Source organism: Ancylothrix sp. D3o (genome assembly GCF_025370775.1).
GTDB lineage: Bacteria > Cyanobacteriota > Cyanobacteriia > Cyanobacteriales > Oscillatoriaceae > Ancylothrix.
Genome location: NZ_JAMXEX010000001.1, coordinates 576,715 through 1,001,154, shown reverse-complemented (window position 1 = coordinate 1,001,154; position 424,440 = coordinate 576,715). Strand labels below are relative to the sequence as shown.

Annotated in this window: 333 protein-coding genes, 5 tRNA genes, 1 other RNA gene and 1 pseudogene (1 of these 340 only partly in view); 172 read left to right on the top strand and 168 right to left on the bottom strand. The window is 43.8% G+C overall.

Going from position 1 to position 424,440, the window contains the following annotated elements; translation table 11 throughout:
- Nucleotides 1-383: 383 nt before the first annotated feature.
- The 9 genes from NG798_RS04180 to NG798_RS04140 all read right to left on the bottom strand — a co-directional run bounded on the left by NG798_RS04180 (nucleotide 384) and on the right by NG798_RS04140 (nucleotide 6,756).
- On the bottom strand, nucleotides 384-887 hold the full coding sequence (locus tag NG798_RS04180) for an SH3 domain-containing protein (protein WP_261220518.1): 504 nt from the start codon (nucleotides 885-887) through the stop codon (nucleotides 384-386).
- A 169-nt stretch (nucleotides 888-1,056) separates the two neighbouring features.
- Nucleotides 1,057-2,577 (bottom strand): AAA family ATPase, encoded by a 1,521-nt coding sequence (locus NG798_RS04175; RefSeq protein WP_261220558.1) that lies wholly within the window; start codon nucleotides 2,575-2,577, stop codon nucleotides 1,057-1,059.
- 113 nt (nucleotides 2,578-2,690) lie between these two features.
- Nucleotides 2,691-3,206: a DUF177 domain-containing protein gene (locus NG798_RS04170; protein WP_261220517.1), complete on the bottom strand. Its 516-nt coding sequence runs from the start codon at nucleotides 3,204-3,206 to the stop codon at nucleotides 2,691-2,693.
- A gap of 119 nt (nucleotides 3,207-3,325) precedes the next feature.
- Nucleotides 3,326-3,820 (bottom strand): R3H domain-containing nucleic acid-binding protein, encoded by a 495-nt coding sequence (locus NG798_RS04165; protein ID WP_261220516.1) that lies wholly within the window; start codon nucleotides 3,818-3,820, stop codon nucleotides 3,326-3,328.
- A 10-nt stretch (nucleotides 3,821-3,830) separates the two neighbouring features.
- Nucleotides 3,831-4,982, bottom strand: a complete 1,152-nt coding sequence (gene yidC, locus NG798_RS04160) for a membrane protein insertase YidC (RefSeq protein ID WP_261220515.1) — start codon at nucleotides 4,980-4,982, stop codon at nucleotides 3,831-3,833.
- 193 nt (nucleotides 4,983-5,175) lie between these two features.
- Complete coding sequence (locus tag NG798_RS04155) at nucleotides 5,176-5,574, bottom strand: PH domain-containing protein (RefSeq protein ID WP_261220514.1); 399 nt, start codon at nucleotides 5,572-5,574, stop codon at nucleotides 5,176-5,178.
- Nucleotides 5,546-5,956 (bottom strand): ribonuclease P protein component, encoded by a 411-nt coding sequence (gene rnpA, locus NG798_RS04150; RefSeq protein WP_261220513.1) that lies wholly within the window; start codon nucleotides 5,954-5,956, stop codon nucleotides 5,546-5,548. Before rnpA ends, NG798_RS04155 begins: the two co-directional genes overlap by 29 nt.
- Before the next feature lie 33 nt (nucleotides 5,957-5,989).
- Complete coding sequence (gene rpmH / locus NG798_RS04145) at nucleotides 5,990-6,127, bottom strand: 50S ribosomal protein L34 (protein ID WP_261220512.1); 138 nt, start codon at nucleotides 6,125-6,127, stop codon at nucleotides 5,990-5,992.
- Nucleotides 6,128-6,225: 98 nt separating this feature from the next.
- Nucleotides 6,226-6,756 carry a DUF2808 domain-containing protein gene (locus NG798_RS04140; protein WP_261220511.1) on the bottom strand — a complete coding sequence of 177 codons (531 nt, stop codon included), beginning with the start codon at nucleotides 6,754-6,756 and terminating at the stop codon, nucleotides 6,226-6,228.
- Nucleotides 6,757-7,378: 622 nt separating this feature from the next.
- Here NG798_RS04140 and NG798_RS04135 point away from each other — a divergent pair.
- The 10 genes from NG798_RS04135 to NG798_RS04090 all read left to right on the top strand — a co-directional run bounded on the left by NG798_RS04135 (nucleotide 7,379) and on the right by NG798_RS04090 (nucleotide 19,024).
- On the top strand, nucleotides 7,379-8,533 hold the full coding sequence (locus tag NG798_RS04135) for a Re/Si-specific NAD(P)(+) transhydrogenase subunit alpha (RefSeq protein ID WP_261220510.1): 1,155 nt from the start codon (nucleotides 7,379-7,381) through the stop codon (nucleotides 8,531-8,533).
- A gap of 91 nt (nucleotides 8,534-8,624) precedes the next feature.
- The gene (locus NG798_RS04130; protein ID WP_261220509.1) at nucleotides 8,625-8,918 is read left to right on the top strand and encodes an NAD(P) transhydrogenase subunit alpha; all 294 of its coding nucleotides are present in this window, start codon (nucleotides 8,625-8,627) and stop codon (nucleotides 8,916-8,918) included.
- Between the two features lie 111 nt (nucleotides 8,919-9,029).
- Entirely contained in the window at nucleotides 9,030-10,436 is a 1,407-nt protein-coding gene (locus NG798_RS04125) for an NAD(P)(+) transhydrogenase (Re/Si-specific) subunit beta (protein WP_261220508.1), read from the top strand.
- Between the two features lie 131 nt (nucleotides 10,437-10,567).
- On the top strand, nucleotides 10,568-11,752 hold the full coding sequence (locus NG798_RS04120) for a hypothetical protein (RefSeq protein ID WP_261220507.1): 1,185 nt from the start codon (nucleotides 10,568-10,570) through the stop codon (nucleotides 11,750-11,752).
- A gap of 399 nt (nucleotides 11,753-12,151) precedes the next feature.
- A complete protein-coding gene (locus NG798_RS04115; RefSeq protein WP_261220506.1) occupies nucleotides 12,152-12,694 on the top strand; it encodes an SH3 domain-containing protein in 543 nt (180 codons plus the stop codon).
- A gap of 278 nt (nucleotides 12,695-12,972) precedes the next feature.
- Nucleotides 12,973-13,299: a DUF433 domain-containing protein gene (locus NG798_RS04110; RefSeq protein ID WP_261220505.1), complete on the top strand. Its 327-nt coding sequence runs from the start codon at nucleotides 12,973-12,975 to the stop codon at nucleotides 13,297-13,299.
- Nucleotides 13,300-13,302: 3 nt separating this feature from the next.
- Complete coding sequence (locus tag NG798_RS04105; RefSeq protein ID WP_261220504.1) at nucleotides 13,303-13,644, top strand: DUF5615 family PIN-like protein; 342 nt, start codon at nucleotides 13,303-13,305, stop codon at nucleotides 13,642-13,644.
- Between the two features lie 182 nt (nucleotides 13,645-13,826).
- Nucleotides 13,827-16,799 (top strand): L-glutamate gamma-semialdehyde dehydrogenase, encoded by a 2,973-nt coding sequence (pruA, locus tag NG798_RS04100; protein WP_261220503.1) that lies wholly within the window; start codon nucleotides 13,827-13,829, stop codon nucleotides 16,797-16,799.
- A gap of 88 nt (nucleotides 16,800-16,887) precedes the next feature.
- A complete protein-coding gene (locus NG798_RS04095; RefSeq protein ID WP_261220502.1) occupies nucleotides 16,888-17,379 on the top strand; it encodes a hypothetical protein in 492 nt (163 codons plus the stop codon).
- Between the two features lie 10 nt (nucleotides 17,380-17,389).
- On the top strand, nucleotides 17,390-19,024 hold the full coding sequence (locus NG798_RS04090; protein WP_261220501.1) for a glycosyltransferase family 39 protein: 1,635 nt from the start codon (nucleotides 17,390-17,392) through the stop codon (nucleotides 19,022-19,024).
- A gap of 34 nt (nucleotides 19,025-19,058) precedes the next feature.
- Here NG798_RS04090 and NG798_RS04085 read toward each other — a convergent pair whose 3' ends face one another.
- Entirely contained in the window at nucleotides 19,059-22,091 is a 3,033-nt protein-coding gene (locus NG798_RS04085; RefSeq protein WP_261220500.1) for a VIT domain-containing protein, read from the bottom strand.
- A 315-nt stretch (nucleotides 22,092-22,406) separates the two neighbouring features.
- On the opposite strand from NG798_RS04085, the gene NG798_RS04080 reads away from it, so the two are divergent.
- Complete coding sequence (locus tag NG798_RS04080; protein ID WP_261220499.1) at nucleotides 22,407-23,198, top strand: pentapeptide repeat-containing protein; 792 nt, start codon at nucleotides 22,407-22,409, stop codon at nucleotides 23,196-23,198.
- A 47-nt stretch (nucleotides 23,199-23,245) separates the two neighbouring features.
- On the opposite strand, the gene NG798_RS04075 is transcribed toward NG798_RS04080, so the two are convergent.
- Together NG798_RS04075 and dapB are read right to left on the bottom strand one after the other, a co-directional pair.
- Nucleotides 23,246-23,935 (bottom strand): phosphate ABC transporter permease, encoded by a 690-nt coding sequence (locus NG798_RS04075; RefSeq protein WP_261220498.1) that lies wholly within the window; start codon nucleotides 23,933-23,935, stop codon nucleotides 23,246-23,248.
- A gap of 124 nt (nucleotides 23,936-24,059) precedes the next feature.
- Nucleotides 24,060-24,884 (bottom strand): 4-hydroxy-tetrahydrodipicolinate reductase, encoded by an 825-nt coding sequence (dapB, locus tag NG798_RS04070; RefSeq protein WP_261220497.1) that lies wholly within the window; start codon nucleotides 24,882-24,884, stop codon nucleotides 24,060-24,062.
- Between the two features lie 168 nt (nucleotides 24,885-25,052).
- Here dapB and bchI point away from each other — a divergent pair, with 168 nt between their 5' ends.
- Both bchI and ruvC read left to right on the top strand, forming a co-directional pair.
- Entirely contained in the window at nucleotides 25,053-26,168 is a 1,116-nt protein-coding gene (gene bchI / locus NG798_RS04065; protein WP_261220496.1) for a magnesium chelatase ATPase subunit I, read from the top strand.
- A 100-nt stretch (nucleotides 26,169-26,268) separates the two neighbouring features.
- A complete protein-coding gene (ruvC, locus tag NG798_RS04060; protein ID WP_261220495.1) occupies nucleotides 26,269-26,736 on the top strand; it encodes a crossover junction endodeoxyribonuclease RuvC in 468 nt (155 codons plus the stop codon).
- Nucleotides 26,737-27,103: 367 nt separating this feature from the next.
- Here the strand turns inward: ruvC and NG798_RS04055 are convergent, their stop codons facing one another.
- Complete coding sequence (locus tag NG798_RS04055) at nucleotides 27,104-27,589, bottom strand: glutathione peroxidase (RefSeq protein ID WP_261220494.1); 486 nt, start codon at nucleotides 27,587-27,589, stop codon at nucleotides 27,104-27,106.
- Nucleotides 27,590-27,995: 406 nt separating this feature from the next.
- Here NG798_RS04055 and NG798_RS04050 point away from each other — a divergent pair, with 406 nt between their 5' ends.
- Nucleotides 27,996-31,259: an EAL domain-containing protein gene (locus NG798_RS04050; RefSeq protein ID WP_261220493.1), complete on the top strand. Its 3,264-nt coding sequence runs from the start codon at nucleotides 27,996-27,998 to the stop codon at nucleotides 31,257-31,259.
- A gap of 144 nt (nucleotides 31,260-31,403) precedes the next feature.
- Here the strand turns inward: NG798_RS04050 and NG798_RS04045 are convergent, their stop codons facing one another.
- Both NG798_RS04045 and NG798_RS04040 read right to left on the bottom strand, forming a co-directional pair.
- A complete protein-coding gene (locus NG798_RS04045) occupies nucleotides 31,404-32,360 on the bottom strand; it encodes a PleD family two-component system response regulator (protein WP_261220492.1) in 957 nt (318 codons plus the stop codon).
- Between the two features lie 78 nt (nucleotides 32,361-32,438).
- Entirely contained in the window at nucleotides 32,439-39,563 is a 7,125-nt protein-coding gene (locus NG798_RS04040; protein ID WP_261220491.1) for a PAS domain S-box protein, read from the bottom strand.
- A gap of 328 nt (nucleotides 39,564-39,891) precedes the next feature.
- Between NG798_RS04040 and NG798_RS04035 the strand changes: the two genes are divergently transcribed.
- Complete coding sequence (locus tag NG798_RS04035) at nucleotides 39,892-40,149, top strand: chlororespiratory reduction protein 7 (RefSeq protein ID WP_261220490.1); 258 nt, start codon at nucleotides 39,892-39,894, stop codon at nucleotides 40,147-40,149.
- 17 nt (nucleotides 40,150-40,166) lie between these two features.
- Here the strand turns inward: NG798_RS04035 and NG798_RS04030 are convergent, their stop codons facing one another.
- Nucleotides 40,167-40,715, bottom strand: coding sequence for a DUF2854 domain-containing protein (locus NG798_RS04030; RefSeq protein WP_261220489.1), 549 nt, complete (start codon nucleotides 40,713-40,715; stop codon nucleotides 40,167-40,169).
- A gap of 380 nt (nucleotides 40,716-41,095) precedes the next feature.
- Between NG798_RS04030 and NG798_RS04025 the strand changes: the two genes are divergently transcribed.
- A complete protein-coding gene (locus tag NG798_RS04025; RefSeq protein WP_261220488.1) occupies nucleotides 41,096-41,353 on the top strand; it encodes a hypothetical protein in 258 nt (85 codons plus the stop codon).
- Between the two features lie 166 nt (nucleotides 41,354-41,519).
- The gene (locus tag NG798_RS04020; protein WP_261220487.1) at nucleotides 41,520-41,705 is read left to right on the top strand and encodes a hypothetical protein; all 186 of its coding nucleotides are present in this window, start codon (nucleotides 41,520-41,522) and stop codon (nucleotides 41,703-41,705) included.
- Nucleotides 41,706-41,751: 46 nt separating this feature from the next.
- On the opposite strand, the gene priA is transcribed toward NG798_RS04020, so the two are convergent.
- Nucleotides 41,752-44,442 carry a primosomal protein N' gene (priA, locus tag NG798_RS04015; protein ID WP_261220486.1) on the bottom strand — a complete coding sequence of 897 codons (2,691 nt, stop codon included), beginning with the start codon at nucleotides 44,440-44,442 and terminating at the stop codon, nucleotides 41,752-41,754.
- Nucleotides 44,443-45,087: 645 nt separating this feature from the next.
- Here priA and NG798_RS04010 point away from each other — a divergent pair.
- From NG798_RS04010 to NG798_RS03995, 4 genes are all read left to right on the top strand, one after another.
- Nucleotides 45,088-46,086 (top strand): sigma-70 family RNA polymerase sigma factor, encoded by a 999-nt coding sequence (locus tag NG798_RS04010; protein WP_261220485.1) that lies wholly within the window; start codon nucleotides 45,088-45,090, stop codon nucleotides 46,084-46,086.
- A gap of 37 nt (nucleotides 46,087-46,123) precedes the next feature.
- Entirely contained in the window at nucleotides 46,124-46,618 is a 495-nt protein-coding gene (locus tag NG798_RS04005; protein WP_261220484.1) for a GNAT family N-acetyltransferase, read from the top strand.
- Between the two features lie 86 nt (nucleotides 46,619-46,704).
- Nucleotides 46,705-46,998 (top strand): hypothetical protein, encoded by a 294-nt coding sequence (locus NG798_RS04000; RefSeq protein WP_261220483.1) that lies wholly within the window; start codon nucleotides 46,705-46,707, stop codon nucleotides 46,996-46,998.
- A gap of 56 nt (nucleotides 46,999-47,054) precedes the next feature.
- A complete protein-coding gene (locus NG798_RS03995; protein WP_261220482.1) occupies nucleotides 47,055-47,261 on the top strand; it encodes a glycogen debranching protein in 207 nt (68 codons plus the stop codon).
- Nucleotides 47,262-47,323: 62 nt separating this feature from the next.
- Here the strand turns inward: NG798_RS03995 and NG798_RS03990 are convergent, their stop codons facing one another.
- Nucleotides 47,324-48,391 (bottom strand): TrkA family potassium uptake protein, encoded by a 1,068-nt coding sequence (locus tag NG798_RS03990; RefSeq protein WP_261220557.1) that lies wholly within the window; start codon nucleotides 48,389-48,391, stop codon nucleotides 47,324-47,326.
- Between the two features lie 294 nt (nucleotides 48,392-48,685).
- Between NG798_RS03990 and NG798_RS03985 the strand changes: the two genes are divergently transcribed.
- On the top strand, nucleotides 48,686-49,954 hold the full coding sequence (locus tag NG798_RS03985; protein ID WP_375338940.1) for an aspartate aminotransferase family protein: 1,269 nt from the start codon (nucleotides 48,686-48,688) through the stop codon (nucleotides 49,952-49,954).
- Nucleotides 49,955-50,129: 175 nt separating this feature from the next.
- On the opposite strand, the gene NG798_RS03980 is transcribed toward NG798_RS03985, so the two are convergent.
- The 3 genes from NG798_RS03980 to NG798_RS03970 form a co-directional block, all read right to left on the bottom strand.
- Nucleotides 50,130-50,933, bottom strand: a complete 804-nt coding sequence (locus NG798_RS03980; protein WP_261220555.1) for a pentapeptide repeat-containing protein — start codon at nucleotides 50,931-50,933, stop codon at nucleotides 50,130-50,132.
- Between the two features lie 410 nt (nucleotides 50,934-51,343).
- On the bottom strand, nucleotides 51,344-51,973 hold the full coding sequence (locus tag NG798_RS03975) for a precorrin-8X methylmutase (RefSeq protein WP_261220481.1): 630 nt from the start codon (nucleotides 51,971-51,973) through the stop codon (nucleotides 51,344-51,346).
- A gap of 128 nt (nucleotides 51,974-52,101) precedes the next feature.
- Entirely contained in the window at nucleotides 52,102-52,902 is an 801-nt protein-coding gene (locus tag NG798_RS03970) for a TPM domain-containing protein (protein ID WP_261220480.1), read from the bottom strand.
- Between the two features lie 219 nt (nucleotides 52,903-53,121).
- On the opposite strand from NG798_RS03970, the gene NG798_RS03965 reads away from it, so the two are divergent.
- Nucleotides 53,122-53,553 carry a DUF2809 domain-containing protein gene (locus tag NG798_RS03965; protein WP_261220479.1) on the top strand — a complete coding sequence of 144 codons (432 nt, stop codon included), beginning with the start codon at nucleotides 53,122-53,124 and terminating at the stop codon, nucleotides 53,551-53,553.
- Nucleotides 53,554-53,825: 272 nt separating this feature from the next.
- On the opposite strand, the gene NG798_RS03960 is transcribed toward NG798_RS03965, so the two are convergent.
- Complete coding sequence (locus NG798_RS03960) at nucleotides 53,826-56,090, bottom strand: bifunctional (p)ppGpp synthetase/guanosine-3',5'-bis(diphosphate) 3'-pyrophosphohydrolase (protein WP_261220478.1); 2,265 nt, start codon at nucleotides 56,088-56,090, stop codon at nucleotides 53,826-53,828.
- Between the two features lie 359 nt (nucleotides 56,091-56,449).
- Between NG798_RS03960 and patD the strand changes: the two genes are divergently transcribed.
- The 3 genes from patD to NG798_RS03945 all read left to right on the top strand — a co-directional run bounded on the left by patD (nucleotide 56,450) and on the right by NG798_RS03945 (nucleotide 59,453).
- On the top strand, nucleotides 56,450-56,809 hold the full coding sequence (gene patD / locus NG798_RS03955; RefSeq protein ID WP_261220477.1) for a heterocyst frequency control protein PatD: 360 nt from the start codon (nucleotides 56,450-56,452) through the stop codon (nucleotides 56,807-56,809).
- A gap of 138 nt (nucleotides 56,810-56,947) precedes the next feature.
- Nucleotides 56,948-57,700 (top strand): bifunctional 2-polyprenyl-6-hydroxyphenol methylase/3-demethylubiquinol 3-O-methyltransferase UbiG, encoded by a 753-nt coding sequence (locus tag NG798_RS03950; RefSeq protein WP_261220476.1) that lies wholly within the window; start codon nucleotides 56,948-56,950, stop codon nucleotides 57,698-57,700.
- A gap of 37 nt (nucleotides 57,701-57,737) precedes the next feature.
- Nucleotides 57,738-59,453 carry an ABC transporter ATP-binding protein gene (locus NG798_RS03945; protein ID WP_261220475.1) on the top strand — a complete coding sequence of 572 codons (1,716 nt, stop codon included), beginning with the start codon at nucleotides 57,738-57,740 and terminating at the stop codon, nucleotides 59,451-59,453.
- Here NG798_RS03945 and NG798_RS03940 read toward each other — a convergent pair.
- Both NG798_RS03940 and NG798_RS03935 read right to left on the bottom strand, forming a co-directional pair.
- Nucleotides 59,420-60,304 (bottom strand): Npun_R2479 family HD domain-containing metalloprotein, encoded by an 885-nt coding sequence (locus tag NG798_RS03940; protein WP_261220474.1) that lies wholly within the window; start codon nucleotides 60,302-60,304, stop codon nucleotides 59,420-59,422. The genes NG798_RS03945 and NG798_RS03940 overlap by 34 nt on opposite strands.
- 442 nt (nucleotides 60,305-60,746) lie before the next feature.
- On the bottom strand, nucleotides 60,747-61,565 hold the full coding sequence (locus NG798_RS03935) for an SDR family oxidoreductase (protein WP_261220473.1): 819 nt from the start codon (nucleotides 61,563-61,565) through the stop codon (nucleotides 60,747-60,749).
- A 111-nt stretch (nucleotides 61,566-61,676) separates the two neighbouring features.
- Here NG798_RS03935 and NG798_RS03930 point away from each other — a divergent pair, with 111 nt between their 5' ends.
- On the top strand, nucleotides 61,677-62,207 hold the full coding sequence (locus NG798_RS03930; RefSeq protein WP_317619552.1) for an N-acetyltransferase family protein: 531 nt from the start codon (nucleotides 61,677-61,679) through the stop codon (nucleotides 62,205-62,207).
- Nucleotides 62,208-62,571: 364 nt separating this feature from the next.
- Here NG798_RS03930 and treZ read toward each other — a convergent pair whose 3' ends face one another.
- Both treZ and NG798_RS03920 read right to left on the bottom strand, forming a co-directional pair.
- Nucleotides 62,572-64,404 carry a malto-oligosyltrehalose trehalohydrolase gene (treZ, locus tag NG798_RS03925; protein ID WP_261220472.1) on the bottom strand — a complete coding sequence of 611 codons (1,833 nt, stop codon included), beginning with the start codon at nucleotides 64,402-64,404 and terminating at the stop codon, nucleotides 62,572-62,574.
- A 654-nt stretch (nucleotides 64,405-65,058) separates the two neighbouring features.
- Nucleotides 65,059-67,359 (bottom strand): ATP-dependent helicase, encoded by a 2,301-nt coding sequence (locus NG798_RS03920; RefSeq protein WP_261220471.1) that lies wholly within the window; start codon nucleotides 67,357-67,359, stop codon nucleotides 65,059-65,061.
- A gap of 318 nt (nucleotides 67,360-67,677) precedes the next feature.
- Here NG798_RS03920 and NG798_RS03915 point away from each other — a divergent pair, with 318 nt between their 5' ends.
- The 3 genes from NG798_RS03915 (at nucleotide 67,678) to NG798_RS03905 (ending at nucleotide 71,524) form a co-directional block, all read left to right on the top strand.
- Nucleotides 67,678-68,637, top strand: a complete 960-nt coding sequence (locus tag NG798_RS03915; RefSeq protein ID WP_261220470.1) for a DUF4349 domain-containing protein — start codon at nucleotides 67,678-67,680, stop codon at nucleotides 68,635-68,637.
- Between the two features lie 393 nt (nucleotides 68,638-69,030).
- Nucleotides 69,031-69,699, top strand: a complete 669-nt coding sequence (locus NG798_RS03910; protein ID WP_261220469.1) for a PEP-CTERM sorting domain-containing protein — start codon at nucleotides 69,031-69,033, stop codon at nucleotides 69,697-69,699.
- Nucleotides 69,700-69,775: 76 nt separating this feature from the next.
- Nucleotides 69,776-71,524 (top strand): glycosyltransferase family 39 protein, encoded by a 1,749-nt coding sequence (locus NG798_RS03905; protein ID WP_261220468.1) that lies wholly within the window; start codon nucleotides 69,776-69,778, stop codon nucleotides 71,522-71,524.
- Here the strand turns inward: NG798_RS03905 and NG798_RS03900 are convergent, their stop codons facing one another.
- On the bottom strand, nucleotides 71,525-72,598 hold the full coding sequence (locus tag NG798_RS03900; protein WP_261220467.1) for a RuBisCO accumulation factor 1: 1,074 nt from the start codon (nucleotides 72,596-72,598) through the stop codon (nucleotides 71,525-71,527).
- A 161-nt stretch (nucleotides 72,599-72,759) separates the two neighbouring features.
- Here NG798_RS03900 and NG798_RS03895 point away from each other — a divergent pair, with 161 nt between their 5' ends.
- The 5 genes from NG798_RS03895 to NG798_RS03875 all read left to right on the top strand — a co-directional run bounded on the left by NG798_RS03895 (nucleotide 72,760) and on the right by NG798_RS03875 (nucleotide 79,477).
- Nucleotides 72,760-74,004, top strand: a complete 1,245-nt coding sequence (locus NG798_RS03895) for a lipid-A-disaccharide synthase (RefSeq protein WP_261220466.1) — start codon at nucleotides 72,760-72,762, stop codon at nucleotides 74,002-74,004.
- A 134-nt stretch (nucleotides 74,005-74,138) separates the two neighbouring features.
- Nucleotides 74,139-74,975: a bifunctional 2-polyprenyl-6-hydroxyphenol methylase/3-demethylubiquinol 3-O-methyltransferase UbiG gene (locus NG798_RS03890; RefSeq protein ID WP_261220465.1), complete on the top strand. Its 837-nt coding sequence runs from the start codon at nucleotides 74,139-74,141 to the stop codon at nucleotides 74,973-74,975.
- Nucleotides 74,976-75,185: 210 nt separating this feature from the next.
- Complete coding sequence (locus NG798_RS03885; protein ID WP_261220464.1) at nucleotides 75,186-77,321, top strand: hypothetical protein; 2,136 nt, start codon at nucleotides 75,186-75,188, stop codon at nucleotides 77,319-77,321.
- Between the two features lie 6 nt (nucleotides 77,322-77,327).
- On the top strand, nucleotides 77,328-78,071 hold the full coding sequence (locus tag NG798_RS03880) for an OmpA family protein (RefSeq protein WP_261220463.1): 744 nt from the start codon (nucleotides 77,328-77,330) through the stop codon (nucleotides 78,069-78,071).
- A complete protein-coding gene (locus NG798_RS03875; RefSeq protein ID WP_261220462.1) occupies nucleotides 78,068-79,477 on the top strand; it encodes an EH signature domain-containing protein in 1,410 nt (469 codons plus the stop codon). The genes NG798_RS03880 and NG798_RS03875 overlap by 4 nt, the downstream gene beginning before the upstream one ends.
- Before the next feature lie 183 nt (nucleotides 79,478-79,660).
- Here the strand turns inward: NG798_RS03875 and NG798_RS03870 are convergent, their stop codons facing one another.
- Nucleotides 79,661-80,041 (bottom strand): hypothetical protein, encoded by a 381-nt coding sequence (locus tag NG798_RS03870; RefSeq protein WP_261220461.1) that lies wholly within the window; start codon nucleotides 80,039-80,041, stop codon nucleotides 79,661-79,663.
- 325 nt (nucleotides 80,042-80,366) lie between these two features.
- Here NG798_RS03870 and NG798_RS03865 point away from each other — a divergent pair, with 325 nt between their 5' ends.
- On the top strand, nucleotides 80,367-81,077 hold the full coding sequence (locus NG798_RS03865) for a M23 family metallopeptidase (protein WP_317619551.1): 711 nt from the start codon (nucleotides 80,367-80,369) through the stop codon (nucleotides 81,075-81,077).
- A gap of 115 nt (nucleotides 81,078-81,192) precedes the next feature.
- Here NG798_RS03865 and ftsH read toward each other — a convergent pair whose 3' ends face one another.
- The gene (gene ftsH, locus NG798_RS03860) at nucleotides 81,193-83,136 is read right to left on the bottom strand and encodes an ATP-dependent zinc metalloprotease FtsH (RefSeq protein WP_261220460.1); all 1,944 of its coding nucleotides are present in this window, start codon (nucleotides 83,134-83,136) and stop codon (nucleotides 81,193-81,195) included.
- Between the two features lie 595 nt (nucleotides 83,137-83,731).
- On the opposite strand from ftsH, the gene NG798_RS03855 reads away from it, so the two are divergent.
- The 6 genes from NG798_RS03855 (at nucleotide 83,732) to NG798_RS03830 (ending at nucleotide 90,143) form a co-directional block, all read left to right on the top strand.
- Nucleotides 83,732-84,874, top strand: coding sequence for a glycosyltransferase (locus NG798_RS03855; protein WP_261220459.1), 1,143 nt, complete (start codon nucleotides 83,732-83,734; stop codon nucleotides 84,872-84,874).
- Between the two features lie 110 nt (nucleotides 84,875-84,984).
- Nucleotides 84,985-85,713 (top strand): sugar transferase, encoded by a 729-nt coding sequence (locus NG798_RS03850; RefSeq protein WP_261220458.1) that lies wholly within the window; start codon nucleotides 84,985-84,987, stop codon nucleotides 85,711-85,713.
- Between the two features lie 298 nt (nucleotides 85,714-86,011).
- On the top strand, nucleotides 86,012-87,088 hold the full coding sequence (gene gmd, locus NG798_RS03845) for a GDP-mannose 4,6-dehydratase (protein ID WP_261220457.1): 1,077 nt from the start codon (nucleotides 86,012-86,014) through the stop codon (nucleotides 87,086-87,088).
- A 123-nt stretch (nucleotides 87,089-87,211) separates the two neighbouring features.
- Nucleotides 87,212-88,156 carry a GDP-L-fucose synthase gene (locus NG798_RS03840; protein WP_261220456.1) on the top strand — a complete coding sequence of 315 codons (945 nt, stop codon included), beginning with the start codon at nucleotides 87,212-87,214 and terminating at the stop codon, nucleotides 88,154-88,156.
- 66 nt (nucleotides 88,157-88,222) lie between these two features.
- Complete coding sequence (locus NG798_RS03835) at nucleotides 88,223-88,780, top strand: 5-formyltetrahydrofolate cyclo-ligase (RefSeq protein WP_261220455.1); 558 nt, start codon at nucleotides 88,223-88,225, stop codon at nucleotides 88,778-88,780.
- 598 nt (nucleotides 88,781-89,378) lie between these two features.
- Complete coding sequence (locus NG798_RS03830; RefSeq protein ID WP_317619556.1) at nucleotides 89,379-90,143, top strand: carbohydrate ABC transporter permease; 765 nt, start codon at nucleotides 89,379-89,381, stop codon at nucleotides 90,141-90,143.
- A 21-nt stretch (nucleotides 90,144-90,164) separates the two neighbouring features.
- Here the strand turns inward: NG798_RS03830 and NG798_RS03825 are convergent, their stop codons facing one another.
- From NG798_RS03825 to glyA, 7 genes are all read right to left on the bottom strand, one after another.
- Nucleotides 90,165-92,792, bottom strand: coding sequence for an HD family phosphohydrolase (locus tag NG798_RS03825; RefSeq protein ID WP_261220453.1), 2,628 nt, complete (start codon nucleotides 92,790-92,792; stop codon nucleotides 90,165-90,167).
- Nucleotides 92,793-93,052: 260 nt separating this feature from the next.
- Nucleotides 93,053-94,018 (bottom strand): ADP-ribosylglycohydrolase family protein, encoded by a 966-nt coding sequence (locus NG798_RS03820; RefSeq protein WP_261220452.1) that lies wholly within the window; start codon nucleotides 94,016-94,018, stop codon nucleotides 93,053-93,055.
- Nucleotides 94,019-94,138: 120 nt separating this feature from the next.
- Entirely contained in the window at nucleotides 94,139-94,582 is a 444-nt protein-coding gene (aroQ, locus tag NG798_RS03815; RefSeq protein WP_261220451.1) for a type II 3-dehydroquinate dehydratase, read from the bottom strand.
- Nucleotides 94,583-94,615: 33 nt separating this feature from the next.
- Complete coding sequence (locus tag NG798_RS03810; protein ID WP_261220450.1) at nucleotides 94,616-94,753, bottom strand: hypothetical protein; 138 nt, start codon at nucleotides 94,751-94,753, stop codon at nucleotides 94,616-94,618.
- A 137-nt stretch (nucleotides 94,754-94,890) separates the two neighbouring features.
- Nucleotides 94,891-96,141, bottom strand: coding sequence for a competence/damage-inducible protein A (locus tag NG798_RS03805; protein ID WP_261220449.1), 1,251 nt, complete (start codon nucleotides 96,139-96,141; stop codon nucleotides 94,891-94,893).
- A gap of 190 nt (nucleotides 96,142-96,331) precedes the next feature.
- Entirely contained in the window at nucleotides 96,332-97,393 is a 1,062-nt protein-coding gene (locus NG798_RS03800; RefSeq protein WP_261220448.1) for a glycosyltransferase family 4 protein, read from the bottom strand.
- Between the two features lie 483 nt (nucleotides 97,394-97,876).
- Entirely contained in the window at nucleotides 97,877-99,160 is a 1,284-nt protein-coding gene (gene glyA / locus NG798_RS03795; protein ID WP_261220447.1) for a serine hydroxymethyltransferase, read from the bottom strand.
- Nucleotides 99,161-99,663: 503 nt separating this feature from the next.
- Here glyA and NG798_RS03790 point away from each other — a divergent pair.
- From NG798_RS03790 to NG798_RS03780, 3 genes are all read left to right on the top strand, one after another.
- Entirely contained in the window at nucleotides 99,664-99,861 is a 198-nt protein-coding gene (locus NG798_RS03790) for a hypothetical protein (RefSeq protein ID WP_261220552.1), read from the top strand.
- Between the two features lie 229 nt (nucleotides 99,862-100,090).
- Entirely contained in the window at nucleotides 100,091-100,567 is a 477-nt protein-coding gene (locus NG798_RS03785; protein WP_261220446.1) for a Tic20 family protein, read from the top strand.
- 615 nt (nucleotides 100,568-101,182) lie between these two features.
- Entirely contained in the window at nucleotides 101,183-102,814 is a 1,632-nt protein-coding gene (locus tag NG798_RS03780; protein WP_261220445.1) for a sodium:proton antiporter, read from the top strand.
- Here the strand turns inward: NG798_RS03780 and NG798_RS03775 are convergent.
- Both NG798_RS03775 and NG798_RS03770 read right to left on the bottom strand, forming a co-directional pair.
- Entirely contained in the window at nucleotides 102,771-103,487 is a 717-nt protein-coding gene (locus tag NG798_RS03775; RefSeq protein ID WP_261220444.1) for a TrkA family potassium uptake protein, read from the bottom strand. The two genes, NG798_RS03780 and NG798_RS03775, sit on opposite strands and share 44 nt — an antisense overlap.
- A gap of 663 nt (nucleotides 103,488-104,150) precedes the next feature.
- Nucleotides 104,151-104,927, bottom strand: a complete 777-nt coding sequence (locus NG798_RS03770; protein ID WP_261220443.1) for a fumarylacetoacetate hydrolase family protein — start codon at nucleotides 104,925-104,927, stop codon at nucleotides 104,151-104,153.
- 510 nt (nucleotides 104,928-105,437) lie between these two features.
- Here NG798_RS03770 and rpsF point away from each other — a divergent pair.
- Nucleotides 105,438-105,761 (top strand): 30S ribosomal protein S6, encoded by a 324-nt coding sequence (gene rpsF / locus NG798_RS03765; protein ID WP_261220442.1) that lies wholly within the window; start codon nucleotides 105,438-105,440, stop codon nucleotides 105,759-105,761.
- A 143-nt stretch (nucleotides 105,762-105,904) separates the two neighbouring features.
- On the opposite strand, the gene ssrS is transcribed toward rpsF, so the two are convergent.
- Both ssrS and NG798_RS03755 read right to left on the bottom strand, forming a co-directional pair.
- Nucleotides 105,905-106,094: non-coding RNA, 6S RNA (gene ssrS, locus NG798_RS03760), on the bottom strand.
- Nucleotides 106,095-106,173: 79 nt separating this feature from the next.
- Nucleotides 106,174-107,328: a 5-(carboxyamino)imidazole ribonucleotide synthase gene (locus tag NG798_RS03755; RefSeq protein ID WP_261220441.1), complete on the bottom strand. Its 1,155-nt coding sequence runs from the start codon at nucleotides 107,326-107,328 to the stop codon at nucleotides 106,174-106,176.
- 109 nt (nucleotides 107,329-107,437) lie between these two features.
- Between NG798_RS03755 and NG798_RS03750 the strand changes: the two genes are divergently transcribed.
- Together NG798_RS03750 and NG798_RS03745 are read left to right on the top strand one after the other, a co-directional pair.
- Nucleotides 107,438-107,791, top strand: a complete 354-nt coding sequence (locus NG798_RS03750; protein WP_261220440.1) for a phage holin family protein — start codon at nucleotides 107,438-107,440, stop codon at nucleotides 107,789-107,791.
- Nucleotides 107,792-107,944: 153 nt separating this feature from the next.
- Nucleotides 107,945-108,352: a phage holin family protein gene (locus NG798_RS03745; protein ID WP_261220439.1), complete on the top strand. Its 408-nt coding sequence runs from the start codon at nucleotides 107,945-107,947 to the stop codon at nucleotides 108,350-108,352.
- 42 nt (nucleotides 108,353-108,394) lie between these two features.
- Here NG798_RS03745 and NG798_RS03740 read toward each other — a convergent pair whose 3' ends face one another.
- Complete coding sequence (locus tag NG798_RS03740) at nucleotides 108,395-108,808, bottom strand: cobalamin biosynthesis protein (RefSeq protein ID WP_261220438.1); 414 nt, start codon at nucleotides 108,806-108,808, stop codon at nucleotides 108,395-108,397.
- Between the two features lie 105 nt (nucleotides 108,809-108,913).
- Nucleotides 108,914-109,951, bottom strand: a complete 1,038-nt coding sequence (locus tag NG798_RS03735; RefSeq protein ID WP_261220437.1) for a C1 family peptidase — start codon at nucleotides 109,949-109,951, stop codon at nucleotides 108,914-108,916.
- 406 nt (nucleotides 109,952-110,357) lie between these two features.
- Here NG798_RS03735 and NG798_RS03730 point away from each other — a divergent pair, with 406 nt between their 5' ends.
- From NG798_RS03730 to NG798_RS03720, 3 genes are read left to right on the top strand one after another with little or no spacing between them, the layout of a single operon-like run.
- On the top strand, nucleotides 110,358-111,167 hold the full coding sequence (locus NG798_RS03730) for a hypothetical protein (RefSeq protein WP_261220436.1): 810 nt from the start codon (nucleotides 110,358-110,360) through the stop codon (nucleotides 111,165-111,167).
- A gap of 49 nt (nucleotides 111,168-111,216) precedes the next feature.
- A complete protein-coding gene (locus NG798_RS03725; RefSeq protein ID WP_261220435.1) occupies nucleotides 111,217-113,373 on the top strand; it encodes an ATP-binding protein in 2,157 nt (718 codons plus the stop codon).
- Between the two features lie 59 nt (nucleotides 113,374-113,432).
- The gene (locus NG798_RS03720; RefSeq protein WP_261220434.1) at nucleotides 113,433-116,021 is read left to right on the top strand and encodes a DNA translocase FtsK; all 2,589 of its coding nucleotides are present in this window, start codon (nucleotides 113,433-113,435) and stop codon (nucleotides 116,019-116,021) included.
- Between the two features lie 336 nt (nucleotides 116,022-116,357).
- Here the strand turns inward: NG798_RS03720 and NG798_RS03715 are convergent, their stop codons facing one another.
- On the bottom strand, nucleotides 116,358-116,960 hold the full coding sequence (locus NG798_RS03715) for a cytochrome b/b6 domain-containing protein (protein WP_261220433.1): 603 nt from the start codon (nucleotides 116,958-116,960) through the stop codon (nucleotides 116,358-116,360).
- 390 nt (nucleotides 116,961-117,350) lie between these two features.
- Here NG798_RS03715 and NG798_RS03710 point away from each other — a divergent pair, with 390 nt between their 5' ends.
- Nucleotides 117,351-117,680, top strand: a complete 330-nt coding sequence (locus tag NG798_RS03710) for a hypothetical protein (protein ID WP_261220432.1) — start codon at nucleotides 117,351-117,353, stop codon at nucleotides 117,678-117,680.
- Nucleotides 117,681-117,717: 37 nt separating this feature from the next.
- On the opposite strand, the gene NG798_RS03705 is transcribed toward NG798_RS03710, so the two are convergent.
- Nucleotides 117,718-121,695: a PAS domain S-box protein gene (locus NG798_RS03705; protein ID WP_261220431.1), complete on the bottom strand. Its 3,978-nt coding sequence runs from the start codon at nucleotides 121,693-121,695 to the stop codon at nucleotides 117,718-117,720.
- 275 nt (nucleotides 121,696-121,970) lie between these two features.
- On the opposite strand from NG798_RS03705, the gene NG798_RS03700 reads away from it, so the two are divergent.
- Together NG798_RS03700 and NG798_RS03695 are read left to right on the top strand one after the other, a co-directional pair.
- Nucleotides 121,971-122,765, top strand: a complete 795-nt coding sequence (locus tag NG798_RS03700; protein WP_261220430.1) for a YdcF family protein — start codon at nucleotides 121,971-121,973, stop codon at nucleotides 122,763-122,765.
- 292 nt (nucleotides 122,766-123,057) lie between these two features.
- The gene (locus tag NG798_RS03695; RefSeq protein ID WP_261220428.1) at nucleotides 123,058-123,285 is read left to right on the top strand and encodes a hypothetical protein; all 228 of its coding nucleotides are present in this window, start codon (nucleotides 123,058-123,060) and stop codon (nucleotides 123,283-123,285) included.
- Nucleotides 123,286-123,376: 91 nt separating this feature from the next.
- Here the strand turns inward: NG798_RS03695 and NG798_RS03690 are convergent, their stop codons facing one another.
- Nucleotides 123,377-123,598 (bottom strand): ferredoxin-thioredoxin reductase variable chain, encoded by a 222-nt coding sequence (locus NG798_RS03690; protein ID WP_261220427.1) that lies wholly within the window; start codon nucleotides 123,596-123,598, stop codon nucleotides 123,377-123,379.
- A gap of 185 nt (nucleotides 123,599-123,783) precedes the next feature.
- Nucleotides 123,784-125,715, bottom strand: coding sequence for a protein phosphatase 2C domain-containing protein (locus tag NG798_RS03685; RefSeq protein WP_261220426.1), 1,932 nt, complete (start codon nucleotides 125,713-125,715; stop codon nucleotides 123,784-123,786).
- Between the two features lie 498 nt (nucleotides 125,716-126,213).
- Between NG798_RS03685 and NG798_RS03680 the strand changes: the two genes are divergently transcribed.
- Nucleotides 126,214-126,726, top strand: a complete 513-nt coding sequence (locus tag NG798_RS03680; protein WP_317619550.1) for an NfeD family protein — start codon at nucleotides 126,214-126,216, stop codon at nucleotides 126,724-126,726.
- An 81-nt stretch (nucleotides 126,727-126,807) separates the two neighbouring features.
- The gene (locus NG798_RS03675) at nucleotides 126,808-127,764 is read left to right on the top strand and encodes an SPFH domain-containing protein (RefSeq protein WP_261220425.1); all 957 of its coding nucleotides are present in this window, start codon (nucleotides 126,808-126,810) and stop codon (nucleotides 127,762-127,764) included.
- A gap of 39 nt (nucleotides 127,765-127,803) precedes the next feature.
- On the opposite strand, the gene NG798_RS03670 is transcribed toward NG798_RS03675, so the two are convergent.
- Nucleotides 127,804-128,208 (bottom strand): Fur family transcriptional regulator, encoded by a 405-nt coding sequence (locus tag NG798_RS03670; RefSeq protein ID WP_261220424.1) that lies wholly within the window; start codon nucleotides 128,206-128,208, stop codon nucleotides 127,804-127,806.
- 182 nt (nucleotides 128,209-128,390) lie between these two features.
- Between NG798_RS03670 and purS the strand changes: the two genes are divergently transcribed.
- Nucleotides 128,391-128,663, top strand: coding sequence for a phosphoribosylformylglycinamidine synthase subunit PurS (gene purS / locus NG798_RS03665; protein WP_261220423.1), 273 nt, complete (start codon nucleotides 128,391-128,393; stop codon nucleotides 128,661-128,663).
- A gap of 93 nt (nucleotides 128,664-128,756) precedes the next feature.
- Complete coding sequence (purQ, locus tag NG798_RS03660) at nucleotides 128,757-129,467, top strand: phosphoribosylformylglycinamidine synthase subunit PurQ (RefSeq protein ID WP_261220422.1); 711 nt, start codon at nucleotides 128,757-128,759, stop codon at nucleotides 129,465-129,467.
- Between the two features lie 343 nt (nucleotides 129,468-129,810).
- Here the strand turns inward: purQ and NG798_RS03655 are convergent, their stop codons facing one another.
- Entirely contained in the window at nucleotides 129,811-130,668 is an 858-nt protein-coding gene (locus NG798_RS03655; RefSeq protein WP_261220421.1) for a fatty acid desaturase, read from the bottom strand.
- An 80-nt stretch (nucleotides 130,669-130,748) separates the two neighbouring features.
- Here NG798_RS03655 and NG798_RS03650 point away from each other — a divergent pair, with 80 nt between their 5' ends.
- From NG798_RS03650 to psb35, 6 genes are all read left to right on the top strand, one after another.
- Entirely contained in the window at nucleotides 130,749-131,978 is a 1,230-nt protein-coding gene (locus NG798_RS03650) for a methionine gamma-lyase family protein (RefSeq protein ID WP_261220420.1), read from the top strand.
- Between the two features lie 104 nt (nucleotides 131,979-132,082).
- Complete coding sequence (locus tag NG798_RS03645; RefSeq protein WP_261220419.1) at nucleotides 132,083-132,283, top strand: DUF2862 domain-containing protein; 201 nt, start codon at nucleotides 132,083-132,085, stop codon at nucleotides 132,281-132,283.
- A gap of 194 nt (nucleotides 132,284-132,477) precedes the next feature.
- Entirely contained in the window at nucleotides 132,478-133,650 is a 1,173-nt protein-coding gene (locus NG798_RS03640) for an ArsA family ATPase (RefSeq protein WP_261220418.1), read from the top strand.
- A gap of 77 nt (nucleotides 133,651-133,727) precedes the next feature.
- A complete protein-coding gene (gene chlG / locus NG798_RS03635) occupies nucleotides 133,728-134,732 on the top strand; it encodes a chlorophyll synthase ChlG (protein WP_261220417.1) in 1,005 nt (334 codons plus the stop codon).
- A 433-nt stretch (nucleotides 134,733-135,165) separates the two neighbouring features.
- Nucleotides 135,166-137,565, top strand: coding sequence for a transglycosylase domain-containing protein (locus NG798_RS03630; RefSeq protein WP_375338939.1), 2,400 nt, complete (start codon nucleotides 135,166-135,168; stop codon nucleotides 137,563-137,565).
- Between the two features lie 257 nt (nucleotides 137,566-137,822).
- Nucleotides 137,823-138,038: a photosystem II assembly protein Psb35 gene (gene psb35, locus NG798_RS03625; protein WP_261220416.1), complete on the top strand. Its 216-nt coding sequence runs from the start codon at nucleotides 137,823-137,825 to the stop codon at nucleotides 138,036-138,038.
- Nucleotides 138,039-138,235: 197 nt separating this feature from the next.
- Here the strand turns inward: psb35 and NG798_RS03620 are convergent, their stop codons facing one another.
- Complete coding sequence (locus NG798_RS03620; protein ID WP_261220415.1) at nucleotides 138,236-138,619, bottom strand: DUF6516 family protein; 384 nt, start codon at nucleotides 138,617-138,619, stop codon at nucleotides 138,236-138,238.
- The gene (locus NG798_RS03615) at nucleotides 138,616-138,900 is read right to left on the bottom strand and encodes a hypothetical protein (RefSeq protein ID WP_261220414.1); all 285 of its coding nucleotides are present in this window, start codon (nucleotides 138,898-138,900) and stop codon (nucleotides 138,616-138,618) included. The genes NG798_RS03620 and NG798_RS03615 overlap by 4 nt, the downstream gene beginning before the upstream one ends.
- 383 nt (nucleotides 138,901-139,283) lie before the next feature.
- Here NG798_RS03615 and NG798_RS03610 point away from each other — a divergent pair, with 383 nt between their 5' ends.
- The 3 genes from NG798_RS03610 (at nucleotide 139,284) to NG798_RS03600 (ending at nucleotide 141,263) form a co-directional block, all read left to right on the top strand.
- Entirely contained in the window at nucleotides 139,284-140,597 is a 1,314-nt protein-coding gene (locus NG798_RS03610; RefSeq protein ID WP_261220413.1) for a serine/threonine-protein kinase, read from the top strand.
- Nucleotides 140,598-140,825: 228 nt separating this feature from the next.
- Nucleotides 140,826-140,981 carry a hypothetical protein gene (locus NG798_RS03605; protein WP_261220412.1) on the top strand — a complete coding sequence of 52 codons (156 nt, stop codon included), beginning with the start codon at nucleotides 140,826-140,828 and terminating at the stop codon, nucleotides 140,979-140,981.
- Nucleotides 140,982-140,984: 3 nt separating this feature from the next.
- Nucleotides 140,985-141,263 carry a type II toxin-antitoxin system Phd/YefM family antitoxin gene (locus NG798_RS03600; protein ID WP_261220411.1) on the top strand — a complete coding sequence of 93 codons (279 nt, stop codon included), beginning with the start codon at nucleotides 140,985-140,987 and terminating at the stop codon, nucleotides 141,261-141,263.
- A gap of 82 nt (nucleotides 141,264-141,345) precedes the next feature.
- Here the strand turns inward: NG798_RS03600 and NG798_RS03595 are convergent, their stop codons facing one another.
- Nucleotides 141,346-141,531, bottom strand: coding sequence for a hypothetical protein (locus tag NG798_RS03595; RefSeq protein WP_261220410.1), 186 nt, complete (start codon nucleotides 141,529-141,531; stop codon nucleotides 141,346-141,348).
- Between the two features lie 315 nt (nucleotides 141,532-141,846).
- Here NG798_RS03595 and NG798_RS03590 point away from each other — a divergent pair, with 315 nt between their 5' ends.
- Together NG798_RS03590 and NG798_RS03585 are read left to right on the top strand one after the other, a co-directional pair.
- Complete coding sequence (locus NG798_RS03590; protein WP_261220409.1) at nucleotides 141,847-142,842, top strand: DUF1460 domain-containing protein; 996 nt, start codon at nucleotides 141,847-141,849, stop codon at nucleotides 142,840-142,842.
- A gap of 104 nt (nucleotides 142,843-142,946) precedes the next feature.
- On the top strand, nucleotides 142,947-143,345 hold the full coding sequence (locus tag NG798_RS03585) for a hypothetical protein (RefSeq protein ID WP_261220408.1): 399 nt from the start codon (nucleotides 142,947-142,949) through the stop codon (nucleotides 143,343-143,345).
- A 54-nt stretch (nucleotides 143,346-143,399) separates the two neighbouring features.
- Here NG798_RS03585 and NG798_RS03580 read toward each other — a convergent pair whose 3' ends face one another.
- Complete coding sequence (locus tag NG798_RS03580; protein ID WP_261220407.1) at nucleotides 143,400-144,761, bottom strand: D-alanyl-D-alanine carboxypeptidase; 1,362 nt, start codon at nucleotides 144,759-144,761, stop codon at nucleotides 143,400-143,402.
- A gap of 210 nt (nucleotides 144,762-144,971) precedes the next feature.
- Here NG798_RS03580 and NG798_RS03575 point away from each other — a divergent pair, with 210 nt between their 5' ends.
- Entirely contained in the window at nucleotides 144,972-147,335 is a 2,364-nt protein-coding gene (locus NG798_RS03575) for an ATP-binding cassette domain-containing protein (protein WP_261220406.1), read from the top strand.
- A gap of 51 nt (nucleotides 147,336-147,386) precedes the next feature.
- Here the strand turns inward: NG798_RS03575 and NG798_RS03570 are convergent, their stop codons facing one another.
- Nucleotides 147,387-148,091: an exonuclease gene (locus tag NG798_RS03570; protein ID WP_261220405.1), complete on the bottom strand. Its 705-nt coding sequence runs from the start codon at nucleotides 148,089-148,091 to the stop codon at nucleotides 147,387-147,389.
- A 189-nt stretch (nucleotides 148,092-148,280) separates the two neighbouring features.
- Between NG798_RS03570 and NG798_RS03565 the strand changes: the two genes are divergently transcribed.
- Nucleotides 148,281-149,375 carry an AAA family ATPase gene (locus NG798_RS03565; protein WP_261220404.1) on the top strand — a complete coding sequence of 365 codons (1,095 nt, stop codon included), beginning with the start codon at nucleotides 148,281-148,283 and terminating at the stop codon, nucleotides 149,373-149,375.
- A gap of 5 nt (nucleotides 149,376-149,380) precedes the next feature.
- Complete coding sequence (locus NG798_RS03560) at nucleotides 149,381-152,023, top strand: AAA family ATPase (protein WP_317619549.1); 2,643 nt, start codon at nucleotides 149,381-149,383, stop codon at nucleotides 152,021-152,023.
- A 15-nt stretch (nucleotides 152,024-152,038) separates the two neighbouring features.
- Here NG798_RS03560 and NG798_RS03555 read toward each other — a convergent pair whose 3' ends face one another.
- From NG798_RS03555 to psbZ, 5 genes are all read right to left on the bottom strand, one after another.
- Nucleotides 152,039-153,304 (bottom strand): glutamate-5-semialdehyde dehydrogenase, encoded by a 1,266-nt coding sequence (locus NG798_RS03555; RefSeq protein WP_261220403.1) that lies wholly within the window; start codon nucleotides 153,302-153,304, stop codon nucleotides 152,039-152,041.
- A 4-nt stretch (nucleotides 153,305-153,308) separates the two neighbouring features.
- Nucleotides 153,309-153,713, bottom strand: coding sequence for a hypothetical protein (locus NG798_RS03550; protein WP_261220402.1), 405 nt, complete (start codon nucleotides 153,711-153,713; stop codon nucleotides 153,309-153,311).
- A gap of 279 nt (nucleotides 153,714-153,992) precedes the next feature.
- Nucleotides 153,993-154,064, bottom strand: a tRNA-Gly gene (locus tag NG798_RS03545).
- A 153-nt stretch (nucleotides 154,065-154,217) separates the two neighbouring features.
- Nucleotides 154,218-154,799, bottom strand: coding sequence for a 6,7-dimethyl-8-ribityllumazine synthase (ribH, locus tag NG798_RS03540; protein WP_261220401.1), 582 nt, complete (start codon nucleotides 154,797-154,799; stop codon nucleotides 154,218-154,220).
- Nucleotides 154,800-154,895: 96 nt separating this feature from the next.
- A complete protein-coding gene (gene psbZ / locus NG798_RS03535; RefSeq protein ID WP_261220400.1) occupies nucleotides 154,896-155,084 on the bottom strand; it encodes a photosystem II reaction center protein PsbZ in 189 nt (62 codons plus the stop codon).
- Between the two features lie 350 nt (nucleotides 155,085-155,434).
- Here psbZ and NG798_RS03530 point away from each other — a divergent pair, with 350 nt between their 5' ends.
- Together NG798_RS03530 and NG798_RS03525 are read left to right on the top strand one after the other, a co-directional pair.
- Complete coding sequence (locus NG798_RS03530) at nucleotides 155,435-158,176, top strand: CBS domain-containing protein (protein WP_261220399.1); 2,742 nt, start codon at nucleotides 155,435-155,437, stop codon at nucleotides 158,174-158,176.
- A gap of 64 nt (nucleotides 158,177-158,240) precedes the next feature.
- Nucleotides 158,241-159,824, top strand: a complete 1,584-nt coding sequence (locus NG798_RS03525) for a methyl-accepting chemotaxis protein (protein ID WP_261220398.1) — start codon at nucleotides 158,241-158,243, stop codon at nucleotides 159,822-159,824.
- A gap of 51 nt (nucleotides 159,825-159,875) precedes the next feature.
- Here NG798_RS03525 and NG798_RS03520 read toward each other — a convergent pair.
- Nucleotides 159,876-159,948, bottom strand: a tRNA-His gene (locus NG798_RS03520).
- A 146-nt stretch (nucleotides 159,949-160,094) separates the two neighbouring features.
- Here NG798_RS03520 and NG798_RS03515 point away from each other — a divergent pair.
- The 9 genes and pseudogenes from NG798_RS03515 to NG798_RS03475 all read left to right on the top strand — a co-directional run bounded on the left by NG798_RS03515 (nucleotide 160,095) and on the right by NG798_RS03475 (nucleotide 170,077).
- Complete coding sequence (locus NG798_RS03515) at nucleotides 160,095-160,613, top strand: DUF4359 domain-containing protein (RefSeq protein ID WP_261220397.1); 519 nt, start codon at nucleotides 160,095-160,097, stop codon at nucleotides 160,611-160,613.
- Between the two features lie 21 nt (nucleotides 160,614-160,634).
- On the top strand, nucleotides 160,635-162,185 hold the full coding sequence (locus NG798_RS03510; RefSeq protein WP_261220396.1) for a serine/threonine-protein kinase: 1,551 nt from the start codon (nucleotides 160,635-160,637) through the stop codon (nucleotides 162,183-162,185).
- A gap of 97 nt (nucleotides 162,186-162,282) precedes the next feature.
- Nucleotides 162,283-163,023, top strand: a complete 741-nt coding sequence (locus NG798_RS03505) for a sirohydrochlorin chelatase (protein WP_261220395.1) — start codon at nucleotides 162,283-162,285, stop codon at nucleotides 163,021-163,023.
- Nucleotides 163,024-163,054: 31 nt separating this feature from the next.
- Nucleotides 163,055-163,537: a DUF2721 domain-containing protein gene (locus NG798_RS03500; RefSeq protein ID WP_261220394.1), complete on the top strand. Its 483-nt coding sequence runs from the start codon at nucleotides 163,055-163,057 to the stop codon at nucleotides 163,535-163,537.
- Nucleotides 163,538-163,885: 348 nt separating this feature from the next.
- Nucleotides 163,886-164,471 (top strand): annotated as a pseudogene (locus NG798_RS03495) (MotA/TolQ/ExbB proton channel family protein); the annotation flags it as partial.
- Nucleotides 164,472-164,920: 449 nt separating this feature from the next.
- Complete coding sequence (locus NG798_RS03490; protein WP_261220393.1) at nucleotides 164,921-165,523, top strand: biopolymer transporter ExbD; 603 nt, start codon at nucleotides 164,921-164,923, stop codon at nucleotides 165,521-165,523.
- Nucleotides 165,524-165,660: 137 nt separating this feature from the next.
- Nucleotides 165,661-166,983: a class I SAM-dependent methyltransferase gene (locus tag NG798_RS03485; RefSeq protein WP_261220392.1), complete on the top strand. Its 1,323-nt coding sequence runs from the start codon at nucleotides 165,661-165,663 to the stop codon at nucleotides 166,981-166,983.
- A gap of 204 nt (nucleotides 166,984-167,187) precedes the next feature.
- On the top strand, nucleotides 167,188-167,721 hold the full coding sequence (locus tag NG798_RS03480) for a type IV pilin-like G/H family protein (RefSeq protein ID WP_261220391.1): 534 nt from the start codon (nucleotides 167,188-167,190) through the stop codon (nucleotides 167,719-167,721).
- Nucleotides 167,722-167,845: 124 nt separating this feature from the next.
- Complete coding sequence (locus tag NG798_RS03475) at nucleotides 167,846-170,077, top strand: O-linked N-acetylglucosamine transferase, SPINDLY family protein (RefSeq protein WP_261220390.1); 2,232 nt, start codon at nucleotides 167,846-167,848, stop codon at nucleotides 170,075-170,077.
- Nucleotides 170,078-170,158: 81 nt separating this feature from the next.
- Here the strand turns inward: NG798_RS03475 and NG798_RS03470 are convergent, their stop codons facing one another.
- The 9 genes from NG798_RS03470 to NG798_RS03430 form a co-directional block, all read right to left on the bottom strand.
- Nucleotides 170,159-173,209, bottom strand: coding sequence for a tetratricopeptide repeat protein (locus NG798_RS03470; protein ID WP_261220389.1), 3,051 nt, complete (start codon nucleotides 173,207-173,209; stop codon nucleotides 170,159-170,161).
- 32 nt (nucleotides 173,210-173,241) lie between these two features.
- Nucleotides 173,242-176,292, bottom strand: a complete 3,051-nt coding sequence (locus tag NG798_RS03465) for a tetratricopeptide repeat protein (RefSeq protein ID WP_261220388.1) — start codon at nucleotides 176,290-176,292, stop codon at nucleotides 173,242-173,244.
- Between the two features lie 70 nt (nucleotides 176,293-176,362).
- Nucleotides 176,363-180,094: a hypothetical protein gene (locus NG798_RS03460; protein WP_261220387.1), complete on the bottom strand. Its 3,732-nt coding sequence runs from the start codon at nucleotides 180,092-180,094 to the stop codon at nucleotides 176,363-176,365.
- A 31-nt stretch (nucleotides 180,095-180,125) separates the two neighbouring features.
- On the bottom strand, nucleotides 180,126-180,989 hold the full coding sequence (locus NG798_RS03455; protein ID WP_261220386.1) for a GDP-mannose 4,6-dehydratase: 864 nt from the start codon (nucleotides 180,987-180,989) through the stop codon (nucleotides 180,126-180,128).
- The gene (locus tag NG798_RS03450) at nucleotides 180,986-183,313 is read right to left on the bottom strand and encodes an FkbM family methyltransferase (RefSeq protein ID WP_261220385.1); all 2,328 of its coding nucleotides are present in this window, start codon (nucleotides 183,311-183,313) and stop codon (nucleotides 180,986-180,988) included. The genes NG798_RS03455 and NG798_RS03450 overlap by 4 nt, the downstream gene beginning before the upstream one ends.
- Nucleotides 183,314-183,340: 27 nt before the next feature.
- Complete coding sequence (locus NG798_RS03445; RefSeq protein ID WP_261220384.1) at nucleotides 183,341-184,600, bottom strand: class I SAM-dependent methyltransferase; 1,260 nt, start codon at nucleotides 184,598-184,600, stop codon at nucleotides 183,341-183,343.
- A gap of 12 nt (nucleotides 184,601-184,612) precedes the next feature.
- Nucleotides 184,613-185,065, bottom strand: a complete 453-nt coding sequence (locus NG798_RS03440; RefSeq protein WP_261220383.1) for a hypothetical protein — start codon at nucleotides 185,063-185,065, stop codon at nucleotides 184,613-184,615.
- 69 nt (nucleotides 185,066-185,134) lie between these two features.
- Entirely contained in the window at nucleotides 185,135-185,548 is a 414-nt protein-coding gene (locus tag NG798_RS03435; protein ID WP_261220382.1) for a M48 family metallopeptidase, read from the bottom strand.
- Between the two features lie 157 nt (nucleotides 185,549-185,705).
- Nucleotides 185,706-186,119 (bottom strand): hypothetical protein, encoded by a 414-nt coding sequence (locus NG798_RS03430; protein WP_261220381.1) that lies wholly within the window; start codon nucleotides 186,117-186,119, stop codon nucleotides 185,706-185,708.
- Nucleotides 186,120-186,249: 130 nt separating this feature from the next.
- Between NG798_RS03430 and NG798_RS03425 the strand changes: the two genes are divergently transcribed.
- Nucleotides 186,250-187,056, top strand: a complete 807-nt coding sequence (locus tag NG798_RS03425) for a Uma2 family endonuclease (RefSeq protein ID WP_261220380.1) — start codon at nucleotides 186,250-186,252, stop codon at nucleotides 187,054-187,056.
- Nucleotides 187,057-187,156: 100 nt separating this feature from the next.
- Here the strand turns inward: NG798_RS03425 and NG798_RS03420 are convergent, their stop codons facing one another.
- Nucleotides 187,157-187,969, bottom strand: coding sequence for an FAD-binding domain-containing protein (locus tag NG798_RS03420; RefSeq protein WP_261220379.1), 813 nt, complete (start codon nucleotides 187,967-187,969; stop codon nucleotides 187,157-187,159).
- A 111-nt stretch (nucleotides 187,970-188,080) separates the two neighbouring features.
- On the opposite strand from NG798_RS03420, the gene NG798_RS03415 reads away from it, so the two are divergent.
- Nucleotides 188,081-188,869 (top strand): aminotransferase class IV, encoded by a 789-nt coding sequence (locus NG798_RS03415; RefSeq protein WP_261220378.1) that lies wholly within the window; start codon nucleotides 188,081-188,083, stop codon nucleotides 188,867-188,869.
- A 425-nt stretch (nucleotides 188,870-189,294) separates the two neighbouring features.
- Complete coding sequence (locus tag NG798_RS03410; RefSeq protein ID WP_261220377.1) at nucleotides 189,295-189,552, top strand: hypothetical protein; 258 nt, start codon at nucleotides 189,295-189,297, stop codon at nucleotides 189,550-189,552.
- 295 nt (nucleotides 189,553-189,847) lie between these two features.
- Here the strand turns inward: NG798_RS03410 and NG798_RS03405 are convergent, their stop codons facing one another.
- Nucleotides 189,848-191,605 carry an NFACT family protein gene (locus NG798_RS03405; RefSeq protein WP_261220548.1) on the bottom strand — a complete coding sequence of 586 codons (1,758 nt, stop codon included), beginning with the start codon at nucleotides 191,603-191,605 and terminating at the stop codon, nucleotides 189,848-189,850.
- A gap of 423 nt (nucleotides 191,606-192,028) precedes the next feature.
- On the opposite strand from NG798_RS03405, the gene remA reads away from it, so the two are divergent.
- Both remA and gmk read left to right on the top strand, forming a co-directional pair.
- Nucleotides 192,029-192,298, top strand: a complete 270-nt coding sequence (gene remA / locus NG798_RS03400) for an extracellular matrix/biofilm regulator RemA (protein WP_261220376.1) — start codon at nucleotides 192,029-192,031, stop codon at nucleotides 192,296-192,298.
- 263 nt (nucleotides 192,299-192,561) lie between these two features.
- The gene (gene gmk / locus NG798_RS03395; protein ID WP_261220375.1) at nucleotides 192,562-193,125 is read left to right on the top strand and encodes a guanylate kinase; all 564 of its coding nucleotides are present in this window, start codon (nucleotides 192,562-192,564) and stop codon (nucleotides 193,123-193,125) included.
- A gap of 87 nt (nucleotides 193,126-193,212) precedes the next feature.
- Here the strand turns inward: gmk and NG798_RS03390 are convergent, their stop codons facing one another.
- The 6 genes from NG798_RS03390 to NG798_RS03365 all read right to left on the bottom strand — a co-directional run bounded on the left by NG798_RS03390 (nucleotide 193,213) and on the right by NG798_RS03365 (nucleotide 197,908).
- Nucleotides 193,213-194,034, bottom strand: coding sequence for a Uma2 family endonuclease (locus NG798_RS03390; RefSeq protein ID WP_261220374.1), 822 nt, complete (start codon nucleotides 194,032-194,034; stop codon nucleotides 193,213-193,215).
- 194 nt (nucleotides 194,035-194,228) lie between these two features.
- The gene (locus NG798_RS27970) at nucleotides 194,229-194,315 is read right to left on the bottom strand and encodes a DUF2281 domain-containing protein (RefSeq protein ID WP_261220547.1); all 87 of its coding nucleotides are present in this window, start codon (nucleotides 194,313-194,315) and stop codon (nucleotides 194,229-194,231) included.
- Between the two features lie 110 nt (nucleotides 194,316-194,425).
- Entirely contained in the window at nucleotides 194,426-196,408 is a 1,983-nt protein-coding gene (locus tag NG798_RS03380; RefSeq protein WP_261220373.1) for a DUF262 domain-containing protein, read from the bottom strand.
- 131 nt (nucleotides 196,409-196,539) lie between these two features.
- Complete coding sequence (locus tag NG798_RS03375; protein WP_261220372.1) at nucleotides 196,540-197,025, bottom strand: photosystem I reaction center subunit XI; 486 nt, start codon at nucleotides 197,023-197,025, stop codon at nucleotides 196,540-196,542.
- A gap of 208 nt (nucleotides 197,026-197,233) precedes the next feature.
- On the bottom strand, nucleotides 197,234-197,365 hold the full coding sequence (gene psaJ, locus NG798_RS03370) for a photosystem I reaction center subunit IX (RefSeq protein ID WP_261220371.1): 132 nt from the start codon (nucleotides 197,363-197,365) through the stop codon (nucleotides 197,234-197,236).
- A gap of 39 nt (nucleotides 197,366-197,404) precedes the next feature.
- A complete protein-coding gene (locus tag NG798_RS03365) occupies nucleotides 197,405-197,908 on the bottom strand; it encodes a Photosystem I reaction center subunit III (protein WP_261220370.1) in 504 nt (167 codons plus the stop codon).
- Between the two features lie 229 nt (nucleotides 197,909-198,137).
- Between NG798_RS03365 and tsaD the strand changes: the two genes are divergently transcribed.
- Nucleotides 198,138-199,187: a tRNA (adenosine(37)-N6)-threonylcarbamoyltransferase complex transferase subunit TsaD gene (gene tsaD, locus NG798_RS03360; RefSeq protein WP_261220369.1), complete on the top strand. Its 1,050-nt coding sequence runs from the start codon at nucleotides 198,138-198,140 to the stop codon at nucleotides 199,185-199,187.
- A 192-nt stretch (nucleotides 199,188-199,379) separates the two neighbouring features.
- Here the strand turns inward: tsaD and NG798_RS03355 are convergent, their stop codons facing one another.
- Nucleotides 199,380-200,105, bottom strand: a complete 726-nt coding sequence (locus tag NG798_RS03355) for a hypothetical protein (protein ID WP_261220368.1) — start codon at nucleotides 200,103-200,105, stop codon at nucleotides 199,380-199,382.
- Nucleotides 200,106-200,797: 692 nt separating this feature from the next.
- On the opposite strand from NG798_RS03355, the gene NG798_RS03350 reads away from it, so the two are divergent.
- On the top strand, nucleotides 200,798-201,394 hold the full coding sequence (locus NG798_RS03350) for a GNAT family N-acetyltransferase (RefSeq protein ID WP_261220367.1): 597 nt from the start codon (nucleotides 200,798-200,800) through the stop codon (nucleotides 201,392-201,394).
- Nucleotides 201,395-201,510: 116 nt separating this feature from the next.
- Here the strand turns inward: NG798_RS03350 and NG798_RS03345 are convergent, their stop codons facing one another.
- The 5 genes from NG798_RS03345 to NG798_RS03325 all read right to left on the bottom strand — a co-directional run bounded on the left by NG798_RS03345 (nucleotide 201,511) and on the right by NG798_RS03325 (nucleotide 206,774).
- Nucleotides 201,511-202,224 (bottom strand): ATP synthase F0 subunit B, encoded by a 714-nt coding sequence (locus NG798_RS03345; protein WP_261220366.1) that lies wholly within the window; start codon nucleotides 202,222-202,224, stop codon nucleotides 201,511-201,513.
- Nucleotides 202,137-202,685, bottom strand: coding sequence for a pantetheine-phosphate adenylyltransferase (gene coaD / locus NG798_RS03340; RefSeq protein ID WP_261220365.1), 549 nt, complete (start codon nucleotides 202,683-202,685; stop codon nucleotides 202,137-202,139). The genes NG798_RS03345 and coaD overlap by 88 nt, the downstream gene beginning before the upstream one ends.
- Before the next feature lie 698 nt (nucleotides 202,686-203,383).
- The gene (gene xseA / locus NG798_RS03335) at nucleotides 203,384-204,538 is read right to left on the bottom strand and encodes an exodeoxyribonuclease VII large subunit (RefSeq protein ID WP_261220364.1); all 1,155 of its coding nucleotides are present in this window, start codon (nucleotides 204,536-204,538) and stop codon (nucleotides 203,384-203,386) included.
- 205 nt (nucleotides 204,539-204,743) lie between these two features.
- Nucleotides 204,744-205,661, bottom strand: a complete 918-nt coding sequence (locus tag NG798_RS03330) for an NAD(+) kinase (RefSeq protein WP_261220363.1) — start codon at nucleotides 205,659-205,661, stop codon at nucleotides 204,744-204,746.
- Nucleotides 205,662-205,802: 141 nt separating this feature from the next.
- A complete protein-coding gene (locus NG798_RS03325) occupies nucleotides 205,803-206,774 on the bottom strand; it encodes an SDR family oxidoreductase (RefSeq protein WP_261220362.1) in 972 nt (323 codons plus the stop codon).
- Between the two features lie 390 nt (nucleotides 206,775-207,164).
- Between NG798_RS03325 and NG798_RS03320 the strand changes: the two genes are divergently transcribed.
- The 3 genes from NG798_RS03320 (at nucleotide 207,165) to NG798_RS03310 (ending at nucleotide 211,951) form a co-directional block, all read left to right on the top strand.
- Nucleotides 207,165-209,054 (top strand): CheR family methyltransferase, encoded by a 1,890-nt coding sequence (locus NG798_RS03320; RefSeq protein WP_261220361.1) that lies wholly within the window; start codon nucleotides 207,165-207,167, stop codon nucleotides 209,052-209,054.
- Between the two features lie 298 nt (nucleotides 209,055-209,352).
- Nucleotides 209,353-210,687: an ATP-binding protein gene (locus tag NG798_RS03315; RefSeq protein ID WP_261220360.1), complete on the top strand. Its 1,335-nt coding sequence runs from the start codon at nucleotides 209,353-209,355 to the stop codon at nucleotides 210,685-210,687.
- 241 nt (nucleotides 210,688-210,928) lie between these two features.
- Nucleotides 210,929-211,951 (top strand): chemotaxis protein CheB, encoded by a 1,023-nt coding sequence (locus tag NG798_RS03310; protein WP_261220359.1) that lies wholly within the window; start codon nucleotides 210,929-210,931, stop codon nucleotides 211,949-211,951.
- 104 nt (nucleotides 211,952-212,055) lie between these two features.
- Here NG798_RS03310 and petM read toward each other — a convergent pair whose 3' ends face one another.
- Nucleotides 212,056-212,160 carry a cytochrome b6-f complex subunit PetM gene (gene petM, locus NG798_RS03305; RefSeq protein WP_261220358.1) on the bottom strand — a complete coding sequence of 35 codons (105 nt, stop codon included), beginning with the start codon at nucleotides 212,158-212,160 and terminating at the stop codon, nucleotides 212,056-212,058.
- 157 nt (nucleotides 212,161-212,317) lie between these two features.
- Between petM and pdxA the strand changes: the two genes are divergently transcribed.
- Nucleotides 212,318-213,331 carry a 4-hydroxythreonine-4-phosphate dehydrogenase PdxA gene (gene pdxA, locus NG798_RS03300; protein WP_261220356.1) on the top strand — a complete coding sequence of 338 codons (1,014 nt, stop codon included), beginning with the start codon at nucleotides 212,318-212,320 and terminating at the stop codon, nucleotides 213,329-213,331.
- A 698-nt stretch (nucleotides 213,332-214,029) separates the two neighbouring features.
- Entirely contained in the window at nucleotides 214,030-215,604 is a 1,575-nt protein-coding gene (locus tag NG798_RS03295; RefSeq protein ID WP_261220355.1) for an NAD(P)H-quinone oxidoreductase subunit N, read from the top strand.
- 197 nt (nucleotides 215,605-215,801) lie between these two features.
- Here the strand turns inward: NG798_RS03295 and NG798_RS03290 are convergent, their stop codons facing one another.
- The 3 genes from NG798_RS03290 to NG798_RS03280 form a co-directional block, all read right to left on the bottom strand.
- The gene (locus tag NG798_RS03290) at nucleotides 215,802-217,337 is read right to left on the bottom strand and encodes an AAA family ATPase (protein WP_261220354.1); all 1,536 of its coding nucleotides are present in this window, start codon (nucleotides 217,335-217,337) and stop codon (nucleotides 215,802-215,804) included.
- Between the two features lie 111 nt (nucleotides 217,338-217,448).
- Complete coding sequence (locus tag NG798_RS03285; protein WP_261220353.1) at nucleotides 217,449-218,033, bottom strand: 50S ribosomal protein L25/general stress protein Ctc; 585 nt, start codon at nucleotides 218,031-218,033, stop codon at nucleotides 217,449-217,451.
- Between the two features lie 252 nt (nucleotides 218,034-218,285).
- Nucleotides 218,286-219,626, bottom strand: coding sequence for an adenylosuccinate synthase (locus tag NG798_RS03280; protein WP_261220352.1), 1,341 nt, complete (start codon nucleotides 219,624-219,626; stop codon nucleotides 218,286-218,288).
- Nucleotides 219,627-219,907: 281 nt separating this feature from the next.
- Between NG798_RS03280 and NG798_RS03275 the strand changes: the two genes are divergently transcribed.
- The 3 genes from NG798_RS03275 to NG798_RS03265 all read left to right on the top strand — a co-directional run bounded on the left by NG798_RS03275 (nucleotide 219,908) and on the right by NG798_RS03265 (nucleotide 225,554).
- Complete coding sequence (locus NG798_RS03275) at nucleotides 219,908-220,936, top strand: adenosine deaminase (RefSeq protein WP_261220351.1); 1,029 nt, start codon at nucleotides 219,908-219,910, stop codon at nucleotides 220,934-220,936.
- 206 nt (nucleotides 220,937-221,142) lie between these two features.
- A complete protein-coding gene (locus NG798_RS03270; protein ID WP_261220350.1) occupies nucleotides 221,143-224,292 on the top strand; it encodes a PAS domain S-box protein in 3,150 nt (1,049 codons plus the stop codon).
- A 122-nt stretch (nucleotides 224,293-224,414) separates the two neighbouring features.
- A complete protein-coding gene (locus NG798_RS03265) occupies nucleotides 224,415-225,554 on the top strand; it encodes an ATP-binding protein (protein WP_261220349.1) in 1,140 nt (379 codons plus the stop codon).
- Between the two features lie 14 nt (nucleotides 225,555-225,568).
- Here the strand turns inward: NG798_RS03265 and NG798_RS03260 are convergent, their stop codons facing one another.
- On the bottom strand, nucleotides 225,569-225,790 hold the full coding sequence (locus NG798_RS03260) for a DUF4327 family protein (protein WP_261220348.1): 222 nt from the start codon (nucleotides 225,788-225,790) through the stop codon (nucleotides 225,569-225,571).
- Between the two features lie 1,259 nt (nucleotides 225,791-227,049).
- Here NG798_RS03260 and topA point away from each other — a divergent pair.
- Nucleotides 227,050-229,671 carry a type I DNA topoisomerase gene (gene topA, locus NG798_RS03255; RefSeq protein WP_261220347.1) on the top strand — a complete coding sequence of 874 codons (2,622 nt, stop codon included), beginning with the start codon at nucleotides 227,050-227,052 and terminating at the stop codon, nucleotides 229,669-229,671.
- Nucleotides 229,672-229,828: 157 nt separating this feature from the next.
- On the opposite strand, the gene NG798_RS03250 is transcribed toward topA, so the two are convergent.
- Nucleotides 229,829-231,181 carry a tyrosinase family protein gene (locus tag NG798_RS03250; protein WP_261220346.1) on the bottom strand — a complete coding sequence of 451 codons (1,353 nt, stop codon included), beginning with the start codon at nucleotides 231,179-231,181 and terminating at the stop codon, nucleotides 229,829-229,831.
- Between the two features lie 451 nt (nucleotides 231,182-231,632).
- On the opposite strand from NG798_RS03250, the gene NG798_RS03245 reads away from it, so the two are divergent.
- On the top strand, nucleotides 231,633-231,773 hold the full coding sequence (locus NG798_RS03245) for a hypothetical protein (protein WP_261220345.1): 141 nt from the start codon (nucleotides 231,633-231,635) through the stop codon (nucleotides 231,771-231,773).
- 441 nt (nucleotides 231,774-232,214) lie between these two features.
- Here the strand turns inward: NG798_RS03245 and NG798_RS03240 are convergent, their stop codons facing one another.
- Both NG798_RS03240 and ald read right to left on the bottom strand, forming a co-directional pair.
- Nucleotides 232,215-233,606 (bottom strand): tyrosinase family protein, encoded by a 1,392-nt coding sequence (locus NG798_RS03240; protein ID WP_261220344.1) that lies wholly within the window; start codon nucleotides 233,604-233,606, stop codon nucleotides 232,215-232,217.
- An 803-nt stretch (nucleotides 233,607-234,409) separates the two neighbouring features.
- Nucleotides 234,410-235,495, bottom strand: coding sequence for an alanine dehydrogenase (ald, locus tag NG798_RS03235; protein WP_261220343.1), 1,086 nt, complete (start codon nucleotides 235,493-235,495; stop codon nucleotides 234,410-234,412).
- Between the two features lie 183 nt (nucleotides 235,496-235,678).
- Here ald and NG798_RS03230 point away from each other — a divergent pair, with 183 nt between their 5' ends.
- The 4 genes from NG798_RS03230 (at nucleotide 235,679) to NG798_RS03215 (ending at nucleotide 237,943) form a co-directional block, all read left to right on the top strand.
- Nucleotides 235,679-235,849, top strand: a complete 171-nt coding sequence (locus NG798_RS03230) for a chlorophyll a/b-binding protein (protein ID WP_261220342.1) — start codon at nucleotides 235,679-235,681, stop codon at nucleotides 235,847-235,849.
- A 179-nt stretch (nucleotides 235,850-236,028) separates the two neighbouring features.
- The gene (locus NG798_RS03225; RefSeq protein WP_261220341.1) at nucleotides 236,029-236,322 is read left to right on the top strand and encodes a hypothetical protein; all 294 of its coding nucleotides are present in this window, start codon (nucleotides 236,029-236,031) and stop codon (nucleotides 236,320-236,322) included.
- An 8-nt stretch (nucleotides 236,323-236,330) separates the two neighbouring features.
- A complete protein-coding gene (locus tag NG798_RS03220) occupies nucleotides 236,331-236,777 on the top strand; it encodes a heavy metal-responsive transcriptional regulator (RefSeq protein ID WP_261220340.1) in 447 nt (148 codons plus the stop codon).
- Between the two features lie 86 nt (nucleotides 236,778-236,863).
- Entirely contained in the window at nucleotides 236,864-237,943 is a 1,080-nt protein-coding gene (locus tag NG798_RS03215) for a WD40 repeat domain-containing protein (RefSeq protein WP_261220339.1), read from the top strand.
- 57 nt (nucleotides 237,944-238,000) lie between these two features.
- On the opposite strand, the gene NG798_RS03210 is transcribed toward NG798_RS03215, so the two are convergent.
- The 5 genes from NG798_RS03210 to murA all read right to left on the bottom strand — a co-directional run bounded on the left by NG798_RS03210 (nucleotide 238,001) and on the right by murA (nucleotide 243,039).
- Entirely contained in the window at nucleotides 238,001-240,178 is a 2,178-nt protein-coding gene (locus NG798_RS03210) for a DEAD/DEAH box helicase (protein WP_261220338.1), read from the bottom strand.
- 60 nt (nucleotides 240,179-240,238) lie between these two features.
- A complete protein-coding gene (locus tag NG798_RS03205; RefSeq protein WP_261220337.1) occupies nucleotides 240,239-240,523 on the bottom strand; it encodes a hypothetical protein in 285 nt (94 codons plus the stop codon).
- A 142-nt stretch (nucleotides 240,524-240,665) separates the two neighbouring features.
- Nucleotides 240,666-240,747 (bottom strand) — tRNA-Leu (locus NG798_RS03200).
- On the bottom strand, nucleotides 240,726-241,601 hold the full coding sequence (locus NG798_RS03195; protein ID WP_261220336.1) for a M48 family metallopeptidase: 876 nt from the start codon (nucleotides 241,599-241,601) through the stop codon (nucleotides 240,726-240,728). Before NG798_RS03195 ends, NG798_RS03200 begins: the two co-directional genes overlap by 22 nt.
- A 34-nt stretch (nucleotides 241,602-241,635) precedes the next feature.
- Nucleotides 241,636-243,039, bottom strand: coding sequence for a UDP-N-acetylglucosamine 1-carboxyvinyltransferase (gene murA, locus NG798_RS03190; RefSeq protein ID WP_261220335.1), 1,404 nt, complete (start codon nucleotides 243,037-243,039; stop codon nucleotides 241,636-241,638).
- Between the two features lie 188 nt (nucleotides 243,040-243,227).
- On the opposite strand from murA, the gene NG798_RS03185 reads away from it, so the two are divergent.
- Nucleotides 243,228-243,309: transfer RNA gene (locus NG798_RS03185), tRNA-Leu, on the top strand.
- Between the two features lie 71 nt (nucleotides 243,310-243,380).
- Nucleotides 243,381-244,187, top strand: coding sequence for an RNA methyltransferase (locus tag NG798_RS03180; protein WP_261220546.1), 807 nt, complete (start codon nucleotides 243,381-243,383; stop codon nucleotides 244,185-244,187).
- On the opposite strand, the gene NG798_RS03175 is transcribed toward NG798_RS03180, so the two are convergent.
- Complete coding sequence (locus tag NG798_RS03175; protein WP_261220334.1) at nucleotides 244,171-244,419, bottom strand: hypothetical protein; 249 nt, start codon at nucleotides 244,417-244,419, stop codon at nucleotides 244,171-244,173. The genes NG798_RS03180 and NG798_RS03175 overlap by 17 nt on opposite strands.
- Nucleotides 244,420-244,724: 305 nt before the next feature.
- Between NG798_RS03175 and lpdA the strand changes: the two genes are divergently transcribed.
- Together lpdA and trpC are read left to right on the top strand one after the other, a co-directional pair.
- Nucleotides 244,725-246,158: a dihydrolipoyl dehydrogenase gene (gene lpdA, locus NG798_RS03170; protein ID WP_261220333.1), complete on the top strand. Its 1,434-nt coding sequence runs from the start codon at nucleotides 244,725-244,727 to the stop codon at nucleotides 246,156-246,158.
- Nucleotides 246,159-246,286: 128 nt separating this feature from the next.
- The gene (gene trpC, locus NG798_RS03165) at nucleotides 246,287-247,180 is read left to right on the top strand and encodes an indole-3-glycerol phosphate synthase TrpC (RefSeq protein WP_261220332.1); all 894 of its coding nucleotides are present in this window, start codon (nucleotides 246,287-246,289) and stop codon (nucleotides 247,178-247,180) included.
- Nucleotides 247,181-248,198: 1,018 nt separating this feature from the next.
- Here the strand turns inward: trpC and NG798_RS03160 are convergent.
- On the bottom strand, nucleotides 248,199-249,395 hold the full coding sequence (locus tag NG798_RS03160) for a hypothetical protein (RefSeq protein WP_261220331.1): 1,197 nt from the start codon (nucleotides 249,393-249,395) through the stop codon (nucleotides 248,199-248,201).
- Between the two features lie 196 nt (nucleotides 249,396-249,591).
- Here NG798_RS03160 and NG798_RS03155 point away from each other — a divergent pair, with 196 nt between their 5' ends.
- Entirely contained in the window at nucleotides 249,592-250,161 is a 570-nt protein-coding gene (locus NG798_RS03155; protein WP_261220330.1) for a DUF721 domain-containing protein, read from the top strand.
- A gap of 545 nt (nucleotides 250,162-250,706) precedes the next feature.
- Nucleotides 250,707-251,018: a hypothetical protein gene (locus NG798_RS03150; RefSeq protein ID WP_261220329.1), complete on the top strand. Its 312-nt coding sequence runs from the start codon at nucleotides 250,707-250,709 to the stop codon at nucleotides 251,016-251,018.
- A 358-nt stretch (nucleotides 251,019-251,376) separates the two neighbouring features.
- On the opposite strand, the gene menB is transcribed toward NG798_RS03150, so the two are convergent.
- Nucleotides 251,377-252,210 (bottom strand): 1,4-dihydroxy-2-naphthoyl-CoA synthase, encoded by an 834-nt coding sequence (menB, locus tag NG798_RS03145; RefSeq protein ID WP_261220328.1) that lies wholly within the window; start codon nucleotides 252,208-252,210, stop codon nucleotides 251,377-251,379.
- A gap of 250 nt (nucleotides 252,211-252,460) precedes the next feature.
- Here menB and NG798_RS03140 point away from each other — a divergent pair, with 250 nt between their 5' ends.
- Nucleotides 252,461-252,676 carry a hypothetical protein gene (locus tag NG798_RS03140; RefSeq protein WP_261220327.1) on the top strand — a complete coding sequence of 72 codons (216 nt, stop codon included), beginning with the start codon at nucleotides 252,461-252,463 and terminating at the stop codon, nucleotides 252,674-252,676.
- A 51-nt stretch (nucleotides 252,677-252,727) separates the two neighbouring features.
- Here NG798_RS03140 and menD read toward each other — a convergent pair whose 3' ends face one another.
- The gene (gene menD, locus NG798_RS03135) at nucleotides 252,728-254,488 is read right to left on the bottom strand and encodes a 2-succinyl-5-enolpyruvyl-6-hydroxy-3-cyclohexene-1-carboxylic-acid synthase (protein ID WP_261220326.1); all 1,761 of its coding nucleotides are present in this window, start codon (nucleotides 254,486-254,488) and stop codon (nucleotides 252,728-252,730) included.
- A gap of 9 nt (nucleotides 254,489-254,497) precedes the next feature.
- Nucleotides 254,498-255,964 (bottom strand): isochorismate synthase MenF, encoded by a 1,467-nt coding sequence (locus NG798_RS03130; protein ID WP_261220325.1) that lies wholly within the window; start codon nucleotides 255,962-255,964, stop codon nucleotides 254,498-254,500.
- Between the two features lie 370 nt (nucleotides 255,965-256,334).
- Between NG798_RS03130 and menA the strand changes: the two genes are divergently transcribed.
- The 4 genes from menA (at nucleotide 256,335) to NG798_RS03110 (ending at nucleotide 260,412) form a co-directional block, all read left to right on the top strand.
- The gene (menA, locus tag NG798_RS03125; protein ID WP_261220545.1) at nucleotides 256,335-257,231 is read left to right on the top strand and encodes a 2-carboxy-1,4-naphthoquinone phytyltransferase; all 897 of its coding nucleotides are present in this window, start codon (nucleotides 256,335-256,337) and stop codon (nucleotides 257,229-257,231) included.
- Nucleotides 257,232-257,301: 70 nt separating this feature from the next.
- Nucleotides 257,302-258,120: a 2-succinyl-6-hydroxy-2,4-cyclohexadiene-1-carboxylate synthase gene (gene menH / locus NG798_RS03120; RefSeq protein ID WP_261220324.1), complete on the top strand. Its 819-nt coding sequence runs from the start codon at nucleotides 257,302-257,304 to the stop codon at nucleotides 258,118-258,120.
- A complete protein-coding gene (locus NG798_RS03115) occupies nucleotides 258,104-259,039 on the top strand; it encodes an o-succinylbenzoate synthase (RefSeq protein ID WP_261220323.1) in 936 nt (311 codons plus the stop codon). The genes menH and NG798_RS03115 overlap by 17 nt, the downstream gene beginning before the upstream one ends.
- On the top strand, nucleotides 259,036-260,412 hold the full coding sequence (locus NG798_RS03110) for a 2-succinylbenzoate--CoA ligase (RefSeq protein WP_261220322.1): 1,377 nt from the start codon (nucleotides 259,036-259,038) through the stop codon (nucleotides 260,410-260,412). Before NG798_RS03115 ends, NG798_RS03110 begins: the two co-directional genes overlap by 4 nt.
- Here the strand turns inward: NG798_RS03110 and NG798_RS03105 are convergent.
- The 4 genes from NG798_RS03105 to NG798_RS03090 all read right to left on the bottom strand — a co-directional run bounded on the left by NG798_RS03105 (nucleotide 260,409) and on the right by NG798_RS03090 (nucleotide 263,857).
- Nucleotides 260,409-260,903, bottom strand: a complete 495-nt coding sequence (locus NG798_RS03105; protein ID WP_261220321.1) for an ATP-binding protein — start codon at nucleotides 260,901-260,903, stop codon at nucleotides 260,409-260,411. The two genes, NG798_RS03110 and NG798_RS03105, sit on opposite strands and share 4 nt — an antisense overlap.
- 233 nt (nucleotides 260,904-261,136) lie before the next feature.
- Nucleotides 261,137-261,484: a hypothetical protein gene (locus NG798_RS03100; protein ID WP_261220320.1), complete on the bottom strand. Its 348-nt coding sequence runs from the start codon at nucleotides 261,482-261,484 to the stop codon at nucleotides 261,137-261,139.
- A 193-nt stretch (nucleotides 261,485-261,677) separates the two neighbouring features.
- A complete protein-coding gene (locus tag NG798_RS03095; protein ID WP_261220319.1) occupies nucleotides 261,678-262,097 on the bottom strand; it encodes a thioesterase family protein in 420 nt (139 codons plus the stop codon).
- Nucleotides 262,098-262,426: 329 nt separating this feature from the next.
- Nucleotides 262,427-263,857, bottom strand: a complete 1,431-nt coding sequence (locus tag NG798_RS03090) for an LCP family protein (protein ID WP_261220318.1) — start codon at nucleotides 263,855-263,857, stop codon at nucleotides 262,427-262,429.
- 159 nt (nucleotides 263,858-264,016) lie between these two features.
- Between NG798_RS03090 and NG798_RS03085 the strand changes: the two genes are divergently transcribed.
- Nucleotides 264,017-265,078 (top strand): mannose-1-phosphate guanylyltransferase, encoded by a 1,062-nt coding sequence (locus NG798_RS03085; RefSeq protein ID WP_261220317.1) that lies wholly within the window; start codon nucleotides 264,017-264,019, stop codon nucleotides 265,076-265,078.
- A 61-nt stretch (nucleotides 265,079-265,139) separates the two neighbouring features.
- The gene (locus NG798_RS03080) at nucleotides 265,140-266,786 is read left to right on the top strand and encodes an AarF/ABC1/UbiB kinase family protein (RefSeq protein WP_261220316.1); all 1,647 of its coding nucleotides are present in this window, start codon (nucleotides 265,140-265,142) and stop codon (nucleotides 266,784-266,786) included.
- A 151-nt stretch (nucleotides 266,787-266,937) separates the two neighbouring features.
- Here NG798_RS03080 and NG798_RS03075 read toward each other — a convergent pair whose 3' ends face one another.
- Nucleotides 266,938-267,459: a hypothetical protein gene (locus tag NG798_RS03075; RefSeq protein WP_261220315.1), complete on the bottom strand. Its 522-nt coding sequence runs from the start codon at nucleotides 267,457-267,459 to the stop codon at nucleotides 266,938-266,940.
- A gap of 543 nt (nucleotides 267,460-268,002) precedes the next feature.
- Between NG798_RS03075 and NG798_RS03070 the strand changes: the two genes are divergently transcribed.
- Entirely contained in the window at nucleotides 268,003-268,500 is a 498-nt protein-coding gene (locus NG798_RS03070; RefSeq protein ID WP_261220314.1) for a hypothetical protein, read from the top strand.
- 118 nt (nucleotides 268,501-268,618) lie between these two features.
- Here the strand turns inward: NG798_RS03070 and NG798_RS03065 are convergent, their stop codons facing one another.
- Nucleotides 268,619-269,188 (bottom strand): Uma2 family endonuclease, encoded by a 570-nt coding sequence (locus tag NG798_RS03065; protein WP_261220313.1) that lies wholly within the window; start codon nucleotides 269,186-269,188, stop codon nucleotides 268,619-268,621.
- A gap of 164 nt (nucleotides 269,189-269,352) precedes the next feature.
- Here NG798_RS03065 and NG798_RS03060 point away from each other — a divergent pair, with 164 nt between their 5' ends.
- Complete coding sequence (locus NG798_RS03060) at nucleotides 269,353-270,207, top strand: lysophospholipid acyltransferase family protein (RefSeq protein WP_317619548.1); 855 nt, start codon at nucleotides 269,353-269,355, stop codon at nucleotides 270,205-270,207.
- A gap of 104 nt (nucleotides 270,208-270,311) precedes the next feature.
- On the opposite strand, the gene NG798_RS03055 is transcribed toward NG798_RS03060, so the two are convergent.
- The 11 genes from NG798_RS03055 to pdhA all read right to left on the bottom strand — a co-directional run bounded on the left by NG798_RS03055 (nucleotide 270,312) and on the right by pdhA (nucleotide 279,566).
- A complete protein-coding gene (locus tag NG798_RS03055; RefSeq protein ID WP_261220312.1) occupies nucleotides 270,312-271,634 on the bottom strand; it encodes an ATP-binding protein in 1,323 nt (440 codons plus the stop codon).
- Between the two features lie 23 nt (nucleotides 271,635-271,657).
- A complete protein-coding gene (locus tag NG798_RS03050) occupies nucleotides 271,658-271,960 on the bottom strand; it encodes a Dabb family protein (RefSeq protein ID WP_261220311.1) in 303 nt (100 codons plus the stop codon).
- A 20-nt stretch (nucleotides 271,961-271,980) separates the two neighbouring features.
- A complete protein-coding gene (locus NG798_RS03045) occupies nucleotides 271,981-272,619 on the bottom strand; it encodes a HEAT repeat domain-containing protein (RefSeq protein ID WP_261220310.1) in 639 nt (212 codons plus the stop codon).
- Nucleotides 272,620-272,786: 167 nt separating this feature from the next.
- Nucleotides 272,787-273,620 (bottom strand): HEAT repeat domain-containing protein, encoded by an 834-nt coding sequence (locus tag NG798_RS03040; protein WP_261220309.1) that lies wholly within the window; start codon nucleotides 273,618-273,620, stop codon nucleotides 272,787-272,789.
- A 73-nt stretch (nucleotides 273,621-273,693) separates the two neighbouring features.
- Nucleotides 273,694-273,957: a phycobilisome linker polypeptide gene (locus tag NG798_RS03035; protein WP_261220308.1), complete on the bottom strand. Its 264-nt coding sequence runs from the start codon at nucleotides 273,955-273,957 to the stop codon at nucleotides 273,694-273,696.
- Nucleotides 273,958-274,074: 117 nt separating this feature from the next.
- Complete coding sequence (locus tag NG798_RS03030; protein WP_261220307.1) at nucleotides 274,075-274,935, bottom strand: phycobilisome linker polypeptide; 861 nt, start codon at nucleotides 274,933-274,935, stop codon at nucleotides 274,075-274,077.
- 212 nt (nucleotides 274,936-275,147) lie between these two features.
- Entirely contained in the window at nucleotides 275,148-275,636 is a 489-nt protein-coding gene (gene cpcA / locus NG798_RS03025; RefSeq protein ID WP_261220306.1) for a phycocyanin subunit alpha, read from the bottom strand.
- A 77-nt stretch (nucleotides 275,637-275,713) separates the two neighbouring features.
- Nucleotides 275,714-276,232 carry a phycocyanin subunit beta gene (locus NG798_RS03020; protein ID WP_261220305.1) on the bottom strand — a complete coding sequence of 173 codons (519 nt, stop codon included), beginning with the start codon at nucleotides 276,230-276,232 and terminating at the stop codon, nucleotides 275,714-275,716.
- Between the two features lie 1,132 nt (nucleotides 276,233-277,364).
- A complete protein-coding gene (locus NG798_RS03015; RefSeq protein WP_261220304.1) occupies nucleotides 277,365-277,697 on the bottom strand; it encodes an FkbM family methyltransferase in 333 nt (110 codons plus the stop codon).
- 12 nt (nucleotides 277,698-277,709) lie between these two features.
- Entirely contained in the window at nucleotides 277,710-278,033 is a 324-nt protein-coding gene (locus NG798_RS03010) for an FkbM family methyltransferase (protein WP_261220303.1), read from the bottom strand.
- A gap of 498 nt (nucleotides 278,034-278,531) precedes the next feature.
- Nucleotides 278,532-279,566 carry a pyruvate dehydrogenase (acetyl-transferring) E1 component subunit alpha gene (gene pdhA, locus NG798_RS03005; RefSeq protein WP_261220302.1) on the bottom strand — a complete coding sequence of 345 codons (1,035 nt, stop codon included), beginning with the start codon at nucleotides 279,564-279,566 and terminating at the stop codon, nucleotides 278,532-278,534.
- Between the two features lie 350 nt (nucleotides 279,567-279,916).
- Here pdhA and NG798_RS03000 point away from each other — a divergent pair, with 350 nt between their 5' ends.
- The 5 genes from NG798_RS03000 (at nucleotide 279,917) to NG798_RS02975 (ending at nucleotide 287,150) form a co-directional block, all read left to right on the top strand.
- Nucleotides 279,917-282,274 (top strand): IMS domain-containing protein, encoded by a 2,358-nt coding sequence (locus NG798_RS03000; RefSeq protein WP_261220301.1) that lies wholly within the window; start codon nucleotides 279,917-279,919, stop codon nucleotides 282,272-282,274.
- A gap of 554 nt (nucleotides 282,275-282,828) precedes the next feature.
- A complete protein-coding gene (locus tag NG798_RS27965) occupies nucleotides 282,829-284,586 on the top strand; it encodes a DUF4912 domain-containing protein (protein WP_317619547.1) in 1,758 nt (585 codons plus the stop codon).
- Nucleotides 284,587-284,878: 292 nt separating this feature from the next.
- A complete protein-coding gene (locus tag NG798_RS02985; protein ID WP_261220300.1) occupies nucleotides 284,879-285,442 on the top strand; it encodes a YbjN domain-containing protein in 564 nt (187 codons plus the stop codon).
- An 83-nt stretch (nucleotides 285,443-285,525) separates the two neighbouring features.
- Complete coding sequence (locus tag NG798_RS02980; RefSeq protein WP_261220299.1) at nucleotides 285,526-285,918, top strand: DUF2358 domain-containing protein; 393 nt, start codon at nucleotides 285,526-285,528, stop codon at nucleotides 285,916-285,918.
- A gap of 44 nt (nucleotides 285,919-285,962) precedes the next feature.
- Nucleotides 285,963-287,150 (top strand): TRC40/GET3/ArsA family transport-energizing ATPase, encoded by a 1,188-nt coding sequence (locus NG798_RS02975; RefSeq protein ID WP_261220298.1) that lies wholly within the window; start codon nucleotides 285,963-285,965, stop codon nucleotides 287,148-287,150.
- Between the two features lie 24 nt (nucleotides 287,151-287,174).
- On the opposite strand, the gene NG798_RS02970 is transcribed toward NG798_RS02975, so the two are convergent.
- The 7 genes from NG798_RS02970 to dnaA form a co-directional block, all read right to left on the bottom strand.
- Nucleotides 287,175-289,061 (bottom strand): TolC family protein, encoded by a 1,887-nt coding sequence (locus NG798_RS02970; RefSeq protein ID WP_261220297.1) that lies wholly within the window; start codon nucleotides 289,059-289,061, stop codon nucleotides 287,175-287,177.
- A gap of 28 nt (nucleotides 289,062-289,089) precedes the next feature.
- Entirely contained in the window at nucleotides 289,090-290,271 is a 1,182-nt protein-coding gene (locus NG798_RS02965) for an ABC transporter permease (protein WP_261220296.1), read from the bottom strand.
- A 4-nt stretch (nucleotides 290,272-290,275) separates the two neighbouring features.
- Entirely contained in the window at nucleotides 290,276-291,847 is a 1,572-nt protein-coding gene (locus NG798_RS02960) for an efflux RND transporter periplasmic adaptor subunit (RefSeq protein WP_261220295.1), read from the bottom strand.
- A 20-nt stretch (nucleotides 291,848-291,867) separates the two neighbouring features.
- Nucleotides 291,868-295,515, bottom strand: coding sequence for a helicase-related protein (locus NG798_RS02955; RefSeq protein WP_261220294.1), 3,648 nt, complete (start codon nucleotides 295,513-295,515; stop codon nucleotides 291,868-291,870).
- Nucleotides 295,516-295,530: 15 nt separating this feature from the next.
- Complete coding sequence (locus tag NG798_RS02950; RefSeq protein ID WP_261220293.1) at nucleotides 295,531-298,554, bottom strand: hypothetical protein; 3,024 nt, start codon at nucleotides 298,552-298,554, stop codon at nucleotides 295,531-295,533.
- An 82-nt stretch (nucleotides 298,555-298,636) separates the two neighbouring features.
- Nucleotides 298,637-299,824, bottom strand: a complete 1,188-nt coding sequence (gene dnaN, locus NG798_RS02945; protein WP_261220292.1) for a DNA polymerase III subunit beta — start codon at nucleotides 299,822-299,824, stop codon at nucleotides 298,637-298,639.
- Nucleotides 299,825-300,131: 307 nt separating this feature from the next.
- Nucleotides 300,132-301,643: a chromosomal replication initiator protein DnaA gene (dnaA, locus tag NG798_RS02940; protein ID WP_261220291.1), complete on the bottom strand. Its 1,512-nt coding sequence runs from the start codon at nucleotides 301,641-301,643 to the stop codon at nucleotides 300,132-300,134.
- A 78-nt stretch (nucleotides 301,644-301,721) separates the two neighbouring features.
- Here dnaA and NG798_RS02935 point away from each other — a divergent pair, with 78 nt between their 5' ends.
- Nucleotides 301,722-302,972 (top strand): HhoA/HhoB/HtrA family serine endopeptidase, encoded by a 1,251-nt coding sequence (locus NG798_RS02935; RefSeq protein WP_261220290.1) that lies wholly within the window; start codon nucleotides 301,722-301,724, stop codon nucleotides 302,970-302,972.
- Nucleotides 302,973-303,048: 76 nt separating this feature from the next.
- On the opposite strand, the gene NG798_RS02930 is transcribed toward NG798_RS02935, so the two are convergent.
- Nucleotides 303,049-303,483 (bottom strand): hypothetical protein, encoded by a 435-nt coding sequence (locus NG798_RS02930; protein WP_261220289.1) that lies wholly within the window; start codon nucleotides 303,481-303,483, stop codon nucleotides 303,049-303,051.
- Nucleotides 303,484-303,665: 182 nt separating this feature from the next.
- On the opposite strand from NG798_RS02930, the gene def reads away from it, so the two are divergent.
- Nucleotides 303,666-304,199 (top strand): peptide deformylase, encoded by a 534-nt coding sequence (def, locus tag NG798_RS02925; RefSeq protein ID WP_261220288.1) that lies wholly within the window; start codon nucleotides 303,666-303,668, stop codon nucleotides 304,197-304,199.
- A gap of 117 nt (nucleotides 304,200-304,316) precedes the next feature.
- Nucleotides 304,317-305,702 (top strand): tetratricopeptide repeat protein, encoded by a 1,386-nt coding sequence (locus NG798_RS02920; protein ID WP_261220287.1) that lies wholly within the window; start codon nucleotides 304,317-304,319, stop codon nucleotides 305,700-305,702.
- 51 nt (nucleotides 305,703-305,753) lie between these two features.
- Here the strand turns inward: NG798_RS02920 and NG798_RS02915 are convergent, their stop codons facing one another.
- From NG798_RS02915 to NG798_RS02900, 4 genes are all read right to left on the bottom strand, one after another.
- Nucleotides 305,754-306,137, bottom strand: coding sequence for a sulfite exporter TauE/SafE family protein (locus NG798_RS02915; RefSeq protein WP_261220286.1), 384 nt, complete (start codon nucleotides 306,135-306,137; stop codon nucleotides 305,754-305,756).
- Between the two features lie 137 nt (nucleotides 306,138-306,274).
- Entirely contained in the window at nucleotides 306,275-307,069 is a 795-nt protein-coding gene (locus NG798_RS02910) for a sulfite exporter TauE/SafE family protein (RefSeq protein WP_261220285.1), read from the bottom strand.
- 3 nt (nucleotides 307,070-307,072) lie between these two features.
- Nucleotides 307,073-308,848: an arginine--tRNA ligase gene (gene argS / locus NG798_RS02905; protein ID WP_261220543.1), complete on the bottom strand. Its 1,776-nt coding sequence runs from the start codon at nucleotides 308,846-308,848 to the stop codon at nucleotides 307,073-307,075.
- A gap of 289 nt (nucleotides 308,849-309,137) precedes the next feature.
- A complete protein-coding gene (locus NG798_RS02900; RefSeq protein ID WP_261220284.1) occupies nucleotides 309,138-309,365 on the bottom strand; it encodes a hypothetical protein in 228 nt (75 codons plus the stop codon).
- A gap of 749 nt (nucleotides 309,366-310,114) precedes the next feature.
- Between NG798_RS02900 and NG798_RS02895 the strand changes: the two genes are divergently transcribed.
- Entirely contained in the window at nucleotides 310,115-310,315 is a 201-nt protein-coding gene (locus tag NG798_RS02895; protein WP_261220283.1) for a hypothetical protein, read from the top strand.
- 501 nt (nucleotides 310,316-310,816) lie between these two features.
- On the opposite strand, the gene NG798_RS02890 is transcribed toward NG798_RS02895, so the two are convergent.
- From NG798_RS02890 to pyk, 3 genes are all read right to left on the bottom strand, one after another.
- The gene (locus tag NG798_RS02890; RefSeq protein ID WP_261220282.1) at nucleotides 310,817-311,968 is read right to left on the bottom strand and encodes a site-specific integrase; all 1,152 of its coding nucleotides are present in this window, start codon (nucleotides 311,966-311,968) and stop codon (nucleotides 310,817-310,819) included.
- 186 nt (nucleotides 311,969-312,154) lie between these two features.
- Nucleotides 312,155-312,226, bottom strand: a tRNA-Thr gene (locus NG798_RS02885).
- A 61-nt stretch (nucleotides 312,227-312,287) separates the two neighbouring features.
- On the bottom strand, nucleotides 312,288-314,072 hold the full coding sequence (gene pyk, locus NG798_RS02880; RefSeq protein WP_261220281.1) for a pyruvate kinase: 1,785 nt from the start codon (nucleotides 314,070-314,072) through the stop codon (nucleotides 312,288-312,290).
- 580 nt (nucleotides 314,073-314,652) lie between these two features.
- Here pyk and NG798_RS02875 point away from each other — a divergent pair.
- On the top strand, nucleotides 314,653-315,606 hold the full coding sequence (locus tag NG798_RS02875) for a ribonuclease Z (protein ID WP_261220280.1): 954 nt from the start codon (nucleotides 314,653-314,655) through the stop codon (nucleotides 315,604-315,606).
- Nucleotides 315,607-315,612: 6 nt separating this feature from the next.
- Here NG798_RS02875 and NG798_RS02870 read toward each other — a convergent pair whose 3' ends face one another.
- A complete protein-coding gene (locus NG798_RS02870) occupies nucleotides 315,613-316,167 on the bottom strand; it encodes a hypothetical protein (protein ID WP_317619546.1) in 555 nt (184 codons plus the stop codon).
- 595 nt (nucleotides 316,168-316,762) lie between these two features.
- Entirely contained in the window at nucleotides 316,763-317,314 is a 552-nt protein-coding gene (gene cobU / locus NG798_RS02865; RefSeq protein WP_261220279.1) for a bifunctional adenosylcobinamide kinase/adenosylcobinamide-phosphate guanylyltransferase, read from the bottom strand.
- Nucleotides 317,315-317,499: 185 nt separating this feature from the next.
- On the opposite strand from cobU, the gene NG798_RS02860 reads away from it, so the two are divergent.
- The 3 genes from NG798_RS02860 (at nucleotide 317,500) to hpsU (ending at nucleotide 320,048) form a co-directional block, all read left to right on the top strand.
- The gene (locus NG798_RS02860; protein WP_261220542.1) at nucleotides 317,500-318,447 is read left to right on the top strand and encodes a glycosyltransferase family 2 protein; all 948 of its coding nucleotides are present in this window, start codon (nucleotides 317,500-317,502) and stop codon (nucleotides 318,445-318,447) included.
- 69 nt (nucleotides 318,448-318,516) lie between these two features.
- On the top strand, nucleotides 318,517-319,443 hold the full coding sequence (locus NG798_RS02855) for a glycosyltransferase family 2 protein (protein ID WP_261220541.1): 927 nt from the start codon (nucleotides 318,517-318,519) through the stop codon (nucleotides 319,441-319,443).
- Nucleotides 319,443-320,048: a hormogonium polysaccharide biosynthesis acetyltransferase HpsU gene (gene hpsU / locus NG798_RS02850; RefSeq protein ID WP_261220278.1), complete on the top strand. Its 606-nt coding sequence runs from the start codon at nucleotides 319,443-319,445 to the stop codon at nucleotides 320,046-320,048. Before NG798_RS02855 ends, hpsU begins: the two co-directional genes overlap by 1 nt.
- On the opposite strand, the gene NG798_RS02845 is transcribed toward hpsU, so the two are convergent.
- The 6 genes from NG798_RS02845 to NG798_RS02820 all read right to left on the bottom strand — a co-directional run bounded on the left by NG798_RS02845 (nucleotide 320,045) and on the right by NG798_RS02820 (nucleotide 325,120).
- On the bottom strand, nucleotides 320,045-320,665 hold the full coding sequence (locus tag NG798_RS02845; RefSeq protein WP_261220277.1) for a GNAT family N-acetyltransferase: 621 nt from the start codon (nucleotides 320,663-320,665) through the stop codon (nucleotides 320,045-320,047). The two genes, hpsU and NG798_RS02845, sit on opposite strands and share 4 nt — an antisense overlap.
- Before the next feature lie 104 nt (nucleotides 320,666-320,769).
- Nucleotides 320,770-321,810 (bottom strand): patatin-like phospholipase family protein, encoded by a 1,041-nt coding sequence (locus NG798_RS02840; RefSeq protein WP_261220276.1) that lies wholly within the window; start codon nucleotides 321,808-321,810, stop codon nucleotides 320,770-320,772.
- A gap of 157 nt (nucleotides 321,811-321,967) precedes the next feature.
- The gene (gene mtnB, locus NG798_RS02835; protein ID WP_261220275.1) at nucleotides 321,968-322,588 is read right to left on the bottom strand and encodes a methylthioribulose 1-phosphate dehydratase; all 621 of its coding nucleotides are present in this window, start codon (nucleotides 322,586-322,588) and stop codon (nucleotides 321,968-321,970) included.
- Nucleotides 322,589-322,669: 81 nt separating this feature from the next.
- Nucleotides 322,670-323,305: an HAD-IB family phosphatase gene (locus NG798_RS02830; RefSeq protein WP_261220274.1), complete on the bottom strand. Its 636-nt coding sequence runs from the start codon at nucleotides 323,303-323,305 to the stop codon at nucleotides 322,670-322,672.
- 26 nt (nucleotides 323,306-323,331) lie between these two features.
- A complete protein-coding gene (locus tag NG798_RS02825; RefSeq protein ID WP_261220273.1) occupies nucleotides 323,332-324,492 on the bottom strand; it encodes a RuBisCO large subunit C-terminal-like domain-containing protein in 1,161 nt (386 codons plus the stop codon).
- A gap of 73 nt (nucleotides 324,493-324,565) precedes the next feature.
- Nucleotides 324,566-325,120, bottom strand: coding sequence for an acireductone dioxygenase (locus tag NG798_RS02820; RefSeq protein WP_261220272.1), 555 nt, complete (start codon nucleotides 325,118-325,120; stop codon nucleotides 324,566-324,568).
- A 331-nt stretch (nucleotides 325,121-325,451) separates the two neighbouring features.
- Between NG798_RS02820 and NG798_RS02815 the strand changes: the two genes are divergently transcribed.
- Complete coding sequence (locus tag NG798_RS02815; RefSeq protein ID WP_261220271.1) at nucleotides 325,452-325,805, top strand: hypothetical protein; 354 nt, start codon at nucleotides 325,452-325,454, stop codon at nucleotides 325,803-325,805.
- A gap of 43 nt (nucleotides 325,806-325,848) precedes the next feature.
- Here NG798_RS02815 and NG798_RS02810 read toward each other — a convergent pair whose 3' ends face one another.
- The gene (locus NG798_RS02810; protein ID WP_261220270.1) at nucleotides 325,849-326,064 is read right to left on the bottom strand and encodes a hypothetical protein; all 216 of its coding nucleotides are present in this window, start codon (nucleotides 326,062-326,064) and stop codon (nucleotides 325,849-325,851) included.
- Between the two features lie 419 nt (nucleotides 326,065-326,483).
- Between NG798_RS02810 and NG798_RS02805 the strand changes: the two genes are divergently transcribed.
- The 3 genes from NG798_RS02805 (at nucleotide 326,484) to NG798_RS02795 (ending at nucleotide 327,723) form a co-directional block, all read left to right on the top strand.
- Nucleotides 326,484-326,912 carry a hypothetical protein gene (locus NG798_RS02805; RefSeq protein WP_261220269.1) on the top strand — a complete coding sequence of 143 codons (429 nt, stop codon included), beginning with the start codon at nucleotides 326,484-326,486 and terminating at the stop codon, nucleotides 326,910-326,912.
- Nucleotides 326,913-327,016: 104 nt separating this feature from the next.
- Nucleotides 327,017-327,337, top strand: a complete 321-nt coding sequence (locus NG798_RS02800; protein ID WP_261220268.1) for a nucleotidyltransferase domain-containing protein — start codon at nucleotides 327,017-327,019, stop codon at nucleotides 327,335-327,337.
- The gene (locus NG798_RS02795; RefSeq protein ID WP_261220267.1) at nucleotides 327,334-327,723 is read left to right on the top strand and encodes a HEPN domain-containing protein; all 390 of its coding nucleotides are present in this window, start codon (nucleotides 327,334-327,336) and stop codon (nucleotides 327,721-327,723) included. Before NG798_RS02800 ends, NG798_RS02795 begins: the two co-directional genes overlap by 4 nt.
- 41 nt (nucleotides 327,724-327,764) lie before the next feature.
- Here the strand turns inward: NG798_RS02795 and NG798_RS02790 are convergent, their stop codons facing one another.
- Nucleotides 327,765-329,144: a proton extrusion protein PcxA gene (locus NG798_RS02790; RefSeq protein WP_261220266.1), complete on the bottom strand. Its 1,380-nt coding sequence runs from the start codon at nucleotides 329,142-329,144 to the stop codon at nucleotides 327,765-327,767.
- Between the two features lie 306 nt (nucleotides 329,145-329,450).
- On the opposite strand from NG798_RS02790, the gene NG798_RS02785 reads away from it, so the two are divergent.
- Nucleotides 329,451-331,643 (top strand): recombinase family protein, encoded by a 2,193-nt coding sequence (locus tag NG798_RS02785; protein WP_261220265.1) that lies wholly within the window; start codon nucleotides 329,451-329,453, stop codon nucleotides 331,641-331,643.
- Between the two features lie 81 nt (nucleotides 331,644-331,724).
- Here the strand turns inward: NG798_RS02785 and NG798_RS02780 are convergent, their stop codons facing one another.
- Complete coding sequence (locus NG798_RS02780) at nucleotides 331,725-333,758, bottom strand: FAD-dependent oxidoreductase (protein WP_261220264.1); 2,034 nt, start codon at nucleotides 333,756-333,758, stop codon at nucleotides 331,725-331,727.
- 362 nt (nucleotides 333,759-334,120) lie between these two features.
- Between NG798_RS02780 and NG798_RS02775 the strand changes: the two genes are divergently transcribed.
- Nucleotides 334,121-334,882, top strand: coding sequence for an HpcH/HpaI aldolase/citrate lyase family protein (locus NG798_RS02775; RefSeq protein WP_261220263.1), 762 nt, complete (start codon nucleotides 334,121-334,123; stop codon nucleotides 334,880-334,882).
- A 247-nt stretch (nucleotides 334,883-335,129) separates the two neighbouring features.
- The gene (locus NG798_RS02770) at nucleotides 335,130-335,801 is read left to right on the top strand and encodes a 2OG-Fe dioxygenase family protein (RefSeq protein WP_261220262.1); all 672 of its coding nucleotides are present in this window, start codon (nucleotides 335,130-335,132) and stop codon (nucleotides 335,799-335,801) included.
- 30 nt (nucleotides 335,802-335,831) lie between these two features.
- Here NG798_RS02770 and NG798_RS02765 read toward each other — a convergent pair whose 3' ends face one another.
- From NG798_RS02765 to murF, 4 genes are all read right to left on the bottom strand, one after another.
- Nucleotides 335,832-336,992: a DUF711 family protein gene (locus NG798_RS02765; protein WP_261220261.1), complete on the bottom strand. Its 1,161-nt coding sequence runs from the start codon at nucleotides 336,990-336,992 to the stop codon at nucleotides 335,832-335,834.
- Between the two features lie 84 nt (nucleotides 336,993-337,076).
- On the bottom strand, nucleotides 337,077-338,693 hold the full coding sequence (locus NG798_RS02760) for a peptide ligase PGM1-related protein (protein ID WP_261220260.1): 1,617 nt from the start codon (nucleotides 338,691-338,693) through the stop codon (nucleotides 337,077-337,079).
- Nucleotides 338,694-338,965: 272 nt separating this feature from the next.
- Entirely contained in the window at nucleotides 338,966-340,591 is a 1,626-nt protein-coding gene (locus NG798_RS02755; protein WP_261220259.1) for a hypothetical protein, read from the bottom strand.
- Between the two features lie 158 nt (nucleotides 340,592-340,749).
- The gene (gene murF, locus NG798_RS02750; RefSeq protein ID WP_261220258.1) at nucleotides 340,750-342,114 is read right to left on the bottom strand and encodes a UDP-N-acetylmuramoyl-tripeptide--D-alanyl-D-alanine ligase; all 1,365 of its coding nucleotides are present in this window, start codon (nucleotides 342,112-342,114) and stop codon (nucleotides 340,750-340,752) included.
- 948 nt (nucleotides 342,115-343,062) lie between these two features.
- Here murF and NG798_RS02745 point away from each other — a divergent pair.
- The 3 genes from NG798_RS02745 (at nucleotide 343,063) to NG798_RS02735 (ending at nucleotide 346,480) form a co-directional block, all read left to right on the top strand.
- Nucleotides 343,063-344,346: a hypothetical protein gene (locus NG798_RS02745; RefSeq protein ID WP_261220257.1), complete on the top strand. Its 1,284-nt coding sequence runs from the start codon at nucleotides 343,063-343,065 to the stop codon at nucleotides 344,344-344,346.
- 258 nt (nucleotides 344,347-344,604) lie between these two features.
- Nucleotides 344,605-344,784, top strand: a complete 180-nt coding sequence (gene rpsU, locus NG798_RS02740; RefSeq protein ID WP_261220256.1) for a 30S ribosomal protein S21 — start codon at nucleotides 344,605-344,607, stop codon at nucleotides 344,782-344,784.
- Between the two features lie 313 nt (nucleotides 344,785-345,097).
- Nucleotides 345,098-346,480, top strand: a complete 1,383-nt coding sequence (locus NG798_RS02735; protein ID WP_261220540.1) for a GTP-binding protein — start codon at nucleotides 345,098-345,100, stop codon at nucleotides 346,478-346,480.
- A gap of 150 nt (nucleotides 346,481-346,630) precedes the next feature.
- Here the strand turns inward: NG798_RS02735 and NG798_RS02730 are convergent, their stop codons facing one another.
- Entirely contained in the window at nucleotides 346,631-348,340 is a 1,710-nt protein-coding gene (locus NG798_RS02730; protein WP_261220255.1) for a mechanosensitive ion channel, read from the bottom strand.
- Nucleotides 348,341-348,549: 209 nt separating this feature from the next.
- Here NG798_RS02730 and NG798_RS02725 point away from each other — a divergent pair, with 209 nt between their 5' ends.
- Nucleotides 348,550-349,005, top strand: a complete 456-nt coding sequence (locus tag NG798_RS02725; RefSeq protein WP_261220254.1) for an SRPBCC family protein — start codon at nucleotides 348,550-348,552, stop codon at nucleotides 349,003-349,005.
- 146 nt (nucleotides 349,006-349,151) lie between these two features.
- Here NG798_RS02725 and NG798_RS02720 read toward each other — a convergent pair whose 3' ends face one another.
- Both NG798_RS02720 and NG798_RS02715 read right to left on the bottom strand, forming a co-directional pair.
- Nucleotides 349,152-349,976, bottom strand: a complete 825-nt coding sequence (locus tag NG798_RS02720; RefSeq protein ID WP_261220253.1) for a SirB1 family protein — start codon at nucleotides 349,974-349,976, stop codon at nucleotides 349,152-349,154.
- A 245-nt stretch (nucleotides 349,977-350,221) separates the two neighbouring features.
- On the bottom strand, nucleotides 350,222-351,478 hold the full coding sequence (locus NG798_RS02715) for a hypothetical protein (RefSeq protein ID WP_261220252.1): 1,257 nt from the start codon (nucleotides 351,476-351,478) through the stop codon (nucleotides 350,222-350,224).
- A gap of 96 nt (nucleotides 351,479-351,574) precedes the next feature.
- Here NG798_RS02715 and NG798_RS02710 point away from each other — a divergent pair, with 96 nt between their 5' ends.
- The 4 genes from NG798_RS02710 (at nucleotide 351,575) to mrdA (ending at nucleotide 359,667) form a co-directional block, all read left to right on the top strand.
- Nucleotides 351,575-352,858 carry an esterase-like activity of phytase family protein gene (locus NG798_RS02710; RefSeq protein WP_261220251.1) on the top strand — a complete coding sequence of 428 codons (1,284 nt, stop codon included), beginning with the start codon at nucleotides 351,575-351,577 and terminating at the stop codon, nucleotides 352,856-352,858.
- A 1,266-nt stretch (nucleotides 352,859-354,124) separates the two neighbouring features.
- The gene (ppsA, locus tag NG798_RS02705) at nucleotides 354,125-356,623 is read left to right on the top strand and encodes a phosphoenolpyruvate synthase (RefSeq protein WP_261220250.1); all 2,499 of its coding nucleotides are present in this window, start codon (nucleotides 354,125-354,127) and stop codon (nucleotides 356,621-356,623) included.
- Between the two features lie 301 nt (nucleotides 356,624-356,924).
- On the top strand, nucleotides 356,925-357,731 hold the full coding sequence (gene thiD, locus NG798_RS02700) for a bifunctional hydroxymethylpyrimidine kinase/phosphomethylpyrimidine kinase (protein ID WP_261220249.1): 807 nt from the start codon (nucleotides 356,925-356,927) through the stop codon (nucleotides 357,729-357,731).
- Between the two features lie 121 nt (nucleotides 357,732-357,852).
- Nucleotides 357,853-359,667, top strand: a complete 1,815-nt coding sequence (gene mrdA / locus NG798_RS02695; protein WP_261220248.1) for a penicillin-binding protein 2 — start codon at nucleotides 357,853-357,855, stop codon at nucleotides 359,665-359,667.
- Nucleotides 359,668-359,772: 105 nt separating this feature from the next.
- Here mrdA and NG798_RS02690 read toward each other — a convergent pair whose 3' ends face one another.
- On the bottom strand, nucleotides 359,773-361,512 hold the full coding sequence (locus NG798_RS02690; RefSeq protein ID WP_261220247.1) for a DUF3352 domain-containing protein: 1,740 nt from the start codon (nucleotides 361,510-361,512) through the stop codon (nucleotides 359,773-359,775).
- Between the two features lie 814 nt (nucleotides 361,513-362,326).
- Here NG798_RS02690 and NG798_RS02685 point away from each other — a divergent pair.
- The 8 genes from NG798_RS02685 to NG798_RS02650 all read left to right on the top strand — a co-directional run bounded on the left by NG798_RS02685 (nucleotide 362,327) and on the right by NG798_RS02650 (nucleotide 372,425).
- On the top strand, nucleotides 362,327-364,870 hold the full coding sequence (locus NG798_RS02685) for a response regulator (RefSeq protein ID WP_261220246.1): 2,544 nt from the start codon (nucleotides 362,327-362,329) through the stop codon (nucleotides 364,868-364,870).
- A gap of 104 nt (nucleotides 364,871-364,974) precedes the next feature.
- Nucleotides 364,975-365,913, top strand: coding sequence for a glycosyltransferase family 2 protein (locus NG798_RS02680; protein ID WP_317619555.1), 939 nt, complete (start codon nucleotides 364,975-364,977; stop codon nucleotides 365,911-365,913).
- 297 nt (nucleotides 365,914-366,210) lie between these two features.
- Entirely contained in the window at nucleotides 366,211-367,014 is an 804-nt protein-coding gene (gene rpsB / locus NG798_RS02675) for a 30S ribosomal protein S2 (RefSeq protein WP_261220244.1), read from the top strand.
- Nucleotides 367,015-367,120: 106 nt separating this feature from the next.
- Nucleotides 367,121-367,780 (top strand): translation elongation factor Ts, encoded by a 660-nt coding sequence (gene tsf, locus NG798_RS02670; RefSeq protein ID WP_261220243.1) that lies wholly within the window; start codon nucleotides 367,121-367,123, stop codon nucleotides 367,778-367,780.
- 195 nt (nucleotides 367,781-367,975) lie between these two features.
- Nucleotides 367,976-368,956, top strand: a complete 981-nt coding sequence (locus NG798_RS02665) for a hypothetical protein (protein ID WP_261220242.1) — start codon at nucleotides 367,976-367,978, stop codon at nucleotides 368,954-368,956.
- Nucleotides 368,957-369,040: 84 nt separating this feature from the next.
- A complete protein-coding gene (gene recG / locus NG798_RS02660; RefSeq protein WP_261220241.1) occupies nucleotides 369,041-371,587 on the top strand; it encodes an ATP-dependent DNA helicase RecG in 2,547 nt (848 codons plus the stop codon).
- 201 nt (nucleotides 371,588-371,788) lie between these two features.
- Nucleotides 371,789-372,133 carry a type II toxin-antitoxin system RelE/ParE family toxin gene (locus NG798_RS02655; RefSeq protein ID WP_261220539.1) on the top strand — a complete coding sequence of 115 codons (345 nt, stop codon included), beginning with the start codon at nucleotides 371,789-371,791 and terminating at the stop codon, nucleotides 372,131-372,133.
- Nucleotides 372,105-372,425, top strand: coding sequence for a transcriptional regulator (locus tag NG798_RS02650; RefSeq protein WP_261220240.1), 321 nt, complete (start codon nucleotides 372,105-372,107; stop codon nucleotides 372,423-372,425). The genes NG798_RS02655 and NG798_RS02650 overlap by 29 nt, the downstream gene beginning before the upstream one ends.
- 151 nt (nucleotides 372,426-372,576) lie before the next feature.
- Here NG798_RS02650 and NG798_RS02645 read toward each other — a convergent pair whose 3' ends face one another.
- The 4 genes from NG798_RS02645 to NG798_RS02630 all read right to left on the bottom strand — a co-directional run bounded on the left by NG798_RS02645 (nucleotide 372,577) and on the right by NG798_RS02630 (nucleotide 375,737).
- Nucleotides 372,577-372,927: a type II toxin-antitoxin system PemK/MazF family toxin gene (locus NG798_RS02645; RefSeq protein WP_261220239.1), complete on the bottom strand. Its 351-nt coding sequence runs from the start codon at nucleotides 372,925-372,927 to the stop codon at nucleotides 372,577-372,579.
- The gene (locus tag NG798_RS02640; protein ID WP_261220238.1) at nucleotides 372,914-373,141 is read right to left on the bottom strand and encodes a hypothetical protein; all 228 of its coding nucleotides are present in this window, start codon (nucleotides 373,139-373,141) and stop codon (nucleotides 372,914-372,916) included. The genes NG798_RS02645 and NG798_RS02640 overlap by 14 nt, the downstream gene beginning before the upstream one ends.
- Nucleotides 373,142-373,860: 719 nt before the next feature.
- Nucleotides 373,861-374,715, bottom strand: coding sequence for a 2-phosphosulfolactate phosphatase (locus NG798_RS02635; RefSeq protein WP_261220237.1), 855 nt, complete (start codon nucleotides 374,713-374,715; stop codon nucleotides 373,861-373,863).
- Between the two features lie 23 nt (nucleotides 374,716-374,738).
- A complete protein-coding gene (locus NG798_RS02630) occupies nucleotides 374,739-375,737 on the bottom strand; it encodes a 3'(2'),5'-bisphosphate nucleotidase (RefSeq protein WP_261220236.1) in 999 nt (332 codons plus the stop codon).
- A 407-nt stretch (nucleotides 375,738-376,144) separates the two neighbouring features.
- On the opposite strand from NG798_RS02630, the gene NG798_RS02625 reads away from it, so the two are divergent.
- The 5 genes from NG798_RS02625 (at nucleotide 376,145) to NG798_RS02605 (ending at nucleotide 386,225) form a co-directional block, all read left to right on the top strand.
- Nucleotides 376,145-377,524, top strand: coding sequence for an NB-ARC domain-containing protein (locus tag NG798_RS02625; RefSeq protein ID WP_261220235.1), 1,380 nt, complete (start codon nucleotides 376,145-376,147; stop codon nucleotides 377,522-377,524).
- A gap of 99 nt (nucleotides 377,525-377,623) precedes the next feature.
- Nucleotides 377,624-379,225, top strand: coding sequence for a phospholipase D-like domain-containing protein (locus NG798_RS02620; RefSeq protein ID WP_261220234.1), 1,602 nt, complete (start codon nucleotides 377,624-377,626; stop codon nucleotides 379,223-379,225).
- A 198-nt stretch (nucleotides 379,226-379,423) separates the two neighbouring features.
- Nucleotides 379,424-381,334: an abortive infection protein gene (locus NG798_RS02615; RefSeq protein WP_261220233.1), complete on the top strand. Its 1,911-nt coding sequence runs from the start codon at nucleotides 379,424-379,426 to the stop codon at nucleotides 381,332-381,334.
- A 184-nt stretch (nucleotides 381,335-381,518) separates the two neighbouring features.
- Nucleotides 381,519-385,103, top strand: coding sequence for a tetratricopeptide repeat protein (locus tag NG798_RS02610; RefSeq protein WP_261220232.1), 3,585 nt, complete (start codon nucleotides 381,519-381,521; stop codon nucleotides 385,101-385,103).
- A 225-nt stretch (nucleotides 385,104-385,328) separates the two neighbouring features.
- Nucleotides 385,329-386,225: a class II fructose-bisphosphate aldolase gene (locus NG798_RS02605; RefSeq protein WP_261220231.1), complete on the top strand. Its 897-nt coding sequence runs from the start codon at nucleotides 385,329-385,331 to the stop codon at nucleotides 386,223-386,225.
- 103 nt (nucleotides 386,226-386,328) lie between these two features.
- On the opposite strand, the gene NG798_RS02600 is transcribed toward NG798_RS02605, so the two are convergent.
- Nucleotides 386,329-386,538 carry a hypothetical protein gene (locus tag NG798_RS02600; protein ID WP_261220538.1) on the bottom strand — a complete coding sequence of 70 codons (210 nt, stop codon included), beginning with the start codon at nucleotides 386,536-386,538 and terminating at the stop codon, nucleotides 386,329-386,331.
- 1,252 nt (nucleotides 386,539-387,790) lie between these two features.
- On the opposite strand from NG798_RS02600, the gene NG798_RS02595 reads away from it, so the two are divergent.
- The 5 genes from NG798_RS02595 (at nucleotide 387,791) to NG798_RS02575 (ending at nucleotide 392,463) form a co-directional block, all read left to right on the top strand.
- Nucleotides 387,791-388,021: a hypothetical protein gene (locus NG798_RS02595; RefSeq protein WP_261220230.1), complete on the top strand. Its 231-nt coding sequence runs from the start codon at nucleotides 387,791-387,793 to the stop codon at nucleotides 388,019-388,021.
- A gap of 141 nt (nucleotides 388,022-388,162) precedes the next feature.
- Nucleotides 388,163-388,519, top strand: coding sequence for a rhodanese-like domain-containing protein (locus NG798_RS02590; protein WP_261220229.1), 357 nt, complete (start codon nucleotides 388,163-388,165; stop codon nucleotides 388,517-388,519).
- A 230-nt stretch (nucleotides 388,520-388,749) separates the two neighbouring features.
- Entirely contained in the window at nucleotides 388,750-389,889 is a 1,140-nt protein-coding gene (locus NG798_RS02585; RefSeq protein ID WP_261220537.1) for a cell wall metabolism sensor histidine kinase WalK, read from the top strand.
- A gap of 401 nt (nucleotides 389,890-390,290) precedes the next feature.
- The gene (locus NG798_RS02580) at nucleotides 390,291-391,118 is read left to right on the top strand and encodes a photosystem II manganese-stabilizing polypeptide (RefSeq protein WP_261220228.1); all 828 of its coding nucleotides are present in this window, start codon (nucleotides 390,291-390,293) and stop codon (nucleotides 391,116-391,118) included.
- 565 nt (nucleotides 391,119-391,683) lie between these two features.
- Nucleotides 391,684-392,463 (top strand): RNA polymerase sigma factor SigF, encoded by a 780-nt coding sequence (locus NG798_RS02575; protein ID WP_261220227.1) that lies wholly within the window; start codon nucleotides 391,684-391,686, stop codon nucleotides 392,461-392,463.
- Between the two features lie 24 nt (nucleotides 392,464-392,487).
- Here the strand turns inward: NG798_RS02575 and nth are convergent, their stop codons facing one another.
- Nucleotides 392,488-393,183 carry an endonuclease III gene (gene nth / locus NG798_RS02570; RefSeq protein WP_261220226.1) on the bottom strand — a complete coding sequence of 232 codons (696 nt, stop codon included), beginning with the start codon at nucleotides 393,181-393,183 and terminating at the stop codon, nucleotides 392,488-392,490.
- Nucleotides 393,184-393,576: 393 nt separating this feature from the next.
- Between nth and NG798_RS02565 the strand changes: the two genes are divergently transcribed.
- Nucleotides 393,577-395,298, top strand: a complete 1,722-nt coding sequence (locus tag NG798_RS02565; RefSeq protein ID WP_261220225.1) for a SpoIID/LytB domain-containing protein — start codon at nucleotides 393,577-393,579, stop codon at nucleotides 395,296-395,298.
- Nucleotides 395,299-395,411: 113 nt separating this feature from the next.
- Here the strand turns inward: NG798_RS02565 and NG798_RS02560 are convergent, their stop codons facing one another.
- Nucleotides 395,412-395,711, bottom strand: coding sequence for a ferredoxin (locus tag NG798_RS02560; protein WP_261220224.1), 300 nt, complete (start codon nucleotides 395,709-395,711; stop codon nucleotides 395,412-395,414).
- Between the two features lie 295 nt (nucleotides 395,712-396,006).
- Here NG798_RS02560 and NG798_RS02555 point away from each other — a divergent pair, with 295 nt between their 5' ends.
- Together NG798_RS02555 and NG798_RS02550 are read left to right on the top strand one after the other, a co-directional pair.
- Complete coding sequence (locus tag NG798_RS02555; RefSeq protein WP_261220223.1) at nucleotides 396,007-397,020, top strand: Gfo/Idh/MocA family protein; 1,014 nt, start codon at nucleotides 396,007-396,009, stop codon at nucleotides 397,018-397,020.
- 353 nt (nucleotides 397,021-397,373) lie between these two features.
- Nucleotides 397,374-397,934, top strand: coding sequence for a hypothetical protein (locus tag NG798_RS02550; RefSeq protein WP_261220222.1), 561 nt, complete (start codon nucleotides 397,374-397,376; stop codon nucleotides 397,932-397,934).
- Between the two features lie 117 nt (nucleotides 397,935-398,051).
- Here the strand turns inward: NG798_RS02550 and NG798_RS02545 are convergent, their stop codons facing one another.
- The 3 genes from NG798_RS02545 to NG798_RS02535 form a co-directional block, all read right to left on the bottom strand.
- Complete coding sequence (locus NG798_RS02545; RefSeq protein WP_261220221.1) at nucleotides 398,052-399,329, bottom strand: pentapeptide repeat-containing protein; 1,278 nt, start codon at nucleotides 399,327-399,329, stop codon at nucleotides 398,052-398,054.
- Nucleotides 399,330-399,377: 48 nt separating this feature from the next.
- Complete coding sequence (locus NG798_RS02540) at nucleotides 399,378-400,703, bottom strand: serine/threonine-protein kinase (protein ID WP_261220220.1); 1,326 nt, start codon at nucleotides 400,701-400,703, stop codon at nucleotides 399,378-399,380.
- Between the two features lie 115 nt (nucleotides 400,704-400,818).
- Complete coding sequence (locus NG798_RS02535; protein WP_261220219.1) at nucleotides 400,819-406,176, bottom strand: hypothetical protein; 5,358 nt, start codon at nucleotides 406,174-406,176, stop codon at nucleotides 400,819-400,821.
- 810 nt (nucleotides 406,177-406,986) lie between these two features.
- On the opposite strand from NG798_RS02535, the gene NG798_RS02530 reads away from it, so the two are divergent.
- A complete protein-coding gene (locus NG798_RS02530) occupies nucleotides 406,987-408,537 on the top strand; it encodes an anthranilate synthase component I (protein ID WP_317619545.1) in 1,551 nt (516 codons plus the stop codon).
- 199 nt (nucleotides 408,538-408,736) lie between these two features.
- On the opposite strand, the gene gcvP is transcribed toward NG798_RS02530, so the two are convergent.
- Together gcvP and gcvH are read right to left on the bottom strand one after the other, a co-directional pair.
- Nucleotides 408,737-411,652 carry an aminomethyl-transferring glycine dehydrogenase gene (gene gcvP, locus NG798_RS02525; RefSeq protein WP_261220218.1) on the bottom strand — a complete coding sequence of 972 codons (2,916 nt, stop codon included), beginning with the start codon at nucleotides 411,650-411,652 and terminating at the stop codon, nucleotides 408,737-408,739.
- Between the two features lie 131 nt (nucleotides 411,653-411,783).
- Nucleotides 411,784-412,173: a glycine cleavage system protein GcvH gene (gene gcvH, locus NG798_RS02520; protein ID WP_261220217.1), complete on the bottom strand. Its 390-nt coding sequence runs from the start codon at nucleotides 412,171-412,173 to the stop codon at nucleotides 411,784-411,786.
- Nucleotides 412,174-412,280: 107 nt separating this feature from the next.
- Between gcvH and NG798_RS02515 the strand changes: the two genes are divergently transcribed.
- The 3 genes from NG798_RS02515 to NG798_RS02505 all read left to right on the top strand — a co-directional run bounded on the left by NG798_RS02515 (nucleotide 412,281) and on the right by NG798_RS02505 (nucleotide 414,156).
- Nucleotides 412,281-413,105, top strand: a complete 825-nt coding sequence (locus tag NG798_RS02515) for an alpha/beta hydrolase (protein WP_261220216.1) — start codon at nucleotides 412,281-412,283, stop codon at nucleotides 413,103-413,105.
- On the top strand, nucleotides 413,102-413,641 hold the full coding sequence (locus NG798_RS02510) for a GAF domain-containing protein (RefSeq protein WP_261220215.1): 540 nt from the start codon (nucleotides 413,102-413,104) through the stop codon (nucleotides 413,639-413,641). Before NG798_RS02515 ends, NG798_RS02510 begins: the two co-directional genes overlap by 4 nt.
- 155 nt (nucleotides 413,642-413,796) lie before the next feature.
- Nucleotides 413,797-414,156, top strand: coding sequence for a hypothetical protein (locus tag NG798_RS02505; protein ID WP_261220214.1), 360 nt, complete (start codon nucleotides 413,797-413,799; stop codon nucleotides 414,154-414,156).
- Between the two features lie 142 nt (nucleotides 414,157-414,298).
- Here the strand turns inward: NG798_RS02505 and NG798_RS02500 are convergent, their stop codons facing one another.
- From NG798_RS02500 to NG798_RS02480, 5 genes are all read right to left on the bottom strand, one after another.
- A complete protein-coding gene (locus NG798_RS02500; protein WP_261220213.1) occupies nucleotides 414,299-419,368 on the bottom strand; it encodes a PAS domain S-box protein in 5,070 nt (1,689 codons plus the stop codon).
- Between the two features lie 244 nt (nucleotides 419,369-419,612).
- Complete coding sequence (locus NG798_RS02495) at nucleotides 419,613-420,416, bottom strand: glucosamine-6-phosphate deaminase (RefSeq protein WP_261220212.1); 804 nt, start codon at nucleotides 420,414-420,416, stop codon at nucleotides 419,613-419,615.
- Nucleotides 420,417-420,436: 20 nt separating this feature from the next.
- Nucleotides 420,437-420,607: a hypothetical protein gene (locus NG798_RS02490; protein WP_261220211.1), complete on the bottom strand. Its 171-nt coding sequence runs from the start codon at nucleotides 420,605-420,607 to the stop codon at nucleotides 420,437-420,439.
- Between the two features lie 122 nt (nucleotides 420,608-420,729).
- Nucleotides 420,730-421,110 (bottom strand): response regulator, encoded by a 381-nt coding sequence (locus tag NG798_RS02485; RefSeq protein ID WP_261220210.1) that lies wholly within the window; start codon nucleotides 421,108-421,110, stop codon nucleotides 420,730-420,732.
- A 292-nt stretch (nucleotides 421,111-421,402) separates the two neighbouring features.
- Nucleotides 421,403-424,440 carry the 3' portion of a PAS domain S-box protein gene (locus NG798_RS02480; protein WP_261220209.1) on the bottom strand. It continues 853 nt past the right edge of the window, so the window shows 3,038 of its 3,891 coding nt (coding positions 854-3,891); its start codon lies off the right edge, out of view; it ends in the stop codon at nucleotides 421,403-421,405.

Here is a 424,440-nt window from a genome sequence, read left to right as displayed (position 1 = left end):
TACCTAATTATCAACAAGGAATAAGAGCTATGAGGCTTATTCTATCAGCGTTATAAGCGACTTGTCACCCCGACAGGTTCGTTCAGTACGATTGCCTTTCCTGGTAGCTTAGATTAACCCAAGTAAACCCAACCTCTTTTTCTACTCGCAATCTTATTCATTTTTACTATGACAATGCGACCCAGTAGGCGAAGTAAAGGCTATTTTAAGCAAAAAGATTAAACAAGGTGAATAGGGACACCAAAATCAATAGCGACAACCGGTATTTAATTTAACTTTGGTAAAGCGCGATCTTTATTAAAAAACCGGCCTTCTTAGATAAAGAAACCCGATTCCTCACCCGAAGTGATGGCTACATTTTCATAAATTTTAACTTCAATATTTTAAGGATTCGTATTTGATGTACCCGACTCTGATGCAGAAGCCAAGCGCTCAATATTCCCACTTTTTATCCAGCCTTCGCGTTCCGTATTTTCTATGCGAACTCGCTGCCATTCTTTATCAGGAGTTTCTTCGAGGACAATTAACCGGCCATTATATTCAACCCCACCAATACTTTTAGACTCAAACCCCGGACGTTCTCTTAAACTTAATCCTTCCGGCCAAGTAACGCGGGCTGTATAAAGTCCGGGCTCTTGAGGTTTAGCGGTGGGGGTGGGTTTGGGGGTTGCTGCTGAGGATGCTGGTTTGGCAGAGGGTTTACCCGTTTTGCTAGTGCTGTTGGTGGTAGTAGTGGCGATTTTTTCTTCTTCAAAAACCGGCCTTTCGGGTTGAGCAGAGTGTTTTGCGGCCAAGTAGAGGGCGGCGGCGACTCCACCGGCACCGATGAGGGCAAAAGCAAGGGCAATGCCAAGGAGAAATTGTAAAAGTCCAGATACGGTTTTCACGGCAGCAATAGTGTTTGATTGAGTTGTGGTGGCCGGTGGGTTTTTGGTGAATTGTCAAATGTCAATAGTCCTTTGTCATTTGTCTTTTGTTGAATTAGCAATGACATTTCACCAATGACATCTGACAATTTTACAGAAATTTCTGTCGTTGTTTGGGGAATTGGCCGTTTTAGTCGGGGCCGGTGAGCGGCGTTTGGAGACGTCCGAGAAGGCTGTTATGGCGGGAAGCCAGACGAGCTTTACCGGCGGCGGCCCAGTTTTGCAAAAATTGAATTTGCTCACTGGCTGTGCGCGCGAGGGGAATGATTTGGCTGGCCGCTTCTAAAATGTCATCATTATTAAAATCGCGGTTTTGGCTAAAACCAATGTGCATAGCTTCAATTAAAGCTTGTTCAATTTCTGCCCCCGAAAAATCCGGGGTTTCGTAGGCAAGCCGGTCGAGGTCGTAGTTTTTGAGGTTGTGGGGGCGGAGTCGGGATAGATGAACGCCAAAAATAGCCCGTCGTTCTTCACTGTTGGGTAATCCTACAAAGAATATTTCATCAAACCGGCCTTTTCGTAAAATTTCTGCCGGTAGCGATTGGATGTTATTTGCCGTAGCGACGACGAAAACGGGGGAAGTTTTTTCGGCAAGCCAGGTGATGAAGGTGCCGAAAACGCGGCTGGTGGTGCCGCCGTCGCCTTTAGTGTCAAAACCGGCAAAAGCTTTATCAATTTCGTCTACCCAGAGAACACAAGGAGCGAGGGCTTCGGCTGTTTGGATAAAGGCGCGAGTCCGAGATTCTGATTCACCCACTAATCCGCCAAATAACCGGCCCACATCCAGACGGAGGAGGGGCAGATGCCAATGGTGGGCGATAGCTTTGGCTGTGAGAGATTTGCCGGTGCCTTGGATGCCAACCAGCAGTAAGCCTCTGGGGTGGGGTATGCCATATTGTCGGGCTTTTTCAGAGAAGGCACTACCGCGTCGCAATAGCCAGTCTTTGAGGTTGTCGAGTCCGCCGATATCGGTGATTTTTTCGGTGGCTGGGTAAAATTCGAGGATTTGGGTTTGGCGGATGGTTTGGCGTTTTTCTTCGAGGATCAGTTCGATGTCGTCGGCTTCGATTTTGCCGTGTGTGGCGATGGCTTTGGCTAAAACTCTGCGAATTCTTTCCAGGGAAAGTCCTTGACAAGAGGACACGATCTCGTCCAAAAGTCGGGGTTCTAAAGTGGCGCTGGTGGCGGTGAGGAGGCGTTCGACTTCGGTTTTAATGTCGGTTGGGGTGGGGAGGGGAAATTCGATGATGGTGAGGACGTCGGTGAGGTCTTCGGGAATGTTGAGTTGGGGGGAAAGGATAACGAGGTTTTTGGGTTGAGATTTGAGGAGGCGGGAGAGGTTGCGGAGTTTGCGGGAGATGGAGATGTCTTCTAGGAAGCGGTGGAAGTCTCGCAATATGAAGATTGCGGGGGCTGCGGCGGGGAGTTTTTCGATGAATTCTAGGGCTTGGAGGGGGTTACGCCGGCCTGCGTTGGCATCGTTGGGGTTGCCAGAATAGCCGTCTACGAAGTCCCATATATAGATGGCGCGGTTGGTGCGGTTGCCGATGTCTTTGATGGTGGTTTCAAGGCGCTCTTCTTCGCGGGTGGGGATGTAGAGGATGGGGTAGCGGGCGCGGAGTAGGAGTTCAAATTCTTCGCGGAAAGCCATATATAGTCCTTTGTCCTTAGTCATTTGTCCTTAGCCATTTGTCCTTAGTCCTTTGACCAATGGCAAATTAGCAGGGACAAATGACAAATGACAACAATATCAAATCGATTGAGTTAGGTTGGGAGTTGGTTTTTCAGGGTTTCTAGGGCTGACCACCGGCTGTCTACTTTTGTTGGTTCGGAGGGGGTGACTTGACTGCTGGTAAGTTGAATGCCTTGGCAGTTGTTTTGACAAAGTTGCTGGTAGGGGATGGCTAAACACAACTGCTGGTAAATCCATTCTCTGGGGTCCAAGTGCCCTTGGGGAGAAAGGGTTTCGACTAAATCTTCTGGGGCGATTTCGCGTTCGCTGGGGCCGGTGTCTGGTTCTTCGACGGCAGAATCTAGCCAGATGATTTCTTTGGGTTGGATTTTGACGCGGTGGTTGTATTGTTGCAGGCAGCGGTGGCAGGTTAAGGTGATGATTGCTTCACAATTGCCTGTAAGTTGGAGATAATTGCCGCAATGGGTAATTGTCAGTTTGCCCTTGACGGGCATGAGGGTTTCTAAATCTTGGATAAATTCTTCAAAATCAATCACCCGCGTCCGTGCGGGTGCTGTTGTCAGGTGGGGAATGTAAATTGATTCCATGAGCTAGTTCGCTCCCTTGGTTAATATATGGGGAGGTAAGCCTTTTAGCGGTAAGTTCGCTACAAGATGAGTAGCAAGAACGTGCGCCTGCACGATTGGCTATAGAAAAGCCATACATTTTAGCGTAGGCGCACGACGAGACGGCGATCAGGCTCTTGTCCCCGACTGTAGGTTTCTAGGTCTGTGTATTCTTTGAGCAAGCTGTGGACTTGGCGGCGTTCGGCGGAGGAGAGGTCTTTCATTTCGTATTCTCTGCCGGTACGCCGCACTTCCATGATGGCCTCTTCTGCTATGGAGCGGAGTTCGGCTTCCCTCCGTAGGCGGTAACCGTCTAGCTCTATGGTATAGGAGGCGTGCTCTTCTGGTTCGAGGTTGATATTGAGGGTGCTGTTTGCCAAAAACTGGATGGCATCGATTACTTCTCCATCTCTGCCTATTAAGAGGTCAATTTGATCGGCAGATAGGTTGGTTTGATCAATGTTTAGCCAGTAGTTGTCTGTTTCTTCGTGGTAGTTGTCGCTTTTGTGTGCGCTGACGCTGGCAGGGTTGGACATTAAACTTAATAATTTTTCCAACCACTGCTGACCACGCTGTATTTTTTTCTCGTCGCTCATAGCACTCCCGTTAGGCTTTTTTCTTGGTTCGCCCTGGTTCAAAGGGGAGTGATTCACGTCCTTTGCCCTGTTCAGTTTTTGCTTCTGCATCTACGATTTTTTGTAGATTTTCTGGTAGGGGTTCCCGTGACAAGATGAATGCTTGTACGGTTTGGAAGATGTTAGCGATGACCATGTACATGAGTACGCCGGCCGGTAAGGGGAAGAATAAAAACATCCCTGAGAATAGAACGGGAGTAATTTTGTTGATCGTATCTTGTTGGGGGTTAGCTGCGGCTGAGGAAGATGAGCCTCCTTGACCGGATAGTAGTTGGTTGACGTATAAGCTGATACCAAATACTAGAACCATGCCCACGATATCCCAGTGTATTTTTCCGTCAGGATCAACTGCGCCGACTCTTCCGAGGGCTTCGATAAAGAGGAAGCCTTTATCTGCTGCTAATCCGGGGATGGTTCCTTGGATAGTAACATCACCTGGGTTGATGGCTTCTATTGTGCCGTCTTCGGTGATTTTGACTCGCTCTTCACCTTTGGTGACTTTCCAGTGGGGGTTAATTTTGATTTCTGGATGTTCTGCGAGTAAGGCATTTAGGTCTTTGCCTTCTACGGTTTGAAATTCAATTTTTGCGCTTTCACCTACGCTGAGTTTGTTGCCAGCAGGTAATAAGGCGGTTACAGGGGCATGAACTCCATCTGCAACAAATATGTTTTGCGGTGGGGTTGTAAATGCCGCTGGTTGTATGTTCTCGATTTGTTCTTGCGGAAATATTTGCAAGTTTACGGTGTAGTTTACGTCAGAAAATGGCGAGCCTCTTAGTGTTGCAAATAGTGCAAATAGCACTGGCATTTGCAATAGTAAGGGTAGGCATCCTCCGAGGGGGTTGCCAAATTCTTTGTACACTTTTTGCATTTCTTCCTGCTGTTTTGCAGGATTGTCTTTGTATTTTTCTTGTATTTCTTTTACCCGCTTTTGCATTACCGGCTGGGCTACTTTCATTCGCCGCATATTGCGAATTGAGCCGGCGTTGAGGGGGAATAAAGCCAATCGTATCACTAACGTCAGAGCCACGATGGCTAGTCCGTAGCTTGGCACGATCCCGTAGAAAAAGTCGAGGATCGGCAGCATTACGTTGTTTGAAAGAAACCCTACACCAAAGTCCATTCTTTATGTCAACCTGTGCGCTCTGAAGTGTTGGTAATTTATTTTTTTTGTTTTTAGCCTGTACAGTGAGCCGGTGGGCCATTTTTTAACTTTTTTATCAGTTAAATTTTTTGGGCGGCTTCTGTTGTTTTGGACTGGAGAGTTGAAATTTAAAATCTACAATCCAAAATTTTTGGGCTGGTTTGAGAGCGGTTTACCGGCCACTACCAATGGCTCCGCTTTCTTTTCTGGCTTTCGCCGGCATTTTGTCGTTGATGTAATTATATACATCTCGGAATTTGGGGACTGCTCGCAGTTCGAGCCGGCTACCGTCGGTGAGGGTAATCACCATGTCTCCCCAGATGCCTAAGCCGCGAGGTACGGTGACGACTTTGGCGATTTCGTTATAGATGATGTCTGAGCGTTCGCGTCCCATCCAGCCGCCTGTAACGGAGATTCGCCGGTTGGTGATGCGGTAGCGCAACCATATTGCGCGAACGATGGCGGCGACGGTGAGTGGTAAACAGATGACTGTGAATCCTAGCAGGATGTTGAAGATTAGATCGCCTATGTGAGGGCCACCCTCATAGTAAACTTCCTCTTTTATGCCCATTGATTACCTCTGCTTGTGCCAACAACTGCTCTAATTCTTGCAGAATTTGTCTGTAATTGCACTCAATTGCTGGGGGATAGACGACGATTACGATATCCCAACCGGGGGAGAGAAGGGGGAAGAGTTGCCGGAGGGCTGCTCGTATTTGCCTTTTGATTCGGTTGCGGATTACTGCTCGTTTACTGACTTTTTGGCTGATGCTGATGCCGGCTCTGGTTGGGGCTGGGCTAACCGGCAGTGCTGCATTGTCTGTTTGGGTGGTGTTTTTGGCTTGAGGCCGTAGGGCTCTTAAGCCGAAATGCCTGCTGTTGCGGCGTTTTCCACTTTTGTACACTGCATTAAAGTCTTGCCGGTGCCGGAGCCGGTTTTGTTTTGGCAACACGCGCTTTTCTAGGGCTGTCGCTGTTAAGGCTGCCTAGACGCTTAGCCGGTAACGTCCTTTGGCGCGGCGAGCTTGGATTACTCGCTGGCCGTTTTTGGTTCTCATCCGTACTCGAAAGCCGGATACTCTTTTTCTTTTGCGGCTTGTGCCGCCGAGGGTGCGCTGTGTCATATTTTTTTTCCTTGCTCTGGCTGTGTAGGTTCAACAAAAAAGTCACAATCCCTTATCTTATCACCCATTTTGGTTAAATGGTTGTTTAGTTGGGAGTCTTAGCTGATGGTGAGTACCCATGTGCCAAGGTAGCGCAGTAGGGGAACGTCTCCGGGGGAGATGATGCGGCAGTTAAAGTAGTACATTCCGCGTCGGCTGGGGTTGAGGACGTTGGAGAAGACGAGTTCGATTTTGTTGCCGGCGGGGATTGGAGCTTCGGGGTAGATTTCTATGAGGCGGTTTTCTTGGTCCCAGATGACTTCTGAGAGGGGGACTGACTTACCATCTACTTTGACTTCGATTTCGTCTTTGTCAAATTTGCCTTCGTAGTGTTCTGGGTAGTCGATGGCAAATTGGGCGATGGCTGTTTGGACTTTTTTGGCGGGGATTCTTAGTCTGTAGCGATCCCAGGTGCCGGCGTCTCCGTAGTCTAGGCGATAGTTTAGTTGGTTGTCTCGCTGGGGGCCACCAAATAGTGTTAGTCCGGGTAATCCTTGGGCTGTGGTTAGGGTGGGGAGGCCGGTGATTAGGGTGGCTGTGATGGCGATGGCACTTAGGTATTTTCGTGCTGTGGCTTTTTTAAATAACATGAGTTCGATTCCGCCAGAGGCAGGAAGTTTTCAACTGTTTGTAATAGTTTACTAAAGTTTACGCTTTTCTGCTTGAGTTTGATGGCTGCGGGTTTTTAATGGGTGTTCTGTTCTGTGCAAACAATCTGGCGGTTTTGTTTGGGGGCTTTTGTCAATTTATTTAAAACTGTTTTAAGTAATTTTAACTTTCTGAGAATTGATGAGTTGGGGTTTTGGGAAATAAATGGTGGTTTTTACCTAGTAGGTAGGGGAAAATGCAATGTTTTATTAACGAAGGTTGAAGTAAGCAAGTTTATGTGTTAATAAAAGGAAAGAACACCAAGTTAAGCCCTAGGCATTCCATTAAGAAAAGTTAAAATTTTTGGTGATTGATTGGGGATCAAAATAGGATGCACAAAGTGTGTTTTTTGAGTGAGGTTTCTGGGCTATCCCTACACAAGCTATCAAGCAATGCTGTGGTAATAAAAATGGGGCGAGGTAACAGGTTTTGAGTGCTGGTGCGCCGGCTCTTTTTTTAAAAATGGCAAACTCATCTAAAAACTTAGTAAGGCAAATATAAGAGTTTGCTGACAAAAAGTTGTGGTGAAGATTTTTGTAGAAACTGTAAAAAATAGGAGAAATTATGAAAATTGCGATTGCAAAAGAAGTTGAAGTGGGAGAGCATCGGGTTGCTTTGATACCGGATACTGTAAGCCGGCTGGTTAAAGGCGGCGCGGAAGTTTGGGTGGAGTGCGGTGCTGGGGAGGGTTCGTTTTTCCCTGATGAGGCTTATGAAAAGGCGGGGGCAAAGTTGTGTTCTGATAAGGCTAGTTTGTGGAGAGAGGCGGATATTTTGGTGAAGGTGGCTCCGCCGAAGGATTGGGAAGTGGATTTGCTTAAGGAAGAATCGATTTTGATTGGGTTTTTGAATCCTTTGGGTGATCCTTTGATGGTGCGGCGTTTGGCTGATCGCAAGGTTACGGCGATGAGTATGGAGTTGATTCCTCGCACGTCGCGGGCTCAAAGTATGGATGCTCTTTCTTCTCAGGCTGGGGTTGCTGGTTATAAGGCTGTTTTGATTGCTGCTGCTGCTTTACCGAAGTTTTTCCCGATGTTGACGACGGCGGCGGGGACGATTCGACCGGCTAAGGTGTTTGTGATTGGGGCTGGCGTTGCTGGTTTACAGGCTATTGCTACGGCTCGCCGGTTGGGTGCTGTGGTTGAGGCTTTTGATATTCGACCGGCTGTTAAGGAGGAGGTGCAAAGTTTGGGTGCGAAGTTTGTTGAGGTGTCTTTGCAGGAGGATACTGTGGGGGCAAATGGTTATGCTAAGGAGATTTCTGAGGAGTCGAAACAACGGACTCATGCGGTGATTTCTGATCATGTGGCGACGGCGGATGTGGTGATTACTACGGCTCAGGTTCCTGGCAGAAAGGCGCCGGTTTTGGTAACGGAAGATATGGTGGCGAGAATGGCGCCGGGTTCGGTGGTTGTTGATTTGGCTGCTGAGAGTGGTGGGAATTGTGTTTATACGCAGGCTGGCAAGGATGTGGTACGGGATGGGGTGACGATTATTGGGCCGGTTAATTTGCCTTCTTCGATGCCGGTTCATGCTTCTCAGATGTATGCGAAAAATGTTTTGACTTTGGTTCAGTATTTGCTGACTAAGGATGGGTCTGTGAATTTGAATTTTGAGGATGATATTATTCGGGATACTTGTGTGTCTCATGGGGGTGAGGTGCGGAATGAGCGGGTGAAGAATGCTTTGGTAAGTTTGCTTTCTGTGGTAAGTCAGTAAGTTTTTAACCGCAGATAAACGCAGATGAACGCAGATGAATAGGATGGTTTTTTTATTGGTTTGAAGGTTCTTTTATTTGGAGGAGTTTTTTATGGCTGAAGGTTTGATTGCTGGTTTGGTTGTTTTTGTTTTGGCTTCTTTTGTGGGTTTTGAGGTGATTAATAAGGTTCCTCCGACGCTTCATACTCCTTTGATGTCTGGGTCTAATGCTATTTCTGGAATTGCGGTTTTAGGGGCGCTTTTGATTGCTGGGGATCGGGAATGGAATGTTACGGTGGTTTTGGGTTTGATTGCGATTGTTTTGGCGACGATTAATGTTGTCGGTGGTTTTTTGGTGACTGATCGTATGTTGCAAATGTTCAAGAAAAAAGAGGCAAAAGTATAAGGTTGAAAAACTAATTACCCAACCATTAACTTATCTGCGTCCATCTGCGTTTATCTGCGGTTAAAAAATAACCTACGAGAAAACACAAAAACATCAAAAAACACGGGAAATATGCAAGAGTTTTTACTTTCGGGAATTCAAATTTCGTACTTGATTGCAGCAAGTTTGTTTATTGTTGGCTTGAAGCAATTAGGCTCTCCGGCTTCGGCTCGTCAAGGTAATTTTTTGGCCGCTGTGGGGATGTTTATTGCGATTATCGCTACGGTTTTGGATCGCTCGGTTTTGAATTACGAGATGATTTTGGTGGCGATTATTATTGGCTCGATTTTGGGGACGATCATGGCTAAAACTGTGGCTATGACTGATATGCCTCAAATGGTTGGTTTGTTGAATGGTTTGGGGGGTGCTGCTTCGGCTTTAGTCGCGGTGGGTGAGTATTGGAGGCTGAGTAGGGTTTCTGATACGATTCCTGTGGATTCTAATATTACGATTATTTTGGGTGTTTTGATTGGGGCGGTGACGCTGACGGGGAGTTTAGTAGCTTTTGCTAAGTTGCAAGGTTTGCTTCCTGGTGCTCCGATTACTTTTCCTTTGCAACAGCCGGTTAATGCTCTTTTGTTTGCGGGGTTGTTGGGGGGAAGTATTTATCTTTGTGTGACTCCTGCTAATAATTCGGTGCTGTTAATTTTGACGGCTATTTCTCTGGTTTTGGGTGTTTTGTTTGTGCTGCCGATTGGTGGCGGGGATATGCCGGTTGTTGTTTCGCTGTTGAATTCTTATTCGGGTTTGGCGGCGGCGGTTGCCGGTTTTATCGTGATGAATAATATGTTGATTATTGCGGGGGCTTTGGTTGGTGCGTCGGGTATTATTTTGACGCAAATTATGTGTAAGGCAATGAATCGTTCGCTGACGAGTGTGCTTTTTGGTGCGTTTGGTGGTGGCGGTGGTGCTGTTGCTTCTGGTGCCGGTGCGGATTTGGGTGATAAGACTGTTCGCACGGTTGACCCGGAAGAGGCGGCGATGATGTTGGGTTATGCTCGCTCGGTTGTGATTGTGCCTGGTTATGGTATGGCTGTGGCGCAGGCGCAGCATACGGTTCGGGAGTTGGCGGATCAGCTAGACCGGCTGGGTGTTGAGGTTAAGTATGCGATTCACCCGGTGGCGGGACGGATGCCGGGACACATGAATGTTTTGTTGGCTGAGGCGAATGTGCCTTATCCGCAGTTGTACGATATGGATGATATTAATCCTCAGTTTGATGAGACTGATGTGGCGCTGGTAATTGGTGCTAATGATGTGGTTAATCCGGCGGCGCGACATGATAGCGCGAGTCCGATTTATGGGATGCCTATTTTGGAGGTTGATAAGGCTAAACATACGATTGTGATTAAGCGGGGGATGAGTGCGGGGTTTGCTGGAATTGAGAATGAGTTGTTTTATAAGGATAAGACGATGATGTTGTTTGGTAGTGCTAAGGATGCTGTTGCTAAGTTGGTTTCTGAGGTGAAGCAGTTGTAGGTTTTGAACAGCAAAGACGCAAATTGCGCTAAGTATTAAGGGGGGTGAGTTTGGCTCACCCTTTATTTTTTTTTAATGGTAGGTTGCAGGATGCTATAATGATTTGCTGATTTTTGGCTGGTGGAATGAGGATGCTCAAAAGTAAACGGGTTATTAAATTTTTTGTGTGTTGGTGGCTGGCTGTTTGTGTGTGTTTTGTGGTGAGTTTTGCTTTTGAGGGTAAAGCGCAGGAAGGTGGAAAAACTGAGGTTATTTCTCAGGTTCCAAAGGTGGAAAATGTTGGGGGTAAAAATAGGCAAAATGAGAAGGCATCGAGGAGTGAGGAGAGGGTAAATAAGGGGGGAGAAAAAGATGAGGATTTAACGACCCTTCCACCGAACGGAGGTAAGCCGGTGGAGGTGTCTGTGGGGGTGCATATTACAAATTTTGCTGCGATTGATGAGGCTAAAGAAAATTACGAGGTTGTGGGTTATTTGAAGGCTGCGTGGAAGGATGCTCACTTGGCGTTTGATGCAAAAAATGAGCGGCAGAAGTACCGCTTTCATGATTTGGAAAAAGTGTGGCATCCTTTCCTAGAGTTTGTTAATAAAGCGGGGGAAAACAATGTGGACAATGCTCTGATTGTGGCTGATCCTGATGGAATGGTTAGTTTTAGCGAGGGCTTTAATATTAAGTTGTCTTCGGATTTTGATTTTAAGAGGTTTCCTTTTGATCGTCAAAAGCTAAAAATAGCGATTGAATCTTTTAGGTATGATGAAACTGAGGTGGTTTTTATTGCTAAACCGAAGAATAGCGGCCTAAGTAAAGATAATTTTGTTAGTTTGTCTGAGTGGAAGATAGAGAATTTCACTCAGAAAGTGGTAAATAATAAGTTGGTTACTGAGGAGAACCCTGTAAGCCGGTTTGTTGGGGAGTTGGATATTGTCAGGAATTATCAGTTTTATGTGGGTAAGGTTTTTATTCCGATGTTTTTAATTGTTGTGATTTCGGGGGCTTGTTTTTGGATTGATATAGAATATTTTGAGGCTCTTACGGCGATTGGGCTTACTAATCTCCTGACGGCTATTGCTTTTAGTCTATCGATTGCTGGATCTTTACCGAAAGTGAGTTATCTGACGTTTATTGATGGTTTTATTACGATTAGTTATGTTTTCATTTTTCTGACTATTATTGAGATAGTTTGGGCTCATTATTTTAGTCAAAAAGGAGATAAGGAAGTGGCAGAGAGTAGTCATAGAAAGGGCCGGTGGGCTTTTCCGGCTGGGTTTATTTTGGGTAATCTTTTCTTGGGTTTGTTTTTGTTTATGCCTTCTTGAGTTTTCGGGCGGGTTGCTTAATAAATGTTTCCTAAAATGGGGGTGCTATTAAATATGTTGTAGGTTTTTTTTGCAAAGTAGGTAGGTTTGAGTTTATTAAGGCTTTAACCAGCCTGGAAATTCTTATCTACCTATTTTGGCGGAAATTTGGCGCTTTTAAAAACTCTTAATTATGGGTGGTTGTTTAAAGCTGCATTGATTTTTTCCGAACTTTCACACCTCCGCAGTGCATAGATGAGTTGGTGGTAAGTTTGCCGGCGTTGTTCGTTCATGGTAGCGCATCCCCCCCCGGATAGATTTGTTTTTGATTGTAGCAAGAAAGCAGGGGGTTAGTTTGCGGCTATTGCCCACCGGCCTCTAAAATAAGAATGAAGTTGTTTTTGGTGTGAGTTAAGGTTTATGAAACTTAATCTTTGGCAACAATCTGTTACTGCCGGCTTGTTGGTGTTTTTGGGAATGAGTTCACCGGCATACTCTGGCACCGTTTCCCAAAAATCTGAAACGCAAAATTTAGTGGCGCAAGCAACTTGCCGGCGGGTAAAGGTTGGCAGTAATTTGAATATTCGCGCTACTCCTAACGGCACAATTCTTGATAATATTCCAGAGGGAACTGTGGTTACAATTGATGGCACGGTTGCTAATGGTTGGGTGAAAATTACTTCTCCTATTAATGGGGTGGTCTTTAGCCAATATTTGACGACTTGTGAGCAACCTATTTCTGGAAATACTCCGAAGCCGGTTGATACTAATTGCCGGGCTGTGTCGGCTTCGGATGCGGTTTTGGTGCGGCAAGCTCCGAATGATAATAGTGCTTTGATGGGGCGTTTAGTAAATAATCAAAGGGTGTCGCTTGGGAATACGAGTACAAGTGATGGTTGGGTGGCAATTTCTGCACCTATTAATGGCTTTGTGCCGGCTGCAAGGTTGAAGGTTTGTAGTTAATAGGGGTTTTGGGGGCCGGTGTTTTTTGGTGTTGGGTGCAGGTTAAAACCTGCATTCGCCACCGGTTAAAACCGGTGTCTACACGAAAGAAGTCCTAACGGACTAAATGAGATGATTTATTTTAACCCCAAATTTTAACCCCGAAGGGGTTTTTTTCATGTAGACGCCGGTTTTAACCGGCGACAAATGGCGGCGACAAATGGCGGCGGCAAATATCGGCCCCTAAAAAAGCAGCTATAATCTAACTATCGTCCAATATTTAAAAACACCTAAAAATTATGTCCCTCAAAGAATTAAAACACAAACTTCTGGCCTTATCCCCGGCAGAAAAAGAGCAAGCCATCCAAATATTAAGCAAAAGCTTAAATAACCCCTGGCAAGGTATCGAAAAAACTCCTAATGTGTGCGGGGGAGATGCCTGTATTGCTGGCACTCGGATTCCTGTTTGGGGATTAGTAAATGCTCGGCGTATAGGGTATAGTGATAATGATTTACTCGAAAGCTATCCAACAATTTCGGCTGCTGATTTAGTTAATGCTTGGGCTTATGCCGAGGCATTTTCTGAAGAAATAGAAACGGCAATCAGAGAAAATGAGGAAGCTTAAAAAGTGGCTTTTTTCTATGCTGATGAACAATTTCCCTTTCCCGTTGTGCGATTTCTCCGCGCTTTTGGTCACGATGTTTTAACAGTTCAAGAAGCAGGAAATGCCAACCAGGGAATTACTGATGCGGAAGTTTTGCAATTTGCTACTAATAGCAATAGGGCAGTTTTAACGCTCAATAAACGGGATTTTGTACTTTTACACCGGCAACAACCCGATCACGGCGGCATTATTGTTTGCACAGATGATAAAAATTGGGAAAGATTGGCCACTCGAATTAATGAAGCAATTGCTGGGGAAGAAAACCTCCAAGGAAAATTAATAAGAGTCACAAAACCACCGGCCTAAACCTTTCCCAAAAGTTTACCGCGATCTGATAATGTTTTAAGTTGGGGAAGACACCTTAAGCCGCAAAAAATTATCAACGCTTAAGCCCCCAGTTTGTCAAAAAATCGTGACAATAAGAAATAGAAGACCACCGGCATTGTGCTTGAGTGGATCTCACCTTCCCAGATTAGGAGTGTAAAGTTGTGGTCGCCCAATTGTCTAATAATACCTACGAAAGCAAAACCCAAGAGATCGCTAAACAACTTTTAGCCGCCAGTAAAGAAAAACGCTCTTTTTTCACCCAACTGCAAGACCAAATGCGCTGGGATGATAAACTGCTGGGGTGGACGATGAGTAACCCCGGTTTGCGAGTTCAATTGTTCCGCTTTATTGATTGCCTACCGGCCCTCCGCAGTAAAGCAGAAATTGCAAATCACTTGCAAGAATATTTAACTACTGAACAAGTCGAACTTCCCTCAGCTTTAAAAAGTTTAATTGGTTTTAGTGGCGGCGATTCGATCCCCGGACAAGTTGCAGCAACAACAGTTTCAACTGCTGTAGAAACATTGGCGCATAAATATATTGCCGGTGAAAATATTAAAGAAGTCATCAAAACTGTTGAACGTCTCCGCAAAGAAAAAATGGCGTTCACCATTGACTTATTAGGTGAAGCAGTTATCACAGAAGAGGAAGCAAAATCTTACCTCGACCGCTATTTAGAATTAATGACGCAACTAACAGAAGCCTCTAAAAAATGGGGAAATGTTTCTCAAATTGATGAGGCGGATGGCGAACAAATTAAGCGCGTACAAGTTTCTGTTAAACTAACAGCATTTTACTCGCAATTTGACCCCCTGGATGCAACCGGCAGCGAAAAACGAGTCAGCGAACGAGTCCGCACTTTGTTACGCCACGCTAAAGAAGTTGGCGCAGCGGTGCATTTTGATATGGAACAATATGTCTATAAAGACATCACTTTTGCTATCTTAAAAAACATCCTTATGGAAGAGGAATTCCGCAACCGTAGCGATATTGGCGTCACTGTGCAAGCTTATTTGCGAGATAGCGAAAAGGATTTGTTGGGGTTAATTGAGTGGGCGAAAAAACGCGGAACTCCGGTTACAGTTCGCTTGGTAAAAGGGGCATATTGGGATCAGGAAACGATTAAATCTGCTCAAAAAGATTGGCCGCAGCCGGTGTTTAATGAAAAGGCTGCAACGGATGAAAATTTCGAGAAATTAACGCAACTTTTGCTAGAAAATCATCAATATCTCTACGCAGGAATTGCCGGCCATAACGTGCGTTCTCAAGCCAAAGCTATCGCCATTGCCGAAACTTTGAAAATCCCCCGGCGCCGGTTTGAAATGCAGGTGCTTTATGGTATGGGTGATAAATTGGCAAAAGCTTTAGTTGATCGCGGTTATCGCGTAAGGGTGTATTGTCCTTATGGTGATTTGTTACCGGGGATGGCTTATTTGATTCGCCGGCTATTAGAAAATACCGCCAATAGTTCGTTTTTGCGGCAAAGTTTGGAAGACCGGCCTATCGAGGAATTAATATCAGCCCCGTCCCCGGAAAATGCAGCAGAAACTTATCACACTTCTCGACATTTTCCTAATAGCGCCGATAGCGATTATGCCAAAGAGTCGCTGCGAAAAGAAGCGGAAGTTTCCTTAAAAATTGTCCGTCAACAATTGGGGAAAACTTATTTGCCTTTTATCAATGGAAGCTATCAGGAAACAGCACAAAAAGTTAATTCTGTCAATCCTTCTAATCCCAGTGAAGTTATTGGCACCATTGGCTTAATGTCTGTGGAACAAGCACAAACAGCAATTCAAGCTGCAAAAGATGCTTTTCCGCAGTGGCGGCGGACTCCTGTGCGTCAGCGGGCCGGTGTTTTGCGAAAAGCTGCGGAATTGATGACAGAACGCCGGCAAGAGTTTTGCGCTTGGATGGTTTTGGAAGTTGGTAAACCTGTCCGCGAATGTGATGCAGAAGTATCGGAGGCGATTGATTTTTGCCGATATTATGCAGATGAAATGGAACGGTTAGATCAAGGTCATAATTATGATGTGGCTGGGGAAAATAACCGTTATACTTATCAACCTCGCGGCATTTCTTTGATTATTTCGCCTTGGAATTTTCCTTTGGCAATTCCTGTAGGGATGACGGTTGCTTCGCTGGTTACTGGTAATTGTACGATGCTCAAACCGGCTGAAGTTTCTTCAGTTATTGCGGCAAAATTTGCGGAAATTTTAATAGAAGCCGGCATTCCAAAAGGCGTTTTTCAATTTGTACCAGGTAAGGGTTCTTCGGTGGGTTCTTATATGGTGAAACATCCTGATGTTCACATGATTACTTTCACCGGATCGCAAGAAGTAGGCTGTCAAATTTATGCAGATGCAGCTATTTTACAACCTGGTCAAAAACATTTGAAACGGGTTATTGCCGAAATGGGTGGCAAAAATGCGATTATTGTTGATGAGTCGGCGGATTTAGATCAGGCTGTTGCTGGGGTGGTTTATTCGGCTTTTGGTTACAGTGGTCAAAAATGCTCGGCTTGTTCACGAGTAATTGTGTTGGAGCCGGTTTATAATGCGTTTGTGCATCGTTTGGTTGAGGCGACAAATTCTTTAAATGTGGGTGCTGCGGAGTCGCCTAGTACGCAAGTTGGGCCGGTGATTGATGCTAATGCTCAAAAGCGGATTCAAGAGTATATTGAGAAGGGGAAACAAGAGGCGGAATTAGCTTTAGAAATGCCTACTCCTGCAAATGGTTATTTTGTGGGGCCGGTGATTTTTAAGGATGTTTCTGGGACTTCTACGATTGCTCAGGAAGAGATTTTTGGGCCGGTTTTATCGGTGATGAAAGCCCACAATTTTGATGAGGCTATCGCGCTGGCTAATGGTACGAATTTTGCTTTGACGGGTGGTATCTATTCTCGCACTCCTTCTCATATTGAGAAGGCGAAATCTGAGTTTGAGGTGGGGAATTTGTATGTTAATCGGGGGATTACTGGTGCGATTGTTTCGCGTCAACCTTTTGGGGGGTTTAAGCTTTCTGGGGTTGGTTCTAAGGCCGGTGGTCCTGATTATTTGTTACAATTTTTGGAGCCTCGTCATGTTAGTGAGAATATTCAGCGTCAGGGTTTTGCTCCTATTGATGGGGTTGATTAGTTTTTAACCGCAGATAAACGCTGATAAACGCAGATGAATGCAGATGTTTTCTGCTCATCTGCGGTTGTTGATAAGGAGGATTTGGGGGATGATGAGTTACAAGGGTACGAGAGTTTTGGGTTTGGTTTTTTTGGCTGTTTTTTTGGCTTTTGGGGATGCGGTTTTGGGGGGTTCTGTGAATTTTAGGCCGGTGATGGCGCAATCTACAAAACAAAGTCAGCAAACAGACCGGCAGGCGATTCAAGCATTAATTAATCGCCAGCTTAAAGCAACTAATGAGGAAAATTTGCAAGGGATAAGGGATACATATCATCCCAATTCTTCTGAGATGGATAAGATGGAGCCTTTATTGCAGCAAATTTTTAAGGCGGCTGATATCAAAACTGAAGTGAATAAAACGGAGTTTTTGAAAATTTCGGCAAATGAAGCTATAGTAAGACTGACGCTTACAGGCAGAAAAATTAGGGGGCCACAAGAATTTAGAAATAACAGAAGTGTTGTCAGATGTAACCTCCAAAAATATAACGGCCAGTGGAAATTTTACTCGTCTCAATTGGAAAAAATTGAATATTTGGATTAACCAAAATAGCATGAGGAAATTGTTTACCGACTGGCAAAAATTATCTGCTAACTACCGATATTTTTTCGTTCTTATTTTGGTTTTAGGGATATTTTTTCGCTTTGTTCATTTGGAGGGTAAGGTTTACTGGATTGATGAAAGTTTTACCTCTTTACGCATTTCAGGATACACGGAAACGCAGTTAGTAGAAGAAGTTTCCCAAAAAGGCATTATCGGCATTAAAACTTTACAAAAATACCAAAAAATTAACCCTGATAAAACAGTTTTAGATACTATTCGGGGGGTGGCAACGGAAGAACCGCAGCTTACTCCTCTTTATTTTATCATTGCTCGCTTTTGGGCCCAGGTTTTTGGCAGTTCTATTGTCACAATTCGCAGTTTATCAGCGGTGATTAGTCTGTTAATTTTTCCCGCCCTCTATTGGTTGTGTCAAGAGTTATTTCTAGCACCATTTGTGAGTTGGATAGCTATTGCTTTGATGGCGGTTTCTCCGTTTCATGTGCTTTACTCTCAAGAAGCACGCCCCTATAGTTTATGGACGGTGACAATTATCTTTTCTTGTGCGGCATTTCTCCATGCCATAAAACGGCAAACTGTCTTGATCTTTTTCTATTATTTTATGTCGCTATTGGTTGGTTTTTATACCCATTTATTTTTTATTTTTGTTGTGGTTATTCATGCAATTTATGCCGCCATTCAAGAACATTTTAAGTGGACAAAAACTTTTTCCCGTTTTACTGTGGTTTGGTGTGCAGGTTTTTTGGCTTTAGTGCCTTGGTTTTTGCCGATAATTTTACACTGGGAACAAGTTCAAAATAAAACCAACTGGCAAACTCAAATAATGCCTGGTTATTACAATGCTTTATTCAAACTTTGGTTAGTAAATTTCAATCTACCTTTTTTAGATTTTAACTTTGCAAGTTCCAGAGATTTTCGCTTTAATTTTATGGGTATCGCTATTTTATTAGGTGGCTTTTATTTTATCTGTTACTCAATTTATTTTACATACCGGCATTCTTCCCCCCGCATCTGGCAGTTTATTTTGCTGTTGAGTATTCTCACATTTATCCTCCTAGCCATCCCAGATTTATTGCTTGGCGGTATGCGTTCAACTGTTAGCCGTTATCTAATTCCTTGCTATGTGGGTTTACAGTTAGCAATGGCTTATTTTTTAGCAAATAAAATAGTTTTTTCTTACAAAAAAGCTTTGTGGAATTTTGCTTTAGGATCAATGCTATCTGTGGGGATTATTTCTTGTGCAATTAGTTCTCAATCTCCCGTGTGGTGGTTTAAATATAATAGTAATCATAATTATAATATTGCTAAAATTATCAATCAAACTAAAGCACCCCTCCTCATAAGTGAAAAAGACTTAAACTTAATTAACTTTCAAAACTTGGGAAACTTATTATCTTTAAGCTATCTTTTAGATGAAAAAGTTAAGCTTAGTCTTATCATTGAACCAAAAATGCCGCTAATTTACCATAATTTTAGTGATGTTTTCCTCTACAATCCTTCGGAAGAATTACTGGCATCACTGCCAAATCAAAACCGAAAAATACAGTTAGTTTTTATAAGCAAAATTGATGAAATAAGTTTATTTAAAATAAAGGAGGGTGCATCGCCAAACGCACCCCGAAACTAATTCTCACAGATTTTACAACAACCTAAAAACTATCCTATTCATCTGCCGACATATTTGTGCCTTTGGGGTTTATACTTTTCACCCCCAACCGGCGTTTATAAACCCAATAAACACCCAACATCAAAACCACTAAAATATTTGTCAAAATTGAACTGCCTTCAGGAACAGCACCGACACTCCCACCATACATAGGCATCGGTTGGGCTGGCATTCCTTGCGGTAAATTCACCGGCACTTGTTGCTTAAGTTTAGCATTTTTTGGATCAACACGAACCTCCTCAGAAACCGCCACAAACGCCGTATAATTTGACATCAAACGATACTGCAATGCTGTATCCGTCACCATCTTAACCAACGTCGGAGTTTCACGGCTATAAATTTGATTCATCAACTCCTTAATTCTCGCACGTCCCCACAATTGAGCAATCCCAGAATTACCTGTAACCTGGTCAAAATTCACATTCAAAACTTTTTCATACCGCTGTCCCCCCGCCATTGTACCAGTGATTTTTAATTCCCCATTTTTGCGGTCTTCTTTTTTGCCAAATAAAACCAGCGGTTGATTAGCAAATAAATCTGCCGATTGTAAAGGATAAACAATCGGTTCTTTACCCTCGCCAACCCAACTAACCTCAATATTTGTCAATACCGGATTATTCAAATCTCGGAAAAACTTAGCTGCCACTTTTTGGGCCGGTTCTTCTGGTGGCAAAATTTCCACCTTACCGCGTCCAATCTCTGCCAAACGATTAAGAATAAACCGATTAGATGCAGGGCCAACGCCAAAAACATAAAGCCGGTTTCCTGGTTTTAACCGATTTTGAACTTGCCCAATGACCTGCATATCATCGCCTATTAAACCATCGGTTAATAACACAATACTCCGCAATCTTCCATCCGGCGCCGGCGGGAAATTTAACACTTCATTAATGCCATTCATTAACTCACTTCCGCCATTGGCATCCAGCTTGTTAACATAGGCTAAAGCTTTGGCACGATTGGCCGGTGTATTCTTCAAAGGTTCCGCAGAAAGCTTTGTTGATGTACTCGCAAAATCGATAATCGTAAACGTATCATTCGCATTCAAACCACTAATAAAACGGCGCATTAACTCCTTCGATTGTTGAATTGGCGCCCCCATCTGTGACCCCGAAGTATCCATCAAAAATACCACATCTTTCGGTACAATTTGTTTCGGCGCATACTCGACAGCCGGAATCAAATAAACCCCAAAATGTCCGCCTTTTTCATCTTTTTGAGTTAAAATTGTTGCCTGCGTTTCCGCACCGGCCACCTTATAACGCAAAATAAAATCCTTATTCGGAATTGTCTTTTCCTGCGCCAATTTTATCTCCGCCTCCGATGACCCAGGTTTTTGAATTAAAAGCTTATGAGAAGGCGATTTTACCTCCACAATAGGCACACCGGCATCAATTTCAATCGCCATGCTAACATCCTGACCAGACCTTGTTGCTGGAAGCGTTGGCGGCGTAATTTTAGAACTATCTGGAACCTGATTTGTATCCCCTTGAACGTTAATTTTTGACCCCGGAATATAACGCGGCCCAACTACCATCGGAAACGCAAATTCATAATTTCCCCCCTCAAACTTCAAACTATCCGTATAACGAATCACAACCTCGATTTTTTCACCCGGTTTAATATTCGCTAAAGACTGCGTAAAAATATTATCTCTTTCTTGTTCAAGCAAACCCGCAGTCTTTCCTTCTTGTTTGGCTTTTTCATAAATCTGTTTTGCTTCCTCGCGTTTTTTAATCACCCCCTTAATCACCCGATCTCCAATCCGAATTTCCATATCATCCACCGCCGCTTCATCTGGCAATGGAAATGTATAAACCGCCTCCAAAGGTTCCTTATAAGGATTAGCAAAACTTTGTTTAACCTCCACCCGCGAAATATTACCAGAAATCTTTGTTTTTACATCAGTTCGCAACAATGGGAAAGATTTTTGTTGTCCTTTATCATTGGCAAATAATCCACCCACTCCCAACGGTTTTGAGAAGTTTTCCAGATTATTTGTGCTTTCCGCCAAACTTGTAACCGGCGCTTGGGTTTGCTGCATAAACGAACCTACCACGCTAAACCCCATCCAACCAAACAATAATAATGCCGCACTTCCAGCGATGATTTTTGTTTTTGGTTTCGCCAGAAGTGATTGATTATCATTCAACTCTTTGAGCGCTTCTGAGGCTGTTTGGTAACGTTTTTTGAGGGCGCTTTCCAGCATTTTATCCAACACATTACCTAATTGAGAACTCACCGGCCTCGCTAAATATTGTCGCCAAATCCAACGATCCTCAGTAGAATCAAATAAATCGAAAGTCGGGATATTTGTCATTAAGTGAATGCAAGTTACACCCAAACTGTAAAGATCACTGGCAAACGTCGCTTTACCCCGCGTTTGTTCGGGTGCAATATAGGCAGCAGAACCGATCATCGTGCCGGTTTTAGCAAGGGAAGTTTCGGTGGCAAATTTTGCGGCCCCAAAATCAACTAAAACGAGATGTCCATTGGAAGACCGGCGGATAATATTTTCTGGTTTAATATCGCGGTGAATCATTTTTTGGTTGTGAATATTCCACAACACCGGCAGCAATTGTTCCAGAACTTCCCGAATCTTTCTTTCATCAAACGGCCCTTCTTTTTCTAACTCTTGAGCAAGATTATCACCGGCAATATATTCTTGCAGCAAATATTGTTCTTTTCCTTCTTCAAAATAATCGAATAAAGCCGGAACTTGCCGAAATTTTCCTACATTTTTAAGCTTTTCAGCTTCCTGACGAAATAACTCAGAGGCTTTTTGCCGGTTGGCATTACTTTTAGGAAAAAATTGTTTAATTACACAGCGGTTTTGGCTAGATTTCGAGGTATCAATGGCTAAAAAAGTTCGTCCAAAACCCCCAGCACCAAGCAATTTAATCGCCCGATAACGGTTTTGTAATAATAACGGCGTACCACAAGCATTGCAATTTTCAGCCGTAAGAGTATTTTGAGAATGCTGACAATTGGGATTTAAGCAATAGGAGTGTGCAGCGGATTGAGTCATAAAATCATTCTCCAAACAGTCATTCTGTGCCTTGTGCAGACGGACACACAGGTGAATCTGCCTTCACTACCCGTTGCCTTTGGCGGATTCCCGAAGCCTAGCGAAATTTTTTGAGTCTGTGGGTGACGACTAGGCTTTTTAGCGGGGATCTGCTATTTTTTCTGATAGATTGCTGTAAATTTTCATTTTTTACAGCACAATTTCAATAAGGCAGTTGTCGAGGGCTAAACCGCCTTCGACAGTTGCCAGCGAATCTACATTCTCGATGCCAGAGTTTCACAAAAAAAACCAGGGGCATATATAAAGGCAAAAAATATGGCTGGAAATCCCGCGCACGTCAAACGGTTATTAGAAACGAAACAATGCCAAGGAGGCGATCTTAGAGATGCCAACTTGAGCCGGTTTAATTTGAGTGGAGCCGATTTAAGTGGTGCAAAATTAATGTTTGCTAATCTCAACAGTGTTAAGTTGAGTAAGGCAAATTTAAGTGGTGCTGATTTAAGTTTTGCAAATGTGGTGGCTGCGGATTTGGTGAGTTCCGATTTAAGTGGTTTGGATGCTAAAGGCATCAATTTATTTGAATCTCATCTCAATCATGCTAATCTCAGCGGCGCCGATTTGCGCGTCTCCAATCTTGTTAATGCTGATATCAGCGATGGTAATCTTTCCGGTGCAGATTTATCAGGTGCTAATTTAATTGGCACACAGTTAGCAAGAGCAAATTTAAGTGGGGTAAATTTGGCCGGCAGTAATATGGGGAAAGCAAATTTGGTGGCTGCCAATTTGCTCAATGCAAATCTCAGTGATGCGCGTTTAGTTGAAGTAGATTTAAGTGATGCAAACCTCAGCGGTGCTAATTTGAGTAGTGCCAATTTATTAAATGCAAATTTAAGTGGTGCTAATCTTTCTGGCGCTAATCTCAATGGGGCAAATTTGGCAAATGCAAAACTCGATGGGGCGATAGGAATTGAATTAGAGAGTCAAAATTTAAGACGACCGGCATCAGACCCTTATTCAAATTCTCAACAGGCCGGTGTGCCTTATTTAAGTTTGCCACAATCAGGGCCCTATTATTCGGATACTCAACCGCGTCGAGGGTTTCCTTAATAATTGGTTTGCTGAAACCCGATCTTTTTAAAAATCGGGTTTCTAATTCAGTCTTCCCGATTTCTTCGTCTGGGGGTTTCTTTGGGTTGTTTTTTGGATTGTTTTAACTCTTTGCTGATGTCTACAAATTCGTCTCGTCGTAAATAGGGATAGTCACTCACCCAAACATCTTGGCTGGGAATGTAGATATCAGAAACTTTTTCAATGCGGCTTAAATTGGGTTGATTTGACATTACCAACATCAGGGCTACTTGTCCGCGTTTGATTTTTTTATGTTCTTTTTTGAGGGGAACTCGCAATAAGTTAGTAAAGCCGGTTTTGTCGCCAACTTCTAGGTTAATTCGTCTTTCTCGGTTTTCGACAATGACAAGTTCGCCTTCGTTGTTGACGGTTTCTTCTTGTCCTATTAAATCTTCGGTGAGATAAACATCTACAACTTTGCCTTGCCAAAATCCACAATATTGATATTTTCGGCATTGCCAATTTCTATAACTGGCTAAGGCAACCGGCCCCCACAGCCAATATAAAGCGCCGAAAATTCCGATAATTAGCTGCAAATTTGCGCCGCCTTGTCCGAAAATTGGACTCATTAACCAGATGACTACAACGGCAATAACGGAGATTAATAGGCGTTTTAGGAAGCTTTGGGCGTTTCCCCAATAGTAGGCGTATTGGGCGCCGGTGGCTACTGGGGGTATTAAATTTTCAAAGATTTTTCGGGTTAGGGGAATTAGCATAAGGGATTTTTTAACCGCAGATAAACGCAGATAAACGCAGATGTACGCGGAGCGGCGCGATAGCGCTATGCAGATGGTTCATACCTTTGGGGAAGGGGTTATGAACCATTGAGGGTGGTGGGGGTTAGAGGATTTTTTCTAGTCCATAAACCATTGATTTTAGTTGTAGAACTTTGCGAATTGAAAGGAGGACTCCGGGCATATAACAGGAGCGATCACTTGTGTCGTGGCGGAGTGTGTATATTTGGCCGGCTGCTCCAAATATTACTTCTTGGTGGGCTATTAAGCCGGGTAAACGGATGCTGTGGATGCGGATGTTTTCTTCGGCGAGGCTGCCTCTAGCACCGGCTATTTTTTCGGTTTCTTTGACTTCGGGGGGGTTGAATGTTTTTCCCATTTCTGCTAATAATTGGGCCGTTTGTATGGCGGTTCCGCTGGGGGCGTCGGCTTTTTGGTTGTGGTGTAGTTCGATGATTTCAACGTGATCGAAGTATTTGGAGGCTTGGATTGCTGCTTGTTGTAATAATACCATTCCTATAGAAAAATTGGGGATTATTAAGCAGCCGGTGCTTGCTTTTTCGGCAAATTCTTCTATGTCTTTTAGTTGTTTAGCACTCATGCCGGTGGTGCCTACAACCGGCCTAATTCCATAAGCAATGGCAGAGCGAATATTGTGATAAACTCCGTCTGGATGAGTGAAATCTACCATCACCGGCAGTTCTTTTTGTTGTGCTGCAAAAGCACACATTGATTCCATTTCGTTTGTAATCGGAATTTCCATTTCACCAATACCGGCTACTTCCCCGATATCTTTTCCGATCAGATCGGGATTGCGATCAATAGCGGCGATGAGTGTCATATCAGACGCACCGGCCACTGCTTTAACGACTTCCCGGCCCATTTTACCGCCGGCGCCGTTGACAATTACGGGGATAGGGGAATTGCTCATAATTTTTGGCTGAATATGTTTGTTACCATTCAACGAATTTTAGCAGGATGCTGGCGGAGCTACCAAAAAAGGCCGGTGGAAAGTTTAAAGTTAGTTGAGTTAAGTATGACCCAAGAGTTATAGAATGAGATACACACAACAATAATAATTTTTTAGTAGGAATTTCTCGTGACTTTGACTGCACCGGCCAACCCTGCTTTAAATGTAACAGCCCGTCGCGCTGTGTATCCTTTTACCGCCATTGTGGGGCAAGAGGAAATGAAATTAGCGCTAATGCTAAATGTAATTGACCCCAAAATTGGCGGTGTAATGATCATGGGAGATCGCGGCACCGGCAAGTCTACCACAATTCGTGCCCTGGCTGATTTGTTGCCAGAAATTGATGTGGTAGCAGATGATCCATTTAACTGTCATCCCACCGATCCTGACTTGATGAGTGATGAATTGCGCCAGCGTATTACAAAAGGCGAAAATGTGCCGGTTGTCAAGCGGAAAGTGCAAATGATTGATTTACCTTTGGGTGCAACTGAGGATCGTGTTTGCGGCACAATTGATATTGAAAAAGCATTGTCTGAAGGTGTGAAAGCTTTTGAACCGGGTTTGCTGGCAAAAGCAAATCGTGGCATCCTTTATGTGGATGAAGTCAACTTGCTTGATGATCACTTGGTAGACGTGCTTTTAGACTCAGCAGCATCCGGTTGGAATACGGTTGAACGCGAAGGGATTTCAATTCGACATCCCGCCCGGTTTGTGTTAGTTGGATCTGGCAACCCAGAAGAAGGCGAATTGCGTCCGCAGTTGTTGGATCGCTTCGGAATGCACGCAGAAATACGGACAGTCAAAGACCCAACTTTGCGGGTAAAAATTGTTGAGGAACGGTCGGCTTTTGATTCTGACCCCCAGGGATATTTAGAAAAGTGTCAAGTTGAGCAAGATGCGGTGCAAAAAAGCTTGATTGATGCCCAAAATTTGCTTAAATCTGTTCAAATTGATTATGATTTACGGGTGCAAATTTCCCAAGTTTGTGCAGAGTTAGATGTGGATGGTTTGCGCGGAGATTTGGTAACAAATCGTGCGGCAAAAGCAATTGCAGCATTTGAAGGACGGACTAATGTAACGGTGGATGATATTCGGCGGGTGGTTACGCTTTGTTTGCGTCACCGTTTGCGGAAAGATCCGCTTGAGTCGATTGATTCAGGTTCAAAGGTTGAAAAGGTTTTCTGTCGAGTTTTTGGTTTACCTGAACCCGAACAAAAAATGCCAGCGGTGGCCGGTAAGCGGTGATCAAAGAATTATTTAACCGCAGATAAACGCAGATAAACGCGGATAGGTTTTGCTTTTTATCTGCGTTTATTTGTGTCCATCTGTGGTTTTTTTTTTAATTATGCGTATTTTAGGGATTGATCCAGGTTTTGCTAAATTAGGATTTGGGGCGATTTATTGTGAAGAACCGGCCTCTATTTCAGTGGGGGATTTTGGGGTAATTCAAACTCCAAAAGGGGAAGAAATAGGAATGCGTTTGCGGACGATTTATGAAGATTTGCATACGGTTGTAGGGGAGATTAAGCCGGATTTAGTAGTGATAGAAAAGTTCTTTTTTTATCGGATGGCGAATACAATTTTGGTGGCGCAGGCGCGGGGGGTGATTATGTTAGTTTTGGCGCAGTTTGAGGTGCCGATTAGGGAGTTTACGCCTGGGCAGGTTAAGCTGGCGTTGACGGGTTATGGGAATGCGGAAAAATACGAGGTTCAAGAAGCGGTGGCGCAGGAGTTGGGTTTGGAAGTCATTCCGAAACCCGATGATGCGGCGGATGCTTTGGCTTTGGCTTTGACGGCTTGGTTTCAGAGGTAGGGGGCCGGTCTCTACAAAAACCAAACCCCGCAGGAGTTTTTTATTTTGTAGTTGCGGGTTTATAACCGTCGCTTTATCCTTTATTTCGGCTTTTTATAAATGGCTTATTCCGTTTTTACCGGCGGGATAGATCAGGCTTATGAATTGAAACGCCCTCTCTGGTTTTAAACCTAGTTAATGGGGCCGGTTTTCCCCCGCATCTCCAAAAATAAAACCCCGGTAGAAGTTGTTGGAGTGCCGATTTTTTTTGGGCAAAATTTCGTTAACTTCCTAACCCTTTCCGGGGGGGGTTTTCGCCCACCATCTGCCGGTTTTAATCGGCGACTAAAACCCGCGACTAAAACCGGCAACTACTACCAGCAATTACCTACTTACTCAACTCCTGCTCAATAGCGGAAATTAACTCAGGGGAATTCGGAGCAACACCGCTTTTAAAACGAGCCACAACCTCCCCATTTTTCCCCACCAAAAACTTCTCAAAATTCCAACCAACATCGCCCCCCAAACCCGCAGAATTAGTCAAACGAGCATAAAGCGGATGCTGCTGAGAACCCAGCGCATTAACCTTATCAAACAACTCAAACGAAACACCGTAATTAGTCTCGCAGAACTGTACAATTTGCTCATTAGTTCCCGGTTCCTGAGCCCCAAAATCATTACAAGGAAAGGCCAAAACCCGTAAACCTTGAGCCTTATACTTTTGATACAACTCCTCCAAACCGGCATACTGGCGCGTGTAACCACAATAAGAAGCCACATTTACAATCAGTAAAACTTGGCCGGCATAACTTCCTAGCAGTCTTTCCTCACCTTGGATCGTCTTTACAGAAATATCAGATACTTGTTGGCTCATCTTCAGTAGATAAAAATTTAACAATCCCTCTTAGTATAGATGCAGTGCCAGCCCGTTTCAGCCAAGAATCGAAAAAGCCCAGCCAAAGCAAGACCTGCAATACCCCAACCCGCCAATCCCAAACCCCTACAGCCCTCAAATGTGAGATAATTAAACAGAATAATTTTATGTTTTGTTAAATTTGGGAAAAATATTCGCCTTTATCCAGAATTTCAAGTTATCTTCCAAGAACATAGCAATAGCCATGAGGAGCCATTCCCCAACAGAAAGCCTCCCATTGATAAGAAATTTTAAATACCTTGGTAACAAAACCAAAAGCTTTGTCTATCATTTGACAAACTTATCTGAGCAAACAAAACCCCTAGAAATCAAAAATCAAAAATCAAAAATCAAAAATATTAAAACCATGCAGCTAAAAAAACCCCCCATACATCTGCCACATTTAGAAGATGTTATTGATCCACACCCCCTCACCGTCAGCCCAGAAACCCCTCTCATCGAAGTCATTGCAATGATGGGCCAGCTTCGCAACAGTTGCCCGCTCAGCAAAATCAACCCCCTCAAAGAAATTTCAAAAGACAACACATCTGCCCTCCTGGGAGAAGCCAGAGCAAGCTGCGTTTTGATCATAGAAAAACAAAGCCCAGAAAATAGCAGCCCCAACCTCCTAGGCATCTTCACCGAACGCGATCTCGTCCATTTAATCGCCTCCGGCAAAGTTGGTTTAAACCACTGCACGATAGCAGAAGTAATGACATCCCCCGTGCTTGTTGTCTGCGACAAAGAAGTACAAGACGTCTTCACCGTATTGCTAATGCTGCGACAACACCGCATTCGCCACCTGCCGATCACCAACAGCCAAGGCACCCTTCTGGGAGTCATCACCCCCGAAACCATCCGTCAAGCCATTTTGCAACCGGCAAACCTCCTCAAAATGCGATCCGTTGAGGAAGTAATGAACAGCGAAGTCATCCAAGCACCCCTAGAAACCTCCGTGCTCAACCTGGCAAAACAGATGACAGAGCACAACGTTAGCTGTATCATCATCTCCACCGGCACCTCCGCCAACAGCACCCCCATAGGAATGGTTACAGAACGCGATATCGTGCAATTTCAATCGCTTGAACTCGATCTCGGCAAGATAAGCGCTGAAACCGTAATGAGTACCCCCCTATTTTGCCTGAGCCCCGAAGACTCGCTCTGGCAAGCCCATCAAGAAATGCAGCAGCGATTCGTCCGCCGGCTCGCCGTCGCCAATAAACAAGGACAACTCCAAGGCATCATCACCCAAACAAGCCTGCTGCGAGTCCTCGATCCAATGGAAATGTCCGGCATCATCGATGGCTTACAAATTGCCATCGAACAGCGCACCGGCGAACTGCAAAAAGCCCTCAGCGAACTCAACGAAGTTGTCACCCAACTCGAAAGCGAAATCGCCACCCGTAAACAAACCGAAGAACGCCTCCGCCTGCTGGAGTCTGTCGTCCTCAATGCCAACGATGCCATCGTCATAATGCACCCTGACGGCACACAACAAACCGATCCCACCATATTGTTTGTCAACCAAGCCTTTACCAAACTCACCGGCTACAGCCTCACAGAAATCGCCGGCAAAAGCCCCAGCATTTTGCGGGGCCCAAACAGCGACCCCAACCAAATAGCCAAAATCCAACAAGCCTTTTTAGCCCAAAAACCCGTCCGCGTCGAAATCATCAACTACCGCAAAGACGGCACAGAATATTGGGTAGAACTCAACAGCGTCCCCGTCACCAACAGGGCCGGCAAACTCACCCACTGGATCTCCGTCCAACGTGATATCACCGAACGCAAACGCATGGAACAAGCGCTTTTTGCCGAAAAAGAACTAGCCCAAGTCACCCTCCAATCCATCGGCGATGGAGTCATCACCACCGACGCCACCGGACGTATTTCTTCCCTCAACCCCGTTGCCGAAAAACTCACCGGCTGGACAACAAAAGAAGCCAAAGGCTTACCCCTTAACCGCGTCTTTCACATCGTTAACGATCAAGACGGCATCCCCGTTGAAAACATCCTCTCAAGCGCCCTTTGCAACGACCAAATCATCGATTTAGTCAACCACAACCTCTTAATTGCCCGCAACGGCCACCAATTCGCCATCGACCACTCCGCCGCACCCATCCACTCCTCTTGCGGTACCTTAGTCGGTGCCGTGTTAGTATTTCGTGACGTCACCCAAATCCGCACCCAAGCTCGTCAACTATCTTGGCAAGCCAGTCACGACGCCCTCACCGGCCTTGTCAACCGCCGCGAATTTGAATATCAACTCGAACAAGCTATCTTTAATGCCCAAAGAAATAACTTAAATCATATATTACTTTTTTTAGACTTAGACCGATTTAAAATTGTTAACGATACCTGCGGACATATTGCCGGTGACGAACTACTCCGACAAGTCACACAACAATTTAAAACAAAAATTCGCAAAACCGATCTCTTAGCCCGTCTCGGCGGCGATGAATTTGCCGTCATCCTTTACCAATGTTGCCATGAGCAAGGCTTAGAAATTGCCGAAAAACTTTTACAAAGTATTCACTCGTTTCGCTTTGTTTGGCAAGATAAAAGCTTTAGCCTGGGAGTCAGTATTGGCTTAGTAAGCATTAACGCCACCAGCCAAAACGCCCAGCAAACCTTAAACGAAGCCGATGCCGCCTGTTATGCAGCCAAAGATCAAGGCCGCAACCGAGTTCATATTTATGAGGCAAATGATCGAGAATTAGCCAAACAACGCGGTGAAACTCAATGGCTTGTCAGAATTACCCGCGCCTTAGAAGAAAACTTATTTTGTCTTTTTTCCCAGCCCATCGTCCCCATTACTCAACCAGCACTTCAAATTGATAACAAAACAACCCCAGTCAGCGATTTACATTGTGAAATTTTACTGCGTCTACAAGACCCCGAAACCGGCCAAATTATCTCACCAATGGCCTTTATCCCCGCCGCTGAACGCTATCACCTCATGCACGCTATCGACCGCTGGGTTATCCGTAGTTTGTTCAGTCAACTTTCTCTCTTTAAACCCCATCAATACCTAAAACTTCAACAGAAAAGTGCCCAAAAATTCCCCCAAAGCTGCGGCATTTTATTTGCTGTTAACCTCTCAGCAGATAGCCTGAATGATGAAAAATTCATAGACTTTTTGAGTGAAGAATTTTCCCTATTCCAAATTCCCCCTAATATGATTTGTTTTGAAATTACAGAAACTTTGGCAGTAGCCAATTTAAGCAAAACCGCAAAGCTCATCGAATCCTTGCGAGAAATGGGATGCCGGTTTGCATTGGATGATTTTGGCAGCGGAATGTCATCCTTTGCCTATTTGAGAAATTTACCCGTAGATTATTTAAAAATAGATGGCAGTTTTGTCAAAAATATTGCCGAAAATGCCATTGATTTTGCAATGGTAGAAGCCATTAACCGTATCGGGCACGTTATGGGCATTGAAACCATAGCAGAATTTGTAGAAAATGAAGCTACTCTCCAAAGCCTCAAAGAATTAGGAGTCGATTACGCCCAAGGATATGCAATTTCCAAACCCCACCCTTTGGAACTCAAAAATTTTTTTAATTTAGAAGCAACAAGGCGAGAGTTTCCACCCAACCCCCTATCTAGCCAGCTAAAATTGCTTTGCTGATTTGTCAAAATTTAATGGTCAGCCGTTTTCATAGGACTGGACACAGGAAAAATCCGGTTTATAATAAAAACCTATTCTTTAGAACTGCCAAACTTTACCTCATCGCAGTAAAAAGCCCTATCTCTAACTTATAAAAACACTTCATTACTCCTCATTGCCAATCAAAATCAACTGATTACGGCCAGATGCTTTGGCTTGGTAAAGGGCTTTATCAGCCAAAGAAAGTATCATCGCTGGCTCATTTTCTGATTCAGGAATAAGACTCGTCACACCTAAACTCAGCGTCACTCGATCCCTCACCGTAGAAGTCGCATGAGGAATCGCTAAAGCTTCAATTTGAATCCGAATATTTTCCGCCACATAAACTGCACCCACCGCATCTGTATTTGGCAAAATCACCGCAAATTCTTCCCCCCCATAACGGGCTACCAAATCCGCCGAGCGCTTGACTTCTTGAGCAATTGCACGAGCAACTAAACGCAAACATTCATCCCCAGCTTGATGCCCATAAGTATCGTTATAAGCTTTAAAAAAATCCACATCGCACAAAATTAACGACAAACAAGAACGCTCCCTCGCTTGTCTGAACCACTCCCGCTCTAAATATTCATCAAACCGGCGTCGATTTGCTACCTGCGTTAAACCATCAATCAAAGCTAAACGCTGCAATTGTTGATTAGCAAATTCCAACTTTTGATAAAGATGATTTTGCTCAATTAAACGCCGCACGCGCTGCCGTAAAACCGGCCAGTGAATCGGCTTCGTAATATAATCAGTAGCCCCCACCTCAAACGCCCGATCCACCGAATCAGGATCATCCAAACTCGTAATCATCAACACCGGCGTCGTATTGCCCCCACTCATTTGTTGAAAATGCTGGCAGCAAGTAAACCCATCCATCACCGGCATCATTGCATCAAGCAAAACAATATCAGGTTTTTGGCGCACAAAATCCGCAATTCCTTCCTCCCCATCCGCCGCTTCAATCACCCGATAACCTTCTTTTTCCATTGCGCGCCGCAACAACATCCGCGTTGTGCGGTCATCCTCCACAATTAAAATAAGGGGCGGTTCTTGCTCGTAAATAACATTTGTATCCATAGTGGGGAAGAGAGACTTGAAACCCGAAGAAAAAGGTGAGACAGAAGAATTAGGCATCTGACAAACAACCTAGAAGCATTACAAATTTTCCAACGCTACTTTGACCAATTCATACTCTGCTGATAAACGCGAAAAAATTTCCGCAGCCTCAGCAGTGACACCAGTTCGGCCCATTGCTTCTAGGCGCTTGCACAGTGCCGCCAAATCCGAAGCACCAACAGTGGCACTTGTTGATTTTAAAGTGTGGGCTGCAAAATTCAACGCCGGCCCATCCGCCTCCTGAATTGCGAGGTCTAGCGCTTCCAGCAATTTCGGCGCATCAGTTAAGTAGCTTTCTATCACCATAGCTAAAACTTCCCCGTCATCTTCACCCACCATTTCCCGTAATGCCGCAAAAGCAGCCGCATCAATAGGCGATGAGCGCTGGCTGTCCACCGGCTTATTCAACTCCTCCAGATCCGCCGCTGGCGTTATCTCATCCACAGAAACAGACACCGGCCCGCATTTTTCCAGCGCCTCAATCAACGCCCCCGAACGAATTGGCTTACTAATATAATCATCCATCCCCGCCGCCAGACAAATTTCTCGGTCGCCTTGCATTGCATTCGCGGTCATTGCCACAATTCGGGGACGCCCATCTTTATAAGAAGATGAAAGAATGTGTCGGGTGGCTTCTAAACCGTCCATTTCTGGCATTTGCACATCCATTAAAACCACATCATAGGTTTGCCGGTCGAGCGCCTCAATTACCTCCCATCCATTCGCCGCGACATCAGCGCGGTAGCCCAACCGAGACAACAGACCCAGCGCCACTTTTTGATTGACAGCATTATCTTCCGCCAGCAGAATTCGCAAAGGTTTTTCGCTGGCAAGTTTTGTCTGAGGTTGCTTTTTGAATTTTGCCGGCTTAACTACTACCGACTGCTCATTCAAAATGTTGTTTAAAACGTTATAGAGTTGCGATTGTTTAATTGGTTTATTCAAAAATGCCGCAAACTGCACATCAATTGCATGGCGATTTTCTTGAGGACTGCCAATCGAGGTAAACAACACTAAAGGAAACCTGGTTAGGCCAGACAACTTGCGTATTTCACCGGCCAAAGTTAAACCATCCATCTGCGGCATTTGCATATCCAAAATTGCCAAATCAAAAGTCTCGCCTCCCTGCAAACAGCTTAAGGCTTCCGCACCCGAAGCCACCGCCAAAGGAACCATCCCCCAAGACTGAGCCTGTAAAATTAGTATTTGACGGTTGGTAGCATTGTCATCAACAATCAGTAGCCGTTTGCCATTCAAGCTGTCGTGAATTTCGATGGGTTGCTCTGTAATTTTTGCGAGCACGGCAATACTAAAGTAAAACGTTGAACCAGTTCCGGCTTGACTTTCTACCCACATTGTCCCGCCCATCAATTCACACAAACGCGAACTAATTGCCAACCCCAAGCCGGTGCCACCATATTGACGGGTAGTAGAAGCATCTACCTGGCTGAAGGGTTTAAACAGTCGTTCCATGCGGTCTTCGGGAATGCCTATGCCGGTGTCTTTGACGGCAAATTGAATTTGATAACAGCTATATTCTTGCTCATCATCCCCTGTATCAAGCGGTGGCAAAGAGGCGTTTTGAGAAGTTGCGGTGACAGAGACAACCACTTCTCCAGTAGCCGTAAATTTCACTGCATTACTAAGTAAATTCACCAAAACTTGCCGCAGGCGAGTCACATCTCCCAAAATGTTCAAAGGAACAGAGCGCTCAATTAAATAAATCAGTTCTAAGCCTTTTTGTGACGCTTTTGCAGCCACTAAATCCAGAGAATCTTCGATGCAAGAGCGCAAATTAAACGGATGAGACTCTAAATCAAGCCGGCCTGATTCAATTTTTGAAAAATCAAGAATATCGTTAATAATCGTCAGCAACGACTCGCCAGAAGTACGAATCGTTTCTACAAAATCATTTTGCTCTGGGGTGAGGCGCGTGTCTAATAATAAGCCGGTCATACCAATAACGGCATTCATCGGCGTGCGAATTTCATGGCTCATAGTTGCCAAGAATTCACTTTTAGCGCGGTTGGCTGTATCGGCTGCCTGTTTTGCTTTTTCCAGGTCGGCATTTTTAGAAGACAACTGCTCTTTATTGGCCCGTTCTTGTTGCAAAAGTTGTGCTTGTGCTAAAGCAATTCCCACATTAGCAGCGACGGCTTCGAGCAATTCAATTTCCGCAGCTTTCCACCGGCGGTAACGATCACATTGGTGCAAGCCGATAATGCCATTTGGCTCACCTTGATAAGAAGTGCGAACACTCATCATTGATTTGATGCCCAGAGTCTTACATAACTCTGAACCCTTTCGCAATAAAGGGTCTGTATAAACATCTGGAGAAGCCACCGCCGAATCTAGGGCTATCACTTGTTCGGCGTGGGGGTTGCTGCTCACAGGAACTTCTAAATCTGGCATCCATTCATACCCTGGTTCTACATAACTTGCCATTAAAGGAATTTTTGGCACTGGGTCTTTAATATAGGTATGAATCAAACAACGATTGACACCAAACGCTTGACCAATGAGAATTACAGCGGTTTGGAAAATTTGCTGAATATCTAAACTTTGGCGGATTTCTTGGGTAATTTGCCCCAACAATTGCGCTCTTTGCAGTTGCGCTTCCAAGGCATTTTGGGCAGAATTCCTGACAATTTCTCCGGCGATCCACTGTGCCATTAATTTCAGCAGTTCTTTTTCGACGCTGCTAATGGCATTTTGTCGGGGTTTAGTGCTCGAAAAACTCAAAATCCCAAAAACTTCCCCGCTGACGAGCAGAGGTGCTCCCATATAAGCTTCAAGTTGGCGAAGTTTATAGGCTGGATGATTGCGCCATTCGGTACGAGAAGCGGATTCAAAACACACCGGCTCATCACTAGAGGCAGTTTCTCGGAAATATGTTTGCTCAATGCTAAAAGCGTCTCCTTTAACAATTTTGAAGGGAAAATTATTCGGAAATTCGGCGGTGATCACCTCGGTGCGTTCATCTTCAATACGTCCGACAATGCCAATTTCTAAACCAAAGCGGTTACATCCCATTTGCAGCATTTTTTGCAGGCGTCCATCAAAGTCAAGATCCGCCGCTGCGGTGACTCCATATAATTCTCGAATGGCGGCTTCGCTTTGGCGTAAATCTTGTTCTGCTTGTTTGCGTTCGGTGATGTCGCGTCCTACGGCTTGAAATGCGAAGACGCTGCCGGTTTCGTCAAACATGGCGCGATAAGTCCACTGTAAAAATCGCATTTCCCCAACGCTTCCTACCTTCATGCGGTGTTCGCAGGTAGTCACTCTGTGATCGGGGTTAACTTCGGCTAATTGGCGTTGCAAGTTTAGCCAGTCTTCGTCAGGGATAAACGGAATAAAAATATGACCGAGCAGTTCTTCTCTGGTTTTGTCAAAATACCGGCAGTAAGCATCATTAACAAATATTAGCTCTCCTGAAGGTAAAAACCGACTAATCAGTTCTGTTTGATCTTCTATAATGGCGCGATAACGCTCTTCACTTTCTTTGAGGGCTCTTTCTGAGCGTTTATTTTCGGTGATATTCCTAACAATTCCGATGATTTGGTCTTCTAAAAAGGGGACAAATCTGGCTTCATAATACTGCTGACCTTTTGGCACTTCTAATCCATACTCTACCCTGCTCAATGCTTTTGCTTCCAAAGTATATTGGATAGATTCGCTAATTTTGAGGCTGGTTGGTTCGGGCAGAATTTCTACCATATTTTTGCCAATAAATCTTTCACTTTCTACATATAAATCATCCAAATTGTTGGCTGTATAGTCTAAAATCACTCCCTCGGAATTTAAGCGGAAATATAAGTCGGGGAAGGCTTGAAAAATTGCTTGTAATTCTGAGGTTTTTTGCCGCAGTTCTGATTCGGCAACTTTGCGCTCCACGAGTTCGTTTTGAACGCGCTCAAATAAGGTGGACTGCTGAATGGCGATGGCGAGTTGAACACTTAGTTGTTTAAGCAGTTCTACTTCCGTAGTTGTCCAGCGGCGGGGTTCTTCACAATGGTGGGCAATTAATAAACCCCACAAAGAATCTTGACGTTTGGAGGAGGAACTAAAAGCCTCATCTTCTGGGCGTTCTCCTCCTTGAAGGTTTGGGGCATTGCTGCTTTCATCGGGCAATAAAATCGGAACAACTATATTTGCCCGGACTTGAAATTGTTTGAGTAATTCGACATGGCATTCTTTAATTGTGCCGTTGAAAATGTCTTCGGTGGCGCCGATTCTTCCTTCTCTGTATAAAGAAATATATTTTTCTCCAAAGCAGGGATCTTTGATGTTACTTCCGTAAGTTTTTACCCAGCCTTCGCCAACGGATTCAACGACGACTGTGCCGCTGGCATCGGGTAAAAATTGGTAAATAATTGTGCGGTCTGTTTGCAAAAATTGCCGTACTTCTCGAACTGCTGTGGAGAGGACTTCTTCGATGTCTAAAGATTGCCGGATGCGTTGAGCAATGGTGCCAACTAATTTTTCTTTGAGCAGTTGTTGTCGCAGGGATTCTTCGGCTTGTTTACGGTGGCTGATGTCGTTGAGGGTGCCGGTGATGCCGATGATGGTGCCGGTGGCGTTTGCAGTGGGTCTGGCATAGACTTCTATCCAGCAAAATCCTCCGGTTTTTTTCAAATAGCGAACTTCATATTGGGAATATTCTTGTTGGCTGTTTAATAATCTTTGAATCTTTTCTGTGACTGCGGGCCGGTCTTCGGGGTGAATGTAATCTATAAAGTTGGTTCCGAGGGTTTCTTCTACTGAGAAGCCGGTGATTTCACTCCAAGCAGGATTTAAAAATGTCCAGGTTCCTGCGGCATCTCTTGTAAAGATGATTTCTTTGACTTGCTCAACGACTGAACGGTATTTATTTTCACTTTCGACAAGTCGCACTTCTGAGAGTTTTCGGTCGGTAATGTCGCTGCCAATCCCCATGTAGCCGGTGATATTTCCTTCGTTATCTTTGAGGGCAGTTACTGAGAGCAATACTGGAAATTCTGTGCCATTTTTGCGGATGTATGTCCACTCTCTTTCGTCAATTTCTCCCTGTTTGGCTTTAACGACAAATACTTCAAATCCCGGTTCAATTTGAATGCCGATTTCTCTTGACAGTTCTTGCGCCCTTTGAATAACTTCTTCGGGTTTGTGAAAAATACCAGGGGTGATTTTGCCAATCACTTCATCGGCACTGTAGCCAAGCAAACGTTCAGCCGCACTGTTAAAGGTGCGAATGATGCCTTCGCTGGTGGTAGAAATTATCGTGTAGTTGGCGCTGTCTAAGATGGCTTTTTGCAAACTAGCAATTTCTTGAAGTTCGGCTTCAATTTGTTGCCGGTCTTGAATTTCTCGCAACAGTTGATCGTTGGCGTTTTGTAGTTGGTGAGTTCGCTGTCCAACCAGTTCGGCGAGTTTTTCTTGATATTTCTTTAATTCTTGTTCGGCTTGAACTCGATCTGTAATGTCGGTGATGGTACAAACGTAGCCGGTAATGGTTTGCTCGTCGGTTTCTATAACGGCTTGACCTACAACCCAAGTGAGTTTGCCGTTTTTATTTAAAAATCGATATTCTGATTGAAATTGTAGATAAGTGTTACTGGAATTAAACCATTCGTTAAAAATCCTTTGCCGATCTTCGGGATGTACGGCACTTTTCCAGCCTTGTCCCATTGCTTCTTGTGGCGATAAACCGGCAATTTCACACCAGCGCTCATTGACATAAAGACAATCTCCCTGCCCATTGGTGTGAAAAATTCCCACCGGCGAAATTTGGGTAAGTTTTTGATAGCGTTTTTCACTTTCTTTGAGGGCAGTTTCTGCTTGTTTGCGTTCGCTAATTTCGGCCTCTAAAAGTTGAATAGCTTGTGTTAATTCAATCGTTCTTTCTTCTACCCTTTTCTCTAAATCAACCTTGGCTTGTTCGAGCAGTTTTTGCGAGTTCTTAAGTTGCTCGTCTCGCTCGTGTAAATCGGTGATATCGTGAGCAACAGCATAAACTAATTCTTCCGCCGGATAGGGTGCGGTATTCCACGATATCCACCGATAGGAACCATCTTTGCAGCGATAGCGATTTTCAAAGCCGATAACGGTTTCTCCTGTCCCTAAATTCTGTATCGCTTCTAGGGTGCCTTGTTGGTCATCGGGATGAACAAATTCTATATAAGCTTGACTTTTTAGTTCTTCGGGCGTGTATCCCAGAGTCTTAGTCCAGGCCGGGTTAATTTGGCGGAAATAGCCATCCAAGCTGGCGATGCAAAGCATATCTACCGACAAACTAAAAAATCTGTCGCGTTCTTTTTCGGCTTTTCTGCGTTCTGTGATATCGGTGGCTACCCAAATTAACCCGCGTCCAATACCGGGGACTGGTGTGGCGCGGTTTTCATAGTGAATCACTCCCTGGGCGGTTTGCACTTCGCTTAGCCAGTAGGTTTCTTCTCCTTGCAAGACGGTTCGCAGGTGGTTCAAAATGTCCGGTTGTTCTTTGTACAGTTGAAACACAGACTCGCCTTCCAATTCCTCTGGCTTAATGCCGAGGCTGTCAACTCCTTTGCCTTCACAAAGGGCAATCACGCCGTTGCTGTCGAGGGCAAACACAATTACGGGCAAGTTTGTTAAAACAGTACGCACCCGCGCTTCGCCTTGTTGCAATGCACGTTCGGCTCGTTTACGTTCTTGAATTTGATTGAGTAATTCTTGGTTGGTGGTTTCTAATTCTTGGGTGCGTTCTTGAACTCGTTCTTCTAATTGGGCATTGAGATTTCTGATGATTTCTTCTGCCTGCCGGCGTTCGTTGATTTCTGTTTGCAAGTTTTGGTTGATGCGCTCAATTTCGGCAGGGCTAGGTATGGCGAGGGCTTTGGGAATTAGGGCATATAACGAAGCGGCAGTCACGGCAGATACAACACCGGTAATGGCTTTGAGGCTGCCAGATATCCAATAATCAGGATGCCACAGCGTCCACACTTCCAGCAGGTGAGTGGTGCCACAGGAAATGATAAAACTGCTGAATAAGAAAAATATCCAACCAAAGGGTAAATCTTGCCGCCGCCTTATGAAATATACCAACATGATCGGAATGGCATAATAAGACAGGGCAATGAGGGTATCTGATAATACATGAAGCCACACTAAACCCGGTTTCCAGAGGTAACACATTCCGTGAGGCATGAAAGCGGCTCCCAGATGCGAGTCAAGTGTACCCATCAAATTTGCTGTTAAAAAGTTTTTTATTGGTTCTAACATTGCAGCGGAGGAGTGATGAACTTGTTTAATGGCTTGTCCGAAGGATAAATCTAAAAGGTTAGTTATCTCAAAATAACAAATTAATTTTAAGATTTAATTGCCTGAATTTTTGCCTCGGTGATGTGCTATATAGACTTGAGAATTTCGCTTTGCTGGTTGGGTCTGCGATTAAGGGTGAAACTGGGCTGGGTTAGATTTTTTCAAATTCCAGCTAAATTAGGTAAATATCGCTCAAAAACAACCCCAAACAAAAATGCCAGATTCTTTTATGTATCGGGAAGACCACTTTGTGGTTTTAGAAACCAACCAACCGGAGCAATTTCTCACAGCCGATGAACTGCGAGAAAAGCTGAAGTCAATTTTGGCAAAATGTCAAGATACTTTACCGCATTCTTTACAAAAATTTACCTCGCTTGATGCCCAGGTGCAGTATTTGTTAGATACGAATTGCGATCTCGATGTGGGGCCGGGTCAGTTTTTGCAATGGTATGCGGTTCGGTTGGAAAAATAGCCCTCCTGCCAAGTTTTTTAAGCGCTAATGGCGGTAATTAATGCTAATTCGATTTGATTTTGGGCCGGCTGCTCAATTGTAGCCCGCACACCGGGCCCGAAAAATTTCTCGATTTTTTCTTGTTTTTGCTGCCAGGTTTCCAGGGAAATCAACGGTGAGTGAAATTCCAAAATCAAGGTATATGCTGCATCTATCTCGGTTTCTCGTAAGGCTCGCAATACCGGTCTTTCTTCATCGGTGGGGCTGAGTCCCAAGCGAGCGAGGGCTTCGTCAAGATGGGCTTCTTGCCCGTAGCGGTATCTGGTGACGTCTTTGCGAATTTGTAGTTGGGTGGGGGTGGCTTGTTTTTCTCGCAGGGCGATAATTTCTGGGGTTGTGGGTTGGCTTAAAGGAACGGGTTTGAGTTCGGCTGCTTTTAAGGCTAAACCCCCCAGTAAAACGGGGATTCCGTAAAAAAATCCTGCTAGGTTTAAGGTGGGGTTGTTTGTGAAATAGGCATAAAAGCCAACGACGGTTAAAACACTGCCTACGCTTAATCCCAAGGTTCCCAAGGAGGGTAGTAACATATTGGCGCGTTCCTTTTTTATTTTCCTGTAGTTTTTATTATCCTTACGCCTTACGCAAAAAAATCAGTTTCTCTTAAAAATCGTCGGTTGAGTCGAGAAATATAAAGGCAGAAACCGGGTTTTTGGCCCTGGGTGCGTTAGTCTTGATTTTCTATGGGGGTGGTATGTTGAATGGTGGGGGCTGGCAATGGCGCGGGGATGTCGGGCGGAGGGTCACGGCCTTGGTAATCTTTACAAAAATCAGCTTTTTGTGCAAGTTTTTCTAAGAATCTTTAACGACAATTCCCAAAACTACCCTTATTATCAAAGTAAAGTGATCCAGGCTGGTTCTGGCTGCTCCTGATTTCTATAATTGTTTATTAATTAAGCGAGTAACTGACATGATTAAAGATCGCAACGGGCAAAGTCTCCCTAAAGATACTTTGATGGAGGAAATTAAGTCTCTCAAGCGCGAAGATGAGATGTTGTATAATATTCTGGCTGTGGATGTGTGGGCGCTTGCTAAAACAATGGATGAATTTCACCCTGGGTTTTGGGCGGCTTTTATGAAAAATCGGGAAAAGGCTCTTAAACGGTTTTTGGCGGAAATGATTAAAAATAAGCCTTCGGAACCCAAGCGTCCGCCTTTTTTGCGTTAAATTTTCCAGGTTTCAGTGCCGGCTTATAGCATTTTAGATGCCTTGATTTTAGACTGTACATTGAAAAAGCGCTCTGTTAATTATTCTACTCAGAGCTATATTAAGAGCTTTTTTGCTAGATGCTATGCTTGTGAAAGCACCATAAACGCTTTTAAGGTATTAACAGATGGACGAGCAAACTCTCAAACAGCGCATTCTCAAAATTGCTACCCAGCGGGAGGTTTTGATGCGGCTTCTCGAACAACCAAACCTGGGGACTTTGCGTATTGATGTTAATCAAGCCCTTGAAGAAATGGATGATTTGCTGGAGGATTTTAAGCGCACTTTTCCTGATGTGGAAATCGTTTATTAAAGGGTTATTGGTTGTTGGTTTTTTGATGTTCTCACCGGCTTTCTTTTTAACCTAAGTTTAACGGGTCAATATCAATTGTGAGGCTCACGGATGCGGCGCGGCAAAGTGAGCGCAATTGAGAGAAATTGGAAAAGTAATTTCCTGCCTGGGGCGGATATTTCAGCAAAATATGCCAGCGATAACGGTTGGCAACGCGCATGACTGGGGCCGGTGCGGGCCCCAATATCTCACAATTAATCGCACTATCAAGGGTCGTTTGTAATAATTCTGCTAACCTTCCTGCTGTTTGTTCGGTGTCTGTTTCGGAAACTCCACTTAATCGCAATAACACCAAACGTCCGTAGGGTGGATATCCCAGGGCTGCTCTTTCTTTTAATTCCGTTTGAATAAAGCCGGTATAATCGTGACGCTGTACGGCTTCAATGACGGGATGCTCTGGTGTATAAGTTTGAATGATCACTTTACCAGGATCGTTACCTCTACCGGCACGTCCTGCAACTTGGGTTAAGGTTTGAAAGGCGCGTTCAGAGGCGCGATAATCGGGTAAATTCAGTAATCCATCGGCGGCGATGACTCCGACTAAGGTAACTTGGGGTAAGTCTAAGCCTTTGGTTAACATTTGGGTGCCAATTAAAAGATCGGCTTCGCCATTGCTAAAACGGGTGAGAATTTGCCGGTGGGCGTCTTTTGTGCGGGTGGTGTCGCTGTCAAAACGGATGACTCGTAGTTGGGGAAATTGTTTTGCTAATTCTTGTTCTATGCGCTGAGTGCCGGTGCCAAAATGTTTAAAATAGGGAGATTCGCATTCGGGACAACGTTGGGGTTGTAGGCTGTTATAACCGCAGAAATGACAGCGAAGAAAGCCGTTAAAGGTTGAGAGAGATGATGTTTCTGTTTCTGCTCCAAAATGATAGGAAAGAGATACATCACAGTTGGGACATTCGATGACGTATCCGCAACTACGACAAGAGACAAAGGTACTGTGCCCGCGCCGGTGTATGAATAAAATTCCTTGTTGTTTCGTGGTTTGAAGTTGGCGGAAAGCGTCTTGTAGGGGGCGGCTAAATATTGAGCGGTTTCCATCTCTTAATTGTTCCCGCATATCAATAATTGAAATCGGCGGTAAAGGGCGGGCGTGGACTCGTTGTGGTAAGGAAAGATAATAGGTATTTGGGGATGGGGTGGGGGAAGGTTGAGAATTTTGGGGAGCTATTTCTAGCCAGGTTTCGATTGATGGGGTGGCGGAACCTAGTATTAGGGGACAGTTGGTAAGTTCGGCGCGCCATTTGGCGACGGTGCGCGCGTGATAGGTGGGGGCCGGTTGGTCTTGCTTGAAGCTACTATCGTATTCTTCATCTAAGATAATTACACCAAGATTAGGTAAAGGGGAAAATATGGCGGAACGGGTGCCGATGATGATTTTTGCTTCTTCTTGTAGCATTTGTCGCCATGTATCGTAGCGTTCACCGGCGCCAAGGGCACTATGATAAACAAAAACTTTGTCTCCAAAACGTGCCCGAAATCGGTCTGTGAGTTGGGGCGTGAGGCCAATTTCTGGGACTAATACAATGGCTGATTTTCCGCTTTCTAAAATGGGGGCGATGGTTTGAAGATAGATTTCAGTTTTGCCGGAGCCGGTGACTCCGTGTAGTAAAATTTTGGCGTAGCCGGTGAGGTTTTTGATAACATCTAGGGCTTGTTTTTGGTGGGGGGTTAAGGTTTTGGGTTGGTCTGGGGTTTGGGTTGGTAAGGCCGGTGCTCTTAATTTCTCTTGTTCGTTAATATCTACGCAACCTTTTTCAACCAAGTTGTTAACTACTAATTTGGTGACATTGCTTTCTGTTAGCAATTCTGTTAGCCACATTTCGCCACCGGCACGACGCAAAAAATTTAATACTTCTCTTTGTTTAGCGGTGAGGTCTGTTGTAAAGGCATCGTTAATTAAAGTAACGGCGAGTTGTCGTTTTGCTTTAATTGGTTTTGCAGATTCTTGATAGGTTTCTACTAAGCCGCGTTTTAAGAGGTCTTGTAAACCGTATTCTGCGCCTTTGATTAGGGATTTTATTCTTTTCTTGCTGAGATTTTTGCTGGGGGATGCTTGCAATAATTTTAGGATATCTTGAGCGCTTTTACTACGCAGAAATAAACTCACATCGGCGGGGATGTTTTTGGCAAGACGAATGCGTTCCTGGGATTTTGGTAATAATCCTGGTGGCATGGTGGCGCGAATGACTTTGATCAGTGGGGTACAATAGTAATTTGCGACTTGTTGTAAAAGTTGTAAATAAGCTGGGGAGAGGAATTTTTCGGCTATTACTTCTTTGATTTCTCGGATTTTATCTGGGGTTAAGTTGGCGGGTATTTGAGATGTAAAATTTATAACAATTCCGCTTAGTTGTTGGCTGCCAAACGGGACGATTACAATGTTACCCGGTTGCACTTCTAAACCGGCCGGTATGCTATAGGTGTAAAGTTGTAATTCTTCGTCTGATTGTTGTTCAGCTTCGTTGATTTCTTCGCTGTCTTCATCAGCGATTTCTGCGGAGTTTTGAGGAGATTTATTATAGGGATTTTTTGGACAGTTTACTAATACTTCAACCCATTTTTGTTGACTTTCCCCCGCACGAATTCCATAAAAGCTGGCCGGTTCTGCGACAACTTTTGTTTCTGAACTGTACGGTGCGCCTGCTTCTTTGGGGGTGCCGGTGGTCAAATCAGTTTTTTTGAGGTTATACATAACGCTCTTTTTGGTTTAGGGAGGGTTGAGGGGCCACTAGGTTTTGTTGGGGCCGGTTTACGACATTTAATTTTAGGGGTAGCATTGGCTCTTTGAGTATTATCCTGTTTTATGGGAATTTTGAACACCGGCCCCGATTGCTAGACTGGTTATTCCGTAGTGTTAGCAATGTTTTCGCCGTTTTGCTAATAAAAAGGATTTGTTCTATTCCCTAAACTTCACAAAATTTTTTATATTTTCATATTTGAGCTTTTAAAATTAAAATTTAGCTAAAAAACTCAATAAAAATAAACATTATTGCCGAGAATTTCTATCCTAAGAAATAGAAACTAAAATTGTCCGTACTGCTAGTCTGCTTGGTGAAATTCCTTGCCGGCAGAAGTACCCACAGAATTTGAGAAAACTGTGATATGATGGCAAACAAGAGAAATAGACAAGATTGCCAAACTCTTAAATTTATCCTATTTATCTGTGTTCATCTGTGGTTTTTTAAAATCCACCACTGAATGCCCAAATTTTCATCTCTAAGAATTGTCATTTTTTGCGGCGCAAAAAATTGGTAATCCAAACTTTCTCAACTGGCTGGCTAAGTAACAAAGCGAACGGCTTTTCCAGCTTTAGCGCTGACAAAAGGAGGCCCATCAAATGAAAAATACAGCCACTCGTCAAAATTCCTATGCTATTGATAACCGCGCCAAAGATGACTCGGTAAAAGCATTGTTTCGGGAAATGTCACGATATCCACTTTTAACTCCCGAAGAAGAAACCACATTAGGAAAGTGCGTCCAAGAATTAGTTGCTTTGGAAGCACTGCAAGAAAAATTAACCCTAGAGTTAAACAGAGTTCCCACTCGACTCGAACTAGCCCAAATATTAAATTTAACCGAAAGTCAACTGTTGCAACGGTGGCAAAAATGCCGGTGCGCCAAACAAAAAATGATCGGCTCAAATATGCGTCTGGTGGTGTCAATTGCCAAACGATATTTAAACCGGGGAGTCCCGTTTCAAGATTTAATTCAAGAGGGAGCATTGGGATTAAACAGAGCTACAGAAAAGTTTGATCCAGATAAAGGCTATAAATTTTCTACCTATGCTTATTGGTGGATTCGTCAGGGAATTACTCGCACCATTGCTAATTATTCCCGCGCCATCCGCTTACCGATTCACATTATTGAGCAAATCAATAAATATAAAGAAATTCATCGCCAATTATCAGACACTTTGCAACGAGTACCCTCAGAAAAAGAACTTGCCGAAGCCTTAAATATTTCAGCTAAACAAGTGCGCCAACTCCAAGAAGCAAAAATGCAATCTTTGTCGCTGAATCAAAGAGTAGGAGAGGACGAATCTGCTGAATTAATGGAGTTGTTGGAAGATAATCACAACGTCTCTCCCGAAGTGCATCTCCATGAAATGATGTGCCGCGAAGAATTACTAGAAGTCCTTGGCGAATTGCTTTCAAAACGCGAACAAGATATTCTAACTATGCGTTATGGCTTGACAAATGGCCAGCCTTGTACATTAAATGAAGTCAGCGAGTTGTTTAATGTCTCCTGCGAACGGGTGCGCCAAATTCAAGCCAGAGCTATGCGAAAATTAAGATTACCAAAAGTTGCTAAGCGTTTGAAATCCTGGTTGCGGTAAAATATTTAGCTATCAGTTATTATTGGATAAATTCAAAGTGTCCCACGCACCCTGGATTTTACGCAAGGCTACACCGGCAGATGTGCCGGCCATTTTTAGCCTGATTCTCGCTTTGGCGGAATATGAAAAGTTATCTCATACCGTCACCGGCACTCCAGAATCTTTAGAGCAACATTTGTTTGGCTCTCGTCCTTATGCTGACGCAATTGTTGCAGAAGTTGAGGACAACGTTGTGGGGTTCGCTTTGTTTTTTTATAACTATTCTACATTTTTAACTCTTCCGGGGATTTATTTGGAAGATTTGTTTGTTTTGCCAGAGTATCGCGGAAAGGGAATAGGAAAGGAACTTTTACGTTTTTTGGCTCGGTTGGCTGTGGATGGCGGGTTTGGCCGGTTGGAATGGAGTGTGCTTGATTGGAATGAACCGGCAATTGGTTTTTATCGAAAAATTGGTGCAGATATTTTGCCTGATTGGCGTATTTGTCGAGTAACTGGCGCGGGGTTGTCTTCCTTAGCTGAGGCGAATTTTTGAAGTTTGTTTAGACAGACTAGCGCAGAATTACGGTTGCTATTAGTATAATATTTAGGCTAATTTAGGCTACATTTTTGGGACAAAGTATGGTTTTTTTGGTTCGGTTTTGGCTTTTCATTTCTCAGGCAATTGCTACAATTTTTTTGGCGGCGATGGTTTTGATTATTGGCTATGGGGCAAATGTAGCAAATTCTCAAGGGGGTGAGTTGCCAAGCTTACAAGGATCGATTGGGGTGATGGGTGGTTGGTCTTTGTTGTTTATTTTTTGTTCAGTTCGGGCTTGGGTTTTGTTAAAAAAGGAGGAGTATCTGCGTCAGGCGGCTATTGTAACGGCTTTGCCGGTCTTGTTTGTGCCGGTGGCGCTTTTCTTAATGCGTTAAGATTAGTTTAGAAACAACTTTAGGACTTTTTAAAACTTAGTTTTTAAGGGTGATGTATGACTATTTGGGTGAATGAACAACTCGATCCAGTAGGGATTGTTTATGCTTGTATTGCTTGTTGTGATGAAGTTCAAGCTCAAGAGTGCCATGACTCTTTTGAGCGGAATTTAACCGAAGAGCAAAGACAAAAAGGTTGGCAAGCACGTTTGCGAACTGTCGAGTCTTGGGATGAAGTGCCGGTGAGTGCTTTGAAGCTTTCTTAGTGATTTTGTTTTGGAATCGAGGGGTGCCGGTGTCAGCCTTTCATCCCTCCATATAAACATCCCTATTTAAATTTTTTCGGTAAACGTAATTTAGGCGACTGTATGGGGTCGAGAATTTGATTGAGTTCTCGCAGTTGCTCTGCGGTTCCCATACAGATAAATAAATCTCCGTGCATAATGCGGGTTTCGGCCATTGGCCCCCCGATCAAGGTTCCGTCAGCGCGGCGAATGGCCAAAACTAAAGCACCTGATTGGGATCTGAGTTTGGCTTCGCGCAGGCTTTGACCAACGCAGGGGCAAGTTTGAGCGTCGATGAGGAATTCTTCTAAGTAAAATGAACGATCTGCGCCGGTGATAATACCATCTACAAAATCCATCACTTGCGGGCGTAGAGCGGCGGCTGCCATGCGTTTACCACCGGTGATGTAGGGGGAGACAACGGCATCGGCTCCGCCTCTTTGCAGCTTTAATAAGGCTTCTTCGGTGGAAGCGCGGGCAATGGCTCGGACATTGGGGTTTAATGTCTTGGCAGAAAGAACAGTGTAGAGATTTTCGGCATCGGAGGGTAAGGCGGCTACTAGGCAGGTAGCCGTTTCGATTTTGACGCGGTGGAGGGTTTCGTCAAGGGTGGCGTCGCCTTGCAAAACGATGTAACCCAGTTCTTGCCCGGTTTTGATTTGGTTGGGATCAGAGTCTACGATCACAAAGGGGATGCTTTCGGCTTTGAATTCGGAGGCAATTTGCCGGCCGGTGCGCCCAAAGCCACAGAGAATGTAATGGTCAGAAAGAGTGTCTATCAAGCGTTTTTGCTGTTGTAATCGAATTCCTTCTTGAAAGTAACCTTGAATCAGGGCTTCGGTAAACCGATTGACCATGTATCCAATGTTAATGACTCCTAACAATATTAAGGCAATGGTGAAGATTCGGCCTCGGCTTCCCAAGGGCCGGGTTTCGCCAAAGCCAACGGTGGCAAGGGTGATGACGCTCATGTAAATGGCATCTAGCCACGACCATCCCTCGATTAAGTGATACCACAAAGTGCCGAGGAGCATGATGCCGGCGAAGCCAACGCCACCGGCTATGAGTTCTTTTTGGAGGCGTTGATATTTTTCTTCGAGTGGGGTGTACAGGGATGTGGTGGGGGGGTTGGGGCTGCGGTTTTGTGTCAAGGCACTACTTACGTTTTAGAGTTGAGATTTTAGGCGCTGGGATTTTAGATGCCAAAAAGGCTCGTTTAGCGAATTGAAGACAAATATTTAATGATTAAAAAAGAGAGGGTTGCGGTGTTTGCAAGTCTGTGATGGCTTGGCTGCATAAAAGCCGGTGGTTGCTGAATTATTTTAGGTTGGATGCCTTGGTTAATATCTTAAGATGAGGTTTATGTTAAATAAATCGAAAGTTTGAAAGTTTATTAGGAGTTGTCTGTGAGTTTAGAAACGCTTGTTGAGAAATTGCCTGGGGTGGCTGAGCCGCGTTTGTTTACCCAGCAAGACTTTGATGGCTATGTGATGACGACTTATGCTCGTTTTCCTCTCACTTTGGAACGAGGGGCCGGCTGTCGGGTTTGGGATACGGAGAATCGTGAGTATTTGGATTTTGTGGCCGGTATTGCTACTTGTACGCTTGGTTATGCTCATCCGGCGATGGTGGAGGCTGTGACTCGCCAAATCTCTAAGCTGCATCATGTTTCTAATTTGTATTATGTGCGTGAGCAGGGTGAGTTGGCGAAGTGGTTGGTTGAGCATTCTTGTGCGGATCGGGCGTTTTTCTGCAATTCTGGGGCTGAGGCTAACGAAGGTGCGATTAAGTTGGCCCGCAAGTATGCTCATACAGTTTTGAATATTCGGCAGCCTGTGATTATTACGGCGCAGGCGAGTTTTCACGGGCGGACTTTGGCGACAATTACGGCAACCGGCCAGCCTAAGTATCAAAAGAATTTTGACCCGTTGATGCCTGGGTTTGTTTATGTGCCTTATAACGATATTGAGGCGCTTGAGGAAATGGTGGCGGCTGTAGATAGCGGTGAGCGTCAGTTGGCTGCTATTTTGTTGGAACCGCTGCAAGGTGAGGGTGGTGTGCGTCCGGGGGATGTGGCTTATTTCCAGCGGGTTCGGGAAATTTGCGATGAAAAGGGCATTTTGTTGATTATGGATGAGGTGCAGGCGGGAATGGGTCGCACCGGCCATTATTGGGGGTATGAAAATCTGGGTATTGAACCGGATATTTTTACTTCGGCTAAGGGTTTAGGTGGCGGAATTCCTATCGGTGCAATGATGTGTAAGTCTCGCTGTGATGTTTTCCAGCCTGGAGATCATGCGAGTACGTTTGGTGGGAATCCGTTTGCTTCTGGGGTGGCGTTGGCGGTGTGTCAAACTCTGGAAAATGAGGATATTTTAAGCAATGTTCGGGCACGCGGTGAGCAATTGCGGGCCGGTTTGTCTACCATTGCCCAAAAATTTCCAGATTTGATTGCTGAGGTGCGCGGTTGGGGTTTGATTAATGGCATGGAGTTAAAGCCAGAGGTTGAACTGACTTCCCCGCAAGTGGTGAAGGCTGCGATGGATGAGGGTTTGTTGTTGGTGCCGGCCGGCCCGAAGGTGATACGGTTTGTACCGCCTTTGATTGTTAGCGCTGAGGAAGTTGAGAGTGCTTTGCAGGCTTTGGAAAAAGCGCTGGTTACGTTGACAAAATAATCGCTTAAGTGTGAAAAGTCAATAATGCTGGCAATTTGGTTGCTTGTTAATTCTACAACTTCATTAGTTTAGTCTTTTGACTTTCCAGTAAGGACTTTTAACCTAATAACTCAAAACATCAAAGGCAAAAGAGATAGTTAAATCTTTTGCCTTTTTATTTTGGCTGCTTGTAAGTTTAAGGTAATCCGGGGTGGGGTAAACCCAAAACTGAGGCGTTTGTGCTGTATCGGTTGGCGCTATGAAAGTTGACGTAGGGGGGAGTTGTATAAGAATTGCTTGCTGTGTGTGGTTCTGGCCGGCGGCTCCCGCCCTGACTTTCGATGTAAAATCCGATTGCACCGTCCAGCTTTGCATTGGCAAGGTTTGCACCGCTGATATCTGCCCCGATCAAGTTTGCGCCGCTGAGGTTGGCGTTGAGTAAGTTGGCGCAGCTTAAGTTTGCGCCGCTGAGGTTGGCATCACTTAAGTCTGCTCCGACTAAGCGAGCGTCACTTAAATCTGCATTCGATAGGTTGGCTGCGATTAATTCTGCGTGTCCTAAGTTGGCTCCACCAAGGTCTGCTCCGCTTAGGTTAGCATTGTTGAGTTTGGCTCCTATTAAGTTGGCTCCATCCATGTCTGCGCCGCAGAGGTTGGCATCTTGTAAGTTGCAATTGACAAAGTTAGCAAATCCCAAGTCTGCACCGCTGAGGTTGGCGTTGTTAAGTTTGGCATCGAGCAGGTTCATTCCTTTGCCGTCTATGCCTCTCATGTCTGCGTTGATCAGTTCAACGGCGACTAGGTTGGCAAAGCTCATGTCGGCCCCACTTAAGTTTGCACTGCTAAGATTGGTACCGTGCAGGTTGGCAAACATTAATTTTGCACCGCTGAGGTCTACTCCGCTCAAGTTTAATTGAGCTAGGTTTGCTTCACTTAAATCGCCTCCCTGGCATTGTTTTGTTTGCAGCAACCGTTTGACGTGTGCGCTATTTCCAGCCATATTTTTTTGTCCCTGTGCGCTATAGACCGCCATTGTTCTTTTTTCTTCTGTCAAATACTTGGAGGCTTTTGCTCCAAGATTTTTTGGCTCTGATTGGTTTAAACTGGGGGTGAGGGGTAAGACCCCTCATCTCTGTCTCCCCATCATAAACAAAAATCAAATCAATAGCTCTGAAATACTAAAAAATACGTCGGAGATCCGGAATTGCGCTGCAAAACGTTACAGTTTGTGGTTGTTTTGGTTGTTTGGGGGAAGGCATAAAAAAACCCGGTTTGTTAAAAAAAACCGGGTCTATTGAGGTTAAACCTATAGGTATATGTTTAGAAGAGGCTTTGCCCGATGATTGATAGTCAGTACACCGGCGGCTTTTAATTGCCCACCGGCCGGTAAAAAAGTCTCAAACCCTAGAGTTATAAACCGACCTTGGTTTCTTGTCCGTAGGCTTGCCATGCCAGGTCTACCAAGCCACTGACCACAGCCACAGCCACTACAGCACTACCTTTGCGCCCTTCGATGCGAATGTGCGGCACTAAAGAGTCATTTAAGCGATCTTTGGCGACATCAACATCGACAAATCCCGACGGGGTGCCAATCACAAGGGCCGGTCGAATTTCCTCAAGTTCGATTAATTCAACTAAAGTTGTTAAGGCAGTTTGCGACTGTCCGACTACAAAAACTGCTTCGGGATAGCGCCGCGCCAGAGTTTCTATTCCCCAAGCGGAGCGACTTTTTTCTTTTTGAGGTCGCACGATTGCTTCGACGCTACAATAAACAGGATTAGCAAAAGTGCTTTGAATCTGAGGGGCGATGCCGACTTGTACCATCGGGACATCAACAACAATGGTGGTGCGAGCAGCGAGGGCGGCGGCACCGGCTTGCAAGGCTTGATCAGAAAAACGAATTAATGATTTGTACTCAAAGTCAGCCGTTGCGTAAATAACGCGGCGGACAATTTCATATTCTGCCGGTGAGAAAGCATGATCGCCAATTTCGCGGTCAATAATTCCCAAACTTTGAGCATCTGTAAGGTGCCATTCCATGATAGCTTTCCGCTTTTGGCTTTTAGCTTTCAGCTTATCAGGTTGTCAGTAGTCATTGGTCAATCATTTTGACTGATTATTGATGATCCTATTTTTTTTAATGCTCCATGACCACTGACCGATGACCCTTAAGTTTCTGAGGCGGAAGATTGGCTAAGAATGGGCGTCAGGTATGCCACCAGAATTCCCAGCACAAACCCGATCACGTTGCGGAAAAGCGGCAACCACTCCGAGGTACGGCTGATCACCGGCCCGATGCCAAAGGCAATAAACAAAATGCCCCACAGCGGCGAAAAAATCAGCGCCCACTGCCATGCAAACAGTTTGCCGTCGCGGGGTTGGGCTGCAACGCCTAAAACCAAACCACCGATGACCGAGGTAACTAATGTGAGAATCCATTGCTCTCGCGGTAGGCCGGGGACAACTTTACAACCACCTTGACGCAAACAACTTGTAATCGATTCTATAGATTGTATAATTGCTTGATCTTCGCCTTCTTCCCGCACAAAGAATTGATTGCCGAAGCGGGTTTGCAGTTCTACCCAAAAGGTACGAGGTAGCAAAGAATAAAGGCCATCGCCGACGTTAAAGTTTAATAAATTACCGCCGCGTGAGTCGGCTACGATTAAGACGCTTTTTTCGTTTAGTCCCCAGTATTTTTTGACGGCGTAGCCAGGGGTGCGGTCATATTGGGTTAAGACTCTTAACTTATAGCCGGTTTGGGCTTCAAAGTCTTCTAAGTTTTTGCTCAAGGCTTTTTCTTGATTCTCTGTCAGAGATTTGGCTAAGTCAATGATGGGAGTTTGATACTCTGGCAGGAGTTCTGGGTTGTCGTAGGCTTGCGCTGCGGGGGCAATGGCCCAAAACGAGATGGCTGCGAACAGCGCGGCAATGGATACCAGGAATCTTTGGGGAAAGGACTGTTTCATTGGTGTTTCTGTTATGGGTTTTGCGGCTGGACTGTTAAGGATCGTTTTAAAGATTAATAAAAAGATAACATTTCTTTACACTTTTTTAAGGGACTAGGGATGAAAAATGGCTTTTTTGTCGTAAATGCTTGCTTCCCAGGGGGTTGGGCCGACTCTCTAGTGTCTCAAATCTTTACAAATCCCCTGGGGGCTGCCAATTTTCGCCAAGCGCTATAACCAATGATCAAAAATCGCTTTAAATATAAAAAAATTCTCACTTATCGTCTCTGCCTTCTCGTAACGATGGTTATTGTAAGTGTGTTGGGGTTGGCAAGTAAGTTTTACAAAGGGCCAGGGTATGATTGGGTTAATGGCTTTGCCGGCGATATTTTTTATGAGACGTTTTGGATCTGTGCTGTTGTGTTTGTCTGGCCTGAACTCTCGCCGGCAAAAGTCTCTGGGGGTGTTTTTTTTGTTACTTGTCTTGTGGAATTTCTCCAATTGTGGAAACCGCCGTTTTTACAGGTTATCCGGGCGACTTTTGCCGGTAAATTGCTGCTGGGGACGACTTTTGTGTGGGCTGATTTTCCCTATTATTTCATCGGCTGTTTTCTCACTTGGCTTTGGCTAAGATATCTTCACAAAAAGCTTTTGTTAGCAAATTTTTCTTAAAAAGTATATATCTCACAATTTTTCGCGGTAGGCGAGAGAAATGCCGGTGAGCAGTTATGGAAGTTAGCCGAGAAAGTCTATCCAGATTATTCAACCGGAAAAGTACATTTTTAAAAAGCTACAGAGCAATGCCTGTAAGGTCTTGGGCGAGTAAGATTTTCATAAATCCGGTTAAACACTCTTGATAACAAGTTTTGGGGACACCGGCAGGCTTGGGCCGTTTTCCCCGTAAACTTTGGTGGTTTTGTGTAGCGTTGATTTCGGTAAGAAAATCAATTTAAGCGCTCAGACTCATTGAGGCGACGGATGTTTAAAATATCGCTCATTTTCTTAATTTGCGAAAAAGTCCGCTCCAATTGATTTAAGTCGCGCACATCAATGCAAAGATTAATCAGAGCCGGAAACCCCGGATAAGTTTTCACCATTGCACTGCGGACATTGATATTGTCATCCTTAAGGCGAGACAAGATATCATTGAGCACACCCACACGATCAAGCGCTTCGATTTGAACATCAATCGGGTAAGTTAGAGGACGTTGCGTTTCCGTAGCTGTATTCCAACTCACCGGCACCAAGCGATCCCCATCCACCGTTTCTAAATTCCGACAACTTTGGCGATGAATAGAAATTCCGCGACTGCTGCGAGTCACAATGCCCATAATGGGTTCACCAGGGATAGGGTGACAACATCCCGCCAAATGATGCAGCAAGCCCTCAACCCCAATAATGGGAGACTTATTAGTGCGAAACGCCGGCACACTTTCCCGTAGAGCTTTTTGGGAAACCGTCGAAGGCGGTAAAACTTCAATATCGGTGGTGATAGGTTGCTTGCCCTTAACACCATCGCGCAAACGATTGACCACCAAATTTAAAGTCACTTCACCATAACCCAAACCGGCCAGCAAATCCTCAACACTTTGATAATTACATCGCTGCGCCACCGCCTGCATAGGTTCCGACTTGCAGAGACTATCAAAACTGCTTTTTCCTAACTCTTTTTCTAGCAACTCACGTCCGCGACAAATATTTTCATCGCGGTGGGATCGCTTGTACCATTGACGAATACGGTTACGCGCACCGGCACAGACAACAAAATTCAACCAATCTAAACTTGGATGACCGTTTTTCTGCGTCAAAATTTCCACAATATCGCCATTTTTCAGCACCGTATCTAACGTTACCATGCGCCCATTAACACGAGCGCCGGTGCAAGTATTTCCTACCTCTGTATGAATGCGATAAGCAAAATCTACCGGCGTTGCACCTTGGGCTAAAGAAAACACATCGCCTTTGGGAGTGAAAACATAAACATCATCCTCAAACAAATTATCTTTAACACTTTCGAGATATTCTTGAGCATCCTTGAGGTCATTTTGCCATTCCAAAAGTTGGCGCAACCAAGTAAATTTTTCATCTTCTGGTTTTACCAGAGTAGGAGTTGATCCCGTTTCCTTATATTTCCAGTGAGCAGCGATCCCGTATTCGGCAACCTGGTGCATAGCCAGAGTGCGAATTTGGACTTCTATAGGGTGGCCGCTGCTACCAATAACGCCGGTGTGCAAAGACTGATAACGGTTTGGTTTTGGCAAGCCAATGTAATCTTTAAACCGGCCTGGGATCGGGCGAAACTCATCATGCACAATAGCTAAAGCACGATAACATTCATCCTTCGTTTCTACCAAAATCCGAATAGCTGAAACATCATAAACTTGATGATATTCTTTTTGCTGACGCTGCATTTTTTGGTAAATTCCATACAAATGCTTGGGCCGGCCACTGAGTTCACTACAATTGATCCCCACCTCCTCAAGGCGGCGTCGCAAAATCTCTGTAACCTCATTTAATCTTGCTTGCCGGTCGGCTCTTTTTTCCGCAACTAATTCTTGAGTGCGACGATATTGTTCTGGTTCAAGATACTTAAAAGATAAATCTTCCAATTCCCATTTAAAACGACCGATCCCCAGCCGGTTTGCCAACGGGGCAAAGATTTCGCGGGTTTCTAGGGCAATACTGCGGCGTTTTTCATCGGCTAAATGTTCGAGGGTTCTCATGTTATGAAGCCGATCAGCCAACTTAACAACAATGACGCGAATATCTTTAGCCATTGCTAAAAACATTCGCCGGAAATTTTCAGCTTGACGCTCAGTTTTGCTAGAAAAAGTAAATTTAGAAAGTTTTGTTACACCTTCGACAAGATGCCGAACTTCCACACCAAAACGTTGCTCAATTTCGTCAGGAGTGACGTCGGTATCTTCCACAACATCATGCAAAAAACCCGCAGCGATCATCGCCGGGCTTCCCCCCAGATCGCGCAATAAGCCAGCAACCGCAATGGGGTGACAGATATAAGGTTCACCCGACTTGCGACATTGCCCTTCGTGTAGCTGGTAGGCAAACTCAAACGCTCGACAGATCAAGGAGTTGTCGGCGAGGGCGACTTCATTGGTAGCTCTGCGTTCTGAGAGCAGACAAGATTGTAACCAGTCGGGCAGGTCTACGTTAAACTGAATTGGACAAGTAGTGACGGCGGTGTTCATAGGATTGGTTCGTGCTTAAAGGCTAAGAATACCTGACGGAATAAGAAAGGGATGTCCAATCTTACGTCATTTATGTAGCCAAGGATACAGACAAATTTTTGAAGGATGGTTATTTCTGCTTGGCTTGCTGGGGTAAAACAAGAGGGTTGCTTTTTGCAAAAGCGATATTGACAACTAGGGGCGGGTTCTTACTAGATTTATGCTTAAGACAAACATCCTTTATGTTGGCTTCGCGTGCCGTAGGCATACCCGCCCCTCCTGGTTTTCGCATAAAGCAATGGCATTGCTCAAGAAATCCTATAAGCTTTATCGAGATTTAAAAATGACTTTCTTACAATATAGACAAATTTATTGAAATTATGCTTAAAGATGTTTACAGCCAGCGCTACCAAGAATTTACGGCTCTCCTGTCGGCTATGAGCCAAAGTGTGGAAACCGAAGACGGTTTGCTGATTAAACAAGCGCTCAAAGCTGTGCAAGAATTCTTTGGCGCGGAAATTTTGGGGTTGCCGGTTGATCAGTTGTCGGAAACTATCGAAGGTAAGGTGCGATCTTACCAAACTGAGATTCACAAGCAATTGCGGTTATTGGCAACGGATGTGATGTTTTTGGCGGTTTCTCGCTCAAAGACGACGGTGGCGGGCAGGTTGGCGACGATGCGTGAGCGGCTAACACTGGTGGAAAGATTTTGTGAAGCGGTTTTGAGTCTCCAAGAATAGGTAAGTGCAGGCAATTCTCACCAGCCTAATTAAAACAAAATTCGGGCCGTGATATGATTGTCAAGATGCTGTGGCGCTCAGCCTCACGTTTGGCTGTTGCCAGCCCTTGTGTCTTGATTGATATTGAGAGAAAACCTGATGTCTGTTTTTCCAATTCCAGAATTTTTAGGTGGTTATTGGCAAAATGCTTTCCACTTAAAACAACATCTTGCAGATTTTGCCGAGCTTGATTATGACGCGATAGATATTAAACTTGCTGCCGGTCAAAAAAATTTAGCAGAAATAGGCCGGCGTGATTTTGATTGGGAAAAAGCTACGGATTTTTATCGAGAAAAAGTAGGAGAGGCTTATTTATTTGAGCTTGGGGCTTGGCATTTAAGCAGCCAAGATTATATTGGTCAAACTTTATTATTAATTGCTGCTCAGGCGCAAGGTCGGGTTTTAGATTTTGGTGGGGGAATTGGCACTCATACCATTGGGGCGGCGCTTTCTCCGCAAGTTGAAAAAGTAATTTATTGTGATATTAATCCGGTGAGTTTGAAGTTTGTCAAGCAGCGAGTTTCTCTTTTGGGTTTGGAGGAGAAAGTTGTTTGTTGTGATGAACTTCCTAGCTCAGAAAGCTTTGATACTATTATCTGTTTTGATGTGGTTGAGCATTTACCAGATCCGAGTCAGCAGTTGTTGGAGTTTCATAAAAAATTGTCGCCTGAAGGCAAAATTATCCTGAATTGGTATTTTTTTAAAGGATTTAATCAGGAGTTCCCTTTTCACCACGATGATCCGCAAATTGTGGAGAGGTTTTTTCGGACACTTCAGCGTAATTTTCTTGAGGTTTTTTCGCCTTATTTTATTACGGCTCGTTGTTATAAAAAGTGGACGGATGCGGAGTAGATAGGAAATTAATTAATTTATTTTTGATGCTTAAATTATGAATCAAGGATTATTTTGTATAGAGAATCTGCGTGTCGGGTATCCTCATCAACGGGGGACTGGGGGAAAATGGGCTGTAGATGGGGTTTCTTTGACGTTGGATGCTGGTGAGCGTTTAGGTTTGGTGGGTGAGTCGGGTTGCGGTAAGTCTACTTTGGGACGGGCGGCGATGCGATTGTTACCACCGGCAACGAAAATTGAGGGAAGAGTTTTGTTTAATGGGGAGCCGGTTTTTGAGTTTTCACCGGCTCAGTTACGCAAGTTTCGCGGCGAGGCGGTGGCGTTGGTTTTTCAAGATCCAATGACGCGCTTAGATCCCTTAATGACGATTGGGGATCATTGTTTGGAAACTCTGCTTTGTCACCAACCGCAATTAAATAAAAAACAAGCCAAAGAAAAGGCGATAGCAACGTTGGAAGCGGTGAGAATTCCGGCGGCGCGTTGGGGGCAATATCCCCATGAGTTTAGTGGGGGAATGCGGCAACGGGTGGCGATAGCTTTGGCGCTTTTGTTGGAACCAAAAATGATTGTGGCGGATGAACCGACTACTAGTTTAGATGTTACGGTTTCGGCGGAAATTTGCCAAGAGTTGACGCGCTTATGTAATGAGCGGAATTTAGGTTTGTTGATGATTTCCCATGATTTGGCAATGATTGGGGAATATTGCGATCAAATTGCGGTGATGTATGGGGGTAAAGTTGTAGAAAGAGGTGCGGCAAAAGAGGTTCTAGCTCACCCCCAGCATGAATACACCCAATCTTTGTTAAAAGCTGCTTTGCATATTCAAGCAATTGATGGTGGCGTTAAAGAATTGCAGGATAATTACGAGGAAGAGACTGGTTTAGAGAAAATTGCCGGTTCTCTGAAAAGAAGCGGTTATCAGAAAAGGGCCGGTCAAGAGTCGCCATTATTAAAGATAGTGGATTTGAAGCAACATTATACTTTAGAAAGTAATCTGATTGAGAGGGTTTTTTCGAGAAAAGAAAACCAAACAATTAAGGCTGTGGATGGGGTAAATTTGGAACTTTACTCAGGGGAAATTTTGGGTTTGGTGGGGGAGTCTGGTTGTGGGAAAAGTACGCTTTCGCGGACGATTTTGCAGTTAATTAAACCGACTTCTGGAAAGGTTGAATTTTTGGGGAAAGATTTAACAATTTTAGATAAAAATGGGGTGCGAAAAATGCGCCGCTTCATGCAGATGGTGTTTCAAGATCCCCATGCTTGTTTAAATCCGATGATGACGGTGGGAGAAAGTATTGCTGATCCGCTGTTGATTCACAAGATCGCATCGCCAGGGGAAGCAAAAAAACAAGTGATGGAAATGTTGGAGCGGGTGGGACTTGCACCAAGCGAGTTTTATGATAGGTATCCGTCGGAATTATCGGGGGGACAACAGCAACGGGTGGCGATAGCGAGGGCGCTGATCACTCGTCCACAATTGCTGATTTGTGATGAGCCGGTGAGTATGCTCGATGCGAGTGTGCAGTCACAGGTTTTGGATTTGATGCAGTCGTTGAAGAGGGAGTTTGACTTAACGTATTTGTTTATTACCCATGACCTCTGGGTGGCGAGGTTTTTGTGTGACCGCATTGCGGTGATGAATGGCGGTCAAATTGTCGAAATTAATGCCACCCGTGAGATTTTTGGCAATCCTCAGCATCCCTATACGCAAAAGTTGCTTCAGGCTGCGCCGTTGCTGGCTCGGACGAGTTGAGTTTCTTCGTCTTCTTCTGCGGCTAGTTTTTCGTGTTCAATGACAAAGACATTGGCTTGAAGGTTGGCGATGATTTGTTTTCCTTGTTGGGTGAGGGATAGGTATTTGAGGGCGTCGCCTATGTAGGGATAAACGCTTTTCCAGAAGAATTTGGGATATTGTTTGCGAAGATCGCCGGGGTTGTGGTAGCCGAGTTGTTGATTGAGGCCAATTTCTTCAAATTCGTAATAAATGGCTCCAATTTTTTTGAGGTAGCGGGGATCGGCTATTTGGCCAATCAGGGAGGCGGCGCGAACTAAGCCGGGGTAGTTTACGTTGTCGCTTTCTTGGGCTTCGGGATGGAGAGGAAAACGGGTGGCTTCGATGTTGCGTTTGATTTGTTCGACGTCGATGATTTTGTGGCCGCCAAAGCGTTCGTCTACGAAGAGTTTGGCGCGATCCACGCGATAGGGGGTGAGGCTGGCGTCGGTGGCGCCTTCGGGGAGGGGGATGATGTTTCCGCCGGTGCCGGTGGCGTAGTAGCCGTTGCGATCACTACGGCAAACACCTTTGATGTAGCCGATGTTATGGCAGAGTAGGGAGATGATGAAGTGCAGCCAATCTTCACAGGAAACGCCGCCTTCTCTGATATGTTTTCCGCGTAGGATTTCTTGGCCTACGAGGGTAACTAAGATTGTTTGTTCGACGTTGCGATAAAGGGCGTCGCTGTTGGCTATGTTTTCGAGGGCCATGTTGCCGGCCCAGGCGATGATGTCTTTGTAGCTTGGGTTATAGCCGCCGTAGGTGCGATGATAGCCTGATTTGAGTTGGTTTACAAAGGAGTCGATCATTAATTCGATGGGGTTGAACATCTGCTGCTCTCCGGTAATATTTTTTTATTGTTCTAGGCTATTATTTGGATTTTTTCTACATCGAGTTTTGTGTAAATTAAGTGTTTTTCTCCGGGGATGGTGGTTAAAAGCTGGGGTTTTATTGTTGGGGTTGTGGACTCCGCCGGAGGTGGGTTTGTTGCTGTTGGGCTGGATGTAGGAAGATGGCAATTTTTTTTGGGCAGGGTTGGGGGTTGTGTACAATTTGTGTACAAATTTAGTGCAATTACCGGGGGAACGCTAGTAAGAGGTAGGCAGGGGGGATCTACGGCTACAATTTGGCCAATAATTTAAGGCTTGGTGTTTCCATACAAATCTAGTCTCATTAAGCGGTGGTTGTCTAGGTTTTTGTGAAAATAGGATGCTCTGGGTATTAAAACCCAAAGCTAGGAAAAGAAAGTTTTTTTGAGGGAATGGCTAGGTTTTAGGTTTTTTGTTGGGTTTTGGTGGTTTGCTGCATGAGCCATTGGAGGATGCTGGGAAAGTGTTGGTAGGCGGTGGCTATGGGTGCGGCGGAACCAACGACGATCTCAGATTTTTTGTGGGTGATGGCTTCCCAGATGGCGTTGGCGACGTCTTGGGGTTTGCTGGCAATGGGGGTTTGCAGGAGTTCGCGCATTTGTTGGTTGCGTTGGTTGGCTTCGGTTTGGTCTTTGCCGCGAAAGATGGCGCGTTGGAGAAAGTCGCTGTTGGTGGCGCTGGGGTGGACGGCGCAGATGTGGATGTTTTGGGGGGCTAGTTCGAGGCGGAGGGTTTCGGTGAGGCCGGTGATGGCGTATTTGCTTGTGCAGTAGGCGCTCATGTAGGGGAGGGGGATTTTTCCGCCGAAGGAGCCGACGTTGACGATGGTGCCTTGTTGGCGTTGGATGAAGTGGGGGATGAGGGTGTGGATGGTGTGGATGTATCCCCAGAGGTTTGTGTCGATGATGTTGTGCCAGTCTTCGAGGGTGGTGTTTTGGATGGGGCCGGTCATGCAGATGCCGGCGTTGTTGATGAGGATGTCTATGTGGGGGAAGGTTTCTAGGGCTTTTTGGAGCAGGTTTTGGACTTGTTGGGGATCGCGGGTGTCTGTGGGGATGGGGAGCACTTTTTGGCCGGTGTTTTGGATGCTTTGGGCAAGTTGGTTGAGGGTTTCGGGGGTTCGGGAGGCGAGGATGAGGTTGTAGCCTTTGCTGGCGAGGAGGAGGGCGGTGGCTTGGCCGATGCCTTGGGAGGCGCCGGTGATTAGGGCGGTGGGTGTCATAGTTTTTTGTGGGATAAGATTGTACGATTATTGTTTAGTTTGTCTAATTTTTTGTAGTTTAGCGGTCTATCTGGGGCTGGATTTTTTTTTGATGTTGATGGGAGATTGGGTGTGAGTGAGTTGAATATTAGGGATGCAATTGAGAGTGATTTGCCGGCGATTGTTGCGATTTATAATGCGGCTATTCCGGGGCGAATGGCTACGGGTGATTTAGCGGCTGTTGATGTGGAAAATCGTTTGTTTTGGTTTCATCAGCATACTGCGGATCGTTATCCGGTTTGGGTGGCAGAAATTGATGGTTGGGTTGTGGGTTGGTTAAGTTTTCAGCCTTTTTATGGCAGGGCGGCTTATTCTAGGACGGCGGAGTTAAGTGTTTATATTGCGCCGGATCATCAGGGTTGTGGGGTTGGCCGGCAGCTTTTGGGTTTGGCTGTTGAGCGCTGTTCGAGTTTGGGGTTTAAGACTTTGTTGGCTTTTATTTTTGGCCATAATGAGCCGAGTTTACGGTTGTTTAAGGGGTTTAATTTTGAGGAGTGGGGTTTGTTTCCAAGGGTGGCTGAGTTGGATGGGGTTGAGCGAGATTTGGTGATTTTTGGAAGGAGGGTTGATGAGGATGAGGATAGGTTGGATGTTGAGGTTTAAGGTTGTTTGAATATTTATAAATGGGGTTGGTGTTTTTTTGTTGGTGGGGATTTTCAGGAAAGCCGGTGCTTTTGTTGAGTTAAGTAAGTCAACTTAATTAAACTCTGGGTGTAATGTAGGTTGGGTAGAGGAACGAAACCCAACAGAGGCTTTGATGGGTTTCGCTTACGCTCTACCCATCCTACAAATAATTAAGTGCTTCTACTTATCACCGGCCTGTTTTAGGCTACCGCTGATGTTCATAAGGGGTTGCCGGTGGATAAATTTTTCTTAATTGTTTGTCCTTGGTACGCTAAAAAGCCGGTCTTTTTTAAGAAACCGGCTTTTTATAATTTATTTGTGGAGTTCATTCAACTCACAATAGCTACAGCTTTTGATAAAGGACAAAACTCTGAGGCTTGATCGTCACTTCTTGAGCTTCCATTAATAGGTTGGGCATTGTGTAACCAGGGCCCATCCATTTCTGCTCAGCCGAATCCAAAATTTTATTCCAATTTCCGCCGCTAATATTGGCTTTAAAAGTAACATCTTTGTCGTTGAAATTCATTGCAACAAAAATGTGACTTTCTTGGTGCCAGCGATGGAGTAAGACAAGTTTTTCGTCATCAACGGCTGAGGCTTCTAGGGTTTCTTTGCTGAGGTTTTTGAGGGCGGGAAGGCTGCGGCGCAACTGAATTAAATATTTGTAAAGTTCCAGTAGCACTTGGTGTTGGCCTTCGTTGCGGAGTTCCCATTTTAAGGTAGATTTCTCTACGGTGCTAAAACTGACGGGATCGGAATATTCTTGATCACTATCTATTTCGCTATGGAAATCAGCAAATTCTTCTTTCCTTCCCTGCCGCACGGCTTCAACTAAATCGGGATCAGAATGGCTGACAAAGTATAGAAAGGGGGAAGTTTCGCCGTATTCTTCGCCCATAAATAGGAGGGGAACGTAAGGGGAAAGGAGAAGACCACCGGCAGCAAGTTTTAAGGCTTCAAAGTTTACCAAATGTGACAATCTTTCGCCTAACATTCGATTGCCTACTTGGTCGTGATTTTGGGTGCACACAACAAATTGTTGGGCTGGCTGCTGGCTGGCATCGTTGCCGCGATATCGTTTGCGCGTAGCCGAGTAGTGCCAAGAATAAACGAAGCTTTCTTTATAGGCTTTTGCGAGTTGTTCGCAACTACTATAATCTTGGTAATAACCGCGTTGTTCGCCGGTTAATAAGGTGTGCAAAACGTGGTGGAAATCGTCATTCCATTGCGCGTCTATGCCAAAGCCTCCAAATTGTTTTTCTCGAATTACTCGGACATCGTTTAAGTCGCTTTCGGCAATGAGATAAAGCTTGCGGCCTATGGTTTCTGAAAGTTGGGCTACTTCGTCTGCCATTTCTTGGAGAATGTGTTTTGCTCCAAGGTCATAAATGGCATGAATTGCATCTAATCTTAAGCCGTCTATTTTATAGTTTTGCAACCAATAGAGGGCGTTTTCGATGAAGTAATTTCTCACGCCGTAGCTTTGTACATCATCGAAGTTTATGGCGCTTCCCCAAGGGGTTTTGTAGGCTTCGGTGAAGTAGGGGCCGTATTGACTGATATAGTTTCCTTCGGGGCCGAAGTGATTATAAACTACATCAAGAATAACAGAGATACCTTGTTTGTGAGCGGCATCTATGAAGTTTTTAAAACTGTCGGGCCCCCCGTAGGAATTTTGGACGGCAAAGGGATAGGCGCCATCATATCCCCAGTTATGATCTCCCGGAAATTGGGCGACCGGCATAATTTCTATGGTATTTACGCCAAAGTCTCGCAAGTCTTGAAGCCGGGGTATTATTGCCTCAAATGTGCGTTCTTTTGTAAAGGTTCCGACGTGCAGTTCATAGATGATCATGTCTTCTAATGGAATGCCAGACCACTGCACATCAGTCCATTTAAAGCTGTTGTGATCGATGACTTGGGAGGGCCCATGTACGCCTTCCGGTTGGTAGTGGGAGGCTGGATCTGGATAGTCAGAATCGGCTATTTTGTAAAAATAAAGTGTGCCGGGAAGAACGTCTTCTGCCACTACTTTAAAATAGCCTTGTTCGCCTTTTTCCATTGGGATAATGCGATTGTTTGGCGAAACAATTTGAAGGGATACTTTTTCGTGGGCGGGTGCCCAAACAGTAAATTCACAAGTTCCGTTACCTAAGTAACTTGCACCGATTTTCACCAGGATTTCTCCTCTATTATATATGTTGAGAACTTAGAGGTTTGCTATTAACAATTTTTAGGAGAGGTTAAGTTTTGCCTTCCTGTTTGTGAATGTTATCAGTTGGGATTTTTAAAAAAATCTTTCTCAGGAAAGATCAAATCTATTCCCCCAGAGATGATCTTGTTTTTGGTAAGAGAGGGGAAAGAGCCAGAGAATCTCTGGTTTTTGGTAGAAATGGCAAAATAGTATCTAATTAAACAGACAGTTTTATTGTAAAATATTAGGATTTTTTCTTTAAATCTTGAGCTTGCTTTATGTGTTATTGCTGAGGTAATGGTCAAGATGAGCTACTACTTAGCTGGGAATTTGAATGATTTTTAGGGATGATTGTTAAGATTGTCTGCCGGTACTTTCGCAGACTGAGCAATATTGAGCAAGCGATTGTCAGCAGTGAGGAAATTTATTGAATTTGAGTGCGTTTGATTGATGAGATTTTGCCAAGCAATTGCTGATGCTAATTGCCCGGCATCGTAGGCGCGGAAAATGCTATTTTTTAAAATTGCAATTATTTTTAATGACCTATTAGTTATCTCCAATATTTGCTAAAAGCATTTTAAGGTTCTTTGATAATCTGGGCAAACTTTGATAAAAAAGGTTGAAGGAGAGAAAAAATCAAAATCCCAGCACAACAGTTCGCGGCAAAGTTTCGACGGCTTGAGGAAATTGTTTCTTAAGTTCTGGCACAACAAGACAAGGATTTTGCTGCTGCATATTCTGCGGTTTATTCCAAGTAAAGGGCGCTTTTTGTTCGGCAGAAATCCACAATAAACGCTTACCTCTTGTCATCGCCACATAAAGCAAACGAAACTCTTCGGCGGTTTTTAAATAACCGGCTTTTTCCCATGCTTCGCGGATATCGGGGATCGTTTCGCCGTGCAAGGCAGAGCGAATTTGGGCTCTGGCAACTTCGGCTAAAGTAAACTCTCCTAAAAAGTTAGCTGCGGGTAAAACTCGCAAACTCCCCGGAATAGTTTGGGCGTGCAAAAAGGGCAGAAAAACATAATCCCAATCTAAGCCTTTTGCTTTGTGCATGGTGATAATGGTTAATTGTCCTTTTTTGGTGTAAAGAGATTCCATATTTTCGGTTTCCACCGGCTCAAATTTTTCGGCGCTGACAATTTCACTCAAGGCCATAATTGTAGAGGTGAGGGATTTTTCACCGGCTGTTTGTTGAGCAATTCTTTCGGCTAATTTATCAGCGGTGGCTAATTCAGATTGATTGTATTTCAGCGATAATGCCAAAAAGGGAATTAAGTTATAAATCGGTAATTCCATCCGCGAACGCAACAAACTACAACACAACCAGCGAGCTTTAATCACCGATTTTTTTTGGGGCGTTTCCAAGGGGCCCGGATAAAGAAATTCCTCTGGCATACTAGCGAGTGCATCGAGGTCTTGGCTGTCAATTAATTTGCGATTTACTAACACTCGCAAAGCAGCTTTTAAAAAATCTGGGGAGTGGGGTCTTTCTAAAAATTGCAATAGTGCTAACATTTCCAGCGGCACATGAGAGCGCCTTTCTTCTTGGCTCACTTCATAGACTCGCAACTTTTCTTGATAGGAGCGTTTTATCTCAGATGCCAACCATTCACCTTGCTTATTTTCTCTTACTAATACTGCTGCCGAACAATCGGGATCTTTCTCACATAAATCTATGGTTCGCTCGGCAATTAATTGAACAGTATCATAAATATCTCTGGGGGTATGTATTTCTAAACCGAGGTTTTCTGGCTCAGGATTTGCTTGGGGATCACCTAAAGGAACCGGCTTAATTGTTTGAAATTGAAAAGGCTTTTCGGTGCCGGCTAATTTAGAACGGTTGACCCAATCTAAAACAAAGTTTGCGGCCTTAATAATAATCGGGGCACTGCGTCCGGCTTGATCCATTTCTACGAGGCGTTTTTGTTCAGATAACTCCGCACAAAATTGGCGAAAATAAATCGGATCGGCGGGGGTAAAGGTAGAATTAATGGCCTGATTTGGATCGCCAACTCTTACCAAATTTTTGGCGGAAAAATTATCGGGAGATGCCGGCTGGGTTGCTAAGATTTCTAAAAGTTTTGTTTGCAGGGGAGATGAGTCTTGGGCTTCATCTTCAAAAACGGCAAAAATTTGATTTTGTAAGGAGCGACAAGCGCTTTCATTTTCTAAAACTCGCAGCGCTGCTAAAATCATATCATCGTAGTCTATTAAGTCGCGTAGTTGCAGTAAGTCTTGATAATTTTTATACAAATCGGCAGCAATTGCTAAAATGTCATATTCATTGGGGGTTTGTCGGCTTAGTTTTTCTAAATCTTCGGGTAATTGCCCAGAGGATTTGGCTTCTTTAATAACGGTAGTGGCTAAGTTTGGTAAAACTTCGGTGCGGAGAACTGATTGGCGGCGCAATCTTTCGGTTTCTTCGCCGTCAAATTGATTGCCTTGTAATAGTCTTTGATACCGGCCTGGATTTGCAGAAATCCACTGTTCTACACAGGCACGAATGATGCGGTTATTTTGCGTGGGAGTGATCAGGGTGGCGGTGTCTAAATTTAAGCCTGATAATTCTGGGTAGCGGCTGGCAATATTGAGAGCTAAACCGTGCAATGTTTGCACCATAAAACCAGCTTTTGGTAATCCTAATTCTTTTAAATTTTTCCCTATTTTATCTTTGATATTGGCGGCGGCGGCGCGGGTAAAGGTGACGACAATAAGCTGCCGGCGTGCGTGCAATTGTTCGCGGGCAATGGTGATGGCGGCGGCGGCAGCCATTCCGGTTGATTTCCCGGCACCAGGAACGGCAGAAACCGCCAGCGGCCCGCCTTGCCAGTTTGCCATTTGTTGCTGTCCAGAACGTAATCCTGCGCGGATCTTGTCGATGCTTTCTTCGCGGGAGAGTTGAGAAGTTAAGGGAGTTTCTGAAATGTGGGTCATGGGTTGCTATTTAAGTTAATTTTTTTTAGGCAAAGGCCGGTTTTTATGGGGTTTAGGGTGTCGGCAATCTTAGTTTTTTAGCAGATATTATTTTGAGTGTATATCGCAAGGGTGCCACAGAAAAGAGTTTGCGTGCCGGTGGCTGTTTCAATTTTTGTATCCGAAAACGCTTGTTGCTGATGGGAAGGTTAGCTTAGAGCAAGACTTAGGCACGGCAAGCTCAGAAACCGGGGCTCTCTCGTTTTACTTTTGAAACCTGGTTTTTTTGCGTTGTTACAGCAAGACAAAATCGTTTAATTTTGAGAGGAAAAAGCAGCTATGGATACCAAAAAGGTTAAGAATTCGGCACATTTTGTTTTAAAAAATCGGCTTTTGTGGTTGAGTTTGCTGGGGTTGTTGTCTACCGGCGCTTTGACGAGTTGTGGTAGCGGCATAGAAAAGCCAATGCAAACAAATATGCCTGGTGCGCCGGCCGGTGGTACTGCACAGCAAGCGGCTGAAAATATGGCGGCGGTACCTCAAGCAGATACGGCAGTTGGGGCAACAGAAACACCGCGCACTTTGCCGCAATTAATTAAAAAAGGCTCGTTAAATGTGGTGGTAAATTCGATTGATAAAAGTTTAAAAGAAGTTTCCAGTTTGGTTGCCAAACAACAAGGGGATTTGATGGGATTGCAAGACAATAAACCCAAAGATCCGAGCGTTCGCCGCAAAGCTACCATCCAAATTCGAGTGCCGCAAAACAAGCTGGAAACAACTCTTGATCAACTGGCAAAACTGGGAAATGTTCAAAACAAAAGTATCACGGCAGAAGATGTTTCTCAGCAACTTGTCGATATTGATGCGCGAGTGCGAAATTTGCGAAAGTCAGAAGAAATGACGTTAAAGATTATGGATCGCTCAGGTTCTGTTGGGGATATTTTAAAAGTTTCGCAACAGTTAAATACTATTCGTAGTGATATTGAACGGCTGGATGCCCAGCAAAAAACGCTTCGCAATCAAGTGGCTTTTTCTAGTATTGCGCTGACGCTTGAGGCTGCTGTTTCTGCTACTCCAGAAAGTCAACCTTCTGTGGGGATTAGAATGCAAGAAACGTGGGGGAAAGCAACTCATTCTGTGGGGGAATTTACTCAAGCTTTGCTGGCTTTGATGCTTTGGTTGTTGGCGTTTAGCCCGTATTTTGTGTTGGCTGGGGCGGTGTTTTATGGGGTGAAAAAGTGGAAAAAAAATAAGTCTTTGCCACCGGCAAGCCGTCCTGATGCGGGATACGATCCTTAGTCAACCAGGAGGCCGGTTTCTAGCGAGAGAATTTGTTTCTAAATAAGCATTATTGCCGAGAACGGTTAATAGCAACCGACCGGCATTTTTTTTTAAAGATTCTGTAAAAAGTTGCCCTCAAACTATGAAGACTGAGTAAATTCTCGGAGATTTTTGTCTAACTTTACACAAACTTTAAAGTTTTGCGTATTATTACTGCTAATCAACTTAGACATTAGAGGAAAGAAGTTAAGAAAGTGGCCAAAAAAAGCTGAGTCTGGTAGACAGGCTTGGCAAAACTTCTTTCACCGGCAGCCACACCTTCACGCAATTTTCATAAAGTGCCGTGTTTGGTAAAAAGTTGATGGTGGCTGTTTTTCAAAAAGCAACAATGGATTTAAAAAGGAGGGTAATATGTCAGGTATAACTTTACAGAAATTAGCGCTAACTGTGGTGGCGACTAGCTTAAGTTTAGCTGCAATAAAAACTGAAATTGCTGCTGCTTCAACCATTACTTATGATTTTTTAGTTGAGACGGAAAGGGGTGATTATAAAGGTTACTTTAGTTATGATGATACGGCTCCTTCTCCTGCCGGTGTGCAGCCTTATTATGAGATAACAGACTTTAGTTTTGACTTTATTGATACAAATTATCAAAATTTGTATGCGCCCAGAACATACACCCAATCTGATTTGCGAACCGATGGGCGTACATGGCCGCGTTCTTTGCCTTTAACAATTACAAATGGAGAAGTAATTATTGATCCAGAAAATACAGGGATATATTCAATTCCCAGGGGAGGAACTTTAGAGAGGTTTAGTTTTTCCACGTTTAATTCTTTTGATTTTGATGGTCGGGGTGAGGCAAACGGTTGGTGGACATTGGGAAATTCCGGCTTTTATTACATGAACGGGTGGGATAGAACCACCGGCCCCAATCCCAATTCAGGAGGTGACGGAATCGTCAGTTATTGGTTGCGTACCTCTGCATCTGTGCCTGAACCTAGCACAATTTTAGGTTTAAGTTTGGTGGGATTGGGTTGGCTTTTTAGCAAAAAGAAAACTGCGCCAACAAACGACTAATTGAATTTTATCCACTCTTGATCTGGCTTTGTAATCGGCATAGACTTTTTGCCTGCTTCCATGCTTGAATAACAGCATGGAAAATTTTAAGCATTATCTCGCCTTCGCTGGGGCAATTTTTCTCGGCGCAGTCCTGCGCTTTGCGTTTTTAGATTACAAAGCCATCTGGCTAGATGAAGCAATTACGGCTTTATTTAGTCTGGGACGCAGCTATCAAGATATCCCTTTGAATAGCCTTTTTTCTCTGCATCAATTGCAGGAAATTTTTACGTTAAACCCAGAATCAAGCTGCGGCCAAATTGCGGATAATTTGGCTAGGCAATCAACGCACCCACCGCTGTTTTTTTGCCTGATTCATTATTGGCTAAGTTTGGTGGGGAAAAATATCTCACCGGCCTCCTCTTTTTGGTTAGGCGAGTTGCGAGCTTTACCTGCTTTTTTTGGGGTGCTTTTAATTCCGGTTGTTTATTGTTTGAGTCGCGTTGCTTTCTCGCCAAAAGCCGGTTTGGTGGCGGCGTTTTTTACGGCTGTTTCTCCTTTTGGGGTGTATCTTTCCCAAGAAGCGCGTCATTATACGCTGCCGATGTTGTTAATTTCTGTTTCGCTTTTATGCTTCATTTGTATTCAAAACGACTTATTTAAGGAGCGTCCGGTGCGCCTTTGGTTGGCTGCAATTTGGGCACTTGTTAATACGGTGGGTTTTTATGTACATTACTTTTTTATTCTTGCTTTTTTTGCCCAGATATGGATACTTTATAAAACTTGCAAAAAGTTAAAAATTTTTCCCGATACCCAATCACTAATTACTAATCCTCTCTTGTATTTTTGCCTTTTACCTCTCGTTCTTTTTCTGCCTTGGGTGCCGGTGTTGCTGGTTCATTTTGGCCGTCCAGATAGTGGCTGGATACCCACACCGCAAAATATCGAGCCTTTTTATCAAACTTTGGCCGGTTGGTTGGTGATGGCGATTGTGTTGCCGGTGGAAAGACAGCCGGTTTGGGTGATAATTCCTTGTACGTTACTAATGATTTTTTATGCTATTTGGTTAGGCAAAAATATCTTTTTCTCGCTCAACAAACTTGGGGAAAATTCCCAAAAGCACCGCGCTGCCCAAACTTTAATAAGCTTCATTTTTTGGGTATTGCTCAGCTTTTTTTTCATTGTTTATCTGCTGCAAAAAGATATCACTGTTGCACCTCGCTATAACTTTGTTTATTATCCGGCAATCTGTGCTCTTTTAGGGGGTTGCTTATCTTTGGCCGGTCTCCAAACAAAAAAACAAAATTCCCAAAAAATCACCTTAATAGTTATTGTAGTCGGCATAATCAGCAGTTATTTTGTCATTGCCGATCTCGCGTTCAAAAAATCCTTTTATCCCTGCGAACTTGCTGAAGATATTATTCACTTAGAACCGGCCACCCCCAAAGTCATAGCAATGGCTTATAAAGACTATCAAGACGTAGCGCTGGGGTTGAGTTTTGGGTTAGAAATTCACCGGCATTGGCGGGATAAAACACCCGAAATTTTCTTTGCTTTTTTGCCGCGAAAACCTCTCGATAATCAAAGTTTACCTGCCCATGCCTACCAAATATTTTGGCAAAGCTTAACGGAAATCAAAAAACTGCCGGCCTTTCCCCTAAATTTGTGGGTAATTGTTCCGCAATTAGAACCAAAAGACTATCCCCAAACGCTCTTACTTTCTGATTTTCAACCGCAACAAAATTGCCTAATTGACCGTAATCATTATTATAATGTAGGAGTGCCCTATCAGTTATATCGGTGTAAATCGGAGGTTGGGTTTTTTACACCCAACCTAAACGGCTAGTTACTCATCAATTTGCCAGGGTTCATTGCTATAAGTTTCATCGAAAATATTTTTGGGACGCATGATCAAAACTACTTTTCCAAGAATATTAACTTCCGGCATTTCGGGGAACCATTGCAACTGCAAATTACCCCCAACTTCAAAGACAAAATAACTCAACTCATCCCATTCTTTTTGATGGCGATCAACAACAATTAAAACATCTTCTGTTTTTCCAGAAAGCGGCATAGGCAACTCTTTGCTATTACCAACAACCACCACCGGATCTTTGGCATTGCAAATAACTTGCCAGCCTGGTATCGCCACCCAATTTTGATTGCCGGTGGAATTAATCATTTGAAATGGGCCGGTTTCTTGGACTCGCGGCACAGCTTGCAAAGCCTCAGCAGCGAGGGGTAAACTGCCACAAACCGGCAAAACGCGAGGTAATTCTTCGGAAGACTCAAAACGATAAACCGGCATCACAGGAATAGGTTGCTGCGCTACCACTGTAAAGTCTGTTAATAACTTTTCAATTTGCTTTCTAGCCGACTCAGAATTGGCAAATTTTAAACCTTCAGCAATCAACCGCGATCTTTCTTGAAAATCTGATTTTTGTCGCGCAAATTTCCAGCATTGATAAGCCAGTGCATCCCCTGGATTATTGCTAAAACCTTGAGGCAATTCACGCATTCGAGAAAAGTCTTTCATTGCCTTGGCAATTTCTTTTGCAGCATCAACATCGAGTTGTTTTTCTACAATAAATGCAGCCGCCGTTGCTCGTTCTGTTTGCGTCAAAATTCGCAACTCATATAAAATATCACTGCCTTTTTGCTGAAAATGAGATTGCACAGGTTCAGAAATTCCCGCCGCCAGCATAGAATTATAAACTTGTGCTCCCACAATCACCTGATTTTGGTGTACCGGCTCAAAACCAGTTTCTTCAAAAATTTCTTGCGGTTTATACCCCGCTTTTTGCAAAGTTTGGCAAGCTTGTCCCCATTCCACCCAATTGCCTTGTTTCCGCCGCAAAGCAAACAGTAACTCTTGAGATGAAGTTTCTGGTAAGGGTGTATTTTCTGGTGTATCCGTCATCGTTTTTTTTCTCTACTTTTACGCTCAAATTTAACTTATCAAAAAGCCGGTACCCAATGCAATCAGATAAAAAAATCCTCCTATTCGTCTTGCCGGCCTTGACTTCCTACACAAAAACGGTATTGTTTTACTACAACCGTACTTAACAACAAACCACAACTGTGCAGCCCATTGATATTTTAATACTTTCTAACGGCCCTGGAGAAATTACAACTTGGGTGAGGCCGGTGGTAAAACAACTTCGCCAAAAATTAGGGCAAAATAGCTCAGAAATTCGCATTTCTGTAGTCTTATCTCCGTGTCCCCACGCGACAGGCAAAGAAGCAGAAATTGCCCGCTCCTATCCAGAAATAAATCGCGTCCAAGAACCGCAATATTTCACGCAATTTTTACTCTGGGGAAAAACGGCAGAAAATTGGGATTGGCGGCAAAAAGGCGTGGTAATTTTCCTCGGAGGCGATCAAATTTTCCCTGTAATTATTGGCAAAAGATTAAATTATCGCACCGTTGTTTATGCAGAATGGGATGCAAGATGGTATAGCCAAATAAACTACTTTGCAGCTATGCAGCCCCAAATTATTGAAAAAGCCCCCAAACAATACGCCTCTAAATTTACAGTTGTCGGCGATTTAATGGCAGAATCTAGTAACTTTAGTCTTCGAGAAACCGATAAATCAGCTATTGAACTGATCGGACTCTTGCCCGGCTCAAAACCTGCTAAATTAGCACAAGGTGTGCCGCTAAGTTTATCGATAGCTGAAGAAATTTATCAAGCCAAACCTAAGACAAAATTTGTGATTCCTGTTGCGCCAACCTTGGAATTAAACACCCTGGCAAAATTTGCTGATCCTAACCAAAATCCTCTCATCAATAAATTAAAATGGGGTTCAGCAAAATTAATCAAAGAACCAACTCCTAAATTAATAACATCCAGCGGCCTAGAAATTGAACTTTACACCAAATCACCCGCCTACGATTTGCTGGCAAAATGCAGCCTTTGCCTCACCACAGTAGGTGCAAACACGGCAGAATTAGGCTCCCTTGGCGTCCCCATGATTGTATTATTACCAACCCAACAATTAGACGCCATGCGAGCTTGGGATGGGTTACCAGGAATCTTAGCAAATTTACCCGGAATTGGGGCCGGTTTTGCAAAACTTATAAACGCCATTGTATTGCGGGAAAAACGCTTATTTGCCTGGCCGAATATTTGGGCAAAACAAGAAATTATCCCCGAATTAGTCGGCAACTTAGAACCGGCAACCGTCGCGCAAATTGCCCTTGATTATCTCAACCATCCAGAAAAACTAACAACCATGCGTGAACGCCTGCGTCAAGTGCGCGGCAAACCAGGCGCAGCAGAAAAATTAGCAGAAATAGTTTACCAAGAAATTCAAAATGGTTAGCGTTAAAAATTTCTTGGTTTAAAACGTCCCTTCCAGTGCTATGATTATTTCCCATCAACCTAAAAAAATCATTACCAACCGTCTCCCTTAAAACTTCTCCAATTCAGCCAATGTCTAAAAACAATTCGATTCAAATGTCTCAAGTAACCCGCTATCAAAATGCGGCCCTTAATTATTACATGAGGCTCACCAATTCTCCCTACCTTCATTATGGCTATTGGAACCCCTTACCTAGTGAGCCTCAAGACTTAACTGTACCCCAGTTTAGAAAGGCTCAACAAGCCTATGCAGACAAACTTTTTAGTTTCATTCCCCCCCAAATAAAGACAGTGCTTGATGTTGGATGTGGCATCGGAGGAAATGCCGCTTACCTGTTAGCGCAGGGTTTTAAAGTTGAAGGACTTGCCCCCGATTCTTTTCAGGAGGAAAAATTTTTAGAAAACACCAATCACCAAGCTAAATTTTACCTGACAAAATTTGAAGATTTCCAGACAAATCATACTTACGACTTGATTCTTTTGAGTGAAAGTAGCCAATATATGGCAGCCGATGATATTGCCCGATGTGCCGCTAATTTGCTCGATAGCGGCGGCTATTTATTGCTTGCCGATATGATGCGTTCTAATCCCGAATACAAAGAAGGAATTTTTTCTAATTGTCATGTCGTTGCCGAGCTTCATAAAGCCTTGATGCAGGCCGGTTTCACCTTAGTAAAAGCCGAAGATATTTCCACAGAAATTGCCCCCTCACTTGACTTATATATTGAGAGCTTTCAGACTTGGGGATTAAGCACAATTAAATATATTGCCGATCTGGTATCCATTGCAGTTCCACCGATTTATCTGCTTTTTCGCTGGATATATAAGCGTTGGATTAAAAAACTCATTGTCGAAGGATTAGAAGCAAAAAATATTTTTGAAAAACATCTTTGCTATCAAATTCAGCTTTGGCAATTGGTAGAAAAGAAATGAATAAACTAGCGGTTACTTTTTAACTGCGTTGCTAGATAATTTGCTGATTTGACTAACAAAAGAGGCAAGCTAAACTTCAAGAACTCCCTGAAAAAAGTTGCAGGACAAACCTTTTTATCACAAATGTTTATCCTCAACTTTAAGTAAGCGGTTAAAGCCAAGGGCAATCGTCCTCTGCATAATTTCTGGAAAAGCGAAGCGAGGGGAGCTATGATTAAATTCATTGATGTAGTCAATAACGGATTTATTTTCACCCAAATTAGCCTTGCCATTGCGGCATTTTTAATAGAAATAAATTTTGTTCGTAATGACCGGCATTCTTTAAAAGAAGTTAAGGCAACTATTACAACTTTAACTAATTATCTACAACGATACAATCAGTCGCCTGAAAATGCCGGCGGACTAAACCGGCAAGAAACAGGAGATCGCAGCCTACGGTGGATGATTAAACATTTGGCCGGAGTAGCCACTCAAGATAGTTTTGAGCCAAAAATTGAAGTTAATAATTTTGTTTTATATCAATATCCAAATGCCTTGAATAACGTTCCCCGTTCCCCCATGACGTTTGCACCCACATTGCTCACCGCATTAGGGGTTTTAGGAACATTTGCCGGCATCTTTTTAGGACTTCAAGAAATCCAAATTTCTGCCATTAGTGACCCCCAACAGCTATTAACATCCAGCACCCAATTACTCGAAGGAATGAAACTTGCCTTCCTTACCTCGTTGCTGGGGTTAGGTAGTTCAAGTTTATTTATGATCTTGTTAGCTTGGGGAGAAAGACAGCGCAGACAATATCGAGAAAAACTCCGAAATCAACTCAACCAAATTGCCTTTTTAGAAAACCCGCAGCGGATTTTTTCGCGGTTTAGTTCCGACTCTAATCAAGAAGCAGCAGCAGCCATAATTAAAGCCGCCCAAACCATGAAAACCGGCTTTAGTGAAATTATCGCCTCCCAAACAACAATTAATCCCGAAATCATTGGTCAACAAGTCGGAATGGCATTATTGCCGGTGTTTCAAGAAATTCGGCAAGAACTAAGTTTACTGAGAGAAATAAAAGCCGATCAAGGACAAGAATTATTAACTCATGTAATTACAGAACTGCGGGCCGGTGCCATCGATCCAATCTTATTACGACTTGATGAAACCGCCCAATTAACACAACAAGCATCCGAAGCAGTCCGCGAATTAAAAAACGAATTAGGCGGCATTTCTTCAAGTTTAGCAGCATCCATTCTCACGATCCAAAACTTCCAGCAAGACACCTTGGGAAAACTTCAAGAATTTGCCGGTAGCCTTCAACAAATTCTCAGTCAATTTCAAACCGAAACACACGGAGTATTGCAAGAAATGGCCGGTGAAATTCAGGCCGGTGTCAGCGAAAGCCTCGAAGGAATGAAAGCCCAAAGAAGCGCCTTTAAAGAAAATGCCGAAGAAGCCGCCGCCACCTTCCGAGGTATCCGCGAAGACTTGCAAAGTGCCCTGCAAACTCAATCAGAACTAGAACAAACAAGACTGCAAAACGTACAAGAAAGAATGGTCAACATATTAAAAGCAGCCCACAGCGCTTTTCAAAACCAATCTACCACCATTCAAACCGTCGGACAAGAAGCATCAAAACTCATGCTAGATGCCAGAGAAAACCTTATTTTCAGCCTGCAAAACGTAGACGGAATGATCCAAAATACCCGCCTCACAGTTCAACAAGAATTAGAACATTTTCGCCTCAGCTATCAAGACTCCCTCACTCAATTTTTTAACGAACAAAACAACCTCCTCGAATCAACATTAGGCCAACAAAGAAGCGGTTTAGCCGAAGTAGTCACCGACTTACAAAACGTCTTTCAAGAAGAAGCCCAAAAACGCCGGCTTTTAGCAGAACAAATCAATCAAAGCATGGCAGAAATTCAAAAAACCACCGAAAACGTCTGCAACATGGCAAACCAACTTGGCTTAACCTCCAGCGAAAGATTAGAACAACTGCAAAAACTAACCCACACCATCGGAGACGAAGCCAAACAAGTAGAAAACGCCTACAACAATTTAGTTACAGAATTGCAGCAAGCTTTGCAAAGCAACCAACAACAAACCCGCGAAATAGAAAGCGTTTATCAAAACTTTGTTGGTCAATTTAACCAAGCCTTAGAACTTGGAAACCAACAATTAATCAACTACTTAGACCAAACAAACCACTCCCAAACCCAATTTTTTGAACAAGCCGATCAATCAATGGCCCAAGTATGCGAAGGCTTACAAGAAACCTCTGCCGGTTTAATGCAAGTCGCCCAATACTTAGTAGCCGCCGCCGATAACATAGGAACCAAAACCATAAAATCAACCTAAATAAACATGAACGAATTAAACCAAGAAACCCCCTCCCAAGACGATGAAAACTCTGGAGTTTTACTTTCCATAGGCGATTTAATGTCAGGACTTCTCATGTTTTTCGCCCTCATGTTTATCCTCGTCCAAATTCAACTTCAACAATACCTCAAACAACTGGAAACCAAAATCAACCTAGTCACCCAACTCGAAAAAGAACTCCAAGACTATCGCAAAGCCTTTCAAGCACTCCCCCAAACCATCGCCACCACCCTAGAAGGAAAACTAGGCGGCGAAGACATTTTCACCGTCGATCCAGAAACCGGCGATGTCAGCATTAGAGATCAAATTTTATTTGATAAAAATAGCGCCGAAATAAAACCCGCCGGCAAACAATTTCTCCAAGCATTTATTCCCCTTTACAGTCAAATTGTCTTCTCAAACGAAAAATTTGAAAAACAAATTACCCGCATCGTCATCGAAGGGCACACCAGTTCCACCGGCACCGAACAAAACAACCTCAACCTCAGCCTCCGCCGCGCCTTAGCAGTCTCAAATTATATCGACTCCAAAGACATCAACTTCCCCACAAAAAACCGCCTCAAACAAAAAATCCTCGTCTCAGGAAGAGGCGAAATAGACGCCAACCAAACCACCGACGACCCCAAAGATCGAAAAGTCGTTTTCCGCTTCCAATTTCGTCAACAATTCTTAACAACTACTTCCCCACCTCAGCCTCCAGTTCCCCTCACCTCCAACCCAAAACCATGAAACAAATAACTCTCCCCCCAGCACCTCCAAAACCTCAACCCAAAAAGCTCCAAAAAATAGCAACTCGCCCCCCCATCCAACTCAACAAAATACCAACCCCAAACAAGCCTCAAACTGCTCGAAAAATTGAAGAAATTATGGGAGATATTCAAAACCTCCAAACCGAAAAAATCACCCCTTTAGAATGGATTTATTGCCTATACACAAAACCCCAATGGGATAAACAGAACCCCGATTTAGCCATCCCCACTTCAGAAACAATCTGGCAAGAAGCCATCAAAAACCCCGCCATCAAAAACCCCTTAATTTGGCGATTATCCCTCCATCAAATCAACAACCAAACCTCACTCCCTCCCTCATTAATAGAAACCTTCCCCACCTTTGCCGATAACGCCAAAGGCAACGACACCTACGCCGTCCAAATCATCAACACACTCCCGAACCCAGACGCATCAAAAAACCTCGCCAAACTTAGCTGGCAATATGCCATAACCCCCCAACAACTCACCCAAAAAGCAGGAATACCCCTTTGGTTATCCCCCATCCAAAACGCTTATAACTATCTTGCCGGCATCTTTCCTCCAGGCAGCAACCCCAACAAAAAAGAAGCCGAATGGTTATTAAATTGCCTACAAGAAATGTCTCCTCAACAGCAAATTATCGCCACCGAAGAACTCCTCACAAAAATCTCTCCCGACGTCGCCAGCAAAATGCCGCAAGTTCTCGAATTCATCCAAGAAAAATTTAACCAAAACCAACTTTCAACCACCGCCACCACCATCTTAAATAAGTGCATTGGTGCGATCAATTATAGTAAATTTGAACAGCTTATAAACTTATTAGCACGGATGCTACGCCTCGAAGATTCCGAGCGGCAAAAACTCGAAGAAAAACGCGATTTTTGGGCAAACTACAGCGAACGTATCCAAAAAATCCGTTTTTTATTACCCCAAAATTCTATCAACACTCTTGGCTATCAACTACAGCAAAAAGTCGATACTTTCAAAGAAAATGAGCCTACAGAAGCTTTTATTTTTGCCTTTGAAAAAAGCATTGTAATTGAAATTTTACGCGGAGAAACAAACGAAGCTCACTGGCTACCTCGCACCCCACAAAACGAGCGCTTACTATTCAAAGGTGCCGGCTTAACCTTAAAAAGAATTCGCAGCTTAGAAACCGAAATACACGACCGAGTTTATCTCTGGCAATTCTTTTATCAAAACTTCTTACAGCAAAAAAACATCCACCCCAACGACAACACAGAATACTTCAAAGGCTTACCCAGAAATACAGGCCGGTATAGCCAAACAACCGGCCTACAACTACCCACCGGCTCAGAACTAAAAGAAAGAGAAAAACAATTCAAACAATGGCAAAAACAAATCCAAGAATTAACTAAAAAATGACAACATCAGCAATTTTATCTAAATCTTTAAATTAAAAATAAAAGTTTTTTTGAACCCAGAAAAAAGCGCAGAGAAACACAGATGATCTATAAATACCCTCCGCATCCTCCGCACTCACCGACAACGATACTCTGCGTTTAAAAAAAACCATTGGGTAAACAGAAACTTCCAAAACCCCAAATCCTAAGATTCAGCATCCCGGCGCCCCAATTCGTAGACACCACAACCGATACAAGCAATCATACCCACACTGATCGCCCAAGAACGATCCAAAGCCCACTCAACACCATAATTGCATACAGAACCCATCACAAAAAAAGGCACAACACTGAATAAAGAAGCATAAAAAGCATTTTGGGCTTCGCGGGCTTTTTTCGTTCGGTTAAACTCTTTTTCAGAAGTATAAAGAGAACGTTCCGCAAAATTAAACCAGCGAGTTAATTGCAGAATCACCCACTCACTCAGCGGCGAAAAGCCCAAATAAAGAGCCAGAGTCCACAAACCGGCCCCAGCAATTGTAGTCGCATCCAGCGCTATTCTAAACGGAAAAATTTCTTCAAACATGGGAAATATGGCAGTATGCTGATCAGCAAAAGTAACAAGATTTCAATGATTGTAAACAAATTTCGGCTCTTTAACCTAAAGATAAGTCTGCCTGCTAATCGAAGCCATGCCATCATCCCAAGATGCCTTATTCCCCAAGAACAAATTTGCCTCAAATTGTGCTTTAATGGTTTTCCTGATTGGGTGCATTGAGCCAGGAAACCTTGGCTAGCTCTGTGGCAGAAAATTCAATAAATTTAAACAAAAGCATTTTTGCTTCACAGAGCGAAAAATTATCTAAAAGAAGCAACATTTTATATCATCTGGCGGTTGAGGAGTCTCATACATGATCAAGCAAATGGGTTTTTTGATCTTAAAAATCGGACAGATATTTGATGCAGCCCTTCGGCGCAACAGCGGACAACTTCAAAAACCAGCCGGATTTTTAAGTTCAAAACGGCGTTTCTTACGCACAATCTTGCTAACCGTCCTGAGTTTAATCGCAGTCATTGCCATCGCCTCGCGGCCAGAAGCCGTTACGGCGCAAGCAACCGAACCCAATCAAATAGCCACCGGCAGCACATGGCAAGGAGCATCCTTCCCCGTCGAAAACTTCCAAGACTACACCTCACCCTTTGGCCCGCGTTCGAGCGGGTTTCATTATGGATTAGACTTGGCAGCACCGCAAGGCAGCTACATTCGTAACTGGTGGTCAGGTCAAGTCGTCGAAGTCATCGATGACGGACGCTGCGGCACCGGCCTTGTCATTCAATCCGGTACCTGGGAGCACGTTTACTGTCACATGGAGGGAGCAGTCGGCAAAGCATCCGGTCGCAAGTACATGATCGACCGCACCGGCGGCATTCAAATTTGGGAAGGCCAGCAAGTCAACGCCGGCACCCGCATCGGTCGCGTGGGCATGAGCGGACGGACGAGCGGCCCCCACCTCCACTGGGGTTTGAGATACTCAAACCAATGGGTAGACCCCGCCATCGTCCTCCGCGCCATGTACGGCCAGCAAACCACCAACTACTCCCAACAACCGCAAGGCTATTAATGACAATGGGTGACTGGGGAACCCCAGCCCCCCCCTGTGGCGCGGGCGTCCCGCCCGCGATCAATCACACGAGCCCCACAGGCGAAGGCAAGGGAGGCCACCAGATCCTACCCTCTTAACGGTCGGCGGTTTGGTGCTCTGGCAATTGGGTATATTGAGAGACAATTTGGCGGAACTGCTCACCCTCAATCGTTTCTTGGTCAAGCAAAAGATCCACAAGCCGGTCTAGCAACTGGCGATTTTCCCGAATCAACTGGCGAGCCGTCTCATAACTCTCCAATACCATTGACCGCACACAGCGGTCTATTTCGCTAGAAACTTCTTCCGAACACTCCGAGCGAGCCATCCAATCTCGACCCAAAAAAACCTCACCGCTTGACCCTTCCAAAGCCATCGGTCCCAGCTTAGACATCCCCCATCGCGCCACCATATCCCGCGCCGTATCAGCCACATAGCGAATATCAGATGCCGCACCCGTAGTAATTTCCGCCTCTCCAAAAACCTCAGCTTCCGCCGCCCGTCCGCCTAAAGCTATCGTGATTCGGTCAAGCATCCAAGCGCGAGTATAAAGTCCGCTATCCACCATTTCCTCATTAAACACCTGTTGGGAAAACCCACCGGTGCCGCCAGAACGGGGAATAATCGTCACCTTATTTAAAGGATCAGCATTTTTCAGCAAAGTGGACAACAAAGCATGACCAATTTCGTGATAAGCAATTAAACGTTTCTTCTTGCTATCCAGCAGAGGAGTCAAACTCAACCCAATTGTGATCCGGTCGATAGCATCATCTATCTCTTGATCACCAATCGAATCTTTTCGCCGGCGAGCCGTTAAAATAGCGGCCTCATTCATCAAATTGGCCAGATCAGCCCCCGAAAAACCCGGAGTCCGGCGGGCAATCGTTTCCAAAGACACATCCGCCGACAGCTTCTTATTGCGAGCGTGGACTTGCAAAATCCCCAACCGTCCGTTATATCCAGGTAAATCAACCATGATCTGCCGATCAAACCGGCCCGGACGTAACAACGCCGTATCAAGAACATCAGACCGGTTCGTTGCCGCAATAATAATCACGCCGCTGTTCCCCTCAAACCCATCCATTTCCGTCAATAGTTGGTTGAGAGTTTGCTCACGTTCATCATTACCGCCACCAATTCCAGCCCCCCGCTGCCGGCCCACCGCGTCAATTTCATCAATAAACACCAAACACGGCGCATTTTCTTTAGCCTTGCGGAACAAATCTCGGACACGAGACGCCCCAACACCTACAAACATTTCCACAAATTCCGAACCAGACATACTAAAAAACGGCACACCGGCTTCCCCAGCAATTGCCTTTGCCAGCAAAGTTTTTCCCGTACCCGGCGGCCCGATTAGTAGCACTCCCTTCGGGATGCGAGCCCCAACTGCCGTAAAGCGTTCCGGTTTTTTCAAAAACGTCACAACTTCTTGCAATTCTTCCTTGGCTTCCTCAATACCGGCCACATCATCAAACAAAATGCCGGTTTTCGCCTCCATACTAAAACGCGCCCGCGACTTACCAAAATTCATCGCTTGGCCGCCCGCTTGCGTTGACCGGCGCAAAATCATCATCAAACCGCCAATCACCAACAATATTAATAGTAAATTTGCCACCAACCCCAGCGCTGCACTGTGATCAGGAGTAGGTTGAATATCAAGTTGGATTTTTTCACCTTGTTTGTTAGAATCGCGGACTTTTTGATAAATTTCTGGGTATTTATCAAACAAAGTCACTTCATACTCGCTGCGTTTGGTGTCTTTGAGCGTGACTTTGGCTGTTTGTTGGGCTGGATCAATGATGATTTTTGACACTTGACCGGCTTCGATCTGTTGGAGCAGTTCGCTATAAGTTTTATTTGCTTTCTCGCCTGCTGCAAAGGCCGGTGTCAGTAACACACTTTGCAAAATCAGCCAACCGGCGGCAACACGCGCCAGCCCGTTTGCCCTTTTTTGCTTTGGCGGGCAATTTTCTTGCTTTGTCGCCACATCCCCGCTGGTGGGTGCTTTACTCCATGCTTTTATCCAGTCACCTTTCATTCTTTCTACCGCCTTCTCTGGTTATTTAACGAGCCGGCAAATGTTCTGCCTGCCGTTGAGGTCTGTCTGATTCTTATATTTTGACTTATCCGATGGTAGCTGTGGGGGGAATACCAGTTTTAGGCGCATTGCATATACTGTCTGTCTGTCTAATTCTGATATTTTGACTTATCCGATGGTAGCTGTGGGGGGAATGCCGGTTTTAGGCTCGTTCCGCAAACTGTCTGGATGATTCCAGCCAAATTTTTCAAACAAATTGCATAGATTGCTTCGTTTGTTTCAACTCCACCTTGAGAGAGGCAGAACCACCGGCCAATTAATAGCCCTGGCTATGCCTAGATACTAATCTAATTTCTTGATAACATATTTAACTTAAGACAAACGTGCATATTTCGGCGCTTTCTGAAAAATTGAAGTTACAAAAACGGAATTTTAAGATTGTAAGAGCATTTAATTGCTCCCCGTCCCCCTGCAAAAAAACGCGATAGCTTAAAAATTGACACCAGCATACCAGACCGGCATCTTGGATTTAACTTAGAGTAGTGATAACTTTTTTCTGTTATTCCATAGCTAAATTAAGACTTAGAGGAGGCCGATGAAATACGCGCTAGTCCATGAATGGCTAACACCCTTAGCAACGGGAGGGTCAGAATTAGTAGTCAAAGAGATATTGCAACATATAGATGCTGACTTGTATGCACTGATAGACTTTGAATCGAGAAACCCAGAAAGTTATTTATATAAAAGGAAAATTGGCACAACATTTTTGCAAAAGATGCCGATGGCAAAAAAAGGAGTACAAAAATATTTACCCTTACTGCCCATAGCCATAGAGCAAATAGACTTAAGAGAATATGAAATCGTACTGTCATCATCTCACGCAGTAGCCAAAGGAGTGCTGACATCACCACAGCAACTACATATTTGCTATTGCCATACACCGATGAGATATGCGTGGGAGATGACCTTTGATTATTTAGACAACTCAAAAGCGGGTAGAGGGGTACCCGGAATTTTGACAAGATACCTATTACACCGACTAAGAGAGTGGGAAGTAATTTCCGCCAATAGAGTAGATTATTTTATAGCCAACTCCAAGCATACAGCCAGAAGAATATGGAGGTGTTATCGCAGAGAAGCTGCCGTCATATATCCACCGGTAGAGCAAGAAAAATTTAAATATACCGAAGACAAAGAAGATTACTACATAACAGTTTGCCGGTTAGTGAGTTATAAAAAAGTATCTTTAATCGTGCAAGCCTTCAATGAAATGGGAAAACCCTTAATCGTGATTGGCAGTGGCCCAGAACTGGCGCAGATCCGCAAAATGGCAAAACCCAACGTAAAAATATTAGGGTGGCAACCAGAGAGCGTTGTCTGCGAGAGCCTAGAAAAAGCCAAAGCCTTTGTCTATGCAGCCTGCGAAGACTTTGGCATAGCGCTCGTAGAAGCCCAGGCGTGCGGAACACCTGTAATAGCCTATAGAGGAGGAGGAGCCGGTGAAACCGTCAGGGATATAAGACAACATCCCAAAGAAGGAACAGGATGGCTGTTTGGGGAGCAAACAGTAGCATCCATAATAGAAGCCGTAGAAAGCTTTGAGACAAGTCGGCAGAAAATCGCACCCGAACAGGTGAGAGAGCAGGCACTTAAATTTACGCCTAAAATCTTTGCAGAGCGATACCTGAGTTTTTTGGAACGCCAAGAGCGGGAATTCCAGTCTAAAAACGCAGGTTAACAAAGATTGCTTCGGCGTTGTCGGCTAGGGTAGTGCCATAGGAATACCGCCTGTTGGTGACTATACGCTTTACAATCAGGACTGTGTGTGGTGTGAAATAGAGGAGTAAAATGACTGCCGTTCGCGTCAGCGTGGCGTTAGCCATAAGTCAATTCATCTCCGGTAAAGTCTCGAACGCAGTAGCGTTGCGCTTTACTCGGCCCCGGATCGGTCGTGGTCTAAACGGAGAATTTGCCAAGCGGTTGTTTGATATTTCGTTTTCTTTATCAGTTTTGATTTTGTTTTCACCTGTTTACTTGATCTTGGCATTATTGGTAGCTCTGGCATCCCCAGGGCCAATTTTTTACATTCAAGAACGGGTGGGCAAAGACCGGCAATTGTTTGGCTGTATTAAATTCCGAACAATGGTGGAGAATGCCGACGAAATCTTAGCCGATATAATGACGACTTCCCCGCAGTTAAGGCAAGAATTCGAGGCAAATTTCAAGCTCAAAAAAGATCCGAGAATTACTTGGATTGGCCGATTTTTAAGATTGACAAGCTTGGATGAATTCCCGCAATTTTGGAACGTACTTAAAGGGGACATGAGCGTAGTTGGGCCTAGACCCTTAGTGGAGGAAGAACTGTCAAAATATGGACGACATATTGATAAAGTCTTGACAATTCGCCCTGGAATAACCGGCCTGTGGCAGGTATCCGGGCGCAACGATATCCCTTACCCGCGTCGAGTCCAGATGGATGTTTACTATGTCAACTTCAGAAACTTTTGGATGGATGTGTGGCTGATCGTGAAAACCATCGGCGTAGTAATTTTTCCAAAAAATAACGGAGCCTACTAAAAAAGCAACGCCATTTCGGGGGACTGTAGAAAACCGACAGTCCTCTGAAAGCGAGAAGCGGGAGCCAACAAAGTTAAAATTTTTTCAATTCTTTACAAAAACTTTATGGTGAAGAGATGACCCATTGAAGAATTAAAGTTAACCTAGTGATGGACTGTCACCCAAAAAGAGTATCCGCTCCGATAACTGGCAACAAAGCAGCTTGAGGTAGCCCGGAGCTAGTTAAGCTTGGGGAATGCCCAACTTTAGATAGTTGTGGAAGAATTTTGTTTATATTGATCCAGAAGGAACAATTAGAATGACCGAACGTAAGCGAGCGCTAATTACTGGAATTACCGGCCAAGACGGCTCTTACTTGAGCGAATTTTTGCTTGAGAATGGATATGAAGTGCATGGAATTATCCGCAGGACTTCAACATTTAACACAGATCGTATCGATCATATTTATGTAGATCCACACAATCAGGAAGCGCGGTTATTTCTCCACTATGGAGATTTAACTGATGGGACAACATTGCGGCGAATTTTAGAAGAAGTCAAGCCGGTAGAAATCTATAACTTAGGCGCTCAATCTCATGTCCGCGTCAGTTTTGATTCACCAGAGTACACCGTTGATGCTGTAGGGATGGGAACCTTGCGGCTGTTAGAGGCAATTCGGGATTACCAACATCGCACCGGCATCGAAGTACGTTTTTATCAGGCCGGTTCTTCAGAAATGTATGGTTTGGTGCAAGAAATACCCCAAAAAGAAACCACACCATTTTATCCCAGAAGCCCCTATGCTTGTGCAAAAGTTTATGCACACTGGCAAACGGTAAACTATCGAGAATCTTATGGTTTGTTTGCCTGTAACGGCATACTTTTCAACCATGAATCTCCGCGTCGTGGCGAAACATTTGTAACGCGAAAAATTACGAGAGCGTTGGCAAGAATTGTAGCCGGCAAGCAGAAAAAACTGTATTTGGGGAACCTGGATTCAAAAAGAGACTGGGGGTATGCCAAAGATTACGTCCGAGCCATGTGGTTAATGTTACAACAAGATGCACCCGATGATTATGTAGTAGCCACCGGCGAAACTTATTCTGTCAAACAGTTTTTAGAATTGGCATTTACCTACGTCAATTTAAACTGGGAAGACTATGTAGAATTTGACGAGCGGTATTTACGACCGGCAGAAGTAGATATCTTAATTGGAGACTCGACAAAAGCACAAGAAAAATTAGGCTGGAAACCGAGCGTCACCTTTGAAGAACTGGTAGGTTTGATGGTAGAAGCTGACTTAGCAGCGTTTGGAGTTGAGTCACCCAAAGGAAAAGACGGAAACCGGAACGATTACGCTTATGTTCGCCTAGAAACTGGCAGCCGGTTTGACTAAATCAATTAGGGAGAAGTGAAAAGTTACTGGTGAGGAGGGTATGCCATCACTTTTCACCAATCCCTGTTTCCCGAATATCTAAAATCTAAAATCTAAAATCTAAAATCAGTTGAAGGGTAAAAAATGACAGGCTTAGATTTGACTGAAAAACGAATTTTGGTAACAGGTGGTGCCGGTTTTTTAGGGAGAAAAGTTATTGAATTTCTCACCGGTGCCGGTGCCAATACCGAAAAAATTACCGTAGTCCGTTCCCGTGAATGTGATTTGCGCCTGATGGAAAACTGCGCCAAAGTAGTGCAACACCAAGACATCATCATTCACCTAGCGGCGCACGTTGGGGGAATTGGCTTAAACCGAGAAAAACCGGCAGAATTATTTTATGACAACTTAATGATGGGAGTGCAACTTATCCACAGCGCCTATCAAGCAGGAGTCGAAAAATTTGTATGTGTAGGAACCATATGCGCCTATCCAAAATTCACGCCGGTGCCGTTTAAAGAAGAGGATCTCTGGAATGGCTACCCAGAAGAAACAAACGCACCTTACGGAGTAGCAAAAAAAGCCTTATTGGTGCAACTGCAATCTTACCGGCAACAGTATAATTTTAATGGCATTTATTTACTGCCGGTGAACTTATACGGGCCCGAAGATAACTTTAATCCGAGCAGTTCTCATGTTATCCCCGCTTTAATTCGGAAAGTGCATGAAGCACAACAACGGGGGGATAAAAAACTGCCGGTGTGGGGTGATGGCAGTCCCAGCCGTGAGTTTTTGTATGTGGATGATGCGGCGCGCGGTATTGCGATGGCAACTCAGAATTATAATGAATCGGAGCCGGTGAATTTGGGAACCGGTTATGAAATTACCATCCGCAACTTAATTGAATTAATTTGTGATTTGATGGGATATGAAGGTGAGCTTGTTTGGGAAACTGATAAACCCAACGGTCAACCGCGCCGGTGTTTGGATACTGAAAGAGCTAAAAATGCCTTTGGCTTCACGGCAGAAGTGGAGTTTAAACAAGGGTTGAAGAATACCATTGAGTGGTACCGGCAACACGCTGACTAATCTTTACAGTGAGCAAAAAACCCGGTTTCTTCGAGAAGCCGGGTTTTTTTGTTGAGGGAGAAAAAAATGGAGCAAAAAAGTAAAAAAGAATTACGTCGGCATCTTTTAAAACTGCGGCGAGAAATGCCGGCTGAGGTATGGAAAGAAAAAAGCGAGCGCATTTGTAGGCATCTGCAAACATCTGAGTTATTTGCTGAGTGTCAAACGATTTTGGCTTTTTTTAGTTTCCGTCAGGAACCGGATCTGAGTTTATTGTTTGGGGAGTCTCGGCGCTGGGGGTTCCCGCGTTGTGTCGGCGAGTCTTTGAGTTGGCACGTCTGGAAACCGGGGGAAGTTTTGGAAATTGGCTCGTTTGGTATTCTTGAGCCCAAGGCTGACTCGCCGGTGGTGTCTGCGGCGGAGGTGGATTTAATTTTGGTGCCGGCTGTGGGGTGCGATGTGCGTGGCTACCGGCTTGGTTATGGGGGTGGGTTTTATGACCGGCTTTTTGCTTTGCCCCAATGGGAGAGGGTGCCGAGGGTTGGGCTTGTTTTTGAAGAGGCTTTTTTGCCAGAGGTGCCGGTTGATGAGTGGGATTGTCGGTTAACTGCTGTTTGTACGGAGGGGGGGTTAAGGATTTTTTAACCGCAGATAAACGCAGATAAACGCAGATAAATTAACGCAGATTAACTGGGGGCTTTATAGGTTTGTTTTGGCGACCCAACGGACGATTGTCCGTTGGGTGTCAACTAGGTTTTGTTGACTTAACTTTTGATACACAAATACAATTACTATATTATGATGGTACGGGATCTATGTCAATAGATTTTACATTTATTTACAAATATTTTTCTACCAGCTATAGCTAATGTGTATCCCTGAGTTTTTTAACTTCTTTAGCCGGTTTTGGCGACCCAACGGACGATTGTCCGTTGGGTGTCAACTAGGTTCCGTTGACTGGAATTTAGAGAAAAAAATACAATTACTATATTATGATACTAGGGGATCTATGTCAATAGGTTTTACAGGAAATCAGAAAAAAATTTTTTGATGGAAAATAGGCCATCTTTGGGGTAATTCCTGCCGGCCCGATTCGGCAAAGATCACGAAAACGTTACAAAATTGTGAGCGGATGATTATGGATAAAAATTTTGCTTCTGGTTGGCGGAAAAGCCGGTTCGTCAAATGGTCTGGCTGGCGGTTGGTGGGAATATATGCTCTGCTGTTTGGCATTGCTTTGTTGATGTTGGTTCCTTTGTTGTGGTTGGTTAGTACGTCTCTCAAGTCTCCCCAGGAAAAGATTTTTCAGTTTCCGCCTCAGTTTTTGCCAAGTCAGCCGACTTTTGATAATTTTGTTAAGGTTTGGCAGACTAATCCTTTCGGGCAATATTTATTTAATAGTTCATTGGTGGCGGTTTTGACGGTGAGTTTGAATTTATTTTTTTGTTCCCTAGCTGCTTACCCTTTGGCGCGGTTAGATTTTCGGGGTAAAAATTTAATTTTTACGGGAATTATTTCGACGATTATGATTCCGTTTCAAATCGTGATGATTCCCCTTTATATTTTGACGGTGCAATTGGGATTAAGAAATACTTTTTTGGGAATTATTTTTCCTTCGCTTGCTTCGGCGTTTGGTATTTTTTTATTACGACAAGCTTTTCAAGGTGTACCAAAGGAGTTGGAGGAGGCGGCAAGGATCGATGGTTGTTCGGAATTGGGGATTTGGTGGTGTGTGATGATACCTGCTATTAGACCGGCGCTTACAACTTTGGCAATTTTTGTGTTTATTGGTTCTTGGAGTGATTTTTTATGGCCGTTAATTGTCGTGGATAAACCGGAGTTATATACCCTTCCTTTGGGGGTGGCAACTTTGGCGGGGACGTTTTCTTTGGATTGGCGTTTGATTGCGGCGGGGAGTGTGATTTCTATTTTGCCGGTGGTGGTTGTATTTTTGTTCTTGCAGCGTTATATTGTGCCAACCGATGCAGGAAGCGGGGTGAAGGGATAGAGTTTTTTGGGGTTGTTCTTATCACTTGCCGGCCAAAACAGCCTTGGGATAAGCAATTCTCTTATGATTAAACTGCAACCAAACCTCCACAAAAATCTCCGCAATCTTCAACAAATCCTCTTTCATTAAACCGGAATCCACCAATTGATTATCTTGCCAACGAGCCCTTAAAATCTTATGAACCATATTCAAAGCCTCTTCTGGTGAAGCATCTTTTAAACTCCGCAACGCCGCCTCACAAGAATCCGCCAACATCAAAATTCCCGTTTCTCTTGACTGAGGCACCGGCCCATCATAACGAAAATCCTCCTCTCTGACAATTAAACTCGGATTTTCCTTCGCCAATTGTTGCGCCTGATGATAAAAATAAGCAATCAACATCGTCCCTTGATGCTCAGGAATAAAAGCCTTAATCGCCGCCGGCAAACGACACTTTTTCCCCATCACCAAACCCTCAGAAACGTGCTTTTTAATAATCGCCGCACTCTTCCAAGGATCATTAATCAAATCATGCTTATTGGGTCCCCCCATTTGATTCTCAATAAACCCCAAAGGATCGTGCATCTTACCAATATCGTGATAAAGCGTTCCCGTCCGCACCAACTCAACATTACACCCCAACTGCTTCGCCGCCGCCTCCGCCAAAGTCGCCACAAACAAAGTATGTTGAAAAGTCCCTGGAGCCTCCGAAGCCAAACGTTTTAAAAGATGTCGGTTAGGATTAGCCAACTCAGCCAAACGAACCGGCGTCACCAAATCAAACAAATGCTCCAAATAAGCACTTAAACCAAGGGCCACCACACTCCAAACCAACCCCGCCAAACTTTGCAAAGCAGCCGAATTCAGCAAAACATACCAAACAGTCCCCGCCGTCGGACTGAAAATCAAAGTCGCAACCAGAAAAACAACCCCCTGAGTAAAAGCCACCCCACAGCCCAAAAATGCCAACTCCTCGCGTGAGCGCAACCTCCCCGCCACCAAACCACCAACCATCCCCCCCGCCGCCGAAGCAATCAAATAAACCGCGTCAATTTCCAAACCCACCGGCAACAAACCCGCCAACAACCCCACCACCGTCACACCCACAGCCGAGCCATAAAAACTCCCCACCAACAACCCAATCGCCGCTAAACTCGTATAAGGAATTTGCAAAGCCACCAAAACCGGCACTGAAAGCGTCAACAACAAAACCAAAATATGATCTCGACGGCGCAAACCCGGACTATAACGACGCTCCACCAACCACAAAACCCCCACCGCACCGGCCACAAGCGTCCCAAACCCAACCAACCCCAGCCAATTTGGTTGGCGCTGACTTTTATCAAAATAATCCAGCAAAACAAAATCTCGCTGAGAAATCGTCTCCCCCGCATTCACTATCACCTCACCCCGCTCAACCCTTACCATAGCCGGTCGAACTTCCTGTGCTGCACGCTCCGCAAAAGCTCTCGTCCGCTCGGCATCCCTCACCAAATTTGGACGCAGCACGGCCACCAACAAATCCGCCGCCATTCCCACCGCGCTTACAGGCACCTCAGAGCGCAAATGCACAACCACCCCAGAGCGCAAAGTTTCCTGCGGCAGTCCGGGTGCCACCCCAGAAGCCAGAAGCCGCTCAAGCGTCTTATAAATCCCCTCCTTTGTTTGCTGCCACTCCGAATCAGACAAAGCCAGCAAATTGATATCATAAGGATTTTTCAACCCATCCACAGCCTGCTCCTCAAGCTGCGCCACCGCCAAAAAATAACTCCGCCGCACATCGTTGACTTTTTCCAACAACGCCAAAAACTCTTGCGGGGAGACAGCTTGACGAACCTGCTGCAACTCAGAAATTGCCTGATAACCCGCAGCATTTAAAGTCGGAGGAATCTGCTTGATCGCTTTCTTTTGACTGCCTTCCCCCAACCGGCGCAGCGCTTCTAGCGACTCTAACAAGGGATCTTTCACCACCGGCACCCCCACCTCTGCTCGCTTTGGAGAGCCGGAGTTCGGGCTTTTTTGAAGCGGCTTGATTGGCTCACCGGCAGTCACAACCATAAACACAGCTTGCCAGTCCATTGAGCGCGCTGAACGCAAGTACAGTTGGGTAGAGCGAGAAAGCACAGAAGTCTCGACAAAGGGAAACTCAGTCAATAAAGCTCTAATATTCTTCCCAGCTTCGAGCAACCGGCGCAGGTCATCATAAATTTGCTCATTAACAGCCTTATCGATTTTTAACACCGGCACCGAACCCAAGCGAGCCGCCTTCCGATTTTCCTCAGTCGTCTTACTATCCGGCACCAAAGCGCTCATCGGAGCAATAATCGTGTAAGGCGCTTTTGTCCCTACATCAAGTTTCGGCTTATTGTAAAAGCGGTGTCCGATTGTTCCAGTCAAGCAAACAACCGCAAACACCAAAGAAAGGGGCCGGTGAGCTCGATAACGAGAAGCGGTAGTCTTACATCCGTTTTTTGAAGGCTCTACCCCATCAGCCCCAACAACCCTATTTATTGATGCCTTTAATTTGGGAACTCTACCCAAAGGAGCCTTTTCAATAGCACCATTTGTTGTTTCCTCCTTAATTTGTTGGCGGTAAGCCAAACGCTGAGAATGCCGTTGCTGCCGGCGTAGCTTGTAAATAAAAAGTGTGACTAATTCAAGCGCGTTCATCTCACCGCGCTCCCATGAACTGCTAAAAGTTTATTTTGGGAAACAAAACACCCTGGCAGCCAGTATAACCCACCCGTCCTCAGGGGGCCAAAAAGCCTCCCAATGCTTTGTTTTTGCGAACCGTGACGCTGCGAAAAATTTCCCATGTGTCAATTGTCATTGCTGATACACTCATCTGTTGCCCCCTTTTCGAGAGCGGCTCTGGAGTATGAGGGCATTTTCCACTCCAGGTGTCCTTGTCAGTCGTCCATTGTCGATGGTCAACGTCGGCGCAATAATAAAGGAGCCGCAACCGCCCCAAACCTGCCCGCCTCAATCATACTCCCTTGATTTTGATAAACACCTGACCAAGCAGCAAATAGCTCTAGGGCCATCTGTCGTACCTCAATCTCCTCTACACCCAACTCTAACGCACTCAAAGCCTGAGTCCAAGCCACCGGAATGCCGGCAACTCCCACATACGCCCCACACAACGCCCCAGCACATAAAGCCGCCAGTCGAGGAGACTTCCCCGCTCGCAAGGCTCGAATCACGCATAATCTAAAATCTTCTGAGTACCTCAAAAAACTATCAAAAGCAATAGCCACCGGCACTGTTTGTCCTAAAAATTCCCCTGTGCTCGGCTTTTGCCCTTTCACAGAATCGCGTCCCACCACCCGCAAGAGCGTTTCTAAACCGCTATCATCTTCTGGGGACGATTGAATTCTACTTAGCTGATTTGCCAAAACCCCATCCCCTATCAAGTCTTGTTGCAGCCGCTCCACCGTTTCCCCAATCAAGACTTTTTTCACCAGCTTTTCTTGCAATGCCAAAGAAATCCCATATCCCAGCGCCAAAACCACCTGCTGCGTAAATTCACCATTAGGCAAATTTAAACAAGCTTCCTGCACACTCAACTTTTTTTTCAATTCCTGTTCATGCAAATATAACGCCAAAGGCAGTGTCCCTAAAACCACATCAACCGTATCTATATTTTCTTTTTCCGCCAGACTTTGCCAAAAGGATTTTTGCACAAATCCTTCTTTTATTAACTTTTCTGCTGCTGCTTTTTGAATAGCAATTCCCCGTGACGTTGACACAGACCGACTTAAATTCTTACTTCCCACGCCAAACCAGGCCAATTTTTGCAAATCAATTGCATTTTCTTCATAACCGGCCCCCAACCTCTCGGCTACCGCAGCCCCTAACAAACAGCCCTCAAATCGACTCAACAGCGAGTAACGCATTAGTCAACCTCAACATCGCCCGTCAGTGGCTATTAGTTTTCCCTTGTAGCTAAGTAGTTGGGATGCTCGCCCGCAAGCTTCCTATAACTGCCTACCGCAGCCCAAAAGCACACACAGTGACTACGGAGTTTTATTCAAAAATTCCACCAAAGCAAGAAGGCCGAGACGGTAACTTTCTGCTCCAAAACCACTAATTTGACCGATAGCTACCGGCGCAATATAAGAGTGATGGCGAAAAGCTTCTCGGCGGTAGATATTACTCAAATGGACTTCCACCGTAGGGATAGCCACACCGGCCAGCGCATCTCGAATGGCTACACTCGTATGCGTATAAGCCCCTGCATTAATCAAAATCCCTTGATGCTGACCAATTGCCGCATGAATAGCATCCACAATCACACCTTCATGGTTTGATTGCAACACAGAAACTTTAACTCCCAACGTTTCCGCTTTTTGCGTTAATTGGTTGTTAATTTCATCCAAAGTCACCGAACCATAGACCCCTGGTTCTCGTAGACCCAGGAGATTGAGATTTGGCCCATGTAACACCAAAATACTTAACAAAGTAACCTGTCGCTTATTTTTATGCTTAACAGACTAACGGCGGCGTTTAGAATCATTCACCGGCACTGGTATCGGTTCGGGTTCTGGCTGAACATCAGGGCCAAGCAAAGCCTCTATCAGCTTCCGAGCCAATTCTTTAATTTTTTCCAGTACCTTATCAATGTAATCCATTGAACCGTGCGCTCCTTTAATTCAGCGTCAACCATCGTTTACCAGCCAAACCCGACGCGAGACAGATAAACGAATATGTGTTCTTTACTTAATAATAACGAATCATCGAGAATGGTCAAGCCGAATTAAGAGCTTTGTTAAGAAGTCTGCAACTTCCGGCGTAAATGGTCGAGAGCGGTACAAGCACTAACATGACGAATTAACTCACGTTCCCGCAGAGGGCCAAAGCGATATTCAAAACTTTCGACTTCTCCAGAAGGAGCAGCCAGACCAATATAAACCAACCCCACCGGCTTAGTTTCAGAGCCGCCACCGGGGCCAGCAATGCCGGTAATACTAATTCCCCAATCGGAACCCAAAGCAGAACGCACACCCAAAGCCATTTGTTCAGCCACCGTATCGCTGACGGCGCCTAATTGAGATAAATCTTGATGATTGACACCCAAAAGAGAGATTTTCACTTGATTGTCATAGGAAATGACACCACCAAGGAAATAACTAGAACTGCCAGAGACTTCCGTAATCATTTTGCCAAGACCGCCGCCGGTGCATGATTCAGCAACACCGAGAGTGTGGCCGGTGTGCTCCAACAATTGTCCGACAACGCTTGCCAGAGTTTCGTGATCTGCGCCAAAATAATCGCTGCCGGCAATTGCCTTAAGTTGAGCTTCCACCGGCGCAATTAACTCTTGAGCTTCCTCTTGACTGGCAGCTTTAGCAGTAATTCTCAGCTTCACCTCGCCTTGAGAGGCATAGGGGGCAACGGTTGGGTTCGGCAAATCGAGAAAACTGTCCACTTTTTCTGCCAAAGCCGACTCAGAAATGCCCCAAAACTTTAATGTGCGGCTGTAAATGACATTTTTGCCCCAACCCTGGTTTTTCAGGAAAGGGACAGCCGTTTCGCCCCACATCCGGTGCATTTCTTTGGGAACCCCTGGAAACGTAAAAAGCGTTAAATTGGGGGTTGGTTGCCAAATAATACCAGGAGCGGTGCCGGTCGGGTTAGGTAAAATTTCTGCACCTTGGGGAATCAAAGCTTGTTTGCGGTTGGACGGTGCCATTGTGCGACCGCGTGCTGCATATTTTTGGAAGATATCTTCTACGATATCTGGGCGTTCTATTAAGGGGGTGGCAAAAAAGTCGGAGATGGTTTCGTGGGTGAGGTCATCTGGGGTGGGGCCAAGACCGCCGGTAAAAATAAGAATTTGGGCGCGGTTTTTGGCAATAGCAATAGCTTGTTTGAGCCGGTCGGGGTTATCGCCGACAACGGTTTGGTAGTAGTGGGGAATGCCCAAAGCGGCTAATTCTTGGGCGAGGAACTGGGCGTTTGTGTTGAGAATATCCCCTAAGAGTAATTCTGTTCCGACACAGATAATTTCAGCGCTCATGCGATTTTAGATTTTTGATTTAAGGGTGGGGCGATTTAAAATTTTAATTTGTTTGGAAAGGTATTTAAGGGTGGGGAGATTTAAGGCTGGCCCGATTTAAAATTTTAGTTTGTGAAAAAATGTCAAAGTGCCACCTCCCAAGTGGCGTAATCTGGGGATGTCTCTGGGAGTGGCCAGAGACGCTTGGTTGCTAAGACTGACGACCATGTTTCCAGACGCGCCAACTCATATAGCTGAGGAGGGCTGTGGCGGCGGCGGCATAGGCTAAACCGCTGGGAATGCCGGAAAAGGCGAGGGCGAGGGTACCGGCCCAGAGGGTAAGAACGTAGATAAATAAAACTGTGCGCCGGTGAGAAAGACCGGCCCTCAAGAGACGGTGGTGGAGGTGGCGTTTATCGGCGCTAAAGGGGGATTTGCCGTCTCGCAATCGGGAGAGAATAACGGCAGACATATCTAAGATGGGTACTGCCAAAATTAAGTAGGGCAAAAATACGGCTGTGACGGCGGTGGTTTTGACTAAACCGATCACTCCTACGCCGGCAAGAGTGAAGCCCATAAAATAGGAGCCGCCGTCGCCCATAAAAATTTGGGCTGGGTTAAAGTTGTAGCGCAAGAAACCCAAGGCAGCACCGGCTAGGGCGGCTGCGATTAAGGCGGCGGCTGGTTGTTTCATAAATAAGCTTACCACCAACATAACGACGGCGGCGATGCCTGAAACTCCGGCAGCAAGGCCGTCTAAACCGTCTATCCAGTTGATAGCGTTGGTCATGCCGACTAACCATATTACGGTGAGGGGCAAACTTAAAAGTCCGATTTGGGTTAGACCGGCCCCTGGAATCGTCAGAAAATCGATTCGCACGCCTACCAACCAAACTAAACTTGCTACGGTGGTTTGCATGGTGAGCCTACTCAAGGCTGAGAGGCTGAATAAGTCGTCTGCTAAACCGATCAGAAAAAAGGCGATGCCGCCAAGGGTAACGCCCCAGATTTCGTATTCTTTTTCTCCGTGTAGGGGGTATCCATTGGCATCGACAAAGCCTCCTAAACTCCAAACGAGTAAAAGGGCGACCAGGGTGCCGGTGAATATTGATACTCCTCCTAAACGCACCATTGGACGCTGGTGGATTTTGCGTCCGCCCGGAGGGTCAAACCGGCCACTTTTGAGGCCAATTTTTTTGACGATGGGTGTACTCAACAGGACGACCAGAGAGGACACCGTAAAGGCTAGGAGGTGGTACAGATGGTAAGGCATCTGAATTCAGTATGGGGCGACGTAAGATGTCAGCCAGAGTCTACTACATTTCAGTCATTCGCCGCTATGGCATATTTACCGGGAGTGAATTAACTGGGTTTTGAGAGAGTCTGCTGTTGTTTTTATGATGCGGCAACTCGGTCGCTGCCTTAGTAACTGAAGTCACGGGCAAAACAATCTGTCAAACCTACCAAGCTATTAATATTTTGTCAAGGGGGTAGGGAGAAATTGGGTTTTTTAAATAAACTTTGCTGCAAAAGTAGGGCTGGTTTTAGTTGTTTAACTCTGGCGGCAAACAACATCGAAAAAATGTCAAACAAGGTTGACAAAAATGTAACCAATTGGTTGCAAAATTCACAACAAATGTAACCAATTGGTTCCACAATGCAAAAGCAGGAGATCCATGCTTCCCAAAATTCAAACAATGTAACTTTTTTGTACAGACATTTGTTTGTGGGAGGGTGTGCCGGTTATGAATGACGATTAGACTAAGGCTGGCACCGGCACGTTTAGATGAGGATACAAGGGGAAACGTTCGCACAAAGCAGCGACGCGGCGGCGGCATTCTGCGGCTACGTTTTCGTCTTCAGGGTTTAAAAGCCGGTCGGCTATTATATTGGCAATTTCGGTGAATTCTGGAACTCCCATACCGCGAGAAGTCATGGCCGGTGAACCTAAACGTAAGCCACTGGTGACAAAGGGGGATTCAGGATCGAAGGGGACGCTGTTTTTGTTGGCGGTGATGTTGACTCCGCTTACGAGTTGGTCGGCTTGTTTGCCGGTCATGCCCATAGAACGCAAGTCTACAAGCATCAGGTGATTATCTGTCCCACCTGAAACTATTTTGAAGCCACGTTTTTGCAATTGACCGGCCAATGCGCGAGCGTTTTCAATCACTTGGGCAGAATAAGCTTTAAATTCGGGTTTAAGGGCTTCACCAAAGGCAACGGCTTTACCGGCAATAACGTGCTCAAGCGGGCCGCCTTGGGTGCCGGGGAATACGGCTTTATCAAATTTTTTGCCTAGTTCGGGGTCGTTGGTGAGGATTAAGCCGCCACGTGGGCCCCGCAGGGTTTTGTGGGTGGTGGTGGTGACGACGTGGCAGTGGTTGATGGGGTTTGGATGGTGGCCGGTGGCTACTAAACCGGCAATATGAGCAATATCTGCCATCAAATAAGCGCCTATTTCATCAGCAATTTCTCTGAATTTGTCGAATTGAATGATCCGAGGATAGGCAGAATAACCGCAAACAATTAATTTAGGCTTGTGCTTTTGGGCAATTTCCCGAACTTGGTCATAGTCTAGTTGTTCTGTTTGCTGGCTGACTCCATATTGAACAACTTTAAACCATTTACCCGAAACGTTTACGGGTGAGCCGTGTGTTAAGTGACCGCCGTGTGACAAGTCCATGCCCATGATGGTGTCACCGGGTTCGAGTAAACTCAGGAATACAGCAAAGTTGGCTTGCGCGCCTGAGTGGGGTTGGACGTTGGCATGAGCAGCACCAAATAGTTGTTTGGCTCGGTCGATGGCAAGTTGTTCGATTTCATCGATGTATTCACAACCGCCATAGTAACGTTTGCCGGGTAAGCCTTCGGCGTATTTGTTGGTTAATACTGAACCTTGGGCTGCCATGACGGCGGGGGAGGTAAAGTTTTCGCTGGCGATTAGTTCTAGGTGATCGCGTTGTCTTTTTAATTCTTTCTGGATGAAACCGGCAACGGCGGGGTCGGTTAATGACAAAATGTCTAGGTTGGTCTGAGTCACAGGGATTTCCTTGGATAAAAACGTTTTGGTTTCAAGCGAGTATGGGTGCTGTTGCTCCTAGCTTGCGTCAGCGAGGCCGGGGCACTACAGGGGCGAGCAGTCCCGCGTCATAGATATGTGGAGCTTTCTGTCGTGTCGAGGGCTCTACCTTGATGCCGACAAATGTCTTCCAAAACGTTTTATTATATCGTTTTTTTGGAAATTTGTCATCACTCAAGAGTTAATGGTTAGGTGTTGAAATTTAAGATTTGCGGCTTAAGGCTTAAATGCTGGTTGGCAAGTTCATCTATTTTGGTAATGGGGAGAAAAACTAAAAAACTTCTGAGCGCTGATTAACGGCAATCAAGCTGACTCGTTATCTGGAATACATTAAGCTGTGTTATAAATTACGGATTTTCTTTGAAGACTCGCATAAAATAAACTCAGCCCAAGCTGGTAATTAACTAAGTTCACTTTAGCCTCTTTTGGCTGGCTACGGGAACTTACTACGCCGGAGGTGTGTGATGTTTGTGATTTTGATGGATGACCAGATTATTTCTTCGCAAGCTGTTTGTCAAGGCTGTTTGATGGCGGATCACAGTGGTCAACCGCGTTCTCGTCAAGGTCAACTTGGCTGCGGTAGTCCTGTTCGTACGCCAACTGAAAGCCAGCCTGAGCAATACCAGTGCCAAATGGGTTTTCGTGTTGCTAATATTGGCTGAGTGCGGGCCGGTTGATTTCAGTGTTTTGTCTGGCTACAGGTTAAGGCGGGGATGGTAGCCGGGAGTGTTTTTGTGATTGCGCTATCCTGAGTTTAGGACTCATAGGATTTTAAATTTGAGTTTTTAAATTTTAACCAATAAGGAGGCTGATGGCTTTCTTATTTGATTCCTATGATTCTTTTTGCCAAATGGTATCATCGAATAAGCGATTTACTTTGGAGGATAGCTCATGTCTTGGCGCGGGACTACTACTGTTTCTGAACGTATTTTTGCGGCTTTACCTTATTTGCTTCCTTTGGCTGATGGGATAGGGTTTGGAAAATTTCTGTTTGCCCAGTTTCCGGCTTTGGGGCTTATTTTTTTGCCGATTCTGCCGGTGATTAATTTATATAACAGTATTCCTTTTGCTGGGTTTATTGTGTTTTTTGCTCTTTTTCTTTTGGTGGTCAGGAATGAAAGTATTAATCACTTTATTCGCTTTAACACCATGCAGGCAATTTTAATTGATATTATTTTGATCTTGTGCAGTTTGGTTGTGCCTATTTTAGCGAGGGGCTTGCAAGTTCAATTTGTTATCGAGATTCTGTTTAATATGATTTTCTTGGGTCTTTTGGCGGCTGTGATCTATTCTGTTGTCCAGTCTTTCCGGGGTCTGTATGCCGAAATTCCTACCATTTCTGACGCGGTTCATATGCAGATTCGCTGATTAGTCATTTGTCATTTGTCATTTGTTGTTGAGTTATTTTTTCTTTTCAACGATGACTTTTGACTTTTGACTACAGCTTTGAAAATTTGTTCAGAGGCGGGGCAGGTTTATTCAGGTTGTTTGTTGGCAGCTATCAAATAGGGTTAACCGGCCTCTAACATTACTGGCTTTATTTTGCGATAGTTCTTCCTTATCAATTTTAGCATAGCATACCCGCTAGGCTCTTGTCAATACCAATCTCTTCTTAAACCGGCTATTTTTCAAGAAACCTAGATTTTAAAACATCGGCTGTTTAAAAGAAATCGGGGTTATTAAAGAAAGCCGGTTTCTCAAGTTGGCAGTTATCAATTAGGGTTAACCGGCCTCTAGCATTAGAGGTGCTTATTTGGAGATAGTTCTTCCTTATCGATTTTATCATATCATACCCGGTTGGGAGTTGTCAAGCGAAATTCACTCTTAAACCGACCATTTTTCAAGAAACATAGATTTTAAAACACCGGCTGTTTAAAAGAAATGGAGGTTATTAAAGAAAGCCGGTTTTTCAAACATAATCAATGGTTTGTAGTAGACTCAAACAGTAGTTAATCTCTCAACTTCTGGGAAAAAAGCGAGTTTATGGGACAAGCAGCAATGATGGAGTGGATTGTATCACAACCAACTCTCCTGGGCAGCAACCCAGCTACAAATAACCAAACAACAGCAGGCATTTCGGAACTGGTAATTATCTTAATTATTCTTTTAATGATTGCGACGGCTGTTGCGCTTGTCACCCAGCGGCTAAGAATTTCCTATGTGACAGGTTTGGTGTTAGCCGGTTTACCCATTACCGATGTTTTGTCTCGTAGAATTGGCTTAGATCCCTCTTTAGTATTCAATCTTTTTTTACCGATTCTTATTTTTGAAGCCGCGATAAATACAGATATCAGCCGTCTTCGCAATGCCTTTAAACCCATCGCAATTTTAGCCGGCCCAGGGTCTATTTTTTCTTCAGCAATTATAGCTTTTCTGGTAAAATTTGGCTTAGGGCTTCCTTGGATTCCTGCTTGGCTGATCGGTATCATTCTGGCGAATACAGATACAGTTTCAATGATTGCCGTTTTTAAAGAAATTCGCGTACCTTCTCGGTTAACAACAATTGTGGAAGGAGAAACGCTGTTTAATGATGCAGCAGCCCTAGTTTTATTTAATTTAATTTTAGTCGTTTATTCTACCGGTTCTCTCACCGTTGCCCAAGGTGTGAAAGAAGTGGTGGTAGTTGCCCTTGGTGGGGCAATTGTTGGGGGTATTTTAGGCTACTTAAGTCTGCCGATATTTGTTCGCTTAAATGATTCTTTGAGTAGTCTTTTGCTAACCGTTGCCTTAGCATTAGGAACATTTCAAATCGGACAATTTTTAGGTGTATCTGGGGCTGTTGCTGTAGTTATTGCCGGCCTGATTTTTGGGACAATTGGACTTCCGCAAAGTCCCTCAGCCTCGAATCGAATTACCTTACAAAGTTTTTGGGAATATGCCGGTTTTGGCGTCAATACATTTATTTTTCTGTTAATTGGCATAGAAATTAACCCGATGACTTTGTGGAGAATTTTACCCTCTATTATTTTAGTAATTTTGGCCTATCAATTAGCACGCATTCTCTCAGTTTATCTATTGTTGGCAGCACTGCGATGGTTTGACCGGCCAATTCCGATGGGCTGGCAACACGTTTTATTTTTAGGCAATATTAAAGGTTCTTTATCTATGGCATTGGCGGTTAGTATTCCGCTGAATTTAACCGGACGAGATATGATTATTGAATTAGTTTTTGGTGCTGTTTTGTTTTCTTTGGTGGGGCAGGGATTAAGTTTACCCTGGATGGTAAAAAGGCTAAATATTAGTTCTGTTTCTAATGCCATGCAAGAAACTGGACGTTTACAAATTCAGTTAATTGCTTCTAAAGCAGCACAAGATGAATTGGATATTTTACTTAAATCAGGTGTTTTGCCAAAAGCAGTTTATGAGGAGTTATGGGCATCCTATCAGGCAAGAGTTGCAATGTCTGAGCGAATATTGCGGGATCTGTATAATCAACATCGGGCCGGTCAAGTAAAAGATGATAATGTTGGATTAGATGCTATTCGCCGGCGTTTGCTTTTAGCGGAAAAAGGCGCCGTTAGTGATGCCCTGCGTAAGCGAATTGTTCCAGAAGATATGGTGGAACCTTATATTAAACAATTGGATGAGAAACTTCTTTCTTTGGAAGACGATTAGCGTGAATACCCAGAAAATCTATCATGGTGTGGACTAATTCAGGACGAGTCACCACTAGAATTGTTGATCCGGCTTCGAGAACAGTATTTCCATTAGGAATTTCTAAATTGCCGGCAGCATGAGATTGATAACCAATAATTAAGGAACCTTTGGGAAAATGCGGATCTTGAGCGATATCAACAATAGTACGACCGGCTACATAGCAATTTTCTGGAACGGGTAGTTTTAAAACTTCAACTTGCCCTTGTTCAAAGTGCATCATTGATTCTACTTCTGGGTATTCAATAGCATTAGCCATTGTTGCGACTGCTAAATCAATGGTGCTGATAATATGGCTGGCTTGAGCAAGTCTATAGGCTTCGAGAAATTCAGAATCACGCATTCGCACGACTATATGAGAAACTCCATAACTCCGTGATAAGGTGATCATGGCTAAATTTAAGGCGTCATCTCTCAAGGCTGCGACAACTGCGTTTGCTTGTCTAATACCGGCTTCGAGAAGTACAGTTGTACTAACGGCGCTACCTTCAAATGCCATGACACCAATTTTTTCACGGGCAAAGCGACAGGCAACCGGGTCTGTGTCTATAATTCCTATGGTATGACCGAGTTCTAATAACTGCTGAGCTAAATTCAGCCCTACCATGCCGGCGCCACCAATCAATATATACATAGCTACGCATTTTCCTCAAAACTCACTCTATAACATTTACCCTATTAATCACCCTAGCTGCTGGTTAATGCTTGTCGTTTTTTTAAGGGAAGTGCTGGAGGTTGTTGCATTTATCTCAATCTCAAAAAAACTTTATTGATGTTGAAGAGCGGATAAAGAAGAGGGGAGGGGTTGACAGCCATCCCCTCGCTATGCTATGATAAAGTTGATGAGGAAGAACTATCTCGCAAACAAAATACCAGTCTGCTTGCCTGCCGGCCCCCGTAATTAAGAGCCGATAAAATCAGAGATTTTTGCAATTTATCTCCATCTCAAAAAAACTTTATTGATGTTGAAGAGCGGATAAAGAAGAGGGGAGGGGTTGACAGCCATCCCCTAGCCATGCTATGATAAAATTGATGAGGAAGAACTATCTCGCAAACAAAATACCAGTCTGCTTGCTTGCCGGCCCCCGTAATTAAGAGCCGATAAAATCAGAGGACGGGGTGAGGAGAGAATTTGAAACGAGAACAAAGCAGAGAGCACCCTGAAAAAAGCAACAGGCAATAGACGTTTAAAAAATAACCAAGATCCCCCCACAGTAGAGCAACCACAGCCACCGTTTCAGGCTACAAAGGGGGAGAGTTTTAACAAATGACCAATGACCAATGACCAATGACCAATTTAAGGTCTACCGGCCACTGTATTTTCGAGGGTGCCAATGCCTTCAATTTCGATGCGGATGCGGTCGCCAATGTGCACCGGCCCGATGCCAGAAGGAGTGCCGGTGAGGATGACATCTCCAGGGAAAAGAGTCATTATCTGGGAAATATAAGCAACGAGAAAATCGGGTGAAAAAACCATTTGCTCAAGGTAGGCTGCCTGCACCGGCACAGGGTTGGAATTGAGGAAAGTTTGTAAACGAGCACCGGGTGTTAATTCGCGGACGATCCAAGGGCCAAGGGGACAAAAAGTGTCAAAACCTTTAGCTCTTGTCCATTGATTATCTTGTCGCTGTAAGTCTCTAGCTGTGACATCGTTGGCGATGGTATAACCCCAAATTTTCATTTGTGCTTGTTCGGGAGTGCAGTTAAAACAATGTTCGCCAATAACGAGAGCCAGTTCTCCTTCGTAGTCTACGCGGCTAGATTGGGGCGGATAAATGATTTCCGTTTGGGTGGGAATAATCGTGGTTGGGGGTTTAAGAAATAAAAGAGGCTCTTTGGGAACTTCGCCTCCCATTTCGGCGGCGTGGTCGGTGTAGTTCTTGCCAACGGCGATAATTTTAGAGGGGGCACAGGGCGCGAGCAGGTGATAGGTGTCTGGTTCAAGTTCTGTGCCGGTGGGTTGTCCTTTTAACCAGGGAGGTGCATCGAGTAGTTGGACGCTGCGGCTGAGTTGTAGTAGTCCATAGTAAATTCTTGCTTCAGGAGTTTGGATGCGGACATAGCGCTGGGCCATAGGTTTGAGAGTGGTTTTAGGGTTGTTTGTTGTTGGTATTGGCAGATATCTATACGCTTTTGGTGTTTAGATTTGGGTTTTGGGGTGGCTGGGAGTGCGTGGGGTTGGTGGGGTTTGGCCGACAGTCATACCAGGCGGGTTCAAAGCAAAATAGAGTCTGGGCAGAAGTTGGTTGCTCACAGTTTTGAGGTGATTGGTGGGTGAAAAATAATGAACACGAATTTTACCAAAATCCAGAATATTCTAATGGGTGAGTTATTTTGTAGCGGTTGTTGTTTTTTCAGAAATCCTTGTCAATTTTGAGGAGAAGGGTTGATTTTAAATTTTAGATTTTAATGGCCATAAAAATTGCTAAAAATTATGGTTGGGTGGGCTTTGGTGTTTTTGAGCCGAGGCTTGTCTAAAAAACTGAGGCTGTGATATGATGTGAGTTTTGGAAGTAAAAACCCTTGTGGCAGCGTACCTAGTGTACGGGCCGGTGGGTGAAAGCAAGCTAGGTTATTGAGGAAAATGAGCGACATTTACGAAACGATGTACATTTTGCGCCCTGATTTGGGCGAAGAGTTCACTGAGCAGGCAATTGCGAAATATCAGAAAATTTTGCAAGATAATGGCGCTGAAAATTTGGAAACTCAGCACCGGGGTAAGCGGCGTTTGGCCTATGAAATCAAACGCTGTCGGGAAGGTGTATATATTCAAATGAATTACACCGGCCCCAGAACGATGATTGCGATTCTCGAACGTGCTATGCGTTTAAGTGAAGAAGTCATCCGTTACCTGACAGTGACTCAAGAAGTGCCAAAACCAAAGCCAGAGCCGGCTGCTGCGGTTTAAAAGTCCGCCTAGCAGAGAGCGTCCGCTGGGAAAAAGCTGCTACCAAACGGCTCATTAATTTGCTCGTTGATATTAAAATCTCCCCTGCCGTTCGCTTTCGCGTGATGCGAGTTAGCGATGCCGACAGGGGAGAAAATGCTTTTAGATTTACCGAATCGCCGTTTTACCTCAGTTTTTGACCTGGTTAAACCAGGTGGGTGCCAAGGCATCCGACTTAAAGTTTCCGGCTACTGTGGCCGGTCTACTGCCGTCGGTTATTTTTTGATGGCTCCCTTATAAGACAAAGCATAGATCAAAAAACATTATTGGCAGTCACCAACGGTTCAGCGAATCTTTCTCTATTGTAATACATTTGCAAATTTTGGCAAGGGGGGCTGGGGTTGGGTTAGGGGGTTAAAATCATCACCGAAAGTTACGGATACCAGATACTTTCGATTTGGTGGGAAATTTCGAGGGCTTGTTGACGCAGTTCGGACGGTTCAGAGTTGAGAAGAACAGTAACGTGGCCGAGTTTGCGACCGGGGCGGGATTCAGTTTTGCCGTACCAGTGCAGGTAGGCGTTGGGGATGTCTGCGATGCGCTGGCGTTTTTCCAGATAGGAGTTTTGGCAAGTTTCGTAACCCAAGAGATTAACCATAACGGCACCGGCACTGTTGAGAGTGGTTTGGCCGGGTGCAAGTCCGCAGACAGCCCGCAAGTGTTGCTCAAATTGGGAAGTTTCGCAGGCATCGAGGCTGAAGTGGCCGGAGTTGTGGGTGCGCGGGGCAACTTCGTTCACTAAAACTTTGCCTTGTTTGGTTAAAAATAATTCGATGCCAAAAATGCCGATGGCTTGGAGATTTTCAAGCAGGGTGCGGGCGATTTGTTCGATTTCGGTTGTTTTTTCGGCAGTGAGAGTGGCGGGGGCGATGACGCGCCGGCAGACTTGGTTTTCTTGTTGTGTTTCAACAATTGGGTAAATGGCGATTTCGCCGTTGGGGAAACGCGCCGCGATGATGGCGAGTTCTTGTTCAAAGGGAATGAATTCTTCGAGCAGAACAGAGGGACAACCCCAGCTTTTCCAGGTAGTTTCTAAATCTTGGGGGTTTTTGAGGATGATGGTGCCTTGGCCGTCGTATCCGTGCCGGCGGGCTTTCATTACTAGGGGATAGCTGAGAGGTTGTGGGGTTGTGGGGCTGTCCCAGCTTAGGAATTGCGGCACCGGCAATCCGATGTCTCGCATGAAGCATCTTTGATGATATTTGTCAAGGATTGGTTCGAGGGTGTTGAGGCTGGGACGGAAAAGGGTGCCGGTTTGGGCCAGTTGGTTGAGGGCTTCGAGGTTGACGAATTCGTTTTCAAAGGTGATGACATCGCAGAGGCCGGCTATTTGGGCTGTGGCGTTGGCGTCGTCGATGGGGGCAAAAATGCTGTTTGTGGCGATGGAGACGGCTGGATCTGTGTTTTTGGGGGTTTGGATGAAGAGTTCAATGTTGAGTTTTTGGGCGGCACCGGCCATCATCCAGGCGAGTTGTCCGCCGCCTATGATGCCAATTTTTTTGATGGGTTGTTGTTGAGAAGAGTTCACGGGTTTTTGATGGTGTGCTGGGGGATGCTTTTTTAGATTACTGTATTGGGTGGCTGTGGAAAAGTGTAATTGTGGGTAAAATTTTGGGTGATGTTGTGGTTTTAATTGTATGCCTCGTTTTTTGTTGACTTGGTTGCTAACTGCTGTTGCGCTTTTGATTACTTCGTATGTGGTGCCGGGGTTTTATGTGGCAAATTTTTCTTATGCGGCTGTGGCGGCGGTGATTTTGGGCTTGGCTAATGCAATTGTTCGGCCTGTTTTGGTGCTTTTGACTTTGCCTTTGACGATTTTGAGTTTGGGGTTGTTTTTGTTTGTGGTGAATGCGATTGTGCTTTCTTTGGTGGGGTTTTTGATGCCGAATGCTGGGTTTAGAATTGATGGGTTTTGGCCGGCTTTGTTGGGTTCGATTGTTTTGTCTGTGGTGACTGGTGTTTTGAATCGTTTGGTTTTTAAAGAGGAATAATTTTAGATGGTTGAATTCAGAACCCAGTTTTCTCGCTAAACTGGGTTTTTCTTTAAAAATAAATCTATCTTTTTGTTTATTTCATTCGGTAGAAGGCGAAGGAATTTTTTATGGTTAGAATGAGGCTAAAACAAGGATAATAAAGGTGTTTGTATGCCGAATTTTTTGATTACTTGGTTGCTTTCTGCTTGTTCTTTGGTTCTTACTGCTCAAGTGGTGCCGGGGATGCACGTTAATAGTGTGGGGTCTGCTGCTATTGCGGCGGTTGTTTTGGGGTTGGTTAATGCTTTTGTAAGGCCGCTTTTGGTGCTTTTGACTTTGCCGGTGACTTTGGTTACTTTGGGTCTGTTTTTGTTTGTTGTGAATGCGATTTCTCTTCAAATTGTTGGGGCTTTGACTCCGGGTTTTATTGTGGGTAATATTTTCTCGGCTTTGTTGGGTTCGGTTGTGCTTTCTTTTGTTTCGGGGGCTGTGAATAAGTTTGTCCAGCCGGTGCCTAATTCTCATGTAAGTGGCCGCGATTTTGATTCTTTACCGGAGTCTGGTTCTCATTCTCGTTAAGCGGTTATTCCCCTGCTTTTATGGGTGGGGGATTTGAGTTTTTTATAGTGTTTCTGATATGGCTATGGTAACGATGCCGGTTTCTGTGGGAGGCCGGTATTTTTGTTTTTGGAGTCGTAGGTTTTGCTGAGTTGGTGTTTGGTGGGGTGTTTGGCCGGCTAATATTGCTGCTGCTTCACAGATGCTTTTTGTTCCCATTGTGGTTTCTGCGATAGTTGAGGGGTTGGGTACGGGGATATTTTTTAGTTGTTCGCTGGTGAAGGTTTTTAGTTGCCAGTTGTATTTTTGGCAGAGTTCCATAAGGCAGGTTTGATTGGCTTTTTTGTCGATTGTTGCTAGGCCGGCTATGTTTTTTAGGTCTAAGTTATGTTGCTCAAAAGTTTCTTTAATGGCGCTTTCTATGACTTCTTTTGAGGTTCCGCATTTATAGCCGATTCCTACCCAAAGTTTTGACATTTGATTAGATTTATATAGGGTCTTTTTTTCACGATAAGGGGCCGGTTTAAAAAGATTACTCTGATGCTACAGATATCTTTGCAGAACCGGCACCTAGATTATCACTTAGCGCCGGCCTCCATAATTAAAATATCCGCCGCCGTCTTCTTCTTCTTCCTCTTCCTCTTCCTCTTCTTCTTCCTCTTCCTCTTCCTCTTCCTCTTCGTATTCGTCCTCAGTTTCTTCGTCTTCCTCTTCCTCCTCTTCCTCATCTTCTATGTCGAGATAGTCGGCAACGAGGGGGATTATTTCATCAAAAAATGAGCCTTCTTCTTGCCAGACTCCTTCGCTGAAATCAACATCGCTAACGGCTTTAATTGTCCAACAATCAGCGCATAATTCAGGGTGTGTCATGTAGTCGTAGGGGATGTAACAATAGCCATTATCTCCCCAATCTGTACCCCAAGAATTGCGAACTACAAACATTTTATCTTGGTCGGAATATCCCACACATAACATAGCGTGTCCGCCATCATGGGTTTCGCCAGCGAGGGGTATAGGGACGATACCGCCATTGGTGCCGGCTTGTTCAAAAGAACTGAAAAGCTGTAAGCCAAAGGCGAATGGATATCCTTCGGCTAAACAGTGTTTCATGGCGTCTAAATTGATATCTACTCTTTCGGCTTCTTCTATTAAAAATCTAGCCGCTTCATCGTAGGCGTCGCTATGGGGTTCTTCGTGTACCATTTCTGGGGTATAAGGCCAGGTTGGTTCTAAACAAGCGCCCATTTCTTGGAGAATTTGAATACAATTTCTTAAGGTTGTTCCGGTGTCTTCTGCGTGTTGTCCGTCCAGATATCGGGCGTTGTAATATATAAAAAGCCGGCTGACATCTCCGGCTGTTCCGAGGGCACGCATGGCGAGATATTCATAGGCACCGGCCATTGAGTTTGCGGTACAACTGCCTATACTACCTTGATTTTCTACAGGACTCATGTATTCTCGCAAGTCTACGCGAGGCGGTAGTTCTTCGGTGCGATACCGGCTGGCAGAATAGTGTTTATCGTTGGCATTTTCTTGATCAGGGACGTAGCCGCCGACTTTGACTTTTTTGTTGCCGTACTTGAAAAAGGAGACTTTTGGTTCGTAGCGAAAAAATGGCATATTTTTTTAGGGGTTTCTCGGATTTTGTTTAGGATCTTTTTCCCTCTGCTTTCAAAGCCTAGCAAATTTTTCTAAAGTGTCAATAGACCTTTCCAAAAAAAGCAGATCAAAGGCAGGCAAGATGCCTGCCCCACATAAATGTTTTGAGATGTCTAATAGTTTAAAACTTTTACCAATTTTCAAAAATCTTGCTACAGATAAAGCGCCCCTAACTTATTTGATTTTTCTTTGGTGGAGGAATTTTAACTTTGGATGAGGCCATCATTAAGGTTTCCTGATGTAGTTTGGTAGTAGGGTTATAAGTAAGGTTTAGCAAATTAGTTGAATTTGGCTTAAATCTAATTTTGGTAATTGAAAAAAGTGTCTAAATATGGTATTGTATTAAGTGTGAGGCGAGGTTAAACTAATGGATGCCAAAGAACTAAAATTTTTGTTGAAATTGTTGGGTTGCGAAAATTATAGAGCACCCTTGAGTCAAATTAAGCCTACCCCTAGCATGAAAGCGGAAGAACGAGATAGCATTTGCCGCAAGTTGTGGGGACGAGAGTTAGTAGAGGGTAATGAGGAAATTAAAAAATTTACGATTACTTCTACGGGGAAAGCTTTATTGAAATTAGATCCGGCTGAGTTGCCAATGTCTGATAGCGAACGGAAAGTTTTACAGGCGGCTGCTAAGGGAACAGTTAAAGATACAGAAGCCGGCATGACTGCGAAAGAAGCACAGCCGATTATTAAAACCTTAATTGAAAAGGGTTTTATTAAGCCGGTGGAGAGAAAAATTACCGAGGTTTGGATTACTAATAGAGGCAAAGAGTTTTTACGAGATGAATTCGAGTCTAGCAGTACCTCGGCAAATATCCACTTTAAAATGCTGACAGATTATCTGCGGTTTATGCGAAAATATCGCGGGGGACAAGTGGTGGCTCAAACCCAGCAACTAATTGATAAACCCAGCGATGAAGAAATTTTGCAATTGATTAAACACTTAGATCACGAACTGGGTACAGATAATTATTTGCCAATTTTTCACCTCCGGCAAAAACTCCAGCCACCTTTGTCTAGGGATGAATTAGATGAGGCGCTTTATCGTTTGAGTCGTGAAGACAAAATTGATTTTAGTTCTCTTGTTGACCCCACCCCTTACACAGCACAACAAGTAGAAGCGGGTATTCCTAAAGAAGTGGGTGGTCGCCTATTTTTTATAGTGGTTAACTAGAAAGACAATTTCAATTTTTTTTGAGTTTTTTACTAGCAGGAGTTATCGTATGCCATCTATCAACCAAATTATTTTACAGGGAGTTAATCCTTTCGATCCTACAACTTTTACTCCGGGGAATTTTTGGCAATACAATCAAGATTCATCTCTGACCATTGAATCAATTCATCAAGAAGCGATTACAGAAATTGAAGCTATACTCGATTTAGTGGATACAGACCATTCTAGCCGTACAGTCTTACTATCTGGGGAGTCGGGCTCAGGAAAAAGCTATCTTTTAGGTAGGCTGAAACGCAAACTTAATCCTAAAGCCTTTTTTGCCTATATTGGCCCTTGGCCGGACAGTGACTATATCTGGCGTCACATCCTCCGCTATACCGTTGATAGCCTAATGCAAGTGCCAGAGGGTCAGAAAGAGGGTAAGGAAGAATCTCAATTAATGTTATGGCTAAAAGGCTTATCTGCTTTCACAAAAAGCGATATTAAAAAGAGGATTTTTAACGAGCCTTTTTGGGATGCCTTAAAAAGCGACAGACAAAAATTTATCCAACACCTGAAAAGAACCTACAACAAAAAAGGAATTTATAATGCAGACTTCTTTTTTGGAGTCTTACACGATCTAACAGATCCAAACTTAGAATCCCTCGCCTATGAATGGTTACAAGGAAATGATTTAAGCGAAGAATCCCTGAAAGCTTTAAAAGTAAAAAGTTCCATAGAAACAGAAGTAGCTGCCAAGGAAATTTTGTCAAATTTAGGCAGAATTTCTGAAGAAACTCAGCCTATAGTTTTATGTTTCGATAATTTAGATAACATTCCCAAAAATCACAAGGGACTTCCAGACTTGCAAGCTTTATTTAATGTCAATACCATACTTCATAATGAGAACCTAAAAAACTTTTTGGTGATTATAAGCATCATCACTAATTATTGGATGCAACATAAAAACCACCTACAGATGTCAGATAAAGCGCGTATAAACCTGCAAATTAAATTGAGAGATATCAACTTAGCGCAAGCAGAAGAACTTTGGAAGCAGCGGCTTTTTACCCTTCACCAGGAAGCCGATCCTAAGCCAGAATCACCTATTTTTCCTTTTTCAGAAGATGCCTTAAAAATTAAATTTCCTGAAGGCAAAACTGACCCCAGAGAAACGCTGATTTTGGGTGGTCAGCTATTTGAAGCTTATAAACAAAAAATCATAAATAATTTAGGAGTAAAACCAAATGACGGAGGAGCAAAAGCAGCAAGTCAAGTTAGCCCACAACCTACAACTCACTCGTCCTCACAAAAAGCGAATCAAAATACATCTAATCAAACACCCAATGGAAGTACAACTTTAGCGGCTTTTCAACTCTTTTGGCAGGCTGAATACAAAAAAACACAGCCAAAAATAACAAAAATATCTTTGTTATCTACTCCTGAACTGCTGCGGATGTTACAACAAGCTTTATCGGCTTTAGGAATAACTAAAATTCAACCTAAACTTTTTGGAGCAACACAATTTTCAGGTTATGCCTTCAGCTATCAACTGCCAAATTCACAAGAACGCATTGGCATTGTCTGGACAGAAGACCTCAACAAGACTAATTTTTATCATGTAATGAGCGCTTGTCAAAAAGCTATTCAAGCAAAAACCTGTGAAAAACTTTACCTAATCCGCGCTGCATCGGTAGGAACACCCAATCTTAAGGGGAACCAAATTTATAGCCAAATTTTCACTGGTACTCAGCACAAACACATCACACCAATTCTAACCGACGTTCATTACTTAGCTACCAATCACACTTTAGTAAATTCTGCCTTGGAAAAGAGTTTAGTTATTGGTGGTAAAGTTATTGAGCTAGAAGAACTCAAAACTTTAATGCTTCAAAGCCAAATTTTTAATAAATTGACCTTATTAAAAGATTTGGATATTTTGAAGGGAACACCAACTCCTCCAGGCACCAACCCCCCAAATAACCCTAATACCAACCATCAAAACATCAAAGACTGGGTGTTTAATTTTATTAAAGTTCACAAGTTTTTGGGAAGACAAACCTTAATACAAAACGCCCTCAACCAGTTTCCTAAAGCCAATGAGGCTCTAATTAATCAAGTAATTGAACATTTGATACAAGAGGATGCAAATAAAATTAAAGATAAAATTATAATTTTTAACCCCAAAGAACCACCCAAAAAGCAATCAATTGTTTATATCCCTTAAGGCTAATTTCCTCTGATAGATTCCCCCTTCATTCACACCAAAAATATCTCACAATCCCCATGTTTTACCTCACCCAGCCGACGCAAATTAAAGCCGCCATCGATAAACTAGCTACCGCTAAAACTCTCTGGATGGACGTAGAAACCGCAGATTGGGCAAACCCAAACCCGCGATTATCTATCATCCAAATTTTAGCAGACTCTAAAGACACCACCGGCGAGCGAGTTTGCATTCTTGATGTCTTAGATAAACGAGATGTAATCGATTATTGTATCCAACAGATTATCATCAATCCCAACATTGAAAAAGTCTTTCATAATGCCAGTTTTGACATCCAATATCTCGGCGGAAAAACAAACGCTGAAAACATCACCTGTACCTACCGCATAGCCCAAAAAATACCCCTCGAAATCTTACAAGTTCCCAACCGGCAATTAAAAACCCTAGCGGCAGAACTCTGCAACTTTCCCCACCCAGACAAAGAAGCACAAACAAGCGATTGGGGAAAGCGACCCCTCACAGAAAAACAGCTACAATATGCCAAGATGGACACCGTTTATCTGGCACAGGTTCATCGCCGGTTACTGGAAATTAGCCCAGAATTATTAACAAACAAGCAAACACCAATGCCGAATTTTAAAACCGCACAAAACCCATCCTTAAGCCCTACAAAAATTTGTCTAGCTTTTGAATGTCCGCGCTTATTTTATCTCCATCATCATTTTAATAGCAAAGCTTTATTTATACCGCCAGAAAACCAAACCAACCTGGGAAACATCTTTCATAAAGTAGCAGAAACCTGTATTATTACTGCCAAGAAAGATCACGAATTTAAACAATTATTTAAGCCTAATTTTTCGGCAGAAAAAATAGCTGAGAGAATGCAAGATTTAATTTATGGAAAAATATTTTTCCCCAAATACCTACAGCCAGCCATAGAAAAAGAAGAGACAGAAAAAACTTTAGCACTTCATCATATTTGGCAAGGGCTCAACGAACTTATCCGCCACTGGGCGGCATTATTGATAAGAAATCGCCCCTATTGCGAAGCTGATGTTTTAATAAGCCGCACCTTTGTAAAGGAAGAATTCACCCTAGAATCTGAGCTTATTTTGCCAGATGGCAGTCAGCAGAAAATCATCGGCAAGCTGGATAGTTTAATATTTGATTTAGAAAAAAAGCGTCATTGCGTAGTAGATTATAAAACCTATCAGCCGGTAGATCCATCGGCCCAATTAGCACAAGTTGCTGTCTATAGTTATATGTTATGGAATGCAAAAAGAATGCCGGTGGATTCTGCTATTTATAGCGTTTTTCCAGAGTTTAAAGAATACCATTATAGCTGGGAAGAATTAGAACCCACATTCCACAAAATTATCCCCGACAAACTGCAACAAATGCAGGAATGGCTGAAATGGGAACCCCCCCACCCTAACCCACCACCGGCAACTCCACAACCTCACCTCTGCCAAATTTGCTCACAGCAAACAAAATGCCAAAGCTTTTTTAATACCATCGAAACCCCACCCGTCGAAACACCCCCGGATATTCAAACCCCAAAAGCTGAAAAAGCAACAGTTGATGAGCCGGTGAAACCTGCCGAACCCCCGAAATCTGAAGCTGATGTTATAGGCGAAAAATTAGTTACAACCCTTAAATCTTTTGGCCTTAATGTTGATTATTTAGGCGCCATAATTGGGCCGACGTTTATTCGGGTTAAAATCAAACCCCATCTCGGAGTCAAAGTAGTTTCTATTATGAATAAATCTCCCGATTTTCAAGTGCAAATGGATATTTCTGCACCCCCTTTAATGACAACTCAATCTGGCCATATCAGCATAGATTTACCCAGAGAAGACCGGCAAATAGCCGCTTTTAACGACTATATTCAACCGCAAACAAACCCAAGCGATGCGCCGGTTAAAATCGCCATAGGCATCGACTTAAATAGCAAACTCATTGAAGCAGATTTATCTGACCCAAATACCTGTCATTTTTTAGTAGGAGGAACCACCGGCAGCGGTAAAAGTGAATTTCTCCGAGCGCTTCTTCTCAGCCTTATTTATCGTCACCCACCCGAACATCTAAAAATTGCCCTCGTTGACCCCAAACTCGTCACATTTCCCGAATTTAAAAACATCCCTTGGCTTTATTCTCCCACCGTAAAAGACAGCGAAAGAGCTATCGAATTAATGGAAGAACTTGTCAGCGAAATGCAATCTCGCTATCAGAAATTTGATAAAGCCGGTTGTCCTGATATAGCAGCTTATAACAGCAAATCTGGCAATTTTTTACCTCGCATTGTTTGTATTTTTGATGAATATGCAGATTTTATGGCAGAAAAAGAAACTTGTAAACAACTAGAACAAAGCATCAAGAGACTTGGGGCAATGGCAAGGGCTGCGGGCATACATTTAATCATCGCAACTCAACGCCCAGACGCTAAAGTAGTCACCCCCCTTATCCGCTCAAATTTACCCGGAAGAGTTGCCCTCAGAACTGCCAGTGAAGCCGACTCAAAAATCATCCTCGGTGGCTCTGAAAATTCAGCAGCTTATCTGTTAGGCAAAGGTGATTTACTCTATCAAGTCGGCGGCAAATTGCAACGCTTACAAAGCTTATTTGCTAACTCCATCACAATTCCATAAAAACAAAAAAAATAGCCTTATCGGTAAAAAAACAGACGTTCCAGCCTACAGACGTTCCAGCCTACAGACGTTCCAGCGGAACGTCTCTACGGCGTTCATCTGCGTTCATCTGCGTTCATCTGCGGTTAAAAAAGATCCCATCGAACATCGGCTCTAATATTATATTTTTTTGTGAACCTTGGTTTAAGATGAAATCAAAACCGGCAGAATAAAAGCCATAAAAATTCCTGCCAAGACGATGATTTCTGATATTACGAGATAGGGGTTATTTTTCATAATTTACCAGGGGTAGTTGTTGCTTATAATTTTTATAGATTCTCTAGTTGGCTGTGGTATTTATAAGTGAGGCCGGTGTAGCCACTTTTTAATTTTTTCGGGCCATGTTTTAGGCGAGTCTTTTTCGCGGATATTCGTATCAAAAATCGAGAGCAATAAGGGAGCACCGCCAACTTTAGCACTCATTAATAAATGCAGCGCGAAACTAATTACTAAAACTATCCAAGCTGCGATATGTAAAAGATACCAAGTTTGATTTAAGTCTCCGTTTGGTAGCCATTTTTCTTGCATCATTCTGCCGGTGATGACGGCAAATGTTGCGGCAAATAACATAGCCGTGTTAGTGATGCGTTGCAAACTGTACCACCAAGAAGGTTTGCCTATTTGGGAGAGGTTTTTAAACGAGTCTGTTTGAATGAGCCGTTTTTGACCGGCATGAAAACTATAAATTGCAAAAACCGGCAATATTAACAAAAAAAATAACCCGAAAGTTCCGTGCATTCCAATACTATTGGGAATTTTTGGCAGGGGAAGTTTAACGAGCCGGCCATCATAGGTGTTGTACACTACAAATGACGTGATAATTGCCAGCAAGGCTAACAAAGCGGTGGCATTGTGAAGAATTCTAAATAACAGAGGTTGGTAGGGTTTTGATGAAGCCATAGTTTTTGTTCTTTCATCTATATAAGGAATGAGTCATCAAATAATTTTAACTCGCAGGTTGCGGTTTGTGAAGCGAGGGCAGGAAAAAAGACAAGCGGTAGTTTTATTGATGGATGATTGTTTCAGTTTGGCTTGGTGTAAAGTAAACTAGGAGGATATAGGGGTTTGCCGTTGGCTCAAGTATAGCACTTATGTTGTAAAAAGCCTGTTTCGATAAAGTTAGTGGGTTTGTAGTGTACCAACTTCTATGAAAAACGCTATATTTATTAGAGTCATAACTCGCAGCTTATTTCAGATTTTTCTCATAAATTTAAGAGTGGATGGCTATTTTTTTGGGGAGAATAGAAGGGGTGGAAGGGTAAAAAAGGTGTCATTTCAGCCAATAACATTATGACTAAAAGTTCCGAACAAAAACCGGCGGGTTTATCTAAAGGAATTGCCACAGGATTGAAACTTTGGCTTTATTTTTTAATTGGGTTTCTCGTGGTGAAATATCCAATTCGCTTAAGTATTTTGATGAGTTTATTGGCGGGGATAGCCGGTGGATTGATCAATGAGTGGTGGCAAACCGAAGATCCTGATGCGGATGAAGATAGGGAAGTTGCGCCGCAAAAGAAACTGATAGAAACGTCACAGTTGCGAACAGAAAAGCAGCTAATAAAACGCCAACGTTATAATGCAGCAAGAAAAAGTCGGCGTCGGGGAGATAAACGGAACTAGCAAACAATTTAATAAACAACCAAAACAGACAAATAGGTTATTTAAAAAGAGCCGGTTCTGCATAGTTTTGGATCACCGGCAACTCAATAATAAACTCTGTTCCTTCGCCCAAAGTTGAGAGACATTTCAAATTACCTTTATGTTTATCTACGACAATTTGATAGCTAATTGATAAACCTAAACCAGTGCCCGAACCAACGGGTTTTGTGGTAAAAAATGGGTCAAAAATTCGAGCCATTACCTCCTTTCTCATGCCGGAACCGTTATCAGAAATACTAATTTTTACTTGCTGATCTTCAAGCAGTGTAGTAGAAATTGTAATAATAGGAATAATCGGCCTAGAAGAAGCACTTTTTGTATCCATTTGCTTTTGAGGTGGCCGCATTTCTAAAGCATCAATTGCATTGGCAATGATATTCATAAAAACTTGATTTAGCTGGCCGACAAAGCATTCTACTGGAGGTAAATCTCCATATTCTTTAATCACTTTAATTTCTGGTTTATCGCCTTTAGCTTTTAAGCGATTTTGCAAAATTAACAAAGTGCTATCAATTCCCTCGTGAAGATTAACGGCTTTCATTTGCGCCTCATCCAAGCGTGAAAAATTCCGCAAAGAAAGAACAATCTGCCGAATGCGATCTGCTCCCAACTTCATAGAAGCTAAAAGTTTTGGTAAATCTTGCTCCAAAAACTCTAAATCAATCGCTTCTATTTCTTCAGCTATCGACTGTGTTGGAGAATATTCTTCTCGATAAAGCTTCAGTAAATTTAACAAATCTTGGATATATTGCATTGCCGGATCGACATTGCCATAAATAAAACTCACCGGGTTATTAATTTCGTGAGCAATTCCTGCTACCATTTGCCCCAAAGAAGACATTTTTTCTGTTTGAATTAACTGTGCCTGAGTTTGTTGTAATGCCTTCATCGCTTCTTGCAGTTGTTGCGCTTGTTCTTTGGCAGCGCGAGCCGCTTCTGTGGCGTGGTTATAAAGTTCTGCTTGACTAATAGCGATAGAAAGTTGGTCACTAATAGAGCGCAACAAAGCTAATTCTGTATCACGCCAAGGTCTTACAGCCGTGTGGTGACCGCAACTCAATAAACCAATTTCCCCGCTCTTAGTTTGAATCGGCAAAATAATGAGTGAATTGTACCCCCACATCGAGCCAAGAAGTTGCAAAATTGGCTCTGAAATTTTGCTAAAATCATCAACGCGAATAATCTCAAGGTTCAACAATTTAGTAATATAAACATTTTCTGGATCAACGGCATAGTGACCGATATAGCTTGGTAAAATTGGATTGCGAGCTTCTTGAGCAACTTCCCAATAAGGTGAACCGGCTACAAACGGTGCTGGGGTTCCAGACATCACCGAAATAGGATTTATTGGCTCATAGGTTTGAACACCGGCACTGTATTGGCGATACCAAATAAATAAGCACCGATCAACTTGTAATAAATTACGAATTTCGCGGACAGCGGTATCAAGAATTGTGTCAAGTTCAAGAGAGTTACGAATTTGACCGGCAAGTTTGTTGAGCAAAGCTTCGCGTTTGGCAAGATGTTTAAATCGTGCTTCTGAAGAGCGCACAAGTGCTTCGGCGGCTTTGCGTGCAGTAATGTCTGAGGCGATGCCATCCATGCGAATTGGTTTACCATTTGCATCGTACACGAGACGAGACTGAGAGCGCAACCAACGCACCTCAGAGTCAGAACGTAGAATACGATACTCAAACTCAACAAAGCCGTTTTTAAAAAGTTTTTGAGTAGCTTTTTCGACATTTTCGCGGTCTTGGGGGTGAACGATAGTTGACCACAGATCAGGCTTATTAAAGAAATCTGAAATCGCGCAGCCATAGATTTTTTCAGCGGCGGGACTGATGTAAAGTGTGGCAAAATTTCCGGTGTCAATTGACCAAACAACATCATCAAGAGAGTTAAGAATACTGTTGAGTCTTTCTTCACTTTGCCGCAGCGCCTCGGTGACAACTTGACGTTCGGCGATTTCTTTTTGTAAACGTTTGTTGGTTTGTTTAATAGCTTTTGTTCGTTCTTGAACCCGCAATTCTAACTCTTCGTTGGCTTTTTGTAAGGCTTGTTCTGCATTTTTGCGTTCGGTGATGTCTCTAGCAATGCCATCAATACGCAGTGGTGTACCATCGGATGCTTGAATCAGTTTACCTCGGTCTTGCAGCCAGCGGATTTCTCCGTTAGGTCTAATAATTCGATATTGAATTTCTTGGCTGCCGGTTGCTAACACGGCTTGGGAAATTTGCTTAAATTTTTCCTGGTCTTCTGGATGAATAATTTCTACCCACAACTTTGAGTTATTAAAAAAGTCTGATACGGGCCGGCCATAAACTCGTTCAGTGGCAGGATTTAAGTAAAGAATTTGGCGATTTTTGGCATCAATTGACCAAACTACATCAGTGAGAGAGTTTAAGATACCTTCGAGGCTTTCTTCTGATTCGCGTAAGGCTTGTTCAATGCGTTTTCTTTCGCTGATGTCGGTGGTGATAATGGTGATGGCGGCGACTTCTCCATTTTTGAAAATCGGGCCGATGCGGTTTGCATACCAAGCGGGGGTACCATCAAAGCTAAAACCGGCAATTTCATTGTATTGCGGTTCGCCGGTGGCAAATACAATTTCGATAGATTGTTGTAAATGTTGCCGTTCTTCAACTTTTACCCAGTCATAAATGCTGCTACCAATAACTGGTTTGCTGGGTAATTCTGGCACGGGCCGGTTGATAAATTGAATTGTCCCCTCTCTGTCCGCAGTTAATATAATATCCGGGGCATTTTCCACCAGCGAACGCCATTTTGCCTCGGATTCTTGCATGGCTGTTTCGGCTCGTTTGCGGTCGCTGATGTCTTGTGCTAAACAGACAAAACCTTCGATATTCCCCCGCTGATCTCTAATCACGGATGCTGAAAAATAAACAGGTATGTGACGGTTATTTTTAGCGAGTAAGCTAGTTTCTTTTCTGCCCAAAAAGCTGTTGTTTTGGGTAAATTCATCATCTTCTAAATCTTGGAGAAATTGATCATCACCAAACAAAATTTGCACCGGTTTTCCCAGTAAGTCGTCTTCCTTCTCACACCCTAACATTAAAAAAGTTGCCAAATTAAACGTCTTAATTGTTTTGTCCGGGTGCAGAATAATTAAGGCATCAATCATTGACCGCAAAATGTTATCGACATAAAACTGAGAAAGAGCTTTTTGAGATAAATTCTCTGCCATTTGCTTAAAAGCATCGGCTAACATTGCGATTTCATCGTTTTGATGTTCTAAATTTATCCTCAATACCTGATTTGTTTGATCTAAATTGGCGGCTGATTGTTGAATTCCGAGAAGTGGATTAACAATTCTTTTGCTGAGAAATAAGGCCACACCTCCACACATAGCTATCAAAATAATTACTGAAATAGAGTTAATAGCAATTGCTTGATGGGCGTGGTTTTGAAGAGCTTTTTGTTGTTGGGTTAAAGCGGCTATTTCCTCCCCCAGTGCTTGCTCTATTCCTTCTAATAATCTTGCTTCGCTAATTTGTAATTGTTCTTTCTTAAAATCCAAATTTAGCCCTTTTTTTTGCGATGGCTTCAAATTAACTACTTGTTGAAGTAAAAGCAAATAATTCCGTCTTGATAACTCTATCTGTTCAAATTTCTTTATATCTTCGGGGCTGTCAGCCAATTTTTGTAAAATCTTTAAAGAAGACTGTAAACTTTTATTATATCTTTCAATTTTTTGAATATCAAAAGCCGAACCTTGCGTACCGGAAAATTTTTCTGATTCCAGCTTAATTAAAGCATACCTATAAGCCTCTACCGAGAGTTGCACGGAGGTTGCTTTGAGTTCCTCCAAGGCGGCAATTTTAGGAAGATTCGAGCTAGAAACGCGGGCCAGCTTTTCCGAAAACTTAAAGTTATTTAAAATATTGATATTGCTGCTAACAATTGCAAAAATAGCAAAACTGCCAAAACTTAAAATTAATTTATTTTGAATTTTCATATATTTTTGGGAGCCGGAACTTATCAAGCATAGAGAAAAGAAAACTCAAGGCAAATTTAGGAAATTTTGGAGATAAAGGCAGTTAGACAAAAGAGGTGAACCTTTGCTGTAAGATGCCCTTCCCTGCAATAAAAATCGAAGGATTAGCTATAGAGACATTATAATAGCTTTGGTAAAAGCAGGAGATTTGAAATCGGCCTTAACCAAGTTTAGCCAATATTTTACTGTGCTACGCTATGGAGAAATATATACCTCTTAGACTGCTAGATTAACAAATGTTTCTGTTTCTGTCGAAACTGCTGCCGATTTTTATCTACCCCCTGGGGCTTGCCTGTTTACTGCTCTTATTTGCGTTCATCACTTTTTGGAAAAAACCCCGTCTTGCTGCCATCTCCATTGCTTTATCACTGACTATCTTACTCCTGACGAGCAACAGATGGGTTTCTCTAGGCTTAGTGCGTTCCCTGGAATGGCAAAATCTCCCTCAAACCGAACTGCCTGAAGCTGATGCTATCGTTGTTTTAGGTGGCTCCGTCAAACCGGCCTCTCCGCCTCGTCCTTGGGTAGATGTCTCAGAAGCAGGAGATCGCATTCTCTGGGGTGCCCAACTTTATAAACAAGGCAAAGCACCTTTTTTAATTCTCAGCGGTGGTAGAATCGATTGGAAAGGTGGCGGGCAACCGGAATCACAAGACATGGCAGAAATTGCAAAAGCAATGGGTGTTCCCCCTTCGGTTATCCTCCAAGATAAAACCTCTCTCAACACCTATGAAAATGCCGTCAATGTCCGAAAAGTTCTCGACTCAAATGGCATTCGCCGGCGCGTTTTACTCGTAACTTCGGCAATTCATACCCCCCGTTCTTTATTAATATTTAAACGTCAAGGTATCGAAGCAATTGCCGCACCCACAGATTTTATAGTCAGTCAACAAGACATCCAAGAATTACAAAGCACTCCCCAATCAACCCTTCTCAATCTTCTTCCCGACGCCCAAAACCTCAGCGACACCACCCAAGCTTTAAAAGAATATATTGGCATGATTGTCTATCGTTTAAAAGGATGGATTTAGAGGTTTGAAAACTCAGGTTTTTATAATTTGGAATTGGGCCATAAAAAAAGCACTCAAACAAGCCCGTCAAAAACCGCATCTCTAAATTCTTGGTATGTAGTTGAGCTTTAGCAGCAAAGCGCCATTACATACCAGAAAACTTACCAACAACCTACTGAGCGATCTGAAGGTTTCAATATCTACTTATATATTTTTATCAAATTGCCGGCCCAAGGGTGGGGACTTCTGAAAAACCTCGCTAAAATTGAAGATAAAGGCAAACCGCACCGGCCCAAACCAACCATAAAAACCCATGTCTTTTAACGAATTTCGCTCAATTCTTCCCGCCCCCCAACCAGAAATAGAAACCCTCGAAGCACATCAAGTTGCCAGAGATTTTTATCGAGAAATAGAATACCGGCAAGACTTTAAAAACTACTGCCAATGGTATTATGAAACCGCTCAACGTCATCGAGACGAACTGCAAAAAATGCGGAACGACTTTAACATTTTTGGGTGGTTTCTACGCGGACGGAGATAGAAGACAGGTGATTGGTAATTGGCAAGAAATGAATAATTTCCTTTTCACCAATAACCAATGACCAATAAATGTTGAGAAAAAAACCCAACCGCTAAACTAGCTCTAGCTCTGATTCTTTCAAATGAGCTTTAAATTTCTTGCTAAATTGCACCAAAACCGGCAAATTAGCACTAACAGGCCGGCCTTCCCATTCTTTAACAATCTTAGCAACGTCACCTTCTTGACCCTTCATATCAAAGGGTTGATTACGATGTTCAGGATGGTGGTAAACAATAACAGACTCTTTAACCCGAACGCGAGCGCCAATGTTCATAAGTCCAGACCTAAAATTCCCCTCTCTAAAAACCAGAAAAACCGTCAATGTACAGCTTTGAAGCAAAACACGACAGTTTTCATATCATCTCATATCGCCAGCCTGAAAAAACCTCACCCCCCGTCCCTGGTTCCCTACCAACCAACCGCAGTTAAATTTGGCCCAACCTTCATCGCCAAATCACCTTATTTACTTTGAGAGGGAAAAACGCTCTCCCGCAACCTTTCAAGCCCCCCAGGGTTCAACTGAGACCATGTAAACAAGCCCGCCAAACTGCTTATCACCAAGACCGCCAAAACCCCTAAAACCCCCATTTTTTCTTTACGGGGAGTTGGAGGGGCCACCGGCACCGGCTCAGCAGTCGTAGCTTCCGCATCCAGCAAAGCACGAGAAGCCTCTGAAAATTCCGACTCTAAAGAATCCTCCTGAGTTGGAACCTGAGATCCAGGCTCAAAAAGCGTCAACGGTTCAGGAGAAAGGCGACACTGAACCATCACCACCGAAGTATTATCATGTCCGTTGCGTTCATTTGCCAAATCAATAAGCCACTGCACCGCAGCTTCGAGAGGCATTTCCCCTTTTAAAACAGCCGGTGCATAATCGGCCCAAAATAACTCCACCAAATCATTATCGCTCAGTCCGTCCGAACACAAAAGCAGCAAGCCGTCATCTTCCAAAATAAACCGCTGCACATTAGGCCGCAAAAACTCCCCATCGCGCGTACCCAAAGCTTGAGTCAGCGCCCCCGCATCACCCCGTTTCAGCGCTTCCCGATACAAACACCGGCCCAAACGCACCTCTCGCGCCGCCACATCATCATCAACAGTTAAACGCTGACAATACTCACTTGTGATCCAATAAGCGCGACTATCGCCAACATGAGCCAAATACAACTCGTGAGCATTACCATACTCAACACCCGTATCCGTTCTTACCCGTTGCGGTAACTGCAAAGCCATCACCAAAGTAGTCCCCATCCGCTGCCGAGACGAACGACCCTGGTTATCATTTTGCGCCGCTATCGTATTATTAATCACCCGGATGCTTTCTTCAATTTGTTGAGCCAACAGAGCCGGTGGAGTAGGTTCGGTTGCTTCCGCCGCTTCATTGAGCAAACTTAGAATCAAAGGTTTAAGAGACTGCACCGCCGACTGACTAGCAACCTCCCCCCCCTCGTGTCCGCCCACACCATCACAAACCACAGCCCAATAAGGAATCAAGCGATTGTGCGGATCTTTAGTGCGTTGTTTCAACTCCGCCTCAGTCGGATAACAAGTATCCTCATTATGATCCCGCACCGTACCCGTATCCGTTGCACCGGCCACCCGCAACCGCAAAGGCAACTGAGCCGAACATTCCAGCAATAAACGATTAAGTTGCCACGAAATTTCTGTGAAGTCGGCTTTTTTTGCCTGCAATTGGTTACAAATCTCTTTCAATGGCGAAATAACAGTTGGGTGGGCGAACGGTATCCAGTTCATCCAGCACTGACCCAAATCTTCCAGAGTTCTCTGAGAAACTGATTTCTGCTCATCCTTAGCATCATCACTGTACAATTCCAGCAACCAAATTCGCCAACCTTCAACGCGGATATTCTCTGGAACAATCAAACTCCCCGCAACACCTTGTTCTAAAAAAGGTTGCCAAAGTTCCAGCATTTGCCACAGCCAATAAACTTGACGCACCGCCGATGATGTGGGCCATACCTCGCTTAAAGAAGGGTAGAGATTGCCCACCGGATCAACCGGCACATTTTCTAACAGCATCACTTCCCCGCTGTACGGCGTTTCTCCCAGCGGTGCAAAGCCATAAATTTCGGGAATATGTAGCCGATAGGGATACAAAAATAAATAAGCAAAAATGCCTTCCGGCAAATCTTGGGGAAAATAAGGATGATTGGAAGGTTGGGTATCCAGCCAAATTTGCGGCGCTACCACTGTATAACGTTCTGCGATCACCGTGTCTGTCTCGAATTCTAGCCCCTCTGGGCCCACAGCCCACAAATGCCGATACACCAAGGGCGTGTTGCAAGAAGCGCAAACTTGACCCCCCAAAGGATTGCGGGGTTCACTACAGGCGGGGTTGACGCAGTAAATTGATGGCTCAAAGCTGCTCATGCGATCCAGAACTTTCTCAAGGAACAATTGATAAATTTAAGTTGAGCAAAATGCGGCATAAACGCAACCTCACCTACATGGTTGCCCGGTTCGTTCGATTTTCTTTACTTTTGCGTTAACCTTGCATTTAATTTCTCCCAAAAAATCCCCCACACCACCAAATCATTAAGCTTTAGTTAGTATAACCCCAAGGCGAATATTTACAATCTAAAATTTAAAACAACAACTATCGGCCTTAGACAGCACGACATCTGGCTGGGGAGAAAGTCAAAAAAACCTGCATTAACTTCTCGTCTGGGAGTTGTCGGGCGAGAGGAAAGCGAAGAAAATCACAAATGCTCTCAAAATAGATATTTTTTCCCTCTCCCCAAAATTATCGGGCGCTCACCGGATTTTTAAGTTTCCCCAGTGAGGTTAATTAAACACAGATAACCAATCGTAGGAGAGGCAATTTCAGCCGTTTGATCACAAAATCAATTAAACGGAGATTCTATCAAAATGCTACTGAGTCTAGGGACATTTGCGTGGCTGGCAAAAACGCACTCATCAACGTTTGCTGTTGCCGGTGGCCCGCTTAATTTAAGTCTGAGTTTAATTTGGTTGGTGGCGGGTTCACTGTTGTGTTTGGTAGAACTGTGGATACCAACGGCTTTTACGGCTTTTACAATGGGCCTAGCAGCAATCCTCGTTGCTGTGTTTGCTTGGTATTTTCCTGCTCAGTTTGGGTTACAAGTGTTTTTATGGATGCTATTAGCCACCGGCGGAGTCATAGCCACAAGGAGGTTATTACCAAACCGCAAAGTTTCCATACTTTCGGCCCCAAAACAAGCAGAAACCCTCACAGAAATTTTACCAGGGCAGGCCGGTCGAGTCATTTATGAAGGCAACTCCTGGCGAGCCCTTTGCGAAGATGAAAAGCTCGCCATTCCTCCCCATCAAAAAGTGTACGTTGTCCGCAGAGAAGGCACAACCTTAATCGTTGTTCCAGAACACCTTGTAATTGGAGACTAAAAACTCTTAAATAGAGTATCTTAACAAGACATTTTCCTCAACTTTTCCTCAGAAATAACAACTTTTAGGAGACAGTTTCAAATGGAAGGATTTTTTTTGTTAGTCTTTTTAGCCTTGGGTGGTTCTGCCCTAGCCGGCTCCGTTAAAATCATCAATCAAGGCAACGAAGCCCTAGTAGAAACGCTAGGCAAATATAACGGCAAAAAACTAGAACCCGGCCTTAATTTTGTCACCCCATTTTTAGACCGGCTCGTTTATCAAGGCACCGTCCGCGAACAAGTCTTAGACATCCCCCCCCAACAGTGCATCACCCGCGACAACGTTTCCATTACCGTTGATGCAGTCGTTTATTGGCGGATCATGGATCTCGAAAAAGCCTACTATAAAGTCCAAAATCTCCAGTTAGCAATGGAAAACATGGTGCGAACCCAAATTCGTGCCGAAATTGGGCAAATGGAACTAGACGAAACCTTTACCGCTCGTTCGCAAATTAATGAGATATTATTACGGGATTTAGACATTGCCACAGATCCCTGGGGAGTCAAAGTTACGCGAGTAGAATTACGAGATATTATTCCCTCAAAAGCCGTCCAAGATTCGATGGAATTACAAATGGCTTCCGAACGCAAAAAACGAGCCGCCATTTTAGCTTCCGAAGGCGAAAGAGACGCCGCCGTAAATACAGCCAAAGGCAAAGCTGAAGCCCAAATCTTAGATGCCGAAGCTATGAAAAAAACCACAATTTTAGAAGCGGAAGCCCAACAGCAAGCCATTGTCTTAAAAGCCCAAGCCGAACGTCAACAACAAGTATTAAAAGCTCAAGCCACCTCCGAAGCACTGCAAATTATTGCCAAAACCCTAAAAACAGACCCCAGTGCGCGAGAAGCCTTGCAGTTTTTATTAGCACAAAACTATTTAGAAATGGGCGTAAAAATTGGCAGCAGCGACAGCAGCAAAGTAATGTTTATGGACCCGCGCAGTATTCCGGCAACCTTTGAAGGGATACGCTCGATAGTCGAACAAGAAAAACTTCATTAAGGGCGTTTTTGTAGTAGGGGCCGGCACCCTAAAAGGCCCCTAGGGGAGAGACTCGGCCATTTGTGCGGCTTGGCACTCTTGACACAGCCCAAAAAATTCGAGGGTGTGGTAAAAAACTTTAAACTGATGAGATTGTTGTAGTTGAGTTTCAAGTTGGTGAACCGGACACTCGGCAATAGGAATCGAAACACGACAGACAAGACAAGTCAGATGATGTTGATCTTGGTGAAGGGTACTATAAAGCGATTCACCGTTGGCAAGGGTTCGCACCTGTACCACCCCTTCGAGTTTTAAGGCTTCTAAGGCACGGTACACTGTGGCAAGTCCGATGCTTTGGTTACGCTTCCGCAATTCAAGGTAGATATCTTGGGCTGAAAGGGCATCTTTTTGGCTTTTGAGTAGGTCAATGATTCGCTCTTGAGAGCGCGTGCGTGAAACTTTCATGGTGGCTGGGGGTTAATCGGTTTTGGGGCCGTTTTTTGTGATTTTAGCGCTGTTAAGGCCAAGTTTGGCTGTCTGGCTGCGGATTTTAGGCCGGTTGGAGAATTTTTGTAAAACCAATGTAACGTAGAGTTTTAAAATAAAAGGGTGGCCTTGGGATTATTGGTTTAATTTAGGGTTTTGTTGTGTCTCAAAAATATCACGCTCAAATCTATGTTACTTTGCGCCCTTCGGTGTTAGATCCGGCTGGGGTGGCTGTGCAGTCTGGTTTGTCTCATCTCGGTTATGACAATGTGGAGCAGGTTCGCATTGGCAAGTATGTGGAGTTGACGATCACCGCCGCCAATGAGGATGAGGCCAAAGCGTCTTTGGATCGTATCTGTGATCAGCTTTTGGCTAACCCGGTGATTGAAAATTATCGCTTTGAGTTAAAGGCGGTTGCGGGTGTGGGGGTTTGAAATGTAGGGGCCGGTAATTGCCTCGCTGTATTCTCCAAGGCGAGGACTTCCTGAATTTTAATGTAATTTTTGTATCGGGATGGGCGTTGAATTATGAAACTAGGGGTTGTGGTTTTTCCGGGTTCAAATTGTGACCGGGATGTGGTTTGGGTGAGTTCTGGTTTGCTTGGTTGTCAAACTCGGATGGTTTGGCATGAGGAAACGGATATTTCTGATATTGATGTGGTGGTAATTCCGGGGGGGTTCAGTTATGGGGATTATTTGCGCTGCGGGGCGATTGCTCGCTTTTCGCCGGTGATGCGGGAGGTGGTAAAACACGCGGCGGCTGGTAAGTTTGTTTTAGGGATTTGTAATGGCTTTCAGGTGTTAACTGAGGCCGGTTTGCTTCCAGGGGCTCTGACAAGAAACCGCGATTTGCATTTTATTTGTGACCGGGTGCCTTTGAAAGTAGAGCGATCTGATTTACCTTGGACTTCTGAATATGGGTGCGGTAGTGTGATTACGTTGCCGGTGGCTCATGGAGAGGGCCGTTATTATGCGGATGCGGAAACTCTGCCTGAGTTGGAAAATAATGGTCAGATTTTGTTTCGCTATTGCGGGCCGGCCGGTGAGGTGAATGAGGCAAATAATTGCAATGGTTCGTTAAATAATATTGCGGGCATTTGCAATAAAGAAGGAAATGTGCTAGGAATGATGCCTCACCCAGAGCGAGCGGCTGATCCAATGTTGGGAAATACGGATGGGATGGGTTTGTTTAAGGGGTTGTTGATGGCAGTAAAATCAGGGGAAAAAGTGCCGGTTTAAGTTGATGTTAAGTAGAAGCACTTAATTATTTGTAGGATGATTATTTGTAGGATGGGTAGAGCGTAAGCGTAGCGCTATCGCGCACTACGTTACGCGTAGCGTGCCGAAGGCAAAACCCATCAAAGCCTGGAGAGTGTTGGGTTTCGTTCCTCTACCCAACCTACATTACACCCAGAGTTTAATTAAGTTGACTTACTTAGAAACCGGCTTTTAAATCAAAATTCAAATTTCAGAAAAGGAGATTTTTGTAAAAAACCCGGTTTGTTTATAGGGATTGCAAAAAAATAATGGCCGGCCTTCAAAAAAGAAGCCGGCCCCAAAAAATTAAACATGAGTTAAAAGGCTACTTTTCAACCAACTTGACTTTAGTAGCCAAACCCAAAAGTTGCAAAAATTGAATTGTCATCCAAGTCATATCAATCTCCCACCACTGCATACCGTGACGGGCAGAATATTGAAAAGCATGGTGATTATTATGCCAACCTTCGCCGTAAGTTACCAAAGCAACCCACCAGCAATTTGTGGACTTATCATCCGACTCATAAGTGCGATAACCAAACTTATGAGTGGCGCTGTTTACAAACCAAGTGCAGTGAAAAACTGCCACCAAACGAACAAAAACACCCCAAACAACAAAAGACCAACCCAAACCAGGCTGATAGGCTTCACCTAAGAAGTAAATACCAAGCCCTAAAAGAACCTGAAGCGGGAAAAAGTATTTGTCTAAAAACTTATAAACCGGATCATCCGCGATATCTTTTGTGAAACGAGGCACATCTAAATCAGCCGGTAAATGATAGAACCAGCAACCAACATGACTCCACCAAAAACCCTGATTAGAATCATGGGGATCTTGGGGCTTATCAGAATGTAAATGATGGATGCGGTGTAAACCTACCCAATCAATGACACCGCCTTGACAAGTCAAAGCTCCGCAAAAAATGAGAAAATACTCCAACCATTTTGGAGTTTGAAAACTACGGTGAGTTACAAGCCGGTGGTATCCGAGAGTAATTCCCAAACCGCCCGTAACCCAGTGAAGGAACACAGCAAGGCCAACTGCTGCCCAGCTAAAATTACTGGGAAAAAACGCCAAACAAGCGGCAGCGTGAACCACCACCATAAAAATAATGACGTCCCATTTGAAACGGCGAGGCGTCTGATCTAAAGTTTCTGTTTGTTTTGAAGATGCTATTGTCATCGAGCTTTTTTGTTGAAACGACCTGACCCAATCTGCGCCATAATAAACTCCGCACACACGACACGGCGAGAGAATTTGGAATGAACAGCGAACAATCGCTGCAAGAGGCAGAACAGGCACTATCCCCTATCTTTGCTGGAATTGATACTCTGGTCAAGAAAAATCTCCATAGAGTTTTACAAGCATTTCATAAGCATCGCGTAGGAGTCCATCACTTTGCCGGTGTTAGCGGTTATGGACACGACGACTTAGGCAGACAAACCCTTGATCAAGTGTTTGGGGACATTATGGGAGCCGAAGCCGCCGCCGTGCGAATACAATTTGTATCCGGTACCCATGCGATTACCTGTGCCTTATTTGGGGTTCTGCGTCCGGGTGATGAAATGTTAGCTGTAGCCGGTGCGCCTTACGACACCTTAGAGGAAGTCATTGGCCTGCGGGGAACCGGCCAAGGGTCTTTAAAAGACTTTGGCATAGATTACCGGCAACTCGAACTCACGCCCTCTGGCACAATCGATTGGCAAAAACTTTCCTCAGCCATCACTTCACGCACCCGCTTAGTCCTAATTCAGCGCTCTTGCGGATACTCTTGGCGAGATTCTCTAAGTATAGCGGATATCGAAAAAATTGTTTTAAGCGTCAAACAACAAAATCCTGAGACTGTTTGTTTTGTTGATAACTGCTATGGAGAATTTATCGAAGACCGCGAACCGCCGGCAGTAGGGGCTGATTTAATAGCCGGTTCGTTGATTAAAAACCCCGGTGGTACCATTGTCGCCGGTGGGGGGTATATTGCAGGTAGAGAGGATCTTGTAGAAGCTGCGACCTGCCGGTTAACAGCCCCAGGCATTGGCAGTAGTGGCGGAGCCAGCTTTGACCAAAACCGGCTTTTATTCCAAGGCTTATTTTTAGCCCCGCAGATGGTAGGAGAAGCAATGAAAGGCAATCATCTGGTGGCTTATGTGTTTGATAAATTGGGATATCCCGTAAACCCGCACCCTTTGGCACCCCGCCGCGACGTCATCCAAGCCGTGAAACTCGGTTCCCCGGAAAAACTAATTGCTTTTTGTCGAGCAATTCAAAAATATTCTCCCATTGGCTCCTATCTTGACCCCATACCGGCCCCGATGCCTGGGTATGAAAGTGAATTAGTCATGGCCGGTGGTACCTTTATTGATGGCAGCACCTCAGAATTTTCTGCTGATGGGCCATTGAGAGAGCCATATCTAGTATTTTGCCAAGGCGGAACCCATTGGACTCATGTAGCCATTGCCTTAGAAGCCGCCATTAAAGAAATAGGGCCGGCGTGATGGAAAAAGATAATGGACAAATGACTTTTGACAGATGACAAGGGACAAAAAACCAAGAACGCTGATAAACTTTGGAATGGAGAATTTGATGTCGTGGAGTTGGAATGGAAATCGGTCAGAAAGTAAAAGTGGTGCGGCTCCGAGACCCCATATCGGCAAAATTGGTCAATAAGATCAAAGAAAATCCCGTCGGCACCATAGAAGAATTTAAAATGGTCGATGGCCAAGGTGTCGGAGTGTTTGTTCGGTTTGATGAAAGCTTTATCACCTGGTTCTTTGAAGACGAACTCGAACCGGCCCAATAACAAGGTAGAGACGTGAGTTTTCGCGTCTCTGCATCGCCAAACCCCAAAATTTAAGCAACCGGCCCACTAAGGCGGACTGCAAGCAAGCCAGCTTGCAAAAATGATATTTTGTATTTGCTTAGTTGACGTTTTACCCAAACGTGAAAAAAGCTCTTGTTTATAAAAAGCTCATTACAGTTAAACGGAAAACAACAATGGCGCGGATATTAACATTTTTGGGCAAAGGGGGCACCGGTCGCAGCACCATTGCCATTGCAGCCGCTAAACAATTTGCCGCTAAAGGCTCACGGGTGCTGTTTGCCAGTTCTGATCCAAGCCCAGCCCTTAGCATAGAATTAGGAGCAACTGTGGGCCCGGAACCGCAAGAAATCGCTCCTAACCTCCACGCCGTCCAGTTGCTTATTTCTGTGTTGCTAGAGCAAGGTTGGGAAGAAATCAAAAAGCTGGAAGCCAAATATGTCCGCACTCCGTTTTTAAAGGCGGTGTATGGTCAAGAGTTGGGCGTGGTACCGGGGATGGAAGCCGCTTTGACGCTGAATGCTCTGCGTAATTACGACAAAAGCGGCAACTATGATGTGATTGTCTATGATGGCACGGGAGATCAAAACACTCTACGGATGATTGGCGCGCCAGAAATTGGCAGTTGGTATTTGCGCCGGTTTCGTCAAGTTTTTGCTGAGTCTGATGTGGGCAAAACTTTGGCGCCGTTTGTTCAACCTGTCACCAGTGCGGTGTTAAATGTCGATTGGTCGGGTGATAATTTTGGCCAACCTCCCCAAGAAGTGACAGAAATTATGGACAAGTGGCGGGAAACAATGGCGGATGCAAACCGCGTCTCTGCTTATCTTGTCACCACCGGCAACCCCGCCGCCATCGCTACGGCTCGCTATTTGTGGGGAAGTGCTCAACAAGTCGGTTTACTTGTCGGGGGAGTAATTTTAAATGAAGCCTTGGTGGTGGATACCTTTGCTGCTGAACTAGCTCCGAATTTACAAGAACTTTACGCTACCTACGAACGAGAAGCAAATATCAGCGAAAAAGTTAGCGCTGAGTTTGCGCCTTTGTCTGTAACCACTCTGCCTTGGCGCAATGGCGATGATTGGCAACCGCTGATTAAGGCTTTGCCCGATTTTAGTCAACCGGCATCCGTTCCCAAACCCATCAGCATTAACGTCTCAGAGCGCTCTGTGAGTTTATTTTTGCCTGGTTTTGACAAAAAACAAGTCAAACTCACCCAATACGGCCCAGAAGTCACAATCGAAGCCGGTGAGCAGCGGCGAAATATCTTCTTGCCCAATGAATTAAGAGGCCGGCCCGTCAAAGGTGCAAAATTCCAAAACCAATATCTGGTAATTTCCTTTGGCTAAACAGTCAAACCAAAAAACCATCTGTATTCATCTGCGTTAATCTGCGTTAATCTGCGGTTAAAAAATCCCCCAAAATTATGACCCAACCATCAGAAAACAAAAACTCACCAGTCCTGACAGAAACAAACACAGACCGCACAGCAAAAACCCGACAATTATTAGGAATGAAAGGGGCTGCCGGCGGAGAAACAAACATCTGGAAAATCCGCCTACAACTAATGAAACCAATCACCTGGATTCCTTTAATTTGGGGCGTTGTGTGCGGTGCAGCCTCTTCGGGAAATTACACTTGGACGCTGGAAAATGTTCTGAAAGCTGCGGCTTGTATGTTGCTTTCGGGGCCATTGTTGGCCGGTTATACGCAAACCTTAAACGATTTTTATGACCGAGAAATCGATGCGATTAATGAACCTTACCGGCCTATTCCTTCCGGGGCAATTTCAGTACCCCAAGTCGTAACGCAAATTTTGGTTTTGTTAATTTCGGGTTTGGGTTTGGCGTTTGTTTTGGATAAGTGGGCCAATCACGATTTCCCAACTTTGACAGCAGTGGCTGTTTTTGGTGTGTTTGTGGCTTATATTTATTCGGCGCCGCCGCTGAAGTTGAAAAAGAATGGTTGGTTGGGGAATTATGCTTTGGGTGCGAGTTATATTGCTTTGCCTTGGTGGGCCGGTCAATGTTTATTTGGGGAGTTAACTCCGACGATTATGGTGTTAACTTTGTTTTATAGTTTGGCCGGTTTAGGGATTGCGGTTGTTAATGATTTTAAGAGTGTGCAAGGCGACGAACAGTTGGGTTTGAAGTCTTTGCCGGTGATGTTTGGGATTAAGTCGGCGGCTTGGATTTGTGTTTTGATGATTGATATTTTTCAGGCGGGAATTGCGGTTTATTTGGTGAGTATTCATCAAAATCTTTATGCGGTAATTTTGCTGTTGTTGGTGATTCCGCAAATTGTGTTTCAAGATATGTATTTCTTGCGTGATCCGCTGAAAAATGATGTGAAGTACCAGGCGAGCGCTCAGCCGTTTTTGGTGTTGGGGATGCTGGTGGCCGGTCTTGCTTTAGGTCACGCTGTCGTCTAAGGGCACATCATTATACCAGAAACAAAAAATCTGTCAAGACGATTGGGAGAGGTTTAGGGAAAATTTGAGGCTCAACCCAAGAGTCTTGGCAGAAAAAACTAGAAAAAACTAGAAAATTTTTCGGTTAAATGTTGCTACAGAACAGAAAGGGTAAAAGTTAGAACACCAGGAGGTTTTCTGGTTATAAGTGTTATAAGGTTTAAGAGAAAGAAAAATATAGCGCTTGAGATGCCGGTGTAAAGATTCCAGATTTGAATGCAAGGACATAAAATAAAGCGAATAGTCCAAAGCCCGGTGGCTGTGCTGGATGCAAAGGTGATGGTTTGTATGATCTACGGTTGCGGTGAGGAAGTTGTGAAGGTATTATGCCAATGTCTCCAGTGCTGGGATTAAAAGCTCTGACTCTTATGCGTGGTGTGATTGAGGTTCTGTCGTGTCAAAGTTTCTTGATAAATTGAAGGAAATTTCCACCAAGGCTAATAACTTGGCTGAGAAGGGTCTGGTAAAATCTACGGCTCCTGATCAGGAGAAACCACAGGGTGAGATTTATTTGCAGCAGCAAGACTCGGTGGCGAAAGGACTTACGGAAAAGGAAGTTCCGACGCAAGTGGTAGAGCCGGCAGAAGGTTCTGCGGCTGAAGTTGAATCGGAGGTAAAAGAGGGGGAGGCTGAGAAAGCTGGCGAAATAAGTGAGCCGGTGGATAAAAAGCGCTCTTGGAATTTGCCAGAAAAACTGAAACCTCTTGAGCCGGTGTTGCTGGTGGTGAGGGAAAAGTTGCGAGAGAAGCCTTTACACCGGCGCCCGTTATTTTGGGTGGGTTTGGCGGGGCTGGCTCTGGGAAGTGGGGCGACAGCGGGGGTGGTATATTTACAATCGATTGAGAAAGATTTGCCGCCTACGGGCGAGGTTTTTACGTTTGAGCGGGATGGAACGCTGACGATTAAGGCGCAAGATGGAACGATTTTGCAGCAGGTGGGGAATGCGACGCGGGAGAAATATACGATTGAGCAAATCCCGAAACAGTTGCGTGAAGCGTTTATTGCGATTGAAGACCGGCGTTTTTATGACCATAAAGGGGTGGATGTTCAAGGGGTGATCCGAGCGGGGGTTTCTAACCTGCTGGCGAGGGATGTGGTGCAGGGGGGTAGTACGATTACTCAACAGCTTGCTCGGATTGTGTTTTTGGATCAAGATCCGACGGCTAAGCGGAAAATTAGAGAGGCTTTGCTGGCTCAAAAAATTGAGCGCGAGATGAAAAAGGATCAGATTCTTGAGCGCTATCTGAATTTGGTTTATTTGGGATCGGGTGCTTATGGGGTGGCTGATGCGGCTTGGGTTTATTTTGGCAAGAAGTTGAATGAGCTTACTTTACCAGAGATGGCTACGATTGCTGGCCTGCCACCGGCCCCGACGGATTATTCGCCGTTGGTGAATCCAAAAGTTGCGGAGAAACGCCGGAATATCGTTTTGCAAGAAATGCAAGATATGGGTTTTATTACGGCTGCTGAGGCTCAATCTGCTAGGGATACGGCTTTAAAGCTTGATCCTAAGTTGCCTAAGCGTTTGCAAATTTTGGCTCCTTATTTTACTTCTTATATTCAGAAGGAGTTGCCGAAGTATGTTTCGGCGGAGGCGTTGGAAAGGGGTGGTTTGACGGTGGAAACGACGCTGAATTTGGAATGGCAAAAAACTGCTGAAAAGGTGGTTAAGGATATTGTGGAGAATGAGGGGGCGGCTGAGGGGTTTGAGCAGGCGGCGATTGTGGCGATTGATCCGCGCAATGGTGAGGTGAAGGCGTTGGTGGGGGGTACCGGGTTTGGGGATAGTCAGTTTAATCGGGCTACTCAAGCGATGCGTCAGCCAGGATCGACGTTTAAGGGGTTTGTTTATACGGCGGCTATTGCGGCGGGTTTTTCGCCTTATGATGGGTTCCAAGATGCGCCGATGACGATTGATGGTTATCAGCCACAAAATTACGGGAAAACTTACCGTCATGGTTGGGTTGCTCTGACGGATGCGTTGACGAGTTCGATTAATGTGGTGGCTGTGCGGGTGTTGGCGGATGTGGGTTTTGAGCCGACGATTAAGCTGGCGAAGGATATGGGGATTAAGACGGAGCTTAAGCCTTATTATGCGCTGGCTTTGGGTGCGATTGAGGTGAATTTGCTTGAGTTGACGAGTGGTTATGGTACTCTGGCGGCTCAGGGAACTCATGTGGAAACGCACGGTATTCGCAAGGTGACGGATAGTAAGGGTAAGGTTTTGTTTGATGGCAGTTTTGATAAAAAACAGGTGGTGGATAAGACTTCGGCTGCGATTATGACTTGGATGATGCAGCAGGTGGTGAATAGTGGGACGGGACGACCGGCTGCGCTTGACCGGCCTGTGGCTGGGAAGACGGGGACTTCGGAACAGGCGCGGGATTTATGGTTTATTGGGTTTATTCCGCAGTTGGTGACGGGGGTTTGGTTGGGGAATGATGATAGTTATCCGACTTGGGGAAGTTCTGGGACGGCGGCTTTGACTTGGCATGAGTTTATGAGTAAGGTGACGAAGGATATGCCGGTGGAGAAGTTTGCTGAGTTGCCGGAGTTGGAGGGTCGCAAGGGGAGTATTAAGGCTAAGCCGGTGAATGCGAGTATTAGTTATGGGGCTCCGCCGCCGGTGCCTGCTGATGGGGCCGGTGGTGGTGCGGCTGCCGGTGGTGCTGGGTATTCGGATCAGGGTTACTCGAATCAAGGTTACTCGGATCAGGGTTACTCGAATCAGGGTTACTCGGATCAGGGTGGGGGTTATTCGGATCAGGGTGGGGGGTATTCTGGTCAGCAGTAATTTTTTCCTCCCTTCTTTGAGGTTGTGAGGGGAGGGGGGAAATATCAATTAATAAGAATAAAAGCAAGAAGTAATGTATTGAGAAATGTGTGAGGCATCCTGTTGGGATGTCTTTCTTTTGTCTTATTTTTTTTATGGGGTTAGTGGTGATTCTTCTGCCTTTTTATGCGCTAATTCTCTGTCTGATGGGTGAGTTTGTTGGCTTTGAGGGGTAGCTATAGTATGGGTAATGAGGTTGTAAATAGGAGAAAGTTTTGATGAGTTTGTTAATGGATGTTGCTGTAGAAACGTCTAATTTTCCGGTTTCTTTTACGGCGGTTTATGTAGTAGGGTTTATTGCGGCTGTGACGCTTGGCTCGGTGGCTTGGTATAATTCAAAGCGTCCTGCCGGTTGGGAAGATAAGGAGCGTCCGGGTATTGTTCCTAAAGTTGATAAAGATCCTACGCCTGGTATTGGTGAACCTAGAGGTTAGTTTTAAGTCGATTTGGTTTGTATCTGTTACTGGTATGTTTACCTGTCATGCTGAGGGCTATGGCAGGTTTTTTTGTGTGTTTAATGTTAGCAGAGGGTCTGCAAAGCTTAAGTTTTCGGCTATTGCGGTTCTTAAAGAGAAGTGATCTTATGATCTGTGCCTAACCCTCAAGTGATGTGCTGTTTGACACCAATAGTTTAGCTTAAATCAGATTCCAGAAAGTCTATAAACTTTAAAATATTTCGAGATTGCCCTGCTTCCACGTTAATTTCTGAACCAATATGGACATGATGGGGAAAATTGGGTAAATTCGGAAAATGCTTGACACTATCCCAGCGTTTTCTCAGGAGTTGTTTAGATGAATCCATCCATTGATAACGATAATCTAAGGTTAAGGGTTGGTTATCTTGAATTGTGAATGATTCAGCAATTTCTAAAAAGTCGCTGTTAATCAAGGTCAACCTAGCCCGAAAGTAGCCGCGATTTAGGATAATTCGCTCATCACTAATCTCGATAACACTAATGATTGGGCTACCAGCCAGCTTTTCCTTAACAGCGGCAATATATTGCTGTAAATTCATACTGGGTTAGTGACTTTAACTTGGGTTGAAGTCAGCATTTCATAATATGTATTCCACTCAAAAAAATCGATTGAATCTCCAAGTTGACCTGCTTGGAATTCCTGATAAAATTTCTGGGATGACATCTGATATTTTTCTTCAAATTTTTTTAGGTTATGTTCTAAATCTTCAATTTGTTTTGCTAGAGAATGCTTCTGGACTTCACGTTCCAGATATTGCCGCTCTTCATCAGAGAGTGACAAAATGATTTGCACCAAAGATTGGACTAATTTTTGATTCATAATAGCTTTCAATTTTTCGGAATACAATTCTCTAAAAGTTACCGATTTAGAAACGGATAATTTCCCGCAAGATGCCGATTTTGGTTGGACTGCCGGTTAGATGCCTAAAAATACTTATTTGGTCTTTATTCTACCCCATTCATCGAAACGATTCGGCGGGCAATCGAGGACAATGGGCGGTCGCTATATGCAGAGAAACCGGGTTTCGGGTTCCAGAAGAAGTCAAAAAAAGGAATTGCAACGCCTAAACAGGATATTGAGATAATCGAGGCAAGGCTTAGCTGCTATCGGAGATGAGTGTAGCCCCAAGCTTGAGCCTCACGGGGTTGGAAAGTTAAGCTCGCCATGTCAAAATAAAATCGGGATCATCAGAGGAAACGGTCATGGTGTGGACACCCGGACAAACACTGCGCGCTCGCCCTTACCGCATTGAAACCAAGCTGGGGGAGGGCGGATTTGGCATCACCTACAAAGCGCGGCACTTGCAACTCAACCATCAAGTTGTGATAAAAACGCCCAATGCCAGCTTGCAATACCATCCCGAATATCCTAATTTCGTGCGGCGGTTTATCAAAGAAGGGCAGACATTAGCGAAACTGAGCCAAAACCCGCACCCGGCGATCGTGCGAGTGAGCGATTTATTTGAAGAAAATGGGCTGCACTGTTTGGTGATGGATTTGGTAGCGGGGCAGAGTTTGTTCGATGCGGTGCAGCAGCGGGGGAGGCTGCCAGAAACCGAGGCTGTCGGAATTATCCGCCAAATCGCAGAAGCGCTGGTAACGGTACACCAAGCAGGAATCGTGCATCGGGATGCCCATCCTGGCAATATCATGCTCAGTCCAAACGGACAAGCGGTATTGATTGATTTTGGCATAGCCACCGAATTAATAGCGATGGTTGGCACGCCCCTACATCCCTGCAACCCTGCTTTTGCTCCTTGGGAACAGCACATCGAAGGCAGCGGCAAACCAACGGTTGATATTTACGCCCTAGCTGCCTCTCTATATTTTGCAGTCACCGGACAATTACCGACGCCTTCTCTACAGCGATATTACAAAAATGTCCCGTTGAAACCCGCCAAAGATTTTGGAGTGAAAGATTGGGTGCATTTAGCCATTGAAAAAGGTATGGCATCCGATCCGCAAAAGCGCCCGCAATCGATGCGAGATTGGTTGAGCTATCTACAAGAACCCATTGTGCCGGGTGTGCCTGCGGTACCACTCAAATCGGCGCGTGGCGTTGACTACACCCGCCTGCGGGATTTGCTGGCAGCAGGGAAGTGGCAAGAAGCAGACGAGGAAACAGCAACGGTGATGCTAAAAGCTGCCAAACGGGAAAATGTTGGTTGGTTAGACCTGGACTCGATTAATAACTTCCCCTGCGACGACCTGCGTAGCATCGATCAGTTGTGGGTAAAGTACAGTAACGGTCGCTTTGGCTTCAGCGTTCAGAAAAAAATATGGCTGGAAGTGGGGGGTAATGCGGACTCTGAAACTGAGAACAAGCTGGGCGATCGCTTCGGCTGGAGGAAAGGAGGAAGTTGGCTGGCATACAAAGACCTAACCTTTAATCTGAAAGCACCAGTAGGCCACCTCCCTCATCGGCCACCTGTTTGTATTGGGGGTGTGTGGGATTGGGATATTGTGGGTTGTTTTGGTAGTTTTCTCGCGCGCAGATCTGTAACCTGTAATCTATAACAATTTCAGATTATTATCAAGTTGTAGAGTTCGTTATGCTTCGATCGCGCGGGTAAAAACGTATCCTGGTTAAATATGTCCTATGAAATAGAATTCACAGCCGAATCTATACAAGACCTAAAGTTTATACGACCCGTAGATAGACGTAAGGTACTTGAGGCGATCGAGACAAATCTACGATACGAACCGACAAAAGAAAGCAAGAGTAGAATTAAGCGCCTGCGGGAGTTGGATAGACCACAATATCGTCTGCGGGTTGATGATATCCGTGTTTTCGATGATGTTGTGGAGGATATTGTAGAAATTATCGGGGTTGTCTCCAAAGCACAAGCCTCTGAATGGCTTTTGCGTGAAGGTCAACCTACTGAAAGTGTAGAGGATTAGCTAATGAAAACCGTGACTTTAACCGAATTGCAAAACGATATATCAAAATATTTAGAACTTGCCGAAGGAGAAGAAATTATCATCCTCAGAGAGGGTAAACCTGTTGGTTTATTGCGGGGATTTTCTGATGAAGAGGATGTATTTGATTATCAACTAGAAACGCATCCAGCTTTTATAGAAAGAGTGAGGCGATCGCGCTCGTCATTTCGAGCGGGAAAAGGCATCAGAATAGAAGACGTTAAATCTGCTATCTTTGATGATAAAGAGGAGGAAGTTGTTTAAAAGAGTAGTTGTCATTTTGGTAAAACCTTTATAATGTGTAGAAGTTTGGGAGTTTTGTTCAGCCAAAAAAAAGGAAAATTGCTCAATCCAATGTGAGCAAATTTGAGGGTAAATCGACAATAAGCCGGCGGGTTTGTAGCCATTGTAAACCCAGTAAATTATCGGAAATATCTTCTGCGGCGACTACGGGAATGGTGTGCTGGTGTTGGTCTAAAATTATGCTGCCGGCGTAGATATCAAAATACTCTTCACCCCTTGCTGTTTGCATAGTTCGTGTACGTTCAATTAAAGGTCATTCTAAATATTCGATATCTTGAGTATTCATAGCTAACCAGCGGGTAGTAAAGCCGGTAACTAACGGTGTTTAGGTCATAGTTTTGGCTAGGGTTTTTTCTGAATTGTTATTTAATAGCAAAATCTGCTTTTTTTGTCAAGGAGTTTTTCTAAGGAAAAAATAAGATTTTTATTAGTAAATTGTTGGAATTGAGCAGAGAAAGCCTGTATAAAAGTAATACCGGCTCTCCTAACCTCTTTCCTTTATAATCTAAAAAGCTTGCTTGCTCAACACTAACACAGTTTTTTTATGAAAAAACTTCTTGGCTTGGCTATTTTTACTTTTCCCATCTCTTACGGCGTTATGCTAAATTTTGCTTCCCTTGCAAGGGTAGAGCAAAAGCAAAATAGTCAAGCAGAAACCCAAAGATTTGAGCCAAAAATTACCGCGAATATCATGGCCGAGCTTGCATCTGGGGGGCCGGCTTTTCAACGAAATCCTATTTCCCACCCCCAAGATCAGGGGAAATTTGCAGCGCTTATGCAATTTGCCCAAAAATACCAATTATCTCAACGTCCTTTTGGGGAAATTTTGCAAGTTATAGCTGATAAATTTTTGGGTGCTGAATATAAAGCCGGCCTGCTAGATGAGTCAAACAAAGAAACTTTAATCATTAATCTTGCTCAATTTGATTGTGTGTTATTTGTCGAAACTGTTTTAGCAATGGCGCGGGGAGTGGCGATGCAAGATTATTCTACCCAAACCTTTGCTAACCACTTACAAGATCAACGTTATCGGAATGGTGAGTTAAACGGTTATTGCAGCCGGCTGCATTATTTTTCAGAGTGGATATCGGATAACGAAAAACGCGGAAATGTCACGAATATTACGGCTAATTTAGGCGGGTTTACTGTGAATAAAACCTTAAGCTTTATGAGTCAACACCGGCAAAGCTATCCTAAACTTATGAATAATGAAGCAGAGTATCAATGTGTGGTAAATATGGAAAATAGCCTGAAAAGCTTAAAATTTAATTATATTCCCACCAATCAAATTTATCAAGTCTATAATCAATTACAACCAGGAGATATTATCGCCATTGCCACAGATATTGAGGGATTGGATGTAACCCACACCGGCCTAGTTTATCGCACAGGTAACGAAGTAGGTTTAATTCATGCTTCCCCTAATGGAGTTGTGAAAATTTCGCCTGATTTAGAAACATTTGTTAGCCAAGTTAGAGACTCCATCGGCATTATTGTCGCGCGTCCAAATGACCCCCGGCAAAGAATTTCTGGGAAATAAAATTCTCAAAAAAATTTTTATCTCTGTCCGAAATTTATGATAGGGGAGGTGTAGCAGACAATTGTAGAAAGTAAAAACTGCTTACCTTGAAGGAGGAAAATAAAATGAATCACGCAATGAGAAAATTTATTCAAGCTGCCGGCCTAATTGTAGCAATGAGTGCGGTTTTAATGACGCAGAAAGTGGGGCCGGTGCAAGCTAAAAATTACCTGCAAGCTGATGCTATAATCGCGCAAAGGAGGGATAATGTAGAAGCTCAAATTGATGCCTATGCAGACCGAATTTTTTTTGAAAGACATCCCGAACTTGCCGGCAGCAAAATTCGACCAGGTGAAACAAATTTAGCACGAGAATGGCAGGAAATCCGCCGATGTGAAGCGGTGGTAGATTACATTTTCTATCAACGCCATCCCGAATTGGCCGGTAGAAAAATTCAGCGCCATGAAACCTCCTTAGCGCAAGAATGGAAGAACATTTACGACAATTTGCGTAGCTGTCAGTGAGAAGTTCCACAAGGCAAAAAAAGCAGGGTGCATTATTAACGCACCCTATTTTTGTTAGTTTAAAACTTCATTACTTGAGGTTTTATTTTTGCGTTGTGGGTTGGGATTTAATTCTGCCGGTGAGGTAGGAACAGCACCCCAATTATTTAACAAACTTTTCAAAAAAACCTCCTGTTCGTTGCGAAAACCGTCTTGATTTTCGCCAAAATTCATAATAGCAACCCACGTCGGCCCTAATTTTTTTGTTGGCATCGCACCGGCCAAAGAACTAACACGATTAAGAGTGCCGGTTTTGATAACTAAAAGCGGTGGTAAAGGCCGGCTTTCTAAAACTCCTAAATCTTTACCCGTCACAGTAAAAATATCAGCAATTGTCATATTATAAGGCTTAAGATATTGCTCAATTGCCTTAAAAATTCCAACAGCGGCGCGAGGAGAAATTTTATTTTCTTCCCCTAAACCAGACCCATTTATAAGCTGAACTTCAGCCGCCGGCACACCCGCAGCTTCAGCGGTTTTTTGCGAGACAACTTGTGCGCCTCCCACTGCATCAGCTAACATTTGCGCCATAAAATTATTACTGTACATATTCATTTTTTTTAGCAATTCCGCAACAGGGAAAGAATAATGCCGAATCAACGGTTTTACAGATGCCGGTGGTGTGGAAACGACCTGAATTTTTCCATCTATAACAACTTCGGGACGAGGTGTTCCGGGGGGTAAAGTTTGATATTGTTCTTCTGCTTCCGCCGGCCATATTTTGCTATTTAAAGCTTCTTTCAAAAAATCGCCAGCCGTTTCAGGTTTCGTTTCAAAATTCATATAAAACTTGCCTGCAATCACCAAATTTCCTGTTACTCGTTTTATTCCTTTCTGGTTTAAAATATTACCGATAGCAAGCGCTTCTTCCCAGACAAAAAACGGATCTTCCCCGCCTTGAATAACTAAATCTCCTTGTAAAACTCCGTTTTGAATCGGGCCGGTTGTGCCTATTTCTGTGATAAATTGTTTATCGGGCCCGTAGGCTTGCAAAACAGCCAGAGAGGTTGCAGCTTTTGTCACGGAAGCAGCCGGTAAAGGTATCGTTCCTCGGTGATTAGCGAGTAGCACATTATTTGCTTCTATCCACACACCTTGCAAGTCTTTTGAAAAGCCTTGTCCGTCTAATTTATTCACATATTCTTCGACTTTTTTATTTGTTTGAGATTCAGGATTTTCTGGGGATAAAGCAACGATTGGTTTAGGCTGATTTTTGGCAGCAACTTCATTATTTGCTGTACTTTCTGGCTGATTTCCAGAAACTTGAGGCACATCTGAACTTGTCGAAATTGATGTTTTGGGAGTAGGCGAACAACCGGCCACCAATGCGAACAACGTGAGACACAAAGCCACAGTGAAACGAGGAGTTTTTAGCATGGTTAGGAAAAGCAAAGTCAAGATTCATCAACAGTATCTCTTATTTTGATAACATTTATCAAAATATGCAAAAACTTCCATTAGCGCTTACCCAACTTCCGTTACAATAAACAAAACACTAAAAACAAATCCAGTACGCAGAAAACCCATTCATCTGCCGTAAAAAAAATAACCCTTCGACATACCCATAAAAATCCCTCTCAAAAAAATATGACCGGCAATCAATCAACAATCATTAGCAAACATCCCTATTTAGAAGCCAACAATCAGGGACAACTTATCAAACTCAACCTCACAAAAAACCAGCATCTTTTGGGGAGAGATCCACAGCGATCAGACTTAACCCTACCTCCAGAATGGCGAGTGATTTCAAGTTGCCATGCTATACTAAAAAAAGCCGGCGATGAATACTGTATTTATGACGGAGACGGACACCAACCTAGCACAAATGGCTTATTTTTAGACCGTACACGCATCACCACTGTTGACGGACAATTTCTCAAAGACGGCACGCAATTACGCATCGGTCAAGACCCGCAAAATCAAGTTATTTTAACTTATTATAACCCCCAGCGTCCGCAAATTATTAACCAACCTCAACAACGCTCAATTTCTTTAAAAAATACCAATGTTTTACTCGGTCGTGATCCTCATGCTTCCTTGCAATTAGACTCCCCCATTGTATCTCGCCGGCACGCCACAATTCAACCCACCAATCAAGGCAAATATTTATTGCAAGATACCAGCGCAAACGGCATATTTGTTAACGATAAAAAAGTCACCGGCTCTATTATCTTAACTGATAACTGTTCCATTCGTATCGGCCCCTTTACCTTAGTCTTGCGCGGCGACTTATTAGAACTCTTAGATCAAGGAAATCAAATACGTTTAGATGCCGAAAGTTTAATCATTCAAAAACGCTTAGAAAGCATCACATTAGCCATAGAACCAGGTCAATTTGTAGCCCTTGTGGGGGGAAGCGGTGCAGGCAAATCAACCCTCATGCGAACCCTCTTAGGAATTGAAAAAACCGGCGGCGGAAAAGTCTATCTCAATGGCGATGATTTACGAAAAAACTTTAACATTTACCGTACCCAAATAGGCTATGTCCCCCAAGACGATATCATCCACCAAGACTTAACAGTAACCGAAGTCTTAAGTTATGCGGCAAAATTGCGATTACCCCCCGATACAGACGTGCGGTCAATTGTGCAAAAAACCCTAGAAGACATTGAAATGATCCACCGCCAAAAAGCCTTAGTAAAAGAACTCAGCGGCGGTCAAAGAAAACGAGTTAGTATTGGGGTAGAATTACTCGCAGATCCCAAACTTTTCTTTTTAGATGAACCGACATCAGGACTCGATCCAGGCTTAGATAAAAAGATGATGTTGCTATTAAGAAAACTAGCAAACCAAGGCCGAACAATTGTCTTAGTTACCCACGCAACAGCCAATATTAAACTCTGTGACAGAGTTGTATTTTTAGGACGTGGTGGACACTTATGTTACTTTGGCCCGCCGCAAGAAGCCTTTGATTTTTTTGAAATCAAAAATGACGATTTTGCCGATATTTATAATAAGCTCGAAGAAAGTGAGAAAGCGCCCTTATCTTATGCAGCCAAATTTCAGCAATCGCCGTTATACCAAAAATATATAGAAAATCATATCAGCCGGCCTGGTACAAACTCCCCCCGCACAGCCTCCATTCCCAAACAAGTACAACCCTTATTTTTCCAACAATTAGCATTACTTTCGCAGCGGTATTTTCAGTTAATTGGCAGAGATAAAGTCAATATCGGTTTAGCTTTATTTACCGCCCCCATTGGCATTAGTTTAATCACCCTAGCAATTAAAGATAAAAATCCCCTAATTTTAGGAGAAGAACCCGATCCTACCCTTGCACCTTTAGCCTTGCGAGTGTTATTTGTTTTTACCTGTGCAGCAATTTGGGTAGGGTTATCAACTTCTTTACAAGAAATCGTTAAAGAAGCCGCAATTTATGTGCGGGAACGCTTAGTTAATTTGGGGTTATTTGCTTATTTAGGTTCTAAAGTTGTGATTTTGGCAGCTTTGGCAATTTTGCAAGCTTTACTGATGTCTATGGTTATTTTAATCGGGTTTAAATCTCCAACATCTGAGTTAATTTCATGGCCGGTGGGTATAACAATAACCGCTTTTTTAACCCTATTTACTTGTATGAGTTTAGGATTGATGGTTTCCGCCTTGGTAAAAAATGGTTCTCAGGCAAATAGTGCGCTACCTTTGTTATTACTTCCCCAGATTATTTTTTCCGGCGTTTTGTTTAAAATGGAAGGCGCGGCGAGTTATATTTCTTGGTTAATGTTGAGCCGGTGGTCTGTGGGTGCCTATGGTGCTTTAGTGAATGTGAATGCAATGGTGCCGGAGCCTACTAAATTACCCGATGGTAGCATAATTCCGCTGCCTTTTGAAGCCACAGCGGTTTATGAGCCAACTTGGGGAAATTTAAGTTTAAATTGGGGGATTTTGTGTTTGCATACTGCCCTTTATTTAGCTGTGACTTGGTGGGTGCAAAAACGCAAAGATATTTTTTAGAAATGTAGAGACACAGCAGTGCGGTGTCCCCACTTTACAGCATAAAATTATCTAAGCAGCTTTTTGGTAATTCCAAAATTGTGCTACTCGTTGTTGCCACCGGCCCCAATATTTTATCACTTCATCAGGAGTAAATAATCTCACTACTGCTTGATTAGGAGTTGCCTGAATCAGCAAAGTATGTTGAATTCTTAAACCGTATTGCCTGTTTACTGCGCCACAATAAGCAGATAATTGTAAAGGCGTTTCCTCGTAAATTGATTTGAGCCTATCGGGAAATTTGAACTCAATTATGCAAGGAGTTCCTTGATAACTGGCAACACAGTCAAGTCTGCCGGCAAAACCTTGATAGTAGTGGAATACATAGCCTTCAACTAATCTGATGTCGTGGATATCTTCCAACACCGGCACAAGATGTTCCCAATGGGATTTGATCAATTCAGGACAAGGAACTGTCTGTCCATTAAAATAGCTTTCTAAATGCCGGTGTCCGATTTTTCCTCGTTGTTTGGCTGTGCAAATAATTCGGGTAGCTTCCACCGATCCTACATCACCGCGCCAGCTTGCCAGTTGCGCTTTTTTCTTCGCTTTTTCGTCTGCGGTTTCTGTGGCTTCAATAATTGACGTGAAACTGGGTAGGCGATTCCCTCGACAATCAACGAGGTATCCAATGCCATTTTCGCGCATAGATTTAGCATCGTGCCGGTGTAGGGGTTGATTTGACCAAAAGTTTCCGTTAGTAGATGTTTGGGTCATAATTCTTTTAAATCAATTTGTGGACTACAAAATTATGATGACTTGGCTCTCTATAATTGTCAGTACGGGAAAAGTAGGTATTTTAAGGAAATTCGTTTGTAGGTAAAAGTAGGTTAATGTAGGTTTGTAGGTAAAAGTAGTGTCTTACGCTTGATTGAGGCCCATAACATTGAAGAGGTAAAGTAAATAATGGAAGCTGAAGATGCCTTTAATTTTGTTAACGAGCTATTGATGCAAAAAACTCAAACTAGCTTGAATGAGTGCGAAAAAGATATAGTTTTGGGAATTTGGAACAATCAGACTTATCAAGAAATTAGCGATCTCACACACCGATATGAGCAATATTTGAGAGAAACAGGCCCCAAATTATTTAATAAAATTCACGAAGCATTAGGGATAAAAGTTAACAAAAGAAACTTAAAGCCAGCAATCGAGTCTTTATGGCAGCAGTCACAAAAAATTTCTAATTCTCCCGAACTAGGTAGCCGAATCAGCAATTTATCAAGCCGAGAAACTCCTTCTCACACTTCTCAATTAAATTACGGCAATAATGGGGAATTTAAGGTTAGTAATTTTAACCCCTTTATTCCTCCCAACGGCATCGTAGACGATCCGCAACTTTTTTTTAACCGCGACGAAGAACTTAATCGAATATTTGAAATCTTCAACAGTAACAGTAGCGTTGCTCTCATAGGAGAAGAAGGAATTGGCAAATCTTCTCTCCTCTTCATCATTTGTCAGCAGGCAAAAGATCGCCTCACCTCCCCCCGCACAGCAATTTATTTAGACATCATCAAAATTAAAAACGAAGAAGACTTTTATACCGCTTTATGTGGAGAAATAGGGATTAGCCAAGTCAGAGGATACCAATTAAATCGCGCTTTGCAAAAGCAGAGGATTCTATTAGCTTTAGACAATTTAGGTAAGATCACAAGAGATGGGTTTACCCGTGAATTGCGCGATCATCTGCGGGGTTTAGCTGAAGGTTCTAATGCACCTCTACGCTTGATTTTAGCAGCTTCGGAACCTTTAGAAAATTTGTTTTATGACAGTCAAGAGGGTGGCAAAACCTCTCCCCTAGCCGGTATTTGTCTCCCGGAATATATAAAACCTTGGAATGAAAATACCGCTTGCAAGTTTATTGAAACCCGTCTACAGACAACACCAGTGCGTTTTACCGAGCCAGAAATCGGTCAATTAATAGAAGAGAGCGCCGGCCATCCCCGTAAATTGATGCAGCTTTGCTATCAATGCTATCAAAAATATTCCCGCGCACACCATTAGAATCTATGATGGGCAAACTAGAAACCCCTGTTCCCCGTTTAGACTTAGCTCCTAAATTAAACCGCCCCCTTTCCTTGTGGAATCCCCTAGATTATCTGCGGTTATTGTACTGGGTGTTTTTCTTCCCCCAAGCTTTGCGGTGGTATATAAAAACCTTTGGCAATAACTTGGTTGCTGAAGAAAACAGGACTTGGGGAAACTTTTGGCAATCGCTGAGGCAAAATTCTCTTGAGCGTGAGTTATTTGTCCAAGGATTATTATTAACAGTTATTGTACCTGTTATTATCGGAGCAATTTTAGCGGGAACAGGCATTTCGGTTGATTGGTTTCGCGTGGCGTTAGGCGCGGCGGTAGGCGTGGCAAGTGGCGTGGCGTTTGGCGTGGAGAGTGGCGTGGCGGGTGGCGTGGCAGGTGGCGTGGCGTTAGGCGTGGCGAGTAGCGTGGCGTTAGGGATGGCAAGTGTCGTGGCGGGCGGCGTGGCTTTACGCGTGGCGAGTGGCGTGGCAAGTGGCGTGGCAGGTGGCGTGGCGTTAGGCGTGGCGAGTGGCGTGGCTTTACGCGTGGCGAGTGGCGTGGCGTTAGGGATGGCGAGTGGCGTGGTGTTAGGGATGGCGTTTGGCGTGGCGAGTGGCGTGGGGTTTGGCGTGGCGTTTGGCGTGGAAATACTTCGTCCTGAAAGTTGGCTTTTAGGTTTGTTGCTATTCAAACCCCAACATGAATATTGGCAATTTTCCCGTGTCACCCCCCTTCCCCTTGTCAATTTATCTTTTCATCTAAAAAATTGGCTGCGAAAAGATTGGCAAAAAGGACTAGATAATCTTGAGCAACTGCTAACTTACACCCTTCAATTTATCCCGGTGCTCCAGGCACTTAACTTTGTCCTTGCAGAAATACCAGGCGAACATCTTATCTTTCGTGTTAACCAACTCGCTGAAACTGCCTATAATTGCGATCCTAATTTGCTGCGTTTTGCCTCAGCTTCTCTCAGTGAAACCCTGAAGTCAAGGGCGCTCGATAGCTTCTTCCTACTTCCCGCTTTTGCCAAGCAAAAAATTAAAAGATATTTGCAAACAGATATGCGGTTAGACACCCCAGCCAGGGCGGCGGCGGCTGGTTTTTATTATTTATATGAAAAAGAACCAGTGAAAGCAGCAACAGCCTTTGCCGTCGTGCGTTCTCTCCCCTATGGCGAGGAAATGTTCACCTTAGCTGAAATTCTCACCGTTTGTAATAAGGCCAAAGAATTAAACGCTATTGCTAATATTCAAATCCCCACTTTTCCCCCAGAACCCCTATTTCATTCTGCAACTTGGAAAGTCCTTGCCAGTCTGCAACAAGTAGTAGAGGATATCCAAGTAATTAAAAAAAGTCTATCTCGCTCTCTTCGTTCTTTCGCCCTCAATCGCGCATTAGGAGAACTGATAAACATCCTCAATCACAGCCATACCTTACCCCGAACCGAGCGAGATATAATCATAAACATTGCAAAAAGTTGGGCACTAATTTTGCTGCCAGTGGCCGATGAAGTTGGGGAAATTTCCATTAAACAAAAAGTCCGTAATCCCTATATTGCGGGTGATCCTGTTGAGGGTTCCCTTTTTGTGGGACGGGAAGACATCCTCACACAACTACAGGAATTGTGGGGAGCGAGCAATCAACTACAATCAGTTGTTTTATTCGGTCATAGGCGCATGGGTAAAACTTCCATTCTCAGAAATGTAGCCAAAATTCTGCCGTCTGACATCACCCTTGCCTACATTAACCTCCTGACATTAGGAAATATTTCTCAAGGAGTTGGCGAAGTGCTAATAACCATCACCGATGCCATTTCCGACACCCTAAAACAATCCCCCCCAGATGATGAAGCATTACTAAAAATGCCCTACCGCAGCTTTGAAAGGTACTTAAAACAAATTGAATCCAACCTCAGAGGCGGACTAATAATTGCCTTAGACGAATTCGAGAAAATAGAAGACCTGATAGAAGCAGGAAAAATTCCCCCCGATTTTATGGAAGTGCTGCGGGGAATGGTGCAACAGAGTCCGAAAATTGGCTTTGCCTTTGCAGGTTTGCACACCCTAGAAGAAATGACCGCTAATTACTTTCAACCCTTTTTTGCCAGCGTCATCCCCATCAAAGTAGGTTTCATGGAACCTGCCACAACTGGTTATCTACTCGCCAACCCCGACGAAGATTTCCCCCTCGATTATAAACGCGAAACCCTCGAAGAAATTTATAACTTAACCAGCGGCCAACCCTATCTAGTTCAACTAATAGGATTTCAACTGGTTCGCCTTTACAACCACCAAGTATTTGAAACCGGCCAACAGCGCGATCCCATCTTCACCCCAAAAGACCTAGAAACCGTCATTAATGATGAGGAATTCTTCAACCGAGGACGCTATTACTTCACCGGCGTATGGGGACAAGCAGCCCAAGGAAACCCCCACCAACAAACAATTTTAAAAACCCTCGCACCCCACCCACAGGGATTAACCATAGAAGCATTAATAAAAACCACCTGCCTCAATGAAACCACAATAAACAACGCCCTCGAAACCCTAAAACGCCATGATGTCGTCAAACAAACAGATCAAAACTGGCAAATTATTGTCGAACTATTTCGCCGGTGGCTATTAAACCATTAACCCCAAAACCGCCACCTAAAACACCCCATTACCCTGCACAATATGCTTAACCGTCGTCAAACTTTCCAAACCAATCACCCCTCGACGGTGCCCCTTTTGATTAGACATCCCCAAAAAAATCGTATCCGCCTGCTTAGGTTGCCGGTAAAACCGAGGCGACGCATTAACATAAGTCGAAGCACTATTAATTCCCAAAGCAAACTGCCGGCTTTCCTGATAAGATTCCGTCACAATACAATCAGCATGACCACTACTATAATCATTAATCCAACCAATCCCCTCCTCCAAACTATCCACCACCTTAAAAGCCACCGTCTTAGTCAAATAAGCCTGACTCCACTCCCCATCCCCCGCCAAAATTAACTCAGGAAAATCCCTCACCAACTCCGCATCCCCCTTCACCATAAACCCCTTCTCCTTTAAACTATTCCAAAGCATCGCCAAAGACGAAGGCTTCTGCGTTCTGTGAATCAAAACCTTCTCAATAGCATTCACCGGATCAGGCTCACTTTGATGACTATCCAAAATCACAAACCTCGCCAAATCTAAACTCCCCGTAGGCGACCAATATAAATAACAATTCCCCATCGCCGACTTCAAAACCGGCGCCGTCGCCTGACGCATCACCTGCTGAACCAAACTAGGCCGGCCATAAGGAATCACCAAATTAACAAACTGCTCCAAAGTCACCAAATCACGAATCGACCCCCCCTGATCCGCCGGCAACAACTGCACACACCCCACCGGCAAACCCGCCTTCGCCACACCGGCCTGCAAACACTCAACAATCGCCGCATTAGAGTGAAAAGACTCACTCCCACCCCGCAAAATCAAACAATTACCCGACTTAATACACAAACCCGCCGCAATAGCCCCCAACTGAGGAAACCCCTCATAAACCAAAGCAATAACCCCCAACGGCATCAACTGCGAATAAATTTGCGAATGCTCCAAATGATAACTCGCATTCATCGCCCGCCGAATCGGATCACCCAACTCCGAAAGCCGATTTAAAATTTGCACCGCCGCCTGAATTCTCTCCGGCGTCAACTTCAACCACTCCAAAACCAAATCCGGCACCGCCATTTCCCGCGACGCCTCCAGATCCAGAGTATTAGCCTCCAAAATATAATTCGCATTTTGTTTGAGAGCCTCAGCCATCGCCCTCAAACCCCGATCTCGATCCGGGCCTTTTTTCTGAGCCAATTCCAAAGACGCCAGATGCGCTTGAAGAGCCGCATCCATAGGAAGCAGAGGAGAATTTAAATTATCAGTGGTCATTGAGCTAACGCCTGTATGCCAGCCAAACCATGAGCGCCGGCAGCACCGCCAACAGCAGCGCCACAATTGCCCAAGGAATAATATTAGAACCGCCAGACTTCACCGCCAGAGGCAGCCAAATAATCAGCAACACCAGAATAATCCCCACCGCCAGAGGAAAATAACTATCCCTCAAACCAGCCGAAGCCTTATTCCATTGCTGACCAGTCCAGCGCCAAGCCTGTTTATAAGGATACGTCGCCGACAACTGCTCAATCACATAACCGCTATCATCCACAACAAAAATGTGCTGACAGCGATTACAGCCAAAAGCTTCCGTCAACGTAATCGGCATCAACCGGCCCCGGCGCCGACAAGGGCAAGGGTAGTCCGAACTTAAATCAATCTTATGACCTTTATGAGAATGCACAAGCAGTTTTCTTGCCAAAAATATCTAAAAAAAAAGTTTTATCTAAATTTAGGAAGCCCAAGCCCGCAGTAAGCAAAGAGAAAATAATTGTCTCCTCACCCGTCATCATACGCAGTCTCCAGCCCTAAGTCCCCATCTTAGCACCCTGCTTAAAAAGGGTGAAATCTGTCTAGGGTAGTGATTAAAAAACCGGCTCTCTTGTTTAAGGTTATAAATTAAAAAGCAGGGATTTAGCCTGCTCTTTGGTGATTATTGTATGCTTTCTTGGTTTCTCTTCAAAGCGGGTGACGCGATTCGAACGCGCGACATTCACCTTGGCAAGGTGACGCTCTACCACTGAGCTACACCCGCGTGTCTCTCAACAATATTTATATTGTCAGATTTTCCAGAGTTTGTCAACACCTTTTTTTGAAATTTCCAAAAAAATTTTTTGGCGGCCAAAACCCCAAGGTGCTGAGCCCTTAAGCCTTCCCCCTAAAGCGTCAGACCGCCCGAAATCAAAATTTACGAGTCTTGGGACGGTTCCATCACAGCCATCGCATTTTTCAGCGGAGCCGGTAAAACTGTATTCGGAGGAGGATTATTACCATAAACATCTGACCCAGCAATAGATTTTATTTGCTGCATCAAACTAGCCATTTCCAGAGCACTCATGGCATAATTCCAACCCAAATTACTCTTAATCCCCGCTCGCTCCAAAGCTTGCTGCATCGTATCCGTTGTCACCACACCAAAAATCACCGGCACCCCCGTTTGAAAACCCGCCGCCGCGATGCCCTTAGACACCTCTGCTGCCACATAATCAAAATGAGGAGTTTGGCCTTTAATCACCGCTCCCAAACAAATAATCGCATCATACCGGCCGGTAATCGCCAATTGACGAGCCACCGCCGGCACCTCAAAACACCCCGGCACCCAAGCATAATCAACTTGAGTCCCTTGGGGGTCAACATCCACCCCGTGACGCTTCAAGCAATCTTGACAACCTTCCAGCAGCTTGCCGGTAATCAAATCATTAAACCGGCCAATAACAATCGCAAACCGCAGCGAGGCAGTTTGCGTAAAATTTCCCTCAAAAACAGCCATTTTTGTTTTTTGTCCTTTGTCAATAGTCAATAGTCCTTTGTCAATAGTCCTTTGTCAGTTGCCAAAAGACCGATGACAAAGGACTTTCAACCGGCCTCAGACTACAAAATAGTTCAATACACCAACGGCAATGACAAGAGCGAACCAAAGGCCCGACCCCAAGAAAATCAGCCGTTTAGACTGATCCCAGTTTTGGGGAGAAGCATAGGCTACCGGAACGCCGATGACCATTACTAGAGAAAGCAAGACAAGTGCGGTAAGTGCGATTTGAAATATGATTGACATTTTCCTTTTTTCCCAACAAAGCAATCGACTGGATAACGCCAGTTACCCCAAACATAGGCTAGTTTAATAAAGCCTGAGTCTAACGCTACCAAAAAATGACCTTCTCTCATAGTGGGGTTAGTGGGGATTGGGCAACTCTACCCTTAAGCTGGGTTCCTCAAGATGTCCATCAGATTTACAGGGTATCTGGTGTCGGGCAATTTCTTTGCTTGATTATGGTCTTAGAGTTATTTAACCCTCGCAGTGCAGATGGACGCAGATGTAGGATCAAATCCCTTAACCCCACAAAAAACTCTTCTGTGGTGCAGGCATCCTGCCTGCTACAATAACCCCTCTCTCAAACAGCGAAAATGGATTTAATTTTGTGTCACACAACCGCAGATTTTGATACTCTCGGCGCTGCTGTTGGTCTGACGCGCTTGCGTCCGGGTGCTAGAGTTGTCCTCACCGGCGGTGCTCATCCGACAGTCCGCGATTTTTTGGCCCTCCACCGTGATGAATATCCTTTAATTGAACGCCGGTCTGTTAATCCTCAAAAAATTCGCTCTATTTTTGTTGTAGACTCGCAACAACGCGAACGTTTAGGCAAAGCCGCTGAGTGGTTAGATTTGCCCGAAGTCACGGAAATTTCTGTTTATGATCACCATTTGCATCTCGAAACTGATATCCCTGCAACTTTTACACAAATTGAGCCGGTCGGTTCCACCACGACTTTAATTGTAGAATTGCTCCAACAGTCTGATACGTCTACTCTTACCCCCGCCGAAGCAACGGTTATGGCTCTCGGCATTCATGTTGACACCGGCTCTCTTACTTTTGACCATTCTACAAGTCGCGATGCTAAAGCTTTGGCTTGGTTAATGGAAAAAGGAGCCAGTTTGCCGGTGATTGCTGAATATGTCGAACCTGGTTTATCTCCTCAACTTCAAGATTTACTTTCTTCTGCTCTCGAAAAAATCCAGACTGAAAATGTCCGGGGATATGACGTTTCTTCTGTGCTTTTAGAAACAGATTCTTACATTCCGGGGTTATCAAGTTTAGCGTCTCAATTAACAGAAATTACCGAAATTGATGCCTTGCTTTTTGCTCACAAATATGCTTTGCGTGGGTCTGGAGAACATCGGTTAAGTGTCATAGGCCGGTCGCAAATTCCCAATACTAATTTAAACGATTTATTTAAGCCTTATGGTGGTGGTGGTCATGCCAGAGCAGCCTCCCTTGTGATGCGAGATGTAGATGCCAAATCCACTTTAAAAGAATTAGTAGAAAAATTTAAAAAGCAAATTCCGCATCCGCCAACAGCCAGAGAATTAATGTCATCGCCGGTGCGAACAATTCTCCCAGAAACGACAATTTTTGAAGCCCAAAGAATTTTATTACGTTATGGACATTCAGGGTTATCTGTAGTTGATGCAACCGGCAGTCTTGTGGGGGTAATTTCGCGCCGAGATTTAGATATTGCTTTGCATCATGGCTTCACTCATGCGCCGGTGAAAGGCTATATGACAACTAACCTTAAAACAATCACCCCAGATACAGCTTTACCGGAAATAGAAGCGCTGATGGTAACGTATGATATTGGACGATTGCCGGTCTTAGAAAACAGTCAATTAGTAGGAATTGTTACCCGCACGGATGTTTTGCGAGAATTACATCAAAACGAAACTATCGGTAATCGAGATAGAGTTAAAACACCTGATTATTGTGCCGTTCCCCAATCATTGCAAGAGCAACTCCGTAATCGAATGACACCGCAATTATGGCACTTTCTAAAAACGGCTGGGGAACTAGCAGAAAATCGAGGCTGGCAGCTTTATTTGGTTGGCGGTGCTGTGCGGGATTTATTATTAGCCAAACCTGATGATATTTTAGAGCTTTCTGATATAGATTTAGTGGTAGATGGGTATTATAAACCGGAAGCTTTGAGCGGAAATTTGGATAAAAGACAATCAGGGGCCGGTGTACAATTAGCTAAAGCTTTGCAAGAGCGTTTTCCGCAAGCACGATTAGATATTCATGGCAAATTTCAAACAGCAGCCTTATTGTGGCATAAAGATGCTGAATTAGGGTCATTATGGGTAGATATAGCGACAGCCAGAACAGAATTTTATCCTTATCCAGCAGCTAATCCTGAAGTTGAAGCCTCTTCAATTCGGCAAGATTTATATCGAAGAGATTTTACCATTAATGCTTTAGCGGTTAAAATAACTGGAAATCGTGCAGGGGAATTGTTAGATTTTTTTGGCGGATTATTAGATTTACAAGCGCGAGAAATTCGAGTTTTACACGCCAATAGTTTTATTGAAGATCCAACAAGAATTTATCGTGCTGTCAGGTTTGCTGTCAGGTTGGGTTTTGAAATTGAACCGCAAACAAAAGGTTATATTCGTCATGCAATTGAAAGCGGAGTTTATCACCGGCACCCCACCGGCACCCGCGCCCCGGCTTTAGAAACCCGCTTAAAAGCCGAATTGAAATATATTTTACAAGCGCCTTACTGGAAATCGGCTTTGCAATTGTTGGGAGAATTACAAGCCTTAAAATGTATTCATTCAACCCTAGAATTAGATGATAAATTATGGAAACAAGTAAGGCTAGTTGACCGATGTTTACAGAAATTTGATGCAGAGAAAAGTTTAGAGCATTGGCAGATAATGTTAGAGGTTTTAATTGCGTATTTGGAACCGCAATATCGCTTAATGGTAGCGGAAACATTACAATTGCCGGTGCCGAGTATTGCCAGGTTAAATGAATTAGCAAAAAATCAGCAAGAAGTCAAGGAAAATTTACCACAATGTCAGCGGGTGAGTGAAATAGTGGGGGTGTTGCGGCGGTATGATTTGTCGAGTTTAATTTTAATTGCAGCAGGAAGTAAGCGGAGAGTGCGCCGGGTTATTTGGCAATATTTAACCGTAGGTCGTCAGATTAAACCACCTTTAAACGGAAATGATTTAAAACAATTGGGGTATAAACAAGGCAGACAATTTAAGCAAATTTTAGATGAATTATTAGCCGCAAGGTTGGATGGAGAAATTGGCGATAGTCGCGCCGGTGCTGAGCAGTTTTTGGCCTGGAGATACCCGCTGAGCTAGGTTTTTTCGCTCTCGGCTTGGTGCTACAACAATTAATAGGGAACTATTAACCGGCTAAAAAAATATGTTACAAAAAATGAACCTCCAAGCCAGACTAATGAGCGCCTTTTTTCTGATGGGTTTGCTTGTATTTATCATTTCTATCATCGGATGGACAGGCACATCGGGTTTAAGCCAGCACATCAATATTATTGCAAAAAATAATCTGCCAAGCATTGATGCGTTGTGGAAATTAAACGAAGGCCAGACTCAAATAGAATCTTCCGAGAGAGCACTTTTAAACTTGACTTTGACTTTACCAGAAAGGCGTACAGAACTTCAAAGAATCGAAACAGCCTGGAAACAAATTAATCAGGCTTTCAAAGACTATGAAACTATACCCCGCTCACTCGAAGAAGACAAAGCTTATCAACAAATGCTCGAAAACTGGAACAGATGGGAAACAGCCCACAATCAACTTTTGCAGATCAACGAGGAATTCCAGCAATTGGGTATTTTAACTTTTTTGCAACTCCAGGGAGGACAAAACGGCAACGGTAAAAACAATTCGCCCGAAGTCGCAAATTCCAAAGCAGCCGCGCAAATTTATCAACAGCTTACCAGTCAGGCAAAAAGTAACATTCCTCTTTATAAAGCGGCTGAACAATCAATTTTACAAGTTGTAGCTGTAAACAAACAGCAAGCCAGCCAAGCAACTCGTAGCGCCGAGCAGGATATAATGCAAACTCAATTTTTAGCAGTTTTAGCGATGATATTAGGGCCAGGAATAGCAATTATTTTAGGCAGGATTTTGAGTGGAGCAATTGCTAAACCACTTGATAAGGGAATTACTGAAATTATTAGTGTAATCAGCACTTCTTCAAACCAAATTGCAGCAACGGTAGCACAGCAAGAGCAGATAGCTGGCGCTCAAGCAATTGCAGTTAATCAAACCACAACAACAATGGATGAATTGAGCGCATCTTCTGAAATTGCTCTGTCTCAAGCCGAAAGTGCCACACAATTAGCCCAGCAAGCACTAACACTCACAGGTGGCGGTGCAAAAGCAGTTCGATTAACTTTAAAAGAAATAGAGGCGCTACAACAAAAAGTCATAGCCATTGCATCTTCAATGCAACGCTTAAGTGCTCAGGCCGATCAAATTGGCAATATTTCCGGTTTGGTGGGAGAATTAGCCAGCAAAACAAATATGCTGGCCCTAAATGCAGCAGTTGAAGCTGTGCGAGCCGGTGAAAATGGTAAAGGTTTTGGCGTCGTAGCCACTGAAATTCGCAAGTTGGCAGATCAAAGTAACGCCTGTTCAGAAAAAATCAAAGCTCTTGTTAAACAAATTCAGTCAGCGGTGCAATCGACTGTTTCGGTCACGGATGAGGGTATCCAAAGTGTAAAAAATGGCGTTAAAATTGCTCAAAAAAGCGCTTATGCTTTTAAACAAGTTGCCAATGCGATGCAGGAAGTTGTTGTCAATAATCAAAAAATTTCCCTCACTGCTAAACAGCAAGCGGTAGCGATCTCACAGGTGGTGATGGCGATGGATTCGATTAATAACGGTGCGCGAGAAACGGCAAGCGGGATTAGCCAAACCAAGATCAGCACCCAACAGCTACACCAATCAGCCCAACACCTTCAAACGCTAGGATTTCGCTAACCTTTGCAGAAGTTGGTCACAAGACCAAAAATCTCTTATCCGCGAAAAAAGGGCGAACGATGGGACTTGAACCCACGAGTGGAGGAACCACAATCCTCTGCCTTAACCACTTGGCTACGCTCGCCATTGCATTAACTACTATAACACCTTTTTCCAAAAATGATCTACCCCTGCCTTGAAATTTTTTCCGAAACTCCGCTAATTTAGGAGCAGTGCGGAACTCAGCAGCTAAAATCCGTAGTGAACACTAGCAGGTTTAGCACAAATCCAATGAAAGCTTTAAAAATGGCCGCCGGTGTTGCGGGAGTTGTCTTTTTGGGGTTAGGTGTCCTTATGGCCGCCACCAACCCCAGCGCCTCTGCCTATGAAGAATATGGTACAGAAAAGCTGACGGCTTATGTAAAAGACAATGTATGTCAAAAAACTGTTATCCTACAAGACCAGTGTGCCTCCTTAGTGGATTCTCAGCAGTCTGAGATCCAACAAGTTCTTGCCGCAAGCACTAGCCGTCAAGATTTTATCTTTTTTAGTATCTACAAAACGGATATTTCTGTGAATGCTATTGTCCCTGAGCGTGTCAAGTCTTTTTTACCGGCCACTCCTTCTTACCAATTTGAAACTTTTGCTGTTCTCCAAAGCTTTTATACTTATAAATATCAGAAAAAATCACCCCAACCAGCCTCAACCCAAAATCAACTTAATTTCCCCCTTTCCCAAGCAAATGCTTTTAACTTAACTGTTTTTAGCTCCTTCAATCAGCGAACTGTTAAATATCCTCTTTCAAATTGAAAAACTTTCATCTAAAATGCTATGGCTTATTGTGTTGTCCCAACCTGCCAAAACCCACACAATCCTGAGCAAAACAAAATTTGTCAAAATTGTGGGTTTAAACTCTGGCTAAAAAACCGCTACAGGCCGGTTTCAATCATTGGCCAAGGCGGTTTTGGCCGGACATTTTTAGCCATTGATGAAGATATCCCCTCAAAACCTAATTGCGTGATCAAACAGCTTTATTTACAATCTGCTGATCCCGACATTTTAAAAAAAGCTCTCGAATTATTCCAAAAAGAAGCCATCCGACTCGATATTTTGGGTCAACATCCACAAATTCCCTCGCTTTTCGCCTACTTTCAGCAAGATCAGTGGTTTTATTTAGTTCAAGAATATATCGACGGAAAAAACCTTGCTGAAGAAATTCAAGAAAAAGGCTTGTTTAGCGAAGCAGAAATTTATCAACTCTTGCAAGATTTACTGGATATTTTGCAATATATCCACCAAAATCAAGTCATCCACCGCGATATTAAACCGGCCAACATCATGCGCCGGTATAGCGACAATAAACTGGTTTTAATTGATTTCGGCATCGCTAAAGTTTTTGCAGCCAACGATTTAGATAAAACCGCCACCATTATCGGTACACCGGAATTTATGGCACCGGAACAAATGCGGGGAAAAAGTATTCCGGCCAGTGATCTTTATAGCTTAGGCTTAACCTGTATTTATCTGCTCACCGGCGTTTCGCCTTCCAATTTGTTTGATTTTACTAAAGATAGTTTTTCTTGGCGAGATTATTTGCCGACAACCTGCAATAATATACCGGAAACAAAATTACGAATTAGCGTAGGCCAAGTTATAGATAAATTATTGCAAAATGCTGTCAAAGAACGCTATCTTTCCGCAGCCGAAGCTTTAGCAGCACTAAAAAGCTCGGTGCAATCTTCCTCGCCACAAAACTCAATAAAAACTTCAAAACAGCCACCCATCCAACCCATCCCGCCAACCCTCCCCTCTCCACCTCCACCAACGGTTATAAACCCCAAAAATAAAGTTTCATCACAGCCAATTTATCGCTCAGGCAGCAGCCGTCCTTCCCTAATGGAACAAATGTTTGGCTGGGCAAATAAATCACCAAAAGAAAGTGATATTTTAGAATCAGATGCAGGAGTTGATTATAGTCAACTCCAAAACTTTTTAGCTTCACGCAACTGGCAGCAAGCTGATGAAGAAACTAAAAAAGTTTTATGTTTAGGAGTTGGTAAACGTTTCGGGTATCTGGATGTTTTGGATATCGAAAAAATCCCCCCCAAAGACTTACAAACCATTGATCGACTGTGGGTAAAATATAGTGAAGGAAAATTTGGTTTTAGTGTTCAAACGGCTATTTTTAACAAGGTTGGCGGCGAATATTCGAGTTTTTGCGGTGAAATTGGCTGGCCGGTGACAAATACAATGGATTATAAAAGTTTTACCTATAGTCTCAAAGCACCCAAGGGTCATTTACCCTCTAGGAATTGGTCGGGGGGTTATCATTGGTGGAAACACGCCGCAGCAATGGCAGCAAAAATTGAAAGTTGTTTTTAGGGGCGGCAAATATTGGGTGGCCGGTGGTATAATGCGAGCAAAACTTTTGCTAATAAATTGCAATTGACAACCTCGCACCCAAAAGAGAGATTTTTGCTTGAAATACCCTTCTAGTTATTTTTTGGTAACTCATGGTAGTCGTGATCCGCGTCCACAAGTGGCGCTGGAAAAGTTAGCTGCTCTTGTCTTAGAACGTCTGGCAGAAAATTCAAATCAAACTAGCTTGCCATTGGTAGACACCGGCACTCTGGAATTTGGGCCGGTTTCTCTCGCAGAGCAACTTCAGCAATTTGCAGAGAAAACTCGCTTTTCTGGTTTATCTAAAATTCAAGTAATCCCTTTATTTTTGTTGTCAGGAGTTCATGTCACCGGTGATATTCCTGAACAAGTCGAACAAGCTCAAAAATCTCTGGGAAACGCGGTCAAAATCGAGGTTTTGCCGCACTTGGGGGCCCAGCCTGAGTTATTACATTTGTTGGCAAACCAGCAGGCAAATAAAACCGCAGAGCGTTGGATTTTGTTATCTCATGGCAGCCGGCGTTCCAGCGCTAACCAAATTGTAGAAAATATGGCAGAAAAATTAGGTGCAGTGGCGGCTTATTGGTCGGTACAACCTAGTTTAGAACAGCGCTTTCAAGAATTGGTGGAGGCCGGTTATCAAAAAATTGTAATTCTTCCTTATTTTTTATTTCCGGGGGGAATTACTGATGCAATTGCTCAGACAGTGGAGCAGTTATCTTTAAACTTTCCCCAGGTTAATTTAGTGCTGACAGAAACCTTAGAAGCTAATCCACAGCTTGCAAATATCATTGCTAATTTGATTGAAAAATATCAATAAATTCTGGCGCAAAGCTTGCCAAGGAGAAGAAATGGAAAACAGCGCTATTACAGCAACCCAAGCGATTCAAGCTATCCTTGCACCAGCAGTGATGATTTCTGCCAATGGTTTGTTATTATTAGGCTTAAATGCTCGGCAAACATCTGTATTTAACCGTATTCGTTTACTCAATGATGAAAAGCGCAAAATTATGCGGGAGACTAATCAGTCGCTCGAACACGCACACTGTGATGATGTTCGCTGTTTGAGTATTGATCATCAAATTGATGTTTTGTTGCGTCGTGCTTGGTATGTCCGTAATTCCTTGATTTGCTGTACAATAGCTGTGGCTTTTTTTGTTCTAAGTTCTTTTGGTATTGGCATTAATTTTTTGATAGCGAGTCAGTGGGTAACTAACTTACCGCTTTATTTATTCATTTTGGCAATGTTTTTGGTTTTATCGGGGATAATTTTTTTAACAATTGATGAGTTAATCTCCTATAGAGTGATTGTTATAGAAGTGAGACATAAGTAATTTTTTTAAGCCGATACCCGCAAGACAAGAATCAGCAAGGTTATAGCACCCACAAGTTTGATTTGAGGCGAAACCTATAATCTATGAGCCGCAAATGATTTACCAGACGACCGTTATCAACTAAAATCATAGGAAAGCGTGTTACCAGAAAATTGCGCCGATGTGGGGGGAAAACTTATTTGTTTTTACAGTTCTAACGCGATGCTATATCCGTACAATTAAAATGCCTGGGATTTGGAGACACCAGCCTGTAAAACTAAACTTGGAACGGACAATCACATTCGGAGGATCACAAATACCGTGAATTTAGATTTAGTAAGAGAACTCTTTGACAAAGGTGGGCCGGCCATGTGGCCCCTACTCGCTCTTTCGGTTTTATCCGTTGCCACGATTGTAGAAAGGCTGTGGTTTTGGGCGAATATAGCTATCAAAGAAAGAGCGATTGTCAATCGAGTTTTAGAGGCGGCTCGTTATGATTGGGGAGTTGCCAATGAAATCGCCCGACAAGCTAACCGGCAGCCAATTGGACGGTTTTTGTATGCTCCTCTGCGGTTGCAAAATCCTGATCCAGAATTGTTTCGCTTGGCTTTGGAGGCGGCGGCTGATGATGAAATTGCCAATATGCGACGCGGTGATAAGGTTTTGGAAGCCGTGATCGCTCTGTCTCCGTTGCTGGGTTTGCTTGGTACGGTTTTGGGTTTGATTAATTCGCTGCGTTCTATCCGACTTGGGGATTTGGGAACGTCATCAGCCGCCGGTGTTACCCTGGGGATTGGGGAAGCGCTGATTACTACGGCAACCGGCCTGGTGGTGGCGATTACGAGTTTGGCTTTTTACCGAATTTTTCAAGCTTTTATTTTCAAGCAAGTACAAATTTTCCGCAAGTCGGGAAGTGAATTAGAGTTACTTTATCGGCAGTTTTGGCCGCAAGCAAACAAGTTTAATACTTTGGGTGAAACAACTCCCCCTGTTCGTTCTCGTCAACAAGAGGCTGATCGTTTTTCTCGGCGGGAAGAAATGTTAAAATCCTCTTCTTTACCCCCTGAAAATAATTTTGAGGAGATTGAGCCACCGGTATTTAAAAATAAAGAAGTAACCGCACCTTCGGTGAGAGATTCTTCAACGCCCGCCTCTTTGAGGGAGGAGGAAAACAAATCATATTTGGGTTCAAATCCGCCACCAGCAGAAGAATCAATTACGATAGATGTATCAGAAACATTGGCTACTAGCAATAAAGCGCATTTATCAGCAGCAAGTGGTAAGGATTCATCTAAATTGGACGAAGATTCTAAGTTGTCTGAATCTCACCAAGAAGATAACTAAACGGCGCTTGCTGTCGATTTCGGTAACAACATTTTTGGGATTGTTCGCATTTTTTTTGCTATGAAAATTAACTTTGATTCTCCTGCGGAAGACGCTCGGATCGAAATTGTGCCGCTGATTGATGTCATTTTTTGTATTTTGACATTTTTTATTTTGGCGGCTTTGCAATTAACTCGTCAGCAGGCAATTTCGGTGGATTTACCAAAGGCAAGTACGGCTCAACCGCAGGTACGGCGCGAGTTGTTGCTTGTACAATTGGATGCTTTTGGTCAGGTTTATGTTCAATCTCAGCGCGTTAATTTGGAGCAGCTTAGTCAAGAGTTACTTGATTACCGTTATAAGAATCCGGCGGGGCTTATGGTGCTTTATGCGGCGAAGGAAACGAAATATAATGATGTGGTACAAATTTTAGATAAAATGCGAGAAATTGGTGGCGAAAGGGTGGCCTTGGCAACTCTTCCCGGTTCGGAGAATCAGCCTTCTAATGCTCAGCCAAATGCACCGATTAATCCTCCAACACCAAATTTGACTCCCCTACCTCCTGGGGTGGCTCCTGGGACGGTTTTGCCTCCAGGGATGCAGCCTTTGCCTGGGGTTACTCAGCCGTCTGGGGTGCCGGCACCGCCTGCGGATCTTAATTCTGGGGCCGGTGAAAATCGTTAATTTTTAAGTTTTTAGGGGAGTTGTTAAAAACCCGGTTTCTTATGTTATTTGTTAACCTCAAATCAGGTAATTTCGTTAAGAAACTGGGTTTTTGTTAGAGTTCAAAAATTTAACTCAGAAATAAGGAGAGAGAAAAAATGACTGATGATGCGGAAATGTTGGAAAAAATTCGCCGCCAATTTGATAGGGGCCCTTATCCGAGAAAGCCGTTAGATGTTTCTCCTAAAAAAAGTTATGATGTTTTGTTTAATCATAGTTTAATTACGGCGTATTATTTAAGGAATCACAAGTTAATTGAAACTGAAGGAAAGGTGATTTTAGATGCCGGTTGTGGTAGTGGCTATAAAGCTTTAGCTCTGGCGGAGGCAAATCCGGGGGCGAAAATTGTGGGGATTGATATTTCTGAAGAATCAATAAAATTATCTAAGGAACGCTTAAATTTTCATGGTTTTAATGAGTTTGAAGGCTATGTTCTAGCGATAGAAGATTTGCCACAATTGGGGATGCAGTTTGATTATATAAATATGGATGAAGTGCTTTATTTATTGCAAGATCCGGTGGCCGGTTTGCAGGCAATGAAAGCCGTACTGAAGCCAGAGGGAATTATTAGGACTAATTTCCATAGCTATTATCAAAGGTTTTATTTTTTCCAGGCTCAAAAAACGTTTAAAATGATGGGGCTGATGGATGAAAACCCAGGCGAAATGGAAATGGAAGTGGTGCGGGAGATTATTGATGCTCTGAAAAATGATGTGGTGCTGAAAGCGAGAAGTTGGTTAGCGAGTCCTTTGGAAAAAAACGAAGAATGGCTGCTGTGTAATTATTTGTTACAGGGAGATAAAGGATTTACGATTTCTGAAATGTTCGAGATCCTGAAGGCGGCTGGTTTAGAGTTTATTAGTATGGTGAATTGGCGACAGTGGGATTTGTTGAATCTTTTTAAAGATCAGAACAATTTACCGGCTTTTCTGGCGATGAGTTTACCGGAACTTTCGATGCAGGAGCAGTTACATTTGTTTGAGTTGCTCCATCCGATCCACCGGCTTCTGGATTTTTGGTGCGGACATCCGGGGGAAGCAAAACCAGGGGTGCCGGTGAGTGAGTGGCAGCCGGCAGATTGGGAAAATGTAACGGTACACTTGCATCCACAGTTTAGAAATGAGGATGCTAAGCAAGATTTGATTACGTCTATAGAAGCTAGTAGAGCTTTTGAACTCAGCCGATATATTCCAAATGTGTCGCTGACGCCGCTGATGGTGGAAAGTTCAACGGCGGCGACGCTGCTGCCTTTGTGGGATGGTGGAATGCCGGTGAGTCAGTTGGTGGAGCGACGCTTAAAGATCAGGCCGGTGGATTCGGTGACGCTTGAGCCGGTGAGCTATGAGCAGGCGTGGGAGCAAGTGACTGGTTTGCTAACGGAACTGGAAACCTTTATGTATGTGCTTTTGGAACGTTCGTGAGAGTTGAGCCAAAAATTTTAGAGGGGCCGGTGATATCAAAACAACCAAAACTGGGTATTATATTAGGCTGGTTTTTTTCTGAAAGCCGGGCCCAAAAAAAATCAAAAAAAATTTTTATGGGTGTGATATAAAACTCAGGGAAACGGGGTAAGTTAAAACTACGAGTAAAGAAACAAGCATCCCACCCCTAAAGGAGCCTTAGATATGAAGAGCGAATTTAAAGCCAAATTCCTGCAACACCTTAATCAAAAGAGACAAGATAAAGGTTTCACCCTGATTGAACTGCTGGTTGTGGTTATCATTATTGGTATTTTGGCTGCTGTTGCGTTGCCTTCGTTGTTGAGCCAAACTAACAAAGCCAAGCAAGTTGAAGCTAGAAATAATGCAGGTGCGATGAACCGGGCGCAACAAGCGGTTTATCTGGAAAAACAAGCCTTTGCCTCTCAACTCAGTGACTTGGGAATTTCTGTAAAAAACAGTGAGAACTATTCCTACTCTATTAGTGGTGGTGGAACTAACGTAAGTGAGGTTCGTAATATTGCAAACATCATAGGCACAAATAACCTGAAAGGATATCAAGGTTATGTCTACACTACCGTCAACAACGTCGGTGGTGTGAACGAAGCCTTGACTTCGGCCATCCTGTGCGAAGCCAAAAACCCCAACAACAACGCAGGTAATGCTACTGTAACTAGTAACGAGGCCAACTGTGCAACTGGTGATGCCAAGATGGGTTAATAAAAATTTATTGCCCTGGGGCAATAGTATTGTTTGACAAGTTAAGTCTAAATTTTTGTTGGGAGTGGGTAAGGTAAATTGCTCACTCCTATTTTGATTAGATCACTCTGTATTTTTTTGTCTTATGAAGGTCAATTTATCGCCGGCTGAGTCTGAAAATTTGGAGCAGCTTGCCTATGAGTATTTGCTAAAACAAGAGTATGATCAGGCGATCTCGCTTTACGAGCAAGCGATTAAAAATTCACCGCAACAAAAGTCTTCTTACTGGTATTTGGGATTGTTGTTTTTGTTAGCAGGCAAAGAGGAGGAAGCTAACACAACATGGCTGTGTGGGATGATTGATGGAGAGGATGAGGAGATTGAGCGCTGGACAGCAGAACTTGTGCAGGTTTTGGATAGCGAAGCTGTGCGACTCTCGGCATTAGGTGAAGATTCTCTGGTGTGGTTGCTGCGAGAGCACCTACGCCAAGTGATGCCGACGCATATCAATAATTTATTACTTTTGGTGCAATTGGCAATTAAACAGGAGAATTTGGCGGCTGAAGATTTGACTAATTGGGGAGTTATTTCTGTGTTGCAAGATGCGGTGCCTGTTGGGGTTGACAAAAATTTATTGATGCAAACATTACAGCAAATTTTTGATTTTGCGCCTTTGCATCCTTTAACCCTAGAGTTTGCCGGTGCTTGTGTGGAGCATTTAAAAGAAAATAACGATTTTTCTTTACTTTTAATGTTGATGGCGGGAAAAATTCATTATTCCATGAGCCGGCCAGATTTGGCAATTTCTCTAGTCAATATATGTCTAAAGATAGATGAAAATTATGGGGAATTTTGGGCGCATTTATGTAGTTATCTGATCGGTAATCAAAATTATATTGAGGCAATTAAGGCGGCAAAACGTTGTTATGATGTAAGCGAAAATTTAATAGATAAAATTTATGGCAATCACCAACTAATCAGAGCTTTGATGAGTGCCGGTGGATATTGGGATGAGGCGTGTTTGGCTTTGCAAGAGCAAGAATCTTTGCTATTGTCGTTGATTGAAAATCCGCCACCTTTTTTAAATAATTTGACGGCTTCTCGTTTACTTTCTGCGTGCTTCTTTTTTCCTTATTTTTTTGATGCGCCTCAGCAATATCGAGTTTTGCAAAATCAAGTGGCACGGCTTTGTCAGTCTTATTTAGAGGATTATGTGGGTGAGGTTGCTAAGGAATATCAACCGGCTTCCAGAAAAAATAAAAGTTTGAAAGCCTCGGCTAAAGTTTTAAAACTGGGCTATATTTCTCATTGTTTTAATAGTCATTCTGTGGGATGGTTGGCTCGTTCGCTTTTTAAAGAACATGATCGCAAACGCTTTGAACTTTATGGGTATTTTCTTACTTATAAACCAAAGAAAGAGCCGGTGCAAGAATGGTATGAGAAACAAATGGATCATGTTCGCAAAATTGAAGGAAATAACAGTTTAGAAATTGCTCAGCAAATTGTAGAAGACGAAATCGATATTTTAATTGATTTAGATAGTTTAACGTTGGATACAACTTGTGAAGTAATGAGTTTTAAACCGGCCCCAGTTCAAGTTAGTTGGTTGGGGTGGGATGCTTCGGGGTTGCCGACAATTGATTATTATATTGCTGACTGTTATGTTTTGCCTGATTCGGCTCAAGAATATTACACAGAAAAAATCTGGCGTTTACCTGATAGTTATATTGCTGTAGATGGTTTTGAGGTGGGGTTGCCAACGCTAAGGCGGGAAGATTTAGAAATTCCTACAGATGCAGTGGTTTATTTCACCGGCCAAAGCGGTTACAAGCGGCATCGAGAAACGGCAAAATTACAGCTAAAAATTATTAAAGCAGTGCCCAATAGTTATCTTTTAATTAAAGGTTTGGCAGAAGCAGAATCAATCCGAAATTTTTTCACTCAGCTTGCTGAAGAAGAAGGGGTGAGTGCAGACAGATTACGATTTTTACCGCTTGTTCCTTCTGAGGAAATTCACCGAGCTAATTTGGCTTTGGCGGATGTGGTGTTAGATACTTTTCCCTATAATGGTGCAACAACGACGCTGGAGACGTTATGGGTGGGAGTTCCTTTGGTGACGAGGGTGGGTCAACAATTTGCAGCCCGCAATAGTTACACAATGATGATGAATGTAGGTGTGACGGAGGGAATTGCTTGGACGGATGAAGAGTATGTGGAGTGGGGAATTCGTTTAGGGAAAGATCGGGAATTGCGAAAAGAGATTTGTTGGAAATTGTGGCAATCTCGAAAAACTTCGCCGCTGTGGAATGGTAAGAAATTTACCTGTGAAATGGAAAGGGCTTATGAAGAAATGTGGCAGCGTTATTTAGAGGGGTAAAAATATAGCGGTTTGCAGTTTGATGGAGTGTAGAACAAGGTTTTTCTATACTCCACTCGTAAGAAAAACGCTATATCTTTTTCAAGACAAAGCTGCTTCAGATTTAACTAACCCTGTGTGGACAACTTGCCGGTAAAAGTTTTCTAGTGCCTCGGCACAAACTTTATCATCGTAGAGATAGGAATGACGTTCTGCCATGCGCTGAATGATATTTTTTCGCCATTCTAAATCCTGGCCTAATTTGACAGCAATTTCGACATATTCGGCATGATTTTGAGCGATGGTGTCTGTAACACCCAGCATTTTCAAGATGGCGTAAGAATGTCGTCCGCGCATGAATTCCCCTGGACAGGTGACAACTGGCAAATTACAGGCAATCGCTTCTAGGGTTGTGTTACCACCAGACCAGTCTAGTGTATCTAAAAAGATATCGGATATTAAGTTGAGTTTTAAATAATCAGCCCAGTTTTGGTGGGGGAGAATAATACAATACTCTTCGCTGTCTAAATTGACTTGTTTAAAAGCCTGGTGAAGACGTTTTTTAAACTTTTCATCCACGAATTTGTTGTTAGATAAAAAAGCAAATTGAGATTGAGGCACACGACGAGCAATTTCAGCAATAATCCAGTCATGCTGGGGCAAATATTTAAACAGTGACTGGCAGCATAAATAAACAATTGAATCCTCCCGTAAGCTAAAATCAGCACGGGTCTTTTCTGAGACAGAAAATTCTGGTTTTGTATAAGAAAATCCGAGGTTGGGGAGGAGAATTAGCTTTTCCGAATAGTGTTGTTGACCATTTTCTGGCTCCATGAGTTCGCTGGAGAGATAGTAATCTATCGTGGGAGAGCCAGATGTAATAGGATGTCCCCATGACATACATTGAACGGCTGCTAAACGCAGGCCGGCCATTTGGGTGAGTGTTGGGTACATTCCAATGTCAGGAAACACGAGAATGTGCAATTTATCGTTAATAATTTGTTGACAAACTGCTTCAAAGTTATCAGCTATGTGATGATATTTATAACTGTGAATTTGAAATTGTAGCGTCATAAAGTCTTTTTGGCGACCTATATAATAGCAATAAATTTCAAATTCGTTGGGATTATGATTTTTTAGCCAGCCAATTGTGTACTTACTAACGGTGTGGAATTGAAAATGTGCTGAAACATAACCGATGCGAATTTTGCCGGATGAACTCAGCGGCGGCATAGGTAAAGGTTTGACCCAGTTGGGGTAATTTGTTGCCATGATTTTATGAACAAATTCCCCATATTGTTTTTGCAGTTCTAAGTCATTACGGCATTGATATTGTAGATAGAAATTTGTGATGTTTCCTACGCCGTTGAGAGCGGTGGTTTTTTCTTCTGGGGTGTTGAGGGGGGTTTGCTGGATTATTTCGTTTAAGCCTTCGGTAAATTGTTGCCGATATTGATCAATTTCTTGGGCAGTTTCGTATAAAATTGGTAACGTGAGTTTGTTGAGAATTCCTAAAGAAAGAGCTTTAGGTAGTTGTGCTAAGCCTTCCCCGGCAACTTTAATACATTCTTTGGTGTATCCCATTCTTTGTAGGCTAAGACAATGCCAAAAGTGTAATCGGTCGTCTTTGGGATAAAAATTTAATCCTTCTTTATAGATTTCTACTGCTGATTCAAATTCTTTGCTGTGGAAGTAAGACATCCCCATAAAAACATAGGAATCTGCATCTGGTGTTTTTGCGGAAGTTTCTTTAAACTTTTTAAACTGGGTAATGGCTTCTTGATATTCTCCTCGGCAATAGGCAGCGTAAGCGTAGTAAAGAGATGCTTGGCTTTGTTCCTGTTTCGTTTCAAAGGCGAATCCTATGTTAAAAAGAATATCGGGGTCGCGGGGTTTTAATTTCAGGGCTTTTTTGTAGGTTTCTATTGCTTGTTCAATTTCTTTACGTTCCATCAAAACGTTGCCCAAGTTTAAATAGCTTCCAAAGTGATCGGAATTCGCTTCTATGGCTTTACGAAAAAGGTTTTCGGCATCATCGATGTGACCAAAACTATAATAAATATTGCCTAAGTTGTTATAGGCTTGTATTAATTTTGGATTAAGGCTGATTCCTCGTAAATACGCATAAATCGCGTGTTGAATATCATTTAATTTTTCAAAAACTAAGCCCATATTATAGTGAATATCAGGATGATTATCATCAATTTCTAAGGCTTTGACTAAGCTTTTTTGGGCTTGCTCATACTCTTCTTGCTGGATATAGAAAATTCCTAAGTTGAGCCAATGCTCGACATTGTTTCGGTCTAAACGTAGGAGGATTTTATAGGAATTTTCTGTCTGGGAGTAGTTGTCAGGCTTATAAGCTAATGCAGCTTTTTTGTAAAGCCTCTCGGTGAGATTTTGCTTTTGTTGTGAAGGTAATTTGTAAATTGATTGAAAGACTGATTTTTGTTGTTTTTCCTGCAACGTTTCCCAAGAATAATTCAGAGTTTGATTGACATCCCAACTCAAAATCTGTAAACCTTGCCAAATAGGATAATCACCGGCATTTGAAAAATCTAGTAACATTTGGCATTGGGGATGGGTAGCTAAAAAATCCCAGGTTGCTTGTTGTAGAGCTTCCCAACTGCTGTTTTTAATGATAATCAATGCCTTGTCAGCCAGCAAGGGTTTTGCCAGCATTAAAGCCATCAAATGCGAACGATAATCGTGTGTTCCATCATAAAAATAAACCCCTATTTTATCTTCGGTTTCTAAGTTTCGCAGTTCAAATAAAAATTCTTGCAAGTTTTGTTCACAAAAAAATACTTGATTTTCTAATCCAAAATCACTTAAATTTTTGAGCAGTTTTTCGTAGCTTTCTCCCCCAAGATCAAACTCGGAAAAGTTCTCAACAGCATAGGCCATTTTCTCTGGATGGTTATGCAAAGCGGCGATTAAGTTTTCTCCTTCAAAACAACCTATTTCGCAGTAAACTTCGTTTTCTTCCAAACATTCTACAGCCCAGTTTAAAAGCTGCATAATATTGGGATTTGTCAAGGCTTCGATTTCGGGTAATAGTGTTTTGAAATGTTGGTTTTTGGGGGTGACGGTAGGCTGTCCCCAATTTTCATAAAATTCTGGTAAGCGCTGAATAAATTTTTCGTATTGCATGATTATTACCTAATTTGTTAATAAGTTTAAGTTTAGGACAAGGTTGCTTCAGATTTGGATAACTCTGCCTGGACGACTTGCCGGTAAAAGTTCTCTAAACCGGCCACACAAACCTTGTCATTAAAAACATTATCATGGCTCTCTGAAATTTTTTGAATGAGGCTTTTTCTCCATTCGGGATCAAGGGCTAATTTTACGGCAATTTCGATATATTCTTGTTCATTTTTTGCAATCGTTTCTGTGACTCCTAACATTTTTAAGATGGCGTAGGAATGACGCCCTCGCATAAATTCCCCTGGAAAAGTGACAACCGGCAAATTGCAGGCAATAGCTTCTAGGGTTGAATTTCCACCAGACCATTCTAATGTATCTAAAAAGATATCAGCAACTAAGTTGAGGTTTAAATAGGCAACCCAACTTTGCGTTGGAAGGATAACACAATAGTCTTCGCTATTTAAATTGACTTGCTCAAAAGCTCGCTGAAGGCGTTTTTTAAGTTTTTCATTTACCGAGTTATTGTAAGAAAGAAAGGCAAATTGAGATTGGGGAACATGACGGGCAATTTCAGCAATAATCCAGTCATATTGCGGCAAATATTTAAACAAAGATTGGCAGCATAAATATAAGATTGCATCTTCACGAACGCCATAGTCTAAGCGAGTTTTTGTTTTTTCTGGAAGTTCGGGTTTTTCATAGGAAAATCCCAGGTTTGGTAGGCGAATTAATGTTTCTGAATAATGTTCTTGAGCGTTTTCTGGCTCCATTAAATCGCTCGATAGGTAATAGTCTATAGTTGGGGAACCGGATGTAATTGGATGTCCCCAGGCGGTACATTGGGCTGGGGCTAAACGCAGGCCGCTCATTTGAGTTATTTGAGGAGACATTCCTATATCTGTAAAAACTAAAATGTGCAAGTTATCGCTAATAATTTGCTTGCAGGCTGCTTCTAAGTCATCGGGAATATGATAGTAAAAGTCACTAGATAGGCTGAATCTTTTGGTGATTTTGTCGGTTTCACGCCCTAGATGATAGGAGTATATTTCAAACTCATTGCTGGGGTGATTTTTTATCCAACCTAGAGCCCATTTAGCACCGTTATGCCATTTTAAATTTGCTGAAACATAGCCGATGCGAATTTTGCCTAAAGGGCTGAGGGGTGGCATTGGTAAAGGTTTCACCCAGTTAGGGTAATTGGCAGCCATGACTTTATGTACAAATTCCCCATATTGTTTTTGTAGTTCTAAATCATTGCGGCATTGGTATTGTAAATAGAAGTTTGTCCACGATCCTATGCCATTTAAAACTTTGGCTTTTGCTTGTGGGGTAGTGAGGGAGGTTTGCTGGATTATTTCTTGTAAACGTTCTGTAAATTGCTGTCGGTATTCGTCAATTTCTTGGGGAGTTTCGTACAAAACCGGCAGTGTGAGTTTGCTGAGAATTTTTAAAGCTAAATCATCGGGGACAAATGCCAAAGCTTCAGCAGCAAGAGTTATTGCTTCTTGGGTGTATCCCATTCTTTGCAATGTCAGGCTATACCAAAAGTAAAGGCTGCCTTCTTTTGGATAATAATTTAATCCATCTTTATAGAGTTCGATAGCGGCTTCATCTTGTTTTTCTGAGGTGTAACAGGAAGCCAGGCAAATATAAAACTCTACTTCCGGTGTTTCTGTATTGATTTCTCGAAATTTTTGAAAGTGGCTAATCGCTTCTTTATATTTGCCTCTGCGATAGGCGGTGTATCCATAGTAAAGGGCTGCTTTGCTGGGTTCTTGTTTGGTTTCAAATGCGAATCCCAAGTTAAAAGCAATATCAGAATTACCTGGTTTTAATTTGAGGGCTTTTTGATAGGTTTCTATGGCTTGATCTATCTGTTTGCGCTCCATTAAAACGTTACCCAAGTTCAAATAGCTGCCAAAGTGATCGGGATTGGCTTCTATGGCTTTGCAATAAATTTTTTCTGCATCTTCGAGATGTCCTAAGTTATAATAAATATTTCCCAAATTGTTATAGGCTTCTATTAATTTGTTGTCGAGGCTAATGGCATATAGATAGGCGTGGGCAGCTTGAGAAGTATCATTAAATTTTTCAAAAGTTAAGCCTAAATTATAGTGAATTGCTGGGTTATTATCATCTATTTTTAAAGCTTTAATGAGGCTTTTTTGTGCTTTATCAAAGCTTTCTTTGACGAGATAAAAAATGCCAAGATTGAGCCAATGCTCAGCATTCTGCCGGTCTAAATGAATCAGGCTTAGATAGTGTTTCTCGGTGTCCCTATAGTTGAGTTGATTATAGGCTAAAGCTGCTTGCTTATCCAAGTTACAAAGGAGGTTTGTCTTTTCTTCTGAAGGTAAGCTATAAATTGATTGAATAACCGATTTATCTTCTTTTTCCTGAAAGGTTTCCCAGGAATAATTATGAGTTTGATTGATATCCCAACTCAAAATCTGTAAACCTTGCCAAATAGGATAATCACCGGTATTTGAAAAATCTAGTAACATTTGGCATTGGGGATGGGTAGCTAAAAAATCCCAGGTTGCTTGTTTTAGAGCTTCCCAACTGCTGTTTTTAATGATAATCAATGCCTCGTCCGCGAGCAAGGGTTTTGCCAGCATTAAAGCCATTAAATGCGAACGATAATCGTGTGTTCCATCATAAAAATAAACCCCTATCTTATCTTCGGTTTCTAAGTTTCGCAGTTCAAACAAAAATTCTTGTAAGTCTTGTTCGCAAAAAAATACTTGATTTTCTAATCCAAAATCACTTAAATTTTTGAGCAGTTTTTCGTAGCTTTCTCCCCCAAGATCAAACTCGGAAAAGTTTTCAACTGCATAGGCCATTTTTTCAGGATGGTTATGTAAGGCTGCGATTAAGTTTGCGCCTTCAAAACAACCTATTTCGCAGTAAACTTCGTTGCTTTCCATACAGGAAACGGCAAAGTTTAACAACTGCATGATATTGGGGTTGGTGGTTTCTTCTGGTTGCTCAAGAATTAAGTTGAAATCATTGCATTTAGGGTAAACTGTGCTATTTCCCCAGTTGTGATAAAGCGCCGGCAGTTGTGAAATAAAATTTTGATAGTCCATATTTTTGCTAACCAAAAAAATTAATATATAGTTTTTCGCAAGACGGGGTTTAAGCTTTGTTTATGTTCTCTCATAAGCGTTCTGTTTGGCTTAAGCTGTCTGAAGTATAGGCGGTTAAAATCTTGTGGGTTTGTACTTCTGCAAGAGTTTGTTGGTTTTCATTTTCCAAAATAATCCTAGCATGAATTTTTGGCAGTAGCATTTGCCATTGCATTTTGCTAAGGTTGCCGAAAAGGGAAATTTCCGGGCCATCTTCGACATCTAAATCTTCGCTCATTAGCAGTTCCATAACAATGCTCGAAATTGTTAAATCTGCTGTTTGTTCGGCAATATTAGTGGTGTCTATGAGCATGGTTATTTGATGCTTTTGTGGGTGGTTAATCGCCACACGCAGAACGTTCGATAAATCTTGAAAAAGCAACTCTTCTGATTGATTCCAGTCGGGAAATAAAACTAAGTTTATGTCTCGGAATTTGAAGGCGTGAGTGAGTTGATCTGTATCATATTGTTGAATTATGTTTTTAAACATAAGTTCGAGTTTTGCTGCATAAGAACGACTATCTAAAAATAAGGGATTTGCTTGCATTTTTTGCTTTATTTCTTGGCTTGTATTTTGTAGCAAGTTGGGGTTATTTGCCATATTGACTGCTTTTTCAATATAAGTTTCTTCACTGTCGGCAATAAGTTGAGTAACTTCTAAAGCTTGCAATAGCGATGAGGCAATTGTGTTGCTAAAATTTCCTTGTTTTGTAATCACCGGCAGCCCTATTTCTAAAGCTTCGATAATACCCTGGCTTTCAGCAAAAGACATTGTATCAAGATAAATATTGCCGATTTTAAGGCATTTTTTAATGTCTTCTCGGTTGGGGTTGGGGGGGTCTAAAATAATCAGCCGATTTGATGATATTCGATTTTTGGTGAATTGGTTTTTCAGGCTTGTTGAAAAAGCATTTTTAATATAATTAGCTATTGGTTTTTGGGCAAAAAGTAAAATGAGTAAAACTGAATCATTAACATTGGCTATAATTTTTGCCCAGGTTTCTACGACTTCTGGAGTGAGGCTAAAAAAGTTAGCTGCTGAAACAAAAACCATGCTGTTTTCAGAGAGTCCTAAGCTTTCTTTATTTACTAGAAAGCTGGCTATTTCTGATAAGTCGCCATAGCTAAAACAATGGCTGAAATTGTCAATCTTAATGAGGTTTTTTTGCTCTTCTTCCGTTTGATAATTTTCGCTGAATTCACCGACAATGTAATAATCGATTTGCTGTATGCCGGTGGTAAATGGTGAGGCGGTATTAGTTATTTGTACTCTGGCAAGCCGGTGTGCGGCAAGTAAACAAATAGGATTGATTTCGGTGGTAATATCGGCGGCAATATATAAAATATCTAGCTCATCATTCCGAATCAAATTAACAGCTTCTTTTAAATTTATTGGGAGTAGTTTAAAGGAGTTGACGCAACTTTGGCAGTATCGTTCAAGGCTGTGATCAGTTTGGGTAAAGGAATACAAAATAACTTCAAATTCCCGGCTAATATATTCGTAAACTGGCAAAGATACAAAAGTTTCGGCGCTTGGTATCAAAGGTGCAGCAAGGATACCCAGCCGAATTTTTTTGGTTAGAGTACGAGTTGGAAATTCCCAGTCGAGTTGGTGGCCGGTGTTTGTCAAAACGTATTCTATCAGTTCTGCTCGTTTGACATAAATATCTTTGAGGTTAGCTGGATTAAAATAAAACCAAATGAAGTTAGCGTTTTGGACAAATTCTGAAGCAACTTCCATCCAAACAAAGGAATTGTGTTCACTTAAAATAGCTTGGTGTAGATACTCGACCCACTGCTGTAAATAGGAGTTATAATGCTCAATTTCTCCTGCTTTTGTAAAATATTGGGGAAATTGTAAAACATATTTTATATAGGCGATAACAAACCATTGGGGGATGCGGGAAAGGTCAACCGGCACAGGTAATTGATCTGCACGCTGATAAAGCATAGCTGCCAGAAGGTACTGGATTCCTCCTGAGTTTTCAAAATTTTTTGCTAACTCTTCTGTAAGTCTACTAATAAAAGTTTGTTCGCTCTCGGTAAGGGGTTCCAATTTGAGACTACTGTCAAGTATGATTTGATGAGCTTCGCCTAAATTATTAGCGTAGTTGATAAATAGTTGTTCGTCTGGAACTTGTAACCATAATTCAGCAATTTGCTGCCGGACTTGCCGAATGGAATTTAATAAATCTGATGCGTCTCGGTTGTTAGAATCTTCAATTTGTTGATATAATTGAGATACAAACTCTGGGGAATTCAGGAATAGCTGTTCCTTATTATTTTTATAATTTTCTACAACAATTGCCAGGATTTCGGCCAATTTGTTTTCAGAAGCTGTGATCTCTTTTTGCAGACCTAGTTGAGGAATAACTTCTTTTTCTACAAAGGTTTTTAATTGCTGATGCCAGCCGTAGCGTTGAGTTGTATATAAAACAGATTGAGCTACTTTTCCATATTTTCCAAATTGCATCATAAAGTTGCGGATATAATTTAAATAAGCCTTAAAATCGATAGGGATTTTTTGATGGAATTGTTGGCGAGCTTCTGCAAAGCTTTTTGTGAGAGAGATGCGGATACATTCTACGAGGGTTTCTGGGGGTGTATCTGTCATTTCTATAAACTGTTCAGTTGAATTTCCCCAATATTCAAAATCATGGGCAACTGAGGCATATACAGAGGTAGCACCGGCCAATATTTGTATAATTGGTAAAGGTTTTGCCCAGTCTGTAAGGGCAATTTGAGTGACTCCACTGGAACAGCCCACAAATAAGCTGCAATATTTTGTTAATTCGGCATTTTCTCTGAGGCTAATTACACTTCCATCAATGATCCGTTCGTCACCTGTTGCAATCTTGATGTGTGTCGATAATATAACTTTTGAATCGGGCAAAATTTCTAGCAGTTGCTTAGACACATTTAACGCATACTGCGGAGTTACCATCGACTGACCACTGCTGGGAGTACATTCAAATAAAATAACGTGCTGACATTCCTGCAATTTGTAGAATTCACCAAATTTTTTTACATTTTCAACTTCCTGATGCCGTAATCTTAAAATATTTTGCACCGGCACAGTTATCGGATTTGGATAAGCCCGAAAAATAGAAGGTCTAATTGTGCTGTCATAATACTCAAAATCTGGGTAAATTTGTGTTAGAAATATTTCGTCAAATTCTCCTTCTGCTTGACGTTTTTTTGCTTCCTGCACAAATTTATACCAAGAACCGGCCCAATCTTCTCGCTTACCTACATTTATCTCCCAAATTTCATCAACAAATGGGTTTTCTTCAATAACGCTGCGGCACATTGAAGAAATACCCCACGTTAAATGACACCCCGGATAATCCTCTTTAATTTGTCGTGCTAGGGTGGTTGCATAAAGGCAGTCACCATTAGACACAAGATGACCAAGTAAAACTTTTTTACCGACTTGTTTTTGCGCTTCGTTTCCTAAGTTTGGATCAATTGTAAAAAATTTTGCCCAACTACGCTGGATTTGCAAGCGGGGGATTTCTGATATTAGCGATGTGGGGCTACCTTCCAAGACAACAAGCTGATCGATATAGGAAATATTGTGCACCAGTGCCTTATTTTCTTCGGAAATAAACCAAGTAATAAAACAGTGCGGTTCAGCAGCTTTTAAAGTTTGAGCTTTTGATAAATAACTATAAATTACTTCGGCATTTTCAAAAATAGCAAAGCCGTAGTGTTTACGCACTGGCGCGTAGGGAGAGGAGTTGGCTTGAGAGATTTTTTTCATTTTTTTGAATTTTATGTATTAATTTTATTCTTTACTCTAGCATCATTTTTGCCAGTTTTTGGAGGCTTGTTTTTGGTTTCCATCCTAAGCTTTGGATGAGCGCCGGGTTGGAAACTAATCTTTTATATTCTACCTGAAAATTAGGTTGGGTTTCGACAAACAATTGCCAATTTAAACCTAATTTAGAAAAGCATTCTTCTACCCATTGTTGGATGCTATACGTCTGGCCGGAACCAATGACCGTTTCAAAAATATTGTCTTGTTCTATAAGGGTAATAATAGCTTCTGCAACATCCCCCGCAAATGTCCATTCTTTTTGTACAGAAAGGTCGCCTATATAGAGTTTTTCCTGCGAACCCTGCGCGATAAGTTTGGCTGTCATTGCAACTTTTTGGCTGACATGATTGGGTTTCCTCAAAGGGCTTTCGTGATGAAATAAATACCCCACATACGTTTTTAAACCCAGGCTTCTATAGTAGCGTGCAGCATACACTGATTGGATTCGAGCAATGGCATAGGGACTGCTGGCTTCAAAGGGATGGTTTTCAGAAATAGCTTTGCCATCATTGAAGAATTGAACGCCGCTACCGGTGATAAAAATTTTGGAGTTTGGGCTATGTTTATAAGCGGCTTCTAAAAGGTTGAGAGTGCCGGTGGCAATTGTGGCATGATTTTCAAATAAGGCATCGTGACGGGTGGTAGAGTTAGCTGCTAAGTGAAAAATGTAATTTGGGGTGGTATTTTTTATAATTTGCTGGACTTTTTCGTAATCAGAAATGTCTGCTATTTTAGGGCCGGTGCGAGAAAATTTTAAGGTTTCAATTCCTTTTTGTTCGCACAGTTGACTTAAATAGTGTCCATCTTGCCCACTCGCTCCAAAAATTAATGCTTTCATAGCTTTTTCTGAAATACCAGCATTCCAAAAGTATAGCTCACAGTTGGATCAGGAGAATAATAACCTTTTCTGATAATGGCTTCTCCTAAAGACCAGTCTACTTCTTCAACCAGATATAGATTTTTTTTCTCGCATTCTTCAATTAAAATTTTAACAGCGGTTTCATCAAGGATATTCCACGATAAATCATAAAGTTTAACTGCCGGTGTTACTTTGGGATTCCAGTAATCAAATGTCAAATACAACTTGCCCCCAAAGCTTAAAATTCGAGAAACTTCTGCGGCAAATTTTTCAAAGTCAACTTGGTGTTCTATGACAGAAAGACAAGTAATATTACTGAAATAATTACTTGGTAAACCCGTATTCATTAAGTCGCCAATGATATACTTAACTCCCTCTACCGGCACATCAGGAGGTTGGAGATCAATGCCATATTTTTTCCCTTTGATATTTTTCAAAACAGCATTTTTCAAAATGTAGGAATCGGAACTTCCCATATCTAAAAAGTTACCGTCTGATAGATCATGGATAATATGTGCTAAATCCCAATCTTTACAGACTACGTTATGAGAAACATAGCCTTTTTTATGCAAATATTCGGTACAGGCATAGATTTCTCCTTTCGATTTCAAAAATTTGCAAAAAGTAGGCGGTATAGAAACTTCTTCTCCCGTTGAAAACTGTTTATTTAGCTGTTTTTCGAGCCTAGAGTAATTGGAGGGGAAGGGTGTGCCGGTTGTAGCAAATATTGTTCTATCATCGGGAACTATTAAAAAATTGATTTTATTAATTGTTTCTGCAACTTTATAACCGATTAGCTCGATCAAGTTAATATAATCTTGGAAAGATGTTTTAAATTCATCTTGAAACTGCTCTTCAAATTCAAAAATTATTGGCATCTTGTGCTGTTTAATCGTCTCAATAGCACCACGCATGACAAATAAATCGCTGCCTTGGACATCCACTTTCATAAAACTTATGGGTGTCTGAATATTCAAGCTATCAATTGTAATTGTTTCTACAGTTCGGGCTTCTGTTCGATTGGGAGCTATAGGATAGGAACCAAATCTCTGGAAATCAGGAACCGGGTAAAACATCAGGCTGCCGGTTTTATCATAAACTGTTTTATTGTAAGCTTGAATATTGCGGCACTTATTGGCAGCAATATTTTTTTTCAAAATGCTAAATACATAATCATCAGCCTCAAAAGAATACACTTGTCCCTCTTTTCCGACAAATTGGGAAAACAATAAAGACATTTGACCAAAATTTGCCCCTATATCAAGAACCGTTGAATTTCTTGTTATGTATTTGTGGGCAGTTTCTAGCACCTCTCCTTCAAAAACAAGGCCGGCTTTTATATGATTATGAATTACATTATAGGTGGCATCTGCCGGCAAATAGTAATTCCCAATAGGAGTTTGATAATACAATAAAGAAGGTTTAGATCCTATTTTTTCCTGCTCTCGTATTTCTGAGCTTAAATACCCTCCTATTTCTTCATTGTTTACCTGATTTTTACCTTCTATAAACTGTTGTAAAAAATTTTGTAATTCAGCATACTTTTCTGCATACACTACTGGATTATCTTCATTACTCCAAACCTTCACCGGCAAATCCCAACCCACAATACAACGAGGTTTATAACGATTAGTCTCGGTTTGGGTTGCTGCATTTACCGCACTACCTTTCATCAAAAACCCTGAGCATTTATCGCCCAACTTAGATAATTCTATCAAATTTAATTCACTGCAATCGAAAATATTAGCAGCACTGGTTGCCGGTTTTGCCGCACAGTAAAAATTTAATGTAGGAAACTCTGAGGCAATTTGCTTTAAATGCTCATTAAGATAAAAGTAATTTTGACCGGAAAAAGTTTCTCCGTTTTCCACCAAAATGCTATTGGGTTTAACTTCTATATTGACTTCACAACCTCCAAAAAAAGCAATCCTTGGTGTGGTACTAGATGTTGGTAAGCAATAAAGGTGATGCAATTTGTAATGGAATAGCTGCCGGTTTAAAGTGAGAACGTTATTTTGATAACTTATCCCATATAGTGCCAAAATATCCTCAAAAACTCCAAAACCGATATTAAGAAAAACGGCATCTTTAGAACAATTAGGGGTTGGAGATAAACCCTTATATTGGCTGCCTTGATAAGTTACCACCGGCAATTCTAAATCTTCCCACAAGTAAGCACATTCTTCCAGACACTCCAGGGTAATTTCCACATCAGGAAAACTTGATCTGACAGCTTGAATGAGACATCTCGTCAAGATTACATCCCCGTTGCGAAAACTGTTATGAAGGAAAAAATGTGTCATACTTGCTCCATTGCGGTTTACTAGGTGTTAATATTTTATCACTTCAATAGTAGGCAAAGGAAAAATTAAGCCGGTACCATTTCTCAATGTTTCTTCTTCGCGCTTGACAAATTCTTCTTTAAAATGCCAAGGCAAAACTAAATAATAGTCCGGTTTTTTTGCTCTCGAATCAGCTTCGCTGATAATTGGAATATCCGTTCCTAGCGTATAAGCGCCATATTTATCTGGATTCCTTTCTGCAGCAAAATCGATAAGTCGGTTATCAATTCCGCACCATTGTAAAATGGTATTACCTTTTGTTGAAGCACCATAAATATGTATAGTTTTTCCTTCTTTTTTTAACTTTTTGAGTAGATAAGTTAGTTGCTCTTTATGGACATTAATACGATCTTGAAAATTCCTGTAAGGTTTATCCGTATCCAATTCCATATCAAACTCTTCTTGTCGCAACTGTTTGATACGCTGGATTGCTTCTTTGTTTTTAAAAGCAAAATTATCAACGTGAGTCGCATAACAGCGAATACTACCGCCGTTGATATCATTTTCCACCGCATCCACTATTTTTAAGTCGGCTTTTTTAAGCAGATATTCCAGCACTGCCAAACTATAATACTCTAAATGCTCGTGGCAAATAGTGTCATAGGAATTCATTTTTAGCATTGATGGCATATAGGACATTTCAAAAATCCAAATTCCATCTTCTGCCAGCACTCTTTTGATTTCTTTGCAAAAATTGACAGGATCTTCCAAATCATAAAACATGGCGATGGATGTTATGATATCAAATTTTTCGCCTTCCAAAACTTTCAACAATTCTTCGGAGGGAAAAATATCTTGAATCGCCGTAATATCACCCCCAATTTCTTGAGCCACATCGGAAGGATCAACGCCAAATTTTATATAATCTGATGGGTAACATTTCAGCAAAGTGCCATCATTACAGCCAATATCTAACACCCGTGCTTTGGTTTTTCCAATTAAAATAACTGCTTCTTCTGTAATGGAGCGCAAATGATTCCTCATCGTCTGGTTTGTCCCAGAGCGATACCAATAAGCAGAATACAAAACCTCCGGTGGAACGGTGTGTTCCATTTGCAGCAAACCGCAAGCTTTCTCATCAATTGTGGGGTCACAACGGACAAGAGTTGTGGAAATTTTGCGCGTTGGTGGCTCTTCTTTTCCTGGTTTTATGAAGGAACCTTGCAGGTATTGCTCGCCTAAGTTAATCACATGAGTGAGAGCAGGAGAACCACAGACACGACAGGTTTTGCGATGAATTAAGTGCATAAGAAAATTTTGTTAATTCTTGGAACAGTTTAGAGTTTCTACAAGGATTTTAAAAGTTTTATCAATTTCATCTATACATCTATTTCTTTCTAAATTCAAAACGGCTAATTTTTTAACCACTTTATCTTTCTCCTCTACCGGCACCTTTTCAAATTCATAAACTTTTTCTTGTTCGTGCCACAATTTACAATTTACCTCAGCCAATTGCGAAAAAACTTCTCCTATATTTCCGGCTACCTCTGGAAGTTCATTACCTTGTTGTTTATAAACTTTATTCGCTGCAAAAACAAGGCGTTCTAAAGGAATTTGACCTGCTACGGCGGCGCTCACAAATTCGTTAATTTCATCCTGAAGTTGCTTTTGTTGATCGGCCAGACTTTCCAGCCTTCTTTCATCGTCCGAATGCCATTGTTTCAATTTTATAATTGTTAATTTATCACAAAGAGAACCCAGTGTTTCCGCCATAGATGTTTCCTCTATTTGTTGCTCTTTTCTATAAATAAAATCCCTAAGTTAGTAGTTTTATTTAAAAGCTTACTTGCTTTGCTTGGTTCTCTTCTTCACTTCCTCCAACAAAGTTTTATAATCTTGCCGCCCCGGATTTAACTGAATCAACTTTTCTAAAGATACCACAGCTTTATCTGGCTCACCCATTTTCAGCCGAACATTCACCAAACCTTCAAGCGCCACTTGATTATTTGGCTCTCTTTCTAAAACCAATTCATAACCTCGCGCCTCAGCCACTAACGGAGATTCTTGTTCCACCGCTACCCCATTATTTACAGCCGTATTTGGTTGTTTCCAAGCACTGCTAAAAAGTTGCCCCATCCCAAAAACCATACTGCCACCAAAAGATATAACAGATATTATCGCCATCATCTTTTGTTTGCGTTCAATTTGCTTGCGGCGACTTATTTCATACTCTTTTTCTTTTCCCAGAGAAGTCATAGTCAATTTTTTACCCTTATTTTACTTCAAACTACCTTAATCGCTAACCCTCAACTAAGTATTCCCACCTTCCCCCAAAAAACGATCACCGGCAAGTGCCAATATTTTAGATGACATGATTATCGAGTTTATATACGCTGTAGCAAATCCCTGCAAATTACAACGTCAACCAAGCTTTATCATGCTTCTTCCAATAACGAGAAAACCGGCGCGGTGAACTCTTATCCGTCACAGGATAAATTTCAGGATAAACAACCAAATCCACATATTTTTGCACTTCATATTGCCAGCCTTTAATAATATGATTAGGCGTTGCCGTAGTCAGCACTTCCGAAGGTTTATAAGCCTCAATCAATTCGCGCAAAACCGGCACAGTCTCCCCCTTATAAATCTCAATACCCGGAATTTCCAACAAAGACTCATAAATAAACTGAACTCGATGTTTAGAAATTTTCCACTTTTGTAAATACCCCACATCAAACACATAAATCCGAGGCGCATCCTTATAATCCCTAACCATTTGATGGTCAGGATTTAACCCATCTTCATTAAACCAAATTAACGCAGACATCTTGTAAAATTCCGATGAATAAATTTTCGATTTTTAGGAGAAGACTTTTAATTGTCCCCACCGGCCAAATCATTACAGCAAACTACAGCCAACTAAAATATAATACAACTAAACTGATTCAGGTGATCCTATGACCATCGCCCAGACATCTGAACAAACACCCGCAGCAGAGGAAAAATTAGAAGGTTATATCCCCCCACCGACAGATTTAATCTTTGACGACGGAGAACCCTTGGAAAGCAACAGACACCGCATTGCAATGAACCTCCTCATCCGCTCCTTAAAACACGCATGGAGCGAGCGCAATGATTTTTACACCGGCGGTAATATGTTCATATATTACAGCAGTAATCAAGCGCGTAACCGCAACTTCCGAGGGCCAGATTTTTTTGTTGTCTTAGACACCGACGGAACCAGAGAAAGGCAAGGCTGGGTTGTCTGGGAAGAAGACGGACGCTACCCAGATGTTATTGTTGAATTAATGTCTAAAAGCACCGCAAACGAAGACACCGGCCCAAAAAAAGACATTTACGAGCGAATTTTCCACACATCCGACTACTTTGTTTACCACCCATTCCAACCCCAATCTTTACAAGGATGGCATTTAAACGCTCAACAGCAATATCAACCCCTACAACCAAACGAACACGGCTGGCTTTGGTGTGAAAAACTAGGCTTTTGGTTAGGCATTTGGGAAGCCACCCTCGAACGAGAAACCGCTCCCTGGTTACGCTTTTTCGACCCACAAGGCAACCTCATCCTATTACCCGAAGAGGCAGCCCAAATAGAAGCCCAACAAGCCCAAATAGAAGCCCAACAAGCCCAAATAGAAGCCCAACAAGCCCAAATAGAAGCCCAACAAGCTCAACAAAGAGCCACTGAACTAGAAGCCTTACTCAACAGGTATAAACAACAATTTGGCGAACTGCCAGAATAAAATTAGCTGATTAAGGTTCATCTTTCTAAACTCACCAGAAACCGGGTTTTTTAGAAAAGTTCTTGATTTAAATCATCCCGACTACTAAAAAACCCCCTTTCTAATACCGGCCACTAGCGCGTTTAGGTTCCGGTTGAAACTCTCCCCCAAACAAACGCTCAGCCAACTCCTCATAAGAAAAATCAAACGGGTCATTATTACGAGGATCACCAGGTAAAACCGGCCCCGCATAACGCTCTAAATTTTCCCGATTAAAATAATAAGGCTTATTAGAAAAAGTCGAAGCCACCCACTGCCAAGACAAATGATTACTAGAAAAATCCCCATCAATCAACAACCCATAAAACCAATCAGCACCGGCCCGCCAATGAACCTTACGAAAATGTACAACATAACTTGCCAAATACATCCGAGCATGATTATGTAAATAACCCGTTTCCTTCAACATCCCAATAAAAGTATCCATAGAAGGCAGGCCGGTTTCGCCCCGCACAATATCCTCTGGCATCACCCGTTCATGCTTATCCAGAGAAACCTTCGCCTTTTCCAAATCCTGCAAAACACCCTCACCCTCCTCATCATAAACCAAATGAAAAAAAGCCCGCCAAGCCAACTCCGAAACAAAACTTTCCACCGACTTAGACATCGGATATTTTAAAGCCCACTGCCGCAACTCCTCCAACTCCAAACAACCCCGACTAATATAAGGCGAAAGACGAGCCACCTCCCCATTCAAAAAATTACGTTCCTTGCCATACTTCTCAATATTAAACTGATCCAAACGTGCCAAACCGGCCTTCCTTCCCCCTACAAAAGGAGAAAGAGATCCAGGCTCATCCAAAAAAGGAAACTCCTGTTGTAAATACACCGAAACCTCTTCCCTATCCTTTAAATCAGACCGTAACCGCTCCATAAAAAACCCCATCCAAACCACTCCAAAATTATACACCAAAACCCCAAAAAATAATCAATAATAATCCCTATTCATCCGCGTTAATCCGCGTTCATCTGCGGTTAAAAAATCATGTATTGGTACACCGGCCAACTCATCAACAGCAACAAAATAGAACTCCCAATCAACGATCCAGCCCTACTTTATGGAGCAACAATTTTCACCACAATGCGAACTTATCAAAACAACCTAAACCACCCCCACACCAACTGGAAAAGCCACCAAAAACGCCTCCAAACAAGCCTAGAAACCCTAGACTGGCCGCAACCCGACTGGCAACAAATTGAAAAAGGACTACAAACCCTCATCCCCCACTGGCCGGTTCTCAGAATCACCATTTTTGCCGACAAACGAGAACTGATCACCGGCCGGCAGATACCCCCAGACCTGGAAAACCGCGCCACAAAAGGAATCACCGCATGGCTAAGCCAAAACCCCAACCACAGCCGCACCCTACCCAACCACAAAACCGGCAACTACCTAAGCGCATGGTTAGCCTTACAAACCGCCCAAAAAAATAACGCCAGTGAAGCCATCCTCACCGACAGCCAAGGAAACTGGCTAGAAACCAGCACCGGCAACCTTTGGGGATGGAAAAACAACCAATGGCACACCCCACCAGACACCGCCGGCATCCTACCCGGAGTAGCCAAACAACAACTCCTCAACTGGCTAAAAATGCCCCCAGACACTCAACCCTGGACACCCGAACTTGTCTGTCAATTTGAAACCCTAGCCTACACAAACTGCGTCGTCGAACTCATCCCTATCCACACCGTCCTCACCCCAACCGGCCCCCTTAGCTACAACCCCCAACATCCCGCAACCCACGCACTCAAAAAATATTGGTTGGGATCTTAGGTTTTTTTAACCCAGAGGGCTATGGCAGTAAAATCTCCAAAGCTTTTAACACAAAATAGCCAAATTAAGCCGAGGAGTTTTCTTTTAATTCTTCAACTAGCTATAGAAGTTTATAGCGAACCTAAAGGCTGGTCTTGTTGGGATAAAATAAACGAGCTAAGCGGGTTTGAGGACTGCAATCCTTAGCAATTTAAGCCAAATACCAATGCCATTAAAAATCAAGTATAAATTATTACTTCTCAAGATAGATTTTAAGATTACTCTGGCTTCTTAGAATAAAGATTACATTCGGATCGAGTCCCACTATCCCGTTATTCGCCCTAGACAAAAATCTCCGCACCGGCAATAACGATCACAGAATTTCCTGTAAGGGGATCATCTAAACAGTAATAAAAACAAAACTTATATAAAAATCGGAGGATCTGATGGCAGATAAGTCACAATTTTTTTATCCTCGTAGCCGTTATTATGGCTCAGTCAAACCAGAAAACCTCGTATTCAATGCCAACCTACAAGAATTTGCCCAGCGAGTCAGCTACCTCGCCAATTTAGAAACCAACGGCAAACTTTCTCCTCAAGAAACCTATAAAGAGATCAAACAACTCTGGAAACAGCTAAAAACAAGCAAAAAGCAGTTAGGAATAGGTGAAGAACCCTTTGGCGACGAAATCAGCCAAGCTTAACTGGGAAAAAGTCCATCTCTACCTCCAGAGAGATCCACCCTCGGCCTGATTGCCACTATATTAATCACATAGGCGTTGTCCCCCACAACGCCTGTGCTTAGAAATCACAACATTTATTAAGCCTAAATACAAAAAAGCCAGCTTACTGAACAAGCTGGCCGATGTAAATTTCTTCTAATTACGTTGTCGTCTTAACAGGAGGATTACCTAAACTGCGCGTTCCCAAGCGAGCAGCGGGTGTTTTTCTGTTAATTTTTCGTATAACCTTATTGTAACCGAAGACACGAATATTTTGTTACAAAACTTGATTAGTTTTTTCGGCAAGCTGGCTGAGGTACTGTAACCCTTTCTGAGGGCGACCCCAGACAATTCGCTCGTGTTTGTACACCACCATTCCCGGTTTAGCACCTTTCGGTTTATACACAAATTTAGGTTCGGTATAGACCACCGGCACTTGTTCGCTCAACCGGCCCTTACTATAATAAGCCGTCATATCGGCGGCAAACTGCAAATCAGCCTGATCTGCAACAGCCCCCGGAGTCACCCGCAGCAAAGTATGGGAACCGGCAATTTCTTGAGTATGAAACCACAAATCATAATCACCGGCCAGACGAAAACTCAGTTGGTCATTTTGACGGTTATTTCGGCCAATCAGTAATTCAAACCCCCCCGGACTTTGGTAACGATAAAAATCAGCGCCTTGGGTTTGGGTTGGAGAACGATATTGCGTAGCTTCGAGATATCCGCCCGAAATTAACTCGTCTCGTATTTCTTCTAAAGCTTGGAGATCCGTCGCCTCCTGGTAAGTCTCAATGGCAGCCAGCGCCGAGTCTACTTGTTCGAGATAATCGATTTCCGCTTGCACTTCTGCCAAAAGGGGCTCAACGGCTAAACGAGCACGTTTTAGTTTTTGGTGCCGGCGATACAAAGCTTGGGCATTTTGCACCGCATTTTTGTCGGGTTCCACAGCAATTTTGACAGGCAAGCCGGTTTCAAAGTCTGGCAAAATAATTTCCTTCATTCCTGGTTGCCATACTTGCAAATTTGCCATCAGCAAGTCTGCATCCTGCCGGTGTTTGTCAGCATCCGCTGCTTGTTCGAGGCGTTGTTTAAAACCATTGGCTTTGACGTGGAGTTTTTGCAATAAATTACTTAACTTTTGGCTTAACTGATGACGCAGTTGTTTGAATTCCTGCAAGTTTAACTGGCCGGTGTAATATTCGTTGAGCAATTCATTCACCGAAGCGAAAGATTTTCCCTCCACCCAACCCAACACCGAGTAACCTTGTTCAGTCATAACTGGCTGAAACTCTTTCTGCTCAAGGGCTTGTAACCATTTTTGCCAAAAGCCGACCAATTGCTCGTATTTTTCCTCCCTAAGCTGGTTGGTGGGGGTTTCCGGGTCAATACCGGCAGCGTTGCACATTTCCCGCACCAAAGACGAACTTAAACCACGATAATTTTTTAGCAACTGCCGCACCACCGGCCCAGGAATCAAGGTAATGCGTTCTTTCCAGCGTTCAAAAGCCTCGTCTAAACTCGGTATCGTATCTGTCAGCGCTGGGGGAAGTTCGTAAGGCTGGCCGGTTAAAATTGGACGCACACTTGATTGTTGTTCATTAACTTGGTGAGCAGCCGTAACAATGAGGTTCTCTTGGTTACAGAGAATGATGTTACTGCGTTTGCCCATAACTTCCACATACAGATGCCATAAAATCGGGTCCCCAGGCCGGCGGGCAAATTGCAAATCTAATATCCTCTCCCAAGAGGCAATGCTCTCGATAGCTACCAAGGCTAAACCGCCGAGTTGGTGACGTAGCTGTTGGGAAAACGTAAACGTATCGGGAACGCGAGGCGGAGGGTTGCCGGCGCACAGGCGAGCGGCTTGGGGATGGCAAGATATTTCTAGCCATCCGCGACCTTTGAGAGTGCGGAGGCTTGTGACGATGGTGTGCCGGTCGCGCTGGTACACTTGTTCTAAACGGGCCGGTAGCCACAAAGAACGCAACTCTGAACACACCGCAGTTAAAGTCGTAAAATCAACAGGTTGCACGGCTAAAGGTTTTGGCGATTCCAAAAATGGACAACATCTTCCATGCTGGCAGATTGTGAGCCAAAGTTGCTTGCTCTCAAAATCGGTGAAGGTTGATAAACAGATTCTAAGATAAGCAGCAAAGATGTATTTAAAGAACCGAGCACGATGTCACCCATTACCATGAGTTGCCGGTATTTTTGAGCCTCCGGCCACGTTTGGACGGCGCTAGACAACCAAAAAAGCCGAAAAAAATCTAAAAACTCTAATTTGCCTAAAATTTAGGCTTGTGGGTCAAGAATCTAGGGGATAGGATTGGAATGATCCTTAAGTAGCCTTCAAGCGAACAGGACAAAATTTAAAGCGTGAGTCGGTTACACCGGTTCTTGCTATTGGTTAAAAAGTTAAAGTTTTTCGACCTACGGCTCAGCCGTAGCGTGTGTTATGGACAATCATATTCAATTGATTAATATTGGCTTTGGCAATATCGTATCGGCTCACCGGGTGATTGCGATTGTCAGTCCAGAGTCTGCTCCTATTAAGCGGATCATTAGTGATGCACGAGAGCGAGGTCAGCTTATTGATGCTACCTACGGGCGGCGGACACGAGCGGTTATTATTATGGATTCGAGTCATGTGATTTTGTCGGCTATTCAGCCTGAAACAGTGGCTAACCGCTTTGTTATTAGCAAGGATGGACAAACGGTGAGTTAGGTTTGGAAATTTTTTGCACTCGGTTGGGGTGGCTGTTTTTTAAGCGCGGATGTTAGGCGTAGCCGCGCGTAGCGCTACGCGGAGAATGGCGGCTGAAAGCTTGGTTTCTCTTCGCGGCGGCTAGGCTTCAAAATACAGTAAGCACCCCAGAGTTAGCAGCCTACAGTAAACACACCCCACTACGCAGTCCCCCTGGCCGGTTGCTCGAAATACCCTACCCATTGCAAGATGGGGGGGAGAGTTTTAGACAGATAACGAGGATTATGGAAATCGGTAAGTTAATTGTTTTGACAGGGCCAAGTGGGGTAGGCAAGGGGACGTTGTTGAGAGCGTTACGTCGGCGTCATCCTGAGTTATATGTTTCGATATCTGTCACGACTCGTACTCCTCGTGAGGGGGAGGTTAATGGCAAACACTATTATTTTATTGACCGTAAGCAGTTTGATAATTTGGTGGCGGCTGGTGATTTGCTAGAGTGGGCTGAGTTTGCCGGCAATTGTTATGGCACTCTCAAAAGTCAGGTAGAATCTCACATTAATAAAGGTGATTGGGTAATTTTAGAAATTGAGTTAGAAGGTGCAAGACAAATTAAACAGACGTTCCCTGAAGCCCTACGGATTTTTATTTTGCCTCCTACTTTTGATGAGTTAGAAAAACGCATTCGCGCTCGCGGTCAAGATACGGAAGAGGCAATTTTTAGACGTTTGGAACGGGCAAAAGAAGAAATTGCGGCAGCGGGTGAATTTGATTTGCAAATTGTTAATGATGATTTAGAGGGCACTTTAGAACACATTGAGGGGGCGTTGTTTGTGCCGGTGGGTTGTTGATTTTTTGTAGGTATTTAGAAATCCGGTTTGTTGGGGTTTCTTGCTATTGTTTGTAGGGATACCGCTAGGGGTTCCCTACATTTGTTTTTACAAGCTGTCGGGATTTTCCCCTAGTTCTCGCAGCCGTGCTGCTAAACGTTCAGCACGTTGGGCTTCGTGTTCGGCACGTTGGGCTTCCTGTTCAGCACGTTGGGCTTCCTGTTCAGCACGTTGGGCTTCCTGTTCAGCACGTTGGGCTTCCTGTTCGGCGCGTTGCTGTGCTGCTTCTTCTGGGAGGAAAACGAGGTTTCCTTGGGTGTCGTAAAACCTGAGCCAAGGGGCGGTTTCTCGGTCAATGGTGCCTTCCCAGGTTCCCAGCCAAAAGCCTAATGTTTGACTCCAAAGCCGGCCCTGTTCGTTGGGCTCAAGGGGTTGGTAGTGGTGAGCCGCATCCAGACTCCAGCCTTGTAAGGTGTTGGGGTTAAAGGGGTCATAGACAAAGTAATCTCTGGTGCGAAAAGTACGCTCGTAGAGATGTTTTTTGTCGTTTTTGTCGATATTGGCTGTGCTGGGGCTCATTAGTTCTACGATGGTGTCTGGGTAGCGCCCGTTTTCTTCCCAGACGACCCAGCCTTGGCGAGTTTGGGTGCCGTCTACGTCGAGAACGACGAAGAAATCTGGCCCTCTAAAGTCGCGGTTACGGGCTTGTGCGCTGCTGTAGTAGATGAACATATTTCCGCCGGTGAAGTAATCTTGCCGGTCGGCCCAGGCTTGCTGTAGTGAACGTATGAGGACGTTCATGGCGATACGGTGGCGGTTGCTTTCCAAGGGTTCCCCGTCGTCAAAGATTAGGTCTGTGGGTGGCATGGGGGGTGTCCACCAGTCGTCTTGGGTTTCAGGGGTTGTGGTTTGTGTTACCTCAACGTTCATGGCACCGGCTCCCTACGCATGAGTTGATTTTTTCATCATAAATGATTTTTGGGGGTTGATTGGTAAGGATTTTGATGTTATGGATGGGGGTTTATTTTTTGCAGGGGTTGGTGGAAATTATCAGAGATAAATAGCTGGCCGGTTTAATTTCTCTAACCTGATGGTTGTTTAAGGTTTTCTGAAGATGAGTGAGTTTAGGAATGTTTTTCTAGGAGATATTGGGCGTAATGCAATATTTCTTTTTTTAGAGATTCTGGCATTTTGAGGAGAGTTTTAAAAATCTCTATGTCAATAACTCGATGGAATTGCTTTTTAGCTGTGCCGCAATTCAGGCAAAGGCGGGTTGGACATAAAATATAGCCTGTATTATTACTGGTTGTCTCATCACTTCTTACTTTTCCTCTTCTAACTCAAGCTGCCAGTTTTCTTCTGATATTTCTGCGGTTTGTATTGCTTTAATACAGAAACTATGGATACGTTTTGCTGATAAAGAAACTTCGATAAAAGCTCCATTTTTAAGTCTCCGCCATTCTTTAAATCCTTTTTCATCCCATGCCACAAAACCAGGGAATTGTTCTACAATATCTTGAAACCGCTCCGAATCAAAATCCGCAATAGTATTTAAGGTTAGTTCTAAAACATCTCGCCAGGTTTTCACCACCTCTTCTTGACCAAAAATACGCAATTTTTTCGGTTTGCGACCTGTGATGTTATGGAGAGAAGGCTCTTCAGGCGATTCTTCCCCAAAATAACTCCAAATTTTTAAAGCAATATCAGCCAAATATTCACCCCGTGCTTCTATGTCTTCTTGGCACCAACTTTGCTTATCACCAAAACATTTATTTAACTCCAGGTTGCTATCTTGAAAGTGAGTTCGCTTCTTCAAAAAATCAGCATTAGAAAGCTCAGAATTATAGCCAGTTAGCGTTAAGTTACCTAAAGTATGTAGCAGTAACTCATGGGTGATCTGGCAATCTTCTCCTAAGTGTTCCTTCCACCAATCCGTCAAACTCTGGGGCATAATATGCTCAATAGTAAGCCCTTTTAAAGCAACTTTTTCTTTGTGATTAAAAGATTCTTCTATAGATTCCAGAATCAACCTTGCCTTTTGTGTGCGATTTATTCCGTACAGTTGCACATCCATTAACCTGTCTTTAAACTCGCTATCTTTTGGATATTTCTGTTTCTGGAGAGCTAATTTTAAACGCTCTATAAAATTTGATTCAGCCAAATTGGAATCTTTGCTCACTTGTGAATAAAGCAAAGCAAACAGGCGATTTAAACCTCTGGTTTGAATATTGCAAACAAAACGCCGTAAAACGAAGTTTTCTATAATTTTTAAAATTATAAGAAATTCGTCTTCAGTTATTTTGCTTTTTGCCCAATCATCATAGCAGTTCAAAAGAAATGGGTAGACTGTCCCTACTTCTAGGCTATTTAAGCGCAAAAGATACTTACGAACTTCCTCCTTTTCTTCACGGTTTGGATCCAAAAGTTTTGCATAGTATTCTGCAAAAATCGATAAATCTTTAAGGTAGAGAACTGGATCACCTTTAGAAATTCGGTCTTTAATCTGGAAATAAATTTCACCTTTGTTAACTACTGATCCACTTTTTGTTAAGTAATGGCGAATAAATTCCGTGAGGTTATCCCCTAAAAGTTCCTGCATTGGTAGCCAGTATTTATCATAAATAGATTCTTGATTATTTACCTCAATTTTCATAAAAAAGTAGTTCCGAATCAGATCCGCTTGGGTTAACAACTTTCCTTTGGCGTTTAAACTTTCAAAGACAAGATAAGGATCGTCATCACTATTAAGAACAACGCTTACAAGCGAAAAATTGCTACATATAACTTTTTTTAATTTTTGAAAATCTATTTTGCTTAGGTGCAATTTCTTTTCAAAAAAGCCATAAGATTCGGAAATACCGTTTTTCTCAATTGGGGTTTCAGACTGAATAATTCGGTAGAATGCTTCTCTATCTACCTGTGTAGGCTGAATTTTATAAAAATCTAAGCCTTCCTCATACTGGTTTACTAGAATAGTATTCTGAATTTGATCTGCTAATTTTTGATCAACCGGCTTGGCTTTATCCCGCAAAGCCGCAAGTAATATAAAAATTGTTGTTATGCGTTGTTGTCCGTCGATTAAAATATATTTGGGACATCCTCCGGGCGCAGAGTCTGCCGGCATCGTTACAATGGAACCCATAAAATGAACACGGGGATTTTCCTGTTCACAGAGGGTGATAATATCATCCCACAACGCTTGCCACTCAGATTTTGTCCAACTGTAAGCTCGCTGAAACAATGGGACAACGTATTGTATTGTCCCTTCGATAATTTTTTGTAATTTTTCTTCAGAGGCTTTCATTGGCGGATCTCCTTAACTAAGTTAGAGATGTTTGATTAAAAAAACCGCAGATGTAAGGCAGGCAGGATGCCCGCCCCACAAATAAAAAGCCGGCGTCTTTTTGAAAAGCACCGGCCTAAAAGAAAGAGAATTTAGAAAATAATTAACTTCACAACTTGATATACCAAATACGCCGCAACACCACCACCAACACCGCCAACTAAAAAGCCGGTTGCAAAATCTCTCCACCCTTTTTGCGTTTTAAAATCTTCTGGCACTTGCGGTGTCGTCACCGTTTCCACCGGCAAATTAATATCCAAAACCGCCGCATAAAGCGACAAAGCAAACGTTAAAATTATCACCACACTAATTGTTGATAACAACCCGATAAAATCCGCAATTGTCGTCTCCCGCAGCGGATTAAACCAACAAAAAGGCCCAAACAAAAAATAACCATGCGCCATCCCTACTTCTAAACCCCGCCGGGACGCCGATAAATTCTTTCTATAAGCCGGTAAACTATTAATAAACTTCAAAGTCCAACCAGAAGCATTCACCGGCGTAGCCAAATTTCCCACCAGCGGATCACCAGCCGGAAACACAACCTCATTATCTCTTGCATCACTCTTTGACTGCATAAACCCTTCCAAATTTAGATTTTAGATTTTAGATTTTATAATTTTAAACAAAACTTTTCAATACTAACGGACTGGGGATTGGTGACTGCTGAGTGAGAGGGAAAAATAAAGTTAAAAATTAGCTAGAACTGCCAAAAAACTAACTTTTAACACCGGCTCTTTCCCTTCCCAATCACCAATCCCCAACCCCCAGTCACCAATCACCTAATTATGGCAGGGGATGGAAAAGCAAATCGGGGAAAAAGCGATTAAATTCAATCAAGAGAGCCGCCGTAAAGCTCAACCAGATAGTAGCCAACACCGGCGCCGAAGACAGAAAACGTAAAAAACCTGTTTGCATGACCAACTCTCCTAAAAACAGTTAATTTTTCAAAACAACCTAGCGAGGCGAGATAGGAATTTCGCTATCTTTAGCATACAACTCGCCGCTCAGGGCTTCTTTAATTGCTGCCAAAGGCCAAATAAACCCAGTCAGCATTTTGCTAAGAGCCAAAGGCACATTGATGATGATTTCGTTTTCTTCGGGGCTATCGCTCTTACGAACATCAATCAAATAAGCCCGACCAACCCAGCCGATCCAACCGGCAATATACAAAAACAAAATGCTAGGAATAATAAAATCCCCTGCATGACTCCACCGGCCATCTGCAATCAAATGAGGCAGACCTTCTGGGCCGCACAAAGCTTGCGAATAACGCTCAAACCGTTTTTGTCCAGACTGCGGATCAGCCGTTGTATTCCGTGCATTTTCTGCCCGCATTTGGAACGCCGGCGACTCACTGCAAGGCACCAAACCAGCCACATTCGGCTCACCGGCAAACGCGGTGGGCACACAAGAGATCCAAAGACCTATGGCCAAAACTAACGCCAGAATTCGTCTCATGGAAGTGTTTCCTTTTGTTAAGAAAAGCAAAGTTTTTTTGACAAAATGCAATGGCCTACTATAGGAGAGTTAATCAAAGCAGTCTGTTGGTAACAGAAACATCAAAGAACCCGCCCGCACATATCAGCAATTGCACTCTTGATTAGAGCATATAATACTCCCCCAAGTTAACTTAGGAAAGATTAAGCTACTAAAAGCAAAGAATCCATTTCACACACATTACCAGTCAATGGCAACCGTTTTAGCAATTGAAACAAGTTGTGACGAAACAGCGGTGGCAATTGTAAAGAATCGTGAAGTAATTAGCAGTATCATTACCTCACAAATAGCCACCCACCGACAGTATGGAGGCGTTGTCCCAGAGGTTGCCTCTCGCCTTCACGTCGAAAGCATCAACCCAGCCATCGCCCAAGCCTTCGCAGAGGCCGGTTTAAACTGGACAGAAATCGACGGCATCGCCGCCACCTGCGCCCCTGGCTTAGTCGGCTCGCTCATGGTAGGTGTCACCACCGCCAAAACCCTCGCCATATTGCACCAAAAACCCTTTATAGGCATCCACCACCTCGAAGGGCATATCTACGCCTCCTATCTCAGCGATACCAGCCTGCAACCACCCTTTTTATGCCTATTGGTATCAGGAGGACACACCAGCCTCATTCACGTCAAAGACTGCGGCGTGTACGAAACCCTCGGACAAACCCGCGATGATGCCGCCGGCGAAGCCTTTGATAAAGTCGCACGCTTACTCGGTTTAGCTTACCCAGGCGGGCCGGTCATTGATAACCTCGCAAAACTTGGCAACCCAGCCACCTATCCCCTCCCCGAAGGCAACATCTCCTTACCGGCCGGTGGTTATCACCCCTATGACTCCAGCTTCAGCGGCCTAAAAACCGCCGTTTTGCGCCTAGTCAAAAAACTGCAAAGCGAAGGCGGAGAAATGCCGGTGAACGACATAGCCGCAAGCTTCCAGCAAACCGTAGCCAAAAGCCTAACCCGCCGCGCCATCAAATGCGCCCTTGATTGCCAATTAAAAACCATCGCCGTCGGCGGAGGCGTAGCCGCCAATAGCGGTTTAAGACAACACCTGCAACAGGCAGCCGAGCAAAACAACCTCAAAGTCATCTTCCCGCCCATGAAATTCTGCACCGACAACGCCGCGATGATCGGCTGCGCCGCAGCAGAACACCTAAATCGAGGCCACACATCCCCCCTCACCTTGGGCGTTCAATCTCGACTTTCCCTTAGCCATCTGATGCAGCTATATAGTAAAACCGCCTAAAACCTCTCAATACCCTTTCCCTCGTTCTGTGGCTCAGCCAGAGAATTAATATAGGAGGTAGCGCCTCCAGTTCCCAAGTAAAGCCACAGAACGAGAAACCCAGGGCTAAAACCGAACTTAAAGACTTAAATTTTTCCCCTAAAAAGTCTTTGTATTCCCAGATCCCGAAATAACCACCATCGCATCACATTCTTAGAACCGCCGGCCTAATAAGCGTTGGCGCACACTTTCAGCGATTTTGTGGCCCAAGTAATCAGGAATTAAACTTTCATTTGGCCCTAGCAGATATAAAATTAAGCGAGTCCGCCCTCGCCAGACAAGCAAATTGGCGTTAACCACCAGCAGATCCTCTTGCCAGATAGCATACATAACCTTATAAAAAAGTCCAGGTTGGTTATCAGCTTCAATTAAAAGAGCCGGTAGGTGAAAAACCGGATCTACATAAAATTCAGTTTCTACATCTTCTAAACCGGCATCGAGATTAAATTCAACAGCCAGCATTTCTTCAACTTCAAAATGGCCGGCCAAAGCTTCTCGAACAGCCCTGCAAACATTTTCAGCAGTTTTATCTGTAAGAGCCTTACCCCCGCGCGAAACCACCAACTTGATAAACACCAACATCGGGGGATAAATTTGGCCATACAGACTAAGGCTGTGAATGGTGAGCCCATAGGCAGCCAAAACGCCAAAAATATCACTGAGTAAAAACGATTGGTTACGATAGGCAAAATGTAAGGCACTTTTACTGCCTTCAGGTCGCAGTTCAATCACAGCTTGCTTAGTTTTATAAAGCTGGTAGGCTAGCTTTAGGTTTTGCAGTTGGATCTCACTGCTGACAAATTGTTCATAAAACTGGGGAAACGCTCGGTTGAAGCGTTTTAGCAGTTCCAGCGTCGATGATTTTAAACCCGCAGCCATAATAAGGGGAACACACGAAAGGCCCAGTCAAATGCACTAAAAGTTAAAAATCCCAGCCGCCTACTATCAAACTCTGTTAAAAAAGTATCGCCCAATGGTTGCTCTTGAGCAGCCACCATTAGCCAACAATTCATAACGAGGAACTCCCACGCTTGGGGGGTGATGCAAACCCAATTAAGCACGCGACAGGTTTGGGCCTGTGCTCAGCGCCGAGGGCAACATCTGGGGGGTTCTGGGAGAGAATAAGACGCACTGGCTTTTTTATCGTATTCCACAATTGCAGTGGTGGGAAAATTTATATATCACCGCCCAGGCTGTAGGAATTTGCCGGCCCCATCGCACAAGTAAGGGTGAAATCTGCTTTTGTGGGTTTTTCGCTTTGTTTTTGATGTTAATTGTCGAAAAATTTAATGTTTTTGTGTTGCTCACCTCTTTCTAAAGGTTAAACTTGAATCACTTAATCAACAACACTGCTCGATACCCCTGGCTGTTTTTTAGGCGGAAAATGCAGCCTCCCACTACCGGCATCTTAATTGCTTGCGAGGTTTGGGAATGGTTTTACCGGCCCGCCAAAATCCTACCAGCGCATCCACCGCGTCGATAGCAAAAGTGATAAAATTGTTGATTGAGAGTCCCTATGCTTTTTTGCAGGGATTGAAGGTACATAGTCCTCTTACCATTACCAAGCCGGCATGGGTTTTTGGAAAAACTTATTTAGCGGTTCTGTTCGCGGAGAGTCGCCAGAGGCGATGGCCTCTTCGGTCAACTATGGAGCTTCAGGCGAGGAATTTCCTCTCGGTGCCGGTGAAGTGTCTTCCCAAACGTTGCCTGATTCCGGTTCTCAGTCGCTCTCTCGCTTTGCGGGATCTAATGTTCGGGTTTTTTTTAGTACCGACCGAGACTTAGACCTCTATGAACTTGAAGAACTTTGTGATGCAGTTGGCTGGTCACGCCGGCCCCTTCGCAAGGTTAAAAAGGCAATTCAGCACAGTTTTTTGGTGGTTTCGATGTGGGAGGTACGCGGGGCCAAACGTCGTTTGATTGGCTTTTGCCGCGCTACGTCGGATCATGCTTTTAATGCCACTCTCTGGGATGTGGTGGTTCACCCCGATTACCAGGGCAAAGGTTTAGGAAAGGCATTAATGAAGTTTTTAATTAAAAAACTCCGCAGTGAAGATATCAGTAATATCACTTTATTTGCTGACCCTCATGTGGTAGATTTTTATCGGACTTTGGGTTTTATGCCCGATCCTGAAGGCATTAAAGGTATGTTTTGGTATCCTGATTAAGGTGAAAAAAGAGTAACTTTTACTTTTAATTTGCACAATATCTAATACGAAAGCCCCGGTTTTTATTTAAACCAGGGCTTTCAAATTTTTGCTGAGCAGAAAATTGTGATAAATTTCTAAAGCTTGGGTCGTTCAGGCGGACGGGATACCGGCGCCGGTGAGGGAGTCTGAATAGTTGGGATATCTCGCGGACGCGAAGCCGTTGATTCTTGGTGTAAAGCAGCGCGGCCATTTTGAATAACGCGCATCATATCACCAAGTTGCTGTTCAATATTTCTTAGCACTCGGTCGGCATACTCATCAGCACCACTGTGAATTTCTCTGGCTTCAGCCACAGCATTTCGCCGCATTTCTTCGATTTCTTGTTGAGCGCTGCGACGCAGACGTTCGATTTCTGCAATAGTTTGATCTTGGGCTAATTCGCACTCTTGCTGTACTTGCGTCCTAATTTGCTCGGCTTCTAATTTGGCTTGTCGCACTAAACCCATTTCATCCAAAATTTGCACGGCTTCTTGTTCAGCCGAAGCAATGATTTCTTGAGCATAGCGTTCAGCCGAGGCGAGAATTTCTTCTTTGCGACGAATAATTTCTTCGGCTTCGAGATAAGCTGCGGGCAGGTTGAGACGCACTAAGTCGAGTTGGTCGAGTACCTGTTCCTCGTCAATAAGGGTGCGTCGGGTAAGCGGGATACGCGGACTATCGAGAACCATTTCCTCGAGCCGGTTGAGTTCCCGCTGGATGTCTAAGCCTCCCCCGCCAGAAACTGATTCATCGTCGGGGATGGGTTCTGTGAGGTCGGGGTTGATTCGGGATGCTTCCTGGCGTAACATTTGGCGATATCTACGGCGACGTGAGGGGGGACAAGATGATCTACTGAGCCACCAAATCGGGCTATCTCTTTCACTACACTACTACTTAGAAAACTATATTCGTTAGAAGTGGCAAGAAAAACGATTTCAATTTGCTGGGATAGAGTTTTGTTGGTATGCGCCATCTGTAGTTCCATTTCAAAGTCTGACAAAACTCGTAAACCGCGCAGCAGCACTTGGGCTTCTCGCTGTTTGGCGTAGTTGACTGTCAGCCCCTCAAAGCTATCAACTTCGAGGTTAGTTAAATGTTGAGTTGCTTGGCCGATTTGCTCAATCCGCTTTTGCACCTCAAACAGTGGCGTTTTGCTAGGGTTTCTCACTACCAACACGATAACGCGCTCAAACAGCTTGCAGCCTCGCTCGATGATGTCGAGATGGCCGTAGGTTATGGGGTCAAAGCTGCCAGGATAGATTGCGATCACGAGGTTGAGGGTGAGTGAGGTTAGTAGTTAGACTACTGCGATTTTTTCTCAAGCGCAAACAATAAAGATTTTACCGGCTGCTGTCTGTGTCCGTAATTACGGTTTTTCAGCTTTTTTGTTTTGTTGCGCTTGTTTGATGTACCCAGAAAGTTTGCCACTTTAGGGTTTTGTTGATATATCTGCACTCTGAAGGCTTTTAAGCCGGTTTTTAGGCGCTTGGTGTTTGCCACGCGCTTCGGATATGTAAAAGGATACTATAGCCGGTCGCTTTTGGGTGTGTTTTTTTGGGGTTAATTAAATTTTTGTGGGCCGGGATTTGGTTGTGGTTGTTTTTTCGCTATTGCTGCTTTTTATCAAGGGATGGGCCTGGTGTTTTGAGGTTTTTCAGCCTCATCTAATCTTACGTTTAGGTTTTGGTTTAATTTTTTATCTTTTGTTGTTTTTGAGCGGATTGCGTGTTTTTGAGTAAGTTTTGCTCTGCCGGCGTTTTTGCTTTATGTCGAGTCAGATACTCAGGGAAGGACTGTTTATTTCAAAATTTTTAGTTGGTTGAGAATATTTTATTACCCTATAGAGCCCTAAATTCCGATCTTGATGGGGTGTTTTTGTGTTTAAGGTTTTTTTAACCGCAGATAAACGCAGATAAACGCAGATAAACGCAGTTATATACAAACCCAGCATTAAAAACATATAAAATGCTAGATAACTTTAACTCTCAACCGGCCCCCCGCTAACAAAATCGTTACTTCTTCTCCCACTTTCACACTATCTATAGAGCGAACAATAGTCCCATCATCTAATTGCACCACAGCATAGCCCCGCTTTAAAACCGCTTGCGGGTCAAGAACACTTAATTTTTCCCCTAAATACCGGCAACGTTCCGTTTCTTGATTTAATCGTGTCTGCATTCCTCTCACAAGTCGGTCTCGCAATTGCTCTAAATTATTTCTTTTTTGCTCACATTTATTCTCAACACTATCATATAAACGTTGCAAGCGATAGCGGTGGGCTGTATAAAGTTCGGCTAAGTTCGGCACAACTTTGGCAGCGGCGGCGGTGGGAGTATGAGCACAAATATCCGCTACCAAATCAGTTAATGATTCATCTCTTTCGTGACCTAGGCCGGTTATTACAGGTATTTTACACTCAGCAACGGCTCTGATAATTCGCTCATCATTAAAGCTGGCTAAGTCTTCCACCGCACCCCCACCCCTGGCTAAAATCAAAACTTCCGCCCTCCCATCCTTTTCTATTCGCTTAATCGCTGCAACAATTGAAGCCGGGGCTTGTTCACCTTGTACGGTGGCCGGTGACAACAACACCCGTAACCCCGGATAACGCTGTTTGAGGGTACGCTGTATATCTCCCCACGCCGCACCGTTAGGAGATGTTACCACCGCGATAGTTTGCGGATGGGGAGGTAGCGGACGTTTGCGAGTTGGGTCAAATAAACCTTCTGCTTCTAAACGATTGCGTAATTGTTGCAAGCGCATTTGCTGCAAACCGGCCCCCGCGTCGATAACTTGCAGAGCACTCAATTGATATTTTCCCTGCTGCGGATAAAGTTGCAGACTTCCTAAAACTACGACTTTTTTGCCAAGTTCGGGCCGGTGTGTTAGTCGAGATTGCTGCCGGTTCCAGACGACACAGTTTAGAGTTGCTCCGCGTTGCGAATCTTGCAAGCTAAAATAAAGATGACCATTGCGATGAGGATTTAAACTCGAAACTTCGCCAACCACCCAAACAAGCTGGAGTAATTCGTTTGTTTCTAGCAAATTTTTAATATAAGAAGTGATAGCAGTGATCGAGAACGCTGTTTCAGGAATAGAAGAATTACCAGAAGAAGAAAACATAACCTTTTTAAGACTTGTTCAGCCGGTAAAAACAAATAACCAAAATTAGTAGCTTTTTTCTAACTTTCCACAACTAGCAAAACTCCCCAAACCAAACAGACTATCCGATAAAAAAATCTGCCAGCATAAACTTTCCTAAAATGGTAACTTAACTGGCAGTTGCAATTCACCGGCCCCCTTTTTCTCAAATAAATCGCTTCTTTTCTTAAGGCAATTCTACCGAAGTTGGTTTTGCAATATGCGGCAAACCCCAGCCTAATTTTTCCCGCAAAATATGAAAAAACTCTGGTGGTTTAACACGAATAAATTTAGCAGGATAAGGGGATTTTTCAATTCGCACGCGGTCGTCTGGCAGCACATAACAACCGGCATTACCATCAACAGTCATCACTAACCTATCAGGATTAGCGGGATAAATAACCACCGGCTCTGTATTGGCAAAAACTAAAGCCCGCGATGCCAGAGAATGAGGACAAATTGGTAAAATCTGTAAAACCGCCACCCCAGGCACAATCACCGGCCCACCGGCAGAAAGTGCATAGGCAGTAGAACCAGTTGGAGTTGATAAAATTATCCCATCCGCTGCAATATCAACAGGTGCGTGCCGGCCTACCTTAATTTCAAAATGGCACATACAGGTTAATGGTTCCCGATGTAACACCATTTCATTGAGACACAAAGCCTCCCAAAGTTTGATATCTTCTCGCCACAGTTGCACCGCTAACATCGTGCGCTGTTCAATTTCATATTCCCCAGCCATTGCTTGTTCAAGGGCTGCCGGCAATTGATTAAGATAAGTTTCAGTTAAGAAACCCATGTGGCCGGTGTTAACAGCAAGTAAAGGAATACCGGCCGGTGCAACTTGGCGAAACGCAGAAAGAACCGTACCATCTCCCCCTAACACCACCGCAAAACTCATTTCTTCATCAAAACCTGGCGGTGAAAGTAGTTCGATAGGAGTGTGGCAGATAGGCTTATCGGGACTGGAATAACCTAATATTCCACCCATCCCGTTTGTTAAACAAACTTCCCAACCACAGGAAATTAGCTTGTCTTTTAATTCTTCGGCGATGCGACAAGCTACGGGTTTATTGTCGTTATATATAATGCCTGCTTTTGGCACGCTCTTTTAATCCGGTTGATGGTTTAAATTTTTAACTATAAACGAATTGCCTTATGGGGGCAACCACTTCGGGAAGGGCAACCGCATCTGGGACAGATGCGCCACTGAGGGCAACCAGAGTGACGCAGTAGGGGCCCTTGTTTAAAAAGGAATTTTGCGTTTTGACTGTTTTTTGAGTTTTGATTGCCCGTAGTCCAGTTCTTTGAGTTTTTTGAGAATACGGCTGTAATACTCCTGTAGATATGATTCTAGGGTTGTGATTTCTTTGGGGTCAATTTGGAAAACCGGATAAACTTCATCCATACTCGCCGTTAAGGGTTTGCCGGTGGCGATGACTTCCGCAAAAGCGAGCCGGTCTGCTATATTCCATGTCCACTGAAAGAAACGAGTCAAACCGCGAAATGCTCGCAATACACCCAAAGGCATCCGCGTTACTTTGGCTTGTTGTCCAGAAAGCCGTTCGCAAATACGAATAATTTCGTCGCCATCCCAAGCACGAGTTCCCACCACCGGAAAAGTTTTCTTTTCAGTTTCAGGTACACTCAGGGCTTTGAGAGCAAATTTTGCTACATCCAAGGTATCCATATAAGCTAAGGCAGCCGTTTCGCCTGTTACCCAGACAACTTGATTTTCGAGGATGGGGATAGCGTATTGCCCGATTAGCCCTTGCATGAAACCGCAGGTACGCAAAATCGTATAATTCATGCCGGCATCTTGCAGGTATTGCTCTGTACACCGCTTAATTTCCATTAAAGGAACGTGCGGGTATTTTTCGGCATCCAAAATTGAAATGAAAACGTAACGCTCGACCCCGGCGGCTTTGGCAGCTTGAATCAGTGCCACTTTGCCATCCCAGTCTACCTCTTTAATGCTGAGGGAGTCGGTGGCGCGAGCGGTTGCTGCATCAATAATTGCCGTGATTCCTTCCAAGGCGGGAGGTAGGGTTTCGGGTTTACAGATATCGCCCCTCACCAGTTCGCAACCCCACTCTTTGAGGAAGGCTGCTCGTTTGGGGCTGCGGACTAAACAGCGTACTTGATGCCCTTCGTCTAAGGCACGTCGGGCGATTTGTCTCCCTAATGTGCCTGTGGCACCGACAACCAATAAACTCATGCCGGCTTTTTTTGCAATTCTTAAAATTTTCTCTTTGATGGTATCAGAGTTTTCTCATTTTTACACAAAAATTAACATTTTTTTCGCTCCTAATCTCTCCATCGGTCTTTGCAGACCCTTGACAAAATCTACCTTTTGTGGTATAGAATAGCCTTGCCCAAGCCACAAACTCGTTTACCATAGAAAAGCAACTCTTATTTTAGTGGGCGAAAAATTCTTATTTAATTTTGCATCTCTTATTTGTTTTCCTCTTAAGAAAACCTAAAGCAAGGTGAGAAAACTCTTTTGAGAGACTTTAAGAATGCTAGAATTTATGAGATTGAGCAACACCCATACTAAAATGTTGGTTAGCTAAATTTTAGGATTTTTAAATTTCTTATTTTCTTAACTATGAATTCAGCACAAACAAACCCATCATTTGAAGCCCTACTAGAGTATCTCAAGCACAGCAGGGGCTTTGATTTTAGCGGCTACAAACGCTCGACTTTGACCCGTCGCGTCAACAAGCGAATGCAGTCAGTAGAAGCTGTTAGCTACGAGGAATATGTGGATTATTTAGAAGTACATCCCGATGAATTTGGGCAACTTTTTAATACAATTTTAATCAATGTGACGGCGTTTTTTCGAGATGGCTCCGCCTGGGAATATATAGCCAAAGAAATTATTCCTAGCATTGTTGCTCGCAAAGCATTAAACGAACCAATTCGCATCTGGAGTGCCGGTTGTGCTTCAGGGGAAGAAGCTTATACCTTGGCAATGGTTTTCGCTGAAGCGGTGGGCTTAGAGGAATTTCGGGAGCGGGTAAAAATCTACGCAACGGATATGGATGAAGAAGCTCTTAACCAAGCCAGAGCGAGCAGTTATGAAGCTAAAGATTTAGCTGATATGCCTGAAGCTTTGCGAGACAAATACTTTGACTTGGTTGATACGCGATATATTTTTCATAAAGATTTGCGGCGGTCGGTGATTTTTGGCCGGCATGATTTAGTTCAAGATGCTCCTATTTCTCGGATTGACTTGTTGGTATGCCGCAATACTTTAATGTATTTTAATGCCGAAACTCAAACAAAAATTTTGGCGAGATTTCACTTTGCCCTCAATCAAAAGGGGATTCTTTTTTTGGGCAAGGCAGAAACATTGTTGACTCATACAAATTATTTTACGCCGGTAGATTTAAAGAGCCGCATTTTTAGCAAAGTTGGAAATTCTAATAATATTCGTGAGCGTTTGTTACTTTTGGCTCAGGCAGACCATAGCGAAAATATCCAAAATTTAAGCAGTATGATGCGTATCCGCGAGGCTGCTTTTGACACTGGGCCGATTCCCCAGATTGTCGTGGATCTTCAGGGTTTTGTGGTGCTGGCAAATGACCGAGCCAAAGTGATGTTTAATTTGGCTACTAGGGATTTGGGCAGTCCTTTACAAGATTTAGAACTTTCTTACCGGCCGGTGGAGTTGCGCTCTTGCATAGAGAAAGTTTATGCCGAATGCCGGCCAGTGATTGTGCGGGATATAGAGTGTCCTTGCCCTAACGGTGAAGTGCGTTATTTAGAAGTGCAATTAACTCCGCTTATGGATGTCAACGGGGTTTACTTGGGAGTTAGTATTACTTTTAGCGATGTCAGCTTGTACAAACGCCTACAACAAGAACTGCAACAGTCGAACCAAGAATTAGAAATGGCTTATGAGGAGTTGCAATCAACAAATGAAGAATTAGAAACAACTAATGAGGAACTGCAATCAACGGTGGAAGAATTGGAAACAACTAATGAGGAATTGCAATCGACGAACGAAGAATTGGAAACGATGAATGAAGAATTGCAATCGACAAATGAGGAATTACAAACAATTAATGATGAACTGCGCCAGCGCAGTGAAGAACTTAATCAAGTGAATGTGTTTTTGGCTTCTATTCTTACCAGTCTCCGTAGTGGGGTGGCGGTGCTGAATAGGGAAATGGAAGTTGTAATCTGGAATGATAAAGCTGATGATTTGTGGGGTTTACGAGCTACCGAAGTGTATCAAAAACATTTTTTAAATTTGGATTTTGGTTTGCCGGTGGGTGGTTTGAGACAGCCGATTCGTGCCTGCTTGAATGGTGAATGTTTAAATGAGGAGGTGATAATTACTGCAACTAACCGACGGGGCCGGTCGATTCAGTGTAAAGTGACTTGCACTCCTTTGATGGAACCCCAAGACAAGGTTATACATGGGGCAATTTTATTGATGGATGAGATTGATAAAGAAGAGCCGGCAGCGCTATCATCTTGTATTGATTAAAGTGCCGGCAACTAACCCAATTTTTCTACTTCTACAGGCACTCATCAGTAGTGATTTACTTTTTCAAAGTAACAGATGAGGCTGCCATTAATCCAGCAGGGTAACAGTATCAAGGATAGGAGGTGACACTAAAAAAGTAATGTTTCTTTACCGAAAAGTATCTCTCAAGGATGAAGAGAAATGGCCTCCAAGTTTGATAAAAGAAGGCAAGATAACGTTTTACTGGGCTGCCTTTTTAAGCTCAGCAAGATAGAAAAACTTACCATTATAAAATCTAAACAAGAAAAGGAGACGAAGGGTGACAAATCTTAAAAGCTATGGAGGTAAATTGACGGCGGTGCGCCAACACATAACGGCTCTGCACGCTTCTGTCAAGCAATTACCAGTGCATATCGATACTTTGCCAGAGCAGTTTGAAGCTGTTTACTCGCTGGTAGATGAGCTAAATGCGGCTCAAGAAGAGTTGCAAATCCAAAATGAACAGTTACAGGAAACTCGCTCGGAGTTGGATGCTGAGCGCCAGCGTTACCGAGATTTATTTGAGTTTGCGCCGGATGGCTATTTGGTGACGGATGAGAACGGTATAGTTTTGGAAGCAAACCAAATGGCTGCGGGGATGCTGAATGTGCCTCAAAAGTTTTTGCCGGGTAAACCGCTGAGTTTGTTTATTTATGCGGACGACCGGCCACTGTTTAGGTGTCGGGTTACTGATTTGAAGCTGGGCCGGCTCAACCGGTTGCGCGAGTGGGAGGTGCGTTTGCAACCGCGTGACAGTAACAGAATTGAAACGGCTTTGACAGTCGGTACGGTTTGCGACTGGCAGGGAAATGTGCTGAGTTTGCGGTGGCTGTTGCGCGATATTACTGCTCGCAAGCAGGCTGAGCGGCAATTGGCAGAGGTTCATTTGGAAAATTTGCGTTTGCAAGAGTCGGCGCGGCTGAAATCTAATTTTTTAGCGAGTGTTTCCCACGAGTTGCGAACGCCAATGAATGCAATTATGGGTTTTTCTCAATTGCTTTTGAGGCATTTTCAAAATCAACCTCCAGGCAAGCAAGCGGAATTGGCAGAGCGTATTCATAATAATGGCAAGCATTTATTAACACTAATTAATGATATTCTTGATTTTTCTAAAATTGAGGCCGGTTGTCAAAAGTTAAATTTAGAAGCTTTTAATCTCAAAGAGTTAGTAAATGCAACAATTTTAGAATTAAGCTGTTTGGCAGGGGAAAAAAATATTGTTTTAGAAGATGATGTGAAGCTGGATAATGCGATTGTTGTTAATGATAGTCTCCGGGTGCGTCAAATTTTGGTGAATTTGCTCTCGAATGCGATTAAGTTTACAGAAAGGGGAGGTGTAAGGGTTGAGGTGTCTCAATGTGGTATTGATGGTGAGCGTTTGGTGGTGGTGATTAGGGATACGGGAATTGGAATTGCTGAGGGTGATTTTGAGCGGATTTTTGAGGCTTTTCACCAGTTGGATCAAGGTTCAACTCGCCGGTATCAAGGCACTGGTTTGGGTTTGGCAATTGTCCGGGGGCTGGTAATTTTAATGAATGGCAAAATTTCTGTTGAAAGCACTGTTGGGGAAGGTTCAACTTTCCGCATCGAAATACCCCGGCTTGTGCAACCATGAGAGCGAATTGGAAATAGTGCGAAGTTTGGCTAGAATTTGTGAGAGGAAGAAGTTTCGGTAACTAGGAATAAGTTTTTATGTGAAAATTAAAATATAAAGTTAAGTTAAGCGGTAATATTGAGGGTTAATTTGCTATAATTTAACAATAGCCTCTATAAAAAATTTAAAAATTTGAGTGGCTGGCTTTATAAGGGCTTTTTTAAAAGAATCTATTTGAAAAATAGTTAAAGAGGAGCGGGAAATGGTCGGTCACGATATTATTGTTATTGGTGCTTCTGCTGGGGGCGTGGAAGCTTTAACAAAGTTGGTTCGAGATTTACCGGCCTCTCTACCAGCGGCAATTTTTATTGTGCTGCATTTGCCGGTGACTGCGATGAGTGCGATGCCTCAAATTCTCAATCGAGCGGGAAAGCTGAAGGCTATTGAGCTAAAAGATAAGCAGTTGATTAAGCACGGATATATTTATGTGGCTCCACCGAATTATCATTTGTTGCTGAGGCGTGGTTATATCCGTCTCAGCCAAGGGCCAAAGGAAAATAACCACCGGCCTGCTATTGATCCGTTGTTTCGGACGGCGGCGCGAGCCTATGCTGATCGGGTGGTGGGGGTGATTTTGTCGGGGACGCTGGATGATGGCAGTGCTGGCTTGCTGGCTGTAAAAAGTCGGGGTGGTTTGGCGGTGGTGCAGAACCCCAAGGATGCTTTGTTTTCGGGTATGCCGGCAAATGCAATTAAGCACGTTGAGAATGTTGATTATGTTTTGCCGCTTTCGGAGATAGCTGCGGTTTTGGTGGAGTTGGCCGGTGAGGAAGTATTAGGTAGAGAAGATGAGCCGGTGTCTGCGGAAATGGAAATGGAATGTGATGCGGCGGAATTTGATATGTCGATTATGGATAGCGATGATAACCCCGGTGTGCTTTCTAATTTGGGTTGTCCGAGTTGTGGGGGCACGCTTTGGGAACAAACTAATGGCAATTTGCTGCGCTTCCGCTGTCGGATAGGTCATGCTTGGTCGGAGGATAGTTTGCACGCTCAGCAGGGGGAGGCGCTAGAGGAGGCGTTGTGGACGGCGCTGCGTGCTTTGGAGGAAAGTGCGTCTCTGTCGCGGCGGATGGCAAAGCGGGCGCGTGAACGCAACCAGGAGCGGATGGCCTTGAATTATGAAAATCAGGCAGGGGAAACGCAAGAGCGGGCCAAAGTGATTCGGGATGTCTTGCTGAAGAATAAGGGGAATGGGCCGATAGCTGATGAGGGGGTTGGTTAAAAGTTGTAGAAATAAATTTTTTTTGGGTATAGTTTTAGGTAATTTTTTATGTAATTTAGATGTGGAGGCAGGCAGAAGCGCCTGCCGCTGTTTGGTAGCTTGGTTTATTCTTCCGCGCCTTGAAGTTTCAATAAAAGAAAGCCGGCTACGATGCCAATGGGGATGAGGACGAGGGGGAATAAGGCGATTGAGAATATTTCGGCTGCCATGTTTTTGTTTCTCCTATGTGGTTTTTTTTTCGCCGTAGGGGGATGGTCTGCCGGCGTTTTTTCTTTAGTTCGTTTTGTATTTTAATCTAAAGGTGGGCGCCGGGATGGACGGCTAGGTTCTACAATCTAAATTCTAATTTGTAATTTGTAATTTCCTATGCGTCCTCGTTTGGCTGTTACTCTTGGTGATCCGGCGGGTATTGGCCCGGAAGTAATTTTAAAGGCTTTGGCTGTGCCGGCAATTCGTGAATGTGCGGATATTACGGTGGTTGGCAGTCGGTATGTTTTAAGGAAAACTCTTGAGCGGTTGCCTGAGAAGTTGCGGATAGATTTGCAACAGTTGAATATTTTGGATGTGAGCTTTGGCGAGGTTGGGGAGATTGTCACCGGCCAGGGAAATGTGGCAAGCGGGGCGGCGAGTTTTGCCTATATGGAGGCGGCTATTGCTTTAACGCTGGCGGGGGAGTTTGATGGAATTGTCACCGGCCCAATTGCTAAGACGTTGTGGAAGGCGGCGGGACATGATTATCCGGGGCAAACTGAATTAGTGGCGGAGCGTTCGGGGGTTAAGCGGTTTGGGATGTTGTTTGTGGCGAAATCACCTTACACCGCATGGACGCTCCGCACTCTATTAGTTACCACACATATTCCGCTTTGTCAAGTGCCGGCTGCTTTGAATTCTGATTTATTGAGTTTGAAGCTTGGTTTGTTGGTGGAGTGTTTACGAGATGATTTTGGGTTGCGGGGTGGTCGAATTGTGATTGCTGGTTTGAATCCTCATAGTGGGGAAAATGGGCAGTTAGGAACGGAAGAAAAGGAGTTTATTAATGATTGGTTGATGGGGGAAAGAAGGCGATATTCTGAGTGGGTTTTGGAGGGGCCGGTGCCGCCGGATACAATGTGGGTGAAACCGGGTCAAGTTTGGTTTGGTAGGGGGAATGATGGGGCGGATGGTTATTTGGCTTTGTATCACGATCAAGGTTTGATTCCTGTTAAGTTGATGGCTTTTGATCGGGCGGTTAATACTACGATTGGTTTGCCTTTTGTGCGGACTTCGCCGGATCATGGGACGGCTTTTGATATTGCGGGTAAGGGTGTTGCGGATGCTTCGAGTATGATGGCGGCGATTGAGTTTGCGGCGGAGGTGGTTAAAAATAGGAGGGGGAAATAGTGGCCGGTTGCCGGCTTTGTCGTGTAGAGGTTATTTAAAAGATGCCGATTTTTGTTTGATTTGCAATTAAAGGCGTAAAATTTATGCGTTTCCAATCTTGCAAATTACTTGAGGGGTTTTAAAATTGAAAGTGAGAATTGTTAGGGGGAATGCCGGTGTCAAAAGCATAAGCCTCTGCACGTCGAATTTCCTCCACACTCATTTGATAAAGAACAGCATTTTCAAAATAAGTAAGTCAACTTAATTAAACTCTGGGTGTAATGTAGGTTGGGTAGAGGAACGAAACCCAACACTCTCGACGCTTTGATGGGTTTCGCTTACGCTCTACCCATCCTACAAATAATTAAGTGCTTCTACTTATCTTCGCTTAGTCTGATAATATCAGCCTCGGCTGCCATAGCTGCTTTGAGATACGGGGGTTGATATTTGCTCAAATGCGACCACCGGCCAACCTCGCCAATCGTTTATTAAAAAATCTTAATTCTCCAAAAAACCCATTTTACCTAACAATAAAAAATCAAGAACAAAGTAATAATAAACGCCTCTATCTTCAGCAGTACCATCCTCGCCTTCACCTTTAAAAAAAACCTATCCCAACCATAAAAAACCCCAACAGCAAATAACCGGCCCCTCAACACGGTAAAATTCGATAGTGTAAAGAACCCTTAACCAAACTGCGGTAGCCAAACAAAAACTTTATGAACTTTGCCGAACTCGCAGCGCAGCTAAACGCCGGCACCATCTGGCCAGAAAGCATCGTCATCATCACCCTACTCACCGTCATGGTAGGCGATTTGATCAACGGGCGATCTTCGGTGCGATGGACACCCTACGCCGCCATCGCCGGCCTGCTTGCAGCCGTTGTCGCCCTCTACTTCCAATGGGACAACACCAACAACATCGCCTTTTTAGGCAGTTTTAATGGCGACGCCCTCAGCATTGTCTTTCGGGCAGTAATCGCCCTCTCTACCGTCGTCACCATCTTAATGTCGATCACATACGTTGAGCAAAGCGGCACATCTTTGGCAGAGTTTCTGTCAATTTTGCTCACTGCTACTGTAGGCGGAATGTTTCTTTCTGGGGCTGATGAATTGGTGACAATTTTCATCTCCTTAGAAATGCTAAGTATCTCGTCTTATTTGCTCACCGGCTACATGAAACGTGACCCTCGTTCCAATGAAGCCGCGCTCAAATATCTGCTGATTGGCGCTTCATCTTCTGCCGTATTTCTGTATGGTGTTTCCCTGCTTTATGGAATGTCGGGCGGTGAAACTCGCCTGGAAGCTATCGCCTCCGGCATTGCCAGTTCAGGGGCCGGTCAATCTTTAGCCGTTGTGATTGCATTAGTATTTGCCATTGCCGGCATTTCTTTTAAAATTTCTGCTGTTCCCTTTCACCAGTGGACACCAGACGTTTACGAAGGTTCTCCTACACCGGTTGTTGCTTTTCTTTCTGTAGGTTCAAAAGCAGCAGGTTTTGCCCTCGCTATTCGCTTATTAGTTACGGCTTTTCCCTCTGTTTCTGAACAGTGGCATTTTGTGTTTACAGCCCTCGCTATTCTCAGTATGGTACTGGGAAATGTGGTAGCGCTGGCACAAAGTAGCATGAAACGTATGCTGGCTTATTCTTCCATTGCCCAAGCCGGTTTTGTAATGATTGGTTTATTGGCAGGAAGTGAAGCCGGTTATTCCAGCATGATTTTCTACCTCCTGATTTATTTATTTATGAACTTGGGAGGCTTTACCTGCGTAATTTTATTCTCTCTACGAACCGGCAGCGATTTAATTAGCGACTACTCTGGTTTGTATCAAAAAGATCCTCTGCTGACTTTGGCTTTAAGTATTTGCTTATTGTCTCTCGGCGGTATTCCACCCTTGGCCGGTTTCTTTGGCAAAATTTATCTTTTCTGGGCCGGTTGGCAAGCTGGAATGTATGGTTTAGTTTTGCTTGGTTTAATTACTAGCGTTATCTCCATTTACTACTACATCCGAGTAGTCAAAATGATGGTAGTAAAAGAACCGCAAGAAATGTCAGAACTCGTCAAAAACTATCCAGAAGTCCGCTGGAATTTACCAGGAATGCGCCCCTTACAAGTTGGTTTAATACTAACTTTTGTAGCGACAACATTGGCAGGGATTTTATCGAATCCGCTGTTTACTTTAGCCAATGATTCTGTTACCCGCACCCCGATGTTACAGTCATCGATTGTCAAAACAAGGCCGGTGGCAGAAGTGCCGGTGACTTCCCCCATCACCGCCACCAAAATCAATTAATACCAAAGCGATTTTAATGGGATCTTTACTGTAGCAATCTGTGGGGCGAGATTCGGCAACTAAATCGATCAGCCGGCAAGTCTTCCCCACAGAAAAATAAAAAGAACCCCCATAAATCGGATTTGGTATAAGCCCGTAGGGTGGGCAATGCCCACCTTTCCTAACTTCAAAATCACCTCAAAAACCGCCCAAAGAAACTATCCAAGTTTTTCCAATTGTGGCATCAACTCTTGAGTAGTATCCAACGTGATGACATAAGCTTTCTCTGCATCCGTAAAAGCTTCAGCGGCATTGAGTTGAGATGTTAATAAATCAACCGTTGCATCAGCAATATCACCCGTGCGTTTTTCCAAACGTTCCCGCAACACTTTTTCCGGTGCCGTACAGTGGAGAATTTGCAGCGGTAATTGATGTTTTTCGGCTTGGTTAATAACGGCTTCTCGTAATGGCTGCCGGTCGTATTTGGCATCTAAAATCACTGTCCAACCAGCAAGCGCCAATTTTGTCCCTAATTCTAATAACCGGCTATAGGTTTTTTGAGTCATTTCTGCCGTGTAAACTTCCGATCCTCCGCGTTCATTTAAAGGAATACCGGCGAGATGTTTTCTCACTGCATCAGAACGAATATGAATCGCATTTAGGCGGCGTGCAAGTTGTTTAGCAGTGGTGCTTTTTCCTGAACCAGATACCCCAGACATTAAAATTAATTTACCTTGTTTGGGTTGGGTATATTGCCACGCCAGTTTATAGTATTGTCCCGCAACTTCTGAAGCTTTTTGTTTTTCTTCTGCTGAAACTGCCGGATCATCTAACAAAAATGAAGTGACTTTTGCGCGTACATAGGATTGCCGGCTTAAATATAAAGGCAACACTTGTAAAGCTTCCCAGTCTCCCGTTTGTTCAATGTAAGTATTGAGATAAGCATTGCCAAATTCGGGCCGGTTTCTAGCATCAAAATCCATCACCGCATAGGCAATATCAAACATCACATCAACAAACCGAAAAGGCTCATTAAATTCGATGCAGTCAAACAAAAGAATTTTATCTTGCCACAAAGCAATATTGCGAATATGCAAATCTCCGTGACATTCCCGAATCCAATTATTTGCAATCCGACTTTCGATTAAATCTTCTTTTTCTTCAAAGAAGTTATCAGTAAATTTTTTGGTTTCGTCAAATTGTTGTTGAGTTTGTGGCCCGCCGATATATTTGACAGTTTGCTGATAGTTTTCATCAATTGCTTGCCGAATTTGCGAAGCTTTGCCAAAAGTCCGGACATAATCATTACTCGGACATTGTTTATGGAAATTCGCCACAACTTCGCCGAGTTCTTCTAGGCTTTTTTCGCTTAATTTGCCTTGTTCAAATAAGTTGACAAATAAAGCTTCTTGGGGAAATTGTTTCATTTTGAGGGTGTATTCTACCGGCTCATTTCCCCCAAGTTGATATTGTTCACCACTTTGGGAAATCGGTAAAACTTCCAGATAAATTTCTCCAGCACCGCGTTTATTCATCAGCAATTCTTGCTCACAAAAATGCCGGCGTTTTTCCAAAGTAGAATAATCGAGAAAGCCAAAATTAACCGGCTTTTTGAGTTTATAAACAAAATCGCCGGTGAGCAAAACAAAAGAAACGTGAGTTTGAATTAACTCGATTTTGTCACATACCGGATGAGGATAAAAAGCCGGTTGCAACATTTGCTGAATCAAAGTAGGAATATTTACTGCTGTCATAGTATATTAGGATACGCTCAAAATAAGGCAAATTGTGAGGAAAACTTTAAAGAGAATAGGGTGAGCAAAGCCCACCCTACTTTTAACATCCTTGCAAAAATCTTATTGCAATTAAGAAGCAGGAGGAGTTTCGGGGCCACCGGCCGGTCGGACAACCGTAACAACCACACGACCCAACTCTCCAACAGGAGTAACGCCTTCTGGCAAATTCAATTCATTAACGTGCAAAGCGTCACCGATTCCCATCTCCGACACATCTATATCAAGAGATTCGGGGATACTGTCAGGCTTGCATCTGACGGCAAGCTGAGTAAGAATAGGGTCAAGAATTCCCCCATCATTTTTCACACCACTCGCCGTACCCACAAAGTTTAAAGCCAGTTCAATTTCCAGACTATCTTGAGAAGAAACGGCAAAAAAGCTGAGGTGATAGGGGAATCCTTTCCAGGGGTGAGATTGAACTTCCCGCAACAGAGTTTTGCCACTCCAAGGAATATCAGATATATTCAGGTCAATAATCGTGTTATTAACACTTGCATCGCGCAGCAACAACTCTGCTGTTTTAGCTTCTACCGTCAGAGCCAGAGATTCCGTACCGTTGTGTCCGTACAAAACCGCCGGGATAAATCCGCTGCGGCGAAGACTATTAGGCTTACTGCCTTCTGGCCGTTTGCTGCATTCGAGAGTCAGTTCCATGATTTTCGCTTTTCCAATATTCGCCCTAACATTTTATCAAAAACCGCATCCCAAAACCCAAAAACCCATCTCCTCCCAGATCCAATTTATAAAACCATCCTCTTCATCTGTGGAGCAGGCATCCTGCCTGCTTTACATCCGCGATCTTGTTGCGGTTAAAAACTTAACTCTCAAATCAACCTAATAGATAATAGAAAAAAGAGTGAAAAGCCGATACTCCTCACCCCCATTTCTTTTAAAACTCAAACAAAATTAACCCTGAGAACTCACCGGCGTACCATCCGCATAAAGCAGCGCACGTTTTGGCCCGTGAATTGGATCTTCAACAATAATCGTTTGATCACGACTTGCACCCAAAGAAACAATCGCAATTGGCACCTTCATCAACTCTGCCAAAAACTTCAAATAATCCAAAGCTTGTTTTGGCAAATCATCCAAAGACCGGCACTCAGCCGTTGATTTTTTCCACCCAGGCATAGTTTCATAAATCGGCTGACAATTGGCAAATAAACGAGCATTACTGGGGAAATGTTCGCAGCGTTCGCCATTAATTTCATAGGCAACACAAACCTTAATTTCGTCTAATTCATCCAAAACATCCAGCTTTGTGATTGCCAAACAATCCATCCCATTAATGCGAACCGCATACCTGCCAATCACCGCATCAAACCAACCACAGCGGCGTTTTCTTCCCGTCGTCGTGCCAAACTCAGCACCGCGATCACACAACAACTCGCCGATATCCCCGTGTAATTCTGTCGGGAATGGCCCCTCGCCGACCCGCGTGGTGTACGCTTTAGCCACACCAATCACCCGGTCTATCATAGTAGGGCCGACACCGGTACCCACACAAGCACCACCCGCCACCGGATTCGATGACGTTACATAGGGATAAGTCCCATGATCCAAATCTAACAGCGTACCTTGCGCCCCTTCAAACAAAATATTGCGCCGGCGCTGAATTGCATCATAAATTTTCAGCGAACTATCGACCACATGAGGCCGTAAGCGTTCCGCATATTGCAGATATTCCTCAATCACCGTCTGGGGCTCAAGCGGCGGCAGATTGTAGAGCTTTTCGAGAATGACGTTTTTATAATTAATCGTCCATTCCAGTTTTTTCCGCAAGCCCTCAGAATCCATTAAATCTAAGATCCGGATACCTGTACGTTCCGACTTATCGGCATAAGTAGGGCCAATTCCCCGACCCGTCGTGCCGATTTTGTGATTTCCTCGCCGTTCTTCAGAAGCCGCATCAATTAGCCGGTGATAGGGCATCGTAACATGAGCCGTTTGGGAAATCATCAAATTTTTGGTCGAAATTCCCAGCGCCTCAATTTGGTCAAGTTCTTGGATCAGAACCTTCGGGTCAATCACCGTCCCGCACCCGATGATACATTGAGTGTCTGGGTATAAGATCCCAGAGGGTATCAGGTGGAGTTTAAACGTTTGGTTTTGTACGACTACCGTGTGGCCGGCGTTCACACCCCCCTGGTAACGTACAACGACATCTGCGGATTTGCTGAGCAAATCAGTAATCTTGCCTTTTCCTTCATCGCCCCACTGGGCACCAATTACAACTACGTTAGCCAAGGGTTTTTACGCTGAACTTCACACGAATTCCAATTATGGGCGCAATGTGTTCCCCTTGTCAAATTAATTTTTGTTAATATTTAAGCAAGAAAAAAATAATCATCACAGCTTTACCCCAAGGGCGACGGGACAAGATGTGCCGCCACCCTGCCACGCACAACACACCCGAATTTGAAAAATAAGCGCAAGAGTTCCTTGCTTGTCTCCTGCTTCCTGTAAAGGTTTTAGATGCAAATATCTAAAATCTCCAATTCAAACTCTAAAAAATTATTGAGGTTATTGTGGCTTTACACGCAGAATTACACCGGCACTTAGGCGGTTCGGTTGTGCCTCGCATTCTCTGGCGTTATTTCCAACGGCATAACGGGGAATTTACCCAGCGCTTTGAGGAATATCAAGATTTTGAGATATTTTACACCAAACCCCGCAACACGCTTGATGAATATTTAGAACTGCACACCTTGGTTGAAGGTGTACAAACGGCAGAAATGTTGCCGTACTTTATTTATCGGCTAATTCGCGGCGCCTATACCTTTGAAAATCTCGCGTATTTAGAATTACGCTACACGCCTTATTTACGCACCCCAGAACATTTGAGTCAGTCTGAGCGTATTGACAAAATGGCAGAGATTGTTCAAATTGTTGGCACTGCCAGTCAGTTAAATGATTGTCCGCTGATTACAAGTCAAATTTTGTGTTTGCATTCTCGCTTACCTTATGAAGTCAACCGCGCAATTGTTGATTTAGCCGCTCAATCTCGACATTTTGTTTGTGGCGTTGATTTAGCCGGTGGCGACGCCCAATATGCTGAAAGGTTGGACGAATTTATTGGGCTTTATCATTATGCGCGTTCTTTGGGTTTAAATACCACCGGCCACCTTTACGAAACCGAGAGCGGTTGTTATCCAGAACTTTTACCCTATTTAATGCGAATTGGGCACGGCATCCAAATTCCCTTAAAACATCCTGAATTGTTGCCAGAAATTGCCCGCCGTAACCAATGTTTAGAAGTGTGTCCTACCACCTATATCAAAACCGGCACTCTCAAGGACTTGCAACAGTTAAAAATTGTTTTTGATCGTTGTTTTGAGGCCGGAGTTGATATTGCCATTTGCACGGATAATGCCGGTTTGCATAATATGCGATTGCCCTTTGAGTATGAAAATTTGCTGACGCTGGATATCATCGATTTTCGGCAATTACAAGCCTGTCAAGAAGCAGCTTTTCGTCACGCTTTCGCATGGCCTCACACCAAGGCACCGGCATCAATTTTAACCAATATCATTAAACCGGAACCTGTAGCCATCTGACCTCTGTACCAAACCCCTCCCCTTGACCCACAGAAAGGATTTTTATGAATCTAACTTTTGTAGGGAAAAGCGACTAAGTTTTCAGAGAGGGGGTTTTTCAGTTGAATGGATTAGAATGTGAGAGTTCTAAAAACCCGGTTTCTAAAAGAGATCGGGTTTTTCTGTACCTCAGTCATAATAAAAACGCGATATCAAACCTCGAAGCCATGCAGCCTCAACAAACACTAGCAAACCCAAGCACAAATCCCATCGCCGCCATTGCATTAAGAATTCGTCAATCGCTGAATCTCGAAGAAATACTCAACACCACCGCCGCTGAAGTCCGGCAATTATTAGAATGTGATCGCGTATTAATTTATCGATTTCAACCTGATTGGAGTGGCATTGTTATTGTTGAATCAGTAGGCGAAGATTGGATACCAATTTTAGGAACAACCATCCACGATCCTTGTTTTGAAAATCACTGGATTGAACCTTATCTTAAAGGTAGAATTAAAGCTATTAACGATATTCACAACAGCAATCTCAAACCCTGTCACATTGACTTACTGACAAAATTCCAAGTAGCAGCCAATCTAGTCTTACCCATTCTCCAAAAAACCCGTTCTACAAACGAGCCAGAAAAACTCTGGGGATTGTTGATTGCTCATCAATGCTCTCAGCCGCGAAATTGGCAAGAATTTGAAATTAATTTATTGGAACAATTGGCTATCCAAGTAGCTATAGCCATCCAACAAGCTGAACTTCATCAACAGTTAGAAACTGAACTCACAGAACGCATAAATGCAGAAATTGCTCTGCAAAAATTAAACGAAGAATTAGAAAATAGGGTTTTAGAAAGAACGGCTCAATTAAGCCAAGTCAATGATCAATTACGGCTAGAAATTGCTTATCGGCAAGAAGTTGAGCGAAGTTTGTTAGAAAGCCAGATTTGTTTGCGGTTGATTAATACCATATCAAGTAGCAGAACTGCCGGTTTATCTGTAAATCAAATTATTAACGGCACTTTGAAGCAAATTCATAAGTTTTTTCCCAGCCTGCGAGTTGCTTATTCTAGTATAGATGAGCAATATCAATTAACGGTTATCCAATCGATTCAATCAGCGGATATGGTGGAGGGAACCGGCCAAACTTTTGACTTGAAAACTACGCCTGAGAAACTCCAAGAAATTCTCAAAGGAGAGCCGATTATTGTTGATGATGTAAATCAAGAATCAAAGGAAGATTATTTAACGCAATTTTTGAGTAAATTTCGCACTCAAGCTTACATTGCAATTCCCCTGCGAACTTCTAACAAAATTTTGGGAGTGTTGAGTGCTGGATGTGAAAAATACCATCGCTGGAGTGAATATGAAATCGCTACATTTATAGAAATTGCTGATTATCTGTCATCGACATTGCAAGAAGCGATGGCTCACAACCAACGTCAAGAAGCAGAACAAGCCTTACAAAAGCTTAATGAAGAGTTAGAAAATCGGATTCAACAAAGAACTGCTCAACTTAGAGAAACTAATAAACAATTATTAGAAGAAATTGCCGAACGCCACAGGGTAGAAATAGAATTAGCTAAAAGTGAAAAACGCTACAGAGCCGTTTCGGAATTAATTTCTGATTATGCCTATGCTCTGCAATTAAATCGCAATGGTAAGGCTGTTTTTGAGTGGTGTGCGGGAAGATTTAGCGAAAGTTTTGATTTGAATTCTCAAGAAACGATTGCTTGGCACCAAAAAATTCACCCCGAAGATATTTTAAAGGTGCAAAAACGTCACGAAAAATTTTTTGCCGGTGAGGCGGATGTTTGCGAGTACCGGATTATTGATAATAATGGTGATGTTCGCTGGCTGCGAGACTATACTCGCCCTGTAGAATTTGTTCCTGATGCTGATACTTTATTGCTTTATGGTGCGGCTCAGGATATTACGGCTCGCCGGCTGGCTGAGGAAGCGCTACGCAAAAGTGAAGAGCAATTTCGCTTATTTTTTGAAAATGCTCCGATTGGAATTACTTTGAGTGATGTGGAGGGTTATAAATTAATTCAAATTAATCCAGCCTTTTGTGAAATGTTGGGCTATTCTTTGCAAGAACTCCAAAACCGACCACTTCAAGAAATCAGCGATCCTGAATATTGGCCGCTGCAATTACCCTTAATTGAACGTTTATACTCAGGAGAAATTTCTACCCTAAATTTAGAAAAAACCTATCTGAGAAAGAATGGTGAGATTGTGTGGGCGAATTTAACTATAACGCTCATTCAAGATGCCAAAGGAACGCCGCTCTATTTTTTAGCAATGGTGGAAAATATCACGGAACGTAAGCTGGTTGAAGAACGGTTACACTTGCTAGAGTCGGTGGTAGTTAATGCAAATGATTCGATTGTGATTACGGAAGCAGAAAGTATCGAGCCTCTTGTGCCTAGAATTGTTTATGTTAATCAGGGATTTACCCGCATGACGGGCTACACAGCCTCAGAAGCCATTGGTAAAACTCCCAAAATTTTGCAAGGGCCAAACAGCGATCCGCAGGTTTTAAATCGCATTCGCCACGCACTTTTAAGCCGTAATCCTATTCAAGTTGAGTTGATTAACTACCGCAAAGACAAATCTCAGTTTTGGGTAGATTTAAATATTGTTCCTATTGTAAATGAACGGGGATTGCTAACCCATTGGGTGGCAATAGAGCGGGATATTACCGAGCGTAAAAAGGCAGAGGAACAAACTAAAACTTCTTTGCAAGAAAAAGAAGTCTTACTAAAAGAAATTCACCACCGCGTTAAAAATAACTTACAGGTAATTTCTAGCTTGTTGTCTTTGCAATCTCGGCTGATTTCTGACCCGGAAGCTGGCCAAATGTTCGCTGATAGTCAAAATCGCATTTTATCCATTGCTTTAATTCACGAACAATTGTATCAGTCTCCCGATTTAGCTAGGATTAATTTATATGAGTATATTCAGCAATTGGGTAATCACTTGTTTTGTTCCTATGGGTATCGTGCGGAAGGTATTAAACTTAAGCTCAAAGTAGAGCCGGTTTTGATTAATCTCGAAACGGCTATGCCTTGTGGTTTGGTGATTAATGAGTTGGTTTCTAATTCTCTCAAATATGCCTTTTCAGAAAAAAATTCTGGCGAAATTTGCATTGAGTTTCAATCGCTCGAAACCGGTTTATTTTTGCTTCGAGTTTCAGATAATGGAGTTGGTTTACCGGCAGAAATTAACCTCAAAAATACCAAATCTTTAGGATTGCGTTTAGTGGCAAATTTAACTCGTCAACTCAAGGCAGAAATCGCCATTGATCGAGAACAAGGCACTTGCTTTAGTTTGCGTTTTTCTGAGTTGAAATACCGAGGTCGGCTTTAAAAAGAGATTTTTGCAGAAATTTTTAGTTGACAAAATAAAAGCTTTGCAGGATAATCTAAACCATCTTGCTAGTTTTGGCTGGAAAATAAGCAAATAAATCAAGTAGAACTTGCGGGCAAAACATGAAGCCGGTCAAGATTTTAATTGTCGAAGATGAAAGTATCGTTGCAATGGATATCGCTGATAAGCTAGAGAGATTGGGCTATGAAGTCTCTGGCTGTGTTGATTCTGGAGAATTGGCGATTGAAACAGTGGCTCAAACGCAGCCTGATTTGGTGCTGATGGATATTGTTTTGCAAGGCGATCTCGATGGAATTCAAACTGCCGACCACATCAAAAATAATTTTCAAATTCCCGTTGTTTATTTGACCGCTTATGCCGATAAAAATACTTTACAACGGGCAAAACTTACCGAACCTTATGGCTATTTATTAAAACCTTTTAAAGAAGCAGAATTAAACGCTACAATTGAAATGGCTCTGAGCAGAATTAATGCAGAAAATAAAATTAACCAACAGTTAAAACTCTCTGAACAACTACGCCAAAAAGCCGAACAACTCAGCGAAATTCGCTCCCGCTATCTTTGCATAACTTCCCACGAATTCCGCACTCCTTTGAGCATAATTTCCCTGTCGGCTGAGTTGTTAAAAGAATATAACGATAAAATGTCAACTGACAAAAAAAATGAGCATCTCAATCGTATTCAACGCGCTCTTAAAAACATAAACCAATTGTTAGAAGAAGTTTTAACGCTGGGTAAGGCAGAAGCCGGCCAAATAAAATTTTATCCCGAACGAATCGAGTTGAGCAGTTTTTGTTATGAAATCATCGACGAGCAGCTACTTAGCTATCACTACAAAACAGAGGTAGAATTTTTAACAAAGGGAGAGTGCGGCGGAGCCTGTATGGATCGCAAACTACTCCGTCACATTCTTACAAATTTAATCTCCAATGCCATCAAATATTCTCCCGATGGTACGCCGGTTTCCCTAACCCTGACTTGTGAAAACAACCAAGCGATTTTTACTATCCAAGATCACGGAATTGGCATTCCTCCCCAAGATCGAGAGCGATTATTTGAACCCTTCCACCGCGCCATTAATGTTGGCAGTATTCCGGGCACAGGTTTAGGATTGGCAATTGTTAAACAGTGTGTTGATTTACACGGCGGTGAAATTTGGGTAGAAAGTCAAGAAAATATCAATGGAGAACAATCAGGCACAACTTTTACCGTTAGCCTACCTTTCCACACAAAGCCCTAATCGGAAAAATATCCTCAATCATTTTCCCATTCTTCTCGACCCATTAAATCTCCTAATGCGTCTCTCAGTAAATAATTACTTTCTTCTAATTCCCGTTCAAAATATACCCAATCTCGCGGCGGAATATACTCGCATAAGGCGTAAATTCTTTGCTGGCGACTGACGGCACCGGATCGCACCAGCCGGCGTACTTCTTCTTGTATGACTTCTAAGGAGTATTTCACAGAAGGCAGCATATAATAAGTTGTTTTCAGTAACTTTCTATACAGATGTCAGCTTAACACAAAAATTAGCAGTCTCCGGACAGGCTTAACTATTTTTTCGGCGGTTGAAGAGAGTTTTTAGATTTTTTCTCTCTATTTTTAATAGTATGGATTGGGTTTTCTTATTTTTTCAAAGCTAGGAAACGCCGCTAGGCATAGCTAGATACAAGAGGCCGTTTAGCTTTTGATGATTAATCCAAACAAAATAACTCCATGCTGCATATACAGCCAAAAGGACACTGCATATAAAATAGCAGGTTCTACTTCTGCGTGCAGGAGTTGTTGGTAGTCAAGAGAAATTTGTAGGGGCCGGTTACAGACAAAAGCGATTGTCTTACAAAGAAAAACCCAGCCATATTATTTGACTACATCCTGAAAAATTGCCCTAGCTTTCCGAAAATAAAAACAAACACTTCTTAATTCTTTAGGACAAACGCGCTTATTCCCGGTTTCTCGGAAAAATTGTCTCTTTTTCAACTAGATATCTACGCAAAAAACTCTTGCCGTCTCCCTAGCGCCTAAGCCCTCTTGTTATAAAAGTAGGTCGGCGAAATTTTACCTAATTAAATCCAGCCAAGAAAAACCCTATCAAACTACAAAAATGTTAATAATTATTAAAATAATGACCCTATAATTTTAATTTTGCCATCAAAAAAACAAACGGCAATGATTGATCTTTCCTTATCTATTTTGTCCCAATAAATCGCCCTATTCATCCCCTTGTAGTGGGAAAAAATATCGAAGTAAATTCCTAATAAATTAGACTTCAGAGCCTAAAATTTGAGAGAAGTTATACCAGTTAACTTTGTCCAGAAAAATTGACATAACCATTAATCATATTTACCCCATCCTCTAACAACTATAGTATGGGCGACAAGAAACCAGCCGGCCCCCACCCAGAAAAAATACGCCCTAACCAGGAAAAATCTATCAGGCGACCAGAACTTTCTCTCAACCCCTCTTGACACATCACCCCATCAATGCTAAACCCAATCAGGGGAAACATTTACACAAACAACCCCCACAAATTGTCGTGCTTGACAAAGCAAAAAAAATAAGCTAACAATCAATCTCCACAAAAACTCCTAAAAACCAAACCCTATCCCAAAAAAAATTATCGGCATCTATAGTCGTTATAGAGGTGCGGCGCAACAACCAAACCCTTAGACCTAAACTCTCAATACTTCAAACTAAAATCCAAAAACTAAAAACTAAAATCCCTAAACCGTGCCATGTCAACCCTCGTCATCGTAGAATCACCCACCAAAGCCCGTACAATTCGTAACTATTTGCCCTCAAGCTATCGAGTCGAGGCATCAATGGGCCATGTGCGTGACCTGCCCCAATCAGCAAGCGACATCCCCGAAAACGTCAAAGGAGAAAAATGGGCTCAGCTAGGCGTCAACGTAGAAGCCGACTTTGAACCCCTCTACATCATCCCCAAAGATAAAAAGAAAGTAGTCAAACAACTAAAAGACGCCCTCAAAGAAGCCAAAGAACTAATCCTCGCCACCGACGAAGACCGCGAAGGAGAAAGTATAAGCTGGCACTTATTGCAAGTCCTCCAGCCCAAAGTCCCCATCAAACGGATGGTCTTTCACGAAATCACCGACTCTGCAATCAAAGCAGCCCTCAAAAACTGCCGCAACATTGATGAGCACGTTGTCCGAGCCCAAGAAACCCGCCGTATCCTCGACCGGCTAGTAGGCTACACCCTCTCGCCCCTCCTCTGGAAAAAAATTGCCTCTGGGCTATCCGCCGGCAGAGTCCAATCCGTCGCCGTCCGTCTCCTCGTCCAACGCGAACGCCAACGCCGCGCCTTCCGCCAAGGCACCTACTGGGATCTCAAAGCCACCCTATCAGCCACCGGCACAAAAGATAAAAGTCAAATCTTTGAAGCCAAACTAATCACAGTAGGCGGCAGAAAAATCGCCACCGGCGCAGACTTTGACGAAAACACCGGCCAAATAGCAGCCGGTCGCAACGTCCTACTCCTCAACCAGCAACAAGCCGAAGCCCTGACTCAACGCCTCAGCGGTAAACCCTGGCGCGTCAGCAACCTCGAAGAACGCCCCACCACCCGCAAACCCTCCCCCCCCTTCACCACCTCCACCCTCCAACAAGAATCGAACCGCAAACTACGTCTGTCGGCCCGCGACACCATGCGGATCGCCCAAAGCCTTTACGAACAAGGCTACATCACCTATATGCGGACAGACTCGGTACACCTGTCCGACCAAGCCATCGCCGCCGCAAGAGCCTGCGCCGAAAAACTCTACGGCAAACAATACCTCAGCCCCCAACCCCGTCAATACACCACCAAAAGCAAAGGAGCCCAAGAAGCCCACGAAGCCATCCGTCCCGCCGGTAGCAGCTTCCGCACTCCCCAAGAAACCGGCCTCTCTGGACGCGAATTTGATTTATACGACCTGATCTGGAAACGCACCGTCGCCTGTCAAATGGCCGACGCCCGCCAAACCCAAATCACCCTTGATCTGCAAGTAGAAGACACCGGCTTTCGTTCCACCGGCAAACGCATTGACTTCCCCGGCTATCTCCGCGCCTACGTTGAAGGTTCAGACGACCCCAACGCCGCCCTCGAAGATCAAGAAGTCATTCTCCCAAACCTCAAAGTCGGTGACAGTCCTACCTGCCAAAAACTCGATGCCATTGGCCACGAAACCCAACCACCGGCCCGCTTTACCGAAGCCTCGCTTGTCAAAATGCTTGAAAGTGAAGGCATAGGCCGGCCCAGCACCTACGCCAGCATCATCGGCACCATTATTGATCGTGGCTACGCCCAACTCGTTAATAACGCCCTGATCCCAACCTTTACCGCCTTTGCAGTCACCGGTTTGCTGGAAAAATATTTTCCGGAATTGGTAGATCCCCGCTTTACCTCCCGCATGGAACAAACCCTCGATGATATTTCCACCGGCGAAGCGCAATGGCTACCTTATCTAAATAAGTTTTATCTCGGTGAAACAGGACTACGAAAACAAGTAGACACCCAAGAAAGTCAAATTGATGCCTCTGTAGCCCGAACCGTTGAGTTAGAAAATCTCGATGCCAAAGTAAGAATAGGCCGGTTTGGCCCCTATATTGAAGTTCAAAACGGCGATGGTGCGGTGACAGCTTCGATCCCCAAAAATTTAACACCCGCCGACCTTGATCCCGAACGGGTAGAAATTTTGCTGCGCCAAAAAACCGAAGGCCCGGATATTGTTGGCCAGCATCCCCAAACGGGAGAACCAATTTATCTGAAAGTGGGTACTTATGGCCCCTATGTCCAACTCGGTGAAGAAACATCCGATGCCAAGAAAAAGCCCAAAACCATGTCTTTACCCAAAGGTGTCACCCCGGAAAATGTCACCCTGGAAATGGCTGTGGGTTTACTTTCTTTGCCCCGCGCTTTAGGAGTGCATCCCGAAACCGGCGGTAAAATCTCGGTTAGTTTAGGCCGTTTTGGCCCCTATGTGTTACACGACCAAGGGAAAGATGCCAAGGAGTATCGCTCTTTAAAATCTACCGATGATGTCTTGACAATTGACTTTAAACGTGCTATTGAACTTTTGGCGGAGCCGAAAAAAGGCGGACGTAGCGCCAAGGGCAAGACGAAGGAACCCCTCAAGGCTTTGGGAAATCACCCAGCCGATGATGAGCCGGTGAATATTTATGATGGGCCCTATGGAGCCTATGTGAAGCACGGCAAAACCAATGCCTCGATCCCTGAAGGCGAGACGGTGGAAACGCTGACTTTGGCAAAGGCGGTGGAACTGCTGGCGGCAAAGGCTTCTGGGGGATCAAAGAAAACCGGCAAAAGCAAGACTTCGACGCGCAGCAAAAAAAGTTGATTTTTTTCAATAGTCAAATGTCATTTGTCCTTTGTCCTTTGTTGTACTCTACAAATGACATTTGACCAGTGACCAATGACTAAGGGTTTTTTTGAACCGCAGATGGACGCAGATAGACGCAGATGGGTTAATTGTTAAACCGGCGTTGGTATTACTACTAATTTTTCGCCCCGGCCAAGACTTTGCTGCCTCGTTTTTTCAAGGAACCGGCCCCCAAAACTCCAAAGGCTAATAAACCAAAAATTGAGGCCGGTTCGGGAACCGAGGAACCGTTATGGCAGGGTTTATCGCAGGGTAAATCAGCGACAAGATCAGGACAAGGTTCGTCGCCGTGATAGGCGTGGTGTCCCCAGGGGTTGTACATATAGCCGCCGCTGGTATCGGTGAATAAGTCTGTCGGCGCACTCGCCATGAGGAATTCCTGGGAGGCGTCGAAGGCAAGTCTCTGTTGTCCAGGTCTAGTTGGAGTCAGGTCTAGTAAGTCGTTGGCAATGGGTATATTTGCTGTATTCCAAGGCCACATTAGGTCATTAAGGTTATGTCCGTAGGGTTGGCCGCCGGCTGGATAGAAGTTTGCCCCCCAGCGTCCGTTTAGCTGCCACTGTCCCCATAAGCGGTCGATGTTGGCGTGCAATAGCCAAAACATCGGATCGTTGGGAGAGGTTTGGGTTCTCATCGTGCTACCTGTCCCGAACCAGTTGTGCATGGTGTTGTGCATTCCTGCACCGGCTTCGAGGCGACCGCGTAGTGTGAGGTAAGCATTGGTGTTGAGGGCGTTGTTGACTTGGGCTTGGGTTCCCAAGGCGGTGAACGCGCCTAAGTTTCGCCGTATTGCTCGGATGTTAGTGTTGATTCCTGTCCAAGCGCTTCCGCTGAGGTCTGTTCTTTGCCCCCATCCATTGGCAACGGTGAACAGCCCAGAGGTGATGTTACGATTTTGAGCAGCGTTGCCGTTGGGCCCCATGAAGTTGTCTTGAAAAATTATATTTTGTGTGGCTGCTTGGTTTGTCCAGTCCCAGTAGGGGATGGTAACGCTGGCATCGACGCTTTGTAGGGCAAGTTCAAATTCGTTTAAAAATTGCCGGTGCCAAGGTAAAAATGCTGCGTTTCCGTGTGCGCCGTTGACAAGGGGTTGGCCATTGGGCCCGATACGTCCTGTCATGTCCATTGTGGCGAGGTGGGTGGCGACAAATTGATCGTATTCGCTGATTGTTTGGCCGTTGGCGGTGGTGACAAATCTTTCTGTTTTTAACACATCAAGGGCGTTGAGAAATCTTGAAATCTCATCGCCGCTTAGGTTGGCGGCGTTTTCTCTCACTTGCAAGTTTCCGCCGGTGAGCCCAGAGTTAGCCATTGTGTCGTAGCGATATCCGTAGCTGGTGAAGTCTAGGGTTTGGGCGGGTGTGACTTGGCCGGTGCTGAATGTATAGGCTCGCACCGGGCTAATACTTAGTGCAAAAAAGCTGCTGGTGATGGTGATAATCCAGGTTAAGCTAGGTTTGACAGGCATGGCTTTGTCCTCAAAGAAAGTAACTTAGTGGGGGGGATCTTGACGATGTAAGGAAATTGGCCGCCACTCGTTTATATTTATCTTTTTATAATAAAAGCGTTTTAGTGAGTGTGAGGCTTATTTTATTCGCTAATAGTGAGAGAAGGTAGTGAGATTTTTTGATAGATTGGAGTGCTGACCTTTCATAATCGACCTTAAACCTCTGTTTTGGATTTCCAAACACTCGGTTAAGCCTGCTAGTTTTGGTTATTCCATCATGTACCAATACAAGTATTTTTACTGCCTGTTTACTCTTTAGCACCTGTTTTCGGGCCGGTCTGCTCTCCATTTCTCCGTAATTTCACTGATTTTATTTTAGAGTTATTTAATTGCTCTCTACGGACTCTAGCCACAAATCTTATTTATTTGTTATATATGAAATTTTATCCGTTTGATAACTCTCTTTATTTTTATGGAACCGACTTGCCAATTTTATCAACGCCACAGCATAGCTGGAAAAGCCTTAGCTGTGAAAAAACAACGCCGGCAGTTATCAAGTGATGAGGGTCAATTTCGGGCCGGTGTTGGTTGTTTAAAATTCGGCGAACATTAACAACTTTTCTGTTTTTTTTATAGCTTGATTTTTTTTGCTTTCCGATGCAGCGTCAAAACCGCTATCGCCTTTAAAAACAAGGCTTTCAGGGTCAACCATTCGACCCTTTGCTGGCCAGCCTCTCATCAAAGTTTAAAAGAAAGGCAGAAAATTTTAGGAGCTAACGTTAAAAGCTGAAGTAAACTAGGCTGAACTGTACAGGGTACAGCCAGACTTTGCTATCAGTCTTGCCAAAGGGCTGATACTCTTTGAAAAAAAGCGGGCATTCAATTTTTCGACTTACTGAGGTGCAGCAATTCAAACTCAATATTTTTGTGGCAATGAGAGAAAGCTCTGTTTTGTAATTTCAAAAACAGTTGCCATAACTCTAAACAAACCCCCACACTCAACACCGGCTCACCAGTTATAAATAAGACAAGAAACCGTTATTTAAGCTGAGTGCTAGTTAGCGGCTTTTGCTAATTTGCGCTTCCGCAGAGAACCGGCACCCAAAGCACCGAATGTCAACAAGCCAAAAATAGAAGCCGGTTCGGGAACCGATGAGCCATTGTGGCAAGGCTTATCACAAGGTAAATTAGCCACAATATCAGGACAAGGCTGATCTCCGTGATAGGCGTGATGTCCCCAGGGGTTATACATATTGCCGGTGACATCTGTACTTAAGTCTGAAGGAGCGCTGGCCATCATAAACTCGCCTGCCAGCACGCCCGGATCGATAGGAGAGACACCAGGCAAGGTAGGCAAAAGCGCGGCCAAGTCTGCGGCTACGCGAGATTGTCCGTTATCCCAAGGCCACATGGCGTCAAGCCGGCCATGACCGTAGGGAGTTCCGACGCCGGGGGTTGCATAGGCCGCGGTGCCGGTTAACCGGCCTGTTGTGGGAGTATCTGCAACTGCCACTTGCCAACGACTCCACAGGCGATCTATACCTGCATGAAGCAACCAAAACACCGGATCGTTAGGAGAAGTCATAAAATTCATTGACCCACCGACAAAGGTGTGCATCGGGTTGTGGATAGATAGCTCGACTGGTCGGTTAAAGCCTCCTGTGTTGGCTGCATTCAAATAAACAGCTTGATTCAAAGCGGCTGTCGATACCGTCTGCATATTGGTCGTGAAGGTATTAATATTTTGCGTACTCGCCCGTCTCAAGTTGCGTGAACCGCTTTGGGTTCCCAGCCAAGTGTTACCGCTGAGGTCGTTACGCTGTTGCCAACCGGCAAAACGACCATCTATCAGGCCGCCGGCCCCTGTGTTGCGACTACCGAACAAACCTGCCGAAAACAGCGCTGTTGTTTGGGTTGCGTTGGTGGGGTCCCAGTAAGGAATGGTTACGGAGGAGTCAACGGTTTGTAATTGTTTTTCAAATTCGTAGATAAAAGCGCGGTGCCAAGGCAAAAACCCTGCATTCCCGTGCGCCGCATTCACCAACGGCTGGCCATTTGGCCCAGGCCGGCCTGCCAAGTCCATCGCGCCTAAGTGAGTTGCGACAAACTGGTCATATACACTAATTTGAACACCATTTGTCGTCGTTACCATTGTATTTTTTAGGGTGGTTACGGCATTGACGTATCTGGTTAGTTCATCGGGCGACAGGGAGGTAATATTTCTTCTTACTTGCAGGGTGTTAGGAATTATCACCCCTGGTGCCACTGTAGCCACTGTATTTGTATCAAAGTTGTCATAAGTATAACCCAAGGCCCGAAAGTCGAGCATATCATTGGGCGTATATTGAGCGCGGGTGAAGGTTGCCGCATTTGCTGCACCGGCCCCTAAAACAATCAAGCTGCCAGCACCGATAGCTACCCAAGTATAAATTTGCTTCAGACTCATATCCTTCTCCTTCCTCACCTTTGGCCCTTCGTAGAATTAATTAAATAAATTTATTTTTATATGCCTTTCGGTAAAGTTTCTGTCTTCGCCGATTATGCCGACAAGCTTTGATTTTTACCTAACACGCATATTTTTTTTAACAATAGCTTGATGTTTGCATATTTTCCTACTTTTTGGGGTGAATTTACACAATCTTCATCTAAAAATTAAATTGATGAATATTTCTTTGCAAAACTTCTGCCTTTCCGCCAAACCATGCGCTAGGAGGCACTTTGATTTTTTTGAGGGAAGTCTTGGTTGATTTTATTTGCTGTAGCAGCGACAACAGATCGGTTAAGAAACAGATGTTTTTCTTCTGTTTGCAAATCTCGGCCTTATAGTTTTTAAATGAGAATTTTTGCTAAATAGCCGCGATTGACTTTGGCTACCACAGCATGAACCTCTCACATAAATTTTAGTAAATTTTTCAACAGCCGACCGTATTTTCTGGGTAGCTTGTGTAAATTTTCAGTAAAGTTTCCTACTCTTTTGTAATTTATCTATAAAGTTGGAGACTATAATTTTTCGGAATCGGGTCTTTTTTGCGATATAACTGCATTAGGTAAAAGTTTTTTTAGCTACTGAGAAGTAATGTAAAATAAAATCAAATCGGTAGTTTAAAACTCAAAAAATTAACTAGCAGCCTTAAGTCACCCCTGCCGGGTAAAGTCCGCAAAAAAGAGCTTTAGCCAGCAACGCAACTGCAAACTTACACGATTGCAGGGGTGATGCTGCTGTGCTCACCCCCATTGATGATTTCGTCCTTACGCCAAATCAGGAAAAACTTCGCATACTGCGGGATGTACGAGCCGGCCTGCTTGGACATTCAAACCACCAGCCAGAGCCGCATCACTTTTTAAAACCTCAGCACCTTGGTTTGCCAACTTCAGCACATAAGGCAAGGTACTATTATTAAGTGCTTGCGTAGCCGTCCAGGGAACAGCCCCCGGCATATTTGGCACACCATAATGTAAAACTCCCTCCTCAACATAAGTAGGATGAGTGTGAGAGGTAGCTCTCAGTGTTTCCACACAACCGCCCTGATCCACAGCCACATCAACAATCACTGAACCAGGGCGCATTTTGGCCACCAAAGAACCAGACACCAGAATAGGAGCCCGCCGGCCTGGAACTAGAACAGCCCCAATCAACAGATCCGCTTGTGGAACAATGGATTCAATGGTTAAAGACTCACTGTAAAGATATTGCACCCGTGAGCCAAAAAGCGTTTCCAGATAGGCCAAACGCTCCACATTAATATCTATAATTTGCACAGACGCGCCCATCCCCACCGCAATGCGAGCCGCTTCTGTCCCCACGACACCCCCGCCTAAAATCACCACATTACCAGGCATCACCCCAGGAACACCCCCCAGAAGCACACCCCGTCCGCCTTGTTGCCGTTCGAGATATCTGGCGCCAAACTGCACAGCTAAACGACCGGCAATGATACTCATGGGAGTCAGCAGCGGCAAACTATGGGATGCAAGTTCTACGGTTTCATAAGCAATAGCGGTAATACCAGAGTTAATTAAATGCTCGGTTAAGGTGCGATCTGCTGCCAAATGCAGATAAGTAAAAAGCAATTGGTCTTTTTGTAGCAGCGGATATTCTGCCTTTAGGGGTTCTTTGACTTTTACTACCAAGTCTCGATCCCAAGCTTCTTTTGCGGTTGAGACAATTTTTGCCCCGGCCTGAATATACTCCAAATCCGTAAACCCGGCACCGACGCCGGCATTGGTTTCTACATATACGGAGTGGCCCTTATCAGACAACACTCGCACACTGCTGGGACTCAAACCCACCCGAAACTCTTGATCTTTTGTTTCTTTGGGAACACCTATTTCCATTTGCGACCTCTATTTCACCGATTCCTCTAGCTTAAGACTCGATCACCTCAAAAAATTTTCTTTGTTAGCCTTGGTTTTTGGCTTCTACAATCTAAACTCTTGACTCTAAAATCAAATCGGCGATAGCAGTGTATCCTTGCAATGGGACAATTAAAAGTAAAGAATTGTAACTAGCGGAGAACCATGACTGCACCTCAACCCAGCACAACCCCTAAACTCGAAGAACCAAAGTTTGGTTTTAATGATTATGCTGAACGCCTCAACGGTAGAGCCGCGATGATCGGCTTCGTGCTGATGTTAATTATTGAGTATGTCACCGGCCAAGGTCTACTGAGATGGCTGGGTCTGAATTAAGTTAACTTTAGCGGGGACACAATTGGGCTCTGTCCCTGCGAAATTCAACTCAAGACAGAATTTTCTGGATATTTAAACAGCCCTGTGGAAGTTTAAGTTAAAGTATCGGTAGCACCCTTTAGTGCTACAGTTTTCCTTCAACTTTGGTTCTATAGCTCAGCAATCAGTACAGAAAAAATATGAACGTCGCCTGGACTCGGTTTTTAAAATCAGCTTACCGCAAAGAGCCTCTCTTCAGTTTTATGCTCACCATTGGCGCTGTTGATGCCGTTATTGGTAGTCTTGATGAGCGAGGATCTCTGCTGGCTTTTGGCTTGAGTACAATGATTGTGGCTGTGGTTGTACGCTGGTGGCAAATTCAAAGCTCTCAAGTCGAACAACCTGAACGAGTACCCGAACATTATTTACCGCCGGCGTCTTCGCGTCCAGCTTTGCCGGTTTTGTCACCTTCTCGCAAACAACCCCGCCGCTAATGTTGGAAATGCTTACTGGCAAGATAACTCAGGAAATGACCGGCCAGGATCAATTGTTGAAGATTGGAGAAGTAGCAGCAATTACCCATTTGCCGGTTAAAACTATTCGGTATTATGAAGAAATCGGACTGCTCGCCCCTAATGTAGAGCGTTCCAAATCGGGATATCGCCTATTTAAAATTGAGGTGATTAACCGACTGGGATTTATTAAACGAGCCCAATCTTTAGGACTCAGCCTCAGCGAAATTCAAGAAATATTAAATATCTACCAAAATGGCGAATTACCCTGTGGCGAAATGAAGCAACATTTGCTGGCAAAAGTTGATGCAATTAACGAACAAATTGCGGCTTTAGAAGGTTTAAAACAAGAACTTCAAGGGTTACTGGGCCGGTGGGAAGAAGAACCGCCAGCAGATCGCATTTCTCAAACCATTTGCCCGAATATTCAACTGTAAAGGAGGTGGGGCCGGTATGGGCAGGCGGGCAAGATGCCCGCCCCACTGGGGGTACGGACGATACAAGTATCGGTGGAAAATGAAGCATGAAAGGAATTTATACATTTATTTTTTGGGCAATATTGGGGGTGACAATAAGTTTTATGGGTGCTCTATTTGTGACACCCTCCCTAGGAAAATCAAGGGTGATTGAGACATCACAAAGCGATGTGTTTAGTCAAGGTTGGGCAAATCCTGAATTAGTGTACACGCTTAAAGGTCATAAAGGAACAGTAGAAACCCTCGCTTTTAGTCCTGATGGAGAACTTTTAATTAGTGGTGGGGGAAGTATGGATGGAAAGATTAGAGTTTGGAATCTCAAGGAGGAGGGAGATAATATTCGGACGGTGAAAGCACATACAAATAGAGTTTTGACGGTGGCTTTTGCTGGGGATAATGAGACATTTGCGAGTGGTAGTGATGATGCAATGTTGAATATTTGGAACCGGCATAAAGATGAACCAAATCGAATTTTTTTGAAACCGGCCACAAATGTGATGTCTTTAGCAATTAGTCCCAATGTCCAAACATTGGTAAGTGGGGGTTTGGATGGGGTAAAATTTTGGGATTTACGAACTCGCCGGCCTTTGAAAGAATTATTACGGTATGAAACTATTTACTCAGTTGCTATTAGTTATGATGGGCGTTTTTTAGCAAGTGGTGATAAGGATGGAAACATAAAATTATGGGATTTTTATACAGCAGATTTATTGAAAACAATTAAGGCTCATGGGGGTGCAGTAAATGTGGTGGTTTTTACTCCTGATGGGGAAAAGTTAATTACGGGTAGTTATGACAGTTTTATTAAAATTTGGGATGTAAAAACCGGCGATTTATTGAAAACTTTAGCCGGTCATCCTTCACAGGTAAATGCGTTAGCAATAAACCTGGATGGGGTAACTTTGGCAAGTGCCGGTTTTGATGGAATTAGAATTTGGAATTTAAATTCTGGTGAGTTGGTAGGAAAGTTTTTAGGACATACCGACTGGGTGCAATCTTTGGCCTTTAGTCCTGATGGAATGCTATTAGCAAGTGGGGGGTTTGATCGGTTGGTGAAAGTGTGGAAAGCGGGTGCGGTTTTGGAGGAGCCGGTGATTAGCAATAGGAATTTTTTTAACCGCAGATGAACGCAGATGGACGCGGATAGACTATCTGCGTCCATCTGCGTTTATCTGCGGTTAATTTTATTCTGTTTCAGAAATAGCGCGTTTTAAAGGCCGTTTGTAAGTAAAAGTAAACGTTTCTCCGCTGTCAATAACGCGCTGCATTTCTTCATACATCGGATAATGACCAACGCCACTTAAATTTACCCAACCGCGAGCCCTTGTTAAAGCCACAAATAGTTGATTTCGGAGGTTAACATCGCTTTCATTTCTGGCAACATTATCTAACCCGACAACATACACCATATCAGCTTCATTTCCCTTAGCACGAGTGACCCGAGAAACAGTTATTCCGCCTTCCATCCAAAATTTATCAGGGTTATGATCCGGCCATTGGGGGTTTAATTCATTTAACCCTAAAGCAGTAGGTATGTAAATATCGATGTTTTGGTCAATTAAAAAGCCGGCAACTTGGTTTTCTAATTCTATTGCATCATTGATAGAACCGAGAATTATAATTAAGATATCTCGGCTTGGTTTGAGGTCATCTTCTACCAAGTTGTGCATGATTTTATCAGCTAATGCTTTCATTTCTTCTTGGCGAGATGGGTAGGTTTCAAATTCTAAAACCGGCTTTTCCCAAAGTTCGGGGACTGGGTTAGGGGAGTTTTGGGGAGGCCGGTGTAGTATAATTTTTTGACCAGGTAAAAATTTGCCGGTGACTTCATAGCCAATGGAACGCCAATCATCTGCACGAGTAATGCCGGTGAGCATTCCTTCAGAGCGTAATAATCCCATACCAATTGCATGAGCAGCGGTCAATATTTGCCCCGGTACGCGATAGCAACGACGCATGACTTCTGATTTTTTAATTCCGCCACTATAAAGCGCTCCTTTGCTTAAGAGTTCGCTGAGGTTTTCGCCGAATAATTCTTTGGCTGTGGGTATTTTTAGGTTATCTAAACTTTGGGCTTCATCATAGGCCCAAATTAAGCGCTTTTGTTCGGGGTTTTGCGGATCTGCCGGTTTTAAGGCTTTGTAAGCTAACCAGTAAATTGCTTGTTTATCTTGATATTTTAGGTCATCTTCGGCAACTAAATCTTGTCCTTCGTCAATCAAAATGGCATCAAATATTGGCTCGATTTCGATTTCTTCTAATAACCTTTTACAAACATCAGTTAAACCTCGGTTGGGTTGTCTTTCTGCGCTATCACTGGCTGTTTTGCGGCGGATGTTATGATGTTCACAAATTGTGCTATAAAGTCCAGGGTGATCTTTTGCACCCCAAGCGTGAAGAATTCGCAATTTTGATTTGGCTTGTTCGTAGGTTACATCGCCATTGCTGAAGCGTTTTAACCAGCGGTCTACTAAGCCGGTCATCATATCATAAAGGGTGCGGGTAAAAAACACTAAAGCTATATCCCAGTCGGGATGTTTAAGGTGGATATGGGCGGCTTTTTGGCAGAGTAAAACGGTTTTTCCAGAGCCGGCAATTCCCCGCATTCTTTGAAAACCAGGGGGGATTGTTTTACCGATGTTTTCTTGTTGGTAATCTAATTCGTAGAGTTTTTCTTGTAAGGTTGCAACGATGCTGGCTCGGCTTTTTTTATCAGTTTTGGTGGCAACGGTACGGGGAGGTTTTCTTAATACCGGCGTTCCACTAATCACGGCTAACAAAATTTCCCATTGTTTATCATCCAAAGTTTCACCGGCAACTAGAGTTTTTGCTTGGTGGAGGCGTTCGAGCAAACCATTTTTAGTTAAATGATTTTGAAAGATAATTGTCGGTAAATTGGCAATTTTATCAAAACCTTTTTGTTGCCATTCTTCCTCAGAAACCTGGGGTAAAGCAATAATTGCGCGTCCGGTTATTTTACGACGGATGGGTGCTTCGCGGTCACAATATCCCAACATGGCATAAGCTTGATTTTCTGCTTGTTGATTGGGCGTTGATTCGGGTACGGAATAGTTTTGAAATCGCCAGATGTTTTCGTTAACTTCGCTGATTTGATCGATGGTGGCGGGGATGATTTCTATTACTGTTAAACCTAGTTCTTTGTCGGCGATTAAAATATCGGGTTCTTTGCGAATTTCGCCGGCTTTGGCAAAGATGGGATAGCGCCAGTAGGCAATACAATGTCTTTCAGAAAAAGCTGTTTTTACGACATCCCAGACTTTTTGATATCCTGTTTGTTCGCTCGGATTAATGGGTTCGGTGGTGATAAATTTGCGTCCCTGATCTTCTATTCCTACCGCCATTTTTTTGTACCTTTTTTATCGTTTGGGGGATAATAAAGCGTTCTCTACATTCTACCCCAATTACCTGAGTTCGGCTAGGCGGTGATTATAAATATTTTTTTGCATTGTTGGCAGAGGCAGGTTTTGGGTTTTTTGGGGCTTTGGTGAAATGCCGGTGAGGAGCAAATAAAAAAGGAACAGACTTTGACATCTGTTCCCTTTATTATCAGGGCTTTCGCCCTTCAATTTTTGCCGCATCATCTGCTGTTGTTTTCTGATTTGGCGTGCGCGAGCCGATCCACCTTTCCCCTTATCGTTTCTTCCGCTGCGGCGGGGAGACTCCCAGCTTTTCAATTGTTGAGCCATAACCTTTTACTTTTACAACTACATCTATACTACACCAAAAAACCATAAAGAGCAACTCTGCCCAAAGACCAAAAACCGGCCCTTTGTAAAAAACCCTAAAAATAAAAACCCGGTTTCAAATAGAAACCAGGTCTTGTAGTAGTGGGCGAGGAGAGAATCGAACTCTCATACCTTTCGGTGTCAGATTTTGAGTCTGATGCGTCTACCAGTTTCGCCACCCGCCCTTGTCGTCGCTTTTAGTATTATACACAAAATTTCTATTTTGCAATAGGGTTTCATAACTTTTTTCCGACGCCCAGCGATCAATTTCCCTGGCCCGCAACACCGGCACCGGATGAGTCAACCCAGCCGTCTGAGCCTGCTTAAGCAACAGCCCCAACTCCGACTTATCAACCTCATCATAAGCCCGCGCCTGAGCCAAAAAAGCATCCACATTCAACTTAGGAGCCAAAGAAGGAGATCCCCCCGACAACTTCATCAACAGAGAAATCACCACCTTCGGGTCTTGCACCGCCAGCAGAGCCGAGCGGTCACAAGTAAACTCAGCACAACGCACCCACTCCAAAAGCTGAGCCTGTAAACTTTGAGCCAACATCCCCCCAAGTGAAGGCAACTGACCGGCAGCCAACACCAGCAAATTAGCCAGCGTCAGATACACCCCGTGATCACACTTCAAATGACCCAACTCATGGGCAATCACCGCCTGGACTTCCTGATCCGTCAACAAATCAATCAGAGAAGTGTGCATAACAATAAAAGGCTGCCGGCCACGCATCGCAAACGTATAAGCATTTGGAACAGGATGCTGCCGCACATATAACTGCGGCACCTCCAAATCCAAAATCTGGCACGCCTCAACCAGCAGATGATATAAATGCGGCAACTGCTGCTCACCCACCAAAACACTAGAAGCAATATTCTCCAAATAGAAAAACTGCTCCCCAACCGGCCCCAGCAAATTCCGCACCACCAAATCCAAACCAGGCAACTGCTTAAGCGCATTCGTTGCCTCCAAATCAAGCGGATGACGGAAATGGTCAGCCTTTAAACCAGTCAGCGTTTGTTTGAAGAAATCCATGCCAAATCCACCGCAATCAAACAGTAAACCTCTCTTAGTTTAGTGTTGATTGCACCGCTATTGCCTGAGAAACCAAGCTCGCGTCTGGTTCAGCATCCGCCAAACTCCGCACCAACTTAGCACCCAAACCGCGTAACTTATCTTCCAAACTCTCGTAACCTCGGTCTAAGTGTTGCAACTGCTGGATCGTCGTCTTGCCTTGAGCAGCCAAACCGGCCAAAACCAGCGCCGCCGAAGCACGCAAGTCCGTCGCCACCACCGGCGCCCCCGACAAAAACGGCACACCGCGAATAATCGCATGATTACCCTTAACCCGAATATCAGCACCCATGCGGTTAAGTTCGGCCACATGACGCAAACGGTTTTCAAACACCGTTTCGCTAATCACACTATTACCCTCACTCAAAGTCAGCAAAGCCATAAACTGAGCCTGCATATCCGTCGGGAACCCAGGATAAGGCAAAGTCTCAATATCCGTTCCCGTATGCTGAGGCGCACCAACAATCCGTAACTGATTCGTTCCCTCAGCCGTTACCTTAGCGCCAATCGCTCGTAACTTAGCAATCACCGCCGTCAAATGATCTGGAATCACCGGCCCAACAATAATATCACCGCGAGTAATTGCCCCAGCCACCAAAAATGTGCCGGCCTCAATACGGTCTGGAATAATACTGTAATCAGTCGAGTGCAACTGCTCAACTCCAGAAATCGTAATAGTTTTCGTCCCGGCACCCGTAATTTTTGCCCCCATCGAGTTACAAAAATTCGCCAGATCCAAAACTTCCGGTTCCTGGGCCGCATTTTCAATTGTCGTTTCACCATCCGCCAGCGTCGCCGCCATCATCAACGTTTCCGTTGCCCCAACGCTGGGATAATCCAAATAAATTTTCGCACCTTTTAAACGCCGATTTGGGCCGGTGACATAAGCATTAACAATCCCATGATCAATCTGAACATCCGCACCCATCGCCTGTAAACCTCGGACGTGCAACTCCACCGGCCTTGCACCAATAGCACATCCCCCTGGCAAAGGAATTTTCGCCACCCCCAACCGCGCCAACAAAGGCCCAATCGCAAAAAAGCTGGCCCGTAACTGGCTTACCAACTCATAGGGAGCCTCCGAGGTAGAAATATCCCTGGCATTGAGGTCTAAAACATCGCCATTTTGGGTTAATTTGACCCCCAAGGCCGACAAAATCTGTCCCATCCGCTTCACATCTGCCAACACCGGCACATTGCGAAGACGGCAATCTCCCGAACATAACAAAGCACCTGTCATCACCACCAAAGCTGCGTTTTTTGCACCGCTGACTTTCACATGGCCCGCCAACGGTTGTCGGCCCCAAATGTGCAGAACTTGTTTGTCTGCTTCATCGGGGGAAGCGTGATTACCTGTCAAATTTACAGAAGCAGTAATAGCCTTACCCTCCAATCTCATTTAATTTTTTGTAACTCCTAAGTTGGTTCCGATTTTACCGGAAAGATTCAATCTGTCCAGCTTTCTGCCCTAACAAGTTGCGATTTGTTAACCTTTTTGCCGTTTCCAAAAAAAATTTCCGCTCATCCCTTGACTTTGGCTCTCTCTTACGCTACATTTGTGAGTTGTGGTGCAAATTAAGCCACCAAGCGGAACTGGCGGAATTGGTAGACGCGCATGATTCAGGTTCATGTGGTGCAAGCCTTCCGGGTTCAAGTCCCGGGTTCCGCATCCCCTGGCAAAAGGATTTTCCTTTTGCCATTTTTATTGTTTTTGCAGAACTCGGAAATATGTTCACCAATATCCTCACCAGTCGCCAAAACCGTCTTGTTAAACAAATTCGCAAACTCCACAAACCGAAAGGACGCGAAGAAACGAATCTCTTTCTGCTGGAAGGAACCCATTTACTTGAGGAAGCCTGCGCTGTTGAGTATTCCCTCGAAACCGTCTGTGCTACCCCCCAATGGATTGCTGAGCATCCCCAACTTTGGGATTTTGCCACAAAACACGCCAGTCTGAGTCAAGTTGTAAATGATTTTGTTTTACAAGTGCTTGCAACGACGATTAACCCGGATGGAGTTGTAGCAACTGCGCCACGCAAAACTCAAGACATAGAAAGCTCAAATATCTCAGGTTTAATAGTTGCCCTAGAAACAATTCAAGATCCGGGGAATTTAGGGACAATTATTCGCACAGCAGCCGGTGCCGGTGCTGGGGGGGTATGGTTAAGTGATGATAGCGCTGATCCTGAACAACCGAAAGTTTTGCGAGCATCTGCCGGCACATGGTTTCGTTTACCCATTGCCAGAAAGCCGAATTTAACAGCCGAATTGAGCGACTGTCGGGATAACGGCTTCCAAATTATCGCCACCACCGCCAGCGCCAAACAAACGTACTGGGAAATTGACTATCAAAAACCCACTGTGATTTTACTGGGAAATGAAGGGGCCGGTTTATCTGACTCTGTGCTAAATGTAGCCACCCACCAAGTGAAAATTCCCCTCAATAACGGCGTAGAATCTTTAAACGTCGCCATTGCGGCGGCGGTGATTTTATATGAAGCCCAACGCCAGCAACACGAAACAGCCCCAACTACTCCAGCGGTTTAGATTTTTTAGACTCCAGATATTGCTCAATATCAGCAACGGCTTGTTCTAATTCCGCTAAATCAAAAGCTTTTTCGGTTTTTTTGCTTGAATTTGTCTTACCAGGCTGTTTAGGAGTCTTGGCATCGCTTACCGGCAAATCATTAAGGCTATCTTGTAATTGTTCGATAGACTCAAAAAAAGCTTCAGCAGCGATGCGGCGTAAATTTTGGTCTTCTTCGTGTTGCTCCATCATGCAGGACTCCATAGCTATATAAAAACTATCACCAATACTTGCCGGCTGGGGCTAAATTTTTGCCAGATGCACAGCGTTTTAGGATGCCTCAAACCGCCAACCATCCCTAGCATTAAGCTGAGTTTACTGATTTTTGGGATTCCAGTTAATGGTATTCTCAAGCCCTCTTGGGAATACCAGACCCATTGCTAAAATACAGATTGCCCAAAAATTTGCTTGCTTGAAACAGAACTGCATCCCCTTGTACAAGTGACCCCCAACAGACGAAAATAAATAGGGCTTTTGTTGCAGCAGGAGAAATACAAGTGTCAGTTGGATTTGATTACGATTTAGCAATTATCGGTGCCGGTGTTGGCGGACACGGTGCCGCCATCCACGCCAAAAGTTGCGGTTTGAAAGTAGCTATTGTTGAAGCCGCCGAAATGGGTGGAACCTGTATTAATCGCGGCTGTATCCCCTCAAAAGCCCTTCTGGCAGCAGCCGGTCGTGTCCGTGAGTTGCGCGACGAACATCACCTCAAAAATCTGGGCATCCAGTTAGGCGAAGTCAGCTTTGAGCGTAGCGCCATCGCCGATCATGCCAACAATATTGTTAGCAAAATTCGCGCAGACATGACCAACAGCCTCAAGCGTCTTGGCATTGATGTGTTTCAAGGCTGGGGTAGAGTGGCCGGTAAACAAAAAATCAGCATTGATACGGATAACGGCGAAAAAACCATCACCGCCCGCGATATTATCTTAGCCCCCGGTTCAGTTCCCTGGGTACCCAACGGCGTAGAAGTTGACGGCAAAACAGTTTTTACCAGCGATGCAGCTATTAAGTTAGAATCGTTACCCCAATGGATTGCTATTATTGGTAGTGGTTATATTGGCTTAGAATTTGCTGATATTTATACCGCTTTGGGTTCAGAAATTACGATGATCGAAGCCCTCGATCAATTGATGCCTACTTTTGATCCTGATATTGCCAAACAAGCCCAAAGAGTTTTAATTGCCCCCCGTGATATTGAAACTCGCACAGGTGTTTTAGCTGCCAAAGTTACCCCCGGCTCGCCGGTGAGAATTGAACTGGCAGACATGAAAACAAAAGAAGTGGTCGAAGTTTTAGAAGTTGATGCTTGTTTAGTTGCTACCGGTCGTATTCCAGCTACTAAAGATTTAGGATTAGAAAAAGTAGGTGTGGAAACAGACCGGCGTGGGTTTATTCCTGTCAATGATGACTTACAAATTTTAGCAAGTGGTGAGCCGGTTTCTAATCTTTGGGCAATTGGTGATGCTACCGGCAAAATGATGCTGGCACACGCCGCTTCTGCACAAGGTATTGCTGTGGTAGAGACCATTTGTGGACGTCACCGGCAAGTTGATTATCGCTCAATTCCCGCCGCAGCTTTCACCCATCCAGAAATTAGTTTTGTTGGCTTAACTCAACCGGCTGCCGAAGAATTAGGCAAAACTGAAGGTTTCAAAGTTGCAGTTGCTCGCAGTTATTTTAAAGGCAATTCTAAAGCAATTGCTGAAGGCGAAACCGAAGGACTTGCTAAAGTTATCTACCGGGAAGATACAGGAGAACTTTTAGGAGTTCATATTTTAGGAATTCACGCGGCTGATTTAATTCAAGAAGCCGCAAATGCAATGGCAAAACGCGAATCTGTCCATGATTTAGCTTTCTTTGTCCACACTCACCCCACCCTTTCGGAAGTGTTGGATGAAGCTTATAAACGTGCCATCGCTAATCATTAACCTATCTGCGTTAATCAGTGGGGCAGGCAAGATGCCTGCCTTACATCTGTGGATATAAACCGCAGATATTAAGCAGGCAAGATGCCTGCTCCACAGATGAAGAAAATGTAAAATTGAGAAAATAAACTATGCAAATTCGTCGTCGTCCTCCAAATCCTGCTGTTTCTGTGAGCATTTTGCGTTATCAAGTAAAAATGGCGGATTCTGAACCGCAAAATATTCTCGAAGAAATTGTCTGGCATAAGGAAACAGAAGTTACGCAAATGCGCGAGCGTTTGCCGTTGATGGAACTGCAATATCAAGCTAAAAATGCACCGCTACCCCGCGATTTTTTGGCGGCTTTAAAAGAAGGTAAAACTCAACCGGCTTTGATTGCTGAGGTAAAAAAGGCTTCTCCAAGTAAGGGAGTTTTGCGCGAAGATTTTGAGCCGGTGGATATTGCCAAGGCTTATGAAAAAGCCGGTGCAAGTTGTATTTCTGTGTTAACAGATGAGAAGTTTTTTCAAGGCAGTTTTCAAAATCTTCGCCGTATTCGGCAATCGGTGGATCTGCCTTTGTTGTGTAAGGATTTTGTGATTTATCCCTATCAAATTTATCTGGCTCGTGTTAATGGTGCTGATGCGGTGCTTTTAATTGCGGCAATTTTATCTGACAAAGACTTACAATATTTTTTGAAAATTGTCAAGGCTTTGGGGATGACGGCTTTGATCGAAGTTCATAGTTTAGAAGAACTGGATCGGGTTCTGGCAATTGATGGGGTAAATTTGATAGGGATAAATAACCGGAATTTGGGTAATTTTTCGGTAGATTTACAAACAACTGAGGATTTGTTGCAAAAGCACGGTAGTCTGCTGCAAGAGCGGGGTATTCTGGTAGTGAGTGAGTCAGGGTTACACAACAATTCTGATTTACAACGAGTTAGGGCTGCTGGTGCCGGTGCTGTGTTGATAGGCGAATCCTTGGTAAAACAACCCGATCCGGGTGCAGCAATCTCTGCTTTGTTCCAAGACTCAAATCTTTAAACCTGGCAATTTTTTAGTCTAGCGATTTTATCGCCCAATTAAAAAACGGGCTTTGATGGGCCCGTTAACTTTTTACTCTTCCTGTACCCCAGAAATTTCGGATACCAGTGATCAGAATAGATGCCGACAGGCAATGCAAGCAAGGTTTGTGCGAATCAATCGGATCGGCACGCCCTTTGATTTTTTAAAGTCGTAAATTTCTCCTAAATGTTGGCAGATTGGTGTGATGGTGGGGTTGCCGTCTAAATCTGTTGTTGTAATCAACCGGCTACTTGCTGTCTCTTTTAACAGGCTCAATTTTCACCTAGTTACATTGCCAAAAAGCCTTTCGGTAATCGACAACTTCGGGCTTTTCATCTTTCAAGAAATTTTCTACACTAACAGTATGGAAATATCAGGGGTGATATTTAACGAGAATCTTAATATAGTGGCGGGTAGTGCTTATGTGGCGCTCACGTTGCCTGTAACTTTTCGGCCAAGCTATGACAGAGATTTCCCTATAAAAAATGGCGTTATTAATGACCAAACTGCTCGCCTATCAACAAATGGCAATGTTTCCATTTTTTACCCGGTGGGATATCAAGTTTCTACATCTTGGTGATTGGAATTTTATATGCCTTTTGAGTGAACACGCAAACACCCAATCTTGCAAACAAATTCTCTGCCTTTACAGCCGTGCATCCCACCAAAGTTGAATTGACAGACGAAATCATTAGACAGATAAGCACTCTCGGCAATTTATATTGTCTTGATTTAATTAAGAGGGCAGTAGAGGCAGAAATCGTCATTAAGTCTGATTGCCAAGAGTCTGATGAGTTATTCGATGACCTAGAGTGAGAGCGAGTTGATATCTCGACCTCTGGGAGAATCAATTGGCTCACCGTCACTCATCCGACAAACTTTTATTCTTGTTGGGGATTTATCTTAGCGAGACTGGGGGTATGGGGGAGGGCGGCGACAAAGCACCGGCACACAAAAAAGCTTTCTTGATCAAGAACCCCCGCAAACCACCTCTGAACTATGGCCGGTAAACTTTGGCCGACAAACCTTGACGCTGCAATTCGGTGACGACAACCTTGGCTGTTTCGGCATCGTTAAAAGCGCCTAACTGAATGACGGTACCGGATGAAAACTCGCGGGTGTAGGCGTCGCCTACGAATTGCAAAGCTTTTTCTAAGCTGAGAGGGCCGGTGTAGTCTGTGACGACATAATAATAGTCCTCTGAGTTGCTGCTAGGTTTGGGCGTGAGGGTGACGGTGGGGGTGGGAATGGGGGTGCCTGTAGCTGCCGGTTTAGATGGTGCTGGTTTTGGTTGTTTTGCGGGGGGTAGCAGGGTTTCGGAGAGCTTGTTTAAGTTGTTGCTGGGTGCAGGGGTGGCGGTGGTTGGGGTGATGGAACCCAGGGGTACGTTGGGGATGGTGACGGGGACTGGTGTGGTTTGGGCTGTGGGTTTGGGCGTCGGTGGGGGTGTGGTTTTGGGGCTGAGGTTGCTGAGGGTGTCGAGGTTGACTTCCACAAATTCCCGTGCTGCTAGGTTGGGGGAGGTGGGAAGAGGGGCGACGGTGGCGACTGGTGTGGCTGGTGTGGTGGGGGTAGCGTTGGGTTTGTTGGTGGGCTTGCCTGCTCCCAAGTTGGCGAAGTTGGCCGGTTTGCTGATGACGTAGCCGAAGGTGATGCTTGCCATCAAAAATAGCAGCATGGAGCCAATTCCCAAGGGGCTGAGCAGGCTTTCTGAGGTTTTGCGGTGTGGCTGTTTCGGGCTGTCTTCGCCTAGAGTTTTGATTAGTTGTTCGGATGATTCAAGATATTTTTCGGCTGGATTGTCTTTTTCTGCTATGGTTTGGCTTCCATTGCTTACTGTTAGGCCGGTTGGCAGTTGTGGTTGTGTGGGGACTACCGGCAGGGCGGTTGGGGAATTTGCCTCTGTGGGGGTTTTGCTTTCAAGGGATATGGGGGGTGGGGGCAGTTCGGCAGGTTGTGATGGGTTGGTTCTGCCGCCGCTGGCGGATATATAGATCAAGTCTGGTTGTTGTCCTTGTGCGGGTGTGATGACTCTGCCAATTTGGGCGAGTTCTTTGCGCCGTTCACGTCTGTAGCGGGGTAGTTCTTCTTCTAGTTTTATATCTAAGTTGGCAAGGGCGGCGATTAGGGCCGGTTTTAATAGTTGATTATTGGGGGAGTTTTTGCTGCTTACAAGGTCGGGTGTTTTGGTCATGGCTTTTTCTCCTTTGGCGCGGTTCGGCGTTCGCGTTTAGCGGTGTATTTGCTACCGATTAAAGTTTAACTTGTTATTTTACTGGCTTCTGCTATCACACGCTTCGCGCACGGGATGTTTCCCTATTTGTATTTAGCTGGTCTGAAAAAAGGTTTTTAATATCTCGCATCTGCGATCACAAATCTAAAATTGTTTTATGAGTTTTGAATCTATCGATGGCGTTGTACGGTTTTTGGCTCGTCAGCCTCATTTGCAGCCTTCTGGGGAGTTTGAGGCGGTGTTGAGGTGTTGGCCACAGGTGATTGGGGAGGCGGCTTTAGCTCATACTCGTCCTTTGGAAATTGAGCGCTCTGTGTTAAAGGTTGCCACTTCGAGTCCGGTTTGGGCAAATCAGCTTTTGTTTAAGCGGCGCTCTATTTTGTTGCAGTTAAATGATCTTCTTGGTTTAAGTTTGTTGGATATTCGCTTTTCTGCCGGTTCTTGGCACCGCTCAAAGCAGCCTGTTTTTGAATCTCCAAACCAATTGACTTTATGGCAAGAGCATCCTTGTCGGGTTGAGCCGAAACCGTGTGATCCTTTACCTCCTGCTCAGGATGCTCGAACGGCTTTTCTTCGTTGGGCTGAGTTGGTTCGCTCTCGTTCGGAGGGTTTGCCGGTTTGTGAAGGCTGTGGCTGTTTTGCTCCTTCGGGGGAACTTCAACGCTGGGGTGTTTGTGCTGTTTGTGCCGCTAAAACTTGGTCGGCTCCTCCTGAACAGTTGGATTAATTTTTTTTGTTGGTTTTTGTTAAGTTTTGTAAATTTTTTTTGTTTTCTTAAATACATTTACCGGCGTGATTGTACTTAAGTAATTTTACGGAGAAAACAGCGGTTTTACTACGTACTTCTATCTTTAGGTCGGTTAAGGAGGAACTTACTGTTCGGTTTGCTGCTCTAACTACGGGTGTATTTCGAGTGACAGATGCAACCCACCAGAGGAATAGCCATAATGATTATCATCAAATTTATTGTATTGTCATTTCTCCGTAATTTTGTCTACTATTTGATTGTGTGGTTTAAGTTAATGTTTGCCGTTTAACTTGATCCCCGTTAGTTTTTCTTCAACTGCGCTTAAGTGAAGCTCACATCAGTGTATCGTCTTTTTAACCAAATTTAATACCCTTTTAACTAGATTATAAAGAAAAGGTTAAAAAAAAAAGCACTTAGGGATCACTACAATCTATACAGGATAAGTGATTGATAGCTTCAGGTCGCAAAGTTTGAATGATTAACAATAAAAGAAGATAATCACCCACCCCCCCAACGAGAAGGTTATGAAAACTCTAAATTGCCTGACATCTGCCTGCCGTCACTGCCGATTCTACCAGCCGCAAGGCCGACGCGGCGGTCACTGTGCTCAGCTTGATGCCCCGGTGAGGGGGACGTGGAAAGCTTGCTCGTTGGCGATCCCACCGTTTGCTCCGTCTTGGGAAACTTTGGAAGAAATTAAGGTGTGGGAAGAGGAAATGTTGGGGGTGCCACAACTTCTACCTATTGATGGATCTTTTTCCTTCGCTAACACTGATGACCGGGAAAAGCAGGGCGCAGAAACACCGGCTCAGTTAGTTGAAGCGTTTTTAAGTTAGCAAAACAATACAAAACTATAAAAAGTGTGACAGTAACACTTCCACGAGATGCTAATTTGATCTGAGATTTTTCAGACTAAAGATTAGACATCCGTCGGTGATTAAATTTTAAAAATTTGTTTGAGGGGCGGGATTTTTTTGAAGCAGGGAGTGGGACGATGCAGCGATTTTAGAGGCCCAGATTTTAGATGAAAAGCTTGTCTGGCAAGGTCTTTAAAGATTTGGCTATTGCTGCATCTTGATTACAAAATCGTTGGAGCCACCCGCCGCGAAACAATGACAATTTTTATGGAAAAGTCGCACCGAGCAAGAAAGCTGGTGCGATTTTTAATGGAAATTTTACGATTAGAAGTTTAGGTTAGGGCAACCAGGGATACTGGCCAAAGTTGGGAGGGCGTTTTTCAAGGAAGGCTTGTTTGCCTTCTGCTCCTTCTTCTGTCATGTAATAAAGGAGTGTGGCGTTCCCTGCTAATTCTTGGAGGCCGGCTTGTCCGTCACAGTCGGCATTAAAGGCGGCTTTGAGGCAGCGAATGGCGATGGGGCTTTTTTCGAGTATTTCTTTGGCCCAGTTAATGCCTTCTTGTTCGAGTTGTTCGACCGGCACGATGGTGTTAATGAGTCCCATTTCTAAGGCTTGTTGGGCGTTATATTGCCGGCACAAATACCAAATTTCACGGGCTTTTTTTTGGCCCACTATGCGAGCAAGGTAGCTGGCGCCAAAACCGCCGTCAAAACTGCCAACTTTGGGGCCGGTTTGTCCAAAAATGGCGTTATCTGCGGCTATGCTGAGGTCACAGATTATGTGGAGGACGTGCCCGCCTCCAATGGCATACCCCGCTATGAGGGCGATGACGACTTTGGGCATAGACCGTATGAGGCGTTGTAAGTCGAGGACGTTGAGGCGGGGGGTGCCGGCTTCGTCTATATAGCCGGCTTTGCCGCGCACGCTTTGGTCGCCACCGGCACAAAAGGCGTATTTGCCGTCTGTATGGGGGCCCTTGCCGGTGAGTAATACTACTCCGATGCGGGTGTCTTCGCGGGCGTCACAGAAGGCGTCATACATTTCGACGATGGTTTTGGGACGGAAGGCGTTACGAACTTGGGGCCGGTTGATGGTGATTTTGGCGATGCCGTCGGCTTTTTCGTAGAGGATGTCTTCGTAGGTTTTGGCGGTTTGCCAGTTGATTGTCATGGTTTAAAAGGGCAAGTTTGGCTTGAGAATTTTAGCTTATTGTTGGTTGTTTTTTGATGGGTTGGTTGTGCAAAAGGCCGGTTTGTTTAGGAAATGGGGTTTTTAAAACTACCTGGCTGTACTTCAGAAAATTGAAAAGTGCGCTTATTAATATCGATTTTTTCTCGATTGGTCGGTGGTATTTTATTGGGGTGTTAGACTAGGTAAGATAATGCCTGAACTGTTAAAGTGTATTGGAACTAAAAAACCTATGAACTACGAATCTTTGGAACTTGAGGGAACTTGGGAAGAAATTGTGGCTCAATCTGATAAGCTGGCCGGTCAGCGGGTGCGGGTGATTGTGCTACAAAATGAAGAAGAATCAATAAAATCTGCTGAAGAGAGTTTTCGTCAAGGATGGTATGAAGCAATGACAGGCCAAACAATTCCGCTTTCTGAACTATGGGAGGGAATTGATGCCGAATGAGCTTCCAAGAATAATATTATATCCTACCTTTTGCTGCTTATTCAGCAAGACTTAACTACCATTTTGGGCAATTTTATTTAAGTTTTCTTTCCGCCATTGCGAGTCTATTTTACGGTTGGTTTGAATTTCTAAAACTCGAATACCGGCTTCTGGGATGGGGTTTAATAGCTTTTCTAATTGTTGCCAAGAGGTGATTAATTGATGCTCTACGCTATAGGTTGCACAAAGCTGAGCAAAGTTGATATTTTGGGGTGTGGCAAAATACTCTTCAAAGGGTGGGTCAAATTGAGACACCGGCAACATTTCAAAAATTCCGCCGCCGTTGTTATTGATGAGGATGATGGTGAGATGGCCGGCCAATTTGGAACGCAATAAAAAGGCGTTTGTATCGTGTAATAAGGCTAAATCTCCTGTTAGTAAAACAGTGCTTTGATTACGATGAGCAATTCCTAATGCGGTAGATAAAATGCCATCAATGCCATTAGCACCACGATTGAAATAGGGTTGAATTTCTAAGTTGTTGGGTTTCCAGAAAAATTCTACGTCGCGCACCGGCATACTGTTGGAAATGAAAAGAGGAGTATTGCGGGGTAAGACTTGCGATAATATCCAGCTAATTTTGCCTTCAAATAACCAGTTTATTTCTGCTATTTTTTGATCAAGTTGGCTGCGAATTTTGGTTTCTGCTTGACACCAACTTTGCAGATATTCTGTTTTTTTGGCTGGGAAATAATCAATTAGGGTAGGTAGCTTATCAACGATATTATTCAGGGTAAAGCGGAGGTTAATTGTTTGGCCGTGTAGGGAATTTAAATTTTGATAGGTGGGGTCAATAATAAAGTGTAGGGGTTGACATTGTTGTAACCACTGACGCAGTTCTTTACTGGTGGGAAGATCGCCTATTTGAATGATGACTGTGGGTTTGAGTTTTTCGGCGAGTTGCCGGTTGCGTAAAATGAGGTCATAGGTGGATATTAAATAGGGATTTTTGTCTTGATAATTTCTTAGGGGTGAAAGTCCTTCCGCTAAAACCGGCCACTGCAAAAATGCGGAAAGTTTGGCAATTGCTTCACAGTATTGGAGGGGGTTTTTTGTTTCCGCAACACCGGCTATAATTAGACCGCTTTCTGTTTGTTTCCATTTTTGATAAATAACGTCTGATTCAAAGTTGGCGGGTAAAAAAACTGTCTCGTTGAGGAATTGAGTGCTGTTGAAAAATTCTTCGGTTTTAAAGTTGCTTTCTAAGGCTTGTATTGCCGGTTGAGGAAGGGGAAAAAGCGGGTCACGGAAGGGTATATTTAGGTGTACCGGCCCGCGAATGGGGAGAAGGGTTTTTTCGTAAGCATAAGAGACAGTTTGCCGTAAATAATTAAGCAGGGGAATTTCGGCGGAGGGGGTGGCGAGTTCGGTTTGCCAGTTGGGATAATGACCGTATATTTTCACTTGGTCGATGGTTTGGCCGGAATGACAATCTCGTAATTCTGGGGGCCGGTCTGCGGTTAAAATTAAAAGGGGAATTCGGCTTTCTTTGGCTTCAATAATTGCCGGATAAAAGTTAGCTGCTGCTGTGCCAGAGGTGCAGACAAGGGCGGTGGGAATGGCGGTTTTTTTGGCGATTCCGAGGGCAAAGAATGCGGCGGATCTTTCGTCTAAAACGGGTATGCTTTCTATGTTTGGATGGTGGGCAAAAGCGATGGTGAGGGGGGTGGAACGGGAACCGGGGCAAATGATGGCGGTTTGTAATCCTAAACGAGCAAGGGTTTCGACAAAAATAGAAGCCCAAAGGGTGTTTGTGTTGCGGAAATCTAGCATTTAATTAAATTAAATTAAGGCTTTGAGGAGGGCTTGGAGTTTGAGTTGAATTTCGGCGTGTTCTTTGTCGGGAATGGAGCCTTCAACGATGCCGGCACCGGCATAAAGTCGGGCGTGTTTTCCATCAATTATAGCAGAACGAATGCCAACAATAAATTCGCCGTTTCCGTTGCGGTCTATCCAACCGAGGGGGCCGGCATATAGGCAGCGGTTGAAGTTTTCATATTGGCGGATTTCTTGACAAGCAATTTTTCTAGGATTGCCTGCAACGGCGGGGGTTGGGTGTAGTTCGGCGACGATATCTAAAAGGGAAACATTGGGGGTAACTTGGGCTTTTATGGGTGTCCATAAATGTTGAATATTGGAGAGTTGAAGTAGACGGATAGGAGGGGATAAGAGGGGGATTAAACCGAGGTTTGAGAGGCGTTGAATAATAAAGTCAATGACAACTTGATGTTCGTGTTTTTCTTTGTCGTTGTTGAGTAAGGTTTTGGCTAAGTTGGCGTCTTCGAGGGGGGTTTTTCCGCGTGGGGCTGAACCGGCGAGGGCATCGGTTGCTAAGATGTGGTTATCGACGCTGACAAGACGTTCTGGACTGGCACCAATGAAGGTTTTTCCTTTGCCGTTGCCGGTGGAAAATATGTAACAGTCGGGGTGTAGTTTTCGGAGTTTATTGAGGGATTGGATAATTTGAAAAGGAGTTTGGGAAAAAACATCAATGGCGCTGGCAAGGACGATTTTATTATATTGGTTTTTGTGAATGGAGTTTAAGGCAGATTTAACCGATTTTTTAAAAGTTTCGGGTTCGGTGACTGGCTGTTTTGTTAGGTTTAAGCTGTGGGTTGTTGAAGGCTGGATGATTTTAGGTGTTTGGATAATTTTTTGGGTGGTTGCTACGAAGTTGTTATAAAGTTTTTCGAGGTTGATGCTGGGTTCGATCACTAAATTGGCGACTAAAACGCAGCATTCTCTGTGGCGAGAAATTTGCCAGCGGGGTAAAAAGATTGTGGCTGCGTTTAAGCTTGAATCTTGGGGGGAGTTGTGGTCAAAAAAGCTAAAACTACAGAAAAAATGGGGGCCGCTATAGGGTAAATTAAGGTTGCCGGTGGTGATGGTGTTGGCAAGGCAAGTGCGAATAAATTTTTGGGCTTGAGTGAATCTTTTTGTGCCTTCTGTGGTAAGAGATTGGGCGCTATCGATGGCGGCGATGGCGTCGCTGGGGTTGATAATTTTGGGGTCGCTTGCGGGGGGGCGAAAGGAATTTTGGCTGCGGTTTTTCTCGAAGTAAAAATGAATTTTTTCCGGTTGATTAATTGTTTGGAGAACTGCAAGAGGATCAATGGTTGGAATTTCCAAGGAAATGCTAACAATTTGGGGCTGATTTCTTTCAATTGATTTTTGCAGGCCGGCAGATAGCACTTGCAATAATGCTTTGGTGTCTGGAAACAAGTTTGATGGATGGGGTATGAGTAGCATAAAAATGGTTTTTTGGCTATTTTTGAAGATTTGTTACGCAATAAAAGTTAATAAACTTGACAGCATTGAGGCTTTCCTTATTATCTAACCATTGGAAGCTTCGCGCTAAACTAGGTAGGGGAAGTTTCGTTTAGGGTTGCGGCTAATAAAGCAGGATAAACCTAGGTATAAAGATGATACCGGCTGAAAAATTAAATGCAAGTTTATAACAAAATAGTATAAAAATTTTCGGGTTATTTGGCTTGATTGCGGCGCTAGGCTGGACTTGGACAACAAATTTGCTGAAAATTACCGGCGCTAAGGAATGCAGTTTTGTGTCCTAGACATCGTAAAATTAATCCGCTGGCAAGATGTGAATCAAGAACGCCGGATGACTACTCAAACGATAAAACCGTCCAATAGAAAATTGTGGATGGCGGCAATTAAGCCGCCGATGTATAGTGTGGCAGTTATCCCGATTTGGCTGGGAACTGCGGTGGCTGTGGCGGAAACCCAAAAACTCAATAGTGGGGTATTTTTTACTTTTTTAATTTCAGCCATTTTGATTGTTGCTTGGTTGAATCTCAGCAATGATGTCTTTGATTCGGAAACCGGCATTGATAAAAATAAAGCCCATTCTTTGGTTAATTTAACCGGCAATAAATATTTCATTTTTGGGCTGGGTAATTTATTTTTAGTGGCTGGAATTTTGGGCATTTTTGGCATTGCTTGGTGGCAGCAAGATTTTACTGTGATTGCTATTGTTTTGCTGTGCTGCGCTTTGGGCTATACCTACCAAGGGCCGCCTTTTCGCTTGGGATATTTAGGGTTAGGTGAAATTATTTGCTTTTTTACCTTTGGCCCTTTGGCAATTGCTGCGGCTTATTACAGTCAAACTCAGGCATGGTCTTGGGTAGCCATTGCTGCTTCTATTTTGATTGGCATTACTACGAGTTTGATTTTGTTTTGCTCACATTTTCATCAGGTTTCTGATGATGTGGCTGCCGGTAAACGTTCGCCTATTGTGCGTCTGGGTACGGCAAAAGGTGCTCAGTTATTGCCTTGGATTTGTGGCAGTGTTTTTGTTCTCACCGGCCTATTTATTGGCTTGGGAATTTTTCCTCTGAAAACTTTGCTTATTTTGCTGAGTTTGCCTTTTGCTATTCAGTTATGCCGGCACGTTTCTACTTATCACAATCAGCCGACTATGGTAAGCAATTGTAAGTTTATTGCTATTGCTTTTCATTTTTTTAGTGGTCTTCTTTTTGGATTCGGATTTATTTTGTGAAGTGGCACAGGCATCTGGCCTGTGATTGATGGAAAAAGGGAGAGAAAGGCAGATTGGAAACCGGCAAACAATGAACAATCAACCATTCATAAAATTTCATTATTCAATCACCGGCACTCCCTCCCAGCCGGTGATTTTATTCTTGCATGGTTTTATGGGTAGCAGCGAGGATTTTCTGCCAATTATCTCTGTTTTATCTAAAAATTTTTGCTGTTTGGCTGTTGATTTACCAGGACACGGAAAAACTCAAGTTTTGGGGAATGATGAATTTTATTCAATGCCAAAAACTGCTGAGGCTTTAATTGCATTGCTGAAGCGTTTAAATATTCCTAAATGTAGCCTCTGCGGTTATTCAATGGGGGGGAGGTTGGCACTTTATTTGATGCTGAATTTTCCTCAGCAATTTGAGCAAGTAATTTTAGAATCAACTTCTGCCGGTTTAGCAACTGAAAGCGAACGCTTGCAACGTATTCAACAAGATCAAAAATTGGCTGAAGAATTAATAAAAGGTGATTTCAAAACTTTTTTAGAAAACTGGTATAATCAACCGCTTTTTAAGTCTTTACAAAGTCATCCAAATTTGCCACAATTAATCGAAAAACGCTTGCAAAACCGGCCGGTGGAGTTGGCAAAATCTCTGCGCTATATGGGAACCGGCCAGCAACCGCCTCTGTGGGAAAAACTTACTCAAAATCAAATTCCTCTGCTTTTGTTGGTGGGAGAGTTGGATAAAAAATTTGTGCAAATTCATCAAAAAATGGCAGATTTATGTCCACCGGCCAGTTTAGAAGTTATTACCAATACCGGCCATAATATCCACCTGGAAAATCCCCAAGAATATATAGAAAAAATTACTGCTTTTCTCCAAACAAATGCTATATCAGCTTAAAATTTTACCCTACAAACGCAAATTTAAGCATCCCTTATTAACCAGTCATGGAATTTGGGAACTTCGAGAAGGAATTTTGCTTAAACTTATCGACGAAACCGGCAACTTTGGTGTAGGAGAAATTGCGCCGATTTCTTGGTTTGGTTCAGAAACTATTGAGGAGGCGCTTGAGTTTTGTAAGGCTTTCTCAGGCAAGATTTCCCAAAAGGATATTTTGACAATTCCCGATAGTTTACCGGCTTGTCAGTTTGGTTTTGAATCTGCCTTACCAACCGCTGAAAAAAACTTGAATAAACTTGTTTTAAACACCAGCGCTTTATTACCTAGTGGGATTTCTGCTTTATCCGCCTGGCAGTCTTTATGGCAACAAAATTACTGCACATTTAAATGGAAAATAGGGGTGGCGGAAATAGAAGAAGAATTAAAGATTTTTGAGCAATTAATCCAAAATTTGCCGCCAACTGCAAAACTCAGACTTGATGCCAATAGCGGTTTAAATTGGCAAACAGCAAATCAATGGTTACAAGTGTGTGATGCTTGGGGTAAACTAGAATTTTTAGAACAACCTTTGCCGGTCAATCAAATCGAAGCTATGATAAAATTATCTCAGCAATATTCGACGCCTTTGGCATTAGATGAATCTGTAGCAAATCTCGGTCAAATGGCGGCTTGTTATCAGCAGGGATGGCGCGGAATTTATGTTATTAAACCTGGCATTGCCGGTTCCCCTTCTAAGTTACGCAAATTTTGCCAAACCTACCAAATAGACGCGGTTTTTTCTTCAGTCTTTGAAACTTCTATTGGCAGAAATGCGGCTTTAAATTTAGCCTCAGAACTTTCTTTACAAAATCGCGCTGTTGGGTTTGGGGTAGAACATTGGTTCGCAGAAAGTGACGAAAATTTAATATCAGAATTATGATAAAACAAGAAAACATTATTGAACATTTAGGGGGGTTGCCGGCAGATTGGTTAAGCGGTTATGACAATCGGCAACTTTTGTTACAGGTTGATAAATGTATTGCAGATTTAAAAAGTATTGGGGAGAAATCCCCTAAAGTTATTCTGGCAGAAAACGATCCAGTAGGTTTTATAAGCGTTTTTTTTGCAGCAGTTAGTTGTGGATATCCGGTTTTTTTAGCGAATCCCAATTCGGCGGAAAAAGAATGGCAAGAAGTTTTAGATTTAGTTCAACCTGACTTAATTTTTAAAGAAAATCTCACCCATATAAACAAAAATACTGCTAAAGATAGCCTAAAATTACCAATCGAAAATTTTATAATGATTCCCACCGGCGGATCTTCCGGCAAGCTTCGTTTTGCTATTCACACTTGGGAAACTTTGATGGCATCGGTACAAGGATTTAGCACATATTTTGCCGTTGAATTCGTCAATTCTTGCTGTGTCTTGCCGGTTTATCATGTCAGCGGTTTGATGCAGCTTTTACGCTGTTTTGCCACCGGCGGAAAGTTAGCCATTTTGCCTTTTAAGGATTTGGAAAATAATCTTATAAATCCCGAAAATTATTTTATTTCTCTAGTCCCCACACAACTACACCGGCTGCTACAAACACCCAATTTAGCAACCTGGTTATCGAAATTTTCTACAGTTTTGCTGGGAGGTGCACCGGCTTGGAGTGAATTATTAGAAATTGCCAAAAAACAGCAAATTCGACTTGCCCTTACCTACGGCATGACAGAAACCGCCTCACAAATTGTTACCCTTAAACCCGATGATTTTTTGGCAGGAAATACCAGTTGCGGAAAAGTTTTACCTCATGCCACAGTTAAAATTGTCAATGATAGCGGCGAAACTTTGCCCCCAAACCAAATAGGCAATATTATCATTACAGCAGACTCGCTTTTAAGCGGATACTATCCGGGGGAAGCTGAAGCCAAGCAAAATTTCAAATCGGATGATTTGGGATATTTTGATGACGAGGGCTATTTGTATGTGGTCGGACGCAGCAGTGATAAAATCATCAGTGGGGGAGAAAATGTATTTCCGGCGGAAATAGAAGCGGCAATTTTAGCCACACATTGCGTTAAAGATGTCTGCGTGGTAGGGATACCTGATAAAGATTGGGGAGAAGTGGTGACAGCAGTTTATGTGCCAGAAAGCGATATTTCTCAAGAGGAATTGCAAACCGCACTTGTGGGAAAATTAAGCAAATATAAATTGCCGAAATATTGGGTGCCGGTGGAAGTTTTACCCCGCAACTTACAAGGAAAAATCAACCGGCAAGAAGTCTTAAAAATTGCCTTGCCGGTGCTGCAAAACTCCATAAGCAATTAACCAGCCAAAGACTTAACCATCACCAAACAATTACGCTGATCGGAAGTGCGGGTATAGGTGAGCCGGTCGGTAATTTTATTCATTAACATAATTCCCCGCGAACCTTCAACAGTTGTCCAGTATTTTTCGTCGTGTTGTTGGAGTTGTTGAAACTTAGCTTCCAAATCAAAAGGTTTGCCACAGTCCCAAACTTTTATTTCCAAAGCTTCATTAAAAATCGACGCTTCAACTTCAATGGGAGTTTCTTTTGGCAAACCATTATGAGCGTGACGCACGACATTTGTAAAAGCTTCAGCAAGCGCAAGCTGGCACTGCATCCATGCCATCTCAGGAATAGATAATTGCTGCAACTGGTCAAACCATTGCAAGACTTGAGACAAAGCGCTCAAGTCAGTATTTACTTTCAGGCGAATGGTTTGAGACACGGGTTTACGCTCATGTAATCGGGTGCGGTGGTTTTTAGGTTTTTCAAAGCGCATTGCAATTTTCATTATGGAAACCATTCCTTATCCGAGGTGAATTGACAGATTAGCAAAAGAACTTTTTAAACTCGAACTGTATCTAAATATTTGGATTTATTCAGATCACTCACTCACCCTCCTATTGAGACGGGTGCTAGGTATATTTTGCTTGAAGCATTGCAGCGGAAAGACAGCCCCAGACACAAGCCTACTAGGGCTTACTTCACGCCTATTTTTAGTTTACGATGACTTGAGATCAACAATTAAAAAGACTCACCCGGAAATAAATGTTGAGCGCATTCTTGACAGTAAACTTGTTGCCAAAGGTAATTGACATAAGTTTTAGTGGCGGGTAAAATGTAGGCTTCCATTGCCAATTCCGCCGCCGAGCGCTCCAAAATTCGTAAATCGGTGGCGCTGAGTCTTTGCCGGCGAGTGCTAGAAGCCAATAACCATACTAATTGAAACATTGTCTCAGAATCCACTGTGGTATTAGGATTTGACCACGCCAAAGAAAGCGGATGAGTTGGGTTAGCCGGATTAATGATGGCAGTGCAGTCCCAATAACCAAGTTTACGAAGCTGCTGCGCGAGTTGTTGTTCTAAAGTCATTATTCCCGTGTTCTCCTCGCTTGCTGCCGGGGCTGTGGCCTGTAGCTTACGGCACGCGAAAGCGTTGGCGATTCGTTACCGGCAGCAAAATATATAATTATTATTATTATTAAATAAATATAAAATTTCGTTTTAAATTTTTGTAAACTCTTTGTTAATTTTTTTTTCCAAACTTTAAGTATTTACTCACAGCTTAACTGTCTCGCCACCGGCACAGCCATTGCTGTAGTTCCGCAGGAAGAATGTGGCGCTGGCGTGTTTTCGTTTCGATGCAAACGTGGCGAGTAATCGCAACGGCGGCAGATTTTTCTGTAGTCTCTGATCCAAAAACTTGATAATCAATTTCAAAGGAATTTTCATTCAAAAGCTTAGGAGTGAGTTTTACCCTCAGCGAATCCCCACAAAACAACGGTTTAAAAAAATTAATATTTGCATGAACAATAGGAACGGCTAGAGCCGAAGAATTGCTAAAAAATAACTTTAAATTAATCCCCACTTCTGCCAAAGAAGCCTCGTAACTCTCATGGCAAATAGATAAAAGATTAGCAAAATAAACAACACCGGCAGCATCCGTATCTTGAAACCGAACAATTCGCGTATATTGATAAGCCATTAATTCATTAGCCTATAACTGTCTTAAATTCTACCATTGACTTGCTCAAAAAAGATTGTCCGCAATGACAACCGGCAACCAGGGAAAATTACTTAACATGATTAGAAACTCCAAACCCAAAGTTAGTTAGAATATTCTTTAATAACAATCGCCTTTTAATTAGCATGGGAAACGAAGGAATTAATCATGCCAGAGTTTGTGAATTGCCTTACAAAAAACTTTAGAAAATTTTTCAGACTCAACAAATATTAACGCTGTCTTGTGGTTTTCCCAACAAATCGCCAATTAAAAGTAGGTTGGGCTTAGCCAGCGCCAAACCCAACCTAAAACTAAGGATTAAGCGGCGAAGATTGTAAATTAGCCTTGACCCAATCTTGACCGATCCGAATGGTTAAATCTGACTCAAGATCGCCGGTAGATTCGGAGGCAATTTTTCCTAAACCCAAAGTTTGTTTAAGCTTAGCAGCGCTCTCTAAATCGCCTTTTTGGACAATAATTTGAGTCTGCAAAAGCCGGTCAGGCCAATCTTGAACCACATAAACATTTTCATAGCCCTGATCCTGCAAATATTTCGCCAAATTATCGGCAATTTCTGGAGAATCCGAGGCATTTTGAATCGCTACTTTGTAGAGATATTTTATTTTCGAGGAACGTGGCTCTGGGGGCAAATTTTCCACTGCATCCTCTTGAGCAGTCTTTTGTTTGGGAGACACCTGGAAATAATCAAGCATCACCCGATCTCGCTCTTCGGTATCCATTAACCAATAACTCGCCTTAAACTCATCGGGAGAGCTAAAACGTCCGGGTAACATCACCATTTTAAAATTTTCTGGTTGCAAATTCAAAGAAAAATTCACCAGAGAAAGCATTTCCTCAAAGCTGAGATTCGTGTCGATATACTTTTGCATCGCCCTAATAATTTCAGGTAAGCGAGGCAAAACTGCGGGACTGGTCAGCCTATTTTTTAATTCTTTAAATAAAGCTTGTTGACGCTGAACTCGGCCAATATCTCCTTTATTATCGTTGCGAAAACGGGCAAATTGTTCGGCTTGATCTCCATTGAGAGTTTGCCAACCTTGGGGCAAATCAATTTTGAGTTTTTGAGTCTCATCAACATACTGCATGGGATAGGGAACAAAAACATCCACTCCCCCTAATAAATCTACTAATTCTCGAAACGCGCCGGTGCTAATCCGAACGTAGCGATCAATAGCAATATCATTAAGATTGCTGCTAAGGACGCGAGCCGCTAAGGCCGGCCCACCTTTGACGTTGGCATCATTAATTTTATCGATTCCAATGCCGGGAATTTCTACTTGGGTATCCCTGGGAATGGAAAGCATATTTACGGTTTTATTGCTGGGGTTAATTCCCAACAGTAATAAGGTGTCGCTGTTGCCTTCAAAAATGCTTTCTCGATTTAGGGGAGTTTCATTTAGCCGGTCAATTCCCATAATTAAAACATTAACGGGACGGGTGATCCGGTATTGAAAGTTTTTTTGCCAAATTTCGCGTAAGGAAGGTTTTCCTGAGAAGTCAGAAATGGGCAATGATAAGGGTGTCATTAAGGCCAAAGTGGCGCCAAGGGTAGCTGACATTGCGGCGGTTACCAGCAGGCCAAACCCCCAGAATACCGACCGGCCAGTGACAGCCGCCATTTTAGGCAGGGCAAATTCTAGTTGTGTCTGCCATTGCCTTCTCGGTCGCTTGGCTGCTGTTGACTCTTCTGTTACGTCTTTTGAGGGTTCGACTCCATCCACCACCTGAATTTACCTCACCGGCACACTATCAGCTTTTTGTCTTGTTGCGCTGTTCACACAACCGCAATGATTATATATCGAGCTTTAGGGTTCATGGTTGATGCTTTCTGGCAAAACAATCAACAATGAGCAATGAACTATCAACGAGGAACAAAAACCATGAATTCTCCGATTACCCCTGTAATATTGGCCGGTGGCAAAGGCGAGCGCTTTTGGCCCCTTTCCCGTCGCCACCGGCCCAAACAATTTTTGTCTCTTGATGGCAGCGGTAAAAGTCTCCTACAAGCAACGGCAGACCGCTTGTTACCCTTGGCCGGCAGTTGGGATGATTTGTGGGTCATCACTTCTGCTCAACTTGCCGAGGGTGTGCGTGAGCAATTACCGCAATTACCGGATAAAAACATCTTGGTTGAACCAGAAGGTCGTGATACTGCTCCTGCGGTTGCTTGGGCGACTTTGGAGATTGCCAAAGCTTCGGGAGAGGAGACGGTTATCGGGTTTTTTCCAGCGGATCACTGGATAGGAGACGAGCCGGCTTTTCAAAAAACTATCTATGCTGCTGCACAGTTAGCTAGTTCGGAGGCGGCGATTGTGACGTTGGGGGTAAAACCAAGTTATCCGTCAACGGGATATGGTTACATTGAACAAGGTTCTGTGGCAGGAAATTTTGAAGATTTGCCGGTGTATAAAGTGAGCCGGTTTACGGAAAAACCCGACCGAGAAACAGCCGAACAATTTCTAGCAACGGGCCGGTTTAGTTGGAATAGTGGGATGTTTATTTTTCGGGCCGGTGTTGTTTTAAAAGAACTGGAAATTCATGCACCGGCCATCATCAATGCTTTGAAAGAAAAAGGTGTCGCGTCTTATCCGCAATTAGAAAAGAAAAGCATCGACTACGCTTTAATGGAAAAAACGCAATTGGCGTATGTTTTGCCGGCTGCTTTTGGTTGGGATGATTTAGGAGACTGGAATGCCATTGAACGCTTGTTAAAAGGCGATAATGTTAACGTTGAACTCGCTTCTCATGTTGGATTGGATACGACAAATAGTATTCTTTATAGCAGCAATTCTGAGGAAGTGATTGTTACAATTGGGATAGAAGATTTAGTGGTTGTGCGAGATGGAAATGCGACATTAATTGTCAAAAAAGACCGAACTCAAGAAATCAAGCAAGTCTTAAAAACTCTCCAAGAAAATCCAAAGTATCAAGATTTACTGTAGGGCAATTTTCGGCCCATCATTGTCATTATAACCTGGTGGGCTTTGCCCACCTTACCTAATTATGTTCTCACTAACAAAAACAACGAACCGACAAGGTGAAATTTTAGAAGTTTTGTTTCGCAATGGTTGGGACTATATGCGAGGAGTCCTGACGGGAAGCAAGACGGATGCACCGCAATTACCAACGCCGGCAGTTTTGCGAAATATTTTGATAGAATTGGGGCCGGTTTATGTGAAGTTGGGACAACTTTTAAGCACTCGTCCTGATTTGTTACCCGGAGATTATATTGTGGCGCTGACAGATTTGCAGGCGAATGTACCGCCTGTGGATTGGCCGGCTGTCCGAGAATTAATTAGACAAGAATTAGGCCGGCCTATAGAAGAAGTTTTTAATAGTATAACACCCAGAGCAATTGCTGCCGGTTCGATTGCCCAAACTCACAAAGCAATTTTAAAAAATGGTCAACAAGTTGCTTTAAAAGTTCAACGTCCGGGGATTGATGTTTTAGTTGAGCAGGATCTTTTGTTAATTCGAGCAATTGCTGAATTAATGGCGCTAACAGATTTTGGCAAAGAGTATGATGTTGTGGGGCTTGCTGAGGAATTTACTACGGCAATTTTAGCAGAGTTAGATTTTACTCAAGAAGGCAGATATGCTAATCAATTGCGGCGGAATTTAGCGGCGACTAAATGGTTTGATACAACGCAATTGTTAGTGCCTGAGATTTACTGGGAATACACAAGCCAAAAGATTTTAGTTTTAGAATGGTTGGAAGGTGTGCCGTTGTTGTTGGGAGAAGTTAGAAGCAATAATCCAACTGTAAGTGCAGCAGAAAGACGGCGGGAATTAACACGAATTTTGTTTAGGGCTTTTTTCCAGCAGATTTATATTGATGGATTTTTTCATGCTGATCCACATCCAGGGAATTTGTTTTATTTAGCAGATGGAAGGGTGGCGATTTTGGATTGTGGAATGATGGGCCGGCTTGATCCAAAATCGCAGACAATTTTAACGGAGATGTTGTTAGCGGTGGTGGATTTAGATGCGTCGAGATTGGCTCAATTAACGGTGCAACTTTCGGATACAGCCCAAGCGGAAAAGTTGTCAAATTTAGAGAATGATTTGGCGCGAATGTTGCGGAAATATTATAACATGAGTTTGTCGCAATTGAATTTTTCGCAGGTGTTTTATGAACTTTTACAAGTGGCGCGGGTGAATAAGATTAAGTTGCCGAGTAATATGGGGTTGTATGCGAAGGCAATTGCAAATTTAGAGGGGGTGGCGAGACAATTTGACCCGGAGGTGAATTTGTTGGATGAGGTGAAACCGTTAATGACGGATTTATTTCGCCGGCAATTGTTTGGAGATGATCCGATGCAAACGGTGTTAAGGACGGCGTTGGATCTTAAGAGTTTGTCGTTACAATCGCCGCGTCAAGTGGAGTTATTATTAGAGGGTTTGACGTCGGAAACGTTGCGCTGGAATTTGACTTTAAAGGATTTGGATGGGGTGCGGCGGAGTATGGATGATTCTGCTAATAGGTTGTCTTTTAGTATTGTGGTGGGGTCGTTAATTATTGGGGCGGCGATTACGTTTTCTAGTGGGGGTACTCAGCTGGCTTTTGTGAGTAGTGCGTTGTTTTATGCGGCGAGTTTTTTGGGGTTGTGGTTGATTGTGAGTATTTTGAGATCGGGGAGGTTACGGTGATGGGTTTGGGGATTTTGAAAGTGGTATTTGCCGTTGGTTGAAGAAAGAAGCCACCGGTTAAAACCGGCGTCTACATGAAATAAGTCCTAACGGACTAGAAAATCAAATTCTCTTCAACCCCGGAGGGGTTTTATTCTTGTAGGTGCCGGTTTTAACCGGCACTTAAATCGATTTGTACAAGCGCCTCCAAAGGTATCCCTAGTGCGTCTGCTATTTGCTCATCGCTTAAGCCAAATTGTCGGAATTTATTAATGCTTTCAAGGTTAATTTGAGGCGGTTTGTGCTGTGGCGAGTTAGGAGTTAGAGGCGGGGTTTTGTGTGGGGTTGCTGTTGAACTATCGGGGCATTTGTTGAGAGAAGCTATATTTACAGTATTTTTATTACGACTATTTTTATTCCCTAAGTTTATATGAACATTTATTTGCCGTTCTAAGACTGATTCGAGATTACTTCTCCTAACTTTTTCGCCAAACACTTCGGATAATATTTGTAAAAGTTCGTGACTGGTTTTTTTTATATGTTTTTCACTGTAACCGTAGGTTTCCCCAATCTGTTGATATTTTTGTCGGTTTAGGATGCCGGTGATAATTCGACGCTGAATATCGTTGAGATGTTTATTCTTTATTTGGTAAACAGCGTCATCGACAAACTGCAATATCTGAGGAATTTCCATCGGTTAAAATTGGGATAATTTTGATTATTGTACCCAACTTTTCCCAACCTTTTCCACCTTTTTCCACCTTCTCTCAGAATTTTATAAAATCCCAACTTTTTCCAACTTTTGCCAACTTTTCAAGCCTTGTCTTTTTGAGCTATCCAGCTATCATATAGGTTATACAAAAGCGGTTTCAGTAAAAATTAAGGGGAAAAAGTGGCCCAAAGCGTTAGAAATTTGAATTCAGATACTCAAGTACATGACATTATTGGCAAGTTGGAATTTGCTTTTGGGCTTGGCTTGCTGTGGGAGATGGAGAAAATCATCTTTAAGCGATAAAATTGGGCCTCTGATCAGGGAGAGGACAAAAAAGGTAAAATTTTGTAACAAATTTAAGGCTTTTCGGCTGATGATAGGGTTTTTGTGAGCGTTTAGTGCCGGTTAGGCTGTTCGGAATATAAGCGGTTGGTAGATAAATGCTCATATAGTTTCAATCTTAGCTTTTGCGGTTCCATTGATGCTTATTATATCCATTCTTTCTTATATTAAAAAACTACAACAATGAAAGCTAATTCAATCCCGCAGATCAGCGGTAATACTGGTAAACTTGTCGGCGTAGTGGCCGTCCAAACCAATGGCAGCCTAACTATAAAACTTGTCGGCGACACTCTACAAACTAAATCTGAAGAATTTTTTGGATTAGAAACTAAAGAAATCGTCGTTCCGATTCAAGATGTCAAAGGAGTTGAAATTGGAGAAGGCTGTACTTGGTCGCTATTTTGGTTAGCAATCCCTACCGTCTTCCTCTTCGCCTCCTTGCCGATGATCTCCAATTTGGCCTTTATTGGTATTATCTTCATTGTTTTAGCCCTTATTATCAAACAGCGCTATATTGCCATTTATACCACTAGAACTACTCTGATTTTGTTCTATCAAAAATCGGAACGGGTAGAACAATTTAGAAGTGCTGTTATAGAAGCTTGTCGTCCGAAACCTATTTCTATTTCTCGACCTTCTCCGCCTCCGCTTCCGCCACCGCCACATTCTTTGCCAAAGTAAGCCACCGGTTGAAACCGGCGTCTACATGAAATAAGTCCTAACGGACTAGAAAATCAAATTCTCTTCAACCCCGGAGGGATTTTATTCCTGTTTCAACCGGCACCATCAACCGGCACCATCAACCCCCACTACCCAAAACCTCATCCACCCCAAACTCCACATCTGAAAAAGCAGAAACCCCCACCCTATCCCCCCGAAAAAACTTCAAAACCTCCTCATATTTCCCCCCCAAAGGATGCCGGTAAACCTCCAAACACTCCCCCTGAATATCCACCAACCAAACCTCACAAATACCCGCATCAGCATACAAAGGAATCTTCACCTCCCTATCAAACTCAACCGTCGTATCCGCCACCTCAACCAACAAAAAAATATCCCTTACTTGCGGATGTCCCGACTCATAAAAATCCTCACGAAATCGCAACCAACAAACATCAGGCTGAGGTTGAGAAACATCATTTAACTCCACCGCATCTTGAATGCCAACTAAAACTTTATCCCCTAATCTTTCATAAAAAACTTTATTTAAACGACTCCTACAAGCAGCCTCTCTTCTGCCAACCGGCGCCATCTCAACAATTTCTCCCCGAATTAACTCCACCCTATCATATTTTGTCAGTATTCCCGCCTCAACCATGCGATTAAAATCCCTTACAGTAAACAATTTTCTCATCAAATTAATCGCCATAATCAACACCTATCCCTCAAATAAACAACCCACAATCGCCACACATACATTATAAAACAGCCCAAATAGTATTTCCAAAACTCATCAAAACAAAAAACCTCTCCACCCAACCACCACAACATGAGATGATAATTACCTGTGGTGTGAAAAATCCTTAAAAAATCGTGGCAGAAAACCTGATTTCTCGCAAACCCTTTGATGGTTGGTCATTAGACGAACGAGATCCCAACGTCATAAAAGCATTCCTACCCATTTGGGGATGGCTTTACGACCATTATTTTCGCGTCAAAACCGACGGCTGGGAAAACATACCCGACAACAACAAAATGCTCATTGTCGGTTCCCACAACGGCGGTTTAGCTGCACCCGATATGTTCATGTTTATGTATGACTGGTTTCGCCGCTATGGAACCGACCGGCCCGCCTACGGATTAATGCACCCCACCGTCTGGAAAGTTGTACCAGAAATTGCTCGTTTAGCTGTTAATTGTGGTGCCATTCAAGCACATCCAAAAATGGGCATCGCCGCCTTACAAAAAAATGCTGCCGTACTCGTTTATCCTGGTGGTGCTGAAGACGTTTTTCGCCCCTACAATTTGCGTGATCAAATCTATTTTGCCGGCAGAAAAGGCTTTATTAAATTAGCCTTAAGAGAAGAAGTCCCTATCGTTCCAGCTATCTCCACCGGCGCCCACGATACTCTCTTAGTATTAGCAGATTTCTACGAATATGTAAAGCAACTTCACGAGTGGGGAATGCCTTGGTTATTTAATGTCGATCCTGTCGTTTTTCCCATTTATTTGGGTTTACCTTGGGGGTTAAGTCTGGGCCCTTTACCGAATTTTCCTTTGCCGGTTTCTATTCATACGCGGGTTTGTCCTCCTATTGTTTTTGAAAGATATGGTCGCAAGGCTGCCGCTGATCGGGATTATGTTAATGCTTGTTATGAGAAGGTTCGCTTTGTTATGCAGCGGGAGTTGGATTTTTTAACCGCAGATGTTAGGCGTAGCCGCGCGTAGCGCTACGCAGATGAACGCAGATGAATGGGATGGGTTTTTTGTTTGAGAAATGATTTTTTAATGACGAGTGGGAGGGGCAAGATGCCCGTCCTTCTACGGGTTTTTTATGGGTTTTTACTCATTTCTATTTCGGCGGTGAGAAAGTCTACAAATTGTCTTGCTGTACGCCCCGACCGGCCATTATGACGAGTTGCCCATTGTAGGGCACGCGGTTTAATTTGTTCCCAGGAAAGAGGGATATTTGCTTGTTCTGATAAATGCTGAACAATGGTTAAATATGTGTCTTGATTGGCCGGTTCAAAGGTTAAAGTTAATCCAAATCTATCACTAAATGACAGTTTTTCTTGCACGGTATCCCAAGCGTGAATTTCATCACTATCTTTCGGACGAGGCCGGTCATCAAAAAATTCGCGGATTAAATGACGCCGGTTTGATGTTGCATAAACTACCACATTTTGCGGTCTTGCGGTTAAACTTCCTTCTAAAACTACTTTTAAAGATTTAAAGGCATCATCGTCTTCTTCAAAGGAAAGATCATCAACAAAAATAATAAATTTCTGTGGTACATTCCTTAACTTTTCCACAATAAGCGGTAAGTCTTTTAAATCCGCTTTAGAAACCTCAATCAACCTTAAACCGCGTTCGCCATACTCATTTAACAACGCCTTTACTAAAGAAGATTTCCCACTTCCCCGACTTCCATAAAGCAAAACGTGCAAAGCAGGAAAACCGGCCAGCAAAAACTCCGTATTCTTCAATAATGCTTCTTTTTGTAATTCATAGCCGGTTAAATTCTCCAATCTAACAACATCAGGATTTTTAATACTTACAAACTCGCCTGCCTGCCAGCGAAAAGCTATATATTGAGCAAAAATTCCTGTTCCATATTGTCGGTAATATGCTGCTAACTTTTCCACCGTATCTGCCCAGCTTTTAGAACTTCGCAAAATCTCCATCATTCTTGCTTTTGGAGTCTCAGGATTTTGCAACGGTTCATCAGGCCAAAAAACCGGCACATTCTCTAAATTAAAAACGCCTTGCACCCACCGACTCACCTCTTCACAGGTGCATTCATATAAACTTTGTAGGGCTTCTAAATCATGCTTTGCTGCCGCAATTAATGGGGCTGGAATCTCCCTAAAATCCGCCTTTTGGGCTTGGAAACTAAAGGGGTTTTCATCTATCAAAATTTGCCCCATTAAATAGTTTTGCCAGCTTATATTTTCCGCCGCCAGTGCCCGAAAAAAACTGCCATAAGCTTGCAAACACTGATTTTTATCTGGGTTCAGTTGTTGCAGAAAACTCAAAAAATTTAAAAAACTTTGACCCATCTCACCGCTGCACACGCCTTGATAAAGTAACAGCGACGCAGCACAGCCGTTTAAATTTTCAACAGAAAGAATAGTCGGAGTTTTTGGCATTAACATAAAAAAATCCCGGTGAGACAGTCTCACACTTCATAATCAACCACAGCCCGATCACTGACAATTTCCCCAATAAAATCTTTACACTTCTCATGTTCGGGATGCACCTGATAAGCACTCAAATCTTCCAAACTTGCAAACTCTGAATAAAGCACCACATCAAAACCAGCCGGTGACTCCAACACATTAAACCCAACTTCCAAAGCTTTAATTTCCGGAATAACCCCGATTAAAGCTTCTAACATTTCCTTTATTTTGACTGCATTTTCAGCCTTGCTAACACCTTCCGCCTCATCTTTTAACCGCCACATCACAATATGTTTAATCATTGTTTTTTCTCCTCATAACCTCAAAATCCGCAGTTTTTCATCGCCCACAAAGCGCGAGCACGAACTGCCATTACACTATCAGTTAAAGCAATTTTTTCTAACTGCATTTTCAGATCATTAAACCACACCGGCTGATCAGATTTTACCGCCGCAGCCAACCCCTCTAACCCGACAACACCGGCATACCTGACAACCCACTCCGGATCTTGACAAACAAGTGCAAGTGTGCTGTGCGTCTGCGTTTGGGCCTCAGCGCGAGCCGGTGCCGGCAACTTCTCCCAGCGCAAATTTCCCAACCCTCTCGCAGCGGCGCGGCGCACACTCAACGCAAAATCGCTTTCTGCGGCCACTAGCAGCAATTCTAAGCCACGCGGATCGCCAATACCGGCGAGGGCACGCACCGCCCAAGAACGCGCCCCATAATTGTAACCATCGAGGCATTCTAAAATTTGCTCTGCTGCCGGTTCTCCCATTGCAATCAGTCCATCAACCGCAGCAACGGCGGCGCCTGGGTTGTTATAGCCTAAAACTTTTATTAAAGTTGGAATTCCTGCCGGATCTTTTGTTTCAGCCAGTGCTTTAACTGCTCGAAATAATCCATCCGCTGAATAGGCTTCTTCAACGGCTTCTATTAATTTTTGGATTTGATCATTTGTCATTTTTTGGAAATTTTAACCGCAGATGAACGCAGATTAACGCAGATGTTTTTTTATAGATATTTTTATTAGAATTACATATTTTTGTAATAACTTTTCCTGTTTCCCTCGCTCTTCGGCGCGCTAGGGGGGATTGTTAAGGGTGTAGTTTTCCCTCTCGCCCTTTTATATCACAACAGCGAATCCATCAAACTCATTACCCGTATTGCTTCATCGGAAAGTTTTGGCAATTCTGTCTCTTCAGTTTCTAAAGTATTTTCAAGAATTCCTTTAAGTGCCATAATTTTAATACTATTTTCGGCGAAAGTTTCGGCAATTGCCTCAGCCGCAGGCAAATAACCAATTGCTCCTAAATCCATTAAAGCTGACCGGCGCAATTGTAATTCTTTTCCTTGCAATGCTTCCACCAATCGATTGCCATAACTCACATCCTTTGTAAGTTGATACATCGCCCGCGCTGCCGCATATTGCACCCGCTTAACCGGATGTTCGACAAAAGGTTTTATTAAGTCGATAGCCTCTTTGGCGTCGAGGGTTCCTAATGCTTCTAAAACGGCATCATAAGGTTCTGCTAAATGCGGTTTTCCCGGCACCTGTACCGCCGCCTCTACTCCCCCGGAAAGCAACCCCATAAGCGCCGGAATGCAAGATTGATTACCCAACATTTCTAACGCCTGTGCGGCTGCTTCCCGTAAGTAGTAGTCGGAACTTTCCAAACAGCCAATCAAAGCCGGTACAGCGCAGTGGTTTCCCAGCTTGCCCAAAGCTCGCGCAGCATTACGCCGTAAAGGATAGCCACCATCCTCTGTGCGATCAGACTCATCCTCTAGCGCCGCCAGCAAAGCTTCTATGGCTGCCGGTTCGCTGACTCGAAATCTACCCAGCCACCAAGCCGCATAATATCTTAAACCTGTATCATCGCCTTGCAGGTTTTTAATTGCCTGTTCAGTGGTTAAAGGTTCTCCACCATTTTCTGGCGGTGTCGGTTCAAACTCTTCGCGCATTTGGCACTGGTGATTAGCTATTGGAAATTGGGAATTTTTTTAAAGATTTGCCAGAAAGCAAATACTTTTTTGTCTACTCTTCAGACGAGTTATGAGAAACTTCGTCGCCGTTGATGGCTGTAATATTGACAATTTTGCCACCCAAACGAGTAATCCGCTGCATTTCTTCATTCATTTTGCTATAGGGAACCGTGATAAACACGCTGCCACTATTGCGGATGGGGAAATTTCTTTTATCGGTTTGATCGTTTTGTGCTAAACCGACCACTTCATAGCGATAATACCGGCTTGCAGAAAGGCTATTACTTGCCTTACCGTATGCAGCTTGACCTAGCATATTTGTATCTCCTTAACGGGTGTACTTAAAACAATGGTTTTGAATTTTGAGTTTTTAATTCTGAGTCATTTTTGACCCAAAGCTCAAAACCCAAAACTCAAAACTCGACGTTATTTCTTAAGCAGTGGTGACGCTAGCAATTTTGCCGCCTTGGCGGAGAATTTGCTGTAGCTTTGTGGTTAACTGGCTATAGGGAACAAGGAAGCTGGCGGTACTACGGCGGACACCTTTGGTGTTTGACCAGGTGACTTCTAGGCGGTAGACTTTGCCGTCTTCCCCGAAACCAACAAATGCTCCACCCAAAGCTGTGTTTGGTGTAGAGTCACTGCTAGAGCGGTAGGCCCAACCATTGGCAGTGCCAGAAGGCGCAACCACAGCCGAGGCACGGTTTTGTCCCAGTTCGCGGGCCAAGCGAGTTTTGCTACCTTCTAGTTGAGCGCGGTCGCTGTTGGCATAGCCACGATACAACCGGAACATCCGGGTAAACCCTACGGTTTTTTGGCCTGTTTGGGTTTGGAAACCGCGATAATAAGGGACGATATTTTCGCCAAAATTGTCTTGATATTCTTGAGAGTCGATATAGGAATCGATCTCGGCATCAAACCCTTGGGTTTCGTAAATGTCGAGGTGTTCAATTACCTCAGACTCATCGTAAGGAGCACGACCTAGCAAGTGCTTGGTGTTCAGTTCGATGACGCGGGTTTGAAAATTGTTGTAGAGAAATTTGGTCTTGTAAAGTTCAGATTTTGCAACAGAACGCACGAATTCTCGCACGGTGATGCTGCCATTTTTGAGCAGCGATTCCGCAGAGACAAGACGCTCGGAAGCCATGATGTAATCGTTGCCCAAAACTTGCCGGTAGACAGCGCGAATTACCGCTTCAACATCTTCCGCTGACCTGTTTGAACGCAGTTCTACACGGGGGGCATCCAAAAATGCGGAGGTTCCCAAACGGGCTCCTGCTGTTGTAATAGCCATTTAATAATCTCCCAACACTAACAACCGTTTACAGCAATCTCTCTGTGTTTTTCCAGCTTTTTTACCAGCCTTGAAACTGTAGATATACAAAGATGCCCGGAGAGGTAAACAACTACTAGCCTTGCGCTAGCACCTGCCTACCTACCCGGACATCCGTTGTCGGACTAAGCATTAGACTTTAGCCCGCGCTCGACGCTCTGGATAACCGTTAATTAGCTCAGGGCGTTGATAGCGTAGTCGATGTAGGTGTTAGCTTCGGTAGCGGCTTGGCCAGACAAACCATGATTGGATTTGACGTACTTGAGGGCTTCAATGTACCAGCTAGGAGACAATTCAAAGGTGCTGTTGATTTCTGCCAAACCAGCAATCAAGTATTCATCCATCGGGCCGGTTCCACCAGCAACCAAGCAGTAAGTGACCATACGGAGGTAGTAGCCGATGTCACGAGCACACTTGTCTTTGCCGGTTTGGGTAGAGGCGTAGTTGGAGCCTTGCATTTGGGTGGTGTACGGGAATTTGTTGTACACGGCTTGTGCGGCACCGTTGATCAAGCTTTGAGCGTTGTTGGTCAAAGCGCGAGCAGCTTCCATGCTAGCAGCGGCGCGTTTGAAACGACCGTCAACGGCTTGCAATTCGGTGTTGCCCAAAAAACGGCCTTGTGTATCGGCAGCAGAGATGGCTTCGGTAATAGGGGTTTTCATTGTCTCGGTATCTCCTGAATGGTTTTCCTACACAGTTACAGTCAATTTAAAAAGTTTGAGCCTACGACTTCAGGCAATTAGCCCACAGCAGAGGCAGCACGATCAAAGTAGCTTGCCAACTCAGACATCAAGGCACTGCAATCACCAGGGGTGACTCCAGCCGGATCGTTAGCAACTTTGAGAGCAGCTTCTTTCATTTTTTGAACGCCGGTAGCTACAGAACCACCAGGAACGCCCAAAGCTTGGTAGGTTTCACGAAGACCATTCAAGCAACGATCATCGAGAACGCTTGCATCACCAGCAATTGCTGCGTAGGTGACATAGCGCAAGATGATTTCCATGTCGCGCAAGCAAGCAGCCATGCGACGGTTGGTGTATGCGTTTCCACCTGGTTGAATTAACTGAGGCTGTTCTGCGAACAAAGCGCGTGCGGCAGAAGAAACGATGGTGGAAGCGTTGCTGGTGATCCGGTTTACGGTATCCAGACGCTTGTTGCCTTCTTTGACCAAGTTGGACAGTGCATCAAATTGAGCGCTGCTCAGGAACTCACCACGAGCATCAGCTTGAGCGACAACCTTGGAAAATGCATCTAGCATGGACTCTATCTCCTAAGTAGATTGGTCTTTTTTTTGGTTTGTATCTGTTTTGCTTTCAGCCATCTTTAGCTGCATTACCAGCCTAGAAGTGTTTGGGACAGACTTGGCCTAAACTTTGGCTTTTGCCGGTCTTAAATGCTGATTCACTTCTTGTTTTTAAGCATATCAACATTTAAGCATTTTTGGGGAAAAATTTTTACTTTTTTTTGACAATTTCTTTCCTTGTTTTTCAAGGTCAGAATTTTTTAGAGTGGGCAATCACGTCGCGCTTTTTGGCACGACTTTTTGCTTCTCTAGGCTATGTCACTCGCCTTGGTTTTTTTCTCCTCTACGGAATCAAAAAACCTCTCGACAAACCACTCCCTTGCATGAGTTTCTGTTACGCTTTCCTCGCCTTCTGTTGCTTTTCCCTCTATTTCCCGCTTTTCGCAAACGGCTATTTCAGGATGCCAACAGCTTTAATCGGCTAGGTCTTGCTTCACAGTCTCTTTCACAAGCTTTTATGACTGTACCAAGTTTTATGAGAATTTGTAAAACTTGGTCGGATCATTTTTTTTGCCTGTGGTCTGCCGTTTCAACCCTTCCGGTTATTTTTATACACTGCTATTGCTCGGCTTTTTATTAAGTTTTGTAAAATTTATTCAGTTTTTATATTTTTTTAATATTTCCCAGTTTTTACCTAAGCAATTGTACTCAATCAACTCTGCACTTTCTCAAAGTTACCCTCCCCATTTGCCTTCGCCAAACTCTCCGTCAATACCAAGCACAAAGAGAGTTTCCAGCACTTTTCTTACCGCCAGCTAACCACCACCCATGATTTGATCCCACACTTAATCCCAAGGTTAGACCGGCAACAATACTTCATAATTAGCTCCTCCTCTCTATATCTATCTATAGATAGATGTCCTAATAAACAAAAATCTGATTTCTCCCACACCCACACGCAGCCCTCCCCTAATACCTTTTTTTCTCAGCCAGCTTGTAACAATTTGTAATAAATTAATTTTTTTATAGTATAGCCCGACCGTCTATTAATTTAACCAGACAGGCGACTTTATAAAGAAACTGCCTGTCTTCAACCTATGTCTGAGGAAAACCAGATTTTTCCGGGGTTTATTGATGTTGTTAGCGTCTAACGGTTTTTATTTATAAACACCGCATCAAAATATTCCACCACTCCCGAAGGCATTTTTGCTTGATCAATCATTCCCACAAAACAAAACCCCTTAGAAACCAAAAGGCGATATATCATATCAAAACTTGCTTGATCCTCATAAACTGGCATCATAGAAACTTCGACAATACAAGCCAGCACAGAGTCTAAAAAGCTTAGAGCACCTTCTAAAACCTTATATTCATAACCCTGGACATCAATTTTAATTAAAATATCCTCTTTAATATTGAGACTAGGAGTAATATAATCCAAAGTAACCTGAGAAACCTCCACAACTTCTTGATAAGCCAAAATTGGATAAGATTATGCACAGCTATCAGTAGTTTTTAACACCGAAGAAGACAAAGTAAAGTAGGGATGTTTATTAAACTTAACGGTGGTATTTTCATCACCTACAGCCAGATTATAAGCCTTAATTTTAGAAGAACCCTCAGCAAAACGCTTTAGCTTAGAAAAAGCAGTATCGACCGGTTCAAAAGCGTAAATATTCGCATTCGGGAAAAGTTGATGTAGTTTTTTAGTAGATTGACCATTATTTGCCCCGATATCAAAAATAGTTTGGATGGGGTATTCAGTTAAACCAAGCAATCGATTATCCCAATTTGTAATCGACTGTTTTTTTGTCAAAAACTCTCCTAAAGCATTAGAAATTAGAGGAAAAAGATATTGGTATTTTGCGGGAAGAGTTTTAGGGAATTCATTAAATAGAAAAGATGAAAATTTTTCATATCTTAATTTTTGAAATTAAGTAAATTTAATAGATAAGTAGAACCACTTAATTATTTGTAGGATGGGTAGAGCGTAAGCGAAACCCATCAAAGCCTGGAGAGTGTTGGGTTTCGTTCCTCTACCCAACCTACATTACACTTTTAGTGTAATTAAGTAAATTTAATAGATAATAGCATTGGTAGTGATGAAGTGCAACAGAGAGACCCCCAGCACCCGTAAAAAGGGATACACGCAGCAGCCCCAAAAAGGGGGAAATAACGAACAGAAAAAAAGAGGCCGATCAGAGTCTTTTTTCGCCATATCTAACAGAGCAAAAAAAAGAGGGGAAAACCTAAAAGATCCCCTCCAAACTGGTAGAGACAGAGCAAAATAACCGGCCTCTAAAAAACAAACAAATTACTCATCCTCAGCAAAAATATATTTGTAGAGGTCACGCGGATCAGGTTCAGGACTTTCTTCAGCAAACTTCACCGCATCATCAACAACCGCCTGAATTTTGCGATCAATAGCCGTTAACTCATCAGCAGGAACCAAATTTTGCTCAGTCAAATAAGCCGAAAAACGCTTAATGGGATCGCGGGGGAACCAATACTCTTTTTCTTCCTTAGAACGCAACTCATCAGGATCAGCCAAAGAGTGACCCCGGAAACGGTAAGTCAGCGCCTCAATTAAAGTTGGCCCCTCACCGGCCCGCGCCCGTGCAACCGCTTCTTTAGCCACAGAATAGACAGCCAGCACATCCATGCCATCAACTTCTACACCAGGCATCCCAAAAGCCGGCCCCTTCTTGAAAATTTCCGGTTCAGAAGTTGCCCGTTCGTGGGACATACCAATAGCCCACTTATTGTTTTCCACCACAAACAAAATCGGCAAATTCCAAAGCGCCGCCATATTCAAGCACTCGTAAAACTGACCATTATTGCAAGCGCCATCGCCAAAGAAACAAGCCGTCACTTGATCGGAAGTTTCATCACCCATTGCTTCGCGGCGGTACTTGTTTTGAAAAGCCACACCCGTCGCAACCGGAATGCCTTCGGCGACAAAAGCATAACCACCGAGTAAGCGGTGCTTAGAAGAGAACATGTGCATAGAACCGCCGCGTCCCTTGCTACAGCCGGTTTCCTTGCCGAATAATTCTGCCATCACTTCCCGCGCCGGCACCCCAGCACTCAAAGCGTGGACGTGATCGCGGTAGGTGCTCGAAACATAATCCTCACCCGGACGCATGGCTCCCAGAATACCGCTTGATACAGCCTCTTGGCCGTTGTAGAGGTGGACAAAACCGAACATTTTGCCTCGATAGTACATTTCAGCGCACTTGTCTTCAAACAAGCGCCCTAAAACCATATCCTCGTAAAGGCGTAGTCCTTCCTCTTTAGTGATTTTTGCCGAACTTGTGTCAAATGCCGGTACAGCGCGTTCCCCAATCATTATCGTGTGCGTCCTTTGAATAATACTCAAAACTCAGGCTGAATTTCTGTACAATTGCCGTTTCCAAACAAAACCGGCAAATTCCTCAGATGCAAGTCTGGCAAACTGTAGTTTAAACGACATAGCAACCCGCCAGAGCAACCCTTGTTAGTAAATTGTTTGAACTTATATTATCTTGTAGGAAAGGCGCTTTTAAACTTATAAAGCCTCGCTTTCAACCAAGGAAGCCAGCTTGAGCGCGTCCTTCTCAGGCGTGGTCAAGACGCGACTAAGGGGCCGGTGAAAGCAATTTTTGGTATGGATGCCTTATCATTAGGGATCAATTTCAGACTACTGCTGGGGAAGTGACTGTGCGTATCCCACTCGATTATTACCGAATTTTAGGCTTACCGATTCAGGCCACTGCCGAACAATTGCAGCAGGCTCATCGTGACCGTTCCGTGCAACTACCGCGACGGGAATATTCAGAAGTGGCGATAGTCGCTCGTAAACAGCTAGTTGATGAAGCTTATAGCGTTCTCAGTGACCCGGAACAGCATCAAGCTTATGATGCTGGATTTCTCTCAAAAACTTACGAATTAAACAGCGTCATTGCCAACTCAGCACGGCCATCAGAAAACGCCAATGGCCCCTCTGCCGCTGTCAGCGAGAATGGATATCACTCTGGCTCCGACACACATACTCCCACTATTGATATTGAAGATAAGCAACTGGTGGGGGCGCTGTTGATTTTGCAGGAGTTGGGAGAATATGAACTGGTATTGAAACTTAGCCAACCTTACTTGAGTAATGGCCGGTTTAAATTAAAATTGGGCCAATTGGGTGAACCGCAACTTGTAGGGCCAGATATAATTTTAACGGTCGCCCTGGCGCTGCTGGAATTAGGCCGAGAACAATGGCACGGCGGTCAGTATGAAAATGCAGCCGCATCACTGGAAACCGGCCAAGATTTGCTACTTAGTGAAGGTTTATTTCCGATACTGCGAGGTGAAATGCAGGCAGATTTATACAAACTGCGTCCTTATCGCATTCTGGAACTGCTGGAGGAATCGGGATCTCAACCAACTGAACGCCGCAAGGGTTTACAACTTTTGCAAGATATGCTGACAGAACGCGGCGGAATTGATGGCAGTGGCGATGACCAGTCGGGGTTGAGTGTTGATGACTTTTTGCGGTTTATTCAGCAGTTGCGCTCTTTGCTGACGGTGGAAGAACAGCAAAATTTATTTGAAGCTGAAGCTCGCCGGCCTAGTGCGGTGGGGACTTATTTAGCGGTTTATGCTTTGATTGCACGCGGGTTTTTTGAGAGACAACCGGCTTTAATTCGGCAAGCGAAGTTGATGTTACAGCGTCTAGGCAAGCGCCAAGATGTGAATTTGGAAAAAGCTATCTGTGCGATGCTTTTGGGTCAAACAACCGAGGCTTCACAGTCGCTGGAATTGAGTCAAGAATACGAAACGCTGGATTTTATTCGCCAAAATTCATTATCGTCACCAGATTTGTTGCCCGGTCTTTGTTTGTATGGGGAACGTTGGTTACAGGATGAGGTTTTTCCGCATTTTCGGGATCTGGCGGGGACTGAGGTTTCGCTAAAAGATTATTTTGCCGATGTTGGCGTCCAGGCTTATTTGGAAACGCTGCCGACACAAGAGGAAGAGGCGGCTTTTGAGTGGTTTCCTGTGCAGTCGGTGTTGACACCGGTTCCCAAGGTTCTCGAAGCTAGGGCGGTGCCAACTGTTGAGCCGGAGGTGGCGGTGGCTTCTCGGTCAGTATCTCCCTCGCTCAGAGCTTCGTCGTCTGATGGTGTTTCGGCTTTGCCGGATTCGAGTATGAATTTGGCGACCGAGCCAGACAATGAGCAAAGTGCATCGCGATCCCAGCGCACACCTTCACCGTCTCTGGCGTTACCACCGACGATGGCTGTGTCAACAACGAATTTAGGAACTGCTCCACCGGCCCAACGAGTCACACCAACGGCCAGCCGCAGTAGCAGTTCGGCAGAGCGCCGTAATTCCAGAATACGCAGTGGGGGAACAACTGAACGACCGGCACCGGAAGCGGGACGACAAAACCGCCGGTCTTGGCAGCGATCTACAACCACATTGCTGCAATCTTTGAAGATGGATCGGTTGGTTCTGTTGGGTCTGGCTGCTGTGGTGGGCTTGGGGTTGCTTTGGTTTTTGACTTCGGCTACTTGGGGGTTGTTGGCTGGTTTGTTAAGGGGGGGTTCTGGCCCGACTTTGGCAAAAGATCAGCCGGCGGTGAGATTGGATGGGCCGCCGGTGCCGATTCCAAAGCTAGAGGCTGACCTGCTGGCAGCCGAGGGGCCGCTAACTGAACCTGTGGCGCAGCGTGCGGTTGAGACTTGGTTTTCTGTGAAACGAGATGCTTTAGGGCCAAATCACGCTGTGGGCCGGTTGGGGGAAATTTTGACCGGGCCGGCTTTGGCAAAGTGGCAACAGTGGGCTAATGAAGCTAAGCAAAGTAATTCTTACCAAAAGTACAAGCACAGTTTGTCTGTGAAGTCTGTTGATCCGAGTAAGGATGATCCGAATCGCGCTAAGGCTGAAGCTTCCGTCAGCGAAGCGGTGGAAATTTTCGAGGGGGGTAAGTTGGCGGATCAGCGTGATGACAACATGGTTGTTCGCTATGATTTGGTTCGCAAGGATGGCCGGTGGCGTATTCAAGATTGGGAGGTCGTTCGCTAGAAAGTTGTTAGATTGGGGATCTTTTTTGTCAAGATGTCCCATCTACTGCTTCTATCGAAACCTGGTGTCGGCAAAGACGCTGGGTTTTTTGATTTTCGGTTGATTAATTTGGGCAGCTTTCTTGTCTACGGCGCTGAATGTCAGCAAATTTTGATATTTCCTGCCGCCCCGGTCGGGATCAAGCGTGGCTTTTTGTCATGGTTTGATAACAAAGTGATCCCACTTTTGCCTGTAAATGCGTAAAAGTGCCTAGAATAAGGCTAAGAAACACTTGACCGAACTGGGGCTTTTGAGCAACATATAAGTTAACTTGTCGATCCCCGCGATTCCAAAAAGATGCTGTGGTCGAGCATTTTAGGGAGTTAAAAAGGTAAGGAAACAGCGCCCGCTTTTGCGACGAGGTTGCCTTATTCAAGGCTTACGGATCGTAATCGTTATGACTTAATACCAGCTTGTAAGATTGCACTGCTCGCACTAGGGGAATTTTCAGACCAGGTGTTTTTTTTAAATTAACGGTGAAAGTACAGCCGTCTATTCAGTACGGAGACCAAGACATGGTAAAAGAACGTCCGCCCTTAGAAGAGATGACATTACGGCAACTTCGTAGAGTTGCAAGTGAATATGGCATCTCTCGTTATAGCCGGATGCGTAAATCGCAACTGCTGGCATCAATTCAAGAAATCGAACGTACCAAGCTTTCTGTTAATCCATCTCGTAACTTAGAGGCGCAAGAAGAAGTGGAAGCAGCAAAATTTGAACTGGGGCAAGAAGATCGGATGTCAGGGGAACTCTCGTCGGTGGATGAGGGACTGGCGGATCTGCCGGCTGGTTATGGGGAGACGCGCATTGTGCTGATGCCTCGTGACCCTCAGTGGGCTTATACCTATTGGGATATCCCCAATGACCACAAGGAAGAGTTACGTCGGCTCGGAGGCCAGCAGCTTGCTCTGCGTCTCTATGATGTGACGGATATTAATATAGAGTTCCAGCGTCCCCACAGTATCCAAGAGTATCCCTGTGATGAGCTTGCCCGCGAGTGGTATTTGCCTATCCCAGTAAGTGACCGGCATTATGTGGTGGATATTGGTTATCGCTGTGCTGATGGTCGCTGGTTGGTTTTGGGCCGGTCGGCGCGGGTTCATGTTCCGCCGGTTTATCCTTCTGATTGGATCGAAGACCACTTTATTAGTGTGGCTTGGGAAGAAGATTTACGCGGTAAAACTGTCTTGGAACTTGTTGCACCGGGGTCTAAGGTTGCTTCAGGGCCGGTTTATGAGCAAGTGTTTGGCATGGCCCAAGAGGCGGAAGCTGCACGGGTTGCCGGTTCTGTGTTTGGCTCTATGCCGCACGTCCCTGGGTCGGTTGCACCCGGTTCGGCTCAAATGGTGACAGGTTCAGGTCAAATGGTGACAGGTTCAGGTCAAATGGTGACAGGTTCAGGTCAAATGGTGACAGGTTCCGGCCAAATGGTGACAGGTTCCGGCCAAATGGTGACAGGTTCAGGTCAAATGGTGACAGGTTCAGGTCAAATGGTGACAGGTTCAGGTCAGATGGTCATGGGTTCCGGCCAAATGGTGACAGGTTCCGGCCAAATGGTCATGGGTTCCGGCCAAATGGTCATGGGTTCAGGTCAGATGGTGACTGGTTCCGGCCAAATGGTCATGGGTTCCGGCCAGATGATTCCCGGTTCAATGCACATGATTCCGGGTTCGGGTCAGATGGTGATGGGTTCAGGTCAGATGGTGACTGGTTCAGGTCAGATGGTGATGGGTTCCGGCCAAATGGTCATGGGTTCCGGCCAGATGATTCCTGGTTCAATGCACATGATTCCGGGTTCGGGTCAAATGGTGACTGGTTCGGGCCAGATGATTACTGGTTCGGGCCACATGATTACTGGTTCGGGCCACATGATGTCGGAACAGTCGCTCAGTTCTTATGTGTTCGCTTCTGGTATCGGGATGTGGGGCGTACCTACGATGTCTGGTATCAATATGTCTGGGGTTGGTTTCTCGGCTTCGGCTCCTCCGATTCGCCCCCGCGAGTTCTGGCTGATTGCGGATGCTGAACTGATTATCTATGGTGCAACTGAACCGGATGCTACGGTGACGATTGGCGGCAGCCCGATTAAACTTAATGCTGATGGGACTTTCCGCTTCCAGATGTCTTTCCAAGATGGTGTAATCGATTATCCGATTATGGCAGTGGCGGCTGATGGTGAGCAAACTCGCTCGATTCACATGAAGTTTACCCGCGAAACTCCTTCTCGGAATACGAATACGAAGGACGAGGCTGTTTTGGAATGGCTGTCTTAAATTATTGAGAGTTTTGAGTTTTAAATTAACTCTTAGCTGCAAATGAAATCTATCCCCCGACAGTTGCCGGGGGATTATTTTTTTGGATTAGGGATTTGGGATTTTAGATTTGCGATTTTTGAGGGAAGATAGAATCATCCTTATGATTGTCTGATTTGTGAAATTGCTAAGATACAATATGTTTATTCATTTTTAATTATTTTTTGGACGGAACTGATTTTTTTACGTTGTGCTATCAATGAATTAAATATGCTAAAGTGAAAATCTTGGATTTTAGGAAAATAAAATTAATATGAATTCAGAAGAAATTAATCAATCGCTTAACGAGCTTTTTGGGGAGGCGGTTCAGGTGCCGTCTGCGGGTTCTTGGCAGGTGGAAACTGATAAGTTTCGCTTGTTGGTTTTGCTTTCGGATGATGGTTCTTGGTTGCGGCTTTTAATTCCTATTGCGCCGGCGGCTGAGGCTTTGCCTTTTTTAGAGCAGCTTATGCAGTCGAATTTTGATGTTACTCAAGAGGCTCGCTATGCTATTTATGAGGATGTTTTGTGGGGTGTTTTTCAACACGCTTCGGCAAGTTTAACTGCGGCTGATTTTACGGGGGCTGTGGGCCGGTTGGTTTCTTTGCACGAACGGGGGTTATCGTCGAGTTTTAATGATTTTGTGGAGGTGCGGATTGTTCAAATTATTAAGGCGGCTAAAATGAATGGGCAATCTTTGGAGGCGACTATGCAAAGTTTGGATCGTTTTTATCAGGAGGGTTTGATGGGGGATATGGCTTCGGGGGCTGAGGCGCGGGAGGGAACTTTGGGGGCTTGGCGTTATCAATTAGAGCGTTTGTGGGGTGAGGTGGAGTAGTTTTTTAACCGCAGATGTCAAGCAGGCAGGATGCCTGCTCCACAGATGAAGAGGGATGTTTTTTAGTTTAAGTTGAGGTTTTGATGGCAAGGGAGATTGTTGAGGTTTTGAGGGATGATTATTTGCGGTTTCCTGAGAATCAAAGTTTTGATATTTATGCTGAGGATGTTTTTTTTAAAGATCCTTTGAATGAGTTTCGGGGGGTGAAACGTTATCGGGAAATGATTGGGTTTATTCAAAGATGGTTTGTTGATACGAAGATGGATTTGTATGAGATTGAGCAAGAGGGTGAGAAGATTTTAACTCGCTGGAGGTTGAGTTGGAATGTTCCTTTGCCTTGGAAACCTCGGATATCTATTTCGGGTTGGAGTGAGTTAAAGGTTAATGGGGAAGGTTTGATTGTTTCTCACGTTGATTACTGGGATTGTTCGCGGTGGGATGTGGTGAAGCAACTGTGGTTTGGAAAAAACCGCTAAAGTAAGAAGGTGTTATTTTTTTTAAAAGAGGGGTTTACACATTTATGCGTTTAATTTTGATGACCGGTAAGGGTGGTGTGGGGAAGACTTCGGTTGCTGCGGCGACGGGGTTACGTTGTGCAGAATTGGGTTATAAAACTTTGGTTTTGAGTACCGATCCGGCGCACTCTTTGGCTGATAGTTTTGATATGGAATTGAGCCATGAGCCGCGTTTGGTTCGCCCGAATTTATGGGGGGCGGAATTGGATGCGCTGATGGAATTAGAGGGCAATTGGGGGGCTGTTAAGCGTTATATTACTCAGGTTTTGCAGGCGCGGGGTTTGGAGGGTGTGCAGGCTGAGGAGTTGGCGATTTTGCCGGGGATGGATGAGATTTTTGGTTTGGTGCGGATGAAACGTCATTATGATGAGGGGGAGTTTGATGTTTTGATTATTGATTCTGCGCCGACGGGTACGGCTTTACGGTTGTTAAGTTTGCCGGAGGTTTCTGGTTGGTATATGCGCCGGTTTTATAAGCCTTTGCAACAGGTTTCTGTGGCGTTAAGACCTTTGGTTGAACCGTTTTTTAGACCGATTGCTGGGTTTTCTTTGCCGGATAAGGAGGTGATGGATGCTCCTTATGAGTTTTATGAGCAAATTGAGGCTCTGGAAAAGGTTTTGACGGATAATTCTAAGACGACTGTTCGGTTGGTTACTAATCCTGAAAAGATGGTGATTAAGGAGTCTTTGAGGGCTCATGCTTATTTGAGTTTGTATAATGTTTCAACGGATTTGATTGTGGCTAATCGGATTATTCCTGAGTCGGTTAATGATCCGTTTTTTGCTCGTTGGAAGGAAAATCAAAAGCAGTATCGCCAAGAAATCCATGATAATTTTATGCCGTTGCCGGTTAAGGAAGTGCCGCTTTATTCTGAGGAAATGTGCGGTTTGCCGGCTTTGGAACGGTTGAAAGATACGCTTTATGCGGATGAAGATCCGGCTCAGGTTTATTATAAGGAAACGACGGTGCGGGTGGTTCAGGATAAGAATGAGTACCGGCTTGAGTTGTATTTGCCGGGAATGTCTAAGGATCAGATTCAGCTTTCTAAAACTGGGGATGAGTTGAATATTACGATTGGTAATCACCGGCGAAATTTGGTTTTACCGCAGGCTTTGGCGGCGTTGCAGCCGGCTGGGGCGAAGATGGAAGATGATTATTTGAAAATTCGTTTTGCCGGTGGGGCTAAGGTTTAAAATAGGGTGGGCAAAGCCCACCTTTTAGGGAGTTTCTATGGTGATGTTCCAGGTGTTTAGGGTGGTTCCAAGAGTTTTTTGAAGGTTGGTTAGGGCGTTTAAATAGTCAATTTGGGCGTTAAGTTCTTGATTTTTGGCAAAAATTAGTTCGTCTTGAAATCTGACAATTTCGCGGCTTGTACTTCTTCCTAGTCGTAGTTTTTGTTGTTCGATGTCGAGTTGTTTTTCTGCTAGTTGAGTGGTGTTTTTGGCGAGTTCGATTTGTTTTAGTTTTAGGTTAATATCGCGTAGCTGGTTTTGAATTTCTATTTCTAGGTTGGCGCGGTTGTCTTTTAATGTGTTTTCGGCTTTAAGTAGGTTTACTTTGCTTCTTTCTACGTCGCTTTTTAAGCTGAGGTTGCCAAATTCGCGGCTTAATGTTATGCCGACGGTTAGGTTTTGGTTGGTGTCGGTGGCGTTGTTAGAAATTCCGTCATAGCTGGCGTTAAAGTCTAGGTTCCAACGTTGGTTATCTTCGGCTAGAAGTAAGTTGAGTTTGAAGATGTCGCGATCTAAGATTGAACTGAGGTAGTTGGGGTTGTTTTCTAGGGCGATTTGTTGGATGTTTTTTGGCTCTGGTAGGTTTATTTCGGGGGTAGGGCTGTCGGTGGGTAGGATGTTAATTTCGCGGTCTATATCTAATATTTGGAGAAGGTTTGCTATTGCTTGTTGGCGGTTGTTTTCTGCTGCTAATAAGATTCCTTCTCTGTCGGCTATGGCTTTTTCGTAGGGGAGGATGTCAACGGGGGCTTGTCTACCGGCTTCGATTAATATTTGAAATTCTGCTTTTCGCTGTTTTGCTAGTTCGAGGAATTGGGTTTCTATTTTTACTCGTTCAGCGGCTTGCTGTAATGTTCGGTAAGCAAAGATAACGCGGGTAATTGTGTCGCTTAGGGTGGATTTTAAGGTGATAATATTAATTTGTTCTCGGATGCGGGCTATTTCTATTGAGGCGCGGTTGATTTCAACTCCAAAGCCGCGCATTAATGGTTGAGTAAATTGTAGTTTTAGGTTTTGTTCAGCTCTGGCTAATTCTGTGTTGGTGGGAAAGTTGTTTGTGTAGTTGTTGCGGGCTGCTCCTACCCATCCAAAGCTAAATTCTCCCCCGGCTGGCATTTTAACAGAAATATCTGCACCGATGGATAGTTGATTGTTGTTATTGTTAGCTATTCCGAACACATTGCGGTTGAGGTTTATGGCTATTTCGGGGGTGAATGTGGGGCGAAATTTTCCTTCTTCTGTGGCGAGTTCTTGTGTTTCGGCTAGGCGATTAAGGTAGGCGTTTTTGATGTCGCGGTTGTTTTGCAGGGCTAAGATTATGGTGTCCGAAAGGGTTAATTGAATGGGCCTATTTTCAGGTATTGATGGTGGGTTTGATTGTGGATTTGATTGTGGGTTTTGTTTGATTTTTTTTGGCGTTTGTTGGGTTGGGTTGGTGGTGTTGGTTTGGGCGATGATTGTTTCTGGTTTGGGGTTATTTGTAAATGAATTGCTAAAGAGTTTGTGGGGCCGGTTGGTTTGGTTTTTAATGGGGTTATTTGGTTGAGGGTTTTGGGGGGTGGCGGGTTGTGAGGCTGGTACGTTTGGAGCGGATTTATTGATAGTTTCGGGCTGTTTTGGTGTTTGAGTTTGGGTTGGTTGGGGTTGGGGGAAGAGGGAAAAAAAGGGGATATTTTGGGGGGTTATTTGGGGGCTTGGTGAGGTTTTAGAGGGTTTTTTTGTGCGGGGTTCTGATTTGAGGGCGAGGCTTGTTGTCAGGGGTATTGCTATGCTGAGAATGACTAAGATTAAGGGGCGTAGGAGGCTGGGTGAAAGAAAGCGGGGTTCCATCGGAGAAGGAGGATAATTTTGATTTTGGGAGGTTTTTTTCATTTTTTTTAAGGGGTTTTGCTAATATTTTTTATTCGGATCGTAGGGCTTTTACGGGATCGAGTTTGCTGGCTCGGACGGCGGGAATAAGACAGGCTCCTACACCAACAAATAAGGCTGAACTTAAGGCAATTAAGGCGGTATTTGAGTCAAATTCGTAGGGTAATTTGAAGCTTTCGGCGACGACAATGGTGATGCTATGTACTGTGATGATGGCTGCAATTCCTCCTACTAGGCTGAGTATGCCGGCTTCGAGAATAAATTGCAACATAATATCACTTTGGGTGGCTCCGATGGCTTTTCTTAAACCGATTTCTGGGGTGCGTTCTATGACGGCGGCAATTGTAATGTTAGCAATTCCGACGCCGCCAACCAAGAGGGCGATTCCTCCGACGGCTAATAAGGCGCGCGATGTCATTTCTAATGTTTCGCGTTGTTGAAGTATTTCCCTAACATTGTTCCTGGCATAAATGGTAGCTTTGGGAAAGCGTTGTTTCATTATTTTTTGGATTTTTTCTTCTAGGGGTTTGATGTCTTCTAAGCTGTTGGGACGGATGGATATTTCCAATATTTCTTGCCTGCCGGTCATGGCATTATAAATGGTTATCGGGACGACTAATTCCCCTTTGGGTTCGCCGCGAAAGGGGCCTTTTGTTTCCATGATTCCGATTACGCTGTAAGGCCGGTTATCAATATAAATTCGTTTGTTGATTGGCGCGGTTTGGCTAAATAGTTTTTCTTTTAAAATTTCATCAATGACAACGACGGGGCGGAAGTTTTCAAAATCGGCGGGGGTGAAATACCGGCCTTCTATTTTGCGCCGGCCTGATGTTTCAAAATGATTAAGGGTGACTGCTGACATACTGGGGTCGGCTTTTTCGTTTTGAAAGATAACGTTTCCTTCTCCAAAACCAAACCAATTTGAGCCACTAATTGCTTTGATTCCTGATAGTCTTTTTTGGAGAAAGTCGATATCTTCTAGTTTCATCACCGGCCCGCTTTCTTCTTGAAATACAAAAAGGGAAACTTGGGGGGCTTCTCTTTCTGCGAGTTCTTTTTCTATGACGGCGCGGCTAATGTTTCCGACTTGTAGGGTGGCGCTGACTGCTCCTACTCCCATAAATACGCCTAATGTTGTTAAGGCAGATCGCAAGGGATTTCCGCTTAAGGAATTCCAAGTTAGGGAGAATAAATCTAAAAAAGATAAAGCCATATTTTTAAGTTTTTTTTCTGGTTTTGGATGGTTTGGTTTCGGTTTCAATTATGAGGGGCATTCCTTCTTCTAAAGGGGGTTCGGGTGGGGGTAAGATTACTTCTTCTCCGGCTTGTAGTCCTGATTTTATTTCGATGGAGGTTAAGCCTTCTAATCCTAATTTGACGGGCTTTTTTTTGGCTTTATTTTGATTGTCGCGTACCCATACAAAGGCGGATGGCCCCTCTCGTTGTAGGGCTTCTATCGGCAAAGAAATAATGTTACTAATTTTTTGGGTAATAATTTCTACGCTGACTAAACCGCCCGGAATTAATGTGCGGCTGGGAGTGTCTAATTGGACGGTTGCGGATACGGTGGCTGTGCCGGTTTGAGTGCCTCCTTCTGTATTGTTTGAGGTGCCGGTGCTGGCAATTGGTGATAAGCTTTTTACCTGTCCTTTATATTGTTGTGCTTGCGGCCCAATGACGCTAATTCTAGCTTCTTGATTGGGGCGAATTTTTGCAGCATCTAAGGTAGTAAGTTGTAGTTTTACAAATTCTTGGGAAGGGTCGCCCAAGGTTAGTAATTCTTCGGAAACTTTGACTCCATCACCGGCTTTTACTTTCACTTCTAAGACGACTCCATCAATAGGAGAGGTGACGATATTATCTTGCAATTTTTGTTCGATTCCTTGGAGGGTTATTTTTGCTTGTTGGAGGGTTAGGGTGCTGGTGGTAACGTTAGTTGTTGCTTCTTTTAATTCGGCTTCTGCTTGACGTTTTTGTTCTCTGGCTGTTTTGAGTTTTTCTTCATCTTGTTGGGCTTTTTGTTGAAATTCTTGCTCGATTTTTTGGGCTTCTAATTGGAGGTTTTGCAGTTCTAATTTTTGTTGGTTTAATTCTGTTTGGCTCTCTCGCAAGGCGGCTTCGGCTGCGCGGACTGTTTGCTGTTGTTTATTGAGTTCTGTTTTGGCAATAAAGCCTTTTTGGTCGAGTTCTTCTACGGTTGTGAGTTCGCGTTGTTGTTCTTCTAGGTCTTGTTTTTTATCGAGGATGTTTTGCTCTCTTGATTGGAGGGTGAGTTCTTGTTTTTGGAGTTTTACTTGTAATTCTTGGAGGCGGGTTTGTTTTTCGCTGTCGCGTTGGGTAATTATGTCTTGCAGGTTTTGTTCGGCGGTTTTAAGTTTTTCTGTGGCGGTATAAACTTTTTCGCGGTTGGCGCTGAGGCTGATTTCTTCTTGGCGAATTTTTGCTTTTTGGCTGTTGCGGTTGGCTTCGGTTTCTGAGTCTCTTAATACGAGCAATTCTTGACTTTTGGAAACGCGATTTCCGACGCCGACAAAGATGCTATCTACTGTTACGTCTGCGGGGGCTTTTAGTGTTTGTTGTCCGCGTAATTCGATGGTTCCGCTGGTGTTAATGGGGATTTCTATGGTGTCTTTTTCAACTTTGAGAAGGCGCACGGGAACCGCTTCGGGGGGCCGGTTGATTATTTGGGCGTAAACAAGCCATCCGCCGGTGCTAATGGCGGCTAAGGTTCCTGAGACGGTTAACCATTTTAGGCCGGTTTTTAGGGGTTTTTTGCCTTTGTCACGCATTTTTTAGAGGCCGGTGGGTTTCATTCCTCGATTATATCTTTGGCTAAGATCATATTTAAAACGTTTAATTCGTTGGAGTTTAAAAGATATTTGCCGGTGAACATTTTTAAGCGCATTTCTTCTAAACTGTAACTTCTAAAAACTACAAAGGGAAATTCTTGATATTGAGTTCCTATGGGTAGGACGTTACCAACAGGGTATAAATTCCGAACATAGGCTGCTAAAATATCTCGAAATCGGTTATCTTCGGGTTCTTCTTGTTTGGAATCAAAATAAGCTTTTAACACATCACCGGCAATAAAACTGAATAAAGGAAAAGCGTAATATTGGTCAACGCGCTGGGTTTTTTGCTCAAAGCGCTGACTTTTTTCTGCACCAAAATTGAGTTTATTAATGAGTTCAATGGCATTTTTAAGGGCGCTGCGTAAATTTTCTGGGTAATTCAAATCGCTGCTGATAAATTTCATATCTCGCCACAGATGAGAATTGACTACATCGGCAATATCAAGGATGCTCATCAAATAGGTTTCTTCTAAGGTTTGATCAGCAATTGGCACAACAAGCAACGCCCCACTGACATAGCCAAATTCAAGATTTCCTAAGTTTAATAAGCTATCAAAGCCTTTGGTAATTAGTTGGGGAAACTGTTGGTTAAAAAACTCTCTTACTTCTAAGTAAGAAAGGCTGCTAATCAGAGTTGATTCGGCTTGGTTTTTGATGACAAAATCCGAATTTCCTAAGAGTTTTTCGAGGCTAAGATAGACGTGCTGCAATTTACGGTCTTTTTTGTTGCGGTTATATTCTCGTTTTAATTCTCTGATTAAGTTTGCCATTTGACTAGAAAAGCTTTCCCCTGCTGCTGAGATAGATTTGCCGCCAATAGGTATCATTAAAAATTTGTCACGTCCAATTTGACCGGCCCCACAAATACGGGTCATTATTGAGGCTTTCAAAATTATTAATAAGTTTAAAAAACTCAATATGCTTTCTTGTAAAGAGTCTTGGGGATTGTCATAATAAACGGCGCGATCTCCTAAATAAAAAGTTAAGTGTTTTTCTTGCGAGTCAAAGCTATCTTCTCCCCTCCCTCGATAAATAACTTGTATCACTTCCATGAGGTTTTTTTCTATTTCAAAACGGGGTATTTCTACTAAAATATGTTTGGCAGTTGGAAAAGATAAACCCCTACTGCCAGATGCAGTCATAAAAATGATTTTAACGTTATTTTTATATTTGTTAACTTCTTGCTTTTCTATTTCAGAAAGGTTAGCATGAATTTCGATGTAGTCTTCATTTTTCTTGAATTTTCCTCTATATTCTGCTATTTTTTCAATGAGTTGGGCTAATCTTGGTTTATCTTGAATGTAAACAATAATTTGGTTAACGTCTGGTTGATTGTAGAGATTTTGTAAGTCTTTCAAAATTTCGGTTTGCAGGTTTTCTGTTATAGAGTCTTTTTGTTTCCTGCTTTCTTCTAAATCAAAACGACAGGATTCTAAAATTATTTTATAAGAGAGATTTAAGGCACTCGCTGGGTAAGAGTTGGCATTGATTATTAAGGCTGATTTTTTCTTAAATTCAAAGGCTTCTTGTGATAAAGGTAAACCGGCATTTTTTGCTTTCCTGAAATAAATTTTATCAGGTTCCGGTGAGGCATCAGCAAGATGTTGAGTAATCACATCTTTGTCTACAATTGACGCATCCGCTACAATAACTTTGGTGTTAAATCCATATTCAGGATTGGTGAGTTTGTATTTTTCTATAATTTCATCGATACCATGTAAAAATTCTGCACCTCCCTCATCGCCGGTGATTTCATCAATCATTATAAATATGTGCTTGATCCGTTGAGAAATTGCTTGCATTTCACTGGTGATAATTGTGTCTGCTTTCTCGTTATAGGCATCTTGAAATATTTTGCAGAGGTGTTTTAAAGTGTTGCCGGTGTCTGTTTTCTTCAAAGATTGAATCGAAACAGTGGCAACAATATTGTTGGTAATTTTTTGGCTAATAAGAGTATAAATTCCTTGGCAGATACTATTCAAAACGCCGCGAGTTTTTGCCCCCGTATCTATTATTGTATCATCGGCGATTCTGTTGAGCCGGTTTGATCTTCCCCCTTGGTTTTCTTCTGTAGAATTGGCAGGAATAAAAGTTACTGGATAATCGCCTAAAATCGGTTGATTTGCTACATATTGAACTGGATAAGAACACAACTCATTGTTATCTCGAATAAAGTTAGCATTTGTGTTGAGACAAACGAGCCGATCATCACATAATTTTTCTGGGGTTTCTTGATCTTTAAATTTTTCAATAATGTCGAGATTTACTTGTTTGCGTGGACTGGCATATAAAAACAAGCAACCTTCATCTAAATGCTTTTTCAAAAAAGTAACAATAGCTGTGGTTTTACCTATTCCGGGGTTGCCGGTTAAAAATAAATAAGCTGCCTCACTTTCGAGCGCTTTTATAATTAATTCAGCATGAGCTTGTCGGAGGTTTAAAGAACCCGTTAAACCCAAATCTTTCATCAAAGCTGCCGGCACTTCTCCAACAGTATTTACAAATTCTTCTAGGCGTTCTGTGTGAGTAATAGATGTAACAGCATCCGGGGGAATTGCTAACAATGCTTCTACCAATTTTTTGCCATCATTAAAGCTTCTTGCTGCACTGCTTTTAATTTTCCGTAAAACCTTATAACGTGCATCTTTAATTTCTTCTTCGTCCTTATATCGATAAATTTCATAACAGCTTTTTAAGATATCTAAATTGCCTTCTTCCACCGCCATCGAACTCATGGCGCGATCACTATATCCAAGAACGTTAAAAAGTATAGAACTGTTTTCTGGCAAAAGCTTATTTTCTTGCAAAAAGCCATAAAAACTGTAAGCATAACTAGCGGCTTGAATTAACTTTGATGTCTCTTTATCTTTGACTTTAAAAAGCTTAAAATAAGTCTTCAAATCTTCGGAAAATTCCACCCCTAAATTTTGCGTATCTATCCGCAACTTGGAAAAGAAGCTTTTAGAACGTAAATACTTAATATCGCGGTTTAACTGCTTCCGCAAAATATCAACAAAACTTAAATCCTCAATTTGTTGCTCAGAATAACCGGAAAACACCGATAAATCTACTGACAAAACCCTAACTTCTTTTTGTTTATATTGCAAAAGCATTAAAGTGTCTGCCTTTAAAAATTCTCCTTTTGCGTTGAAATATTTAGCAATTGTTGTTTCGATTTGTTTAGCATCCAGTTGCTCAAATTGCCCCAAAAGTTGCCCCTGCCAAACTTGCTCATTTTTTAAAACTGTACCAATGCTGTTATCTCCCCAAAAAGAACACTGATAATAAGATATTTCTAAATAGCGAAGCCGTTTTTCTGTCCAACCGGCTGCTTTTAGATATTCCTGAAAGAAATTTAACCCCGCCACAAAGCCTTTTTGTAGGAAAAATAATGTCCACTTTTCTGCTATTTCTCGCTGTACGCTGCTTGTGGTTTTATTAGCAATTTCTCGCAAAATTTTAGGCAATTTGAGTTCTTGCAAATCTTTTAAATACAAATTGCCAAACTTATGTTTAATTTTGTTTTTCTGGATACAAGCCAAAATGCCAATATTAAACCCAACTTCAAAAAGCCGGCCTAATTCTTCAGCAATTTTTCCAGCCATATTTCCCTCCTTTTATTATTGAATATCCAAACAACTTTTTACTCTGGTTAAAAATGCCAAAGAGTTAAATGTTCCTTTGCCTGTCATGTGCTCATAAGACGAAAACGCACCAACAGAAAAATCCCCTATTAAATTTTGATAAGGATCTAGTTTAAAATTAATCGGTTGATCTCTTCTGGCTGTTGCTTCATACCGGGAAAAATGAAACAAACTTAAATACTGCAAAATGTCTTCCTTAAGTGGTGTATCCGAAATCAAACCCTCATAAATATTCGCTGTTGGCATAATTTCTCCATAAAAATTTAACAGCGTTGCATAGGAAATAACCCCATTATAATTGCGATCATTCCCTACAGAAATGCCATTAAATAAATTGAAAAACACGACACACTGCTGATTGCGATCATCTAGCAATGCAGTTAATTCGCTTGTATCCTGAATATACAAAGATTGTGCTTTTAGGTTTTGCAAGTTGACAGCATAATATTTGTCAAAAAACATCGGGTAAATCTTAATATCTTCATAGCTTCCTTTGAGATTCTTAATTACTTCCTTAGACATGAAAAATAAGCCATCGTCATCTTCCTCTCTCGTCAGATGTAATGTACTCGAATAGGGAGCCTTTGCAATATATAAAAAATGTCGAACTCCTCGTTTATACAAATCATGGATCTGATCAATAATTGCCTGGGGACGCTGGAACATTTCCTGATGTTCGTAATTCCCTGAGAACGTTCTAATTTGCCGAATTTGTATCCCTTCTTCTTGTTTCACACCGACGAGGATCTCTCCCATCAAATTAGAGATTTTTTGATTACTTCTCCAACTTTTATCGCATTCCCGACTCGAAACAATCACAATGCCTAATTTATCCAGTTGAGGTAGTAGTTTTGGAGGCAAGATAAACTTTTTCGGCAACACAGAATACAGCGAACTCATCGCATTTTTAAGTTTAAAACTAAACGTATTTGTTCCGTAAGTTCTGATATCAATTCCCTGAGCATTGGCGCGATATTCTTGATTTAATAAATGCGCCAAAACTATCGAGAAATCTAAGATAAATTTCTCAATAGGTAAACTATCATCCTTGTTGCTCACTTGTAACCGCAAAAGTGGCACAAATAAACGATTTTTACCCAACAAAAGCTTCAAGAAAATATAAACCAATAAAGAAAATATAAATTTATACGCAAAAAAATCAGGGGGTTCTAAATTATCTCTTTCTAACTTATAGGGAAATGCTACTAATTTGCGGTTGTTCAATTGCTCATTATAAACTTGACGCGCAAGCTCATCTCGTGACAAAAAAACCACCGGCAAGGCTTTTATTTTATCAATCTCATCATACTGCATCGTAAAACTTTGCTGGTCATCTGTTCCATAATAATTCACCTCATCAATACGCAAACTACCCCGCAAACTAAGCAAAGAATTTGCTGCCAAATTTGCATCCCCTACTGTCAAATACTTTAAAACTTGTTTGGGACTAGCTTGGCTAAATTCTTCGTCTTTAAAAAATGTACTGCGGTTTATAATTCGCTCTATATTATCCTCAAGAATACTCCGACTCACATCAATATGTACCGCTTCTTCCTGTGCCGCAAAAGTGGTTTTTCGCTCAATAACTTTTTTGAGTAAAGTTTTAACTTCCTTAATCCTTTCTGTTATCTTATACTGTTCAAACCCTCTTAAAATATTGCCGAATAGAGTTCTTTTTGCCTCATCATCTCCTCCTTGTAAAACCGGCAATACCGCTGTTTCAAAACGAACCACCGGATCATAATTTAAATCTGACTCAGGATAACCCTCTGTTGCTGGTTTATTCCCCGCAAACACAAAATAATACAAAAACACAATCCGCAACACTTTTCTAGCAAAAATCTCTCGCCGTTGGGGGTCAGAAATTTCTCTTTGATGCTCTTTACTATTGGGATCAAGCAAAGTAGTATAATAATCAAAAACCTTTTTCCCCTTATCATTGCCATGCGCTTGCACTTCTCCATCGAACTTTAACTTTAAGCCTAAAATAAAGTTCAACTCTCCGTTACTTTCATTCTTTGTTTCTCCCAAATACCCATCTATTTTAGGTATCACCGGCAACATATCAAACGCCTCCGCACGCGCAAAGAAATCTCGATAATTTAACTGCACACCGGCATAATTCACCAAATAATGACCATCCCCGCGATTCACATCATTAATATAACTTTCAATTCGCTGCAAACGAGAAATTAAAACATCTAACCATAGAATACCTTGCGGATTTGGGTTACTCCCGCCGATGTAGGCATTATTCCGCAAAAACTTTAAATAAAAAATCATCCCCTGACGCTTCAATTTACCCAGCGTATCTCTGTCAACAATACCCTTAAGCTTTTTAAAATCTGAATGGCTTTCTAAGTCCGCTAAAATATCCTCTAACTCTTCCAAATCCCCCTCATCTTCCCCTGCAAACTTTGCCTGAATATACCTTTGAATACCCTCCCGCAATTGTCCATTAAATTCCTGAGAATTTCTCACAGTCACCGTTAACTTATGAAACTTCAATAACTGCTGATTCGCTGCCTCTTTTTCTAAAGTCAAGCGTCGTTTTTGTAAACCTGGATAGTTGCCAAAAGAATAACTTAAATCCAAATTCGCATTATTACTCTTAAATTGCTGTAAATCCGTCAACAAACTCCCCACAAAATTCTCAATTGTAATTTCCGTACCCCCACTATTTAAAAACCCCTGCAATAACTCTTGTAACCGTCTTTTAATTAAACCTATTTTTTTAGGAAAACTTTCTTCAAAACCCGGACTAAAATTCACTGTTGCAGCTTTCACACTATTAGCAGAAGCCCCCAAAGGATTAGCCGGCTTCAACATCGCCACCTGAGCCGCAACCTCATCAAAATCCACAATCAAACGATTGCCATCCTCAGACAACTTAAACAAATTTGCCGGCGCATTTCGCAAAACCTGTAAAATCTTCTCAAGCAAATCCGAATAATCAACATAAGGCAAATCATCACGACCAAACCTAATATCATTCACCATTTTTCATACCCTCCCTGCTTAACAAAAATTGTACATTTTTCAACAAAAAAAAGTGACCGGCCAGAAGCCGGCCAAAAACAAATTAAGACCGCAACTGCACCGGCATCACCAAATAAGTCATCTTCACCTCACCCAAAGGCATCACCACAACCGGCTTCATCGGATCATTCAACTTAATCGAAATCTCCGAAGCACTAATCACCTTTAAACCATCCAACAAATACTTAACATTAAAAGCAATCTCCGGCGGTTCACCCGAAGAAATTTGAGCCGCAACAGACTCACGACCACTGCCAACATCCGCCGCCTCAACCGACAAAGAAATCTCCTGATTCTCCTGATTAATCGAACACTTAACAATATGATTCTTTTGATCCGCAAGCACCGCAATTCGCTCTAGCGCCCCCACAAACTGCTTGCGATCCAAATTAATTTGATTGCCAAAAGAACGCGGAAGCAACTGCCGATAATTCGGATATTGACCCTCCAACTTCCGCGAAGTCAACCGTTGATCACCCCACTCAAAAACAATTTGACCCTGATCAAAATAAAGCCCAACCGCCTCCGAACCTTGACGCTGAGCAAGCATTCTCTCCAACTCACGCAAAGCCCTTGCCGGCACAGTCACAGAAAACTCCTGAATATCCTCAGCCGACTCGATTTCCTCCTCCGAAGAATTCTGCTTACTCGTCTCCAGAACCGCAAGCCGGTGCCCATCCGTAGCAGCAAACTCCAAACCATCTTTTTGAACCTTCAAATGCACCCCCGTCAAAATTTGCTTCGTCTCATCCGCAGAAGTTGCAAACAAACAACCACGCAAACCCTCAATCAACTTTGACGCCGGCAACCTCACCGAAACCTCATTCTCAATCACCGGCAACTCAGGATACTCTTCCGCACCCATTGCTCGCACCTGATAACGACCAGAACTTGAAGTAATAGTCGCCACAATTCCTACCTCTGGACCCGCAATTTTTCCCACAGCAGGCGATTCATCATCCAGCGTAATTTCCCCATCCGCAAGACGAGAAATAATATCATTTAAAAGCTTAGCCGGCAACGTAATAGCCCCCCCCGTCGTCACAGTAGCCGGAAAAGAAGTACGAATTCCAAGGCTTAAATCAAAACCCGTTAGCTGAACCCGCTGCGTATCCGCATCCGCAGTCAACAAAACATTAGCCAAAACCGGATGAGTTGGACGACTAGGAACCGCACGACTCACCAAAGAAAGATGCGAACTGAGATCACTTTGAGCACAAACCAACTTCATAAATACCCTAACTGATTACTACCTTAAACAGCACAAAACCTAACCAAGCAAAAAAGCCCGGAAAAAAATACTATCACCCTTCGCCATCCCCAAACCACACATCAACAAAACCCAACCCCCACTCACAATAGCCTGTGGAAACTGTGGAAAAACCACTCAAACCCCCATTCCATCTAAACCCCAACCACCCTCATCCTGTGGAAAAACCACTTTCTTTCCTTAAAACACCTTACAAAAACCCCCTCTAGCCAACCCCCTCCACCTCTGCATTAAAAACACATAAAAAACCCTCACTAAACCCTCCCAACTAATTTTGGCGAGTCATAAAACCAATTTTATCAGCCAACTGCCTCAAAGTCTGCGCCATCGTTGGATCACTATCTTTTAACAAAGCAACCTTTTCACAACTATACATCACCGTCGTATGATCCTTACCCCCAAACTCCTCCCCAATTTTCGGCAAACTTAAATCCGTATGTAACCGCATCAAATACATCCCAATTTGCCTCGCCTGGCTAATTTCCCGGCGTCGAGAATTACTCTTCAAATCCTCAATAGAAACATCAAACATATCCGCCACAGCCATCATCACCGCCGCCGGCGACGCCACCACCTTTTCCCCCTGCGGATTCAAAATCGGCGCAATATTCTCCACCGTCATCGGCAAACCCGAAATCGAAAGATAAGCCACAACCCGAATTAAAGCCCCCTCCAACTCCCGAATATTCGACGTATATCTTGCCGCAATATACTCCACAACCTCACGCGGCAAACGCACATTTTCATACTCAGCTTTTTTCTGCAAAATTGCCATCCGAGTTTCCAAATCAGGAGACTGAATATCCGCAATCAAACCCATCGAAAACCGCGAACAAAGACGCTCTTGCAAGCGCGGAATTTGATTCGGAGGCCGGTCAGAAACCAACACCACTTGTTTACCGGCCTCATGCAGCGTATTAAACGTATAAAAAAACTCCTCTTGAGTATATTCTTTCCCCTCAATAAACTGAATATCATCCACCAACAAAACATCCGCCGCCCGATAATGCTCACGAAAACTTTGCATACTATCTTTACGAATCGCCGCAATTAAATCATTTGTAAATTTTTCCGTTGAAACATAAAAAATTTTCGCTGTCGGGTCAATTTCCAAACGATAATGACCAATTGCTTGCATTAAATGAGTTTTACCTAAACCCACCCCACCACACAAAAACAACGGATTAAACTCTCGCCCCGGCGACTCCGCCACCGCCAAAGACGCCGCGTGCGCCATGCGATTATTTGAGCCAACAACAAACCGCGAAAAAACATATTTAGGATTGAGATCCGTTGGTTTGTGGCGTAGTAAAGCCGGTTCAGAAATACTTGCAGACTGCCATAATAATTGCGTTTCCCCGGCCAAGTCTAGCGAATTTTGGGATGCCGCATTAACAGCTTGTTCTGTAGTGATATAAATTTCCACTTCTTTTCCCAAAACATCCCGCACCACATCAGCTATCGTTTTCAGATAATATTTTTGTAACCAATTGCGCGCAAACGGGTTAGGAGTACGGATCACCAAACAGTTATTTTCCAACTGTTCCGCCCTTGCCGTTTTGATCCAAGTTTCAAACGTAGGCCGGCTCAGTTGAAGCTGTAACCGCTCTAAAACTTCATTCCACAGAGTTTCCAAAGGAGTCACCGCGCTTCCTCGACTGCTGAGTGTGCCCAACTTTTTTATTTTAAACGACCGCAACCTTTGGCGGCGTTGCATCGATGTCCAAAGCCCTTGACGAACTGCGCCGGAATCCCTCTCATTTATAATGAAGTCAAGCACAGGCAACAATCGCCTTGCAATTGTTGCGATTGTCTCTATAATTTTTTTAACTCAATCAACCAGCCGAGTACCTTTGTAATGGATAGTTCAACCAGCAAAAGCCAGGTCACTAAAAAACCCTCTTGGAAGCAACCGGCGGTTTTCCTGTTGCTGCTGTTGATGGGTGCCGGTGGGACGTTTTTAGGCACTCGCCTTATCAAAGCCAACCCCCGTTTATTTTCCATCAACGACGCCCCACCAGCCCAACAAATTCCGCTTCCCGTCGCTCGTCAAGTTGAACAAGAACAACTCGCCGACCAATCAAGAACCTCCCAAGACTCTAACTTTATTGTTGAAGCAGTGGAAAAAGTTGGCCCGGCAGTGGTACGCATCAACGCCTCCAGAACAGTTTCCCGCAACCGGCCTGATGTTTTTGAAGACCCTCTGCGGCGGTTTTTTGGTCGCGGTCAAGTTCCGCCAGACCAACGAGTTGAGCGTGGTACCGGCTCAGGTTTTATTATTTCCTCGAAAGGCCAAATTGTTACCAACGCCCACGTTATTGATGGTGCAGATACCGTAGAAGTAACGCTTAAAGATGGCCGCACTTTCACCGGCACCGTCCTGGGCGAAGATCCCGTCACCGATGTTGCAGTCGTAAAAATTGAATCTACCGATTTGCCGGTCGTGGCCTTTGGCGACTCAACCCAACTCCAACCCGGAGAATGGGCCATTGCCATTGGCAACCCTATGGGTTTAGATAATACCGTCACCGCCGGCATTATTAGCGCCACCGGCCGGTCAAGTTCCCAAGTCGGTGTCCCCGATAAACGAGTTGGTTTTATTCAAACTGATGCCGCCATTAATCCTGGGAATTCCGGGGGGCCACTTCTCAATGCAGCGGGAGAAGTCATTGGCATGAATACGGCAATTATCAGCGGTGCTCAAGGTTTAGGTTTTGCCATTCCCATCAATACCGTTGAGCAAATTTCTCAACAACTCATCAAAACCGGCAGCGCTGAACACCCCTATTTAGGAATTGAAATGCGAACGCTGACTTCGGAATTAAAACAACAAATCAACAACAACCCAAACAGTGGAATTCGCATTGCCGTTCAGCAGGGAGTTGTTATTGCCCGAATAGTCGAAGATTCACCGGCAGCTAAAGCAGGAATTCGGGCCGGAGATGTCATTCAAAAAGTTGGCAATAAGCCGGTTGCCAAAGCCGAAGATGTCCAGCAAATCGTCCAAGGCACTCAAATTGGCAATCCCTTACCTATTGAAATCAACCGCAGCGGACAACCCGTAAAATTAGAAGTCCGCCCTGGAAAAATGCCGGTGCGTCCTGAGTGATGGGGGAGCAGTTATCGAAATTGCTTTAGGAATAATTGCAAAAAAAATTAAGTGTTTGCTCCTCCCCCATCATCGCTCATTTATTCCCTGGATTGAGGAAATTTTGACTTTGAGTTTGAGGTTGTTGAGTCGAGCGAGTTTGGGGAAGTGGAGCAAATTTTAAGGCACTTAAACATAACGCAACTACCATCAAACCTATATAAGGGTAAGGATTCAGAGCTAACCGGCCAAACAAAAGTTTAGCATTATTTAATTTTGGTTTAACTCCTTGGCTCTCGGAGCCTCTTGCCCGAATCGTCAGTTCGGTTTTAGCAACATTAATAAGTTCAAGTTGTTTTAACTGTCGCAGAGCTTGGAATATTTCTCTTTCACTGTAAGGAAATTCTTTAAACTCAGCACTCCATGCTTGAAAGTCGCGTATATCAACTTTTACCAGACTTGGGCCGCTCACTTTCCGCAAGATCCACTGGTATAACAAATTAGCGCAGGGAGTTAATTCTTCTTGTAGCATTGGCTTTAGGGTTAGTTGGCAAAATTGCCCATCCGGGCTGGCTTTTTTATCATGCCCATAATTGCCTCCTTTTCCGCAGCAATTTCACAGACTTTACAAAAATTTACATAAAATTTCTTTCCCTGTGCCGGTTGCTGTTCCCCCCTAATTGTGGTAATAACGAATTTGTGGAGTTTTGTCTGATGAGTTCGGAGACTTTTCTCAATATTTGTCAAATTGGCGATGCAATTTTGCGAGGTTCAGCCGGGCCGGTTACAAATTTTCAAGACAAGCGCATTCAACAGCTTATAGATAATTTAATTGCTACGGGTCGCCAGGCAAACGGAGTAGGCATTGCTGCACCCCAGGTAGCTGAATCTGTGCGCTTGTTTATTGTAGCATCGCGTCCAAATTTGCGTTATCCCCACGCCTCTACAATGGAACCAACGGCGATGATTAACCCCCAAATTATCGCCCATTCTGATGAAATTGTGAAAGACTGGGAAGGGTGTTTAAGTGTCCCCGGAGTGCGGGGTTTGGTGCCAAGATTTAAAACAATTGAAGTAGAATATTTTGATAGAAAAGGGAATAAATGCCGGCAACAGTTAACCGATTTTGTCGCTCGAATTTTTCAGCACGAATACGACCATTTAGACGGCATTTTATTTATTGATCGTGTAGAAAACCCCGAAGATTTAATCTCCGAGGAAGAATATCAAAAACGAATCGTTCCCTAATCATTACCAGCCAGACCCTTCCTGAGCCAAAATTCAGTAAAAATACGCATTGTTAGCCCTATTTAAACCTGGTAAGATCAAGCCCAAATAAACGTCGTGATTAGCGGGCGGGGGTGTATGGCTAACAACAATCCAGACTTTGACATCGAAGCAGAATTAGAGCAACTGCGTCAACAACTCAAACCCGAAACGCCAAAAATAGAAAGTTTTGAGCCGCAAAACCAAACCCCCCAAACCCCAGCCAAAAAAGCAAACAATTCCCGCCCCAAACTATTAATTACTGCCCTAATACTTGGCGGATTATTTGGCACCGGCATTTTAACCTTCTTTAAATCCCAAGAAGCATCGGCCCTTTCTCAATCAAAAACTCTAATTGCCAGCGCAGAAAAAGTTAAAAACATTTCGGATATTCAAACTTTAAAAAACACCCAACAATTTCTCAAACAAAACATTACTAATCTTGAAAAAATACCCAATTTGCCTGGATTTGCTTACCAACAAGCACAAACAAATCTACCAGAATTACGCTCTAGCTTAAACATTTTAGAGCAAAACACCCAAGCCCTAGAAACCCTAAAAGCAGCGGAAAAATTAGCAATGGAAGCCGCAGTTTTAGTCCAGAACCCCCCCCATCCGCCGGAAATTTGGCAGCAAGCACAACAAAAATGGCAGCAAGCTATAACATTATTACAAACCATCCCCTCGATGAATCCCTGGGAACCACAAGCGCAAAATAAACTTGCAAATTATCGCTCAAATTTTGCAATCATTAGTAAAAGAGTAGAACTATCAAAAAAAGCCCTAGACTTTAATAATCGGGGCATAGAAGCCGTCATAAAAGGAGATACAGAGCGATCCTTAAAATATCTTAATTTGGCAATTCGTTTAAATCCTATCCCAGAAGCCTATGCAGGAAGAGGATTTGTTTATCTGAGTCGCAGAGAGTATCCACAAGCCATCAAAGAATATGACCAAGCCATCAAACTCAATCCCAACTATGCAGACGCTTATTTAAGTCGTGGTTTATCTTATCATAAATTAGGCAATTCTCAACAAGCTATCCAAGACATAGACCGCGTTTTGCAAATTAACCCAAATCACGGTAGAGCTTATTTAGATCGGGCTGTGCTTCGCCATCAAATCAAATTGGTAAGTCAAGCCGAAACCGACGCCCAAAAAGCCGCTCAAATTTTTACAGAAACAGGCGATACAAATAATTTAAAATTAGCGCAAAACTTGCTAAACCAATGGGGAGTAGCCCTCACACCCCTACCGGCGGAAACCAGCAATAAAGATGAGGAAAAAGAAAAAGAATGCGAAGAATGGCAATGGCAGTCAAACTATCCCTTACTACCTTGTTACTTTCCAGAGATAGAAATCAAACGCCGGCGCAAGAGATATTATTACCCACAACCTACTGTCGTTCAAAATGACCCAAATAAAACATCTGCCAGTAGCAGTAATAACAGCAGTCGTTCCAGCCGGCGGCGAAAAAAAAGATAAATTATTTTCAAAGCCGATTTATTAAAAAACCGGCTTTTTTTAATCGCTGTTCTACCGAGTAAAAAACTGCGGAAACAAATAACGAAACCCAATCAAAAACAGAAAAAGACCGTAAAGCTTCTTCATCAACTCGCTGCTAATATAAGGCTGATTGCCAAACAAAGCCCCAACGAAATTACCAAGAACCAACCCTAAAGCAATAACCAAAGCGTGGGAAATATTGAGATTATTGTTTTTGTAATAAACAATGGCCCCTAAAATTCCTATCGGCAAAATTTGAGCCGCAATTGACGTGCCGGTGGCGAACTTTTGATCCATCCCCATCAGCAAAACCATCGCCGGCACCATAATAGCCCCACCACCAATGCCAAACATCCCACCGGCCACCCCAGCCACCAAACCAATCGCCAAAAGTTGCAGCAAAGTTGTAGACATATTCTGATCCTACTAATTTAAAAACGGAGTGGGTTCCATCCCACCACCACCTATTTTTTCATAAAAAGTTAAATTCCTATCCTCTTAATTAAAAAATACCAAGCATAGACCACAACCCTTATTTTTTCCTAAAAATTTTAAACTAAATAACCCCAAAAACACCGGCCCGTCATATAAACTGCCAAAGCCAACAACAAAACTTGTAAAAACTTATTCAAAACATTAGCCGGCCACTTGTGCAACAACCGGCTACCAATTTGAGAACCCAAAATACCCCCAGCCCCCAAACAAAAACCAGGCAACCACAACACATGAGCATTTAAAGCGTGTTGAGTCAAACCCGAAGCCGAAATAGCCACCATCGCCCCCAAACTGTGAGAAACAGCCAAAGGCAAAGGTACCCCGATAAAAATAATTTCCATTGGCACAATCACAATACCCCCGCCAATGCCAAACAACCCCGACATCAACCCCGCCGCCAAACCAATTTTGGCAAACTCCCAACCTTTCCCAGATTCAACCTCATCAGAAACAGATTCTTCTGCCTTAAACTTTTCAGACAAACTTTGCCGTAAATTCATCAAATAAATCGTCACCAAAAGCATGATCGCATAACCGCCAGACAACAAAGAATCTGGCAACAAACCGGCCAAAAAAGCGCCCAACTGAGCCGCCGGAATTCCTAACAAAGCAAGTTGCCAAGAAGCGCGAAAATTAAAATCTCCCCTCAACCAAGTGCGGATACTTGCCGAAGAAACACTCAAAAAAATACTCACCAAACTGGTAGCTGCCGCCTTCACCACCGGCACCCCCATCAAAGTGAGAGCAGGCACCATCAAAAACCCGCCACTCACCCCCAAAATTCCCGACAGAAAGCCGGTGAACCCTCCCAACAGCAGAAGCAACCCCAACGTAACCGGCTCAATGTGCATAAATTACATCCGATCAACAACCGAAATACCTAACAAAGATAATCCCAGTTTAAGCGTTTTAGCTGTCAAATCGCATACCATCAAGCGAGACATCCGTTGAGACTCGTCAAAAGCCGAACCATCTTTACTTTTCAACACCGGACACTGTTCGTAAAACTGGTTAAACTTTTTACTCAACTCAAACAAATACTCACACAAACGATGAGGAAGCAAATCAATTTCTACCCCGTTTAAAATTTCCGTAAGTTGCAACAAATGTTTAGCCAGAGTTAACTCTGATTCTTCCGTCAAAACAACTTTTGCCTCATCTCCCACCGTATCAAAATCAATTTCTCCCTTCCGTCCGATACCTTGAACTCGCACATAAGCATAAAGCATATAAGGAGCCGTATTGCCTTGCAGAGCAAGCATTTTATCAAAACTAAAAATGTAATTGCTGTTGCGGTTTTGGCTCAAGTCGGCATATTTAACCGCACTTAAACCCACCACTTTTGCCACATTCTTAATAAACCCTTCTTCCTCTGTCCGTCCTTCTTCTTTCAGCCTGGTTTGTAAATCTTTTTCCGCTCGTTCGATTGCCTCATTCAGCAAATCTTTCAATCGCACTGTATCCCCAGCACGAGTTTTAATTTTTTTGCCATCCTCGCCCAAAACCAAGCCAAAGGGAACATGAACAATCTCAACATTTTCTGGCAACCAACCGGCCCGTTTTGCCACTTGGAAAAATTGAGCAAAATGCGAAGATTGACCAGAATCAGTTACATAAATAATTCGAGTTGCCCCATCTTTTTCTATTCGGTAACGCAAAGCTGCTAAATCCGTTGTCGCATAGTTATAACCGCCATCAGATTTTTTGACAATCAGCGGCAACGGTTCCCCTTCCTTATTAGAAAATCCGTCTAAAAATACACATTTTGCGCCTTGATTTTCTACCAGCAGGCCGGTTTTTTCTAAATCTTCTACCACCGCCGCTAAAAGGGGGTTATAAAAAGATTCTCCCCGTTCGGTTAAATTAATATCTAGCCAATCATAAATAACCTGAAATTCCCGGCGAGATTGCTCACACAAAAGCTGCCAAGCGCGGCGAGTATCTTCAGCACCGGCCTGTAATTTCACCACTTCTTGCCGAGCCGTTTCTTGGAAAATTTCATCTTCATCAAAGCGCTGTTTGGCTTTCTTATAAAACGCCACCAAATCCCCGATATCTAAAGCATTGGCTGTTGTCAGCGCCTCTGGGTAAACCTCTCTTAAATAAGCAATCAGCATCCCGAATTGCGTTCCCCAATCACCTACATGATTGAGTCTTAAAACATCGTGACCAAAAAATTCTAAAATGCGGGCAATGCTGTCTCCAATAATCGTAGACCGCAAGTGTCCGACGTGCATTTCTTTAGCAATATTCGGGCTAGAAAAATCTACCACCACCCGTTGGGGATTTTCTGCCAAGGGAACACCCAACCGGCTGTCTGACTGCATTGCCGTAAGTTGAGATTCCAGATAGGCCGGTTTAAGGGTAAGGTTAATAAAACCAGGGCCGGCAATTTCTGGCGGTTGACAAATATCAGATATTTCTAAATTTTCCACAACCCGGAGGGCAATATCGCGGGGTTTCATGCCAAGTTTTTTGGCAAGAGACATGGCAGCGTTTGATTGGTAATCGCCAAATTTCGGGTTAGTCGCAAGCACAAGCATTGGATCAGTGCCGGTCAAGTCTGCACCAAACGCGGCGGTAAATGCTTTGTCAAAACGGGCTTTAAGCTGGTTAAGGGTAGAAGTCATGTTGCGAATAAGGGCATCCACGAGCCGATAGGGCTGCGTTGCCTATTTAAATATAGGAGGTTGATAATTTTACCATTAAAAACTTACAAGTACCGATTTTGCCCCACCGGCCTTGACATAAAACATTTCTGTATTTATATGCACAAAAATTTTTGGGCCCACAGTCAGCCGTCATCAAAACATCCTGCTATTTAGCAGATAAAAGCGCGTTGGTGGCGTTTTTCATGCTCATCACTCAAAATTTTTTGCTTAGGGGTTCCCAAAATTGCCACCCTTCCTTTATAATTCTTTACATTGTGATCCTCAAAAAGCCTCGCCGGACTCCGTAAAGCAGGCGATTGATGATCGCGTGATGCTCATCGCTAAGAGATTCTTCTAGGAGTAGCACTTTCAGCTTGTGTCTATCGGAGTGGGAAATAAACCCACACAGGAGGATTTTGCCAAACAGATCCTCTAAAGTTGTGGGCGATGGTTGAAAAACGCTGGGAAGATGGCAAACCCGGTTTGTGAGAATCATTTATGAGAGTTCCTTTTACTGGTAGACTTATTAAAATTTTGACTTTAGATAGTCCTTGTGCCATCAGAGGAAGCGCTAATTTTTATGCCTCTCTAACTCCGTAGTATCTCTATCCGTGAAAATACGGAGGGTGTTGAGATTGGAAACAGCAAGGGCAAATGGCTTGATTGTGGCTGATCCGAGATGACAGCTAAATTACTCTTGAGTTTGTCGAACAATGAATTGGGCCCACCGGCAAGATGTGAAGATTTTCAAGAACTACTTTTTAAGCGTCAAATTATTTTAACAAACGGCCAGCCAGGCTAAACATAAGCAGAATGCGATAGCCGGAGGCGCTTAAAAATCCCATCATTCAGCAGAAGATGAATATTTAAAGGGGTGATAAGTGGACAGATAAGCCGGCCCCGGAATAGTTCAAATAATATTTGGATAACCATAGAAAATTGCCGAGATATCGGATTATTTATTGATAGCCGTATTCAGCCAATACACCTGAAAGCCTCAAGGACAGCGGCAAGAAGCGGGTGAGCGAACTGCTCATCTCCAAGTTAAATTTTTGCAATCCTGACAAGGAATAGTTGCCGTTGCAAAATAAAAATGCTTCATTTAAGAAAAGATCCCTAGTCAGAACCAAGAGACAGGCCCATATAAGCACTCTCATCTGACGAATTCCGAAACGCTTTGATTTTGGCATCCCAAGCCAATAACAAAGCCATCCCCAACTACCAAACGAACCCTGGATAATAACCATGCAACTCAACACTAATAGCCTCAATAAAACCTATAACCTACCTTGTTTAGAAACGAACAAAGGCTTACTCAACTCGCCTGACTTCCAGCAGGGATATAAAGACGCATACACACACCAAAGACAAAACTCCAAAAATCCAGAGTATGTAGTGGGATACCTGCACGGAGCCAAAGACCGAGTATGTTATCGGGACTGCTAAAAAACAAAGCCGAACTCACTTCTAAGAAATCGATCTCACTTCTAAGAAGCTGATCGTAGTCAGTCCGTAGTCAATACTCAGGACAGGTAGACAATCCCCCTAAACTGCTCAGCAAGTCTACATAACAAGCCTTACAGGAGTTCTTAATAATCTCATGCGAGTAGCTAGGCTACCTGTCCCTTTGGGGGATTCGGACGTTAGTGCTTGACGAAACACAGCGACCTTGTTTATTTGTGAAGTAAGAAATTTTTTACTTTTTTCACTCATTAGCAAATCTATAATGAACTGATAAGACAGTGCTATTATACCAATTATTTTGTAGTTTTATTTTCAAGAATTAATATTAAACCTTTACGATAGAGAGTATTTTTTATTTCTAAAAAATTTTATTAAAAATATTCTGAGAATTTCAAAATACTCTCTATCAAGGTTGAAAGGTATCCAGCAACGGGGATTTAAGAGTAGCTTCTAGTTCTTTACAATTTTGCAATGGGCTTTCAACTAAATTTCTGGGACTTGTATGTGATCAAGCTTTCCTGTGTAATGCTGCATGATGACAGATGGACTATTGCCTACCCAACTAGCGATTCTCTTCACTGGTACATTTGCCAAAACGCATAAAGTGATGAACGTATGGCGTGTTTGATATGGCTTGCGATACTTAATATCAAGATTGCTTAGGACTCTCTTCCATGCTCTATTTCTAAAGTTGTGGATATCAATCCATCCACCTTCGGGCGCAGGAAAGACTAATGCTTCAGAATTTTGCCTACCAATTGCTCCCAAGATTTCCTTTAACTGTGAGTTGATAGGAAATGCTCGCCTGTCTTGTGTCTTCAATCCCTTCTTTAGCTCTAATCCATTTGCTCCCATTACCACTGACTGCTCAAAAGTAATAGTAGTAAAGTCAGGGCTTATATGTTTCCATTGCAGTCCAACAGCTTCAGACGGTCTGCAACCTGAATAGAACAAGAATTTGACATAGTTGGCATAGTAGGAGTAGTAACGATTTTTCGAGAACTCTTCAATGATTCGATCACGTTCATCAGCAGTAAACGGATCAATCTCCTTATCTTCGTTACTCTTCTTCTTTATTTTGATCTCACTAGCCATCCCATCAAAGGGGTTTTTCCTGACAAGATTTAATTTAACTGCCCAGTTACAGCAAGCGGATAACTGCATGAGAAACCGTTTAGCTGTATCTGGTGTGAGATTTGCCTGGGCCCAATCTGAAATTTTTGGAGCGTCGTCAACTGTGTTGTAAGGGCATCTGCTCAGGTGGCTGGTAATAACCATATAGCCGTTCTTCCAAGTACCAGGCGCACAGTTGTTCTTCTTGGTTGCTGCAAATTCTCTCCACACTTCCTTGAGATTTTTATCTGTGAAGGTTGCGGTCTGTTCAGCGTTGACCATCCTCATGTGCTCAGGACGGTACTTGTTAAGCGTTAGATCAAACCGCTCATAGGTGATATCCGATTCAATCTGCTTAACCTTTGCTTGAGCGATCACCCTATTTCCAGGAGTGTCATCTAAACCGAGCGTTAAATACTTCTGCTTACCTCCATAGAGTTGACGAGGTAAGCGCAGCCTAAGACGACCTTCGTGATTTTCAATACTTACCGATCCTTTAGAGGCATAGCGACCGCTTTGCATAACCAAAACCCCTCTAGTTCAGATGATCTTCCTCCATCTTAGTTGACTGCCGTAGTCATTTCGTAGTCATTTTCATGGAATTCTTACCAGTTTTCGGATGTTGGTAACAAGTCTCCTATGACTTGTAAGAAACGAAAAAACCCTAGAAACCTTATGGAATCTAGGGTTTGCATTACAGATTTAGTAAGCCGATGATGAGATTTGAACTCACGGCCGCTCGATTACGAATCGAGTGCTCTACCACTGAGCTACATCGGCATTCACAATTGTTGATTATAGCATGATTGCTGGAAATTGTATCCAGCAATCTGCAAAAAATTTAAGTAGTCAAGCCATTTTGGTTTAAACCAATCACCCCAGAATAGACTAAACCCCGCTGCATATCCAGCGTTAACATGGCTCCAGAGCGAATTGTTTTCGTGGCATTTTTGACTCCAACAATAACCGGCACACCAAGACGCAAACCAATCACAGCCGCATGAGAAGTAAGACTGTCATCTTCAGTAATCACACCGCCAGCTTTTCGCATCGCCTCGACAAACTCAGCACCAGTGCGGGGGACAACCAAAATATCGCCAGCATTAAAATTGCCCACATCCGCCGGGGTGTTGGCCACCCGTGCGCGACCGCTAATAGCACCTTGACCGATACTGGTGCCCTTACCCAAAACAGCAGTTACAACCTCAACCTTAATTAAATCAGTTGAACCGGCCACCCCTTGGAGAGTACCAGCAGTCATCACCACCAAATCGCCATCAGAAACCAACTCCTTCTCTTGAGCCACACTCATAGCCGCTTGAAAAGTTTGGGCAGTCGAAGGCAAATCCAACACCAGCAAAGGTTTCACACCCCAAACCAATTGTAATTGACGGGCAACATCAACGTGAGGAGTCACCGCCAAAATGGGAGTATAGGGGCGAAACTTCGAGACATTGCGAGCGGTAGCGCCGGTTTTAGTTAAAGTCATAATTGCAGAAGCATTAAGCTGTTCAGCAATTTGACCAACCCCTTGACTAATGGCATTAGGAATAGATCGGCCCTTAGTTTCCTTACCCGAAACATTTTGAGTAATTTCTTCTTGCTCAATGCGAACCGCGATGCGGGCCATTGTTTCGACAGCTTCCACCGGATATTTACCCACCGCCGTTTCATTAGAGAGCATCACCGCATCGGTGCCGTCTAAAATTGCATTCGCCACATCGGAAATTTCGGCACGAGTGGGGCGGGGGTTATTTACCATACTGTCTAACATTTGGGTGGCCGTAATCACCGGAATGCCGAGCCGGTTGGCCGTAGTAATCAGTCTTTTTTGTAAAATTGGCACATCTTCTGCCGGCAACTCTACCCCCAAATCGCCCCGCGCCACCATCACGCCATTAGAAAGCGATAAGATCGCTTCCATTTGCTCAATGGCTTCGTGCTTTTCAATTTTGACAATCACCGGCACTTGCTTACCGGCATTGGAAATAATTTCCTTGATTTCAAGGACGTCTTCGGGGTTGCGGACAAAAGACAGCGCCACCCAGTCAACACCTTGATCAAGACCAAACAATAAATCTTGCCGGTCTTTATCAGTCAATGCCTTAATCGAAAGATAAACACCAGGGAAGTTAACACCTTTATTATTAGATAAAGGGCCGCCGACTACAGTCCGGCAGTGCAACTCTTTGGCGGCGCGGTCAACTTTTTCGACGCGCATCTCGACTTTACCATCGTCCAGCATAATCGTGGCCCCCTCCGGCACCTCATCCGCGAGAAGTTGGTAGGTGACACAAGACATTTTCTGATTTCCGGGCATTGGGTGACTGGTTAAAATGTATGGATCGCCTTTTTGGAGGACGATAGAACCATTTTCAAACCGGCCTAAGCGAATTTTTGGGCCTTGTAAGTCTTGTAAAATACCGACGGGCTGGTTGAGTTCAAAGGAAGTTTGCCGGATCAAACGGATACTGCGCTGGTGATCGTCGTGAGAGCCGTGAGAAAAGTTAAGTCTCAGGGTATTGGCACCGGCCTCGATTAAGGCCCGTAATACCTCTGGGCTACTGGTGGCAGGGCCAATGGTGGCTACTATTTTTGTCCGACGTTGGAGTTTTCGCAGTTGCATGAATTACTATCCAGGGGGATCGAGATACAAGCCGCAGGCTTCCCCTATGTCTGTGACGGCTAGTTTTTCATTATCGACCACTGTGAGGACACAACGCATTTTAGTGATCGCTTTTTGTTATGACTCCTTGCTCTCAAGCGTCGATCTCCCTGGGGAATGAGCGCGTGGCCGTTGTTTGGCTCAAAATTTTCTCCCATAAAAGACAAATCAGTAAAGGAGTGCCGGTTTGCTCCCCCAGAGGCGGTTATGGGGAAAAAACAAACCCGATAAGCGCCAAAGAATCTAACTTATTGGTTCCAAAATTGCCAAAATGCCAGTCATTGATGGCAAAAAATTTCCCCCCCGCTTCCGCTCATTACAAAAATGAAATGCTTCCCCAAATAAAAAAAAGCTGTCCCATTCGCTCACAACAATCTTTATTTAAGACTGTTATGGGGTTGATAGAAAGCCAGAAATAGGCAGGGTGCGGCTTTCAAGTGTTAGAATTTTTCCAGACAGGAGGGGCAAAATTAATGGCCGTTGTCGGCATCCCTCTTTAAGTTTTCATCGATTGCCTTGATTTTCTGTTTAGCCAAAAAACGTGCAAATTACATTTTTAGGTACTAGCTCTGGTGTTCCCACACGCTCTCGGAATGTTTCGGGCGTAGCTTTGCGTTTGCCCCAACGTGCGGAAGTTTGGCTGTTTGATTGTGGCGAAGGCACCCAGCATCAATTTTTACGGAGCGATCTCAAGGTTAGTCAAATTCGCCGGATTTTTATTACCCATACACACGGTGATCATATTTTTGGCTTGATGGGGCTTTTGGCGAGTATTGGTTTGGCCGGCAATCCCAATCGTATTGATATTTATGGGCCGACGGGTTTAGAAGATTATCTCCGCTCTTGTCAACGTTATTCTCATACTCATTTTTCTTATCCGATTAAAGTTCATTCGGTTCGCCCTGGGGTGGTTTATGAGGATGATGAGTATGTGGTAGTTTGCGGTCGTCTGGAACATCGCGTTACGGCTTTTGGCTACCGCATTGAGGAAAAAAATCGGCCAGGTCATTTTGATGTCGAACAAGCTAAGGCTTTGGGTATCCCCCCAGGGCCGGTTTATGCTCAACTTAAGCGCGGTGAAGTGATTTCTCTGCCAGATGGCCGCAAAGTTAATGGGGCCGATTTATGTGGGCCGGTGCAAGTAGGCCGCAAAATTGCCTATTGCACTGATACTGTTTATTGTCCGGGGGCTGTTGAGTTGGCGCGTGATGCTGATGTTTTAATCCACGAGGCAACTTTCTCTCACCAAGATGCTCAAATGGCTATTGACCGCTTACACTCGACTTCGACGATGGCGGCGCAGGTGGCTTTAAATGCCAAGGTTGAGCAGCTTATTATGACGCATTTTAGTCCGCGCTATGCCCCCGGAAATACTCAGGTTTTGGATGATTTGCTGCAAGAGGCGCGGGCGATTTTTCCCAAAACTATGATGGCTTATGATTTCCTGAGTTATGAGGTTCCGCGCCGGCGCGAGTCTTTAGTGCCTAGTAAATAGGCTTTTTTAACCGCTTTGTGCTGTGTCTTGATGATGGTCGTCTGGGCCGGTGCTTTCCCCCGGACAGCCTGGAAAATCTAATGACAATGGAATCAGCGTACCGAATTTATGGGCCGGTTGTGGTTCTTGCGGATCTTGGGGGCTTTGGGCGGTTCTCAGTAAGCGGTTGCGAATCACCGTTAGGTGGTTTTGGGAACTGATCGGGGGTCGCGGTAAGGGTAGTTCTGTGTTCGGCCAGTTGAGGAGGTTATGACAAGGACACACTGCTGCTGGCATTCCTTGGACGCGCACCGGTACCGGCATGGGACAGCGTGCACAAATCATCATTTCCCAGGCCGGTGTGAGTAGTTCTTTGATGGTTTCTTCTGTACCTTCTAGGTAAGAGTCTCCTGAACTGGGGTCAAGGATTTTTTGCCAGCATTCTTCAAATTCTTTGCTGTAACGGTCGCCTTCGATCACTGGTTCCGGTAATAAGGGTTGTTTTCCGTTGTTAATAACAACTTTTTTCCCTAACTGAAGCCAATAGGCGAGATATTGTCTGATTTGATGTTCTGATGCCATAAATAATTGAGTTGGGGTGGATATAAGTGGGCGATTGAAGATGGATTTTTTAAGAGTTTTAAGTTCTTAGTTTTATGTTTATTAAATTTTTTACATTTTTCGGTTTTGGTTGAGTTTAAAGGAGGAATTATTACCAAAAATTTCAAAATCTTAGGAGGCTCCTATGACCAAGGCGAGAATAACTTTATTTTTAGTCATTCTTAGCTAAAGATTAGCAACTTTCATCTAATTTATCTAATAATTTACGCTGTTTTGGCGAAGATAATCTCCACATTTTCAAGACTTTACTTTTAGGATAGATAATTTTTGGAAAAAGCTGGCGCTTAAAAAACAGCCAAGCTTGCTGTCATCTTTTTAAAAATCATAAAAAGTTCCAAAAGTCGTAACCCATCTTGACTTTGTTTGAGTCGAAGGGCTGGAAATTTAAGAAAGACTTAAGATTTATTCAACGGTTTGGCATCAGGCCGGTTTATCTTAAGAAAGACCAAAACAAGGCAAGTTGATCACTTGCTTCTATGATAGCGAACCCGAAAAGAGAGTTGACTTAAAAAACCCTGAGCAAGGCAAAAATATTTTTCAATAACGTAGCGGTTGATCATTTGCTCCCCGGCAATTTATGCCCCAATAAACTCAAGTTTAAAACATGACCACCAGTAACAAGATAAACCGCATCAGCGATGGTTCCTAAGCGACGAGAGAGGGTTCCCAAGCGGTCACGGAATAACCGGCCAGCAGGGTAGGCCGGCACCACTCCCCAGCCGGTTTCTTCAGCTACAAAAATAATTTCCCCCGCTAGTTGACCGGCACTTAAAATTAAATCGCTGAGGGTAGACTCCCAGGAGGCATTGTCAAGTTCTAAAAGATTAGCTACCCAGGTGCCAAGCGAGTCCACGAGTAGACAATTTTCGGGGCCGGCATTGAGGCGGAGTGCGGCTGACAGTTCCACCGGCACTTCTACAGTTGTCCAATTGGCCGGTCGTCGCTGGCGGTGGAGATCAATGCGAGAGATCCATTCGCCATCGGAGGCGTCAAGGGTAGAGGTGGCTAGGTAGATGACTGACTTGGCGGAATTTTGGGCGAGATATTCGGCCCATTCACTTTTGCCAGAGCGTGCGGGGCCGGTTACAAGGCTGAGTTGGTTTTTCACTACTAGGATCAGCGTGCAGTAAGGTTAAACTGAGATTGATATTACCTAATGGTTAATTATCAGCGAGGGAGCATCGGGGTTGTATGAAAGTTGGGGTTCGGATGGAAAAATCCGCCCCTTCTAGGCATGGCAACCTCACTGGTGACGACAAACAACAGCGCTCATTTTTTCAACCGAGAAAGTTTATGCCAAAACCGCAGATTTCTGCGATTATTTGTACCTACAATCGTAGCAGCTATTTAGGGGCTGCAATTGATAGTTTATTATGCCAAGATTTTGAGGATTTTGAGGTGCTGGTAATAGATAATGCGTCAAGTGATGATACAAAAGAAGTCGTGAATCAAAGACTGGGGAACCGGCGGTTGCGGTATGTTTGGGAGCCGGTGGTGGGGCTTTCGGTGGCCAGAAATAGAGGAGCGCAGATGGCGGAGGCGGAAATTTTAGCTTATTTGGATGATGATGCGGTGGCGAGTAAAAATTGGTTGGGATGCTTATACCGGGCGTTTCAAATTTATCAAAACGTGGTGGTGGCCGGTGGAAAAGTAACGTTATTATGGCCGGATAATTTGACTTCACCGAAGTGGCTTTCGGCGGGTTTAGCGGAAAATTTAGGAGCTTATGATTTGGGAGAAAAAATGATTTATATTGAGCAGCCAAGTCTAACTCCAAGAGGTTTAAATTATGCAATTCGTCGCTCTTTTTGGCAAGAAATTGGGGGTTTTGATGTGAATTTGGGGAGAGTTGGCAAAAACTTATTGTCTAATGAAGAATTGCAAGTTACGGAAATGGCTCTAAAACTTGCAAAGCAGGTGGCTTATTTGCCGGATGCTGTGGTGGGCCATAATGTTGCACCTGAGCGAATTCGGCGTTCTTGGTTTCTGCGTCGGGGTTGGTGGCAGGGAATTAGTGAGTGTTACCGTGAGCAGTTGGCGGGGGAGGCCGGTTTGGGGCAATTTGGACGGGGTGGGGAGCGTTTTGTGCGGGGGCTTTACAAATCTTTGAAATATTTTCAAGATCCGGCTTTATGCTTTGATAATTTAGTTTATTGTTACGGTCAAGTTGGTTATTTGAGCGCTGTGGTGGGGGGTTTTTTGTTGGGAGGCCAAAAAAATAGACAGGTTAAGCAGGAATGATTTTTTTTGCTAATGCTTGTGCTTCGTAGCGCTTTGTCAATGCCAGATTTTTCTAAAACTTTCGATATTATGATCGCAAATGTGTCTAAAATTCCGGTGTCTGTTCTCATTCCTGCTAAAGACGAGGAGCTAAATTTACCGGCTTGTTTGAGCAGTTTGGTGAGGGCTGATGAGGTGTTCTTGGTTGATTCTCAAAGTAAGGATCGTACTTGTGAAATTGCCGAAGAATTTGGGGCAAAGGTGGTTCAATTTTATTTTAATGGTCGCTGGCCAAAAAAGAAGAATTGGTCTTTGGAAAATTTGCCTTTTCGCAATGAGTGGGTGTTGATTGTTGATTGCGATGAGCGGATTCCTCCTGAACTTTGGGATGAGATTGAGTTGGCGATCCAAAATAAGAATTATCAGGGTTTTTATTTGAATCGTCAGGTTTATTTTTTGGGTACTTGGATTCGGCACGGTGGGAAATATCCTGATTGGAATTTACGTTTGTTTCAGCATAAATTGGGTCGCTATGAAAATTTAAATACGGAGGAAATTCCGAATACGGGGGATAATGAGGTTCACGAACACGTTATTTTAGAAGGGCTGGCCGGTTATCTAAAGCAGGATATGATCCACGAAGATTATAGGGATATTTATCATTGGATTGAGCGCCATAATCGTTATTCTAATTGGGATGCGAAGGTTTATTACAATTTGCTGGCTGTTAAGGATAATTCGGGGACAATTGGGGCTAATTTTTTTGGCAATGCTGTTCAGCGTAAGCGGTTTTTGAAGACGGTGTGGGTGCGGCTTCCTTGTAAGCCTTTGCTCAGGTTTATTATGTTTTATTTTATTCAGTTTGGTTTTTTGGATGGCAAAGCGGGTTATATTTATGGCCGGTTGTTGAGTCAGTATGAGTATCAAATTGGGGTGAAACTTTATGAGTTGCGCCGGTTTGGGGGAAAGTTGAATAAGAGTTCTAAAAGTGCTATACCCAATGAGTCGGAGCGGTGATGAGCGATTTTAAATTAAGTGAAGAAATGCCTTTGCAGGATGGGGAGGCTTGGGTTGATTTACGACGTTATGATCAGTCTTGGTTTGATCGGGGCCGGCCTGGGTGGTATATTTTTTTGTGGTGGTTGGTGCAGGCAATTGTGTTTCCGCTTAGTCCGCAACCTTTTCATTTTTTACGGCGGGGTTTGTTGCGGTTTTTTGGTGCGAAAGTTGGGGTGGGGGTGATAATTCGTCCGACGGCTCGTTTTACTTATCCTTGGAAGGTGGAAATAGGGGATTATAGTTGGATTGGTGATGATGTGGTTTTTTATAGTTTGGATAAAATTAAAATAGGCCGGCATTGTGTGATTTCTCAAAAGTGTTATTTGTGTACGGGAAATCACGATTTTAAAGATCGGGCTTTTGGTTTGATGACGGGGGAAATTGTTGTGGGTAATGGGGTTTGGGTGGCGGCTGATTGTTTTGTGGCGGCGGGGGTGAATATTGGGGCTAATTCGATGATTGGGGCAAGAAGTAGTGTTTTTAAAAGTATGCCGGCGGGGATGGTTTGTTCGGGGAATCCTTGTCAGGTTCGCTATCAACGGGTGATGCAAGATAGGGTTTAAATGAGTTCGATGGTTTCGGGGAGGTTTTGATTGAGCAGTTGGGTGAGTAAGGGGTGATTTTCTGGTTGGTTATAGAGGTCGATATAAAGTTCTTTGATCAGGGATTTGATGAGGGTGCCGGTGAGGGTTTTTTCGGGGGGTGGGGGGAGGATGAAAAAAAGCATTTCTGTGGGGGTTTCTCCTGAGAGTGCGGGGAGGATGTATTGAACGTTTTTTAGTTGTTTTGCTCCACACCGGCGGTAATAGTTAATACGGCGTTGGCGTTGTTGTTGGTTGGTGCCATAGTTGGGATGTTCAACTTCTAGGAGAAGATGGGGATAGTGGGTGGTTAAGCTTTTTAAGAGTTGGGTACCGATTCCTTGGGAGCGAAAGTTTGGATCGGTGGCTAAGTATCCTAAAAGGGTAAGGTTAGAAGTTTTGAAGGGATAAATTAATGCCATTCCGATGATTTGGTTGTTAAATTCTGCTATCCATATTCTTTCTGGTTTGTTTTGCAGTTCTTTTGCTAGTATTTCGGTTGGGATTATTTCGTTGGGGGGGAAAGCTTGAGTGTAAATTTTTAGGGCTTCGGTGAATTCTTTTGAGGGTATTTTTTCTAGGGGTTTAATTTGGAGCATGAGGAGTTTTGGGAAGGGGGATATTTGATGAGGGGGAGAGGTTTTTTATCACGCAAGGGGTTTTTGAGGTGGTTGGTTTGGGTGGGTATGTCCCACCCTGGTTTTTAAAGTAAAAAGTCGATGAATTGATCTAGTTTTTCGCTGTTTTCTGAGGCTGTTTTGTTGCCCAGTTGTCGGAGGGCTTTGACGTTTTCTGGGGTGGCGTTGTCGATGAGGGCGAGGGGGCTTTTATTGGGGATAACTGTGTTGATTCGGAGGTATTGTTCGGGTTTTTTGGTGGTATCAAAGACTTGTCTAACTTGGAAGTCTACGGTTTCTGCTACGCCGGTCATTATGATGTTTATGAGGGGGACTACCCATTGAAGTTGGCCCCAATCTCGGACTTTTTCGTATTCGTAGGCTTCTTTTACGTCGCCGGTTCCCAGGGATAATACGACCATATCTTTTGCGGTGGGGTTGCCGGTGGAGGCATCTTCTAAAGTAGGTTTTCTTTGTAGTTTTGTTCGTGCTTCTGCATAGGCGCAAAGGGTGGGGTTGTTGGCAAATACTCCTCCATCTATGAGGGGATAGGTTTTGTTTGTCATGGAGGTAATTTTTGCTACTTCAAAAAAGGTTGGGGCGGCTGAAGTTGCTCTGGCTACTTCTCGGACAAGAAAGTTTTGTTCTGGATCTTTGGCGGCGTCGTGTTGGGTAAAAAATCGGGCTTGGCGCGCTTGGATGTCGTAACCGGTAATTAAGCAGGGTTTGATTAATTGACTGAGTTTTGTGTTATGAAAATACTCTCCTAAGACTCTTTCTATGTTTACGGAGTCGAATTTTTCATCAAAAACACCGTTTCCTGATTTGATTCTTTTGCTGAGGGTTGTTGAAAAAATTTCTTGGCCTCTGTCTAGGTAAAGATCAACGGCGTTTTTAGCGCTAAATCGGGGACGAGTGGGATCGGCAGGATCGGGAGATAAATAAATGCAGGTTAATATTCCTCCGGTACTGGTGCCGGCTATGAAGTCAAAGTAATCGGCTATTTTGGCGTCGGCGTTGCCGGTGCGTCGTTTGATTTTTTCTTCTAAAACTACTAAAATTTGTCCGGGTATAATCCCCCTAATTCCACCGCCGTCTATGCAAAGAATTCGAGTAAACTTGGACATATTTTTTGCTCCTGAACGTGATTATTTCTTTTTGCCTGATTTTAACAGACCGGCTGGCAATTGGGAAGTTTTTAAGATGTCTCTAAATTTTTTGTTTGGTGCTTTGAGGCCAGCGCCTAGCCCCTTCTGTGAAGTGAGGGGAAAAAGCTAGAAATAATTAGGCTAAGTTGAGTTGACGGGCGCTGATCATGTAACGGAAAATATATTCGATGATTTCGATATAATTCCGGGCGGTTGTGGTGGAATTTGCCCATACTGTAACGCCATGATTACGGATGAGTAGGACGGGTATTTTTGGGGGGGTTGATGCAAAGGTTTGTGTGATTTCTGCGGCGATGTCGGGGACGTGAAAATAATTGTCAAAGAGGGGCATTTCTATGTGGGGGTTTTCTTCCCAAATTCCTAAGCCTTTGAGCATTTCTATGGGAGGTAAGGTTAGGGTGTTTTTTTCTGTGAAACGTGAGACTAAATTGGCTTCGATGGAGTGAACATGATAACAAGCTTTGGCCTCTGGAATTAAGTTATATATTGCTTGGTGGATGCTGGTTTCTGCTGAGGGTTTAATGTCGGTTGTAGGTTTTTCTAGGATGGTTCCATCAAGGGCGAGGCGGATAAAATCTTGTTGGGTTAATTCGCCTTTGTTTTTGCCGCTGGCGGTGATCCAAAAGCTGTTATCGTTGAGGCGTGCGGAGAGGTTGCCGGCGGTTCCGCTCATCCAATTTTTTGCATAAAATAGGCCGGCGGCTTCGATGAGTTGTTGGCGTGGATCAAAATTCATTAGGTTTGAAATAGTGTGGATGAATTTATTTTGTTTGGGAGATTTGTTTGGGATAGTCAGGCTAAATTAGTCTCAACAAAATTAAGGGTTGTTGTTGAGGTAATTGCGAATATCAAGAAAGTTATCCCAGGGAATGTAGGGTTTTTCGCGGTCGTTTAAATAGTGAATGAGCCGGTCGCGGGCAAATACTAATGATGCTTCCATTGCCATGTTTAAGTCGGTGACGGAATCTCCGATGGCGATGGTTTGTTCTGTGGGGTGTTTTTCCATGACTGAGACTTTTGAAACTAATTCGTTGCCGGCTTCAAAGGGCGATTTGACTTGCAGGTATTCGCTGCTAGTATCAACATCAACGGCGTAGATGGCTTGGACGCGATTTTTGAGGGGCCCAAGAACGGTTTCTACCATGCCTCGCAAGCCTCCAGATACGACGATGAAGGGGATGTTTTGGCTGTCAAGATAATCGAGCAGTTCTATAAAGCCGGTTCGGATTTTTTTTGTGCTGCTATATTCTAAGATTTCGGGGTATTTTTTTGAGGGGATTGATTCCAGTAGTTGTCTGACTCCTTGGCGTAAGGTGAGGCGGAGTTCATACATTTCTGGCATGAGTTTGGCTGAGAGTTCGGGGGTGAAATGTTTTAACATTGCTACGAAGGTTTCTTCGGCAGTTATTGTGCCGTCAAAATCACAGAATATGATTTTATTTGGGTTTTTCATGGGTTTATTTTGTGGAAATTTGATAATTATTGGTTTCCCCATTTTTCGACGGCGCGACGCAGGGGGCCGGCGGGTAAGGTTTCGAGGTCGAATGGTTGGTTTGGTGTGGTTTTTTCGAGGGCTTCAAAGAAGGCTTGAACGCCGCTGGCGGGGTTGTCTGGGTGATCCATGATGCCGGTGCCGGCGTTTAATATGACGTCGTTTCCATAGTCTGCTAAAACTTTGGGTACTATACCTGGATGGATGCCGGCGGAGGGGACGGGAAAGACGTTTTTTTGGCGTAGGAAATCGCGGATTTTTTGTTCTTCTGTTGCTTGAAAAGGTAGGTTGCCATAATGGGCAGGATAGAGTACGGCGTCGGTGCCGCTATGAGCCATGAATGTGCCTAATATGACTGAGTAAGCAAAGCCATGATCGGGGGCGGCGCAAAGGGCACCGGCAAGGGCTGGATGGGCAAAAATGGGGACGTTTATTTCGGGGTCGCTGGTGAGTTGTTCGAGGGCAGAAAAGCCATAGGTTAAGGCATTGAAAAGTAGGGCATTTGCTCCTTCTTGAACGAGGCGTTTTGCCATGTCTAAGGGGTTTGGGCCGGTGACGTTTGTGGCGTATAAAACTGTGCGTCCGGTTTGTTGTTTTAGTTGGTCTAAAATTTGCCGGCAGGCTTTTAATCTTTGCAGGGTTGGGGCAGTTTCTATGTCGCCCATTATTTCGTCGTCTTTGATGATATCTAAACCGGCAAAGGCGACTTCTTTTAATATGGCGGCGTGATCTTCGGCGGTTAGTCCCAAGGCGGGTTTAAAGATTGCCATGATCAGGGGACGATCATAAATTTTTAGATGTTGGCGGATGCCGGTGATGCCAAGTTTGGGTTTTTTGCCATAGTTTTCTGGGAGTCTTACTGCAATAACTTTTGCCGGCCCTGCCATTGAGTATTTCCCAAAGATCATGGTTAATAAACTTGGGATGTCGTTTTCTATATTTGCGAGGGGAAAATGGATGGTGGCGATGTGGTGGCCTGTGGCTTCTGTGCGGATATTTCCGACTTCGGCAAGGTGGGATTTTAAGGTGGTTTCGCGGTGGGAAAAACTGGTATCCCAGGTGCCGGCGGTTTGACCAATGGCGATGATTTTTGCTTGCCGGTTTGGGTCTATTTCTGGGGTAAATTGATAGTCTACTTCTAGGAACATTTGAGAAATTAAGGAGGGGACATTGAGAAGCCCGGTTTATTAAAAATTTAAAAAACCGGGTTTTTGATGTTAGTTAAACGGTGGCTAATCTGCGGATATTAATGGGGGTGCCGGTGTATTCGGGTGTCCATCCTTCTGTGCCTATAAAATATCGCACAGCTTTTATTCGTTTGGTTGATGTTAGATAAAACCAATGTTCGGTGCCGGCGGGGACGTTTATGTATTCTTCTGCTTGGACTGTTAATTCTACTTGAGAACCATCGGGGCGGACAAAACCAAAGACTCCTTCGCCGTCGATTATATAGCGTACTTCGTCATCGGCGTGGGTGTGGCATTTGTCAAATTTTGAGAGCATTGTGTCGAGGTTGGGCGTGTCTGGATGGATGACAATTAAATCGCGGGATTGATAGTTTTCTGTGTTTTTGAGTTGTTGAAAGTAATGGTCTAGGGTTTGCAAAAGTTGCTCTTTTTCTTCTTCGTTTAGGGCGGGCTGTGCGAGGAGGTTTTGGCTTTCTGGGGTGTTGCTCACCGGCCAGCTATTTAAGCGGATGTTTAAGGGGGCTAATTCGGCGGAAATTTTTTCAATTTCTGTCTGGATTGTGCCGTTTTCAAGTTGAAGAATTGCCATAGAAGCCGTTTTGTTGTGTTGTTAGGATGCGTTGGGAATTGAACCAATGAATGTAGTTTATCAAATGTTGGCTGATTTTGTTGTGGGTGTTTTGGGGGTGGCTGACACAAGCTCTACAACTCTATGACAGCTTGTTGTCACATCGGCTCGCTAGATTGAGAAAAATTAACTCCTAGAATCTATTGGGGGATCTGCTAAAAATTGGTGTTGCGTTAAAAGGTGTAAGTCAATGAGCAGTAAGGATCTGACCGCCGTTCCAAGTTTTTTGAGCTATTTTTGTGTCAAAATGTTTAATCTTTTTCAACCCATGTTTACAGATAAAAAGCCTAGCATGACAAAAACAGATCGCATGATTGTGCTTGGTGTTCATGTTTCGGGGGTGATTGGGTGCGATGAGAAACCGCTTTCTATGCCTCGAAATATTGCGGTGAGATATTTTAATTCTATTCAAGCGCGAGAGGCGATTGAAAGTTGTATTAAACAAGCGAAGGATAATCCGCTTCAGCGTCATATTCCTAATAAAATTAAGGTTCAGGTGAGCGCTGCGGTTGGAATGGCAATTAAATCGGGTGAAGTTGACTCGATTATGGGATTAAAATTGTTTTTAGAATCGGTAAAAAAGGAAACAAGTTGTGTAACTATGATTGGGGGTAGTTTGAAAGCTGATCAGGTAATTTATCTTTAATTATGGGGGTGATGCTGGGAAGTTTTTCAAAATAAATCTTTCTCTAATTTTGTGGTATCCAAACTATTTTTTTTTGCCAGCAAAGACGCGCGCCCATCTTTCCATTCTGGGGGATTTGGTGCTTTACCGGCAGGGGTTGTCTGTAGTTGGCGGGTTGATCGGTTGCGATTTTGGTGCCGGTGCTGAGGGAAAAGGCGCTAAAAAATAGGGTGTTTAGGGTGGTTTTTTGGGTGAGTTTTTGATGTTTTAGGGTTGTCATGTTTAATTTTTAATTATTTAGGTGGGCTATCAAGTTTGGCTGGTGGTGGGGGGTGCTGGGGTTTTTTTCTTTCTTTTAGGTGAGGGTGTTTGTAGTTAAGGTATTTCTTATGGGGGATGTAAAGTTGTGGAGTTTTTTTAGGAAGGGGGGCAATTTTCAAGAGATTTCGGCTTTTGTTTTGGGGGGCGGTGAGGGAAAGGTTTTTGTAGCAATGGATCAGACTGCTTTTGCGAATTTTTAAGTTTTTTACTGCAACGTTACATAGTTTTAAATGAGGATCAATATCTGGTTATAGAGAATGTTAGTAAAGTTTTTAGGGAGTTGGTAAGAAGGTAAAAATATCTTCCCTAAGATAGTTTGCGCTATGGGGAGTTCAACTTTAAGCTAAAGATGTGATTGAAAAAAGTTGAGGAAAAAAGATGATTGAGAAACCAGGTACTTCTAAAGCTGAAGCTAATAAAAATCCGTTGATTGATAGTCAGACTGATACGCCTCATTATGACCGGGGGATCATTCCTGCTGAGGTGGCAGCGCGTGAAGAACGCGAAGGAGAACGGTTTAAGCATACTCCTTCAAAGGAACATGATCAAGATGCTGTAACCGACGATCAAACTAGCAGAGAAAGTATTGATACGACGAAAGGTTATACGGTTGATCAAGAAGGTTTGATGAATAATTATGCGATTGAGCCGGAAATGTATATCAATGAACCGGGCGATTTGCGGGCAGAAAATAAAGAGTTAGAAGATCAACGCCGTGAAGAAGTGGCTGCGTTAACCCAAGATGGCGAAGATGGTAAGCTGACGATGGATGGAGATCGCCGGCCCAGAGGGCAAGGTTTGATTTAGTTGAATTTAGTTGAAGAGGTTCTTGGTTGCGCTTTCTTGCGAGGGCGCAACTATTTTTTTTGAGGTAAAATGGTGATGAAAATTTAGATGTATGTTGGTTAGTAATGAACGATAAGATTAAAGTTATTTTAGAAGAATTAAAAGTTCGGTTTGAGAGGCTTTATGGAGATCGTTTGGTGCAGATGGTGCTCTATGGTTCTCAGGCGCGGGGGGATGCGAAGTTTGGTTCTGATATTGATGTTTTGGTGGTGCTGAAGGGGCCGGTGAATATTGGGGAAGAAATTAAAATAACCAGTTATATTAGTGCTGAATTATCATTAGAAAATGATGAGGTGATTAGTTGTGTTTTTATGGATGAAAACGAATTTAGCCACCGGCTGAGTCCTTTATTAAGAAATGTTCGGAAAGAGGGAATAGCAATATGACGGATGAGCAATTGCAATTACTATTAAAAGCACGTCAAAGCTTGATGGCGGCAACATTTTTGCTGGATAGTAACTTTTCCGATTATGCAGCATCTCGCGCTTATTACACGATGTTTTATATTGCGGAGGCGTTTTTGGCAGGGGAGGAAATGTCATTTTCTAGTCATGCGGCTGTTATTTCAGCTTTTGGTCGAGAATTTGCCCGCACCGGCAGAGTTCCTGTTGAGTTTCACAGATATTTGATTAGCGCACAACAGATAAGAACTGCCGGAGATTATGGGGGGTTAAATGCGGTGACAATGGAGCAAGCAAGTGAGATAATTACGCACGCTCAAGAATTTTTACAAGTGGCTGAAAATTTAATTGGAATGTTACCACCTCCCTAATATTTAGGGGGGACACACCGGCAACAGTGTCCCCAAAAAATTTACTCGTTCATATTGCGATAAGTTGCGACAGCAGAGGGGGAAATACGGTTTAAGTAACGGAAAATCCAATACTTAAAGACGGTATCCAAAATCACGGGGAAGGTAGCAATAAATAAGAAGATGAATTGCCGGTTTTCGGGCAATCCTAGATGACGAGAAACGCCTTCTAAAATGACTTCCCAACCGTGCGGAGAGTGGAAGCCAACAAAAACATCGGTAAATAAAATGATGATAAATGCTTTGGCGCTGTCGCTGAGTCCATAAACAATATCATCGATAAAAGATTTGAGTATTTCGATTTCGCGCCGGCTGTTTAAAAACAATATAATCACGGCTACACCGGCCAGCAGATCGGAGAAAACATTTTTAATGGCACTGGCGCTTTCGTAACGAAATTGTTCGGCAATTTCATCAACTTTTTCTTTAAGTCTTTCTTCTTTTTGTTCGGGGGAAAGTTGCGGAAGTGTACCTAGAAGAACTTGAAAGTCTAGCTTTTCTTCAAAGCGCTTAATTTCGGCAAAAGCTTCTTCCTCCATATCTTTATTCAAGAAAATTTCTACTTGCTTGCCTTCCCGCAAATGGTCAATAATTGGCCCTACAAAGAAGGTTTTTGTAATTTGGTGGGTAAGGAGCGGAATTAAAATCACCAACAAGATAAACTTCATTGAAATGACAGTTTTTATCTTGGAACTGCGGAAGTTTTTCACGACTTCTTCTTCCGCTTTGGGGTCTAATTCTCGCTTGAGTCGGTCTATGGTTCGCAAAATTGAGCGGGGGAGAAAGCTGGTTTTATCGGATATGCTTTCGATTCTTTTTTGGGGGTTAATATCACGAGTTGAGCCGTAAGCTTGGGTTCTGGGACTGTTTAAATTTGTGGCTGGTACAGTGGTAGTAAAACCATTGCTGGAGATGGTTGTTAGGGGTGCGGCGACGGCGGGAGGTGGGGTGGTTGTCAGAGGTGCCGGTTCCACATATTTCGCCAATACTTCATCAATAAAATTGAGTTTTTCTAAAATAATCGCTGCTTTATCTTGCCGGTCTACATGATACCCATTAGGGACGTTTCCGTTATTTGGGGTTTTTGAGGCGGCTATAGAAGGTATGCCTAACAGTGATCGGCTCATATTAAAAGCCGATAATTTTAGCCGCGCTTGATTCAAATATTTATTCAGTTCTCCCTGAAAATAAGCCATTACACTTTCGGTGTAATTGCCAAACTCCGGCGAAATTTTGTTGCCGTTAAAATGTTCATTTTCTATAGCTTTAATTGCCAAAGCTGCCTCGTAAGCTTCATCAAGACTTCTTTCAGGCGTCTCAGAAATCCACTGTCCGGCGGCGCGGAAGTAGTTTTTGATATTTCGCAAATTAGGTGTTGTCATTCCGGCACTTTGTCTGAAATTTTGTAATTGGAAATACAGCAAACATGGCAAGCTTTTGATGTGTAATCGCTCTTTTGGGAGTGCGAGTTTAGGACAGAACGACCACTCAACAGCTTATATTTTTAGGTAGATGGCTATTATAGGCTTTTTTTCGCCGGCAATGTGTCCGCAATAACACCCAAATCACAAAGGCGCTAAACTCACTGGGAATGTCAGCAAATCGGCGCTTGTTGTGAGTACCATAAGAATTAGCGTGTTTTTGAGCGCTTTCTTGTTTAAATCCTTCACTTTTTCACAAAAACTACCGTGCGGACTGATTCTATTTGGATTACCGGCCCTACTCAAAGCGGCAAAACCAGCCGGCTTGTTGAGCAGTTTTGCGTTTGGATGCAAGGAAAAACTGCCTATGAGGCCGCCCGCTTATCCCAAGAAGGCAAAAAAGTCAAACTTTCCCCCTTGCCAAAAACACCAGGAATTTTAGTTTTTGCGGCGAATGGTTGGGTGGAATTAGCGGATAAAATTGCTTCCCAAAGTGGCGGAAAATATCCATCCCAAACAACAACTCCGCTGCGATTTTTTCGTGATGAAGTTATTTTATTTTGGCCGTTATTAATCAGCAAGCTAAATTTGCGGGCACAGTTTCCCATGCGGTTGCGTCCAGAAACAGAACAAGAATTAGCAACAAAGCTTTGGCGGAGCGAGTTAGATAGCGGCTTGTTGCGTCAAGAAAATCTCAATGAATCGCGTTTAGTACGTCGCTTGTTAGACTTAATGCAGCTTGCTTCTGCCAGTGGTACGCCTATTGAAGAAATCGCTATTATTTTAGCTCAAGGTATTAGTGAGCAAAGTGGATTTACTTCGCCGAACCCTGCTTGTTTTGAGTGTATGGGTGAGTCGCTTTTACGTTGGCGCGGGTGGTGTTTAGAGCGGGGTTTGTTAACGTATGGGATTATTTGTGAGCTTTATTGGCGTTATTTATTAACGGATGCAATTTATCAACAACATTTAACGCGCCGGTATGAGGCCGTTTTGGCGGATGATGTGGATGAATACCCGGCAATTACTCGCAATTTATTTGAATTTTTGCTGGATAAAGGTGCGCCAGGATTGTTTACTTTTAACCGTGATGGTGCGGTGCGTTTGGGGTTGGATGCTGACCCGGATTATATGGCGGGTTTGGCGGGCCGGTGTGTCGTGGAAAGGTTAAATCCTCCTGTTGATAATGTGGGTTTTTTGTTGGGGGAAACGATTATAGAAAGGGTGTTAAATGTTTATAATTATCCATCGGGTTTAATTGCCGATCCGGCGCTGCAATCAATTCAAGAGGTGGCGCGTTCTCAATTGTTGAGAAAAACGGCAGATGTAATTATTAAAGCGATTAAATCAAAAGAAGTGGAAGCAAAAGATATTGCTGTAATTACGCCTGGTTTGGATGCTATTGCCCGTTATAGTTTGATGGAAATTTTATCAAAAAATGGCATTCCTGTTGAGCCTTTGAATGAACAAAGACCGCTGGCGAGTTCGCCTATGATTCGGGGGTTATTGACACTTTTGGGGTTGGTTTATCCGGGGTTGGGCCGGTTGGTAGAACGCGATGCGGTTGCTGAAATGTTGGTGATTTTGAGCCGGCAATCTGTGGATAAGACGCTGGATATTTTACCAGAAGAAACTTCAGAAAGTATGCCGTTTGAGGCTAATTTAGTGATGGCAATTGATCCGGTGCGGGCGGGTTTGTTGGTGGATCATTGTTTCCATCCTGACCCAGAATTTCCGCGTTTGTTGCCGGTGACGGAGTTTCCGCGTTGGGATAGATTGGGATATCGGGCAAAAACTGCTTATGAGGAAATTTTGAGATGGATAGATAAGCAAAGAAATCAATTGCAACAGCGCTTAATTCCTAGTTTTGTTTCCGTGTTGGATCGGGCAATACAAGAGTTTTTATGGAAGGGTAAAATTTTACAAATTGAGCAGGTAACGGCGCTGCGAGAATTAATAGAAATTGCTCAACATTATTGGCAGGTTGATGAACGGCTGCGACAAATTCAACCGCAGGAATATGTGGCGGAAGAAGTAACGGTGGGTGAGTTTATTTTGTTGCTTCGTCGCAGTTCAATTAGTGCCAATCCTTATCGGGGTTTGGAATTTTGGCCGCCAGGGGGTGCTGTGACGTTGGGGACGATTTTTCAATATCGTTTTAACCGGCGTTTTCATCGTTGGCAATTTTGGTTAGATGCGGGTTCGCCTTTGTGGCAAAGTAGTGGGGAGGCGGCGCGTTTTGGCTATGGTTTGTTTCAAAAAAGTTGGAATGGTCGAAGTTGGATGAGTGAGGATCAATCGCGGGAAGATGAGGCTCGTTTGCGGCGTATTTTGTTAGATTTGTTGTGTCGTGCCAGGGAAAGAGTTTATCTTTGTCATAGTGATTTGGCGGTGAATGGTCAGGATCAAACCGGCCCGCTTTTAACTTTGGTGAATGCTACGGTGCCGGTGAATTCTCCGTAGGTTGAGGCTTACTACTTTAGAGAAACCCGCTTTCTGTTTACAAAGCGAGTTTCTTAATATTTTAGGCAATTAAATCAGCAATTATTGCCAGGTTTTCCAATCTTCATTAAAAATTGAAGTATTCGGAAAAGCGGTCGGATTTCCACTTGCATCTAAACGTTTTTGTAGCGCTTCCAGTTGCGATTCTTTAAATGGAAGTTCATCGACAAGTTGATAAGGCATGACATTATTTTCTAATGCAAAAGCTGCTGTTACTCCCGCCGCTGCACCACTCGACCATTCAAAGGAATGAATGCGATAAGCTGCTGCTGCAATATGACTGGTTGCGATGCTTTTTCCTGCTACCAACATATTATCAATTTTTTGCGGAATCATCGCTCTTAATGGAATTTGGAAAGGATAAGCATTTGGATCAGCACCGCGACGTTCTCCTTCGCGTTCTTTATTCCCCGGCGCCTCCGCAGGATAGTTTTGCATACAAGGGTGAAAATCAATTGCATAGTGACCAATTCCCACCGAATCAGGGAATATAGTTGCACGAGTTCGCGGTTTTAAATCATCGACAGAAACTAGACCTGTAATGATAGCTGGAATTTGCAAACCGGCCATTCCTACCCACAAATCTCGATACATTTCTGGGTCTAAATTGCTGCGATACCATTCTTGGCGAAAATCTTTTCTAGTAATATCAATTTCCGACACCATAAAGCCTTCTGGGTTGCTAATTCCAGGTCGGCCAATAATCCGCCGGCCTTCCCGCATATAAGGGTATTTAGAAAGTCCGTGTGCGGTTCCCATTGGCGAATCAAAACCGCTTAGGTAGCGATTATTAGGATAGGGTTTTTTGACGTTATTTCCTAACTGGGAATCGGTTGTTCCCGCCACCAACCAATAAAAATAGCCAATTGCTTTTTCCTCTCCTTTTCGCAGCGCTTCTGTCCGTAGTCCCCCCATCCAGTTACCCCTGTTTAATTGGCCGGTTTCTTGCAATTGTTCGCGGCTAAAAATGAGGTTATCTTTGGAAGTTCCGGGCCGGTAATCATTGCCCCAAGTCCAGTTTTGCATCGAAATATCCCCCGGATAAATGGGATATTGTTTTGGATCTGCTGGTCGTTTTTCATCTGGGTTCATACTCCATATCTGACGATAAGAAAACACCAGGGGAAAACTTGCTAAACGCTGTAATTCATAGCTGTAATAAGGCGCATATTGATCATAAAAACTTGGCAATTTATGGGTTTGCGGTTCTTCGGTTGCTTGCATGGCAAAGGTATAGGTAAACCCTTGAGTGCAATAGGGATCGCCGGTGGTGCTAGATGAGGTTGGTTCGGCAGCCGAACGGGGGTCAATTCCAAGTTTATAAGGCACATCAGCGAGGGCAATTAATTCGCCTGTTTCTGTTGCATCCACCACATACCAAGGCGTTTTTGCTTGACGATTGGGCGGGCTAAAACGGATAATATTTTTATCAAAACGACGCGAATTTTCATAGCGATAAGCATCTTCAATGGTTTGAGAAAGCGGTTCCGTATTAATCGGAGGAGTGCCGGCAGCCGGTTTGTGTTGAATAGCAATAGCGCTATTTATTTGTTTGCCATCGCTGCTAATTTGTAAATCCTTAATCACGGTGTTAGGATACCATTTCAAATTGCCATTACCGCGATCTTCCGCATCTTTAAGAATATCAAAGAGCAATTTGTGACCATCATAAGGCATAAAACACGATTCACTTACCCAACAGGCACCAGGGTTAAGCCGGCCATATTTTTCTTCAATTTGTTTGCGAAATTCCAAATACCCACGCGGATAAAATAACAAACTTCGCTGAGTCCGTCGTTCATCCAGTGCAGAAGTTCCTTGTGCAGAAATTTGCCCACCTACCCAATCAGTAATTTCTGTTAAACAAACAGTTTTTCCTGCTAATAAACCTTCATAAGCAGTAGCAGCACCGGCCAAACCCCCACCGGCCACTAAAATATCACAACTTTCGTTTTTATCGGGTGTGCGAGGGGGAGTTGCACCCGCACTCGGAAGCAGAGAAATTAGCCATGTTAAGGCAAGAATAAGGCTAGTAAGAGATTTATTTTTTGAGATGCGACGTGATAGCTTCATCATGGAAAAATGGTTAAGTGCTAATGGCTTTGTTCCGACGTAATTGCTGGGTCAGCTAGAGACCCCAACTATTAATTCTGGACTATACAGGTATCTTTTTGGAAGTTCGGGACATAAAAAATCATCAAACCATCCCCATAAAATTTTCCCACAGACTGCGAACAGATTCCAAAAACCCATCCTATTCATCTGCGTTTATCTGCGGTTAAAAAACATCCCACCCCTGTAAAATTTCAAAGTTGCCATAAATTATAACTTTCTTCCGTGCCAAAAGGAATATAATTTAACCAGAGCCAGAAAAACATCAGTAATTGGGACAAAAAACCAAAGTTAGCAAGAAAGCCAAACCACAAATTAACACCAAAATGAAAGATAATAAACTCAAACAAAAACTAAAAAATGGTGAATTTGTTATAGGAACATTCGTCAATTGTGCCTATCCAGCATTCATAGAAATTTGCGGAATAGCCGGCTTTGATTTTGCCGTAATTGATATGGAACACGGCCCCTTGCATACCCTTGGTGCTGAAGATTTATGTCGCGCCGCAGACTGTGCAGGAATTGCGCCGATCATCCGTGTTCGCAAAAATGATGCCCCCCAAATTCAACGCGCATTAGATATTGGTAGCGCCGGCGTACAAGTGCCGCAAATTGAAAAAAAAGAAGACGCGGAAGCTGTCATTAAAGGCGCAAAATATAGCCCCTTGGGTGCGCGAGGTTTGTCGTTCAATACGCGGGCCGGTCTTTACACCGCAGCCGGCACACAAATCACCGACCAACTAAACGAAAACTCCCTAGTTGTTGTTCACGTCGAAGGAAAAGCCGGGGTTGAAAACTTAAATGAAATTGTTAGCGTACCCCACATAGATGTTATTTTTCTTGGCCCTTATGATTTATCCCAATCGTTAGGAATTCCGGGGCAAGTCCGCGATCCAAAAGTGTTAGAATTAATGCAGAAATCTATCAAAATCATTCGTAATTCTGGCAAAGCAGTAGGTACTTTTGCAGACAACCCCGACACTGCCAAACAGTGGATTGAGGCCGGTGTCCAATACGTCGGCTTAGGCGTAGATGTGGCAATTTTCCTGAAAGCTTGTCAATCGTTAATTAAGGCCGTCCGTTCATAAAGTGGGGCCGGCATCCTGCCGGCCTGATTAATATTTATCCCGCCGGCCTGATTAATATTTATCCCGCCGGCCTGATTAATATTTATCCTGCCGGCCTGATTAAACTTTCTGGCGATTATGTACCATAAATTGACCCTTTTTGTAGTCTATTTAACGACACTTTTCTAATTTTCGTTTATACTAGGAAATATAGACCCCCCTTAAACCTAGGTTAAGATGGGGATCAGCGATAAATGGAGAAAAATCTATGCAAACGCTATGGGGATCGCCCAATTTAGATTATGCGATTAGTTTTGCTTTAGAAAAAGTAGACTCTATAAAGCTAGAACAATTTAAGCCATTTTTTGCCGATATGCCGGTTGATCCATATATCAAAGGCAAATATCGTTCGCGGCGGTTATCGCGGTTTAAAATTGCCGGTGATAGCCTCATCAAACTGCCACACGGCTATCTATTCCAACCCAAAGAATATAACCCCTTACTCGGAGATGTTAAACGAGAATTTGCAGAATTAGACGACCAATTAATAGCCCTTAATGAATTTAAAAAACTAGTCTTTGAATTCAGCGAATATTGCAAAATTGCCCCTGGAATTGACATCGGAGTTCACCAAATTCGCACCAGTTGCTCACCGGCAAACTTTGGCAACCCCGCACCCGAAGGCATACACAGAGATGGTTGCGATTATATTGGCATTTTTGCCGTAGATCGCCACAACATCCAAGGCGGCGAAACCCACCTTTATAAACAAAAACGCGAAAAGCCAATGTTTAACAAAGTTCTCAATGCCGGTGAACTCTTGTTAGTAAATGACCGCGAATTTTTCCACTTTACCACCCCAATTAAACCCCTCGAAGATGGGGAAGGAACACGCGATGTTTTTGTGCTGACTTCGCCGAGTTTGTTTACGGAAATGTAAAGGCTTATGGGTTGGGTTTTACAACCCAACCTACACATCAAAAATTTTACAATTCACCAAATAAGGAGAATCAAAAACAGTCATTTCCCCTGATTTTTTCCCAGGAATAGGAAACAACCGCGCCGAAAGAGGCTTATCCAACTTAATAGCCAAACTCGCCACATCTAACAAAATTGCCTCTAATTTTTCCACCGAAATATCCCCCGGAAGTGGCACCGTATCTAAACCACAACCACAAACAGCAGAATATAACAATAAATTTGTCAAATTATAAGTTCCCTCATTTGCTCTTTCCGCCAATCCCACATCCTCACAAACCGGCAACATTAAACCCGAATACCCACATAACCTCACAGGCACATTTTTTAACACCCGTGTAATCATTGCAGAAATTGCCAAAGTTGCCGCATTTCCAAACTTCCCTAAACCCAAACTTTCATAACTATAGGCAATACTAGAACTTTTGTCTAAAGCCGGTACCAGAGATGAATCGATGCCTTTGTATTTCCATTTAAAAGTATTAGAAATATTCTCAGCTATCGCCTCAACTTTAAGCACATTTTCCTTCAAAACTTGAGAAAAATTCTCCTCTGCTTCCTCAAGATTTTGAGATTGCGAAAAAGCTAACCTTGCCAAATCACCACACTCTAACCCCAAGGCAAACGAAAACCCAGAATCATCCTCATCGTGATAAGAAACCGGAAAAAAGGGAATCCCTGGGTTACAATTTGCCCACGCACAAAACCGAAAATTGCCCAAACCTCCCTCGGTTTCTTCCGCAATACTTTTAATTGCCATTGCCGAAGCTTTTGTATTTACAAAGCTCAAATTCTCTTTTCTTACCCCCATTTTACTTGAGCAAAAAATCATCGAAGTATTCTTAATAATTGCCGGAATTAAAGCAATGCTTTCTGGAGTGTCTGCATAGCCAATACTAAAAAAATCACCCCCTAAATTTTGGCAAGTTTCCTCAAGTTTTTGTACAGCCGCTACTACTTCCCCCGCAGACAACTCCTGCAAATATTGCTGCCAAGAATTGGTAGAAATGCGTGTTGTTTGCACCTCATACCCTTGCGACTCAAAAAAATCCTTAGCTTGCCGGTTGAAATTTACGGCATATTTGATGCTGGTTTCGGCTTGTTTGGGGGAATTTAAGTGAAAGCTGCTGGTAATTGTTCTAATTTTTATCATTAGTTTAGTTTGGGGTTGAGGGATTTTTAAACCGCAGATAAACGCAGATAAACGCAGATGAATACAGATGAGTTTTGGCTGGGATTAAGGATTTTCTGCTACTCGTTGAATTGTTGGTGTTATTTCGCCATTCCAAGTCATGGGAATTGCTGCTAATGAATGCAAACTGGTTTCTTTTTTTGCTCCTGTTTCTTCATCTAAAGCATTGACAACTTTATTATAAATTTCTTGAGCCTGCTGGGGAGAATTGCCAATACTTGTTAACCCCAATTTACCAAACTGAGACAAACAACCCATCAAATGAAACACCGTCCCCGTTTCGGTACTGCTGTCAAAATGTAACTGATGTGCAGCAATAATATCCATCAAATCATTCGCCAACAATCCCCGGTAACGGTCTTTTTGTAAATTATCCGTTGCCATGTAATATTTCTCTCGTCCTTGCTGACTATAAAACAGGCCGTTGGAACGCTCATAACGCCCATTTGTGAGAAATTTTAACGTCATAAATGGATGTGTTGTACCGCCTTTTCTCAAATTAATTTCTATCGCTTGAATATCCCATTTACCATCCTGTTGACGCACGGCAATAAAATCCACCCCAAACCTTTCTAACGCACCTTTATTAGCTAAATTTTGCCCAACTTGCACCCCCAATTCTTGCAACTTTAAACGATAACTTTCATCCGCCGGAAACCGGCAACCCAAATACACCTGACCATCGGGCCCCCCTAAAATTTGGTCATGGGTCGATAAAATTTCCACTTCTCCATTTGGTGCAATGCGTCCTTGCACACTCGGAGAACGCTTTTCCTCTCCTTCAATAAAAGCCTCAACAATAGCGCCTAATTCGGGAATTTTACTGCTGAAACTCTCCCAAGTTTCTCCGGCTGATTGAAAACGCAAGAATGGGAAAGCGTCTCGAATTGCTTGAACACGATTTGCAGAATTTACATCGCGCAATTTCCTTAAATCTAAAAGAGCATTTCCTTCTCCAGAAAACCCTTCATTTAACTTAACAACCATCCGCTGTAACTGTGGTTCTTTTTCCCATAATTCCGCTGCAACTTCTGCCAAATCATCGGCATTTTTTACTAATTCACTGCCATTCGGAAGAGGAATTCCACACTCAGCAAAAATTTCCCTCGATCCGCTTTTTGTTCCCCAATAAAGTAGATGCGGCGCAGCTGCTAATAACGGAATATTCAAAGCAACCGATAAAGCTTCTTCTAAATGCGTAGAATTATAACAAATCATAAAAGAACGGGCCGGTCGCAACGCTTGGCGGATCTTTTCAATCAAGCGAGGACGCTCTAAAATTTTCTCAGACAAAGGTCTTGGAGAAGCATCATAGGTGCTCAACAATAACAGCCGCTCTCTCGCATGAGAAAACGGAATTCCTGGCAACAACTGCAAGTAATAATCAATTACGCTGGGATGTAAAGGTTGAGACGTGATATAAACCAAGCGAGTTTGAGGATTCTTCAACCGAATTAGCGAAAAAAGTAACCGTTCTTCATAGTGATGAACTCCATCAATTTTCATCATTTCCCGTTGATCGAGCGTCACCGAAGGAACCACCAAAATATCCGCATCGCTGCGATCAAATAAATCTACTGTTTGCCACCTTTCCCGCAATTCATTTTGCAAAAGCAAAAATTGATCACGTTGTTTATCCAAATCTATAAGCTGTGTTTTCATACCAGCGGCTCACTGTTAAACCGTTCAATAGCAATATTCTACAAAATTCTCATACTAAACTGCTATAATTGTCACATTTAGAAACATTTATAGGAGGCAATATTGACGGTGTTTGTGTTAATTTAATAACAATCATCCCACGCTAAAAGCCAATCCATCTGTAGAAAGATTTATAAAAGCCACACAAAAGGGCTACTACTCCCCAGAGGAAGACCTCTAACTGCAAACAAAAGCCGAATACAAGGTAAAACTGCGCTATAAACTATAAAAAATTACCCCAAAGTGTACAGCCAGCCATCCCTCCCACAAATTCTTACAATCCCATCCCAAACAACCGGCGTAGACTCAAACGAAACCCCAGGCTTAAAATGCTCCGCCTCCTCTACAATCACCCGCACATACTCACCCTTAGAATTCATCACCGAATTCTTATCCCCCTTTTTTCCTTCCTCATAAAAAATATTAAACAAATAAACCCCATTATAAGTACCCGCAATCAACTTATTACCATCCGTAAAAATAGGAGTAGAAATAGAAGCACCAATTCGTTTTTTAAACACAACCACCGGCGTATCATACTCCCGATTTAACAAAAAGCTCTTCACTTTTTTTCCCGTAATCATCGTTTGGGAACCAATATAAAGGTATCCATCAATAGCATTCGTAGCAAACAAAGCCGGCACATTCTCATCACGATACTCATCATTAATCGACGCCGAACCAACCACCCCCCCTTGCCAGTCAGAAAAACCCACATTGCCGGTTGGTAAAAACCACTCCACACTATCCTCTGGTTTCTTCTGAGGATTTAACTTCAACACCCCACCATTCCCAGGAATATATTGCCTTTCAATCGCACAAAATAACTTTTCATCCTTAGAAATCACCACCGAACCATCAATATCAGACCCCGTATAAAAATCCCAAAAAATCTTTTTCTCAGGAATACTAATTCCGTAAATATGACCAGAACCCGCCGCAAAATAAATATTATCTTTTAGACGAGCCGGTGAAGACTCCGCCACCAAATTACCCCCATGACGGCTAATATCAGGAGGCTCATAAAGCCTCACCTCCCCCAAAACTTGCGGCTGAATAAAACCATCCTTTTTCTCAACAACACGAGTCGAACGATTCAGAAAATAACCGATCCCATTTTCTCCCGCATTAAAAATCATATCCCCCAAATCAATCGCACTACTATCATTATCCCGACTATAACTATCAGTGCGGCGAATATTCAGCTTCCAAATTTCCTTACCAGTTCTAAAAGAAATCGCCCGAAAACTAGGCACCGGCCCCGCCATACCCACCGAATTTCTCACACCCAACCGGCTACCCTGCAACACCACCACTTGATTTTCATCCTTAGCCGTTGGGTCAAGATAAATTGTCGCCGTCCCCTTAATAATATCATCAAACTTATAGCGCCAAACCACCTCATTTGTTTGCAAATCAATCTTCCGCAAACTGTGATCAAAAGCCCCAATAATCAAATACAACCTCCCCCGATCTTTCACCAGAGTAGGCTGTCCCGTCCACCCCGCACCACTCCAAGTTAAAAACCCCCGAAAAGCCGTTACCCCACTTCCCAACTCAAACCTATCCAACTGCTTTAAACTTTTAGGAATACCCCGACCATAAAACCGGCGCTGATCATTCCCCAAAAACGTAGGAACTAATAACTCAGTTTCCGGTTTAATCTCCCCTAAAAAACTCTGAACTTGACCGCTTACCTTTTTTAGCAAATTTTCAGGATTAACCGCATTAATAGCCCCAATTTCCTCCTCACTTTCCCCAGTAAACCGCAACTGTTCTAACAACACCGGCCCCGCCGCCCCAGCCAGCATCAACTGCAAAAAACGTTTATTAAAATTGCGTCTTGTTGTTAAAGTCATAATTTTGTTATTTGTCATTTGTTATCAGTGGCGCAGGCATCTTGCCTGCCATAACGATAGTCATTTGTCATTAGTGGCGCAGGCATCTTGCCTGCCATACATCTTTTTCAATTAATTTAATTCAGTGGGGCCGGCAACATCAACCCCACCATCCCTAATCACCAATCACTGCGAAACTGTTCAACAACTTTATCCAAAGCCACCGCATGAGACGCCTTAAACAGCAAACAATCCCCCCCAGAAACAAACGATTTTAACCGCGATAACAAAGTTGATTTTGCCTCCGGGCCGGTGTTAACAAACACCTCCACAACCGGCACCCCAACCGCACCCCCAGCCATCGCCTTTGCCTCATCCTCATCAGCCAAAATAAACAAAGCATCCAACTTTAAATCACGCACAGTTTCCCCGATATTTTCGTGAAACTCCAACGAACGATCCCCCAACTCACGCATAGTACCCAACACCGCAATATGGCGTTTCCCAGAAGTTTCTGCCAGCAAATATAAAGCCGCCTTCATCGATTCCAAACCGGCATTATAACTCTCATCCAAAATCACCACATCCCCAGGCAAATCATAACGCTTTGCCCGACCCTCCGGCAAATCCACCGCAACCCCAGCTTGCAAACCTTCCCAACTTATTCCCAACACCTTCGCCACCGCCAAAGCCGCCAAATAATTACAAGCATTATGCCGGCCCGCCAACGGCAACCTAAACCGCAACCCCTCAACCTCCACAGTTTCCCCATCAATTATTTTGCCAAAAACATCACCCCCATCCAACCCATAACTAATAGTTTTTCCCTGCCAAACCTGCGCCGCAGTCGCCATCAAAAGCTCATTATCCTGATTTAAAATCGCCGTACTTGTAGCCGGCATTTCTGCCAACAACTCACACTTAGCCTCAGCAATTGCCTCCTTTGAACCCAACAACCCAATATGAGCAGTACCCACATTTGTAATCACCCCAATTGTCGGCTCAGCAATTTCTGCCAGTTCAGCAATTTGCCCCGGCCCCCGCATCGCCATTTCAATCACCGCAAAATCATGGTCACTTGATAACTCTAATAAAGTTTTCGGAACCCCAATTTCATTATTAAAATTTTGCTGAGTTTTTAACACCTTACCTTGCGTTTCCAGAACCGCAGAAATTAACTCCTTAGTCGTTGTTTTGCCAAAAGATCCCGTAACCGCAATCACCGGCACCGAAAACTGCCGCCGCCACCAATTCGCAATAGCTTGATAAGCTTTCAAAGAATCCTTAACAACAAACTGGGGAATTTCCACCGGCAACTCACACTCAACAATCACCGCCACAGCCCCTTTAGAAACCGCCGCCGGCACAAAAGCATGGCCATCAAAATTTTCGCCCCGCAAAGCCAAAAACACCTCACCCGCATTCAAGCTGCGCGTATCCGTACAGATGCCGGTGGCCCTAATTTGTGAAAAATCACCCGCATTAGTGGCCGGTGTTGAATCAAGAACATCGCTCAATTGACCAAGAGTAGCGCAAAAAGTCATATCAGTTTGATGGGAATGCGTGAAAATTGGATCTTCAGGTATAAAACCCAAAATTTAACTACTTTTAAGCAAATTTCACCTAAAAGTTAACTCAACCGAGTTATCAACCCGATTTTATAGCATAAAATCCAGCCCCCTGCCGATAATTTTTAATTTTAAATCTCCAATAAAAATCAGCCCCTCAGCCGCCACCCGCGCCAAAAAAAGGACAAATTGCTTTTCTTTTCCACAGCCTCGCAAAATCAGCCCAAAACATTACTTTACGGGATTCTACAGAATGCCAACTCCCAGAGCCAAAAAAGTTCACCAGAAATGTATAATTTAGCGCCTTATCTTTACCGTTTCTTCACCTAAACCCTTCACGGCGAGTGTAAATTAGAAAGTGTAACCAAACGGACGCCTATTAATACCGTATGGAAGTGATCAACCCCAGCCACCAGTTTTTCTGCTCTCAGCCACACAACTAAACTGTTAAAGCTGAGCAGCGAATCGAACAGGCGGACATAACAAAAATTACCTAAAAAGTTCAAGTATCAAATTATACAGAGCCATTTCTGAAATAACCGCAATTTTACCGAGAGAGGTAAACCCCATCAACAAAAAATCGTCCAGCAAAAAATTATCTGCTTACATCCGCGAAATATGGGAGCGTCATCAATCGGCTTTTTTACAAAACGGCCCCTAAAAGCCCTAAACCTTTAGCCCCGGATTATCAGGGGGAAAGCAGCCAAAACATAGCCGGTGAAAACCCCTAAACCTTGGATTGCGCTCCCCAATAAAAAATCAAAAAAAGCCTGATAATAACCAAAAACTTAGGCTTAACAAACCCAAAACTACCCCTTAAAAACAAGCAGGAATTGTGCCAAAGTTTTGTAAATAGCCACTCGAATTTAACAGAGGAGGCATCTAATCAAACCCCAACGATCACCGGGAAGTGAAGAGGAACAAATGGAAAGCTTAATAGATCAATCCCACCGACACAGTAGCAATCCCGACGAGCAAATTATCTATAATCATTTGCTTTCCTGTGTAGAAATAGAAACACCAGGGGAACTCATAGAACGATTTCGCAGCTTATTTTTTGAAGCTTGGAGCTATCCCGACCGCCAAGTAACAGCAGCCCTCGAAAGACTCGCAGCCTCCAAACAAGCCGATCAAGAATTCAAATTTGTATTAAATCGTTGTTGCCACATTTTAATTAACCGCTGGCAAATGCAAACTCAATTGCATTCCGCCATCCCCGAACTCATCGAACTGTTTGAAGGCAGCAGCAACAACAGCAACCTCTACTCCTTCCATCTCAGAGGACAGAGACGGCTGCACGAACTCGTACACCTCTTCACCAAAACCGAACAATACCTCACCCTCCGCCGGCTCGTCCAAGTCATCAGCCAGTCCCCAGAAAACGGAAATGCCTCGGAAACCAAACCCCTTGGCACCTTAATTCGTCGGTATCCGTATTTATACGAGCACTGCCTACTCAGCGAAGGCAGCAGTTACGAACATCAACAAATTGTCCGCACAGTCCAAAGCTCGCGGCAAAAGCAATTTGAAATCAACTTATCACAATATGTAACCTATCAAGTGAGGCGCTCACAAATAGCCCGCAAAGGCGATCCAACCACAGCAAAATTAATCCAGCCGGTCAACAACCCCACCCTATTGAGCGACAGAGAACTCTACGGAGCCTTAAAACAATTTGTCGGTAAAGTCGAGGGTTCCTCCACCTACCGAGACTTAGCCCAAAGCTTCCTCACCCACACCAGCCAAACCCGCACTTACGGCGCCTTCAAAGACGAACTATACGACTACCTCAGAACCTCTATTGATTCAGGCTACGGTAAACGTCAGTTTAATGACCGTCTTTACAAACAACTTACCAACACCCTCCCCCAAAGCGACAACCAAAAACTCAGCGACTTCTTAATCGTAAGAACCTGTAGCCAACTGCTTAACTTTTTAATTGTCGAAAGTTCCCAGCGGCCAAACCACTTTATATTAATCGACCTCGTTTCCAACATCGGCCCCACCCAAACCACCGGCCTCCTACTCAAAATCGTCCTCGTCTGTCGCAAAGTTAAACCCTACCTCGAACGCCGCTTTGCCATTTTATTCAACCACTACGAGTCCTCAACCCGCGAGGCCGTCCACTGGTTAGTAAAATCCCTCGAAAACGCCAACATCGCCCTTAGTACCAACTTTGGCGCGGTCGATCTCTCCTTTATTCGCTAAAACCGGCCCCAAAGCAAGCCGGCCTTTCTTCTTTAGCTAATTTTATAAATTTTGTCTATTCTATAAACAATGATTATCAAATTTCCACAACTATTCCACTGTTCTGCCGGTGCTGGCTTTATGTTAATCTAGTTTTCAGTCAACAATTCTGTTAACCAATCGAGCGCATGGCTAACGCCACACTTCGCGTTTCGGAAACCGACAGCAAAATAATCACAAACAAACAAACACTTTATCTCTCATTTCCAAGGAGTAAGAATGAGCCAAGTTGTAGTAGGAGAAAACGAAGGAATTGACTCTGCTCTGCGCCGGTTTAAACGGCAAGTCTCCCGCGCAGGCATCCTCGCTGATGTAAAAAACCGTCGTCACTTTGAAACTCCCCTCGAAAAGCGCAAGCGCAAAGCAAGTGCCGCTCGCCGTAAAAGACGTTTCCACTAAGTTTTATTTTCAACTAAGCTGCCGGTTTCTAGCTTCAAGCCTGTGATCGTCGGTAGTTTTTATCTCTTTTAAATAATTCAGAACAGGCGGGTTTTGCACGAGAATGGCAAAGTCCGCTTCTGTTTTATCAGGCGGTAGAATTTTAAACCCCAGGCTTGTCTAATAGATAAACAGAGAAAGTTAGGGCCGGTGGGGTGCAAAAAAAGGTTCTTCTGTTCCTTTCCCTAGAATTCGATACGATGAAAAGACGATGGCGAATTCTCTGCGAGGTTAAAACTTGACATCCGATTTCAAATTCAACCCCCAATTCCCTATAAATAACACCGGCGACTTTGACAGCGCCATCGATAGCGTTGCGGAAATTCAAGCTGAACTCAACTACAAACAAGCCAAAGATGCCCTACGGGAATTGGTGACAAAACTTGACCTTTCTGCCGCAGAAAAGGTCGGTTTAGAAACAGAAATTCAAGGCTTAGAAACAACTCTCGAAAAACTCAACCGCCAACAAGTTCAAATTGCTGTTTTTGGCATGGTAGGACGCGGAAAATCTTCCTTACTCAACGCTTTACTCGGTCAACAAATTTTTGAAACCGGCCCCATTCACGGAGTCACCACCACCGCACAAGCCGGTCAATGGAGTGTTAATAATAATCCCCAATCCCCAGTTACCTATCGTCTTTCTCAAATAGAATTGATCGACACCCCCGGAATTGATGAAGTTGATGGAGAAACCCGCGAAATTTTAGCCCGTGAAGTCGCAGGAAAAGCAGACTTAATTATATTTGTCGTAGCCGGTGATATGACAAAAGTAGAATATCAAGCGCTTTCACAATTGCGCGAGGCCGGTAAACCAATGATTTTAGTATTTAATAAAATTGACCAATATCCCGAAGCAGACCGGCTCGCCATCTATCAAAAAATCCGCGATGAACGAGTCCGCGAAATACTATCTCCTGATGAAATTGTGATGGCGGCTGCTTCTCCCTTGGTGGCTCAAATGGTGCGCCGGCCTGATGGCTCTCGCGGAGTACAATTAACACGCTCTAACCCAGAAATTGATGAATTAAAGTTAAAAATCCTAGAAATTTTAGACCGCGAGGGAAAATCTTTAGTAGCCCTTAATTCGATGCTTTTTGCCGGTGAGGTAAACGAACGCATCATCAACCGCAAACTCACCCTCCGCGAAGAAACTGCTAATAAAATAATCTGGAATTGCGTTATTACCAAAGCTGTCGCCATTGCCCTTAACCCAATTACTGCTGCCGATTTATTCAGCGGTGCGATAATTGATGTAGCAATGATCTTGACATTATCTAAACTTTATGGTATGGAAATGACACGCACGGGAGCGCTAAATTTGTTACAAAGAATTGCCCTGAGTATGGGCGGTTTAACGGTAACTGATTTAGTCACAACCTTGGGCTTATCTTCTCTCAAAAGCTTATTAGGAATTGCCACACCGGCCACCGGTGGGCTTGCTTTGGGGCCCTATCTTTCGGTAGCTGTCACCCAGGCGGGGGTGGCCGGTGTTTCAACTTATGCCATAGGACAAGTCACAAAAGCTTATCTTGCTAATGGTGCCTCTTGGGGCCCCGATGGGCCCAAAGCCGTCGTTAGTCGCATTTTATCGACATTGGATGAAACCTCAATTATGGGCAGAATTAAAGACGAATTGTGGCAAAAGTTGAGGATGTGATTTGAGGCGGGTGTTTTTTTAACCGCAGATAAACGCAGATAAACGCAGATAGGTTTTTGCTTTATTTTCGAGTTAATGTTTTTCTTTAACCTGTCAATCACAACAATTATTCTATCCGCGTTAATCCGCGTTTATCTGCGGTTAAATAATCTATTTTTTCTCCTTAAACTCAGCCAACCATTGACGAATTTGCTCAGCAGCAATCTCGCGTCCGCCCAACCCAAAAGAAAGAGCAATTGCCACCGCAACAGCACCAAATAATAGCCCAAAAGCTAAATTCACAATACTAGAAGCAATTCCCATTTGTTGCAAAGCCATTGCCCCAACAAGGGTAATAATAGCAACGCGAGCGCTTTGGGCTAAAAAATTCGCTTGAGATGTGCCTGAAGAGCGGATGATATTAAAGGCAAGATTGGCTAAATATAAACCAATTGCAAACACAATCACCCCAACTAAAACGCGTCCGGCAATTGCCAGAATTTCCGCCACAATAGCAGTTAAAGCCGGCAAATTTAGCACGTCTGTTGCAGTCACGGCTGCAAATAACATGATGCCAACTAAAACAATAATTCCGACAATTTCCGAGGGAGTACGGTTAACAGTGGTTGAGGGTTGAATAACTGTGGCTGTACGATCCATAGGATCTATGGGTTCTACTGGTTCTACAAACCGGGAGGCAGTAGGAGTGCGAGTGGTGGAGACGTTGTTTAATCCGATCCAATTAAAAACATTATTGAACCCAATGCCGGTGAGGATATTCGTGACTAAATCGGCAACAAACCGGCCTAGAAAATACGCCACAACCAAAATTAAACCGGCTGTGAAAATTTGGGGAATGGCGTTGAGAATTTGCGTAAGCATGGAGATTGCCGGCCCGGAAATGGCGTCAATTTTCAGCGCATTTAGGGCAGCAATGGCGGTAGGAATTAAGATCAGAATATAAACAACGGTGCCGGTTAACCAAGACAGACTTTGAGAGCCGCTAGTGGGGGAAAGTCCAAAGCGGGCGCCGAGACTGTCTGTGCCGGTGGCTGCGAGCAAGTTGGTTACAATTCGGCGGACAATTTGAGCGATAAACCAACCGGCAGCCCCGATGAGAATTGCTGCTAAAATGTTGGGTAAAATTAGCAGAATTTCGTTGAGTAATTGCTGGACAGGTTGCAGGGTTCCCTGTAGTTCTAGGGTGCTGAGAATTGAGGGAAGAAAAAGCAGAAAAATAAACCAATAAAGAGCGTTACCAAAGGTTTCGCTGAGAAGAAACTGGTTTTGGCTAGTGTTTCTGACTTCTTGGTTTAAGCGCTCGTCAATGCCAATGGCACGCAAGGCTCTGGATACTACAAATTTTGTGATCGTTGCTAATACCCAAGCAACGGCAAGTAATGCACCGGCTGCTAAGAGTTTTGGTAAAAAGATCGTAACTTGATTGAGCAGGCTAGTCAGCGGTTGGGAGGCTGCTCCGAGTTTGAGTTTATCGAAAAAGGGAACGAGGAAAAAGATAATAATTAGCCAGAATACTGCTGTGCCAATCCATTTTTCAACGTCGGGTAATTCGTTTTGGGGCCGGTTTCCTATCCAGCCGGCAATGCGGTTATCGATGTTGGTTTTTTTGAGGAGTCCTTGCACAATACTGGAAATTAAAGCGGCTACGATAAAGCCGATTAAAAGTATGGCAAAGGCTACTGCAATATCTCCAACGGTTGTTTCGCCGACGGGAAAGTTCCAAACTGAAGCTACGCCTGGAGGTAGTTGGGTAGCCGGTCTGGCTGCTGGGGCTGTTCGCGTTTGGCCCAGTAGAGGATGCACAAACGCTGGCAAATTTACACCTGTCTTTAGACAGATATTTTGCAAGTTTTCAATCATCGAATTCTCCGATTCTTGTCAATATGCGAATCTGCTTTACGCAGAAGCTACAAAGCACCGTGCTTGATAGCGTCGTGTTAGCGAGCAGCGAAGTTTCGCACTAAGGGTATGTTAAAATACGCTTTTGTTAAGGAGGGATTATGTAATATTTTTTAAGGATTTTACATTTAACCGCATTTGATGAATTTTTATTTGTTTTGCAGGGAAAAATGCCATCCAGTCAAGTTTTTGAGCAATCAATCCAAATTTATGCACCGGCAACTGTGGTGGAGCGTTGTATCACAGATAACGCTTTAATGCACCGATGGCTCAATCCTGCTCTGCGCTGCGAGCCGGTGGGGGAGTGGAGCACCGAGGTGGGTGCAAAAAGCCGGTTTGTTATTAATATTCCGCTTTTGGAACCCTGTTTAAATAGTGTGGTAATTAAGCGAGAACCAGGGTTAATTGTCTGGGGTTTTGAGGGCTTTTTTAAGGGATGTGATCGTTGGGAATGCCAACCGGCTCCCAAGGGGACGTTGTTAGTAAATCGTTTTGAGTTTGCGATTTCAAACCCGTTAATTTTATTTGGTTTTAATCGCTTTGCTGCCGGTTGGACTAAAAAAGATATGGAAGCACAATTACGCCGTTTAAAACGGGTGGCTGAGGAAGTAGTGATTAATCAATAGTGGTTTTTTCTTACTTAAGAGTCTTTAATAATTTTCCAAAATCCTATTAACAAAATTACGAACCTACCCAAATAGTAGGGGCAAACGGTGGCTATCGTTGCCCCCACAAAAGAGGGGGTAAGTAATGATTAATGACTAAAGACTAATTACAAATCTTGGGAAAGTCTCTGAACTAATTTGCGAATAGCATCTGCATCTTCGGCATTGGGAACTTGAACAAGATAGCTTTGTAAGTCTTGGCTGGCTTTAGGAAAGTAACCGAGTTGATAATACAAAATGCCGCGATCTCGTAACTCCATCGGTGCGCCCGGAAAAAGTAGCAAAATGCGTTCAACTACCGAAAGAGATTTGAGAATATCACCGCGATTGATATAAATTAATTTCAGGTTAGAGAGCATTCGCCCTAAAAATCGGCGGGGAGTAACCGGCTCTAAAAAGCTGGGGGAAAGCTCAACCGGCCTGCCATAAATTTGTGTGAGTCTGGCTTGACAATCTTCAGGAAATAGTATCTCGCCCCCCTGAAAAGTATCCACAAAAATTCCGCTATCTTCAAAGTCCGGACGGATCAGAAAATGCCCCGGCATTCCCACACCAACCATAGGAAAATCGAGACGGCGGGCTATTTCTAAGTAAACAAGAGCAAGGCTAATGGGGATGCCGGTGCGCCGATCTATAACATCATTTAAAAAGCTGTTGCGGGGGTCGTAATAGTCGTTAGAATTGCCGGTAAAACCTAATTCTTCGTAGAGGTACTGATTGATAGTTTTGATTACTTTCAAAGGATATCGTTCGGTTGGCAGACGTTCTTCGATTTCCGCTGCCATTGTGTCGAGGGCGTTGATATACTCATCTGTGTCGAGATGGGGGTATTCTTCTTGAGCCAGGTATAACGCTGCTTTTGCCAGGTCGATTTGCGGTTCTGGCTTATAAATTTCTTTGTAAAAAAATTGTCTTGCTGTGGGGAATTCCATATTGGTTTTTTGATACACCCTAAGATATTTATATTTTAGATTTTAAAGCCTTGGATTGGGGCCGGTGTCACACTTGCTTACTAGCATAACAAATAATCGGCCTTTTTTGCAGCGCCAAAATAGCGGCCACGCCCCAAATCTATTTTAAATATAAAATTGACGACCAGTAAAATTGTCTTTTTGGCACAAATTAAATGTTAAGGAAGTTACTGGTCGGCCCGCTTTTATCAACCAACTCAATCAAACTAAGGTTGCTGACTTTGCCGATTAACCTCAGTAATTTGCCGACTAAAATAATCCTCCTGATACTTCAACTGACGAGCCAACTCTAAACCCCTTTGAAACGCAGCCACCGCTTGCGGAAAGCGCTTTTGATTCAAATGAATTTGTCCCATCTTATCAAAAGTATTCATCATTCCAAAAAAATCATAACCGCGCTGCTGCACCACAACCAAAGCTTGATAAACTTGCAACGCCGCATCAACTTTATCTTGAGATTCATAAAGCACAGCCAACTTTTCCAGCGCCTCACCGGCCCGGCCAAACTGTTGAATAGCCCACCCCAAACTATAAGCCTCTTGATAAGACTGCGCCGCAGAACTCAACCGGCCCAACGCCTGCAAATTTTCCCCCATCGCAATTTTTAAACCAGGCACATTCACAGGATTTTTCGCTTCTCGATAGCGATTTAAAATTTTATTTCTCACATCCAAAGCCCTTTGGAAATCCTCAGTTTCATCATATAAAAACGCAAGCTGATCCAAATACCTACCCTCATTCAAATCATCTTCAGCAGTGCGCGGCATTCTCGCCTCACTAATTAACAACAACTCCTCATAAACCCCCGCCGCCTCCGCATACTCAAACCCCCCAAAATATAAATCAGCCAGAATTTTTAAAGTTGATTCAATCGCATTTTTATCTTGCTTAGTTCGGAAAATCGCTAAAATTTCCTGGTGAACCTCAATCGCCGGTAATCGCACTTGAACCGTCAAAAAAGCCGTCGCCAAAGCTTGCAACAAATTCGCCTCCACCGGCCCCTTTGCCTTCGCTTCCAAATAAATCATTTGTAAACGCTGAGAAATAAACTGAACCTGAGCCCTTTGATTCTGCGTTCTGGCAATTTGCGCCACCCTCGTCAGCGCTTCCACCTCCGCCACCGGCCCCAAATAGCGACGTAAACGTAACTCCCGGTTCCAAGTTTTAAACGCCTCCACCACATTCCCCGCCGCCAAAAACTGCGCCGCTTCCGCATTCAGTTTGTCTAAAGCCTGCGCTAACACAGACGCTTCCGCCCCCATCAGAGGTAGGTCGTCCGGCGGATTCGGCAACAACAAATCAGGAGTCTTAATTTCCAAAGGATTCACCGGCCCTTCTTCTGGGTTCGCCGGCTCGTTTTGGGCCAAAACAGCTTGAACCCAAACAGGAATGCCGGCAACCGGCCACAACAAAAACACAATGCCGATAAAGCGTACAATAAAGTTTCGAGTAGCCCAAAGCATGGCTGCACTTAATTAGGGATTTGTAATTAGTGATGGATCACTGGGGAAAATTGCTCCCAGCCTTCAACAATCCTCACCCATATTCACATTAAAGCTATGGCATCAACACAGCAAACAAATTTCAGCAACCAATCTAATCAAAAACTCTCCCCTCAAACTCAAAAAACAACGCTTTTCCCAGCGCGTCGCCGCTTTGTGGCCTGCATTTGGGCCCTAGTTTTAGTATTGGTGAATCTGCTTGCCGGCTGCGGTACCCCCGAAGCATCCGCCACCCAAGAAAACCAACGCACCGCCGAAGAAAAAATTATCGCCGCCGTCGAAAAACGCATATTTTTAGACTTATCCCTAGAATTCTTAGATGTTTATGAATTGCCGCAACAAACCTTTCAAGAAACCCCTATAGGCGGGCTTTCTTCAATAATTTATGACCGCCAACGCAATCTATTTTATGCCCTTTCTGATGATCCAAGCAACTTTGCTCCGGCTCGTTTTTACACCCTTAAATTAGCTTTAAATTCAGACAATCCCAATCAAACTAAAATTCAAAATATCGAAATTCAAAACCTCACAACCCTGAAAGCAGAAAACGGCGAACCTTTCCCCCGCTACAGCATTAACCCCGAAGGAATTGCCTTTGTTGCCCCTAATGAGATATTTGTTTCCAGTGAAGGCATTTCTAGTTTGGGGATAGAGCCCTTTGTGCAAAAATTTGACTTAAATACCGGCCGGTGGTTACAAACTTTACCCATTCCCAATCGCTATTTAGCCAACCCTAAAAGCGAAACCCTCCCCAAAGGCGTACAAAATAACTTAGGATTTGAATCCTTAGCTATAAAAGGAAATTCAGGAGAACCTTATCGGTTATTTACCGCAACCGAAGCCCCCCTAGAACAAGACAAAGAGCCAGCAGATTCAATTTTAGAGCAAAAAAACCGGCTCCTGCATTATCTCCTCGGTGAAGGGCCGCCGGTATTGATTTCTGAGCATTTTTATCCTTTAGATCGCGGGCCAAAATGGTCAATTGCCAACGGTTTAACCGAGTTATTAGTCTTAGATCAAGGCGGACATTTTCTCAGTTTAGAACGTTCTCTGGGATTTTTAGGATACGGAGCAAAAATATTTCAAATCGCCACCGGTTCAGCCACCGATACTTCGGGTATTCCTAGTCTCAAAGGGGAATTAAAAGGCATTGAGCCGGTTAAGAAAAAATTACTTTTAGATTTAAGCACTCAAGGCATTTCTTTAGACAATTTAGAAGGCATGACATTAGGCCCACGTTTGCCCGATGGAACCCAGAGTTTAATCTTAGTCAGCGATAACAATTTTGATGAAGGCCAAGTAACTCAGTTTTTGCTATTTCGCCTCAAAATGCCTATGTAGTTGCCCTTTAGCAATTTTCCCCCCCTCCTTACCATAAATCCCCAACAAGAATAAAAGTTTGCTCTACGGGTGCCGGTGGGCCAATTGATTCTCCCAGAGGTCGAGATATCAACCGGCGCTCATTCTAGGTCATCAAACAAATTGTCAGAGTTTGAGCAATCAGATTTGATGAGGATTTCGGCCTCTACTGCCTTTTTCATCAAATCCAGACAATATAAATTGTCGAGGGTGCTTATTTGTTTGATGATTTCGTCTGTTAATTCGAGAAGGAAAATGCAGATTTAAGCCCGCCGCTTTGGGGGTGGATTGCTGGAGAAAAGTTGATGCCGCGATACCACCGGCTCTACCAAGAAACCATTGGTGCCGGTTTAACCGAATCATCCAGACTAGACGCGGCGCGCCTCTGTGACTTAGAGCGTGAGATGGCTGCAATTGAAAAGGAGATGAGCTACATCTACCGGACAGACCCGCGCTTTAAACCTTACTCAAAAGTGTTGGACAGTTTCGCATTCCCCAAAAAAAACTCAACCTATTATTTTGTCGGTTGCCTTCCCAATCGAAAATTTCCTCAAAGATGGTAAGCCCAAAGTTGTCGAGCGTAAAGGGCGCCGGTCGCTTAATAAAACTAAAAAGCACCTCTGACTGAGGAGATTTCAAAAAGCGATGGGAGAATCACCCAGTGAGATGGGGACAAGGAGGAACGTAGCATCATTCATGGTAGCAGCCTTTGCCCAAAGGCTTTTTGGCAGTGGATTTTTGTAAAAATTGAGCCGGTTAAAAATAGGCCGCAAGGTGGCCGGTTGATTAGAACAACAGATTTAGACGGCAACCCCACCATCAAGCCAATCTGCCAGCACTTAGGGGAAATTTACGACTTTAAGAAATCAAACGGGGTGCCGATCCGGTTGATTCGGTCGAATCTTGCTCGCATTGCGTGCCGGCATCTATTCCGAGCCCTCGTGTCCGAAGTTTGCGGGGTACAGGAAGGGTAAAAAGTTAACGGGCCAGTCAACGCCCGTTTTTTGAGCGGGGGATAAAATCGCTAGACTAAAGATTGATGAAATTAAATTGATGTTTGCCCTTAAAATTATCCCATACTTTTGGATTTATACACAAAAGATAATAGTATTTTAAGATTGTCTGCTAAGACAAGTTAAGAAAAATTAAAAAATATGAAATCAGAAAAAATGACGGATAAAAATAAAAAAAATGTCAGAAATATTGCTAATCTAAAAAAAGAGACTGAAGGTTAGAGGATAAAAACCTATGGTCAGTACAGCACCTCAAAAAACACCCCAAGCATCAAAAGAAGAAGCTCTCGTCCTCTGGTTTGAGGAAGTAGGGATCACGGATATTGGGTTAGTCGGTGGAAAAAACGCTTCCTTGGGAGAAATGATTCAAGAGTTAGTACCCAAGGGAATTAATGTACCAACAGGCTTTGCAACTACAGCTTACGCTTATCGTCATTTCATAAAAAATGCCGGTTTAGAACAAAAACTGCGCCGGCTATTTTCTGACCTTGATGTAGAAGATATGGAAAACTTGAGGGAACGGGGAAAACAAGCTCGTGCCTTATTATTAAACACCCCATTTCCTCAAGATTTACAAGACGCTATCGCAACAGCCTATAAAAAACTGTGCGAACGCTATGGATATGACTCGAAATTCAGTGATCTTTTTGGGGATGATGAAACCCAGAAAAAATATCACGAATATAGCCAAGATACAGACGTAGCCGTGCGGAGTTCCGCCACAGCCGAAGACTTACCAGATGCAAGTTTTGCCGGCCAGCAAGAAACCTATTTGAACATACAAGGCGTGAATGCAGTATTAGAAGCCTGCCATAAATGCTTTGCTTCAATTTTTACAGACCGCGCCATTTCTTACCGAACCATTAAGGGCTTTGATCACTTTAATGTAGCCCTATCGGTTGGTGTCCAAAAAATGGTACGTTCTGACTTAGCATCTTCGGGTGTCATGTTCAGTATTGACACAGAAAGCGGCTTTAAAAATGCAGCCTTAATTACCGCCGCCTACGGGTTAGGAGAAAACGTCGTTCAAGGAGCAGTTAACCCAGACGAATACCTCGTATTTAAACCCACCCTAAAAGAAAATTTCCGCCCGATTCTCAAAAAACAACTCGGCACCAAAGAAGTAAAAATGGTGTATGAAGCCGGCGGCACAAAATACACCAAAAACGTGCCGGTTGCCCCCTCCGAGCGAGAAAAATTCTGCATCACCAACGACGAAATTCTCACTCTTGCCAAGTGGACTTGCGCCATCGAAGAACACTACTCGCAAGTGCGAGGAAGTTATACCCCGATGGATATTGAGTGGGCAAAAGACGGCTTAACCAATGAACTCTTTATTGTTCAAGCACGGCCCGAAACAGTCCAATCGCAGAAATCGGGAAGCGTTCTACGCAACTATAAACTGCAAGGCACCGGCAAAATAATCACCACCGGTCGGGCTGTGGGAGAAATGATCGGATCTGGCAAAGCACGAGTGATTTTAGACGTGCATAAAATTGACCAGTTTAAAGCCGGTGAAGTCTTAATTACTAATAAGACAGATCCCGACTGGGAACCGATTATGAAAAAAGCCAGCGCTATCGTCACCAACCAAGGGGGTAGAACCTGCCACGCGGCAATTATTGCCCGTGAAATGGGAATTCCCGCCATCGTTGGTTGCGGAAACGCCACCGGCACCCTCAAAACCGGCCAAGACGTCACAATAAGCTGTGCCGAAGGAGAAGAAGGCAAAGTTTATGAAGGTTTAGTACCTTTTGAAGTGCAAGAAACTCAACTCGATAACTTGCCGACTACTGAGACCAAAATCTTGATGAACATAGGCAACCCAGAAGAAGCGTTTGCCCTGTCTTCAATTCCCTGTGATGGTGTTGGTTTAGCTCGCTTAGAATTCATCATTGCCAATCATATTAAATGCCATCCCTTGGCATTGTTGAAATATGATGAACTCGAAGATCCTCATGTTCAACAAGACATTAACAACTTGACTAAACTCTACGAAAATAAAGCCGACTTTTTCGTAGACAAACTGGCTCAAGGTGTTGGTACTATTGCCGCTGCATTTTATCCCCATCCTGTTGTCGTGCGGATGTCGGACTTCAAGAGCAACGAATATGCTAACTTGCTCGGTGGCCGGCAATTTGAACCCAAAGAAGAAAACCCGATGATTGGTTGGCGGGGCGCGAGCCGGTATTATGACCCAATGTACGCCGAAGCCTACGGGTTAGAGTGCAAAGCCCTTAAACAAGTCCGCGACGAAATGGGCTTAACAAACGTGATCCCGATGATTCCGTTCTGTCGCACTCCAGACGAAGGCCGCAAAGTGCTGGAAGTCATGGAAAAACATGGCCTTAAACGCGGTGAAAATGGCCTGCAAGTCTATGTGATGTGCGAAATCCCCAGTAACGTCATTTTGGCGGATGAGTTTAGCGAAGTGTTTGATGGTTTCTCGATTGGCTCTAATGACTTGACTCAGTTAACTTTGGGGTTAGATCGAGATTCCTCCCTTGTCGCTCATATCTTTGACGAACGCAACAAGGCGGTTAAGGATATGGTGCGGATGGTGATTGAAAAGGCCAAGAAGAATAACCGCAAGATTGGCATTTGCGGACAAGCGCCTTCAGATTATCCTGAATTTGCTCGCTTCTTGGTTGAGTTGGGTATTGATTCGATCAGCTTGAACCCTGACTCGGTGATTAAGACTCTGCTCGATATTGCCAAGATGGAAAAAGCCTAAGCGCTTTGGGTGGTGGGGTTTTGCCAATTCCACCCCCCATCAAAATACCTGAATATTTAAACTAGGACTAGAACCAAGCGCGGGGCTAGTCCTAAACGTTATTAGAAAAACTCATAAGCATTATTTAAAATAATTATATTAGGACAGATAGATTAGGACAAAGAGTGAGTAAACTTGTGGAAATGAAAAAAACTCAAGTTTTGTCATTTGTCCATAGTCCACAGTCCTTTGTAAGAAAGCATTTTTTTGCCAATGACAAATGACAATTGACAAATGACCATTGACCATTGACCCTTGAACCATGACAAAAATTGCGGTAGCGCTGACCATAGCCGGTTCAGACAGTGGAGGCGGTGCCGGTATTCAGGCAGACTTACGAGCCTTTGCCTTTAACGGAGTTCACGGTACTTGCGCCATAACTTGTATCACCGCTCAAAATACCTTGGGTGTAACACGAGTTGATGCAGTACCCGTCTCAGGAGTGATTGCTCAAATTGAAGCAGTCGTAACAGATATTACAGTAGCCGCCCTCAAAACAGGGATGCTACTCAATCAAGAGATCATAAAAGCTGTAGCGGCACAAATAAACCTTCACGGCTTAAGCAATTTAGTAGTTGATCCCGTGATGGTATCTCGCACCGGCGCCCAATTAATTGATAATAACGCCATCGACAGCCTGCGGGAATACTTGATCCCGCACGCAACCGTCCTCACCCCAAACCGCTATGAAGCACAATTGCTGAGCGGATTGGAAATTGATACCCTAGAGCAGATGAAAAAAGCAGCCGAAAAAATTTATAAGCTTGGATCAAAAGCAGTTATCGTTAAAGGCGGAGCAATGAAAGACGGACTGCATGGGGTGGATGTCTGGTTTGATGGCAATAAACATGAAATCGTGCAAACAGAAACTATCGAAACCCCTCACACACACGGCACCGGCTGCACCCTCTCAGCCGCCATAGCCGCAAACTTAGCACTGGGAGAAGAACCCTTCTCAGCGTTTGTGCAGGCCAAACATTATGTAACCCAAGCATTGAAAAACGCATTGCCTCTGGGTTCGGGAACCGGGCCGGTGGGAATTTATACAGGCCGGTTGAAAATAGGGTAAGGGGTGCATTTCGGAAACGAAAGCTGCGATCAAATCACCGTGTCTCTACATACTTGTCAAAAACGAAATATACAAACGGGCTGAATTAAAATGAGCCTCGATGTGCGGGATAAAAGTAAAAATGGCTAGTGGACTTTTTTTTGACTCAACTAAGAAAGGTTTTGGCTCCAGCCAACTCCGAGAAGCCGAACGTCGGCGCAGCCAAAGAAATCAATCAATTGTGCTGATGCTGGTAATTTCCTCAATGCTGGTGAGCTATACAGTACGCTTAGTAAATTTACAAATTATCAAAGGTGAATATCACCGTGAGCGTGCCGATCAAAACCGAATTCGCCTATTGCCAATGCGCTCAGAAAGAGGCAATATCTTAGACCGCAATGGCAAACTTTTGGCAGCCAACCGACTCTCGCGTTCTATTTATTTGTGGCCAAAAGAACAAACGCCGGCACAATGGATGGAAACAGCACAAAAACTAAGCTCTTTGCTGAACATTCCAGCCAAAACAATTGTGCAGAAATTAGAAAAAACCGGCTATAAATCAGCAATGCCGGTGCGAATTAGCGATGGTGTTAGCTCTACAGCATTTGTAATTTTAGGCGAACGTGCACAAGAATTTCGGGGAGTCGAGATCCGCCCCGAATCTAGCAGATACTACCCCAATGGTGAAATGGGATCTCATCTTTTGGGATATATTGGCGAAGCCACCCAAGAAGAGTTGCTGGCTAACTCAGACTACCCGATGGGGATGATAGTCGGCAAAATGGGAATTGAAAGCCAAGCAAACCAGCTTCTTCAAGGCATTTGGGGAAGTCGGCTCATTGAAGTAGATGCAATGGGACAAGAATTGCGAGAAATTGGCGTGCGTCCTCCCACAGCAGGCCAATGGGTAAAGCTCACCATCGACATAGAGTTACAAAAAACTGCTGAAAAAGCCCTCAACGGACGACGCGGTGCAGTGGTGGTGCTGGATGTCCGAACCGGCGCTATCTTGGCAATGGCGAGTGGCCCTTCCTTTGACCCGAATTTGTTTACTCGTCAGGTTAGCACCAAAGAATGGAACGCACTCCAAGACAAAGATAAGCCTTTTCTGAATCGAGCGCTGCAAGGCTACCCGCCGGGAAGTACCTTTAAAGTCGTTACTGCGGTTGCGGGTATCGAGTCTGGTAAATATACCCCCGACTCAATGATCGCCACAGCCGCTTCAATTACAGTGGGTGGGATCACATTTAATGAACATAGCGGCGGCTATGGTGTAATTGGCTTTGAAGACGCTCTAGCCTATAGTTCCAACACTTTTTTCTATCAAATGGGGATGGAAACCGGCCCAGAGGAAATTTCTAAATGGGGCCATAAAATGGGGATTGGTGAAAGCACGAATCTCGATTTGCTGGGTTTGGAAGGCGGTCAACCGGGGTCTCTGCCCACTCCTGCCGATAAACAAGCGCTTTATGGTGAAGAATGGTATGCCGGGGACACCGTGAGTATGTCCATTGGTCAGGGTTTGGTTTTAACGACACCTTTAGAAATGGCCGTGATGGTAGCAACAATTGCCAATGGTGGATATCGGGTTAAACCGCACCTGCTGGCATCTCAAACTAATACACCGGCTACAAAACCTGAACCCACCGGCATTAAAAAAGAAACCATTGAAGTGATGCAAAGGGGTTTAGTGGCGGTGGTAGAACGCGGCACCGGCAAGCAACTTAATGATGGTTCTATTCCTCTGACTGCTGGCAAAACCGGCACCGCTGAAGTTTTTGGCCAAGAAGATAACGCCAACTATATCGCCTATGGGCCGGCCAATAAGCCCGAAATTGCCATAGGGGTGGTTGTCGAAAACGGCGGTTATGGCGGGGTTGCTGCGGCTCCCATTGCTCACGAAATCTTTAAAACTTATTTTAAAGACCACAAACCCAAGCCAGCCCCAAAGGAATAGAAACTGCTGATTAATGATTAGGGACTCAAAAAACCTTGATGAAGGATAGGTGAGTTCTCTTAAAAAACTCTCCTCTCCCAGTCATCACTCAAGAGTCCCCAGCCCTTAAGAACCCACCAAGACAAACACATCAGCACGACGAACACCGGCCTCGCCGCCTGTGCTGGTGAGAGTCAGGGAACGCAAATGCTGGAACACCGGCGCAGCGGCCACTTCAACTAACTTAAAAATCGGAAACTGACGCTCTAAAACGGTTTGAGTTGTTCCCCAGTCCAAATAAACATAGCCAGAATTGGGAACAGGCAAAGCAGCGATACCGGCCCGAAAACTATTATTAGCCAGAGCATTTTCGCCGTCCTTGGCTTTTAAAGCTTTCTCGATGACTTCCAGCGAAGAAGCGAAAATTTCATACTCTCCTACCCCTGTATGGGCCCCCCGCACTTGCGCTTGTAATTCCACCGGCTGCGCTTTTCCTTCTGCTTGAGAAGCACTCAGTTTTGTCCAAGCGGAAATTTCTTGATTTCCCAGCCTCACCGGCCCGACACTAAACCCCTGAGTGGTGGCAATATTATCTAAGCGTTCAATAAATTCGGCGTTTTCTGGGGATTTTTGAGCGACAAAAATCCAATCAGCGGAACTGTTGCCACTGTTCGGCAAAAGGCCGATAGCATATTCTCCTTTTGTGGAGTTAAAAATATCTTGCCCTATATCAATTCCCCAGCGAGATCCTCCACTAGAAATTGTCTCTGTGATCAATTTAAACAGTGCTGTATCTTCCGAACCCGCCAACGTATTCCACAGGCCGGCCAGGTTCGTCCCCGCACTCAATACGCCAACATTGGCAGGAATATAAGTCAATGCTCCCACCGGCCCAGTTAAACTTGGCACAGCGCTATCTAAATTGGCTTGAGGCAACAATAACGCACTTTCCGCCTTAATCCCGCTGCGGTTAAAGCCCAAAGCAAGCGTTAGTGTTTCATTGCTGGAAAAACTCCCCTCCTGTCTTCTGGCGACCGAATTTAAAACAGGGATATCCACACTTTTTAATGCCGTAAGCTGGGCTAAATTTACAAAGGCTAGAAGCGTGCGCGGTTGGGTAAGGGTTTCTAGGGACTGACGGTAAGTTTTTGAGGTGTTGAGGCTTAAACCGGATACCTGAACATTATTGATCGCATCCCTTAAAACTTTGGGACTGTTGGCAAATAAGACAAACTGCTGGCCTACCACCGCACTTGCCCAAGAAGTGCCCGCAGCATCATAAATTAAAGTAGCCCCTTGATAGGGTTCGGAAATAATTTTTGCACCTGCGGTTGCTTTTTCCTGCCAAAACACATCTAAAAATTGTCGGCTGCGTTCTGGGGAACGGGTGGCTATGGCGAGTAAATATCCGGGGAGGTTGCCATTGCTGGTATCGCGGTCAATATCAAGGCCGGTGACAGCAAAAGTAATTTCGTCTCCTAACCAACTCTCAATATCTTGACGGTAATTTAATCCGGCACTTCTAAAGGCCAATTTATCAAAGAAAGCTGGCGGCATAGCTGTAGAAGAACCGGCCCGGACTAAATTGTTTTCGAGATCCTCGAAATAACGGCGAATGTCGCGGCGCTGTTTGGGGGGAGTTGCCAGTTGTCCGAGAGTCTCTAGTTGTTTAGGATTAACAAGCAAAGACACCATTGCCGGTGCTGTGGCTGGTACAAATATAGCAGCGGCTGGGTTAGCCGTTGATCCTCCTGCCAATAGTGAAAGCGGACTGTTAGCGAACACCCCTGCAAAGCCTCTGGCTGCCGACAATAGCAGCACAAGCACAACGGCTGCTAATACAGAAAAAAATGTGCGTTGCTTCATTTTTAAATTAAACGTTTTCGTTCCCTCGTAGGGGCCGGTTTATCAATGATCAAAGGTAGTGGCAAGCGATGTGGATGATAGCGTGGCTTGTGGCGCAAGCCATACCAGCCCCTACTACTAATTTTAGGGATTAATAAGCCAGAATAACCGGAAACGATACTACAACGATGATCTCCCCTTTAGAGGCAAACCCAAACAGACCAGCTTTACATTGGTTAAATTTTCGAGATTTCTCTGCTGATGCAGATGCCTTGCTTGGCCATTAATTGAGGGTAAATTGGTTTTTTATGCTGAGTTTTGACAACAGAGTATTAACAAATTCAGCCACAGCAATGTAGCCCGACAATTTGACTTTTTGGCCCATTTAAAAGCGATCTGAGCGGCTGTTATTTTAAGCAATGCGTGTAAAAATTAAGTTGATTGCCAAAATCAGCGATAATCAAGATTGCGGTTTAACTCTCCCATTTCTTAGGTAAAATTGCTGAGGACTTCTTAAAGAAGTTATGAAGCAAAAAAGCAAATAATCTTAAAAAAAGGGGTCTGTCTTGTAGGCAGACACAAGTGAGAAAAACAAAAAAATGTTACCGACAAAGCAGTTGAACAAGGAGAAGAATTGACGCTCCTCTTTGTAACAAAACTACAAAATTCAGCCGGCAACTGTCCTTAAGAATTTGGGAGCTATAAGAGGTGTAGCCTACGATGCTAGAGCCACTCAGGGGAGTTAAGATTGGCTTATAAGTATTTAAAAGCTGCTTTGACCAGGACACAAAAGAAGCAAACCTTAATGCTTCACTTTATTTTAGGCAAAGGGTAAATGAAAATCTTACTCGTAGAGGATGACGATCTCCTAGCTTCTATGCTACAGACCGTTCTAACTGAACACCACCACACGGTAGATGTAGCCAGTGATGGCTTAAAAGCTTGGGATCTAGCCGAAAGTTTTAATTATGACTTAATTGTTTTAGATGTAATGCTGCCGAAACTAGACGGAATCACTCTTTGCCGTCGCCTGCGCTCAAACCGACTAAGTATGCCGATTTTATTGTTGACTGCCAAAGACAGCAAAAATGATAAAGTCATGGGGTTTGATGCCGGTGCAGATGACTATGTGGTAAAACCTTTTGACCCCGAAGAACTAGCAGCGAGAATTCGGGCGCTTTTGCGAAGAAAGGGTACAGCTTTACCCCCCGTTTTGGGGTGGGGTTTGTTGCGTCTTGATCCCAACACCTGCACTGTTAGCTATGCCGGTCAACCTCTGCACTTGACTCCTAAAGAATATGGCCTGCTGGAGTTGTTTTTGCGGAACAATAACCGGGTATTTAGCCGCAATGCGATTTTAGAGCAGTTGTGGTCTTTTGAAGAATCTCCCGCAGAAGAAACCGTCAGAGCCCATATTAAAGGCTTGCGAATGAAGTTAAAAGCTGCCGGCGCTCCGGCGGATGTGATCGAAACGGTTTATGGTTTAGGCTATCGTCTCAAACCTTACAATACTCTGGAGAGCGACTCAACCCAGACACCACAGGAAACAGAAGTTTCCGAGCCTCAACAGAGACGCCAAGAGGCTCTTAGTTTGGAGAATTCTTTGCCACTAGCGCAGCCTGATCAAACCCGGCAAAAGATCGAACCTTCGCTACAAGAGGCTACGCAAACATCTTTGCCAACATTGTGCGAGGTGGGTAACGCTTCCCTCCCACTGTCGGAAAAAATGAAAGCTGCGGTAGCTTTATTGTGGGAGCAATTTAAAGAGCCGATTAAACAGCGAGTTAGTATCGTCGAAAACGCTATCGCGGCTTTAAAAGAAGGTGTACTGACTTTAGAGTTGCAACTTGATGCGGAACGAGAAGCGCACAAACTGGCGGGCTCGTTGGGAACCTATGGTTTTGCAGAAGGTTCTCGGATCGCTCGTAAACTAGAAAATTTGTTGGCTTGTTCTGGGCTCAAAAGTGAACAAGAGCCGGTTTTGAGAGACTTGGTGATCGCTCTGCGCTCTGAAGTTGAAGGTGGTACCAAGAGTCCTAAGCCAGCGCCGGCTCAAGAGTTGCGCTCACCTATTCCTCCTCTCCAAAAATTGAATCCTAAAACTACGTCTTTCTTTCAACATCAACCTTTGCTGCTGGTTATTAAAACAGATCCCGAACTTGAAGAGGAATTGACACAACTGGCGAACTCTCAAGGAATGCGTGTCCAGGGTGTTGACGACTGGACGGCGGCGCGAGGTTGTCTGCAAGCTCTCCAACCTGATGCGGTTTTGCTTGATCTGTCGAATGCGGATACGGCTGTTGCTGGGTTGGAGTTTTTAAGCGAACTCACCAATCGGGCGCAGCCTTTGCCGGTGTTGGTTCTCACAAGTCGAGACGGGTTTGCCGACCGGCTGGATGTGGCGCGGCGGGGAGGTAAGGCTTTTTTACAAAAGCCGGTGACAGCAGCGGCGGTGATGGATGCGGTGGCGGATGTGTTGAAGCGTTATCAAACTCATCAATCTAAGGTGATGATTGTTGATGATGATGTTCATGTTTTGGCTGCTTTACAAACTCTGTTAAAACCTTGGGGTTTTAAACTGACAACTTTAGATGACCCGACTCAATTTTGGGATACTTTGGAGGCTTGTTCGCCTGAGTTATTGGTTTTGGATGTTGAAATGCCACAAGTTAGCGGGATTGAACTTTGCCAAGTGGTACGCAATGATCCTCGCTGGGCGGGAATGCCGATTTTGTTTCTGACGGCTCACACTGATGAAAATACTGTTCATCAGGTGTTTGCTTGTGGGGGAGATGATTATGTTACTAAGCCGGTGGTTGGGCCAGAGTTGGTGACGCGCATTCTTAACCGTTTGGAGCGGACGCATTTGTTGCGGAGTATGGCGGAAACTGACACGCTCACCGGCCTGGCAAACCGTCGCAAGTCTATTCAAGATTTAGGTCAGCTTTTGCGTCTGGCTGATCGTTATACTCAGCCGCTTTGTTTTGCAGTTCTGGATCTTGATTATTTTAAGCAAGTTAACGACTGTTACGGTCATACGGCTGGGGATGCGGTGTTACACCGGCTCGGTGAGTTATTATTGCGTTCGTTCCGCAGTGAGGATGTGGTGGCTCGTTGGGGTGGTGAGGAGTTTGTGGTTGGAATGTATGGTATGAGCAAGTTTGATGGGGTAAAACGTTTGTCTGAGTTTCTCCAAGTTTTCCGTCAAGAAATTTTTGGTAATCCTTCGGAGGCGACTTTTGAGGTGACTTTTAGTGCCGGTGTTGTTGAGTATCCAACCGATGGGACGGATCTTCAAGCTTTATACCGCTATGCTGATAAGGCGCTTTATCAGGCAAAACAAGCCGGTCGCAATCGCGTACAATTACTGGAAGATTAAAGCAAGTCATTTGTCCATAGTCATTTGTCTTTTGTCAACGGAAAAAACAAATGACCAATGACAACTGACCAATGACCAATTACCAATTATCAATTACCAAAACTGTGTTTATTAGTGTTGTTATTCCTACTTACAATCGCAAACCGATTTTAGAAAAGTGCCTCAATGCGTTGGAAAATCAGGAGTATTCTTCGGGTTTGATTGCCGGTTATGAGGTGGTTGTTGTTGATGATGGCTCCACAGATAATACTCTGGCATGGTTAAAGGATAATTCGGCTGATTTTCCCCATGTTCGGACTTTTTTGCAAGACCACCAAGGGCCGGCGGCGGCGCGGAATTTGGGGATAAAAAATGCCAAAGGCGATACGATTATTTTTATTGATAGTGATTTGGTGGTAACGCCAAGTTTCTTGCAATCTCACGCCACTACTTTGCTACAATCTGAAAAAAGTTTAGGCACTAACCGGCTTTTTACTTATGGCCGAGTGATTAATACTGCTAATTTTGAAAATCCCACGAGTGAGCCTTTTAAGGTAACGGATTTTTCGGCGGCTTATTTTGCTACCGGCAATGTGGCTATTTCTCGGCACTGGTTGGAGGAGGCCGGTTTGTTTGATACTCGCTTTCAACTTTATGGCTGGGAAGATTTGGAGTTGGGAGTTAGGTTGAAAAGTTTAGGTTTAAAGCTGATAAAATGCCCGGAAGCTGTTGGTTATCACTGGCATCCTGCTTTTAGTTTAGAACAAATTCCTCGGATGATTGACCAGGAAATTCAGCGGGGCAGAATGGGGGTTTTGTTTTATGAAAAACACCGGACTTGGGAAGTGAGGATGATGATTCAAATGACTTGGTTACACCGGCTTTTGTGGGGGATTTTATCTTTGGGTGGAATGTTAAATGAGCGGTCTATGGGGCCGTTTTTGGCCTGGATGATCAAAAAGGGTAAACCACAATTAGCTCTGGAAATTGCCCGGATTTTCCTCAATTGGTATAACGTTCAAGGAGTTTATGCAGCCTATGCTGAGGCAAAGGGTAAGTTTTAAATTTTTGGTCGGATTTTTTAAGAGCAGATGTTAGGGGAATGCTGTGGTGTAATAGGCTGACGCGAAACGGTAGCGCCAGCGTTCTCTTTGTTCGCTACGCGGATGGAGGGGGATTTATGGGGATTTATGGAAATTAATAAATGGTGATTGCGGCGACGGTTTATGTTAGGCTAGTAAAGTTGTCTAATCTCACACATCCGAGGCTATAAGCATTGGGCTTACGCTACGCGAACGGGTGTTTCCCCGCAGGGAAATCCGCTCGGATGGAGGATTAACCCGAACAGGAGTAAAAAATTTATGCCAGTTGTTTCATTGGCTCAACTTTTGGAGTCTGGGGTTCACTTTGGCCATCAAACGCGCCGGTGGAACCCGAAAATGTCCCGCTATATTTTTACTGAGCGGAACGGCGTTCACATCATTGATTTGGTGCAAACTGCTCAATTGATGGAAGATGCTTATGATTTTATGCGGACATCTTCTGAACAAGGAAAGCGGTTTTTGTTTGTGGGCACGAAGCGTCAAGCTGCTGGCATTATTGCAGGCGAAGCGGTGCGCTGTGGTGCTTATTTTGTGAATCAGCGCTGGTTAGGCGGTATGCTGACTAACTGGACGACAATTAAAAGCCGGGTGGATCGTCTTAAAGAGTTAGAGCGGATGGAAGAAACCGGCGCTCTGGACTTGCGCCCGAAAAAAGAAGGTGCGATGCTTCGCCGCGAAATGGCCAAGTTGCAAAAATACTTGGGTGGTATTAAGGCGATGCGGAAAGTCCCTGATATCGTGGTGATTGTGGATCAGCGCCGCGAGTATAATGCTGTTCAAGAGTGCCAAAAGCTGGGTATTCCGATTGTGTCTCTGCTGGATACGAACTGCGATCCTGATGTGGTGGATGTTCCTATCCCAGCAAATGATGATGCGATTCGCTCGATTAAACTAATATTAGGCAAACTCGCTGATGCCATCTATGAAGGTCGGCACGGTCAACTCGATGTCGTGGCTGAGGAAGACTACGATTACGAGGATGTCGGTGACGAGGACTTCGATTATGAGGAAGGCGACGACAGCGAAATCTTCGTAGAAGATGACGAAGAAAGTGAGGAATAGGTAATTGGTCAAACAGTCAATTGTCAAGAGTCATTTATGTATTGACGATTGACTATTGACCAATAAAAAATTCCACAGGTTGATTAATTGATGTAGGGTAAGCAAGATGGCAGAAATATCAGCAAAGCTCGTTAAAGAATTACGCGACAAAACCAGTGTTGGGATGATGGATTGCAAGAAAGCTCTCCAAGAAACCAATGGTGATATTGATAAGGCAATTGAGTGGTTACGGCAAAAAGGTATTGCCGGTGCCGATAAGAAATCAGGTCGCGTTGCGGCTGAGGGTTTGGTGGATAGCTATATTCACACCGGCGGACGCATTGGGGTTTTGGTTGAGGTGAACTGCGAAACAGATTTTGTGGCACGCGGTGAGGCTTTCCAAAGTTTGGTTCGTAATATTGCTATGCAAATTGCGGCTTGCCCTAATGTGGAATACGTTAAGGTAAGTGATGTGCCGGCGGAGTTTGCCCAGAAGGAAAAGGAAATTGAAATGGGGCGGGATGATTTGGCTTCTAAGCCGGAAAATATCCGCGAGAAAATTGTCTTAGGGCGAATTGAAAAACGCCTGAAAGAGCTTTGTTTGATGGATCAAGCTTATATCAAAGACCCGAATATTACGGTGGAAGAGTTGGTTAAACAAACGATTGCTCAATTGGGTGAAAATATCCAAGTGCGCCGCTTTACTCGTTTTGTTTTGGGTGAAGGTATCGAGAAAGAAGAGAAGAACTTCGCTGAGGAAGTTGCTGCTCAAATGGGTGCTCAATAGGTTTTTTTTGCAGGCTATCTGTTAAGACGGGTGGCCTGAAAAAAGCACGAGCTATACAGCGGGTGGTTGTTAATTTCCAAATCGCCTCTAGCCCCCCTTTATAAGGGGGGAATATTTCACTAAGTGGGTTAAGGGGTTTGTGTGGGGTGGGGCTCATTCACTCTACTGAAACGTAGGAAGTTTTTATTAGAAATTATGGCTAAAAGCGTTGATCGAATCGAGCGGGAACTTGCAGAACTCCAGCAGGCGGTGACAACGCTCGCAGAAGAATTTAAAACGGTTTACTTGAGTTATTTAAAGGTTTTGGGTGCGGCGGTTCGTCAGCAGTTGGTTTTGGCGGGCTATCATTTGTGTACTCGTGTTTATCCTGAGTCTTTTTTGAAGTTGTCTTATAGTCAACGCCAGCAGTTTCAAAAGGATTTACGTCTGCTTGGTAAAAATGCTGAGGATCAGCTAATGGCTGTGCTTGATTCACCGGCTTTTTCTGAGTCGGCGTCTGAAGTTTCTTTGCCGGTGGTGGGGTTGCCGGTGGAATTAACTGCTGAGCAGGCTGAGTCTATTTTTAACCCCTATAGTTTGAGTTCTAATATATCGAGCGAACAAACGCAGCCTGATTTTATACGGCCAAATCTTGAATCTATTTCGCAAGAGGCTCCTGTGGGGCCGATTTTACCACCACCGGCATCGACAACGGCACCCGCACCAGCACCAGCACAGGAAATGCCTATTAATGAGCCTGGGTTGTTGCTTAAGTGGCAGCTAAAAAGTGAACGGGCTATTGGTAAGGTGCTGCAATCGACTTCGCGGAAGGGGAATCGGCTTTTGCAGCAAAGTGATATTTTACCGAAAAAGATGCCTGAGCAATTGCTGGAGGCGGCGGCGAAGGCGGATGCTGAGGGGGCTGTGGCGGGGCCGCCGAATTTGTTAAACTTACTGGTTGAGGCTGGGGATGCTTCGGATGAGTCTGCCGGTTCGATGCGTTCGCAATTGATGGCTATTCATTTGCGGTTGTCGGAGGTTGAGTTTGCTGATGCTGGGGCGATGGGTTTACGCAATCAAATTCGGGCTTTGGAACGCCGGCTTAGTCAGTTGGGGCGGGAGTTTCAAAAGAAGCAGCGGGAGTTGGCGGTGGCTCAGGCTGAGTCTGCTTGGCGGGCTTGTTGGTTTGAGGATTAGTTTTTTAACCGCAGATAAACGCGGATGTACGCGGAGCGGCGCGATAGCGCTACGCAGATGAATACAGATTTAAGATAAAAAATTATGAGTGATTGTCAACCGGATTGGGTAAGAGTGCAAAAGGCTCTGGCTATTGAGGCTGAAAAGGGTTTTATTAATTTGCAAGGTAAGAAATTGCGGTTTGGTGACTTTATGTTGGACGAGCTTTTTAAAACGCCGAAAGAGCTTTCTCGTAGTAATTTTACCCAGTGGGGTGAGTTTGCTATGGATTTTGCCTGTTATGAGTATTTGACTCTGGAAGAGCGGGTTAAATTGGTGAATGATGCGCGGTTATTTTTGTTGGAAATGCAGCGCATTTATTCGCGTTATGAGTCTGAGCAGGAAAAGCAGGATTTAGAGGCGGGGGAGAAAAAAAATCCTCAGATAGAAAAGCCAGAAAAGGTAACAGAAAATCCTGGGAATTATTTGGCAGAACCAAAAACTGCCCCGCTGCAACCGGCTAGTGGTTTTACTCCGGCTGTGACGCCGGATCAAGATATTAGTAAGCTGCCGGGAATTGGGCAAAAAAAGCGGGATTTATTGGCTTCTAAGTTGGGTTTATATGTGGTGGGGGATGCGCTGATTTATTATCCGCGTGATCATGTGGATTATGCTCGGCAAGTTAATATTTGTGATTTGGAACCTGGGGAAACTGTGACAATTGTGGCGACTATTAAACGCTGTAATTGTTTTAGTAGTCCTAAGAATAAGAAGTTGACGATTTTAGAGATTGTTTTGACTGATAAGACAGGAAATTTAAAAATTAATAAGTTTTTTACGGGGCGGTTTAGTACACCGGCTTGGCAACAACAGCAAAAACGTATGTATTGTGCCGGTTCGATGGTGGCGGCTTCTGGGGTGGTAAAAGAAAATAAATATGGGTTGACTTTGGATAACCCGGAATTGGAGGTTTTAGATCATGCGGAGGGGTCGATTGAATCGATGAAAATAGGGCGGTTGTTGCCGGTTTATCCGCTGACGGAAGGGGTGGGGGCTGATTTGATTAGGAAGGTGGTTTTGGCTTCTTTGCCGGCGACAAATTTGGTGAAAGATCCGCTGCCTCCTACGCTACGTCAGCGTTATGATTTGATTGGTATTCAAGAGGCTTTGACTAATATTCATTTTCCGCCTAGTCGAGAAAGTTTGGCGGATGCAAGACGCCGGCTTGTGTTTGATGAATTTTTTTATTTGCAGTTGGGGATGTTATATCGGCGGAATCTTTTAAAACAATCACAAAATGGGGCTGTTTTGTCGGCAAAGGGAGAATTAATTGAGAATTTTTATAAGGTTTTGCCGTTTAAAATGACGGGTGCTCAAGAAAGGGTGATTGCGGAAATTTTGAGTGATTTGGAAAAGCCGGAACCGATGAACCGGCTGGTGCAAGGGGATGTGGGGGCGGGTAAAACTGTGGTGGCTGTTGTTGCTATGTTGGCGGCGATTCAAGGGGGTTATCAGGCGGCTTTGATGGCTCCGACGGAGGTTTTGGCGGAGCAGCATTATAAGAAGTTGGTGGGGTGGTTTAATTTGCTTCATTTGCCGGTGGAGTTGTTGACTGGTTCGACGAAGGTTAAAAAACGCCGGCAAATTCATGCTGAGTTAGAAACGGGTGAGTTGCCGGTTTTGGTGGGTACTCATGCGTTGATTCAAGAGACGGTAAGTTTTAATAAGTTGGGGTTGGTTATTATTGATGAACAACACCGTTTTGGGGTGGAACAAAGGGCGAAGTTGCAGCAAAAGGGTGTGGAGGGTGTGCCTCATGTTTTGACGATGACTGCGACTCCTATTCCGCGTACTTTGGCTTTGACTATGCACGGGGATTTGGATGTTAGTCAAATTGATGAGTTACCGCCGGGGAGACAGGCAATTCAAACGACGGTTTTGGGTGGTGAAGAAAGGCAGCAAGCTTATGATTTGATGAGGCGGGAAATTGCGAAGGGCCGGCAAATTTATGTGGTTTTGCCCTTGGTGGAGGAGTCGGAAAAGTTGGATTTAAAATCGGCGATTGAGGAGTATGAAAGGTTGCAGGATTTGATTTTTCCTGATTGTTGTGTGGGGTTGATGCACGGTCGTTTGAATTCGGCGCAAAAGGAGGAGGCTATTACGAGGTTCCGCAATCAAGAAACACAAATTTTGGTTTCTACGACGGTGATTGAGGTGGGGGTTGATGTGCCGAATGCTACGGTTATGTTAATAGAAAATGCGGAGAGGTTTGGGTTGTCTCAGTTGCATCAATTAAGGGGTAGGGTTGGTAGGGGTGCTGAGCAGTCTTTTTGTTTGTTGATGACTCATCCGAAGGCGTCTGCTGATGCGCGTTATCGGTTGAATGTTATGGCGCAGTCTCAGGATGGTTTTTTTATTTCGGAAATGGATATGCGTTTAAGGGGTCCGGGTCAGGTTTTGGGAACGAAACAGGCCGGTTTGCCTGATTTTGCTTTGGCTAGTTTGGTTGATGATCAGGATGTTTTGGTTGTGGCGAGGGATGCTGCGGAGAAGGTGATGGGGAAGGATGCTACTTTGGAGACTTGGCCGAAAATGAAGGCTGAGTTGCAGTTTCGTCAGCGCCGGTTGTTGGGTGGTGCGATTATGACTTGATTATGAAGATTAATGGTGCTGGTTGAAGCCGGTGTGTACATGAAAGAAGTCGCCGGTTGAAACCGGCGCCTACACGAAAGAAGTCCTACGGACTAAATAGTTAACTTGTATAACCCCCGGAGGGGGTTTTTTTCTTGTAGACGCCGGTTTTAATCGGTGGCGAATGCTATTCTTAATGATCTGAGCCGGTATGCTAAAGTTATGGAAGTTCAACCAAAAAATATACAAAACTATTTAAGAGGAGATGGTAGTAGCCCGTTTGAAGAATGGCTAGACTCGCTGAGAGATACCAAAGCGGTCGCTAAAATTAAGAAGCGACTGAGACGAGTTGAGTTAGGAAATTTGGGAGATTACCGTTCGGTAGGTGAGGGAGTATATGAATTAAAGGTTGACTATGGCCCTGGTTATCGTGTCTATTTTGGACAAGTAGGCTTAACAATTGTCTTACTGCTTTGTGGCGGTGATAAAAGTAGTCAAAATCAAGATATTAAACAAGCTAAAAAATATTGGGTAGATTATGAAAGAACTCAAAGTCCCAACCAGTAGAAGCTATCACGATTATTTAATTTCTTCTCTCAAAAGTTCGGAAAGTGCAGCTAGTTACCTTGAGGTGATGTTGGAATTGGAAGAGGAAGGTCGAGAAGTTGAGTTGTTGAGGACCGGTTTGAAAGATGTGGTGGATGCTTATTTGCAGATGAATAATTTATCGGATAAAGCTAAATTGCTTTATGAGAAACTTGATCAATTGTTGTCGGAGAGTGGGGGAGAGGAAATCTATACTTTGATTGAGTTTTTGGATGCTTTAGGATTTGGTTTAGGGGTGAAGGTAAAAGATTAAATGTCGCCGGTTTTAACCGGTGACTAGAGAATTAAATGGTTAACCCCTTGGGGGTCTTATTCTTGTAGACGCTCTTTAACCGGTGACGAATGCCGGTCTCAAAAACATCACAAACCCCCGAATTTTGATGTATATGTGGGTTGAGGCCAAGTTATAATCCTAGCGTATGTCTGAGTGCTGAATCGACGGTAGACATATTTAAAAATATGCCTATTTTTCGGTCTATTTCATTTTCTAGTAGGGTAACAAGATTGTCAATCATAATTACTGAGTCTGTAAGTAAGCCGGTTTGCTGGCTTTCTGGTGTTGCTAGGGTTATTAATATGCGGCTGGGGTGGCCGGCCCGTGTGAGATTACTGGTAATCATTGCTACTATTATTTGTGGGATGCCGGTGTTAAGATGATCCCGTTGCACCACTAAGGCAGGCCGGCGTTTGGCTGTACGGAGGTCAGAATTAGGAAATAAAACTAAGACGATATCGCCACGATTAAAGGTTGTCATAAATCTCCATGTCTGGATGTTCCCAATCTTCGGCTATGGTTTGCAGCCGGTGGCGTAGATCGGCGGCTTGTTTTTCGTCTATTCCGCGTGTGGTTAATTCTATTTTTTTTGTTGACAGAAAAGTGACGATGACTCTGGCTTCTTCAATGCCGGCGGGGGTTTCGAGGAGTTCTATTTTGCCGTTTCTATAAATTCCTTCTACGCTGTTTAACATTGTTTTGCTGGATGGGTTTTTGAGATTATTTGTATTATAGGTTTTTGGGAAGGTAAAAACCTATTTCAAAGCGAGTTTTATTGATTGTGAATCGGTTGTCAGAGTCGCGTCAAGAGGAAGTTTTGGAGTTGGCTCGTTCTTTGTATAGGCATTAGTTGCCGGTTGAAGAGCGTCTACACGAAAGTCGCCGGTTAAAACCGGCGTCTAAACGAAAGAAGTCCTACGGACTAAATAGTTAACTTTTCTAACCCCCGGAGGGGGTTTTTTTCTTGTAGACGCCGGTTTTAACCGGTGGCGAATGGCGGTATGGGGGTTTTTTAGTTTTGTTTGGGGTGGCCGGTTGTTACAATAGCACAGGACTTACGCAGAGACTCCAGATATGGGGGCAATCAAAGGGGGATTGCCCCTACAGGTGGTGTTTCTTCTTATAGTTTGCGTAAGTCCTGTCTAAGAGCTTTTGATTTATCTTCCTTCTGGGGCGCTTGTCGTCCCTTGAATCAACTATGGCTCACTAAGCGCCACTATTTATCAAATGATTAGATTTATAAGACATCGCTAACGTAGAAATCTCTCTTTATCCTAAATGCTGGAAGTCTTTCTTTACCAAGCTTTGAGGACGGTTGTCACCCCGTCATACGGAACAGTTATCACTAGCTGCTTTTTATTCATTGTTCTACAAAGTTTGCTTTAAAAGATAACTTCTTGATACCTTGATACTGTTACAATACACGGGGAATGAATAGAGGAACATTCCCGAACCATTGGAGTTGCATTATAGTGTTTTGCATTCTATTCCAAACTTCTACTTGCACTCCGTCTCCCCGAATAGAAGCGGCAATATCTTCGCTTCGGTCTATATAACCTAACAGTTTGCCTAAATAAGAGTTAGAGATAGTTTGAATTAAGAGGTCTAAATTATTAAGATATGGTTTAGCAAAATTGAGCATAATTCTAGCTTCATCATTAATTTGCTCTATATAAAAATAACCACTATCAAGTAAATATTGAATTGCTCTGCCACAACAATAATTATCTTCTACGCACGCACTATCATAGAGACCACCTCCAACAAATGAAATACGCTGATAAGATTTAGAGATTAATTCCTTCATAGTTACCTCAACATTTGGTTCACACATCATATATACAGCGCGCGGTGAACTGTGAGTAATAGCTGCTAAAGCTCTAGCACCATTGGTAGAAAAAAATTGTAAACAGTTACCTTCTAGCTGGGAAGGATAAATGGATAATGGTGAATTCCGAATATTACCTCCAAAAATAGCATTACCATTTTCTTCTCCTCCATAAAACCATTTTAAATCTGGCAAGACAGAAGGAGTTAGGTTGTACTCTTCCGTTTTCGGTTTGACTTTTAACTCAATTGCTTTACAGCCTGCCGCTCCTGCCGCGACAAGAGTTGTCGCGGTGCGTATTACATCAGTAAATACAATAGCTGTATCGGATAGCAGGCTTTCATCTATATGCTTTGTTTTAGCAGTATAGGCTCCCGGGGTCTGGGAACCAGAAACAATAAAATATTCAAAGGTAAATTTTGTATGATTCTGAATTTTCATTATTCTAATAAAATTCTAAAAGTTTAAGTAGAAGAATTTATTGATTGGATTTGTTGCAAACTATAAACTATTTTATTGTGAATAGTAGGATTGCTAGCAATAATACCTTTATTTGAAGCGAGCTTTTTACCCACAGAAAAATTTAAAGGTTGTCCATAAATATCAGTAACACAGCCCCCAGCTTCTTCAACAATAATTGAACCAGCGGCATGATCCCAAATGTTTTCTTTATAATCTAAAAATTCGGAAGTAGGAATGCGTATAAAGAAAGCTGCTAATCCACTCGCTACCATACCATATTTAACTTGGCTATCGATTCGTAAGGATGGACTTGAAATTCCTAGCTCTCTCGCTACTGCCGCCTGTAAAAAGTGGTTGCTATGCTTTGCCTCAACACTCTCTACATAACGTGAATTTATTAAATTATTAGATAGATTTATATGAATGGAGTATAGTTCCTCACCATTAAGGCTAGTGACTGTAGAACCTTGACCGCGCACAGCTACAAATAGAATGCCCTGTCCTTGTGTAGACTGTGCTGTATTAATGGCTAGTGCTGGACAAGCTAAAACACCAACCTTCACTTGCCCTTTTTCTATTAGAGCTAGAGCTATGGCATATTGATCGCCTCGCAAAAATCCTTTTGTTCCATCAATAGGGTCTAACGTCCAATAACGAGAACCGATTCCACTTGTTCCTTTATCAATCCAAGCGAGTACATCTTCTTGTGTAGCATCAGGTATAAACGCTTTTACATAGTTTGTTACCTGCGCTAAATAATTAGCCATATTCGGTTCGCGCAATTTAGTAGCATCTTCTTCGCCTACAACTGGATCTTTAGGAAAAGCTTTTTTCAATTCTGAGCAACATACAGCCTGCACCCCCCAATCAGCTAGTGTGACTGGACTATGATCGTATTTATTAAACGATTTTTTAACAGATTGGTCACCTATATTTTTACAAAGTTTTGTTGCTTCTAGTACAGCTTTGATAGCTACCTGTTTCTCTTTCTCATATAACATAGTCAATTTTGTTAGGCCGAATTATTTAGATCGAGAGAGACAAAGAACTTTTTGTCTTATTTTACTGGACAATTTTTCCGGTAGGAAAATTCTCAATTGATAGGTAGGTTTTAGTTTCCATTGCTACCCCTAGGATTACAAGATAGACCGCTATCCCATTTTATTTGTCTTTTTTACGCCGTACCGCCTGTATTTTCGGAAAGACAACCTCTCCATGTAGCGAGGCTATATTTCACAAAAGAAATAGGATGGCTTTATTTACAATAATGTCCCCAAATCCAATTCAAGTAAAGTCTGAAATGTACGATATTTTGTCTGATTTGTCTAACGGCAAAAATATCAAATGTACGAAATGTACGAAATATCAGCTATAGTAGATGAGGTAAACTTCACCCTTTGGTCTATCTATGGACATTGAGGAAGCCTTAAAACTCGCTGATGAATTAGTTTTTGCTAAAACGGCAACACACCTCGACTATTTACAAAAGGCTATTCTTAACGCAGCTTTACAATCTCAAACCTACTCCCAAGTGGCCGAACAACTCCATACGAGTGAAAGTCATGTTAGAAATGTGGGGTCTGATCTCTGGAAAATACTTTCCGAAGGATTAGGAGAAAATAGTAGTAAAACAAGTTTTAGAGCGGTATTAGAAAGCGTTAGAATTTCCAAAAATACAAATAATATTTCTCCAAATAATATTTCATTTGTCGGCGACACAGTTACAGTTAAAGAAATCCTTACAGTTAATAATCTCAATATCTGTCCGACTCCTGAAAGATCGCCCACCGGCTCCTCAAACACTCAAACAACCTCTAAAATAGACCTAACCGGCACCCCAACCCCCACAAAATTCTACAATCGTACCCAAGAACTAACCACCCTAAAACAGTGGATAATCGAAGAAAGAACACCCCTCATCACCCTATTAGGACTCTCAGGAATTGGCAAAACTGCCCTCACCCTCCAACTCATCCAACAAATACAAAATCAATTTGACTATATCATCTGGAAAAGCCTTGAAAACCCACCAACCCTGCAAACATTAGAAACAAACATAATAGAATTCCTATCCCACGAACAACAAACAAAACTCCCCACCTTAATAGACTATCTCCGAACCTATCGCTGCTTACTCATATTCGATGACCTACAAAACATATTCACACCCCAACAACTCGCCGGCCACTATCAGCCAAATTACGAAAATTATGGAACATTCATCAAAAAAATTGCCCAAACATCCCACAACAGTTGCCTAATTTTAATCACTTGGGAAAAACCCAGAGAAATCACCCTCCTCGAAACAGAAAACCGGCCCATCCATACCCTAGAACTCAACGGTTTAGATAACGCACAAGAAATCCTCCAAGAAAAAAACCTATCTCAACCACAAAAATACTCAAAATTAAGCGATCTTTATCAAGGAAACCCCCTCTGGTTAAACATCATAACCGCAACTATTCAAGAACTATTTAACAGCAATATTTCCGAATTCCTATCCTATGAAGACCTATTTTTAGGCGACATAGAACCCCTATTAAACCAACACTTTCAACGTCTCACCCAATCAGAAAAACAACTACTCTCCTGGTTAGCCAATCAAAACCACCCCATCGATATTTCAAAAAAACCGCTATCATTACAACTCACCCCACCCGAATTTTTAAAAGTCATCCAATCATTAAACCGGCGTTGCTTACTCCAAAAAACCACAGACAACCACCGGCAACAATACATTCTCCCACCAATCATCAAACAATACATCAAAAATAACCTCCCCACTTAACCGCACCCCCTACCCTTTTAAGCAAAATTCCGCTATCCTAAATAAAAAAATAACCGGCCTCAAACCTCACCTATCCCAACATCAACAACCCAAAAAGCCGTGCATCCACTATTGCGAAAAATCCCCATTGTCATCGCCATTTTAACCCTCACCGGCTGCAACCCAAACCGGCCCCAACGTCCACCCCAAGATTACCACATTCAAGCCTACTTTAATAACAGCATCTTTTCCGAATACAAAGAACCCTACCGGCAGCAAACTCGCACAGGAGACAACCTAGAACAACATATTATCGACACCATAAAAAGCGCCAAAACCTCCATCGATATCGCAGTTCAAGAATTACGCTTACCAAAAATTGCCCACGCCTTAGCTGAACGTCAAAAAGTCGGCATAAAAATCAGAATCATCTTAGAAAATACCTACCATCACCCCTGGAGTGAAATCACCCCCTCCCAACTCGCAAAACTCGACCCCCGCGAACAAAAACGATATCAAGAACTCCGCCTCCTCGCAGACAGAAACCGCGACAACAAACTCAGCGACCAAGAAATTAACGAATCCGACAGTATATTAATTTTAAAAAATGCCAAAATTCCAATAATAGACGATACAGCAGACGGCTCAAAAGGCACCGGCTTAATGCACCACAAATTTATTATTATTGATAACACAAACCTCCTCATCACCTCAGCAAACTTTACCACCAGCGATATACACGGCGACTTTTCAAACCCAGAAACACGCGGGAATTCTAACAATTTAATTACCATAAAAAGCCCCGAACTCGCCCAATTATTCAGCGAGGAATTTAATATAATGTGGGGAGATGGGCCCGCCGGTCAACCAGACAGTAAATTTGGCGTCAAAAAAACCTTTCGTCCTCCTCGTAACCTCCAAATTGGTAACAACATTATCACCCTGCAATTTTCCCCCACCTCCCTCACACAACCTTGGGAACAAAGTGTGAATGGCTTAATCGGTAAAACCCTGGCCGGTGCCTCACAATCCATCGATTTAGCATTATTTGTCTTTTCCGAACAACAACTTAGCAACATCCTCGAAACAACCGCACGCCAAGGAGTCAAACTGCGAACCCTCATCGAACCAAGCTTTGCCTATCGCAACTATAGTGAGGGTTTAGATATGTTAGGAATCACTCTCACAAACGAAAAATGCCAAATAGAACCTGAAAACCGGCCCTGGCAAAACCCAATTGATACCGTAGGAGTTCCCCAACTTCCAGAAGGCGATTTACTACATCATAAATTTGGCATTATCGACACCAAAACCGTCATCACCGGCTCTCACAATTGGTCAATCGCCGCCAACACTGCCAATGATGAAACATTGTTAGTTATTCAAAACCCAACCCTTACCGCTCACTTTATCAAAGAATATGAAAGACTATATAACAAAGCTAACTTAGGAATACCCCCCTTCCTCAGCAAAAAAATCCAACTTTCTCAGCAAAAATGTCAACCATTGCAGACAAAAAACAGCCAAAATACAGCCTTAATTAACCTCAACACCGCCACCCAAAAAGAAATCGAAACCCTCCCCGGAGTCGGGCCAAAATTAGCTCAACAAATCATAATTGCCAGACAACAAAAACCCTTCACCTCCCTCCAAGACTTAGATCAAATCCCCGGAGTGGGCCCAAAACTACTCGAAAAAATCCAACATCGCGTCACTTGGTAAACCAAACTCATCAACCCTCAAAAAACCGATTGATATAACCTTTTTTATGGGGCGTATAAAAACACGCTTTCTTTTAGGAACTGGGGTTTTAAAATAATTTTTAGAACATAAAAAAGCAAATATCCCTGATCAACCCACCCTTACTCATGTAAATAGTGAACATAACCGCACCACATCCGCTGCAAACCAGCCACCTTTATGAATTCTTCTACTTGGCTGATTGTTATAATAACATTCGCCCTAATTGCATTAATAATTTCTCGCCAAAACCAGCAAAAAAAAGCCAAAAACCCCTTATTTAATCCGGCCAAACCGCCCTTACCACCCCTCGATAATATGTTACACCAAGAAATATTTAAAACCGAAAATCAACAAGCCGCCAGCCAACATTATCAACCCATAGCCTTATGGAGTGGCAGGCTCATTTTACCCACCCCAGAACAAAGACAACCAGACGGCGCCGTATTATTTGAAATTCACAACGCAGCCCCCGGCTTTAAAAAACTCATTGGCAAAATTCTTTGGTTGCGCTGGGATTCTAAAGACGACCTGCAAACCTATCTAAAAACCATCACTAAAAACGTCAACTTTACCCAAGACACCCTCAAAAGTCAAAAAGCAGGAAACATCCACCCCCAGCGATTAAATAATCTTCAAAAAGTCGGGCCATTAGAATCACTCGCCGGCGCCCATCTTAACGATGATATCATCGTCATGCTCAGCGGAAAAGTCCAAGTTTCCCTTGAACAAAACTCCCTCATAATTCAAGAAGAACCCATCATCATCAGCGGAAAAATGGCCGGACTCATCACCATTATTCGACCCTTAGATAGCGAAAAAAATCAATTTTTAGTCCGCCATTATAATAAAACCTCAAAAGATTTTGATGGCCCTTGGGAAATCATAGAAATACCCCAAACACCCCCCAACCCTGCCGGTTATTCGCATTACACAAATCAATTAATCGAAAAATCCCCATTAAATAGCGCAGGTTGGTATATCTATGGCGAACGAAATAGCCAAGGAATATTTGTAGTAAAAGCCATTGAACCCAGAGAAATTTTCCTTTTAAAACCAGCAGAAATTCGCTGTGGTTTGCACGACACTCAAACCTATCTAAAAAGCGAAAACTGGAAAAACACACCGGCCCAAAAAGGCTTAGCAAAAACCATACTCTTAGCCCCCAACCATACCAACCAAACCGAAGCAATTTCTGCTTGGAAAGAAGGCGACAAAGCCATCGTTATTCACCTCTTTGGAGGAATAGGCGGCAAAAAAGCCGAACCCCACACACCCCTCGTTATCACCGGCCATTTTTCCTATGGCATAGCCACCGTCATCAAAGATCCCTTCACAGAAGAACTACGCTTTGACATTGTTTACTGGCAAGTGTACACCCACAACCCCGAAGGCATTATTTCCGGTGCCGTAAAATGGCAAAATTATATGGGAGACTTAAGAATCGGTTGGGCAGGAGCACGGCCAGTTTCAGATATTTTAGTCAAATTTGAGCCGGTCACAAAAGATTATCAATTTGATGAAATGAGCCTATCACCCATTGCCGAATTCACCCGACAATTACAAATGATCACAGCCCGTTATCGCATCGGCGACGGCACCGGCGCAGCAATTTTAACCCCCACCAAATCTTGCGTCCAAGACTCCAACCAAGCCCTTTATGTCACCCTTAAAAAAGTCCAAGCAAGAATCATGGGCAAAGATAAAACCTACCCCGATAGTGGCAAAATATTAGAATGGTTATTGAGCCATCCAAATCACAGCGAAAAAATCCGATTTGATCGCTTAGAAAATTTAGCCAAAGCCCTAGAAAAAAATTTAGTTCCTTTAGGAATTGTTCAGCCAGATTGGAGAAAAAATATTGAACAAGTCTCAGGAGTCTCTGGCAAAGACGGAATCCTCAAAACCTTCTTTAAAATCTTGACAACTTGGCGCACCATGTTACCCCGAAGAACCCATGATGAAATCGCTATGATTTTATTAAAACACCGTGCAGATTTATGGGTACTGCGTACAAATCAAATCGGCGGCTTTGAACCCCAAATTGAACCTTTAGCACCCACCGGCCTTTTCGGGCATCGTCGAAGATGAAACAATTTTAAATATTTGCAAAAAAAACTCTTGTAGGAACAATCCCCCAGTGGTTTCCCCCTCTTTGTAGGGGAAATTATTTTATGGTTGCCCAACTTGGGGGGCTCAACTCCTCCTTGCGCCATCTCCCCATGCCGCCTTCCTTCTGGCAAAATGTGGTGGTGAGCATAAAAATGGAGAAAATATGAGAAACGCCCTACTAGAAATTGCAGAATATGTATCTCTGGCCGGTTCAGTCGTCGGAACAGCCCTCGCCGTAGTGTACCAACAAGTGGGCCTAGCAGCCGCACCCGTCTCCGCATCCCTGTTGCTGAATTTGGCCTCCCGGCGCCGCCTAGAAGAAATGACACCCCCCGCCAATGGTGAACCCGTCTTAATAAACCGGCAACTCACAGACGAAATCGAATCCCTACGCGCCTCCGTGCGGCAACTACCCACCCAGCAAGACCTCCAGGGCATCAGAAAAGCCCTACAAGCCGAATTACAACGCCTAGAAAACGCTGAAAACACCACCGGCACCACTTCTACAGGTACAGACGTTCTGCCAGAACATCTCTACACCAGTTTGCAACAAACCATCGCCGACTTAAACAGCCGTCTCGAAAACGCCGCACCGGCCTCCACAGTCCAACAACTAGAAACCAGCCTCAGCCAAGCCACCCTCGGACTAGCTCAACTGCAAAGCGAACTCAGCCAACTTCAAACCGCCATAAGCAACCAACCCAGCAGCACCCTCACGGAAATAGACAACCAAAGTCTCATCCCAGACTTAGCACAACAACTTCAACAACTCAGAAACGCTCTGCAAGAAGTACAACAAGACGCAGAAAATAGCGTCCCCAAACAAGATTTCCTCTCCTTAGTAGAAGCTACCAAAATATTAGAGCAAACCGTAACACCCGTTACCGATGCAGTCGCCCAACTCAGAAACCAACTAGAAGAAATTAGCAACGAAGTAAACCGCAGTAGCGGCGAAACCTTCTCCACAGCAACCTCACAACAACTCGAAGAAATTAGAGCCGCCTTAGATATCCTCAACCGGCGCATAGATTTACAAACCGCTGACTTTACAGGAGTAGAAACCCTAAACGCTCAAAACGAAACCGAACAAATCTCAAATTACAGCTATTTAGAAAACCACCTCCAAGAAATCCACCAAACCCTCGGCGAACTGCAACAACGCGAAAACAACACCGTAACGAGAGAAGAATTCTTATCCCTCGCAGCAGCCGCTCACCAACTAATCGAACAATACAACGCCAAAGTCAGCGAACTAGAAACACGAATTCCCCTGGAAAGTACAACAGCAATTACCCCCATTATCCCCGGACAAACCATCGACTACAGTTATTTAGAAACCCACCTCCAAGAAATCAACGAAAGCCTCACAGAAATACAAGATCGTGAGAAAAACACCGTCACACGACAAGAATTTTTATCCCTCGCAGAAGCCGCCCACCAACTGCTCGAACAATACAGCGGCAAAGTCAACGAATTAGAAACCCGCATTCCGCAAATAAATCTTACCCCAGCGGCAGCAAATCCAACCACAGATACTCCCTACGAATTTTTGGAAACTCAACTGCAAGAATTAAAAAATACCTTAGCAGAATGGGAACAACGCGAACGAAATGCAGTGGATCGAAACGAGTTTTTATCCCTTGCAGAAGCCACCCACCAAAATCTCATGCAAAACGTGGCTCCTATTAACGCAGCCATCGCTCAACTACGCGGAGAAGTCGAAACATTAATCACACAAATTGGAGAACAAACTCCACGAGAAACATTCATCGCACCGGCAACTGAGCAGATTAATTTACTACGAAATGATCTCAACCAACTCAACCGCCGCGTTGATCAATTACCCATCCCTGAACCTGTCGATATCACCGGCGTTGAAGACGTCTTAGCCAACATAGCAGAACGAGTTGCCGAAACAACCAGCTTAGGAGAAACAGTTTCCGATGTAGTCCACAGAGTATCACAACTCAATAATGAGCTAGAAGAACTCAAAAACCAAGTCAACCGCAACAATCAATTAATGCCGGAAACCATCAACCAAATTGAAGATTTAAGAGCAGCCATTGGAGCCGTAAATCAGCGCTTTGATAACTTGCCACTTCCCGAAAATGTAGACTTTACCGGCGTCGAACAAATTTTAGAAAACATCGCCCAAACCATCGCCGAAGCCAAAGCCCAAACCGAAGGTCAACTAAGCGAATTTCACAGCCAAGAAATCACACCTTTGCAAGAAAATCTCGCCCAATTAAGAGAACAATACAGCACTTTAGAAACAAATCTGGCCGGTGTTTCCCAACAAGTTGAAAATCCCCAACAACAAGCCAAAATTCAAACCTTAGAAACCACACTAACCAACCTGCAAAAAAGCATTCAGACCCTCGCCGACAAAGCAGAAATTGAGCTAATTGTCAACGAAAAAGTAGAAAACCAATTTGGACAAATTAACCAAATTTTGGAAGCCATCTTATCCGAAGAAGTTAAATTAATCTTTGACCGGCCAAACATTCGCGCCGTCCTAGACGAAGCCCTAGAAAACGCCCAAGAAAAGCTAATTTTAGTCAGCCCTTGGTTAAATCAAACCGGCATTGATAGCAAGTTACTCACTAAATTTGAAGCCTTTTTACAGCGCAACGGAAAAATTGATCTTGGCTGGGGAAACCTTCAAGATATAGAAGCCGGTGAACTTCCCCGTCGTCTGCGCCGCAACTCCCCTCCCCATCTCAAAACAGCTTTATACAACGCCTTCAACTCCCTAGAACAACTGCACAAAAAATACCCCAATCAACTGCAATTCAAAATCCTCGGAACCCACGAAAATTATATTCTCCGAGATGGCATCGAAGCCACCATAACCACCCAAAACTTTCTCGCCAGTGATATCAATTTCCCAGAAAGAGAAGTTGCCGTCATCACCAAAGATCCTCGCATTGTTCAAGGATTAATCGAGCGCTTTAATGAGCCGACACTTACCCCCAGCAATGCTGAAATTTATCGCAAACGCGGAGCAGAACGGCTTTATATCAAAGACTATCAAGGAGCGATTTCTGACTACAGCCAATCCCTACAAATAGACACTGAAAACGCCAATGTTTATAATGATCGCGGCGTAGCATTTTATAATACCGGCAACGCCGCCGCCGCCGTCCAAGATTATACCCAAGCCTTGCGAATCGATCCAGACGAACCAACCTATTATTTTAACCGAGGATTTGCCAGCTTACAAATCGGAGACTATCAAGGCAGTATTCAAGATTTCAGCGCCGTCTTGCGTTTTCTCCCCCAAGATGCAGACTGTTATTTTCACCTCGCAGAAGCCTATCGTTTGGCCGGTGACTATCAAAATGCAGTCGAAAATTACAACCAAGCCTTACAATTCAGCCCCCAAGATGCAGTCGCCTACAACAACCGAGGATTATCACAATATGAATTAGGCAATTTTTCCCAAGCCATCGAAGATTACACCCAAGCTTTGCGGATAAATCCTGATGATTCTGTGACCTATTTTAATCGCGCAATGGCTGCTTGTGCCATTGATCAAGATCACGACGCACTGGAAGACTTTAATAATGCCCTTCGTCTCAATCCAGACTACCCAATGGTCTATTATTATCGCGCTTATGTTTGGATAGAAGCCAACAACCGACAATCAGCAAAAGAAGATTTACAAAAAGCTGCTCAACTTTTTGGAGCCGGTGGCGATAGCGAAAATCAAAAGCTCACTCAAGCCGTTTTAAGCTCTCTGGGATAGTTTCCCACCGCCTTAAAAACCTAACTCCCCACCCCCCTTAAAAGCACAAGAAAAGCGAGTAAGATTTGTTTGCCAGTCTTCTCTCTTTTCACCTGGGAGGGGGAGATAAATTCTTCTCTCCCCTCCCCAAACCAGCTATAGAAGGGAAAAGTTATTCTTCACAAAAAACAGCATCAATCTAACGTACAATTTTTAAACAAATCCCTCTGATAAAACCCCCCCCTTATGCTAACCTCCACCGGCGAACTTTTAGAAACAGCACGGCGTAATCTTTATGCCATTGGCGCCTTTAATGTGTACAATCTCGAAGGCGTCCAAGCCGTCATTGATGCAGCCGAAGCCCTACAAAGTCCAGCCATGTTGCAAATTCACCCCAGTTCCTTAGCGCATGGAGGCTCAGCCTTAATTGCCCTTTGTTTGGAAGCCGCACGCACCGCCAAAGTCCCCATGTCCGTACATTTAGATCACAGCAACTCCGAAAAAGATATTCGTGCAGCCTTAGAAGCCGGTATGCCTTCAATTATGGCCGATGGCTCTCATTTACCCTACGAACAAAACCTCATTTTTACCCGCGAAATGACCAAACTCGCCCACAGTAAAGGAGCAATTGTAGAAGCAGAAATTGGCAGAATCAGCGGCACCGAAGATGAATTATCCGTTGAAGAAAAAGAAGCCAAAATGACAGATCCAGATCAAGCCGTAGAATTTGTACGCCAAACAAAAGTCGATGCTTTAGCTGTGACTATTGGCAATGTACATGGTGAATATAAAAGCGAACCACGTTTAGATTTTGATCGCCTTGCAAAAATTCGTAAATTAATTGATGTTCCCCTTGTTTTACACGGCGCATCCGGCTTGCCAGAACACATGATAAGCCGGTCAATTCAATTAGGAGTTTCTAAATTTAATGTAAATACTGAAGTGCGAAAAGCTTATGTGGAAGCGCTTAAAGAAAGTTTCAATCCCCAAAAATCACCGGATTTGTTAAAAGTAATGAAAAGCGCAACAACAGCGATGCAAGAAATTATATCAAATAAATTAGAAATTTTTGGCTCAGTAGGAAAAAGTTATCTTCATCAATCTCCCTATGCTGGGATGTTGGGAGTCACAACCGGCAAATAAAAGAATACTCAATTAAACAACAGATTTTTTAAACTTTTTTCAACCCAACGGCTGGAAAAGGTGAGCTTTTATGCTCGCTTCTGGCACTCGCCGCCCCTCATTCCTAGATCACAGCCGATAATTCATTGACAATTTGCACTCTTCCCCGACATACAGCCCGCAGAAGCCGGTCGATAGAGTATCTCGCCTCGTCATCCAAAGATTCATCTAAAAGGGCTGCCATTAAACCATAACGGTCAGCAATGGTAACACGGCCAGAGGTCGTCACTTCGGCAAACAGTTCAGAAACAGCAGAAGGAAGTAAAAGCGGCATAACGTTTTCCTGAATTCGATATTTATAATATCTCTGCTTTTCCTCAAAGCTTGTGTGATGGCATTCCTTGCTCACTCGTGATATTTTTAACCGCTTTGGGTGATGAAAACTCTGCCGGTGACGTGACAGCCTCCTGGCAATGGCGTGATGGCTGTCACACACTCAGTCAGCCCCTTGTATTTCCTCTTTTCCTGATCTAAACCGCCGGCCTTCCTCTACTTCTGAAATTTACACCTATTAATATAGAACTCTACCAAAAGACACAAAGCCGAATCGTTTTATCTTACTTTCTCCTTCCTTTGTGCCTTTTTCCCTGATTTCTTTAGACATCTAAACAATCAACCGAACTGATACTTTATTGGAAAAGCAATTGATAGTCTTACCACGATTGTTGAGGTAACTTTCCTCTTCCGCCCAGGCTACAAAAAATGTAACAAATTCTCTTCCACTGCCGGTTTAATTAAAAAGTTATAACAAGCCAAGGCGTTGACATACTCCTACAATTGTGAAGAAGTATTGCCAATGTCTACCTTTAATAGCTCTTCATACCTTCCAATTTGTAGCGAAAGTAACTGATCTAAAAAAATTAAGAAATTCAAAGAGCAGTCAGCCCCAAAATTACAAGATTTGGCAATGGTTTCTATAAACAATTTCTTTAACATTCCGTAAAAAATCGTAATCTAGGCTACAGGGATCAACACCGGCAAAAGCAAATTGCATTTAACAGCCTTGGTGTTGCACAAGTGGTGAGCAAGCCTTCAAAAAGCCCCATAGACAACTAAAGCGCCGTCCGGTTGTTTGTAGCAATCAACACAGATTTAATTTTAAAAAAAATCTCCAACTTCACAGGATCTTCACACTTTAGTTATAAAGTAAAAATTACAGCGGTTCACACCACCTTAAAAAACTTGCAAGGGAGGCAAAGATGCTGTCCTCGCTTTACCTAGTATTACTGTTAATCACGTTCCTAGCTATCAAAATGTTCAGGCGTACCTCCAAAGACATAGCCTCCACCGTCACTGCTTTAACTGCCGTCTTGAGTTTTTTCTGGGGATTTAGTCTCGCTCCCTGGCCGGTTAAATTAGTAATAGTTGTCCTTCTCATGCGCCTCGATAAAATTTACTTAAGAGAAACAAAGTTTTTCATTTAAAAACCTTCAACAATTATTGTAAATTTCGCTACCATTGACGCTCAAAATTTAGTCAATACCCTCAAAAATTACCAACTTATTAATAACCTGACGGAAACTACCATGAATACTTGCCCTTGCTGCTCCAATCAACTTTTGCGCCACGCCCGTCATAAAGGCATCTACTGGTTTTGCTCACATTGCTGGCAAGAAATGCCGGATTTCACATCTGTAGTTACCAACCGACGCGAACGAGTTCAGCAGCTAGAACGCCTCATCGATATTTACAATCCACCGACCCACAAACAACCTTTAACTGCCAGCAGATTAGCTACTACTGCTAACGTTATTTAACCCCAAATAAAGTCAGAGCTAACAGTTTTACTAAGAAAAAATTGAAAAAACGACCCGACCCAATCCGCTGAGAATTGAGCAAACCGGCATAAAATAATTAATTGTTACTATCGCTCACTCAGCCATCGAGTCAGGGTCTTTATGCCATCAAATCCCCAAACAATAGCCCAGATCAGCGTTGAAGAACTAGCAGAACGCCTCAAAAACGGCCCCAGCGAACCCCTACAACTCATTGATGTCCGAGAACCAACAGAGCTAGCCATCGCTCAACTGCAAGGCTTTCAAAACCTGCCCTTGAGTCAATTTGTCCAATGGTCAAACACAATTCAAACCGAACTTGACCCCCAGACAGAAACCCTAGTCTTGTGCCATCACGGCGTGCGCTCAGCCCAGATGTGCCAATGGCTAACCCAACAAGGCTTTACCAACGTCAAAAACATTGCCGGAGGCATCGACGCCTACTCACTAAGAGTCGATGCAGACATCGAACGCTATTAATTTTGAGTCAGCCTCTTTAGAGCGTGACAAAAAACCTAATCTTTAGGACTTGACAAAAAACCTAATTTGTGATATGCAAATTCCCTTGACCACTGAAGGCCAAGCAAAGGGCAAATAGCCAGAATCCGAAATCACTCTAAAGAATGAGTTTAATAAGCAATCAAAATGGCAAAATTCTAGCGATACGGTAGAAAAACATATATAACGCCACCCCTGTGACTGCATCAACAATGAGAGCAGGAAGCTCACTAGCAAAAAATGATTGTATTCTGGTTGTCGATGACTCACCTGATAACGTTCTGTTGGTGCAAACCATACTAGAAGAAGAAGGGTATGACATCATCACAGCGGACAACGGAATGAAAGCCTTAAAAATCGTCGAGCAGGCCCGCCCTGACTTGGTACTGCTGGACGTAATGATGCCAGGAATGGATGGCTACGAAGTCACCAAACGCATCCGAGAAAACCGAAAAATACCCTTTATCCCGATCTTGCTAATCACCGCCTACGACCAATCAAGTCTCGTGCGAGGATTAGACATCGGAGCAGATGATTTCATACGCAAGCCCGTAGAACTAGACGAACTGCTGGCCAGAGTCCGCTGCCTGCTGCGACTCAAACACACCGTAGACGAGCGCGACCAAATGGTAAAGCAGAGAGAAGATTTTGTCTCTAGGCTCACCCATGATCTCCGCACCCCCCTCGTCGCCGCCGCCCAAATGCTCAACCTCATCCAGCAAGGAGCACTAGGGCAAATCACCTCCGAATGCTCCGAAGCCCTTCATACAATGGCCCGCAGCAACCAAAACCTATTAAAAATGGTAAATACCCTGCTGGAAGTGTACCGCTACGAAGCCGGACGAAAAAACTTAAACTTCTTCCCCGTAGACCTAAGCGAACTCGTAAAAGAAGTCGTACAAGAACTCACCCCCCTAGCCAAATCGAAATCCCTCAGCTTAGAACTCAACCCAAGAGAAGACCCCAACCCACCAAACACAACAGTAATGGGCGACCGGCTCGAACTGCAAAGACTGATCACCAACCTCATTGGTAACGCCATCCAGTACACCGATCAAGGAGCCATCACAGTCTCCCTAGATAACAAAACCGATTTTTCTAAAGGCAACGGCAACCAAAGCTTAAACTGGGTAAAGCTTTGTGTCCAAGACACCGGCATCGGCATTCCCGCCGAAGAACAAATCAAACTCTTTGAAAGATTTCGTCAAGGCAACCACACACGAGCCGGCAGCGGTTTAGGGCTGCATTTATCTCGACAAATCGTTGAAGTCCATCAAGGCACCATCGACGTCAACTCAGAACAAGGCAAAGGCAGCACCTTTACAATTTGCTTGCCCGCCGCCTCCGTCTAGGATTTTAGATTTTAAATTTAACAATTGAAAAATTGAAAAAATCCAGCAGCAGATAGGGATACCCAGCAGCCAATTGTAATATAATAAAAGTGAAAAATACTTAAAAACAACCACCAATCCCCACACAAGCAACCTGAGAGTTAAGAGCGATCCCAAAGTTTGATAAGATGTCCAGATTGACGCTCAGAAAAAGCTCACACGCTTACGACATGGCCCTTTATTGCCAAGCCGATAGCTATGTGTGGCGGAACGCCATTCCATAGCTTGCTTACAAATCGAGCCAAACAAAACGGGACAGTGCCGTGAGGGGGTGAGACTCCCTCCGAGAGAAGCGTCAAATGCCCCTGTGGCAATAATTTTTACATTCGAGATTTCACGCGCTTAGATTTTTGAGGTTGACCATGAGATTTCGCGCTTTAATTGTGGCACTTTTGGCTGTGTGCCTGAGTGTTTTGACCGCTTGCAGTGAAGGGCCCTCTGCAAGCAACGCCCCTCTCACCTACGCCGACATCAGAGGCACAGGTTTAGCCAATAACTGCCCAACCTTGGAAGAAACCTCTCGCGGGTCTATTCCCCTTGAGTCCGGCAAAACGTATTTCTTAAGCGACCTATGCTTACAACCGATCAGCTTCTTTGTTAAAGAAGAACCTCTCAACAAGCGGGAACAAGCTCAATATATCCCCGGAAAATTGCTCACCCGCTATACCTCCACCCTAACCTCAATTCAGGGCCCCCTCAAACCGGCCTCTGATGGTTCCCTCACCTTTGTTGAACAAGACGGCATCGACTTCCAAGCCATCACCGTTCAACTCCCCAGTGGCGAACAAGTGCCTTTCATGTTCACAATTAAAAACCTGATTGCAAAAAGCCAACCAGGACTCGAGGGCATCAACACCTCGACAGACTTAAAAGGCTCCTTCAAAGTCCCCTCCTATCGTAGCGCGTCCTTCCTCGACCCCAAAGGTCGTGGCGAAGCAACCGGCTTCGATAGCGCCGTTGCCATTCTTGCCAACGCCGACAACGAAGAATTTAACCGCGCCAACGTCAAGCGGGCAGAACAGGGCCAAGGCAAAATCAAAATGCAAGTCTCCAAAGTGGATAACACCACAGGCGAAATTGCCGGCATCTTCGAGAGCGAACAGCCCTCCGATACCGACTTGGGCGCAAAAGACGCTGTAGAAGTCAAAATTCGTGGCGTATTTTACGGTCGCATTGATACTGCTTCCTAAGATTAACTAACTACCCTTGCCACAGAGGAAGCGGAGGGAGTTTCTCTGTGGCGCTCTACTATCTATTGTTCACCTCGCTGATTCACAGATCAGCTTGCCAAAACAAATTTTTTCCCCTTAAAAAACCTATCGCCAAATTTGGCTTACCCAAAAAATCAACAATGGTTAGTGAAAACAATAATTTTTAGCTTCCATACTATAAAATTCAAAAACTCACTAATTGCACCCCCTAGCACCCCACCAAGTTGTCAAAAATATCTGTAAAATTTTACTCAAACCGGCCTTCTAATCCGAAAAAATCAAGTATAAATACGGTTGTCTTTTAACCACAAAAACACATAAATTAGATTAAGGCAAAACCAACCCAGCGCTCAAATCCCAGGGCGGCCATTTGTAGATATCATATCCTTTGCCTCTAAATATTCCTAAAGGTAGATGTGTTTGTGAAACCTTTTTGATATCAACCTCAAATGTGCTACCGGTCACAGCCAATTGCTCAAAACTTAATCAAACTAAAAGCAGCCCATCCTATTATTAACAGTGCACTACTAAATTAAAGGTCGGCATGACTACCACAGTAAGCAAAGAACTTAAAAGCGAAACTTTGGAATTGCTGCGCCAATACCAAAACACACGCTCGCCCGAAATGCGAAATCGGCTGGTTGAACTAAACTTAGGACTCGTCAGAAAAGAAGTTCACCACTGGATCAATCAGTGTAGCGAAACCTATGAAGACTTGCTACAAGTCGGCAGCATTGGCTTGATTCGCGCCATCGAACGCTTTGAAATGTCCAAAGGACACGCATTTAGTTCCTTTGCCGTTCCCTACATTCGCGGAGAAATTCAACACTACCTACGCGACAAAAGCCCTTGTCTGCGAATTCCTCGCCAGTGGATCGCCCTGCAAACTCAAGCAACCAGCGTAGTCCAATCTTTACAAATTGAGCTTAAACGCCAACCCACCGATGCTGAAATCGCCGCCGCCCTGCAAGTTTCCCTTACAGAATGGCAGCAAGTCAAACTCGCTAACCGCAACCGCTCACCCCTCTCTTTGGACGCTCCCTTGTCTGATGAAGACGAAGGCTGCACCTCCCTCGCCGAAATTGTCCCCGATAACCACTATCGTAGTTTTCAGCTTGCCCAAGAAGATGTCATTCGCTTGCAACAAGCCCTCGCCACCCTCGAAGATCGCACCCGCAAAATCCTCGAATTTGTCTTTCTTTATGACTTGACGCAGAAAGAAACCGCCGAACGCATGGGCATCAGCGCTGTAACCGTTTCTCGCCGCGTCAAAAAAGGACTGGATACCCTCAAAAACGTTATGGGCGTTGGAGAATTTGATTAAGAATAAACTTATCAATCAGCTTGCTTAAAACGTTAAATCCCAGCTATTGTCCAGCAGTTGATCCTTGAGTACCGCTGACGACGGACACAACGAAGCCACCACACACTGCTCACAGGCGGGTTTTTTAGCCGGACAAATCGCCCGACCGTGATAAGTTAAACAAACAAACCAATTTCCCCACTCACAAACCGGCAAGATTTTCATCAAATCTTGCTCAACTTTTACTAAATCCTCTTGATTGCTAAAACCCATGCGCTGGCTCAAGCGTTTAACATGGATATCTACCATCACTCCAGCATCCATCCCAAACGCATAATGCAGCACCATTGTTGCCGTTTTGCGCCCCACTCCGGGTAACTTCACTAACTCATCTAAATTTGGCGGCACTTCCCCTTTAAATTTTTCCATCAATTGCCGGCAAGTGAGTTGAACATTTCTTGCCTTATTGCGCGGAAACGTCACTTGTTTAATCATCGTTTCTATTTCTCTCGCATCCACCCCCGCCAATGCCGCCGCATCAGGAAACCGGCCAAAAAGTTGCGGCGTAACTTGATTCACCCGCGCATCAGTACACTGCGCCGCCAAAATCACCGCCACCAATAACTGTAAGGGCGTTTCATAATTAAGCGGGCATGGTGAGTCTAAATAAAGCGGCTTGAGCCGGTTAAGAATTTCTAATGCTCGCTGATTTGTCTCAGAAAAAGTTTGTGAAGATACCATTTTAGAGTTTAGAGTTTATTTTCTATCTACAACAATTATTTTCCCGTTCCGCAGCCAAACTTCTCAGTGTCCGCTGCATCCTTTTCAAACGCTACCGGCTACCCTTCTTTAACAGTGGGAACTTGTGGCAAGTTAAAATTGCCGCGCAGACTTGCGAGCAGCCAACTTAAAAAGCGGGAATTTTAAAAAAAGCAAATCTTTGGGGAACCCTAACTAAAGATGCCGCTTTCAATAACGCCAATGTTAGCGGTGCCTGTGGTGCAAAATAAGCCAGAAATCGATAACAAATAGGCGTATTCACTTGGAACTTATACCAAACTGCTGACAAAAAGCTTAGGATCTGGTGTTAAATTCTGACCATCGGTCATTGACTTTTTACCTTTATTTCTCCCCATGCTGCAACACCTTAACCAATTCTTACCCCAAAACAAGCCCCACCGGCACCGCCCCAAAACCAAAAATAGACCGACAACAAAGACAACAATCTTCTCATTTGCCTTTGTTATCGTCTCTTTTTCTCTAAATTTATTCACGGCACCCACAAGCGCCCAAACATCCCAAGACGTAGAATTACAAGTAGGAGTCATACAAAGATTTGGCGAAAAATCTAACGATAAACTCACCCTCAAAGCCACCCCCGGAGACCGATTATCATTGCGTTTTAGCGCGGCGAATGGAGAACTGCAAACCGTTGAAGCCACTTCGGTAAAACTCGAAGCTCTCCCTCAAACCCTCCCCACACCGGCTTTAGATGAAAAACTGATCCTGGGTAGCTATCGAAGTTTTGAAAGTGCAGAAAATACGGCATCCGAGTTGAGAGCCAAAGGCATTGAGGTAGAAATTGCTCAACCGAAACGCTGGCAAGTTTGGGCAAAACGCGATGTGTACAGCACTCCTTTGCTGAGACGGATGTTATTAGAAAGCCTACAAGCCAAGGGAAACGCAAATGCTTATTTAGAGTCAAAAATTGTCCAGCAGCTTCCCGCTGTGAGTGCGGTGGTGGGGAAGCAGCGTTATAGCTTGGGAATTACAGAAATTACCACCGCTACCGGCATCATTGAAGTCAAGCAAGGCGAAGAGAAACCCAATCAAAGCGAAGACAACCGCAAAAGTGTGATTTATCCGGGCAGTTTGCGGCTTCAGCCGAATGCCTACGGGACTTATACATTAGTTAATCAAGTTCCTTTGGAAACTTATCTGCGGGGAGTCGTGCCGCACGAAATTGGCGGTGAAGCTCCCTACGCATCGATTGAGGCGCAAGCGATTTTGGCTCGTACTTATGCTTTGCGTAATTTGCGCCGATTTGCAGTAGATAATTATCAAATGTGTGCTAACACCCATTGTCAGGTATATAAAGGGTTAACCGGCACTTGGGGGGAAGCTGACCGAGCAATAGCGGCAACGAGGGGACAAGTGCTGACTTATGATCAGGAGTTGGTGGATGCTTTGTATTATTCGACGAGTGGCGGGGTGACAGCATCGTTTAATGATATTTGGAAAGGCCCAGGCCGGTCTTATTTAGCGCCGGTGATTGATTCGCTGCTGAATGTTTGGGATTTAAAAAATCAGAGTTTAAGCGCTGAGGCAAATTTCCGCAGGTTTATGAATCTGAAAAAAGGCTTTAATGAAGACGAGCAAGAGTTATTTCGCTGGCGGGAAGAAAGTAATTTACAAAAACTCAATAAGGATTTTAAGGAGTATTTACAAGAAAAGGCAAATTCTCTGGCGAATTTTCAAACGATTTTAAATATGGAGGTCACAGAGAGGTCAAGTTCGGGGCGTGTGCTGAAAATGCGTGTCCAAACAAATGCCGGCACAATTGAGATAGAAAAAGATGAAGTGATGAAAGCCTTTTATGCCCCTTGGAGTACGTTATTTTATGTTGAGCCGGTTTATCAAGACGATAAAAAAACCCTTAAAGGTTTTGCCTTTGTTGGCGGCGGTTTTGGGCATGGTGTGGGAATGAGTCAAACCGGCTCTTATAAGCTGGCCCAGCAGGGGTGGTCAAGTGAGCGAATTCTGAGTTTTTATTATCCGGGGACTCAACTTAAACCCCTCAGCGAGGAGTTGACTTTTTGGCGCGATCCTTGGGAAAAAGTCACGCCTGAAAACTGAAAACTGAAAAAGGAAGAGTGAGTTTTGACTCTTCCTTTAGGGGCAATCTTATTGTGATTGCCCCTACATTTTCATCTCTCTTATATTCAACGCCACCCGGTTGAAGGAGGGGTTTAGTAGAGAGCCTCTTCTTGGTGGGTCATAATGGTGCAGTCAGAGGTGGGGTAAGCAACGCAAGTCAGGACGTACCCGGCTTCGATTTGATCGTCATCCAAGAAGGATTGATCAGACTGGTCTACTGTACCTTCGGTGATTTTTCCGGCACAGGTAGAGCAGGCACCGGCGCGGCAGGAGTAGGGCAGGTCGATACCTTGTTCTTCGGCAGCGTCCAAAATGTACTCGTCATCGGGGACTTCAATCGTGGTATCTAGGCCTTCTGCTTCGCTGATTAACCGGACTTTGAAACTAGGCATGGAGTGTTCCTCTCAAGTAACCGACGTAAAAGATAAGTTTCCATTATGCAAAGCCGTCCGCGTTATAACGCTGGCGGTTTGCTGATAAGTTCTTCCTGTTTTTGATAGTACGGGAAAAAACCAACGCTGCAACATCGAATGACAAGATATTTTCAATAAAATTTATTATAAAAATTTCTAATTTCATCCTGATTGCTTATAGTTAATGGCCCAACGCCGCCTGAAGGTGCCGGTTAAGGGGGCATCTTGACTGCGGTACTATCAAGTCAATAGGTTGTATTTCAAAGGTTTAAAGGTGACTCAGGCGGTTGCAACTACAAATAAATCTCTGGTTTGCCCGGTTCGGGTGGGCTTGGTGGGAACGGGTTATGCTGCGAAATTGCGGGCGGAAGCAATGGCTGCTGAATCACGGGCGCAGTTAGTGGCTGTGGCCGGTCATACGCCAGAAAAAACTGAGGTTTTTAGTCAAACATATAACGCTTTGGCGGAGGTTTCTTGGCGCCGGTTGGTGGAGCGTGAGGATTTGGATTTGGTGATCATTTCGACGATTAGCCGCGATCACGATTTGATTGCTCGTGCTGCTTTGCTTGCTGGTAAGCACGTTGTCGTTGAGTATCCTTTGTCTTTTTCTGTGGCTGAGGCTGAGTCTTTGATTGCTTTGTCGGAAAGTTTAGGCTTGCTTCTGCACGTCGAACATATTGAATTAATTGGCGGTGTTCACCAAGCTTTGCGTAAGGTAATGCCTTTGGTGGGTGAGGTTTTTTACTCTCGTTATATTACGGTGAGCCCGAAAAAACCGGCTCCCGCTTCATGGAGTTATCAGTCGGATCTGTTTGGGTTTCCGCTGACGGGGGCGCTTTCTCGTTTACACCGGCTTACGGATTTATTTGGCAAGGTGAGCACCGTTAGCTGTGAAACGCGCTATTGGAATGCTCCCCAACCGGGATTTTTTAGGGCTTGTCTGTGTACTGCTCAATTGCGTTTTGTGTCTGGGGTGGTGGCGGAGGTGGTTTATGGTAAAGGTGAAACTTTCTCTTGCCCTGAGCGTAAGTTTGAAGTGTATGGGGATGCTGGGTTACTGGTTTTTGAGGGGGATGAGGGACGTTTGCTGCGCTCTGAAGTTGTCGAGCCGGTGGAAGTTGGGCCGAAACGTGGTTCTTTTGCTAAAGATACCCAAATGGTGATTGATTTTCTTTTAGAGGGGACTCCTTTATATGTGACTCCCCAGGCGAGTCTTTATACGCTGAAGGTGGCTGATGCGGCGAGCCGGTCTGCCCAAACTGGTCTTACGGTTGCTGTGGAGGGTTGACAAAAAGACAGAATCCTAAAACCTCAGCTATCAATTTTCTCGGTGATGGGTTTGGAGTCTTATTGAGGCCCGCTAATCTTTTCTTCCGCCTATTCTTTATTTAATATTAAGAACTTTCCCTTATCGGGTATCTGGTATAATTGAATGATTAAATATACCCAGGGAAAGCGGTCAAACTTTATCATTCTCAGCCGAATACCATTTGATAAATTTGAGGTCTTTTTGAAAATCGTTAATGAGCGATGTAAAGGAGGTTTTAAAGTTGAAAATGGTTTTTTTATTTCCGGTAAGGTGGTTGAAGTTGTTTTGAAAAAACCTGGTCTTGAAAGCGAGTTTTTATAGAGGAGGAACCTATGGCAGCGACACTTGAGCAAATTTCTACTTTTTTAGATAACCGGGGGTGGAAATATGAAGTAGACGAAGAAAATAACCGAATTATTACAGGAGTTTATGCAGAAAATTTAGAGAATTTTCTTATTGTGATTCAGCTAGATGAAGATGGAGAATTTTTTAAATTATTTGCGCCGCAAGTTTTAACCGGCGTTCAAGATCACGAACACAAAGATGCCATTTTGCAGACAATGCTTTGCATTTCTTGGGAAACAAAAATGCTGCAATGGGAATATGACCCCTCGGATGGGGAAATTAGGGCGATTATTGAGTTTCCGCTGGAAGATTCGCTTTTAACAGAACGGCAATTTAATCGCTGTTTAAGTGGGTTGGTTCAAATTGTCGATGATGTGGCTATGCCTCGTCTTAAAGAGGTGATGGAAACGGGGGAAGATCCGGGGGATGAAGATATGGGAGAAAGATTGCTTTTGACTCTTCAAGAAGAAGCCCCCGGACTGTTGGTGATGTTAGAAAAAGCAATGGAAGCTCGCAAGCGGCGCGGGACTTTGCCAGTGGAGGAATGATTGGCAATTTGGTAAGCAGAGGGGAATTATCCGGCTCTTTTTTGTTTTTGTTTACTACTAACGGGGAAGGCTAAAAACCCGGTTTCTTTAAGAAACTGGGTTTTTTAGAATAGTTGTTCACCGGCCTATTTTGTTGGGTATGCCGTTACATCCACCGGGGATAGTTTCTCTAGTTTTTGAACCTCCCCAACAGCAACAATAATAACGTTGTTCTTCATCCATGCGCTGTACATTAGAAAAATCGGCTCCTTCGACTACGGCGCCGGTGTTGTGGCCGGTTTTATAGTCGGGAATTTCTGTGCGACTGCGGGGTGTGGCATTTTCAGCAGAACCATAGAAAAAACGCGCTGCTTTAATATCTGCACCGGCTAAAGAGGCTTCATATAAAATTGTGCGGGAAAGATTGGCTTTTACTAAATCTGATCGGCTTAAATTCGCTCGAATTAAGTTTGCATCGCTTAATTCTGTCCAGCGTAGATCGGTGCCGGAAAGATCGGAACCGGCAAGCATTATTCCTATATCAATAACTCGGACACCGTTATCACGATCTTCTTCATAACTGCCATTGCCGTTAAGAATGGGCCGGCCTAAATGACGGTCACGTTTGAGCGGTGTTAAAAGTCGAGATTGAGATAAAAATCGTAAAACTTTCGCTTTCCCGGCAGCATCGACACTAGCAAGAATTGCGGCGGTGCGTCCTTCACAAAATGAGCGTTCTTGCGGCCAATCTTCTAATAAGCCTTCGTCATCTAAGGCTAAATCAGAAATGCCTTGAAAATAGGCATCAATTGTTTGCTGTTGGGTGAGGATATTTTGTTGGCTGGTGAGGCGGTTTTGTTCTAAGGTGAGGTCGCGGGAAATAACGTATTGTTGCCAAGCAATATAAACGGCTAAAATTGCAATAAAAATTTGCCCTACTGCTCCTGTCCATTCTGCTAAGCTTCCAAAGGCATCCCAGTGAATTTGATTTGCCAAAATTGTCAGCTTTTTGTAGATTCCAAAAAATCTAAATAAGCCTAAAAGAGCAGAGATAATAGCCAAAGCGGCAAAAATTCTGAGGCGATCTACTAGGGGTATATAGGTATCTAAAAAAGAGATAAACCAAGGCAACAGAATTAATAGAGAAACGACAAGTGTAATGAAAGCGCCGGCGATTCCTATTAAGCTGTTATTTAGCAGTAAACCGGCACCCATAGTGGCAAGTGCCGCGATCACAACATAGATGGGGTTGGCTTTCCAAACGCTTTGGGGGGTTTGGGAAGTCAGGGTAATTTGTGTATTTTGCGGGGGTTCGGGGGGGGCTGGCGGTGCCGGTGGTGATGGTGTGATGGGTGTGGCACCGTTGGTATGTTCGGGGGTTGTTTTGGAATCTCTAAGGTTTGGTTCCGGTGTCATAGCTCAGCTTTGATTGCGTTTCTACCATTTTAGTTTAGTGATTTGTGATTAGTCTTCGTCCTTGAGCAAATCAAGAATTTTTGCGGCTAAATGAGGCCATAATTGACCGCGCCGGCCCCATGTGGGTAAATGTCCTTGGGGGGCTGTAATATTAAATATGAGTTGATTGTAAGGCAGGGTAGCGAATTTTTTTCGCCATCCAATTAAGTTACAAAAATCTTCATATTTTCCGTTAATTTTTTGCCAAAGTTTGCCTTGGATGCTAAACCCGAACCGTCCTAGACTGTATTCTCTCCACAAATTATCAAGCGTTAGTAAGTCTCGCTGAGGAAAATTTTGCAAGTCGTCTATATTCAGTTTTCCTTCTTTTTCTCTGCCGCAAATTAATAGCATGAGGTTGCCGGTTTCTCGGTCGGCTTCTTGCCAATTGCCGGCTGCTAATAAGTCGCGTAATTTTGAGTAATCTATGCCGGTGGCTGAACTCCATTCTGCTGTTGGTAGGGCCGGCATTTCTTGAACTGCATAATTAGGGTTAAATTTTATATCTAAGTCTAACAATTTTAACCAATTTGAAATCGAGTTAGGACGATTTTGAGGTTCTAAAGCCATGCCTTTAAGGATGGCATCGTTAACTTGTTGAGATATTAAATGATTGAGTTTTTTTGGAGGAACTAAAGGGTCTTCTTGATATTGAGAAAAGCTGCGATATCGCTTGAGAGCGGGTTTAGGTGCTTTGCCGGTTAGCATTCCATAAAGTGTGGCGGCTAAACCATAAACATCGGTATAGGCACCGCGTAGAGCACGTTTATCATATTGTTCGAGCGGCGAAAATCCTTCGGAAGTATATTCTGTATGAGTTTGGGTTAAATTCGGTGTAAATTTACGAGCAAGGCCAAAATCAATTAATCGAGCTTCTGTGCGATTGTTGGTGATTAAAATATTGAGAGGTTTAACATCGCGGTGGAGAATCCCTTGATGATGAACAAATATTAAAGCTTGTGCAATTTGCCCAATATAAACTAAAGCTTGAAATTCGGATAAAATGCCTTCTTCTTGAATCAAACTTGCTACATCAATGCCGTTGATATATTCCATCACTACACACCAAACCGGCTCTTCAAAAATTAGCTCATGCACCTCTACAATATACGGATGAGAGCATTTTGCCAGTCGCAGGGCTTCATTCAAAAAATCTTGCTGACATTGGATAAAGTCCGGTCTCTTTCTGACTTTTTCGTTGAGGGTTTTGATAGCAACCAATGAGCCGGTAGCAGTTTCTTTGGCGAGATAAGTGATGCCAAAGCCTCCTTGGCCTAATATTTTTTGGATCAGATATTTTCCAGATTGTAGGCTAGTTCCGGTTTCCCAATTCATAGGATTTTAGATTTTAGATTCAACTTAGGCAAAAACCCGGTTTCTTGAAGAAACCGGGTTTTTAAAGCTAGTCCTGTGCCCCTACATTATCTCTCAAAAATTGAGAGAGTTGGCATTACACGGTGGGTGTGGTGTAGGGGTTGATGCCAATTTGAACGCCGATAGTGAGAGAAAATTCGTAGGTTTGCTGGTAGGAGAAATCGGTACCTACTTGCACGCCTAACTGTTTCGCCATCTCTGCACCGTACTGCTGTTCATACTGAGCAAGATCCATGATCTTCGTTGAGGTTGAGTAACCTTTTTCTATCCCTGTTGTCATCATAAAGTTTAGGGTTTGTTCGTAGGTTACTTGATCAATTGATGTGGCACTATATTCTGTCAGCAAGTCTTGTGCATAATCGGTGCGATATTTCTGGAAGTCAACAGCTTGAGAGGGGTTGTTTCCTTTCTCCAAACCTTCGCCGGTGATGTAGTCATTGAGTTCGGCTTCATCAATTTGAGCATCGCCATTTTTATCGATGGTTGCTTGGTTGGTTTCCAGATCATCAGCGTAGGTAGTTCGATACCACTCTTGATCAATCACCTCAGAAGTTTCTAAACCTTCCTCAGCAGCTTGCGCCATGTATTCCTGGGTAGCTTCGGGTTTGTCGGTGTAAGCGTTTTCGGCATTGAAGTTAGCCGCAACTTCTTCTTGATTACGGAAGTAATCGGTTTTGTAGGTGGTTTCGAGAACCGCTTCATTTTCTGCAAGTTGCAACCCTTCTTCACTGAAGGCAAACTCTTGGATCTTGGCAATTTCTTCTTTGTCAAGTTTCTTGAGTTGTCCGTAAGGAATCTTCAAAGCTTCAGCGATTTCTTTGAGGAAAGTCTTAGAATAAGTCTCGACATCAAAGGTTGATACATCGGCAGCTTTTAAGTCTTGGTCGTAGGCAACTTTGATAATTTGCCAGTCAGCTTCGCCGGTGATTGATTTTGTTTCTTCAAGGTATTCTTTGTCGATATATTTGGACAAGCCACCTAATGTAAAGTCGAGAACAAGTTCGTCGGTAAATTGGGTGGTGTCTTTGACAATATCGATAGAAACATCGAAGTGTTTGGCGAGGTCTACTGCGAATTCTGCTCGCAGATAATCAACGTTTACAAATTCTGTGACATCGAGTCCTTCTGTTACCCAGGCGTGACCCATGTAGTCGATAACTTGCTGGACAGATAGCGTTTTGGCGAAGGCGATTTTTTCCTCATCGGTCATTGGTGTGCCGGTGCCATCGTCTAGGCCATCGTCTACGCCGTCATCGGTGCCATCGTCTAGGCCATCGTCTACGCCGTCATCGGTGCCATCGTCTAGGCCATCGTCTGCGCCGTCATCGGTGCCATCGTCTACGCCATCGTCTGCGCCGTCATCGGTGCCTTCAGCTTCTAAAGCTATATAGTAATCAGCAAGTTTGATGGCGTTCGCCTCAATAAAGGCATCGATATCAATTGCTGAGGTATCTAATTCAAGAGTCTTGGTTTCAAGTAATGTCTTGAATTCGGCTTTGAAACTCAAGTCAATGATTTGCTTCTCGGTGAGTTTGGTGATGTCAAATGTTGCAGCATCTACAGCTAAGAAACCGGCAACTTCAGCGGCAGTTAATTGTCCGCCTTCGATCCAACCTTCGATTTGGCTGCTGATGTAATCAGTATCAACTTTTGCGGAGTTTGTGCCGCACCAGTCGATAATTTGTTGGTCTGTTACCGCAGTGGTATCGGTAGCAACTTGCTCAGCGGTTAAGTTCAGAGAAGCGGCAATGGCGGCGGCAAATGTTGCCCGCATATATTGGACATCAATCACCGAAGCATCAACCGTCAAACCAAGTTCTTTGGCTTCCGTGAGGATGAAATCTTGCACTGCTTTGACATCGATTGTCGAGACATCTTCGACACCAAAGAATTCTTTGAGTGCGTCAGCATTTGCTTGGACGGCGATAAAGGCTTCTACCTTAATTGCAGAGAGTTTATCAACACTGAAATCTGCTTGATTGACAAGTTCGGTGTAGACGTAGTTAAGCAGTTCAGCATCGGTTAAGGTGGCGACTGCAACACCGGCAGTATTGAGTAAGCTCGATGTCTTGGCAAATTCTTTGAAGAAATCGAGGTCTAAGTATTCCGAGAAACCGCCATGTTTGAAGTCAAAAACAAGGCTGGCGCTGAGGGTATCGACGCCGGTGGGATTGGTGGTGAGATCAATTCCAAAGGCCGCAGCCAGTTCGTTTTTATAGAGGGTTTTGAGCTCGGTAATGACTTCGGCATCTAGGAAGTCTTCAACTTTTTTGACCAGTCCTTTCTTCAGACCGTTGCCTTTAATAAAGGCTGTTATTTGTCCGTCGGTAACTTCTTCGAGGGCTGTGGCACCATAGGCTGCTAATAGCTCGGTTTTGAGAGTGGCGTAGTTGGCATCAGAGGAAAGTTTGACTTTGATATCGTCAAGTTTGAAGCCAGATAGCTTGATTGTTCCGAATCCTTCGCCCAGAGCATAAAGTTTGAGTTCTTTATCGTCTAGGTCTTTGATTTTCTTGCCTTCTGCGGTGGTTTGTTCGCCGTATTTCTTGGTGATCCAGTTTTGGTCAATGTCAACGCTGCTTTCATCTAAGAAAAAGCGGGCGATTTTGTTGGCATCGAAGCTGGCCAGAGTGGTGTCGTCGAGTTTGAAGAAGTTTTTGAGTTGGACTGCGTATTGTGCTTTGAAGAAGCCGACATCAACGTATTGGCTCAGGTCGAGTTTGAGTTCAAAGGCTTTGTCGCTGAGAAATTCTTTGATTTGTTTTTCGCTGAGTCCTTCTAGTTCGGTATCAGCGACGGTTTCGCTACCAAAGAAGTGAGCTTTGAGTTTGAGCTTGATGGTTTCGTCTTTGATAAGTCCTTTGAAATTGACCTCGCAAGTGCCAAATTCTTTGTCGGATGCTGACACCAACATGAATTTTTCTATGGCGGCGATGTCGAGGGTGCCGGCGGTGATGGCGGCTTTGATTTTGACGACGAGGTTGGCGCTGTTAGAAAGGGTTAATTCGCTTTCTTGCAGGGCTAGTTCTGTTTGATAGAATTGGGCAAGTTGAACGGCGTATTTATAGAAGCCGTACTCAATATTGACGATGCGGCCTTCTGAGTCATCGGCGGCATCTAGCACTTGTTTGTCGCTGACTTTGGCGCTATCTTTGAGGCTGTCTACTGTGACACCAAATTTTCCGCTCAGGTGATCCGCAAGTTCTTTGCTGTGCTTGGCTTTGAAGCCGGAGGGTTTGAAGAATGCGGAGAGGCTATAGCCTTCTTTTGCGCCTTCTTGGTTGACGAATTCAAATAAGGCTTTGTAGTCTACGGTGCCGTTGACGGTGAATTTTGTTTCGAGTTCGGGGTTTTGTTTGAGCAGGAAGTCAAAGCTAATTAACCGACTCGGACTTTCACCTATTTGTAGTAAGGCTTCGGAGGCTTGTTCGGAAGTGAAACTTTCAATTTCTGCTTCGGTGAAACCGGCCTCGATAAGTTTGGCACGAATGCCGTTGTCTGTGAGTTTGCTTTCAATGTGGCTGACATCAACAAACGGTGCAGGATTGAGTTCTTCTTCTTCTGCGTAAGCTTGAATTTGATCGAGTTGTTCTTGAGTCAGGTTTTCCGGGTTTTCGAGGTCAAGGGTGGGGAATTGGGCTTTGAGTATTTCTAGGTTGGCGGAAATAACGAAACCGATGTTTATGTAGGGAGTGGCTTGCGATACCGGCGGTATGGGTTCGCCGTCGCCACCACCAGGCAGGGTGTCTGTGCCGCCACCACCAGGCAGGGTGTCTGTGCCGCCGCCACCGGGCAGGGTGTCTGTGCCGCCACCACCAGGCAGGGTGTCTGTGCCGATATCGTCGGTGCCGCCGTCGTCGGTGCCGGTGTCGTCGGTGCCGCTGTCGCTGGTCATGCTACCGCTGTCGCTGGTCATGCTACCGCTGTCGCTGGTCATGCTACCGCTGTCGCTGGTCATGCTACCGCTGTCGCCGGTCATGCTACCACTGTCGCCGGTCATGGTGTCTGTGCCGGTGCCGCCGGTCATGGTGTCTGTGCCGGTGCCGCCGGTGAAGAAGTCGATGCTGACAATCGTGGAGGGAGAAATACCTTGTTGCAAACCGGCGCCGGTCATAAATTCAAAAACTTTTGCCAAGTCGAGGCTTTCGATAGACTCAACGTTGAAGACGCTTAAGAGGGTTTGGGCGTTAGTTTGGATGTAGGCTTTGAAGTCGATTAATGGAGAAAAACTACGCGCTTCTTTGAGGCCATATTCCATGAAGTGATGGAGAGCTTCAAAGGCGGTCATTCCCGATAGGTCTGCGTGGACTTTGCGGTAATGTGTGAGGTTAATAAAGGCTGAGAATTGGCGCTCTTCTTCTAAGCCGTATTTCACCAAGTGTATGAGGGCTTCTTGGGCGCTCATGCTGCCCAAGTCCGAGTGATTTTCTCGGTAAAAGTTGATGTCGCAAATTTGCGAGAAGCGCCGGTTTTCTGCGAAGCCGTGATTGAGCAGGTGTTGGAGTGCCTGTTCATTGGTCATGCCGGCGAGGTCTTTATTTTCTTTGACGTAAAATTGAAGGTCAATAAAGGGTGACAATGGCCGGCCTTCTTTGACACCATTTTTCATTAGGTGTTCAAGGGCTTTGTCGGATGTCATCCCAGACAAATCTTTGTTGAGGAGGCGATAAATGTCTAGGTTAACAACGAGGGAAAAAGTGCGCTCTTCAAATTGACCATGATTAACAAAGTGTTCAACGAGTTGTTCGTCTGTTAAACCGGCTTCTTGCAGGTCAATGTTTGACAGTTTATAAAGGGTGACATCAAGTAAGCCGATGACGGTGGTAAACCGGCCTTCTCCTTGCAAATATTCAATAATTTGGCTGTCGCTGAGTTCCTCTACGCTACCGACTCCGTAAAATTCAACCAGCAATTCGCTGTAGTTTTCTCGGCAGTATTTTACTTTTGGTTGTTCGCAGGTGATGGCGTAGTCGTTGTTGGCTTTGTTGGGTTTGCCGGTGTCGATTTTGATTTTGCCGCTGCCGCCTTTCATACCGCTGCCGCTGCCGCCTTTCATACCGCTGCCGCTGCCACCTTTCATGCCGCTGCCTGCTTGCATTTCTGCGGCTGTGCTGGTGATTGTCATCTCTCCCGTTGGGGTGCTTCCGTCGGGGTTGATGTTGTCTATAGCTTGAGTTTGAAAGATTAGATCGTTAGTAGGTACTTCTGGTTGGACGATTATATCGCTAGTATTTGCTTCTGTTTCGACGATTGGCTCGGTAGTAGTTGTTTCTGTTTCGACGATTGGCTCGGTAGTAATTACTTCTGTTTTGACGATTGGCTCGCTAGTAATTACTTCTGTTTTGACGATTGGCTCGGTAGTAATTACTTCTGTTTCAGTTGCCAAGGGAGCGCCAGTTAGGGGGTCGATAGTAGTTGTTACGTTAGTGGCCATAAAATCCTCTGCAAAAAATTAAACAAACTGATTTTTTTCGGAAACAAAATTGATGGTTTTTTTGCTTACCCATTGTCTAAGCAACACCTTTCTAGCTAATTTAGATTAGCTTCACCTTATTTGAGGTGTTAAAGGGGGCGCAAAAGCTTGGAAGAAAAAAGGAAATACATTTAGTTAATTACACCCTAAATCGAAAAATATTTCAAAAACAACCTTCTTTAGTTGTAATTGATTTTGATTGAAAAAACATCAGTAAGTTTACGGAATTTTTTTCAATCTTAGCGAATAAAACAGGTAACTATCCGCCGCCAAAATTCTGAAAAATGTCAAAAAAAAACAGTACCTTGACGCGGTATAGCGTCGGTTAAGATCGGAAGTTTTAGACTATAAATGTGTCTGGAATCTTCCGTCTAATGGGCACTGACTATTGAGCATTGATTTTGGCTGAATTTCAGAAAATCTTATCTAAATTTCCTGAAACCCAAATTTTAAGACGGGGGTGTTTATTGTTTGTTCCCAGAAGCCACATTGGTTACCTTAGTTGGGCTTTGGTCTGTTTGGGGGTTCTAAGCACACTATAAAATAGTGTCGAATTTGACGCCAAGCCGGCGCTCCCTAGTCTGGGCTTTTTCGTATTATCAGAACACAAGCTTTTAAGACAATCTATCTAAGGGTATAAAAAAGTAGCTGAGCCGGTGTGAGCAATGAGATGAGCTACAGACCGGCACCGGATAGCGTAAAATACCCTATGCTCCTGTACCATTAGCTGTACAGGGGCTTTTTTGGGTTGAGTCGGCAATAAAACCAACAATGGCTAACATTGCGGGTCGATTTGGTCAAAAAAGAACAAGCTTTTTTCATGGTTTAGGAATTAAGGCAATGCTGAGCAGTGATTTATTAAATGAAAAGCTATCAATTCGGCAGACTGTTTCGGCTTTGCACTGGCGAAAACTGCCTTTAAATTCCCGCAGTGGTTCACAAATTTTTCAAGCTTTATTTTTAAATGCTACAAACCATAATATAGCCACACTTTTAGAAAGTCCAAATACGCCTGATCAAAGCACGTTATCAAGATATTCGATTTGTGCCGGTTCGCCTCGCTGTGTTGACGGGAGGTGGCAAGTATGGACACCGGCCATCGGTGAAATTTTGCCTTTTTTACGCCGGCTTTTCTCTTCTCAAAACCCCCCGGAAACGCCATCAATTTTGCCTCCAGACTTGCCTTTTACCGGTGGGTGGTTGGGATGGTTGGGTTATGATTTGGCTTGGGAAATTGAAAAATTACCCCAAATTAACGCCGATCCTTTGCCTTTTCCTGTGGCGTATTGGTACGAGCCCGAATGTTTTGCAGTGCTGGATCATCAAGAGCAAGTGTTGTGGTTAGCGGCGAACGAGGTTGCTGAGCTTGATGTTATGGAAAAACGGCTGGAAGAAGTGCAAGAAAAAGCTGTCTTCTTAACATCAAAGCCTGACGAAACAGCGGATCAGCCAATTTTTCAAATGTCGCAGGCGGACTATGAAGCGGCGGTGCGACAAGCTAAAAAATATATTCAAGCGGGAGATATTTTTCAAACAAATTTGTCTTTGCGGTTTGAGACGCAAACGAGTTTTGATAGCTGGGCAATTTATCAAGCTTTGCAACATATTAATCCGTCTCCGTTTGCAAGTTATTGGCAAACTCCCTGGGGGGCAATTATTAGCTGTTCTCCTGAAAGATTAATTGAATTAAGGGGAAATAAAGTACAAACTCGACCGATTGCCGGCACGCGAGCGCGGGGGACAACACCCCCACAGGATGAGGCTTTAGCGCAAGAGTTGCTGAGTAATATTAAAGAACGTGCTGAGCATATTATGTTAGTTGATTTAGAGCGTAATGATATTGGCAGAGTTTGCGAGTGGGGGTCTGTGAAAGTTGATGAGTTTTTGACAATTGAACGTTACAGTCATGTGATGCACTTGGTTAGTAATGTGGTGGGGACTTTGGGAGAAAATTATGATGCAATTGATTTAATTAAGGGTGTGTTTCCGGGGGGTACGATTACCGGCTGTCCGAAGGTGCGCTGTATGGAAATTATCGAAGAATTGGAGCCGGTGAAGCGTAATTTGTTTTATGGTTCCTGTGGGTATTTAGACTGGCGGGGAAACCTGGATTTAAATATTTTTATTCGGACGCTTTTATATAGCAAAAATGCCAATTCTGAAAAGGCTATGGTTTGGGGGCAAGTTGGGGCCGGTATTGTGGCGGATAGTGAGCCTGAAAAAGAGTGGCGTGAGTCGTTACAAAAAGCGCAAGCTCAACTTAATGCTTTGCAGTTGGCGAAAGTTTTTCAGGGAAAGGAGGCCGGTTTTATTGGGGATTAATCTAGCGATATTTAGGTGTTTATACCACCGATTGTTGGGGGGTTTTTTGAACCGCAGATGTTAGGCGTAGCCGCGCGTAGCGCTACGCAGATAAATGCAGATGTAGAGACGTTCCGCGCCTTACGTCTTTGAGGCGGTACTTTGCTTTTTTGAAGAGGAGGCCGGCAAGATGCCGGCCCCACAATGTCTAGGGGTTTAGTTAACTCGAATAAGCCTCCATTGGCAAACAAGAGCAAACAAAATTTCTGTCACCAAAAGCATTATCAATTCGTCCTACAGCCGGCCAGAATTTATATTCTCGCGTCCAAGGTGCGGGATAGGCTGCTTGTTCACGAGAATAAGGCCGGTTCCACTCAGAAAACATCAAGCTTTCTGCCGTATGGGGTGCATTTTTCAGCGTGTTATTTTCGGCATTAATTGTGCCGCTTTCTATCTCGCTAATTTCTTCACGAATTGCAATCATGGCATCACAAAAACGATCCAATTCTTCGAGGGATTCGCTTTCGGTTGGTTCCACCATTACGGTACCGGCAACCGGCCAAGAAACCGTTGGTGCATGAAATCCATAATCCATCAATCGTTTCGCAATATCTTCGACTTCAATTCCGGCAGATTTTTTGACTCCCCGCAAATCTAAAATACACTCGTGAGCAACAAAACCGCCATTTCCCTTGTACAAAACAGGGTAATAATCTGCCAGCCGGCGAGCCATATAATTTGCATTCAAAATTGCAATTTTAGTGGCATGAGTTAACGCCTCTCCCCCCATCATGGCGATATACATCCAAGATATCGGCAAAATACTTGCACTTCCCCAAGGTGCCGCAGAAACAGCCCCAATATTTGCTTTTTCGCCTAATTTCACCACTGAATGTCCGGGTAGAAAAGGCAGCAAATGTTCGGCAACGCCAATGGGCCCCATTCCGGGCCCGCCACCACCATGCGGAATGCAGAAAGTTTTGTGTAAATTGAGGTGGCAAACATCCGCCCCAAAATCACCAGGCCGGCATAAACCAACCTGTGCATTCATATTTGCCCCATCCATATAAACTTGTCCGCCGTTTTGGTGAATAATCTCGCAAATTTGCTTGATTTCTGCTTCAAAAACGCCATGAGTTGATGGATAAGTTACCATCAAAGCGGCTAATTCTTGACTGTGTTTTTCGGCTTTTGCTTTGAGGTCTTTGAGGTCAATATTTCCCTGGAGATCGCATTCCACCGGCACTACTTTCATGCCACACATAACTGCACTGGCGGGGTTTGTTCCGTGTGCAGACTGCGGAATTAAACAAATATTGCGATGCGCTTCACCGCGATTTTGATGATATTGCCGAATCACCAATAATCCAGCATATTCGCCTTGAGAACCGGCATTTGGTTGTAAAGAAATTCCTGCAAAGCCGGTGATTTCTGCCAGCCATTCTTCTAGCTGGTGAAACATAATTTGATAACCCAAGGTTTGCGAAGTTGGAGCAAAAGGATGAATTTTTGCAAACTCCGGCCAACTCACCGGCATCATTTCTGCTGTGGCGTTGAGTTTCATTGTACAAGAACCCAACGGAATCATCGAAGTTGTTAACGATAAATCTTTGCTTTCTAATTGATGCAAATATCGCAACAATTGCGACTCAGAATGATAGCGGTTGAAAACCGGATGGGTGAGATAATTGCTTGTCCGCGCTAGGGAATTGCTGATGGGGGATTGGGTTTTTAAGTCTTCGAGATTGAAGGGTAGAGTATCGCTGGCGGCGAAGATATGCCACAAATCTTTGATATCTTCAATGGTGGTAGTTTCATCTAGGGAAATGCCGACGGTTTTATCATCAATAGCTCGTAAATTGATGTTGTTTTTTTCGGCGGTTTTGATGATATCTTGCAGCGATTTTTCTGACAATTCCACCCGCAGGGTATCAAAAAATAATTCTGAATTCAATTTGTAGCCGAGTTTTTTCAAGCCTTCGCCTAAAATTACCGTTAAGTGGTGGACTTGCTCTGCTATTTGTTTGATGCCGGTGGGCCCGTGATAAACGGCATACATACTGGCCATTACTGCTAGTAAAACTTGGGCTGTGCAAATATTACTGGTGGCTTTTTCGCGGCGGATATGTTGTTCGCGGGTTTGGAGGGCTAAACGGAGGGCCGGTTTGCCATTGCTATCTTTTGAAACGCCAACAATACGCCCCGGAACTTGTCTTTTATAGGCTTCTTTTGTGGCAAAATAAGCGGCGTGGGGCCCCCCATATCCAAGGGGTACACCAAAGCGTTGTGTGCTTCCTACGGCAATATCTGCGCCAAATTCGCCGGGGGGTGTGAGTAAACAAAGGCTTAAAATATCGGCGGCGACGGTGACGAGGGCGTTATTTTGATGGGCTTTTTCGATGAAGTTTCGATAGTCATAAATTACTCCATCGCTGGCGGGATATTGCAGCAATGCTCCAAAAATTGGGGTGCTGAAATCAAAAGTTTGATGGTCGCCAATGATCAGTTCTATTCCTAGGGGGATGGCGCGAGTTTGGACGACTTCGAGGGTTTGAGGATGGCAATCTTTGGAGATAAAAAAGGCTTTTGCTTTGCTTTTTGAGACTCCATAACTCATGCTCATTGCTTCGGCGGCGGCGGTACCTTCATCAAGTAGGGAGGCGTTGGCTATTTCGAGGCCGGTTAGCTCAATTATCATGGTTTGAAAGTTGAGCAATGCTTCGAGCCGGCCTTGGGCTATTTCGGCTTGATAGGGGGTGTATGCTGTGTACCAGCCAGGGTTTTCTAGGATGTTTCTTTGGATAACCGGCGGCGTGATGCAGTCATAATATCCCATGCCAATAAATGAGCGGAATATTTGATTTTTACTGGCAATTTGTTTGAGTGCTTTTAAGGCTTGTTGTTCGCTGCGGGCTTGGGGAAGTTGTAAGGGTTGTTGCAGTTTAATTGTTGAGGGTACTGTTTTTTCAATGAGGTCGTCTAGGCTTTGCAGTCCCAAGACTTCCAGCATTTTTTGAATTTCGGCGCTGTTTGGGCCAATGTGCCGGCGGGCAAAGCCATAGTTTTTTATGGCGTTGGGGCTGGTTTGTTGGCTTTGCTGAGTAAGGGCTTGTTGGGGATTCATTAGGTTAGGCATAGAAGTGGTTAGTTAGTCCGCAGGCTTATTATTTTGTAACAATTATCGGCAGTTTGGGACAAATACGGAGAAAATTTCATTTAATTTGCATTAAGCTGGGGCGTTTAGGTGGGCTCGCGCCCACCGTATTTTTATTCGCCTTCTACTAGGGCGCGATATTCATCAGCAGTCATGGCTTCGTTGATTTCAGCAGGATCGTTTACGCGGACTTTAATCAACCAGCCTTCTCCGTAAGGATCTTCGCCGAGTTTTTCGGGGTTGTCGATGGTTTCGGTGTTTCGTTCAATAACGGTGCCGGTGATTGGTGATTTTAAATCTTCAACGGCTTTGACTGACTCGATGGTGCCAAAACTTTCGCCTTTGCTGATTGCTTCGCCGATGTCTGGGACTTCCAAGAATACTATATCGCCTAGTTGATCAACTGCAAAGGCGCTGATGCCAAGGGTGGCAATTTCTCCATCTAAGCGGGCATATTCGTGGGTGTCGAGGTATTTCAAATCATTTGGGTATTCTAGGCTCATCTGCGTTCCTCACACAAAATAAATTGAACGTGGTGGGATTGTCTGGTGATGACTTCCCCCCTCAAAATTATTCCTGAAAATCACAATTATAGATATCCGAGAGTCAAATGGATAAAAAATTCGTGAAACGTTGGGTGGTTGGCGATTTTTCTTTTAAACGTTTGCTGCGTTCTGTGGTTTTTGTTTACGCTTGTGTGTGCGTGTATGGATATTTTTTCACAGAAAAGCAAATTTTTCAGCCCCAAATTTCGACGTATCAAGAGAGTAGAGATATGTTGAAGTTGACTTCGGCAAATGGTAAGCGTATTTCGGCTGTATATTTGCCCAATGCTAAGGCAAGTTTTACTGTTCTCTACAGTCATGGCAATGCGGAAGATTTGGGGGATATTCGCCCTTATTTGCAACAGTTGCACAGGTTGGGGTTTAGTGTGTTTGCTTATGATTATCAAGGGTATGGAACCAGTGAGGGTACGCCAAGCGAGCAAAACGCTTATGCGGATATTAATGCTGCTTATAATTATCTAACACAATCGTTAAAAATTTCACCGGCCCGGATTATTGTTTATGGCCGGTCGGTGGGTTCGGGGCCATCTGTTGATTTAGCCAGTCGAGAAAGGGTGGCCGGTTTAATTTTAGAAAGCGCTTTTGTGAGTGCGTTTCGGGTGGTTACAAAAATTCCGATTCTGCCCTTTGATAAGTTTGCCAATATTGATAAAATCGGGCGAGTGCGCTGTCCGGTTTTGGTGATGCACGGCACGGCGGATGATCTGATTCCATTGTGGCACGGTGAGGCTCTTTTTAAAGCAGCTAATCCTCCGAAACATTATTTCTGGGTTGAGGGGGGAGGTCATAATGATTTGGTGGAAGTTGCGGGGGAACGCTACGATAAAGTTATCCAAGATTTTGGTAATTTATTACAAGCTAAACAATGATGACGAACCCAACAATTTTAGAAAAGTTTGAACAAATTTTTGAGCAAGAAAGCCAGCCGGCAGATGTGTTTGAAAAGTTATTGCCGCTGTTGGTAGAACAGTTGCAGTGTGACCGCTGTTTTGTCTATTTGCGCGACCCAAAGACGCGCTTAGGAAAATCGCCGTTTTGTTTTTGTCGCAGTGAAGAAATTCAGGCTGTACTCGGCACGGAATGGCAAGAGGAACCGCTTTCTTTAGGGGATGAAGACCCGATGTTTGCGGCGGCGTTGCGAACTGATCCGACAATTTTTGTCGAGGATGTCGAAACGGCTGATCCGCAGGTGGTAAACAAAGAGTTTGAGCGAGAAAATTTTGGGCATCGGGCGTTAATTCACGCGCATTTGTGCTATGAAAATCAGTTATGGGGGGTGTTACAACCTTGTGTTTTTGGTTCGCCGCGCCGGTGGTCGGAACAAGACCGCTACATCATTGATTTTCTGACGGCAAAAGTTACGCCGTTGGCGGTTAAGTATGTTAAATCTGAATTAGGAATTTAGGCGGATTTGGAGGGTAGGCTTTGCCCTCCAACACCGTAAAACTCCGGCTTTTTATCATGCGGATTTTACCCATAAATAAGGTGGGCAAAGCTCACTTAAGGAGAGGTTTTTTTGTTAAAATAAAGATAAGTTAAATTAAGTCAAAACGCCTAAATATGAAGATACAATCTGGTGTTTTAGTACATTTAGGGTTTGGGAAATATGTGCGTTCTGATCGGGTTAATGCAGTGATTCCGATTGAGGAAGAACGGGGCCCCGGCAGACGTACTTTTGTACATTTAGAAGGGCAAACTGATCCGGTGGTTGCGGCGCGAGCAGAAGATACAATTATCCGCGATTTGGTGCAGGAACCGCGAGAAGTAACTCAAAGCCGGCAACAACAAGAAATCTTGCAAGATTTGCTGGCAGATTTGGGGAATGTGAATGCAACAGTGCGCCGGTTTAGCCGCGATGAAGGTGGGCTGGATCTTGACCGTTTAGAACGTCGAATTCGCCAAATTTTAGAAGGTGCATAACCAGTAGAGGCGGTGCCACTCTTGGGCGCAGGAGTCCCGCCTGTATGCAAACTCAATCCCCCTCTCCGTCAGCGCTTGCTGGGAGGGGTGGGGTTGAAGTCTGTCAATCGCCGTTATTGAGAGCTACAAAGCAAGCTAATGCCTAAGAGCCTCTTAGCAAATTACAAATTGATTGAATTAATAATTGGGGGTCAACCGGCTTGCTTAAATGACAATTAAACCCGGCTTTAAAAGCTTGTTGGCGGTCGTTTTCCGTAGCATAAGCCGTTAAAGCAATAGCGGGAAGAAGACCGCCTTGTTCAGGGGGTCTTTCGCGCAAGGTACGAATTAACATATAACCATCTACTTGTGGCATTCCAATATCACTTAAAAGCATATCGGGCAGCCATTCTTGCAAAATTTCTAAAGCGTGGGTTGCTGTGGGGGCTTTTCGCACCATCGCGCCGTATTGTTCAAGGGTGAAACTCACCATATCCAGAGTATCAGGCTCATCATCCACAACTAAAATGCGAAGATGCGCTAAAGTTGAATGAACAAAATTTAAGCTAGAAAACTGTGTTGAAAGTTCCGTTTCATCTTCGCTATTTCCTGTTAAAAAAGGCAGGCGGACTTTAAAGGTAGCTCCTTTGCCTTCTCCCTCGCTAAATACAAAGGCGCTACCGCCGTTAATTTCCACTAAATGACGGACAATTGCTAAGCCTAAACCCAACCCCCCATAGGAACGGGTGGTGCTGCCATCGGCTTGACGGAAGCGATCAAAAACAAAGGGTAAAAATTCAGGTTTGATGCCAATGCCGGTGTCGGTGACGCTAATTTCTGCAAAAGAACCGGCCCTGCTTAATATAACTGAAATTTGGCCGGAATTGGGAGTAAATTTAATAGCATTGGAAAGTAAATTCCAGACAATTTGGCGAAACCTTTCCGGGTCTACCCACATCAAATCAATGGCAGGATCAGATACAAATTCAACTAAAATTGATTTGGCTTCGGCGGCAAGACGCAGGGTATCAATGGTTTGAGAAATTAGAGATTGAACGCTGGCCCAGCGTGGTTTGAGGCGCAGCTTGCCGGTGATGATTCGGGAAACATCAAGTAAGTCTTCAATTAATTGGGCTTGAGTTCGGGCATTGCGGTCTATGGTTTCGAGGGCTCGTTGGGTTGTTGCTTCATTAAATTTGCGAGTTTGTAACAGTTGAGTCCAGCCTAAAATGGCATTTAAAGGTGTGCGTAATTCGTGAGATAAAACGGCTAAAAATTCATCTTTGAGCCGGTTTGCTTCTCGCGCTTCTCGATAAAGTCTGGCGTTATCAAGGGCGCTGGCGGCGCGGCGGGCAACTTCTTCTGCAAGGGCAAGATCGGCTCGATCATAGCGCTGTCGCGTTCCCATTCTCATAAACGAAACACAGCCAAATAATTGCCCGCGCGACCTGAGCGGAATGACCATCATTGAGCTAATTTCTAACGCTTGCAGCATTTGTAAATGTTCTTCATCCTGAGCCGTTATTTGTAGCATTTCATCGGAAACTTGCGGCTCAAAAGTGGGTTTTCCTTGACGCAATCTTTGCAAGATTGGATGTTTAGGTTGATGTTCTGGGGGGTAGCGTCGGTGGATTTCTTCGAGTAATTCTTTTTTGTGCGGTTCGCTACAAGCAACGCCTAACAGACGCAGAGACATGGTTTCTTCAAAAATATCTACAAAACAGGCATCTGCTAAGCTGGGAATGGCGAGTTGTGCGAGGTTAGAAAGGCTGGTTTCCCATTCTAAGGAAGCCGCCAGAATGGTACTAGCTTCTACTAAAAAAGTTTGGGCAAGTTCTGATCGCCGGCGGTCGCTGATATCTTCAATAATAGCAACGTTGTATTTCGGCTTTCCGCTGCTGTCCCATACGGCAGAAATGCTGATATTTACCCAAACAATTGAGCCATTTTTATGATAGTAGCGCTTTGACCTTGAGTAGCCTTTGACTTCACCCGCAATTAATCGCCCTAAGTTGGAAATATCTGCTTCCAAATCATCGGGATGGGTGAGTTCTTGGAAGAGTTTTTGCGTGAGTTCTTGCGAAGTGTAGCCAGTTATTTCGCACAAGGCGGGGTTGACTTGTAAATATCGGCCTTCCAGTGAAATTAAGCCAATACCAACTGCGGCTTGATTAAACATGACGCGAAAGCGTTCTTCACTTTCAATCAGAGCTTCTTGTACTTGTTTGCGTTCGCTGATATCTTCAATAATTCCAAAGCCATATTTAATTTGTCCTTTGTCATCCCACAAAGCTGAAGAAGTGAGGTTAACCCATACAATTTCCCCATTTTTTCGGATGTAGCGTTTTTCTATGGAGTAACCCGGAATCTGGCGGTTTATCACTTGCCGAGCCAAAGCCCAGTCAGCCTCTAAATCGTCGGGGTGAGTAACATCTTGGAAGTTCATTTGCCGCAATTCTTCTTGAGAATAGCCGCTGATTTTGCTCATGGCTGGGTTGACTTCCAAAAATTGCCCATCAAGCCCTACTAAAGCAATGCCAATACTTGCTTGATTAAACATTGCTGCAAAGCGTTCTTCACTTTCTTGGCGAGCTTTTTCTGCTTTTTTGCGGTCGCTTAAATCTAAATAAAAGCTGATTATTTCTTGTTGTTCATCGCAGCGTTCTTGTAGTAAGGCTCCGCCGATTAAAATGGGAACGCGACTGCCATCTTTGCGGATGTATTCTTTTTCAAAAGGGGTGGATATACCGCGCTGTTTGAGTTCTTCTCCGGCTTGCCAGTCGAGGTGTACATATTCCGGTGGAGTTATGTCAAGCCACTTGATTTGCTTGGCTTCCAAGTCTTGCCGGCTGTAACCAATCATGTTTAAAAAGTAATCGTTGGCGTAGTGAATTCCGCCTTGGAAGTCTCCAAAAGCTACACCAAAAATGTTAGATTCTACCAGGCGGCGAAATCGTTTTTCGCTTTCTTGCAAGGCTTGGTAAGCTTGTTTTCGTTCTGTAATATCTTGAAGATAAACGGCTAAACCGTCGGGCGAGGGGTAGGCATGAATTTCGTAATAACTCTCAGTTCTCCAGCCTTTTGCCTCAAAATGTACGGCGGTTTGTTCCTTAATTGCTTTGTGATAGTTATCGTGACAAATTGAGCCAATTTCGTCAGGAAACATCTCCCAAATACACCGGCCCAGCAGTTTTTGGGGTTTTTCTAACATCATTTCTGCACAGCGTTGGTTGATGTAGGTAAAGCACCAGTTGTGGTCTAGGGCAAAAAAGGCATCCGTGATACTTTCAAGGATATTGGCGACTTTTCGATTTGCTTCTTTTGCGCTTGCTTCTGCTTTTTTTGTTTGGGTAATTTCTGCCAGAATGATTCCAATTCCAACGGTTTCGCCTCTGGCATTTCTCACCGGATAATAGTTGGCTAACCAGTATCCTTCCCGCGATGGTTTTTCTGCGGTTCTGCCGTTGATTTCTACGTTTAGTATAGGCTGGCCGGTTTGCAAAACTTGTTGCAGTTGTGGTTCGATTTTGCTGCTAATTCTGGGGATAACTTCTGTAAATTTTTTCCCTAAATGTTGTTCTATTGGCAGTCCGTTGATGGTGGCAAGTTGGGCGTTGATCCGAATGTAACGTAAGTCTTTATCAAGAAAGGCTATTCCCACCGGCGCACCGGCAAAAAGTGCGTCTATTAAAGAAAGTAATTCTTCTTTGCGTTCTAAGGCTTGTTGGGTTTGGCGATAAAGTTCTGCAACCAGAGATAACAGTTGTGCTTGATATTGCAAAGTTTGCTGATTTTCTTGATTAAGTGTTGCGTTTTCTAAGGTAACGGCGGCTCGATGCGCTAAGTTTTCTGCAAGGGATAATTCGGAGGCGTCGTATTGGCGATTTGATTCAGCGATAGCTATTAGCATCGCTCCCCAAATTTGTCCGCGAACAAATAAGGGTAAAATCATTACAGTTTTGGGGTAGAGTTCTTCGATTAGTTGCCGGTGTTGGTGGCTGCTTGTTTTTGCCCAGTGCTTAAGGTTAGTAATTGCTTGGCTTGCTGTTTCTTTATCGTTTATAAAAATTGCTTCGCCGGTTTGTAAAACTGTGGCGATTAAGCTCTGAGAAGTTTCCAGATCCTCTGGCCCCAACTTGGTTATTTCGTCAACAATTTTTTGTTTTTGTTTGTTTTGATGAGCGCTGGCAACTTGATAGATATTTTGCCCCCCTTCCAGTCTGTAGATTAAACAATATTCTCCTAAAAATGGCACAGTTAAATCTGCTAATTTTTCGGAGATTTTTTGTGCATCTACCGATGTGCCCAGCACTTTGCTGGCTTCGGCTAAGAAATCATATTGTTGTTGTGTTTTTTCGGCTGCTTCTCTGTATTTTTCTTGAAGTTGTTTTTGTCGCTTATGGAAATGTTTTTGTTTTTTTTGTTCTTTTTGTTTGCGTTCAGTAATTTCTTGAATGGAGATAGCAGTGCCTTCTTGGCTTGGGTAAAGGTTGATTTCAAACCACTGCTTAGAATCGGAAATAAATTCAATAATTTTTTTGTTTTTGTTCCCAACTAAAGCCTGGTCTAGTTTTTCATCAAAGTCTCGTAAGTGGGGCTTATTATCCACTTTTGCTATTTTTTTATTAGCAATTTCTGGGGGAGAAATTTTCCAATACTCCCTAGCTTTTTCGTTAATAAAAATTACTTGGTTCTGAGAATCAAGAACGGCTAATCCGTCCGAAACATTTTCTAATATTTTTAAAATTTGTGTCAAGTTGGGATCGGAGGGTTCTGGCCCCTGAGCATTTTTAAGGTTCTCGTTAGATTTTTGCTTTGCTCTTCGATTGCTGGCAGATTGTTTGCTAAGGCGAACATTACTCAGCAGCGAACTCAGTAAACAGGCTTCGATCATAAAAAGCCCTGCTTGAAGTTTGAAGGCAGGGCCAAAAGGAAAGGAAACGGTTTTAAAAAAGTCTCCTCTTAAATTATGTCCAAAGATAGATGTTAAAAATATAAAATTAGGATCAAAACTGAGATAACTCGCAAGCGCCGCGCCACAAACAGTTGCCATTAAACCGGCAGCAAACCCTCCCCACCAAGTGCTGAGGATAACAGCGATAAACAACACTAACCAAGGAGTATGGAATTCGCTTGTTTGTTGTAGAAAGACTCCGCTCAATAAACCTACCAATACGCAGGATGTGAGCAGGGCGTAAGCGGGAAACTGAAAGGGCAGGTGGTTTGTTTTCATCTGATGCTAAAAACCGCTCTAGGACTCTTTAAGAAGGTCAAAACAAACGGCTGTCATTTGGGTTGTCTGACAAACTTGGCAACTATTGTAGCGAATAGTGCTCTCTGGCACATCCCTTGTTTGTAGTAGTTTTTACGCTTCTTGCCAGAGTCCGCTTGCCTGATTTTCATCAAGCGTAAATTTCTATTCTCATTCTCCATATCTATAGCAACAAGGCTCTTTATAGAAATTTGAAAACCCGATTTTAAATATTTAAAATGCTGGCCGAATCATTATCTAAAAACAAGGTTGCTTGGGGTTGATTTCGCAAAATACTCGCCGGAATTTTTGGAGTAATCGAAGATTCTAATATCGTTTGAATAATTTTTGCTTTGCGTTTTTTTGGGGCGAAGCACAGAATTTTTTTGGCCGCACAAATAACGGGAATTGTTAGGGTAAATGCGTATTGCGGCACAAGTTCAATTTCGGGAAAGTCTCCCCCGTTTAAAAGTTGCAGCCTGGTTGTGCTTTCTAGTTTTACCAATTTGACAGTTTTGGGATCTTCAAAATCTGCAACTGCCGGCTCGTTAAAGGCTATATGTCCGTTGTCTCCAATTCCTAAACACACTAAGTCGCTTGGGTATGCCTGCAAAAGTTGGCTATATCTTTCGCATTCTTGTAGCGGTTGGTTGGTATCGCCTTCTAGGTAATAAAATTCTTTAGGTTTGACTAATTTTTCGACTTTTTCTCGCAAATAGTAGCGGAAACTTGCGGGGTTATTGGCGTCAATTCCTAGATATTCATCAAGGTGAAATAAAGTGATTTTTGACCAATCTAACTCGGCTTTTGCCACCAAGTTTTGCAGAAATTCTATCTGGGATTGGCCGGTGGCTAAAATAATATTAGCAGAGTTTTTTTGCTTGAGGATTTCTTGCAAATACTCGCCGGCAATTTGGGCTGAGTGCTCTGCCATTTCGGCAGCCGAGCCGTAGATTTGAACTCTAAGCGCACCAACTTGAAACGTTTTGATGTCGTTGGAAAATGGCGCTGGGTTGCTAAAGTTTGACATAAAGCCGAAGTTATATACTCTCAGGATTTTTTGGGAGGAGTTTTTATTCCGGCATTGATGATAGTCCAAATTGTTCGCATGAAGGCCAGACTAATCAAAATGAACATTAAACCGGCCAACCCGGCAAAAGGCGAGGTGATGGCTAACACCAATAAAGCAAAAAGCAATATGGCTAAAACTGCTTGATTCATAATTGAGTTTTTTTGTTGGCGATCAATTTTTAAGTGGAGTGTGAGAGCAAACTTTTTCTAACAATTATCAAAAAAATTTAGATGCACTGCCTGATATTAACAATAGTCTGGCCAATAGCCCACTATTGACCCTCGCAAAGAAACCGTACTTTATCCAGAAGTTCTTGTAAATCAAGGGGTTTGCGAAGATAATCATTCGCTCCCTCTTTTATCCCCTGTTGGGCTGTGCTTTCTCCATAGGCAGTAATTAAAACTACAGGTAATTCTTGTAACTTTTGGTTTTTTCTGATGCGCTGGGTTACTTCAATACCAGTCATTCCGGGCATCATTACGTCTAATAAAACCAGGTCAGGCGGCAATTGGGAAATCTTGGCGAGAGCATCACTGCCAGAGGTGGCGGTTTCAACTTCATAGCCCTCAGATTCTAGTACCGTCTGGAGCAAAAATAAGTTATCTTCTAAGTCGTCCACCGCCAAAATGCGGTAAGTTCCATTAGCAATCACAACAACCTACTTTTTGTGAGGGTTTTTAAGGAATTTGGTCAAGCATTCTCAGTTATTTTTTTAACCTGACGAATTCAACAAAAAAAATGTTTTATTTAATATAAGTTTGCTTCCCATCTTTAATTTCTCGCATCTACCTAAAGATAGATTAGGGCCATCCGGCTACTTAATAAAAACTTTATATTTGCCGAGACACAATCACCGAGCAGTTTTCAGGAAATTAACAAACCAAATATTAAGTAAAAAGTTAGCTGCTCAGAAACAGTCTGAGCAATCGGTTTGTGGCCGAGATTTATCCCTGTTTAATAGGAATTTCTACAGTAAATTTACTGCCGCTGCCTAGAATGGAACTACAAGATAAAGATCCTTTGTGCTTTTGGACAACAATTTGATAGCTAATGGCTAAACCCAAACCGGTGCCTGTGCCAACCGGCTTGGTGGTGAAAAACGGGTCAAATAAGCGCGCTTTAACTTCGGGGCTCATACCGGGGCCGGTGTCAGAAATAACAATAACAGCCCTTTGATTAGCCCCCAGAAATGTGCTAATTTTAATTTGCCGCAACGCGGAGTTAATGTCTTCAAAAGGAAGCTCTAAAAGCTGCTCTTCAAGGGCATCAATGGCATTATTTAAAATATTCATAAACGCTTGATTAAGTTGGCTGGCGTAACACTCAACATCAGGAAGATCGCCATAATTTTTAATAATTTCAATTGGCGGATATCCAGGTTTGGTTTTTAGCCGGTGTTCCAAAATCAGCAACGTATTATCGATGCCTTCATGCAAAGAAACAGGCTTAATCTCCGATTCATCCAGGCGAGAAAAAGAACGCAAAGACCGCACAATATCGCGGATACGAGTCGCCCCGGCCTTCATCGAACTCATCAGTTTTGGCAAATCTTCGACAATAAAATCTAATTCGTAAGTGTCAATAGCAGCAGCAATTTCCGCATGGGGATTAGGATAGTGCTGGCCATAAAGACTCAGCAAACCAAGCAAAGATTCGATGTAAGCCTTGGCGTGTTCCACATTCCCAAAAATAAAACTCACAGGATTATTAATTTCGTGCGCCACCCCCGCCACCAACTGACCAAGAGATGACATTTTTTCGCTTTGGATGAGTTGGGCTTGAGCTCGTTGCAAATCTTTTAAAGTTTCTTCGAGTTGGCTGGCTTGCAGAGTAGCAAGACGCGCTGTTTCGCGGGAGTGGGTATATAATTCTGCTTGGTAAATTGCAATAGCCAACTGGTCGCAGACTGCCTTTAATAATTCTTCTTCTCCATCTGTCCAGCGGCGTTTTTTCGTATGCTGGCAGCAGCTTACAATGCCGATTTCACCGCTGCGAGTTTGCAAGGGAAGAGACAGCACAGAAACAATCCCCACACTTGTTAAAAACTCTTGAAAAACCCCATCTGACAATCTGCCGACATCATCAACGCGAATCAATTCTAAAGAAGCTAAACGCAAGGCAAAAGGGCCGACTTGTTCGAGGGTAAAAGAACCTAAAAAACTGGGAATGCCAGGATTGATTGATTCGCTGACAATTTCCCACGAAGGAGGATTACCTTGCGGTTTATACCATACAAAATGACAATTTTCTATCTTAAAAAGCGAGCGAATTTCATTGACAGTAGTTTGCAAAATTGTCTGGATATCTAAACTGTTGCGAATTTGGCTGGCCAAGCGATTAATCAGCATTTCTCGGTTAGCTTTTTCTAACAAAAGCGCTTGTGATTCTCGCAAACCCGTTTCTGCTTGTTTTTTGGCGGTGACATCTTCCGAACAACCTAACATTTGCTTGGCTTTTCCTTCTAAAGTTCTGGCAAAAATCGTTTCTCGACTATAAAACCAATGCCACTGTCCCTGTCTATCTATAATCCGATATTCAATTTCAAAAATGCGATCTTCCTCACTTTGAGCCAGCGCACCATGATACTCTAAAATTCTCGGCAAGTCCTCTGGATGGATCAAGGTAGCCATCACATTTTCTCCCAATTTTTGAACTTCTTCTGCTGAGAAACCCAGCAGTTCAGTAACGGGCCTATTGCTATAAATGTTGCGTCTTTCTACCAAGTCATAAATATATAAAAGATTGGGAATAGTTTCCGAAATTTGTAGGCTAAAATGCTTTTCTGCCCGCAAAGCATCTTCAATTTTTTTGCGTTCTGTAATATTGCGCGACACGCCAATTAACCCCATTATCTTCCCACCGGCATCGCGGTAAGGACTTTTGGCAGAAAGAAAAGTCAGCATTTCTCCCTTGTGATCGGGCAAACTTTCTTCGAGCATTTCCGCAGCCCCAGTCGCCATAATGCGCCGGTCAGTTTCTTGCACTGTTTCGGCCATTTCTTGACCTATTAATTCACAATCAGTTTTGCCCATCACTTCCGACATCGGCCTGTTAAAAACTGCCATCGTTGCCGAATTTGCCAGAATATAATACCCCTGCAAATCTTTGACATATATCGCATCCGAAACCCCTTCTAAAACCGCTTGCAGTAAGTTATAACTTTCCACTAAAGAAGCTTCTGCCTGTTGCCGGTCGGTGATTTCTTGAGAAAGTTTAGCATTGCTTGCTTCTAAAGCCGCCGTCCTTTCTTTCACTAACTCTTCTAAGTGTTCTTGATATTTTTGCAGTTCAATTTCTGCTAATTTTTGCTCAGTGATATCTCGCGCTGTGCCGAACATCCGAACAACCTCACCGCACTCATTAAAAATCGGTTGTCCCTGTCCGTAAAGATAGCGCACAGAAGCATCAGAGCGTGAAATCCTATATTCCATTTCATAAGCACTTCCCTGCAAACCCAGCCCCACCTTTTGCAGCCAATACTCTCGATCTTCTGGATGAATTAAATCCAGATTTTCTTCATAACTAGGCTCACCCCCAGCCGGATCTAAACCATGAATTCGGAACAGTTCCTCACTCCAACTAATTTGCTGAGCAATTATATCAAACTCCCAACTACCAATATGCGCCAATCTTTGCGCCTCTAATAAATTTGCTTCGCTTTTTCGCAACTTCTCTTCGATCTGCTTGCGCTCCGTAACATCCCGCGATATTCCCACCAAACCGACAATTTTTCCCTCTGAATCTCGGTAAATTGTTTTCGTGCTGTGAAAAATTTGGAATTGATTTCCCTGTTTTACGATTTCTTCTATAATTTTTGTTTCCCCATTATCCATAATTAAGCGATCATTCTTCATCACGGATTCGGCAATTTCTGGGGGTAAAATTTGCCCATCATTTTTTCCTACTATTTCCTTGGCGCTTTTTCCCAAAACCCTCGCTGCTGCTTTGTTAAGCAGAATATACTCACCCTCTAAGTTTTTTA

Coding starts and splice junctions, on each gene's coding strand:
- NG798_RS04175 (WP_261220558.1), bottom strand. CDS start 2,577: ATGGCTTTCCGCGAAGAATTTGAACTCCTACTCCGCGCCCGCTACCCC.
- NG798_RS04170 (WP_261220517.1), bottom strand. CDS start 3,206: ATGGAATCAATTTACATTCCCCACCTGACAACAGCACCCGCACGGACG.
- NG798_RS04165 (WP_261220516.1), bottom strand. CDS start 3,820: ATGAGCGACGAGAAAAAAATACAGCGTGGTCAGCAGTGGTTGGAAAAA.
- yidC (WP_261220515.1), bottom strand. CDS start 4,982: ATGGACTTTGGTGTAGGGTTTCTTTCAAACAACGTAATGCTGCCGATC.
- NG798_RS04155 (WP_261220514.1), bottom strand. CDS start 5,574: ATGGGCATAAAAGAGGAAGTTTACTATGAGGGTGGCCCTCACATAGGC.
- rpmH (WP_261220512.1), bottom strand. CDS start 6,127: ATGACACAGCGCACCCTCGGCGGCACAAGCCGCAAAAGAAAAAGAGTA.
- NG798_RS04140 (WP_261220511.1), bottom strand. CDS start 6,756: ATGTTATTTAAAAAAGCCACAGCACGAAAATACCTAAGTGCCATCGCC.
- NG798_RS04135 (WP_261220510.1), top strand. CDS start 7,379: ATGAAAATTGCGATTGCAAAAGAAGTTGAAGTGGGAGAGCATCGGGTT.
- NG798_RS04130 (WP_261220509.1), top strand. CDS start 8,625: ATGGCTGAAGGTTTGATTGCTGGTTTGGTTGTTTTTGTTTTGGCTTCT.
- NG798_RS04125 (WP_261220508.1), top strand. CDS start 9,030: ATGCAAGAGTTTTTACTTTCGGGAATTCAAATTTCGTACTTGATTGCA.
- NG798_RS04120 (WP_261220507.1), top strand. CDS start 10,568: ATGCTCAAAAGTAAACGGGTTATTAAATTTTTTGTGTGTTGGTGGCTG.
- NG798_RS04115 (WP_261220506.1), top strand. CDS start 12,152: ATGAAACTTAATCTTTGGCAACAATCTGTTACTGCCGGCTTGTTGGTG.
- NG798_RS04110 (WP_261220505.1), top strand. CDS start 12,973: ATGTCCCTCAAAGAATTAAAACACAAACTTCTGGCCTTATCCCCGGCA.
- NG798_RS04095 (WP_261220502.1), top strand. CDS start 16,888: ATGATGAGTTACAAGGGTACGAGAGTTTTGGGTTTGGTTTTTTTGGCT.
- NG798_RS04090 (WP_261220501.1), top strand. CDS start 17,390: ATGAGGAAATTGTTTACCGACTGGCAAAAATTATCTGCTAACTACCGA.
- NG798_RS04085 (WP_261220500.1), bottom strand. CDS start 22,091: ATGACTCAATCCGCTGCACACTCCTATTGCTTAAATCCCAATTGTCAG.
- NG798_RS04080 (WP_261220499.1), top strand. CDS start 22,407: ATGGCTGGAAATCCCGCGCACGTCAAACGGTTATTAGAAACGAAACAA.
- NG798_RS04075 (WP_261220498.1), bottom strand. CDS start 23,935: ATGCTAATTCCCCTAACCCGAAAAATCTTTGAAAATTTAATACCCCCA.
- dapB (WP_261220497.1), bottom strand. CDS start 24,884: ATGAGCAATTCCCCTATCCCCGTAATTGTCAACGGCGCCGGCGGTAAA.
- ruvC (WP_261220495.1), top strand. CDS start 26,269: ATGCGTATTTTAGGGATTGATCCAGGTTTTGCTAAATTAGGATTTGGG.
- NG798_RS04055 (WP_261220494.1), bottom strand. CDS start 27,589: ATGAGCCAACAAGTATCTGATATTTCTGTAAAGACGATCCAAGGTGAG.
- NG798_RS04050 (WP_261220493.1), top strand. CDS start 27,996: ATGCAGCTAAAAAAACCCCCCATACATCTGCCACATTTAGAAGATGTT.
- NG798_RS04045 (WP_261220492.1), bottom strand. CDS start 32,360: ATGGATACAAATGTTATTTACGAGCAAGAACCGCCCCTTATTTTAATT.
- NG798_RS04040 (WP_261220491.1), bottom strand. CDS start 39,563: ATGCCTCACGGAATGTGTTACCTCTGGAAACCGGGTTTAGTGTGGCTT.
- NG798_RS04035 (WP_261220490.1), top strand. CDS start 39,892: ATGCCAGATTCTTTTATGTATCGGGAAGACCACTTTGTGGTTTTAGAA.
- NG798_RS04030 (WP_261220489.1), bottom strand. CDS start 40,715: ATGTTACTACCCTCCTTGGGAACCTTGGGATTAAGCGTAGGCAGTGTT.
- NG798_RS04025 (WP_261220488.1), top strand. CDS start 41,096: ATGATTAAAGATCGCAACGGGCAAAGTCTCCCTAAAGATACTTTGATG.
- NG798_RS04020 (WP_261220487.1), top strand. CDS start 41,520: ATGGACGAGCAAACTCTCAAACAGCGCATTCTCAAAATTGCTACCCAG.
- priA (WP_261220486.1), bottom strand. CDS start 44,442: ATGTATAACCTCAAAAAAACTGATTTGACCACCGGCACCCCCAAAGAA.
- NG798_RS04010 (WP_261220485.1), top strand. CDS start 45,088: ATGAAAAATACAGCCACTCGTCAAAATTCCTATGCTATTGATAACCGC.
- NG798_RS04000 (WP_261220483.1), top strand. CDS start 46,705: ATGGTTTTTTTGGTTCGGTTTTGGCTTTTCATTTCTCAGGCAATTGCT.
- NG798_RS03995 (WP_261220482.1), top strand. CDS start 47,055: ATGACTATTTGGGTGAATGAACAACTCGATCCAGTAGGGATTGTTTAT.
- NG798_RS03980 (WP_261220555.1), bottom strand. CDS start 50,933: ATGGCTGGAAATAGCGCACACGTCAAACGGTTGCTGCAAACAAAACAA.
- NG798_RS03975 (WP_261220481.1), bottom strand. CDS start 51,973: ATGGAATGGCACCTTACAGATGCTCAAAGTTTGGGAATTATTGACCGC.
- NG798_RS03970 (WP_261220480.1), bottom strand. CDS start 52,902: ATGAAACAGTCCTTTCCCCAAAGATTCCTGGTATCCATTGCCGCGCTG.
- NG798_RS03965 (WP_261220479.1), top strand. CDS start 53,122: ATGATCAAAAATCGCTTTAAATATAAAAAAATTCTCACTTATCGTCTC.
- NG798_RS03960 (WP_261220478.1), bottom strand. CDS start 56,090: ATGAACACCGCCGTCACTACTTGTCCAATTCAGTTTAACGTAGACCTG.
- patD (WP_261220477.1), top strand. CDS start 56,450: ATGCTTAAAGATGTTTACAGCCAGCGCTACCAAGAATTTACGGCTCTC.
- NG798_RS03950 (WP_261220476.1), top strand. CDS start 56,948: ATGTCTGTTTTTCCAATTCCAGAATTTTTAGGTGGTTATTGGCAAAAT.
- NG798_RS03945 (WP_261220475.1), top strand. CDS start 57,738: ATGAATCAAGGATTATTTTGTATAGAGAATCTGCGTGTCGGGTATCCT.
- NG798_RS03940 (WP_261220474.1), bottom strand. CDS start 60,304: ATGTTCAACCCCATCGAATTAATGATCGACTCCTTTGTAAACCAACTC.
- NG798_RS03935 (WP_261220473.1), bottom strand. CDS start 61,565: ATGACACCCACCGCCCTAATCACCGGCGCCTCCCAAGGCATCGGCCAA.
- NG798_RS03920 (WP_261220471.1), bottom strand. CDS start 67,359: ATGACCCACATTTCAGAAACTCCCTTAACTTCTCAACTCTCCCGCGAA.
- NG798_RS03915 (WP_261220470.1), top strand. CDS start 67,678: ATGGATACCAAAAAGGTTAAGAATTCGGCACATTTTGTTTTAAAAAAT.
- NG798_RS03910 (WP_261220469.1), top strand. CDS start 69,031: ATGTCAGGTATAACTTTACAGAAATTAGCGCTAACTGTGGTGGCGACT.
- NG798_RS03905 (WP_261220468.1), top strand. CDS start 69,776: ATGGAAAATTTTAAGCATTATCTCGCCTTCGCTGGGGCAATTTTTCTC.
- NG798_RS03900 (WP_261220467.1), bottom strand. CDS start 72,598: ATGACGGATACACCAGAAAATACACCCTTACCAGAAACTTCATCTCAA.
- NG798_RS03890 (WP_261220465.1), top strand. CDS start 74,139: ATGTCTCAAGTAACCCGCTATCAAAATGCGGCCCTTAATTATTACATG.
- NG798_RS03885 (WP_261220464.1), top strand. CDS start 75,186: ATGATTAAATTCATTGATGTAGTCAATAACGGATTTATTTTCACCCAA.
- NG798_RS03880 (WP_261220463.1), top strand. CDS start 77,328: ATGAACGAATTAAACCAAGAAACCCCCTCCCAAGACGATGAAAACTCT.
- NG798_RS03875 (WP_261220462.1), top strand. CDS start 78,068: ATGAAACAAATAACTCTCCCCCCAGCACCTCCAAAACCTCAACCCAAA.
- NG798_RS03870 (WP_261220461.1), bottom strand. CDS start 80,041: ATGTTTGAAGAAATTTTTCCGTTTAGAATAGCGCTGGATGCGACTACA.
- NG798_RS03865 (WP_317619551.1), top strand. CDS start 80,367: ATGATCAAGCAAATGGGTTTTTTGATCTTAAAAATCGGACAGATATTT.
- ftsH (WP_261220460.1), bottom strand. CDS start 83,136: ATGAAAGGTGACTGGATAAAAGCATGGAGTAAAGCACCCACCAGCGGG.
- NG798_RS03855 (WP_261220459.1), top strand. CDS start 83,732: ATGAAATACGCGCTAGTCCATGAATGGCTAACACCCTTAGCAACGGGA.
- NG798_RS03850 (WP_261220458.1), top strand. CDS start 84,985: ATGACTGCCGTTCGCGTCAGCGTGGCGTTAGCCATAAGTCAATTCATC.
- gmd (WP_261220457.1), top strand. CDS start 86,012: ATGACCGAACGTAAGCGAGCGCTAATTACTGGAATTACCGGCCAAGAC.
- NG798_RS03840 (WP_261220456.1), top strand. CDS start 87,212: ATGACAGGCTTAGATTTGACTGAAAAACGAATTTTGGTAACAGGTGGT.
- NG798_RS03835 (WP_261220455.1), top strand. CDS start 88,223: ATGGAGCAAAAAAGTAAAAAAGAATTACGTCGGCATCTTTTAAAACTG.
- NG798_RS03830 (WP_317619556.1), top strand. CDS start 89,379: ATGTTGGTTCCTTTGTTGTGGTTGGTTAGTACGTCTCTCAAGTCTCCC.
- NG798_RS03825 (WP_261220453.1), bottom strand. CDS start 92,792: ATGAACGCGCTTGAATTAGTCACACTTTTTATTTACAAGCTACGCCGG.
- NG798_RS03820 (WP_261220452.1), bottom strand. CDS start 94,018: ATGCGTTACTCGCTGTTGAGTCGATTTGAGGGCTGTTTGTTAGGGGCT.
- NG798_RS03810 (WP_261220450.1), bottom strand. CDS start 94,753: ATGGATTACATTGATAAGGTACTGGAAAAAATTAAAGAATTGGCTCGG.
- NG798_RS03805 (WP_261220449.1), bottom strand. CDS start 96,141: ATGAGCGCTGAAATTATCTGTGTCGGAACAGAATTACTCTTAGGGGAT.
- NG798_RS03800 (WP_261220448.1), bottom strand. CDS start 97,393: ATGCCTTACCATCTGTACCACCTCCTAGCCTTTACGGTGTCCTCTCTG.
- NG798_RS03790 (WP_261220552.1), top strand. CDS start 99,664: ATGTTTGTGATTTTGATGGATGACCAGATTATTTCTTCGCAAGCTGTT.
- NG798_RS03785 (WP_261220446.1), top strand. CDS start 100,091: ATGTCTTGGCGCGGGACTACTACTGTTTCTGAACGTATTTTTGCGGCT.
- NG798_RS03780 (WP_261220445.1), top strand. CDS start 101,183: ATGGGACAAGCAGCAATGATGGAGTGGATTGTATCACAACCAACTCTC.
- NG798_RS03775 (WP_261220444.1), bottom strand. CDS start 103,487: ATGTATATATTGATTGGTGGCGCCGGCATGGTAGGGCTGAATTTAGCT.
- NG798_RS03770 (WP_261220443.1), bottom strand. CDS start 104,927: ATGGCCCAGCGCTATGTCCGCATCCAAACTCCTGAAGCAAGAATTTAC.
- rpsF (WP_261220442.1), top strand. CDS start 105,438: ATGAGCGACATTTACGAAACGATGTACATTTTGCGCCCTGATTTGGGC.
- NG798_RS03750 (WP_261220440.1), top strand. CDS start 107,438: ATGCCTCGTTTTTTGTTGACTTGGTTGCTAACTGCTGTTGCGCTTTTG.
- NG798_RS03745 (WP_261220439.1), top strand. CDS start 107,945: ATGCCGAATTTTTTGATTACTTGGTTGCTTTCTGCTTGTTCTTTGGTT.
- NG798_RS03740 (WP_261220438.1), bottom strand. CDS start 108,808: ATGTCAAAACTTTGGGTAGGAATCGGCTATAAATGCGGAACCTCAAAA.
- NG798_RS03735 (WP_261220437.1), bottom strand. CDS start 109,951: ATGCCATTTTTTCGCTACGAACCAAAAGTCTCCTTTTTCAAGTACGGC.
- NG798_RS03730 (WP_261220436.1), top strand. CDS start 110,358: ATGGATGCCAAAGAACTAAAATTTTTGTTGAAATTGTTGGGTTGCGAA.
- NG798_RS03725 (WP_261220435.1), top strand. CDS start 111,217: ATGCCATCTATCAACCAAATTATTTTACAGGGAGTTAATCCTTTCGAT.
- NG798_RS03720 (WP_261220434.1), top strand. CDS start 113,433: ATGTTTTACCTCACCCAGCCGACGCAAATTAAAGCCGCCATCGATAAA.
- NG798_RS03715 (WP_261220433.1), bottom strand. CDS start 116,960: ATGGCTTCATCAAAACCCTACCAACCTCTGTTATTTAGAATTCTTCAC.
- NG798_RS03710 (WP_261220432.1), top strand. CDS start 117,351: ATGACTAAAAGTTCCGAACAAAAACCGGCGGGTTTATCTAAAGGAATT.
- NG798_RS03705 (WP_261220431.1), bottom strand. CDS start 121,695: ATGAAAATTCAAAATAAATTAATTTTAAGTTTTGGCAGTTTTGCTATT.
- NG798_RS03700 (WP_261220430.1), top strand. CDS start 121,971: ATGTTTCTGTTTCTGTCGAAACTGCTGCCGATTTTTATCTACCCCCTG.
- NG798_RS03695 (WP_261220428.1), top strand. CDS start 123,058: ATGTCTTTTAACGAATTTCGCTCAATTCTTCCCGCCCCCCAACCAGAA.
- NG798_RS03690 (WP_261220427.1), bottom strand. CDS start 123,598: ATGAACATTGGCGCTCGCGTTCGGGTTAAAGAGTCTGTTATTGTTTAC.
- NG798_RS03685 (WP_261220426.1), bottom strand. CDS start 125,715: ATGAGCAGCTTTGAGCCATCAATTTACTGCGTCAACCCCGCCTGTAGT.
- NG798_RS03680 (WP_317619550.1), top strand. CDS start 126,214: ATGCTACTGAGTCTAGGGACATTTGCGTGGCTGGCAAAAACGCACTCA.
- NG798_RS03675 (WP_261220425.1), top strand. CDS start 126,808: ATGGAAGGATTTTTTTTGTTAGTCTTTTTAGCCTTGGGTGGTTCTGCC.
- NG798_RS03670 (WP_261220424.1), bottom strand. CDS start 128,208: ATGAAAGTTTCACGCACGCGCTCTCAAGAGCGAATCATTGACCTACTC.
- purQ (WP_261220422.1), top strand. CDS start 128,757: ATGAAACTAGGGGTTGTGGTTTTTCCGGGTTCAAATTGTGACCGGGAT.
- NG798_RS03655 (WP_261220421.1), bottom strand. CDS start 130,668: ATGACAATAGCATCTTCAAAACAAACAGAAACTTTAGATCAGACGCCT.
- NG798_RS03650 (WP_261220420.1), top strand. CDS start 130,749: ATGAACAGCGAACAATCGCTGCAAGAGGCAGAACAGGCACTATCCCCT.
- NG798_RS03645 (WP_261220419.1), top strand. CDS start 132,083: ATGGAAATCGGTCAGAAAGTAAAAGTGGTGCGGCTCCGAGACCCCATA.
- NG798_RS03640 (WP_261220418.1), top strand. CDS start 132,478: ATGGCGCGGATATTAACATTTTTGGGCAAAGGGGGCACCGGTCGCAGC.
- chlG (WP_261220417.1), top strand. CDS start 133,728: ATGACCCAACCATCAGAAAACAAAAACTCACCAGTCCTGACAGAAACA.
- psb35 (WP_261220416.1), top strand. CDS start 137,823: ATGAGTTTGTTAATGGATGTTGCTGTAGAAACGTCTAATTTTCCGGTT.
- NG798_RS03620 (WP_261220415.1), bottom strand. CDS start 138,619: ATGAATTTACAGCAATATATTGCCGCTGTTAAGGAAAAGCTGGCTGGT.
- NG798_RS03615 (WP_261220414.1), bottom strand. CDS start 138,900: ATGAATCAAAAATTAGTCCAATCTTTGGTGCAAATCATTTTGTCACTC.
- NG798_RS03610 (WP_261220413.1), top strand. CDS start 139,284: ATGGTGTGGACACCCGGACAAACACTGCGCGCTCGCCCTTACCGCATT.
- NG798_RS03600 (WP_261220411.1), top strand. CDS start 140,985: ATGAAAACCGTGACTTTAACCGAATTGCAAAACGATATATCAAAATAT.
- NG798_RS03595 (WP_261220410.1), bottom strand. CDS start 141,531: ATGCAAACAGCAAGGGGTGAAGAGTATTTTGATATCTACGCCGGCAGC.
- NG798_RS03590 (WP_261220409.1), top strand. CDS start 141,847: ATGAAAAAACTTCTTGGCTTGGCTATTTTTACTTTTCCCATCTCTTAC.
- NG798_RS03585 (WP_261220408.1), top strand. CDS start 142,947: ATGAATCACGCAATGAGAAAATTTATTCAAGCTGCCGGCCTAATTGTA.
- NG798_RS03580 (WP_261220407.1), bottom strand. CDS start 144,761: ATGCTAAAAACTCCTCGTTTCACTGTGGCTTTGTGTCTCACGTTGTTC.
- NG798_RS03575 (WP_261220406.1), top strand. CDS start 144,972: ATGACCGGCAATCAATCAACAATCATTAGCAAACATCCCTATTTAGAA.
- NG798_RS03570 (WP_261220405.1), bottom strand. CDS start 148,091: ATGACCCAAACATCTACTAACGGAAACTTTTGGTCAAATCAACCCCTA.
- NG798_RS03565 (WP_261220404.1), top strand. CDS start 148,281: ATGGAAGCTGAAGATGCCTTTAATTTTGTTAACGAGCTATTGATGCAA.
- NG798_RS03560 (WP_317619549.1), top strand. CDS start 149,381: ATGATGGGCAAACTAGAAACCCCTGTTCCCCGTTTAGACTTAGCTCCT.
- NG798_RS03555 (WP_261220403.1), bottom strand. CDS start 153,304: ATGACCACTGATAATTTAAATTCTCCTCTGCTTCCTATGGATGCGGCT.
- ribH (WP_261220401.1), bottom strand. CDS start 154,799: ATGGCTGTTTTTGAGGGAAATTTTACGCAAACTGCCTCGCTGCGGTTT.
- psbZ (WP_261220400.1), bottom strand. CDS start 155,084: ATGTCAATCATATTTCAAATCGCACTTACCGCACTTGTCTTGCTTTCT.
- NG798_RS03530 (WP_261220399.1), top strand. CDS start 155,435: ATGGATTTAATTTTGTGTCACACAACCGCAGATTTTGATACTCTCGGC.
- NG798_RS03525 (WP_261220398.1), top strand. CDS start 158,241: ATGTTACAAAAAATGAACCTCCAAGCCAGACTAATGAGCGCCTTTTTT.
- NG798_RS03515 (WP_261220397.1), top strand. CDS start 160,095: ATGAAAGCTTTAAAAATGGCCGCCGGTGTTGCGGGAGTTGTCTTTTTG.
- NG798_RS03510 (WP_261220396.1), top strand. CDS start 160,635: ATGGCTTATTGTGTTGTCCCAACCTGCCAAAACCCACACAATCCTGAG.
- NG798_RS03500 (WP_261220394.1), top strand. CDS start 163,055: ATGGAAAACAGCGCTATTACAGCAACCCAAGCGATTCAAGCTATCCTT.
- NG798_RS03490 (WP_261220393.1), top strand. CDS start 164,921: ATGAAAATTAACTTTGATTCTCCTGCGGAAGACGCTCGGATCGAAATT.
- NG798_RS03485 (WP_261220392.1), top strand. CDS start 165,661: ATGACTGATGATGCGGAAATGTTGGAAAAAATTCGCCGCCAATTTGAT.
- NG798_RS03480 (WP_261220391.1), top strand. CDS start 167,188: ATGAAGAGCGAATTTAAAGCCAAATTCCTGCAACACCTTAATCAAAAG.
- NG798_RS03475 (WP_261220390.1), top strand. CDS start 167,846: ATGAAGGTCAATTTATCGCCGGCTGAGTCTGAAAATTTGGAGCAGCTT.
- NG798_RS03470 (WP_261220389.1), bottom strand. CDS start 173,209: ATGCAATACGAAAAATTTATTCAGCGCTTACCAGAATTTTATGAAAAT.
- NG798_RS03465 (WP_261220388.1), bottom strand. CDS start 176,292: ATGGACTATCAAAATTTTATTTCACAACTGCCGGCGCTTTATCACAAC.
- NG798_RS03460 (WP_261220387.1), bottom strand. CDS start 180,094: ATGAAAAAAATCTCTCAAGCCAACTCCTCTCCCTACGCGCCAGTGCGT.
- NG798_RS03455 (WP_261220386.1), bottom strand. CDS start 180,989: ATGAAAGCATTAATTTTTGGAGCGAGTGGGCAAGATGGACACTATTTA.
- NG798_RS03450 (WP_261220385.1), bottom strand. CDS start 183,313: ATGACACATTTTTTCCTTCATAACAGTTTTCGCAACGGGGATGTAATC.
- NG798_RS03445 (WP_261220384.1), bottom strand. CDS start 184,600: ATGCACTTAATTCATCGCAAAACCTGTCGTGTCTGTGGTTCTCCTGCT.
- NG798_RS03440 (WP_261220383.1), bottom strand. CDS start 185,065: ATGGCGGAAACACTGGGTTCTCTTTGTGATAAATTAACAATTATAAAA.
- NG798_RS03435 (WP_261220382.1), bottom strand. CDS start 185,548: ATGACTTCTCTGGGAAAAGAAAAAGAGTATGAAATAAGTCGCCGCAAG.
- NG798_RS03430 (WP_261220381.1), bottom strand. CDS start 186,119: ATGTCTGCGTTAATTTGGTTTAATGAAGATGGGTTAAATCCTGACCAT.
- NG798_RS03425 (WP_261220380.1), top strand. CDS start 186,250: ATGACCATCGCCCAGACATCTGAACAAACACCCGCAGCAGAGGAAAAA.
- NG798_RS03420 (WP_261220379.1), bottom strand. CDS start 187,969: ATGGAGCGGTTACGGTCTGATTTAAAGGATAGGGAAGAGGTTTCGGTG.
- NG798_RS03415 (WP_261220378.1), top strand. CDS start 188,081: ATGTATTGGTACACCGGCCAACTCATCAACAGCAACAAAATAGAACTC.
- NG798_RS03410 (WP_261220377.1), top strand. CDS start 189,295: ATGGCAGATAAGTCACAATTTTTTTATCCTCGTAGCCGTTATTATGGC.
- remA (WP_261220376.1), top strand. CDS start 192,029: ATGGACAATCATATTCAATTGATTAATATTGGCTTTGGCAATATCGTA.
- gmk (WP_261220375.1), top strand. CDS start 192,562: ATGGAAATCGGTAAGTTAATTGTTTTGACAGGGCCAAGTGGGGTAGGC.
- NG798_RS03390 (WP_261220374.1), bottom strand. CDS start 194,034: ATGAACGTTGAGGTAACACAAACCACAACCCCTGAAACCCAAGACGAC.
- NG798_RS03380 (WP_261220373.1), bottom strand. CDS start 196,408: ATGAAAGCCTCTGAAGAAAAATTACAAAAAATTATCGAAGGGACAATA.
- NG798_RS03375 (WP_261220372.1), bottom strand. CDS start 197,025: ATGCAGTCAAAGAGTGATGCAAGAGATAATGAGGTTGTGTTTCCGGCT.
- psaJ (WP_261220371.1), bottom strand. CDS start 197,365: ATGCAAACAGGTTTTTTACGTTTTCTGTCTTCGGCGCCGGTGTTGGCT.
- NG798_RS03365 (WP_261220370.1), bottom strand. CDS start 197,908: ATGAGACGAATTCTGGCGTTAGTTTTGGCCATAGGTCTTTGGATCTCT.
- tsaD (WP_261220369.1), top strand. CDS start 198,138: ATGGCAACCGTTTTAGCAATTGAAACAAGTTGTGACGAAACAGCGGTG.
- NG798_RS03355 (WP_261220368.1), bottom strand. CDS start 200,105: ATGGCTGCGGGTTTAAAATCATCGACGCTGGAACTGCTAAAACGCTTC.
- NG798_RS03350 (WP_261220367.1), top strand. CDS start 200,798: ATGGGTTTTTGGAAAAACTTATTTAGCGGTTCTGTTCGCGGAGAGTCG.
- NG798_RS03345 (WP_261220366.1), bottom strand. CDS start 202,224: ATGTTACGCCAGGAAGCATCCCGAATCAACCCCGACCTCACAGAACCC.
- xseA (WP_261220364.1), bottom strand. CDS start 204,538: ATGTTTTCTTCTTCTGGTAATTCTTCTATTCCTGAAACAGCGTTCTCG.
- NG798_RS03325 (WP_261220362.1), bottom strand. CDS start 206,774: ATGAGTTTATTGGTTGTCGGTGCCACAGGCACATTAGGGAGACAAATC.
- NG798_RS03320 (WP_261220361.1), top strand. CDS start 207,165: ATGAATTCAGCACAAACAAACCCATCATTTGAAGCCCTACTAGAGTAT.
- NG798_RS03310 (WP_261220359.1), top strand. CDS start 210,929: ATGGTCGGTCACGATATTATTGTTATTGGTGCTTCTGCTGGGGGCGTG.
- petM (WP_261220358.1), bottom strand. CDS start 212,160: ATGGCAGCCGAAATATTCTCAATCGCCTTATTCCCCCTCGTCCTCATC.
- pdxA (WP_261220356.1), top strand. CDS start 212,318: ATGCGTCCTCGTTTGGCTGTTACTCTTGGTGATCCGGCGGGTATTGGC.
- NG798_RS03295 (WP_261220355.1), top strand. CDS start 214,030: ATGAACTTTGCCGAACTCGCAGCGCAGCTAAACGCCGGCACCATCTGG.
- NG798_RS03290 (WP_261220354.1), bottom strand. CDS start 217,337: ATGACAGCAGTAAATATTCCTACTTTGATTCAGCAAATGTTGCAACCG.
- NG798_RS03285 (WP_261220353.1), bottom strand. CDS start 218,033: ATGGAACTGACTCTCGAATGCAGCAAACGGCCAGAAGGCAGTAAGCCT.
- NG798_RS03270 (WP_261220350.1), top strand. CDS start 221,143: ATGCAGCCTCAACAAACACTAGCAAACCCAAGCACAAATCCCATCGCC.
- NG798_RS03265 (WP_261220349.1), top strand. CDS start 224,415: ATGAAGCCGGTCAAGATTTTAATTGTCGAAGATGAAAGTATCGTTGCA.
- NG798_RS03260 (WP_261220348.1), bottom strand. CDS start 225,790: ATGCTGCCTTCTGTGAAATACTCCTTAGAAGTCATACAAGAAGAAGTA.
- topA (WP_261220347.1), top strand. CDS start 227,050: ATGTCAACCCTCGTCATCGTAGAATCACCCACCAAAGCCCGTACAATT.
- NG798_RS03250 (WP_261220346.1), bottom strand. CDS start 231,181: ATGCCTGTCAAACCTAGCTTAACCTGGATTATCACCATCACCAGCAGC.
- NG798_RS03245 (WP_261220345.1), top strand. CDS start 231,633: ATGGAACCGACTTGCCAATTTTATCAACGCCACAGCATAGCTGGAAAA.
- NG798_RS03240 (WP_261220344.1), bottom strand. CDS start 233,606: ATGAGTCTGAAGCAAATTTATACTTGGGTAGCTATCGGTGCTGGCAGC.
- ald (WP_261220343.1), bottom strand. CDS start 235,495: ATGGAAATAGGTGTTCCCAAAGAAACAAAAGATCAAGAGTTTCGGGTG.
- NG798_RS03230 (WP_261220342.1), top strand. CDS start 235,679: ATGACTGCACCTCAACCCAGCACAACCCCTAAACTCGAAGAACCAAAG.
- NG798_RS03225 (WP_261220341.1), top strand. CDS start 236,029: ATGAACGTCGCCTGGACTCGGTTTTTAAAATCAGCTTACCGCAAAGAG.
- NG798_RS03220 (WP_261220340.1), top strand. CDS start 236,331: ATGCTTACTGGCAAGATAACTCAGGAAATGACCGGCCAGGATCAATTG.
- NG798_RS03215 (WP_261220339.1), top strand. CDS start 236,864: ATGAAAGGAATTTATACATTTATTTTTTGGGCAATATTGGGGGTGACA.
- NG798_RS03210 (WP_261220338.1), bottom strand. CDS start 240,178: ATGGCGGTAGGAATAGAAGATCAGGGACGCAAATTTATCACCACCGAA.
- NG798_RS03205 (WP_261220337.1), bottom strand. CDS start 240,523: ATGGCTCAACAATTGAAAAGCTGGGAGTCTCCCCGCCGCAGCGGAAGA.
- NG798_RS03195 (WP_261220336.1), bottom strand. CDS start 241,601: ATGGATTTCTTCAAACAAACGCTGACTGGTTTAAAGGCTGACCATTTC.
- murA (WP_261220335.1), bottom strand. CDS start 243,039: ATGAGATTGGAGGGTAAGGCTATTACTGCTTCTGTAAATTTGACAGGT.
- NG798_RS03175 (WP_261220334.1), bottom strand. CDS start 244,419: ATGATGGAGCAACACGAAGAAGACCAAAATTTACGCCGCATCGCTGCT.
- trpC (WP_261220332.1), top strand. CDS start 246,287: ATGCAAATTCGTCGTCGTCCTCCAAATCCTGCTGTTTCTGTGAGCATT.
- NG798_RS03160 (WP_261220331.1), bottom strand. CDS start 249,395: ATGACCAAAACACCCGACCTTGTAAGCAGCAAAAACTCCCCCAATAAT.
- NG798_RS03155 (WP_261220330.1), top strand. CDS start 249,592: ATGAGTTTTGAATCTATCGATGGCGTTGTACGGTTTTTGGCTCGTCAG.
- NG798_RS03150 (WP_261220329.1), top strand. CDS start 250,707: ATGAAAACTCTAAATTGCCTGACATCTGCCTGCCGTCACTGCCGATTC.
- menB (WP_261220328.1), bottom strand. CDS start 252,210: ATGACAATCAACTGGCAAACCGCCAAAACCTACGAAGACATCCTCTAC.
- NG798_RS03140 (WP_261220327.1), top strand. CDS start 252,461: ATGAACTACGAATCTTTGGAACTTGAGGGAACTTGGGAAGAAATTGTG.
- menD (WP_261220326.1), bottom strand. CDS start 254,488: ATGCTAGATTTCCGCAACACAAACACCCTTTGGGCTTCTATTTTTGTC.
- NG798_RS03130 (WP_261220325.1), bottom strand. CDS start 255,964: ATGCTACTCATACCCCATCCATCAAACTTGTTTCCAGACACCAAAGCA.
- menA (WP_261220545.1), top strand. CDS start 256,335: ATGACTACTCAAACGATAAAACCGTCCAATAGAAAATTGTGGATGGCG.
- menH (WP_261220324.1), top strand. CDS start 257,302: ATGAACAATCAACCATTCATAAAATTTCATTATTCAATCACCGGCACT.
- NG798_RS03115 (WP_261220323.1), top strand. CDS start 258,104: ATGCTATATCAGCTTAAAATTTTACCCTACAAACGCAAATTTAAGCAT.
- NG798_RS03110 (WP_261220322.1), top strand. CDS start 259,036: ATGATAAAACAAGAAAACATTATTGAACATTTAGGGGGGTTGCCGGCA.
- NG798_RS03105 (WP_261220321.1), bottom strand. CDS start 260,903: ATGAAAATTGCAATGCGCTTTGAAAAACCTAAAAACCACCGCACCCGA.
- NG798_RS03100 (WP_261220320.1), bottom strand. CDS start 261,484: ATGACTTTAGAACAACAACTCGCGCAGCAGCTTCGTAAACTTGGTTAT.
- NG798_RS03095 (WP_261220319.1), bottom strand. CDS start 262,097: ATGGCTTATCAATATACGCGAATTGTTCGGTTTCAAGATACGGATGCT.
- NG798_RS03085 (WP_261220317.1), top strand. CDS start 264,017: ATGAATTCTCCGATTACCCCTGTAATATTGGCCGGTGGCAAAGGCGAG.
- NG798_RS03080 (WP_261220316.1), top strand. CDS start 265,140: ATGTTCTCACTAACAAAAACAACGAACCGACAAGGTGAAATTTTAGAA.
- NG798_RS03075 (WP_261220315.1), bottom strand. CDS start 267,459: ATGGAAATTCCTCAGATATTGCAGTTTGTCGATGACGCTGTTTACCAA.
- NG798_RS03070 (WP_261220314.1), top strand. CDS start 268,003: ATGAAAGCTAATTCAATCCCGCAGATCAGCGGTAATACTGGTAAACTT.
- NG798_RS03065 (WP_261220313.1), bottom strand. CDS start 269,188: ATGGCGATTAATTTGATGAGAAAATTGTTTACTGTAAGGGATTTTAAT.
- NG798_RS03055 (WP_261220312.1), bottom strand. CDS start 271,634: ATGTTAATGCCAAAAACTCCGACTATTCTTTCTGTTGAAAATTTAAAC.
- NG798_RS03050 (WP_261220311.1), bottom strand. CDS start 271,960: ATGATTAAACATATTGTGATGTGGCGGTTAAAAGATGAGGCGGAAGGT.
- NG798_RS03045 (WP_261220310.1), bottom strand. CDS start 272,619: ATGACAAATGATCAAATCCAAAAATTAATAGAAGCCGTTGAAGAAGCC.
- NG798_RS03040 (WP_261220309.1), bottom strand. CDS start 273,620: ATGCGCGAAGAGTTTGAACCGACACCGCCAGAAAATGGTGGAGAACCT.
- NG798_RS03035 (WP_261220308.1), bottom strand. CDS start 273,957: ATGCTAGGTCAAGCTGCATACGGTAAGGCAAGTAATAGCCTTTCTGCA.
- NG798_RS03030 (WP_261220307.1), bottom strand. CDS start 274,935: ATGGCTATTACAACAGCAGGAGCCCGTTTGGGAACCTCCGCATTTTTG.
- cpcA (WP_261220306.1), bottom strand. CDS start 275,636: ATGAAAACCCCTATTACCGAAGCCATCTCTGCTGCCGATACACAAGGC.
- NG798_RS03020 (WP_261220305.1), bottom strand. CDS start 276,232: ATGCTAGATGCATTTTCCAAGGTTGTCGCTCAAGCTGATGCTCGTGGT.
- pdhA (WP_261220302.1), bottom strand. CDS start 279,566: ATGATTGGGGAACGCGCTGTACCGGCATTTGACACAAGTTCGGCAAAA.
- NG798_RS27965 (WP_317619547.1), top strand. CDS start 282,829: ATGGTAAAAGAACGTCCGCCCTTAGAAGAGATGACATTACGGCAACTT.
- NG798_RS02985 (WP_261220300.1), top strand. CDS start 284,879: ATGAATTCAGAAGAAATTAATCAATCGCTTAACGAGCTTTTTGGGGAG.
- NG798_RS02980 (WP_261220299.1), top strand. CDS start 285,526: ATGGCAAGGGAGATTGTTGAGGTTTTGAGGGATGATTATTTGCGGTTT.
- NG798_RS02975 (WP_261220298.1), top strand. CDS start 285,963: ATGCGTTTAATTTTGATGACCGGTAAGGGTGGTGTGGGGAAGACTTCG.
- NG798_RS02970 (WP_261220297.1), bottom strand. CDS start 289,061: ATGAAAAAAACCTCCCAAAATCAAAATTATCCTCCTTCTCCGATGGAA.
- NG798_RS02965 (WP_261220296.1), bottom strand. CDS start 290,271: ATGGCTTTATCTTTTTTAGATTTATTCTCCCTAACTTGGAATTCCTTA.
- NG798_RS02960 (WP_261220295.1), bottom strand. CDS start 291,847: ATGCGTGACAAAGGCAAAAAACCCCTAAAAACCGGCCTAAAATGGTTA.
- NG798_RS02955 (WP_261220294.1), bottom strand. CDS start 295,515: ATGGCTGGAAAAATTGCTGAAGAATTAGGCCGGCTTTTTGAAGTTGGG.
- NG798_RS02950 (WP_261220293.1), bottom strand. CDS start 298,554: ATGGTGAATGATATTAGGTTTGGTCGTGATGATTTGCCTTATGTTGAT.
- dnaN (WP_261220292.1), bottom strand. CDS start 299,824: ATGAAGTTGGTTTGTGCTCAAAGTGATCTCAGTTCGCATCTTTCTTTG.
- NG798_RS02935 (WP_261220290.1), top strand. CDS start 301,722: ATGGATAGTTCAACCAGCAAAAGCCAGGTCACTAAAAAACCCTCTTGG.
- NG798_RS02930 (WP_261220289.1), bottom strand. CDS start 303,483: ATGCTACAAGAAGAATTAACTCCCTGCGCTAATTTGTTATACCAGTGG.
- def (WP_261220288.1), top strand. CDS start 303,666: ATGAGTTCGGAGACTTTTCTCAATATTTGTCAAATTGGCGATGCAATT.
- NG798_RS02920 (WP_261220287.1), top strand. CDS start 304,317: ATGGCTAACAACAATCCAGACTTTGACATCGAAGCAGAATTAGAGCAA.
- NG798_RS02915 (WP_261220286.1), bottom strand. CDS start 306,137: ATGTCTACAACTTTGCTGCAACTTTTGGCGATTGGTTTGGTGGCTGGG.
- NG798_RS02910 (WP_261220285.1), bottom strand. CDS start 307,069: ATGCACATTGAGCCGGTTACGTTGGGGTTGCTTCTGCTGTTGGGAGGG.
- argS (WP_261220543.1), bottom strand. CDS start 308,848: ATGACTTCTACCCTTAACCAGCTTAAAGCCCGTTTTGACAAAGCATTT.
- NG798_RS02900 (WP_261220284.1), bottom strand. CDS start 309,365: ATGATTCTCACAAACCGGGTTTGCCATCTTCCCAGCGTTTTTCAACCA.
- NG798_RS02895 (WP_261220283.1), top strand. CDS start 310,115: ATGCAACTCAACACTAATAGCCTCAATAAAACCTATAACCTACCTTGT.
- NG798_RS02890 (WP_261220282.1), bottom strand. CDS start 311,968: ATGCAAAGCGGTCGCTATGCCTCTAAAGGATCGGTAAGTATTGAAAAT.
- pyk (WP_261220281.1), bottom strand. CDS start 314,072: ATGCAACTGCGAAAACTCCAACGTCGGACAAAAATAGTAGCCACCATT.
- NG798_RS02870 (WP_317619546.1), bottom strand. CDS start 316,167: ATGGCATCAGAACATCAAATCAGACAATATCTCGCCTATTGGCTTCAG.
- NG798_RS02860 (WP_261220542.1), top strand. CDS start 317,500: ATGCCAAAACCGCAGATTTCTGCGATTATTTGTACCTACAATCGTAGC.
- NG798_RS02855 (WP_261220541.1), top strand. CDS start 318,517: ATGATCGCAAATGTGTCTAAAATTCCGGTGTCTGTTCTCATTCCTGCT.
- hpsU (WP_261220278.1), top strand. CDS start 319,443: ATGAGCGATTTTAAATTAAGTGAAGAAATGCCTTTGCAGGATGGGGAG.
- NG798_RS02845 (WP_261220277.1), bottom strand. CDS start 320,665: ATGCTCCAAATTAAACCCCTAGAAAAAATACCCTCAAAAGAATTCACC.
- NG798_RS02840 (WP_261220276.1), bottom strand. CDS start 321,810: ATGTCCAAGTTTACTCGAATTCTTTGCATAGACGGCGGTGGAATTAGG.
- mtnB (WP_261220275.1), bottom strand. CDS start 322,588: ATGAATTTTGATCCACGCCAACAACTCATCGAAGCCGCCGGCCTATTT.
- NG798_RS02830 (WP_261220274.1), bottom strand. CDS start 323,305: ATGAAAAACCCAAATAAAATCATATTCTGTGATTTTGACGGCACAATA.
- NG798_RS02825 (WP_261220273.1), bottom strand. CDS start 324,492: ATGTTCCTAGAAGTAGACTATCAATTTACCCCAGAAATAGACCCAAAC.
- NG798_RS02820 (WP_261220272.1), bottom strand. CDS start 325,120: ATGGCAATTCTTCAACTTGAAAACGGCACAATCCAGACAGAAATTGAA.
- NG798_RS02815 (WP_261220271.1), top strand. CDS start 325,452: ATGACAAAAACAGATCGCATGATTGTGCTTGGTGTTCATGTTTCGGGG.
- NG798_RS02810 (WP_261220270.1), bottom strand. CDS start 326,064: ATGACAACCCTAAAACATCAAAAACTCACCCAAAAAACCACCCTAAAC.
- NG798_RS02805 (WP_261220269.1), top strand. CDS start 326,484: ATGATTGAGAAACCAGGTACTTCTAAAGCTGAAGCTAATAAAAATCCG.
- NG798_RS02800 (WP_261220268.1), top strand. CDS start 327,017: ATGAACGATAAGATTAAAGTTATTTTAGAAGAATTAAAAGTTCGGTTT.
- NG798_RS02795 (WP_261220267.1), top strand. CDS start 327,334: ATGACGGATGAGCAATTGCAATTACTATTAAAAGCACGTCAAAGCTTG.
- NG798_RS02790 (WP_261220266.1), bottom strand. CDS start 329,144: ATGACAACACCTAATTTGCGAAATATCAAAAACTACTTCCGCGCCGCC.
- NG798_RS02780 (WP_261220264.1), bottom strand. CDS start 333,758: ATGATGAAGCTATCACGTCGCATCTCAAAAAATAAATCTCTTACTAGC.
- NG798_RS02775 (WP_261220263.1), top strand. CDS start 334,121: ATGAAAGATAATAAACTCAAACAAAAACTAAAAAATGGTGAATTTGTT.
- NG798_RS02770 (WP_261220262.1), top strand. CDS start 335,130: ATGCAAACGCTATGGGGATCGCCCAATTTAGATTATGCGATTAGTTTT.
- NG798_RS02765 (WP_261220261.1), bottom strand. CDS start 336,992: ATGATAAAAATTAGAACAATTACCAGCAGCTTTCACTTAAATTCCCCC.
- NG798_RS02760 (WP_261220260.1), bottom strand. CDS start 338,693: ATGAAAACACAGCTTATAGATTTGGATAAACAACGTGATCAATTTTTG.
- NG798_RS02755 (WP_261220259.1), bottom strand. CDS start 340,591: ATGACTTTAACAACAAGACGCAATTTTAATAAACGTTTTTTGCAGTTG.
- murF (WP_261220258.1), bottom strand. CDS start 342,114: ATGACTTTTTGCGCTACTCTTGGTCAATTGAGCGATGTTCTTGATTCA.
- NG798_RS02745 (WP_261220257.1), top strand. CDS start 343,063: ATGGAAAGCTTAATAGATCAATCCCACCGACACAGTAGCAATCCCGAC.
- rpsU (WP_261220256.1), top strand. CDS start 344,605: ATGAGCCAAGTTGTAGTAGGAGAAAACGAAGGAATTGACTCTGCTCTG.
- NG798_RS02730 (WP_261220255.1), bottom strand. CDS start 348,340: ATGATTGAAAACTTGCAAAATATCTGTCTAAAGACAGGTGTAAATTTG.
- NG798_RS02725 (WP_261220254.1), top strand. CDS start 348,550: ATGCCATCCAGTCAAGTTTTTGAGCAATCAATCCAAATTTATGCACCG.
- NG798_RS02720 (WP_261220253.1), bottom strand. CDS start 349,976: ATGGAATTCCCCACAGCAAGACAATTTTTTTACAAAGAAATTTATAAG.
- NG798_RS02715 (WP_261220252.1), bottom strand. CDS start 351,478: ATGCTTTGGGCTACTCGAAACTTTATTGTACGCTTTATCGGCATTGTG.
- NG798_RS02710 (WP_261220251.1), top strand. CDS start 351,575: ATGGCATCAACACAGCAAACAAATTTCAGCAACCAATCTAATCAAAAA.
- ppsA (WP_261220250.1), top strand. CDS start 354,125: ATGGTCAGTACAGCACCTCAAAAAACACCCCAAGCATCAAAAGAAGAA.
- thiD (WP_261220249.1), top strand. CDS start 356,925: ATGACAAAAATTGCGGTAGCGCTGACCATAGCCGGTTCAGACAGTGGA.
- mrdA (WP_261220248.1), top strand. CDS start 357,853: ATGGCTAGTGGACTTTTTTTTGACTCAACTAAGAAAGGTTTTGGCTCC.
- NG798_RS02690 (WP_261220247.1), bottom strand. CDS start 361,512: ATGAAGCAACGCACATTTTTTTCTGTATTAGCAGCCGTTGTGCTTGTG.
- NG798_RS02685 (WP_261220246.1), top strand. CDS start 362,327: ATGAAAATCTTACTCGTAGAGGATGACGATCTCCTAGCTTCTATGCTA.
- rpsB (WP_261220244.1), top strand. CDS start 366,211: ATGCCAGTTGTTTCATTGGCTCAACTTTTGGAGTCTGGGGTTCACTTT.
- tsf (WP_261220243.1), top strand. CDS start 367,121: ATGGCAGAAATATCAGCAAAGCTCGTTAAAGAATTACGCGACAAAACC.
- NG798_RS02665 (WP_261220242.1), top strand. CDS start 367,976: ATGGCTAAAAGCGTTGATCGAATCGAGCGGGAACTTGCAGAACTCCAG.
- recG (WP_261220241.1), top strand. CDS start 369,041: ATGAGTGATTGTCAACCGGATTGGGTAAGAGTGCAAAAGGCTCTGGCT.
- NG798_RS02655 (WP_261220539.1), top strand. CDS start 371,789: ATGGAAGTTCAACCAAAAAATATACAAAACTATTTAAGAGGAGATGGT.
- NG798_RS02650 (WP_261220240.1), top strand. CDS start 372,105: ATGAAAGAACTCAAAGTCCCAACCAGTAGAAGCTATCACGATTATTTA.
- NG798_RS02645 (WP_261220239.1), bottom strand. CDS start 372,927: ATGACAACCTTTAATCGTGGCGATATCGTCTTAGTTTTATTTCCTAAT.
- NG798_RS02640 (WP_261220238.1), bottom strand. CDS start 373,141: ATGTTAAACAGCGTAGAAGGAATTTATAGAAACGGCAAAATAGAACTC.
- NG798_RS02635 (WP_261220237.1), bottom strand. CDS start 374,715: ATGAAAATTCAGAATCATACAAAATTTACCTTTGAATATTTTATTGTT.
- NG798_RS02630 (WP_261220236.1), bottom strand. CDS start 375,737: ATGTTATATGAGAAAGAGAAACAGGTAGCTATCAAAGCTGTACTAGAA.
- NG798_RS02625 (WP_261220235.1), top strand. CDS start 376,145: ATGGACATTGAGGAAGCCTTAAAACTCGCTGATGAATTAGTTTTTGCT.
- NG798_RS02615 (WP_261220233.1), top strand. CDS start 379,424: ATGAATTCTTCTACTTGGCTGATTGTTATAATAACATTCGCCCTAATT.
- NG798_RS02610 (WP_261220232.1), top strand. CDS start 381,519: ATGAGAAACGCCCTACTAGAAATTGCAGAATATGTATCTCTGGCCGGT.
- NG798_RS02605 (WP_261220231.1), top strand. CDS start 385,329: ATGCTAACCTCCACCGGCGAACTTTTAGAAACAGCACGGCGTAATCTT.
- NG798_RS02600 (WP_261220538.1), bottom strand. CDS start 386,538: ATGCCGCTTTTACTTCCTTCTGCTGTTTCTGAACTGTTTGCCGAAGTG.
- NG798_RS02595 (WP_261220230.1), top strand. CDS start 387,791: ATGAATACTTGCCCTTGCTGCTCCAATCAACTTTTGCGCCACGCCCGT.
- NG798_RS02590 (WP_261220229.1), top strand. CDS start 388,163: ATGCCATCAAATCCCCAAACAATAGCCCAGATCAGCGTTGAAGAACTA.
- NG798_RS02585 (WP_261220537.1), top strand. CDS start 388,750: ATGAGAGCAGGAAGCTCACTAGCAAAAAATGATTGTATTCTGGTTGTC.
- NG798_RS02580 (WP_261220228.1), top strand. CDS start 390,291: ATGAGATTTCGCGCTTTAATTGTGGCACTTTTGGCTGTGTGCCTGAGT.
- NG798_RS02575 (WP_261220227.1), top strand. CDS start 391,684: ATGACTACCACAGTAAGCAAAGAACTTAAAAGCGAAACTTTGGAATTG.
- nth (WP_261220226.1), bottom strand. CDS start 393,183: ATGGTATCTTCACAAACTTTTTCTGAGACAAATCAGCGAGCATTAGAA.
- NG798_RS02565 (WP_261220225.1), top strand. CDS start 393,577: ATGCTGCAACACCTTAACCAATTCTTACCCCAAAACAAGCCCCACCGG.
- NG798_RS02560 (WP_261220224.1), bottom strand. CDS start 395,711: ATGCCTAGTTTCAAAGTCCGGTTAATCAGCGAAGCAGAAGGCCTAGAT.
- NG798_RS02550 (WP_261220222.1), top strand. CDS start 397,374: ATGGCAGCGACACTTGAGCAAATTTCTACTTTTTTAGATAACCGGGGG.
- NG798_RS02545 (WP_261220221.1), bottom strand. CDS start 399,329: ATGACACCGGAACCAAACCTTAGAGATTCCAAAACAACCCCCGAACAT.
- NG798_RS02540 (WP_261220220.1), bottom strand. CDS start 400,703: ATGAATTGGGAAACCGGAACTAGCCTACAATCTGGAAAATATCTGATC.
- NG798_RS02535 (WP_261220219.1), bottom strand. CDS start 406,176: ATGGCCACTAACGTAACAACTACTATCGACCCCCTAACTGGCGCTCCC.
- NG798_RS02530 (WP_317619545.1), top strand. CDS start 406,987: ATGGCTAACATTGCGGGTCGATTTGGTCAAAAAAGAACAAGCTTTTTT.
- gcvP (WP_261220218.1), bottom strand. CDS start 411,652: ATGCCTAACCTAATGAATCCCCAACAAGCCCTTACTCAGCAAAGCCAA.
- gcvH (WP_261220217.1), bottom strand. CDS start 412,173: ATGAGCCTAGAATACCCAAATGATTTGAAATACCTCGACACCCACGAA.
- NG798_RS02515 (WP_261220216.1), top strand. CDS start 412,281: ATGGATAAAAAATTCGTGAAACGTTGGGTGGTTGGCGATTTTTCTTTT.
- NG798_RS02510 (WP_261220215.1), top strand. CDS start 413,102: ATGATGACGAACCCAACAATTTTAGAAAAGTTTGAACAAATTTTTGAG.
- NG798_RS02505 (WP_261220214.1), top strand. CDS start 413,797: ATGAAGATACAATCTGGTGTTTTAGTACATTTAGGGTTTGGGAAATAT.
- NG798_RS02500 (WP_261220213.1), bottom strand. CDS start 419,368: ATGAAAACAAACCACCTGCCCTTTCAGTTTCCCGCTTACGCCCTGCTC.
- NG798_RS02495 (WP_261220212.1), bottom strand. CDS start 420,416: ATGTCAAACTTTAGCAACCCAGCGCCATTTTCCAACGACATCAAAACG.
- NG798_RS02490 (WP_261220211.1), bottom strand. CDS start 420,607: ATGAATCAAGCAGTTTTAGCCATATTGCTTTTTGCTTTATTGGTGTTA.